At 59.5% G+C, this 461373-nt stretch carries 396 protein-coding genes, 9 tRNA genes, 1 pseudogene and 1 riboswitch (2 of these 407 cut by a window edge); of the genes and pseudogenes, 228 read left to right on the top strand and 178 right to left on the bottom strand.

What is annotated here, in order from left to right; translation table 11 throughout:
- Nucleotides 1-771, top strand: partial view of a DMT family transporter gene (locus tag AC0IXS_RS06830; protein ID WP_057410492.1) — the 3' portion only. Its footprint begins 189 nt before the window's first position; 771 of the gene's 960 nt are visible here — the last part of the coding sequence; its start codon lies off the left edge, out of view; the stop codon is at nt 769-771.
- A 6-nt stretch (nt 772-777) separates the two neighbouring features.
- On the opposite strand, the gene AC0IXS_RS06825 is transcribed toward AC0IXS_RS06830, so the two are convergent.
- Both AC0IXS_RS06825 and AC0IXS_RS06820 read right to left on the bottom strand, forming a co-directional pair.
- The gene (locus AC0IXS_RS06825) at nt 778-1392 is read right to left on the bottom strand and encodes an NAD(P)H-dependent oxidoreductase (protein WP_057410493.1); all 615 of its coding nucleotides are present in this window, start codon (nt 1390-1392) and stop codon (nt 778-780) included.
- Entirely contained in the window at nt 1385-2779 is a 1395-nt protein-coding gene (locus tag AC0IXS_RS06820) for a class II fumarate hydratase (protein ID WP_004884128.1), read from the bottom strand. Before AC0IXS_RS06820 ends, AC0IXS_RS06825 begins: the two co-directional genes overlap by 8 nt.
- A 169-nt stretch (nt 2780-2948) precedes the next feature.
- Between AC0IXS_RS06820 and AC0IXS_RS06815 the strand changes: the two genes are divergently transcribed.
- The 7 genes from AC0IXS_RS06815 to AC0IXS_RS06785 all read left to right on the top strand — a co-directional run bounded on the left by AC0IXS_RS06815 (nt 2949) and on the right by AC0IXS_RS06785 (nt 10759).
- Nucleotides 2949-3476, top strand: coding sequence for a DUF2059 domain-containing protein (locus tag AC0IXS_RS06815; protein WP_004884127.1), 528 nt, complete (start codon nt 2949-2951; stop codon nt 3474-3476).
- A gap of 12 nt (nt 3477-3488) precedes the next feature.
- The gene (locus AC0IXS_RS06810) at nt 3489-3782 is read left to right on the top strand and encodes a BolA family protein (protein ID WP_057410494.1); all 294 of its coding nucleotides are present in this window, start codon (nt 3489-3491) and stop codon (nt 3780-3782) included.
- Nucleotides 3783-3952: 170 nt separating this feature from the next.
- Nucleotides 3953-4903, top strand: a complete 951-nt coding sequence (gene trhO / locus AC0IXS_RS06805) for an oxygen-dependent tRNA uridine(34) hydroxylase TrhO (protein ID WP_081021844.1) — start codon at nt 3953-3955, stop codon at nt 4901-4903.
- A gap of 3 nt (nt 4904-4906) precedes the next feature.
- Nucleotides 4907-5539 carry a DsbA family protein gene (locus AC0IXS_RS06800; RefSeq protein ID WP_057410495.1) on the top strand — a complete coding sequence of 211 codons (633 nt, stop codon included), beginning with the start codon at nt 4907-4909 and terminating at the stop codon, nt 5537-5539.
- A gap of 34 nt (nt 5540-5573) precedes the next feature.
- Complete coding sequence (locus AC0IXS_RS06795; protein ID WP_161627603.1) at nt 5574-7358, top strand: ABC transporter ATP-binding protein; 1785 nt, start codon at nt 5574-5576, stop codon at nt 7356-7358.
- Between the two features lie 122 nt (nt 7359-7480).
- Nucleotides 7481-9943: an EAL domain-containing protein gene (locus AC0IXS_RS06790; RefSeq protein WP_471824187.1), complete on the top strand. Its 2463-nt coding sequence runs from the start codon at nt 7481-7483 to the stop codon at nt 9941-9943.
- Between the two features lie 30 nt (nt 9944-9973).
- On the top strand, nt 9974-10759 hold the full coding sequence (locus AC0IXS_RS06785) for a TenA family transcriptional regulator (RefSeq protein ID WP_057410497.1): 786 nt from the start codon (nt 9974-9976) through the stop codon (nt 10757-10759).
- A 34-nt stretch (nt 10760-10793) separates the two neighbouring features.
- On the opposite strand, the gene AC0IXS_RS06780 is transcribed toward AC0IXS_RS06785, so the two are convergent.
- The 5 genes from AC0IXS_RS06780 to AC0IXS_RS06760 form a co-directional block, all read right to left on the bottom strand.
- Nucleotides 10794-11720, bottom strand: coding sequence for a GGDEF domain-containing protein (locus AC0IXS_RS06780; RefSeq protein ID WP_004884119.1), 927 nt, complete (start codon nt 11718-11720; stop codon nt 10794-10796).
- Between the two features lie 301 nt (nt 11721-12021).
- Nucleotides 12022-12762 carry a YciK family oxidoreductase gene (locus AC0IXS_RS06775; RefSeq protein ID WP_122690850.1) on the bottom strand — a complete coding sequence of 247 codons (741 nt, stop codon included), beginning with the start codon at nt 12760-12762 and terminating at the stop codon, nt 12022-12024.
- Nucleotides 12763-12789: 27 nt separating this feature from the next.
- Complete coding sequence (gene mupP, locus AC0IXS_RS06770) at nt 12790-13461, bottom strand: N-acetylmuramic acid 6-phosphate phosphatase MupP (protein WP_004884117.1); 672 nt, start codon at nt 13459-13461, stop codon at nt 12790-12792.
- A 3-nt stretch (nt 13462-13464) separates the two neighbouring features.
- Nucleotides 13465-14163, bottom strand: a complete 699-nt coding sequence (gene ubiG / locus AC0IXS_RS06765; protein WP_025993835.1) for a bifunctional 2-polyprenyl-6-hydroxyphenol methylase/3-demethylubiquinol 3-O-methyltransferase UbiG — start codon at nt 14161-14163, stop codon at nt 13465-13467.
- Nucleotides 14164-14245: 82 nt separating this feature from the next.
- The gene (locus AC0IXS_RS06760) at nt 14246-15598 is read right to left on the bottom strand and encodes a TRZ/ATZ family hydrolase (RefSeq protein ID WP_057410499.1); all 1353 of its coding nucleotides are present in this window, start codon (nt 15596-15598) and stop codon (nt 14246-14248) included.
- 118 nt (nt 15599-15716) lie between these two features.
- On the opposite strand from AC0IXS_RS06760, the gene mtnA reads away from it, so the two are divergent.
- The 14 genes from mtnA to AC0IXS_RS06690 all read left to right on the top strand — a co-directional run bounded on the left by mtnA (nt 15717) and on the right by AC0IXS_RS06690 (nt 33929).
- Nucleotides 15717-16793 carry an S-methyl-5-thioribose-1-phosphate isomerase gene (gene mtnA / locus AC0IXS_RS06755; RefSeq protein WP_004884114.1) on the top strand — a complete coding sequence of 359 codons (1077 nt, stop codon included), beginning with the start codon at nt 15717-15719 and terminating at the stop codon, nt 16791-16793.
- 303 nt (nt 16794-17096) lie between these two features.
- Complete coding sequence (gene gyrA, locus AC0IXS_RS06750; RefSeq protein ID WP_057410500.1) at nt 17097-19883, top strand: DNA gyrase subunit A; 2787 nt, start codon at nt 17097-17099, stop codon at nt 19881-19883.
- A 210-nt stretch (nt 19884-20093) separates the two neighbouring features.
- Nucleotides 20094-21179 carry a 3-phosphoserine/phosphohydroxythreonine transaminase gene (gene serC / locus AC0IXS_RS06745; protein WP_057410501.1) on the top strand — a complete coding sequence of 362 codons (1086 nt, stop codon included), beginning with the start codon at nt 20094-20096 and terminating at the stop codon, nt 21177-21179.
- Nucleotides 21179-22273, top strand: a complete 1095-nt coding sequence (pheA, locus tag AC0IXS_RS06740; protein ID WP_025993840.1) for a prephenate dehydratase — start codon at nt 21179-21181, stop codon at nt 22271-22273. Before serC ends, pheA begins: the two co-directional genes overlap by 1 nt.
- Before the next feature lie 75 nt (nt 22274-22348).
- Nucleotides 22349-23953, top strand: a complete 1605-nt coding sequence (locus AC0IXS_RS06735) for a prephenate dehydrogenase/arogenate dehydrogenase family protein (protein ID WP_057410515.1) — start codon at nt 22349-22351, stop codon at nt 23951-23953.
- Complete coding sequence (gene cmk / locus AC0IXS_RS06730) at nt 23950-24639, top strand: (d)CMP kinase (protein ID WP_004884109.1); 690 nt, start codon at nt 23950-23952, stop codon at nt 24637-24639. Before AC0IXS_RS06735 ends, cmk begins: the two co-directional genes overlap by 4 nt.
- Nucleotides 24640-24761: 122 nt before the next feature.
- The gene (rpsA, locus tag AC0IXS_RS06725; protein ID WP_024689000.1) at nt 24762-26447 is read left to right on the top strand and encodes a 30S ribosomal protein S1; all 1686 of its coding nucleotides are present in this window, start codon (nt 24762-24764) and stop codon (nt 26445-26447) included.
- Nucleotides 26448-26743: 296 nt separating this feature from the next.
- Nucleotides 26744-27040: an integration host factor subunit beta gene (ihfB, locus tag AC0IXS_RS06720; protein WP_003369729.1), complete on the top strand. Its 297-nt coding sequence runs from the start codon at nt 26744-26746 to the stop codon at nt 27038-27040.
- 23 nt (nt 27041-27063) lie between these two features.
- On the top strand, nt 27064-27315 hold the full coding sequence (locus AC0IXS_RS06715) for a lipopolysaccharide assembly protein LapA domain-containing protein (RefSeq protein ID WP_025993842.1): 252 nt from the start codon (nt 27064-27066) through the stop codon (nt 27313-27315).
- A gap of 397 nt (nt 27316-27712) precedes the next feature.
- On the top strand, nt 27713-29143 hold the full coding sequence (locus AC0IXS_RS06710) for an MBL fold metallo-hydrolase RNA specificity domain-containing protein (RefSeq protein ID WP_057410504.1): 1431 nt from the start codon (nt 27713-27715) through the stop codon (nt 29141-29143).
- A 215-nt stretch (nt 29144-29358) separates the two neighbouring features.
- Complete coding sequence (locus AC0IXS_RS06705; RefSeq protein WP_057410505.1) at nt 29359-30336, top strand: UDP-glucose 4-epimerase family protein; 978 nt, start codon at nt 29359-29361, stop codon at nt 30334-30336.
- Nucleotides 30329-31345: an MraY family glycosyltransferase gene (locus AC0IXS_RS06700; RefSeq protein ID WP_057410506.1), complete on the top strand. Its 1017-nt coding sequence runs from the start codon at nt 30329-30331 to the stop codon at nt 31343-31345. The genes AC0IXS_RS06705 and AC0IXS_RS06700 overlap by 8 nt, the downstream gene beginning before the upstream one ends.
- A gap of 98 nt (nt 31346-31443) precedes the next feature.
- A complete protein-coding gene (locus tag AC0IXS_RS06695; RefSeq protein WP_191957825.1) occupies nt 31444-33438 on the top strand; it encodes a polysaccharide biosynthesis protein in 1995 nt (664 codons plus the stop codon).
- Nucleotides 33439-33596: 158 nt separating this feature from the next.
- Nucleotides 33597-33929, top strand: a complete 333-nt coding sequence (locus AC0IXS_RS06690; protein WP_057410508.1) for a ComEA family DNA-binding protein — start codon at nt 33597-33599, stop codon at nt 33927-33929.
- A gap of 52 nt (nt 33930-33981) precedes the next feature.
- Here the strand turns inward: AC0IXS_RS06690 and AC0IXS_RS06685 are convergent, their stop codons facing one another.
- Nucleotides 33982-34602, bottom strand: a complete 621-nt coding sequence (locus AC0IXS_RS06685; protein ID WP_057410509.1) for a TetR/AcrR family transcriptional regulator — start codon at nt 34600-34602, stop codon at nt 33982-33984.
- 316 nt (nt 34603-34918) lie between these two features.
- Between AC0IXS_RS06685 and AC0IXS_RS06680 the strand changes: the two genes are divergently transcribed.
- Nucleotides 34919-36196 carry an aromatic amino acid transport family protein gene (locus tag AC0IXS_RS06680; protein ID WP_122690852.1) on the top strand — a complete coding sequence of 426 codons (1278 nt, stop codon included), beginning with the start codon at nt 34919-34921 and terminating at the stop codon, nt 36194-36196.
- Nucleotides 36197-36438: 242 nt separating this feature from the next.
- Here the strand turns inward: AC0IXS_RS06680 and AC0IXS_RS06675 are convergent, their stop codons facing one another.
- From AC0IXS_RS06675 to AC0IXS_RS06665, 3 genes are all read right to left on the bottom strand, one after another.
- Nucleotides 36439-36645: a hypothetical protein gene (locus AC0IXS_RS06675; protein ID WP_025993849.1), complete on the bottom strand. Its 207-nt coding sequence runs from the start codon at nt 36643-36645 to the stop codon at nt 36439-36441.
- A gap of 115 nt (nt 36646-36760) precedes the next feature.
- Entirely contained in the window at nt 36761-37243 is a 483-nt protein-coding gene (locus AC0IXS_RS06670) for a GreA/GreB family elongation factor (RefSeq protein ID WP_057410510.1), read from the bottom strand.
- 3 nt (nt 37244-37246) lie between these two features.
- Nucleotides 37247-37633 (bottom strand): hypothetical protein, encoded by a 387-nt coding sequence (locus tag AC0IXS_RS06665; RefSeq protein ID WP_137202886.1) that lies wholly within the window; start codon nt 37631-37633, stop codon nt 37247-37249.
- A gap of 153 nt (nt 37634-37786) precedes the next feature.
- Here AC0IXS_RS06665 and earP point away from each other — a divergent pair, with 153 nt between their 5' ends.
- Both earP and AC0IXS_RS06655 read left to right on the top strand, forming a co-directional pair.
- The gene (earP, locus tag AC0IXS_RS06660) at nt 37787-38920 is read left to right on the top strand and encodes an elongation factor P maturation arginine rhamnosyltransferase EarP (protein ID WP_137202885.1); all 1134 of its coding nucleotides are present in this window, start codon (nt 37787-37789) and stop codon (nt 38918-38920) included.
- A gap of 99 nt (nt 38921-39019) precedes the next feature.
- A complete protein-coding gene (locus tag AC0IXS_RS06655; RefSeq protein WP_003373297.1) occupies nt 39020-39589 on the top strand; it encodes an elongation factor P in 570 nt (189 codons plus the stop codon).
- Nucleotides 39590-39667: 78 nt separating this feature from the next.
- On the opposite strand, the gene AC0IXS_RS06650 is transcribed toward AC0IXS_RS06655, so the two are convergent.
- From AC0IXS_RS06650 to AC0IXS_RS06640, 3 genes are all read right to left on the bottom strand, one after another.
- Nucleotides 39668-40687, bottom strand: a complete 1020-nt coding sequence (locus AC0IXS_RS06650) for an alpha/beta hydrolase (RefSeq protein WP_449126283.1) — start codon at nt 40685-40687, stop codon at nt 39668-39670.
- Nucleotides 40688-40712: 25 nt separating this feature from the next.
- Complete coding sequence (locus tag AC0IXS_RS06645) at nt 40713-41132, bottom strand: organic hydroperoxide resistance protein (RefSeq protein WP_025993854.1); 420 nt, start codon at nt 41130-41132, stop codon at nt 40713-40715.
- Between the two features lie 685 nt (nt 41133-41817).
- The gene (locus AC0IXS_RS06640; protein ID WP_025993787.1) at nt 41818-42291 is read right to left on the bottom strand and encodes a MarR family winged helix-turn-helix transcriptional regulator; all 474 of its coding nucleotides are present in this window, start codon (nt 42289-42291) and stop codon (nt 41818-41820) included.
- Between the two features lie 203 nt (nt 42292-42494).
- On the opposite strand from AC0IXS_RS06640, the gene AC0IXS_RS06635 reads away from it, so the two are divergent.
- On the top strand, nt 42495-43241 hold the full coding sequence (locus tag AC0IXS_RS06635) for a sulfite exporter TauE/SafE family protein (RefSeq protein ID WP_057408198.1): 747 nt from the start codon (nt 42495-42497) through the stop codon (nt 43239-43241).
- On the opposite strand, the gene AC0IXS_RS06630 is transcribed toward AC0IXS_RS06635, so the two are convergent.
- Nucleotides 43231-44085, bottom strand: coding sequence for a LysR substrate-binding domain-containing protein (locus AC0IXS_RS06630; protein WP_206336054.1), 855 nt, complete (start codon nt 44083-44085; stop codon nt 43231-43233). The two genes, AC0IXS_RS06635 and AC0IXS_RS06630, sit on opposite strands and share 11 nt — an antisense overlap.
- Before the next feature lie 95 nt (nt 44086-44180).
- On the opposite strand from AC0IXS_RS06630, the gene AC0IXS_RS06625 reads away from it, so the two are divergent.
- Both AC0IXS_RS06625 and AC0IXS_RS06620 read left to right on the top strand, forming a co-directional pair.
- A complete protein-coding gene (locus AC0IXS_RS06625) occupies nt 44181-44414 on the top strand; it encodes a DUF1127 domain-containing protein (protein ID WP_025993782.1) in 234 nt (77 codons plus the stop codon).
- Between the two features lie 55 nt (nt 44415-44469).
- The gene (locus tag AC0IXS_RS06620) at nt 44470-45801 is read left to right on the top strand and encodes a winged helix-turn-helix domain-containing protein (protein WP_241151744.1); all 1332 of its coding nucleotides are present in this window, start codon (nt 44470-44472) and stop codon (nt 45799-45801) included.
- Here the strand turns inward: AC0IXS_RS06620 and AC0IXS_RS06615 are convergent.
- A complete protein-coding gene (locus AC0IXS_RS06615) occupies nt 45683-47029 on the bottom strand; it encodes a class II 3-deoxy-7-phosphoheptulonate synthase (protein WP_043304254.1) in 1347 nt (448 codons plus the stop codon). The two genes, AC0IXS_RS06620 and AC0IXS_RS06615, sit on opposite strands and share 119 nt — an antisense overlap.
- 161 nt (nt 47030-47190) lie before the next feature.
- Here AC0IXS_RS06615 and AC0IXS_RS06610 point away from each other — a divergent pair, with 161 nt between their 5' ends.
- Both AC0IXS_RS06610 and AC0IXS_RS06605 read left to right on the top strand, forming a co-directional pair.
- The gene (locus AC0IXS_RS06610; protein WP_122667748.1) at nt 47191-47952 is read left to right on the top strand and encodes a spermidine synthase; all 762 of its coding nucleotides are present in this window, start codon (nt 47191-47193) and stop codon (nt 47950-47952) included.
- A gap of 440 nt (nt 47953-48392) precedes the next feature.
- The gene (locus tag AC0IXS_RS06605; RefSeq protein WP_025993778.1) at nt 48393-50063 is read left to right on the top strand and encodes a DEAD/DEAH box helicase; all 1671 of its coding nucleotides are present in this window, start codon (nt 48393-48395) and stop codon (nt 50061-50063) included.
- Nucleotides 50064-50139: 76 nt separating this feature from the next.
- Here the strand turns inward: AC0IXS_RS06605 and AC0IXS_RS06600 are convergent, their stop codons facing one another.
- Complete coding sequence (locus AC0IXS_RS06600; RefSeq protein ID WP_057408193.1) at nt 50140-50907, bottom strand: DODA-type extradiol aromatic ring-opening family dioxygenase; 768 nt, start codon at nt 50905-50907, stop codon at nt 50140-50142.
- A gap of 101 nt (nt 50908-51008) precedes the next feature.
- On the opposite strand from AC0IXS_RS06600, the gene AC0IXS_RS06595 reads away from it, so the two are divergent.
- Entirely contained in the window at nt 51009-51680 is a 672-nt protein-coding gene (locus tag AC0IXS_RS06595; protein WP_122667749.1) for a thiopurine S-methyltransferase, read from the top strand.
- A gap of 120 nt (nt 51681-51800) precedes the next feature.
- Here the strand turns inward: AC0IXS_RS06595 and AC0IXS_RS06590 are convergent, their stop codons facing one another.
- The 3 genes from AC0IXS_RS06590 to AC0IXS_RS06580 all read right to left on the bottom strand — a co-directional run bounded on the left by AC0IXS_RS06590 (nt 51801) and on the right by AC0IXS_RS06580 (nt 55541).
- Nucleotides 51801-52748: an IS110 family transposase gene (locus tag AC0IXS_RS06590; protein WP_057409210.1), complete on the bottom strand. Its 948-nt coding sequence runs from the start codon at nt 52746-52748 to the stop codon at nt 51801-51803.
- A gap of 427 nt (nt 52749-53175) precedes the next feature.
- Nucleotides 53176-54063, bottom strand: coding sequence for a protease HtpX (gene htpX / locus AC0IXS_RS06585; protein ID WP_025993775.1), 888 nt, complete (start codon nt 54061-54063; stop codon nt 53176-53178).
- A 266-nt stretch (nt 54064-54329) separates the two neighbouring features.
- Nucleotides 54330-55541 carry a pyridoxal phosphate-dependent aminotransferase gene (locus tag AC0IXS_RS06580; RefSeq protein WP_004884240.1) on the bottom strand — a complete coding sequence of 404 codons (1212 nt, stop codon included), beginning with the start codon at nt 55539-55541 and terminating at the stop codon, nt 54330-54332.
- 191 nt (nt 55542-55732) lie between these two features.
- Here AC0IXS_RS06580 and msrB point away from each other — a divergent pair, with 191 nt between their 5' ends.
- Both msrB and AC0IXS_RS06570 read left to right on the top strand, forming a co-directional pair.
- Nucleotides 55733-56128: a peptide-methionine (R)-S-oxide reductase MsrB gene (msrB, locus tag AC0IXS_RS06575; protein ID WP_057408558.1), complete on the top strand. Its 396-nt coding sequence runs from the start codon at nt 55733-55735 to the stop codon at nt 56126-56128.
- Nucleotides 56129-56256: 128 nt separating this feature from the next.
- Complete coding sequence (locus AC0IXS_RS06570) at nt 56257-56742, top strand: glutathione peroxidase (RefSeq protein ID WP_122690137.1); 486 nt, start codon at nt 56257-56259, stop codon at nt 56740-56742.
- On the opposite strand, the gene AC0IXS_RS06565 is transcribed toward AC0IXS_RS06570, so the two are convergent.
- Nucleotides 56739-59102: a hybrid sensor histidine kinase/response regulator gene (locus tag AC0IXS_RS06565; RefSeq protein ID WP_191955032.1), complete on the bottom strand. Its 2364-nt coding sequence runs from the start codon at nt 59100-59102 to the stop codon at nt 56739-56741. The genes AC0IXS_RS06570 and AC0IXS_RS06565 overlap by 4 nt on opposite strands.
- Nucleotides 59103-59203: 101 nt before the next feature.
- Here AC0IXS_RS06565 and AC0IXS_RS06560 point away from each other — a divergent pair, with 101 nt between their 5' ends.
- Both AC0IXS_RS06560 and AC0IXS_RS06555 read left to right on the top strand, forming a co-directional pair.
- Nucleotides 59204-60082, top strand: a complete 879-nt coding sequence (locus AC0IXS_RS06560; protein ID WP_194733136.1) for an ATP-binding protein — start codon at nt 59204-59206, stop codon at nt 60080-60082.
- Nucleotides 60079-60561: a GAF domain-containing protein gene (locus tag AC0IXS_RS06555; RefSeq protein ID WP_057408561.1), complete on the top strand. Its 483-nt coding sequence runs from the start codon at nt 60079-60081 to the stop codon at nt 60559-60561. Before AC0IXS_RS06560 ends, AC0IXS_RS06555 begins: the two co-directional genes overlap by 4 nt.
- A gap of 90 nt (nt 60562-60651) precedes the next feature.
- Here AC0IXS_RS06555 and AC0IXS_RS06550 read toward each other — a convergent pair whose 3' ends face one another.
- The gene (locus AC0IXS_RS06550; protein ID WP_081021690.1) at nt 60652-61410 is read right to left on the bottom strand and encodes a hypothetical protein; all 759 of its coding nucleotides are present in this window, start codon (nt 61408-61410) and stop codon (nt 60652-60654) included.
- 285 nt (nt 61411-61695) lie between these two features.
- Between AC0IXS_RS06550 and AC0IXS_RS06545 the strand changes: the two genes are divergently transcribed.
- The 4 genes from AC0IXS_RS06545 (at nt 61696) to AC0IXS_RS06530 (ending at nt 62103) form a co-directional block, all read left to right on the top strand.
- Nucleotides 61696-61771: transfer RNA gene (locus tag AC0IXS_RS06545), tRNA-Glu, on the top strand.
- 2 nt (nt 61772-61773) lie between these two features.
- A tRNA-Gly gene (locus AC0IXS_RS06540) sits at nt 61774-61849 on the top strand.
- A 99-nt stretch (nt 61850-61948) separates the two neighbouring features.
- Nucleotides 61949-62024 (top strand) — tRNA-Glu (locus tag AC0IXS_RS06535).
- 3 nt (nt 62025-62027) lie between these two features.
- A tRNA-Gly gene (locus AC0IXS_RS06530) sits at nt 62028-62103 on the top strand.
- A 60-nt stretch (nt 62104-62163) separates the two neighbouring features.
- On the opposite strand, the gene AC0IXS_RS06525 is transcribed toward AC0IXS_RS06530, so the two are convergent.
- Both AC0IXS_RS06525 and AC0IXS_RS06520 read right to left on the bottom strand, forming a co-directional pair.
- Nucleotides 62164-62589, bottom strand: a complete 426-nt coding sequence (locus AC0IXS_RS06525) for a cupin domain-containing protein (protein ID WP_057408563.1) — start codon at nt 62587-62589, stop codon at nt 62164-62166.
- Between the two features lie 231 nt (nt 62590-62820).
- The gene (locus AC0IXS_RS06520) at nt 62821-63543 is read right to left on the bottom strand and encodes a pirin family protein (RefSeq protein ID WP_057408564.1); all 723 of its coding nucleotides are present in this window, start codon (nt 63541-63543) and stop codon (nt 62821-62823) included.
- A gap of 253 nt (nt 63544-63796) precedes the next feature.
- Between AC0IXS_RS06520 and AC0IXS_RS06515 the strand changes: the two genes are divergently transcribed.
- Entirely contained in the window at nt 63797-64747 is a 951-nt protein-coding gene (locus tag AC0IXS_RS06515; protein ID WP_029243898.1) for a GlxA family transcriptional regulator, read from the top strand.
- Between the two features lie 123 nt (nt 64748-64870).
- Nucleotides 64871-66388 (top strand): ATP-binding protein, encoded by a 1518-nt coding sequence (locus AC0IXS_RS06510; RefSeq protein ID WP_122744111.1) that lies wholly within the window; start codon nt 64871-64873, stop codon nt 66386-66388.
- On the opposite strand, the gene AC0IXS_RS06505 is transcribed toward AC0IXS_RS06510, so the two are convergent.
- The 3 genes from AC0IXS_RS06505 to AC0IXS_RS06495 all read right to left on the bottom strand — a co-directional run bounded on the left by AC0IXS_RS06505 (nt 66368) and on the right by AC0IXS_RS06495 (nt 71230).
- Nucleotides 66368-69142, bottom strand: coding sequence for an ATP-binding protein (locus AC0IXS_RS06505; RefSeq protein WP_137203501.1), 2775 nt, complete (start codon nt 69140-69142; stop codon nt 66368-66370). The two genes, AC0IXS_RS06510 and AC0IXS_RS06505, sit on opposite strands and share 21 nt — an antisense overlap.
- A 62-nt stretch (nt 69143-69204) precedes the next feature.
- The gene (locus tag AC0IXS_RS06500) at nt 69205-69642 is read right to left on the bottom strand and encodes a helix-turn-helix domain-containing protein (protein ID WP_032632626.1); all 438 of its coding nucleotides are present in this window, start codon (nt 69640-69642) and stop codon (nt 69205-69207) included.
- Between the two features lie 160 nt (nt 69643-69802).
- Nucleotides 69803-71230 (bottom strand): mechanosensitive ion channel family protein, encoded by a 1428-nt coding sequence (locus tag AC0IXS_RS06495; protein WP_057408566.1) that lies wholly within the window; start codon nt 71228-71230, stop codon nt 69803-69805.
- A 117-nt stretch (nt 71231-71347) separates the two neighbouring features.
- Here AC0IXS_RS06495 and AC0IXS_RS06490 point away from each other — a divergent pair, with 117 nt between their 5' ends.
- Nucleotides 71348-72256: a LysR family transcriptional regulator gene (locus AC0IXS_RS06490; protein WP_057408567.1), complete on the top strand. Its 909-nt coding sequence runs from the start codon at nt 71348-71350 to the stop codon at nt 72254-72256.
- Between the two features lie 307 nt (nt 72257-72563).
- Nucleotides 72564-72866 (top strand): Rdx family protein, encoded by a 303-nt coding sequence (locus AC0IXS_RS06485; RefSeq protein WP_004884283.1) that lies wholly within the window; start codon nt 72564-72566, stop codon nt 72864-72866.
- Here the strand turns inward: AC0IXS_RS06485 and AC0IXS_RS06480 are convergent.
- Nucleotides 72860-73735, bottom strand: coding sequence for a DMT family transporter (locus tag AC0IXS_RS06480; RefSeq protein WP_057411132.1), 876 nt, complete (start codon nt 73733-73735; stop codon nt 72860-72862). The genes AC0IXS_RS06485 and AC0IXS_RS06480 overlap by 7 nt on opposite strands.
- Before the next feature lie 133 nt (nt 73736-73868).
- On the opposite strand from AC0IXS_RS06480, the gene AC0IXS_RS06475 reads away from it, so the two are divergent.
- On the top strand, nt 73869-74696 hold the full coding sequence (locus tag AC0IXS_RS06475) for a UDP-2,3-diacylglucosamine diphosphatase (RefSeq protein ID WP_057411133.1): 828 nt from the start codon (nt 73869-73871) through the stop codon (nt 74694-74696).
- 6 nt (nt 74697-74702) lie between these two features.
- Here AC0IXS_RS06475 and AC0IXS_RS06470 read toward each other — a convergent pair whose 3' ends face one another.
- Nucleotides 74703-75014: an Mpo1-like protein gene (locus tag AC0IXS_RS06470; RefSeq protein ID WP_057411134.1), complete on the bottom strand. Its 312-nt coding sequence runs from the start codon at nt 75012-75014 to the stop codon at nt 74703-74705.
- Between the two features lie 361 nt (nt 75015-75375).
- The gene (locus AC0IXS_RS06465) at nt 75376-76830 is read right to left on the bottom strand and encodes a TrkH family potassium uptake protein (protein ID WP_025993747.1); all 1455 of its coding nucleotides are present in this window, start codon (nt 76828-76830) and stop codon (nt 75376-75378) included.
- A 174-nt stretch (nt 76831-77004) separates the two neighbouring features.
- On the opposite strand from AC0IXS_RS06465, the gene AC0IXS_RS06460 reads away from it, so the two are divergent.
- On the top strand, nt 77005-77565 hold the full coding sequence (locus tag AC0IXS_RS06460; protein WP_069144749.1) for a nitroreductase family protein: 561 nt from the start codon (nt 77005-77007) through the stop codon (nt 77563-77565).
- A 6-nt stretch (nt 77566-77571) separates the two neighbouring features.
- Here the strand turns inward: AC0IXS_RS06460 and AC0IXS_RS06455 are convergent, their stop codons facing one another.
- The 6 genes from AC0IXS_RS06455 to AC0IXS_RS06430 all read right to left on the bottom strand — a co-directional run bounded on the left by AC0IXS_RS06455 (nt 77572) and on the right by AC0IXS_RS06430 (nt 81753).
- The gene (locus AC0IXS_RS06455; protein ID WP_471824173.1) at nt 77572-78927 is read right to left on the bottom strand and encodes an ATP-binding protein; all 1356 of its coding nucleotides are present in this window, start codon (nt 78925-78927) and stop codon (nt 77572-77574) included.
- Nucleotides 78928-79017: 90 nt separating this feature from the next.
- Nucleotides 79018-79488: a Spy/CpxP family protein refolding chaperone gene (locus AC0IXS_RS06450; RefSeq protein WP_122690127.1), complete on the bottom strand. Its 471-nt coding sequence runs from the start codon at nt 79486-79488 to the stop codon at nt 79018-79020.
- Nucleotides 79489-79608: 120 nt separating this feature from the next.
- Nucleotides 79609-80286, bottom strand: coding sequence for a response regulator transcription factor (locus AC0IXS_RS06445; protein WP_057408412.1), 678 nt, complete (start codon nt 80284-80286; stop codon nt 79609-79611).
- Nucleotides 80287-80293: 7 nt separating this feature from the next.
- A complete protein-coding gene (locus AC0IXS_RS06440) occupies nt 80294-80701 on the bottom strand; it encodes an SH3 domain-containing protein (RefSeq protein WP_471824170.1) in 408 nt (135 codons plus the stop codon).
- Nucleotides 80702-80855: 154 nt separating this feature from the next.
- Nucleotides 80856-81155 carry a YciI family protein gene (locus AC0IXS_RS06435; RefSeq protein WP_004884303.1) on the bottom strand — a complete coding sequence of 100 codons (300 nt, stop codon included), beginning with the start codon at nt 81153-81155 and terminating at the stop codon, nt 80856-80858.
- Nucleotide 81156: 1 nt separating this feature from the next.
- On the bottom strand, nt 81157-81753 hold the full coding sequence (locus tag AC0IXS_RS06430; protein ID WP_122690125.1) for a septation protein A: 597 nt from the start codon (nt 81751-81753) through the stop codon (nt 81157-81159).
- Between the two features lie 65 nt (nt 81754-81818).
- Here AC0IXS_RS06430 and AC0IXS_RS06425 point away from each other — a divergent pair, with 65 nt between their 5' ends.
- The 8 genes from AC0IXS_RS06425 (at nt 81819) to arfB (ending at nt 88980) form a co-directional block, all read left to right on the top strand.
- Nucleotides 81819-82682: a PHP domain-containing protein gene (locus AC0IXS_RS06425; RefSeq protein WP_004884306.1), complete on the top strand. Its 864-nt coding sequence runs from the start codon at nt 81819-81821 to the stop codon at nt 82680-82682.
- A 13-nt stretch (nt 82683-82695) separates the two neighbouring features.
- Nucleotides 82696-83325, top strand: a complete 630-nt coding sequence (locus AC0IXS_RS06420) for an L-threonylcarbamoyladenylate synthase (RefSeq protein WP_004884308.1) — start codon at nt 82696-82698, stop codon at nt 83323-83325.
- A gap of 119 nt (nt 83326-83444) precedes the next feature.
- Nucleotides 83445-84143, top strand: coding sequence for a segregation and condensation protein A (locus AC0IXS_RS06415; RefSeq protein WP_173335978.1), 699 nt, complete (start codon nt 83445-83447; stop codon nt 84141-84143).
- Between the two features lie 15 nt (nt 84144-84158).
- Nucleotides 84159-84944 (top strand): SMC-Scp complex subunit ScpB, encoded by a 786-nt coding sequence (gene scpB, locus AC0IXS_RS06410; RefSeq protein WP_029242309.1) that lies wholly within the window; start codon nt 84159-84161, stop codon nt 84942-84944.
- Nucleotides 84945-85142: 198 nt separating this feature from the next.
- A complete protein-coding gene (locus tag AC0IXS_RS06405) occupies nt 85143-85334 on the top strand; it encodes a DUF1289 domain-containing protein (protein ID WP_024689181.1) in 192 nt (63 codons plus the stop codon).
- 185 nt (nt 85335-85519) lie between these two features.
- On the top strand, nt 85520-86743 hold the full coding sequence (gene rluB / locus AC0IXS_RS06400) for a 23S rRNA pseudouridine(2605) synthase RluB (RefSeq protein WP_004884321.1): 1224 nt from the start codon (nt 85520-85522) through the stop codon (nt 86741-86743).
- A 297-nt stretch (nt 86744-87040) separates the two neighbouring features.
- Nucleotides 87041-88450 carry an amino acid permease gene (locus AC0IXS_RS06395; protein ID WP_057408414.1) on the top strand — a complete coding sequence of 470 codons (1410 nt, stop codon included), beginning with the start codon at nt 87041-87043 and terminating at the stop codon, nt 88448-88450.
- A gap of 116 nt (nt 88451-88566) precedes the next feature.
- Entirely contained in the window at nt 88567-88980 is a 414-nt protein-coding gene (arfB, locus tag AC0IXS_RS06390; RefSeq protein WP_004884324.1) for an alternative ribosome rescue aminoacyl-tRNA hydrolase ArfB, read from the top strand.
- Between the two features lie 57 nt (nt 88981-89037).
- On the opposite strand, the gene AC0IXS_RS06385 is transcribed toward arfB, so the two are convergent.
- Nucleotides 89038-89550, bottom strand: coding sequence for a 6,7-dimethyl-8-ribityllumazine synthase (locus tag AC0IXS_RS06385; protein WP_004884325.1), 513 nt, complete (start codon nt 89548-89550; stop codon nt 89038-89040).
- A 126-nt stretch (nt 89551-89676) separates the two neighbouring features.
- Nucleotides 89677-89844: riboswitch (FMN riboswitch) on the bottom strand.
- A 212-nt stretch (nt 89845-90056) separates the two neighbouring features.
- Between AC0IXS_RS06385 and ltaE the strand changes: the two genes are divergently transcribed.
- The 7 genes from ltaE to AC0IXS_RS06350 all read left to right on the top strand — a co-directional run bounded on the left by ltaE (nt 90057) and on the right by AC0IXS_RS06350 (nt 96019).
- Nucleotides 90057-91061: a low-specificity L-threonine aldolase gene (ltaE, locus tag AC0IXS_RS06380; RefSeq protein WP_192021018.1), complete on the top strand. Its 1005-nt coding sequence runs from the start codon at nt 90057-90059 to the stop codon at nt 91059-91061.
- 143 nt (nt 91062-91204) lie between these two features.
- Nucleotides 91205-93829, top strand: a complete 2625-nt coding sequence (gene alaS, locus AC0IXS_RS06375; protein ID WP_471824166.1) for an alanine--tRNA ligase — start codon at nt 91205-91207, stop codon at nt 93827-93829.
- A gap of 93 nt (nt 93830-93922) precedes the next feature.
- Complete coding sequence (locus tag AC0IXS_RS06370; protein WP_004884328.1) at nt 93923-95155, top strand: aspartate kinase; 1233 nt, start codon at nt 93923-93925, stop codon at nt 95153-95155.
- A 172-nt stretch (nt 95156-95327) separates the two neighbouring features.
- The gene (gene csrA, locus AC0IXS_RS06365; protein ID WP_002554426.1) at nt 95328-95516 is read left to right on the top strand and encodes a carbon storage regulator CsrA; all 189 of its coding nucleotides are present in this window, start codon (nt 95328-95330) and stop codon (nt 95514-95516) included.
- 62 nt (nt 95517-95578) lie between these two features.
- Nucleotides 95579-95669, top strand: a tRNA-Ser gene (locus AC0IXS_RS06360).
- 109 nt (nt 95670-95778) lie between these two features.
- A tRNA-Arg gene (locus tag AC0IXS_RS06355) sits at nt 95779-95855 on the top strand.
- Between the two features lie 87 nt (nt 95856-95942).
- A tRNA-Arg gene (locus tag AC0IXS_RS06350) sits at nt 95943-96019 on the top strand.
- Between the two features lie 43 nt (nt 96020-96062).
- Here AC0IXS_RS06350 and bamE read toward each other — a convergent pair.
- Complete coding sequence (bamE, locus tag AC0IXS_RS06345) at nt 96063-96557, bottom strand: outer membrane protein assembly factor BamE domain-containing protein (protein ID WP_471824164.1); 495 nt, start codon at nt 96555-96557, stop codon at nt 96063-96065.
- 324 nt (nt 96558-96881) lie between these two features.
- Here bamE and mgtE point away from each other — a divergent pair, with 324 nt between their 5' ends.
- Nucleotides 96882-98324 (top strand): magnesium transporter, encoded by a 1443-nt coding sequence (mgtE, locus tag AC0IXS_RS06340; RefSeq protein WP_004884330.1) that lies wholly within the window; start codon nt 96882-96884, stop codon nt 98322-98324.
- A 148-nt stretch (nt 98325-98472) separates the two neighbouring features.
- Here the strand turns inward: mgtE and AC0IXS_RS06335 are convergent, their stop codons facing one another.
- From AC0IXS_RS06335 to AC0IXS_RS06325, 3 genes are all read right to left on the bottom strand, one after another.
- On the bottom strand, nt 98473-98799 hold the full coding sequence (locus tag AC0IXS_RS06335; RefSeq protein WP_004884331.1) for an Arc family DNA-binding protein: 327 nt from the start codon (nt 98797-98799) through the stop codon (nt 98473-98475).
- A gap of 492 nt (nt 98800-99291) precedes the next feature.
- Nucleotides 99292-99477: a PA3371 family protein gene (locus tag AC0IXS_RS06330; protein WP_029242304.1), complete on the bottom strand. Its 186-nt coding sequence runs from the start codon at nt 99475-99477 to the stop codon at nt 99292-99294.
- A 38-nt stretch (nt 99478-99515) separates the two neighbouring features.
- The gene (locus AC0IXS_RS06325) at nt 99516-99758 is read right to left on the bottom strand and encodes a hypothetical protein (protein WP_025993737.1); all 243 of its coding nucleotides are present in this window, start codon (nt 99756-99758) and stop codon (nt 99516-99518) included.
- Nucleotides 99759-100073: 315 nt separating this feature from the next.
- On the opposite strand from AC0IXS_RS06325, the gene AC0IXS_RS06320 reads away from it, so the two are divergent.
- Both AC0IXS_RS06320 and AC0IXS_RS06315 read left to right on the top strand, forming a co-directional pair.
- Nucleotides 100074-100150: transfer RNA gene (locus AC0IXS_RS06320), tRNA-Arg, on the top strand.
- Between the two features lie 109 nt (nt 100151-100259).
- Nucleotides 100260-101105: a DUF6602 domain-containing protein gene (locus AC0IXS_RS06315; RefSeq protein ID WP_471824161.1), complete on the top strand. Its 846-nt coding sequence runs from the start codon at nt 100260-100262 to the stop codon at nt 101103-101105.
- 36 nt (nt 101106-101141) lie between these two features.
- Here AC0IXS_RS06315 and AC0IXS_RS06310 read toward each other — a convergent pair whose 3' ends face one another.
- The gene (locus tag AC0IXS_RS06310; protein ID WP_471826198.1) at nt 101142-101351 is read right to left on the bottom strand and encodes a transposase; all 210 of its coding nucleotides are present in this window, start codon (nt 101349-101351) and stop codon (nt 101142-101144) included.
- Nucleotides 101352-101692: 341 nt separating this feature from the next.
- Between AC0IXS_RS06310 and AC0IXS_RS06305 the strand changes: the two genes are divergently transcribed.
- On the top strand, nt 101693-102127 hold the full coding sequence (locus AC0IXS_RS06305; RefSeq protein WP_122690118.1) for a DUF2846 domain-containing protein: 435 nt from the start codon (nt 101693-101695) through the stop codon (nt 102125-102127).
- Nucleotides 102128-102377: 250 nt separating this feature from the next.
- On the opposite strand, the gene ycaC is transcribed toward AC0IXS_RS06305, so the two are convergent.
- The 3 genes from ycaC to AC0IXS_RS06290 form a co-directional block, all read right to left on the bottom strand.
- Nucleotides 102378-103004 carry an isochorismate family cysteine hydrolase YcaC gene (ycaC, locus tag AC0IXS_RS06300; protein WP_449122275.1) on the bottom strand — a complete coding sequence of 209 codons (627 nt, stop codon included), beginning with the start codon at nt 103002-103004 and terminating at the stop codon, nt 102378-102380.
- Nucleotides 103005-103179: 175 nt separating this feature from the next.
- Nucleotides 103180-103638 (bottom strand): thiol-disulfide oxidoreductase DCC family protein, encoded by a 459-nt coding sequence (locus tag AC0IXS_RS06295; RefSeq protein ID WP_122421283.1) that lies wholly within the window; start codon nt 103636-103638, stop codon nt 103180-103182.
- Nucleotides 103639-103784: 146 nt separating this feature from the next.
- Nucleotides 103785-104384, bottom strand: a complete 600-nt coding sequence (locus AC0IXS_RS06290) for a TetR/AcrR family transcriptional regulator (protein ID WP_217666283.1) — start codon at nt 104382-104384, stop codon at nt 103785-103787.
- A 121-nt stretch (nt 104385-104505) separates the two neighbouring features.
- Between AC0IXS_RS06290 and AC0IXS_RS06285 the strand changes: the two genes are divergently transcribed.
- Nucleotides 104506-105390, top strand: coding sequence for an alpha/beta hydrolase (locus AC0IXS_RS06285; RefSeq protein ID WP_449124089.1), 885 nt, complete (start codon nt 104506-104508; stop codon nt 105388-105390).
- Nucleotides 105391-105447: 57 nt separating this feature from the next.
- Here AC0IXS_RS06285 and AC0IXS_RS06280 read toward each other — a convergent pair whose 3' ends face one another.
- The gene (locus tag AC0IXS_RS06280) at nt 105448-106374 is read right to left on the bottom strand and encodes an alpha/beta hydrolase (RefSeq protein WP_449121669.1); all 927 of its coding nucleotides are present in this window, start codon (nt 106372-106374) and stop codon (nt 105448-105450) included.
- 418 nt (nt 106375-106792) lie between these two features.
- Here AC0IXS_RS06280 and AC0IXS_RS06275 point away from each other — a divergent pair, with 418 nt between their 5' ends.
- Nucleotides 106793-107713 carry a LysR family transcriptional regulator gene (locus AC0IXS_RS06275; protein ID WP_122667892.1) on the top strand — a complete coding sequence of 307 codons (921 nt, stop codon included), beginning with the start codon at nt 106793-106795 and terminating at the stop codon, nt 107711-107713.
- 101 nt (nt 107714-107814) lie between these two features.
- On the opposite strand, the gene AC0IXS_RS06270 is transcribed toward AC0IXS_RS06275, so the two are convergent.
- On the bottom strand, nt 107815-108441 hold the full coding sequence (locus AC0IXS_RS06270) for a TetR/AcrR family transcriptional regulator (RefSeq protein WP_122667891.1): 627 nt from the start codon (nt 108439-108441) through the stop codon (nt 107815-107817).
- A gap of 143 nt (nt 108442-108584) precedes the next feature.
- Between AC0IXS_RS06270 and AC0IXS_RS06265 the strand changes: the two genes are divergently transcribed.
- Nucleotides 108585-109025, top strand: a complete 441-nt coding sequence (locus tag AC0IXS_RS06265; RefSeq protein ID WP_122667890.1) for a hotdog fold domain-containing protein — start codon at nt 108585-108587, stop codon at nt 109023-109025.
- Nucleotides 109026-109077: 52 nt separating this feature from the next.
- On the opposite strand, the gene AC0IXS_RS06260 is transcribed toward AC0IXS_RS06265, so the two are convergent.
- The 7 genes from AC0IXS_RS06260 to AC0IXS_RS06230 form a co-directional block, all read right to left on the bottom strand.
- Complete coding sequence (locus tag AC0IXS_RS06260; RefSeq protein WP_057407862.1) at nt 109078-110931, bottom strand: ABC transporter ATP-binding protein; 1854 nt, start codon at nt 110929-110931, stop codon at nt 109078-109080.
- Between the two features lie 452 nt (nt 110932-111383).
- The gene (locus tag AC0IXS_RS06255; RefSeq protein WP_191958003.1) at nt 111384-113090 is read right to left on the bottom strand and encodes an amidase; all 1707 of its coding nucleotides are present in this window, start codon (nt 113088-113090) and stop codon (nt 111384-111386) included.
- A 55-nt stretch (nt 113091-113145) separates the two neighbouring features.
- Nucleotides 113146-114123, bottom strand: coding sequence for an endonuclease (locus AC0IXS_RS06250; protein WP_122460549.1), 978 nt, complete (start codon nt 114121-114123; stop codon nt 113146-113148).
- Nucleotides 114124-114199: 76 nt separating this feature from the next.
- Nucleotides 114200-115162, bottom strand: coding sequence for a GlxA family transcriptional regulator (locus tag AC0IXS_RS06245; protein WP_057407857.1), 963 nt, complete (start codon nt 115160-115162; stop codon nt 114200-114202).
- A 568-nt stretch (nt 115163-115730) separates the two neighbouring features.
- On the bottom strand, nt 115731-117788 hold the full coding sequence (locus tag AC0IXS_RS06240) for a TonB-dependent receptor (RefSeq protein ID WP_471824154.1): 2058 nt from the start codon (nt 117786-117788) through the stop codon (nt 115731-115733).
- An 82-nt stretch (nt 117789-117870) separates the two neighbouring features.
- Nucleotides 117871-118269, bottom strand: coding sequence for a DUF2946 family protein (locus AC0IXS_RS06235; protein ID WP_471824152.1), 399 nt, complete (start codon nt 118267-118269; stop codon nt 117871-117873).
- Between the two features lie 90 nt (nt 118270-118359).
- Nucleotides 118360-118770, bottom strand: a complete 411-nt coding sequence (locus AC0IXS_RS06230) for a DoxX family protein (protein ID WP_057407853.1) — start codon at nt 118768-118770, stop codon at nt 118360-118362.
- Nucleotides 118771-118860: 90 nt separating this feature from the next.
- On the opposite strand from AC0IXS_RS06230, the gene AC0IXS_RS06225 reads away from it, so the two are divergent.
- On the top strand, nt 118861-119262 hold the full coding sequence (locus AC0IXS_RS06225) for a winged helix-turn-helix transcriptional regulator (RefSeq protein ID WP_057407851.1): 402 nt from the start codon (nt 118861-118863) through the stop codon (nt 119260-119262).
- Nucleotides 119263-119412: 150 nt separating this feature from the next.
- Here AC0IXS_RS06225 and AC0IXS_RS06220 read toward each other — a convergent pair whose 3' ends face one another.
- Nucleotides 119413-120186 carry an SDR family NAD(P)-dependent oxidoreductase gene (locus tag AC0IXS_RS06220; protein WP_471824150.1) on the bottom strand — a complete coding sequence of 258 codons (774 nt, stop codon included), beginning with the start codon at nt 120184-120186 and terminating at the stop codon, nt 119413-119415.
- A gap of 106 nt (nt 120187-120292) precedes the next feature.
- Here AC0IXS_RS06220 and gcvA point away from each other — a divergent pair, with 106 nt between their 5' ends.
- The 3 genes from gcvA (at nt 120293) to AC0IXS_RS06205 (ending at nt 122528) form a co-directional block, all read left to right on the top strand.
- Nucleotides 120293-121222 carry a transcriptional regulator GcvA gene (gcvA, locus tag AC0IXS_RS06215; RefSeq protein WP_122667886.1) on the top strand — a complete coding sequence of 310 codons (930 nt, stop codon included), beginning with the start codon at nt 120293-120295 and terminating at the stop codon, nt 121220-121222.
- 74 nt (nt 121223-121296) lie between these two features.
- Nucleotides 121297-121800, top strand: a complete 504-nt coding sequence (locus AC0IXS_RS06210) for a cupin domain-containing protein (RefSeq protein WP_471824148.1) — start codon at nt 121297-121299, stop codon at nt 121798-121800.
- A gap of 83 nt (nt 121801-121883) precedes the next feature.
- Nucleotides 121884-122528: a TetR/AcrR family transcriptional regulator gene (locus tag AC0IXS_RS06205; protein ID WP_471824146.1), complete on the top strand. Its 645-nt coding sequence runs from the start codon at nt 121884-121886 to the stop codon at nt 122526-122528.
- 60 nt (nt 122529-122588) lie between these two features.
- Here the strand turns inward: AC0IXS_RS06205 and AC0IXS_RS06200 are convergent, their stop codons facing one another.
- The 3 genes from AC0IXS_RS06200 to AC0IXS_RS06190 form a co-directional block, all read right to left on the bottom strand.
- Entirely contained in the window at nt 122589-125279 is a 2691-nt protein-coding gene (locus AC0IXS_RS06200; protein ID WP_471826195.1) for a beta-glucosidase, read from the bottom strand.
- Between the two features lie 57 nt (nt 125280-125336).
- Nucleotides 125337-125588 (bottom strand): hypothetical protein, encoded by a 252-nt coding sequence (locus tag AC0IXS_RS06195; protein ID WP_122572669.1) that lies wholly within the window; start codon nt 125586-125588, stop codon nt 125337-125339.
- A 455-nt stretch (nt 125589-126043) separates the two neighbouring features.
- A complete protein-coding gene (locus AC0IXS_RS06190; protein ID WP_471824144.1) occupies nt 126044-127126 on the bottom strand; it encodes an AraC family transcriptional regulator in 1083 nt (360 codons plus the stop codon).
- Nucleotides 127127-127229: 103 nt separating this feature from the next.
- Between AC0IXS_RS06190 and AC0IXS_RS06185 the strand changes: the two genes are divergently transcribed.
- Complete coding sequence (locus AC0IXS_RS06185; RefSeq protein WP_471824142.1) at nt 127230-128207, top strand: SDR family NAD(P)-dependent oxidoreductase; 978 nt, start codon at nt 127230-127232, stop codon at nt 128205-128207.
- Nucleotides 128208-128254: 47 nt separating this feature from the next.
- Nucleotides 128255-128551 (top strand): YciI family protein, encoded by a 297-nt coding sequence (locus tag AC0IXS_RS06180; protein ID WP_025995125.1) that lies wholly within the window; start codon nt 128255-128257, stop codon nt 128549-128551.
- Here the strand turns inward: AC0IXS_RS06180 and AC0IXS_RS06175 are convergent.
- Complete coding sequence (locus AC0IXS_RS06175) at nt 128530-130596, bottom strand: hybrid sensor histidine kinase/response regulator (RefSeq protein WP_471824140.1); 2067 nt, start codon at nt 130594-130596, stop codon at nt 128530-128532. The genes AC0IXS_RS06180 and AC0IXS_RS06175 overlap by 22 nt on opposite strands.
- Before the next feature lie 497 nt (nt 130597-131093).
- Nucleotides 131094-131984: a LysR family transcriptional regulator gene (locus tag AC0IXS_RS06170; protein WP_025995124.1), complete on the bottom strand. Its 891-nt coding sequence runs from the start codon at nt 131982-131984 to the stop codon at nt 131094-131096.
- 167 nt (nt 131985-132151) lie between these two features.
- On the opposite strand from AC0IXS_RS06170, the gene AC0IXS_RS06165 reads away from it, so the two are divergent.
- The 4 genes from AC0IXS_RS06165 (at nt 132152) to AC0IXS_RS06150 (ending at nt 137356) form a co-directional block, all read left to right on the top strand.
- Nucleotides 132152-133234 (top strand): 4-oxalomesaconate tautomerase, encoded by a 1083-nt coding sequence (locus AC0IXS_RS06165; protein ID WP_471824138.1) that lies wholly within the window; start codon nt 132152-132154, stop codon nt 133232-133234.
- A 59-nt stretch (nt 133235-133293) separates the two neighbouring features.
- The gene (locus AC0IXS_RS06160) at nt 133294-134598 is read left to right on the top strand and encodes a dicarboxylate/amino acid:cation symporter (RefSeq protein WP_057407974.1); all 1305 of its coding nucleotides are present in this window, start codon (nt 133294-133296) and stop codon (nt 134596-134598) included.
- A gap of 117 nt (nt 134599-134715) precedes the next feature.
- On the top strand, nt 134716-136020 hold the full coding sequence (locus tag AC0IXS_RS06155) for a CitMHS family transporter (RefSeq protein WP_122667878.1): 1305 nt from the start codon (nt 134716-134718) through the stop codon (nt 136018-136020).
- A gap of 85 nt (nt 136021-136105) precedes the next feature.
- Nucleotides 136106-137356: an OprD family porin gene (locus AC0IXS_RS06150; protein ID WP_449116743.1), complete on the top strand. Its 1251-nt coding sequence runs from the start codon at nt 136106-136108 to the stop codon at nt 137354-137356.
- A 70-nt stretch (nt 137357-137426) separates the two neighbouring features.
- Here the strand turns inward: AC0IXS_RS06150 and AC0IXS_RS06145 are convergent, their stop codons facing one another.
- Nucleotides 137427-138878 (bottom strand): NCS1 family nucleobase:cation symporter-1, encoded by a 1452-nt coding sequence (locus tag AC0IXS_RS06145; protein ID WP_088234837.1) that lies wholly within the window; start codon nt 138876-138878, stop codon nt 137427-137429.
- Nucleotides 138879-139224: 346 nt separating this feature from the next.
- Between AC0IXS_RS06145 and AC0IXS_RS06140 the strand changes: the two genes are divergently transcribed.
- Complete coding sequence (locus AC0IXS_RS06140; protein ID WP_088234838.1) at nt 139225-139944, top strand: GntR family transcriptional regulator; 720 nt, start codon at nt 139225-139227, stop codon at nt 139942-139944.
- 10 nt (nt 139945-139954) lie between these two features.
- Nucleotides 139955-140686, top strand: a complete 732-nt coding sequence (locus tag AC0IXS_RS06135; protein ID WP_122667875.1) for an aspartate/glutamate racemase family protein — start codon at nt 139955-139957, stop codon at nt 140684-140686.
- A 450-nt stretch (nt 140687-141136) separates the two neighbouring features.
- Here the strand turns inward: AC0IXS_RS06135 and AC0IXS_RS06130 are convergent, their stop codons facing one another.
- The 3 genes from AC0IXS_RS06130 to AC0IXS_RS06120 all read right to left on the bottom strand — a co-directional run bounded on the left by AC0IXS_RS06130 (nt 141137) and on the right by AC0IXS_RS06120 (nt 143766).
- Nucleotides 141137-141361, bottom strand: a complete 225-nt coding sequence (locus AC0IXS_RS06130; RefSeq protein WP_057410430.1) for a PLD nuclease N-terminal domain-containing protein — start codon at nt 141359-141361, stop codon at nt 141137-141139.
- A gap of 18 nt (nt 141362-141379) precedes the next feature.
- On the bottom strand, nt 141380-142603 hold the full coding sequence (locus AC0IXS_RS06125) for a zinc-dependent alcohol dehydrogenase (RefSeq protein WP_057410429.1): 1224 nt from the start codon (nt 142601-142603) through the stop codon (nt 141380-141382).
- A gap of 257 nt (nt 142604-142860) precedes the next feature.
- Nucleotides 142861-143766, bottom strand: coding sequence for a LysR family transcriptional regulator (locus AC0IXS_RS06120; protein WP_057410428.1), 906 nt, complete (start codon nt 143764-143766; stop codon nt 142861-142863).
- A gap of 105 nt (nt 143767-143871) precedes the next feature.
- On the opposite strand from AC0IXS_RS06120, the gene epsC reads away from it, so the two are divergent.
- The 5 genes from epsC to AC0IXS_RS06095 are packed head-to-tail and all read left to right on the top strand — an operon-like array spanning nt 143872 to nt 149134.
- Complete coding sequence (epsC, locus tag AC0IXS_RS06115) at nt 143872-144636, top strand: serine O-acetyltransferase EpsC (RefSeq protein ID WP_057410427.1); 765 nt, start codon at nt 143872-143874, stop codon at nt 144634-144636.
- Between the two features lie 18 nt (nt 144637-144654).
- Nucleotides 144655-145545, top strand: coding sequence for a VOC family protein (locus AC0IXS_RS06110; RefSeq protein ID WP_057410426.1), 891 nt, complete (start codon nt 144655-144657; stop codon nt 145543-145545).
- Nucleotides 145546-145559: 14 nt separating this feature from the next.
- Nucleotides 145560-146450, top strand: a complete 891-nt coding sequence (locus AC0IXS_RS06105) for an NAD(P)-dependent oxidoreductase (protein WP_057410431.1) — start codon at nt 145560-145562, stop codon at nt 146448-146450.
- 3 nt (nt 146451-146453) lie between these two features.
- Nucleotides 146454-147971, top strand: coding sequence for an aldehyde dehydrogenase family protein (locus tag AC0IXS_RS06100; protein ID WP_057410425.1), 1518 nt, complete (start codon nt 146454-146456; stop codon nt 147969-147971).
- Nucleotides 147972-147976: 5 nt separating this feature from the next.
- Nucleotides 147977-149134, top strand: a complete 1158-nt coding sequence (locus tag AC0IXS_RS06095) for a M20 aminoacylase family protein (RefSeq protein ID WP_137203471.1) — start codon at nt 147977-147979, stop codon at nt 149132-149134.
- A 137-nt stretch (nt 149135-149271) separates the two neighbouring features.
- On the opposite strand, the gene AC0IXS_RS06090 is transcribed toward AC0IXS_RS06095, so the two are convergent.
- Nucleotides 149272-150648, bottom strand: a complete 1377-nt coding sequence (locus AC0IXS_RS06090) for an L-serine ammonia-lyase (RefSeq protein WP_057410423.1) — start codon at nt 150646-150648, stop codon at nt 149272-149274.
- A gap of 127 nt (nt 150649-150775) precedes the next feature.
- Between AC0IXS_RS06090 and AC0IXS_RS06085 the strand changes: the two genes are divergently transcribed.
- Nucleotides 150776-151681, top strand: coding sequence for a LysR substrate-binding domain-containing protein (locus AC0IXS_RS06085; protein WP_122690102.1), 906 nt, complete (start codon nt 150776-150778; stop codon nt 151679-151681).
- Between the two features lie 522 nt (nt 151682-152203).
- Here AC0IXS_RS06085 and AC0IXS_RS06080 read toward each other — a convergent pair.
- The 3 genes from AC0IXS_RS06080 to AC0IXS_RS06070 form a co-directional block, all read right to left on the bottom strand.
- Nucleotides 152204-153532 (bottom strand): DUF3100 domain-containing protein, encoded by a 1329-nt coding sequence (locus tag AC0IXS_RS06080; RefSeq protein ID WP_122690101.1) that lies wholly within the window; start codon nt 153530-153532, stop codon nt 152204-152206.
- A 509-nt stretch (nt 153533-154041) separates the two neighbouring features.
- The gene (gene hglS, locus AC0IXS_RS06075; protein ID WP_320471290.1) at nt 154042-155424 is read right to left on the bottom strand and encodes a 2-oxoadipate dioxygenase/decarboxylase HglS; all 1383 of its coding nucleotides are present in this window, start codon (nt 155422-155424) and stop codon (nt 154042-154044) included.
- A gap of 45 nt (nt 155425-155469) precedes the next feature.
- Nucleotides 155470-156717, bottom strand: a complete 1248-nt coding sequence (locus AC0IXS_RS06070; RefSeq protein WP_449116748.1) for a 2-aminoadipate transaminase — start codon at nt 156715-156717, stop codon at nt 155470-155472.
- A gap of 247 nt (nt 156718-156964) precedes the next feature.
- Here AC0IXS_RS06070 and amaB point away from each other — a divergent pair, with 247 nt between their 5' ends.
- Nucleotides 156965-158455, top strand: a complete 1491-nt coding sequence (amaB, locus tag AC0IXS_RS06065) for an L-piperidine-6-carboxylate dehydrogenase (protein WP_029243616.1) — start codon at nt 156965-156967, stop codon at nt 158453-158455.
- 24 nt (nt 158456-158479) lie between these two features.
- A complete protein-coding gene (gene amaA, locus AC0IXS_RS06060; RefSeq protein WP_057409751.1) occupies nt 158480-159766 on the top strand; it encodes an L-pipecolate oxidase in 1287 nt (428 codons plus the stop codon).
- Nucleotides 159767-159775: 9 nt separating this feature from the next.
- Here amaA and AC0IXS_RS06055 read toward each other — a convergent pair whose 3' ends face one another.
- Both AC0IXS_RS06055 and AC0IXS_RS06050 read right to left on the bottom strand, forming a co-directional pair.
- The gene (locus AC0IXS_RS06055; protein ID WP_004880640.1) at nt 159776-161149 is read right to left on the bottom strand and encodes a sensor histidine kinase; all 1374 of its coding nucleotides are present in this window, start codon (nt 161147-161149) and stop codon (nt 159776-159778) included.
- Nucleotides 161146-161808 (bottom strand): response regulator, encoded by a 663-nt coding sequence (locus AC0IXS_RS06050; protein WP_025996527.1) that lies wholly within the window; start codon nt 161806-161808, stop codon nt 161146-161148. Before AC0IXS_RS06050 ends, AC0IXS_RS06055 begins: the two co-directional genes overlap by 4 nt.
- A 175-nt stretch (nt 161809-161983) precedes the next feature.
- On the opposite strand from AC0IXS_RS06050, the gene AC0IXS_RS06045 reads away from it, so the two are divergent.
- The 9 genes from AC0IXS_RS06045 (at nt 161984) to AC0IXS_RS06005 (ending at nt 171218) form a co-directional block, all read left to right on the top strand.
- On the top strand, nt 161984-162250 hold the full coding sequence (locus tag AC0IXS_RS06045) for a PepSY domain-containing protein (protein WP_029243614.1): 267 nt from the start codon (nt 161984-161986) through the stop codon (nt 162248-162250).
- Nucleotides 162250-162795, top strand: a complete 546-nt coding sequence (locus AC0IXS_RS06040; protein WP_057409752.1) for a cytochrome b/b6 domain-containing protein — start codon at nt 162250-162252, stop codon at nt 162793-162795. Before AC0IXS_RS06045 ends, AC0IXS_RS06040 begins: the two co-directional genes overlap by 1 nt.
- Nucleotides 162796-162861: 66 nt before the next feature.
- On the top strand, nt 162862-164160 hold the full coding sequence (locus tag AC0IXS_RS06035) for a sialidase family protein (RefSeq protein WP_004880647.1): 1299 nt from the start codon (nt 162862-162864) through the stop codon (nt 164158-164160).
- Complete coding sequence (locus AC0IXS_RS06030; protein WP_057409754.1) at nt 164157-164777, top strand: hypothetical protein; 621 nt, start codon at nt 164157-164159, stop codon at nt 164775-164777. The genes AC0IXS_RS06035 and AC0IXS_RS06030 overlap by 4 nt, the downstream gene beginning before the upstream one ends.
- Before the next feature lie 10 nt (nt 164778-164787).
- Nucleotides 164788-166821, top strand: a complete 2034-nt coding sequence (locus AC0IXS_RS06025; RefSeq protein WP_122668558.1) for an LTA synthase family protein — start codon at nt 164788-164790, stop codon at nt 166819-166821.
- Between the two features lie 98 nt (nt 166822-166919).
- Nucleotides 166920-167195, top strand: coding sequence for a metal/formaldehyde-sensitive transcriptional repressor (locus AC0IXS_RS06020; RefSeq protein ID WP_029243609.1), 276 nt, complete (start codon nt 166920-166922; stop codon nt 167193-167195).
- 25 nt (nt 167196-167220) lie between these two features.
- Nucleotides 167221-168174, top strand: a complete 954-nt coding sequence (gene dmeF / locus AC0IXS_RS06015) for a CDF family Co(II)/Ni(II) efflux transporter DmeF (protein WP_122668557.1) — start codon at nt 167221-167223, stop codon at nt 168172-168174.
- A gap of 195 nt (nt 168175-168369) precedes the next feature.
- Complete coding sequence (locus AC0IXS_RS06010; RefSeq protein ID WP_057409757.1) at nt 168370-168984, top strand: biliverdin-producing heme oxygenase; 615 nt, start codon at nt 168370-168372, stop codon at nt 168982-168984.
- Complete coding sequence (locus AC0IXS_RS06005; RefSeq protein ID WP_057409758.1) at nt 168981-171218, top strand: ATP-binding protein; 2238 nt, start codon at nt 168981-168983, stop codon at nt 171216-171218. Before AC0IXS_RS06010 ends, AC0IXS_RS06005 begins: the two co-directional genes overlap by 4 nt.
- 51 nt (nt 171219-171269) lie before the next feature.
- Here AC0IXS_RS06005 and AC0IXS_RS06000 read toward each other — a convergent pair whose 3' ends face one another.
- The 10 genes and pseudogenes from AC0IXS_RS06000 to pobA all read right to left on the bottom strand — a co-directional run bounded on the left by AC0IXS_RS06000 (nt 171270) and on the right by pobA (nt 185254).
- Nucleotides 171270-172172: a hypothetical protein gene (locus AC0IXS_RS06000; protein ID WP_122668567.1), complete on the bottom strand. Its 903-nt coding sequence runs from the start codon at nt 172170-172172 to the stop codon at nt 171270-171272.
- A 165-nt stretch (nt 172173-172337) separates the two neighbouring features.
- Nucleotides 172338-173240, bottom strand: a complete 903-nt coding sequence (locus tag AC0IXS_RS05995; protein WP_162501277.1) for a hypothetical protein — start codon at nt 173238-173240, stop codon at nt 172338-172340.
- Nucleotides 173241-173405: 165 nt separating this feature from the next.
- Nucleotides 173406-174266, bottom strand: coding sequence for a hypothetical protein (locus tag AC0IXS_RS05990; RefSeq protein WP_424492370.1), 861 nt, complete (start codon nt 174264-174266; stop codon nt 173406-173408).
- A gap of 163 nt (nt 174267-174429) precedes the next feature.
- Nucleotides 174430-178218 carry a hypothetical protein gene (locus AC0IXS_RS05985; RefSeq protein ID WP_471824125.1) on the bottom strand — a complete coding sequence of 1263 codons (3789 nt, stop codon included), beginning with the start codon at nt 178216-178218 and terminating at the stop codon, nt 174430-174432.
- Nucleotides 178219-178466: 248 nt separating this feature from the next.
- Nucleotides 178467-179012 (bottom strand): annotated as a pseudogene (locus tag AC0IXS_RS05980) (DUF4123 domain-containing protein); the annotation flags it as partial.
- Complete coding sequence (locus AC0IXS_RS05975) at nt 179009-181084, bottom strand: type VI secretion system Vgr family protein (protein ID WP_471824123.1); 2076 nt, start codon at nt 181082-181084, stop codon at nt 179009-179011. The gene AC0IXS_RS05975 and the pseudogene AC0IXS_RS05980, both read right to left, overlap by 4 nt.
- Nucleotides 181085-181388: 304 nt before the next feature.
- On the bottom strand, nt 181389-181883 hold the full coding sequence (locus AC0IXS_RS05970) for a DUF6644 family protein (RefSeq protein ID WP_471826192.1): 495 nt from the start codon (nt 181881-181883) through the stop codon (nt 181389-181391).
- A complete protein-coding gene (locus AC0IXS_RS05965) occupies nt 181883-182233 on the bottom strand; it encodes a DUF6152 family protein (RefSeq protein ID WP_122668551.1) in 351 nt (116 codons plus the stop codon). Before AC0IXS_RS05965 ends, AC0IXS_RS05970 begins: the two co-directional genes overlap by 1 nt.
- A gap of 168 nt (nt 182234-182401) precedes the next feature.
- Nucleotides 182402-183727 carry an MFS transporter gene (locus tag AC0IXS_RS05960; protein ID WP_471824120.1) on the bottom strand — a complete coding sequence of 442 codons (1326 nt, stop codon included), beginning with the start codon at nt 183725-183727 and terminating at the stop codon, nt 182402-182404.
- A 342-nt stretch (nt 183728-184069) separates the two neighbouring features.
- A complete protein-coding gene (pobA, locus tag AC0IXS_RS05955) occupies nt 184070-185254 on the bottom strand; it encodes a 4-hydroxybenzoate 3-monooxygenase (protein WP_122668565.1) in 1185 nt (394 codons plus the stop codon).
- 149 nt (nt 185255-185403) lie between these two features.
- On the opposite strand from pobA, the gene AC0IXS_RS05950 reads away from it, so the two are divergent.
- Nucleotides 185404-186273, top strand: a complete 870-nt coding sequence (locus AC0IXS_RS05950; protein ID WP_057409403.1) for a helix-turn-helix domain-containing protein — start codon at nt 185404-185406, stop codon at nt 186271-186273.
- A 49-nt stretch (nt 186274-186322) separates the two neighbouring features.
- On the opposite strand, the gene ppnN is transcribed toward AC0IXS_RS05950, so the two are convergent.
- Nucleotides 186323-187696 (bottom strand): nucleotide 5'-monophosphate nucleosidase PpnN, encoded by a 1374-nt coding sequence (gene ppnN, locus AC0IXS_RS05945; RefSeq protein ID WP_043306574.1) that lies wholly within the window; start codon nt 187694-187696, stop codon nt 186323-186325.
- Between the two features lie 466 nt (nt 187697-188162).
- On the opposite strand from ppnN, the gene AC0IXS_RS05940 reads away from it, so the two are divergent.
- From AC0IXS_RS05940 to AC0IXS_RS05930, 3 genes are all read left to right on the top strand, one after another.
- Nucleotides 188163-188837, top strand: coding sequence for a TIGR04211 family SH3 domain-containing protein (locus AC0IXS_RS05940; protein WP_057409404.1), 675 nt, complete (start codon nt 188163-188165; stop codon nt 188835-188837).
- Between the two features lie 352 nt (nt 188838-189189).
- Complete coding sequence (locus AC0IXS_RS05935; protein WP_004880679.1) at nt 189190-190791, top strand: tetratricopeptide repeat-containing response regulator; 1602 nt, start codon at nt 189190-189192, stop codon at nt 190789-190791.
- Entirely contained in the window at nt 190788-191483 is a 696-nt protein-coding gene (locus AC0IXS_RS05930) for a sensor histidine kinase (protein WP_137202645.1), read from the top strand. Before AC0IXS_RS05935 ends, AC0IXS_RS05930 begins: the two co-directional genes overlap by 4 nt.
- A gap of 68 nt (nt 191484-191551) precedes the next feature.
- Here AC0IXS_RS05930 and AC0IXS_RS05925 read toward each other — a convergent pair whose 3' ends face one another.
- From AC0IXS_RS05925 to AC0IXS_RS05915, 3 genes are read right to left on the bottom strand one after another with little or no spacing between them, the layout of a single operon-like run.
- Nucleotides 191552-192208, bottom strand: coding sequence for a glycosyltransferase family 32 protein (locus tag AC0IXS_RS05925; protein WP_137202644.1), 657 nt, complete (start codon nt 192206-192208; stop codon nt 191552-191554).
- A gap of 16 nt (nt 192209-192224) precedes the next feature.
- Nucleotides 192225-192833 carry a class I SAM-dependent methyltransferase gene (locus tag AC0IXS_RS05920; protein WP_137202643.1) on the bottom strand — a complete coding sequence of 203 codons (609 nt, stop codon included), beginning with the start codon at nt 192831-192833 and terminating at the stop codon, nt 192225-192227.
- 36 nt (nt 192834-192869) lie between these two features.
- Nucleotides 192870-193679 carry a glycosyltransferase family 2 protein gene (locus tag AC0IXS_RS05915; RefSeq protein WP_137202642.1) on the bottom strand — a complete coding sequence of 270 codons (810 nt, stop codon included), beginning with the start codon at nt 193677-193679 and terminating at the stop codon, nt 192870-192872.
- 280 nt (nt 193680-193959) lie between these two features.
- Here AC0IXS_RS05915 and AC0IXS_RS05910 point away from each other — a divergent pair, with 280 nt between their 5' ends.
- The 3 genes from AC0IXS_RS05910 (at nt 193960) to AC0IXS_RS05900 (ending at nt 197748) form a co-directional block, all read left to right on the top strand.
- The gene (locus AC0IXS_RS05910) at nt 193960-194871 is read left to right on the top strand and encodes a methyltransferase domain-containing protein (protein ID WP_137202641.1); all 912 of its coding nucleotides are present in this window, start codon (nt 193960-193962) and stop codon (nt 194869-194871) included.
- A 193-nt stretch (nt 194872-195064) separates the two neighbouring features.
- The gene (locus tag AC0IXS_RS05905; protein WP_191954349.1) at nt 195065-196306 is read left to right on the top strand and encodes a glutamine synthetase family protein; all 1242 of its coding nucleotides are present in this window, start codon (nt 195065-195067) and stop codon (nt 196304-196306) included.
- A gap of 53 nt (nt 196307-196359) precedes the next feature.
- Nucleotides 196360-197748: an MFS transporter gene (locus AC0IXS_RS05900; protein ID WP_122690139.1), complete on the top strand. Its 1389-nt coding sequence runs from the start codon at nt 196360-196362 to the stop codon at nt 197746-197748.
- 94 nt (nt 197749-197842) lie between these two features.
- Here the strand turns inward: AC0IXS_RS05900 and AC0IXS_RS05895 are convergent, their stop codons facing one another.
- The 4 genes from AC0IXS_RS05895 to flgA all read right to left on the bottom strand — a co-directional run bounded on the left by AC0IXS_RS05895 (nt 197843) and on the right by flgA (nt 200420).
- Entirely contained in the window at nt 197843-198589 is a 747-nt protein-coding gene (locus AC0IXS_RS05895) for a flagellar brake protein (protein ID WP_025995185.1), read from the bottom strand.
- An 82-nt stretch (nt 198590-198671) separates the two neighbouring features.
- Nucleotides 198672-199139, bottom strand: coding sequence for a flagella synthesis protein FlgN (locus AC0IXS_RS05890; protein WP_004880702.1), 468 nt, complete (start codon nt 199137-199139; stop codon nt 198672-198674).
- A 50-nt stretch (nt 199140-199189) separates the two neighbouring features.
- Entirely contained in the window at nt 199190-199501 is a 312-nt protein-coding gene (gene flgM, locus AC0IXS_RS05885) for a flagellar biosynthesis anti-sigma factor FlgM (RefSeq protein WP_025995187.1), read from the bottom strand.
- Nucleotides 199502-199661: 160 nt separating this feature from the next.
- Nucleotides 199662-200420 carry a flagellar basal body P-ring formation chaperone FlgA gene (flgA, locus tag AC0IXS_RS05880; protein WP_025995188.1) on the bottom strand — a complete coding sequence of 253 codons (759 nt, stop codon included), beginning with the start codon at nt 200418-200420 and terminating at the stop codon, nt 199662-199664.
- 78 nt (nt 200421-200498) lie between these two features.
- Here flgA and AC0IXS_RS05875 point away from each other — a divergent pair, with 78 nt between their 5' ends.
- The 6 genes from AC0IXS_RS05875 (at nt 200499) to flgE (ending at nt 205718) form a co-directional block, all read left to right on the top strand.
- Nucleotides 200499-201425: a chemotaxis protein CheV gene (locus AC0IXS_RS05875; protein ID WP_004880707.1), complete on the top strand. Its 927-nt coding sequence runs from the start codon at nt 200499-200501 to the stop codon at nt 201423-201425.
- Nucleotides 201426-201488: 63 nt separating this feature from the next.
- Nucleotides 201489-202316 (top strand): protein-glutamate O-methyltransferase CheR, encoded by an 828-nt coding sequence (gene cheR, locus AC0IXS_RS05870; RefSeq protein ID WP_004880708.1) that lies wholly within the window; start codon nt 201489-201491, stop codon nt 202314-202316.
- Between the two features lie 500 nt (nt 202317-202816).
- Nucleotides 202817-203224 carry a flagellar basal body rod protein FlgB gene (gene flgB / locus AC0IXS_RS05865; protein ID WP_025995189.1) on the top strand — a complete coding sequence of 136 codons (408 nt, stop codon included), beginning with the start codon at nt 202817-202819 and terminating at the stop codon, nt 203222-203224.
- Nucleotides 203225-203227: 3 nt separating this feature from the next.
- Nucleotides 203228-203668 carry a flagellar basal body rod protein FlgC gene (gene flgC, locus AC0IXS_RS05860; protein ID WP_004880711.1) on the top strand — a complete coding sequence of 147 codons (441 nt, stop codon included), beginning with the start codon at nt 203228-203230 and terminating at the stop codon, nt 203666-203668.
- A 15-nt stretch (nt 203669-203683) separates the two neighbouring features.
- Entirely contained in the window at nt 203684-204361 is a 678-nt protein-coding gene (locus AC0IXS_RS05855) for a flagellar hook assembly protein FlgD (RefSeq protein ID WP_004880713.1), read from the top strand.
- A gap of 28 nt (nt 204362-204389) precedes the next feature.
- Entirely contained in the window at nt 204390-205718 is a 1329-nt protein-coding gene (gene flgE / locus AC0IXS_RS05850; protein WP_122438315.1) for a flagellar hook protein FlgE, read from the top strand.
- Nucleotides 205719-205809: 91 nt separating this feature from the next.
- Here flgE and AC0IXS_RS05845 read toward each other — a convergent pair whose 3' ends face one another.
- A complete protein-coding gene (locus AC0IXS_RS05845; protein ID WP_004880715.1) occupies nt 205810-206001 on the bottom strand; it encodes a hypothetical protein in 192 nt (63 codons plus the stop codon).
- Nucleotides 206002-206283: 282 nt separating this feature from the next.
- Here AC0IXS_RS05845 and AC0IXS_RS05840 point away from each other — a divergent pair, with 282 nt between their 5' ends.
- The 50 genes from AC0IXS_RS05840 (at nt 206284) to AC0IXS_RS05595 (ending at nt 261599) form a co-directional block, all read left to right on the top strand.
- Nucleotides 206284-207024: a flagellar basal body rod protein FlgF gene (locus AC0IXS_RS05840; protein WP_029242787.1), complete on the top strand. Its 741-nt coding sequence runs from the start codon at nt 206284-206286 to the stop codon at nt 207022-207024.
- A 46-nt stretch (nt 207025-207070) separates the two neighbouring features.
- Nucleotides 207071-207859 (top strand): flagellar basal-body rod protein FlgG, encoded by a 789-nt coding sequence (gene flgG, locus AC0IXS_RS05835; protein ID WP_002554310.1) that lies wholly within the window; start codon nt 207071-207073, stop codon nt 207857-207859.
- A gap of 81 nt (nt 207860-207940) precedes the next feature.
- A complete protein-coding gene (flgH, locus tag AC0IXS_RS05830; RefSeq protein ID WP_024689534.1) occupies nt 207941-208657 on the top strand; it encodes a flagellar basal body L-ring protein FlgH in 717 nt (238 codons plus the stop codon).
- Between the two features lie 13 nt (nt 208658-208670).
- Nucleotides 208671-209780: a flagellar basal body P-ring protein FlgI gene (locus AC0IXS_RS05825; protein ID WP_004880722.1), complete on the top strand. Its 1110-nt coding sequence runs from the start codon at nt 208671-208673 to the stop codon at nt 209778-209780.
- A 10-nt stretch (nt 209781-209790) separates the two neighbouring features.
- A complete protein-coding gene (gene flgJ / locus AC0IXS_RS05820; RefSeq protein ID WP_122668545.1) occupies nt 209791-211047 on the top strand; it encodes a flagellar assembly peptidoglycan hydrolase FlgJ in 1257 nt (418 codons plus the stop codon).
- 10 nt (nt 211048-211057) lie between these two features.
- Complete coding sequence (gene flgK / locus AC0IXS_RS05815; protein WP_057409413.1) at nt 211058-213118, top strand: flagellar hook-associated protein FlgK; 2061 nt, start codon at nt 211058-211060, stop codon at nt 213116-213118.
- A 13-nt stretch (nt 213119-213131) separates the two neighbouring features.
- Nucleotides 213132-214724 (top strand): flagellar hook-associated protein 3, encoded by a 1593-nt coding sequence (locus AC0IXS_RS05810; RefSeq protein WP_057409414.1) that lies wholly within the window; start codon nt 213132-213134, stop codon nt 214722-214724.
- Nucleotides 214725-214812: 88 nt separating this feature from the next.
- Nucleotides 214813-218394 (top strand): glycosyltransferase, encoded by a 3582-nt coding sequence (locus tag AC0IXS_RS05805; protein WP_471824108.1) that lies wholly within the window; start codon nt 214813-214815, stop codon nt 218392-218394.
- A gap of 139 nt (nt 218395-218533) precedes the next feature.
- Nucleotides 218534-221437, top strand: a complete 2904-nt coding sequence (locus tag AC0IXS_RS05800; RefSeq protein ID WP_137202636.1) for a glycosyltransferase — start codon at nt 218534-218536, stop codon at nt 221435-221437.
- A 295-nt stretch (nt 221438-221732) separates the two neighbouring features.
- Complete coding sequence (locus tag AC0IXS_RS05795; protein ID WP_161987255.1) at nt 221733-222659, top strand: ketoacyl-ACP synthase III; 927 nt, start codon at nt 221733-221735, stop codon at nt 222657-222659.
- 320 nt (nt 222660-222979) lie between these two features.
- A complete protein-coding gene (locus tag AC0IXS_RS05790) occupies nt 222980-223828 on the top strand; it encodes a flagellin domain-containing protein (protein ID WP_137202635.1) in 849 nt (282 codons plus the stop codon).
- A gap of 72 nt (nt 223829-223900) precedes the next feature.
- On the top strand, nt 223901-224293 hold the full coding sequence (locus AC0IXS_RS05785) for a flagellar protein FlaG (RefSeq protein ID WP_161987254.1): 393 nt from the start codon (nt 223901-223903) through the stop codon (nt 224291-224293).
- Nucleotides 224294-224372: 79 nt separating this feature from the next.
- Nucleotides 224373-225833 carry a flagellar filament capping protein FliD gene (gene fliD / locus AC0IXS_RS05780; RefSeq protein ID WP_471824106.1) on the top strand — a complete coding sequence of 487 codons (1461 nt, stop codon included), beginning with the start codon at nt 224373-224375 and terminating at the stop codon, nt 225831-225833.
- Nucleotides 225834-225962: 129 nt separating this feature from the next.
- Nucleotides 225963-226358, top strand: coding sequence for a flagellar export chaperone FliS (gene fliS / locus AC0IXS_RS05775; protein ID WP_025995202.1), 396 nt, complete (start codon nt 225963-225965; stop codon nt 226356-226358).
- A 28-nt stretch (nt 226359-226386) separates the two neighbouring features.
- Entirely contained in the window at nt 226387-226683 is a 297-nt protein-coding gene (gene fliT / locus AC0IXS_RS05770; RefSeq protein ID WP_471824104.1) for a flagellar protein FliT, read from the top strand.
- 178 nt (nt 226684-226861) lie between these two features.
- Nucleotides 226862-228337, top strand: a complete 1476-nt coding sequence (gene fleQ, locus AC0IXS_RS05765; RefSeq protein WP_025995203.1) for a transcriptional regulator FleQ — start codon at nt 226862-226864, stop codon at nt 228335-228337.
- Nucleotides 228338-228459: 122 nt separating this feature from the next.
- Nucleotides 228460-229674, top strand: a complete 1215-nt coding sequence (locus tag AC0IXS_RS05760) for a sensor histidine kinase (protein ID WP_471824101.1) — start codon at nt 228460-228462, stop codon at nt 229672-229674.
- Nucleotides 229674-231089: a sigma-54-dependent transcriptional regulator gene (locus AC0IXS_RS05755; protein ID WP_320471276.1), complete on the top strand. Its 1416-nt coding sequence runs from the start codon at nt 229674-229676 to the stop codon at nt 231087-231089. The genes AC0IXS_RS05760 and AC0IXS_RS05755 overlap by 1 nt, the downstream gene beginning before the upstream one ends.
- Before the next feature lie 253 nt (nt 231090-231342).
- Nucleotides 231343-231672: a flagellar hook-basal body complex protein FliE gene (gene fliE, locus AC0IXS_RS05750; protein ID WP_004880750.1), complete on the top strand. Its 330-nt coding sequence runs from the start codon at nt 231343-231345 to the stop codon at nt 231670-231672.
- Between the two features lie 15 nt (nt 231673-231687).
- On the top strand, nt 231688-233469 hold the full coding sequence (gene fliF / locus AC0IXS_RS05745) for a flagellar basal-body MS-ring/collar protein FliF (RefSeq protein WP_057409421.1): 1782 nt from the start codon (nt 231688-231690) through the stop codon (nt 233467-233469).
- Nucleotides 233462-234478, top strand: coding sequence for a flagellar motor switch protein FliG (gene fliG / locus AC0IXS_RS05740; RefSeq protein ID WP_004880752.1), 1017 nt, complete (start codon nt 233462-233464; stop codon nt 234476-234478). The genes fliF and fliG overlap by 8 nt, the downstream gene beginning before the upstream one ends.
- Nucleotides 234479-234493: 15 nt before the next feature.
- Nucleotides 234494-235312: a flagellar assembly protein FliH gene (gene fliH / locus AC0IXS_RS05735; protein ID WP_471824098.1), complete on the top strand. Its 819-nt coding sequence runs from the start codon at nt 234494-234496 to the stop codon at nt 235310-235312.
- On the top strand, nt 235302-236660 hold the full coding sequence (fliI, locus tag AC0IXS_RS05730) for a flagellar protein export ATPase FliI (protein ID WP_004880755.1): 1359 nt from the start codon (nt 235302-235304) through the stop codon (nt 236658-236660). Before fliH ends, fliI begins: the two co-directional genes overlap by 11 nt.
- A gap of 6 nt (nt 236661-236666) precedes the next feature.
- A complete protein-coding gene (gene fliJ / locus AC0IXS_RS05725; RefSeq protein WP_004880757.1) occupies nt 236667-237116 on the top strand; it encodes a flagellar export protein FliJ in 450 nt (149 codons plus the stop codon).
- Between the two features lie 79 nt (nt 237117-237195).
- The gene (locus AC0IXS_RS05720; RefSeq protein ID WP_004880759.1) at nt 237196-237498 is read left to right on the top strand and encodes an STAS domain-containing protein; all 303 of its coding nucleotides are present in this window, start codon (nt 237196-237198) and stop codon (nt 237496-237498) included.
- 3 nt (nt 237499-237501) lie between these two features.
- Complete coding sequence (locus AC0IXS_RS05715) at nt 237502-239199, top strand: SpoIIE family protein phosphatase (protein WP_471824095.1); 1698 nt, start codon at nt 237502-237504, stop codon at nt 239197-239199.
- Between the two features lie 43 nt (nt 239200-239242).
- Nucleotides 239243-239599 carry an Hpt domain-containing protein gene (locus tag AC0IXS_RS05710; RefSeq protein WP_004880762.1) on the top strand — a complete coding sequence of 119 codons (357 nt, stop codon included), beginning with the start codon at nt 239243-239245 and terminating at the stop codon, nt 239597-239599.
- A 90-nt stretch (nt 239600-239689) separates the two neighbouring features.
- Nucleotides 239690-241099, top strand: a complete 1410-nt coding sequence (locus AC0IXS_RS05705; protein WP_137202632.1) for a flagellar hook-length control protein FliK — start codon at nt 239690-239692, stop codon at nt 241097-241099.
- A gap of 415 nt (nt 241100-241514) precedes the next feature.
- Entirely contained in the window at nt 241515-242015 is a 501-nt protein-coding gene (gene fliL / locus AC0IXS_RS05700) for a flagellar basal body-associated protein FliL (RefSeq protein WP_004880765.1), read from the top strand.
- A gap of 9 nt (nt 242016-242024) precedes the next feature.
- Nucleotides 242025-242993 (top strand): flagellar motor switch protein FliM, encoded by a 969-nt coding sequence (gene fliM, locus AC0IXS_RS05695; RefSeq protein WP_057410313.1) that lies wholly within the window; start codon nt 242025-242027, stop codon nt 242991-242993.
- 62 nt (nt 242994-243055) lie between these two features.
- Nucleotides 243056-243517, top strand: a complete 462-nt coding sequence (gene fliN, locus AC0IXS_RS05690; protein WP_004880770.1) for a flagellar motor switch protein FliN — start codon at nt 243056-243058, stop codon at nt 243515-243517.
- Nucleotides 243518-243955, top strand: coding sequence for a flagellar biosynthetic protein FliO (gene fliO, locus AC0IXS_RS05685; RefSeq protein WP_122668538.1), 438 nt, complete (start codon nt 243518-243520; stop codon nt 243953-243955).
- The gene (fliP, locus tag AC0IXS_RS05680; RefSeq protein ID WP_004880774.1) at nt 243955-244707 is read left to right on the top strand and encodes a flagellar type III secretion system pore protein FliP; all 753 of its coding nucleotides are present in this window, start codon (nt 243955-243957) and stop codon (nt 244705-244707) included. Before fliO ends, fliP begins: the two co-directional genes overlap by 1 nt.
- 25 nt (nt 244708-244732) lie before the next feature.
- Nucleotides 244733-245002 carry a flagellar biosynthesis protein FliQ gene (fliQ, locus tag AC0IXS_RS05675; RefSeq protein WP_004880775.1) on the top strand — a complete coding sequence of 90 codons (270 nt, stop codon included), beginning with the start codon at nt 244733-244735 and terminating at the stop codon, nt 245000-245002.
- 6 nt (nt 245003-245008) lie between these two features.
- Nucleotides 245009-245794 carry a flagellar biosynthetic protein FliR gene (gene fliR / locus AC0IXS_RS05670; RefSeq protein ID WP_032650615.1) on the top strand — a complete coding sequence of 262 codons (786 nt, stop codon included), beginning with the start codon at nt 245009-245011 and terminating at the stop codon, nt 245792-245794.
- A 1-nt stretch (nt 245795) separates the two neighbouring features.
- Complete coding sequence (gene flhB, locus AC0IXS_RS05665) at nt 245796-246932, top strand: flagellar biosynthesis protein FlhB (protein ID WP_004880779.1); 1137 nt, start codon at nt 245796-245798, stop codon at nt 246930-246932.
- Nucleotides 246933-247130: 198 nt separating this feature from the next.
- On the top strand, nt 247131-249260 hold the full coding sequence (flhA, locus tag AC0IXS_RS05660) for a flagellar biosynthesis protein FlhA (RefSeq protein ID WP_004880782.1): 2130 nt from the start codon (nt 247131-247133) through the stop codon (nt 249258-249260).
- An 11-nt stretch (nt 249261-249271) separates the two neighbouring features.
- Nucleotides 249272-250600, top strand: coding sequence for a flagellar biosynthesis protein FlhF (gene flhF, locus AC0IXS_RS05655; protein ID WP_057410311.1), 1329 nt, complete (start codon nt 249272-249274; stop codon nt 250598-250600).
- 115 nt (nt 250601-250715) lie between these two features.
- On the top strand, nt 250716-251549 hold the full coding sequence (gene fleN / locus AC0IXS_RS05650) for a flagellar synthesis regulator FleN (protein WP_003412391.1): 834 nt from the start codon (nt 250716-250718) through the stop codon (nt 251547-251549).
- Entirely contained in the window at nt 251546-252286 is a 741-nt protein-coding gene (fliA, locus tag AC0IXS_RS05645) for an RNA polymerase sigma factor FliA (protein ID WP_002554271.1), read from the top strand. The genes fleN and fliA overlap by 4 nt, the downstream gene beginning before the upstream one ends.
- A gap of 255 nt (nt 252287-252541) precedes the next feature.
- Nucleotides 252542-252916, top strand: coding sequence for a chemotaxis response regulator CheY (locus AC0IXS_RS05640; protein WP_161627625.1), 375 nt, complete (start codon nt 252542-252544; stop codon nt 252914-252916).
- Between the two features lie 19 nt (nt 252917-252935).
- Nucleotides 252936-253721, top strand: coding sequence for a protein phosphatase CheZ (locus AC0IXS_RS05635; RefSeq protein WP_029242803.1), 786 nt, complete (start codon nt 252936-252938; stop codon nt 253719-253721).
- A gap of 33 nt (nt 253722-253754) precedes the next feature.
- Entirely contained in the window at nt 253755-256013 is a 2259-nt protein-coding gene (locus tag AC0IXS_RS05630; RefSeq protein WP_057410309.1) for a chemotaxis protein CheA, read from the top strand.
- A gap of 51 nt (nt 256014-256064) precedes the next feature.
- Nucleotides 256065-257237, top strand: a complete 1173-nt coding sequence (locus AC0IXS_RS05625) for a protein-glutamate methylesterase/protein-glutamine glutaminase (protein ID WP_057410308.1) — start codon at nt 256065-256067, stop codon at nt 257235-257237.
- Complete coding sequence (locus AC0IXS_RS05620) at nt 257237-257977, top strand: flagellar motor protein (protein WP_004880794.1); 741 nt, start codon at nt 257237-257239, stop codon at nt 257975-257977. Before AC0IXS_RS05625 ends, AC0IXS_RS05620 begins: the two co-directional genes overlap by 1 nt.
- Before the next feature lie 6 nt (nt 257978-257983).
- Nucleotides 257984-258871, top strand: coding sequence for a flagellar motor protein MotD (gene motD, locus AC0IXS_RS05615; protein WP_471824086.1), 888 nt, complete (start codon nt 257984-257986; stop codon nt 258869-258871).
- A gap of 44 nt (nt 258872-258915) precedes the next feature.
- Complete coding sequence (locus AC0IXS_RS05610; RefSeq protein WP_004880799.1) at nt 258916-259704, top strand: ParA family protein; 789 nt, start codon at nt 258916-258918, stop codon at nt 259702-259704.
- Nucleotides 259705-259806: 102 nt separating this feature from the next.
- Entirely contained in the window at nt 259807-260661 is an 855-nt protein-coding gene (locus tag AC0IXS_RS05605; RefSeq protein ID WP_057410306.1) for a CheW domain-containing protein, read from the top strand.
- Nucleotides 260662-260717: 56 nt separating this feature from the next.
- A complete protein-coding gene (locus AC0IXS_RS05600) occupies nt 260718-261197 on the top strand; it encodes a chemotaxis protein CheW (RefSeq protein ID WP_002554262.1) in 480 nt (159 codons plus the stop codon).
- Nucleotides 261198-261599 carry a DUF2802 domain-containing protein gene (locus tag AC0IXS_RS05595; RefSeq protein WP_004880805.1) on the top strand — a complete coding sequence of 134 codons (402 nt, stop codon included), beginning with the start codon at nt 261198-261200 and terminating at the stop codon, nt 261597-261599.
- 82 nt (nt 261600-261681) lie between these two features.
- On the opposite strand, the gene AC0IXS_RS05590 is transcribed toward AC0IXS_RS05595, so the two are convergent.
- Nucleotides 261682-262230 (bottom strand): adenine phosphoribosyltransferase, encoded by a 549-nt coding sequence (locus AC0IXS_RS05590; protein ID WP_057410305.1) that lies wholly within the window; start codon nt 262228-262230, stop codon nt 261682-261684.
- 63 nt (nt 262231-262293) lie between these two features.
- Nucleotides 262294-263028, bottom strand: coding sequence for a fumarate/nitrate reduction transcriptional regulator Fnr (fnr, locus tag AC0IXS_RS05585; RefSeq protein WP_025995220.1), 735 nt, complete (start codon nt 263026-263028; stop codon nt 262294-262296).
- A gap of 151 nt (nt 263029-263179) precedes the next feature.
- Here fnr and AC0IXS_RS05580 point away from each other — a divergent pair, with 151 nt between their 5' ends.
- On the top strand, nt 263180-263647 hold the full coding sequence (locus tag AC0IXS_RS05580; RefSeq protein WP_025995221.1) for a FlxA-like family protein: 468 nt from the start codon (nt 263180-263182) through the stop codon (nt 263645-263647).
- A 14-nt stretch (nt 263648-263661) separates the two neighbouring features.
- Here AC0IXS_RS05580 and hemN read toward each other — a convergent pair whose 3' ends face one another.
- From hemN to ccoN, 12 genes are all read right to left on the bottom strand, one after another.
- Entirely contained in the window at nt 263662-265044 is a 1383-nt protein-coding gene (gene hemN / locus AC0IXS_RS05575; protein WP_471824081.1) for an oxygen-independent coproporphyrinogen III oxidase, read from the bottom strand.
- A gap of 105 nt (nt 265045-265149) precedes the next feature.
- Nucleotides 265150-265833 (bottom strand): sulfite exporter TauE/SafE family protein, encoded by a 684-nt coding sequence (locus tag AC0IXS_RS05570; RefSeq protein ID WP_191954325.1) that lies wholly within the window; start codon nt 265831-265833, stop codon nt 265150-265152.
- A gap of 8 nt (nt 265834-265841) precedes the next feature.
- Nucleotides 265842-266060: a cbb3-type cytochrome oxidase assembly protein CcoS gene (ccoS, locus tag AC0IXS_RS05565; RefSeq protein WP_057410301.1), complete on the bottom strand. Its 219-nt coding sequence runs from the start codon at nt 266058-266060 to the stop codon at nt 265842-265844.
- Nucleotides 266039-268492, bottom strand: a complete 2454-nt coding sequence (locus AC0IXS_RS05560) for a heavy metal translocating P-type ATPase (RefSeq protein ID WP_057410300.1) — start codon at nt 268490-268492, stop codon at nt 266039-266041. The genes ccoS and AC0IXS_RS05560 overlap by 22 nt, the downstream gene beginning before the upstream one ends.
- A gap of 1 nt (nt 268493) precedes the next feature.
- Nucleotides 268494-269033: a FixH family protein gene (locus AC0IXS_RS05555; protein WP_057410299.1), complete on the bottom strand. Its 540-nt coding sequence runs from the start codon at nt 269031-269033 to the stop codon at nt 268494-268496.
- 10 nt (nt 269034-269043) lie between these two features.
- The gene (ccoG, locus tag AC0IXS_RS05550) at nt 269044-270459 is read right to left on the bottom strand and encodes a cytochrome c oxidase accessory protein CcoG (protein WP_122668531.1); all 1416 of its coding nucleotides are present in this window, start codon (nt 270457-270459) and stop codon (nt 269044-269046) included.
- A gap of 24 nt (nt 270460-270483) precedes the next feature.
- Nucleotides 270484-270936, bottom strand: a complete 453-nt coding sequence (locus tag AC0IXS_RS05545) for a type II toxin-antitoxin system VapC family toxin (protein ID WP_057410297.1) — start codon at nt 270934-270936, stop codon at nt 270484-270486.
- Complete coding sequence (locus AC0IXS_RS05540; protein ID WP_057410296.1) at nt 270936-271181, bottom strand: type II toxin-antitoxin system Phd/YefM family antitoxin; 246 nt, start codon at nt 271179-271181, stop codon at nt 270936-270938. Before AC0IXS_RS05540 ends, AC0IXS_RS05545 begins: the two co-directional genes overlap by 1 nt.
- Nucleotides 271182-271317: 136 nt before the next feature.
- Complete coding sequence (ccoP, locus tag AC0IXS_RS05535; protein ID WP_025995230.1) at nt 271318-272295, bottom strand: cytochrome-c oxidase, cbb3-type subunit III; 978 nt, start codon at nt 272293-272295, stop codon at nt 271318-271320.
- Nucleotides 272292-272483 (bottom strand): cbb3-type cytochrome oxidase subunit 3, encoded by a 192-nt coding sequence (locus AC0IXS_RS05530; RefSeq protein WP_122668564.1) that lies wholly within the window; start codon nt 272481-272483, stop codon nt 272292-272294. Before AC0IXS_RS05530 ends, ccoP begins: the two co-directional genes overlap by 4 nt.
- Before the next feature lie 5 nt (nt 272484-272488).
- Nucleotides 272489-273097 carry a cytochrome-c oxidase, cbb3-type subunit II gene (gene ccoO, locus AC0IXS_RS05525; protein WP_057410294.1) on the bottom strand — a complete coding sequence of 203 codons (609 nt, stop codon included), beginning with the start codon at nt 273095-273097 and terminating at the stop codon, nt 272489-272491.
- Nucleotides 273097-274539: a cytochrome-c oxidase, cbb3-type subunit I gene (ccoN, locus tag AC0IXS_RS05520; RefSeq protein WP_057410293.1), complete on the bottom strand. Its 1443-nt coding sequence runs from the start codon at nt 274537-274539 to the stop codon at nt 273097-273099. The genes ccoO and ccoN overlap by 1 nt, the downstream gene beginning before the upstream one ends.
- Nucleotides 274540-274815: 276 nt before the next feature.
- Here ccoN and AC0IXS_RS05515 point away from each other — a divergent pair, with 276 nt between their 5' ends.
- A complete protein-coding gene (locus AC0IXS_RS05515) occupies nt 274816-275496 on the top strand; it encodes an alpha/beta family hydrolase (protein WP_122690071.1) in 681 nt (226 codons plus the stop codon).
- 1 nt (nt 275497) lies between these two features.
- Here AC0IXS_RS05515 and AC0IXS_RS05510 read toward each other — a convergent pair whose 3' ends face one another.
- The 3 genes from AC0IXS_RS05510 to AC0IXS_RS05500 all read right to left on the bottom strand — a co-directional run bounded on the left by AC0IXS_RS05510 (nt 275498) and on the right by AC0IXS_RS05500 (nt 279895).
- The gene (locus tag AC0IXS_RS05510) at nt 275498-275956 is read right to left on the bottom strand and encodes a hypothetical protein (RefSeq protein ID WP_057410291.1); all 459 of its coding nucleotides are present in this window, start codon (nt 275954-275956) and stop codon (nt 275498-275500) included.
- A gap of 103 nt (nt 275957-276059) precedes the next feature.
- Entirely contained in the window at nt 276060-277967 is a 1908-nt protein-coding gene (locus tag AC0IXS_RS05505; protein WP_320471267.1) for an Ig-like domain-containing protein, read from the bottom strand.
- A 47-nt stretch (nt 277968-278014) separates the two neighbouring features.
- On the bottom strand, nt 278015-279895 hold the full coding sequence (locus tag AC0IXS_RS05500; RefSeq protein WP_206756827.1) for a hypothetical protein: 1881 nt from the start codon (nt 279893-279895) through the stop codon (nt 278015-278017).
- 441 nt (nt 279896-280336) lie between these two features.
- Here AC0IXS_RS05500 and AC0IXS_RS05495 point away from each other — a divergent pair, with 441 nt between their 5' ends.
- Nucleotides 280337-282496 (top strand): autotransporter family protein, encoded by a 2160-nt coding sequence (locus AC0IXS_RS05495; RefSeq protein WP_471826190.1) that lies wholly within the window; start codon nt 280337-280339, stop codon nt 282494-282496.
- Nucleotides 282497-282563: 67 nt separating this feature from the next.
- Here the strand turns inward: AC0IXS_RS05495 and AC0IXS_RS05490 are convergent, their stop codons facing one another.
- The 5 genes from AC0IXS_RS05490 to acnA form a co-directional block, all read right to left on the bottom strand.
- A complete protein-coding gene (locus tag AC0IXS_RS05490; protein ID WP_449116765.1) occupies nt 282564-283091 on the bottom strand; it encodes a hypothetical protein in 528 nt (175 codons plus the stop codon).
- Nucleotides 283092-283515: 424 nt separating this feature from the next.
- Nucleotides 283516-284178 carry a hypothetical protein gene (locus tag AC0IXS_RS05485; protein ID WP_122690068.1) on the bottom strand — a complete coding sequence of 221 codons (663 nt, stop codon included), beginning with the start codon at nt 284176-284178 and terminating at the stop codon, nt 283516-283518.
- Nucleotides 284179-284481: 303 nt separating this feature from the next.
- Nucleotides 284482-286047 (bottom strand): methyl-accepting chemotaxis protein, encoded by a 1566-nt coding sequence (locus AC0IXS_RS05480; RefSeq protein WP_004880845.1) that lies wholly within the window; start codon nt 286045-286047, stop codon nt 284482-284484.
- A gap of 98 nt (nt 286048-286145) precedes the next feature.
- Nucleotides 286146-286937 carry a CPBP family intramembrane glutamic endopeptidase gene (locus AC0IXS_RS05475; RefSeq protein WP_122668526.1) on the bottom strand — a complete coding sequence of 264 codons (792 nt, stop codon included), beginning with the start codon at nt 286935-286937 and terminating at the stop codon, nt 286146-286148.
- A gap of 111 nt (nt 286938-287048) precedes the next feature.
- Nucleotides 287049-289793, bottom strand: a complete 2745-nt coding sequence (acnA, locus tag AC0IXS_RS05470) for an aconitate hydratase AcnA (RefSeq protein WP_122690065.1) — start codon at nt 289791-289793, stop codon at nt 287049-287051.
- A gap of 188 nt (nt 289794-289981) precedes the next feature.
- On the opposite strand from acnA, the gene rlmM reads away from it, so the two are divergent.
- The 3 genes from rlmM to pdxB all read left to right on the top strand — a co-directional run bounded on the left by rlmM (nt 289982) and on the right by pdxB (nt 292595).
- Nucleotides 289982-291064, top strand: coding sequence for a 23S rRNA (cytidine(2498)-2'-O)-methyltransferase RlmM (gene rlmM / locus AC0IXS_RS05465; protein ID WP_137202623.1), 1083 nt, complete (start codon nt 289982-289984; stop codon nt 291062-291064).
- Between the two features lie 50 nt (nt 291065-291114).
- Nucleotides 291115-291369: a sulfurtransferase TusA gene (gene tusA, locus AC0IXS_RS05460; RefSeq protein WP_137202622.1), complete on the top strand. Its 255-nt coding sequence runs from the start codon at nt 291115-291117 to the stop codon at nt 291367-291369.
- Between the two features lie 71 nt (nt 291370-291440).
- Nucleotides 291441-292595: a 4-phosphoerythronate dehydrogenase PdxB gene (pdxB, locus tag AC0IXS_RS05455; RefSeq protein ID WP_471824071.1), complete on the top strand. Its 1155-nt coding sequence runs from the start codon at nt 291441-291443 to the stop codon at nt 292593-292595.
- A 52-nt stretch (nt 292596-292647) separates the two neighbouring features.
- Here pdxB and AC0IXS_RS05450 read toward each other — a convergent pair whose 3' ends face one another.
- A complete protein-coding gene (locus AC0IXS_RS05450; protein ID WP_122690063.1) occupies nt 292648-292827 on the bottom strand; it encodes a PA1571 family protein in 180 nt (59 codons plus the stop codon).
- Between the two features lie 295 nt (nt 292828-293122).
- Between AC0IXS_RS05450 and AC0IXS_RS05445 the strand changes: the two genes are divergently transcribed.
- On the top strand, nt 293123-294901 hold the full coding sequence (locus AC0IXS_RS05445; RefSeq protein ID WP_122668522.1) for an ABC transporter transmembrane domain-containing protein: 1779 nt from the start codon (nt 293123-293125) through the stop codon (nt 294899-294901).
- A 56-nt stretch (nt 294902-294957) separates the two neighbouring features.
- Here AC0IXS_RS05445 and ppnP read toward each other — a convergent pair whose 3' ends face one another.
- Entirely contained in the window at nt 294958-295239 is a 282-nt protein-coding gene (gene ppnP, locus AC0IXS_RS05440) for a pyrimidine/purine nucleoside phosphorylase (protein ID WP_122668521.1), read from the bottom strand.
- A gap of 176 nt (nt 295240-295415) precedes the next feature.
- Nucleotides 295416-295958 carry a 3'-5' exonuclease gene (locus tag AC0IXS_RS05435; RefSeq protein ID WP_471824068.1) on the bottom strand — a complete coding sequence of 181 codons (543 nt, stop codon included), beginning with the start codon at nt 295956-295958 and terminating at the stop codon, nt 295416-295418.
- Between the two features lie 270 nt (nt 295959-296228).
- On the opposite strand from AC0IXS_RS05435, the gene AC0IXS_RS05430 reads away from it, so the two are divergent.
- Nucleotides 296229-297056 carry a substrate-binding periplasmic protein gene (locus AC0IXS_RS05430; protein WP_122668520.1) on the top strand — a complete coding sequence of 276 codons (828 nt, stop codon included), beginning with the start codon at nt 296229-296231 and terminating at the stop codon, nt 297054-297056.
- Nucleotides 297057-297096: 40 nt separating this feature from the next.
- On the opposite strand, the gene AC0IXS_RS05425 is transcribed toward AC0IXS_RS05430, so the two are convergent.
- Nucleotides 297097-297264: a DUF2897 family protein gene (locus AC0IXS_RS05425; protein WP_002552826.1), complete on the bottom strand. Its 168-nt coding sequence runs from the start codon at nt 297262-297264 to the stop codon at nt 297097-297099.
- A 127-nt stretch (nt 297265-297391) separates the two neighbouring features.
- Entirely contained in the window at nt 297392-298756 is a 1365-nt protein-coding gene (gene eat, locus AC0IXS_RS05420) for an ethanolamine permease (protein ID WP_025995250.1), read from the bottom strand.
- Nucleotides 298757-299084: 328 nt separating this feature from the next.
- Here eat and pyrF point away from each other — a divergent pair, with 328 nt between their 5' ends.
- Nucleotides 299085-299783, top strand: a complete 699-nt coding sequence (gene pyrF / locus AC0IXS_RS05415) for an orotidine-5'-phosphate decarboxylase (protein ID WP_025995251.1) — start codon at nt 299085-299087, stop codon at nt 299781-299783.
- A 149-nt stretch (nt 299784-299932) separates the two neighbouring features.
- Here the strand turns inward: pyrF and AC0IXS_RS05410 are convergent, their stop codons facing one another.
- Complete coding sequence (locus AC0IXS_RS05410; protein ID WP_057409695.1) at nt 299933-300943, bottom strand: NADP-dependent oxidoreductase; 1011 nt, start codon at nt 300941-300943, stop codon at nt 299933-299935.
- A gap of 227 nt (nt 300944-301170) precedes the next feature.
- Between AC0IXS_RS05410 and AC0IXS_RS05405 the strand changes: the two genes are divergently transcribed.
- The gene (locus AC0IXS_RS05405) at nt 301171-302106 is read left to right on the top strand and encodes a S66 peptidase family protein (protein ID WP_122668517.1); all 936 of its coding nucleotides are present in this window, start codon (nt 301171-301173) and stop codon (nt 302104-302106) included.
- Nucleotides 302107-302111: 5 nt separating this feature from the next.
- On the opposite strand, the gene AC0IXS_RS05400 is transcribed toward AC0IXS_RS05405, so the two are convergent.
- Together AC0IXS_RS05400 and AC0IXS_RS05395 are read right to left on the bottom strand one after the other, a co-directional pair.
- A complete protein-coding gene (locus AC0IXS_RS05400; RefSeq protein ID WP_471824064.1) occupies nt 302112-303305 on the bottom strand; it encodes a benzoate/H(+) symporter BenE family transporter in 1194 nt (397 codons plus the stop codon).
- 126 nt (nt 303306-303431) lie between these two features.
- Nucleotides 303432-303902 carry a MarR family winged helix-turn-helix transcriptional regulator gene (locus AC0IXS_RS05395; protein WP_025995255.1) on the bottom strand — a complete coding sequence of 157 codons (471 nt, stop codon included), beginning with the start codon at nt 303900-303902 and terminating at the stop codon, nt 303432-303434.
- A gap of 81 nt (nt 303903-303983) precedes the next feature.
- Between AC0IXS_RS05395 and AC0IXS_RS05390 the strand changes: the two genes are divergently transcribed.
- The 3 genes from AC0IXS_RS05390 to AC0IXS_RS05380 all read left to right on the top strand — a co-directional run bounded on the left by AC0IXS_RS05390 (nt 303984) and on the right by AC0IXS_RS05380 (nt 306252).
- Nucleotides 303984-305150, top strand: a complete 1167-nt coding sequence (locus AC0IXS_RS05390; protein WP_122690060.1) for an aminotransferase-like domain-containing protein — start codon at nt 303984-303986, stop codon at nt 305148-305150.
- A 45-nt stretch (nt 305151-305195) separates the two neighbouring features.
- On the top strand, nt 305196-305798 hold the full coding sequence (locus AC0IXS_RS05385) for a glutathione S-transferase family protein (RefSeq protein ID WP_004880895.1): 603 nt from the start codon (nt 305196-305198) through the stop codon (nt 305796-305798).
- Nucleotides 305799-305865: 67 nt separating this feature from the next.
- Entirely contained in the window at nt 305866-306252 is a 387-nt protein-coding gene (locus AC0IXS_RS05380; RefSeq protein ID WP_057409690.1) for a lysozyme inhibitor LprI family protein, read from the top strand.
- A 19-nt stretch (nt 306253-306271) separates the two neighbouring features.
- Here AC0IXS_RS05380 and AC0IXS_RS05375 read toward each other — a convergent pair whose 3' ends face one another.
- The 5 genes from AC0IXS_RS05375 to AC0IXS_RS05355 form a co-directional block, all read right to left on the bottom strand.
- Nucleotides 306272-306643 (bottom strand): glutathione S-transferase N-terminal domain-containing protein, encoded by a 372-nt coding sequence (locus AC0IXS_RS05375; RefSeq protein ID WP_004880899.1) that lies wholly within the window; start codon nt 306641-306643, stop codon nt 306272-306274.
- 69 nt (nt 306644-306712) lie between these two features.
- On the bottom strand, nt 306713-307258 hold the full coding sequence (folE, locus tag AC0IXS_RS05370) for a GTP cyclohydrolase I FolE (protein WP_057409689.1): 546 nt from the start codon (nt 307256-307258) through the stop codon (nt 306713-306715).
- A gap of 416 nt (nt 307259-307674) precedes the next feature.
- Nucleotides 307675-308232, bottom strand: a complete 558-nt coding sequence (locus tag AC0IXS_RS05365) for a Smr/MutS family protein (RefSeq protein ID WP_025995260.1) — start codon at nt 308230-308232, stop codon at nt 307675-307677.
- A gap of 45 nt (nt 308233-308277) precedes the next feature.
- Nucleotides 308278-308598, bottom strand: coding sequence for a hypothetical protein (locus AC0IXS_RS05360; protein ID WP_004880906.1), 321 nt, complete (start codon nt 308596-308598; stop codon nt 308278-308280).
- A 138-nt stretch (nt 308599-308736) separates the two neighbouring features.
- Nucleotides 308737-309327 carry a cysteine hydrolase family protein gene (locus AC0IXS_RS05355; RefSeq protein WP_471824057.1) on the bottom strand — a complete coding sequence of 197 codons (591 nt, stop codon included), beginning with the start codon at nt 309325-309327 and terminating at the stop codon, nt 308737-308739.
- Between the two features lie 259 nt (nt 309328-309586).
- Here AC0IXS_RS05355 and prmB point away from each other — a divergent pair, with 259 nt between their 5' ends.
- The gene (prmB, locus tag AC0IXS_RS05350; protein WP_004880909.1) at nt 309587-310495 is read left to right on the top strand and encodes a 50S ribosomal protein L3 N(5)-glutamine methyltransferase; all 909 of its coding nucleotides are present in this window, start codon (nt 309587-309589) and stop codon (nt 310493-310495) included.
- 33 nt (nt 310496-310528) lie between these two features.
- On the opposite strand, the gene AC0IXS_RS05345 is transcribed toward prmB, so the two are convergent.
- Nucleotides 310529-311329, bottom strand: a complete 801-nt coding sequence (locus AC0IXS_RS05345) for a hypothetical protein (RefSeq protein ID WP_137202618.1) — start codon at nt 311327-311329, stop codon at nt 310529-310531.
- Nucleotides 311330-311452: 123 nt separating this feature from the next.
- Nucleotides 311453-312460 carry an alpha/beta hydrolase gene (locus AC0IXS_RS05340; protein ID WP_471824054.1) on the bottom strand — a complete coding sequence of 336 codons (1008 nt, stop codon included), beginning with the start codon at nt 312458-312460 and terminating at the stop codon, nt 311453-311455.
- Between the two features lie 142 nt (nt 312461-312602).
- On the opposite strand from AC0IXS_RS05340, the gene aroC reads away from it, so the two are divergent.
- The 6 genes from aroC to AC0IXS_RS05310 all read left to right on the top strand — a co-directional run bounded on the left by aroC (nt 312603) and on the right by AC0IXS_RS05310 (nt 317791).
- The gene (aroC, locus tag AC0IXS_RS05335) at nt 312603-313694 is read left to right on the top strand and encodes a chorismate synthase (protein WP_057408817.1); all 1092 of its coding nucleotides are present in this window, start codon (nt 312603-312605) and stop codon (nt 313692-313694) included.
- A gap of 30 nt (nt 313695-313724) precedes the next feature.
- Complete coding sequence (locus tag AC0IXS_RS05330) at nt 313725-314888, top strand: MFS transporter (protein ID WP_471824052.1); 1164 nt, start codon at nt 313725-313727, stop codon at nt 314886-314888.
- A complete protein-coding gene (locus AC0IXS_RS05325; protein ID WP_025995266.1) occupies nt 314885-315499 on the top strand; it encodes a methylthioribulose 1-phosphate dehydratase in 615 nt (204 codons plus the stop codon). The genes AC0IXS_RS05330 and AC0IXS_RS05325 overlap by 4 nt, the downstream gene beginning before the upstream one ends.
- Nucleotides 315500-315585: 86 nt before the next feature.
- Nucleotides 315586-316131 carry a 1,2-dihydroxy-3-keto-5-methylthiopentene dioxygenase gene (locus tag AC0IXS_RS05320; protein ID WP_057408131.1) on the top strand — a complete coding sequence of 182 codons (546 nt, stop codon included), beginning with the start codon at nt 315586-315588 and terminating at the stop codon, nt 316129-316131.
- Nucleotides 316132-316178: 47 nt separating this feature from the next.
- Complete coding sequence (gene mtnC, locus AC0IXS_RS05315) at nt 316179-316862, top strand: acireductone synthase (protein WP_057408130.1); 684 nt, start codon at nt 316179-316181, stop codon at nt 316860-316862.
- A gap of 206 nt (nt 316863-317068) precedes the next feature.
- A complete protein-coding gene (locus tag AC0IXS_RS05310) occupies nt 317069-317791 on the top strand; it encodes a helix-turn-helix transcriptional regulator (protein WP_025995269.1) in 723 nt (240 codons plus the stop codon).
- 107 nt (nt 317792-317898) lie between these two features.
- On the opposite strand, the gene AC0IXS_RS05305 is transcribed toward AC0IXS_RS05310, so the two are convergent.
- Nucleotides 317899-318177, bottom strand: a complete 279-nt coding sequence (locus AC0IXS_RS05305) for a DUF3509 domain-containing protein (RefSeq protein ID WP_004880927.1) — start codon at nt 318175-318177, stop codon at nt 317899-317901.
- A gap of 333 nt (nt 318178-318510) precedes the next feature.
- Here AC0IXS_RS05305 and AC0IXS_RS05300 point away from each other — a divergent pair, with 333 nt between their 5' ends.
- Both AC0IXS_RS05300 and AC0IXS_RS05295 read left to right on the top strand, forming a co-directional pair.
- Nucleotides 318511-319050, top strand: coding sequence for an ankyrin repeat domain-containing protein (locus tag AC0IXS_RS05300; protein ID WP_471824049.1), 540 nt, complete (start codon nt 318511-318513; stop codon nt 319048-319050).
- Nucleotides 319051-319150: 100 nt separating this feature from the next.
- Nucleotides 319151-319669, top strand: a complete 519-nt coding sequence (locus AC0IXS_RS05295; RefSeq protein ID WP_471824047.1) for a hypothetical protein — start codon at nt 319151-319153, stop codon at nt 319667-319669.
- Here the strand turns inward: AC0IXS_RS05295 and AC0IXS_RS05290 are convergent.
- Nucleotides 319666-320592 (bottom strand): ZIP family metal transporter, encoded by a 927-nt coding sequence (locus tag AC0IXS_RS05290; protein ID WP_320471398.1) that lies wholly within the window; start codon nt 320590-320592, stop codon nt 319666-319668. The genes AC0IXS_RS05295 and AC0IXS_RS05290 overlap by 4 nt on opposite strands.
- Before the next feature lie 164 nt (nt 320593-320756).
- Between AC0IXS_RS05290 and AC0IXS_RS05285 the strand changes: the two genes are divergently transcribed.
- The 8 genes from AC0IXS_RS05285 (at nt 320757) to AC0IXS_RS05250 (ending at nt 329136) form a co-directional block, all read left to right on the top strand.
- A complete protein-coding gene (locus AC0IXS_RS05285; RefSeq protein ID WP_004880934.1) occupies nt 320757-320948 on the top strand; it encodes a PLDc N-terminal domain-containing protein in 192 nt (63 codons plus the stop codon).
- Between the two features lie 198 nt (nt 320949-321146).
- Nucleotides 321147-322007, top strand: coding sequence for a polyamine aminopropyltransferase (gene speE / locus AC0IXS_RS05280; RefSeq protein WP_004880936.1), 861 nt, complete (start codon nt 321147-321149; stop codon nt 322005-322007).
- 267 nt (nt 322008-322274) lie between these two features.
- Nucleotides 322275-324368 carry an LTA synthase family protein gene (locus tag AC0IXS_RS05275; RefSeq protein WP_137202616.1) on the top strand — a complete coding sequence of 698 codons (2094 nt, stop codon included), beginning with the start codon at nt 322275-322277 and terminating at the stop codon, nt 324366-324368.
- A gap of 208 nt (nt 324369-324576) precedes the next feature.
- Nucleotides 324577-324813, top strand: coding sequence for a hypothetical protein (locus tag AC0IXS_RS05270; protein ID WP_004880940.1), 237 nt, complete (start codon nt 324577-324579; stop codon nt 324811-324813).
- A gap of 241 nt (nt 324814-325054) precedes the next feature.
- Nucleotides 325055-325396 carry a ribonuclease E inhibitor RraB gene (locus AC0IXS_RS05265; RefSeq protein WP_057409165.1) on the top strand — a complete coding sequence of 114 codons (342 nt, stop codon included), beginning with the start codon at nt 325055-325057 and terminating at the stop codon, nt 325394-325396.
- 531 nt (nt 325397-325927) lie between these two features.
- The gene (locus tag AC0IXS_RS05260) at nt 325928-327337 is read left to right on the top strand and encodes a circularly permuted type 2 ATP-grasp protein (RefSeq protein ID WP_004880943.1); all 1410 of its coding nucleotides are present in this window, start codon (nt 325928-325930) and stop codon (nt 327335-327337) included.
- A 12-nt stretch (nt 327338-327349) separates the two neighbouring features.
- Nucleotides 327350-328309: an alpha-E domain-containing protein gene (locus AC0IXS_RS05255; protein WP_004880946.1), complete on the top strand. Its 960-nt coding sequence runs from the start codon at nt 327350-327352 to the stop codon at nt 328307-328309.
- Complete coding sequence (locus tag AC0IXS_RS05250; RefSeq protein ID WP_449121696.1) at nt 328306-329136, top strand: transglutaminase family protein; 831 nt, start codon at nt 328306-328308, stop codon at nt 329134-329136. The genes AC0IXS_RS05255 and AC0IXS_RS05250 overlap by 4 nt, the downstream gene beginning before the upstream one ends.
- Before the next feature lie 88 nt (nt 329137-329224).
- Here AC0IXS_RS05250 and AC0IXS_RS05245 read toward each other — a convergent pair whose 3' ends face one another.
- Nucleotides 329225-329599 (bottom strand): rhodanese-like domain-containing protein, encoded by a 375-nt coding sequence (locus AC0IXS_RS05245; protein WP_029242956.1) that lies wholly within the window; start codon nt 329597-329599, stop codon nt 329225-329227.
- A 684-nt stretch (nt 329600-330283) separates the two neighbouring features.
- Here AC0IXS_RS05245 and AC0IXS_RS05240 point away from each other — a divergent pair.
- Complete coding sequence (locus tag AC0IXS_RS05240; RefSeq protein WP_191954336.1) at nt 330284-331012, top strand: amidotransferase; 729 nt, start codon at nt 330284-330286, stop codon at nt 331010-331012.
- A gap of 319 nt (nt 331013-331331) precedes the next feature.
- Here the strand turns inward: AC0IXS_RS05240 and AC0IXS_RS05235 are convergent, their stop codons facing one another.
- From AC0IXS_RS05235 to AC0IXS_RS05225, 3 genes are all read right to left on the bottom strand, one after another.
- On the bottom strand, nt 331332-332303 hold the full coding sequence (locus tag AC0IXS_RS05235; protein ID WP_057409161.1) for a magnesium and cobalt transport protein CorA: 972 nt from the start codon (nt 332301-332303) through the stop codon (nt 331332-331334).
- A gap of 127 nt (nt 332304-332430) precedes the next feature.
- Nucleotides 332431-333120 carry a crotonase/enoyl-CoA hydratase family protein gene (locus AC0IXS_RS05230; RefSeq protein WP_122690545.1) on the bottom strand — a complete coding sequence of 230 codons (690 nt, stop codon included), beginning with the start codon at nt 333118-333120 and terminating at the stop codon, nt 332431-332433.
- Between the two features lie 99 nt (nt 333121-333219).
- Nucleotides 333220-333513: a DUF6388 family protein gene (locus AC0IXS_RS05225; RefSeq protein ID WP_004880967.1), complete on the bottom strand. Its 294-nt coding sequence runs from the start codon at nt 333511-333513 to the stop codon at nt 333220-333222.
- Between the two features lie 172 nt (nt 333514-333685).
- Between AC0IXS_RS05225 and AC0IXS_RS05220 the strand changes: the two genes are divergently transcribed.
- Nucleotides 333686-334000: an EthD family reductase gene (locus AC0IXS_RS05220; protein ID WP_471824040.1), complete on the top strand. Its 315-nt coding sequence runs from the start codon at nt 333686-333688 to the stop codon at nt 333998-334000.
- Between the two features lie 3 nt (nt 334001-334003).
- Here the strand turns inward: AC0IXS_RS05220 and AC0IXS_RS05215 are convergent, their stop codons facing one another.
- Nucleotides 334004-334411 carry a DUF4124 domain-containing protein gene (locus AC0IXS_RS05215; RefSeq protein ID WP_137202652.1) on the bottom strand — a complete coding sequence of 136 codons (408 nt, stop codon included), beginning with the start codon at nt 334409-334411 and terminating at the stop codon, nt 334004-334006.
- 150 nt (nt 334412-334561) lie between these two features.
- Here AC0IXS_RS05215 and AC0IXS_RS05210 point away from each other — a divergent pair, with 150 nt between their 5' ends.
- The gene (locus AC0IXS_RS05210) at nt 334562-334726 is read left to right on the top strand and encodes a DUF6021 family protein (protein ID WP_004880973.1); all 165 of its coding nucleotides are present in this window, start codon (nt 334562-334564) and stop codon (nt 334724-334726) included.
- A gap of 57 nt (nt 334727-334783) precedes the next feature.
- Here the strand turns inward: AC0IXS_RS05210 and AC0IXS_RS05205 are convergent, their stop codons facing one another.
- A complete protein-coding gene (locus tag AC0IXS_RS05205; protein ID WP_025995281.1) occupies nt 334784-335152 on the bottom strand; it encodes a c-type cytochrome in 369 nt (122 codons plus the stop codon).
- A gap of 158 nt (nt 335153-335310) precedes the next feature.
- On the opposite strand from AC0IXS_RS05205, the gene fliB reads away from it, so the two are divergent.
- Nucleotides 335311-336477 (top strand): flagellin lysine-N-methylase, encoded by a 1167-nt coding sequence (fliB, locus tag AC0IXS_RS05200; RefSeq protein WP_191957089.1) that lies wholly within the window; start codon nt 335311-335313, stop codon nt 336475-336477.
- 22 nt (nt 336478-336499) lie between these two features.
- Here the strand turns inward: fliB and AC0IXS_RS05195 are convergent, their stop codons facing one another.
- The 4 genes from AC0IXS_RS05195 to AC0IXS_RS05180 form a co-directional block, all read right to left on the bottom strand.
- On the bottom strand, nt 336500-337315 hold the full coding sequence (locus tag AC0IXS_RS05195) for a hypothetical protein (protein WP_057411083.1): 816 nt from the start codon (nt 337313-337315) through the stop codon (nt 336500-336502).
- A 129-nt stretch (nt 337316-337444) separates the two neighbouring features.
- Nucleotides 337445-338470 carry an acyltransferase family protein gene (locus AC0IXS_RS05190; protein WP_057411084.1) on the bottom strand — a complete coding sequence of 342 codons (1026 nt, stop codon included), beginning with the start codon at nt 338468-338470 and terminating at the stop codon, nt 337445-337447.
- Between the two features lie 244 nt (nt 338471-338714).
- Nucleotides 338715-338804: transfer RNA gene (locus tag AC0IXS_RS05185), tRNA-Ser, on the bottom strand.
- Nucleotides 338805-339004: 200 nt separating this feature from the next.
- Complete coding sequence (locus tag AC0IXS_RS05180) at nt 339005-339754, bottom strand: 3-oxoacyl-ACP reductase family protein (RefSeq protein ID WP_057411085.1); 750 nt, start codon at nt 339752-339754, stop codon at nt 339005-339007.
- Nucleotides 339755-339902: 148 nt separating this feature from the next.
- On the opposite strand from AC0IXS_RS05180, the gene AC0IXS_RS05175 reads away from it, so the two are divergent.
- A complete protein-coding gene (locus AC0IXS_RS05175; RefSeq protein WP_057411086.1) occupies nt 339903-340460 on the top strand; it encodes a cysteine hydrolase family protein in 558 nt (185 codons plus the stop codon).
- Here the strand turns inward: AC0IXS_RS05175 and AC0IXS_RS05170 are convergent.
- From AC0IXS_RS05170 to mfd, 5 genes are all read right to left on the bottom strand, one after another.
- Nucleotides 340451-341179, bottom strand: a complete 729-nt coding sequence (locus AC0IXS_RS05170) for a DUF3142 domain-containing protein (RefSeq protein ID WP_057411087.1) — start codon at nt 341177-341179, stop codon at nt 340451-340453. The two genes, AC0IXS_RS05175 and AC0IXS_RS05170, sit on opposite strands and share 10 nt — an antisense overlap.
- Complete coding sequence (locus tag AC0IXS_RS05165; RefSeq protein ID WP_471824036.1) at nt 341179-343374, bottom strand: PA5441 family protein; 2196 nt, start codon at nt 343372-343374, stop codon at nt 341179-341181. The genes AC0IXS_RS05170 and AC0IXS_RS05165 overlap by 1 nt, the downstream gene beginning before the upstream one ends.
- Before the next feature lie 65 nt (nt 343375-343439).
- Complete coding sequence (locus tag AC0IXS_RS05160; RefSeq protein ID WP_043306655.1) at nt 343440-346184, bottom strand: DEAD/DEAH box helicase; 2745 nt, start codon at nt 346182-346184, stop codon at nt 343440-343442.
- A gap of 75 nt (nt 346185-346259) precedes the next feature.
- On the bottom strand, nt 346260-346784 hold the full coding sequence (locus AC0IXS_RS05155; RefSeq protein WP_191954340.1) for a CsiV family protein: 525 nt from the start codon (nt 346782-346784) through the stop codon (nt 346260-346262).
- A gap of 11 nt (nt 346785-346795) precedes the next feature.
- Nucleotides 346796-350248 carry a transcription-repair coupling factor gene (gene mfd / locus AC0IXS_RS05150; protein ID WP_004880995.1) on the bottom strand — a complete coding sequence of 1151 codons (3453 nt, stop codon included), beginning with the start codon at nt 350246-350248 and terminating at the stop codon, nt 346796-346798.
- A 189-nt stretch (nt 350249-350437) separates the two neighbouring features.
- On the opposite strand from mfd, the gene AC0IXS_RS05145 reads away from it, so the two are divergent.
- The 3 genes from AC0IXS_RS05145 (at nt 350438) to AC0IXS_RS05135 (ending at nt 353720) form a co-directional block, all read left to right on the top strand.
- Complete coding sequence (locus AC0IXS_RS05145) at nt 350438-351901, top strand: glyceraldehyde-3-phosphate dehydrogenase (RefSeq protein ID WP_449124141.1); 1464 nt, start codon at nt 350438-350440, stop codon at nt 351899-351901.
- Between the two features lie 171 nt (nt 351902-352072).
- Entirely contained in the window at nt 352073-353338 is a 1266-nt protein-coding gene (locus AC0IXS_RS05140) for an MFS transporter (protein WP_471824033.1), read from the top strand.
- A 127-nt stretch (nt 353339-353465) separates the two neighbouring features.
- A complete protein-coding gene (locus AC0IXS_RS05135) occupies nt 353466-353720 on the top strand; it encodes a hypothetical protein (protein ID WP_122690551.1) in 255 nt (84 codons plus the stop codon).
- A 112-nt stretch (nt 353721-353832) separates the two neighbouring features.
- On the opposite strand, the gene tcuC is transcribed toward AC0IXS_RS05135, so the two are convergent.
- Nucleotides 353833-355125 (bottom strand): MFS transporter, encoded by a 1293-nt coding sequence (tcuC, locus tag AC0IXS_RS05130; RefSeq protein ID WP_191954341.1) that lies wholly within the window; start codon nt 355123-355125, stop codon nt 353833-353835.
- Nucleotides 355126-355611: 486 nt separating this feature from the next.
- Here tcuC and AC0IXS_RS05125 point away from each other — a divergent pair, with 486 nt between their 5' ends.
- Together AC0IXS_RS05125 and sthA are read left to right on the top strand one after the other, a co-directional pair.
- A complete protein-coding gene (locus AC0IXS_RS05125; protein WP_057411097.1) occupies nt 355612-356634 on the top strand; it encodes an FAD:protein FMN transferase in 1023 nt (340 codons plus the stop codon).
- 135 nt (nt 356635-356769) lie between these two features.
- A complete protein-coding gene (gene sthA / locus AC0IXS_RS05120; RefSeq protein ID WP_025995295.1) occupies nt 356770-358164 on the top strand; it encodes a Si-specific NAD(P)(+) transhydrogenase in 1395 nt (464 codons plus the stop codon).
- Nucleotides 358165-358206: 42 nt separating this feature from the next.
- Here the strand turns inward: sthA and AC0IXS_RS05115 are convergent, their stop codons facing one another.
- Together AC0IXS_RS05115 and AC0IXS_RS05110 are read right to left on the bottom strand one after the other, a co-directional pair.
- Complete coding sequence (locus tag AC0IXS_RS05115) at nt 358207-358929, bottom strand: glycerophosphodiester phosphodiesterase (protein WP_004881009.1); 723 nt, start codon at nt 358927-358929, stop codon at nt 358207-358209.
- A gap of 55 nt (nt 358930-358984) precedes the next feature.
- On the bottom strand, nt 358985-359572 hold the full coding sequence (locus AC0IXS_RS05110) for a PilZ domain-containing protein (RefSeq protein ID WP_004881011.1): 588 nt from the start codon (nt 359570-359572) through the stop codon (nt 358985-358987).
- Nucleotides 359573-359674: 102 nt separating this feature from the next.
- Between AC0IXS_RS05110 and AC0IXS_RS05105 the strand changes: the two genes are divergently transcribed.
- From AC0IXS_RS05105 to AC0IXS_RS05095, 3 genes are all read left to right on the top strand, one after another.
- Nucleotides 359675-360925, top strand: coding sequence for a lipoprotein-releasing ABC transporter permease subunit (locus AC0IXS_RS05105; protein ID WP_043306661.1), 1251 nt, complete (start codon nt 359675-359677; stop codon nt 360923-360925).
- Between the two features lie 7 nt (nt 360926-360932).
- Nucleotides 360933-361616, top strand: a complete 684-nt coding sequence (lolD, locus tag AC0IXS_RS05100; RefSeq protein ID WP_173335977.1) for a lipoprotein-releasing ABC transporter ATP-binding protein LolD — start codon at nt 360933-360935, stop codon at nt 361614-361616.
- Nucleotides 361617-361678: 62 nt separating this feature from the next.
- Nucleotides 361679-362923: a lipoprotein-releasing ABC transporter permease subunit gene (locus AC0IXS_RS05095; RefSeq protein ID WP_471824030.1), complete on the top strand. Its 1245-nt coding sequence runs from the start codon at nt 361679-361681 to the stop codon at nt 362921-362923.
- A 52-nt stretch (nt 362924-362975) separates the two neighbouring features.
- Here AC0IXS_RS05095 and AC0IXS_RS05090 read toward each other — a convergent pair whose 3' ends face one another.
- Nucleotides 362976-364337, bottom strand: a complete 1362-nt coding sequence (locus AC0IXS_RS05090) for a heavy metal sensor histidine kinase (RefSeq protein WP_191957096.1) — start codon at nt 364335-364337, stop codon at nt 362976-362978.
- Complete coding sequence (locus tag AC0IXS_RS05085) at nt 364334-365014, bottom strand: heavy metal response regulator transcription factor (RefSeq protein ID WP_471824028.1); 681 nt, start codon at nt 365012-365014, stop codon at nt 364334-364336. The genes AC0IXS_RS05090 and AC0IXS_RS05085 overlap by 4 nt, the downstream gene beginning before the upstream one ends.
- A gap of 175 nt (nt 365015-365189) precedes the next feature.
- Between AC0IXS_RS05085 and queF the strand changes: the two genes are divergently transcribed.
- The gene (gene queF, locus AC0IXS_RS05080) at nt 365190-366020 is read left to right on the top strand and encodes an NADPH-dependent 7-cyano-7-deazaguanine reductase QueF (protein ID WP_191954345.1); all 831 of its coding nucleotides are present in this window, start codon (nt 365190-365192) and stop codon (nt 366018-366020) included.
- Between the two features lie 138 nt (nt 366021-366158).
- Here queF and AC0IXS_RS05075 read toward each other — a convergent pair whose 3' ends face one another.
- Nucleotides 366159-366425, bottom strand: a complete 267-nt coding sequence (locus AC0IXS_RS05075; RefSeq protein ID WP_137202608.1) for a DUF4404 family protein — start codon at nt 366423-366425, stop codon at nt 366159-366161.
- A 103-nt stretch (nt 366426-366528) separates the two neighbouring features.
- The gene (locus AC0IXS_RS05070) at nt 366529-367140 is read right to left on the bottom strand and encodes a hypothetical protein (protein WP_004881032.1); all 612 of its coding nucleotides are present in this window, start codon (nt 367138-367140) and stop codon (nt 366529-366531) included.
- 191 nt (nt 367141-367331) lie between these two features.
- On the opposite strand from AC0IXS_RS05070, the gene AC0IXS_RS05065 reads away from it, so the two are divergent.
- A complete protein-coding gene (locus AC0IXS_RS05065; protein ID WP_004881035.1) occupies nt 367332-368033 on the top strand; it encodes an MlaA family lipoprotein in 702 nt (233 codons plus the stop codon).
- A gap of 78 nt (nt 368034-368111) precedes the next feature.
- On the opposite strand, the gene AC0IXS_RS05060 is transcribed toward AC0IXS_RS05065, so the two are convergent.
- Nucleotides 368112-368411 carry a PilZ domain-containing protein gene (locus AC0IXS_RS05060; protein ID WP_004881036.1) on the bottom strand — a complete coding sequence of 100 codons (300 nt, stop codon included), beginning with the start codon at nt 368409-368411 and terminating at the stop codon, nt 368112-368114.
- Between the two features lie 266 nt (nt 368412-368677).
- Between AC0IXS_RS05060 and rssB the strand changes: the two genes are divergently transcribed.
- A complete protein-coding gene (gene rssB / locus AC0IXS_RS05055) occupies nt 368678-369859 on the top strand; it encodes a two-component system response regulator RssB (RefSeq protein WP_004881038.1) in 1182 nt (393 codons plus the stop codon).
- Nucleotides 369859-370344 carry an anti-sigma factor antagonist RssC gene (rssC, locus tag AC0IXS_RS05050; protein ID WP_004881040.1) on the top strand — a complete coding sequence of 162 codons (486 nt, stop codon included), beginning with the start codon at nt 369859-369861 and terminating at the stop codon, nt 370342-370344. The genes rssB and rssC overlap by 1 nt, the downstream gene beginning before the upstream one ends.
- Nucleotides 370345-370422: 78 nt before the next feature.
- On the opposite strand, the gene tal is transcribed toward rssC, so the two are convergent.
- Nucleotides 370423-371358 carry a transaldolase gene (tal, locus tag AC0IXS_RS05045; protein WP_471824024.1) on the bottom strand — a complete coding sequence of 312 codons (936 nt, stop codon included), beginning with the start codon at nt 371356-371358 and terminating at the stop codon, nt 370423-370425.
- A 246-nt stretch (nt 371359-371604) separates the two neighbouring features.
- Between tal and AC0IXS_RS05040 the strand changes: the two genes are divergently transcribed.
- Complete coding sequence (locus AC0IXS_RS05040; RefSeq protein WP_471824022.1) at nt 371605-372084, top strand: P-loop nucleotide/nucleoside kinase family protein; 480 nt, start codon at nt 371605-371607, stop codon at nt 372082-372084.
- A gap of 68 nt (nt 372085-372152) precedes the next feature.
- Here AC0IXS_RS05040 and AC0IXS_RS05035 read toward each other — a convergent pair whose 3' ends face one another.
- On the bottom strand, nt 372153-374324 hold the full coding sequence (locus tag AC0IXS_RS05035) for a TonB-dependent siderophore receptor (protein WP_122690518.1): 2172 nt from the start codon (nt 374322-374324) through the stop codon (nt 372153-372155).
- Nucleotides 374325-374589: 265 nt separating this feature from the next.
- Between AC0IXS_RS05035 and AC0IXS_RS05030 the strand changes: the two genes are divergently transcribed.
- The 4 genes from AC0IXS_RS05030 to AC0IXS_RS05015 all read left to right on the top strand — a co-directional run bounded on the left by AC0IXS_RS05030 (nt 374590) and on the right by AC0IXS_RS05015 (nt 377017).
- On the top strand, nt 374590-375831 hold the full coding sequence (locus AC0IXS_RS05030; RefSeq protein WP_471824020.1) for a M20/M25/M40 family metallo-hydrolase: 1242 nt from the start codon (nt 374590-374592) through the stop codon (nt 375829-375831).
- A 97-nt stretch (nt 375832-375928) separates the two neighbouring features.
- Nucleotides 375929-376339, top strand: a complete 411-nt coding sequence (locus tag AC0IXS_RS05025; RefSeq protein WP_471824018.1) for a LexA family protein — start codon at nt 375929-375931, stop codon at nt 376337-376339.
- A gap of 241 nt (nt 376340-376580) precedes the next feature.
- A complete protein-coding gene (relB, locus tag AC0IXS_RS05020; protein WP_122522127.1) occupies nt 376581-376775 on the top strand; it encodes a type II toxin-antitoxin system RelB family antitoxin in 195 nt (64 codons plus the stop codon).
- The gene (locus tag AC0IXS_RS05015; protein WP_341538554.1) at nt 376775-377017 is read left to right on the top strand and encodes a type II toxin-antitoxin system RelE/ParE family toxin; all 243 of its coding nucleotides are present in this window, start codon (nt 376775-376777) and stop codon (nt 377015-377017) included. Before relB ends, AC0IXS_RS05015 begins: the two co-directional genes overlap by 1 nt.
- 178 nt (nt 377018-377195) lie before the next feature.
- Here AC0IXS_RS05015 and AC0IXS_RS05010 read toward each other — a convergent pair whose 3' ends face one another.
- Entirely contained in the window at nt 377196-377357 is a 162-nt protein-coding gene (locus AC0IXS_RS05010) for a hypothetical protein (RefSeq protein WP_163033559.1), read from the bottom strand.
- Nucleotides 377358-377709: 352 nt separating this feature from the next.
- On the opposite strand from AC0IXS_RS05010, the gene AC0IXS_RS05005 reads away from it, so the two are divergent.
- The 4 genes from AC0IXS_RS05005 to AC0IXS_RS04990 all read left to right on the top strand — a co-directional run bounded on the left by AC0IXS_RS05005 (nt 377710) and on the right by AC0IXS_RS04990 (nt 380450).
- Complete coding sequence (locus tag AC0IXS_RS05005) at nt 377710-378030, top strand: transcriptional regulator (protein ID WP_122668494.1); 321 nt, start codon at nt 377710-377712, stop codon at nt 378028-378030.
- The gene (locus AC0IXS_RS05000; RefSeq protein WP_057408783.1) at nt 378017-378355 is read left to right on the top strand and encodes a helix-turn-helix domain-containing protein; all 339 of its coding nucleotides are present in this window, start codon (nt 378017-378019) and stop codon (nt 378353-378355) included. The genes AC0IXS_RS05005 and AC0IXS_RS05000 overlap by 14 nt, the downstream gene beginning before the upstream one ends.
- Before the next feature lie 507 nt (nt 378356-378862).
- Complete coding sequence (gene dusA / locus AC0IXS_RS04995; RefSeq protein WP_122668561.1) at nt 378863-379873, top strand: tRNA dihydrouridine(20/20a) synthase DusA; 1011 nt, start codon at nt 378863-378865, stop codon at nt 379871-379873.
- Nucleotides 379874-380018: 145 nt separating this feature from the next.
- Entirely contained in the window at nt 380019-380450 is a 432-nt protein-coding gene (locus AC0IXS_RS04990) for a universal stress protein (RefSeq protein WP_004881179.1), read from the top strand.
- Nucleotides 380451-380458: 8 nt separating this feature from the next.
- Here AC0IXS_RS04990 and AC0IXS_RS04985 read toward each other — a convergent pair whose 3' ends face one another.
- The 4 genes from AC0IXS_RS04985 to AC0IXS_RS04970 are packed head-to-tail and all read right to left on the bottom strand — an operon-like array spanning nt 380459 to nt 385093.
- The gene (locus AC0IXS_RS04985) at nt 380459-380923 is read right to left on the bottom strand and encodes a response regulator (RefSeq protein ID WP_004881182.1); all 465 of its coding nucleotides are present in this window, start codon (nt 380921-380923) and stop codon (nt 380459-380461) included.
- Nucleotides 380920-383247 carry an ATP-binding protein gene (locus AC0IXS_RS04980; RefSeq protein WP_163014780.1) on the bottom strand — a complete coding sequence of 776 codons (2328 nt, stop codon included), beginning with the start codon at nt 383245-383247 and terminating at the stop codon, nt 380920-380922. Before AC0IXS_RS04980 ends, AC0IXS_RS04985 begins: the two co-directional genes overlap by 4 nt.
- Nucleotides 383244-383912, bottom strand: a complete 669-nt coding sequence (locus tag AC0IXS_RS04975; RefSeq protein WP_004881185.1) for a response regulator — start codon at nt 383910-383912, stop codon at nt 383244-383246. The genes AC0IXS_RS04980 and AC0IXS_RS04975 overlap by 4 nt, the downstream gene beginning before the upstream one ends.
- Nucleotides 383909-385093, bottom strand: coding sequence for a sensor histidine kinase (locus AC0IXS_RS04970; RefSeq protein WP_122438386.1), 1185 nt, complete (start codon nt 385091-385093; stop codon nt 383909-383911). The genes AC0IXS_RS04975 and AC0IXS_RS04970 overlap by 4 nt, the downstream gene beginning before the upstream one ends.
- 198 nt (nt 385094-385291) lie before the next feature.
- Here AC0IXS_RS04970 and AC0IXS_RS04965 point away from each other — a divergent pair, with 198 nt between their 5' ends.
- A complete protein-coding gene (locus tag AC0IXS_RS04965) occupies nt 385292-385819 on the top strand; it encodes an SgcJ/EcaC family oxidoreductase (RefSeq protein ID WP_004881189.1) in 528 nt (175 codons plus the stop codon).
- 69 nt (nt 385820-385888) lie between these two features.
- On the opposite strand, the gene AC0IXS_RS04960 is transcribed toward AC0IXS_RS04965, so the two are convergent.
- Nucleotides 385889-386425, bottom strand: a complete 537-nt coding sequence (locus AC0IXS_RS04960) for an RNA polymerase factor sigma-70 (protein WP_043306703.1) — start codon at nt 386423-386425, stop codon at nt 385889-385891.
- Between the two features lie 323 nt (nt 386426-386748).
- On the opposite strand from AC0IXS_RS04960, the gene AC0IXS_RS04955 reads away from it, so the two are divergent.
- From AC0IXS_RS04955 to AC0IXS_RS04940, 4 genes are all read left to right on the top strand, one after another.
- On the top strand, nt 386749-387507 hold the full coding sequence (locus tag AC0IXS_RS04955; protein WP_122690519.1) for a thioesterase II family protein: 759 nt from the start codon (nt 386749-386751) through the stop codon (nt 387505-387507).
- 94 nt (nt 387508-387601) lie between these two features.
- On the top strand, nt 387602-400621 hold the full coding sequence (locus AC0IXS_RS04950) for a non-ribosomal peptide synthetase (RefSeq protein ID WP_471824012.1): 13020 nt from the start codon (nt 387602-387604) through the stop codon (nt 400619-400621).
- 182 nt (nt 400622-400803) lie between these two features.
- Entirely contained in the window at nt 400804-402216 is a 1413-nt protein-coding gene (locus AC0IXS_RS04945) for a diaminobutyrate--2-oxoglutarate transaminase (protein ID WP_471824010.1), read from the top strand.
- Between the two features lie 81 nt (nt 402217-402297).
- Nucleotides 402298-402525, top strand: a complete 228-nt coding sequence (locus AC0IXS_RS04940; protein ID WP_004881201.1) for an MbtH family protein — start codon at nt 402298-402300, stop codon at nt 402523-402525.
- A 437-nt stretch (nt 402526-402962) separates the two neighbouring features.
- Here AC0IXS_RS04940 and AC0IXS_RS04935 read toward each other — a convergent pair whose 3' ends face one another.
- From AC0IXS_RS04935 to AC0IXS_RS04900, 8 genes are read right to left on the bottom strand one after another with little or no spacing between them, the layout of a single operon-like run.
- Nucleotides 402963-403871 carry a metal ABC transporter solute-binding protein, Zn/Mn family gene (locus AC0IXS_RS04935; protein ID WP_057409362.1) on the bottom strand — a complete coding sequence of 303 codons (909 nt, stop codon included), beginning with the start codon at nt 403869-403871 and terminating at the stop codon, nt 402963-402965.
- Complete coding sequence (locus tag AC0IXS_RS04930; protein WP_004888015.1) at nt 403872-404771, bottom strand: metal ABC transporter permease; 900 nt, start codon at nt 404769-404771, stop codon at nt 403872-403874.
- On the bottom strand, nt 404771-405535 hold the full coding sequence (locus AC0IXS_RS04925; RefSeq protein WP_057409361.1) for a metal ABC transporter ATP-binding protein: 765 nt from the start codon (nt 405533-405535) through the stop codon (nt 404771-404773). The genes AC0IXS_RS04930 and AC0IXS_RS04925 overlap by 1 nt, the downstream gene beginning before the upstream one ends.
- Nucleotides 405532-406464 carry a metal ABC transporter substrate-binding protein gene (locus tag AC0IXS_RS04920; RefSeq protein WP_057409363.1) on the bottom strand — a complete coding sequence of 311 codons (933 nt, stop codon included), beginning with the start codon at nt 406462-406464 and terminating at the stop codon, nt 405532-405534. Before AC0IXS_RS04920 ends, AC0IXS_RS04925 begins: the two co-directional genes overlap by 4 nt.
- Nucleotides 406465-406489: 25 nt before the next feature.
- Entirely contained in the window at nt 406490-407059 is a 570-nt protein-coding gene (locus AC0IXS_RS04915; protein ID WP_122668490.1) for a DUF6162 family protein, read from the bottom strand.
- Nucleotides 407056-407394, bottom strand: a complete 339-nt coding sequence (locus AC0IXS_RS04910; protein WP_122460242.1) for a hypothetical protein — start codon at nt 407392-407394, stop codon at nt 407056-407058. The genes AC0IXS_RS04915 and AC0IXS_RS04910 overlap by 4 nt, the downstream gene beginning before the upstream one ends.
- Complete coding sequence (locus tag AC0IXS_RS04905) at nt 407391-407933, bottom strand: hypothetical protein (protein WP_057409358.1); 543 nt, start codon at nt 407931-407933, stop codon at nt 407391-407393. The genes AC0IXS_RS04910 and AC0IXS_RS04905 overlap by 4 nt, the downstream gene beginning before the upstream one ends.
- On the bottom strand, nt 407930-409141 hold the full coding sequence (locus tag AC0IXS_RS04900; protein WP_471824007.1) for a PepSY-associated TM helix domain-containing protein: 1212 nt from the start codon (nt 409139-409141) through the stop codon (nt 407930-407932). Before AC0IXS_RS04900 ends, AC0IXS_RS04905 begins: the two co-directional genes overlap by 4 nt.
- 308 nt (nt 409142-409449) lie before the next feature.
- Between AC0IXS_RS04900 and AC0IXS_RS04895 the strand changes: the two genes are divergently transcribed.
- The 5 genes from AC0IXS_RS04895 (at nt 409450) to AC0IXS_RS04875 (ending at nt 437288) form a co-directional block, all read left to right on the top strand.
- Nucleotides 409450-410427, top strand: a complete 978-nt coding sequence (locus AC0IXS_RS04895; protein ID WP_471824005.1) for a TauD/TfdA family dioxygenase — start codon at nt 409450-409452, stop codon at nt 410425-410427.
- 308 nt (nt 410428-410735) lie between these two features.
- Nucleotides 410736-414146, top strand: coding sequence for an amino acid adenylation domain-containing protein (locus AC0IXS_RS04890; RefSeq protein ID WP_471824004.1), 3411 nt, complete (start codon nt 410736-410738; stop codon nt 414144-414146).
- Nucleotides 414143-421948 carry an amino acid adenylation domain-containing protein gene (locus AC0IXS_RS04885; RefSeq protein ID WP_471824002.1) on the top strand — a complete coding sequence of 2602 codons (7806 nt, stop codon included), beginning with the start codon at nt 414143-414145 and terminating at the stop codon, nt 421946-421948. Before AC0IXS_RS04890 ends, AC0IXS_RS04885 begins: the two co-directional genes overlap by 4 nt.
- Nucleotides 421949-422188: 240 nt before the next feature.
- The gene (locus AC0IXS_RS04880) at nt 422189-428659 is read left to right on the top strand and encodes an amino acid adenylation domain-containing protein (RefSeq protein ID WP_471824001.1); all 6471 of its coding nucleotides are present in this window, start codon (nt 422189-422191) and stop codon (nt 428657-428659) included.
- A gap of 1 nt (nt 428660) precedes the next feature.
- Nucleotides 428661-437288: an amino acid adenylation domain-containing protein gene (locus AC0IXS_RS04875; RefSeq protein WP_471824000.1), complete on the top strand. Its 8628-nt coding sequence runs from the start codon at nt 428661-428663 to the stop codon at nt 437286-437288.
- A gap of 399 nt (nt 437289-437687) precedes the next feature.
- Here AC0IXS_RS04875 and AC0IXS_RS04870 read toward each other — a convergent pair whose 3' ends face one another.
- The 6 genes from AC0IXS_RS04870 to pvdM form a co-directional block, all read right to left on the bottom strand.
- Nucleotides 437688-440117 carry a TonB-dependent siderophore receptor gene (locus AC0IXS_RS04870; RefSeq protein WP_471823998.1) on the bottom strand — a complete coding sequence of 810 codons (2430 nt, stop codon included), beginning with the start codon at nt 440115-440117 and terminating at the stop codon, nt 437688-437690.
- Between the two features lie 320 nt (nt 440118-440437).
- On the bottom strand, nt 440438-442684 hold the full coding sequence (locus AC0IXS_RS04865) for a TonB-dependent siderophore receptor (protein WP_122690530.1): 2247 nt from the start codon (nt 442682-442684) through the stop codon (nt 440438-440440).
- Nucleotides 442685-443435: 751 nt separating this feature from the next.
- Nucleotides 443436-445100: a cyclic peptide export ABC transporter gene (locus tag AC0IXS_RS04860; RefSeq protein WP_057408141.1), complete on the bottom strand. Its 1665-nt coding sequence runs from the start codon at nt 445098-445100 to the stop codon at nt 443436-443438.
- 63 nt (nt 445101-445163) lie between these two features.
- Nucleotides 445164-446024, bottom strand: a complete 861-nt coding sequence (gene pvdO / locus AC0IXS_RS04855) for a dihydropyoverdine dehydrogenase (RefSeq protein WP_137202592.1) — start codon at nt 446022-446024, stop codon at nt 445164-445166.
- A 57-nt stretch (nt 446025-446081) separates the two neighbouring features.
- Nucleotides 446082-447362: a pyoverdine-tailoring periplasmic protein PvdN gene (pvdN, locus tag AC0IXS_RS04850; RefSeq protein WP_137202591.1), complete on the bottom strand. Its 1281-nt coding sequence runs from the start codon at nt 447360-447362 to the stop codon at nt 446082-446084.
- Nucleotides 447359-448702, bottom strand: a complete 1344-nt coding sequence (gene pvdM / locus AC0IXS_RS04845; protein WP_057408144.1) for a pyoverdine-tailoring dipeptidase-like protein PvdM — start codon at nt 448700-448702, stop codon at nt 447359-447361. The genes pvdN and pvdM overlap by 4 nt, the downstream gene beginning before the upstream one ends.
- A 403-nt stretch (nt 448703-449105) precedes the next feature.
- Here pvdM and pvdP point away from each other — a divergent pair, with 403 nt between their 5' ends.
- On the top strand, nt 449106-450740 hold the full coding sequence (pvdP, locus tag AC0IXS_RS04840; RefSeq protein WP_122690534.1) for a pyoverdine maturation tyrosinase PvdP: 1635 nt from the start codon (nt 449106-449108) through the stop codon (nt 450738-450740).
- 174 nt (nt 450741-450914) lie between these two features.
- On the opposite strand, the gene AC0IXS_RS04835 is transcribed toward pvdP, so the two are convergent.
- Genes AC0IXS_RS04835 through AC0IXS_RS04825 form a run of 3 tightly spaced genes read right to left on the bottom strand, consistent with a single transcriptional unit; the run spans nt 450915 to nt 455455 of the window.
- The gene (locus AC0IXS_RS04835; protein ID WP_449126245.1) at nt 450915-452303 is read right to left on the bottom strand and encodes an efflux transporter outer membrane subunit; all 1389 of its coding nucleotides are present in this window, start codon (nt 452301-452303) and stop codon (nt 450915-450917) included.
- Between the two features lie 11 nt (nt 452304-452314).
- A complete protein-coding gene (locus tag AC0IXS_RS04830) occupies nt 452315-454282 on the bottom strand; it encodes a MacB family efflux pump subunit (protein ID WP_471823993.1) in 1968 nt (655 codons plus the stop codon).
- The gene (locus AC0IXS_RS04825) at nt 454283-455455 is read right to left on the bottom strand and encodes an efflux RND transporter periplasmic adaptor subunit (protein ID WP_471823991.1); all 1173 of its coding nucleotides are present in this window, start codon (nt 455453-455455) and stop codon (nt 454283-454285) included. It lies immediately after the preceding gene.
- Between the two features lie 197 nt (nt 455456-455652).
- On the opposite strand from AC0IXS_RS04825, the gene pvdQ reads away from it, so the two are divergent.
- Nucleotides 455653-458001 (top strand): bifunctional acylase PvdQ, encoded by a 2349-nt coding sequence (gene pvdQ, locus AC0IXS_RS04820; RefSeq protein ID WP_471823989.1) that lies wholly within the window; start codon nt 455653-455655, stop codon nt 457999-458001.
- 72 nt (nt 458002-458073) lie between these two features.
- On the opposite strand, the gene AC0IXS_RS04815 is transcribed toward pvdQ, so the two are convergent.
- Together AC0IXS_RS04815 and AC0IXS_RS04810 are read right to left on the bottom strand one after the other, a co-directional pair.
- Entirely contained in the window at nt 458074-458376 is a 303-nt protein-coding gene (locus AC0IXS_RS04815) for a hypothetical protein (protein WP_057408172.1), read from the bottom strand.
- A 247-nt stretch (nt 458377-458623) separates the two neighbouring features.
- Nucleotides 458624-459820: an amino acid aminotransferase gene (locus tag AC0IXS_RS04810; protein ID WP_471823987.1), complete on the bottom strand. Its 1197-nt coding sequence runs from the start codon at nt 459818-459820 to the stop codon at nt 458624-458626.
- Nucleotides 459821-460204: 384 nt separating this feature from the next.
- Between AC0IXS_RS04810 and uvrB the strand changes: the two genes are divergently transcribed.
- A protein-coding gene (gene uvrB / locus AC0IXS_RS04805; RefSeq protein WP_029241568.1) for an excinuclease ABC subunit UvrB crosses the window boundary here: on the top strand, nt 460205-461373 show its 5' portion. Its footprint extends 847 nt past the window's final position; the window shows 1169 of its 2016 coding nt (coding positions 1-1169); it begins with the start codon at nt 460205-460207; its stop codon lies beyond the right edge, outside the window.

Below are 461373 nucleotides of genomic sequence, written 5' to 3'. Positions count from 1 at the left end.
CCCAGCTTCAAACTGCTCGGCCGCAAGGGCAAGGTGCTGGTCGTGCTGGCGGTATTGGGGCTGGTCGGCAATTACATGTTGTATCTGGTCGGCCTGCGCATGCTCAGCCCCGGCACGACGCAATTGCTGATTCAGATCGGGCCGATCCTGTTGCTGATCAGCAGTATCTTTCTGTTCAAGGAACGTTTCAGTCTGGGGCAGGGCATTGGTCTGGCGATCCTGCTGATCGGCTTCGGGCTGTTCTTCAATCAGCGTCTTGTCGAGTTGCTCACCTCGCTGGGCGACTACACCCTGGGCGTGCTGATTGTGATCATGGCGTCAGTGGTCTGGACCTTCTATGGGCTGAGCCAGAAGCAGTTGCTGACGGTGTGGAACTCGCTGCAGGTCATGATGGTGATCTACCTGTTCTGTGCGCTGCTGATCACGCCATGGGCTCATCCCGCTCAGGCGTTGCAACTGAGCCCGCTGCAGGGCTGGCTGCTGCTGGCCTGCTGTCTGAATACGCTGGTGGCCTATGGTGCTTTTGCCGAAGCGCTGGCGCACTGGGAGGCCTCGCGGGTCAGTGCGACGTTGGCCCTGACGCCTTTGATCACACTGGCTTCGGTGGCGATTGCGGCTTGGCTGTGGCCGACCTATGTTCAGGCCGAAGAGATCAACGCGCTGGGTTACGGCGGCGCGCTGCTGGTGGTGCTGGGATCGGCGCTCACCGCGCTCGGGCCATCTTTGATCGCAGGGTTGAAAGCGAGGAGGGCTAGGCTGGCCCAGGCCTGATCAGGTTCAGCGCTTGCCCAGCGCAACTGCCTGACGAAGCCATTGCTGCCGCTGTTCTTCTGTCGAGGTGCGCACCGGGGCGAACTCGGTCAGGCGTCTGGTCTTGATGCCACAGAAACCGAGGATGGTGCGAATCATCTGCCGATGCGCCGGAGCGCCGTAGATCCAGCGGAAGTAGCGGGGCGGGGTGTCCATGGTCACCAGCAGTTCTGCCGTCCGGCCCTTGAGCAGTTCGTTGGAAGGGTGTCTGCGTCCATGCGCCTTGAAGGCGAAACCCGGCGTGAGCACCCTGTCGAAAAAACCGGTCAGCAGCGCAGGCAGGCCGCCCCACCAGATGGGATAGACGAACACCAGATGCTCGGCCCAGTGAATCTGTCGCTGGGCCTCGAGCAGGTCGTGTTCCAGTGTCTGGCTCTGTTCGTAGCCGCTGTGCAGCACCGGATCGAAATCCAGGTCTCCAAGTTTTAACACCCGGACGACATGCCCTTCGCTGCGAGCACCCTGTGTGTAGGCTTCGGCGAGGGCATGGCACAGGCTGATGGTCTTGGGCGTGCCATAGACCATCAGAATGCGTTTGCCGCTGCCTTCCAGCGGCGTGGCGCCACTTTTGGCGTCAGCCATTGCTGCCTGCCTCGAGCATTTTTTCAGGACGTACCCAGGCGTCGAACTCTTCATCCGTCAGGTAACCCAGCGCCAGTGCGGCCTCACGCAGGGTCAGCCCCTCGGTGTAGGCCTTTTTGGCGATCTGCGCGGCTTTGTCATAGCCGATGTGAGGGTTCAAGGCGGTGACCAGCATCAGGCCGCGTTCCAGGTGCTCGGCCATCTTCTCGGCATCCGGCTCCATGCCGACAATGCAGTGTTCGTTGAAGTTGCTGCAGCCATCGGCCAGCAAGCGAATCGATTGCAGGATGTTGTGAATGATGACCGGCTTGTAGACGTTCAGTTGCAAGTGACCCTGGCTGGCGGCAAAGCCCACCGTGACGTCGTTGCCCATCACCTGGCAAGCCAGCATCGACAGCGCTTCGCACTGAGTCGGGTTGACCTTGCCGGGCATGATCGAGCTGCCGGGTTCGTTGGCTGGCAATCTGACTTCAGCCAGACCTGCACGTGGCCCTGAACCCAGCAGGCGCAGGTCATTGGCGATTTTCATCAAGGTGCCGGCCAGGGTCTTCAGGGCGCCCGAAAGTGAAGTAAGCGCTTCGTGACCCGCCAGCGCTGCAAACTTATTGGGTGCGGTGACAAACGGCAGGCCCGACAACGCAGCCAGTTCAGCGGCCACGGCTTCGGCAAAGCCTTTCGGCGAATTGAGACCCGTGCCGACAGCAGTGCCGCCCTGCGCCAGTTCGTAGACCGCCGGCAGCGCTGCGCGAATGGCTTTTTCCGAGTAATCCAGCTGCGCCACGAAGCCGGACAGCTCCTGGCCGAAAGTGATCGGTGTCGCGTCCATCATGTGGGTGCGGCCGGTCTTGACCAGCTTCATGTGCCGCGCGGATTGCTCGGCAAGGCCAGCAGACAGCTCGGCAATGGCAGGCAGCAGTTTCTCTTTCACCGCCTGTGCCGCAGCGATGTGCATGGCTGTGGGGAAGCAGTCGTTGGAGCTTTGCGAGCGATTGACGTGGTCATTCGGGTGGACTGGCGACTTGCCGCCACGCCCCTGGCCTGCCAGTTCGTTCGCGCGTCCGGCGATCACTTCGTTGACGTTCATGTTGCTCTGCGTGCCACTGCCGGTCTGCCAGACCACCAGCGGAAACTGGGCGTCGTGCTGGCCGTCCAGCACCTCGTCGGCGGCCTGTTCGATCAGGCGGGCGATGTCTGCAGGCAGGTCGCCGTTGCGGTTGTTCACGCGTGCGGCGGCCTTCTTGATCAGCGTGAGCGCATGCAATACCGGCAGCGGCATATGCTGATCGCCGATGGCGAAATTGATCAGTGAGCGTTGGGTCTGGGCTCCCCAATAAGCGTCTTCAGGGACTTCGATCGGGCCGATGCTGTCGGTTTCTGTGCGGCTCACTGTGCTTACTCCTTTAAGTGCATTGCAGCGTTAGGTGTCCATATGCGAACAGGGTTCCCGAGCATTGCTTTTTAACCGCTCGGCGAACCGGGGGTTGAGCCAAAAGCCTGTATAAGCGCAGAATGGTCGGCCCTGAGGTATTGCCTCGCTTGCTAGATAAGGAAACTCGATGACCCGTCTTCGTGCCATTTGTACCGCGGTAGTTCTGGTCTGCGCCAGTGGCCAGGTCCTCGCCGATACCGCCAGTCACAACGCGAGCGCCGAAACGTTCCTGAAACTTGCCAATGCCGATCGCCTGGGCGCTCCGGTGTACGCACAAGTACAGCAGATGTTTGCCCAGCGCTTCGCCGAAACCAAGGCACCTGCCTCGAAAAAGGCGCTGCTGGAAACCTATCAGGCAAAAGCCAACACCGCGCTGGACCAGGCCATTGGCTGGAACAAGCTGAAGCCTGAAATGGTCAAGCTCTACACCGCCAACTTCACTGAAAGCGAGCTCAAGGACCTGGTTGCGTTCTACCAGTCTCCACTGGGCAAGAAAGTGATGACCAAAATGCCTGAGCTGGCTCAGCAATCGGCTCAGCTGACCCAGGGCAAGCTGGAAAGCGCCGTGCCGGTCGTCAACAAGCTGCTCGCCGACATGACCGCCGAACTGGAACCTGCCAAGGCAGCCGCTCCAGCGCCAGCCAAGAAGCCTTAAGCGAATCCCGTCATGACCATGCAAACACGTATCGAGTCGGCGCTGGCGCTGCTGCAGCCGCATCATCTGCAAGTGCTCGACGAGAGCCACATGCACAGTCGTGGTGAACAGACGCATTACAAGGCCGTTCTGGTCAGCGACCAGTTCGAAGGTCTGAACTCGGTCAAGCGCCACCAGAAGGTGTATGCCACTCTGGGTGCCCTGATGGGCGAGTTTCATGCCCTGGCCTTGCACACCTACACGCCTGAAGAATGGGCGAAGACTGGCGCAGCACCGGCATCGCCGACCTGCGCCGGCGGTCACTGAGCACTCAGAGACCCGTGCCGTCGGGTCGTTGATTCAAATCAACGACCCGATGTGCCTGTCTATCTACGGTTTTTGCTAGAATCCGCACCGCGCTGCAAGGCCGGTGCGTTTTTTTCGTTCAGATTTTTGTCCGGTAGGCCCTTTGCGAGGGTCGCCACCTGGAGTGATACATGACTCAACAGTCGATCAGTCAGCCGATCGTCGTGGCTGCGCTATACAAATTCGTCACCCTCAGCGATTACGTCGCGTTCCGTGAGCCGCTGTTGCAGGCCATGGTCGATAACGGCATCAAGGGCACGTTGTTGATCGCCGATGAAGGCATCAACGGCACCGTGTCCGGCACCCGCGAGGGCATTGATGGCCTGATGGCCTGGTTGCGCAGCGACCCGCGTCTGGTCGACATCGATCACAAGGAATCGTACTGCGAAGAGCAGCCGTTCTATCGCACCAAGGTCAAGCTCAAGAAAGAGATCGTGACCCTGGGCGTTGAAGGCGTCGATCCCAACAAGGCCGTGGGCACCTACGTCGAGCCAAGGGACTGGAACGACCTGATCGCCGACCCGGAGGTCCTGTTGATCGACACGCGCAACGATTATGAGGTGTCCATTGGCACCTTCGAAGGCGCGATCGACCCCAAGACCACCTCTTTCCGTGAGTTTCCTGACTACATCAAGGCGCACTTCGACCCGGCGGTGCACAAGAAAGTCGCAATGTTCTGCACCGGTGGGATTCGCTGCGAAAAGGCCTCCAGCTACATGCTGGGAGAGGGCTTCGAAGAGGTCTATCACCTCAAGGGCGGCATCCTGAAGTACCTGGAAGAGGTACCGCAGGACGAAAGCCAGTGGCGCGGCGACTGTTTTGTCTTCGACAACCGTGTCACCGTTCGCCACGACCTGACTGAAGGTGATTACGACCAGTGCCATGCCTGTCGTACCCCGATCAGTGCAGAAGACCGTGCGAGCGAGCACTACACGCCAGGTGTAAGCTGTCCGCATTGCTGGGACTCGCTGAGCGAGAAAACCCGTCGCAGTGCCATTGATCGGCAAAAGCAGATCGAGCTGGCCAAGGCGCGTAACCAGCCCCACCCGATCGGTCGTAATTACCGTCTTCCCGAGGCCTGAGCCATGTCCGCCCGCCTGATTTATGTCATGGACCCCATGTGTTCGTGGTGCTGGGGCTTTGCTCCGGTCGCCGATGCGCTGGTGCAGCAGGCTCGGGCGGCGGATGTACCGCTGCATCTGGTCATGGGCGGGCTGCGTTCCGAGGCTTCGCCACTGGAAGCCTCCAAACGACGCTACATTCTTGAGCACTGGCAGGCGGTCGAGGAGGCCACCGGTCAGCCATTCCTGCGTGAAGATGCGTTGCCGGAAGGCTTTGTCTACGACACCACGCCCGCCTGCCTCGCGGTCACGGCGGCGCGGTCTCTGGAACCGGAGCGCGCCTGGGAACTGGTCAAGCTGATTCAGCAGGCGTTTTATGGCCAGGGTCGTGATGTAACGCGCCCTTCAGTGCTGGCCGAGCTTGCCGAACAGGCCGGTTTTTCCCGCCAGCAGTTTGCCGACGCGTTCGACAGCCCCGAACAGCAGGCGGCCACGGCGGCCGACTTTACGTGGTCGCAGGATCTGGGCATCGCGGGTTTCCCGACTTTGCTGGCCGAGCGCAATGGCCAACTGGCCCTGCTGACCAATGGTTATCAACCTTTGAGCGAACTGTCGCCGTTGCTCGGCCGATGGCTGGAGCGTGCGGCCAGTGCTTGATGACTCCACGGGTAATTCGCTGAAACCCGAAGGCGTGCGCCACGATGCATTGAGTTGGGCCGAGATTCGACGGCTTGCCTTGCGCCACAAGAAAGCCCTGTGGATCGCCAACGGCGTGGCGATACTGGCGACGTTGTGCAGCGTGCCGATCCCGTTACTTCTGCCTTTGCTGGTGGATGAAGTATTGCTGGGGCGTGGCGATGCGGCGCTCAAGGTCATGGACCATCTGTTGCCCGACAGCCTGCAGAAGGCTGTCGGTTACATCGGTCTGATGCTGTTGCTGACGCTGGTCCTGCGCGCCGGGGCCTTGCTGTTCAACGTCCTGCAGGCAAGGCTGTTCGCCCGACTGGCCAAGGACATCGTCTACCGCATCCGGCTACGGCTCATCGAACGGCTCAAACGCATTTCCCTGCGCGAATACGAAAGCCTGGGCAGCGGCATGGTCACCACGCATCTGGTCACCGATCTCGACACGCTGGACAAGTTCGTTGGCGAGACCCTGAGTCGCCTTCTGGTGGCGACCCTGACGCTGGCGGGCACGGCGGGCATCCTGATGTGGATGCACTGGAAGCTGGCGCTGCTGATCATGCTGTTCAACCCGCTGGTGATCTTTGTCACGGTAAAGCTGGGCAAGCGGGTCAAGCATCTGAAGAAGCTGGAAAACGACAGCACCTCGCGTTTCACCCAGGCCCTGACCGAAACCCTGGACGCCATTCAGGAAGTGCGGGCGGGCAATCGTCAGGGCTTTTTCCTCGGTCGGCTGGGCCTGAAAGCTCAGGAAGTACGCGATTACGCCATCAACTCCCAATGGAAAAGCGATGCTTCCGGGCGTGCCAGCGGTCTGCTGTTTCAGTTTGGTATCGATATCTTCCGCGCAGCCGCCATGCTCACGGTGCTGTTCTCGGACCTGTCCATTGGCCAGATGCTCGCGGTATTCAGTTACCTGTGGTTCATGATGACGCCTGTCGAGCAGTTGCTGAACCTGCAATATGCCTATTACGCGGCGGGCGGGGCGCTGACACGTATCAACGAACTGCTTGCCCGCGGTGACGAGCCGCAATACGTGGGCAGCGTCGATCCGTTCGAAGGTAAGGAGACCGTCGGTATCGAGGTGCGTGGCGTCAGCTTCGGTTATGGCGAGGATCTGGTGCTGGACCAGCTGAACCTGACCATTGCGCCGGGCGAGAAAGTAGCAATCGTGGGTGCCAGTGGCGGTGGCAAAAGCACACTGGTGCAGCTGTTGCTCGGCCTCTACACCGCGCAGACCGGCTCGATCCGCTTCGGCGGCGCCACTCAGCAGGAGATCGGCCTGGAGCGGGTACGCGAGAACGTGGCGGTGGTTCTGCAGCACCCGGCGCTGTTCAACGATACCGTCCGGGCCAACCTGACCATGGGTCGCGACTGCACCGACGAGGCCTGCTGGCGGGCGCTGGAAGTCGCGCAGCTGGAACCTGCCATCCGTGAACTCCCGGATGGCCTGGACAGCATTGTGGGGCGGTCCGGGGTGCGGCTTTCCGGCGGCCAGCGGCAGCGTATGGCCATTGCCCGCATGGTGTTGTCCGACCCCAAGGTGGTCATCCTCGATGAAGCCACCTCGGCGCTGGATGCCGCGACCGAATACAACCTGCATCTTGCCCTTGCGCGTTTTCTGCGCAGCCGCACCACGCTGATCATCGCCCATCGTCTTTCTGCCGTGAAGCAGGCCGACCGTGTTCTGGTCTTCGACGGCGGACGCATCGCCGAAGACGGAGACCATCAGCAATTGATCGCCGATGGTGGCCTTTACGCCAAGCTGTACGGCCACCTGCAACAAATCTGAGTCATTACGTCCCGTATTTACGCGAACGTTGTGTCAAATTCGATAAAATCACCTGCCATCATATGCGGTTTTAGCCTAGGCTCTGCTCAGAACGATCTTCAGGCATGTGGTGACGCGAACCCATGAAGCAGACATGGACCTTTCCCAAGCCTCGCCTGACAGCCATTGTCTGGCCCTTCATTGCGGTAGCTTTGTTTCAAGCGCTGTTGGGGTGTGTCAGCCTTTATACGATGTCTGCGGTGCGCAGCTATGTGGTAGGCGAGAGCCTCTGGTCCAAGGGCCAGAAGGACGCCATTCATTACCTCGGTCTTTACGCCAACTGGCACGAGGAAAGTGACTATGTGAAATACCAGGAAGCCTTTGCGGTTCCGCAAGGCGGACATGCCCTGCGCGAAGCGTTGAACAGACCGGTTCCGTCACTCTCCGATGCCAGGGCCGGGATTCTCCAGGGCGGCAATCACCCGGACGATGCGGCCGGCATCATCTGGATGTACCTGAATTTCCGCGATTTCAGCTTCATGAAAACCGCCATCGAGCACTGGACGGTGGGCGACAGCTATCTGATGCAGCTCAATACGCTGGCCGGCGAGATTCACGACCGGGTCCGCGCAGGGAACGTCACGCCTGCCGAGGTCGAGCAATGGCGCACCCGTATCAAGGCCATCAACGAAGGCGTGGCACCGGCTGCCAAGGCCTTTAGTGATGCGCTGGGCGAAGGATCACGCTTCATCCTCAAGCTGCTGGTGGTGATCAATCTGGTCACGGCGTTCGTTTTGATCCTGCTGGCGTTCTGGCGCGTGCGCAAACTCATCGCCCAGCGGCGCCTGTTTGCGGATGCCTGGCAACTCGAGCGCGAGCGGGCACAGATCACCCTGGAGTCGATTGGCGACGGAGTGATCACCACCGACGTCAAGGGCTCTATTGTCTATATGAACCCGGCGGCCGAAGGCCTGACGCACTGGAAAAACGCGCAGGCCAACGGTTTGCCGCTGGCGGCGTTGTTCAATCTGCTGGATGAAAACGATCAGCGTGACAGCTCGACACTGATCGACCACATCCTTGGCGGCAAGCTCAAGGGCGGCAGCGCCAACAGCAAGCTCATTCAACGGCTCGATGGCAGCACGGTGTCGGTGGCGCTGGTCGGCTCGCCGATCTATACCGAAGGCGTGGTCAGTGGCGCCGTGCTGGTCTTGCACGACATGACGCAGGAGCGCCAGTACATTGCCAACCTGTCGTGGCAGGCCGCCCATGACGCGCTGACCGGACTGGTCAACCGCAGTGAGTTCGAATACCGCCTGCAGCAGGTCCTCAACGTCGCCCATTCGGAGCCCGGCAGCCATTGCCTGATGTTCCTGGACCTCGATCAGTTCAAGCTGGTCAACGACACCAGCGGGCATGCTGCAGGTGACGAGTTGCTGCGTCATATCTGCAAGGCGCTGCCGCAGGGCCTGCGCGACGGCGACACGCTGGCGCGGCTGGGCGGAGACGAGTTCGGCGTACTGCTGGCTGACTGCTCCGCGAACAGGGCTCACGAGATTGCTGAAAACTTACGCCAGATCGTGCAGAACCTGCATTTCATGTGGAAGGGCCGCCCGTTCGTGACCACCGTCAGCATCGGCCTGGTGCACCTGGGTGACGCCCCCACGACGCTGGAAGCTTCACTCTGTGCCGCCGACATGGCGTGCTACATGGCCAAGGAGAAGGGGCGCAACCGCGTTCAGGTGTACCGCTCCGATGACACTGCGCTGTCGATAAGGTCCGATGAGATGGCCTGGATCCAGAGATTGCACATTGCGATGGACGAGGATCGCTTCTGTCTGTTTGCGCAGGAGATCGCATCGATCAGACAACCTGGCGATGGCGTCAGGCATATCGAGATTCTGTTGCGCTTGCGTGATGAATCGGGGCGGATGGTTGCGCCCGACAGCTTCATACCCGCTGCCGAGCGCTACGGATTGATGACTACACTTGACCGGTGGGTGGTCCATAACGTTTTTCAGGTCATAGCCAGGTGCCAGATCGAGCAACGGCATCAGGCGCCGCAGGCCATGTGTGCGATCAATCTGTCCGGATCGAGTATTGGTGACGATGCATTTCTCGACTATTTGAAATCGCAATTCAAAATGTTTGGTGTTGCACCCGAAATGATCTGTTTTGAAATCACCGAAACCAGCGCCATTGCCGATCTTGAAAGCGCCATTCGCTTCATCAATGAGCTGAAGTCTCTCGGTTGCCTGTTTTCACTGGATGATTTCTGTTCGGGCATGTCGTCTTTTGCCTACCTCAAACACCTGCCGGTCGACTTTCTGAAAATCGACGGAAGTTTCGTCAAGGACATGCTCGATAACCCGATCAATCGAGCCATGGTCGAGGTCATCAATAATATCGGTCATGTCATGGGCAAGCGCACGATTGCAGAGTTTGTGGAAACACCGCAGATCGAAGCCGCACTTGAGGAAATAGGCGTGGATTTTGCTCAGGGATATCTGATCGGGCGTCCTGAGCTGTTGACCTGTGAAAGTCTTTATACCCATCCCGTACGACCCGACCCTGTAATGTTCCATTCGCCGGGAACGTTCAGTTGAACCGTATAAGCCACTACAAGGAGCTACACAGTGATCGACACTTTCAATAGAACCGGTCCGCTCATGGAAGCCAGCAGTTATCCGGCATGGGCGCAGAAGTTGATCAACGATTGCAGTGCTGCCAAGGCTCGCGTGGTTGAGCACGAGCTTTATCAGAAGATGCGGGACGCGACGCTCAGCCCGCGAATCATGCGTCACTACCTGATTGGCGGCTGGCCCGTTGTCGAGCAGTTTGCCGTCTACATGGCCAAGAACCTGACCAAGACCCGCTTTGGCCGTCATCCTGGTGAGGACATGGCGCGTCGCTGGCTGATGCGCAACATCCGTGTGGAACTCAATCACGCCGATTACTGGGTGAACTGGTGTGCCGCGCACGACGTATCGCTGGATGATCTGCATGACCAGCAGGTCTCGCCCGAGTTGCATGCGCTGAGTCACTGGTGCTGGCAGACCAGCTCTTCGGATTCACTGGCAGTCGCGATGGCCGCGACCAATTACGCTATCGAAGGGGCAACGGGGGAGTGGTCGGCTGTGGTCTGTTCCACTGGCGCTTATGCCGAGGCATTTCCTGACGAAACCCGCAAGAAAGCCATGAAGTGGCTAAAGATGCATGCTCAGTATGACGACGCGCACCCTTGGGAAGCACTGGAAATCATCTGCACGTTGGTGGGCAACAATCCCGGTGTGCAGTTGCAGAACGAGTTGCGTCAGGCGGTCACCAAGAGCTACGACTATATGTATCTCTTTCTGGAACGCTGCATGCAGCTCGAAAAGGTCAAACCGGCACGCGAGCGCGCCATGGCGGAGCAGGCCTGACTCACCGACAATCGCAGGCGAGGCGCCAGATGCTTCAGCAGGCCATGGCCAGCCGGTTACGGCCCTCGCGTTTTGCGGCATAGAGCGCGTCGTCCGCTCTGCGTAACAGGCTGTCAGCGGTTTCCGCTGACAGCAGGGTCGAACAGCCCAGGCTCACCGTCATCGTCAGTGCCGGTGCGAACTCATTGAAGCGTAATTCCCGTACGGCCTGCCTCAGGCGCTCGCCTACCAGGCCTGCGCTGACGCCGTCGGTGTTAGCCAGGATCACCACGAATTCTTCTCCGCCGTAGCGAAAAATCCGGTCTATGTTGCGCAATTGCCCCTTGAGGGTCAGCGCTATGCTTTTGAGCACTTGATCTCCGGTGTAATGACCATAGCTATCGTTCACTTTCTTGAAGTGATCGATGTCCAGCATCAACACCGACAACGGCTGCTTATGGCGCCGTGAGATGTCCACTTCCCGGGCCAGGCTCTGGTCCATTGCCACGCGGTTGCCGGTATTGGTCAGGGCATCACGCAGTGCACTCTGCGTGGCAATGCGATAAAGCAGTGCGTTGAGCAGCGGGTACAGAAGGCACGCCAGCAGGGTTTCCAGATCATGCAACCGGGCATCATCGATCACTTGAGCGGTCTGCAGCTCCAGCTGGCCGATGTCTTCGCCGTCATGACGCAGATGGAAATCGGTAACGTGAAGCGCGTTTTCACCCAGGCGCAGTTGCAGATCACTCTTTGAATGGCGATATATCAGGCCTTCCAATGGAATGAGTCGTTGAACACCCTGAAAGAACAGCGTGAGTATTCTTTCGGCTTCCAGGCTGGTCTGTAATTGCAGCCCCAACTGTTTGACCAGTTCATCCAGCGTTACAGGCGGCAGTTCGGCATTGGGACGATTGCGAAAACCGAGGCATTGAAGCCTGGCGGTATCGAAATCGATTGCATGGGTCCGGGTAGGAGAACTCATCGGTTCGCTCCTCAGCACGTTGCTGGCTTGGCAGGGTTAGAGCGAAAGTCGTGCCATTCGGTTCATTGACAGCAAGAGATTAAATTAATCAATGACTTAAGTGATTGCGTTATAGGTGCAAGTCGATGAGTGCGGCGATTTATTGACGGTACTTTGTTTTGCTGCAAGTGATTGATCCTGGGAAGTAACTTTTTGGACATGTCATTTTTCAGGCGCTACATCGGGGGACTGAGCCGGCACCGAGGCCGGCAAGTCGCATCCCAAACTATTTTTATTAGGTTGAACAATGACGTTCCAGATGTTACCGGGCGTTTAAAGCCTGACCATTGATGCCCTTGCTGTCTGGCCCCATCAGGTACAGATACACCGGCATGATGTCTTCCGGTGCCGGGTTGTTCAGCGGGTTTTCGGCCGGGTAGGCCTGGGCGCGCATGCCGGTACGGGTTGCGCCAGGGTTGATGCTGTTGGCGCGTACCGCCGTGACCCCTTCAAGCTCGTCTGCCAGGGTCTGCATCAGGCCCTCGGTGGCGAATTTGGAGACGCCATAGGCGCCCCAGTGCGCGCGCCCCTTGCGGCCGACGCTGCTGGAGGTGAATGCCACCGACGCATCCTCCGAGCGTTTGAGCAGCGGCAGCAGAGCCTGAGTCAGCATGAACGTCGAGTTGACGTTGACATGCATGACCCGGGCAAACTCCTCGCTGGATAGCTGCTCGAGCGGGGCGCGTGGCCCGATGATCGACGCGTTGTGCAGCAGGCCATCCAGGCGGCCGAACTCGGTTTCGATCATTGTGGCCAGTTCGTCGTACTGCTGGGGCAGGGCGGTTTCCAGGTCAAATGGAATCACCACCGGCTGAGGCTGTTCAGCGGCTTCGATTTCGTCATAGATCGCGGTGAGGCTGGCTTCGGTCCTGCCCAGCAGCAGGACGGTTGCGCCGTGGGCGGCATAGGTTTTTGCAGCGGCGGCGCCGATACCCCGACCCGCGCCGGTCACCAGAATCACCCGGTCCTTGAGCAGGTCCGGGCGAGCGGAATAATCAAACATGAAAGACCTCGAACGATTGTCTGTGGCTCAGCAACTGCACAGGGCGTTGTCCAGCACCTTGCGCAGTTCCAGTGGGTGATCGACCACAACGTCAGCACCCCAGTGATCAGGATTGTCGTTGGGGTGGATATAACCGTAGCGCACCGCTGCCGTGCGTGTGCCTGCATCGCGCCCGGATTCGATGTCGCGCAGGTCGTCGCCGACGAACAGGACGCTGGCCGGGTCCAGGTCGAGCATCTTGCACGCCAGGATCAGTGGTTCCGGGTGAGGCTTGCTGTGGGTCACATGATCCGGGCAGATCAGCAGTGCGGAGCGTTCGGCAAGGCCAAGCTGTTGCATGATCGGCTCGGCGAAGCGCACGGGCTTGTTGGTGACAACGCCCCAGATCAGTCCGGCCTTCTCGATGTCGGTCAACAGTTCAGCCATCCCATCGAACAGCTTGCTGTGCACGGCGCAGTCGCGCTGGTAGCGCTCGAGAAACTCCAGACGCAGGGCCTCGAATTCCGGTTCGTTCGGCGACATCGCAAAGGTCGCCGCGACCATGGCTTTGGCACCGCCTGATATTTCGTCGCGAATCAGCTTGTCCGATACCGCCGGGAAGCCACGATCAGCCAGCATCGCCTGGGCAATGGCGATGAAGTCCGGTGCGGTATCGAGGAGGGTGCCGTCCATGTCGAATAAAACCGCTCTCAGGCGCATGCTTCAAGCCTCCCGCAGGGTCTGGATCATGTAGTTGACGTCGACATCCGAGGCCAGCTTGTAATGCTTGGTCAGCGGGTTGTAGGTCAGGCCGGTGATGTCCTTGACCTGCAGACCAGCCTCACGGCTCCAGGCGCCCAGCTCGGACGGGCGGATGAATTTCTTGAAGTCGTGGGTGCCGCGCGGCAGCAGGCCCAGAATGTACTCGGCACCGACCACAGCGAACAGGTAGGCCTTCGGGTTGCGGTTGATGGTCGAGAAGAACACCTGACCGCCCGGTTTGACCATGCGATAGCAGGCGCGGATCACCGACGAAGGGTCCGGCACGTGTTCCAGCATTTCCAGGCAGGTCACCACGTCGAACTGCTCGGGCATTTCCTCGGCCATGTCTTCGGCGGTGATCTGCCGATATTCGACGCTGACGCCCGATTCCAGTTGGTGCAACTGGGCAACGGCCAATGGTGCCTCGCCCATGTCGATGCCGGTCACGGTTGCGCCGCGCAAGGCCATGGCCTCACTGAGAATGCCGCCGCCGCAGCCGACGTCGAGGACCTTCTTGCCAGCCAGATTGACGCGCTCGTCGATCCAGTTCACCCGCAGGGGATTGATGTCGTGCAATGGCTTGAATTCGCTTTCGCGGTCCCACCAGCGATGGGCGAGTGCCTCGAATTTGGCGATTTCTGCGCGGTCGACGTTGCTCATCGGATATACCTCTTGAACTCAAAATTCGGTTTCATCTGTCTGGCTATACATAACCAGACAGTCTTCTGTTCGGTTTGATCGGTCAGCGCGTCTCTTCGCCTTGCCCGGATGTCTGCCCTGAAATGCGGCGACCCCAGGCCATGGCGGTATCGCGCAACGCCTGTTCGTCCATTCGGGTCAGACGGCGGTCGTCGAGCAGCTGCTTGCCCGCCACCCATACATGGCTCACGCAGTCGCGGCCGGTGGCATATATAAGCTGGGAGACCGGATCGTAGATCGGTTGCTGGGCCAGGCCGGACAGGTCGAAGGCGACCATGTCGGCAGCCTTGCCCAATTCCAGCGAGCCGGTGTCGGCCTGGATGCCGAGCGCCCGTGCGCCATTGAGCGTGGCCATGCGCAGCGCACGGTGTGCGTCGAGCGCCGTCGCCGAGCCTGCAACGGCCTTGGCGAGCAGGGCGGCGGTGCGGGTTTCTCCGAGCAGGTCCAGGTCGTTGTTGCTGGCGGCGCCGTCAGTGCCCACGGCCACGTTGACACCCGCCTGCCACAGACGCTCGACCGGGCAGAAGCCGCTGGCCAGTTTCAGGTTGGACTCGGGGCAGTGAATGATATGGGTATTGCTCTCGACCAACAGGGCCAGATCGTCATCGCTGATCTGGGTCATGTGCACGGCCTGGAAGCGCGGGCCGAGCAGGCCCAGACGGTTGAGGCGTGCCAGCGGCCGCTCCTGATGCTGGTTAACGGCCTGCTCGACTTCGAACGCCGTCTCGTGGACATGCATCTGGATGGTGGCGTCGAGTTCGTCGGCAATGACCCGGACCTTTTCCAGATTTTCATCACCCACGGTGTAGGGGGCATGCGGGCCAAAGGCGATGCGGATGCGCGGGTGATGAGCCAGATCGTTGAACAGCTCGATCCCGGCGTGCAAAGCTTCGTCGGTGTTGCGGGCACCGGGAATCGGAAAGTCCAGCACTGGTACCGTTATCTGGGCGCGCATTCCGCTGACATGCACACGGTCGGCGGCCACCTTGGGGTAGAAATACATGTCCGAGAAGCAGGTGATGCCGCCCTTGAGCTGTTCGGCAATGGCCAGGTCCGTGCCGTCACGCACGAAATCCTCATCGACCCATTTGCCCTCGGCAGGCCAGATATGGTCCTGCAGCCAAGTCATCAGCGGCAGATCGTCCGCCAGCCCGCGAAACAATGTCATCGCGGCATGACCGTGGGCGTTGATCAGGCCAGGGCTGAGGAGCATGCCTGGCAGTTCCCGGATCTGCGCAGCGTTCTGCTTCAGTGCCTCGGCTTTCGGGCCTATGTAGACGATCAGGCCATCACGAATGCCGATGCCGTGTTCCTTGAGGACCACGCCTGCGGGCTCGACCGGTACCAGCCAGGTGGGCAGGAGCAGAAGGTCGAGCGGTGCTGTGGCGTTCGGCATGACAGGGCTTCCAGAGCTTATTACGGTGATGGCGAAGTATACCCGAGCGTCTTGGCGGGCGGCTCGCTATAATCAGCCGCTTTTGATTCTGGCTTTGGATTTCAAGATGGAGTGGGCGATGCGCGATCGACTGTTGGCTGCGGAGAAAGTAAAGGCCATCGATTGGCGGGACGACGCTCTGTACCTGCTGGATCAGCGGGTACTGCCGTTCGAGGAAACCTGGCACGCCTACACCAGTGCTGCGGGCGTGGCGGAGGCCATTCGCTCGATGGTCGTGCGCGGTGCGCCTGCCATCGGCATCAGTGCTGCCTACGGCGTGGTGCTCGGTGCGCGGGCCAGGATCGCGGCCGGTGGCGACTGGCGATCAGCGCTGGAGGATGATTTCGCGCTGCTTGCAGACTCACGTCCTACGGCGGTCAACCTGTTCTGGGCACTGAATCGCATGCGTGATCGCTTGCAGCGTCTGAAGGCGACGGATGATCCGTTGGTGTTTCTGGAAGCTGAAGCCGTGGCCATTCACCTGAGCGACCGCGAAGCCAACCTGACCATGGCCCAGCTCGGCGCCGACCTGATTCGCAAGCATCAGGGCAATCTGCAGACCGTGCTGACCCACTGCAACACCGGGGCGCTGGCAACCGGCGGTTTCGGTACGGCACTGGGCGTGATCCGTGCGGCGCATCTGGAAGGCATGATCGAGCGCGTCTACGCCGATGAAACCCGTCCCTGGCTGCAGGGCTCCCGGTTGACCGCCTGGGAACTGGCCAACGAAGGCATTCCGGTGACCCTGAACGCCGACTCCGCCGCCGCGCACCTGATGCGCACCAAAGGCATCACCTGGGTCATCGTTGGCGCCGACCGCATCACGGCCAATGGCGACGTGGCGAACAAGATCGGCACCTATCAACTGGCGGTCGCTGCCATGCACCATGGCGTGCGCTTCATGGTGGTTGCGCCGAGTTCGACCATCGACATGGATATGGCCAGCGGCGAAGACATTGTCATCGAAGAGCGCGACGGGCGCGAGTTGCTTGAAGTGGGCGGTCAGCGGGTGGGTGCCGACGTCGATGCCTTCAACCCGGTCTTCGATGTGACGCCTGCGGACCTGATCGATGCGATCGTGACCGAAAAGGGCATTGTCGAGCGTCCCGATACCGCCAGAATGGCCCAGTTGATGAGCCGCAAACATCTTCATTGAAGTTTCATCTCTCCATGATCGCCTCGGAGCAGGGCGGCTGAACGGGCCTGTAAGCGTCTCTCAGCCGTCCTGCGTGGATGTGGCTCGTTTTCAGCGCTTGCAAAGGATGTGAGCGCCTCGGCGATTGTGGTAACATCCGGCGGTTTCCGGGGACGCTATTCGTAGCCTCCCGCACTGTGCAGAACCAAGTCTTAACTCATTGATTTGTCGTAAGTCGTTGCCCGGCACATGCTGGCAGCGGCGAGCTTCGTTTACCCCGAATGGGTTTGCGAGGTTTCACCAGAAAAAGGAATCAGGCTTCTCATGGGCGAACTGGCCAAAGAAATCCTCCCGGTCAATATCGAAGACGAGCTGAAGCAGTCCTACCTCGACTACGCAATGAGCGTTATCGTCGGTCGAGCTCTGCCGGATGCGCGCGATGGCTTGAAGCCCGTGCACCGGCGCGTGCTGTTCGCAATGAGCGAACTGGGCAACGACTGGAACAAGCCGTACAAGAAATCCGCCCGTGTGGTTGGTGACGTGATCGGTAAGTACCACCCGCACGGCGACACGGCTGTCTACGACACCATCGTCCGTATGGCTCAGCCGTTCTCGCTGCGTTACCTCCTGGTCGACGGTCAGGGCAACTTCGGTTCGGTCGACGGCGACAACGCTGCAGCGATGCGATACACCGAAGTGCGCATGACCAAGCTGGCTCACGAGCTGCTGGCCGACCTGCACAAGGAAACCGTGGACTGGGTGCCGAACTACGACGGCACCGAAATGATCCCTGCGGTCATGCCGACCCGTATTCCCAACCTGCTGGTCAACGGCTCCAGTGGTATCGCCGTGGGCATGGCGACCAACATTCCGCCGCACAACCTCGGTGAAGTCATCGACGGTTGCCTGGCGCTGATCGACAACCCCGAGTTGACGGTCGACGAATTGATGCAGTACATCCCGGGCCCCGACTTTCCGACGGCCGCGATCATCAACGGTCGCGCCGGCATCATCGAAGCCTATCGCACCGGTCGCGGCCGCATCTATATGCGCGCCCGCTCGATCGTCGAAGACATCGACAAGGTCGGTGGACGTCAGCAGATCGTCATCACCGAGCTGCCGTACCAGTTGAACAAGGCGCGTCTGATCGAGAAGATCGCCGAGCTGGTCAAAGAGAAGAAGCTTGAAGGCATCACTGAGCTGCGCGACGAGTCCGACAAGGACGGCATGCGTGTGGTCATCGAGCTGCGTCGTGGCGAAGTGCCTGAGGTTATCCTCAACAACCTCTACGCCCAGACCCAGCTGCAAAGCGTGTTCGGCATCAACATCGTTGCGCTGATCGACGGCCGTCCGCGGATCCTGAACCTCAAGGACCTGCTGGAAGCCTTCGTTCGCCACCGTCGTGAAGTCGTCACCCGCCGTACCGTATTCGAACTGCGCAAGGCCCGTGAGCGTGGCCACATCCTTGAAGGTCAGGCGGTTGCGCTGTCCAACATCGATCCGGTCATCGCCCTGATCAAGGCCTCGCCGACCCCCGCCGAAGCCAAGGAAGCGTTGATCAGCACGCCTTGGGAATCGAGCGCCGTGGTCGAGATGGTCGAGCGTGCCGGTGCCGATTCGTGCCGCCCGGAAAACCTCGATCCTCAATATGGTCTGCGCGAAGGCAAGTATTTTCTGTCGCCGGAGCAGGCACAGGCCATTCTGGAACTGCGTCTGCACCGTCTGACCGGACTGGAACACGAAAAGCTGCTGGGTGAGTATCAGGAAATCCTGACCCAGATCGGCGAGCTGATCCGCATCCTCAACAGCGCCACACGCCTGATGGAAGTGATCCGCGAAGAGCTGGAACTGATTCGCTCCGAATACGGCGATGCCCGTCGCACCGAGATTCTCGATGCGCGTCTGGACCTGACTCTGGGTGATCTGATCACCGAAGAAGAGCGTGTCGTGACTATTTCCCATGGTGGCTATGCCAAGACCCAGCCTCTGGCGGTCTATCAGGCGCAGCGTCGTGGCGGGAAGGGCAAGTCGGCGACCGGCATCAAGGATGAGGATTACATCGCTCACCTGCTGGTTGCCAACAGCCACACCACGCTGCTGATGTTCTCCAGCAAGGGCAAGGTGTACTGGCTCAAGACCTACGAGATTCCGGAAGCGTCCCGCGCTGCCCGTGGTCGTCCGCTGGTCAACCTGCTGCCGCTGAGCGACGGCGAATACATCACCACCATGCTGCCGGTCGATCTGGAAGCCATGCGCAAGCGGGCTGACGAAGAAGGCGAAGCCCTCGAAGGTGAGCTGGTCGATGATGCGGAAAACAGCAACGAGACCGAAGAAGAGCGCAGGGCGCGCGTCAAGGCTGCTGACAAGAAGAAGGCACCGTTCATCTTCATGTCTACCGCCAACGGTACGGTCAAGAAAACTCCGCTGGTGGCCTTCAGCCGTCAGCGCAGCTCCGGCCTGATCGCACTCGAGCTGGACGAAGGCGACATCCTGATCTCCGCCGCCATCACCGACGGCGAGCAGGAAATCATGCTGTTCTCCGATGGCGGCAAGGTCACGCGCTTCAAGGAATCCGACGTTCGTGCCATGGGCCGTACGGCTCGCGGTGTGCGCGGCATGCGTCTGCCGGAAGGTCAGAAACTGATCTCCATGCTGATCCCGGAAGAGGGCAGCCAGATCCTGACGGCCTCCGAGCGCGGTTACGGCAAGCGCACGGCGATCTCCGAGTTCCCTGAGTACAAGCGTGGCGGTCAGGGCGTTATCGCCATGGTCAGCAACGAGCGTAACGGCCGTCTGGTCGGTGCGGTTCAGGTGCTCGACGGTGAGGAAATCATGCTGATTTCCGACCAGGGAACACTGGTCCGTACCCGCGTCGGCGAAGTGTCGAGCCTGGGCCGTAACACTCAGGGCGTCACTCTGATCAAGCTGGCCAGCGACGAGAAACTGGTCGGTCTGGAGCGTGTTCAGGAGCCATCGGAAGTCGAAGGCGAAGAGCTGCTCGAGGGTGAAGAGGGCGTTGATGCGCTGATCGCTGACGTTTCTGAGTCGGACGATGCCGGTGAAGACCTGCAGGTGGACGCCGCATCGGATGACGATGACTCGCAAGGCTGAGCAGTGAAGTAAGTAATACCGCTGAGGGCTGGCTCGTCTGTAAATGCATTTGCATTTCAGGCAAGTCCAGCCCTTGCGCCATTCGGCCTGCTCTACGGGCGAATCGGAATGCCTGCCGAAGCGGGTGGAGACCGAAGCTGCGGTTTCGTCTCTGCCCGGCCTGTGCAGGGAAAGTGCGTACAGACCCAAACGTATTTGACGAGAGTGGATATGAGCAAGCGAGCCTTTAACTTCTGCGCAGGTCCTGCTGCGCTTCCTGAAGCTGTTCTGCTACGTGCCCAGGCCGAGCTCCTGGACTGGCACGGCAAAGGCCTGTCGGTCATGGAAATGAGCCATCGCAGCGATGAGTTCGTCTCAATCGCCACCAAGGCCGAGCAGGATCTGCGTGACCTGCTGTCCATTCCCTCCAATTACAAGGTGCTGTTCCTGCAGGGCGGCGCCAGCCAGCAATTTGCGCAGATTGCGCTGAACCTGTTGCCCGAGAACGGCAAGGCCGACTACATCGATACCGGCATCTGGTCGCAGAAGGCGATTGAAGAGGCCTCGCGTTACGGCACGGTCAATGTCGCCGCCAGCGCCAAGCCTTACGACTATTTTGCCATTCCCGGCCAGAACGAGTGGAAGCTGTCCAAAGACGCTGCCTATGTTCACTACGCACCGAACGAGACCATCGGCGGTCTGGAATTCAACTGGATTCCGGAAACCGGTGACGTGCCGCTGGTCGCCGACATGTCTTCGGACATTCTGTCTCGCCCTGTGGATATCTCCCGGTTCGGCATGATCTACGCCGGTGCGCAGAAGAACATCGGTCCGAGCGGCATCGTGGTAGTGATCATCCGCGAAGACCTGCTGGGGCGCGCGCGCTCGCTGTGCCCGACCATGCTCAACTACAAGGTCGCGGCCGATAACGGCTCGATGTACAACACCCCTCCGACACTGGCCTGGTACCTCTCGGGTCTGGTCTTCGAGTGGCTCAAGGAGCAGGGTGGCGTCGAGGCCATCGGCAAGCTCAACGACATCAAACAGCGCACGCTGTACGACTTCATTGATGCCAGCGAACTGTACAGCAACCCGATCAACAAGCCGGATCGCTCGTGGATGAACGTGCCGTTCCGTCTGGCTGATGATCGTCTGGACAAGCCGTTCCTGGCCGGTGCCGACGCTGCGGGCCTGCTTAACCTCAAGGGCCACCGTTCGGTCGGTGGCATGCGCGCGTCCATCTATAACGCAGTGGACATCAATGCGATCAACGCACTGGTCACCTACATGAAAGACTTCGAGAAGGAGCACGGCTGATGTCCGAACAGGAACTCAAGGCGCTGCGCGTCCGTATCGACAGCCTCGACGAAAAGGTTCTCGAGCTGATCAGCGAGCGTGCCCGCTGTGCGCAGGAAGTTGCGCGGGTCAAGATGTCTTCCCTGGCCGAAGGCGAAGCGCCTGTGTTTTATCGTCCTGAGCGTGAAGCGGCAGTGCTCAAGCGTGTCATGGAGCGCAACCGTGGCCCGTTGAGCAACGAAGAGATGGCGCGTCTGTTCCGCGAAATCATGTCTTCATGCCTGGCGCTCGAGCAGCCGTTGAAGGTTGCCTACCTCGGCCCGGAAGGCACGTTCACCCAGGCTGCGGCCATGAAGCACTTCGGTCATGCCGTCATCAGTCTGCCGATGGCGGCCATTGATGAAGTGTTCCGTGAAGTGGTTGCCGGTGCGGTGAACTTTGGCGTGGTCCCGGTGGAAAACTCCACCGAAGGCGCGGTCAATCACACCCTCGACAGCTTCCTTGAACACGACATGGTCATCTGTGGCGAAGTCGAGTTGCGCATTCACCACCACCTGCTGGTTGGTGAAAGCACCAAGACCGAAAGCATCTCGCGCATCTACTCCCACGCCCAGTCGCTGGCTCAGTGCCGCAAGTGGCTGGATGCCCATTACCCGAACGTGGAGCGCGTCGCTGTGGCCAGCAACGCCGAAGCCGCCAAGCGGGTGAAAGGCGAGTGGAATTCCGCGGCCATTGCCGGTGACATGGCGGCAGGCCTTTATGGTCTGACTCGTCTGGCCGAGAAGATCGAAGACCGTCCGGACAACTCCACGCGTTTTCTGATCATCGGCAATCAGGAAGTGCCTCCGACCGGCGACGACAAGACCTCGATCATCGTGTCGATGAGCAACAAGCCGGGTGCGTTGCATGAACTGCTGGTGCCGTTCCATGAGAACGGCCTGGACCTCACGCGCATCGAGACCCGTCCCTCACGCAGTGGCAAGTGGACCTACGTGTTCTTCATCGATTTCGTCGGGCATCACCGGGATCCGCTGGTCAAGGCGGTGCTGGAGCAGATCAGTCATGAAGCCGTTGCCTTGAAGGTTCTGGGTTCCTACCCGAAAGCGGTTCTTTGAGGGGGCGTTGCATGAGTCATCTGTTTATCGCCCCCGAGCGTTATGAAAGCCGTCCGGGCTTTCAGGCAGTCGCACGTGGTTGAAGTCATGTCAGAACAAGCGACCGGCCCGCTCATTGGTCGTCTGGTCGTCGTCGGTCTGGGGCTGATCGGTGGTTCGTTCGCCAAGGGTGTTCGTGAAAGCGGTCTTTGCCGGGAAGTGGTCGGCGTCGATCTGGACCCGCACTCGCGCAAGCTGGCTGTGGAGTTGGGTGTTGTAGACCGCTGTGAAGAGAGTCTTGCGGCCGCCTGCTGCGGTGCCGATGTCATTCAGCTCGCAGTCCCTATCCTGGCGATGGAAAAACTGCTGGCGTTGCTGGCGCCTCTGGAGCTTGGCAACGCTGTGTTGACTGATGTCGGCAGTGCCAAGGGCAATGTCGTGCGAGCGGCGCGTCAGGCGTTTGGTCGCATGCCGTCGCGCTTCGTGCCGGGACACCCGATTGCCGGTTCCGAGCAAAGCGGAGTGGAAGCGTCCAATGCCGGGCTGTTTCGCAGGCACAAGGTCATTCTGACGCCGTTGGCCGAGACTGATCCTGACGCTGTGACGCTGGTGGATCGCCTGTGGTCAGCCCTGGGCGCCGATGTCGAGCACATGCAGGTCGAGCGCCACGACGAAGTGCTGGCAGCGACCAGTCATTTACCGCATCTGCTTGCGTTCGGGCTGGTGGATTCGCTGGCCAAACGTAATGAAAATCTCGAAATATTCAGGTATGCCGCCGGTGGTTTCCGGGATTTCACGCGCATCGCGGGCAGCGATCCGGTCATGTGGCACGACATTTTTCTGGCCAACCGGGACGCAGTCTTGCGCACGCTGGACACCTTTCGCGCCGACCTTGACGTTCTGCGCGATGCCGTGGACGCCGGTGATGGTCATCAATTGCTGAGCGTATTCACGCGCGCCCGGGCAGCCCGTGAACATTTCGGCCGGATTCTGACGCTTCGCGCCCGCGGGGAGGCCCGTTCGTCCGGAGTGGCCGGGGTGCACGGCGCGGCGTTGGGCAAAGCCAGTCATCGTATCGACGGGCCTGTGGATACCGCGTCGGCCGCGCTGTTCATGGTGGCAGCCTCCATTTGTGAATCCGCTGACCTGTTGCTCGTGGGTGTCAGCATGAGCGATGCCTGCATCGGAGTGATCGATATCCTGCGCCTGCTGGGCGCCGATATCGTGCTGCACGATGTCCGTGAGCAGGCGGGTGAAACCATCGCGGATGTGCATGTGCGCTCTGCGCGGCTGCGGGGCGCGGACATCCCTGAAACACTCGTCCCGCTGGCGCTCGACGACTTTCCTGTGTTGTGCATTGCCGCAGCCTGCGCAGAAGGGCGTACCATTCTGCGCAGCGCGCAAGAGCTGCAGGGCGACGAGCTAGAGACGGTACGGCTGATTTCAGAAGGGTTAAGCGTGCTGGGTATCGAGGTTGAGCCTGCACCTGACGGCCTGATTATCGAGGGTGGAGCCATTGGCGGTGGCGAGATCGATGTGCGCGACGATCAGCGTATCGCCATGGCCTTCAGTGTGGCTGCATTGCGGGCCTCGGGGCCTGTACATATTCATGACTGCGCAAATGTCGCTCCATCGTTTCCCAATTTTCTGGCGCTGTGCGCTCAAGTCGGCATGCATGTAGCGCAAGAGGACACAAAGTGAAAATCAAAGCACCTGTTATAACCATCGACGGACCCAGTGGCTCCGGCAAAGGTACGGTGGCCGGGTTACTGGCCAGAAAACTGGGCTGGTGCCTGCTCGATTCGGGCGCCCTGTATCGTCTGCTGGCCTTCGCGGCGCGCAATCACGGCGTCGATCTGACCAACGAAGAAGCCCTCAAGCTGCTGGCTGCCCACCTGGATGTGCAGTTCGAGACCTCGGCCAATGGCCAGGGGCAGCGCATCGTTCTCGAAGGCGAGGACGTCACGCACGCCATTCGCAATGAGCAGATCGGCAGTGGTGCCTCGCAGGTGGCTTCGCTGCCTGCGGTGCGTGATGCGCTGCTGCAGCGTCAGCGTGCCTTTCAGGAAGAACCGGGTCTCGTGGCAGACGGCCGCGACATGGGTACCGTGGTGTTTCCGGATGCGCCGTTGAAGATATTCCTCACTGCCAGTGCCGAAGAGCGTGCGCGCCGTCGTTACTTGCAGTTGAAGGCCAAGGGCGATGATGTTAGTCTGTCGAGTCTGCTAGATGAGATAAGTGCACGCGACGAGCGTGACACCCAGCGAGCGGTAGCCCCGCTCAAGCCGGCGCATGACGCCATACAGCTGGATTCAACCGAATTGTCCATCGAGCAGGTGCTGGAACGCATCCTGAGTGAAGTCGCCCTGCGCGATATCGCCGGATGATCAAGGAGCCATGCAGGAGACCAGACCCCGTCCTGCAGGCTTCCTTTCATATGAACGAAACCCACGTTGTCTGGAGCGTGGCAGATGGGCGTATTCTTCGCCCTTGATCAACAGGAATTAAAATGAGCGAAAGCTTTGCAGAACTTTTTGAAGAAAGCCTAAAGACCCTGAACCTTCAGCCGGGCGCAATCATTACCGGTATCGTTGTCGACATCGACGGCGATTGGGTAACTGTACACGCTGGCCTGAAGTCCGAGGGCGTCATCCCGCTCGAGCAGTTCTACAACGACGCTGGCGAGCTGACCATCAAGGTCGGTGACGAAGTGCACGTTGCGCTGGACGCGGTCGAAGACGGCTTTGGCGAAACCAAGCTGTCCCGCGAAAAAGCCAAGCGCGCCGAGTGCTGGATTGTTCTGGAAGCAGCTTTCGCAGCTGAAGAAGTGGTCAAGGGCGTTATCAACGGTAAGGTTAAAGGCGGCTTCACTGTCGACGTTAACGGCATCCGTGCGTTCCTGCCTGGTTCTCTGGTTGACGTTCGCCCTGTGCGCGACACGACCCACCTGGAAGGCAAAGAGCTCGAGTTCAAGGTCATCAAGCTGGACCAGAAGCGCAACAACGTTGTCGTTTCCCGTCGCAGTGTCCTGGAAGCCGAGAACAGTGCCGAGCGCGAAGCTCTGCTCGAGTCCCTGCAGGAAGGTCAACAAGTCAAAGGTATCGTCAAGAACCTCACCGATTACGGCGCATTCGTCGATCTGGGTGGCGTCGATGGCTTGCTGCACATTACCGACATGGCCTGGAAGCGTATCAAGCATCCATCCGAAATCGTCAACGTTGGCGACGAGATCGATGTGAAGGTCCTGAAGTACGATCGCGAGCGCAATCGTGTTTCCCTGGGTCTGAAGCAACTGGGCGAAGACCCATGGGTTGCTATCAAGGCTCGTTACCCGGAAAGCACCCGCGTTACCGCGCGTGTAACCAACCTGACCGACTACGGCTGCTTCGCAGAGCTGGAAGAAGGCGTGGAAGGCCTGGTACACGTTTCCGAAATGGACTGGACCAACAAGAACATCCACCCATCCAAAGTCGTTCAGGTTGGCGACGAAGTGGAAGTCATGGTTCTGGACATCGACGAAGAGCGTCGTCGTATCTCCCTGGGCATCAAGCAGTGCAAATCTAACCCGTGGGAAGATTTCTCTGGCCAGTTCAACAAGGGCGACAAGATCTCCGGCACCATCAAGTCGATCACCGATTTCGGTATCTTCATTGGTCTGGACGGCGGCATCGACGGTCTGGTTCACCTGTCCGACATCTCTTGGAACGAAGTGGGCGAAGAAGCCGTACGTCGCTTCAAGAAGGGCGACGAGCTCGACACCGTGATCCTGTCTGTTGATCCAGAGCGTGAGCGCATCTCGCTGGGTATCAAGCAGCTGGAAAGCGATCCGTTCTCCGAGTACGTCACTGTCAATGACAAAGGCGCTATCGTTCGCGGTATCGTTAAAGAAGTTGACGCCAAAGGCGCCATCATCACTTTGGCCGACGACATCGAAGCGACCCTCAAAGCCTCCGAAATCAGCCGTGACCGCGTTGAAGACGCACGTAACGTTCTGAAAGAAGGCGAAGAGATCGAAGCCAAGATCATCAGCGTTGACCGCAAGAGCCGCGTAATCAGCTTGTCCATCAAGTCGAAAGACGTTGAAGACGAGAAAGAAGCCATTCAGAGCCTGCGTAGCAAGCCTGAAACAGCTGAAAGCACTGGTCCTACCACTATTGGTGACCTGCTGCGTGCGCAGATGGAAAAACAGAACTGAGTTCTGCTTGACCATTAAAAAGGGCGACTTCGGTCGCCCTTTTTCATGCCCGTCTTTTGAGTCGTTTCGCCCCTCGATTACGCTTCGCAGATGATGCCTTCGGCCTTCCAGGCCACGTCTTTCCTATGTTCCCACCAGGCCTTCGTTGTGGTCATCATACGGTCATATATCCGTCTTGCTGCAGTAAGTCATTGACAACGCTTCACATAAGTCAAGAGACGGGCTGTTCAAATTCATCCGACCATGCTAAAACCTTCGGAGCGCTGACCTAGCTGCTTGAAAAAGAAGGGAAAAATATGACGAAGTCGGAGTTGATCGAACGAATTGTCACCCATCAAGGGCTGCTCTCATCCAAGGATGTCGAGTTGGCCATCAAGACCATGCTTGAACAAATGTCCCAGTGCCTCGCGACGGGCGACCGTATCGAGATCCGTGGGTTTGGCAGCTTTTCCCTGCATTACCGTGCACCCCGCGTAGGGCGCAATCCCAAAACGGGCCAGTCGGTCAGCCTTGACGGCAAGTTCGTCCCCCATTTCAAGCCGGGCAAGGAACTGCGTGACCGGGTCAATGAGGACGAAGAAGAAGGCCTCTGAATCGTAAATCGAAGGATCACCCGATGCGTCTTTTCAAACGAGTCATTCTGATTGCTGTTGTGCTGTTCATCGTGTTGGCCACGACGGTTTTTGTGTTGGAAAATCGGCAGCCTGTCGGTCTGGTTCTTTTCGGTTGGTCGGCACCGCAACTCCCTTTTGCTGTGCCGGTCGTATGTGCCCTGTTGATCGGCATGCTGATAGGTCCGCTTTTCGCCTGGATCGCGAGTCTGCGCAGCAAGCGCTCGTCCTATCCTCGATCAATCAAGGCCGAGTAGATCAGGCATCGCCGGACCCATGTCCGGCAGTCTGGATTTCCGCTTTCTTCAGTTTATTTTTTTTGGCAGCTACTTATTCCGACCTGAGGCATTATCGGTTGTCGGAGTTGAGTGCCTTCAGTTGGTAATTGTGCTTTTGGTCTTGTAAGAGTTTTCCTGTTTTGTAATGGAATACTCATCATTGTCGTAAGACGTTTTCCGGTTGTTCTACTGCAGGCCCATTTTGCTGGGCCTGCCGGTTGCCTGTTCAATTAGACGTCTGTTTGTTGTCGCTGGGCCATCTTGTGTCAAGGCTTGAATGCCGGATTTTCGGGTGCAGAATAGAGCGGGCTTACAACACGAGTCGCTTGCCAGAATTACCCGCTATCCGTTCTGGCCTTTACACAAAGGTAGTTGAATGTCTTATCCCAAACTTGTGCATCACGGTGCAATAGAGACCGTGACGGGCTCGTGCCATCAGTTGTGCATGGATGCTGTAAACAATCTGTTGATTGATTGTGGTTCGGTGCAGGCTGCCGAGAACTCTGACGTGACAGGGTTCGGTTTTTCCCCTGCAAGTATCCGGGCGCTTCTCTTGACTCACGTGCATAACGACCATGTAGGGCGTATTCCGGAGTTGCTGGCGAGCGGTTACAAGGGGCCGATCATCTGCAGTGAGCCCAGTGCTCACCTGTTGCCGCTGGTCATGGAAGACATCCTCGGCATCCAGTTCGGCCAGGATTCTGCGCAGGTAAACCGCCATCTCGATGCTATCGGCAAGCGAATCATTGCGCTGCCCTTTGACAGCTGGTTCGAGCTGATCGCCACCGAATCGCTGCATTGCAGGGTCAGACTGCAGCGTGCGGGTCATATCCTGGGATCAGCCTGCATCGAATGCGATCTCACCTATCCGCTGGAAAACCGTTCGCAGCGTGTGGTGTTCTCCGGTGACCTGGGAGCATCGAATACACCTTTCCTGCCTGCGCCCCGGCCGCCTGAGCGCGCTGATGTACTGGTGCTGGAGTCAACCTATGGTGATCGTCTTCACGAAGATCGAAACACTCGCCAGGGTCGCCTTGAGCAACTGATCGACAAGGCGCTGGAGGATAAGGGCACCGTGCTGATCCCCGCCTTCAGTCTGGGGCGCACTCAGGAGCTTCTGTATGAGCTGGAGGACATTCTCCAGAGGAAAGGGCTCTCTAGTGCACTCGCTGTCGATCCTGCAAGCGATGAGGCGTCCATGGTCGACTGGCCGCAGTTGCCCATCATTCTTGATTCACCGCTGGCCAGCCGTTTTACCAGGGTCTATCAGTCCTTCTCCGACTACTGGAGCGAAGACGCCCGCGAGCGTCTGCAGCAGGGCAGGGCGCCTCTGGGCTTCTCCCAATTGATTACCGTCGATAGCCACGCCAGCCACTTGCAGGTCGTCAACTACCTGACCAGCACCGCTCGCCCGGCCATCGTCATCGCGGGCAACGGAATGTGTGCAGGCGGACGCATCGTCAATTACCTCAAGGCCATGCTGGGCGAAAGCCGTCACAACGTACTCTTCGTCGGTTATCAGGCCAGGGGTACGCCGGGTGCAGCCATCCAGATGCATGGTCCGCGCGGCGGGTATGTCGAGCTCGATCGGGAGCGCTTCGATATTCTTGCGGGCGTTTCGACGGTCAACGGGTATTCGGCACACGCCGATCAGGCGGGGCTGGTCGCGTTCGTGACGGGTATGGATGAATGGCCGGCGCAAATACGACTGGTTCACGGCGAGCCGACTGCGAAGAGGTCCTTGGGGCAGGTATTGGAGCGCAAGTATTCGCTGCATAAACGGGTGGTTGAATTGATTATTCCCTGATTAAAGAAAAATTCATCGCGCTCTTAGTGTGTCAGTTGAAGTTCGGAAGTCCGGCCGATGTCAATTGTTTTGAATCGCGGGTTGTTGAAAGCAATGATTCCTGATTGGCGACAAGGCCATCGGCGGGTTCTTGAAAAATGGCATTTACAAGTGATTAAGGTTGCTAAAATATCTCACGTCAGTAATATTTCCACGCTTTGAAAAGGCGTTGCGCTATGAACGATGAGGCTGCATGGGTTGCGATAACAGGTGCAACAGGCTTCGTTGGCAGTGCCCTCGTTCGTCAGTTGATCGAAAAGACCGATTACCGACTGCGTGTTGCGGTACGCGGTCCTTACGTTCATCCCAGCGAGCGTATCCATCCGCTTACCGTTGGCTCCCTTTCGCCGGACAATCAATGGGCTTCCTTCGTTGAAGGCGCAAGTACAGTGATTCACTGCGCGGCGCGTGTTCATGTGTTGAATGATTCGGTTGCGCACCCTGAGGCGGAATATTTTCGCGCCAATGTCGAGGCAACACTCAACCTGGCAGAGCAGGCCGCTGCGGCAGGCGTGCGGCGGTTCATCTTTCTCAGTTCGATCAAGGTCAATGGCGAAATCACGCTGCCGGGCCAGCCATTCAAGGCTACAGATAAATGCGACCCTGCCGATCCTTACGGCGTGTCCAAGTACAAGGCCGAGCAAGGGCTGCGTGAGTTGTCCTCTCGTACGGGTATGGAAGTAGTGATCATTCGTCCGGTGCTGGTCTACGGACCGGGGGTGAAGGCCAACTTTCTCAACATGATGCGCTGGCTGGACAGGCGAGTGCCCTTGCCGCTGGGTGCGATCAATAATCGTCGCAGCCTGGTGGCTCTGGGTAATCTGGTGGACCTTGTGGCCACCTGCGTTGCTCATCCGGCAGCGGCAGGACAGACATTCCTGGTCAGTGACGGTCATGACCTGTCTACAACTGACTTGTTGAATGAGATGGGCAGGGCGCTGGGCAAGCCTGCCCGGCTGATCCCTGTTCCGGGCTGGATGCTGCACCGTGCTGCAGCGCTGCTTGGAAAGAAAGAGTTTTCCCAGCGACTGTGCGGCTCGCTGCAGGTCGATATTGCCAGAACGTGCGAATTGCTCGATTGGGCGCCGCCCATACGATTTGAAAACGCGATGAAAGAGACCGCTCGACATTATCTGGAACACAAACATGCTTGAGTGGCTTGCGATCACGACCATTGCGCTGCTTTCCCTGTTGTTGACGGCGCTTTTGCGCAGGTACGCGCTATCCAGAAGTCTGCTGGACGTCCCCAATGCCCGCAGTTCGCATTCCATTCCAACGCCGAGGGGCGGAGGTGTTGCGATCGTTATCGCCTTCCTGCTCGCGACTATCGTATTGGCGGGCGTCGGACAGATTTCTGTGGAAACTTCGATGGCCATCGTCGGTGCAGGCGGTCTGGTCGCGATCATCGGCTTCATGGATGATCATGGGCACATCGCTGCCCGCTGGCGTCTGTTGGGCCATTTCGCGGCAGCTGTGTGGGCACTGGTCTGGTCCGGAGGGTTGGCTCCGCTCAGTGTCATGGGCACGACGGTCGATCTGGGTGTGGTGGGTCAGATTTGCGCTGTGTTCTATCTGGTCTGGATGCTCAATCTCTATAATTTCATGGACGGCATCGACGGGATCGCCAGTGTCGAAGCGGTAACGGTGTGCGGCGGCATCAGCCTTGTTTATGCGCTGAGCGGGTTTGATGAACTGCTCTGGGGAGCGCTGTTTCTCGCGGCCTCGGTTGTCGGATTTCTCTATTGGAATTTCCCGCCGGCGCGCATATTCATGGGCGATGCCGGCAGCGGTTTTCTGGGCATTGCTCTGGGAATACTTTCTGTTCAAGCAGCCTGGTCCTCACCTCAGCTATTCTGGGCATGGCTGATTCTGTTGGGAGTGTTTGTCGTGGATGCGACGGTTACGCTTCTGCGCCGCCTGATACGCCGGGAAAAGGTGTATGAAGCACATCGCAGCCACGCCTACCAGTTTGCGTCACGTCGGCTTGGCGGGCATCTTCCCGTCACTATGGTCGTGGGTCTGATCAACGTCTGCTGGCTGCTTCCTGTGGCCCTGTGGGTCGTGTTGACGAATGCAGAAGGGATCGTGGGGCTCATTGTCGCCTACGTCCCCCTGGTGATACTTGCATTGCGGTTCGACGCCGGTCAGGCAGAGACGAGTTAACTAAACGTGATATTGAGTGTCCTATCACGTGGAGCGTTGCATCGAGAAGGTTTTTGCGCAGTGAACCGAGACCAAAGCGAAGGAGTACTGACGAATTGATGAGCAAGTTGCGATCTATTCTGCTGGCACTGCCACGCCGGAAAAAGCGGATAATTCAGGTTGCTGCTGACATTGTTCTGGTCTGGATCGCCCTGTGGATGTCGTTCGTCGTCCGTCTCGGGATTGATGAGCTGATCAACCCGCTCGAAAAACACACCTGGCTTTTCATCAGTGCTCCTCTGGCTGCCATACCCTTGTTCATCCGGTTTGGCATGTATCGGGCCGTGATGCGTTATTTCGGAAACGATGCCCTGATCGCGATCATCAAGGCCGTCACGCTTTCCTCTCTGATTCTGGGCTGCATGGTCTATGTGTACAGCAACCATCAGCAGCTGGTACCGCGCTCGGTCATCTTCAACTACTGGTGGTTGAGCCTGGTGATGATCGGAGGACTGCGTCTGGCGATGAGGCAGTATTTTCTGGGCGACTGGTTTACGGCCGCACAGCATGTGCCCTTTGCCAGAAGCGACAACGGTCTGCAGAAGGTTGCCATCTACGGCGCCGGAGCCGCCGGCAATCAGTTGGTCGCGGCCCTGCGGATGGGGCGCGTGATGCACCCGGTCGCGTTCATCGACGATGACGAATCCATCTCGAATCGTGTCATTTCCGGGCTTCAGGTCTACAAGCCGAAGCATATTCAACGAATGATCGATGCCACGGGCGCCCAGGAAATTCTGTTGGCCATTCCCTCTTCATCACGAGGCCGCCGCCGCGAGATATTGGGTTATCTCGAAGGTTTCCCGCTGCACGTGCGAAGTGTTCCGGGCTTCATGGATCTCGCCGCAGGGCGTGTGAAAGTGGACGACCTTCAGGAAGTCGACATCGCCGACCTGCTCGGGCGCGACGCTGTGCCGGCTCGTGAGAACCTGCTGGAGCACTGCATCAAGGGCCAGACCGTTCTGGTCACCGGGGCTGGCGGATCCATCGGCTCGGAGCTGTGCAGACAGATCTTGCTGCTCGGCCCCACCAAGCTTCTACTGCTCGACCACAGCGAGTTCAACCTCTACAGCATCGTGTCGGAGCTGGAGCAGCGTTCCTCCCGCGAGTCATTGAGGGTCAAGCTGTTGCCCATTCTGGGATCGGTACGCAACCATCCCAAACTGTTGGCGATCATGAAAGCCTGGAAGGTCGACACGGTTTACCACGCGGCCGCCTACAAGCATGTGCCGATGGTCGAGCACAACATTGCCGAAGGTGTGATCAACAACGTCGTGGGCACTCTCAATACCGCACAGGCGGCGTTGCAGGCCGGCGTCTCCAACTTTGTGCTCATCTCGACCGATAAGGCTGTCAGGCCGACCAACGTCATGGGCAGTACCAAGCGTCTGGCCGAACTGATATTGCAGGCGCTCAGTCGTGAAACCGCCCCGGTCATCTTTGGCGACAAGGCCAACGTTTATCAGGTCAACAAGACGCGTTTCACCATGGTGCGTTTCGGCAACGTGCTGGGGTCGTCCGGGTCGGTGATACCGCTGTTCCACAAGCAGATCCAGACCGGCGGACCGCTGACCGTCACCCATCCCAAAATCACGCGTTACTTCATGACCATTCCGGAAGCGGCGCAGCTGGTGATCCAGGCAGGTTCCATGGGGCACGGCGGTGACGTGTTCGTCCTCGACATGGGTGAACCCGTGAAGATAATTGAGCTTGCGGAGAAGATGATTCATCTTTCAGGCCTCAGTATCCGCTCCGAGAAAAATCCTCAGGGGGATATTTCCATCGAGTTCACGGGGCTGCGTCCCGGTGAAAAGCTTTATGAGGAACTGCTGATCGGCGATAACGTGGTTGCCACCGAGCACCCGATGATCATGAGTGCCACGGAAGACTACCTGCCCTGGGATGTCTTGAAAGGCCGCCTGTCGAGGTTGCTGGATGCGGTTGATGGTGACGACTATGCCACTGTGCGTCAGTTACTTCGTGAAACAGTCAGTGGTTATACGCCGGAAGGTGAGATTGTCGACTGGATGCATCAGGAACGTCGCAGCGAAACGTGACGTTACTTTATTAAAATCAGTGCGATGCCTGTATTTATTGGGAATTGGATTGTTGTAATAACTGGCAATGCCAGGCTCCGTTGACATGTCATAACGCTCACCCTAAGTTTCAAGCGCAGCTTCGGAAAGCTGCCTTAAACTGTTATGGAGCGTTAACTATGCGAACCGCCTTTTTCTCTTCTCTGATGTTTGCCCTGCTGACCAGTGCCTCGGTCGCTGTCAGCGCAGCACCTTCACCCACTCCGGTCGTCGCCGAAGCCCCGGTTTCAGTAGCGGTGCAGGAGCAACGCACTGACCTCGTCAACCTCAACAAGGCCGATGCGGAAACCTTCCAAAAGGAACTGGCTGGTATTGGCAAGAACAAGGCAGATGCCATCGTGGCCTATCGTGAAAGTAATGGCGAGTTCACATCCGTCGACGAGTTGATCGAAGTCAAAGGTATCGGAAAGTCCATTCTCGAAAAGAACAGGGATAAGCTGACAGTTGAGTAAGCTGCGTTTCGCTAACTGAAAACAGGCCGATATTGCATCGGCCTGTTTTATATCACGTATTCAGTGGTATTTCGTCAGTCACAGTAGACTGAAGAAGAACTTCAGCGGTGTCCTGTTTGCTGATATGAAGTTTCACGTGCTCTCGGGTAACTTTCAAAATATGTTCCGACAGCTGTTTGTCATGCACGCTGCGTGACAGCATCAGGGCGCCAACCAGACTCGACAGAACCAGCATGCTTTTGGGTTCGGGATTTTCGATTTGCTGAGCTTCGTCGAACGCGTCCAGCAAATGAATGATGATTTCGTCCGTCAGCGGGCTGGGCTGATTCAGCTGACCCAGTTCGGCGCACATGTTCGGCAGCGGACAGCCGGTGCCGGGTTCGTCACGGTGGGGGCTGGACAGATAGACGTCTATGAACTCGCTCAGCGAGTCCGGTCCTGTGAATGTTTCGCGAGTGAATGCCTTCGCTTCATCGACGGCCTGTTTCAAGGCCTGTTCGACGAGATCATCCTTGGACTTGAAATGCGCATAGAAGCCACCGTGTGTCAGCCCCAGCGATTTCATCAAAGGTTGAAGGCCAGTCGCGCCTATGCCATCCCGGCGAAAACGTACGGATGCTTCCTTGACAATCCGCTGGTGGGTTTGAGCTTTACGATCAAGCGCGTAGCGCATGCGCCGAGTCTCCAGGAAGTGGCCGGAATGTTACAGAGCCTTTATACATAGGTGAAACGATGCAGCATAGGTTTTGAGTGGCTTTGGCCCGCATTTCAGGGGCATCGCCATCACTTCCAGGGAAGATTTGGTCGCGCCTCCGTTCATGTCGGCGTACCTGCTGCAGCGTCGTGCTTACAAAACTGTCGGACAAAAAACGTTGATTTCTCGCTGTAATCCCGGACAATCCCGCCCCTGTTTTCGAGGGAAGCGCTGACTGCCAGGTTTTTTCGATGCGTTTCCCTTTTTGATTAACCGGCCACGGAGAGTCCACCGGATGAATGATCAGGCAAATGGCGTCGTAGAACGTCTGGATGTAAAACCTGCGAGCGTCACTGCGTGGAATCGCAACGACACCACCTGGATGCTTGGCCTGTTCGGGACTGCCATTGGTGCAGGCACGCTGTTCCTGCCGATCAACGCAGGCATTGGCGGGTTCTGGCCCTTGATGGTTCTGGCGGTGCTGGCGTTTCCGATGACGTTCTACGCGCACAGAGGCCTGACGCGGTTTGTACTGTCTGGCCGTGAAGGCGCCGACATCACTGAAGTGGTCGAACAGCATTTCGGCAAGGCTGCCGGTGCGCTGATCACTCTGCTGTATTTCTTTGCGATCTTTCCGATCCTGCTGATCTACAGCGTGGCGCTCACCAACACGGTAGGCAGCTTTCTTGAGCATCAGCTTCACCTGGAGCCGCCACCGCGTGCCATTCTGGCATTGCTGTTGATCGTCGGCCTGCTGGTCGTGGTGCGCTGCGGGGAGCGATTCATCGTCAAGGCCATGAGCCTGATGGTCTACCCCTTCATCGTTGCGCTGCTGTTCCTCGCCGTGTTCCTGATTCCGCACTGGACCGGCGGCATTCTGAGCACTGCAACCACACTGCCCGAAGCTTCGGCATTCTGGCCCACATTGTGGCTGGCCATTCCGGTGATGGTGTTCTCCTTCAACCACACCCCGATCATTTCGGCCTTCGCGGTTGACCAGAAACGCCAGTACGGCGAGAACGCGGAAGTCCGCAGTTCGCAGATTCTGGCGCGTGCTCACGGTTTGATGGTGGTGATGGTGCTGTTCTTCGTGTTCAGCTGCGTCCTGACCCTGTCGCCGATCCAGCTGGCCGAAGCCAAGGCGCAGAACATTTCGATTCTGTCTTACCTGGCCAATCACTTCAGCAACCCGACCATTGCGTTCGTCGCGCCACTGATTGCCTTCGTGGCCATCTCGAAGTCGTTCCTGGGCCACTACATTGGTGCGAGTGAGGGCCTGAAAGGGCTGATCGTCAAAACGGGTCGTCGTCCTGCGCCCAAGGTGCTGGATCGCGTAACCGCAGCGTTCATGCTGGTGGTGTGCTGGATTGTGGCAACGCTGAACCCAAGCATTCTGGGCATGATCGAGACGCTCGGTGGTCCGATCATCTCGGCGCTGCTGTTCCTGATGCCGATGTATGCCATCCACAAGGTACCCGCCATGCGTCAATACGCGGGCAAGCTGTCCAACGTTTTCGTTGTGGCAGCAGGCGTAGTCGCCATCACCGCACTGGTCTATTCGCTGGTTCAATAGTCATCGGCCTGGACAGGGTGGGCGTAGTCATCTGCGCCCTTCGTCTGATGATGAGCGTAATAACGTATTGATGACGGTCGCAATTAAATAATTCGATAAGAAACGGCCCGGTGTGCGCTCAGACCGGACGTGCAATATGCGTAGTGCCCGGTTTTCGGGGCTCGCAGAGATACCCGGAGCTCCATTGCGGATGCCCCGAGCGCTTCAAATAAATGCTTTTTCTTCAGTCGCAGGTCATGCGCTCAGTCGACAGGCTCCGGATGCAACGGTCTGGACAGGTGCATGATGCTCGCGTAGTCGTACACATACTGACGTCCCGCGTGGCTGGTCGAACGCAATTGATCGATCAGCAGTCGCTCTTTTTTGTTCAGGTACCTCAACGCCGGATCTTGACTGGACTTCAGGCGATCACGTTCATGGGCGTCAGGGAATGCAATGACGTTCGTCATGAAAAATCTCCTTGGGTGTGAGTCCTTGCTTGCTTTGATGTAGCCCCGAGTACTGCGACAGTGCCACCTTACCCATAAAAACTTGGCGTGATCAACCCTGATCAAACCGATCGAGTTACAAGGTTCGAGTAATCTCGAAGCAATGCTGGCTGCCGTTGATGACAATCTGCACCGTGTCATCCTCGAACTTGCCCAACAGCTGCTGTCCCAGCGGCGCATGGGGCGTGATAACGGTGATCAGTTGGTCATTCACCTGAACCTTCAGACCCGCAGCATCAGGCCCCAGAAACAGGTTTTGCACCTGACCTGCGCCATTCTCGATCGTCATAAAATCACCGATCTGAATACCACATGATTCATCAAAGCTTTTAAGCGACCAGTCCTCATAGCGCTTGAGGGATTGGCGGATTTCCTCCACTCGCCTGGCCTGTCCGGCAGCCAGGTAAGACGCTTCCAGCCCAAGTGTGTCGTACTTGTTTTCAGCGATGTTTTCTTCGTGTGTCGCAGCTTCATAGGCGGTCTGGGCCGCTCGTTGTGCAATGTCCAGATCGACTTTCAGTTTCTCGGTGATACGGTGCAAGACGTCCTGCTTGTTCATGGGTTATCCGCAGTATTCATTGATGCTGGCGCGGCTTTTTTCGCTCGGCGCGGTACGGTCCTGCTGCATCCAGAAATCGCATTTGGAGCGGCTGAAGTTGCGTTGCTGTTGTTCCTGAACCTGCTCGCGCGCCTGGCGTGCTTCGCTTTCCCGCAGGCTCTGCTCATACTTGCGGAACATGGCCGTTTCCGGTTCTACCTGCGGTGCGGGAGGGGCGGCCAGTTGCGCAGCAGCCTTTTCCAGAGCCATGGTCTGCGCCGGGGGCAGGCTTTTGTAGACCAGCCAGCCGGTAAGGCCCACCGCCATCGCGCCGAGCCAGATGCCCAGAGCGATACAGAGGATCAACTTCACGGAGACAGACAGTTCGCGACGGCGGATGTGGGACGGCATGGCTGAATTCCTGGCGAGAGGGCACAGTGTGATTGTGCCATGCCTGAAGAGTGTGGATGACAATCGTACGTTCGCAAAGGCTCCAGTCTGGTGCAGGCGGGTTGTTCTGAAGGACAATTGCATTTTTTTCTTACTCTGCCTCAGGGAGCCAGGATGAAAGCCTCTTGGGACATTTTTTGCAGCGTGGTCGACAACTACGGCGACGTCGGCGTGACATGGCGACTGGCTCGCCAACTGGTCGCCGAGCATGAGCTGAAGATACGTTTGTGGATCGATGATTTGTCGGCATTCGCTCGCCTGTGTCCACAGGCAGATGCTGAGGTCGCGCAACAGTGGCATGAAGGTGTCGAGGTCTGTCACTGGCCAAAGGAGTGGGTGAATACAGACATTCCGGAGGGCGTGATCGAGGCTTTTGCATGTCGTCTCCCGGCGGCTTATACCGACGCGATGCTGCAACGCTCGCCACGTCCGGTATGGCTGAATCTCGACTACCTCAGCGCCGAAGAGTGGGTCACAGGTTGCCACGGCCTGCCGTCCCTGCAGTCCAGTGGTTTGAAGAAGTTCTTTTTCTTCCCCGGTTTTCGCGATGCCACGGGCGGCTTGCTGCGTGAGCGCGGTTTGATCGAACAGCGTCGAGCCTTTCAGCACGACAGCAAAACACGACTGGATTTTCTCTCCCGTCTGGGTGTCGAGCCGCAGACCGATGCACGTCTGATCTCGGTGTTTGCCTACGAGAACCCGGCGCTTGGCGGTTGGCTGGATGCACTTTCCAGCGATGCACATGCCACGCACCTGCTGGTGCCTGAAGGGCGCATTCTGGGCGACCTGCGCCAGTGGCTGGGCGTTGATCATCTTCAGGTCGGTGAGGTACTGCAACGAGGCTCGCTCGCTGTCCAGGTGCTGCCGTTCGTCAGGCAGGAGGATTACGACCGAGTGCTGTGGTGCTGCGATTTCAATGTGGTGCGCGGCGAAGATTCATTCGTGCGAGCGCAGTGGGCAGGCAGGCCGATGTTGTGGCACATCTATCAGCAGGAAGGCGACGCTCATCTGCCCAAGCTTGACGCCTTCCTCGAGCTTTATCTGGCGGGGCTTTCGCCTGAGGCCGGCCAGGCGCTCAATGCATTCTGGCAGGCCTGGAATGCCAATCAGGCACTGAGCGAAAGCTGGCAGTTGCTCTCAAACCACTGGCCCGAAGTCCAAAGGCATGCCAAACAATGGTGTGACGAGCAGGCATCCCGGACTGATCTTGCGGCAGCGCTGGTGCAGTTTTATGTAAATTCGCTATGATACGCGGCCTTGATGTAAGGCTCTGTACGAAAAGTGCCTGCGCAGGCCATTTCTCGTACAGAGCCTTTGGTTAATTCAATCCAAATTCGGATATATGCAATGAAAACTGGTAAAGAGCTGAAACCCGGTACTGTGATCCGTCTGGAAAACGATCCTTGGCTGGTTCAGAAAGCTGAATTCACCAAGTCCGGTCGTAACAGCGCGATCATGAAGACCAAGCTGAAGAACCTGCTGACCGGTTACAAGACCGAGATCGTTTACAGCGCTGACGACAAACTGGACGACGTGATCCTCGACCGCAAGGAAGCGACCCTGTCCTTCATCAGCGGCGACACTTACACGTTCATGGACACCACTGACTACACCATGTACGAACTGAACGCCGAAGACATCGAAAGCGTTCTGCCTTTCGTTGAAGAAGGCATGACCGACGTTTGCGAAGCCGTATTCTTCGACGAGCGCCTGGTTTCCGTAGAGCTGCCGACCACCATCGTGCGTCAGGTTGACTACACCGAAGGTTCGGCGCGTGGCGACACTTCCGGCAAGGTCATGAAGCCTGCCAAACTGAAAAACGGCACCGAGCTGAGCGTTGCTGACTTCATCGAAATCGGCGACATGATCGAGATCGATACCCGTGAAGGTGGTTCCTACAAAGGCCGTGCAAAGTAAGCATGGTTTTGTAACCCCGTTACGCAAGAAACCCGCAGCGATGCGGGTTTCTTTTTGCCTGCGATTTGACCGCGGCGGTCACTTCAAGTGTGTTTTCAGTTCTTCGGACGCCTGCAGCATCGCAGAGCGAACAGCCGGAACCTGACTGACAACGTTGAGCAGACCGTAGTCGTGGATCATGCCGTTGTAGCGAACTGCAGTCACCGGCACACCAGCCTGATCCAGTTTGCGGGCATAGGCTTCGCCTTCGTCGCGCAGTACATCGGCACTGGCTGTCTGAACCAGCGCAGGTGGCAGGCCTTTCAACTGTTCGGTCGTGGCACGCAACGGCGATGCGTAGATCTCGTTACGCTTCGCAGCGTCGGTGGTGTAGTTGTCCCAGAACCACTTCATCATGTTGCGGGTCAGGAAGTGGCCTTCAGCGTACTGGTCGTAGGACGCAGTGTTGAAGTTGGCGTCGGTGACCGGCCACAGCAGCACTTGGTAGCGCAGAGCAGGCGTACCTTTCTCTTTGGCCATCAGCGCCACGACTGCCGCCATGTTGCCGCCGACACTGTTACCGGCCACAGCCAGACGCTTGCCGTCGACATTGATTTCCTTGCCGTGCTCGGCCACCCAGCGAGTGGCGGCGTAGGCCTGATTGATTGCAGTCGGGTAGTGCGCTTCAGGCGAAGGCGTGTAATTGACGAACACCGCCACCGCACCGGAGCCTGCTACCAGATCCCGAACCAGTCGTTCGTGAGTCTGGAAGTCGCCCAGCACCCAACCGCCACCGTGGAAGAACATGAAGACCGGCAAGGTCCCTTTGACACCTGCAGGGCGCACGATATTCAGGCTGATGGACTGCCCGTCGACCGTGATGGTCTTCTCGCTGACGTCGGCCTTTGGCAGGGTCAGTTTCACGCCGGACTGAGCGCCGACCAATACCGCACGGGCGTCCTTGGGCGACAGCTGCTCGATAGGTTTGCCTGTGCCCGAGTTAAGGGCATCCAGGAAGGCCTGGGTGTTGTGTTCCACACCCGAATCGCCTGCGGCAAATGCGCTGCTGACAGACAGGGCGAGCAGGGTACCGGTCAAGACTTTGCTGAAGGTTTTCATGTTCGATTCCTGTGGCAGTAAGGGTTTAGACGGTTACGTGCAGACGCACATCGACGTTGCCACGGGTGGCGTTGGAGTAAGGGCAGACCTGGTGCGCGGCATCGACCAGTTGCTGAGCGTCGGCCTGTTCCAGGCCTGGCAGGCTGATGTGCAGGTCGATGTCCAGACCGAAACCGCCGGGGATCTGGCCGATACCGACATGGGCTGTGATCGAGGCATCGGCCGGGATGCTGCGCTTGCCTTGACCAGCGACGAACTTCAGTGCGCCGATGAAGCAGGCCGAGTAACCGGCGGCAAACAACTGCTCAGGGTTGGTCGCTTCGCCGCCCGCGCCGCCGAGTTCTTTCGGGGTCGCGAGCTTGACGTCGAGAATTTTGTCACTGGAAACAGCACGGCCATCACGGCCACCGGTGGCGGTTGCAACTGCGGTGTAGAGAGTGTTCATGGGTGTTGGTCCTCAAAAGGTTGAAATTACGCGCTAAATACTTGCGCGCTAACTAATCGCGAATTGAATGTATCCCGACGATACTTTGCGCGCAAGTTAATTTTTGAAAAGAATGAGGATGTGAGCAGAAAGGGCGAGAGGAGGTATGCGTACAGACGGGGCTTGAAGCACTTTTTATGGATGAATGATTGCCTCCCACAGGGGCCGTCGTTGCAGCAGGATTGGGGTATAACGCTGAGCACAAGCATGGGCATGATCGGCGTGCTTGAGATCACGCTGATCGTTCCCGCGCTCTGGACCGCCCCCCGAAAGTTGGACAGTTTGATGATCGTCCCCACGCTCTGCGTGGTAACGCCTCTCAGGACGCTCCGCGTCCGTTCTCGAATGTGGCGCAGAGCGTCGTAGGCTGCACGTCCAGGCTCCAGGGCTCATCGCTACACAAATAATGCGCTCGGCTCACTGAATCCGCAGTCTGTACCATTTGTGACGCGGAGCGTCACGGGCGGCATGCCCACGCGGAGCGATGGGCACGATCAGTGCCGAGGCAGACTTGTGTATAACGATCAGCGCGGTGCGACGGGCTCGACCGGGATGAAATGCCGACGCTCCCGCAGGGTTATGGTCGGGTTCATCGGGTCGATGGTTCGACGGGTTCAAATGTTGTCATGTTTCGAGCGGATGCCCTTCACAGGCTGTCGTGCAAATGCCCGCGCAAGCCCAGCAGCTTGCCTTGCAACTCGCGCAGCTGATCCATGTTCAGGCCACTGGCTGACAGAATGCATCCCGGCACGGTCGTCGCTTTTTGCTGCAAGGCACGGCCCTGCTCGGTCAGGTGCAGCAGCACTACGCGCTCGTCTTCCTTGCTGCGCGTGCGGCTGATAAAGCCTTCACCTTCTAGACGCTTGAGCAGTGGCGTCAGCGACCCCGGATCTGTCAGCAGACGCGTGCTCACATCGCCGACAGTCAGGCCGTCCTGCTCCCACAGCACCATCATCGCCAGGTATTGCGGATAGGTCAGCCCCAGCGCCTGAAGCAAGGGCTTGTACACCTTGGTCATCATCAGCGAGGTGGAATACAGGGCGAAACACAACTGGTTATCGAGCAGCAGCGAGTCGCAATCGGCGGAGGCGTCGGGAGTAGTACTGGCATCGGCGTCCATGGGAATTCCTCATGCGTTGTGAAGGAGCGCTTAATTTAGTGTTGCGATCTTTAATGCGCCAGATAATTCCACTGATGTGGTCTTGAGACCTGAGCACGCAATGGCTCGCAGGAACCGGAAAAAAGTAGCGTTACCTGTATTCGTTGTTTGCGTCACGTTCAAGACTGCGTAGCATTTGGCCATTGACTGGTTGGGGATGTGGCGTGATCGACGTTGTAATGTTTGTGTTGTTGGGCGCGGCAATGGGCACGCTGGGCGGGCTCTTTGGAATCGGCGGTGGTCTGGTGGCGATTCCTGCGCTGGGCGTGCTGTTCGGACTGGATCAGCAACTGGCGCAGGGCACCGCGTTGTTGATGGTCTTGCCCAACGTGTTGCTCGCATTGTGGCGCTACAATCAGCGAAACCGGATTCTGTTGCGCAACGCCCTGATGCTGATCATTCCCAGTTTCGTTTTTGCCTGGCTGACCTCCCTGTTGGCGGTTCGCCTTGATCCTCAAGGCATGCGGCTGGGGTTCATCGGCTTTCTGGTCGTCCTGACCGGGTTCAACGTTGCACAGATGTTCTGGCGCAAGGGGCAGGCGAGCACGCAACTGCGTCACGAGAACAGACTGTGGATGCTGGGCGTCGGTTCCGGCGTCACCGGCGGCCTGTTCGGTGTGGGCGGCGGGGTCATCGCGACGCCGATTCTGACCAGCGCCTTTGGTGCCACTCAGGTCGTGGCGCAAGGTCTGGCGCTCTCTCTGGCGGCGCCCAGCACGGGCATCACGCTGGTGACCTACGCGTTGCATGACCATGTGAACTGGTCGATAGGCCTGCCGCTGGCCATCGGCGGACTGGCCAGTATCAGTTGGGGCGTGAAGCTGGCGCATTCGCTGCCGGAGCGGACCCTGCGCCTGATGTTCTGCGTGTTTCTGGTGCTGTGCGCGGTGATCCTCGCGCTCAAAGTCTGAAGCCCTCGGCAATGTAGTCGGCCATGCATTCGGTGATGGGCGAAGGGTTTTTTGTGTTGCGCAACAGCACCACGCTGGCGACCGGCAGTTGCGGCAGGTTTTCCGCTTCGCCAAGGACACGCAGATCCGGCGTGATCAGGCTCTGCAACTGTGCCGTAACGGCCAGACCGGCGCCGACGACTGCCATGATTGCCGACATGCTGGCACTGCTGTAGGCGATCCGGTATTCACGCTCGATGGTGTCCAGCGCATTGCAGGCCCATTCCCGGCAAAAGCAATGCGTGTTGAACATCGCCAACGGCATGGGCGTCTGGTCGTGGGGCGCATGCCCATCGGCCTCGACCCACACCAGATGGTCGCGGCGCAACAACTGGCCGATCTCGTTTCCGGGCTGACGCGTCACGATGGTCAGGTCCAGGTCGTGACGTTGGAGCAGCATGTCCGATGGCTCGCAGTGCACTTCGACCTGGACCAGCGGATAAGCCTGCGCGAACTGCGACAGGATGCCGGGCAGGAAGCGCATCACGTAATCATCGGGCGAGCCGATCTTCACCACGCCCACCATGTGCGGCTCTCGCAACGTGTTGAACACTTCACTGTGCAGCTTGAGAATGCGCCGTGCATAGCCGAGCAGCACCTGGCCCTCGGCTGTCAGGCTCAAGGTGCGGCCGTCCTTGCGAAACAGCGAGCGCTGGACGATGTCCTCCTCGAGTCGCTTCATCTGCATGCTGACCGCTGATTGGGTGCGGTTGACTGCGTCGCCTGCCTTGGTGAAACCGCCGTGATCAGCGATGGCGACAAAGGTGCGCAGCAGCTCTGTGTCGATGCTTGGGTAATTGGCCAATACATCAATCTCCCTGATGAGTTGCATAAGAAGCATTCGTTGGATTGATTCTAAGCCCGGCGCGAGACTTCAGTCATCCCCGCATGGAGGGCAAGATGATGAAAGGTCAAAAGGGTTATGTACTGGTCGCCAGATCGTCGCTGCTGTCGCCGCTTGGCAAGGTGCTGCAGTCGATGAAAAATCACGTCTTACGTTGGCAGGAGCTGCATCGCCAGCGCCGTCTTCTGGCCCAACTGAGTGATGGCGCGTTGAAAGATCTGGGTCTGAGCCGGGCCGATATTCAACAGGAGACCGAACGTCCGTTCTGGGATGATCCCATGAGTCGCTGACAAGACAGGCTCGAATCGGCTAGCGTGAAGGTTCGAACCGGGAGCGCTTAAGCCTATGGAGTTGTCCCTCAAACAAGCACGTCGTCTGGCACTGGCTGCTCAGGGTTTCAATGGGCGCCAGCCGCCAGCGACGATCAAGTCCAGCCACGTTACGCAACTGATCAGCCGACTCGGCGTGTTACAGATCGACTCGGTCAATGCGCTGGTGCGTTCTCACTACCTGCCGCTGTTTTCGCGGTTGGGCCGGTACTCGCCGACATTGCTGGATCAGGCCGCGTGGAGCCAGGGCCGGCATCGGCGCCTGTTCGAATACTGGGGGCATGAGGCGTCGCTGCTGCCTGTCGAACTCTACCCGTTGATGCGCTGGCGGATGCGCCGTGCGGCTCAGGGCGAAGGTATTTATCAGGGACTGGCCAGGTTCGGTCGCGAACAGCAACCTGCTATCGAGCGCGTGCTGCAAGCCGTCCAAGAGCGGGGTGCACTGGGTGCGGGCAGTTTGAGTACACGTCAGGAAAAAGCCGGACCCTGGTGGGACTGGAGCGTGGAAAAGCAGGCGCTGGAATGGCTGTTCGCAGCGGGGGAGGTAACGGTGGCCGGGCGTCGTGGCTTCGAGCGGCTGTACGACCTGCCCGAACGTGTCTTGCCCACGGATATTCTCGATCAGCCCGAAATCGCCGAAGCCGATGCCCAGCGCGCGCTGTTGTTGCACGCGGTCGGCGCCCTGGGTGTTGGCACCGAGAAGGACCTGCGCGATTATTTTCGTCAGGATCCACAGCCCAGCCGGACCCTGCTGGCTGAGCTGGTTGAAGACGGGGCGCTCGAGTTTGCTCAGGTTCAAGGCTGGACACACAGGGCGTTCTGTCTGCCGGACAGCACGGTGCCGCGCAAGGTCAACGCCAGCGCGCTGCTGTCGCCGTTCGACTCACTGGTCTGGGAGCGGGCGCGCACCGAGCGGCTGTTCGATTTTCGCTATCGGCTGGAGATTTATACGCCGCAGCACAAACGTGTATACGGCTATTACGTGCTGCCGTTTCTGCACAACGAACGTATCGCCGCAAGGATCGATCTGCGTTCCGAGCGTGCAGCCGATCGTCTGGCGGTGCATGCCGTGCATGAAGAACCGAACGGTCTGGACGAGGAGGGCATGCAGGCCCTGGCGGACAATCTGCGCCAGCTCGCCGGTTGGCTGGGGTTGGCGCAGATTCAGGTCAATTGCCAGCGCGACAGCGGGGTGCGTCTGGCAAAAGCGTTGGAGAGCTGGCGATTACTTAGCGGCGCACCTGCTTCAGTGTCTCGGCAATCAGGAACGCCAGCTCCAGCGACTGATCGGCATTCATCCGTGGGTCGCAATGGGTGTGGTAACGATCCGACAAGCCATCCTCGGTGATAGGCCGGGCGCCGCCGATGCATTCGGTGACGTTCTGCCCGGTCATCTCGATGTGGATGCCGCCTGCATAGGTGCCTTCGGCCTGATGCACCTGGAAGAACTGCTTGACCTCGCCCAGAATCTGCGCGAAATCACGAGTCTTGTAACCGCTGCTGGCCTTGATGGTGTTGCCATGCATCGGGTCCGAACTCCACAGCACCTTGCGGCCTTCACGCTCGACGGCGCGAATCAGCTGCGGCAGATGATCGCCGACCTTGTTCGCACCCATGCGCGCAATCAGGTTCAAGCGGCCCGGGTCATTGTCCGGGTTGAGAGTATCGATCAGACGGATCAGGTCATCAGTGTTCATGCTCGGCCCGACCTTGACGCCGATCGGATTGTTCACGCCGCGCAGAAACTCGACATGCGCGCCGTCCAGTTGCCGGGTACGGTCGCCGATCCACAGCATGTGCGCGGAGCAGTCGTAGTAATCGTTGGTCAGGCTGTCACGGCGGACAAAGGCTTCTTCGTAGTTGAGCAGCAGGGCTTCGTGGGCCGTGAAGAAGCTGGTTTCGCGCAATTGGGGCGAAGTGTCCATGCCGCAGGCGCGCATGAAGGCGAGCGTTTCGTCGATGCGGTCGGCGAGCTGGCTGTACTTTTCACCCAGCGCCGAATTGGCGATGAAGTCCAGGTTCCACTGATGCACCTGGTGCAGGTCGGCGAAGCCGCCCTGGGCAAAGGCGCGCAGCAGGTTGAGCGTGGCGGTGGACTGGTTGTAGGCCTGCACCAGACGATCAGGGTCTGGAACGCGGCTTTTCTCGTCGAAGCCGATGCCGTTGACGATGTCGCCCCGGTAAGCCGGAAGCGTAACGCCGTCGATGGTTTCATCGTTGGCCGAGCGCGGCTTGGCGAACTGGCCCGCCATGCGTCCGACCTTGACCACCGGACAGCCTGCGGCAAAGGTCATGACCACGGCCATCTGCAGCAGCACCTTGAAGGTGTCGCGAATCTTGCCTGCGGAAAACTCCATGAAGCTTTCGGCGCAGTCGCCGCCTTGCAGCAGAAACGCGCGGCCCTGGGTCACTTCGGCAAACTGGCGACGCAACTCTCGGGCCTCGCCGGCAAACACCAGCGGCGGGTAACTGGCCAGGCTTTGTTCGACCCTGGATAGATGCTCGGCGTCCGGGTAGTGAGGTTGCTGTTGAATTGGCAGTGCCCGCCAGCTGTCGGGGCTCCAGGGTTGGCTCATTATTGGCTCTAGGGTTGTGCAATCGGATCGGCATGTTAGCAGTTCGCCGTGCTGCTGCCAGCGCGGCGCGGATAACCGGGCTCCCGTTGTCCTCCTGAACATGTGACAAAGTACGTGGCATGGCCGACAATTCGCGTTTTGCGGGCCAATCGGGAACGGTAATGACGGAAGAGCGTGAACGCGTAGAACGGATTCTGGCGGAAGTCCACGACGATTACGGCATGATCCGCGTGCTGGAAGTCGACGATTATCGCTTTCTGGAATTTGGCGACGCCATCGAGCAAAGCTGCACCTTCACGGCCGATCCCAGTTGGCTGGAGTACGACTACACCCGCGCTATGCTGATTGGTGCGCTGTGCCATGAGGCACCGGAAAGCGCGCTGTTCCTGGGGCTGGGTGCCGGGACGCTGACTCAGGCGTGCATGAAGTTCCTGCCGCTGGAAGACGTGGAAGTCATTGAGCTGCGCCCCGACGTTCCGCAGCTGGCGATGGAGTACATGGGGCTGGACGATGATCCGCGCCTTTATATACGCATCGGCGACGCGCTGGATCTGCTCGACAGCACCGAGCCTGCCGATCTGATCTTCGTCGATCTGTATACCGATGTCGGTCCGGGTGTCGGGCATCTGGCCTGGAATTTCCTTCAGGGCTGTCAGCAGCGTCTGAATCCCGGTGGCTGGCTGATCATCAACCAGTGGGCGACCGACGATGGCAAACCCTTGGGGGCCGCCCTGTTGCGCGGCCTTTATCATCGCCACTACTGGGAGCTGCCGGTAAAGGAGGGCAACGTCATCCTTATTGTGCCCTCGGATCTGGATCAGGCGCTGGATCTTGACGCACTCGCCCGGCGCGCCGAAGCGCTGACGTCCCGGTTGGGTTATTCGCTGGACTCATTGATCAAGTCAGTCAGGCCTGCGACCTGAGCCAGACAAAACTTAAAACGTATGTGGGACAATTCGCCGCACGTCGAAAGACCTGACCCTGATCATTTGCAGAAATCGGTGAAACGTTTAAGCTGCCGTCCCCGTAATCGCGGGGCCGTACGGTGCCGGGCAGGAAGCTCAGGGTTTGAAACGCCTGATTCTTCGTGCCTGGCCGGCAACGTTTCGCAAAAAAAAGACTCACTTTCGTGCGCAATTCCGGTATAGTGCGCGCCGGCCTTAACGAGGCCCTCGTCGTGATATAGCAGTTCTCCGAAGCCCGCTTCGGTCGCGCGTTCGCACTGCGAACTATCATTGACGATCCATTCATCAAACGTTTTCGCAAATCCCCGCCGACAAAGCAGCCAGGGTGACCTCAAGGTCGTACACGGCACGCGCAGCTTTGAAGCATGGGTCTTTGCGGATGCACTAGAGGCAGACCCATGACCCAGGAAATCGGCGGCTTCGCCGCTCTCGAACTTCATCCCAATATCGTTGCAGCTGTCGTCGCCACTGGCTACGAAGAGCCTTCGGCCATTCAGCAGCAATCGATCCCGATTATTCTCGCCGGTCACGACATGATTGGTCAGGCGCAAACCGGCACGGGTAAAACCGCCGCGTTCGCACTGCCTATCCTGCATCGCATCGACCCGAGCAAGCGCGAGCCGCAAGCACTGATCCTGGCCCCGACCCGCGAGCTGGCACTTCAAGTTGCCACCGCGTTCGAGACCTACGCAAAACAAATGCCGGGCGTGACCGTTGTAGCGGTCTACGGCGGCGCGCCTATGGGCCCTCAGCTCAAGGCCATTCGCAACGGCGCTCAAATCGTCGTCGCCACTCCAGGCCGTCTGTGCGATCACCTTCGCCGTGACGAAAAGGTCCTGGCGACCGTGAACCACCTGGTTCTGGACGAAGCGGACGAAATGCTGAAGCTGGGCTTCATGGACGATCTGGAAGTGATCTTCAAGGCCATGCCTGAGACCCGCCAGACCGTTCTGTTCTCGGCCACACTGCCACAGTCGATCCGTGCCATCGCCGAACGCCACCTGCGCGATCCGAAGCACGTCAAGATCCAGACCAAGACCCAGACCGTTACCGCGATCGAGCAGGCTCACCTGCTGGTTCACGCTGACCAGAAGACCTCTGCAGTTCTGAGCCTGCTGGAAGTCGAAGACTTCGACGCCCTGATCATGTTCGTCCGCACCAAGCAGGCGACCCTGGATCTGGCCAGCGCGCTGGAAGCCAAAGGCTACAAGGCCGCTGCACTGAACGGCGACATCGCCCAGAACCAGCGTGAGCGCGTCATCGAGTCCCTCAAGGATGGCCGTCTGGACATCGTTGTAGCGACCGACGTTGCTGCCCGTGGTCTCGACGTTCCGCGTATCACCCACGTGTTCAACGTGGACATGCCTTACGATCCTGAGTCCTACGTTCACCGTATCGGCCGTACCGGCCGTGCCGGTCGCGAAGGTCGCGCACTGCTGCTGGTGACGCCGCGTGAGCGCCGCATGCTGCAGGTTATCGAGCGTGTGACTGGCCAGAAGGTTGCGGAAGTCCGCCTGCCGGATGCCCAGGCTGTGCTGGATGCCCGCATCAAGAAGCTGACCAACAGCCTGTCGCCGCTGGTTGCCGACGCCGAGTCGACCCACGGTGATCTGCTGGATCGTCTGACTGCCGATATCGGTTGCTCGCCACGTGCACTGGCTGCCGCTCTGCTGCGCAAGGCTACCAACGGTCAGGCCCTGACTCTGGCTGCCATTGAGCGCGAGCGCCCACTGGTTCCGAACAACGCCCCGCGTGGCGATCGTCCGGACCGTGGTGATCGTGGCGATCGTCCAGAGCGCGAGCGTCGTGCGCCGGTTCCATTGGCCGAAGGTCGTGCCCGTTGCCGTACCGCGCTGGGCGCGCGTGATGGTATCGCTGCCAAGAACCTGCTGGGTGCCATCCTCAACGAAGGCGGCCTGGCCCGCGAAGCCATCGGCCGTATCCAGGTCCGTGACAGCTTCAGCCTGGTCGAGCTGCCGGAAGATGGCCTTGAGCGTCTGCTGACCAAGCTCAAGGACACCCGCGTTGCTGGCAAGCAGTTGAAGCTGCGTCGCTATCGCGAGGATTGATCCGCTCTTGAGCTGATCGTCCAATAAAAAATCCCCGACTGGTTCGGGGATTTTTTTGCTTCGGATTTTTAACGCTTCAGCCGAACCGATAGATGTCCATGCCCAGCGCGCCCATGGTGAAACCCTGATGCGCGATGCTGAATTCATCGCCCGCGCCTCTGGCGAAGTACAGCGGCAGCAGGTGCTCGTCGCTCGGGTGAGCGCGCACGGCGTGCGGCGCGAGGCTGCGATAGTGGTGCAGCGCGCTTTCGTCGTCGCTGGCCAGCTTGTCGATCATCCAGTCCCTGAATGCCTGTGCCCATGGCTCCACGCGTGCCGAGTCGCCGTTCCAGTTCAATTCGCCCAGATTATGGGTGATGCTGCCGGAGCCGATGATCAATACGCCGTGAGCGCGCAAGCCGGCAAGCGCCTTGCCGACACGAGTCTGCAACTCGGGGCCTAGTCGGCTGGGCAGGGAAATCTGCACCACCGGGATATCGGCCTGTGGATACATCAGCGACAGCGGCACCCAGACGCCATGATCGAACGGACGTCTGCTGTCGATACGTGCGGGCAGGTCGCTGGCGGCCAGAAGCTCGACCACTTCGCGGGTCAAATCAGGCAGGCCGGGGGCGGGGTACTGCACAGCGAACAATTCTGCAGGGAAGCCGCCGAAGTCGTGCCAGGTTTCCGGCTGCGGGTTGCCGTTGACCAGCAGCTCGTGGCTTTCCCAATGGGCCGATACCATCACGATGGCGCGCGGTCTTGGCATTTCGGCTACAAGACGTGCCAGCGCAGGACCGCTCTCGCCGGGCTGCAGCGCCAGCATGGGCGAGCCGTGCGAGATAAACAGGCTGGGGAACATGTGGACTCCATGAAAATAGTGATGACACATCTTCCGCCAGGGTCGGGATCCAAATCTAATATAAGTTTTGATGCGGTTTGATCGGATTATCGGGAGGGTTTGTGGACGCAGAATTTTGGCGGCAGCGCTGGACAGCGGGGCAGATCGGCTTTCATCAGGCCGACGTGAATCAGGACCTGCGCAAGCTTTGGCCCGAATTGGAACTGGAGAAGGGCGCCCGCGTGCTGGTGCCCTTGTGCGGCAAGAGCCATGACATGAGCTGGCTGGTCGAGCAGGGCTTTCAGGTAGTCGGCGTCGAGCTGTCGCAGACGGCGGTGGAGGGCTATTTTGCGGAGCACCAGCTTGAACCGCGGGTGACACAGCGTGGAGGCTTCACTCTGTACTCGGCACCTGGTATCGACATCTGGTGTGGTGATTTCTTTGCGCTGACGGCTGAAGACATCGGTGTGTGCGCAGCATTTTATGACCGGGCCGCGATGATAGCGTTGCCGTCCGACATGAGGGAACGTTACGTCCGACAGCTTGAGCAGTTGATGCCGCCAGTGTGCAGGGGATTGCTGATCACGCTGGATTACGATCAGGCCGAGCTGGACGGCCCGCCGTTCTCCGTGCCTCACGAGTGGCTGCAGGCTTATGTGTCTGCACACTGGAATGCGAGGCGGGTCAGTGAGCGCGATGCGCTCCAGAGCAGTCCCAGAGCGCTGGGCGCAGGGGTAAGGCGTATGGATGAGTGTGCTTACTGGATGGAGCGTCTGGTATTGGCCGACGCTTGATTCTGCGGATACCCGAACATCACGGGTATCTCATTTGACTGTGGGAGGCGCCACCACGTCTTCGACGTAGCGCTGTCGCGCGGTAAACACGTGGGAGATTCTATGGTTTTGGGAAACCCCTCAAGCCGCCTTTGATTGATATTCGCTCTGGGTTTTTAACAGGGCGAATACGACTCGAGCCATCTTCCTTGCCAGCATGACCAAGGCTTGAGTGGTGCTGAAGCCACGCTTTCTCTGCTCTTCATAAAACGGCTTCCACGCGGCTGTACGGCTGCCAGACATGGCCGCGTTATGAAGCAGCCGACGGGCTTCCGGATCGCCACGCTTGGTCAGGCGGCGCGGCCCGTCACTTTGTCCGGATTTGGACACCCTGAGGTCCAGGCCTAAAAAGGCGATGAAGGCGTTGGCGTTGCTGAATTCGCCTCGCTGAAAAGTAGTGACCAGCCGGGCCGCCGTCAGAAAGCCGATACCTTCTACTTTCATGCAACGACTGACCTGTCCCATCAACTCGGCTCGCTGCAGGACATCCTTGATCTTCTTCTCGACCAGCGCTTCAAGGCGCTTCATCGAATTGATCTGCGCCGCGAACGCTGTTTTCAACAGGGGCTCATTGGACCAGCTCTGAACCAGTCCGGTACGCGCCTGGACCAACGCCGCACGACGACGAAACAGGCTCAGCAACTGACGATAAAGCGGGCACGGCGGTACCCAGGGGTGCAGCTCGTCAGCCTCTTTCTTCAAATATCGGGCAAGCAAACGAGCGTCCAGCGCATCCGTCTTGGCGCGTACATTGACGCCTTTTCGGTAATGGCTCAGTTGGTAACCATCGATCATATAGATGGTGCAGCCGGCCTCATAAGCCATGTCGGCGAACAGTACGTGGTAGGTATTGGTGGCTTCGACAGCGATTGACACCGTTCCAGCCAAGGTACGCAACCACTTGCTGATAGACGCCTTGGTGTTGGGAATCGCTTCAAGTCGGTCGGACTGGTCCTGATAGATCACCAGCTCATTTTTGGCGACGTCTACTCCGACGACAGGTTTAGTCTGGGCAACCAGCATTGCCATGGCGCAATCTCCGGGATAAGGTTTGAGAACTTGAAGGGACCACCCAGAGGCGCAGGCTTGTTTCTATCGTAGGTCGCGAGCCATAAGCATTCTTTATCGGCGCTTGGGTGAAAGGAGGAGGGGTGAAATCTCCCACAGGTCTGTACTGCGCAAACAGTCAGAAGCGAACTGAGTCCCTCCTCCTCCCTTCAAGTCCTACCATACAAGCGGACTTGTCCGCGAATACCATGTTTCAGACGCTGCATCTTCATCGGCGGCACCTGCTTTCGCGGACAAACGGAACGCCGCCCGGTCCGCTCCCACAAAATCGCGTTCCTTCAGTGGTTTCAGTGGTTACAGGTTGTTTGATAAGAGGCGTCTGTGTGCAGTGAGTAGAGATAAAAAAAGGGCAACTCACGTTGCCCTTTTTTCGTTACTGCTCGATCAATCAGCCACGGCGGCGCAGCGCTTCTATGCGTACTTCCAGCGGAGGGTGGCTCATGAACAGGCCAGCGATGCCATGCTTCAGGCTGGCGTTGATGCCGAACGCGGTGAGGCTGTCAGGCATGTTCACCGGCACGCCCTGCTCGGAGCGCAGGCGCTGCAAGGCGCTGATCATCGACTGAGTACCGGCCAGACGTGCACCGGCATCGTCAGCACGGAACTCACGCTTGCGCGAGAACCACATCACGATGGCGCTGGCCAGGAAACCCAGGACCAGTTCAGCGAAAATCGTCGTGATGTAGTAGGCGATACCCTGACCGTTTTCGGTCTTGAAAATCACCTTGTCGACGAAGTTGCCGATGATGCGGGCGAAGAACATCACAAAGGTGTTCACCACGCCCTGCACCAGCGCCAGCGTCACCATGTCGCCGTTCGATACGTGACCGATTTCGTGGGCCAGCACCGCTTTCACCTCATCGGGCGAAAAGCGCTCGAGCAGGCCCTGGCTGACGGCAACCAGTGCATCGTTTTTGTTCCAGCCCGTCGCGAACGCGTTGGCTTCGTAAGCCGGAAAGATACCGACTTCCGGCATCTTGATGCCTGCATCGCGGGACAGTTCTTCCACGGTCTGCAGCAACCATTGCTCATGGCGGGTGCGCGGCTGGGTGATGATCTGAGTGCCGGTGCTCATCTTTGCCATCCATTTGGAAATGAACAGCGAGAACAGCGAGCCCGCGAAACCGAACACGGCGCAGAAAACCAGCAGCTGATTGAGGTTCAGATCAACCCCGTTGGCCGCCATGAACCCATTGAAGCCAAAAAGGCTCAGGGTAATGCTGGCTATCAGCACGACCGCAAGGTTAGTGGCCAAAAACAGCAAAATGCGCATCATGGTCGAAACGTTCTCCTCAGGACAAAATGTAACTGGATGCCGGGTATATAAGGTGATGCCTGCCGCTATTCAACAGAGGGACTATTTCAAACTGTGTCCTCTGGTCTGATTCGATGGTAATCCCGGGAACCTGAACGGCGCCTGAGCCATAGCCCCCGACCTCGCAGCGGATCAATGCTGAAAAACGAGCGGGTCAATCCGGCGCATAAATAAAATGCCCCGAACAGGTCGGGGCACGGTGCGAAGGCATCACATACAGTGATGGCCTATTGGCGATAACCCTTCAGGAAGTTGCCGATGCGGCCAATGGCCTGCTCCAGCTCGTCCACGCGAGGCAGGGTCACCACGCGGAAGTGATCCGGCCACGGCCAGTTGAAGGCGGTACCTTGCACAACCAGCAGTTTTTCCGACAGCAGCAGGTCCAGCACGAATTTCTCGTCGTTATGGATCGGGCAGATCTTCGGGTCGATGCGCGGGAAGGCGTACAGCGCCCCCATCGGCTTCACGCAGCTGACGCCGGGAATGTCGTTGAGCAATTCCCAGGTACGGTTACGCTGCTCCAGCAGACGGCCCGGCGGGAGGATAAGGTCGTTGATGCTCTGGTAACCGCCCAGTGCGGTCTGAATGGCGTGCTGGCTCGGCACGTTGGCGCACAGACGCATGTTGGCCAGAATGTCGATGCCTTCAATGTAGCTCTGTGCGTTGTGCTTGGGGCCGGAGATCGCGATCCAGCCGGAGCGGAAGCCTGCGACCCGGTACGACTTGGACAGGCCGTTGAAGGTCAGGCACAGCAGGTCCGGTGCCAGTGAGGCGGTGCACACATGCACGGCATCGTCGTAGAGGATCTTGTCGTAGATCTCGTCGGAGAACACCACCAGATTGTGCTGGCGAGCCAGCTCCAGCATGCCCAGCAGCACTTCTTTGGAGTACACGGCACCCGTCGGGTTATTCGGGTTGATGATCACCATGGCCTTGGTGTTGGGCGTGATCTTGGCCTTGATGTCGGCCAGGTCCGGCCACCAGTTGGCCTGCTCGTCGCACAGGTAGTGCACGGGGTTGCCGCCGGACAATGCGACGGCAGCGGTCCACAATGGATAATCAGGCGCCGGGACCAGCACTTCATCGCCATTGTTGAGCAACGCCTGCATCGACATCACGATCAGTTCGGACACGCCGTTGCCCAGGTAGATGTCTTCGATGCCGACACCTTCGACCTGCTTCTGCTGGTAGTACTGCATCACGGCCTTGCGGGCGCTGAACAGGCCCTTGGAGTCGCTGTAGCCCTGGGCGGTCGGCAGGTTGCGGATCACGTCCTGCAGGATTTCATCCGGCGCCTCGAAACCAAACGGTGCCGGGTTGCCGATATTCAGCTTGAGGATGCGATGGCCTTCCTCTTCCAGGCGTTTGGCGTGCTTGAGCACCGGCCCGCGAATGTCGTAGCAGACGTTAGCGAGCTTGTTCGATTTGCTGAACTGCATGGTGATGATCCCGAAAATGGACGAGCTGTTGCTGACTTGCAATTGAAGGTCGCTGCACGAAACACGATGAAATGGATTTGTGCGCGACAAACGCGGGTGCCAGACTGACGCCTGACCTGGCGCAATCATACGTGCCACCTGATCTGCGGAAAAGATACAGATCAGGCTTTTTCAGAATTGGAGGTGTACCCGTGGAAAAGTTTGAGAAGACGCTCGAAGAGTGGAGGGCGATGCTTGACCCTGAGCAGTACAACGTCTGTCGCCTGAAAGCGACCGAACGCCCTTTCAGCGGCAAGTACAACGATACCAAGACCGATGGCGTCTACCACTGTGTGTGCTGCAACGAAGCGCTGTTCGACTCCGCAACCAAGTTCGATTCAGGCTGCGGCTGGCCGAGCTTCTACGCGCCTATCGAAGACAGCGCCGTGGTGGATGTGCGTGACGTCAGTCACGGCATGATCCGTACCGAAGTGGTCTGCGCCAAATGTGATGCGCATCTGGGGCATGTGTTTCCGGATGGCCCGCCGCCGACCGGTCTGCGTTACTGCATCAATTCGGTGTGTCTGAACCTGGAACCGCGCGCATAACGATGCTGTGACGGGCGGTCGCTGCGCTTATCGCGTTTTATCAACGCCGGAAATTGAAGTGCGCTCCGCTCGATTGCACGCTAACGTCATGGGTCATATCGCGATCCCTACTAGCCTGAGGCACTGTCATGAGCGAAAACCTGCTGAGCATCCCGTGCACCACCATCAAGGGTGAGCAGAAAACCCTCGCTGATTTTGCCGGCAAGGCCGTGCTGGTGGTCAATACCGCCAGCAAATGCGGTTTCACGCCGCAGTACAAAGGCCTGGAAAAGCTCTGGCACGATTACAAGGATCAGGGCCTGGTCGTGCTCGGTTTTCCCTGCAATCAGTTCGGCAAGCAGGAGCCGGGAGACGAGGGCGCCATTTCCGGATTCTGCGAACTCAACTACGGCGTCAGCTTCCCGCTGTTCAAAAAGATCGACGTCAATGGCGATCAGGCGCATCCGTTGTTCGTGCAGCTCAAGAAGCAGGCGCCGGGGCTGCTCGGGTCTGAGCGCATCAAGTGGAACTTCACCAAGTTTCTGATCGGCAAGGACGGCAAGCTGGTCAAGCGTTTTGCGCCGCTGACCAAGCCTGAAGAACTGACCGGGGAAATCGAAGTGCTGCTGCGTTAGACGTCCTGATCAGCTCGTTCGGTGATCGGGATCCATTGGTCCAGAATACTCACCAGCTCGGCTCGTCTGAAGGGCTTGGCCAGATAGTCGCTCATCCCGGCGGCCTTGCAGCGCTCACGTTCGTCGGGCATGGCGTTGGCGGTCAGGGCGACAATAGGCAGGTTGGGCCAGCGACCGCTGGCACGGATCTGCCGACTGGCCTCATAGCCGTTCATGACCGGCATATTGCAATCCATCAGCACCAGATCGAAATCACCGCGCTCCAACTCCTCAAGCGCTTCGCCGCCGTGACTGCTGACCACCACGTGGCAGCCCAGTTTGGCGAGTATCCCCTTGGCCACCAGTTGATTCACCGGATTGTCTTCCACGAGCAGGATCCGCGCCGGACGTTGTGTGGTCGGCTCCGGCAGTGCATTAGCTTTCACACTGTTTTCTTCATGAGCCAGCACGCGGCGTAGCGTGTGGTAGAGCGCATTTCTAGCCAGTGGCCGGGCCTGTTGCTGGAGGGGCGCCAAGGCGCTCACCTGTTCGCCGGGCATGAAGTTGCCGTAAGCGGTCACCAGCAGAATGGGCGCGGGCGTCGCAGGTCGAATGGCGAACAGGCATTCAGGGCAGTCGGTGATCACCAGATCGGGGCGGGTATCAAGTTCCAGTGGCTGGGCGCGGTCATCAATGCTGCGTCGCTCCACGTCCACCCCCCAGCTCGGCAGCAGATTGCCCAACAGTTCCACCAGTCCACTGCCTGCAGAACTGATCACCATCACCCGGCCCTTGAGCCGGGCAGGGGATATGGCCTCGATGTGCACGGGCAGCGGCAGCTCTGCGCAGAACTGGCTGCCAAAGCCCGAGCGGGACTGAAAGGTCAAGGTGCCGTTCATGGCCTGACACAGGCTGTGTGTGAGCGACAGTCCGAGCCCGGTGCCGCCATATTGCCGGGTGATGGCGGCCTCTGCCTGGGTGAACGGCTGAAAGATTCGCGTCTGGGCTTCCTGCGCGATGCCGATCCCGGTGTCGCGTACCTCAATCTTTACCCGGTTCTCCCGGGTCTGCGGATCGATGGAATGGCTGAGTCGCACATCGACTCGCCCGAAGCGGGTGAACTTGAGCGCGTTGGACAGCAGGTTGCTGACAATCTGCCTGACTCTGGTCGGGTCGCCGGAAACCATGGCCGGGAAATTCGACCCAATCAGGCACGTCAGTTCGACGCTGGGCGCTGCGTTCTGAGACAGCAGGTTGGCGGTGTCCTCGACCAGCAGGCCCAGGTCGAACGGAATGCGTTCAATCTCCAGATGCCCGGCATTGAATTTGGACATGTCGAGAATATCGTTGAGCAGTTCCACCAGCACCTTGCCGGAGTCATGGGCAATCAACAGCTGCTGACGCTGCTCGGCATTCAGCGGACCGTCCAGCGACAGTGCCAGCATGCCCAGCAGGCCGTTGAGTGGCGTGCGGATTTCATGGCTCATGTGCGCCAGAAATGCCGAGCGCGCGTGTGCCATGTCGAGTGCGGTGCTGCGTGCAATCTGTAATTCTTCGTTGGACTGGCGCAGTCGGATGTTACTGGTGCGCAATTCGTTGGTGCGGGCCGAGACGATGCTTTCCAATTGGTTCAGGTGATCGGTGAGGCGATCTTCGGCTTCGCGGCGTCGGGCGAACTCGCTGGTCACGGTCTCGATCTGGCGGTTGAAGGTTTCAACCAGTACGCCGATCTCATCCTGCTCATGATTTGGCGGGCAGGTGATCTTTGAGCGCTGCGGACTGCGCGGGTCATGACTGCTCAGCTCGCGGATCAACCCGACCAGGGGTTTGGTGAGTGTGGCGTAGAACAGAATCGTCAGAATGGCGGCCAGCGCCAGGCTGCGTACGAAGCCGTTGAGCAGGGTGATTTCGGCGCGTTGCATGAAGTGACTGCCGAAGGCAAAGGTATCGACGGTCAGGTACAGCGTGCCGATGGTTTCATTCGGCAAGTGGTCCAGTTTCAGCTTTTCCTCGAACAGGCGGCTCTCGCCGAACATCCAGTCACTGAGGACCCGATAGCGACCGGTCGCCATCGGGCGTTCGACGCTGGACAGCACCATATTGTTGTTGTCGGTCAGTCTGGCGCTGACTACGGCGGGCGAACGCAGCAGGCCCAGGGTCAGTTCCTGGGCCAGTTCGGCATCAATGTTGTAAGCGATACGCGAGGCAGGGTTCTGGATGATTTCCAGCAAGGAGTTGATTTCGCGATCGATGGAAGCGTCTTCGCTGGCATAATCGATTGCGATCTGAAACAGGCTGAGCAAGGTTCCAAGCGCGAAGCCGATCAGTACGGCAAGACGCGCCTGCTTGAACGAAAGCCTGTTGTTGAGCCTTATATCCATGAATACTAACTGCCACTTCGGGTGCCCGGTGCCGGGCAAGCATAGCTGATCGGGGCAGTTGATCAGTCAGTTAAATATAAGGAGAAACTGTGGATTCGCAGATGAATGCTTTTCTTGAGCGCGCAGACGCGGTGCTTGCGCGTCTGGAACCTTTGCTGCCAGCGTTGCGCGAGCCGGTCGACTGGACGCATGCGCTGGCCGCACGCTGGGTGCGTGAAGGGCGTAGCGGCTACCTGATGCCGCTTGAAGTCAGCCTCGACATGCGCCTGTCCGACTTGATCGGCGTGGATCTGCAGCGTGACCAACTGGGCCGCAATACCCGCCAGTTCATCGACGGGCTACCGGCCAACCATGCGCTGTTGTGGGGTTCGCGCGGTACGGGCAAGTCGTCACTGATTCGCGCGCTGCTGGCCGAATATGCAGGGTCGGGCCTGCGTCTGATCGAGATCGAGCGCGATCACCTGGGCGACCTGCCACGTGTCGTGGAGCAATTGCAGGCGTTGCCACAGCGCTTCGTGCTGTTCTGTGATGACCTGTCGTTCGAGTCGGGCGAGGGTGATTATCGGGTGCTCAAGAGTGTGCTCGATGGTTCGCTGGAGCAGGCACCGGATAATGTACTGCTCTACGCCACCTCGAACCGTCGCCACCTCGTGCCTGAAAAGGAGAGCGACAATGCCAACTGGCAGCAGGTCGACGGCGAGCTTCACCCCAGTGAAGCGGTGGAGGACAAGATTGCCTTATCCGACCGTTTCGGGCTGTGGTTGTCGTTCTATCCCTTCACGCAGGATCATTACCTGAATGTCGTCGAACACTGGATCACTCAACTGGCGCTGAAATCCGGTCTGAGCTGGCAGCGCGATGAGGATCTGGACAAGGCCGCGGTCCGCTGGGCGACCGGACGCGGTAATCGAAATGGTCGCTGTGCCTACCAGTTCGCACGTTACTGGGTCGGCCTTCAATTGCTGGAGCAACCTACATGATCAATCTGCAAGACACGGGCGCAGGCCTGGACGGTTACAACCTGCTGGCTGCGCAACTGGGAGCATTGCTGGCCGATGAGCGCGACTTCATCGCCAACGCCGCGCAGTTTTCCGCTTTTCTGTACACCCAGATCGACGATTTGAACTGGGCAGGCTTTTACCTCAATCGCAACGAAGAGCTGGTTCTCGGGCCGTTTCAGGGCCAGGTTGCCTGCGTGCGAATTCCCTTCGGGCGTGGTGTGTGCGGCGCGGCAGCGCAGAGCAGGCAGACTCAGCGTGTCGAGGATGTGCACAGTTTTGCGGGGCATATCGCCTGCGACAGCGCCTCGAACAGCGAACTGGTCGTGCCGTTGATCAAGGACGGGAAACTGATCGGTGTGCTGGACCTGGACAGTCCGAGCGTGCGGCGTTTCAGCGAGGTGGATCAGGCGGGTATCGAACGTCTGGCGGCGATCTTTCTGGCGGCGACCGACTGCTGAGTTGGTTGCGGTAGACGCTTATAAGCCGCCTCCCACAGTCAGATGCCTGAAGGTACATCTGACTGTGTCAGGGGCAGAGGTGCCAAGTCATCAATCGTAGATGACTTTCTTTTTCCATTCCGATTCGGTGTCGTCAGCCTTGAGGCCTTCGGTCAGTGCGTTGTCATCGTCGGCAGTCGGGGCGGTATTGGTCAGCACCATGGAGTTGGCGCGGGCCAATTGTTTTTCCATTGCCAGCAACTGCTGCTGATAAGTAACCGGGTCCGGCTGGTTGCGCAGGTACTGCACGCCACGTTCGAATGCCAGACGCGCCTGACCTGGCTGGTCCTGAGAAAGCGCCATCTGACCGAGGTTGTTGAAGAACTCGATATGCAGGTTCACCAGAATCGTGCGGATTTCGCGGATCCAGTGCTTGGCTTCGCTGGTCTGCAGGAAACCATCGTGGGCAGCGCGGGTCACCTGACCATGCAGCGCTTCAAGCAGGAAGCGCACGTCCTTGGCCTTGGCTTCGGTCTGGATCGGCGTGACAGGGTTGGTCACTTCGATGCGGTCGCCCTTGGCGACCTGCACTTCAAGTTCGGCAATGCGGCTCTTGAGTTGGGCGTTGCCCTTTTCCAGCGCCAGCATGCGCTGCACGACGTTCAGTTCCAGGCGAGTCAGCAGCAGCTTGAGTGCCGGAGACATGAGCTGGCCCGGAAACACTTCGGTGATCTCGCCGCATCGACGCAGGCGATCGTTCAGCTCTACCTTGGTCCGTGCCTTGTCCAGTTTGCTGTTCTCAGCGACATGGTTCAAATAGCCGATCGCGATCAGCACAGCGATACCGGCTATTACCATCAGCGTGATCATGAGTGGAGTCACTGCGCAAACCTCAATTGTTCAAGTAATTTTGCAGGGAGTGTAGTGGCTAAGCACTACTGCGCATAGATGTGCCCGTCGGACTTTGTCATAACGCTTCTATTATAGGTGCGTAATCGCAAACCGTCGGTCGGTGCCCTTAACGGGGTCGAAGTCGTTGATTTCAATAAATTTTCAGAATGGGGTTGACGACCCCTCAAACCATCCATAGAATGCGCGCCACTTACAGCGTAAAGCACACAGCGAAGCGCAATAAGTAGTGAATGTTGTACGTGTGTCCCCTTCGTCTAGTGGCCTAGGACACCGCCCTTTCACGGCGGTAACAGGGGTTCGAGTCCCCTAGGGGACGCCATTGCGGGAATAGCTCAGTTGGTAGAGCACGACCTTGCCAAGGTCGGGGTCGCGAGTTCGAGTCTCGTTTCCCGCTCCATTTTTAAGCAGCCTTGCTTCACGGCAGGGTTGAGTGAAACCAGAACCCTCTTCGGAGGAGGTCTGGAACTGGAACATACACCATGATGTTTCAGGCAGTGTCCCCTTCGTCTAGTGGCCTAGGACACCGCCCTTTCACGGCGGTAACAGGGGTTCGAGTCCCCTAGGGGACGCCATTTGCGGGAATAGCTCAGTTGGTAGAGCACGACCTTGCCAAGGTCGGGGTCGCGAGTTCGAGTCTCGTTTCCCGCTCCAAATTCACAAAAACGCCGCTCAACAGAGCGGCGTTTTTGTATGCGCGTTTCAAGCCCGGTCTCAAACCTGTCGTTCAGCCAGCAATGCATCCAGTTCCGGCATCAGGGTCACGCTTTCCTGTTCGTTGGGGTCGGTGCGGGCGATGAGGGCGGTGGCTTCATGTTCCGTGCTCGGGTTGTACGGCACATGCGGCATGCCGGCGGGAATATAGAAAAAGTCGCCTTCTTCCACTGTTGCGTGTTTCTCGAGCGCTTCGCCGTACCAGCACCCCGTTCCGCCTTTCAAGGCATAGATGGCGGTCTCATGCTCCTGATGTTTGTGCGCCTTGCCTTTGCCGCCAGGCGGGATGGTCAGCAATTGCATGTGAATATGTCGTGCACCAGCGCTTTCGGCTGATATCCCGACCTGATAGTCGAGGCCCTGCTTGCCCTGGTAGGTCGAAGCGGGTTTTAACAGGACGCAATCCTGTTGATGGTCGTGGGGCATGGTCAGTCCCTCTGGCTAAAATTGGAAGTCGATGGTGATACGGGGGAGCTCCACCCGTCACACGCTTTTTGCGGAGCGTGAATCAGGCATGGAAGGGGGAGCAAGTGAAACAAAGTAATGAGTATTTCCGACCTCTGTTTGCCTGACGTTTATGGCATATACAGAAACGCCGTCCCATGGGACGGCGTTCTGCAGGTTTCGTAGCGCTCTGCCCGGCAAGGCGTTCAGCCATCAAGGCATCTGCGGCAGTTCATTGGGACGCAGGTCGAACACCAGCACCTCGGCATCCACGCCTTCGCTCAGAGTGATGACCTGTTCATCACGCAGACGCACACCGTCACCTTCGCCAAGCGCCTGGCCGTTAAGGACCACGCTGCCGCGTGCAACGTGCACATAGGCATAGCGACTGGCAGCCAGTTCAAGCGTGGCGGTTTCGCTGCCATCGAACAGACCGGCATACACACGAGCATCCTGGCGGACATTCAGCGCGCCGTTTTCGCCGTCGGGCGAAATGATCAGCTGCAGGCGACCGCGTTTCTGCTCGGGGCTGAAATGCTCTTGCTGATACTTGGGAGTGGCACCGCTGACATTGGGTACGATCCAGATCTGCAGAAAGTGCACGCCCTCGGTTTGCGAGTGGTTGAACTCACTGTGCGCCACGCCGCTGCCGGCACTCATCAGTTGCACGTCACCGGGACGAATAACCGAGCCGGTACCGAGGGTGTCCTTGTGTTCCAGCGCACCTTCAAGCACGTAGGAAAAAATTTCCATGTCGCGATGCGGGTGCTGTCCGAAGCCTTTGCCAGCGGTCACACGGTCGTCGTTGATCACCAGCAGGTCGGAGAAGCCCTGTTCGTTCGGGTTGCGATAACTGGCAAACGAGAAAGTATGAAAGGATTTGAGCCAGCCGTGATCAGCTGCGCCACGGTTGGAAGCTTTGCGAAGAGTCAGCATGATAGTTTCTCCATCCAGATGTCGACGCTGCAGATTCAGGTATCGACCAAGTGAGACGAAGGTTACTGGTTATCTGCTGGTGCAATAAGTAGCTGAAAGACGAATGACTGTCTCGCTGTGGTTGACAGTTGCTCAGGCGTGCACCCGCGCGCCTGTACAGCCCAAGCCTGATCCCGACGCATAATCCCCATCGCCTGCGATCTTCGCCATAATGTGCCCCTGACCTTTACTCTTTTCAAGTGACGTCTCATTCATGAAAACCGTAGCAATGGTCCTGTTCCCGGAATTTCTTCTGCTCGACATGGCAGGCCCCATGGAGGTGTTTTCCATCGCCAACCGCTACCTGGCGCTGGAAAAACACTACCAGATAAGCACCGTCGGTACCCAGCACGGAGCCATCCGGGCATCCAATGGTGTGCGGGTGATGGCCGATGCTCACCTGGAGCAGGTTGCTGGCAGTCATGATTTGCTGCTGGTACCCGGCGGGCCGGGAGCCTACGACGATAAACACCAGCCGCTGGTGGACTGGCTATTGAGCGCCAGGGAGCAGGCGGGTTGTATCGGCTCGATCTGTACGGGCGCGTTCATTCTCGGCGAGGCAGGTCTGCTGGATGGCCACCGGGTGACCACTCACTGGCATTACACCGAACGTCTGATCAAGCGTTTTCCCAAGGCTATCGTCGAGACCGATCAGATCTACATCAATGACCGCAACCTGCTGACCTCCGGCGGGGTCACTGCAGGTATCGACCTGGCGCTGGCAGTCGTTGCCAAGGATCACGGCAAGAAAGTCGCGCAGGACGTCGCCAAGGTATTGCTGGTACTGATGAAGCGCCAGGGTGGTCAGGCGCAATTCAGTCCGTTGATGGGCGCTGTCGCGACCAACGAGACCGCCGTTACTCGGGTGCAGAATTACGTGCTGGAGCACTTGGACGAGTCATTCAGCGTCGAGCGCATGGCCAATATGGCTAACATGAGCGCCCGGCATTTCGCCCGGCTGTTCTCCCGCGAAGTGCAGATGACGCCCATGGAGTTTCTGCAGAACGCCCGTATCGATCGCGCCAGAAGCCTGCTGGAAGTCAGTGACCTGCCGCTCAAGACGGTGGCTTACCGAAGCGGCTTTGGCAGCGTGCGGCACATGCGCTTTCTGTTCGGTGAAAAGCTGGGGCTGACACCCAGCCAATACCGCGAGCAGTTCAGTTAGTTTCGGCCCAAACGCCGGGGTGTCCGTATCCGGCATCGCATTGACCGTGTGACTCCCCCCGGAAAACTTGTTCCGTCTTCATTGCCTGCCAAGATGGATAGGATCTATTAAGAAGGTGATGCAATGGACTGCCAGCCCAGGCGTTTCAGCCAGCCAGACACATCGAATCAAGCCCAAACAGCCCAAACGGCCCACGCGGACGACGTTCTGCGGTTCGGCCCCTACGTGTTTCATGTCCGACAGCGCCAGATCCTGCGCGACGGTGAACCGTTGCGTCTGGGTGGGCGTGCACTGGATATCCTGCTGGTCCTGATCGGACACGCCGGTGAAGTGATCGACAAGGAAGCGTTGATCGCACAGGTCTGGCCTGATTCCTTCGTCGAAGAGATCAACCTGAGGGTGCAGATTGCAGCCTTGCGACGCGCGCTCGACGATGGGCAGCGTTACATCGAAACGTTGCCCCAGCGCGGGTATCGTTTCGTGGCACAGGTTCAAAAGACTTCGACGTCTGAAAAGCCCGAGGCGGTCCATGTCCCCAACAACCTGCCTGTACGCCTCACCCATGTCATGGGGCGCGATGATGTGGTGGGCAAGCTGGTTCGACAGCTGCCTGCAAAACGCTTCATCACGCTGACCGGCGCGGGAGGCATCGGCAAATCGACCGTGGCCTGCCGCGTAGCCGAACGTCTGGTGTCGCGCTATCAGGATGGCGTGTGTGTCATCGATTTCTCGGCGGTGAACAGTGAGCAGATGCTGGCAGGCTGTCTGGCCGAGCTCTTGGAGCGGGACGGCGAACCTTGCCTGTCGAGCCTGTCCAGCGAGCTGGCACAGGGGCGGCGTCTGTTGATTGCCGACAACTGCGAAGCGCTCGACGAAGGCTGTCGGCAGTGGCTCGGCGCGCTGTTGGCGCAGTCCGATGAGCTGGCCATTCTTGCCACCAGTCGACGACCGTTGGACCTGCGTAACGAATCGCTGTTTCCACTGGAGCCTTTGACCGTTCCGCCTGCGTCCGCGCAGATCAGTGTCGAGCAGGGCCTGGCTTATCCTGCGGTGCAGTTGTTCGTCAGTCGCGCCCAGGCCTGCCAGCAGGGTCTGGTCCTGCGGGACCGTGACATGAACGTCATCGGTGACCTCTGTCGCAAGCTCGATGGCATCCCTTTGGCGCTTGAACTGGCGGCATCGCAGGTCAATACCTTTGCATTGGCGGGTCTGCAGGCTCGTCTGGAGCAATGCATTCAGTGGCTGACGCAGGGGCGACGCACGGCTGTGGCCCGTCATCAGTCGCTCAGGGCTTCGCTTGACTGGAGTCATCAACGCCTGAGCCCGCGCGAACAGGCGGCACTGCGTCGTCTGGCAACCTTCGATAAGGCTTTTACGAGCGAATCCGCAGTGGATGTCATCGGGTGTGACGGGCTGGAGACGCAGTCGGTTCGGGAGGCGCTCGTGCAACTGGAGCGTCATTCGGTGCTGTGGAATGTGCCCGGCGCCGGAGTTTCGCGTTACCGGCTTGCGCACACCACGCGGCTGTATGCGCTTGAAAAACTTGAGGACGCTGGCGAACTCCAGACGTTCACGGCGCGCCACGCCCGTCACGTCAACTTGCAGCGTTTGCTGGCAAAGTCAGTACAGCTGGTCGAGTAGCGCGCGTGCCGCCAGCAGGTCCGGCGTGGCAAAGCCTTCGCTGAAGCGGGCATGAACCGGTGCCAGCAGGATCCGGGCTTGCTGCTCCTTGCCCTGGCCCTGCCACAGGCGCGCCAGTGATGTTGCACTGCGTAATTCCCACGCCAGCGCGTGCTGGGAGCGCGCCACCTCCAGGGCCTGGAGCAACAGCGTTTGCGCACCGTCCTCATCATGCGCCTGCAACGTTTCGGCCCGGCACCGCAGCATCTCTGCCGTGCACCAGCCTGCCAGACCTGCCTGAGCCCGCTCCGTCAACGCCAGGTCCACCAGGCCGGGGCGCAGCGTGACCATGATGTCCCGAATCAGGCCTGAGCCTTGAGGCTGATCGTCTGACATGGCTGACTCGCTCAACAACTGCTCATACAAGCCTGCCCAGCGATGAAACAGCAGCACCGAGTGCTTTTGGGCCTGTTCCTGCAACAGTTTCACTCGCTCGCCTGCCACCTGGATATCGCCGTTGTAGAGCGCGATGGCGCAACCGGCCACAGCCAGGGTGTAGCAGATGGACGCGCCGTGGTTGATCTGTAACGCAATCTCCAATGCTTGAGTGGCCGTGTGCGCGGCCTGTTCAGGCAGGCCCTGCATCCAGAGAATGCGCGCCAGCAGGGTCAGGGACGCAACGCTCAGGTCGTACTGAATGCCGAAGCCTTGCGTAAAGCGATTCAAATGACCGTTGTGCGCCATGTGCTGAATGACCTGCTCGGCGTCTCGCCTGGCCTGCCGCTGGTCACCGTTGTAATGCAGCGCCAGTGCGCGCAGACGTTGGGCGCTCAAACGCAGCGCTTCGTTGGTGTCGAATCCCAGACGGTTGAACTGGCGGCTCTGCTCGATCGTTTGCGGGTAATGACCGCTGCACAGGTTGACAGCCACCAGACCGGAAATCGCCTGCAACTGACCCGCCAGATCGCCGGACTGCTCTGCCAGCATCTGCGCCGTGCTGAATGCTTCCACGGTTTCCGGCGTACTGCCAACGGTGTGGTAAGAGAAATTGCCCTGCGCCAGCTTGAGGACCATTTTCAGGTCCAGGCAGGGCAGGGGATTGGCGTCCAGCAGTATCAGCGCCCTGCGCACGTAATGACCGTGTTCCTTGAGCAGTGACAGCTCCTGCCAGAGCGGTGCCGACTGGGCCACGAGGCGAATGGCGACAATCTGCGGGACGTCGGCGTCCAGCCCCCAGGCCAGCGCCGAGCGGATGTCTTCAAGGATACGGCTGTAGCGGTCGATCCACTGCGCGGTGGAGACCTTTTCCCAGTCCTGCCGCGCCTGTTCCATGATGGCCAGACAACGTCGCGCATGTCGTTCCTGCGTGGCAGGCAGCTCATGGTGAGCGCGCAGTTTTTCCAGCGCGTAACGACGCGTGGTGTCGAGCAGGTGATAGAACACCTCGTCATCGCCGACTTCCACGTTCAGCAGGGATTTGGCCACCAGTTGCGTGATGGCGTTGAACACCTCGTAGGTCGCCACCGGCTGATCGGTGATCACGGCAGCGGCCGACTCCAGCGAGAAGCGACCCTTGAAGATTCCCAGTCGTTGCAGACAGTTCTGCTCACATGTGCTGAGCATCTGGTAGCTCCAGTCCAGCGTAGTGCGCAGCGTCTGATGCCGGGTCATTGCATCGGACGGGTCGTCGCTGTGTTCCCGACAACTCTGCTGCAGATGCTCCAGCACGCCGCTCAGGCGCAGGTTGCCGACTTGCGCGGCGGCAAGCTCAATGGCCAATGGGATGCCGTCCAGCCGCTGACACAGCTCAATGGCCAGCGGCAGGTTTTCATCGGTCAGCTCGAACTGCTCATGACTGGCCATGGCCCGTTCGACGAACAATTGCAGGGCCGCAAAGCCCATGGCGGAGGAACGATCAAGGCTGTCCAGCGGCGGACAGTCCAGCGCATCCACGCGTTGCACGAACTCGCCCTCAGCCCTTAACGGCTCGCGGCTGGTGGTCAGAATATGCACGTGCGGCGCGCTGCGCAGGATGCGCTCACTGAGCTGGGCAATGGCGTCAACCATGTGCTCGCAGTTGTCGATCACCAGCAGCATGTGTCGCCCGCGCAAATACGCGGCCATGTGATTGACGGGCTGCTCGTCAGGCAACGACAGCTCCAGCAATGACGCCAGGTGCGGGACGATCACCGCAGGGTCGGTCAGCGGTGCCAGATCGAGCAGGCGGATGCCATCGCGGTAACGGTCGATCAACTGTTCGGCAACGCGCAGGGCGGTGGTGGTCTTGCCGATGCCGCCGGGGCCGACCAGGGAAATGAATCGGTGCTGCTGCAACTGACTGATCAGGCGTTCGACCAGTGCTTCCCGGCCCAGCATGCGCGCGCGCCGCATGGGCAGATTGTGATGGGGCGGGGTATTCATCCAGGCATCCGGCGCGTTTTCGCTATGTTCCAGGGTATACGGGGCGACAAAGCTGTATCCGCGTTGCGCGACTGTCACGATGTAGCGTTGTCCGGCCTGCCCATCGCCCAGCGCTTTGCGCAAGGCAGCCATGTGCACACGCAGGTTGCCGTCTTCGACCACGGTTCTGGGCCAGACCCGGTTTATCAGGTGCTGCTTGCTGACCACGTTTCCGGCGTTTTCCAGCAGCACCAGCAGGATGTCCACGGCGCGCCGGCCCAGCCGCAACGGTCTGTCGGCTTCAAGCACCAGACGCTGTTGCGGATAGATGCGATAAGGGCCGAAACGCATGGCCTGCTCGGTGAGAACGGTCAACGGTCTTTTCCAGTTCAGAGGGATGGGGAAGTCTGCGTGCAGCGTAGCTTAACGGCTGACGGTCACGAGGCAGACATCCCTTCACCCTGGCCTGCATTTCTCGCATGTCCGCGCCACGTGAAGGGGTTGATGCCCTCGGCGCGGGAGAAGATATGCGAAAAATGCGATTGATCACAGAAGCCGCACTCCTGACTGATCTGGGTCAGGCTCATGGCGGTGTGTTGAATCAGACATTTGGCACGCGCCAGACGCTGCTCGCGGATCCACTCCTGAGGCGAAAGCCCGGTACTGCACTTGAAGGCGCGGGAGAAGTAACTGCGCGACAGCGCACAGGCCCGTGCCAGCTCGGCCACCTCGATGTTCTCACTCAGGTTGTCGCGAATCAGCTGCTTGGCCAGACGTTCTCGCCAGGGCGACAGTCCACCGCTGTTGCGGACCGGTTTCTCGCTGTTCAGCGCGTCAGGGCAAAGCTTGCAGGCATAACTTGAATAGTGGGTCATGGCAAATGTCCGTGGTGGGGTGAGCTTTCCATGGGCAAGAATTTGCGCAGAGGCCGCTATTCTTGATTTCCGCGAGCCGTACTGACGAGTTAATCGTTGTTAATTCCGGGCTGTCCGAGTGGTGGCTAACTGATTGCGCGACAGCTCTGCCACGGGCATCTCAGCGGCTTTGCAGCCAGCCGAGGAAGCCGCCTTTTCTGACCTGCGGCGGACGGGCCAGCAGGATCGAATGGCTGTTCTTCTGACGTACCGCCTGCAGCTTGTGCAGGGCCGTATTCACTTGGGTGGATTGCGTCATGCAGGCGCGGGCGATGTCCTTGTCGATGCGATAGACGATGCTGGAAGTCAGCGCGGTGAAGCAGGCTTCGGACGGCGTGTCGTCCAGCAGACCCTGTTCGCCCAACACTTCGCTCGGCCCCATGCGACCGGCCTCGACGCGTTGCTCGCCATTGACCACGGCCGCACTGATCACGCCGGTGGCGATCACGAACAGGCCGTCGGGCACTTCGTTCAGGTCCAGCACCACCTGACCTGCGGCGTACTGCTGAGCGGTCATATGTTGGGCCAGTTGATCCCGCTCTTCCTCGCTGAGCGAACGGAACACTTTCACTTCTTCCAGCAGCGCACGGGCCCGTGAGGACGGCTCGACGACCGCGTCGGGCTGACGAACGATTCCGGCCGCTTCCAAGTGGCGGTGGGCGAGATCGAACAACTGGTTGCGCACTTCGCCTTTTTTGCTCAGGTCCGCGATGAAACCAGTGGCCACGTATTCCGACATGCTGTCTCCCGACGCATGCAGCACGGCCTTTGGCGCAGGACTCAGCAACAGACTGCTGCTGCCCTGCAGGGTACGCTCCAGAGCGTCGAGCACCCGGCGTGGACGAATGTGGGTCGGCACCTGAATGCTGATCGAAACGCCGTGCATGTTGGTCGGGCGACTGAGGTTGACGATCTTGGCCTTGGCCGCCACCGAATTGGGCACCACGGCGGTGCTGCCTGCGTGGGTCAACAGGTGCGTGGCGCGCCAGTCGATGTCGAGCACCTTGCCTTCGACGCCGTCGATCGACACCAGATCGTCCACTTGATAGGGTTTGGTGGTGTTGAGCACGATCCCGGAAAACACGTCGCTCAGTGTGCTCTGCAACGCCAGACCGACGATAATCGCCATCGCGCCGGACGTCGCCAGCAGGCCCTTGACCGGCAGCTCCAGTACATAGCCTGCGGCCGCCACCACGGCAATCAGGAACACCAGTGCGCCGATCACGTCCTGCAACAGGCGTCCGCTGTGTCCGATGCGGTGCATCAGCGCCAGACCGATCAACACGGTCAGCACCCGCGCGGCGTAGACCCACCAGAGAATCGCCAGTGCCGTCGCGCCCAGCTGGATCACGCTGTCATCCGGCCAGGACGGGGCCTGCAACGGGCTGATCCCGGCATTGATGATGATCGTGCTGAACGCCAGAAACAGCGCCAGCCGAATGCTCACCTGCGCCACTCTCTGACGCACCGGGGCGAGGTGCCAGATCAGTACATCGGCCAACAGCAGTAGGGCGCTCCAGAGCAGGGGATGGCTCATTGACTGATACATGGGATGACTCCGCAGAACGTTGGGAATGGGCTGTCTGCCCTGTGGACACAGACTAATCAGGTGCTGAAATGCGAAAAAGCGGCTATAAAGCGTTTAACTGTCAACCAGGTCGTGACAATGAATCCTTTTGAAGACATGCGTATCTTTTGCCAGGTGATGGAGTCGGGCAGCTTCACGGCGGCCTCCGACAAGCTGGGGCTGTCCAAGCAGTTCGTCAGCAGACGGCTGATGCAACTGGAAGAACGGCTGGGCGTGCGCCTGCTGAACCGCTCGACACGGCGGCTGGACGTTACCCCGCTGGGCCAGAGTTACTACGAATCGGCCTTGCGTCTGCTGGCCGAAGTCGAGCAGGTGGAGCAGGGCATCACAGGTCAAAACAGCGAGCCACGCGGCACCTTGCGCCTTAGCGCGCCGCTGTCGTTTGCCGTGGCGCATCTGGGCTGCCTGCTGCCGTTGTTTCTGCAGCGCTATCGCGACGTGTCGGTGGAAGTCGACCTGAGCGACCGCCCTGTGGACCTGCTCAGCGAAGGCTACGATCTGGTGCTGCGCATCGGCGTGCTGGAAGACTCCAGCCTGATCGCCCGACGAATCGCGACCATCGACCGGGTCTACTGCGCCAGTCCTGCTTATCTGGCCGAGCGCGGCACGCCGGAAAAACCCGAAGACCTGCATGCTCACGACTGCCTGCCGTACGGGCATGGTCGTCAGGTGCAATGGCGCTTTCAGGGTGCAGGCAAGCCGCTGAACCTGAGCGTCAGCGGACGGATGCGCGTCAACAATGGCGAGCTGTTGCGCGATGCGGCGGTGGCGGGGCTGGGCGTTACCTACCTGCCGACCTTCATTGTCGGCGCAGCCCTGCGCGACGGCAGCCTGGTGCGGGTACTGGACGATCTGCGCCCGGAACCGCTGACCCTGTCGGCGGTGTATCCACAGCACCGCCAGGCTTCCCGGCCGGTACAGGCCTTCATCGAGTTCCTGCGCGAGCGGCTGGACTCGGGCATCGACCTGGATGACCGCCAGGGGTAGTCAGCCTACTGATCGTTCCGCACAAGCTGATAGGCACGATCAGTACCGTCTCACACTGATCGTTCCTCACGCTCTGCGTGGGAATGCCTCTCAGGACGCTCCGCGTCCAGGCGCGGTGGGTCTGATGAGGTTATTTCACGTGGCTCAATGGCATGCAGAGCGTCCCGGGCTGCGGCTGCATGCCTAAGCCGAACCGGACGATGTTGCGCACAACCCGACGCTCAGCGACCTTCGACGCGTCGCCAACGCTCGTTGAGCGGGCAAACGGTGCGTATCATGAGCGCTCTTTGATGCGGAGCACGCGTTCATGTCTGCCGGAAAACCCGAAGTCATCATCACCTACTGCACCCAGTGCCAATGGTTGCTGCGTGCCGCCTGGCTGGCTCAGGAACTGCTGAGTACGTTCTGCGACGATCTGGGCAAGGTCTCGCTTGAGCCGGCCACGGGTGGCACCTTTCGCATTACCTGTGACGGCGTACAGATCTGGGAGCGCAAGGCCGACGGTGGATTCCCGGAAGCCAAGGTGCTCAAGCAGCGGGTGCGTGATCAGATCGACCCGGCGCGTGACCTGGGCCACAACGACCGGCATCGCGCAGCGGACCCTCAATGAGATCCGGTTTCTGCACCTCGGTTGCCCATCAGGCCTGAGATCAGAATGGCGACAATGATCAGCGTCCCGCCCAGCAGCATCCGCAGCGTGGGCGTTTCGGCGAAGATCAGCCAGGCGAAGGCAATGCCGTACAACGGCTCCATGGCGAACACCACAGCGGCCATCCGCGCCTTGATCACGGCCAGACTGGCGACGAACAGACTGTGTGCCAGTCCGGTACAGAGCACGCCGAGCAAGGCAATCCACAGCCAGTCAGTGGTCGACACGTGGGGCAATGAAGAGGCTGCCCAAGGCAGCAGGCAGACGGCGACGATCAGGTTCTGACACAGGGCGGCCTGTACCGCAGGCACATGCAGCGCACTGGCACGGTTGACCAGTGACAGCAGGGCGAAGGTGAAGCCCGAAACAATCGCCCACAACAAGCCGCCCGTCGCTTCGCTGGCCAGATCAAACCCCGGTGTCACCAGTATCAGGCCCACGGTAACCAGCACGACCAGCAGCATCTCGATGTACCGGATTCGCTCACGAAAGACCAGACCCTCAAGTATCACGGTGAACGCCGGGAAGCTCGCGAAGCCCAGCGTCGCCACTGCCACGCCGGCCACTTTCACCGCAATGAAAAACGATACCCAATGCAGGCTCAGCAGTACGCCACTGAGGACCAGGCGTGCGCCGCTGGCCCGGCTCAATGGCTTCCAGCGCGTGCTGCCGACAAAACGCGCGAACACGGCGAGTGCTGCGGCTGCGAAGGCCGCACGGCCGAAAACGATTACGGATGGCGAAGCATGGGCCAGTTTGCCCAGCACGCCGGACAGGCCAAACAGCAGGGCGCCGATGTGCAGAGCGAGCAGGGCAGAACGCGGAGTCATGACAATCCTTTGTGGGCGCGGCGACAGGCAAGTCTACCTCGTGCAAGCCATTGTCATGACATCGCCATGTGCGTGTCACATTCAATTAACCGGTATGCGGCACTCTTTTGGAAAACCCGCCGGAGGTCGTCCCATGAGCAGTGCTCAGCTCGCCAAACCCAGCCGCAAGCAACGCGTGCGGACCTTGTGGATTTCCGATGTGCATCTGGGCACGCGCGATTGCCAGGCCGAACACCTGTCGGCGTTTCTCAAGCGTTATCAGGCTGACCGGATCTATCTGGTGGGCGATATCATCGACGGCTGGAAACTGCGCGGCGGCATGTACTGGCCGCAGGCGCACACCAACGTCATCCGGCGTCTGCTGACCATGAGCAAACGCGGTACCGAAGTCATCTACGTCACGGGCAACCACGACGAGTTTCTGCGCCGTTACTCGAAGCTGATTCTGGGCAACATCCAGTTGGTGGACGAGGCCGAACACCTGACGGCTGATGGTCGCCGCCTGTTGGTGATTCATGGCGATCAATTCGATGTGATCACCCGTTATCACCGCTGGTTGGCCTTTCTCGGCGACTCGGCCTACGAATTCACCCTGACCCTCAATCGCTGGCTGAACCACTGGCGGGCGAAATACGGCTATGGCTACTGGTCGCTGTCGGCGTACCTGAAGCACAAGGTTAAAACCGCAGTGAATTTCATCAGTGATTTCGAAGAGGCCATCGCCCACGAATGCGTGAAACGCGGGCTGGACGGCGTGGTGTGCGGGCACATCCATCACGCGGAAATCAGCCAGGTGGGCGGCGTGGAATACATGAACTGCGGCGACTGGGTCGAATCCTGCACAGCGCTGATCGAGCACCTGGATGGCCACATTGAACTGTTCCGGCTGGCCGATGCACATTTGAAAGCCAGCCCTGAGGTCGAGCAGCAGGACGTGCCGGTCAGCGAGCCGGTTGTCTGATTTTCTCTAGAACGGTACCCGGCCCAACAGCATGTCGCGGTACATGACGAAGTCCCCGAGCAGGCTGTAGAACGGGTGCTTGAAGGTGGCGGGGCGGTTCTTCTCGAAGAAGAAATGACCGGCCCAGGCAAAGCCGTAACCGGCAACCGGTAACAGCGCCAACAGCCACCAGCGTCCACTGCCTATGCCGAAAGCCAGCAGAAAGATCACCAGCGTGGTGCCAATGAAATGCAGGCGCCGGCTGGTGCTGCTGCGGTGTTCTTCGAGGTAGTAAGGGTAGAAATCGGCAAAGCGGGTGAACGGCTTGGCGGTATCCATGGACAGACCCTCGTGTTGGCTTCGGATGAGTCTAGCCTGACACGGTGCGATTTGGCAGTACGCTGTGTCGTGGCAAAAACGGGACTGTTGCAGGCGCCACCACGTCTTCGACGTAGCGCTGTCGCGCAGCAAACACGGACCGTAGGAGCGCGCTTGCCCGCGATTGCGTCAGTTCAGTCGCTGGTTATCTGTCTGTAAGCACCTATCGTCGGATTGCCGCCCAGACCAAGCGCGCTCCTACAAAAAAATCGCATTTCTTCAGTAAGTTACAGGTTGTTTGATAAGAGGTGGCTTGCCGGCGATCTGACGCGAACCGGCGGCAGAACTGACACATCAGGCTTCAGCTTTTTTCAGCCGCACATCAATGCCGCCAGAACGCAGGCACGCACAGTACCAGCACGGTGATGATCTCCAGACGGCCCAGCAGCATCCCGCCGGACAGAATCCACTTTGCCGCGTCCGGCAGGGTGGAGAAGTTGCCCGCTGGCCCGATGACTTCGCCCAGCCCAGGTCCGACGCCTGACACCGTGCTGGCTGCGCCGGTGAGTGCTGTCATCCAGTCAAGACCCAGCAGCGACAGCATCAGTGCGATCAGGCAGATGGTGATGGTGAAGAAAAACGAGAACGTCAGAATCGAACGCACAATCTCGTCGTCCAGCCGGTGGCCGTTGTATTTCTGCTTCATCACAGCACGTGGATGGATCAACTGGTTGAGGTTGGTCTTGAGCAGAATATAGGCGACCTGGAAGCGGAAAATCTTCACGCCACCCGCCGTCGAGCCGGAACAGCCGCCGATGAAACCCAGATAAAAGAACAGCATCAACGAGAAATTGCCCCACAGGCTGTAGTCGCCCAGTGCAAAGCCTGTGGTCGTTACCACCGACGTGACGTTCAGCGCTACGTGACGCAACGCTTCGGTCCATGGCAGGTCAGTGGTGTTCGCGTACCACACGGTCATCACCAGCCAGGTGATCAGCAACAGACCGATCAGCCCTTGCACCTGCTCGTCCCGGAACAACGCACCCCGGTTGCCGCGCAGCGTGGCGACGTACAAGGTGAAGGGCAGGCTGCCGAGGATCATCACCACGATGGCGACCCAGTGCACCGCAGGCTGTGGCCATTTCGCCAGGGACATGTCGGACGTGGAGAAGCCGCCGGTGGAAATCGCCGACATCGCATGATTGATCGCGTCGAACAGGCTCATGCCCGCCATCCAGAACGCCAGGCTGCCCAGCGCTGTGAAGCTCACATAAGCCAGCACGATGAATTTGGCCACCATGTGCGAACGGGGCATGACCTTTTCGGAACGGTCGGACGATTCGGTCTGGAACAGCCGCATGCCACCGATCCGCAGCAGCGGAAGAATCGCCACGGCCATACCGATGAAGCCGATGCCGCCCAGCCAGTGCAGCATCGAGCGCCAGATCAGAATGCCCGGAGACATGCTGTCCAGGTTGCTGAGCACGGTGGAGCCGGTCGCGGTGATGCCGGACATGCTTTCGAAGAAGGAGTCGGTGTAGCTGATGTGCTGGGTCAGCAGAAACGGCAGTGCCGCGAAAATGCACACCACGATCCAACTGGAGACCGTGAGCATGTACATATCCCGTGGGCGCAGTTGAACGTGATCCGGCCGACCCGGCACCACCATCGCAAGCCCGGCGATGAAGGTGATGGCGCTGGCCCACAGGAACGAGCGCAGGTCTTCGAAACGGTCGTAGATGACCAGCGTGGCCATGGGCACAATCATGGCGACAGCCAGAGTGATCAGGAAGATGCCGATGATGAAACCGATGATGCGAAGGGTCGGCAACGACATGAAGGGCTCTGACTGCAATGAAGAAAGGCGCCATTCTACCCGCGCGCGTGGTCATGTAAACCAGCATGGCCGGGCCTTGCGTTCGACATTGCCTGTAAGTAATTGCCCGGCGCGCTCGTTATTGAAGCTGTACAGGCTCTAGAATGCCCGATCAACTTTGAAAGGAGACAGCCCATGCAGGCGCTCGACGCTTTGCTCAACCGCGTATCGGTTCCACGTCTGGTCGATCCGGCCCCGGATGCCGCACAGCGCGAAATCATGTTCGGCGCAGCCTTGCGCTCGCCTGATCACGGCCAGTTGCGGCCGTACCGTTTCCTGACCGTCGAAGGTACGGCGCGCGAGCGCATGGGCGCCTTGCTGGCCGAGGCGCTGGAGCAGGGTGGTGGCGAAATAACGCCTCAGGCGCTGGACAAGGCTCGCCTGGGACCGTTGCGGGCGCCATTGGTGGTCGTGGTGATTGCGCGGTTGCAGGATCACTTCAAGGTGCCGCGCAAGGAACAACTGATTACGGCCGGGTGTGCGGCGCATGGCGTATTGCTGGCAGCTTACGCACTGGGCGTTGGCGCGGTCTGGCGCACAGGCGAGCTGTCGTATTCGCCGCACGTGGCCAAAGGGCTGGGGCTTGAAGCCGACGAGGAAGTGGTCGGTTTTCTGTACCTGGGCACGCCGCTGAACCCGCCACGCGAAGCACCGAAAGTGGACGTGGGCGGGTTTGTCAGCGAATGGCAGGGCTGATCGGCGTCAGACCGATGAGGGGTTGACCGGCTCTGGCGGCAAATCCAGTGTGGCGATAAAACCGCCCTCGGGATGATTGCCCAGGGTCAGGCTGCCGCCATGACGCTCGGCAGCGCGTCGGGCGATGGCCAGTCCCAGGCCGTGACCCGGCGCAGTCTGGCCGGGCGCGCGATAGAAAGGCTCGCCCAGTTGCGCCAGATGTTCCTCGGCAACGCCCGGACCATGGTCGCGCACGCTCAGGCGTATGCGGTTGTCCACCCGAGTCGCCTGCAAGTCGATGCTCTGGCCCGGCGGGTTGAAGCGCAGGGCATTGCGCAGCAGGTTGTCCAACGCACGCTCGATCATGTCGGGCCAGCCCTGCAACTGCAGGTCGCTTTGTACCTGGACCCGAATAGTCTGCTCGGCACCGTCGAGTTGCGTGTCGTTCTTCAGACGGTGCAGCAGCCCGTCAAGATCGACCGGCTCGGCACTGCCGAAATCTGCATCCAGGCGCGCCAGGGCCAGAATCTCGCTGATCAGTGCTTCCAGCCGATCACATTCGCGGCCCAGACGCGGCCACAGCTTTTCACGCTCGGCAGGTTCGGCGCGCTCGGCCAACGCCAGTGCGATGCGCAGGCGCGCCAGTGGCGAACGTAATTCATGGGACACATCACGCAGCAACTGACGCTGACTGCCGATCAGGCTTTGCAGGCGTGCGCCCATTCGGTTGAAATCAGTGGCCAGCACGCCGAACTCGTCACGCCGATTGGCCAGTTGCGCCAGGCTGTGCTGTTGATAACTGGTCTGCCCCAGATCGTGCACGGCGCCGCGCAAACGGCTCAGCGGTCGGGTGATCGACAGCGTTACGAACAGACTGAACAGGGTCAGCACGACCAGCGCGATGCCCAGCGCACTGAGCGGCCAAATCAGGCTCTGGCGATGCCACTGATCGAGTTCGGGGTGAGGAATCCGGTAGATGAACAGGTACGTTTCGCCGGTCTTGGGGCTGGTGTATTCGGTGGCCAGACGACGCCATGGCAGTTTTCTGCCTTCATCGTCGTCATCGCCTTGCTGCTGACGCGCTTCGAGGGCGGCTGCACGGGGCGGAAAGGTGCCGCGCACGACCGGTTCTCCGCTGTCGTTCAGCACTTGAACGTCGATACGGCTACGACGTTTGAGGGTTTGCAGGTAATCCTGAGACGCGTCGGCGCCTTGCTCTTCGAACCGCTGTGTCCAGTTTTCCGGCAGCTCGTTGAGCACCGGATGGCGGCTGAGGATCCAGGCGTCCTGATTGAGCATGTGCCCGAGCAGAATCGACAGGCCTGCAACCAGAGCAATGGCCAACCAGAAACTGGCCAGGATTCGCCAGAACAATGAGCGCACAGGGTTTCCTCGGTCAAGAAATGAACAAGCCCGGCATGCTCGAGCATGCCGGGTTGGTTGCGATCAGTCTGCCGTCAGGCGTGACTGCTGTTATTGCGTCTTCGCAGCCTTGGCTGCTTTCCAGGCCTTGAACTCGGCCCACTCGGCACGACGCTCATCCTGCTTCTTCTTGATTTCGTCGAACTGCTTCTGCTGATCAGGCTTGAGCAGGGCGCGAATCTGAGTGTCGGTTTCGTTACGCTTGGCGTTGATCTCGTCCTGCATGGCTTTCTGCTCGGGGGCAGGCATCTTGTCCAGATAGCGCTGAGTGATGTCACGGCGTTCGTGCATCTGGTCGCGCATCAGGCGGCCGATCTGCTGACGCTGTTCACGTGACAGGTCCAGATCACGGAAAGGGCCAGGACCTGGGCCGCGATGCATGCCTGGGCCTGGGCCACGGTCGTCGCGCTCCATGTGCATGGCAGGTGCGCCGACTTCAGGACCTGCAGGCGGTGGTGGAACAGCCATGGCAACGGTAGGCAGGGCGGCAGCAAACATCAAAGCGATCAGGGTCTTGCGCATGGTGTATCTCCTTGTCTCTAGTGCGGCTCTATGCCGTTGAGCCCAGTTTAGGGAGATCAAGGTCAAGCGCGGTCAGGGCTTGGTAAAGCTTGTGTAAGGACCGTCAGGGCCGGGAAGCGCTCAGAGGCTGTAATAGTAGCCACGGCTGCGCAGCGCCACGATGCGCGGACGACCATCCGGGTGTGGACCGATTTTCTTGCGCAGGTTGCTGACGTGCATGTCCAGGCTGCGGTCGTAGAGGGTGAGCTTGCGGCCCAGCGCCAGTTGCGCCAGTTCCTGCTTGTCCAGCGGCTCGCCGGGCTGACGCAGCAAGGCTTCCAGCAGGCGGCTTTCCGAGACCGTGAGTGTCAGTTCTTTCTCATCGATACTGACCACGCCGCGCATCGGGCTGAAGGTCAGGTCGCCAAGTTCAAGCTGGGTTGACGAGGCGACCGGGTGACTGCGACGCAGGACGGCGCGCAGGCGGGCGGTCAGTTCGCGGGGATCGCAGGGCTTGGCCAGGTAATCGTCGGCGCCCAGCTCCAGGCCCAGAATACGGTCCAGCGGCTCGCCGCGTGCCGACAGCATCACCACCGGCAGGTCAGGGTGTTCGGACCGCAGTTGCTTGAGCAGCTCAAGACCGCTGCCGTCGGGCAGCATGACGTCCAGTACCACGGCGGAAGGGGCCTGATCAGCGAGGGCCTGACGCGCACTGTTGCCATCGTGGCAGGCGCGCACCTGAAACCCTTCCTGACTCAGCCAACTGCTCAGTAGCTCACAGAGCTCCTGATCATCATCAATTAGTAACAGCTCGCTCATGACTCACTCAATTTAGCCACTGCCGACGTTGCCTACGCCAACCGCTGACAAATATACCGCACAGAAGGGCAATCATCGCAACGCCACCCCCTGCGACGAACCATTGTTGTTGCTCGGTCAGCAGACGCGGCGGCGCGGCTGACAGTGCCTCTTTGAGCTGCAACTTGAGCCTTTGGTTCTCTTGACGCGAACGGCCCAGCAGTGCGCTGTCGCGTTCGGTGTTCTGCACCTGCTTCATCAGGTCTTCGCGCTGGCGCTCGCTGTTGGCGAGGCGCGACTGAAGGTCTGCGATCTGGCTTGCTGAACTTGAATAATGCGTCGGCGGTGACACCCCGACGACGTCCGTCCCTTCCGCCTGAACCTGCAGGCTTGTACTCGATATCGCTATCAGCAGACACAACGTACCTGAACGCATCTGAACTCCCATTGACCCGAACCGTTTTTGTTTGAATCTCGGCAGGCTATCGGCAGCGCGTCAGGAATGATGAATATTGCGCAGGGAGTCCAGGCGGCAGAGGCGTGCCAGGTTTCAGGCAGGACCGCTACCGCCAAAGGGCGTCAGCGGCGAATCAGGGCAGAACCTTTTTGAACGGCTTGACCACAACGTTGGCGTAGACGCCGGCCTCGACGAATGGATCAGCCTTGGCCCAGGCTTCTGCTGCCGCCAGGGAATCGAACTCAGCGACGATCAGGCTGCCGCTGAAACCGGCTGCGCCAGGGTCATTGCTGTCGACTGCAGGGTTCGGACCGGCCAGTTCCAGACGGCCTGCATCCTTGAGGGCATTAAGGCGCTCAAGGTGCGCAGGGCGTACGCTCAAACGTTTTTCCAGCGAGTTTTCGACGTCAGTGGCGATGATTGCGTAGAGCATGTCAGTCCTCGGATTTGGTCGTGGTGGTGGCAGTGTCGTTCATGTGGCGGGACAGGTAGATACCCTGTGCGACCAGGAAAATCAGGGTCATGGCCAGACTGCCGAAGACTTTGAAGTCGACCCAGAACTCCTGATACGTGAAGGCCACGTAAAGGTTGGCCGCGCCGCAGAACAGGAAGAAGAAGATCCAGGCGATGTTCAGCTTGGTCCAGATGGCCGCAGGCAGCGTCAGGGCGTGGCCCATGATGCGCTGGATCAGCGGGCGATCACCAATGAAGTGGCTGCCGGCAAACGCCAGCGCAAACAGCCAGTTGACCACCGGTGCTTTCCACTTGAGGAAGGTTTCGCTGTGGAAGGCCAGTGTCAGGCTGCCGAACACCAGGCAGGCGATGAGGGTCAGCCACTGGCTCTTCTCCAGCTTGCGCTGCTTTATATAGAGGACGCCGTAGACCACCACCGAACTGATGATCAGCATGGCCGTGGCGCTGAAAATGCCGCCTACCGTGTAGCTGTTGCCGAGGATCTCGACAGCGCGCGGTTCGGTTTTGTAGACAATGAAAAACAGGAGCAGCGGGATGAAGTCGATGAATTGTTTCACAATGGCAGCCAGAAGCAGGATGTAGCGGCATAATAACAAACATCAATGACTGCGAAAGCACCACTATGAATGTTGATCTGCATTGCCACAGCACCGCTTCGGACGGGGCCTTGTCGCCCACCGCACTGGTGACGCGTGCTTATGAAAATGGCGTGCGTGTCCTTTCGCTCACCGACCACGATACCCTCGAAGGCCTCGAAGAAGCCCGCGAGACGGCGCATTCACTGGGTATGCAGCTGGTCAACGGCGTCGAGTTGTCCTGCACCTGGGGCGGGGCGACCATCCATATATTGGGTTACGCGTTCGACACCAAGGCGCCTGCACTGACCGAGGCTATTGCGCGTTTGCACGAAGGGCGCTGGTTGCGGGCTGAAGAAATCAGTCGCAAATTGGCGATCAAAGGTATGCCCGGAGCGCTGGAAGGCGCCCGGGCGATCCAGAAAGAGCTGGGCGACAGCGGCAATGCGCCGGCTCGTCCGCACTTCGCCGACTTTCTGGTGCGTGAAGGTTTCGTCAAGGATCGCGCCGAGGCATTCCGAAAATGGCTGGGTGCGGGCAAACTGGGCGACGTCAAGCAACACTGGCCGACACTTGAGGATACGGTGGCGACCCTGAGGGCTTCCGGCGCCTGGGTCAGTCTCGCGCATCCTTCGCATTATGACTTTACCCGCAGTAAACGGCGTAAACTGGTCGGCGATTTCATCCAGGCAGGTGGTCACGCCATCGAAGTGGTCAATGGCATGCAGCCTGCCGATCAGGTCGGAACCCTGGCGATCCTGGCGCGGGAGTTCGGTCTGCTGGTCACAGCCGGCAGCGACTTCCATGGCCCCGGTGCCTGGGGCGAGATTGGCATTTACCGCCCCGTGCCCGAGGATTTGCCACCTCTGTGGTGCAGATTCAAACATGATCAACCTACTGCCGCCGTCTGAACAGGAAGTTACCGTGAGTCAATTTTTCCAGGTCCACCCGGAGAACCCGCAACCGCGCCTGATCAAACAGGCTGCGGAAATCATCAAGGCCGGCGGGCTGGTGGTGTACCCGACAGATTCTTCCTATGCGCTGGGTTGCCAGATTGGCGACAAGAGCGCCATCGAGCGTATCCGTCGTCTGCGTCAGCTGGACGACAAACACAACTTCACGCTCATGTGCTGCGATCTCTCGCAACTGGGACTGTTTGCCAAGGTCGACACCGGCGCTTTTCGCGCGCTCAAGGCCCACACGCCGGGGCCCTACACCTTCATTCTCAACGCCACCCGTGAAGTGCCGCGTCTGGTCCTGCACCCGAAGCGTCGTACCATCGGTCTGCGCGTGCCCAGCCATCCGATCGCTCAGGCGCTGCTGGAGCAATTGGGCGAGCCGCTGATGAGCGTCAGCCTGATCATGCCCGGCGACACGGTGCCGTTGAGTGATCCCTATGAAATGCGCCAGATTCTCGAGCATCAGGTGGACCTGATCATAGACGGCGGCATCGGCGGTATCTCGGCCTCCACGGTTATCAATCTGTCCGAAGGTGAACCGCAGGTGATTCGTGTCGGCTGTGGCGACCCGACGCCGTTCGGTGACGACGCGTAATGACAGTGGTCGAGACGGTCGACAGTCAGGCCGACGCCCAGCAGGAGCTGCCGTTTGCGCTGGTCTACGGACAGGCGCTCACGCAGATGCCGCTGGATCTCTATATTCCGCCGGACGCGCTGGAAGTCTTTCTTGAGGCCTTCGAAGGCCCGCTCGACCTGCTGCTGTACCTGATCCGCAAACAGAACATCGACATCCTCGACATCCCGGTGGCGGAAATCACCAAGCAGTACATGGGGTATGTCGAGCTGATGAAAACCGTGCGCCTGGAGCTCGCGGCCGAGTATCTGGTGATGGCTGCCATGCTCGCCGAGATCAAGTCGCGCATGTTGCTGCCGCGTTCGGCGGAAATCGAGGAAGAGGAAGGCGATCCGCGTGCCGAACTGATTCGTCGGCTGCAGGAGTACGAACGTTTCAAGGCCGCAGCTGAAGGCATCGATGGCCTGAAGCGGGTAGGGCGCGATGTCATCGTGCCGAAACTGGACGCCCCCGAAGCCCGAGCGCGCAAGCTGCTGCCGGATGTCAGCCTTGAAGAAGTGCTGATGTCGATGGCCGAAGTGCTGCATCGCGGCGACATGTTCGAAAGCCACCAGGTGAGCCGCGAAGCGCTGTCCACTCGCGAGCGCATGAGCGATGTGCTGGAACGCCTCAAGGGCGGCGGTTTCGTGCCGTTCGCCGAGCTGTTCACCGCCGAGGAAGGGCGACTGGGTGTGGTCGTGACATTCATGGCCGTGCTGGAATTGGTCAAGGAATCGCTGGTCGAGCTGGTCCAAAACGAGCCCTTTGCGGCGATCCATGTCCGGGCGCGAGCCGAGTAGACCTAGAGCACACCCATGAATCTCAACGAACCCCGCGAACTTGCGCCCTTGCTTGAAGCGTTTCTGCTGGCGTCCGGAAAGCCGCAAACGCTCGACCGGCTTTATGAGCTGTTCGAAGAAGGCGAGCGCCCGGAGCCGCCGATCTTCAAGAAGGCTCTGGACATACTGCGCAAGTCCTGTGACGGCCGCGCCTTTGAACTAAAGGAAGTCGCGTCCGGCTATCGTCTGCAGATCCGTGACAAGTTCTCGCCCTGGGTCGGACGTTTGTGGGAAGAACGGCCGCAACGCTATTCCCGCGCCATGCTGGAAACCCTGGCGCTGATCGCCTACCGCCAGCCGATCACCCGAGGCGAAATTGAAGATGTGCGGGGTGTGGCGGTCAACAGCCACATCGTCAAAACGCTGATGGAGCGAGAGTGGATTCGGGTGGTGGGTTATCGCGATGTGCCCGGCAAACCGGCGATGTTCGCCACCACCAAGGGTTTTCTCGACCACTTCAACCTCAAGAGCCTGGATGAACTGCCGCCGCTGGCTGACCTGCGCGAGATGGAAACCGAGCCTGAGCTGGACTTTGAAGATGCGCCCGTACCCGCGCACCTTCAGGCGCTGGCCGATGCCAGTCTGGACGTCAATGAAGAGCCCGAGCCGCCGCGTGACGAGACCAGCTTCCGCAGCCTGTTGGTCGAACTGGACTCGATGGAGCAGGGGTTGAAGACGGACTTCGATGATCTGTTGCGGGCCGAGCCTGAGTCGGTTGATGAAGACGAGCCCGACCCGGAGAGCGGACGCGGAGCGTCCTGAACTGCATTCCCACGCAGGAGCGTGGGAACGATCATCGGTCTCAAGCACACTGATCGTGCCCAACGCTCCGCGTGGGCATGCAGCCGGTGACGCTCTGCGTCACCTATGTCGCGTCATGCGATGATCTTCATCCGTTCGAATTCATCCCCTCGCCTGCGGTCACACGTTCAGTCATCTTCCCCATGAGAGTTGCTGTCCATGAGTTCAACCAAGAACCCCTGCATCAGCCTGTGCAAATTCGATGACGACATTTGCCTGGGATGCGGTCGCAGCAAGCGGGAAATCAAGGCCTGGAAGAAGCTGGAGAAGGATGAAAAGCGCGAGGTGCTGAGCGAATCGGCCAAGCGTCTGGCGAAGCTCAAGACCGGTGGTCGCAAAAAGAAGAAGTGATACGGGGAATTGCACGGCAGGCTGGATGCGTAAAAGGCCGCATGAGCGTATGATGGCCGACCCTCGGCGATAACCCTTTCGCCAGGGCTTTAAAGTATTCCGCCTTGCCGCTCTCCACCGCGCGCCGGGCACAGGTCTCGCCGGTTCTCGGTCAGCCCTGATTCGACACACCGGGAGGTGCCCAGATGAGTGAAAAAGACAAGCAGGACAGCCAGGAAATCGGACCCGCAGGCGAAAAGCTGCAGAAGGTTCTGGCACGCATTGGCGTCGGTTCGCGCCGCGACGTGGAAGCCTGGATCACCCAGGGCCGCATCAAGGTCAATGGCAAGGACGCAACCCTCGGTCAGCGTGTTGATCTGCACGACGCCATCAGCGTCGACGGCCGCGTGATCAAGCGCGAAGAGGCAGCCGAAACGGTTCGCCGCGTCATCATGTACAACAAGCCGGACGGTGAAATCTGCACCCGTGACGACCCAGAAGGCCGTCCGACCGTATTCGATCGTCTGCCGCGCCCGAAAGAAGGCCGCTGGATCAATATCGGTCGTCTGGACATCAACACCACCGGTCTGCTGATGTTCACCACCGATGGTGAACTGGCCAACCGCCTGATGCACCCGTCGTTTGAAATGGACCGTGAGTACGCAGTGCGCGTACGTGGCGAAGTCGATGACGAAATGCTGGAGCGTCTCAAGACAGGCGTCGTCCTCGAAGACGGCCCTGCGCGTTTCACCGATATTCAACAGGCTCCGGGCGGCGAAGGCTTCAACCACTGGTATCACTGCGTAGTGATGGAAGGTCGTAACCGCGAAGTCCGTCGTCTCTGGGAATCCCAGGGGCTGGTGGTCAGCCGTCTGAAGCGCGTGCGTTACGGGCCGGTGTTCCTGAACTCTGACCTGCCGATGGGTCGCTGGCGCGAAATGAGTCAGTACGAAGTCGACATTCTGGCTGCCGAAGTCGGCCTGACACCTGTGGCCCAGCCGCAGATGAATGCCAAGACCAAGGAAAAACTCGAGCGTCTGCAGCGCCAGTCGTCCCGTCCGTTGGGCAAGGGCGAGCGCGTTCGTACGCTGCGTCCTGCCGCTGGCGCTCCGGCGTCCGGCGAGCGTGCGCAGCGTCAGCCGCAAATCACCGGCAGTGATCGTGATCGTCCACGTGGCGATTCGACCCAGCGCCCATCGCCGCGCAAGGACTCCGGCAAGCCGGGTTCGCGTTCGCCGCGTCCGGCCGATAACAGCCGTGGTACTCCGGTGGCTGAGCGTCCAAGCGAAATGAACAAGCGCCCGGCCAAGCCAGCACCCAAGCGTGCCGGTATCAAACTGGTCGACGATGATGCGCCGTCAGGCAAGCGTCGTGGTCCACCGGCCGGTTCGGGTCAGCGCCCAGGCTTCGGTCGCCGCAAGCCACAGTAAACGTGGCGTTGTGAGCAACGTGCGCTAATAAACGGAAACGCCAGCCCTCAGCGGCTGGCGTTTCCGTTTCCGGATGTTTTCATTCTGCGAAATGATTTGAATAAACAACCCGGCACGTCTGCCCGCCCTCTTTTAAACCTCGATGTGGAGGCCGGTGTACAATGCCGCGCTTTTTTCTGTGAATCACTGCTGTTTTGAAACGCTCGGGGCTACCCGTCCCGCGTGCTGCATTCTGTTGCGTCACGAGCGCAACAGGTCCTATTCCGTCACAGAACAAGAACAATCAGGTGGCTTTTGATGAGTGAACAAAACTCAGCGTCTGGCGAGTTGAAGCGTGGTCTGAAGAATCGACACATCCAGTTGATCGCCCTCGGCGGCGCCATCGGTACTGGCCTGTTTCTCGGTTCGGCAGGCGTGCTGAAATCGGCCGGTCCTTCGATGATTCTCGGTTACGCGATTTGCGGCTTCATCGCCTTCATGATCATGCGCCAGCTCGGTGAAATGATCGTCGAAGAGCCGGTGGCCGGATCGTTCAGCCATTTCGCGCACAACTACTGGGGCGGCTTCGCCGGTTTCCTGTCTGGCTGGAACTGCTGGCTGCTGTACATCCTGGTCGGCATGTCGGAACTGACGGCAGTCGGCAAATACATTCATTACTGGTTGCCCGATATCCCCAGCTGGGTCTCGGCGGCGGCCTTCTTCGTGCTCATCAACGTCATCAACCTGGCGAACGTAAAGGTGTTCGGCGAAACCGAATTCTGGTTCGCGATCATCAAGGTCGTCGCGATCATCGGCATGATCGCGCTGGGCAGCTACATGCTGGTCAGTGGCAGCGGCGGACCGCAGGCGTCGGTCAGCAACCTCTGGGAGCATGGCGGATTCTTCCCTAATGGCGTCAGCGGTCTGGTGATGGCGCTGGCGATCATCATGTTCTCGTTCGGTGGTCTGGAAATGCTCGGCTTTACCGCTGCCGAGGCAGAACAGCCGAAAACAGTCATTCCGAAAGCCATCAATCAGGTCATCTATCGCATCCTGATTTTCTACATCGGCGCGCTGGTGGTGCTGCTCTCGCTCACACCCTGGGACAGCCTGCTGACCAGCCTCAATGCTTCGGGCGATTCCTACAGCGGCAGCCCGTTCGTACAGGTGTTCTCGATGCTGGGCAGTGACACGGCTGCGCACATCCTCAATTTTGTAGTCCTGACCGCAGCGCTGTCGGTCTACAACAGTGGCACCTACTGCAACAGCCGCATGCTGGTCGGCATGGCCGAGCAGGGCGATGCGCCCAAGGTACTGGCGCAGGTGGACAAGCGTGGCGTACCGGTCAAGGCGATCTTTGCCTCGGCTGCCGTGACGCTTGTAGCGGTGCTGCTCAACTACTTCGTTCCGCAGCATGCGCTGGAACTGCTGATGTCGCTGGTGGTGGCCACGCTGGTCATCAACTGGGCGATGATCAGCTACTCGCACCTCAAATTCCGCCAGCACCTGGACCGTACGCAACAGGTCCCACTGTTCAAGGCCCTGTGGTACCCCTACGGCAACTATTTCTGTCTGGCGTTCGTGGTGTTCATTCTGGGCATCATGCTGATGATTCCCGGCATTCAGATATCGGTCTACGCGATACCGGTCTGGCTGGCGGCAATGTGGCTTTGCTACCGGATCAAGAGTCGGCGCAACCTGGTCGTGGCGTCTGCAGCTACCAAATAGCGTGAATCGCTTTTGAAGAACCCGGCTCATGAGGCCGGGTTTTTTATGCCAGCCATGCACGTCGGCTGCGAGCGGCGTATCCTTGGCGTTCATTTTGATTCAACGTAGATGCTTTCATGCTGGTGATTTCCAACAACGTCCATTTGCCGGACACTGAAATCGAGTTGACCGCCATTCGTGCCCAGGGCGCGGGTGGGCAGAACGTCAACAAGGTGTCCAGTGCCATGCATTTGCGTTTCGACATTCACGCGTCCTCGCTGCCACCTTTCTACAAGGAGAGGCTGCTGGCGCTGAGCGACAGTCGGATTACCAGCGATGGCGTGATTGTGATCAAGGCGCAGCAATACCGTACGCAAGAGCAGAACCGTGCCGATGCGCTGTTGAGGCTGAGCGAGTTGATCGTCAATGCTGCGAAGGTCGAGAAAAAACGCAGGCCGACGAGGCCGACTCTGGGTTCCAAGACTCGCAGGCTGGAGTCCAAGAGCAAACGGGGTTCGATCAAGGCAGGGCGGGGAAAGGTAGACTTCTGATCAGACGAGGCTGCATCTGATGCGCAGGGCAGTCAGTGCAGCCTCATCCTCACCGGTTTAGCGAGCGGCTTTCTGTTGAAGCTCGTGACGACGCAGAGCGCGCACCTTGTTCAGGGTGTCGGCACAGGTCTTGGCAGCTTCTTCGCCCTTGTGCACGAAGTGATCGAAGAAGAACTTCTGATGCTCTTCGCCCGCATGGAAGTGATGCGGCGTCAGCACCACAGAGAAGACCGGCACTTCGGTTTCCAGCTGGACCTGCATCAATGCGCTGACCACGGTCTGTGCGACGAACTCGTGGCGATAGATGCCACCGTCCACGACCAGAGCGGCGCCGACGATACCGGCGTAGCGGCCCGAATTGGCGAGCAGTTTGGCGTGCAGCGGGATCTCGAAAGCGCCGCCTACTTCAAAGAAGTCGATATCGCTTTCGGCGTAGCCGTGGTTGGCCATTTCGGCGACAAAACCTTTACGGCTCTGGTCGACGATTTCCTTGTGCCAGCAGGCCTGGATGAACGCAACGCGCTCGTTCGGATGACTTTTGCTTTTGCTGTCGATTGCAGTGGGTTGCACGTGTTCTGACTCCTGTTTATAGAAAAAACAGGGCATTTGGATCGAAAGGGATTCTAGTCGCGTAGGAAAACCGCTTGAGCGTTGTCGTTCAAGATGGGGTTTTGCAGACGTTCTTTTAGACGCCACTCCCGCTCTCTCTTCATCCGGACTATGACCGTCGGCCCCGGAATCACACCGGGTCTGCTGACCTTGCGAGTCATCAGCCGTGGCTGGCGACCCTCAAGCGCTCGCGGGCTAGACGCATTGCGCGTCATTACCGCCGGTGGGGAATTACGCCCCGCCCTGAGAACGTTGCCGACACATTTCGTGGCCGGCGCGGGATTTTTATCACAGATCCTTGGATCATGCATCGACACTTTCGTACAGTGAACCTGCCTTTTCCTTATATAAGCAGCGCAGTGCCGACCCGTTCAGGCTTGATTATCATGTAGCGAGGCCTCAGTAATGCCTTGTTGCAACTGCAGGGTCGCTGCATTATCGACCTTCGAATTTCAGGGAGCTTTTTCGTGACAGTCATTGATCTGCGCAGTGACACCGTGACTTTACCGACGGCTGGCATGCTCGATGCCATGAACAAGGCGCCTGTTGGCGATGACGTCTACGGGGAAGACCCGACGGTCAATCGTCTGGAAGCCACACTGGCCGAACGCCTGGGCTTTGCCGCTGCGCTGTTCGTGCCCTCGGGCACCATGAGCAACCTGCTGGCGTTGATGGCCCACTGCGAACGTGGCGACGAATACATCGTCGGTCAGCAGGCGCACACCTATAAATACGAGGGCGGCGGCGCTGCGGTGCTGGGCTCGATTCAGCCGCAGCCGCTGGATGTGCAGGCCGACGGCTCGCTGGACCTGCAGCAGGTCCGCGACGCCATCAAGGCCGATGACTTCCACTTCGCCCGCACCCGTCTGCTGGCGCTGGAAAACACCATGCAAGGCAGGGTGCTGCCGCTGTCCTATCTGGCCGATGCACGCGCCATGACCATTGAGAAAGGCCTGGCGCTGCACCTGGATGGCGCGCGGTTGTACAACGCAGCGGTCAGGCTGGGAGTCGATGCGCGCGAGATCACCCGTCATTTCGACTCCGTTTCGATCTGCCTGTCCAAAGGGCTAGGCGCTCCGGTCGGCTCCGTGCTTTGCGGCTCCCATGAACTGATTGCCAAGGCGCGCAGGCTGCGCAAGATGGTCGGCGGCGGCATGCGTCAGGCCGGTTCACTGGCGGCTGCCGGCTTGTATGCGCTGGATCACCAGATCGAGCGTCTGGCCGACGATCACGCCAATGCGCAGTTTCTCGCTGACGGCCTTGCCGGGCTTGGCTACAGCGTGGAGCCTGTGCAGACCAATATGGTGTATGTGGACATCGGTGACCGGGCCGCCGCGCTCAAGGCATTCTGTGCCGAACGTGGCATCCGGCTCGTGGCCGCGCCACGTCTGCGAATGGTCACGCATATGAATGTTTCACGTGCAGATACCGAGCGAGTCATTGCAGAGTTCGCCGGGTTTGCACGCCAATGACATGCCAATAGTCCAGTTACTTGTGTCTATCGTACAAACAGACTGTACCGAGGGCGCAACGCCTATATAATGCGGCCCTTTGCCGTCGCTACGTCTTTGACGTTTTGCAATTGCCTCTGGCCGCAGTCTCCGTGGAAGAACCTATGAAAAGCGCAGAAATCCGTGAAGCCTTCCTTGGCTTCTTCGAAGAGCAGGGCCACACCCGTGTCGCCTCCAGCTCCCTGATTCCGGGCAACGACCCGACCCTGTTGTTCACCAACGCAGGCATGAACCAATTCAAGGATTGCTTCCTCGGTCAGGAGAAGCGTGCCTACACCCGCGCCGTCACCAGCCAGAAGTGCGTGCGTGCCGGTGGCAAGCACAACGACCTGGAGAACGTGGGTTACACCGCTCGTCACCACACATTCTTCGAGATGCTGGGCAACTTCAGTTTTGGCGATTACTTCAAGCGTGACGCCATCACCTATGCCTGGACGTTCCTGACCTCCGAAAAATGGCTGAACCTGCCCAAGGAAAAACTCTGGGTCACGGTTTACGCCACTGACGATGAGGCGTACGACATCTGGACCAAGGATATCGGCGTACCTGCCGAGCGTATGGTTCGCATCGGCGACAACAAGGGTGCGCCTTACGCGTCCGACAACTTCTGGACCATGGGCGATACCGGCCCGTGCGGTCCTTGCAGCGAGATCTTCTTCGATCACGGTCCTGAAATCTGGGGCGGCCCTCCAGGCTCGCCGGAAGACGACGGCGATCGCTACATCGAGATCTGGAACAACGTTTTCATGCAGTTCAACCGTACCGCTGACGGCGTGCTGCATCCGCTGCCAGCCCCTTCGGTCGACACCGGCATGGGCCTTGAGCGCGTGAGTGCGGTGCTGCAGCACGTTCACTCCAACTATGAAATCGACCTGTTCCAGAGCCTGCTGGCGGCTTCCGCCAAGGCCATCGGTTGCACCAATGACAATCAGGCTTCCCTGAAAGTCGTGGCCGACCACATCCGTTCGTGCGGCTTCCTGATTGCCGACGGTGTGCTGCCATCCAATGAAGGCCGCGGCTACGTGCTGCGCCGCATCATTCGTCGCGCCTGCCGTCACGGCAACAAGCTGGGCGCCAAGGGCAGCTTCTTCTACCAGATCGTTGCTGCGCTGGTCGCGGAAATGGGCGCTGCGTTCCCGGAACTGGTTCAGCAGCAGGCGCACATCGAGCGCGTACTGAAAGCTGAAGAAGAGCAGTTCGCCAAGACCCTTGAGCAGGGCCTGAAAATTCTCGAGCAGGACCTGGCCGAACTCCAGGGTTCGGTCGTGCCGGGCGAAGTCGTGTTCAAGCTTTACGACACCTACGGCTTCCCGATGGACCTGACCGGCGACATCGCCCGCGAGCGCAACCTGACGCTGGACGAAGCAGGCTTCGAGCGCGAGATGGACGCCCAGCGCGTGCGCGCCCGTTCGGCCAGCTCGTTCGGCATGGACTACAACAGTCTCGTCAAGGTCGACGCGGCAACCCTGTTTACCGGTTACTCGGCGACCACGGGCAGCGCCAATGTTGTCGCGCTGTACAAGGACGGCCAGTCCGTTGCGCAACTGAGCGAAGGCGAAGAGGGCGTCGTGATCCTCGACACCACGCCGTTCTACGCCGAATCCGGCGGTCAGATCGGTGACAGCGGTTTCCTGCGGGCGGGCGAGGTACGTTTCGACGTGCGCGACACCACCAAGACCGGCGGTGCGTTCCTGCACCACGGCGTCGTGGCAAGCGGCAGCCTGACCGTAGGCACCCAGGTTGAAACAGAAGTGTCGGCCGAGGTTCGTCAGGCCACCGCGTTGAACCACTCCGCTACCCACTTGCTGCATGCGGCATTGCGTAAAGTGTTGGGCGATCACGTTCAGCAGAAAGGCTCTTTGGTCGACAGTCAGCGCCTGCGCTTCGACTTCAGCCACTTCGAAGCCATCAAGCCTGAGCAGTTGCGTGAGCTGGAAGACATCGTCAACGCCGAGATTCGCAAGAACACCCCGGTCGTGACCGAAGAAACCGACGTCGAGACCGCCAAAAAGCGCGGCGCGATGGCGTTGTTCGGCGAGAAGTACGGCGACAGTGTTCGCGTGCTGAGCATGGGCGGTGATTTCTCCGTCGAGCTGTGCGGCGGTATCCACGCCAACCGTACCGGCGACATTTCGCTGCTGAAGATTGTCAGCGAGGGTGGTGTCGCTGCCGGTGTGCGTCGTATCGAAGCAGTCACCGGTGCTGCGGCACTGGACTGGCTGAACTCGGCCGAAGACCAATTGAAGGAAGCCGCGACGCTGGTCAAAGGCAATCGCGACAACCTGCTGGACAAGCTGACGGCTGTGCTCGAGCGCAACCGTCTGCTGGAAAAACAACTGGAGCAACTGCAGGCCAAGGCCGCCAGTGCTGCGGGCGACGATCTGTCGTCGGCTGCGCTGGATGTCAAAGGCGTCAAGGTTCTGGCCACACGCCTGGATGGTCAGGATGGCAAGGCGCTGCTGGCGCTTGTCGACCAGTTGAAGAACAAGCTCGGCCGCGCAGTGATCCTGCTCGGCAGTGTTCATGAAGACAAGGTCGTCTTGGTTGCAGGCGTGACCAAGGACCTGACTGGCCAACTCAAAGCCGGTGATTTGATGAAACAAGCGGCCGCAGCGGTAGGCGGCAAGGGCGGCGGTCGTCCTGACATGGCTCAAGGTGGCGGTGTCGATGCAGGTGCGCTGGATGCTGCGCTGGCACTGACCGTTCCTTTTGTAGAGCAGGGTATCTGAATCGAATCCGCAGGCCCGCCCGCGCAAGGCGGGCCTGTCACGCGAATTCGACGATCAATGGGTGCTCTTAACGGGTTCTGAGGCGGCTTTGAGATGGCTTTAATCGTACAGAAATTTGGCGGCACCTCCGTGGGCTCTGTCGAGCGCATCGAGCAGGTGGCCGACAAGGTCAAGAAATTCCGTGAAGCGGGCGTTGATCTGGTCGTGGTGCTGTCGGCCATGAGCGGCGAAACCAATCGTCTTATCGAACTGGCCAGGCAGATCAGCGATCAGCCGGTTCCACGTGAGCTGGACGTGATCGTGTCCACGGGCGAGCAGGTCACGATTGCACTGCTGGCCATGGCGTTGATCAAGCGCGGTGTGCCTGCGGTGTCCTACACCGGTAATCAGGTGCGCATTCTCACCGACAGCGCGCATAACAAGGCGCGCATCCTGCAGATCGACGACCAGAAGATCCGCAATGACCTGAAAGAAGGTCGTGTGGTAGTGGTCGCCGGTTTCCAGGGTGTCGACGAGGACGGCAACATCACTACGCTGGGCCGCGGTGGTTCGGACACCACAGGTGTGGCGCTGGCGGCGGCCCTTAAGGCTGATGAGTGCCAGATCTACACCGATGTCGATGGTGTCTACACCACCGATCCACGGGTTGTGTCGCAAGCGCAGCGTCTGGACAAGATCACCTTCGAAGAGATGCTGGAAATGGCCAGCCTCGGTTCCAAGGTGCTGCAGATCCGGGCAGTCGAGTTTGCCGGTAAATACAATGTCCCGCTGCGCGTTCTGCACAGCTTCAAGGAGGGTCCGGGCACCCTCATTACCATTGATGAAGAGGAATCCATGGAACAGCCGATCATTTCCGGCATCGCGTTCAATCGCGATGAAGCCAAGCTGACGATCCGTGGCGTGCCAGACACCCCGGGTGTGGCGTTCAAGATTCTCGGCCCGATCAGCGCGGCAAACATTGAAGTGGACATGATCGTGCAGAATGTTGCGCACGATAACACCACCGATTTCACCTTCACGATTCATCGCAACGACTATCAGGCAGCGCTTCAGGTGCTTGAGACGACGGCGCGTGAAATCGGCGCACGTGAAGTGTCCGGTGATACCAAGATCGCCAAGGTCTCCATCGTGGGCGTGGGCATGCGTTCCCACGCAGGCGTCGCCAGCCGCATGTTCGAAGCGCTGGCCAAGGAGAGCATCAATATCCAGATGATCTCGACCTCGGAAATCAAGGTGTCCGTGGTGATTGAAGAAAAGTATCTGGAGCTGGCGGTACGTGCACTGCACACGGCTTTTGAACTGGATGCTGCTCGACAGGGTGAGTGATCGGTCTGCAAGTGGCGCGGCCCGGCTGCGTCGTTTGCGGGCTACGCAGAAAGGCTGTTCTTTTCTTTGCGTTAGTTGATACTCGGGTCACGCCTGCGGCCGTTACGGTTGCAGGCTGTGCCTACCGGTTGTGCAGACTGTTGTTCCTGAATGAATGCGTAAGGAGAAAGTTATGCTGATTCTGACTCGTCGGTGCGCAGAAAGCCTGATCATTGGTGATGGTGAAATCACTGTGACCGTGCTGGGCGTCAAGGGTAACCAGGTGCGTATTGGTGTCAATGCGCCCAAGGAAGTCGCGGTTCATCGTGAAGAGATTTACCTGCGGATCAAGAAAGAGAAGGACGAAGAACCAAGCCATTAATTTTTATTGAATTTTTGGTTTGCAAACGGGGAAAAGGGTGGTTATTATACGCCCCGTGTTGCGGAGAGCTGGCCGAGTGGCCGAAGGCGCTCCCCTGCTAAGGGAGTACACCTCAAAAGGGTGTCGGGGGTTCGAATCCCCCGTTCTCCGCCATTATTTATGTAGTGCGTTGGATTTGGCTTGATCTGTAAGTTGTTGAATTTACTAGAAAAAGTGCTTGACTAAACAATCTGACGACCTATAATGCGCGGCACCAACACATGCACTCGTAGCTCAGCTGGATAGAGTACTCGGCTACGAACCGAGCGGTCACAGGTTCGAATCCTGTCGAGTGCACCATTTAAGGTTGGCTTCAAAGTTGTAAGTTATTACAGCGTTGAAGTTGACTGGCTTCAACCAGAGGTGATCTGGTCTAAAAACACCAATGCACTCGTAGCTCAGCTGGATAGAGTACTCGGCTACGAACCGAGCGGTCACAGGTTCGAATCCTGTCGAGTGCACCAAACACCAAAAAGCCCGTATCGAAAGATACGGGCTTTTTGCTTTCTAGCGTTTTCCTTTTACGCATCCATTCTCATCGAATGTCACGGTGTTACTGCGACCTTTCTTCTGGTTGTACACGTAACGCAGTTCGCCATTGTTATGGGACACTTTATCCGGTCGCCCGAGCAGACTCTCGACGTCGCGTTGCGTCATGCCCGGTGGCGTGCGCTGGTTGATGATGGCTTGTCGACGCTGATCAGCGCTCAATCGATTGCCGCAGCCATCATCCCGCTGGCCGACCACCACGATTTCCCTGTTTGCGGATCGATCCCGCCGAGTCTCTTTGTCATCTGCGAATGGCAGCATCATGTCCTGCACGCTTCCAGGCGGTGCGTTGAAGGCGCGCTGTGAGCGGCTGGCATGCCCCTCGGGGCAGCCCAGTGTCGTGAACGTCACATTGCCGGAAGCGTCTTCGCAACGCTGCACGGTATTGGCCTGGGTGATCAGTGGCAGGCAGAGCAGGGTGCTCCACAATGAAAGATGGCGGGTGATACGCATGTTTCTATCCTTGATGACAGCGGTCGTGACAGCCTAATGGCGCTCTTGTGGTTGAGCGAACGTGTTTTGTTGGCTGAATGTGACGTCGAACCCCTGTCGATCTGCATAACGTTTGAGGTTTGCGTCGCAAGCACCTGTTTCGGGCTGAATTTCCCGCGTGCGCTTCGCTCAAAGCGGTGTATCATTGCGCCCGTCAGCCCCGCCGGGGCTTGTGGAATACCTCCATGGACTTACCCAGTAGTTACTCAATAGTTTGTTTCACCAATCATGAATTAACTGATTGATCTCCCCGGCGTGCTCCGCTGCTGGGAGTGGAGTTCGCCTATGACCGAAAGAGAAGTCAAAAAAACGCAGGAAAGCTTGCAGGATCGTCTTGCTCAAGTCATCGAGCTACTGCAGCGCCAGCGTATCGTTGAAGACCTGACTCACCGTCAGGAAGGTCAACATCAGGATCGGGTGGAAAACCTGGTTCACCGGCAGAACCTTGTCGAGCTGCAGCGCAAGCTCGACGACCTTCACTCTGCCGACGTCGCCTACATTCTCGAAGCACTTCCTCTGGAAGACCGTCTCTCCGTCTGGCAACTGGTCAAGGCCGAGCGCGACGGCGACATCCTTCTGGAAGTGTCGGATTCCGTTCGTGAAACCCTGATCGCCGACATGGACGATCACGAACTGCTCGCAGCCGCCCGTGACATGGACGCCGACGAACTCGCCGACCTTGCCCCCGAGCTGCCTCGTGACGTCGTCCATGAGCTCATGGAAGCCCTGGATTCGCAACAGCGTGAACGCGTCCGCTCTGCGTTGTCCTATGACGAGGATCAGGTTGGCGCACTGATGGACTTCGAAATGGTGACCATCCGTGAGGATGTCAGCCTGGAAGTCGTACTGCGCTATCTGCGCAGGCTCAAGGAGCTGCCCGGCCATACCGACAAGCTGTTCGTCGTGGATATCGACGGCGTGCTCAAGGGTGTTCTGCCGATCAAGCGTCTGCTGGTCAATGACCCGGAAAAGCAGGTTGGTGAAGTCATGGCCAACGATCCGGTCAGCTTTCATCCGGAAGACGACGCTTACGAGGCCGCGCAGGCGTTCGAGCGTTATGACCTGATCTCCACGCCTGTCGTCGACAAGAACGGCAAGCTGATCGGCCGTCTGACCATCGATGAAATGGTCGACCTGATTCGTGAGGAGAGCGAAAACGAAGTCCTCAACATGGCGGGTCTGCGCGAGGAAGAAGACATCTTCGCCTCTGTGTGGCGGTCGCTGCGTAACCGCTGGGCCTGGCTGGCGGTCAACCTGATCACGGCCTTTCTGGCGTCCCGCGTGATCGGGCTGTTCGAGGGCTCCATCGAGAAGCTGGTGGCACTGGCCGCCTTGATGCCTATCGTTGCCGGCATTGGCGGCAACTCCGGTAACCAGACCATCACCATGATCGTCCGCGCCATGGCGCTGGACCAGGTTAACGTCGGTAATACTTCGCGGCTGTTGCGCAAGGAACTCGCCGTCGGCCTTATCAATGGTCTGCTGTGGGGAGGGGTGATCGGCGTGGTGGCCTACATGCTGTACGGCAGTTGGTCGCTTGGCGTGGTGATGACGGCGGCGATGACGCTCAACCTGCTGCTGGCTGCGCTGATGGGTGTTTCCATTCCGATGGCGCTCGCAAAGCTGGGCCGGGATCCGGCCATGGGTGCCAGCGTCATGATTACGGCGATGACCGACAGTGGAGGGTTCTTCATCTTTCTCGGGCTTGCGACCATCTTCCTGCTTTAAACAGCGCCCAATAAAAAAAACCGCCTGAATGGCGGTTTCTTTTTTTGGGGGATGGCTTACATGTTGTAGTGAAATTTCCTACAGCAACTAAGGTTGTATCCCAAAACAAAAAAAGGCCAGCTTACGCTGGCCTTTTTTGTGCTAACTGTCACGACTCTTCTGAAGCAAGTTCCGTGTCGTGGGCAATCAGCGACACCAGAGCATTCTGCTGCCGGTGCGAAAGCTGGCGGAAGCGTTGCAGCAGCTCACGTTCGTGCAAAGACAGCTCAGGACTGTCCAGACGCATGCTTGGCTCATCACCAAGGGCGCCTTCCTGAATCAGGCTTTGTTCGAGGCGAGCAATGATTTCCGAGTTCATGCTGCGGTGATGATTCTTGGCTACCTCTTGCACGCGATTACGCATGCCGTCTGGTAGGCGAACAACGAACTTGTCAGCCGTGCGGCTGGAATAAGTAGCCTGTTTCATAGGGCTCATATATTTAACCGGTTAGTTCAGGGGAAGCGGTTCTAGCAAGTGGCCGCAAGATTGTGAGCTTCTGACAGTCATTTTGGCCAAATGTTCCACCGCATTATCGAAAGGGGCTGCATCATCCCCCATTCCGTCGAATCCTTGGCGTCAATTCTGTGACAAATATTGACTCAGATAAAGGCGATTAGCCAGCACCAATTATCAGAATTGCGAACGGATTTGTAAAAACAATCAAAACCGCTCAACCGATAGCAGAATCCCCGCCTGACTACTTTTTGCCGTGATGGCTATCTGTCTTCAGCGTAGAAGGTAAAGGCCGGGAATACGAGTGCATGCCGACAGACGTGATGTCTGGCAGACAGAGAGAGCAAAAGGAGAGAGGGGGCGGTGCTCGATACCGGAAGCGGCGTCCGGCAGAGCCGATGATCCGGTCAGAGAGCTCTGTGAGCCTTACCGACCAGCACAACCATCAGCAGGTTGCAGATGAAAGGCCAGCGCTTAGCGCAGGACCGGATCGAACTTGAAGCGACGTCCGACGACCAGTGCAACAACAAAAAGGCTCGCGAACACGCCAGCACCTATTTTTGCCGCGGTACTCAAGGCTTGAGCCTGAAGCGGAAGCAGAAGATCAACGGCAACCGCCATAAGTGCCAGGATCATGAAGGACAAAGCGGATTTCGACATGGCTACTCTCTCGTGAAGGTGGGCTATGTGTGACGGTTTCAGAAAACCCAGCGCTGGTCGGCGCGTGGAGCCTGCAGGTTTTCCTGAGCGTCATTGGTCAGCATAGCTGCACTGGCGCTTCTGTCAGTCATGACAGCCAGCTGAGGCGCCTGGCTCAGTTGATGATGAATCGGAGACTGCTGAACACTCATCTGATCGTTCTTGATGCCCGTGTCCTGAAAATGAAAAGCAATGAGGGCTACCAGAGCTGCTGCATTCAACGCTGAGAGAGTCATGTTCATTGTTCAGTACCTGTGCCCGGACATCATAAGGGAGGGGTGGTTCGCTGATACTGATAATGCAGTCTGCATGCCAACTGAAATTAAGAAAAAATACTTTTAAAAACAATGGCTTAATCACGAAAGAAAATGTTCACCTCTTGCGTTTTGCAATGATGGCTTTTTGGAGTAGTGCAAAATGCATGATTGCCCTGAGTAGGGCGTGTCCTGCGGATAGGGACTACGTCGCTGGCGGGCAATGACGACATGACAAAACCGCTTCAGATCGTTAAGATGCTCGCCGTCCTCGCTGGCACCAATCGGTGTGCTGGCATCAGTGTCTCAGTAGCTCAATTGGATAGAGCATCCCCCTCCTAAGGGGAAGGTTGCAGGTTCGAACCCCGCCTGGGACACCATATAATTCAAGGTCTGCAGCCCATTCTTTTTAAAAGCTTCGATGCTTGTGACATTGGGGTGGCAGCAGCAAGTCTTCTCAACCCCGCGCAGCTGATCGAGGGAATCTTCATGGATGATTCTTTTAATGTGTCTCTGTTCCTTGGTTATCTTGCTCAAGATCTAGTAGATATCTTCGCTCGGGCTGGCAACGCAACTACGCCCGGCTTGGTGGGTGGGGCCCGGGAGCATTCCGTTCGAATGAAGCTTCAAACGCTTCTGCCTGCGGCAGCTAGCGTGGCAACAGGCTGCGTTATCGATTCTTTTGGTGGTACTTCGAATCAAGCAGATGTGGTGATCCACGAAAGAGATAATTGTCCTGTTTTCTCTTTTGGCGGCTCGCCGGAAGCGACTTATATTCCGTGCGAAGGGGTGATTGCTGTTGGCGAAATCAAGAGCACGCTGGGAACCAAGGAGTTGCGAGATTCAGTCCTCAAAATTAGACGGGTCAAAACACTGCAGCGCGCATCGAAAGACGCGACGCGTTTTAGGCACTTCGGCAGCGCAATGGTTATGCAAGGTGCTGATTTTGAAGCCTTCGACCCAGAGCGGAACCGCTATGATCAGCCATTCTGCTTCGTTCTCTGTCAAGCATACGGGGTGAGTCGCGCAACCCTCGGTAAGAATTATGCTGTTATGTGCGCAGAGGCAGCCCCTCACCTTTCTCCAAATGTGGTCGTCTCGCTTACGGAGGGGATAATGCTCTTCGCTGACGCTAAAGGTGCATTGCTTCGCAGTGCCGTGGGAGCCAATCAAGTTGCGTTTTTCAACCATCCCGGAGGGGATTTTCAGTTTCTGTTAAATGAGCTGGTAGATGCTTGCCACCGAGGGCGCACGACTGCGGTATTGCCTTACTCAACTTACATCCTGGGCGAGCAACTGAACGCATTCGCCTACCCAGAATATGTTCAGATCTGAAGCTAAATACGCTCTGGAAACAACTGCGTTTTAATTTTAAGCACCGTGGTAGTCGAGCGCGACTGTCTGCTGATTTTGCTGATTTTGCTGATTTTGCTGATCGCGGTGGAGCGGTATCCACCGGCGCATGACATTGGCGTTGATACCGTGCCTCGTCGCAATGGCGGCTACGGAAACACCGGGCTGCTCACACTTTTGGACGACCTGGGTTTTGAAGGGGTTAGGATAGGACTTACGTTGGCGTATGGTGTTCTTGGCGTTAAGGGTAATTGCGCCCGCTTAAATTTCTGCGGACACAATTGTCCTTCTTGGTTGGGATCGGAAGGTGTGTTTGCCGGCAACGATCTGCGTACCTCGATGTCTTGATTGGTGGCCAATGATGCAATTCTCGTATTCCAGACCAAATCATCCAGTATTCCCGCAGGTCTGTGGCTAAGCCCTATCCATTGCAGATACCGCGCTCAAGTTCGGCATAAATCGCCGCAGCTACCTCGCTTTATTGGTAAGGATGGCAATCAGCGAACAACGAAGGTATAAAACTTCGTAGTGTGGCAATCAGCCAATGACTCCAGAGATAAGGAAATCAGATGAAAAAGGTTTTAGGCGCAATCGCTCTCGCTGGCGCACTTCACGGCTGCGCGTCCGTTCCCATGGGCGATCCAGCGGCCGACATTGAAATGAAGCGTTTCGGCACCGTACCGAATATGTCCCGCGTCTATATTTACCGGAACGAGACCATGGGCGCGGCCATCAAAATGACTGTGACGATGGACGGGCGTGTGATCGGAGCTACCGCAGCCAACACCTACCTTGTCACAGAGGTGCCAGCAGGCAGCCACACTATCGGCTCCGACGCTGAGAACCTGACGATGCTCAAGATCAACACCCAGGCAGGGAAAAACGTCTACGTGTGGCAAGAGGTGAAGATGGGGTTTGGCTACGCTCGCAGCCAGCTTCACCTTGTGCCTGAGGCTGAGGGTAAAGAGGGTGTGTTGGAGACCAAGCTAGCCGGAGCGCTCTAATTCACCGCCCGCCAAGCAGAGATGTGCTCAGTCCTGAGCACATTTTCCCCTATTAAGATTTGCAATAGGTTGGGGCTCAGAATGAATCCACTCCAGCATGACGTTTTGAAAGAGATATAAGAGTTTCTGGCCTTATCCGAACTTTGTAAGATTACCTTTAGTATCCCAGAAAAAAGCGGCTTGTCATAAGACCCCGATTTCACGAAAAAAGGCCCGCAAAACGGGCCTTTTAACATCACTTTCTGACCCCTCAGCGTGCAGTCAACGCCGAATAACTGTTCATCAAGTTCCGATAGTTCGGAATCCGCTGGGACAGCAGATTGCCCAAACCTTCGATATCGTTGCGCCAGTCGCGCTGCAGCTCACACGCCACCGAGAACCAGTTCATCATCTGGGCACCAGCCTGAGTCATGCGGTTCCAGGCGGCCTGCTGCACAGCTGTATTGAAGGTGCCGGAAGAGTCAGTCACCACGAACACGTCAAACCCTTCAGCCAGTGCCGACAAGGTCGGGAACGCTACACAGACATCCGTCACCACGCCGGCAATGATCAATTGCTTGCGGCCGGTGGCCTTGATCGCTTTGACGAAGTCTTCGTTGTCCCAGGCGTTGATCTGGCCGGGGCGGGCGATGTAGGGCGCTTCGGGGAACATCTCTTTGAGTTCCGGTACCAATGGGCCGTTCGGGCCTTGTTCGAAGCTGGTGGTCAGGATGGTCGGCAGTTCGAAGAACTTCGCCACGTCGGCCAACGCCAGAACGTTGTTCTTGAACTCGTTCGGCGTGAAGTCCTGCACCAGCGAAATCAAACCTGTCTGGTGATCGACCAGCAGAACTACGGCGTCGTCTTTGTTCAGGCGGTTGTAAGTGGCGTTGGTCATGGCGGAATCCTTTTTCGAAGTGGTGAGTGGCTGTCGTTTCAACGTGTGGCTAGATTAATGTCCATTTGAGCGTTGAAAAAGCGCTTGAAAAAGGTTTGTCTGTCAACTTGAAGGAGACAATTAAGGCGGGCGAAAGGACTGATTCCGAATTTGACCGATGACAGTTAGCGAGACACTAGTTTTTATCAGGCGGTCGCTGATCATGCGAAACACTGTCTGTTTCGGGAAGGGCACAGCTGTTGGTCCGGCATCGAGCGCTGCCATCAGGATGAGGCAGCCATGCCAACTGCGGACGCCAGCGGCAGAAGAGGCGATAGGCGACATTAAGCAGCGGTCTGAATGCTGGCCATGACAACGGTGCAGCCCAGGCACCAAGGCCTGCTGCTCGCCAGCTCCAGAGGGTTGCGTCCAAACCTGTGACCCACGTCCCGTCGTCAAACTTCGCGTGGAGTACCGATTCCATTTGTTCGAGCGTGTATCCCACAGCAACGGGATCAAAGGCTTCATCACTGATATCGACGAAGTGGAGGCGATCGGGTGCAGCGTGTGCACGCAAGAGTTTGATTTCTCGCGCGCAGAGCGGGCATTCGCCGTCAAAGTACAGGGTCAGAGGCCACTTTGTGTTCTCGTACATCGATGAGTGTCCCATAGCGGCTTAGGTGGCGTTCTCAGCTTCAGAACAGATTCAGGCAACTCGGTTCCGTCAGGACCCGTAAGCGCCAGGTCGCGCGCTGGCGCTGTGTTGCAATTCATAGCGGTTCGTTTTTAGGCATCCATGAATCACGGTGCAAGCAAAATCGAGGTCATCGGTTTGAATACGACTTCAGGCGGGATGTTGGACATCTCGTCCGGCTTTCTGTCTATCGCCAACGAGGCATAGCCATGAGCCGTGCTCCAGGCAAGGAGGGTACGTTGTTCAAGCAGCGCCGGGTCAGGCTCCGCACCGTTTTGCGCAATCCATGCCGTACGAATCGACTGTCGAAGCTGTTGAAGAGCGGCTTCGCCGGATTTCAGAAGTCGGGGCAGCGAGCGGGTTGCGCCATCGCCGCCCAACATCAGCCGGAAGTGGTGCGGGTAGGTGGTCGCAAACTTCACGTACCCGAGGCCGGCGCCCATCATGGGGTCTTTTACCTCGGTCTGAACGGCGCTGATGATTTCTATCAGGCGTTCATAGCCGTCGGCCGCCACTTCGGAAAGCAGGTTATCCATCGAGCCAAAATGGTGGGCGGGTGCCGAGTGGGAAACATTGGCTCGTCGTGCGCACTCACGCAGCGAAAGCCCCCGTACTCCGGATTCGCCGACGATGTCCCACGCCGCCTGACGTATGACGGCAGCCAGGTTTCCGTGATGGTAAGAGCGGGTCGTTTCTGATTTCGGCATATGACATTCCCCCCCGTTATTAAAATAAAAGTTATCCGGCATTCTCCTCCACCTATCTTGTCACTGACAAGATGCGCTGTTTTAATGCCGTCAGATCACCCGATCTGCACGAGGAGTTGCCGTGAAAAAGCTCAACAGAAAAATCCGTATGTTGACCCAGCTGTTTCTCCTGAGGATAGCCAGTCGGGTTTTGCCAGGCCCTACCGGAAGATACCTCGCCCGGCGATTCATCACGCCGCAGGCTGGTGAGCGCTCGAAGGCCGCATCAGCGGTAAGTGCATCATCAGGCGTACATACCAAGACACTGACGTTGGGCGGCACCGATATAACGACCTACCAATGGGGTGATCCTTCACGTGAGCCTTATGTGCTGCTCGCGCATGGCTGGTCAAGTTACGCGTTGCGTTTCGTCGAATGGATTCCGATGCTGCGTTCGATGGGCTATGCCGTGGTCAGCTTCGATCAACCTGCTCATGGAGCAAGCAGCGGGAAGATCAACCATTTGCCGCTGTTCGTCGAGATGATTCAGCAGGTGGGACGCCATTTCGGAAAACCGGCAGTCTTTATCGGACATTCCATGGGCGCCTCTTCTGTGATTTTTGCTCAGGATGAGGAGTGGTCTCCAGAGCGCTTCGTGCTCATCGCGCCTTTCGTGGCGATTTCAGAGAACGCCAGTCGGCAGTTTGAGACCGCGGGGATCTCGCCCAAAGCGTTCCCTTCATTTGAAGCGTACCTGTACTCGATGACAGGCCGCCGGTTCGCTGAGTATGAAGGCGCTTTGCGTTTGCCCTTGATGAAAGGCCCTGCGCTGATCATCCATGACCGGCAGGATCGCGAGACACCATGGGAGAAGGGCGCCCGGTTTGCAAAGCTATGGCCGGGCGCGCGTCTCTTCTCGACTGAAGGGCTGGGGCACAATCGCTTGCTCGACCATCCTTCCGTTATCAATGAGGTGATGAACTTCATCAAGCCGGAAAAATCATCAAAGGCCGGGTTGAGTGAGTAGCCGAGCGGACAGTGTCAGCGCTGCGGTAACCGAAAAGCCACCGCAGGTTGAACAGACTCAGCGACTGGCGTCAGCCAAACCCGTCTCGATAAAGCGCACAGAACTCTCCATCGCCTGCTGACCTTCCGGCAGCATGGCCGCGTAGAAATGCCAGGCGTGGAACATCGCAGGCCACACTTCCAGGTTCACACGAACGCGGTTGTCAGCCAAGTGAGTGGCAAGGCGCATTGCGTCGCTCAGCATCAGCTCGTTCTCGCCGATCTGCACAAGGATAGGTGGAAGTCCGGTGACGTCGGCGAAAACCGGCGAGGCCAGAGGGTGGTTGGCGAGCGTGTCGCCTAAAAACGTTCTGGCCAGTATGTCCAGCACTGACTTGGAGTTCAGCGGGTCCAGACCTTCCCGATTGCTCATGGAAGCGCCAGTGTGTTCTAGGTTAGCCCAAGGCGAGATGGAAGAACCCACCGCCGGTAACGGCAGCCCTTTGAATTTGGCCGCCACCATCACGCTGACCACCATCGCTCCGCCTGCCGACTCGCCTGAAAAGGCGATTCGGTTGGCCGGGATGTTGTGTTCAAGCAGCCACTCGTAGGCGCGCAGCGTGTCGTCGATGGATGCCGGGAATTTGTGCTCCGGCGCAAGGCGGTAGTCCGGCATGTACACGCGAGCGCCGAGCATTTTCGCGTAGTTGCCGCCGATGCCGTGGTAGCTGTCCGGACGCCCGACAATATAAGCGCCGCCGTGAATGTACATCACGACTGCGTCGGTTTTGATCTCGTCCGGGGTGACCAGTGTGCCTGGCACGCCGCCCATGTCGACCGCTTCGAACCTGACGCCTGCAGGCGCTGGATTCTGTGCGAGCATCTTTGCGTAGGCGTCGCGGATGTCGCTCATTTTCGTGGTTGTATCCAGTCCCTTCAGAACGGGGACCAGATCGCTCAGGCTGTTGGCCCAGGTGTGTACGGCGGCTTCGACTTTCGTATTCATGGTGATCTCAATGGGATAGTTAATTAGCTAATTGAGATACTATTCTTCTTATTCGGGAATAGGGTTCCCCATAAAGGGCGCAGCAGAGCCCGAGCCTGAACGCTCATCGTTATACACAAGTCCTCCTGGAGGAATACGATGATGATCGTTCCTACGCTCTGCGTGGGAATGCCTCCCAGGACGCTCCGCGTCCGCTCTGGAATGTGGCGCAGATGTGTGCCCAAGCTCCAGCGTTATCCACGTCATGCGCTCGGCTTACTGAATCCTCAGTCTGTGCCATTTGTGACGCGGAGCGTCACGGGAGGCATGCCCACGCGGAGCGATGGGCACGATCAGTGTCGAGGCAGACTTGTGTATAACGATGAGCGCGTGGGAGCGATCATCAACGGGCGATGAAAGTCTGGAGCATTGGACACGTATGGAAATTCATAACCTGAACGACATCGCCGCTTTCGTGAGTTCGGTGAACGCAGGTAGCTTCACCGCTGCGGCCAGGCAACTGGGGCTCACGCGTTCGGCAGTCGGCAAATCGATTGTCAGGCTGGAAGCTCGATTGCAGGTGCGTCTGCTCAACCGGACAACCCGCAGCCTGAGCCTGACGGACGACGGTCAGGTCCTCTACGAACGCTGTGTTGGCATCCTTCAGGATCTGGACGATGTCGAGGACGCACTGGCATTTCGTCGTTCGACCCCCAGCGGCCGATTGCGCATGAGCCTGCCGGTCGCCTTGGGCAGGCTCCACGTTCTCCCTCACATTGAACGCTGTCTGAAGGACTGGCCTTCGCTAAGCGTCGACGCGACGTTTTCCGACCGGCTGGTAGACCTGATTGACGAGGGGTTTGATCTGGCGATGCGGATCGGCCCGCCCAAGGAGGATTCCCGACTGCTGACGCGCACCGTTGCGTACCAGCAGATGATCACCTGCGCTTCACCGCACTACCTCGCCGACCATCCACAACCCCGGACGCCCGACGGTCTTTCCGAGCACGAATGCCTGCATTTCGTCAGCGGGGGAAGATTGCTGCCGTGGCATTTCCGGGTAGACGGTCAGACAATCGCTTTCACGCAAGGCGGACGGCTACAGATGGACAGCGCTGAAGCGCTGCATCAGTCCGCATTGGCAGGTTTGGGAATCACGACGCTTCCGTCGTATGTCGTGAGTCATGACCTGCGCAGCGGCAAGCTGGTTCGAGTGCTCGCAGATTACGCTGAGGCCGCAGAGCCCATCCGGATCATCTACCCCAGCAAGCGGCACCTTTCGCCCAAGATACGGTTGTTTATCGACCGGCTGGTGGAAGCGTGGTCGCCGTGTGCTCCGTGGGAAGAGAATCGGGGTTGATATCCTGACCAATGACATGCGTGGCCGCAGTCAAACCATGTTCAACCGTACTGGGCTGGTTCGGGTTGGATACCGGTGACAGCGCTTGTTTTTGTCGAATTCTAAACAATCTCAGGCGCGCCCACCCCCCGCCAAGCCGCCTCCGCCAACTCCCCCTTGTAAACCTCCGGCCCGCGCTTCACCCGCCCGGAAAGCCAAGCCCTGCAGTAACTCTCCGCCGCACCAATCACCAGTGACGGCATCAGTTCAAACGGCAAATCCAGCAATGCTTCCCGACGCCCCGGTTCGGCAAACCACTCTCTCAACTTCGCATTCCTCGCGCGGTTCGCTTCTTCAAGCTGCTCACTGAACCCGCCTTTCGCCACGGCAAAGCGTGCCTGGTACTGAAAGCGCGCCCAGTCCGGTTGGCTGACGACCCAGTCCACGTAGCTGTTGACCATGGCGTAAACCCATTCCCTGGTGGTGCTGATGTCGCTCAGGTAGTGGTCGCGAAGTCTGGCCTGGTCTTCGAGGGCGGCCATGTAGAGGGCGGCGACGAGGCCTTCCTTGTTTTCGAAATGGTGATAAATGGCGCCGACGCTCATTTCGCTTTCGGCGCGAATGGTGTCGATGGTGGTGGCTTCCACGCCGTGTTCGTTGAACAGGGCCAGGGCGCAGCGAAGGATGTGTTTCTTGGACTCGGAGCGACGGCCGGGGTAGCAGCGGTCAAGGAGGTCGGGAGGTTCCATTCTTCGGTCCAGGCAAAAGAGGGGATGGTAATGGATGTGGCGGTCTGACACGAGCGATTGACAGGAAGTCAGAATACAGAATAGTGTTCCGTAACAGAATAATATTCTGTAAACCTCATTACGATAAAAACCAGAGGCATCCCATGAGTCAGACTCTCAGCATGTACCAAAGCGTCGGCGCGTCAGCGTTCAGCAATATGGCCTGTCAGATGGCTCCGTATTTCAGCACCATCACGCCTGAAATCTCGGTTCTGGCGCCGGGCCGTGCCGAGGTCAATGTGCCGTTTCGCAAGGAGATCACCAACCATCTGGCATCGGTTCATGCCATTGCGCTGTGCAACGCGGCCGAGTTGGCGGGTGGAATGATGACCGAGGTCTCGATACCGGTAGGCGCTCGCTGGATTCCGAAAGGCATGACGGTCGAGTATCTGGCCAAGGCCAAGACGTCGATTCATGCGGTTGCAGATGGCAGCGAGATCGACTGGACGTCGTCGGGTGACAAGGTGGTGCCGGTCGATATATTCGACGAGGGCGGCGTTAAGGTGTTTACCGCACGCATCACAATGAATGTGAAGCTGGGCTGAGGCCCATCAGGCCGCATTCGCCCGCCGTTGCGGCGGGCGATTGGCTTTCAACCTAGTCCATCACCTCGGCCACACCCTGATCTTCTCCCAGAAAACCGCCGCTCTGGTGCTGCCACAACCGCGCGTAGGTGCCATTCCTTTCGAGCAGTTCGCTGTGGGTGCCTTGCTCGATGATGCGTCCGTTATCCATCACGATCAGCCGGTCCATGGCTGCAATGGTGGACAGGCGATGGGCAATGGCGATGACGGTCTTGCCTTGCATCATCTCATCAAGGCTTTCCTGAATCGCCACTTCGACTTCCGAATCCAGTGCGCTGGTCGCTTCGTCAAGCAGCAGGATCGGAGCATTCTTGAGCATCACCCGGGCAATCGCGATGCGCTGGCGCTGGCCGCCCGACAGCTTGATGCCGCGCTCACCCACCAGCGTGTCATAGCCGCTGTGGCCTTGCTTGTCGGTCAGCTGACTGATGAAGCCGTCAGCCTGAGCGTTGATCGCCGCCCTGTGGATATCTTCGTCGGTCGCATCCGGCCGGCCGTAAGCGATGTTGTCGCGAATCGAGCGGTGCAGCAACGACGTGTCCTGCGTGACCATCCCGATTGCGCTGCGCAGGCTGTCCTGGGTGACGTGCGCGATGTTCTGCCCGTCGATGCTAATCTCGCCGCTGTCCACGTCGTAGAAGCGCAGCAGCAGGTTGATGAGGGTGGATTTGCCCGCACCGGAGCGGCCCACCAGACCGATTTTCTCGCCCGGACGAATGCTCAGATTCAGGCCATCGAGCACCTGACGCTCGCCGTTGTAGTTGAAGCTGACGTTGTCGAACTTCACCGCGCCGCCAGAGGTGACCAGCACGCCTGCGTCTGGCGCATCCTGAACCTTGGGACCGCGGGTCAGGGTTTCCATACCGTCCTGGACCGTGCCGATGTTTTCGAACAGCGAGGTCATTTGCCACATGATCCAGTGCGACATGCCGTTGACGCGCAGCGCCATGGCGGTAATGGCCGCCACTGCACCTGTGCCGACTTCACCTTGGTGCCACAGATACAGGGCATAGCCGCCAGCGGCCATGATCAATGCGACGACCAGGGCCTGATTGACGATCTCGAACTGGCTGACCAGACGCATCTGGCGAAAGCCGGTTTGCTTGAAATCTTCCATCGCGGCGCGTGCGAAGTGCGCTTCACGTTTGGAGTGGGAGAACAGTTTCACTGTCGTGATGTTGGTGTAGGCGTCCGAGACACGTCCGGTCATCGATGAGCGTGCGTTGGCCTGTTCCTGGCCGACCTTTCCCAGACGAGGCACGAAATACATCATGGCCAGCCCGAACAGTGCAATCCACGCGAGAAAAGGCAGCATCAGTTTCAGGTCGAAGCCGCCCGCCAGCGCGATGATCGCAATGAAATACACGCCGATACCGGGCGCGATCTCGATAAGGGTGAACAGCACTTCGCGAACGGAGAGCGCTGTCTGCATCACCTTGGTCGTGACACGGCCGGAGAACTCGTCGGAAAAGAACGAAAGGCTTTGCCGCAGCATCAATCGGTGGAAATCCCAGCGCAGCCGCAGCGGCAGGTTGATCGCCAGTACCTGATGCTGAACCATGGTTCTCAACGCCACCAGCCCGATGCTGACCACCAGAATGATACCGATGCCCCACAGTACTTGGCTTTCCTGTCCGCTGACCTCACCGCCCGCCTTCCACGTCGAGAGCAGATCCACGACCTGCCCGAGAAAGGAAAACAGCCAGGCTTCGTAAATCGACACACTGGCGCCCAGCAATGCCAGAGCAAGGATGTAACCGCGGGCACCCCGTGTGCAGGCCCATAGAAATTTCACCAGGCCTTCAGGCGGTGGTGGTGTTTCGTCGGGCGGGAAAGGGTCAAGCCGTTTTTCAAATGCCTGAAGCATCAGCAGTCTCCATGGGAATCAGTTAAAGCGATCCTGTCGTTGCGCTGTACGTTGAGCTTGGGCCAAGGCACCGCACTCAATAATCAAAGTGGAGCTATGCGTAAAGTCAGTCAGTAGCAGACCTGCTGCAGGAGCAGGGGTTGCACTTGCAAGCATCGGATTGTGGAGGAGGGCAAGCTGCCTCTTCTCAAAGCTCTGTAATTTACTGAAATGCACGCACGCCTGCTTCTGCCCGAAGGGCGTGGGAGCTCTCGGAGGTTACGACGGCAGCGATGGGCTGCGCAGCGGCCCAGGTTGCATCTGACGCACCGCGTAGGCAGGTATTGCTGCCGGCTCCCGGCAGATCGCCGGCAAGCCGCCTCCCACAGTCCGGTGTTTACTGCGCGACAGCGTTCAGTCAGACACTTTTGCTCGCCCGCACATGCGGCGGGCGAACAATCCTTACGACTGCGTCAGTGACCCAGCGCTGGCGTGCGGAGCGGGATCACGCGTTTGCTGCCCATCGATTCAAAGGCCGAGGCAAAACGCAGCAGGTTGGAATCGTCATACGCACGACCGGCGAAGGTCAGCCCGACAGGCATGCCGATATCGGCCATCAGACCCATCGGCACGGTAACGGTCGGGACGCCCAGATGGCGAATGGCGAGGTTGCCGTTGGCGACCCAGACGCCGTTGCTCCAGGCGATGTCGGCGGATTGGATGTTGACGTCCGCATCGGCGGGTCCGACGTCGGCCACTGTCGGGAACAGCACGGCATCGAGCCCGAGTTTTTCCATCCAGTCTTCAAGGTCGATACGGCGCGTCTTTTCCAGTCCGCGCAGGCCGTCCGGCAGCGTCGGGATTTCATTCCAGGGCGTGATGCCGCGTTCTGCCATGCGCACGTATTCATCCATGCCCGCCGCCAGATCGTCCTCACGATTGGGCAGGGTGCCAGGGTCGTGCGGGAAGATTTTCGGCCCGTCGACATCGGCCAGACGGTTCAACGCCGGGTCGCCGTTGGCGCGCAGGAAGTCATCGAATGCCCAGCCGGAAAGATCCCACAGCTCGTGGTGCAGAAACTCTTTCGAGACCAGCCCTCGGGTGAACACCGTTGGTGCGCCTGGACGATCACCTTCGCAGTTGGAAACCAGCGGGAAGTCGACGTCGATCACTTCGGCGCCTGCAGCAACCAAGGCCTGGCGTGCCTCTTCCCAGAGGTCGATCACCGAAGGCCGGGTGATGATGCGCTGGCCGGTCGGGCCACCGATACCGGGTTTTTCAGCGGTGCCTGCATCAGGGTCGGCATTGATGTACATGCGCGGCACCCCGAAGCGCTTGCCAGCCAGGCTTTCTGCGCCAGCACTCAACTCGGTGTAGGCGGCAGGGCGTACCGAGGCGACGGACGGAATCGGCACCCAGGGCTGAAGGCGCCACAGATCGCCGCGTGTTTCCGGGTCTTCGGCGACGATGACATCCAGCACTTCCAGCAGGTCGGCCATGGTTCTGGCGTAGGGCACGACCACGTCCATGGTCGGCGTCAGCGGCCAGTTGCCGCGCACCGATATCACGCCGCGCGAAGGGGTATAGGCGCACAGGCCGTTGTTGGAGGCCGGGCCGCGTCCGCTCGACCAGGTTTCCTCGGCCATGCCGAACGCCGCGAAGCTGGCGGCGGTGGCGGTGCCTGCGCCGTTGGACGAGCCGGAAGCAAAGGGCGCGGTCAGGTAGTTCGCGTTGTAGGGGCTTTCGGCGCGTCCGTACACGCCGCGCTGCATGCCGCCATTGGCCATCGGCGGCATGTTGGTTTTGCCCAGACAGATGGCACCGGCAGCACGCAGACGGCCGATGGTGAAGGCGTCTTTCTGGGCGACCAGATCGACAAACGCCGGGCTGCCCGATGCAGCCGTCAGGCCCTTGACCAGATAACTGTCCTTGGCGGTGTAGGGGATACCGTCGAGGGGGCTCAGCGTTTCGCCTTTCGCCCGACGCGCGTCAGACGCTTGCGCCTCGGCAAGCGCCTCAGGGTTAGGCACCACCAGAGCGTTCAGTGCCGTGGCAGTGTTCGGTCCGTCATAGGCGTCGATGCGTGCAAGGTACGCCTGAACCAGCTCGACGGCAGTGGTCTGGCCGGATTCAAGCGCCGCGCGCAGCTCGGCAATGGAGACTTCTGTGACTTCGATCATGGGATTCTCACCGACGGCTGATAGGGAACGGCACAGGCGCTAGCATCGTGTGCACTCAGGTGCAGTTGCCTGCTTTGCGATAGCCCGCCGCCCTGGCTTTGGATTCAGAGTCGAAGGATATCCGATTTTTCGACGAGACTTTATCGTAGCTCGGGCAGCCCTGCGGCAGGTGATAGATGTGGCTGTTGAGGTTGCCGATGATCACGCCTGCCGAGGATGCGCGAGGTGCAGGCTTTTTCGCGTCAGGCTGCGTTGTGGCCTGGGCGGTTTTCTGCGGGATGGCGCTGACCACGCCGTCGCCGACCGGTTTGTAGCCTTGTGTCCAGGTACGGGCACGGCTGACGAACGGGTTGGCATGGCCCATGACAGTCGCGATGCGACGATCACGTTCCTTTTCCCACGCCGTCACCGGGTATTGCTTGTCCCAGGCCATCAACACCTGTTGCTGCTGACGCGACATGTTCAGGTTGTACCGATCGAACATGTAAAAAGTGGTGCGGGCAACCATGCCTTTCACTTCGTCACGCGGTTCGGCAACGTTCTGCTGGAAATCGACTTTGGTCTTGCACTGTCCATATTGCGGCGCCACGCCTGAGGCCATGCCGTAGTTGTAATTGTTGCGGTCGCCATTCACTTCGCCCACTGCCGGGTAAAGGTTGAACAGGTCGGCTTCCATGGCCTTGAACACCGGGTCATCGTTTTCGCAAAATTCGCGCCCGCCTTTCTGCCAGCACTGACGCTGATGGCCGAAGGTCCAGGCCGGAACGATGTGCTCCCACTCGGTACGCTCTGCGCGGTTCTCCTGTTTGCGGGCCTGCAGGCCACAGGAGCCGGCATCGATGCGGCCACCTGACTTTCCGACCCAGGTCCATTTGCAGCCGCAATAAAGATCGCCCTGAGCACTGCTGGCCTGATCGAGATAGATCTTTTGTTTGGCAACCACCTTGGCCTCGGAGAAGGTCGAAGGCGGCTCTGCGAAAGCGGGGTTGATAGCGAGGAACGACAGCGTCAATACGTAAAACAGAAATTTCATGAGTCAGCATATTTCAGGTTCAGGGGCGCGCATTGTACTCATGACAGCCCGAGGGTAAACGTATGATTCGGCTTGATTACAGCTGCGCCTTGAAGCGCGCACGGTGTTCCCTGGGTGTGATGCCGAAGGCTTTGATGAACCGGCGGATCAGCGTTGCCTCGCTGCCCATGCCGCAGCGCTGTGCGATTTCCTTGAGCGGTTTGTTCGACGTATCCAGCAGATGACGCGCCGCTTCCAGGCGAATCGACTCGACCATCCTGCTCGGTGTACGACCGGTACTTTCACTGTATTTACGGATGAAGGTCCGCTCGCTCATGTTCATGAAGTTGGCGAGCGCGGTAACGGATAAATCATCACACAGGTGCACATTCATCCAGGCATGAAGGTCGGAAAACTGGCTGCTCTTCGATTGCAACGCCAGCGAGGAACTGAACTGGTCCTGATCGCCGGGACGCTTGAGAAACATGATCAGATGCCGGGCCACTTCAAGGGCTGCTGAGTGCCCGAGGTCCTGCTCGACGATGGCAAGTGCCAGGTCGATGCCTGACGTCACCCCGGCAGAGGTCCAGATATCTCCATCGTTGATGAAGATTGGTCCGCGCCTGACCTTGATGGCAGGGAAGCGCTGTTCCAGTTCGTCGTACGCGGACCAGTGAGTAGTGGCTTCCCGTGCGTCCAGTTTGCCCGCAGTTGCCAGAGCAAACACGCCCGTACAGACCGACACCAGGCGCTGGGCCTTATCGGCATGCGTGACGAAGTGGCTGAAGAATCTGGCGTCCTTGCAGAAGTCATGGATGCCTGGCCCGCCGGGAACGATCAGCGTGTGCGCGGGTGTGGTGTCGGCGCACAGGTGTTCGGCGCTCAACGAGAAGTTGCAGAAGATGTCGGTCGGGGAGTCGAGGACGAGAACAGAGAGCGCGTAAGGCAGATCGGCACTTTTGGCGAGATGGTTTGCAGCAACGAACACATCCAGAGGCCCGGCGAGATCCAGAAGACTGACGTGAGGGTAGGCAACGAACTGTATCGACTTGGCAGGCATTTATACGTGCTCCAGTGCCAGCGGCGGCGGGGTCTTCATCAGTTTGGCGGGAATGATCAACGCTTTGTCATTTATTGAATCAAGGGCCGATTTATCCTGATTCTGCTTTCTTCGGCAGCTTCGGGCACTGCCCCGTACACGTTGATCTTTTTGGAAGGTTCGGAGAACTGACGCCATGTCACGTCTGGTCAGTAGCATCATGGAATTCGAGGCAAGAATGGACGCTGATCTCAACCACGAGATATCGGCCATGTTGTCGGCTATCGCGCAACAGTCGGAACAGTGCGCAGGTTGTGAACTGAGAAAAACCCGAGGTCCGCACGGATGGATCGTCGAATGTGTCTGGCGTGATTCAGGCTCCATGCACGACCATTTTTCATCGCCGCAATTGCAGGCGCTGATCCAGCTGTTGGTGTCCCGATCGAGCAGGATCGTATTCGATATCCCTTGCTGAACAGATTGCGAAGCGTCAATCACTGTCGGGTCTCCAGACAGAACAGCAGTTTCTTGAAGCGCTCGTTGCACACGGCTGCAACGAGCGCTTTTTATTGAACGTCTGACAGGTCCTTTAGAAGTCCAGCGTCAAACCCGCGTAGATCGCGCGACCATCGCCAGGCGCATGCAGCGACTGCTCCACGCCGCTGCTCGAGTCGTACCATACGTATTCGTAGTATTTGTTCGCGATGTTCTTCGCCTGAACATCCAGGCTCAGCTCGGGTGAAAGCTGGTACGTTGCCCCGAGGTTGATCAATACATAACTGCCGTATTTGCCGGTGCTGTTGGTTCGTTCCAGATAGTAGTCGCTCTGTCCGTTGATCCAGGTCGAGACTTCGAGTTTGGGCGTCAGCCGGTACGCCGAACCGGCGGTGTAGAGATGGTGGGGGACGTGATCCATCTCCTTGCCTTTGCTGGCCGGAAGATTGGGGTTGGGTTTGAGGATTTCGGAGAACTGCCTGGAATAGGACAGCCACAGGCTGCTGGCGTCGGTGGGGTAGACATTGAGCTGCACATCCCAACCCTTGCGCAGGGTTTGCCCTACGTTTTCGGCATCACCCACGGCGTCGTTGAGCTTGCGCTGCACCTCATCCGAGGCTTTCTGCTCCCAGTACGCGATGCGTCCGTTGACCCAATCGACGGGCTGGAATTTGATCCCGGTTTCCCAGCCGTCGTTGATCGAGGGCTTCAAGTCATCAGCCTGCGTCGCCAGGCGATACGCCGCCGAGCCGACGCCAATCTGATAGCTGCGCCCCCAGTTGGCGTACACGCTCGCCTGTTCCCACGGTGAATAGACCACGCTGAGTTTGGGCTGCCGAATCTGGCCGTAGTCGTTGACGTCGGCTCGCTCGCCGGTCAGTTCGTTGGTGTAGTCGCCATAGACCTTGTCGACGCGGTACGCCGGAATGATCTTCAGCGATTTGAACGGCTCGATCACCGCCTGTACGTAAGCGCCATAGACGTCGAGATCGAATTGTTGATCACGCGTCTGCGCCACCCGCGACCGTTGCAGGGTTCGATACCTGAGGCTCTGGTTCTCCTGACGCTGCACTTCTGCGCCACCTTCCAGCGCGAAGGCGTACAGATGCTCGACCTCGGGACGCCAGGTCAGGCTGCTCAGCGCGCCATATTGCGTCTCGTCGCTGTAGCGCTCCTGTTGCGACGAGGTGCGCCAGTATTGCGTCCAGCGCCGGTCTTCGAAGGTGTTCACATAGGCTTTGCTGGCCCAGCTCAAAGTCTCAGTGAGTGTCGCGTCCAGGTGCAGACCAAGCTGGTTCATTTCACGCTCGCCGGTGTCAGTGGCGTTGTTGGCGTAGGACTGACGAGCATGGTCGCGCGCGTCGCGCCGGCTCAAGTAACCGGCCTCGTCGGCATCCACCTTGTAGTGGCGGGCAGTGAGGCCCGCGCGCCAGCTTTCATCGTCGGCGGTGTAGAACCATTTGCCGGAAAAGCTCATGCGTTCGGCTTCGGCATGATTGCGATAACCCTCGCTGCCCTGATAGCTGAACGAATAGTTCTGGCTCCAGTTGCCTTGCTCGACGCCTTTGACCAGTTGCAGTTCGCGGGTATCGAAACTGCCGTAGCGCAATCGAAGTTTGCCGTCGTTACCGCCCTGGCGGGTGTTGATGCTCGCGTTACCGGCGATGTTGTGCAGGCCGTATCGCGGGTCATTGGTGCCGCGCACCACTTCGATGCTGTCGATTTCCAGCGGAAAGATCATGTCAATGAAAGGCATGTTGCCGTCATTGGTGTTACTCGGAATGCCATCGATCAACAACTTGACCGCGTTGACTTCGCCTTCGCCATTGAAGCCGCGAAACGAAAGCTTGCCCGAGGTGGTGCCCTGGTTGAACTGCGTCAGCATGACACCCGGAACACGACCGAAGAGTTCCCAGCTGTAATGCACGGGCTGTTTTTCCAGGATGTCGGCACCCAGCACATCGACTGAGCTGAGGATATTGCGGCTGGCCAACGGGCCGTTCTGGCCTGCTGAAACGTCTACAGCACCGAGCGTAACGACCGAGTCCGCGCTGCCACGGGTTTCGGCAATGGCCTCGCTGAGCGGCGTGAAGGCAAAAAGGCAGGACAGCATGACGGGCGATGCAGGGTATGAGGCACGGATTGTTTTCATGAGCGGCGTATTCCACGCAAAAAAGTGACGCTGCCCCCGCCGCGCACGCACAAGCGCGCCCGAGGGTTCAGGTTGGGTCAAGTCACACAGCGAGGAACGGAAGAGGAGGCGAGCGGGGGCTGACGGCGGGCCACAGGTAGCGCGGAGGCGGCTGCGCCCAGGAGCGGACAGTAATCGGCGAAATGCTTTTTGCCGGAGCCAGGCTCAGCATCCAGTCGCAGGCGTGGCTGGCCGTCAGCACAGTGAAGGAGGAACACACCGGGCAGGACAGTTGGGGGAGAGCGTGCCGCTTCTGATCAGACTCGCTGGCGTCCAGACCCGCGCTGCCTGAGCCATCCAGCGAACAGTAACCCCCGTTCAGACCGCTGAGCGCCAGACCGCCCATTTGTCCGTGATGCAAACCGCAGAAAAAAAGGCTCAGCAGGACGCTGGCGTAGAGCGTCCATGCAATAAGCGACCTTTGATCACGGGTTATTTTCATGGGGCGCAACTCTATCACCGCCGCTGCTTTGCAAGCATCGGCCGCGTGTGGCGAATCGTCGCAGTGGATGGGCCTTGCCGAGTGTTCAGCTCAATGGCTGAACGTTGTTTGAAAGAAGGTTGAAGCGGATGCGTAAGGCGATGCAAGTTGGCGAGCGTCATTTTGTGTCATGAACGATATCGCCAGAAACACCAGGCCCATCGCCGCTGGAATGGCGCCCTTGGGTTTGCGCACGTTCAGATGAGCCATGGCGGACAGGATCAAGTGATAAAGGATGCCTGCGTAGGCAAGGTCGCTGAGTGCCACGTTGAAGCGCGACAGAATTACCACAGGGCCGAGCACTTTTACCGCGATCATGAAGGGGATAAGTCCCGTGGCTGAATAGCCCAGTTCAGCCTGGGCTTCACGTACATAGGTTTGTTTCGTCACGTACATGAACGCCGACGCGAAATACAGCAGCGACAACAGGGCGGTGCTGGTCCAGTAAAGGTAGAGAGTCATAAGGTTCTCGCTATTGTTTGTATTCGACCGACGGCGAGAATGTAGATTCGTATGAAAACTGACAAGTAGGATGAAATAAGGTGGATGAGTATGGAAAACCAGACTAATAACAGCGTCCATTTGAACATGCATGAAGAAATGCGCCGCGCATTCTCATTGCTGTCAGGCAAATGGAAACTGGAAATCATGTGGCTGATCAATCAGCGCATCTATCGCTTTGGCGAACTGCGCAAGGCCATTCCCGGCATCACCCAGCACATGCTGACCGCGCAACTGCGCGAGCTGGAGGCAGACGGGCTGTTGACGCGCACCGTGTACGCCGAAGTGCCACCGCGCGTGGAATATGAAATCACCGAAAAGGCTCGAGGGCTGGGGCCGACCCTGGAAGCGCTGACGATCTGGTGGCAGGAACATGGCGCCAGCGTGCCGCTCAGGTCGGCCGGGCGTGGTCGTGTTGCGCGGGAGTCAGCCCAAGTCACCAAAACAAAATAGAACCTGTTAGATAAACGTTGAAAGGGCCTCTGCCCAGGATGCAACTGATGCATCGAGTCGGCAGGTTGTGCTGCCGGTTCCCGGCAGATCGCTGGCAAGTCGCCTCCCACGGTTTGCGACAAACCTAGCGCTGTGCCTCATCGGATAACGTCAGTTGCGTCCGGCCATGACTCCGCCGTCAACGTCCCAGACAGCTCCTGTAACCCAGCTGGCTTTTTCAGATAGCAGGAAAACAATCACCTCGGCCACTTCTTCTGGCGTCCCGACCCGTCCAATCGGGTGAAAACCGTTAAAGCCCTGGACTGCGGCATGCACCTCGGCCTTCGGGATGAACCCTTCGTAGATGGGGGTCTGCACCACCGCAGGCGACACGGCATTGACGCGTATACCGCTGGCGGCAAGTTCCATCGCCAAGTGCTGGGTGAAGGAGTGTAACCCGGCCTTGGCCATCGAATAAGCGGAAGACGGAGTGGCTGCGATCGCTTGTTTGCCCCACATGGAGCCGATATTGACGATTGCCCCGGAACGACCTCTGGCGACGAGGTTGGCAGCTACTTTTTGTGTGATGAAAAAGGCGGCCTTGTTCAACTGCATGTACTGATCGTAGTCAGCTTCCTGATGCTCCAGAAAAGGCTTGGGGAAAAATACGCCTGCGGCGTTCACCAGCAGGTCGACGTCAGCGTGATGCCGCTCAATTTTTTCAATCAGTGTCTTCAGGCCTTGAGCATCAGTCAGGTCAGCAGTCATCGCGCTTACCTGACCGTATGCTGTGAGCGCCTGGCGCGCCTGCTCGGTTTTGTCGGCACGACTGCCCACGATAACGACGCTGCCGCCTTCCTGTAGCACGTGCCGCGCGGTTTCCAGGCCCATGCCGCTTGTACCACCGACGACCAATAATTTCTTTCCGACAAACTGGGTGCTCATTTGCTGCTCCAGACAATGGATGAGTTGATGTGCCGATTATTGGTAGCTGCTGGCTGGGCGACAAACGAGATAAAGTGTCAGTCCGATAAAGAAAAGGTTTAGTGCTATGGCCACGCCTGTTCATCTCAATGCACTGCGGGCGTTTGAAGCCAGCGCACGCCATCAAAGTTTTTCCTCAGCTGCCGACGAGCTGAATGTCACTCCAGCGGCTGTCGGACAATTGGTGCGCACGCTGGAGCAATGGTTGGGCGCGCCCCTGTTCCATCGCGGTTCCAGCGGCAAGTCACGATTGGTCCTGACTGAAGCGGCAGAGTGTGCGCTTCCCGACATTCAGATCGGTTTCGAACGGCTCGCGCTGGGGCTGGAGCGTATGCGGGGAAGCTCATTCAATGAGGCGTTGACGGTCACAGTCAGTCCCGCGTTTGCCGCCAAGTGGTTGTTGCCCCGAATCGAGCGTTTCCACGCTGCATGGCCGGAGACTGATGTGCGGCTGGACACCCAGCTTAAGGCGGTGGATTTTCTCACTCAAAGAATCGATATCGGCGTGCGATACGGTGCGGGTCACTGGCCGGGATTAATCGCAGAAAAGCTGATGGGCGAGGAAATCTATCCTGTGTGCTCGCCGCAACTGAGGAAAACGCCGGACGGCTTGCAAACCCATGAGGCGCTTTCAGATGAAACCTTGATTCACGACCTGTCGATGGACGGGCACGCAGGGTTCACCACTTGGGCAACCTGGCTGGAAGCAGCCGGCATAAAGAGTGTGTCCACGCAGCGGGGAATGAAGATCAACAATTCTGCGGCGGTGCTTCAAGCCGCCATTGAAGGACAGGGAATCGCGCTGGCACGCAGTGTCATGGCTGGCGACGATCTGGCGGCGGGCAGGCTGATTCGATTGTTTCCGGCTATTCGGATTGCCTCGCCATTGGCCTATTACGTGGTCTATCGCCCAGAGAGTGCAGGGCTGCCGCGACTGAAGGCCTTTCGTGACTGGTTGTTCGATGAGGTGTCCATGAGGCCTCGCATTGCCGACTGAACTGGCTCAAGGATAACCCATGGATCAATAGTCTAGGCTTTACGTTTGATCACCCGTTGCAGGATGCTTCAGTCATGACCCAAAACGCCCCGCTTGAGCTGGCTTCTCTGTTGATCCGCAACTTCAATGAGGTCTCGCTTGAAAAGCAGGTTCGCGACCCGTTGTATGAAAGTCTGGCAGGGCAGTTGGCAACGGGAACGGCCGCCAGCAAGTTGGGCGCCTCCATCGATATCGTTGCGCCGGGCAAGCGCTCCTGCCCTTATCATTTTCATCATGCGCAGGAGGAAATGTTCATTGTCATCGAAGGTGAAGGCAGCCTGCGGGTTGCAGACCAGATGCTGCCCATCAGGACCGGCGATGTGATCTTCATCCCGCCAGGGCCGCAGTACCCTCACCAGATCATCAATACCTCGTTATCACCTCTGAAATACCTGTCGATCAGCACCCGTGAAAAACCCGAGATTTGCGAGTACCCCGACTCCGGCAAGTACCAGGCCATGGCGTCCGGTGGAGGCGCTGCTTTCGTAGCCAGGCAGCGGGTCGATCTTAATGTGGACTATTGGGATGGCGAACCGTAAGCCGGACGCTCTCGTGCACATGCGTACCGGGTGCGGTGCCTGTATGCTTCTGTCGACTCAAACGTGAAGTAAACGAATTCATCATGTCCGAAAACGAGCCCGATCCCGCCGTAGCGCCAGCCGCCAAACGTCGTCGCATCCCGAAAGGCGATTTGCGTAAGGTCGATATCATCAAGGCAGCGCTGGTGATCTTTGCCCGCGATGGCTTTGCCGGTGCGTCGCTGTCGAACATCGCCAAGGTGGCGGGTATTTCCCAGGTCGGATTGCTTCACCATTTCCCCAACAAACTGGCGTTGCTGCAAGCGGTGCTCGACCATCGGGATCAGTACATCTCAACGCGGTTGCAGGACGCCGAGCAGGTGGCAACGCTGGAAGGCTTTGTCGCGTTTCTGCGATTCATCATGCGATTCAGCATTGAAGATGCGTCTGTCAGTCAGGCGCTGATGATCATCAACACTGAAAGCCTGTCAGTTACTCATCCGGCGCATCGATGGTTCTGCGAGCGTTTTCATATCGTGCACAGCCATCTGCAGGCTCAGTTGAAGCTGCTGGTGCAGGCGGGCGAAGTGCGCGAGGACATCGACGTGAAACAGGTCAGCATCGAGCTGGCGTCGATGATGGACGGGATGCAGATCCAATGGCTTCGTTCACGTGCCGACGTGGACATCGAAGGTGCATTCAACCGGTTCCTCGACCGAATGGTGTCGGACCTGCGGGTACGCCAGTAGAGAAAATGCTGTGCAGCAGGTTGGCAATCGGTGGTCGCGAAGACCACCGATTGCTGCCTGTCAGTAAGCCTGTTCCGGCTTGACCTGTACGGCCTTGCGCAGCGGAACGGGGAGAGGGTTGGAATCACGCGTGGTCAGCTGCTCCGGGTAGAGCGCGACGACGGTGCGATTCAGAGCCAGGTTTTCCGAGTCCTTGCCGACCAGCACCTTGAACTTGCCCGGATCGACGTTCCAGCTCACCGAATCCGGCGAGTAGTAGGCGAACGAACGCGAGTCCAGCGCAATGGTGACGGTCTTGCTTTCGCCCGGCTTCAGGTAAACCTTGGAGAAACCCTTGAGTTCCTTCTCGGGACGATCAACCTGCGGCTTCGATGGTTGCACGTACAACTGAGCGACTTCGAACCCGGCCTTGTCGCCAGTATTGGTGATCGTGAACGTCGCGTTGAGGGTGGAGCCGGGTGCCAGCACGTTGCTCGACAGTTTCAGGTCGCTGTACTCATACGTCGTGTAAGACAAGCCGAAACCAAACGGATACAGCGGTTTGGTGTGCTTCTTGTCGTAGCCGCGATAGCCCAGATACAGGCCTTCGCTGTAGGTCATTTCAGTGGGCGGGTTGGCACTGCTGAAATAGTACGGCACAGGATCCTTGTACGACGCGTAGCTCGGGTTGTCCTCGGCCTTCTTGTCCAGGGTGATCGGCAGTTTGCCGGACGGGTTGACCTTGCCGAACAGGATTTCAGCCAGTGCCTGACCGCCTTGCTGGCCAGGGAACCAGGCATGCAACGACGCTGCAACCTTGTTGGCCCACGGCTGCATGTCCATGCCGCCACCGCCATGCATCACCACAATGGTCTTCGGGTTGGCTTTCTGCACGAAGCTGATCAGCTCGGACTGGAACTGTGGCAGCTCGAACGGATGGTCGAGGGACTCGCCTTCGTATTCGAAGTTGCTGCCTGCGGCGACGACCACGGCATCGTAGTCCGCCAGGTTCTTCGGCGGACGCAGCGATGCCCAGCTCATCTGAACGCCATTCATGCCGCCCAGGACTGGCGTGAAGTTGCCTTTGAGTCGGCGATATTCCAGACGCACGTTGTACTCGCTGCCGGCTTTCAGGCTGGCGGTCTTGACGGTGCGAGGCACGACCGGGATCAGGTCGAACGAGACCTGTCCGCCTTCGTCTTCGGCCACCAACTCATCGTTGATCCACAGCTTGTATGCGCCGTCGGCCCGGACCTTGAACACATGCGGGCCGGTGATCGTCGGTTTGATCCTGCCGGTGAAACGGGCGGAGAACGCGCCTGCTGCCGGGTTGAAACCGCTGACGGTGCTGGTGCCGTTATCGGTCACGTTGCTGCTGGTGATCCAGTCCAGGTTGACGCCCGGCTCGATGCGCGTGGCGACCGGATCGCCCGACAGGTTCGTGTTGCCGTAGTACTCGGCCTTGACGCCTGTGTTGCTGATGGCCTGTTTGTCACTGCCCGGCTGATACCAGACCGAGGACTTCGGGTTCAGGCTCATCTGGCTGATGTAGTCGACATTGGCCGTATTTGATGCCAGTTGCTTCAAGCCACTGAGCTCAGTGACGTAGCTGCTCGGAACGGAATAAGCGGTCCCGAATGGCGACGTCGGTGGTTGAATGGCCATATCGCCGATGACGGCAATTTTCGCATTCTTCGCCAGCGGCAGCAGCGGCTTTTGTCCATCCACCGGTTCGTTGCGTAGCAGTACGATGGATTCCCGGGCCACGTTCAGCGCAGCGACCTGACCGTATTCGCGATGCACCAATGGCTGCGCCTTATTGATGCCCTTGTCGAAGCCGTAGCTCACCAGCGCCCTGAGGTTGCGGCGGACCTTGTCGTCGATCACGTTCTGGTGCAACTGGCCATTCCAGACGTAAGGCAGCAGTTTGGCTTCGGTAAATTGCAGGCCACTCGGCATGTCGATGTCAGTGCCTGCCCAGGCGCCTTTGAACGCGTCCTGAACCGAGTTGAAGTCGCTCATGACATTGCCCTGAAAGCCCCATTGGCCTTTCAGAATGTCGGTGATCAGGTGGTGGTTCTCACAGGCGTACTCGCCGTTGATCTTGTTATAGCCGCACATGACCGAGGCGATGTTGGCGTTCTTGACCAGCGACTCGAAGCCGGGCAGATACAGCTCCTGCATGGCGCGCTCGTCGATCTTCACGTCCAGATAATGCCGGTTGGCTTCTTGTTCGTTCATCAGGTAATGCTTGGCGGCGGCCTGCACGCCCTGCACCTGAATACCGTTGGTGACCGCCGGTGCCAGCACCGCGCCAAGGAAAGGATCCTCTCCACTCATGTACTCGGCGGAGCGTCCGTTGAACGATGTGCGGTACAGGTTGATGGCCGGGGACAGCATCTGCTGGCCGCCTGCAATGCGGGTTTCGTAGCCGATCGCCAGACCGAATTCCTTGGCCCGGTTGATGCTCCAGGTCGCAGCCAGAGCCGACGGCGACGGGTACTGCGCGCCGAACGTCTTGCCGCCGACCAGAACGCCCATCGACGAGTCATAGGCAACAGTGCCTTGCAGGCCGAACTTGTCCAGCTTGGGGATCATTCGTCCGTCGTCGACGCGAGAGAAATTGATCTTCTCCGATTGCGTCATGTTGTCCAGCATTGCGCCGACGCGCGCTTCTACTTCGTTGCCGGTCATGGGGGTGGCGGCGAACAGCGCACTTGCCTGGGCAACGCTCAGCGCAAGAACGCTCAGGCTCAGGCCTTGTTTGATCATGGACACGGTACTACTCCTCGGATAATGGCTTGAGTGATGGTTGAGTCAACGCAACGCTCACGGCTTTTTTCCATCCACGACGGGGGCATCTGCGGTATCGACAGGAGCGTCCAGCACGGCCTGCTCGCCAGTCGGTTGTTTTTGGGTCACGGCGTCAGCACCGGTAAGGTGCTGACGCTTGGCATCGACCTGCGCGCGGAGCGCATCGGATGTTGCGGGCGACGGGTTCTGATGGTCCGCAGCCGAAGCCGGGAAGTTGATCAGGCACGTCAGTACGGCGGCGGCGACAGGCAGCAAGCGTCTGGCCATCGGGAAATCTCCAGATAGAGTGTGTTGGCGATAAGTGTGTGTCGGACGGGGGTAGGGGCCGACGGCGAGCATTAAGGCCGCAGTGTGGGGATAAAGTTCTCGAGCGGCAAAGAAAAGACGTTGTTTTTGTGTTTAATATTAAAAAATTTCAATAGTTATATTGTTTGAAAGCTATATTTATTGAGATTTATTTGCTTAAATAGTTACTAGATATCAATAAAATATCAATAAAATAGAGTTAAGTGCAATAAATAACCATTTTTCAAAACAGAGTGAGTATTCTGTTTTTAGGGTTTAAAGCGGATTCTGGTAGGAGTTTCTGAGGGGTTGCTGAGGGTTGCCGGTTGGCTGCAATACCCGTGTCCCGCGTTCTAAAACGGACTTAAACGATAAGGCCAGGCTCCGCTATCGACTCGGGAAGGTTTGCCAGCGCTACGTCGAAGACGTCCGTTGATTCATCGCCGACCGGGCTTCGAGACCGTCAAACTCGCTTCGTAATCGATCTCGTCTGCAGCTTTCTCGTTGCGAACCGCGCCCGGCGTTTTTCCTGTCCAGGCCTGAAAGGCCCTGGCAAACGAGTTGGGGTCTTCGAACCCGAGCAGGAACGAAATTTCCGCACTCGACATGGCCGTGTTGCGCAGGTAATGCCGGGCCAGCGACTCACGCAGGGTGTCGAGTATCTGTTGAAACGTGGTGCCTTCGCTTTGCAACCTGCGCTGCAGGGTGCGGGTGCTGACGCCCAGTTTGCGACCGACCGCCTGCATTGAGACCTCGCCAGCGGGAAGGCTTTCCAGCAGTGCGCTGCGCACCCGCTCCAGCATGCCGCAGGTTCTGTCCAGATCCGAAAGGCGCTGGCGCAGGTCCGGTTCGAAGAACAGCCACATTCTGTGATTTTCGGTCAGAAACGGGCGATCCATGTCGGCATTTTTCAACACCAGCGTGATGACGGCGCTGTGCGTGACCGTGATGCCGAAGAAAGCTGCATAGAGGTCTGAGTCTTTCTCGAAGTCATCTGGCAATGGCCAGCTGATCTGCAGCGGATTGACCTGGGTGCGCGTGGCCAATCGTGCCAGTTGCACAAACAGCACCATCTTGAAGATCAGAAATACCGCCGGTGGAGGTTGGGAGGGGGTCAGGAAGTCCAGCGTGATGGTGGTGTGTTTATCATCGCGCACCATGCGGATAGCCATTGGGGCGATCAGCCGTATGTAGGTGGCGAGGCGCTCCATGGCCGCTCGCATGTTTGCGCTGCACAGCGCGGCAAACAATTCCGGATCGAACCAGTCCGCGGACATGACGCGTGCGATCTGCAGGGGCGTTGGAACCGTGGGTTGCAGGGATTGTGCTTCGGCCTCGATGGCCTCCCACAACCGAAAGAACTCGGCCGAATTCAGGCGCACGCTGCGACGTGCGAACAGATCGCCCGGCAGCTGTGCCCGTCGCAATACCGGAGGTGCGGTCACGCCTGCGTCCTGCATCAGAAGTCGCCACCCTGGCCAAACCGAATATTCCAGCGCCGAGCTGCGTTTGCCGTTCATGGGCTTTTCACTCAAATGTCTGCACGTTGCAGGGCAGTCTAGGTAGCCGATCGTGCCATCACAATAGCCGATGACGCCAAGGCACCGCGCTAAGATTGGCGCGTTGGGCCGTCATTCTGGCGCGTTGCGCGAGTGTCAAAAGGCCGGGGCGCGAGCAATCTGTCGTCACGGGCAAATGTGTCGGGCGCTTGATGACTCATCAGGATCGCTTCGATGTCACAGCCCGCCGAGCAGCCTTACAACGGGCAAACATGCGACTCTTCAGGGCATCCAGATGAAAAAGACAGTGTTGATTACCGGCGCATCCTCGGGCTTCGGGCTACTGCTCGCCACCCGGCTTCACGATCAGGGCTTCGAGGTGATCGGCACCAGTCGTCACCCCCAGAACCACGCTGGCCGTTTCCCCTTCAAATTGCTGCGTCTTGATGTCACCGATGACGCGTCCATCAAATTCTTTTTGGAGCAGTTGTTCACGCACATCCCGCGCGTCGATGTGCTGATCAATAATGCCGGTTACATGCTCACCGGCATCGCCGAAGAAACGCCCGTGGAGGCCGCGCGGGAGCAGTTCGAAACCAACTTCTGGGGCACGGTCAAGGTGACGAATGCGTTGCTGCCGTTCATGCGCGAGAAGAAGGGCGGGCAGATCATCACGGTCAGCTCGATCGTCGGCCTGATAGGGCCGCCCAATCTGTCCTATTACTCGGCGTCCAAGCATGCGGTCGAGGGCTACTTCAAGTCGCTGCGCTTCGAGCTGGACCCGTTCGATATCAGGGTGAGCATGGTCGAGCCTGTCTGGTTCAAGACAAAGCTGGGGCTCAATGCCGTGGCTTCTAAAGGCCAGCGGATCGCGGCATACGATCAGTACAGAGGCAGAGTAGATGCCGCTACCCAAAAGGGTTTGAACGAGGCAGAAGCACCTGACGCGGTGGTGGAGAAAATCATCAGACTGATGAACACGCACAAGCCGCCATTGCGCAATCCCGTCGGCAAAATGTCAGGAATGATCGTGTTTCTACAGCATCACGCTCCGAAGATGTTCGAAAGCTCGATCCTGAAAAGTGTGGCCTCGGCTCGATAGTCTGGACGCCACGGACGCTATTCCTTCTGTATTGCAGGTGATCGCTCATGAAGTTCTATCTGTGCAAATACCTTCCGCCCCGCGCGGACTTTCTCGCCACGATGACCGATATCGAACGCGCTTTGATGGCGCAACACGGGGCTTATCTGAACGAACTGCTCGATAAGGATGTGATTGTCGCGCACGGTCCAGTCATGGACGCGCAGGGTGGTTACGGCGTCTCGCTGTACCAGATCAACGATGATCAGGAGATCGGCGACTTCACGTCACAGGATCCTGTCGTCAAGCAGGGTGTAGGCCACTATGAGCACTACCCCATGCTTCACTTGAAGGCGCGTGGCTGATCCTGCTCCTGGCTGCGTTCGCTGATCAGTTCCTTGATTCTGGATGCCAGCACTTCCAGCCCGAACGGCTTGGTCAGTATCTGCGTCTTCGGTTGCAGGTGGCAGCCGTCCAGTGCCGAGGTCTCGGCGTAACCGGTGATGAACAGCGTGGGCAGGGCAGGGCGTTTCGTGCGCGCGGCGTCGGCCATTTCCCGGCCGTTCATGCCACCGGGCAGGCCGACGTCACTGATCAGCAGGTCGATGTGTATGTCCGACTGCAGGATCTCCAGGCCCGCCTGCGCATCTGCAGCTTCCAGCGCGTGATAGCCTTCTGTTGAAAGCACCTCGACGACCAGCATTCGCACCGACGGTTCGTCGTCGACCACCAGCACCGTCTCACCGTGGTGGGGCAGGGGCTTTTGGTCACTGCTCTTGTCAGTGGTTTCCTGCTGCGCATCGGGGATATGACGAGGCAGGTGCATCACGATGGTCGTGCCCTGGTCTTCGACCGACTCGACCTTGATCTGGCCGCCCGATTGCCTGACGAAGCCATACACCATCGACAGGCCCAGACCTGTTCCCGCACCAATCGGCTTGGTGGTGAAGAACGGCTCGAACGCCTTGGCCACGGTCTCCGGGCTCATGCCGGTGCCGGTGTCCGTCACGCGAATACTCAGATGATCGCCAGCCGTGATGCCGTGGTCCGGGTCGATGCATTCATCCAGCGAAGCGTTGGAAGTCTCGATGATGATTCGGCCGCCGTTGGGCATGGCATCCCGTGCGTTCAGGCACAGGTTGAGCAGGGAATTTTCCAGCTGCGCATGGTCGATCAGCGCCGGCCAGACGTTGTCTCCTGCAACGACTTGAAGCTCGATGGACGGGCCGACTGTACGGCCAATGAGTTCTTCCATGCCGTGAATGAGGGTGTTCACGTTGGTGACTTCAGGGGACAGCGTCTGGCGTCGGGAAAAGGCCAGCAGACGATGCGTCAATGATGCGGCTCGTCGAACGGCACCCTGAGCCACGTTGACGTACTTGTCCACGTCGGCCATACGTCCCTGGGCCATGCGGGTCTGGATCATTTCCAGACTGCCCGAAATGCCGGCCAGCAGGTTATTGAAGTCGTGGGCGATGCCGCCGGTGAGTTGTCCCACGGCGTCCATCTTCTGGGCGTGCCGCAAAGCATCTTCGACCTGTTCACGTTCGTGGATGGCCTGCTCGATGCGTTGTTCCAGCGTCTGATTGAGTTCCTTGACGGCCACTTCGGCCTGCTTTCTGGCCGTCACATCGATGGACGAGCCAATCAGGCCGATGACTTCCCCGTCGTCGTTGAGCAGCGGGGCCTTGGTGGACAGGAAGGTGGCGGCCGAGCCATCGGGCAGGTTGACCTGCTCCTCGATCTGCTCGCTGGTGTTGCCGTCCATGATCCGGCGGTCGGTCTGCATGATTATCCGCGCCTGATCCTTGTCCTCCAGAAAGTCCATGTCGGTCTTGCCGATGAAGAATTCCGGCGGCTTGCCGATCAGCGTTTCCGTGCCGCGATTGGCGACCAGCATCCGGCCTTCCAGATCCTTGGCGTAGACCACGCCGGGAACCGCTGCGGTGAAGATGCGCAGCAGCGAGGTCAGACGATCCCGCTCCTGTTCGGCGGCGCGGCGCGCTTCGATATCCAGCAGTACGCCGGGGCAGCGTATCGCCTGACCCTCTGAGTCGCGTTCTATACGACTGTTGGCTTCCACCCAGCGATAACCGCCATCCTTGTGCTTGACCCGGTACTCGCAGCGGAAGATGTCGCCGCTGTTCAGGATGTCCTTGATGGCGTCCCCGACCCTGATCACGTCGTCAGGGTGGATGGAGGTCATCACGCACTCTAGCGGCAGGCCTTCACGGCAAGTTTGCCTGGGTAATCCGAAGGTGCGGGCAAAGCGCTCGTCAGCCACCAGCAGATCGCCGGGCACGTCCCAGATCCAGGTGCCCACGACGGCGCCCGAGTCCAGTGCCAGCTGCATCTGCTCGAAGTTTTTTTCAGTTGAAGAACCCGATTGTCCTGAATGTATTGGCCTCATGTCAGGCGCATCATTATTCATACGGTCGACTCGTTTACGCGCTTGGTTTGCAAGGCCTTATTCATCAGGCAGTTTTGCTGAGCAGAAGTTGTGCAATTCGAAAACTTTTGCGGTCACGTGGCCCGACGTGAGCATCACTGACACGTGATCATTCCATAAATTGCGGACTTGGGTGATGTTAAAAGCGCATCATTCGCTCACTGGTCCGGCAGCTTACAGGTGATATCGCCTTCCTCGACAGCACGCCGGGTCTTGAATGCCGATTGCTGTTTGCGCATTGAGGTATCTATGGGGTGATTGAGTATCTGAAGTCAGCCGACTGTCAGGCAACGTATCGCCAGTCAGCCTCAACACTGATCGTGCCCATCGCTCCGCGTGGGCATGCCGCCCGTGACGCTCCGCGTCACACATGGCACAGACTGCGGATTCAGTGAGCCGAGCGCATGGCTCAAGTCGCCTTTTCGCCCCTCGGCGACTTATTCATATTTCGCCAGCCGCTACTGCGGCCATTGTTCCAGCAGCATCGCGACGAATTTCTCGGCAGCGGGGGACAGGGATGCGCCGCGCCTCGAGACGAGCCCCAGGGTTCTGATCACAACAGGATCAACCAGCGGAACGCTCACCAGTGTCGGATGATCGTCGGCTGGCATCGCCAGGCTGGGCATCGCAGAGATGCCGAGACCTGCCTCGACCATCCCCAGCGACGTGGACAAATGCTGCACCTCGTAGAACCACTTCGGACGCCAGCCCAATCCGGCCAATGCGTGGTCGAGGATCATCCGGTTGCCACTCAAGCGCCCTACACCGATCAGCCGATAATCGCTCAGTTCGATCCAGGCCACGGATTCGCGCTCGGCCAGTTCATGATCACGTCGGCAGGCCAGCACGAATGGCTCTTTCACCAGTGGCACAAACTCGATATCGGGATGCTGCCCGCTCATCATGTTGATGCCGAAATCCGCCTCGCCCCGCAGCACGGCCTCCAGGCCTTCGTTGGCGCTCAGGTCGAGCAAGCGAATGCGGATCTGTGGATAACGTTCGTTGTATAGCCGTATCACGCTGGGCAGGAAGTAGAACGCAGCCGTCGGGATGCAGGCGAGGGTGACCTGACCGATCTGACGTTCGGCCAGTTCGCGAATGTTGAGAATCGAATCCTCGAAATCGTCCAGCAACCGTCGCGCCTTGGGAAAGAAATCCCGGCCTACGCTCGTCAGGCTGACCCTTCGGGTGGTGCGATCCAGCAACGACGTGCCCAGCCCCTGTTCCAGTTTCTTGATGCGCCGGGTGAGCGCAGGCTGAGAAATGTGCAGCACTTCAGCGGCTTCATGAAAGCTGCCAAGTTCGGCGATCTTCACGAAAGATCGGATATCCTGCAGTTCATATTCCAAGATTTATTCCCCGCTGCCGAGCATGAAAGGACAATATGCCGAGCTTACATTATTTCGTTAAGTGGAATAATGGCTACGATCTTTGCATTGGATAAAACATAAACATCCGTGTGACTCTTGCTTTCAACGCATCAATGCTCCCAATTGATCACCAAGAGTCAGACTTTATGCAACCGATTCCCTGCGTCCTCATGCGCGGCGGCACCTCCAAGGGGCCGGTATTCCTCGCCAGTGATCTACCTGCTTCCACGGCTGAACGTGATGAACTGCTGCTGGCCGTCATGGGCTCCGGGCATGAACTGGAAATCGACGGTATTGGCGGCGGCAGTCCGCAGACCAGTAAGGTCGCGATTGTCAGTCCGTCCCCGCACGCCGACGCCGACGTCGATTATCTGTTCGTGCAGGTGATGGTGTCCCAGCGCCGTGTCGACACGGCGCCCAATTGCGGCAACATGCTCTGCGCCGTCGGGCCGTTCGCGGTCGAGCACGGACTGGTGGCGGCAACTGGCGATGTCACTCAGGTGCGGATTCGTAACCTCAACACAGGCACGTTTGTCTGCGCCGACGTCAACACACCGGGCGGTCAGGTCAGTTATGACGGCGACACGCAGATCGATGGCGTGCCTGGTTCTGCGGCACCTGTGCAACTGACCTTTCTCGACGCTGCGGGCAGCAAGACCGGCAAGCTGTTCCCGACCGGCCAACGGACCGATGTCTTCGATGGTGTGCCTGTGACGTGCATCGACATGGCAATGCCAATGGTCATCATCGAAGCATCGTTGCTGGGCAAACGCGGCGATGAAAGCCCTGCCGAACTGGATGCCGACACTGACTTCCTGCGCAAGCTGGAAGCGCTGCGGCTCAAGGCCGGTGCTGCGATGGGGCTGGGTGATGTCAGCGACAAAGTGATCCCCAAGCCGGTGCTGGTTTCTCTGCCCAGCGCAGGCGGTACGCTCAAGGTTCGTTACTTCATGCCGCACAACTGCCACAAGGCGCTGGCCATCACTGGCTCGATCGGTCTGGCAACGGCTTGCGTGAGTGACGCCACAGTTGTCGCGCAGTTGCTTGGCACCTGTGGCAACGAGCGTCTGCAGCACGTGCGAATCGAGCACCCGAGCGGGGCCATCGACGTCGCCATGAGCTACGTGGGACCTGACCGGCAGACCATCCGGGCTTCGGTGGTGCGTACGGCGCGCCGACTGTTTTCCGGCGAAGTGTACGCGCCACTCGCTCAGCGGCTTGCGGGCTAGGCCGCCTGACCTGATTATCAAATCCGCATCAGAACAACTCCAATAATGGGTGATGCCTCATGAAAATCGCAAAATCACTGTATTTCCAGATCATCTGCGCCGTGATCCTCGGGGTCCTGGTCGGACACTTCTGGGCGCAGCAGGCCGTCGCCCTCAAGCCGCTGGGCGATGCGTTCATCAAGCTGATCAAGATGATGATCGCCCCGGTGGTGTTCTGCACTATCGTTACCGGCATTGCCGGGATGAGCGACAAACAGTCGCTCGGTCGCCTGATGAGCAAAACGCTGCTGCTGTTTCTGGGGCTGACGGTGGTCAGCCTGATCATCGGACTGGTCGCGGTCTACGTGTTCCAGCCCGGCACCGGCATGAACATCGATCCGGCAAAACTCAGCACGGCAGGCCTTTCCCAGTACACCGAGTCGGCGGCCAAGCTCGGTGTCGTGGACTTCTTCATGCACATCATCCCCGAGACCTTCGTGGGGGCGTTCAACAAGGGTGAAGTATTGCCGGTGTTGTTCATCGCAGTGCTGTCGGGCTTTGCCCTGTCGTCGCTGGGCGAGCGCGGCAAGCCGGTGCTGAATGTGCTGGAATCGGCTTCGCACATGGTCTTCAAGATATTTTCCTACCTGATGCGCTTCGCCCCGATTGGCGCGTTCGGCGCGCTGGCGTTCACCGTCGGCCAGTACGGCATCACTTCGCTGGGCTCACTCGCCAAGCTGATCATGACCCTGTACATCGCCTGCGGTTTCTTCGTGTTTGTGGTGCTGGGCAGCATCTGCCGGGCCAACGGCTTCAGTCTGTGGAAACTGCTGCGCTACTTCCGCGAAGAGTTTCTGGTGGTGCTGGGCACCTCGTCCACGGAACCGGTCATGCCACGCATGCTGGAAAAACTGCAAGCGCTCGGCTGTAAGAAGGGCGTGGTAGGTCTTGTGCTGCCAACCGGTTATTCCTTCAACCTGGACGGCACGGCGATCTACCTGTCGCTGGCGGCGGTGTTCATCGCCCAGGCCTGCAACATCGAACTGAGCATGACCCAGACCCTGACCATGCTGGCGATCATGCTGCTGTCCTCCAAGGGCGCGGCTGGCGTGACCGGCAGCGGCTTCGTTGCACTGGCCTCGACCCTGACTGTGATCCACGACATTCCGCTGGCGGGCCTGGCCTTGCTGATCGGGGTCGATCGGTTCATGTCCGAAGCCCGCGCGCTGACCAGTCTTGCCAGCAACGCGGTGGCAACTGTGGCGATCTCGCTGTCGGAGAACGCCTGTGACCGTCAGGTGCTGATGCAGCAACTCGACAACCGATCGACAGCCAGACGGCCTGCCCCGGAATGGGATGCGCCGCAGGTTACCGAACGGAGCTGATCCGGCCTCAACAACCTTCGACCGACACGTATCATCTGCCTTCGGGCCTCGCCATCGTGAGGCTCGACAGGCCTTGCCGTGCGCGTCGTTCATCCATAACAACAAGAGAATATTCCGATGCTTGCCTTCCTCGGCCTAGCCATGGTGGTGGTCTTCACCTACCTGATCATGTCCAAACGCCTGTCGCCCATCGTCGCGCTGACCCTGGTGCCTGTGGTCTTCGCGGTGCTGGGCGGTTTCGGCGGCACCACTGGCAAGATGATGCTCGACGGCCTGAAAATGGTCGCCCCGTCCGCTGCGTTGCTGCTGTTCGCGATTCTGTTTTTCGGGCTGATGATCGATGCCGGTCTGTTCGATCCGCTCATTCGCAAGATCCTCAAATGCGTCAACGGCGACCCGATGAAAATCGCCGTCGGCACCGCGTTGCTGTCGCTGACCGTCGCACTGGACGGCGATGGCACCACCACCTACATGATTACCTGTGCGGCGATGCTGCCGCTGTACAAGCGCATCGGCATGAACCCGATGATCCTGGGCATCATCTCGATGCTGTCGCTGAGCATCATGAGCGGCATGACGCCCTGGGGTGGACCCGCCACGCGGGCCATTGCCGCGCTGGGGCTGGATGCCGGCGATTATTTCATTCCGCTGCTGCCGACCATGATCGGCGGGGCTGCGTGGGTGGTGTTCACCGCCTTTCTGCTCGGTCGCAGCGAGCGCAAGCGCATCGGCAATGTACAACTGCAGAGCGGCGGTGGCGGTTGCTACATCGACGCCATTCTGGGCGACACTCCGCACAAACGGCCCAAACTGGCCTACGTCAACCTGGCGCTGGTGATCGTGGTAATGGTGGCGCTGGTCATGGGTCTGATGCACTCGGCGATCCTGTTTCTGATCGGCTTTGTGCTGGCGCTGATGATCAACTACCCGCAACTGGACATTCAGAAAGAGCGGATTTTGGCCCACTCAGGCAATGCCATGACCGTCGTCTTGCTGGTGTTCGCCGCAGGCATCTTTGCCGGGATTTTTTCCGGCACCAAGATGGTCGATGCCCTGGCGCAAACGCTGGTCAGCTGGATTCCGCCGGAGTGGGGCCACCTGTTCCCGCTGGTGGTGGCGATCACCAGCATGCCGCTGACCTTCGTGCTGTCCAACGATGCCTATTACTTCGGTGTGGTGCCGATTCTCGCGAACGCCGCAGCGGCTTATGGCATCAGCCCGCTGGAAATCGCCCGCGCCTCGATTCTTGGCCAGCCGGTACACCTGATGAGTCCGTTGGTGGCGTCGACCCTGTTGCTGGTCGGCATGATCGACCGTGACATCGGCGACTTCCAGAAAGCCACCCTGAAATGGGCCGTGCTCACGTCGCTGGTGGTCACAGCGCTGGCCCTGTTGACGGGGGCCATCAGTCTGTTCGTCTGACCCCATAACTTTCCTGTGCATTCACGCGCCCTTGACCGGGGCGCGCGGATCGCTGCGCCTCCAATAACAAGAACGAGCGATGAGCATGAACACATTTTTCCAGCGTACCGCCTTGCCTTCACTGCTGTTGAGCGTCGCCCCTTGGGTGAGCGCAGACGGTTTCATCGAAGACAGCAAATTGAAGCTGCAACTGCGCAATGTTTACTTCAATGAGAACTTCCGTGACGAACATGGCCTGAGCGCCCGCTCTGCGTTGACGGCCAAGAGCGAGCGGACCGAATGGGCGCAAGGGTTGCTGCTGGATTATCGATCCGGGTTCACCCAGGGCGTGCTGGGTTTCGGCGTTGATGCTTCTGGTTTGCTGGGCATCAAGCTGGACTCCGGCAAGGGACGCAGCGGCACCGGCCTGTTGCCGGTCCACGGCGATGGCCGCTCGGCCGATGAGTTTTCGAGTCTGGGTGCCGCTGCCAAGGTGCGTCTGGCCAAGACCACCGTGAAATACGGTTCGCTGCTGCCCAAAACGCCGGTCCTGGTCTACAACGATGCGCGCCTGTTGCCGCAGGTCTATCAGGGCACCCAGTTCACCAGCACAGACATTGAAAACCTGACCCTGACGGGCGGGCGTCTGGATCAGTTCAAGTTGCGCGACTCGTCAGACAGCCGCTCGATTGTTCCTGATGGTTTCAGCGGCAAGGGCTCGGACTTTACCTATGTTGGTGGCGACTATCGGTTCGGCAAGAACGTTCGTCTGAGCTACTTCTATGGCGAGCTGGAAGAATTCTATCGCCAGCAGTTTGCGTCCATTCAGCACGATCTCAAGTTGGGATCGGGCGTGCTGACCAGCGACCTGCGTTATTTCCACAGCGTTGATGCCGGCGTTGCGCGCAGCGGCAAGATCGACAATGACATGCTCAGCGGTCAGTTGACCTATGCGTTGGCCGGGCACAGCGTCGGGGCCGGTTATCAGGTGCTGAGCGGCGATGCGGGCCTGCCTTATATAAGCGGGGCGACGGTGTACTCGTTCAGTAACGTGGGCATTGGCAAGTTTATCGAGGAAGACGAGAAAACCTGGATGGTCAGCTACGGCTACGACTTCGCCCGCTTGGGTGCGCCGGGCCTGACGTTTTCCACGCGCTACTTGCGTGGCGACAACGAGAAATCAGGTCCGGCGCAGTTGCGCGAGTGGGAACGTGACGCCGAGATTGCCTACGTGGTGCAAGGCGGCGCCTTCAAGGGGCTGGGTATGAAGCTGCGCAACTATGTGTATCGATCCGATTTCGTCCGGGGGCGCGACAGCAACCGGCTGTACCTGACCTATGACATTGCGCTTTGGTAACCAACACCGTTTCAGGAAAAGCACAATGCCTGGGCGAGCCAGGCATTGTTCGTATTCGTTGAAGCCTTGATCAGCCGTGGCTGGCGGTCGGTGCCATGTTCGCAGCCTGAACCGGCGAGCCTTTGGTCAGCCCGTAATACAACACGCCGCCCAGAATGCAGCCGGTGAACCAGGCGAAGTTGGCGATGGGCTTGAACCAGGGAATGAAGGTGAAGCACAGGCCGACCAGCGCGGTGAGCAGCAGTGCTTTCACAGCGACCCAGTTCACGCCGTTGGTGTACCAGTAGCGACCGCTCGGGGTGTCGTTGAACAGGGCATCGACGTCGATCTGCTGTTTCTTGATCAGGTAATAGTCGACCAACAGAATGCCGAACAACGGACCGATGCAGGCGGCGAGTACGTCCAGGGTGTAGTGGATCACTTCCGGGTTGTTGAACAGGTTCCAGGGTGTGATGAAGATCGAGGCCACGGCGGCGATCATGCCGCCCGCGCGCCAGCTGATGCGGCTCGGTGCCACGTTGGCGAAGTCAAACGCCGGGGACACGAAATTGGCGACGATGTTGATGCCGATGGTTGCGGTGACGAAGGTAAACGCCCCCAGCAATACCGCAGTGGTGTTGTCGATGCGCGCCACGGTGGCAATCGGGTCGTGGATCATTTCACCGAAGATCGGCAGCGTGCCGGAGACGATCACCACGGTCACCAGCGAGAACGCCAGGAAATTAACTGGCAGACCCCAGAAGTTGCCACGGCGTACGTCCGCCATGCTGCGGCAGTAGCGGCTGAAATCGCCGAAATTCAGCGTCGGGCCTGAGAAGTACGAGACCACCAGTGCAATGGCCATGACCACTTGGCCGAATGCGGCCCAGCCCGACAGTTCTTTCTCGGCCAGCGTGAAGCTGATGTTGTCCCAGCCGGCGCGCCAGACGATCCAGCCCGCCAGCGCGAACATCACGGCATACACCGCAGGGCCTGCCCAGTCGATGAAGCGTCTGATCGATTCCATGCCGGTCCAGAACACGGCGGCCTGAACGACCCATAAAGCCAGAAAGCCGAACCAGCCCAGCCATGACAGGCCGAGAAAGGTCACGCTCTGATAGGCGGCCAGTTCCGGGAAGAAACGCAGCACCACGATCACCAGCGCGCTGGACGCCAGGTAGGTCTGGATGCCGTACCACGCTACTGCAATAAGGCCGCGAATGATCGCCGGAATGTTGGCCCCGAAGACGCCGAACGCCAATCGGCAAATGACCGGGTAGGGCACCGCAGCCTGCTGGCTGGGTTTGGCCACCAGATTGGCGATCACCTGAATGATGCAGATGCCGACCAGCAGCGCGATCAGCACCTGCCAGCTGGCCAGGCCGAGGGCGAACAGGCTGGCGGCAAAGACGTAACCACCGACGCTGTGCACGTCGCTCATCCAGAACGCCAGAATGTTGTACCAGGTCCACTTCTGCGGAACCGGTCCCAAATCATGGTTGTGCAGGCGCGGACTGTAGCCGGCCGGGCGTTGGTCTGTCATTGCGTTACTCCCTCGCTGATTCGTGACGGGATCGGGGTACGATCGTTGATCTTTTTTGTATACGATCGTGTACGCAAGACATGTGCCATGCCCTGTTTTCAGTGTTCCGAATCGCCTGAAAGCCTTGACGTGGTAAGCGTTTTTTTCAGAAAGCTGACGTCTTGGTCAGTTCAGAGTGGTCGCCTAAAGTGCACATAAACAGGGCGCTTTTGCGCGTTTTGAGTGCGGAAGTTATCGAGGTCAGGTGATACCGGTTTAATACTATCTTCCAGATAGCGCTATTCAGCACTGGATTGATCGGGCACTATTCTTGTATACGATCTGCATGCCAAAGCGATGTGATGCCATGACCCGACCTTCCAGCGCCCCTCTGTTCATTGCCCCCGCTGCCGACGAAAAAGGCCGCGATGAGCAGATCTATCAGCACGTGCTGGAAGCCATCGTCGAACACAGGCTGGCGCCCGGCACACGCTTGCCTGAGGATGCTCTGGCCGAGGTGTTCGAGATCAGTCGCACCGGCATTCGCAAGGTGCTGCAACGTCTGGCGCTGGAACGACTGGTGACGCTGCGGCCCAAACGCGGCGCGGAAGTCGCCCAGCCCTCGGCGCAGGAAGCACAGGATGTGCTGGGCGCCCGACAACTGATCGAGCCTGCCTTGATGGACACCATCGCGGCACGCGTCAGCGGTCAGCGTCTGGAAGCGCTGCGCACGCTCTGCGATCAGGAACACGCCGCCCAGCATGCAGGGCGTCATAGCGAAGCCATTCAGTTGTCCGCACGCTTTCATGTGCAGTTGTGTGCGCTGGCAGGCAATCAGGTGCTGACCGAGCAGGTGGGGCAATTGACCACACGTTCGTCTTTGATTCTCGCGGTGTATGGCTCGCGGCGCAGTGTGGGTTGCGACTGCGGCGAGCACGCCGATCTGCTGACCTTGCTGGAAGCCGGGCAGGGTGACGAAGCGCGGGAGTGGATGGCAGAGCATCTGCGTCGCATCCGCGCCAGCCTTAACGTGGATGAACCCGTCAGCGAGACGGTGGACTTCCACAGTATTTTCAAACGGCGCTGAAGGAGGCCCGGTGCGTATTCAAGTCATCAACCCCAACACCAGTGAAACCATGACCCGCAAGATGGGCCTGGCGGCAGAGGCTGTCGCGCGCCCCGGCACGCAGATCATTGCCTGCACCCCGGCGGATGGTCCCGTATCCATCGAAGGGCATTTCGACGAAGCCATCGCAACGTTGGGTGTCCTGGAAGAAGTACGCAAGGGCCGTGAGCAGCAGGTCGATGCGCACATCATTGCCTGCTTCGGCGACCCCGGTCTGCTGGCCGCCCGTGAAGCCGCGAGTGCACCGGTCATCGGTATCGCGGAGGCGGCGTTTCATGTGGCGAGCCTGATCTCGACCCGGTTTGCCGTAGTCACCACCCTGACTCGCACCCGGATCATTGCCAAGCACCTGCTTCAGCGTTATGGGTTCAGTGACTTGTGCACCTCGGTGCGCTGCATTGATCTACCGGTACTGGCGCTGGAAGAGAGCGGCCCGGAACTGGTCGAACTCATGGCCGAACAGGCACGCAAGGCGCGTGATGAAGAAGGCGCTGGCGCCATTGTGCTGGGTTGTGGCGGGATGGCTGATCTGGGGCGGCAACTGAGCGAAGCCGTCGGCCTGCCAGTGATCGATGGCGTTGCAGCGGCCGTGAAGCTCGCCGAATCGCTGGTGGACCTGGGCCTGACCACCAGCAAACACGGCGACCTGGCCGACCCGATTGGCAAACCGTTCAAGGGGCGGTTCGGGTATTTGAGTCGTTAGTTATACGATGATGATCGTTCCACTCTGCGCTCATCGTTATACACAAGTCTGCCTCGACACTGATCGTGCCCATCGCATGCATCCCGTGAAGCTCCGCGTCACAAATGGCACAGATTGCGGACTCAGTGAGCCGAGCGCATGACGTGGATAACGCTGGAGCTTGGGCTAGCATCTGCGCCACATTCGAGAGCGGACGCGGAGCGTCCTGGGAGGCATTCCCACGCAGAGCGTAGGAACGATCAGCGTGATCTCAAGCACGCCGATCATGCCCACGCCTGTGCTCAGCGTTATACCCGAGTCTTGCTGTGACCACGGGGTATGCATTCAGTCAGACACTTTTGTTTTGGCCCCCGTTTTGCGCGTCTTCCGGACTTGTGTATAACGATGAGCGCTCTGCGTGGTAACGCCGCCCAAGACGCTCCGCGTCCGCTTTCGAATGCGACGTGCCCATCACCCCTTGCTGTGCTCATTCGACGTCGGTGCCTCGACAACGCCACGCGGGCCGCTGATGCCCCATATACCGGCACCCACGATGGGCAGCGCCAGAATGAGCACTGTCCAGCCGATTTTGGTGCCGGACGATTTGGTCGAGCGCCAGACGCTGTAGATCAGCCAGGCATCCAGTGCCAGAACGATGATCACTGCTGCAATCCAGAACACGTTAAACGCTTCCATGATGTACCTCCTTCTTTGTCACAACGCAGGAACACCCGTCAGTGAATCAGGCACCGTCACGGGGATGTCATTGCTGCCCGGCGTCAGGATCACCTTGCGGCAGTCTTCTTCTTTCTTGTCGAAAATCTTGTAGGCCGTCGCAGCCTCTTCAAGCGACATGCGGTGGGTGATGATTGCCTCGGGTTGCAGCCGGCCGGTCTCGATGTAGTCCAACAATTCAGGCATGAAACGCTGCACATGGGTCTGGCCCATCTTGAACGTCAGGCCCTTGTCGAAGGCATCGCCGAACATGAAGCCGTGGATGAAGCCTGCGTAGACCCCCGGCACGCTCACCACGCCGCCGCGTCTGACCGTCGCGATGCACTGACGCAGCGCCTTGCCGCTGCTGCCTTCGAGCTTGAGGGTGGCGAGCACGGTTTCGGTGGTGCTGCCCTTGGCTTCGAAGCCGACCGCATCCACTACGCCGTCGACGCCACGCATGCCCGGTGTCTGGCGAATGATGGTGTCGGCCGCGTCGTCATCCTCATCGAAATTGATCGGAATGACGCCGTAGGTCTGCTGTGCGTAAGCCAGGCGATAGGGATGGTGGTCGACCATGAAGATCCGCTCGGCCCCCAGCATTCGGGCGCAGGCCGCGCTCAGCAGGCCGACTGGCCCGGCACCGTAGATGGCAATGCTTGAACCCTGACCGATGCCGGTATTGGTCACGGCCTGCCAGGCGGTCGGCAGGATGTCGGAGAGAAACAGCACCTTCTCGTCCGCCAGCGTACCGGGCACCTTGAACGGACCGGTATTGGCCTTGGGCACTCGCACGTACTCAGCCTGCCCGCCAGGGATGCCGCCGTACAAGTGACTGAAGCCGAACAGCGCGGCTCCCGGTGGAATGGACTTCTTGTTGAGGATTGCGCCACGTCCGGTGTTGGTGGTTTCACAGGCCGCGTACAGATCCTGGTTGCAGAAAAAGCATGAACCGCAGGCAATCACAAAGGGAATGACGACCCGGTCGCCACGCTGCACGGACGTCACTGCCGAGCCGGTCTCTTCCACGATACCCATGAACTCATGACCGAAAATATCGCCATGCTCTACGGTGGGAATCTTGCCGCGATACAGGTGCAGGTCCGAACCGCAGATGGCGGTCGCCGTCACTCGCAGAATGATGTCATCGGCCTGCTGTATTTCAGGATCTGGCACGGTGTCGACTTTGACATTGTGTGCGCCGTGGTAGGTCAACGCTCTCATGGGAAGCCCTCGGTCTGATCGGGAAGTCTGATCTGTTACTTCTGATGAGCGGATTCCTGGTTTTTTGGTTCAGCGAATTTGTTCGAGGCGGGACTAACGGTTGCTCTGTGGCATCGATGACAGGACGCAGGTGCTGTTCGTCGGGTTGTTGAATGCCTGGCCTGAACGGCCTGTCGGGGGCTCGGTCTCGCCATGACCCGCGGGAGAAACGCGACTTATTGGGGAGGCACCACCGAGTTTGCAGCGCTCATTCCAGTTCAATGCCTGAACGCGGCCATATCCTGCAACAGCATCCCCATCAGCCGATTGGCCCCGACACTCAACTGACGACCCAGGCGACTGATCAGGTGCGTTTGCGGGCTGCTGAACACTTCGTGCTGCAATGTCAGTGCACGTAGTTTTCCGCTGTTGATTTCCTCTTCCACAACAAAGGTCGGCAGCAGCGTGACGCCACCCTGCATGGCGAAATGCTTGAGCATGGCGAAGGTGTTGCAGGTCAGGGTCGGCTCGAGCGTGACGCCCAACTGGTGTTCGGCTTCAAGAAGAATCTGGCGAATGCCGTACGAGACGGCGGGGAGCGCCAGGCGGTATTCAGCCAATGTCTTGAGCTCGATGGGACCTGGTTGCTGCGTCAACGGATGATCCGGTGCGGTCACCACGCAGACTGGCTTGCGCTGGTGGGCATGGGAACGGATTTTCGGATCGGCGGCCGGGTTGAAGACCAGACCGATGTGCGCCTCGTCCTCGACCACTTGGCGGATCACTTCGTTGCTGCCGCAGACATTAACGATCAGCTCGATTCGCGGGTACAGCGCCGAAAACTTCGCCAGCGGCTGCGCCAGGCTTTCCAGAAAACCCTCCCCGGAGACCAGCGTCACCGAACCGCTGTGCAGACCGCGCAGTGCCTGTATGGAATCCAGCAGGACTTCCTGCTGAGTCAGTCGCTGGCGGTAATAGGCCAGCACCTTGTCACCTGCTTCAGTGGGCTTGACCCCGCGTCGATGGCGCTCCAGCAGCGGCGAGCCCAGCTCCAGTTCCAGTTGCGCGATCTGGCGGCTGACCGCTGACGGCGCGACATTCAGAAAGTCCGCCGCTGCCCGCACGCTGCCGAGCCGCACAGCTTCGAAGAAATAAAGGATCCGACGATCCTGCACCAGACTCATTGGCTGTCCTGTGTTGCGCTCAAGGCAACATAAATTCGATTTCCGGATTATTGCTGAGAGGTGAGAACGCTGTCCATACTCGGTCATCAGCACAAGGGAACGCGTATGAAGGGTCTTTGGCAGCGTCTGCGGGAACAGGCAAAACAGTTGGGTGAGCATAACCCGATGCTGGGCCGCTACGGACAGGATCGAGTGCTGGCCCATGTGTCCTTCGAGACAGCACTGGCTGCCAGTCTGGCCAGCCAGTTGCAGAGCCACGCACCAGAAGCCGATCTCGCCAGTTGGTTTGGCGGCGTCCTTCAAGCGCATCCCGAGATTGCCGAATCGGCAGCGGCCGATATCGACCATCTGGTAGTCGTCAACCCGGCCTGTCCCGATCACCTCACCGCCTTTCTGACCTTTCGCGGCATCCAGGCCGTGCAGGCCTATCGCATCGCTCACGCCTTGTGGAACGACGGCGATCTTCAAAGTGCAGTCCTGTTGCAGAACTGGGCGGCCAATACCTGGGCCATCGACATTCATCCCGCCGCGCGTCTGGGCAAGCGCCTGTTCGTCGATCACGGCATGGGTCTTGTGATCGGCGAAACCGCTGTGGTCGAGGACGACGTCAGCCTCTGGCATGGCGTCACCCTGGGCAGCACGCTCAGTGAGGCAGGCGACCGCCACCCCAAGATCCGTCGCGGCGCGCTGATCTGCGCAGGCGCCACGGTGCTCGGCAACATCGAAGTGGGCGAGCGCGCCATCGTTGCCGCTGGCGCGGTGGTGCTCAAGCCCGTGGAAGCCGGTGTCGTGGTGGCCGGTACGCCAGCCAAAGTCATCGGCAGGGCGCCGGATTCACTGGCGACCTTCACCAGCAAATCTCAGGTCTGATTCAGGGAGCAATCGCATATGGCTGCCGTCGCCCAGTTTCCACAAGGCATCGATCATCCGCTGGTCACTGTTCGTGATCACACCGCCACGCTTGAGTTGTATCGTCGGATGGGCTTCGCGCCGTCGCCGGTCAGCTATCACCCGTGGGGCAGCGTGACTTCGTTGATGATGTTCAAGAGCAACTTCATCGAGCTGATCGGCATTCACGATGCGTCGCTGTTCGGCACCGGCTCGGTCAATGGCTTCTGCTTCGGCCGCCAGTTGGGCGAGTTTCTGGATCGCGGCGAAGAGGGCGTTTCGCTGGTCGCGCTGCACAGCCAGGATGCCGACGCGGATCATGCGCGGCTGATGCAGGCCGGTTTGCCGAGTCAGGGCCGAATCGACTTCCGTCGCGCGATGACCTTGCCGGACGGACGTCCTGACGAAGCGGTGGTTTCGCTGGGGCTGTTCATCGACCCGCAATTGCCTGACGCCTCGAATTTCATCTGTCATCAGCACCGTCCCGAACTGATCTGGGTGCCGGGCTGGCAACAGCATCCCAACGCTGTGGACGGCATTGTCAGCGTGACGTATCTGGCTGATCCCGCTCAGCTTGAACCGCGCTGGCGTGCGATTTACGGCGATGCGGTGAGCTGGCAGGGCAACGTGTTGTTCGCCGACACCCGATGCGGCGTGTTGCGCGCCATGGATGCGACAACGGCCGCTCGTCATTACCCCGATACGCCGCTGCCACAAGCCCATCGCGAACGGCCGCATGCCATCGCCATCGGCCTGCACACCACCAGCCTTGACACGCTGCGCGCCATTCTTGCCGAGAACCACGTGCCGCATCAGCAGGCGCCTGGACGCGTCATGGTCGAGCCGCAGGCGGCAGGCAACGTCATTCTTGAATTCGTACAAAACCTCTAATCGAGATGCAGAACATGACTTTGAAAACAGGCGTCATCGGACTGGGCAACATGGGCGGCGGCATGGCCGCGACACTGGCGGGCAAGGGCTTCGATGTCAGTGGTTTCGACCTGTCGCAGGCCGCGCTGGCGACGGCCGAGAGCAAAGGCGTGAAGCCGGTTGCGGACCGCACGCAGTTGATCCAGAGCGTGGACATTCTGATTCTGTCGTTGCCCAAGGCCGAGCATGTCGAGTCTGTTTGCCTGGGGGTTGGTGGCATTCGCGAAGTAGGCCATGAAGGGTTGATTGTGGTCGATACCACCACCTCGACGCCTGAGATGAGCCGCAAGGTTGCTGCCGAACTGGCCAAGGCTGGAATCGCCTTCATCGACGCCCCGGTGTCCGGCGGCCCGAAAGGCGCTGCCACCGGCACCATGTCGATGGTGATCGGCGCTGAAGAGGCTGATCTGGCGCGGGCCATGCCGGTGCTGGAAGGCATGAGCGGCACGCGGGTCCACGTCGGTCAGTGCGGCGCGGGCAACGTGGCCAAGATCGCCAACAACATGCTTGCGGCCTGCCACCTGATCAGCACCGCCGAAGCCGTCGCGATGGCGGCCAAGGCAGGCGTTGACCCGGAAAAACTGCTGCAGGGCCTGAACGCCGGTTCCGGCCGCAGCGGCGCGACGCAGGTCATGTTCCCCACCTGGGTATTGAACAAGGCCTACGACTCGGGCTTCACCATGGGCCTGATGCGCAAGGACGTCGGCCTGGCCAGCGATCTGGCGGACAGCCTGGACATGGAGCTGCCGTTGTCCCGAGTCGTCGCCCAATTGTGGAAAGCCAGCAGCGAGACGCTGGCCGATAACGAAGACTTCTGCGCCATCGTGCAACGCACCGATGCCAAACTTTACGGTCACGGAGAATAAGTGATGAGCACTGCAAAAATCCTCGAGCTGATGCGCCCTTACTGGGGCGATCGCAGTGTCATCGCCAGCTACGTGGGCGGTGAGTTCATTGAAGGCCATGGCGCGCCGGTCGAAGTACGCAATGCCCATGACGACAGTCTGTTGCTGAGTTTTCCGGACGCCGACGAGTCGCTGGTCGAAAAGGCCGACAGCGCTGCGAAAGCCGCGCAGGTTAAGTGGTGGACGTTGACGGCGCAGGCGCGTGGTCGCGCCATGTATCAGGTCGGTAACCTGATCCGTGAAGAGCTGGAGAACCTCGCCCAGATCGAATCCCTGACCGCCAACAAGCCGATCCGCGACGCGCGCGTCGAAGTGCTCAAGGTCGCCGAGATGTTCGAGTACTACGCTGGCTGGGCCGACAAATTGCACGGCGAGATCATTCCGGTGCCGACCACGCACCTGAACTACGTCACCTACGAGCCACTGGGCACAGTGCTGCAGATCACCCCGTGGAACGCGCCGATCTTCACTTGCGGCTGGCAGATTGCACCGGCCATTGCGGCGGGCAACGCGGTCATCCTCAAGCCTTCGGAACTGACGCCGCTGAGTTCGCTGATGGTCGGCGTGCTGATCGAACGTGCCGGTGTGCCCAAGGGGCTGGTCAATGTGATCGCCGGTTTCGGCCATTCCATCGGGCAGGCGTTCATCGCCAGGGCCGACATTCGCAAAGTCGTGTTCGTCGGCTCCCCCGCAACCGGTCGCCACATTGCTGTCGCGGCGGCACAACGCTGCATTCCGGCGGTACTGGAACTGGGCGGCAAGTCGGCCAACATTGTCTTCGAGGACGCCGATCTGGAGGTCGCCCTGCGCGGCGCTCAGGCGGCGATTTTCTCCGGGGCAGGGCAGAGCTGCGTCTCGGGTTCGCGGCTGCTGGTGCAGGCGTCGATCTTCGAAAAATTCACCCATGCGCTGGCCACCGCTGCGACCCAATTCAAGGTCGGTGACCCGAGCGACCCGGAAACCCAGATCGGGCCGATCAACAACGCCAAGCAGTACAACCACGTGAAGACCATGGTCGAGCGTGCCTTGAAAGACGGCGCCAGGCTGGTCGGCGAGCACGCAGACCCGATCCCGGAAAAGCCCGGTTATTACGTCAACCCGACCGTCCTGGCGGGCACCAACGACCTGCACTGCGCTCAGGAAGAAATCTTCGGCCCAGTGGTCGTGGCCATTCCTTTCGAGGACGAAGAAGAGGCGATCCGCATCGCCAACGACAGCCGTTTCGGCCTGGCGGGCGGCGTCTGGACACGTGACGTGGGCCGTGCGCATCGTGTGGCGAAACAGGTGCGTGCCGGTACGTTCTGGGTCAACGGCTACAAGACCATTCATGTCAGCTCGCCGTTTGGTGGCTATGGTGAAAGCGGCTATGGTCGTTCTTCAGGGCTGGATGCATTGCGCGAATACAGTGAAGTCAAAAGCGTGTGGGTCGAGACCGCTGCCAAACCCGCCGCCAGCTTTGGTTATGGCGCGAGCCTGGAGTGAATCACATGAGCATTTCCAAGACATTGATCGAAGAAGCCACGGTTTGGCGCCGCACCATTCATGCGGCGCCGGAGCTGGGCTTTCAGGAACAGAAAACTTCCGACAAGGTCGCTGAACTGTTGAGCAGCTTTGGCCTTGAGGTCCATCGCGGCCTCGGGGGCACCGGCGTGGTCGGCACCCTGAGCACCGGCGACGGCCCGACCATCGGCATCCGCGCCGACATGGACGCCTTGCCGATTCAGGAACTGGGCGACAGCGTGCACAAGTCTGCGCATAAAGGCTGTATGCATGCCTGTGGCCATGACGGTCATACCGCCATTCTGTTGGCCACTGCCAGGCATCTGGCCGAGACGCGGCGCTTTCGCGGGACCGTGCATTTTGTCTTTCAGCCTGCCGAAGAAAACCTCGGTGGTGCACAGCGCATGATCGAAGACGGATTGTTCGAGCGTTTCCCGATGGAAGCCATCTACGGCCTGCATAATTGGCCGGGCGTGCCCGCGGGCAAAGTGGTGGTCAATCCGGGGCCGATGATGGCCTCGCTGGACACCTTCGAAATCACCCTGACCGGCAAGGGCAGCCACGCGGCCATGCCGGACAAGGGCAGCGACCCGATCGTGGCTGCCGCCGAACTGGTGCTGGGTCTGCAGACCATCGTGTCCCGACGTCTGTCGCCGCTGGATTCAGCGGTGGTCAGCATCACCCAGTTCAACGCGGGTGAGGCCATCAACGTGCTGCCGGAAACGGCTGTGCTGCGTGGCACCGTTCGCTGCCTGCAAACTCCGGTGCGCGAGAAGGTCCAGCAATGGATCGGCGAGTTCGTCGAGCGTCTGCCAATGGCTTTCGGCGTGCGTGGCGAGCTGGTCTACAACGTCGGTTATCCAGTGACCGAAAACCACGTCGAAGCCGCCGCAACGATTCGTCGTGCCGCCGTCGCCGCAGTCGGTGAAGCCAACGTGCAATGGGGCTGCAACCCGTCCATGGCCTCGGAAGACTTCGCCTTCATGCTGCATGCCTGTCCGGGCGCCTACATCTGGATGGGGGTGGACGGGGAAAAGCCTTCGGCGGCGCTGCACAACCCGTACTACGACTTCAACGATCAGGTGATCGAGCCGGGCGTGAAGGTGTGGACATCATTGGTGGAGCAGTGCCTGCCGGTGGCGTGATGGATGCGAATCGCTGAGAGACAGTGCAGGTCGCTGACACAGCGCTGTCCTCTCGGCAAACATTGGACTGTGGGAGGCCCCACAATAGATCCCGTTTATTAAGTGGTTCGCGAATAACCCGTAGAGCTGTAGGCAAATCAGCATTCGATCAGATTGACTGCCAGGCCGCCGCGTGAGGTTTCCTTGTACTTGTCGTGCATGTCCGCGCCGGTGTCGCGCATGGTGCGGATGGCATGGTCGAGCGAGATGAAGTGTTCGCCGTCGCCACGCAGGGCCATCTGCGCGGCGTTGATCGCCTTCACGGCGGCAATCGCGTTGCGCTCGATGCACGGCACCTGAACCAGTCCGCCGACCGGGTCGCAGGTCAGGCCCAGATTGTGTTCCAGGCCGATTTCGGCAGCGTTTTCCACCTGCTCGGGCGTTGCCCCGAGAATCTCCGCCAGGCCTGCAGCGGCCATGGCGCAGGCCGAACCCACTTCACCCTGACAGCCCACTTCAGCGCCCGAGATCGAGGCGTTTTTCTTGCACAGAATGCCGACAGCGGCAGCGCTGAGAAAGAAGCGCACCACGTCGTCATCGTTGGCCGTGGGTTTGAATTTCATGAAGTAATGCAGCACGGCGGGCACGATCCCGGCCGCGCCATTGGTCGGAGCCGTCACCATGCGGCCACCCGCAGCGTTTTCTTCGTTGACCGCCAGGGCGAACAGGTTGACCCACTCCATGGCGCTGAGGGTCGAGCCGATCACGTTCGGGTTGTCGAGGTTTTGCAGGCTCTGATGCAGGCGATAGGCACGGCGACGTACATTCAGGCCGCCGGGCAGAATGCCCGTCTCGAGCAGACCTTTGTTGACGCAGGCCTGCATCGCGGCCCAGATGACCATGATGCGCGCGCGGATTTCTTCTTCGCTGCGCCAGACCTTTTCGTTGGCCATCATCAGTTCCGAGATGCTCAGGCCGTGGGTCTTGCACAGTCTCAGCAATTGCGCGCCGCTGGAGAAGTCGTAAGGCAGAACGGTGTCATCCGCATCCAGCACGCCGCTGGCCGCCTGTGCGGCATCAATCACGAAACCGCCGCCCACCGAGTAGTAGGTCTGCTCATACAACTCACCCGACTTGCCGTACGCGCACAGCGTCATGCCATTGGGGTGGTAGGGCAGGCTTTCTTCGAGCAGGCACATGTCGCGTTCCCAGACGAAGGTGATCGGCTGTTCACCGGCCAGCAGCAATTGACCGTCGGCACGCAGCGCGTCAATGCGCTGGTTGACCTGGCTGGGGTCGATCTGGTCCGGCCACTCGCCCATCAATCCCATGACTGTCGCACGATCACTGCCATGACCGATGCCGGTTGCGGACAGAGAGCCGTACAATCGCACCTCAACACGTTCTACGCTGTGCAAACGATCCTGGTTGCGCAGGTCAGTGACGAACAGCGCTCCGGCCCGCATCGGTCCGACAGTGTGCGAACTGGACGGCCCGATGCCGATTTTGAACATGTCGAAGACGCTGATAGCCATCACGGAGGTCCTTCAAGTGAGATGATGCAGAGGAGTTGAAACTCCTTCTTTCTGGCTTTCATCTTTGGCTTCAGCTGTCGAAACGACAAACGATTGTTCCTATGCAACGTTTTAGCGGAACTCTTCAATGAGCAGAATTTTCAACGCACAGATGCACGCCTGGTTACAGGTCTTCGCCTGTGCGGCACGACACCTTTCCTTTACGCGCTGCGCCGAGGAGCTGCACGTCACGCCGGGCGCGATCAGCCAGCAGATGCGTCAGCTCGAAGAACGGCTGGGCTTTGCGCTGTTCCATCGGGTCGGGCGCGGCCTTGAACTGACCGCCGAAGGGCAGCGTCTGGCGGTGGTCGCCAACGAGGTGCAGAGTCGCATCAGCGAAGAGCTGCGCCTGCTGTATTCCGGTCGGATCGGCGGGGTATTCAAACTGCGCTGCATTCCATCGTTTCTCAGCAAATGGCTGATGCCGCGCCTGCCACGGCTGCAGGCGGCGTTTCCGGACATTCAGTTGCGGATCATTGCCGAAGACAGCAGTGGCTCGTTGCGCGATGACGACTTCGACCTGGCCATCGACCTGAACGACGGCAGCTATCCGGGCCTGTCGACCACACCGTTGCTGGAGGAAGAACTGTTTCCGGTGTGCTCACCCATACTGCTGGAGGGCAAACCGCCGCTGGATACGCCCAGCCAGTTGGTGCATTTTCCATTGCTGCATGACATCACTGCATGGCGCGGCAGCTATGAGTACGCAGAGTGGGAGTTTTACCTGACTGCGATTGGTGCCGATGGCATCGACGTGCGCCGTGGCCACACGTTCAACCGCAACCACCTGACCATCGACGCCGCCCGTATGGGCATGGGCGTGGCCATCGCCCGCAAGGCACTGATCACCGATGAGCTTGAACAGGGCTCGCTGATCGTGCCGTTCGGGCAACCGATCAAGGCCCGCAAGAAATACGTGCTGGCCTACCGCGAAGGCGCCCTCAACACCCCGGCACGCCGTGCGGTACATGACTGGTTGGTGAATGAGGCGTGAAACTGATCGTGCTTATGCTCTGCGCTCATCGTTATACACAAGTCCGCAAGACGCGCAAAACGGGGGGCAAACCGAAAGTGACTGACTGAATGCATACCCCGTGGGAGGCGGCTTGCCGGCGATGGCGTCCGTTCAGTCACTGATAGGTCGCTTCAGAAAAAGCATCGCCGGCAAGCTGCCTCCCACCGTCCGTGGTCGCAGCAAGACTCGGGTATAACGCTGAGCACAAGCATGGGCATGATCGGCGCGCTTGAGATCACGCTGATCGTTCCTACGCTCCGCGTGGGAATGCCTCCCAGGACGCTCCGCGTCCGCTCTTGAATGTGGCGCAGATGCGTGGACAAGCTCCAGCGTTATCCACGTCATGCGTTCGGCTCACTGAATCCGCAACCTGTGCCATTTGTGACGCAGAGCGTCACGGGAGGCATGCCCACGCGGAGCGATGGGCACGATCAGTGTTGAGGCAGGCTTGTGTGTAACGATGAGCGCAGAGCATGGGAGCGATCGGCGATAGCCATCAAATCAATGAAACATCTCGGCGATCATCACGGCGCCGATGAAGGTGCCGAAGTTGGCCAGGAACGACACCAGCACGATCCGCCAGCCCAGACGGCGAAACGCGGGCAGGTCCTTGGCAATCGACAGACCGGCGAAGGTCAGCATCGGGGTAATCACCGCCAACATGTTGATCGAACTGGTCAGGCGCGCAATCTCCGCTGCCCACGGGCAGGCCGGGGAAGTCAGGAACATTGCGACCAGCGACACCATGCACACGGCCGGAACCTTGCGACGAATCAGGCTGCATAGCGCTTCGCCGACAAAGGCACAGAAAATCATGATGCCTATACCGGTGAACGCATCGGCGGACAACGTCTTGTAGCCGACGTAGTTGGCGATCAGTGCGAGCGCACCGGCGGCGAGCCACGCACTGACCTTGCCCGACCAGCCCAGCTCGGGCACGTCGAGCGACACATCGCTGTGACGCAGGCCTTCATCGGTCATGGAGGCCTTGGTGGTACGGCCGATCAGCGGTTCGAGAACGCGATAGCCCCAGACCGCCAGCGGCAGCGAGATGAACAGGGTGAAGTAGGTCCCGATGGTGGTGGTGATCAGGTTCGACGCCGCCGCCAGGGTCATGACTTCCTTGGCCACTTCCGGCGTCTGCTGAGCCGCAATCGCGCCTGCAGCGGCCGCCATCATGCTGCCAGAGCCAATGCCGGAACCCATCGCCAGCGAGTTGGGATGGAAAATATTCAGGCTGGCAATGAAACCGGCCACGATGGCAATGAACAGCGCACCGAACAGCGTGCCGGTCAGGTACTCGGCGAGCACGCCGCGTCCCTCCGGGGAATCCATGCCATAGCGCTCACCAATGATCGCCAGGCTGGGTTCGCGCCCGACCGAGAAGGTCGCGCCAATCGCTTCACGCTTGATCCCCAGCATCAGCGCCACCGGCAGGCCCAGAATCACGGTGCCGACAAAATGCCCGAATTCCTGGAACACCAGCGCCCAGCCCGAGGCGAACACTACCGGCAGCGAGCCGCCGACTACCAGACCCAGCTTGGCAATGAAGATCAACAGGGCAGGTTGCAGAATGGATGCGGAGCGCAGTTGCGTGCGGTGATCGATCCCTATCGTGCCCGGCATGCGCCGACTGGCAATGCCGATCATTGCGCCCAGCAGCAAGGCCCAAACCATCGGCAGCAGGACCACCTTGCCAGGGCCCAGCGGAATGCTGATGGCGCCAATGGATTCGGCAACGACGAGGATGACGGCGGCCCAGACGTACAGCTTGACCGTCGAAGAAACGGCCTGCTTGTCGCCCACGACGGCAGCGTGTGAGTTTTGCATGATGATCCCCTTGCCTGCTGAATGACCTTTTTAAGGCCTTATCAATCGTTATTCTGTTTTTTTCAGGTAGGCGCAGCGACGCGCCAGGGCAGCGTTGGAAGTCCATGGAGTCATGGAGGCCGTTGTCCGGCCGAGTCTTTTTTATAAGGTCAGAAATAACCGGACCCAGGCTACTTCGAGCCTTTCGAGCGGAGCAATTGATGCCTTCGCGCCATCGCAGTATGCATAGCAGGAGATTGCACACCAATATTGCGGATTTTATTTATCGTTGCGTTAAAGAGAACACTGAAAGGGGAGACTCGGGACGTATTTGCAGCGCAGGAATGTGACGCAGAGCGTCACGGGATGCATGCCCACGCGGAGCGATGGGCACGATCAGTGCTTAGGCGGACCTGTGTATAACGCTGAGCGCGGAGCATGGGCACGATCAGTGTCGAGGCAGACGCTGATCGTTCCTACGCTCTGCGTGGTAACGCCTCTCAGGACGCTCCGCGTCCGCTTTTGGCGGTCTACAGACCCAGCGCCTCGTTGCATTCTTCCAGTGATCTGCGCTCGGTCTCGGCATACAGCTTCAATTCATCGAGCGTCTGACGCCCCAGTGCCTGCTGGAAATCTTCCTGATTCGAACTGATCGCATAATGCGCCTGCGCGTTATCGCCCAGATTGGACTGGAAGATGCCCGCCGCGCTGACCGGCAGAAAGTCCTCGTACACCAATGGCTCGAAGCGCACGTACCCCTTCTGAATCAATTGCTCAAGGTCCGCACCTGAATCGACACGTGCAGCAAGGCCCTGCTCGGTCGCGAAGTAGCGAAAGTAAGCCAGCCCTTCGGCACGCATTTCGCTGTCGCTGTCCGGAAACGCTTGGAAGGCTTTCTCCATGAGTGCCGAATAGCGCAGGGCATTGGCTTCGTTGGGAAACTCGCCCAGCTCATCGCGTGCCGCGTTCAGCAACCGGTCGTACAGTGCGCGACCCTTGGGTGTCAGTGCCGCGCCGCGCTGTTCGATTTCGCCAAAGCGTGCCGAATGGCTGCCGGACGCCTGAGTGCCCTGACCGACAAAGGTGATCGGCTCTTCCAGCGCCTTGAAACTGGTCTGACGCAGCAGGATCGGGCAGCGGCGGCGGGGCGGGCCTTCGACCACGGCCTTGGGCGTGATGCCTTTGCCGGGCATGCCTGCCTGCACCGCGTCGATGTCCAGCGTGCGCGGCGTGAGGTGGTTGATGTGCGGACCCCGGAACGCCACCACATCAGCGATCAGGCGGTGCTGTGCGTTGAGCTGTTGATACTCTTCCAGTGAAACCGTGGCCGTGTTGTGCCAGCGAAAGGTTTCCAGTGCCTGCTGAATGAATTCGGCTGCGTCCGCTTCGTCCAGACCGCCGTTCTGCTCGTGCTTCTGTATGAGCTCAAGCGCCTTTGCCGTGAAGATCTGACGCCTGGCGAGCACCTGGCTGGCGAACTCACGCAGGCTGTCGCTCTCGATCAACTCCAGACGCAGCAGCGAGGTGAACACGCGAAACGGGCTGACCTGCAAGGCGCTTTCATGCACAGCGCGAAAGGCTGTCGAATGGACCGGCACGCCCGCAGGCGTCAGGTCGTAATAACCCACCGGTTCCATCCCCATCACTGCGAACAGACGGGCGAGGGTAGCCAGTTCCAGCGCAGTACCGACCCGGATCGCGCCGTGGCGCTCCATGTCCAGCCGCTGTATTTCACCCGTCTGTCTGAGGCTGTCCAGCACACGGTGGTCATGGCTCATGACCTGGTCGTTGACCTCGCTCACCAGCGCCATCAACGTGCCGTACAGCGGGACTTCTTCCTGGTACATCTGCGACATGGCGCGGGAAAAGCCAGCGCGGATGTCGTCAGGGTTGGCAAAGCGTGCGGTGCTCATCAGGATTGTCTCTCCGTGCTCTTCCCGGTTTTATCGGTCATCAAGTCAGGCCAGCGCCGCCAGGCAGCACTCGAAAATATCCAGCCCTTCGTTCAACACCTCAGGCTCGATCGTCAGTGGAATCAACAGCCGAATGATGTGCCGCGACTTGCCGCTGGGCATCAAGAGTAGCCCGGCTTCTCTGGCCGAGGTCAGCAGTTCGGCGAGTTGTCGGGTGGCCGGAGCGCCGTCTGGTGTCATCAACTCAATGCCACGCATGCAGCCCACGCCGGTCAGTCTGCCCAGATACGGCGACAGACTGTTCGCCTGCCAGGCGTTGTAGCGCGACACAATCGCGTTTTCCTGCTGCTCGCCCCAGGTCGACAGGTTCTCATCGGTCATCTGTGCCAGCGACGCCAGGCCCGCCGCGCAGCCAATCGGATTGCCGGAATAAGTGCCGCCCAGCCCGCCCTTGGGCAGATTGTCGAGCAACCCTTTGCGCCCGACTACCGCGCCCAGTGGAATACCGCCGGCGATGCTTTTGCCCAGCAGAATCAGGTCCGGTTCGATGCCCAGACGACTGAAGGCAAAGCGCTGCCCGGTGCGGCCGAAGCCTGACTGGATTTCATCGGCGATCAGCACGATGCCTTTTTCGGTACAGAAGGCGCGCAATGCCTGAGCGAAGTCCGGCTCCATGGCCAGAAAGCCGCCTTCACCCTGCACTGGTTCGAACATGAAACACGCCACGTCGTTGACGTCGATCTCGACGCTGAACAGGCGGTCCATGGCTTTGAGCGCCTGTTCGGTGGTGACGCTGTTGTCCTTGCTGGGAAACGGGATATGAAACACCGGCCCCGGCAACACGCCGACTTTCTGTTTATAGGGCGCGACCTTGCCGTTGAGGTTGAGCGTGGCGAGTGTGCGGCCATGAAAGCCGCCGTCGAAAGCGATCACGGCCGTGCGGCCTGTCGCGCCGCGGACGATTTTCAACGCGTTTTCGGCCGCTTCCGCGCCACTGTTGGTAAGCATGCCGCTCAACGGATAACTCACCGGAACAAACTGCATGAGTTGTTCCATGAACCGGAGATAGGGCTCGTGCGGCGTGGCGTTGAAGCAGTAGTGGGTCAGTTTTGTCGCCTGTTCCTGAATCGCCCTGACCACCTGCGGGTTGCAGTGCCCCAGGTTGAGTACGCCGATACCGCCGACAAAGTCGATGTAGCGCTTGCCGGTGGTGTCCCAGACTTCCGCGTTGCGGCCTTGGGACAGCGTCATGCTGTGGACGGATGAAATGGACTCGCTGATGTGTTCGCTCATGGACAGGCTCTGCGACGATGGCGTGATGGTCTATCCAAACGCACAAGGTGTATGCGCCACAAACGAAATAAAATCACCGGGTCATTCCAATAATTCAGGAAGTTGACGCTTTTAATGTCTGGATCAGGCAGTAGTTCATTCCTGAAAGGAATCATGTCGTTCGAAAACGTCGTTTGTGAGCAGCCCTTGAAGAGGTCGATACTGGGTCATCAGTGATTTCAACCCTTGTCATGACAGGAGAATCAGCATGGTTGCCGAGTTGTTAGCCAATCTGGGTGTGGCGAAAAGTGCCTACACCGACGGAAACTATCCCGTTCACACCCCTATCGATGGCAGTCAGATCGCTTCAGTCACGCTGGAAGGCAGCGCTCAGGTGCAGGCGCGGATCGACACTGCGCACGACGCCTTTTTGAAATGGCGCACTGTGCCGGCCCCACGCCGTGGCGAGCTGGTGCGGATCTTCGGCGAAGTGTTGCGCGAGCACAAAGCCCAACTGGGCGAGCTGGTATCGGTCGAGGCGGGCAAGATCACCCAGGAAGGTCTGGGCGAAGTGCAGGAAATGATCGACATCTGCGACTTCGCCGTTGGCCTGTCGCGCCAGTTGTACGGCCTGACCATCGCTTCCGAGCGTCCCGGTCACCACATGCGTGAAACCTGGCATCCGCTGGGCGTGGTCGGTGTGATCAGCGCGTTCAACTTCCCGGTTGCCGTCTGGGCCTGGAATACCACGCTGGCGCTGGTCTGCGGCAACCCGGTGATCTGGAAGCCGTCGGAGAAAACACCGTTGACCGCGATGGCCTGTCAGGCGCTGTTCGACAAGGCGCTGAAGATTTTTGGTGATGCGCCGCAAGGTCTTGCGCAACTGGTGATCGGTGATCGCGACGCGGGCGAAGCCTTGGTGGACGACCCGCGTGTGCCGTTGATCAGCGCCACCGGCAGCACCCGCATGGGCCGTGAAGTGGGTCCGCGTGTCGCGGCACGTTTCGGCCGCAGCATTCTGGAACTGGGCGGCAACAACGCCATGATCCTTGCCCCGAGCGCGGATCTTGATCTGGCTGTGCGCGGCATTCTGTTCAGCGCCGTGGGCACCGCCGGGCAGCGCTGCACTACGTTGCGCCGACTGATCGTGCATCGCTCGATCAAGGACGAAGTGGTTGCGCGGGTCAAGGCCGCCTACGCCAAGGTGCGCGTCGGTGATCCACGCGAAGGCAATCTGATCGGTCCGCTGATCGACAAGCAGGCATTCTCGGCCATGCAGGATGCACTGACTAAGGCGCGTGACGAGGGCGGCCAGGTGTTCGGCGGTGAGCGTCAACTGCAGGACAAATACCCGAACGGCTACTACGTCACCCCGGCCATCGCAGAAATGCCCGGCCAGAGTGACGTTGTGCGCCATGAAACCTTCGCGCCGATTCTCTACGTGATGGCCTACGACGACTTCGAAGAAGCGCTGCGCCTGAACAACGAAGTGCCACAAGGCCTGTCGTCGTGCATTTTCACCACCGACCTGCGTGAAGCCGAAGCTTTCCAGAGTGCGGCAGGCAGCGACTGCGGTATCGCCAACGTCAACATTGGCACCAGCGGTGCGGAAATTGGCGGGGCGTTCGGTGGCGAGAAGGAAACCGGCGGCGGTCGTGAATCGGGCTCCGATTCGTGGCGCGCCTACATGCGCAGGCAAACCAACACCGTTAACTACTCCCGCGAGCTGCCGTTGGCTCAGGGTATCGTCTTTGATTGATTCGGGCATGGCTGGAGTTGTTCGATGGCGCACTTGCGTGAAGGGTGTCTTTGGGAACAGGTGACGCCGCAGCGTCCGGTCAGCCCCGCGCTGTTCGGCGAGTGCAGCGCGGATGTGTGCATCATCGGTGCGGGGTTCACCGGACTGTCCGCTGCCCTGCAGCTGCTGGAGGGCGGCAAGTCGGTGTGCGTGGTCGAAGCCCATCAGGTCGGTCACGGCGGGTCCGGGCGTAACGTCGGTCTGGTGAATGCCGGAACCTGGGTTGCGCCCGACGAGCTGGAAAAGACGCTGGGCGCGGTCGAGGCCACGCGGCTCAACACTGCGTTGGGGGCGTCGCCTGCGCTGGTGTTCTCGACCATCGATAAGTACAACATCGATTGCCAGGACACCCGCACCGGCAACCTGCACATGGCTCATAACGCCAAAGGTCTTGCCGATTTGCGCAGTCGCGCCGAGCAGTGGCAGCGCCGGGGTGCCCACGTCGAATTGCTGACCGGCAAGACCTGCGAAGACGCCTGCGGTACGGACAAGGCCGCCGGAGCGCTGCTTGACCATCGTGCGGGCACCGTAAACCCGATGGCTTATGTGTCGGGCATGGCGCTCAACGTGGTGGCGCGGGGCGGGCAGTTGTTTGGCAGCTCGTCAGTCACCGGTCTGCAACGCACCTCCGATGGCTGGAAGGTCTCGACCGCCGCCGGAAGCGTGCGCGCCGAAAAAGTGATCATCGCGTCCAATGCGTACACCGAAGGCGAGTGGACCGACATCAAGGATCACATCTTTGCCGGCTACTACTATCAGGTCGCCTCGCAACCGCTCTCCGGCGCGGAACAGGCCGAGGTTCTGCGTGGCGGACAGGGTTCGTGGGACACGCGCACTGTGCTCAGCAGCATCCGTCGCGATGCGCAGGGGCGTCTGGTATTGGGCAGTCTGGGCAACGCGGGCAATTATCCGCTGTGGTTCATTCGCCGCTGGGCTGACCGCATTCAGCAGCATTACTTTCCCCAGTTGGGCAAGGTCGAGTGGGAGAGTACCTGGACCGGGCGTATCGGTTTCACGCCGGACCATCTGCTGCGATTGTTCGAGCCCGCGCCGGGGTTGCTGGCTGCGACGGGTTTCAACGGGCGCGGCGTGACCACCGGAACGCTGGTGGGCAAGTGCTTTGCCGACTACCTGCTGACCAACGACGCTCAGGCTTTGCCGGTGAGTTTTTCCAGCAGCGGTAAAGTCTCTGGCAGCTCGATACGGACCCTGGCATACGATGCCGGATTCACGCTGTACCACGCAGGCCAGTGCCTGCGCGTGGTGCTCTGATCCGGCGTTTCAGGAGGTTCTGCTCTTGAGCCTCAGTTCCGCACACAGTCCGCCTTGCGCCGAGTTGCGCAAGTGCAGGCTGCTTTCCAGCTTGCGCACGATCATGTCGACAATCGCCAGACCCAGGCCTGCGCCGTTGCTGTTGCCCTGACTGTAGAACCGTTCGAACAGACGCGCCTTCTGTTGCTCGTCGATGCCGGGACCTGCGTCCTCGACTGAAAGGTACGCGCTGCCGTCCTGCTGCGGGTGCAGCGCGACGCGGATTTCGCTGGCGGGCGGTGCGAAGTTCAGCGCGTTGGTCAGCAGATTCTGCAAGGCAATGGTGATGGCCGCCGGATCGCTGTGGATCACACAGTCCTCGCCTGCTTCGAACACCAGGTCGACCCGTTTTTCCAGCGCCAGCGGCGTCAGCTCGGCCATCTCTTCGCGCACCAGCGTGTTCAATTCGAAACGGGTCAACTGGCTGTCGCTCGAACGTGGCTCAAGGCGCGCCATGGTCAGCAACTGACTGGCCAGACGTGCCGCGCGATCAACGCCGTGAACCAGGAAATCCAGTGCTTCGAGCCGCTGTTCCGGGGTTTCGGCCTGACGGGCGTTCTGCGCATGGATGCGCAGGATGGTCAGCGGTGTGCGCAGTTCGTGGGCCGCATCGGCGATGAAACGGCGCTCGCGTTCCAGCACGTTCTCGATCTGGGTCAGCAGGCTATTGAGCGCGTGCTGCATGGGTTCCAGTTCCTTGGCCAGCGGCGAGACGTCGAGCGGCTCCAGACTGTCGGCATCCCGTCGGCTGATCAGGCGCGCCATGCTTTGCAGCGGGCGCAGCCCCCAGCCGATCGCCAGCCAGATGGCGACGATCAACAGCGGAACGCCAATCAGCGCGGGCCAGAGCGTGTGGCTGACAATCCGCTGGATCAGGTCCTGACGCACATCGTCGCGCTCGCCCACCCAGATCAGAAAACCCTGTTGCGGGTCTGCCAGCAGAAAGCCGCACCACTCGTGGCCATTTTCGATCAGGTCGTGGGAGCCTTCTTCGCTGGGCGGCGCAGCCAGTAACGGCGCTTCGGCCGAACGCACCAGCAGTTCGCCCGAGGTGCGCCACACCTGAAAGGTCAGGCGGGTTTCGTAGGGGTGCGCCACGCCACTGGTGCCGACCCGGCTCATGGCCTGATCGAAGGCCTGATAGAGCTTGTCCAGGTCCTGTTCGCCAGCCGCACGTTGACGCAACACGCCCTGCAGCAGGCGAGCGCTCTGGGCGAGCTGTGCGTCGTAGACCTCTTCGATTTCGTGATGGCTGTCGCGCAGGGCGAGCAGGCTGATGGTCAGATCGCCCAGCAGCAACAGCAGCAGGACCGGAACCAGAATGCGGGCGCGTACCGAGGTCATGCCTTGAGCTCCAGCAGGTAACCGACGCCGCGAACGGTGCGGATCAGTTCGGTGGACAGTTTCTTGCGCAGGTTATGGATCAGCACTTCCAGGGTGTTGCTTTCGACCTTGTCCTGCCAGCCATACAGCGTGTTGGACAGGCGCTCGCGGGTCACGACCTTGCCGGGGCGGATCATCAATTGATGCAGCAACTGATACTCCATCGGCGTCATCGGCACTTCATTGCCCTGGTAGCTGACCTGCTGCGAGGCGGGGTCGAGGCTGATGCCTGCGTGTTCCAGCAGCGGTTGCGCGCGTCCCTGGCTGCGGCGCAGCAACGCACGGACACGGGCCTTGAGTTCTTCGACATCGAAGGGCTTGATCAGGTAGTCATCGGCGCCGGCATCCAGCCCTGCAATGCGGTCTGCGGTGCCGTCGCGGGCGGTCATGATCAGCACCGGCAAGGTGATGTCTTCGGCGCGCAACTGGCGCAACAGGTCAAAGCCGTCCATGCGCGGCAGGCCGAGGTCGAGCAGCAGCAGATCGAAGGGCTCGCTGCGCAGGGCATGCAGCGCGCTCAGCCCGTCTTCGAGCCAGTCGAGCGTATAGCCCTCGGTGTTCAGGGCAACCCGAATACCCTGGCCGATGGCTCGATCATCCTCGACAAGAAGCAGACGCATAAGGTTTCGACCCGTGATTGTTGGGGGGGGGGGGAAGGGCGCCATCATGCAGTGGGCGAGTGGTCTCGCGAAGCGCCGGGCGTGCGGGAAGATGTTACCAGCTGTTGCACATTAAGCTTTTCCTAAGACTCGTTTCGCACAGTGAGCGCTCCTTAACTGCCTGCGAGTATTTGCCATGCGTAAAGTCCTGCTGATTCCCCTGTTGTTGGCCAGCCCTTTGGCGCTGGCAGGTCCGCAATGCACCACGGCTGAAAAGTCCCAGTGGCAGGATCAGGCCAAATTCCAGGAGCAGCTCAAGGCTCAGGGTTATGAGATCAGCAAGTTCAAGGTCACTGACGGCAACTGCTACGAAATCTATGGTTTCGACAAGGACAAGCGCAAGGTCGAGATCTACCACGATCCGGTCACCGGCAAAGCCGTGAAGACCGAGATCAAGGGCTGATGAATCAGGCGTCCCTGCGCCTCTGGGACCCGCTGGTCAGGCTGTTTCATGTCTCGATCGCGGGTGTCTTCATCGCCAACTACTTCTTCAATGAAGCCGGTGATGACTGGCACGTCTGGCTGGGCTACTACGCGGTGGCCTGGGTGGTGGTGCGAGGGGTGTGGGGATTCGTCGGGCCGGACAGTGCGCGCTGGAGTGATTTCTGGCCGACACCGGCCCGGCTTCGAGCGCATGTGCGCTCGCTGATCAGTCGCCAGCCCGTGCACCGACTCGGCCATTCGCCGCTCGGTGCGCTGGTCATGATTCTGATGATGGCGCTGATCTTCGGCATGGGCCTGACCGGATTTTTGATGCAGGAAGTCGATGCGCTCTGGGGTGCCGACTGGCCGCTGCAGATCCACGAAACGCTGGCCAATACGCTTTGCGCGCTGGTGGTGCTGCACATGGCGGCAGCCCTGTTCGAAAGCTTCCAGGTGCGGGACAACCTGCCTTTGTCGATGCTGACAGGGAAACGACGTCCACTGCCTGAAGATAGGCGTTCCTAAGCCAGCCAACCCTGAACCCCAAACCAAACGGTTACTTCCTTACCTTCACCACAGTGATGCCCCTTCATGCGTGTAATTTCCCGAAACCTGGTCGCATGGAGCGCAGGCCTGATCGTTGTGTCGATCTTTATCAGTGCGTGGCTCAGCCATCCGCTGCACCGGATATCCGGCTTTGCGGTCAGCACGCCAACCGTCAACACGGAAAGCGTTGCGCCCAAGGCTTCCTACAGCTCGCGCTTCGCCTCGTCCGATCTGGATGACTTCGTGCACTCCTCGGCGGTCACCGCGTTGCCCGGCGGCGACCTGATGTCGGTGTGGTTCGCAGGCTCGCGTGAAGGCGCTGGCGATGTCGAGATCCGTACCTCGCGCTTCGATGCCGCAACCGAGGAATGGGGGAGCGAGCACGTGCTGGCGACCCGCGAATCAACCCAGTCCGGCACCGGAAAATACATCCGCAAGCTGGGCAATCCGGTGATTGCGCTGGCCCCCGACAAGCGCCTCTGGCTGTTCTACGTGTCGGTATCGGTAGGCGGCTGGGCGGGCAGTACGGTCAATGCGATGGTCTCCAGCGACATGGGCGCCAGCTGGTCGCCGCCGCGTCAATTGGTGACCTCGCCTTTTCTGAATATCAGCACCCTGGTGCGCGCCGCACCAGTGTTCCACGCCGACGGCTCTATCGGTCTGCCGGTGTACCACGAGTTTCTCGGCAAGTTTGCCGAGTACCTGTACCTGAGCCCGGACGGCGATGTGATCGACAAGTTTCGCATCAGCCGTGGCAAGAACTCGTTGCAGCCGACTGTTGTACCGCTGGACGGGCAGCGCGCTGTGGCGCTGCTGCGTTATGCCGGTGAAACCCATCACCGCGTGCTGGCCAGCCGCACCGAAGACGGCGGGCAGACCTGGAGCGAGCCGCATCCGTTGTCGCCCAGCAATCCCAATTCGTCGCTGGCTGCGGTCGGCGTGCCCGGCAAGGGTTTGCTGGTGGCCTTGAACGACCTGCGGGAAGGGCGTTTCAAACTCAGCCTGTACGGCACCGACGAGCAGATGGACATCTGGCGGCCGGTGATCGATCTGGACAAGTCTCCCGATCCTCTCGGCACTCCGTTCTCGCTGGAAGCCTACAAAGAGGTGATCGGTGAAGGCTTCAGAAGCTCCAGCGGCGCACGTCGCCAGCCGATGGAAGCCGAGTTTCTGAGCAACCTCGACCAGCGCGTCTGCTCGCCGCAGGGCTGCGACTTCGAATACGAATACCCGTACTTCATCCGCAGTCCCGAGGGCCTGTATCACCTGGTCTACTCGTGGAATAACACGTTCATCAAGCATGTCAGCTTCAACGAGGCCTGGCTGGCGGAGCACCTCCTATGATCGCGCTTGGACTGGCTCATCTGGCATTCGCGTGGACGCTGTTCATTCTGCTTGCGCCCTTGACGTCATCGCTGTGGTGGCGGTGCGGTCTGCTGACGGCCACCTCGCTGCTCAGCGTGATTTCGGTGAACGGCCTGACGATGGCGGCCTACGCCCGCAGTCTGACCGACGACCTGGCCATCAGCAGTCTGGTGGTACTGGCCTGGCTGACGTTGAATCGGCTGGGCGTCATCAAACCGATGGGCGCCTCGCATCGACTGGTGGTGTTGCTGGTGTTCGCGGCGATGGCGTTCGCGCTGTATCCAGCCACGCTGGGGCTGACCTATTTCGATCCGTATCGCTGGGGCTACAACCCGAGGACCATGATCATCATCGTGGCGGTGATTGCGCTGGGGCTGGTCTGCCTGCGCAACGTACTGGGCGTGGTGATGTTGAGCGCCGCCACGCTGGCGTTCACGTTCCGGATCAAACCGTCGGAAAACTATTGGGACTACCTGATCGACCCGCTGCTGGCGTTGTATTGCTGCGTTGCGCTGGTGTGTCTGGCGGTTCGTTATGTCTATCGCAGGGCCATGGGGCGTAATCGCCCGACTGGTCTGTCTGCCAGCGCTGTCTAGAGGGAAGAGAATGAGTGGGTTGCAATCACGACGCCTGAGTTATTGGCTGGGCGCGATTGGGTTGGTATTTGCGTTGCTGGCCGTGTTGCGGATGGTGTTCTTCTACGGTTTTTCGGGCGTGGAACCCGGCACACTGTTCACCAGCAGTGACGTGCTGCAGACGCTGGGCATCGGTTTTCGCTTCGACCTGCGCCTGTCGCTGCTGCTGATGCTGCCGGTGGCGGTGCTGCTCTGGCTGCCACGCCTGAATCTGATCCGCATGCCGTCGCTGCGCTGGGTGGTGCGGGTCTATCTGGTGCTGGCACTGGCGATTCTGACCATGGTCTACATCGTCGATTTCGGCCACTACGCTTATCTTGGCGTGAGGCTCAACGCCAGTGTGCTGCGTTACCTGGAAGACGCACAGATCTCCCGCGACATGCTCTGGCAGACCTACCCGGTGCTCTGGATTACCTTCGGCTGGCTGCTGGTCGTTGCACTGATGGGCTGGGCGCTGATCAGGCTTGAGCGGGTGACGCTGGCGCGCGCTGCCAGGCCGATGACGCGCTTATCGATTGCTGCAGTGTCGGCCGTGATGGTGTTTGCAACCTTCCTCGGGCTGCTGGGGCGGGTCGAAAACCTCAATCTGGAAAACCCGGTGCCGTTGCGCTGGAGCGATGCGTTCTTTTCCGGCAACAGTCAGGTGGCGGCGTTGGGGCTCAACCCGGCGCTGTTTCTGTACGACACGTTGAAAGTCGCCCAGTCGCGCTATGACGAAAAACAGGTGCGCGAGCATTACGACGTCGTCGCTCGCTACCTGGGTGTGGACAAGCCTGATGTGAGCGTTCCGAACTTTACCCGTCAGCAACCGGTGCAGCCGTATCGTCTACCGGGTGATCGACCCCCGAACGTGATGTTCGTGATGCTGGAATCGCTGGGCACCAGTGCCGTCGGTGCCTATGGCAACCCGTTGAATCCGACACCGAATCTGGACCATCTCGCGACCCAGAGCTGGTTCTTCAAGCATTTCTACGTGCCTGTCACCGGCACGGCGAAAACAGTCTGGGCAAGCATTACCGGCGTTCCCGACGTCACCCGCCAGGAGACCGCCACCCGCCATCCATTGCTCACCCGGCAGCGCACGATCATCAACGACTTCAAGGGCTACGAGAAGCTGTACATGATTGGTGGCAACTCGGGCTGGGCCAACATGAACGCGCTGATCCGGCGCAGCATCGATGACGTGCGTCTGTACGATGAGCGAGACTGGAAGTCGCCTCAGGTGGATGTCTGGGGTATTTCCGATCTGGACCTGTTCAAAGAAAGCGACCGTATCCTGCGCGCCTTGCCCGCTGACAAACCGTTCTTTGCCTACGTGCAGACGGCGGGCAATCATCGGCCGTTCACCATCCCCAAAGACAACGACGGCTTCACAGTCAGCGACAAGACCCTGGAGCAGGTCCAGGCCGCCGGTTCACGCAGCGTCGAGCAGTACAACGCAGTGCGCCTGCTGGACTTCAACATTGGTCGGCTGATGGAACTGGCCAAGGCCGGTGGTTATTACGAGAACACGATCTTCGTGCTGTTCGGCGATCACAACACCCGGATCAGTCAGATCCCGCACATGGCGCCTGCTTTCGAGCAACTGGGGCTGGAGAGCAATAACGTGCCGATGCTGATCCACGCGCCGGGCCTGCTCGGCACGCGGGTGGTCAACGAAGCGGTGGGCCTTGCCGATCTGCTGCCGACGCTTGCGGGCATGGCCGGGATGCCGTTCAGCAACGGCGCGATGGGACGCGACATTCAACAGCCTGCACCGGAAGGCGAACGTGTCGTGCCGCTGGTGCTGCGCGAAGGGACGTTCCCTTTGATCGGTGGTGTGACGCAGCATTATCTGCTGCAGATGGAGCACGACGGCAGTTCCCCGACGCTGCACGATCTGGCGTCGCCCACGCCGCTGGACAATGTCGCCGAGCAGCACCCTGAAGAGTTCGAGCGTCTGCGTGACCTGACTCGCGGGTTGCACGAGACCGCGCGGATGATGCTGTACCAGAACGTGCGTTGATCCTTGTTACGCCAGCCTTGTTCATTTGCAGGCTGGCGTTTGCCTCTCGCGTTCAATGCGCCTAACATTCTCGCTTATATAGGTAGGGGGGGTATGGTATGGCGCACATGATCGACGGCAAGGCGGATCTGCTCAAACGTGTCCGGCGCATTGCCGGACAGGTACAGGCCATCGAGCGCCATCTGGAAGGCGATGCCGATTGCGGCAAGACGTTGCACCTGGTGGCAGCCACCCGTGGTGCCCTCAACGGTTTGCTGGACCAGATCATCGAAGCCCATGCCCGCGAGCATGTGGCGCATCCCGATTTGAGTGACGAGGCACGGGCGCAAGGCCTGGAAGAATTGCTTGAAGCCATCCGTCGTTATTCCAAATGACACCCGTCGTGCAAGGAGCCTTGCGATGAGTAACGCACATCACGGCCACACGGCCGCTCAACCCCATCATCACGTATTTCTTGGCGCTGCCCATGACCGCAACGCTCGCCGTACGCTGTGGGTCGTGGCCCTGACGTTTGCCATGATGGTGGTCGAGATCGTGGCGGGTTACGTCACAGGTTCTATGGCGCTGCTTGCGGACGGCCTGCACATGGCGACCCATGCCGGAGCGCTGGGCATCGCAGCCGGAGCCTACGCGTTCGCACGACGTAATGCCCACAACCGCAGGTTCAGCTTCGGCACCGGCAAGGTCGGCGACCTTGCCGGGTTCGCATCGGCGCTCATTCTGGCCATGGTGTCGCTGGGCATCGGCATCGAGTCGCTGGTCCGGCTGTTTCAGCCGACCACCGTTGCGTTTGGCGAAGCCACTGTGATTGCTGTTATCGGTCTGGTGGTCAATGTGCTGAGTGCCGTTTTGCTGTCGGGCGGGCACGGCCACGCGCATGGTCATCATGATCACGGGCGCTCTCAAGACCATGATCACGACCATCATCATGGCGACAACAATTTCCGTTCAGCCTATCTGCACGTCATGGCCGATGCCCTGACGTCAGTGCTTGCCATCGCGGCGCTGCTGGCCGGGCGTTATCTGGGCTGGGTCTGGCTGGATCCGCTGATGGGTATCGTTGGCGCGTGCGTTATCGCCAAATGGGCGTATGGCCTGATCAAGGACAGTTCCCGTGTCCTGCTGGACGTGACTGACGAGCACGTCGCGGCAGAAATTCGCGAAATTGTGGAAGCCACCGGAGACGTGAGCATCATCGATCTGCACGTCTGGCGGGTCGGTCCCCAGGCCCATGCAGCGATTGTCAGCGTGCTGGCTGATGTTAAAGTGCCTGTCGATGTGATCCGTGGCAGACTCAGCCACGTACACGAGATCTCGCATCTGACGATCGAATACCAGACCCGAAATGTCTGAGTTCCAACAGGCAATGCCTGCTGGTGTTACAAGTAACCGGCACGCATTGCCTTATGGTCGTCATTTAAAACTTATGTATTTCATCGGCAATTCGGAAAAAAACTGTCCGCTTTCGCATTCAATCTGTATTTTGTCCGTCAATTTTCGCTCGGACGCGCTTTTTCTGCCTTATCGAACCTTCGAGAGCCTTACTGGATGCCGGCAAAGTTTTCCTGCGCTACACCCTCGAAGTTGCTCGATGCACTTCGCTCTGAAACCAGTCAATTACACCGTCAACTTGAAAAACGCATGCCGTTTTTCTCTTCCAGTCTGGATGCCGCTCTTTACCTCCGTTTGCTGCAGGCCTATTACGGGTTTTATTTACCACTCGAGTCGGCGTTGCGAACCAGTGCGCTGGTTCCGGCAGAACTCGTCCCGCACGAAAGGGTCAAAACTCCCGTGCTGGTTGAAGACCTGCGGGCGCTGGGCATGACTGATCAGAACATCGAGCGCCTTGCGCTCTGTTCCCGGCTACCCGCGATCGATTCTGCGGCGGCGTGTCTGGGCGTGCTGTATGTGCTCGAAGGTGCCACACTCGGTGGGCAGGTGTTGCGACGCGAGGTGGATAAACGCCTCGGGTTGAATGAGCAAAACGGTGCTGCATTTCTGAACGTTTATGGCGTCGACACCGGACCGCGCTGGAAGGTGTTTCTGAATTATCTGGACAATGTGCCGAACGACATTGGTTTCAATGCAGCTGCAGCGCAGGCGGCGCATTCCACATTTGCATGTTTCGAGCACTGGCTCGACGGTCAAGAGGTACTGTTATGAGCCAACTCGACAAGGACGCTTTTGAAGCGCTCCTGGCCAATTGCGCTGATGAACCTATCCAGTTTCCGGGCGCCATTCAGCCCCATGGTCTGTTGTTTACTCTGACAGAACCCGGCCTGACCGTGCTTCAGGTAAGCGCCAACGTTCATACTGTACTGGGGCTTGAGCCGCAGCAGGTGATTGGCCAATCGCTGGAAAAAGCGCTGGGTGCCGGCTGGACCGATGTCATCAGGAGCGCGAGCGCTCATGAATCCTTCGTCGACGCGCCGCGCCTGCTCATCAACGTCAACGGCATCGAGTTCGAAGCCATGATGCACCGCAGCCAGGACGCGCTGGTTCTGGAGCTCGAAATCCAGGACAAGGATGCCCAGGCTGTCAGTTACCTTGAGCGTACGGGCAATCTGGGTCGCATGTTGCGCCAGTTGCACGCCGCCAGGGATTTGCAGACGCTTTACGAAATCAGCGTGCGTGAAGTGCAGAAAATGACCGGTTACGACCGCGTTCTGATCTATCGCTTCGAGGAAGAAGGGCACGGTCAGGTAATTGCCGAAGCCTCCTCTCCGGCCATGGAGTTGTTCAACGGCCTGTTTTTCCCGGCTTCGGACATTCCCGAACAGGCGCGTGAGCTGTACCGCCGCAACTGGCTGCGCATCATTCCGGATGCCGACTACACGCCGGTACCGCTGGTGCCGCAGCTGCGTCCTGACACCCATCAGCAACTCGACCTGAGCTTCTCGACGCTGCGTAGCGTTTCTCCGATTCACTGCCAGTACATGAAGAACATGGGCGTGCTGTCCTCTATGAGCGTCTCGCTGATCCAGGGTGACAAGCTGTGGGGCCTGATCAGTTGCGGTCACCGCACACCGCTGTACGTCTCCCACGAACTGCGCAGTGCCTGTCAGGCGCTCGGTCAGGTGTTGTCCCTGCAGATCAGTGCAATGGAGGCGCTTGACGTCAGCCGTCAGCGCGAGACCAAATTGCTGACGCTTGGCCGTCTGCATCAGTCGATGGTTTCCTCAGAAGAAAATGTGTTCGACGGGCTGGCTCAACAGCCGCAATTGCTGATGGAGCTGGTCGACGCGACCGGCGTTGCAATCATTGAAGACCGTCAGATGCAGTGCTATGGGATCTGTCCGGAGCCAGCGGATATCCGTGCGCTGCACAAGTGGATGATGTCCGGCAAGGAGCCCGTGTTCTCCAGCCATCAGCTGTCCAGTGTTTACCCGCCTGCCGAGGCCTATCAGGCCATCGCCAGCGGCGTGCTCGCCATGAGCCTGCCCAAGCCGGTGGACAATGGTGTGATCTGGTTCCGTCCCGAGGTCAAGGAAAGCATTCAGTGGAGCGGCGACCCCGCCAAACCCTTGAATCTGGAAAGCTCGGACGTCGGCATGCACCTCAGGCCTCGTACCTCGTTCGAAATCTGGAAAGTCGAAATGACCGGCATCGCGAACAAGTGGAGCCATGGCGATCTGTTTGCAGCCAACGACCTGCGTCGTTCGGCACTGGAAGACGACCTGGCGCGTCAGGTCACCCGTGAGCAGCAAGCCGTACGCGCCCGCGATGAGCTGGTGGCCGTGGTGTCCCACGACTTGCGCAATCCCATGACGGTGATCTCGATGCTGTGCGGCATGATGCAAAAGTCCTTCAGCTCCGACGGACCGCACACGTCACGTCGTATTTCCTCGGCCATTGATACCATGCAGCAGGCTGCCAGCCGCATGAACGTGCTGCTTGAGGATCTGCTCGATACGTCCAAAATCGAAGCGGGTCGCTACACCATCACCCCACAGCCGCTGGAAGTCAGTCAGATCTTCGAGGAAGCCTATTCGCTGCTCGCGCCGCTGGCGATGGACAAGTCCATCGATATTTCTTTCAACGCCGAGCCGCAGCTCAAGGTCAAGGCTGATCCCGAGCGCCTGTTCCAGGTGTTGTCGAACCTGATCGGCAACGCCATCAAGTTCACCCCTAAGCTGGGCAGGATCGGTGTAGCGGCAATGTCCAATGGCGAAGAAATCGTCTTCACCGTAAGCGACTCCGGCGAAGGCATCCCGCCTGATCAACTGCCGCACATCTTCGAGCGCTACTGGACCGTCAAGGAAGGCAACCCGACCGGCACCGGTTTGGGTCTCTACATCTCGCAAGGCATCATCAAGGCCCATGGCGGTGTGCTGGCGGCCCAGAGCGAAGTGGGCAAGGGCAGTGAATTCCGATTCACAGTGCCACGGGCGGAGTGAGCCTGTCGGGGGCGATTATTACTCGGCCCCGTCCTTTTTTTGCTGATTGTTTCAGTCGTTGTAGCTGACGTAACGTTCCATCAGATTGGGCCGTGTAAACGTGTCGATGGCATACGCGCGCTGCCACATTGCATCGACCCGCTGCTTGAACGTGTCGTCGTCCATGTCGATCCAGTAGCGCGGGTTACGGCCGTTTTCCTTGTCGTATCTGGCTGTAACCGGGTCCAGATGTCGGTAGGCTTCGAACAGCGGGATGTCCGGGATCGGGCGGCTGACGTCCATGTAGTTCTGCAGAAAATCCCACAGCGCGCAGGGACGATGCTTGAAGTCGTCAGGGCCAAGCAACGAATGAAAGTTGATCTGCCTGTTTTCATAACGATGGCGGAGCAGCAATCCGTGGTAGGAGCCGTAACGATCACGGGTGGTAATCATGTAGGCATCGAACTCGTAGAACGGTGCGATGAACTCGTCTATCACGCCTTCCTTTCGATGGCGTTTGTAGTCGAAGATCGTGACCAGACCAGTTCGGCGGTTCAGCTCCCAGAGTGGGCCTTTGGGAGGGCGGAACCAGATTTTAGGGAAATAGTTTACGACGATGTGACCTATCCCCCAGCAGAATAGGGGTATTCCAAGGAATATCGGGTAGACCTCTTGGAGTAGCTCAAGGGTAACAGCTTGCCAGGATTCTCTAGATTGATATATAGAAAGAAAATGTATGTAGATAAGTATGGGTGGAAATATTATGCATCCAACTTTTCCCAATTGCAGAAGGTAAATCCAGAGTTGAGATGTGAATGGTAATTGCGCGAATCTAAAAATTTCGTGGTCATATTTTTGATAAAGTTCTATACCCTCGAATAGTTTGGAGGTGCAGGTCCCTTCTACTTTCTGTCTTTCTTTTTCTTTCGCTACGTCCTCCCAGAATCTCATGCTCTCAGGGGGCGACTGCTCCATAATCCCGTCCGATGCTACTTGCTGAGTTGAGCCCCAAGGCAGGCGTACGGAAGTGGATCCGAATAATTTATGTCTTAAACAGGGCTTCTGTTCAGGAATAGCGTCAAGCTTGTAGGCTTGTGATCCGTAATAGGGTTGGTCCCGCTTTGCATTGTTCATACATTCTCAATCGTTGTAACTGACATAAAGTTCCATCAGATTGGGCCGTGTGAACGTGTCGATGGCATACGCGCGCTGCCACATTGCATCGACCCGCTGCTTGAATGTGTCGTCGTCCATGTCGATCCAGTAGCGTGGATTGCGGCCGTTTTCCTTGTCGTATTTGGCTGTTACAGGGTCCAGATGCCGGTAGGCTTCGAACAGCGGGATGTCCGGGATCGGGCGGCTGACGTCCATGTAGTTCTGCAGAAAATCCCACAGCGCGCAGGGACGATGCTTGAAGTCGTCAGGGCCAAGCAACGAATGAAAGTTGATCTGCCTGTCTTCATAACGATGGCGGAGCAGCAATCCGTAGTAGGAGCTGTAACGATCACGGGTGGTGATCATGTAAGCATCGAACTCATAGAACGGTGCGATAAACTCGTCTATCACGCCTTCCTTTCGATGACGCTTGTAGTCGAAGATCGTTACCAGACCTGTCCGGCGGTTCAGCTCCCAGAGCGGGCCTTTGGGGGGGCGGAACCAGATGCGGGGGCAGTGGTTGATGACGATGTGGCCGATGAGCCAGAAGAGTAGGGGGATGCCAAGCACTAATGGATACAGGCCGGTTAGTAGTTCAGTTGTAACTACCTGCCAAGTGTCGTCAGCAGCAACGATAACTGCGATGTGTGAAATCAAAGTGATGGGGGAAAGCATTATAAAACCCCATTTTCCAAAGTGAAGCATGAATAGCCATATCTGGGATTTAAGCGGCAGCTGTGCAAATCTAAAACGTTCCTGGTCGTATTTTTGATGAAGTTCTATACCCTCGAATAGTTTGGAGGTGTAGGTGCCTTCTACTTTCTGTCTTTCTTTTTCTTTCGCTACGTCCTCCCAGAATCTCATGCTCTTAGGGTTCGACTGCCCCATAATTCCATCCGATGCTACTTTTTGAGTTGAGCCCCAAGGCAGGCGTATGGAGGTGGAGCCGAATGATTTATGTCTTAAACAGGGCTTCTGTTCAGGAATAGCGTCAAGCTTGTAGGCTTGTGATCCGTAATAGGATTGGTCGCGCTTTGCCTTGTTCATACATTCTCAATCGTTGTAACTGACATAACGTTCCATCAGATTTGGCCGTGTGAACGTGTCGATGGCATACGCGCGCTGCCACATGGCATCGACCCGCTGCTTGAATGTGTTGTCGTCCATGTCGATCCAGTAGCGCGGGTTACGGCCTTTTTCCTTGTCGTATACGGCTGTGACCGGGTCCAGATGTCGGTAGGCTTCGAACAGCAGGATGTCCGGGATCGGGCGACTGACGTCCATGTAGTTCTGCAGAAAATCCCACAACGCGCAGGGACGATGCTTGAAGTCGTCAGGGCCAAGCAACGAATGAAAGTTGATCTGCCTGTCTTCATAACGATGGCGGAGCAGCAATCCGTAGTAGGAGCTGTAACGATCACGGGTGGTGATCATGTAGGCATCGAACTCATAGAACGGTGCGATGAACTCGTCGATCACGCCTTCCTTTCGATGGCGTTTGTAGTCGAATATCGTTACCAGACCTGTTCGGCGGTTCAGCTCCCAGAGTGGGCCTTTAGGAGGGCGGAACCAGATGCGGGGGCAGTGGTTGATGATGATGTGACCGATGAGCCAGAATACTAACCAAGGTGACATAATTACTGGGAATAGATCAAAGACATGCATGAGGTAATTTATGATCGCGGAGTCGGTAGTGTTTTCGATACCGAGCAGTGAAGTCAGAAGGAAAATAGGCAGGAGTATTATAAATGACCATTTTCCTCCTGCATGCATGAATAGCCAGAAGTGTGAGCGGAAAGGCAGTTGTGCAAAGCGTATACGCTCATGGTCATAGACCTGATGAAGTTCGACGTCTCGAAATGGAATGGGTGCGTTATGGGCAGGTGCATTATTTTGCTTTTCCCACATTCGCATTTCATTTGGGGCGGGCTCGGCCACGAACCCATCGGGGATGATGTTTGAGGTCGTTCCCCACGGTAAACGCACTCCATTAACGTTTCGCCGAAAAGGAGACGCTTGTCTTGGTATTTTGTTTTTTTCGTATGTAAAGCTGCCGTAGTATGACGTATATTTCGACTTATTCATGTGAGCGTGCCTTGAATGTTTCTTCATCTGCCCAGAACGGCTGATTAACCTTACTGAAGTCTGGCTTGGCGTAGGTAAGGTTGTATTGGATTGGCTCGCTGGGGGAAGGCGCTGGAAAAACGCGTTTTTCTTCGCCACGACTCGTCACAAATTGGGCTCTGACAACCCAAGTTAAATGAGAGGTTTTAGTGTTGCTAATTGATATTGCCGGGTTTGTTGGGGTTGTGAAAAATAACTCCAACCCGTCAGGATGCAGGCGTTGAGCCTTTGGGAATTCTTTTTTCTCAGATGCTTGAGTTTCGGTTTGGTAAGGTATTCCTTCTCGGCTGGAACGTGTGGTAACACTGCCTAGCCTGCATTCAGTAATGATATCGAGGCTTTCAATACGGCTGATTAATCCTGGTAAATTACTTTGAATGCGAATGATCGTGTCGGCGCTTCTGATTGCGTGGGGGGTTCCAGCGCGAAAGTTATACTTTGCACATGATTCGTAGGCTGGATTTTTTTCTATTTTTATCGTGATGCCAGCGAGTAGGCTGGTGAGTCGATAAAATGCCTCTTGTGGGTCTTTTAAAAAGTAATCACTGATATCTCCCTCCCCAAACGGACCACTTTTTAGCCATGTTTCCAGTGGTGTTGAGCTAAAGAGTAATATTACTCCGACTCCTGTACCTATCAACAGTAAAGCTATCCAGCCCAAGGGACTCAGTCCGAGGATAGTATTAGCTCCTGCGAATGCCGTACCCAACGTGCCAGCTATTCCACCCATGGCAATAAGGATATGTCCGTATGCCGCATCATCGTTTCGCCGCCAGGCGTACCAAGCATCCCAGAGATTCAATACTGTCAGCGCTATGCCTGAAATGAGCTGGGCAAACATCCGAGCATTCACTTCCTTGGCAAGTGCACGGCTTAATAAAGGACCAAGCCAGCGCTTGGAACCTGCATCAGTAATCCTCAAAAGTGTCTGTCTGGTGGGTTGTAGTGAAGCTTTTGTTCGGGAAATTTTTACGAACAAGGCTTCTAAAGCAATAGCCAAGTCTAGTCCCGCAGCCGTGACCCCTAATGACGCCCGATATTTATTCTTCTCTCTGGTTGTTTGATTGAGTGCATCACTCTCCGAACTCACGTTCCAAATCTCCAACATCAACACCGCCACACAAAAACGTGTCGATGCCAGAAAACGGTAAACAGGCCCGCTCTTCGTCGCATCCAGGTTTTCGATGGCCTGACTCAACCCGCTTCTCGCCCTAACATAGGCGTTCTCTGCCTTGCCAACCGCATGCCCGGCTTCCTGAGCCGCTTTCAGTTTGCGGTTGATGTCGCCGACCAGTCGTGCGGTTTTGTGTGTGCGCGGGATCACCAGTACGTGGTGTTCGCCGGAGGTCAGGGGGCCGTGTGGGTTGAACGGGGGATCAATGTCGCGGAACGGGTTGCCGTTCGGGTCCAGGTATTCGCCGTAGCGTGCGTTGGGCATGGCGCTTCGGGTCGGCAGGTCTTCGAGGCCGAATACATAATGCTGCGGAGTGACCCGGTTTCGTTTCAATAGGAACGCCGCGCCGAAATGCTCCGGCATCATGCTGCGCAGTTGCTGAACGCCCCGGCCCTGACGGTTGATGTTGATTCTGCGTGCGTTGGACACAGGCTCGTCGCGAGCTTTGGCCAGTTGATCGATGGCCGACTGGCTTTTGATGTTAGCCTTGGCAACAGCGACTTTACTGGAGGCAAGCGTCTGTTCGGCTCGCCCGACAGCGTTTTCGGCGGCATCGACTGCGCCTTGCAGGTTCTCGAAGATGCCGACCAGTGCAGCGGTTGTGGCTTTGCCGTTGTTGATGAGGAAGAAGTTCTGCAGGCTGTCACCCGCCAGCAGGTTAGCCAGCAGCGTTGCGTCCAGCGTGAGCTGAGTGGCGGGATCGGGTGCCGGAAAGTTCTCGAAACGTGCCAGTTCGGTTGCGCGAAAGCGACCGTCGCCCAGGTTCTTGTCTTCGTCGAGTGGCGCCTCATAAGGCCGGCAGACCGACTCCAGGTCGCTTTCGGGCCAGAGCATGAGGTGCAACGGATGCGTGCTGTCGTTGGTTATCTGCGACAGCAGTGTCTGACCCTGACTGACCTTGGCTTCCAGAAAACCGACTTGCGTGACCGCATCCACGATAGTGCCGCCCGGTGCCAGCGGATCCACGTTTGAAGGCATGAGTGCGAGTGTCGTCAGGGTTCGGCTCAGGTCATAGAGTGCTGCCACATACTCGAAGCCATCCTGGCTCAAGTGATCGGCGACAGTCTGGAGGGTGCTACGGCGTTGAAGGCTTTCAACCAACAGATTCTGAACGGCGATCATGTGACGCCACACCAGCGCTCGCTGGACGGTGGCGGTGCATTGGTTGACGGCTTGTCGGCCAGTATCCGAGAGCGAGGTGATCACTTCATTCAGCGGGTTTTTCGCGCCTCCTATCGTTGGCGGAACGATCAACTGATGCACCAGCAGGGCGCTGGCGTGATGAGGGTGCTGGATGGCGTACCTGGCGCACACGCCGAGCAGTTGCTGATGGGTCTCGAGTCGCTGTCGCAAATGGCGTATGCGGTGATATGAGTCATCGAGCAGCACGCCGCAGACCTCACGCTGGCGTGCTTTGCTCAACACATCAGTGACAGCTGGTTGGGCTTCCCAAAGAACAGCAAGGTTATCGGTTGAATCTTCTTCACCGGCAGGCAAGCTGGCCTGCATGGCATCGGCAAGCGCCGACAGCTCCAGATAATGCGTGTCCCTGACCGCTCTGCCTTTGTCAGCTTCGGCAAGAAAGGCGTTTGCCTGTTCGGGCGCCCTGGCCGGAAACTGGCCTGACAGATCACACAAATAAAGAGCAGGGTGATCCAGCAGCCGTTCGTAACCGGGCTGACGTGCGCGTTGTGGCGCTGCGAGGCTGACGGGAAACACTGACAGTTCGAGATTCAGACGTGCGGCGGTGATTGGCGCAAGTGTGAGCTGCTGAACCTTGTCGAGCATGTTGAAGCCTGAAAATGCCTTGAGCATGGCCTCGCCGTCGGGCTTGCCCTTGTACAAGCGGTTGAAGCGCTCTTTCGAATAACTGAGGTCCGGTCTGCTGCAACGCTGGGTTCTCAGCGCTGCATCCCGTTCCAGACGCTCCAGTCGGGGCGCGCTGAGCTGTATCTCGGAAAAACACAACTCCACATCCAGCACACGCCGGTCGTTCCACATCCCGGGCAACCAGATGTCCTCAAGCGCCACGCCGATGGCGGCCCGTTCGCCGCGTGTAAAGCCTTCGTCCTGACGAAAGCGGGCGACATCAATGTCATGGTAGGTCGTGCCGGTATCGCTGATCCTTACTTCCAGTTCACGCCATAGCCTTTGCCGATAGAAGACGTACACGTAGCCTGCACGGGCCAATACCGGCGTGCCAAGGTCGTATGGGCTTTTCGAACCGGGCAGGGCGACAAACGGCAGCACCGGGATGATCTGGTTGAATTGTGCATCGGCCTGTCGTGGCGTGACCTTTGTGTCAGCGAGCAGTGGCAGACGTATCGGTTCGCCTTCGGTGGTCGCAATTTCGAGTTCCAGTTGCGTCTCGGCAACGTGGTCCCAGACCTCCAGCCTGCAACTGTACGGCTCTCTTTCCAGTGTCTCGGGACGGGAAGGGTAGGTGCATCCGCCATCCTTGCTGTTCAGCACCAGTTTCTGATGGGGCGCGTGATCCTTGCCCATGACCTGAACGATCAGTTTGCCTGTTTCACAGCACGGGCCTGAACTCAGGCTGCCGATGGTCATTGGACAGGTTCCTTGTGTTGCGCAGACTGTTGCAGCAGGCCTCGCAGTGTGTTCAAACGTTCTTCTCCAGTGCCGCTGTACTGACGTGGCGGTGGTGCCTGTTCAGGGTTTTGTGCACGCAGCGACAGGTAGCGATTCATGAGCGTCGGGTCTGTTGCGAAGCCGTGAGCCATGCCCTCGTCCAGGTAGTCGAGTGCCCAGGGAAAGTCAGTGCCGGTTTGTTTTTTCCACCAGTCATAGGCGAAGCGCTCACGCTCCTGACGGCGGAAGGCGTCTTCCTGGGCGTCGCTCAGTCTCGGTGTGGTTGGCTGGGCCGGAGGTGTCCAGCGGGAGACCTGAGGATTGTCGAGGCTCATCCAGCGCTGGTTGCCTTGCGCAAGGTCTGGCCAGGTTCCGCCATACCAAGACAATCGGGAAATGGGCCCCAACCATGGCACGTTCTCTTCGGTGGTACCGGTTGTGAAGAAATAGCTGGCCGTTACGGGATTCGAATAACGCAGGACGCCTCGGCGGATTTCGTCAAAATTGACGATCAACAGATGTCTGAGATGCGCGAGCAGAATGTCGTGGTGAAACGGACTTTCGATGATCAGTCCAGGCCAGCTTTCCGGGGCATTGTGGACCGTCTGCAACAGGCGGTCGTCGTCGGTCGCGGCTACCCACAAGGGGCTCTTGTCCCGATAGGGTGCAAGTTCTGTCTTGTCGAACAGCATCCGAGGCTTGGGATCAGGCAGCAGTTGGTAAAGCTTTTCCAGCAGGTGGTCGGTACGCTCCAGCAGCAGGCAGGTCTTCATGATCTGCCTCCTTCCTGCAACGCCTTGCGACAACCGCAGTCGGGCAGCGGACAGTCAGCGGGTGTTCCGCCTTCAGGCTTTTGACAGAGCTGGGACAGCGGAACCGGCTCTGCCAGCCGCTGCGTCAACAACTCGCCTGCTGTTTCTGTCAGAACCATTTTGACAAGACCCGGCAGGTTCGGCATCGCGCCGCTGCCCGTCGCAGGCATGCCTCCCGAGTTCAGTTTCACCAACGGTCCGCTCACCGTTACCCCTCCCGAGTCGATCTTGATAAAGCTGCCACCCACTTTCAGGGTGATTTCCATTCCTGCCTCGATCACCACCTGATCACCTGCGTTGATGTGAACTTCATGGCCGACGTCCGCGAGCAGGGCTTCGCCGACCTTGATGTGTTGCTTGCCGCTCACGGTCAGGTGATCGTCCCTGCGCACTTCAGTCAGGCGGTTGCCGTCGACTACGCGATGCTCCTCGGCCTTGAATTCGCTGTAGCTGTTGGCCTCGACCCGGTCGTGCCGTTCGTGGCCGACGCGGATTTTCTGGTCGTGCTGGATGTTCTGGTCCCAGTCGCGCTGGGCGTGGACGTAGATCTGCTCCTGACCGGTGCGATCCTCTATGCGCAGTTCGTTGGAGCCTTTGCCGCCTGGGCTGCTCAGGGTCTTGAACACGCTGCGGGTCTGGTGGGCAGGCAGCGGGTAGGGCGGGGTGTGTTCAGCGTGGTACAGGCAGCCGCTGATCAACGGACGGTCGGGATCGCCTTCGATGAAGGTCACCAGCACCTCCATGCCGACCCTTGGAATGACCATGCCGCCATAGCGGTCACCCGCCCAGCTCGAAGACACGCGCAGCCAGCAACTGCTCTGATCCGTGACCTGACCTTCGCGGTCCCAGTGGAACTGGACCTTGACCCGGCCATGCCTGTCGCAATGAATCTCTTCACCCGCCGGTCCAGTCACGACGGCGGTCTGGCTGCCGGCAATGCGCGGTTTGGGATGGCGCAGGGATGGTCGAAACGTGACTGATCCGGGTGTGGCCCTGAAAGTGTTGCGGTAGCCCTGGCGCAACTCGCCTGCGCCCGAGTGTTCGTTTGATGCCGCTTCTTCCAGCACTTGCGGCTGACGACCTTCATGCCGGATCTCGGTCAGCAGCCAGAGTGCGTTCCAGGCTGCGTGGGGATGCTCGCTCAGGGGCAGGAAATGTCCGCTCACCAGCCGTGGCTGATCGCTGTGCCCTTCGGCAAGCCGATAGTCATGACGATGGCGTTCCAGAGCGCGGGCGGCCAGATGGCTGCCGCGGTCACGATGGGTGAACAGGCCGGGGTAATCGTAGTCCTCAAGGTCCGGCCGGGCGTCGCCGGGTACTGCGCCTTGCATGGTCAGGCGCGGTTTTTCGAAATGGTAATCGCGGCGCGTGGTGCGGCTCGGTCGAGTTTCAAGCCGCAGGTTGAAGCGCTGGATGACGGGCGTGTCGGCGACCATTGCGCTGTCTTGTCGATACACCACGGGCGCCAGTTTGGGAAACACCGCCTGATCTTCGCCGAACACCAGCAGATGGGCAGTCGGACTGTGTTCGAAGTGGTAATGCAGGCCTTCTTCCTCGCAGAGGCGCTGAATGAAGTGCAGGTCCGATTCGTGGTACTGAACGCAGTACTCGCGCTCGGGATAGACGCTGGCGAGCTGGAAGCGATAGGTGGTGGCCAGCAGGCCATGCTCCTCCAGTATCCGGGCAATGATCTGCGGCACCGTGCGGTGCTGAAAGATTCGTTGGTTGGTGCGGTGGCTGAGGCGAGCCAGATGCGGACGGAGGGTGACCGAGTAGCGGGTCAGGTGTTGCCCCGAATCGCCCTGGGCGACACGGTCGATCAGCCCGTGAATGCCACTGTTATCGGGTGCGAACTGCAGAAAGGCAGGTCTGTTCAGCAGGCTTTCCAGATCCAGTCCTGACGACTCGCTGACCAGCTCCAGCGTAAACGCGAAAGGCTGACTGATCGCTTCGTGGCCTTTGAAGGCGAGTACCTGAAAGCCATGATCGATGCCATCAAGGTTGAGCGTGAAACAAGTCTGGTGGGCAGACATCCCGAATCCCTCTGTACCAACAGGCAACCGCGCCCATCGAATACAGATGCCTATAACAAGATACGTGCCTGATTATTTTTAACCCATAAATACAAAGGGATAGAGAGATATTGAGGATGGATTGATTGTTTTTTGATCTGTTTTTCGGTGATTTTCGCGCAAGATATTGCGCACCTGCGCAAATGTCTGCAAAGCGGGCCAATCGCATTGGCCTGCATGGCTCGGAACAGGCCTTATCAGACACGCCTGTGCAATAAGTTGCGCATCAGCAGATGAGCCCAAGAAGCCGAGAACCACGACAGTTTCAGGTGTAAGCGAGCAGTCGTCCGCAGGTCACGACGCCGATCCAGAGTGCGATTGAAAGCACGGCATGAAATCTGGCGACACAGGGTGCGGCCAGCCGTGTGTTCCAGTGCGTTACCGAGCGGTAGACGCCCACATGAAAGAGCATGGCGTTGGTGCCGGCCGCTGCGATCAGGCACAGTTTGAGAATGAACACACCGTTGTTGACGAACTCATCGGGGTGGGCGGCAAACATCATCAGCCTGGCCGGCACGATCAGCAGCAGTGCCGCCAGCGCCCAGACCAGCAGATGACGTGCCAGCGCGGTAATCGGGATGTCCTTCGACCACCCCAGCACGCGCAGGTCGAACAGGATCACCGAGCCGACCAGCACGGCAAAGCCGATGATGTGCACCACCTCGATTATCGGGTAAAGCCAGACCTCGCCACGCATGGCCTGACCGAGGGGTGACGCTTCCAGCCAGACCAGCCATGAGCCGTCGTTGACGACCGCCATCATCGAAGCTCGACAGTCTTGCCGTTTATGGTGATGCGCTCGGCTCTCACCTCTTCAGACCGGGTGCGATTCTGATAACCGACGACGGTCGCCTGCGTATCGTTTGCCAGCATTTGCGGAGTCAGCCCGCGGTTTTCCATGCGCGAGGGCGGTGCCAGCACCACGGTCCAGGTCTTGTCGGTGGTTTTGAGATGAATGAAGCCATGAGGGTTGGCGTATCCGCTTTGCGAGATGGTGCCGCTCAGCTCAAGTGGCTTATCGGTGTCGTACTCGCTCCAGCCGTGGTGGGCGAAGGCGGCGGTCGCAACCATCAAAAGGGACACGCCGAGGCTCTTGTGCATGAGGTTCATGGCACGGTTTCTCCTGCAAGGACGACGGGATGACATCAAGTCGATGCAGACAAGTGAATCAGCTGAAACGAAAAGGGCGACGCGTGCACCGGTTTCTCCGGCGGATGGAAATCCGAAACTTCCACGGTAGCCAGTTACCGTGGAAAGTCGTGATCGGTTGGAAGAGACTCAGGCCGTCGCGCCGACCTTCGCTGCCGACTGACGGCTGATGCGCAAGGCAACCAGACTGCCGACGATAGTCAGCGCCGCCAGGGAATAGAGGGCCATGGTGGTCGAGCCGGTCTGGTCCTTGATCCAGCCCACCAGATAGGGGCTGAGGAAGCCCGCCATCTGCCCGATCGAGTTGATCAGGGCCAGTCCGCCCGCCGCAACGCTGGCGCTGAGCAGGGCGGTAGGCAGCGGCCAGAACATGGGCAGGCTGGTCAACGCGCCCATGGTGGCGATGGTCAGGCCGAGGATCGCCACGAGTGGCACGCTGGCAAAGTTGGCCGCGATGATGAGCCCCGTTGCGCCCATCAGCATCGGCACCACCATGTGCCAGCGGCGCTCGTTGCGCAGGTCGGCGGAGCGGCCGACCAGCAGCATGAACACGCCCGCCATCAGGTAGGGCACCGCGCTGATCCAGCCGATCACCAGCGCATCGCTGAAACCCAGGTTCTTGATGATCGATGGCAGCCAGAAGTTGATCGCGTAGACGCCGCTCTGAATGCAGAAGTAGATGAAGCCCAGAATCCAGATGAAGGGCATGGTCAGCACCGACGCCACCGAGCTCTTGCCGTGTACCGGGCGATTGAGTTCGTCCTGAGTGATATCGGTCTTGACCCGTTGCCGTTGCTCGGGCGTCAGCCAGTGTGCGTCTTCGACCTTGTCGCAGAGCAGGAAGAACGCCAGCACGCCCAGCGCAACGGTCGGCAGGCCTTGAATCAGGAACATCCACTGCCAGCCCGCCATGCCGCCCTGACCTGCGGCGAAGTGGTTGAGGATCCAGCCGGAGAACGGTCCGCCCAGTAATCCGGACACCGGAATCGCCGACATGAACAAGGCCATGATCCGGCCGCGTCGCCGGTTCGGGTACCAACTGGAAAGGTAGAGGACGATGCCGGGGAAGAAACCTGCTTCGGCCATGCCGGTCAGGAACCGCAGCACGTAGAACTCGACTGGCGTGGTGACGAACAGCAGGCAGGTGGAGAACGTGCCCCAGGTGATCATCATCAAGCCTATCCAGCGCCGTGGGCCGAAGCGGTTGAGCGCCAGATTGCTGGGCAGCCCGCACAGTACGTAGCCGATGAAGAAGATACCGGCACCCAGGCCGTAGACCGTTTCGCTGAAACTCAGGGCGTCGAGCATCTGCAGCTTGGCGAAGCCGACGTTCACGCGGTCCAGGTAGTTGAACAGGTAGCAGATGAAGATAAACGGGATAAGGCGCAGGGTGATGCGACGATAGACATGATTGCCGTCAGCGTCGCCAACCTCGCGAACCGGAGAGTTGGACATGGCGTCAGTTCCTCAGAGCTTGTTATTTTTATACAGCTTGCCGGGGGCTTTCCGATCATAGGGAGCCTGCAGATAAAACGCTTTGGGGCTTTGCACGGCTGAGGTGGACGGGTGTTGTGTGGTTGCACAAAAGAATGGGCAATGCATGGTTTTTTGATTGCGCCAGTCTGCAGCATGTGTGACGCGGAGCGTCACGGGAGGCATGCCCACGCGGAGCGATGGGCACGATCAACTACCCAATGCATGATCGTTGCTCGCGCTCGCGTTGGAATGCCGCTCAGGACGCTCTTCGTCCGGGATGCGTGTCTATGCGGAGAGCGGGTCATCAATTCGACGTACCGCTTACTCAACGGCCTCGTAAGGTAACCCCACATAATTCTCGGCAATGGTCCTGCGTCCGGCTTCGGAGCCGACGTAGTAGTCCAGTTCGGTCTGCTGGATGCGCTGACTGAAGGCGTCGGTGTCGGGAAAGTTGTGCAGGATCGAGGTCATCCACCAGGAAAAGCGCTCGGCTTTCCAGATACGGCGCAAACAGATCTGCGAGTACTTTTCCAACAGGTCGGTGCGGCCTTCCTGATAGACCTTGAGCAGGATGCGGTACAGCGTACTCACGTCGCTGGCCGCCAGGTTCAGGCCCTTGGCGCCGGTGGGCGGGACGATGTGCGCAGCGTCGCCGAGCAGGAACAGGCGGCCATACTGCATCGGCTCAACCACAAAGCTGCGCAGCGGAGCGATGCTTTTCTCGATGGACGGACCCGTCACCAGACGCTCCGCCAGATGGGCAGGCAGGCGCGATTTGAGTTCGCCCCAAAAACGCTCGTCCGACCAGTCCTCGACACGCTCATCTGCGCTGACCTGAACGTAATAACGCGTCCGAATCGCCGAACGCATGCTGCAAAGCGCAAAGCCGCGCGGATGGTTGGCGTAGACCAGTTCGTCGTTGACCGGCGGGGTGTCGGCCAGCACGCCGAGCCAGCCGAACGGGTAGACGCGCTCGAAGACTTTCAGTGCCTCGGCCGGGATCGCCTGCCGGGAAACGCCATGAAAGCCGTCGCACCCGGCAATGTAGTCACAGTCCAGGCGCACGGTTTCGCCATTTTTGAGGAACGTCAGGTAAGGTCGGTCGGTCTTGAGGTCATGGGGCTGGACGTCTTCGGCGTCATAGACCGTCATGGCACCGCACGCGGAGCGGGCCTGCATCAGATCGCGGGTCACTTCGGTCTGGCCGTAGACCATCACGGTTCGGCCATTGGCGAGCCCTTTCAGGTCGATGCGTTCGCAGCGCCCGTCGAAGGCGAGCTCGAAACCGTCGTGAATCAGGCCTTCAGCGTCCATGCGCTCGCTGACACCGGCTTCGCGCAGCAGATCGACCATGCCCTGCTCAAGCACGCCGGCACGAATGCGGGAAAGGATGTAGTCGGGGTTCTTGCGTTCAACGATGACGTTGTCGATACCGGCACGTTGTAGCAACTGGCCCAGCAGCAGTCCGGACGGGCCTGAGCCGATGATGGCGACTTGGGTTTTCATGGAGATGACCTTTCTGTGATCCCTGCCAGCCATGGCTTGCGGGATGTGTTTGTTTTTGTCTCCTGCATTTTTAATGGATGCCAGCGGGATATGAAGGCAATATCCAGCACATTACCTGGACTTTTCGAGGGTCTGGCGAGGATTGAATGATGCCCAGAACAGCGCCTGTTTCCGTTCCCGTTTTCAAGCTTTACGGCGAAACCACAGCGTGGCCGACGCCAGATCTGATCCACTGCGAATCGATTCCCGAGCGCAGCAAAATGCATGAATGGGAGATCAAGCCCCATCGCCATGGTGATCTGGTTCAGTTGCTGTACGTCCAGTCCGGCCGCGCGGTGCTGAAGGTCGAAGACGTGGTGCATCAGGTCGATACGCCGTCGCTGCAAGTGGTGCCCGCGCTCAGCGTGCATACCTTCAAGTTTGCCGAGGACATTCAGGGGCATATTCTCAGCCTGGCGCGGCCGTTGGTTGAGCAACTGGAAGCGGCGCTGGATATTTCGGCCATCGGCACGGCGCGTTGTCATGTTCTGGGCGACGACAGCGTCTACGTGGACACGCTGTTCAGCGCGATTGCCCGCGAGTATCGCCAGCGCAAGCCGGGGCGCGACCTGATGCTGCAGTCGTTGATCAACGTGCTGATGGTCTGGCTCAGCCGACGGGGCAGCGAGCAGCGGGGTGATGACAGTCAGGTGCTGGATCGCGGTCGCGAGCATTTGCAGGTGTTCATGCATCAACTGGAAGCGAGCTTCCGTGAACATTGGTCCATCGAGCAGCACGCGCAGCGCATTGGGCTCAGCGCGGCGCATTTGAATGCACTGTGTCGGCGATTGTGCAGCCAGTCGGCGTTGCAGATCATCAACCAGCGTCTGCTGCTGGAAGCCAAGCGCAATCTGGTCTACACGACCATGACGGTAAATCAGGTATCCGACAGCCTGGGGTTTTCCGAACCGGCCTATTTTTCCCGATTCTTCAAGCGTGCCACCGGGCAGTCACCCAGCCAGTTCCGCCAGCAGAAATGAAAACGGGGCGCTTCAGAGCGCCCCGTTGTCTGTCCGCGTTATCGGGCGGTCAGGTCACTACCTGGTAGCACGGCACATAGGCTGCGCCACCCGGCAGCTTCATGCGGTGCTGCTCGACGAAAGCCTTAAGCAATTTGTCCAGCGGCTGCATGATTGATGGATCGCCGTGGATCTGGTACGGGCCGTGTTCTTCGATCAGGCGAATGCCCTTGTCCTTGACGTTGCCCGCCACGATGCCGGAGAAGGCCCGACGCAGGTTGGCCGCCAGCTCATGAGACGGGATGTCATGGTTGAGCTGCAATCTGGCCATGTTTTCGTGGGTCGGATCGAACGGGTGCTGGAAGCTCTCTTCGATCTTCAGCAGCCAGTTGAAGTGGAACGCGTCGTTGCGCTCGCGACGGAACTGACGCACCTCTTTCAGGCCCTTGGCCATATGACGCGCGACTTCTGCCGGATTGTCGATGATGATCTGGTAGTGACGCTGCGCCTCTTCGCCCAGTGTGGCGCCGACGAATGCGTGCAGTTGTTGCAGGTACGGTTCGGTGTTCTTCGGACCGGTCAGGACCACCGGGAACGGCACGTCCTTGTTGTCCGGGTGCATCAGGATGCCCAGCAGGTACAGGAATTCTTCGGCCGTGCCTGCGCCGCCAGGGAAGATGATGATGCCGTGACCCACGCGCACGAAGGCTTCCAGACGCTTTTCGATGTCCGGCAGGATCACCAGCTCGTTGACGATCGGGTTCGGCGCTTCGGCGGCGATGATGCCCGGCTCGGTCAGACCCAGGTAGCGGCCACCGACGATCCGTTGCTTGGCGTGTGCGATGGTCGCGCCTTTCATCGGGCCCTTCATGACGCCGGGGCCGCAGCCGGTGCAGATGTCCAGACTGCGCAGGCCCAGCTCGTGGCCGACCTTCTTGGTGTATTTGTATTCTTCGGTGTTGATCGAATGGCCGCCCCAGCACACCACCATTTTCGGTTCGACACCGGCGCGCAGGGTACGGGCGTTGCGCAGCAGGTGGAACACGTAATCGGTGATGCCTTGAGAGTTGCTCAGGTCGATGCGCTGGCTGTCCAGTTCGCTTTCGGTGTAGACGATGTCGCGCAGGGCGCTGAACAGCATTTCACGGGTGCTGGCGATCATCTCGCCATCGACGAAGGCATCGGCCGGAGCGTTGAGCAGCTCCAGGCGCACGCCACGGTCCTGCTGATGAATGCGGACCTCAAAGTTCTCGTACGCCTCAAGGATGGTCTTGGCGTTATCGACATGGGCGCCAGTATTGAGGATGGCCAGGGCGCACTGGCGGAACAGGGTGTAGGTGCTGCCTGAGCCCGCAGCGCTGAGCTGCTGGACTTCACGTTGGGACAGGGTTTCAAGGCTGCCTTTTGGGCTTACCGTGGCGTTAATCACTTGTCTTGGGATCATTCTATTTTCCATTAGAGCGATGCAGTCGAGGCGGCAGGGCCTGCGCATCAGGATGGTGAGCATCGAAGACGTTCACGCCTGACGGTATTTTCTACAGCACTTGGGCGCGAATGCAAACGCCGGGCCTCACGCTGCTGCGAGTTCAAAGGGGTGAGCGTCGTCTGAAGGACTGAAAGTCATATAAAGCAGGCACTTGATCGACACGCCATGCGGCTGAATTTTGACGCACAAGCAGGCCAATAGTGAACCTGACCCATTTAACAGGGTCTGTTAGCTGATGGACTCTCTGGACAGCCTGTGGAAGTGGCTGCCGATATAAAGGATTGCAGGCATTTTTCAACGCGCCTGATAGGCAGACCGCCCGTTCAGACAGGAGTTGCAATTGATTTGCCGCTCGCCAGATCCATCGTTAGCCGGCCCGTACGTCGGGGCTTTATTTTCATTCCAGACAAAGATAATCATTGCCATGTCTCGTCATCTTTCAGCACTGCTTTCTCGTGCCCCTGGCCTGTTCACTGCTTCGCGTCATCTCCTCGGCACCGGTCTGCTGGGCGCCGTGCTTTGCGTTCTTACACCCATTACCGCTCAGGCGGCGGACAGCGAGCGCTGGGTGAGTGACAGCCTGACCACCTACGTGCGTAGCGGCCCGACTGACGGGCATCGCATTGTCGGCACGCTCAAGTCCGGGCAGAAAGTGGAACTGCTCAGCACCTCGGGCAATTTCAGCCAGGTGCGAGGCGAGGGGGGCAGCACCGTGTGGATCCCCAGCAGTGATCTGCAGGACGTCCCTGGCCAGGCTGAGCGCGTGCCGCAGCTGACCCAGCAGGTTGCAGAACTCACCGAACAATTGAACGGCATCGACAACACCTGGAAAACCCGCGTGCAAGGCATGCAGGAAACTCTGGATGCGCGCAAGAAGCTGGTCGATGAACTGGAAGCGCGTACCAAGACGCTCAACGATCAACTGGCTGACTCACAGGCCGAGCTGCGTTCCACTCAGGCCCGCCTGGGTGATGAGAACAAGCAGGTGATGATGCGTTACATGGTCTACGGTGGCAGCATTGCTGGCGCTGGACTGCTGGTTGGTCTGATCCTGCCGGCACTGACCCGGGGCCGCAAGAAGAACGACGGCTGGGTGTAAGGCTCTATCCGCATGCCGCAGCCCTCGAGTATCGGGGCGCTGCGGTGCAGGGCAATCCTGCTATGTGACTCGCGTCTCCGTAATAGCCTTTACGCTCCTGCTTTTTTGATCCGCCTCGCAAAAAATCCTGCCTGTCCTCGATGCAATCAGTCGCGAAGTCGATGTTCGCTCTATAGTTTCTGCCTGAGTGGTCGAAAAACTGGCTGTTGCCCTGAACTGAATCACGCGATAGAGCGATCAGGGCTATATGTGGCATGTTGCCATTAGTTAACATGCGCATCGATGCTGGACCTGGAAAAGTCGTTCAGGCCTTGGGTCTTATATTTTCACCCTCTCCTGTGTAGGAATCCGGATGCTGGCGTACAACCAAAAAAGCTTTCTTATCGTTGATGACTTCTCCGACTTTCGCAGTTCGGTGCGGTCGATGCTGCGTGAGCTGGGCGTCAAGGAAGTGGACACCGCCGACTCCGGCGAGCAGGCCCTGCGCATGTGCTCGCAAAAGCGTTATGACTTTGTGCTGCATGATTTCAATCTGGGCGATGGCCGCAAAAACGGTCAGCAGGTGCTCGAAGACCTGATGGTCGAGCGACTGCTGAGCTACGAAAGCGTTTTCATCATGGTCACCGCCGAGAACAGTCAGGCCATGGTCATGAGCGCCCTGGAGTGGGAGCCCGATGGCTACCTGACCAAACCGTTCAACCGCGCAGGCCTGGCCCAGCGCCTGGAAAAGCTGGTGCAGCGCAAGAACCTGCTCAAGCCGATTCTGCAGGCGCTGGACCGTCGCAAGCCCGCCGAAGTGCTGGTCGCGTGCAACAAACTGATCGAGCAGGATCCGCGCTATGCGCCGTTGTGCCTGCGTTACAAGGCCGATGCGCTGCGTGATCTGAAACAGAACGAGCCGCTGGAAGCGTTTCTCAGGACTATCCTGGCCGACCGTGCCACGCCCTGGGCGTATGCCGCGCTGGGCAGTCTGCTGCTCAAGCGTGGCAAGGTTACCGAGGCGGAGGCCGTTTATGAACAGGCGATCAAGGCCTTTCCGACCATGCCTGCGTTATACGATGGTCTCGCCGAGGTGCTGGTGACCCGCGGCGATGCCAAGCGTGCGCAAAGCGCCTTGGAGAACGCCGTGCGCCTGTCGCCGCTGGCGGTACGTCGCCAGAAGATGCTGGGCAAGCTGGCGATGGGCAACGAAGACTTTGAAAGCGCTTCCAAGGCCTTTCGTCAGGCCGTTTCTCAAGGTGCACATTCACGTTTCAAGGACCCGGAAACCAACCTGGGTCTGGCTCATGCCCTGATCAGCAAGGGCGGCGACCAGGGACTGGATGCGCGCACGCGTGTCGAGATCAACAACGCGCTGGGCGATGTGGCCAAGGAACACACCAACGACGAAGGTCTTCAAGTGCGCACGCGCCTGATGAAAGCCGCCAGTCTGCAGCACTCGGACCCGGAAACCGCCGCCAAGCTCACCGAGCAGGCGATGGCCAGGCTTGAAGGCATGGAGCAGTTCCTCAGTGCCGACGCAGCCCTGCTGGTGGCGTCACAGCTCAAGCAATTGGGTCAGGAAGAGGCGGGCGCGGGTGTGCTGAAAAACTGCGCGGAAGTCTATGGTGATGACCCGGCCGTGATGAAGAGCGTGGCCAGCATGACCGACGATCCAGCCATTCTGGGTGCGAACAAGGCCGCCATCGATTTCAACCTGCAGGGCGTGCGCAGCTACAAGGCGGGCAACCTGCCGGAGGCGCAGGAGCATTTCCGTCGTGCTCTGGCCTTGCAGCCGAAGAACATCAGTATCGCGCTGAACATGGCGCAGTCGCTGCTGCATCCGGGGCAGAACCTCGGGCAGGCGGGACTCGAGGAATGCCGCGCCAGCCTGAAAATGGTCGGCATGATCCCGGACAGCGATTCACGTTATGAGCGTTATCAGAAACTCAGGGAAAGGGCGTTTGGCGCATGAGCGAAGAGCAGCAACAGGGACTCGATTTTTCCATGGTGATTGCTTCCACCGTGCACGACATGAAGAACTCGCTGGCGACGCTCACCCAGGCGCACAGCGAGTGGCTGGCGAAGCTCTCCGTCCAGCAACGCGACACCCCGGAGCATGGGGTGATCGAGTACGAGTTTGCCAACCTCAACGGCATGCTGGTGCAATTGCTGGGCCTGTACAAACTCGGGGTCAACCAGCTGCCTTTGCGTCCCGATTATCACGAGCTGGACGATTTCATCGAAGCCCAGCTGGCGCATCATCAGGAGGTGCTGGCCAGTCGCGGTATCGCCGCTCATTTCGAGATCGACGTACAGAACCCGCTTGGCTTCTTTGATCGTGAACTGGTCGGATCGGTGCTTGGGAACATCCTGGTCAACGCGATTCGCTTCGCGCGTGAGCGAATCCTGATCAGCATCGGTGAAGAGGAGGGGCAACTGAAAATCACCATCAACGACGATGGTCCTGGCTATCCGGCGTATATGATCGAGCATCAGACCGAATATGTTCTGGGCATCAACCAGAGCAGCGGCAGCACCGGTCTTGGTCTTTACTTCGCCTCGCATATCGCCCGACTGCATATACGAAACGATGTACAGGGGCGGATAGAGATTACTAACGGTGGCCGGATGGGCGGAGGCAATTTCAGTATTTACATGCCTTAGGCCATCACGGGCGGGTAGACGACAACTCTGTCTGGAGATGCTCAACGCACTCCAGGCAGAGTCCTCGATCAGAACGTAGAGAAATTTTTCAGTGTATGCAAAGCGTCGTAAGTCTCTTTAGTACTTGCCCAGGCTTGCTTGGCGTAAATAAGCTCTCCGCCGGTGTACTCCGCGCCGGTATAATGTTTGGGGATGAAGAAATGGCTTGGAAATATTGATAAGTTAAAATACTGATATTTATTCACGCTTTCGGTCAAAAATCTCGGGCCCACAGTTTCCCAAGCTTTAGCATGAACAACTGAAGGGAGGTTTTTAAGGTCTTGAATCATCTGACCGTAGAACCAGTTTCCGGGGGTGGACGCCACGTAGCCTGCTGCAATCAGGTGAGGTCGGACAATTTCATTTTCCCAGCACGCGAAGGATTCACACTCCAGCATCCAGTCATCCAATGGACGCACGCAAATACTGTCAGCGTCCACAACGAACCCGCCTTCGTTATAAAGAATTTCCCAGCGCATCAAGTCAGCAACGCCGTTCAGTTCCTTGCCAAACATTTCGCTCATGTGTGGATAATTAATCCACTCGCGGTTGGCTAATTCATCGTTGCCCCAGACGCGAACCGTCCAGGTAGGATTCAAGTCTTTCCAAGTTTGTATGCAATTATCGGGGCGCTTGGATTCGTCTCCAACCCAAATGATGTGTAACGTTTTAGGTATGGTGCTCATAGGCTATTCTCGAGCTTCACTTGATGGAGGCGATCATAAGGAGAGAGATATTGTTGTAAAACCACATGCCTTTGATATCCCAGTCCGTGTATTTTTTTATAGTGTTTTGAAAGGTGTAGGGTGTGTACCAGCAGTTATGATCAGGGTGAACGACTTCGACAAATGTTTCCGACCCAGTGTTGTAGTCGAAATGTCTGCTGAAACACTGGTAAGCATCCGGAACTGTAATAATAAAACTGGTCGCTTTTAGGTTGGAGAGTTTAGATAAAAAATCAGCGACGTTGTCGACGTGCTCAAGAACTTCAGGGACCAGAACAATATCGTAACTCTGGTCGATGTCCTCCCATTTGTCATACAGCTCTCCTTTCAGGTACGGTTTCATCTGCTCAAACGCGCCTGAATTGATGTCGAATCCATCGAGTCTGGCGCAGTGCGCGTCCAGTTGGATGTGAAGGTTTTCCTTCAGGTCCGTTATCGGGAAATCGACACAGCCTACATGCAGCACTCGTTTGCCTGCGCAGAGCTGGGTCATCACGTCCGTACGCGATATGCCTTTAATTTCAGAACCAACGCCAACTTTTTGTACAAAAAATGGCTGATGTCGTTGTTCAAGCAGTGAGTCCATGATCAATCACCTTGTGAAAATTTTTGTTTTGGCTCTTCAGAAACGTATGCCGTGTGCGTCTCTGATCCGTTGTAGAGAGGCCATAAGCGTTTCTGCCGATGCCACAGGGTATTCAAGTGGAGCGTAGCCATGCTTCTGTTGAAAATAGAGTATTGCGTCACGTATGTTTTTTTTATGTTCTGGTTTGGATGAGATGGTGGACTGTTCAAGCGTCCACGGCTTGTCTCCCAAGAAAAGATGCGAGTCCTCAATGTCAGCAAAAAACCAGAAGTCGGGATGCATGTTGCTCTTTATTATCGAAAGGGTGTGGTCTACGTGTTCAAATGCATTGTGAAAATTCTCATCCATGAAATGAACGGTTTCAATGGAAAGGCGTGAATAGTAGGAGAACGCGCCCACACAGTGTCGGTAGAGGGGGAGGGTGATGGAATTGCCATACTCTATCTTGCAGACGGGCTTGGGCTGCGATGGCAGATCCTTGTTGAGATTGCCATGCTGGCTGAAGTTGAAATGCTGAATACCGGTCAGTTGTGACATCAGGATATAGCGTTCAAAGACAGATTCGTCTTTTATGAAGATGTCATCTTCGATCAGAAATAGGTGGTCGCATGCGGAATCCATTAAATAAGCCAGTGCTTTGTTTTTTGATTTTCCGACGCCCAGATTGGATTCATTATGAATTAACGAACACTGATCATATTCGGAAGAGTCGTCATACCAGTGTCCGTCGTTAACGATAACAATGCAGTCGATAAGGTGTGCGGGAAGCGAGTCAACGAGCTTCCTCAGAAGGTCTGGTCTATTGTAAGTGACGATCCCGCAACCGATTTTTTGACCGTTAATCATGCCGTGTCTCACTGCAGGGGCTTCGAAAAGCGAATAGGCTTACGATGCCGGATGGCGATCTATCGTGTCGGTGTCATTTTTCTATCGTTCACGACACTGTCTTGAGCAAAAGCAAAAACGATGCCAGTGCGCAGAGCAATGATTTATGTATCGCGCAATCCCCACCAACCGGCGTTGGTCACTCGGGCGAGATTGCCTGTCGACGTGAAGCTGGGTGACTATGGCCTCTTTCTTGCTTGGCAGAGACAGAGACAAAATTCAGGCACTGAGGGGCAGAACAATGTTGTTGGCACAAAAATACTGTCAAGGTCACGGTATAGAGCTGGGCGCCGCAGCTCACAATTCGTTTGGATTGACTAATTGTTTAAATGTCGCGCCATGCGACGGTGTCTCGTTTTTGCACCCGCAAGACATGGATGATTATCAGCAGTATGTGACTGAGCAGGTTCGGGTGTCCGGAAAGGTTGCGAAGGTTGATGTAATAGGTGATTTTCAAAGTATTCGTATGGACGATGCTTCCGTTGATTATCTGATCAGCTCGCACGTCATCGAACATGTTCCCAATCTTTTTTCTGCTTATATAGAGGCGTCCAGAGTTATTAAAGATGGCGGTGTGTGTTTTTTGATCTTTCCAAAAAGGATCGCAGCAGCGACCGATCGGGTACGCTGTCTGACCACGCTGGATAAGATGATCGATGACCATGAACGAAATGTGGATATGACAACGGTCGAATCAGGTGCTTGGAGGGGGCACTATCAGGTTTTTTCATTGCAGAGCATGATTCGTGCAATCAATTATATGAACTCCAATGGATTGGGCTGCTGGTACATTGAGTGCGTGGAGGAAACGGATACGAAGGTGGGTAACGGACACACACTGGTGCTGAGGAAGTTTGAGCGTTTGGGGGATGGGCTGTGGTCGGATTTGACTGTGTTCAACGATAATTTCAATCGTTTTTTAATGCAGGGTCAGCTTGATAATGCATTGAGTTTAATTAAGGTTCAATTGTCGTTCGATTTTTTTGATGCAAACAAGTTGTATTTGGCCAGCGTTCTTTGTCGTGAGCTGGGTTCAGAGTCAGAAGGGATTGAGTTTCTCCGCCAGTCCCTGGTTGTTGATCCTGAAAATGAGAAGTTCCGATCAGAGTTTCTTGCTCTGACCGGCGTCCATTACGCCAATCCGGTACTTTGAAGCTTAAATTTCCCTTGAAAGCCATAAAGCCCGATGCGTATTTTGTGCGCGTTACCGCGCTGCGGTTCGAGCGAAGACTAAGGAATCAAAGATGATCAGCAATGAATCCCGTCAATTCCAGCAGCAACTGACGGGCATTGATGAAGTGGAATGCGTGACGCCGGACCTCAATGGCGTACCGCGTGGCAAGGTCATGACCGCCGAAGGGTTTCAGGAAGGGCGACGGCTGCAGATGGCGCGTGGTGTGCTGTTGCAATGCATCATGGGCGGTTATCCACCGGCGCGTTTCTACGGCAGTGATGACGGTGACGTGGCGCTGGTCCCCGACCCTGCGCAGCTGCATCGTCTGCCATGGAGCGATCAGCCACGTGCAATTGCCATTTGCGAAGCCGATGAATTGACCGGTACGAGCTGCGCGCTTTCAACGCGTGGTCAGCTCAAGTCGGTACTCGCCCGCTATGCCGAATACGGCCTGACTCCGGTAGTGGCCACTGAGCTTGAGTTCTTTGTGTTTGCTCCCAATCCGGATCCGCTTCAGTCGTTCGTGCCGCCTGTAGGGCTGGACGGTCGACGCGAGCTGGGGCACTCGGCCTTCAGCATCAGTTCCAACAACGGGCTGCGGCCGTTCTTCACAGAGGTGTACGCCTGCATGGCGGCGCTGGGCCTGCCACGTGATACGTTCATGCACGAGATGGGCGTCAGTCAGTTCGAGATCAACCTGTTGCACGGTGATCCATTGCTGCTGGCTGACCAGACCTTTCTGTTCAAACACCTGCTCAAGGAAGTGGCGCTCAAACATGGCGTGATTGCGGTCTGCATGGCCAAACCGTTGGCAAATACGCCCGGCAGTTCGATGCACCTGCACCAGAGCGTGGTGGATGCGGTGTCCGGTCGCAATGTATTCAGCGCCGAGGGCGGCCAGTCTACGCCGACGTTCCGACACTTCATCGGTGGGCTGCAGACCTGTATGGCAGACTTCACGGCGTTGTTCGCGCCGAACGTGAACTCTTACCAGCGTCTATTCCATCCGTTCGCTTCACCCAACAACGCCTGCTGGTCCTATGACAACCGCGCCGCCGGTCTGCGAATTCCCGCCAGTGCACCGTCGGCCAGGCGCGTCGAAAATCGTCTGCCGGGCGCCGATGCCAATCCTTATCTGGTCATCGCTGCCAGCCTCGCGGCGGGTCTGTACGGGATCGAGCGGGGCATCGAGCCGACACCTGCCGTGCAGGGCGAGATCCAGGTGCCGGAAGAATTGACGTTGCCGTGTACCTTGCAGGCCGCTCTTGAGCGTCTGAAATGCAGTCATCCTGCCAAGGAACTGTTTGGTCATGAATTCATCGAAGGCTACATTGCGTCGAAGACCCTGGAACTGACCAGCTTTCTCGATGAAATTACCCCCTGGGAACGGCGCGTACTGGCTGCCCAGATTTAAAGAACGTTGTTTCGGGCTCGCCTGTTCAGGCGACTCCGTATTTTGGAATGTCGATGCGCCAAATCTGGAAGTCCTTTCGAGCGCTGTATTTTGCCTCGTTGATGATGTTGATCGGCTCGGGTCTGCTGAGCACCTATCTGGCCCTGCGCCTGGCTGCCGATCAGGTGGACAGTCTGTGGGTCGGCGCCTTGATGGCGGCCAATTATTTTGGCTTGGTGCTGGGCGGCAAGATCGGTCACCGGCTCATTGGCCGGGTCGGCCATATTCGGGCTTATGCAACCTGTGCAGGGATCGTCGGTGCGGCAGTGCTGGGGCATGGACTGATCACCTGGCTGCCTGCCTGGCTGATTCTGCGGGTGATCGTTGGCCTTGGGATGATGTGTCAATACATGGTCATCGAAAGCTGGCTGAATGAGCAGGCCGCTGCCAAACAGCGGGGTATGGTGTTCAGCGGTTACATGATCGCGTCCTACCTGGGGCTGGTGCTGGGGCAACTGGTGCTGGTGGTCCATCCGCAGTTGGGGCCTGAATTGCTGATGCTGGTGGCCCTGTGCTTTGCGCTGTGTCTGGTGCCGGTCGCGATGACCCGCGCCATCCACCCGGCGCCGCTGCATCCCGCGCCGCTCGAACCGCTGTTTTTCATGAAGCGGGTGCCGCAGTCGCTGACAGCGGTGCTGGGCGCAGGCCTGATCATAGGCTCCTTCTACGGTCTGGCGCCGGTCTACGCGGCGGAGCAGGGGCTGACGACCGAGCAGGTGGGTCTGTTCATGGGCTGCTGCATTCTGGCGGGGTTTCTGGTGCAGTGGCCGCTGGGCCTGCTGTCCGACCGTTATGATCGTTCGGTACTGATGCGGGTGTTCGCCGCAGCGCTGTTCGTGGCGTCGCTGCCCCTTGCCGTTTTCCCCAGCGTGCCCGTGGAAGTGCTGTTCGGTGTGGGCTTTCTGGCCTCGCTGATGCAGTTCTGTCTGTACCCACTGGCCGTGGCGTTCGCCAACGACCATGTGGAGGCCGAGCGGCGCGTATCGCTGACTGCCATGCTGCTGATGACCTACGGGATCGGCGCAAGCATCGGCCCGCTGGCGGCGGGTGTGATCATGAAAATGTTCGGCGGGCACATGCTGTATGTGTTCGTCTGCGGCGCTGGCGCCATACTGATGCTGCTGATTCGTCCCAAGGCCGTTACGCACCTGCACCAGGTCGAGAATGCGCCGCTGCACCACGTGGCCATGCCGGACAGCATGTCCAGTTCGCCTCTTGTCGTGGCACTTGACCCGCGTGTGGACGAACAGGTGGTGCAGGAACAGATGCAAACCACTGTCGAGCCTGAGCCTGAGTCGGAACCGGTGGCCGAGCACGTTTCAGCGCCAGAAGGGCAGGTTGCCGAGACCGGGCAGGCAGTAGATGGCGAGCGGGAACGCGAAGAGGAAACCTGGAAGGCCTGATCGGTTTTTGAGACTGGGAAGGTTTGCAGGGGATCAGGAGGGTGTTGCGTGATTGCGGTAGAGGTTACCGCAATCACTTCAGACGCACGTTCTGTCAGAAGTCGTCGTCTTTGTCGAAGCGCCGGGCTTCACGTTGCAGCTGGTATACGAAGCGTTCAACCTGACGTTGCACCAGCCCGCTCATGTTGTGGAAGCGCACGCCGGCAAAGGTGGTGTGAACCCTTTCCTCGAAATGCAGGTAGCGCAGCTCCACCGGGGCAGTCATTGCGCCGAAAGGCAGTCTGGCGATGAAACGCTCGTATACCTGACCCAGTTGCATGCGCTCGGAAAGGTCGCCTTCGAAACGCAGCTTGCAGCCGGTTGCCGAAATGTCCAGCAGCTTGCCCTTGAGGGGAGACTTGAGTTTATCGCCGCCGATTTCGATATCGACCAGTTGCGCAAGCTTGAGCGCGGCCCGGAAGGCGTTGCGACGCTGGTGATAGATGACTTCCTCTGGCAGCGGCCCGCGATACAATCGCTGGCCGTCATTGTCCACGATGTCCATCTGTTCCGAGCTTTCCCAGGCGATACGCACGCCGTCGTGAAAGCCTTCTACCCGGAAGGACTCGCCATTGGTGAGGAATCGTTCGCCATCGCGAGGGATCATTTCGTCGAGCGCCAGGACGTTGGTCTCTCGGTCGACTTCGATAACGTAGCTCTGAAAGCGCTGGGCGCGCTCGTGGAAAGTAATGATCAGCGGATCATGACTTTCGAGGAGTAACCGCAGGTTAGCGGCGATTTCCAAAGGTGTATTCAAAACCTTCGGGGGCTGCGGAGCATCATCCGCGCTTGAGCCATTCACGTTCTTACATCTCCAGGCAAAATACTACGGCAACGCAACAGCGGGCATTCTGCCACTACGCACGAAACCTTTATACAGGAAGTTACGCCTGACTGAGGGGGCGTGGTCTTGCTCTTCCGGCAGTCGAACCGCGACTGTCATACAGGGTCGGCGTATCCCCTCCATTCAAAATGCGAAGCTGGTGGGCAGTGCTCACCTGTTGCATTTGAATAAGGCTGCCATTTCGCTCGTTGAGCGTCTGGCATTCAGCGATCAGCGCGTTCAGCTCGTCGGCGGCTGCAAGCAATTGCTCGCCGATGTCCGAATGGCTGGCCAGTTGCTCAAGCCCCTGCCTGTTAGAGGGTAACCCGAGTCCTGTCAGCACTTGACTGCGACGGCGACCATGTTGCTCGAGCAGAATAACCAGCGCCTGTTTCTGCGCCAGTACATGTTCCATCTCGCCCATGTCGCGACCCTGAAGGATCAGTGACTCCGCCTGCAGCAGCTCATGCAGCTGTCTGGTCGGAACCATGTCGTCGGTGATCATCTGAAGCAAAGTAGTGTCTTGCATCGCATGCTCTGGTTTTTAAGCGTCCAGAATATCCAGCGCGAGCCTTGGGCTTAGCGTTGGGTTTCGAAATTGAGCAGCTTGCTGGCAACGCGGTTGCTGTCCACTGTGTAAGTACCGTCAGCGATGGCCTGCTTGAGTTCAGCAACGCGTGCGCTGTTGACGGTCGGCAGATCGGCGAGCTTGTCAGTGATTTTCTGCAACTGTTGAGCCTCGTTGCTCAGTGAAACGGTTTCCCCTGTACTTTTTACGCCTGCAGTGCTGCTGGCAGGTGTGGCTGCTTCGGTCTTGCCTGCTTCTTTTACTGCGTTGGCGCGGGGTGTGGACTGCGCACCGTTGATACGGTTATTAAAGTCTATGACCATGATAAAAAACCTCTGGGTGTTTGGACGCTTGCCCTGTTTTCGGCCATCCCCGATAAAACTTTAGGCTCGTCGTGATAAAGCTTCTCAAATAGAGGCTTTCACCGTCGGAAAGTTACCGCAGTCTAGAAAAAACGCGTCTCCTATACCAGCGTCAATGTGTTCACATGGCCACTTCCACCTGTCCGGGACCGGTCACATTCGCCTTGATGACCCGGCTTGAGTTGAGGTTTTTCACCCGTATCTGTTCGTTGAAACTGCCGTCGGACATGGCCTCGCCCGGCATGCGGACCGCCAGCGAGCCGCTGCGGGCGATGATCACCACCTGATCACCCTTGTGAATCATGCGCGGTTGCTCCAGCGCCACGGGCGTCACCACCTGATCGATGACCATTGGTCGGACAACCTTCTGCCCGACCGCCTGATCCAGCGAAGACAGAAAACCCAGGCCCACGCTGCTGACGTCGCGCTCGCGCATTGCCACATCATCTTCGGTGACGATGGCGTCACGTTTGAGAGGGCGCATCACGGTCACGACGTTACGAAACAGCTGCACCTGGGCGGGTACGAACACCGTCCAGGGCGATGAGCCTTCGCAGCGAACCCGCACGGTGACCCGGCCGACAGGGCGAGGGCTTTCCAATGTGGCTGTCAAATCCTTGTCACAGGCATTCATGCGCATACGCGGGTCGAGCTGCTTGACCTGGATGTCATGACGACCCTCAATCTGGTTGGTTGCCAAATAGTCTTCTACTGTGAACTCAAGAAACCCTTGGGTAACGCCGATAAGCTGTTCAGGCAGTGTGAAATTCTCCGCGCGACACAGGTTTGTCACGCTGAAAAGGCACAGCATGCCGATTGCGCACAGAAGCCTGCGGGTTTCTAATGCCAGGTGTCGAGAAATTGTCGTCTTTGGGTTCATGACGTATAAAAAGCAAAGCCCGTGCCGCTTATCAGTCTGGTGTGTGGATAACGGTTGCTTTGGTAAGAGGGGGTCGGCATGGCAGGTGTAATGGATTCGGTAAACCAGCGTACGCAGCTGGTGGGTCAGAATCGCCTGGAGTTGCTCTTGTTCCGTCTCGACGGCAAGCAGCTCTATGGCATCAACGTGTTCAAGGTTAAAGAAGTACTGCAATGCCCGAAACTTACCATCATGCCCAAATCGAGTCCGATCGTGCGGGGCGTGGCGAGCATTCGCGGCGGCACTATTCCGATCATGGACCTGGCGATGGCAACCGGTTCGACAGGCATGATCTCGCTGGTCAACTCCTTCGTGATCATTACGGAATACAACACCAAGGTTCAGGGTTTTCTGGTGCACTCGGTCGAGCGCATCGTCAACATGAACTGGGAAGAGATTCATCCACCACCCAAGGGCACCGGCCGCGACCATTACCTGACCGCCGTCACACGGGTCGATAATCAGCTGGTCGAGATTATCGACGTCGAGAAAATTCTCGCCGAGGTAGCGCCGATCTCTGAAGAGGTGTCGGTGGGCGTCATCAATGAAGAGGTTCACCACAAAGCCATCTCGTTGCGGGTGCTGACCGTCGATGACTCCTCGGTGGCGCGCAAGCAGGTCAGTCGTTGTCTGGAAACGGTCGGCGTGGAGGTGGTTGCGCTGAACGACGGTCGTCAGGCGCTGGATTACCTGCGCAAGATGGTCGAAGAGGGCAAGAAACCTCACGAAGAGTTTCTGATGATGATCTCCGACATTGAAATGCCGGAGATGGACGGCTATACCCTAACCGCGGCGATCCGCAACGATCCACGCATGCAGAAAATGCACATCACCCTGCATACCTCGCTTTCCGGGGTGTTCAACCAGGCGATGGTCAAGAAAGTCGGTGCCGACGATTTCCTCGCGAAATTCCGGCCGGACGATCTGGCAGCCAGGGTCGTGGCGCGCATCAACGCGGCAGAATAAATAACGGAATAAACAGTCGGGGGCGTCGTCCTCGGTGATTCACCTGATTTGAGAGGCTGCACCTTGTCTACGGGTAATTTGGATTTTGATCAGTTCCGGGTATTTCTGGAAAAAGCCTGTGGCATCCTGCTTGGGGAAAACAAGCAGTACTTGGTGTCCAGCCGTCTCAACAAACTGATGGAGCAGCAAAGCATCAAATCGCTTGGCGAATTGGTCCAGCGCATTCAGACCCAGCCGCGCAGTGGCTTGCGCGAGCAGGTGGTCGACGCGATGACGACCAATGAAACCTTGTGGTTTCGCGATACCTACCCCTTCGAAGTCTTGAAGAACAAGGTGCTTCCCGAGCAGATCAAGGCCAGTCCCGGCCAGCGACTGCGCATCTGGTCGGCGGCCTGTTCGTCGGGGCAGGAACCGTATTCACTGTCGATGTCCATCGATGAATTCGAGCGCGCCAACCCTGGCCAGCTCAAGTCTGGCGCTCAAATCGTTGCCACCGACCTGTCGGGTGCGATGCTCAACAACTGCAAGACCGGCGAGTACGACAGCCTGGCCATCGGCCGCGGCTTGTCGCCGGATCGCCTGCAGCGCTTTTTCGACGTCAAGAGCCCGGGTCGCTGGGTCGTCAAGACGCCGATCAAGAGTCGCGTGGAGTTCCGCTCCTTCAACCTGCTCGACAGCTACGCCGCGCTGGGCAAGTTCGACATCGTGTTCTGCCGCAACGTGCTGATCTACTTCTCCGCCGAAGTGAAGAAAGACATCCTGCTGCGCATCCACGGCACGCTCAAGCCGGGTGGCTACCTGTTTCTGGGTGCTTCCGAAGCGCTCAACGGTCTGCCTGATCATTACCAGATGGTTCAGTGCAGCCCCGGGATCATCTACAAAGCCAAGTGATTGGCAGTATCTGTAGCCAATAAAAAAGAGACCTTCGGGTCTCTTTTTTTTGCGCTTGAGGTGAGTACCGGCTGACGCTGATCAGCATCAGGGAGCGACGACGTCGTGAACGGATATCGAGTCGTCACGAATCAGAAGTCTATCCATAAGACTTGACCGCTGCCGTTCATGCCGAATGAGCTGACCAAGACAATTGCTCCTTTTTATTGAATCAATCCTGCGCTCGCCCGAGGCTATGACCGTGCGAAGAGTGTTTCCAGTCTCCAGAGCCCCGACTTCGATCCGGCACCTGCTGCGCAAGGTCGTGGCGAAATACTGGCAAAAAAACGGCACCCACCTTGCCGCTTTACCTCTTTACAGCGGAAATGCCTTGCCGCTTTTCTGGCATTGCCGCTTTGCCACGGCCTGCAGGCCCCGTAATCATTGCGTTTTGAGAAGTGGCACGCCGATTGCTTTGTCACTGACAACAGAATCAGGTCAACCGGCAAAGGTTTCCCGACATGAGCATCAGTTTCGATAAAGCGCTAGGCATTCACGAAAAGGCCCTCAACTTCCGGGCTCAGCGTGCAGAGGTGTTGGCCAACAACATTTCCAACGCTGACACCCCGAACTTCAAGGCGCGCGATCTCGACTTTTCGTCGGTGCTGGCTGCCGAGAACGACAAGGTCCAGAACGGCCATTTCGTGCTGAACAAGACCAACAGTCGCCACATCGAAGCCGAGGGTATGGGCAATCAGGACGGCACGCTGATGTATCGCACGCCGTCGCAGCCATCGCTTGACCAGAACACCGTCGATTCCCAGGTCGAGCAGGCCAGCTACACCGAGAACGCCATGGGCTTTCAGGCCAGCTTCACCTTGCTCAACAGCAAATTCAAGGGGCTGGTTGCAGCCCTTCGCGGAGAGTAATTCATGTCACTAGCCAATGTGTTCAACATTGCCGGTAGCGCCATGAGTGCCCAGACCACGCGTCTGAACACCACGGCCAGTAACATCGCCAACGCCGAGACCGTTTCCTCGAGCGCTGACGCCACCTACCGCGCCCGTCATCCGGTGTTCGCCACCGTGATGCAGGGTCAGCAGTCCACGGGTGGCTCGCTGTTCCAGGACCAGGGCGAAGCCGGGCAGGGCGTGCAGGTCAACGGCATCATCGAAGACAGCTCCAACCTCGAAGCGCGCTACGAGCCCAATCATCCTTCGGCTGACAAGAACGGGTATGTCTACTATCCCAACGTCAATGTCGTGGAAGAAATGGCCGACATGATTTCCGCCAGTCGTTCGTTCCAGACCAACGCAGAAATCATGAACACCGCAAAATCCATGATGCAGAAGGTTCTGACCCTCGGTCAGTGATAGAAGGCGAAAGATATGGCCGTTGAAAATAATGTATCGACGAGTTTTGTAAACTCGCTTCAGAACCCGACGCCGACGAAGACTGATTCGACGGGCACGCTGGGCAAGGATTCCTTCCTGCAGTTGCTGGTCACGCAGATGAAGAACCAGAACCCTCTGGATCCTCAGGACAACACAGAATTCGTGGCTCAGCTGGCTCAGTTCAGCAGCGTGGAAAGCCTGCAGAACCTGACCTCTACCGTCGACTCGATTGCCGGCAGCTACCAGTCGTCCCAGGCGCTCCAGGCGTCGTCGCTGGTAGGCCGCTCGGTAATCATCAATGCCGGTTCCACCGCGGTTGACACCACCAAGGGCATGGTCGGCTCCATCGCAGTGCCAGCTACCAGCTCTGTGACGAGCGTCAAGATTTACGACGCCCAGTCGAACCTGGTCAATACCGTGGACCTCGGCACGCTGCCAGCCGGTTCGACCAGCTTTGCCTGGGATGGCAAGGCCAGCGACGGCACCGTGGCACCTGCCGGTACTTACAGCTTCACGGCTGCAGGTTCGGTTGACGGCAAGAACACCCAGTTCACGACTTACCTGCCTGCGATCGTCAACAGCGTCACGCTGGGCGTCAATGGTGCGGAAACAAAGCTCAACCTGGCCAGCGGCAGTGTTGCCTTGTCCAAAGTTCAAACGATCGGAATATAGAGCCGACTAGACGGCGCAGGAGTGGAATATGTCTTTCAATATCGGTCTTAGTGGGCTCTATGCTGCAAACAAGAGTCTCGACGTTACCGGCAACAACATTGCCAACGTAGCGACCACCGGCTTCAAATCGTCCCGTGCGGAATTCGCCGACCAGTATGCGCAATCGATTCGCGGTACGTCCGGCCAGACCAACGTGGGCAGCGGTGTTTCCACTGCAGCGGTTTCCCAGCAGTTCTCGCAGGGCAACCTGACCACGGGCACCGCCAACAGCCTTGACCTTGCCATCAACGGCAACGGTTTCTTCCAGCTCAGCAACAATGGCGAGAAGCTGTACACCCGTGCCGGTGCGTTCCACACCGACAAGGAAGGTTTTGTCGTCAACAGCGGCGGCATGAAACTGCAGGGTTACAACGTCGATGCCAATGGCAGCGTCGTCACCGGTGCATTGAGCGATCTGCGCGTTGATTCGTCGAACCTGGAGCCCAAGCCTACCAGTTCGATCACGAACGTCGCCAACCTGAACTCGGTGACACCATTGCCGAGTCTGTCGACCTTCGATGCCACAGATACTAAAAGCTACAACATGAAGTACAGCACGCCGACTTACGACTCTCAAGGTAATGCACACACCCTGGACCAGTACTTCGTCAAGACCGGCACCAACACGTGGTCCATGTACTCGCTGATGGATGGCCGCAGCATCGCCAACCCGGCCACCACCACTGCCGACAAGAACGACCTGACTTTCAACTCGGCGGGTAATCTGGTTGTGACGGCGCCTGGCGCTGTACCTACCGACAGCCCGAACATCACGTTCAACACTGACGGCACCTTCAACGTCAACAACTGGGTGCCAGGCGTGCAGACCGGTTCCGGTACCACGACGACCTGGGCTGCCAACGGTGCTGCGGGTGCGGCCACGATCAAACTGAACATGTCCGGCATCACCCAGACTGCTTCGGTGTCGGGTCTGCTCACTCAGGATCAGGATGGTTACGCGACTGGCCAGTTGAGCGCGATGAGCGTGGATGCAACCGGCAACCTGTTCGCTACCTACACCAACGGCAAGTCGCAAGTGATCGGTCAGACCTCGCTGACCAACTTCGCCAACGTGCAGGGTCTGGCGCAGGCGGGCGGCACCAACTGGCGTGAAACCTTCGCGTCGGGCGTTCCCGTCAGCGGTACTCCGCAGTCGGGCACTCTGGGCTACATCACCGGCCAGGCGCTGGAAGAGTCCAACGTTGACCTGACCATGGAGTTGGTCAACCTGATCAAGGCGCAGAGCAACTATCAGGCGAACGCCAAGACCATCTCGACGCAAAGCACCATCATGCAGACCACCATTCAGATGACTTGATGAAGTCGGTTTTGCGATAAACAAAAAGCCCCTTCAAGGGGCTTTTTGTTTTCTCGACGATCAATCCGAAAACGACCTGTCGGGAGGCTGCTCAGATCGAGCAGTCGGATTTGACGAAGTGACCTTTCAATCGCGTCCAGCCCGGCCCCGGGCTGGTCTGTGCACAGACTATACGGCTGTCGCCCTGCCACTTGTAATAGTGGGCAGGCGCTGCGTGGGCGAGCAGGGCGAAGGTCGTCAGGCTGGCGGTGACGATGCCGATAATCCAGGTGCGAGCAGGCATGTCGATTCCCGTTGTGCAGGGTGGTGAGCGCAAGATTATCACTGCCTGTCTACTGTGACGCGGGGGCAGTGAAGTTTTTTTGGCGGTGTGTCCTCCGTGTTGGCAGGCAGGCGGCAGTCTGCCGCCGCTATCGGATAGCCGTTTGCCACAGGTCATCTGTAGTGCGCCCGTTTTTGCTGGTAAATCAAGCGTTTGTATCGTGCGCAAAGAGTTGGTTCGAAAATTGCTTTCTCCCTGTCAGAAGAGCTACAGGCGGCAAGCGTCTGTCGGAGGAGGAAGACTGTGGACAAGTTGCTTTACGTCGCAATGAGCGGTGCATCTGAAAACGCGATCGCGCAGAAGGCCCATGCCAACAACCTGGCAAACGTGTCGACCAACGGCTTCATGCGCGACCTGGAACAGGCCCGCTCAATGCCCGTGTATGGCGAGGTCATGCCTTCGCGCGCCTACGCCATGAGCGAGCGTCCAGGCACCGATTTTTCCGGCGGCGCCATGGTCGAGACCGGTCGTGAGCTGGACATCGCCATCAAGGGCAACGGCTGGATTGCGGTCCAGACACCCGATGGCGGCGAAGCCTATACCCGCAGTTCCGGCATGAATATCGATGCTCTGGGCGTGTTGCGCGACGGCAGCGGTTTGCCGGTAATGGGCAACGGCGGTCCGATTGCCGTGCCGCCTCAGCAGCAGATCGAAATCGGCGCCGATGGCACCATCAGCATTCGTTCGCTTGGCGAAAGCCCTCAGGTGATGGCGCAGGTCGACCGGATCAAGCTGGTCAACCCTGATCTGAAGACGATGGAGAAAGGCCCCGATGGCCTGATCCACACCAAGAGCGGCCGGCCTGCCGACGTGGATGCCAACGTTCAGGTCGAGTCCGGTTTCCTGCAGGCGAGCAACGTGAATGCCGTCGAGGAGATGACCTCGGTGCTGGCCCTGGCTCGTCAGTTCGAGCTGCACGTCAAGATGATGAAGACCGCCGAAGAAGACGACCAGTCGATGGCTCGCGTCTTGCAACTTGGCTAACTATTGACAGCTTGCGCCGACAAACCGGCGCTCGAGGAGAATCCACATGCTACCTGCACTATACGTCGCCAAAACCGGCCTTGCCGCTCAGGACACCAACCTGACCACGATCTCCAACAACCTGGCGAACGTGTCGACCACAGGTTTCAAGAGTGATCGTGCCGAGTTTCAGGACCTGCTCTACCAGATCAAGCGTCAGCCAGGCGCCCAGTCCACTCAGGACAGCGAACTGCCTTCCGGCTTGCAACTGGGTACCGGTGTGCGCATCGTCGGCACACAGAAGAACTTCACCGCCGGCAGCCTGCAGACCACCAACAACCCGCTTGACCTGGCCGTCAACGGTCGTGGTTTCTTTCAGGTGACTCAGCCGGACGGCACCGTGGCGTACAGCCGTGACGGTACCTTCCACCTGGACGCCAACGGCCAGATCGTGACCGCCAACGGTTATGCCCTCGAGCCTGCAATCGTGGTTCCGCAGAATGCCCAGACCTTCACGGTCGGTCAGGACGGTACGGTTTCGGTGACCCTGGCGGGCGCCACCGCGACGCCGCAGATCATCGGCAACATCCAGACTGCCGACTTCATCAACCCGGCCGGCCTGCAGGCCATCGGCGGCAACCTGTACCTGGAAACCGGTTCCAGCGGCGCGCCGCAGATCGGCACGCCAGGTTTGAACGGCCTCGGTCCTACCCTGCAGAACACCCTGGAAAACTCCAACGTGAGCACGGTTGAGGAACTGGTCAACATGATCACCACCCAACGCGCCTACGAGATGAACTCCAAAGTGATCTCGACCGCCGACCAGATGCTGCAGAACCTGACTCAGAACCTGTAACACCCTGATGTATCTGTTGCTCAAGCTCAATCCGATGCGGCGCCTGATAAGCGTCTGTTACACCGCGAGGTTTCAAGTGTCATGAAGCACCTAAGTGTTGTTCCGCGTTTTTCAGTGTTGATCGCTTCATTGTGCGGGATCGCTTTGCTGTCGGGCTGCGTGGCGCCGTCCGCCAAGCCCAATGACCCTTATTACGCGCCGGTGTTGCCGCGCACACCGATGTCGGCTGCGGCCAACAACGGTGCGATCTATCAGGCAGGCTTCGAGCAGAACCTTTACGGCGACCGCAAGGCATTCCGGGTGGGCGACATCATCACCATCACGCTCTCTGAGCGTATGGCAGCAAGCAAGGCGGCCAGTTCGGCGCTGAAAAAAGACAGCACCAACAGCATTGGGCTGACCTCGTTGTTCGGCTCGGGCCTGACCACCAACAACCCGATTGGTGGCAACGACCTTAGCCTGAGCGCCGGTTACAACGGATCGCGTGCCACTGACGGCAGCGGTCAGGCTGCCCAGAGCAACAGCCTCACCGGTTCCGTGACCGTGACCGTGGCCGACGTGCTGCCCAACGGCATTCTGGCGGTACGTGGCGAGAAGTGGATGACTCTCAATACTGGTGACGAGCTGGTGCGCATTGCCGGTCTGGTTCGCGCCGACGATATCGCGACCGATAACACCGTTTCGTCCACACGCATTGCAGATGCACGCATCACCTATTCGGGGACAGGCGCCTTCGCCGATTCCAGCCAGCCAGGCTGGTTCGACCGGTTCTTCCTCAGCCCGTTGTTCCCTTTCTGATAGCGGGATAGACATGATCAAGCTCAAGCAACTGATAGCCGCGACCTTGTTGTTGACCACAGCGTTCGGCGCACATGCCGAACGTCTGAAGGACATCGCGAGCATCTCCGGCGTGCGTGCCAACCAATTGATCGGTTACGGTCTGGTGGTAGGGCTCAACGGTACGGGCGACCAGACAACCCAGACGCCGTTCACGCTGCAGACCTTCAACAACATGCTGTCGCAGTTCGGTATCAAGGTGCCAGCCGGTTCCGGCACCGTGCAGCTGAAAAACGTCGCAGCAGTGGCGGTGTACGCCGACCTGCCAGCGTTCGCCAAGCCGGGCCAGACGGTCGACATCACCGTTTCTTCGATCGGTAACTCCAAGAGCCTGCGTGGCGGTGCCTTGTTGATGACGCCGATGAAAGGTGTCGACGGCAACGTCTACGCCATCGCTCAGGGCAACCTGGTGGTGGGTGGTTTTGACGCGGAAGGCCGTGACGGCTCCAAAATTACAGTCAACGTTCCGTCGTCGGGTCGTATCCCTGGCGGTGCATCGGTCGAGCGCTCGGTGCCGAGCGGCTTCAATCAGGGCAACACGCTGACGTTGAACCTCAACCGTTCCGACTTCACCACTGCCAAGCGCATCGTCGACAAGATCAATGACCTGCTCGGCCCAGGCGTGGCTCAGGCGCTGGACGGTGGATCGGTTCGCGTGACCGCACCTCTGGATCCGGGCCAGCGTGTCGATTACCTGTCGATTCTGGAAAACCTGGAAGTCGATCCGGGCCAGACGGCTGCCAAGGTCATCATCAATTCGCGGACCGGCACCATCGTGATCGGTCAGAACGTGAAAGTATCGCCAGCCGCCGTGACTCACGGCAGCCTGACCGTGACTATCACTGAAGACCCTATTGTCAGCCAGCCGGGCGCGTTGTCCGGTGGCCAGACGGCTGTAGTGCCTCGTTCGCGGGTCAATGCCCAGCAGGAACTGCACCCGATGTTCAAGTTCGGTCCGGGCACCACGCTTGACGAAATCGTCCGCGCGGTCAATCAGGTGGGCGCTGCGCCCGGTGACCTGATGGCCATCCTCGAAGCCTTGAAGCAGGCCGGCGCCTTGCAAGCCGACCTGATCGTGATCTGAGGACGCGTACATGGACATCAAGGGTGGAATTTCCACGCCGGTCGACTCGGGTGCCTATACCGACGTCAATCGTCTGGCAGCGCTGAAACATGGCGACAAGGACAGTGTGGCGAACCAGAAAAAGGTCGCCCAGGAGTTCGAGTCGCTGTTCGTCAGCCAGATGCTCAAGGCCATGCGCTCGGCCAACGAAGTGCTGGCCAAGGACAACCCGATGAACACCGCGGCGACGCGGCAGTATCAGGACATGTATGACCAGCAACTGGCCGTGACGTTGTCCACCCGTGGCAACGGCATTGGCCTGCAGGATGTGCTGATGCGTCAGCTGTCGAAAGACAAGGGTATCAAGCACGCAGCGCCAGCTGATCAGGCGGCAACAGCTGCCGATGCAGCGGCACCTGCCAAGACCGGTCTGGCGACCAGCGTCTATCAGCGTCCTCTGTGGGCCACGCGTTCGGTGGCTGCCGATCAGGCGGCTGCAGCTGCTTCGGCGTCCGGTGAAGGCCGCAATGACATGGCGCTGCTCAATGCGCGTCGTCTGTCGCTGCCGACCAAACTGACTGACAGGTTGCTGGCGGGCATCGTGCCGTCGGCTACCGCCGCTGCCAACGTAGCCAACGTAGCCAACAGCCCGATGCCTTCACGCGCTGTCGCTGTAGCCAGTGCCAGCGGCCAGAACGGCGACTGGACCATGGATCCGAATCTGGCGCCTGCGCCGGAGTATGTGCGCACCATGGCCCAGCCACCGCTGGCCCCGGCCAAGCGGGCGTTCAGCAATGCCGATCAGTTCGTCGAAACCATGTTGCCGCTCGCCAAGGAAGCCGCTGCGCGTATTGGCGTCGATCCGGTCATGTTGGTGGCACAGGCTGCACTGGAAACCGGCTGGGGCAAATCCATCATGCGTCAGCAGGATGGCAGCAGCAGTCACAACCTGTTCGGCATCAAGGCGGCTGGCAGCTGGAAAGGGCCGGAAGCACGTGCGATCACCAGCGAGTTCCGCGACGGCAAGATGGTCAAGGAGACGGCAGACTTCCGTTCCTATACCTCGTATGCCGACAGCTTCCACGACCTGGTCAGTCTGCTGCAGAACAACAATCGATATAAAGAAGTGGTCAATTCGGCCGATAAACCAGAACAGTTTGTAAAAGAATTGCAGAAGGCCGGTTACGCAACAGATCCGGACTATGCCAGCAAGATTTCGCAGATTGCGAAGCAGATGAAGAGTTACCAGACGTACGCCGCTGCAACGGGCTCTTCCACGACTTTATAAGGTTTTAATCATGTCGCTGATTTCAATTGGGCTCTCAGGTATCAATGCCAGCAGTGCCGCGATCAACACCATCGGTAACAACACGGCCAACGTGGATACCGCCGGTTACTCGCGTCAGCAGGTGATGACCACGGCGTCGGCACAGATCAATATCGGTCTGGGGGTCGGTTACATCGGCACCGGCACCACGCTGTCCGACGTGCGTCGCATTTACAACAGCTACCTCGACAGCCAATTGCAATCCAGTACAGCGCTCAAGGCCGATGCCACGGCTTACTCCGGGCAGGCGACCAAGACCGATCAGCTGTTGTCCGACAGCACGACCGGCGTTGCCGCGCAAATGACAGATTTCTTCACCAAGTTGCAGAGCGTTGCCAGCAGCGCCACACAGGCGTCCAGCCGCTCGGCGTTTTTGACTCAGGCAACCTCGGTCAGCGGGCGCTTCAACTCGGTGGCTGCACAGTTGACCTCGCAGAACGATAACGTCAACGCACAGCTCAATACCTTCACGCTTCAGGCCAACGAGCTGACCAAGCAGATCGCTGGTCTTAACAAGCAGATTACCCAGGCGTCGGCAGGCAATACCACGCCCAATTCACTGCTGGACTCGCGCAACGAAGCCGTTCGCAAGCTCAACGAGCTGGTCGGCGTCAAAGTGGTCGAAAACAACGGCAACTACGATGTCTACACCGGCACCGGACAATCGCTGGTCAGTGGTGCGAACGCCTACACCATGAGTGCGTCGCCGAGCGCGGCCGATCCGTTGCAGTACAACCTGCAGATCACTTACGGTCAGACCAAGACAGACGTTACCTCGGTCGTGAGTGGTGGTTCGATTGGCGGTCTTCTGCGTTATCGCGCCGACATACTGGTTCCGGCTGCCAATGAGCTGGGGCGTGTGGCCATGGTGCTGGCCGATCAGATGAACAGCCAGATGAGCCAGGGCATCGACAGCAAGGGCAACTTCGGCTCAGGTCTGTACACCAGCATCAACAGCGCTGATGCGATCCTTCAGCGCAGCACCGGCAACGTCAACAACAGCACCGGCTCCGGCAACCTGGGCGTCACCATCAAAGACACCAGCAAGCTGACCGCCGATGATTACGAAGTCACGTTCAGCGACACCAACAACTACACGATACGTCGCCTGCCCAACGGCGAAAGCGTGGGTACAGGTGCGTTGAGCGACAACCCGCCCAAGCAGTTCGATGGCTTCAGCATGAGCCTGAGTGGCAATGCGGTGGCTGCTGGCGACATCTTCAAAGTGACGCCGACCCGCAACGGTGCCTCGGGTATCGCCGTGGCGTTGACCGATCCCAAGGACATTGCGGCAGCGGCACCCCTGACCGCAACGGCGGGTACCAGCAACTCCGGTACCGGCGGCTTTACCCAGCCGGTGGTTGCCACCAAGTCCGACATCTACAACTCCGCGCAAACCGCCGATCTGCGCAATGCGCTTAAAACCACCACGCCCATGAAGCTGGTGATGGGTGCTGCCAGTGCCACAGGCGTTCAGAGCTATTCGCTGGTGGATGCAACCGGTGCCGCTGTGCTCGACCAGAATGGCAACGCTGTTGGTGGTTCGATCATTCAGGGCCAGAACAACCAGATCAAGCTCGCCGTCGGTTATACCGACACGACCACGACGCCCAATACCCCGACGGCGTTCGAGGTCGAGATGACCCTTTCCGGAACGCCGATTGTCAATGACACCTTCAGCATCGGTCTGACGGGCGCAGGTTCTTCCGATAACCGCAACGCGCTGGCGATGATCAACCTGCAGACCTCCAAATCGGTAGGCGTGACGGGTGGCAGTGTCGGCACCAGCCTTTCCGGTGCCTATGCAGACATCGTCTCGGTGGTCGGCACGCGAACCGCCCAGGCCAAGAGCGATGTGACGGCCAACGAGTCGGTCCTGGCAACGGCCAAGGCCGCACGGGACTCGGTGTCCGGTGTATCGCTGGACGAAGAAGCGGCCAACCTGATCAAGTATCAGCAGTACTACACCGCCTCCTCGCAGATCATCAAGGCGGCCCAAACCATTTTCAGCACGCTGATCAACAGTCTTTAAGGAATCGTGAGCCATGCGTATTTCAACCACCCAGATCTACGAATCCACGACCGCTAACTATCAGCGTAACTACTCGAACGTCATCAAGACGGGCGAGGAAGTCTCCAGCGGCATCAAGCTCAACACGGCGAGCGATGATCCGGTAGGAGCTGCGCGCGTTCTGCAGCTCACTCAGCAGAATGCGATGCTGACCCAGTATGAATCGAACATTGCCACGATCAGTACCAACGTGGACAACTCCGAAACGGCGATGAGCAACATCACCGGAACCATGCAGTTGGCTCGAGAGGCCATTGTAAGGGCAGGCAACGGTACGTACACCGATGCGAGCCGTGTCGCCATCGCCAATGAACTGAAGCAGTATCAAAGCCAACTGCTGGGCCTGATGAACAGTCAGGACAGCAACGGGCAGTACATTTTCTCCGGTTCCAAGTCGTCGACGCCCGCGTATACCGAGTCTGCCGACGGCACTTACGTGTACAACGGCGACCAGACCAGCATGAACCTCTCTGTGGGTGATGGCCTGGTGTTGGCCAGCAATACCACTGGCTATGAGGCGTTCGAGCTGTCGATCAACTCGACGCGCACGTCCGCCACGCGGCTTTCCCCCGCAACGGAAGATGGCAAAGTCGTGCTGTCCGGCGGCCTGGTCACCTCCACCAGCGTCTACAACTCTGCCTATCAGGGTGGCGAGCCGTACACGCTGACGTTCTCCAGCAGTACGCAATTCAGGATTACCGACGGCACCGGCAAGGACGTCACTACAGACGCTTCGTCAGCAGGCAACTACACCAGCGGCGGTATTGGCGCTCAGACCTTCACATTCCGTGGTGTGGAAATGAACCTGAACGTCAACCTGTCTGCTGCGGAAAAGGCGACGACTGCCACCGCAGACGCCGCCATGACCAATCGAAGCTACAGCCTTGCGTCGACCCCGGACAACGTCAATGCAACCCGCAGTCCCGGCAACGCATCCAGCGCGACTGTGAGCAGTTCGGCTGTGGGCACAAGTGCTGCAGATCTGACTGCGTACAACAATACATTCCCTACCGGCGGCGCGATTCTCAGGTTCACCAGTGCCACTGATTACGAACTGTATGCTTCGCCCATTACCGGCAGCAGCACGCCGGTTTCTTCGGGGACGATGGCTGGGGGCAACGCCAAGGCTTCCGGGGTCAATTTCGCAATCAACGGCACACCGGCCGCAGGTGACCAGTTCGTCGTTCAGTCCGGTACCCGTCAGACTGAAAACGTGCTGAACACATTGACGGCTGCCATCAAGGCATTGAGTACTCCGGCTGATGGCGATCTGGTTGCAACGCAAAAGCTCAATGCATCGTTGACGTCGGCGCTGGGTAACCTGAGCAGCAGCATCGAGCAGGTCTCGACCGCGACGGCGGCAGGCGGCGCGCGTCAGCTTGCTGCGATGGCTCAGGGTACGACGAATGATTTGCTCAAGGGCAACAACACGGTCGAGCAGGGCACTTATGTGAACGCTGACATCATTGAAGCCACGACACGGCTGACGTTGCAGAAGACCATGCTGGATGCCTCTCAGCAGGTGTTTGTCCAGTTGTCCAAGTTGAACCTGTTCAGCCAGCTGTAACCTTGGCGTTGAGCATCCGCCGTCTTTATTTCAGCGGTGAGGGGAGCCACTTGAACGGTCGCTTCCCGCCGCTCGCGAGTCTGCAATAGTGAATCCAGTCCCCCTCGTCAGTGTCGTCATTCCCGCCTTCAATCCACGCTTCTTCCGCCAGGCGCTGCAAAGTGCGCTGGATCAGGTCTATGACAATCTGGAAATCATTGTCTGCGACGACTGCCGGACCGACGAAATCAAAGCCATTTTTGACGAGTTGGCGTCTGCGCCTGACAGCCGGGCGCGTTACGTGCGCAACGCTCAGCGCCTTGGCTTTCAGCGCAATATTCTCCGCTGCCTGGATGAGGCCAACGGCGAATTCATCAAGTTTCTGTGTGACGACGACAGGCTCTATGCCTACTGCGTGCTGAATCAGGCTCGGGTGCTCGAGGCGAATGCCGATGTGAAATTGGTGGTTGGCAGGCGTCATCTGGTGGACGCCGATAATTACGTATTGCCGGTACGTATGGAAAACGTCGGGCTTGTGCCTTACGACGCCTTGTACAGAGGCGATGACATGCTGGCCATCTTCGAGCGCACGCCGCGCAATTATCTGGGTGGATTCAGCGGTGCGCTGATGCGCAGGGCCGATGTTCTGGAGCTGCTGCCATCGATTGCGCAGCCCGGCGAGGGTTTTATCGCAACGCTGGATTTCACGCTGTTCATCTGCCTGTTGCGCCGCGGCAATCTTGTCACGCTTCACAGTATCGAAAATACCGAGCGCTTGCATCCCGGGCGTTTGAGCAACCAGCCTGAGGTCCGTCAGCTGGCAGTCACCGAGTGGAGCTGGATATCGGAGATGCTCAAAGCTCGAAGTGGTGAGCAGGCGCCTGCCCAGGGGTGGGTGCGTTTTCTGCCCTTGCGCAAAGCTTCGCAAGAGCCTCGCGAAGAATGGGACGAGGTGGGTCTGTATGGCGTCATGGCCAGTCGTCAAGGCGTCATGCGCAGCCAAGTGGGGTCTGAGAGTCAAAGTTATGCTGAAGTCTATGAAGAGTGGCTCTCCTGCCGTCAGTTCAGCACACCGCAGAAAAAGCTTCTTGAGCAGCGCATCGCAAGCTGGCCATGGCTGCCACGCATCGTTCCGGTAATCATTGACGCCGACGGCAGTGCCGAGCACCTGGACATCACGCTGCGCAGCATTGCCGAACAGGATTATGCAGCTGAAGCCGTTGTGGTGCTGACGACTGCAACCAGTATCAATGACGCTCAAGCCCTGCGCTTTGCCTTGCAACCTGATCAGGCGCAGCAACTGAACGACGTCCTGCCGTTGCTGGAGCAGGCCGACTGGGTGTACCTGCTTCGCGCCGGTGACAGGCTGACATCCTCTTCGCTGCTGGTGCTGGCCGAACGCATTGCGCACATCCCCGGCATGCTGTGCGCCTACAGTGACGAAGGTGCGATCGTCGAGGACGAATCCCGCGAGCCTATTTTCAAACCCGGATTCAACCTGGACCTGATGCGTGCTTATCCTTACGTGGGGCGCACTCTGGCTTTTGAGCGACGCAACCTGCTGGCACTGGGCGGATTCGATTCCGTGCACGCCGAGCTGGCACCCCACGACGTGATCTGGCGTCTGGTGGAAGGCCCGGGGTTGCAGACCATCGAGCACATCGCGGAAGTTCAGGTCGAATCAGTGCTTGCGTTCGCTGACTGGCTGTCGTTGCCTGAAGTGATCATGAAGAGTGAGCCGCTGGTGTCGGCTCACCTGACACGTATTGGCCGAGAGCATGCGATCCATCATGACCAATCGTCGCTGATCAATCGCATCGAATACCTGCACCCGGAGCGGCCGCTGGTATCGATCATTATCACGACGCACGACCAATTGGCGGCGCTGGAGCGTTGTGTCGACAGCCTGCTGAGCAACACGTCCTACCTGAATTACGAAGTGTTGATTGTTGATAAGGCCAGTGAAACCCCTGAAGCGCAAGCCTGGTTTGCCGCGATGGGGCAACTGGGCACCGAGAAACTGCGGATTTTCACATTGTCTGAAACCGGCAGCGAGGCCTCCGCGCAGAACATGGCGGCGCGTGAAGCGCGTGGCGACTATCTGGTCATGCTCAGCCCTCACTCGATGATCCATCAGGCCGACTGGCTGGAAACCCTGCTCAACCATGCTCAGCGTCCCGAGGTTGGTATCGTCGGCCCTAGAATCATCAACCCACAAGGCAACGTGCTGTACGCAGGGATGGTGCTGGGGATGGAAGGCGTGGCTGGCAGACCGTTCTTCAATTTTGCTGCTGCCTCGAACAGCTATATGCAGCGGCTGCAAGTGACGCAGAACTGGAGTGCTGTCAGCGGTAATTGCCTGATGGTCCGCAAGGGTGTATTTGATAGCGTTGAAGGATTTGAAGCGACAAGTTTCACGCAGGGTTTGCAGGATCTGGACCTTTGCATGCGAGTCGGGAAGAGCGGTTACCTGATTGTCGGCACGCCCGATTCGACTGTTATCCTGTCCGAGCCAGCCGCCACGTTTCGTTCTGAGCAGTCCAGAAAGGCGCTTGAGGATGAACAGCTCTCTTTTCAACAGAAATGGCTGCCAAAAATCGCCCGTGATCCAGCATACAACCCTAACCTGAGTCTTCACGAAGCGCTGTCATTCGAACTTGATCCTGGTCTGCGGGAGGGGTGGAATCCTTTCTGCTCCCGGCATTTGCCTTATATTCTGGGCATGATCGTTAACTCTTCGGCAGTCGGGCACTACCGTGTCAGTCAGCCTTTGATTGAGTTGATGGCCGCAGGACGAGCGCTTGGCGGATTGTCATACCAGTCGTCAACTATTGTAGAAGTAGAACGCCAGCTTCCCGATGTTGTGGTCTTTCAGGGACGCTATACCGAGGCCAAAGTGCCCGATATCGTTCAGGTAAAGAACCTGTCCAGTGCGATGCGTATTTTCGAACTGGATGACTATATTGCCGATGTTCCCATGCTCAACGAGCACCGACGCAACATGCCCGACAATATCGGGCAGATGCTGCGCAAGGGGATAGCACTGTGTGACCGAGTAGTGGTGTCGACTCATCCGTTGGCTCAGGCGCTGTCCAGCATGCACAGTGATATTCGCGTAGTGCCAAACATGTTGGCCCCGCATCTGTGGAACGGCTTGAAAAGCAAGCGTCGCACGTCCGGCAAGCCGCGTATCGGTTGGGGTGGCGGAACCAGTCATCGGGGTGATCTGGAGCTGATTGTCGATGTGGTGCGTGAGCTGGCCGATGAAGTCGAATGGGTGCTCTTCGGCATGTGCCCCGACCTGCTCAGGCCTTACATACATGAGTATCACCCGGGCGTCAGTTTGAACGCGTACCCGGCCAAACTGGCCAGTCTGAATCTGGACCTGGCGCTGGCACCACTGGAATTTCACATCTTCAATGACTGCAAGAGCAATCTGCGTCTGCTCGAATACGGAGCGTGCGGTTATCCTGTGATCTGCTCGGACACAGAAGCCTACCGTGGTCATTTACCGGCTACCCGCGTGCTAACCAACAGTCCCGAAGAGTGGTTACAGGCGATTCGCATGCATTTGTCCGACCCCAATGCCAGCTATCGCATGGGTGACGAGTTACGCGAAACCGTGTTGCGTGACTTCATGCTGCGTGGAGATAACCTGCAGTATTGGGCGAACGGCTGGTTGCCGGACTGATGCCTTGGTTTGATGGACTTCTGCGGCCTGCATTGCCAGTGCTCCAACTCAAATCGCTGAAGGTGTCATGTTCTTTTTTTGCTTCAATGCCGGTTACGACCGTGTTGAGGGTGCTATCGGTTCGCAATAAGGAGAAAATATGCAAAGCCACGTCGGGAATGAGGCCACACCCTTGAATCAACGTCTAACCCTGCTGTTGCTGAATCAAAACCAGCCGGATTACCTGCGTCGAGCACTGAAGTACTACTGTAGCTTTCCGTGCAGCGTCGTACTTGTGGATACTTCGCCTGAACCGGTTGCCGGGATCACCTCGACTCCCGGCCTGCGCTATGTGCACGCTGCCGCACTTTCCGAAAAAGGCTTGAGCGCCGTATTGGCTGAAGGCCTTCAGCACGTGACCACGCCATTCGTGGTGTACGCCAGTGTCGACAGTTTTCTGCTGCCCGACGCCCTGGCCGAGGCGCTGAGCTTTCTGGAAGAAAACGACTCGTACGGTGCTTGCCAGGGCTACAGCCTGAGCTATCAGGCATTGGTCGGTCAGGTGGACTACATGCGCCGGGATCGCCGGGTCGCCGAGGATTATGCGAGCGAATCATCCGCAGACCGGTTGCTGAGCTTTCTGGGGCAGGGTATCTCGTTGCTCAATGCCGTGACACGTACCGAGCTGGCCCGCCGCTGGTTCTCTCATGTGCCAGGGCAGACTGAGTCGCACTGGCAGGAGCTCGGCTACATGACTTACCTGGCGGCCGCCGCAAAGCTGCGCATATTGTCGGTTCCCTACGCGCTGCATCATGCGTTGGACAAGGACGAACAGACACGTCTGGGCAGCGCTATCTCGGGGGTTGTGAAGCATATCGATCCCAAGGCCCGGATTGCTCGTGAAGCGTTTGCACGCACCCTGACATCGGTGCTGGACGAGACTTCCGGTCTTGCCGGAGAGTTGGGCGTTCAGCCCGTTCTTAAGGGGCTTCAGGCTGCAGCAGATTGCTTGGAGGCCCAGTCTTGGCAGGCGGATGAGAAACTGTTCAGCGCGCTCTGGAACGTGGGTCTTGCGCGCTCCGAAGCGCACTTCGAGCCTAAGCAGTTTGTCGATCTACCGTTCTACAACCAGCCATTCTTTGACGAGTTGGCTCGAATCGAGTTTCTGATTCACGTCTTCCCGGCAGGTCGCCTCCAACTGGAGGGGCTTGAGGCTGCGCTGCTCAAACAGTTCGAACTGCTCCGCCCGCAGAGCAACCCCGATGCAGAAACGCGGATCAGTCGGTTGTGGCAGGCCTATGCCACCTACGCATTCAGCGTTGATGTCGTTCAGGCGTTGTCGAAGGAACTTGCCGGCTCTGCAGACGATGACGGGGAAGCCGAAGACATCTCTGCCTGGGCGCAGCGTCTGCTGGCTGTTTCAAGTCACAGTAACAGCCGTTTGCTCGACAGCATGGAGTCCGGACGCCTGCTCAACTGGCTGGACTCGCGCGATCCGAAGCCTGCGCAATTGAAAACGCTTACGGCCCGCCTTTCGAAACAGCCTGCCGGATCGCAGATCGGTATCCTGTTGCTGGATCTGGAGGCTGACGTCTTCAAGTTGCAGGCGACATTCGACAGCCTGATGAACGGCCATTACCGGTCGTTCAAGGTGATTGTGTTCACCACCGGCGAGCTGCCTGCAGCGACGACGCTGCAAAACACCCTGCATTTCGTGAAAGTCACCGAGAGCAACTACGTTGACAGAATCAATCAGGTCATCAAGCAGTCGCCCAGTGACTGGTTGATGCTGGCGCAGGCCGGTGACGAGTTCACCCGCAGCGGTCTGTTGCTGGCCAGCGGCCAATTGCTCGATGCATCGCACTGTCGGGCTGTTGCCGTGGACGAGATTCAACGTCAGCCCAATGGCACGCTGGCGCCGCTGTTTCGTCCAGGCTTCAATCTTGATTTGCTGCAAAGTGTGCCAGCCCTCATGGCGCGTCACTGGCTGATTCGCCGCGACCTGCTGGTCGAGGCGGGCGGTTATGCCCGGGAGTTTCCGAAAGCGCTGGAATTCGACCTGCTGCTGCGTCTGATCGAGCAGGGCGGCATGAGCGGTCTGGCTCATCTCAGCGAGCCACTGTTGATCTGCGAGGCGCCGGAGCTTGAAGACAACCCGGATGAGCAGAAGGCCTTGACTCGTCATCTGAGCCATCGCGGTTATCAGGCCGAAGTCGGTTCAGCGCTGCCTGGCACCTACAAGATCGACTATCGCCACAGTCACCGGCCAATGGTCTCGATCCTGTTGCACAGTCAGGACAACCTGCCCGAGCTGCAGCGATGCCTGCAAAGCATTTTGCAGCGCACCCGCTATCAGCGTTATGAAGTCCTGATCGCCGACAACCAGAGCTCGTCCTCCGAACTGACCGCCTGGCTTGATCAGCAGGAGAAGCTCTCCAGCCGTGTCCGCGTATTCAAGGCCGAACAGCGCGTGAGTATCTCGGCACTGCGCAATCTCGTCAGCCAGGAAGCCAAGGGCGAATATCTGATTCTGCTGGATGCCGAGAGTCAGATCGTCAATGTCGGCTGGATTGAGTCATTGCTCAACCAGGCCCAGCGCCCCGAGGTTGGCGTTGTCGGTGTCCGGCTTATTGAAAAGGACGGCACCATCACGCAGGCAGGTCTGGTTCTCGGGCTAAACGGTGCAGTGGGATCAGGCTTTGTGGGTGAATCGAAAAGATCCCGGGGTTACATGCAGCGTCTGGTCGTCGAGCAGAACTATTCGGCGGTTTCATCGGCCTGCCTGATGATTGGCAAGGCGCTGTTCGATGATGTCGGCGGTCTGGACGAAGGGCCGTTCGCCGAAGCGCTGGGTGACGTCGATCTGTGTCTGAAAGCAGGCCAGGCGGGGTATCTGACGGTCTGGACACCGCATGTTCAGGTTATCCATTCCGGAAGGATCGATGCACCTGAGTCTGCGAGCGATGCGTTGATCGGCAAATGGTCAGCACAGTTCTCTCAGGATGAAGCCTACAACGCCAATCTGTCCTTGAAGGGTACAGCGTTTACCCTCGCTTCTCTCTAATCCCGTCTGTTTTGAGGAGAATCCGGCTGCCAGCCAGCTGGATCGCTCCTCGCACTGCATCGCAAGGGGCTCCCGGCCCTGTTTTTTCCTCACCCAGAATCGCAAAGCATGCGCATCCAAGTGACCTGCGGGTCATAAAGTGCATCTCCACTGTAATGTTTTACCGCGAGTGACAAGCGCCTGACTTGCCTTAATGTGTCATGCGCCCTGAAAATGTCCGCAATTCGCCTCTATTCGGTAGCGCCCTGATTTCTTTGGGACAAACATTTACCTGTTTACTAATCGGGAAGCCATGATGATTGGCATAAAAAGCATAGCGAGTTACGTGCCCGCTGAAGGCGTCGATAACTACGCTCAAGGTGCCAGCTTCGGCAAGGATGAAGACTTCATCCTCGGGAAGATTGGCTCCACGTTCCTGCCGCGCAAGGCTGACGGTCAGGAAACCTCGGATCTGTGTGTCGAAGCAGCCAACAAGCTGTTTGCCAGCAATCCTCAACTCACGCGCGAAGAAGTCGATGTACTGATCGTCGTCACCCAGAACGGTGATGAAGAAGGGCTGCCGCACACTGCTGCCATCGTGCAGGACAAGCTGGGGCTGTCGACCAACGTCGCTGCATTCGATATTTCGCTTGGCTGCTCCGGCTATGTCTACGGTATCTATGCGATCAAGGGCTTCATGGAAGCGGCCGGCCTGAAAAACGGTCTGCTGATCACGGCCGACCCTTACTCGAAGATTGTCGACCCTGAAGACCGCAACACCACTATGCTGTTCGGTGACGCGGCTACCGCCACCTGGATGGGTGAGGGCGCTGCGTGGCAACTGGGCAAGGCGAAGTTTGGTACGGACGGTTCCGGTGCGCCGCACCTGAAGGTCAGTAACGGCGTGTTCTTCATGAACGGTCGTCAGGTGTTCAACTTTGCACTGCTCAAAGTGCCTGCTCACCTGCACGAGCTGCTGGGCGAGTCCGGTCTGCAGCCTGATGACATCGACGCCTTCTGTATTCATCAGGGCAGCGCTGCCATCGTGGACGCCGTGGCGCGTCGTTTTGAAGACAAGCCCGAGAAGTTTCTCAAGGACATGGTCGAGACCGGTAATACCGTGTCGTCCAGTATTCCTCTGCTTATAGAAAAACACGTACTCGATTCTTCCTGGAGTCGTGTGGCGTTGAGCGGCTTTGGTGTCGGTTTGTCCTGGGGCTCGGCAATTATTTACAGGGCCTGATTGTCGGCGGTCTGAGATAAAACGCCTGCGACCTTAGTTGTGGGCGTTTTAGTCTGGATAAAACGGTTGCAAAAATCTGCTGTCACTGATTTTTGTCAATCCAAGAGCGCTGTTCCGGCCTGTTGAAGATCCTCTTTTCTGTGTTGTGCGCGCTTCAAACCCTTGTTTTATAAGGGGTGGCAGACTGCTAGCAAAATTTTTGAAAAAAACACTCAAGCAACCTGCCATCGCGACGATAACTATTACGAAGGTTCTCTAGGCATACCCGGCGCTTGCAGGGGCCGGAAGCCACGTAGTACACAACCCACGAGGAATTCATCATGGCTTTAACAGTAAATACCAACGTTACATCGTTGGCCGTTCAAAAGAACCTGAACCGCGCCTCTGACGCACTGTCCACTTCCATGTCCCGTCTGTCGTCGGGCCTGAAAGTACAGAACGCCCGTGACAACGTGGGTGTTTTGAGCACCATCGCTTCGATCAACTCGCAGGTTCGTGGTCAGACCGTAGCGATCCAGAACGCCAACGACGGTATGTCCCTGGCTCAGACCGCTGAAGGCGCTCTGCAAGAATCCGTATCGATCCTGCAGCGTATGCGTGAACTGGCAGTTCAGTCGCGTAACGACAGTAACAGCGCGGTCGACCGTACTGCCTTGAACAAAGAATTCACCGCGATGAGCGCTGAATTGACCCGTATCTCGGCCAGTACCAACCTGAACGGCAAGAACCTGCTTGACGGTTCCGCCAGCACCATGACCTTCCAGGTCGGCGCCAACACCGGTAGCTCCAACCAGATCACTCTGACCCTGAGCGCAAGCTTCGACGCAGAAACTCTGGGCGTTGGCTCGGCCATCACCATCGTCGGTTCGAACAGTGCCACTGCAGAGACCAACTTCTCTGCTGCAATCACTGCGATTGACTCCGCTCTGCAGACCATCTCGTCGAGCCGTGCTGATCTCGGTGCTGCACAAAACCGTCTGACCACCACCATCTCCAACCTGCAGAACATCAACGAAAACGCCAGTGCTGCACTGGGTCGTCTGCAAGACACCGACTTCGCTGCTGAAACTGCACAGCTGACCAAGCAGCAGACTCTGCAACAGGCTTCGACTTCGATCCTGTCTCAGGCCAACCAGCTGCCATCCGCTGTACTGAAACTGCTTCAGTAATATCGGCATGAGTTTTGGCGGGGGAGTGCGTAATCGTGCTCTCTCGCTTTTTTGCTTTCGGAGGTGATGGTCATGGAGATGAGTGTAAAGCTGAACGTGTCCTATCCGGCCGTTCAACCGACGAGTCCGGCTCCGGCCATGGACAAGTCTGTTGATAAGCCTGCCGACGTCAAGTCGGTGGAGCGGGTTGCCGCTTCGGATGAAAGCAAAGACCTGGATCATAAGAAGGATGATGCTCAGGAGGAGACTAAAGTCAGGGCCGCGGCGGACGAAATCCAGAAATTTTTTCATTCGGTCAAACGCAATCTTGAGTTTTCGATCGATGAAGGTTCTGGCAAAGTCATCGTCAAAGTCATTGCAAGTGACTCTGGTGAAGTGATCCGGCAGATTCCGAATGCAGAAATCCTGAAACTGGCCGATAGCCTGAGTGACGCGAACAGTTTGTTGTTCCGCGCCAAGGCCTGACCACCAGTAAGGTTATTGTTGCAGGGTTTGGAGGGTCAAATGACTCGAAGCCCGGTGACACACTAGAAGGAGAAGCGAAATGGCAAGTCCAATTACCTCGACAGTAGGCGTGGGTTCGGGTCTTAATATCGGTGACATCGTCAAGGGGTTGGCGGCTGCCGAGAAGGCGCCCAAGCAGACCCAGATAGACAAGCAGACTTCCGCTACCTCGGCCTCGCTGTCGGGTGTCGGTCAGTTGTCGTCTGCGCTGGCTGCGTTCCAGAAAACCATGGACACGCTCAACAGCACCACAACGCTTGCGTTCAATGGCTTCGCGGCGACCTCGGCCGATGAAAAGGTCGTGAAGGCAACGGCGGGCAACAACGCAGTCAACGGCTCTTACGCTATCGGTGTCACCAAGCTGGCGACTCCTTCCAAGGTCGCGACTGCAGCATTGACGGCTGCCCAGACCAGTGCCATTCCGAGTGGTACCCTGAAAATCACTCAGAATGGCGTTGCTCAGGAAGTCTCGATCGACCAGGGCTCGACGCTGGAGCAGGCACGCGACAAGATCAACTCCACGTTTCAAGGCAAGGGCATTACCGCGAACATCATCAACGACACCAGCGGTGCGCGTCTGGTGTTCAGTTCGACCACAACCGGCAGCGGCAGTGACATCTCGGTAGAGGCCAGTTCCGGTCTGGAAATGTTCAATATCGATGGCACAAAGAAAATGTCGGAGACCGCTACCACCGATGCCAACGGCAAAGTGATCGGAGGCGCGGGCGCGATTTCGGAACTGGCGGGAGACGCAGAGTTCACCGTTGACGGTCTCAGTCTGACCAGTAAGACGAACAAGGTAAGTGGCGCGATTTCCGGCATCACCTTTGACCTGGTTGCGCCGACTGCACTAGGCGCCACCACCACCGTCACCGTGGCAACCAACACGGATGGTCTGAAGGCTTCTCTGCAAAGCTTCGTTGATTCCTATAACACGTTGGTCAAGCTTGTCGCTACGCTTACCAAGGGTTCGACGGGCAAGGATGCTTCCGGCAAGGATGTGTTCGTACCCGCTCCACTGACCGGCGACGCGACGCCTCGCTCGCTTTTGGCAGTGATCCGTACACAGATCGCCACCTCGACCTCTACTTCAAGCCTTGGCTCTCTCGCCCAGTTGGGCATTCAGACGCAGCAGAGCGACGGCACATTGTCTCTGGACTCGGCCAAGTTCACGGCGGCGTTGAGTGACAAGAAGATGGGTAGCCAGATCCAGGCGCTATTCACCGGTGAAGGTGGTCTGCTGAGTCGTCTGGGCAAAGCGGTCCTTCCCTACAATGAACCGGGCAAGGGCATTCTTCCGACCAAGACGACCAGCCTGACGGCGATGCAGAAGCAACTGACCAAAGATCAGGCTGACCTGGATCGTCGTATCGACACACTCACCGCGAGCCTGACCAAGAAGTACAACGCGATGGACCTGGTGGTGGGGCAGCTCAAGGCGACCGCCAGCAGCATCACGTCGATCTTCGCCGCCATGAATGCGCAAAAGAACAATTCGTAGTTCCATTTGCCGATTATTGTGCTTGCCAACAACCCGACCCTGTGTCGGGTTGTTGTTTTTGGGCTAAAGTTTTTTCGCGCTGCGTCGATAGCTTGAATATGAGTAATCTGGATTATCACGAGGCTCCCTATGAATCCGATGTTAGCGTTGCGGCAGTATCAGAAGATTGGTTCCCAGGCACAGACCTCGGAAGCCAGCCCACACCGTCTGGTTCAGATGTTGATGGAGGGCGGTCTGGATCGCATTGCCCAGGCCAAGGGCGCGATGTCACGCAAGGAAATCGCTAACAAGGGCATCTTCATCAGCAAGGCCATCGGTATTGTAGGTGGCTTGCGTGATGGTCTGGATCTTGAAAAAGAGCCGACAGAGGCTCTGATCAGGCAGGACAAGCTGTATCACTACATGATGACGCGTCTCGCTGAAGCCAATGCTCACAATGATCAGAAAATGCTCGATGAAGTGGCAGGTCTGTTGATCACGGTCAAGGAAGGCTGGGACGCCATCGGCGCCACGCAATCGCAATAAGGCCCGGCTGCCTTAGGAGAGAGACATCATGAGTGCTGCACTCAAGCGAATCGAAGAAACCCGTGAGGCCTTGGTCGGGGCACTGGCTGAGCGCGACTGGGAGGCCATCGGCAAGCTTGACCTGGCATGCCGTGAATGTGTCGATGCGGTGGTCGGCCATTCGCCTGATGACGAGCCTGCCCTGCGCAGCAATCTGGAAGGGCTTTTAGGGGTCTACAGGCAATTGATTGACGTTGCAACGGGTGAGCGTCAAGCAATCGTCGATGAAATGGCACAAATCCAGAATGCGAAAAACGCAACGAAGGTCTATCATCTCTTCGGCTAGCTTTTATTTGTCGTTTTAATTATCCGACAGGAAGTTCGCCATAAATTTGACTGTGTACGTTTTTTTGACTTAACTAGTGATGTTTACTATTTTCTGGCGTCTCATCGTTTATATCGGCTGAGCGGCCAAGCTGCCCCCCAATCATGGGCATTGAGTTGACTAGGGAAGTTGCTATTGCATGTGGCGTGAAATCAAGATTCTGCTAATCGATGACGATAGCCAGCGCCGCCGGGATCTGGCGGTTATCCTGAACTTCCTTGGCGAAGAAAATCTTTCCTGTTCCAGTCAAGACTGGCAGCAGGTCGTAGGCTCGTTAGGGTCTACGCGGGAAGTGCTTTGCGTGCTGATCGGCAACGTAAACGCCCCGGGCAGTCTTCAAGGACTGCTTAAGACCATCGCCGCATGGGATGAGTTCCTTCCTGTTTTGCTTTTGGGCGAAAGTTCTTCCGTCGAGCTTCCGGAAGACATGCGCAGGCGCGTGCTGTCTGCGCTTGAAATGCCGCCCAGCTACAGCAAACTGCTGGATTCCCTGCACCGTGCCCAGGTCTATCGTGAGATGTACGATCAGGCCCGTGAGCGTGGTCGTCATCGCGAACCCAACCTGTTCCGCAGCCTGGTCGGTACCAGCCGTGCGATTCAGCATGTGCGGCAGATGATGCAGCAGGTGGCCGACACCGACGCCAGTGTTCTGATCCTGGGCGAGTCCGGCACCGGCAAGGAAGTTGTTGCCCGTAACCTGCATTACCACTCCAAACGCCGCGACGCGCCTTTTGTGCCCGTCAACTGCGGTGCGATTCCGGCTGAATTGCTGGAAAGCGAATTGTTCGGTCACGAGAAGGGCGCTTTTACCGGGGCGATCACCAGTCGTGCCGGGCGCTTCGAGCTGGCCAATGGCGGCACTCTGTTTCTGGATGAGATCGGCGACATGCCCCTGCCGATGCAGGTCAAATTGCTGCGGGTCCTGCAGGAACGCACGTTCGAGCGCGTTGGCAGTAACAAGACCCAGAGCATTGATGTGCGCATCATTGCCGCTACACACAAGAATCTCGAAAACATGATCGAGATCGGCAGCTTCCGTGAAGACCTTTATTATCGTCTGAACGTGTTCCCGATCGAGATGGCGCCGCTGCGTGAGCGCGTCGAAGACATTCCGCTGCTGATGAACGAACTGATCTCGCGCATGGAACACGAAAAGCGCGGCTCGATCCGTTTCAACTCGGCGGCCATCATGTCGCTGTGCCGTCATGCCTGGCCGGGCAACGTTCGCGAGCTGGCCAACCTGGTGGAGCGTATGGCGATCATGCATCCGTACGGTGTGATCGGTGTTGCAGAATTGCCGAAAAAGTTTCGCTATGTCGACGACGAAGACGAGCAGATGGTCGACAGCCTGCGCAGCGAGATCGAAGAGCGTGTCGCCATCAACGGTCATACGCCAAACTTCGCCTCCGGTGCGCTGTTGCCACCTGAAGGGCTCGATCTGAAAGACTACCTGGGTGGCCTTGAGCAGGGGCTGATTCAGCAGGCGCTGGATGATGCCAACGGCATCGTTGCCCGTGCCGCCGAGCGTCTGCGGATCCGGCGCACGACGCTGGTCGAGAAGATGCGCAAGTACGGCATGAGCCGTCGGGAAGGAGACGAACAGGCGGAGGATTGACGCCTGCTCGAAATGCCAAAAATCAAACCTCTGAATTTTCAGGGGTTTTTTTTCGGCACGAGGATTGCTAAGTCTCTCTCAACACACCGTTTACTGACGGTCCGCCACGCGAGAGATGATTTATGTCCAACGCCGCCCAAATGACTTCCGAACTGTCTGTCCAGCCGTTTCCCGCTCTTGAGCTGGAAAGCCGTCACGGGCTGGAACAGGCGTTTTCGCTGTTCAACCAGATGTCGGCGCAATTGACCGATTCCTACGGACATCTGGAAGCACGCGTGACTGAACTCAAGGGTGAGCTGGCGCAGGCCGGTGTTCAGCGTATTCAGGAGCTGGCAGAAAAAGAGCGCCTGGCCAACCGCCTGCAGAACCTGCTTGATTTGCTGCCCGGTGGCGTGATCGTCATCGACGGCATGGGTGTGGTCCGCGAGGCCAACCCTGCTGCAATCGATCTGCTGGGTCAGCCGTTGCTGGGCATGCTGTGGCGGCATGTGATCAGTCGCTGCTTCGCACCGCGTGAAGACGACGGGCACGAGATATCGCTGAAGGACGGCCGTCGTCTGTCCATTTCCACTCGTTCACTGGATGCCGAGCCCGGTCAGTTGGTATTGCTTAACGACCTGACTGAAACCCGTCGCCTGCAGGAGCAGCTTGCTCGCCACGAGCGTCTGTCTTCTCTTGGGCGAATGGTTGCCTCGCTGGCGCATCAGATTCGCACGCCGCTGTCGGCTGCGATGATCTATGCCAGCCATTTGACCGAGCAGGAACTGCCCGTGGAAACCCAGCAGCGTTTTGCCGGCCGACTCAAGGAGCGTCTGCACGAACTCGAGCATCAGGTGCGTGACATGCTGGTGTTCGCCCGTGGCGAACTGCCGCTGACCGACCGGATCGCGCCGGGTGCGCTGTTTCAGGCGCTGCAGAACGCGGCGGCGACCCATTTGCAGGGCGGGGCGGTTCGCTGGCAGTGCGACAGCGTCGACGGTGAGTTGCTGTGCAATCGCGACACGCTGGTCGGTGCACTGCTCAATCTGGTTGAAAACGCGGTGCAGGCCAGTGCAGGGCGCACGCGTCTCAAGGTGCACGTCTACAGTCGCGGCAATACGTTGCGGCTGTGCATCAGCGACAACGGCAGTGGCATGGATCAGGCGGCGCTGGCTCGCATCGGTGAGCCATTCTTCACCACCAAGACCACCGGCACCGGCCTTGGCCTTGCGGTGGTCACGGCAGTGACTCGCGCGCATCAGGGTGGCGTCCAGTATCGCTCGCGTGTCGGACGTGGCACTTGCGCCATTGTCAGCCTGCCGTTGATTCCTGCGTCCAGCTCAGTGAGTGCAAGCTGATGTCGATCAAGGTGCTGCTGGTTGAAGATGACCGTTCCTTGCGCGAAGCGCTGGGGGAAACCCTGGAGCTGGCCGGATACGGCTACCGTGCGGTCGGTTCGGCTGAGGAAGCCTTGCTGGCGGTAGAGTCCGAGCCGTTCAGTCTGGTGATCAGTGACGTCAACATGCCGGGCATGGACGGCCATCAGTTGCTGGCTTTGCTGCGTAATCGTCATCCGCAGTTACCTGTGCTGCTGATGACGGCGCACGGCGCTGTCGAGCGTGCCGTCGATGCGATGCGACAGGGCGCTGCGGATTACCTGGTCAAGCCTTTCGAGCCCAAGGCGCTGCTGGCGCTGGTCGCGCGCCATGCGCTGGGGCGTCTCGGTCCGGCCGAAGGCGAGGGGCCGATTGCCGTCGAGCCTGCAAGCATTCAATTGCTCAATCTGGCCAGCCGAGTGGCGAAAAGCGACTCCACCGTGCTGATTTCCGGCGAGTCCGGGACAGGCAAGGAAGTTCTGGCCCGATACATTCATCAAAATTCGCCGCGTGCCGATAAGCCTTTCATTGCGATCAACTGCGCAGCGATTCCCGACAACATGCTCGAGGCCACGCTGTTCGGTCACGAGAAAGGCTCATTTACAGGGGCCATTGCGGCTCAGGCGGGCAAGTTCGAACAGGCCGATGGCGGCACGATCCTGCTCGACGAGATTTCCGAAATGCCCATGGGCCTGCAGGCCAAGTTGTTGCGCGTGCTGCAAGAACGCGAGGTTGAGCGGGTCGGTGCGCGCAAGCCCATCATTCTTGATATTCGTGTGCTGGCAACCACCAACCGTGATCTGGCCGGCGAAGTGGCGGCGGGGCGCTTCCGTGAGGATCTGTTTTATCGGCTGTCGGTGTTTCCGCTGGCCTGGCAGGCATTGCGTCAAAGGACTGCCGATATTTTGCCCTTGGCCGAGCGTCTTCTGGCCAAGCACGTCAATAAAATGAAGCATGCGCCGGTTCGTCTTTCAGCTGAAGCGCAGGCCTGTCTGGTCGGTTATCCATGGCCGGGCAATGTGCGTGAGCTGGACAATGCCGTGCAGCGCGCGCTGATCCTGCAGCAGGGTGGCGTGATTCAGGCGCAGGATTTCTGCCTCGCCGGTCCGGTGGGCAGCGTTCCTGCTCCAATGGTCCAGGCGCCCGCGCCACACATGCCTGTCACGTCAGTGGCGGATAATGCAGTGGCCGCTGGCGGTTCAGAGTCCGCAGGTGCGCTGGGGGATGACCTCAGGCGTCGAGAGTTTCAGATGATCATCGACACGCTGCGCGCCGAGCGCGGTCGTCGCAAGGAAGCTGCCGAGCGGCTGGGTATCAGCCCGCGAACGCTGCGTTACAAGCTGGCGCAGATGCGTGACGCCGGTATGGATGTGGAAGGCTATCTGTTTGCGACCTGACGGCCACCGTCCAGCCAGCTGCAGACCAGTGGTCGTGATCTGGTGTATTTGATTCTTCGTATGACGGATGCAATACGGGAGGCCCGGAGGCCTTGTCCGGTGGGGCTTTTGTCGGTGATGGCATCTGAATCGACATGATATTCAAAGGTGATGTGGCATATTGCCGCCATCTAGCTGGCACCGTTGTTGCTAAGTCATCTGTATCCGCTGAATCAGTGTCAAAAATTTGCGGGCCTTACGAGAGAAAATGTCCATGAGCCAAGGTATTGAATTTAATCGCTTGATGTTGGATATGCGTGCCATGCAGATGGATGCAATGGCCGCACCCAAGCCTGTGTCCGGTCCTCAGGAAGCAGGTGCCAGCAGTTTTGCCGATATGCTTGGCCAGGCCGTCAACAAGGTTGCGTCGACTCAGCAGGCCTCCAGCCAACTGGCCAACGCATTCGAAATCGGCAAGAGCGGTGTGGATCTGACTGACGTCATGATTTCCTCGCAGAAAGCCAGCGTGTCGTTTCAGGCCTTGACCCAGGTTCGCAACAAACTGGTTCAGGCTTATCAAGACATCATGCAGATGCCGGTTTAAGGGACGTACTGAGTCATGGCCGAAGCAACAGCCGATCCTGTTCCAGCAAGAGCGGGCGCCTCCGACAAGAAACCGTTGTTCGGGCTCTCTTTTCTGGAAAACCTTTCCGAAATGACCATGCTGCGTCAGGTCGGCCTTATGGTCGGTCTGGCCGCGAGCGTGGCCATTGGCTTTGCCGTGGTGCTGTGGTCGCAGCAGCCTGACTATCGTCCGTTGTACGGCAGTCTTGCCGGCATGGACAGCAAGCAGATCATGGACACCCTGACTGCTGCGAACATCAATTACACCGTCGAGCCGAACTCCGGCGCTCTGCTGGTCAAGGCTGATGACGTGCAGCGTGCACGCATCCAGCTGGCTCAGGCAGGCGTGGTGCAGAACGATGCCAACATCGGCTTCGAGATTCTGGACAAGGATCAGGGTCTGGGCACCAGTCAGTTCATGGAAGCCACGCGCTATCGCCGTGGTCTGGAAGGCGAACTGGCGCGTACCATTTCGGCGTTGAACAACGTCAAGGGTGCCCGCGTGCACCTGGCCATTCCGAAGAGTTCGGTTTTCGTCCGTGACGACCGCAAGCCAAGTGCCTCGGTACTGGTCGAGCTGTATGCAGGCCGCTCGCTTGAGCCAGGCCAGGTCATGGCGATCATCAATCTGGTCGCCACCAGTGTTCCTGAGCTGACCAAGTCACAGATCACCGTTGTCGACCAGAAAGGCACCCTGCTGTCCGATCAGGCCGAGAACTCTGAACTGACCATGGCGGGCAAGCAGTTCGATTACAGCCGCCGTATGGAAGGCATGCTGACGCAACGCGTGCAGAACATCCTGCAACCGATTCTGGGTTCTGACCGCTACAAGGCCGAAGTCTCGGCGGTGGTCGATTTCAGCGCTGTCGAGTCGACCGCCGAAAGCTTCAACCCCGATCAGCCTGCCTTGCGCAGTGAGCAGTCGGTCAACGAACAGCGTTCCAGCAGTTCGGGTTCGCAAGGTGTTCCGGGTGCGTTGAGCAACCAGCCTCCAGGCCCTGCGACCGCGCCTCAGACCGCTGGTGGTGCTGGCGCTGCTGCAGCCGCTATCGCTCCGGGTCAGCCGCTGCTCGATGCCAACGGTCAACAGATCATGGATCCGGCCACCGGTCAGCCTGCGCTGGCGCCGTACCCGGCCGACAAGCGTGTGCAGTCCACCAAGAACTTCGAGCTGGACCGTTCCATCAGCCATACCAAACAACAGCAGGGTCGTCTGACGCGCCTGTCGGTTGCCGTGGTGGTCGATGACATGGTCAAGACCAATGCCGCCAATGGCGAAGTGACCCGTGCACCGTGGAGCGCCGCAGATCTGGCCCGTTTCACGCGTCTGGTTCAGGATGCCGTCGGTTTCGATGCCAGCCGTGGCGACAGCGTCAGCGTGATCAACGTGCCGTTCTCCAGCGAGCGCGCCGAAGTGCTGCCCGAGGCTTCGTTCTATTCGCAGCCGTGGTTCTGGGACATCGTCAAGCAGGCAGTGGGCGTTATCTTCATCCTGATTCTGGTGTTCGGTGTGCTGCGTCCGGTGTTGAACAACATCACCACTGGCAAGAGCCGCGAACTGGCCGGTTTCGGTGGCGATGCCGAGCTGGGTGGCATGGGCGGCCTGGATGGCGAGCTGTCCAACGACCGCGTCAGCCTGGGCGGTCCGCAGAGCATTCTGCTGCCTAGCCCGACCGAGGGTTATGACGCACAGCTCAACGCAATCAAGAGTCTGGTGGCTGAAGATCCGGGTCGTGTGGCCCAGGTCGTGAAAGAGTGGATTAACACTGATGAATGATCGAGCCCTCGTAGCCAAACTGAGCAAGGTCGAGAAGGCCGCCGTGCTGCTGCTTTCTCTGGGTGAAACCGATGCGGCGCAGGTATTGCGTCACATGGGCCCCAAGGAAGTGCAGAAAGTGGGCGTGGCCATGGCTCAGATGCGCAACGTGCATCGCGAGCAGGTCGAAGAAGTGATGAGCGAGTTCGTCGACATCGTCGGTGACCAGACCAGCCTGGGCGTCGGTTCCGATGGCTACATTCGCAAGATGCTGACCCAGGCGCTGGGCGAAGACAAGGCCAACGGCCTGATCGATCGCATCCTGCTCGGTGGCAACACCAGCGGTCTGGACAGCCTCAAGTGGATGGAGCCGCGCGCGGTTGCCGACGTTATCCGCTTCGAGCACCCGCAGATCCAGGCCATTGTGGTGGCGTATCTGGATGCCGACCAGGCCGGTGAAGTGCTCGGGCATTTCGACCACAAGGTGCGTCTGGACATTATCCTGCGCGTCTCGTCCCTGAACACCGTACAACCGGCGGCACTGAAAGAGCTCAACCAGATTCTCGAGAAGCAGTTCTCCGGCAACGCCAACACGTCGCGTACTACTCTGGGTGGTATCAAGCGTGCGGCCGACATCATGAACTTCCTCGACAGCTCCATCGAAGGCGCGCTCATGGATTCGATCCGCGAGGTCGACGAAGATCTTTCCGTGCAGATCGAAGACCTCATGTTCGTCTTCAACAACCTCTCCGACGTGGACGACCGCGGTATCCAGGCGCTGTTGCGCGAAGTGTCTTCGGACGTGCTGGTGCTGGCGCTCAAGGGTTCGGACGAGGCGATCAAGGAAAAAATCTTCAAGAACATGTCCAAGCGAGCCGCAGAACTGCTGCGCGACGACCTGGAAGCCAAGGGTCCGGTGCGCGTCAGCGATGTGGAAACTGCCCAGAAAGAAATCCTCACCATTGCGCGTCGTATGGCCGAAGCCGGCGAGATCGTGCTCGGTGGCAAGGGTGGCGAGGAAATGATCTAAGGATTCAGCCGACTCATGTCCAGTTCCAATAAAGAATCGGCCAGCGACCTCATTCGTGCCAAGGATGTCAGCGGTCTCGATCTCTGGGCATTGCCCAGTTTCGACCCGCATGTAGAGCCTGAGCCGGAACCCGAGCCCGATCCGGTCGATGAACCGGCCGAGATGGAAGAGGTGCCGCTGGAAGAAGTCCAGCCGTTGACCCTGGAAGAGCTGGAAAGCATTCGCCAGGAAGCCTGGAACGAAGGCTTCGCCACCGGCGAAAAGGAAGGCTTTCACAGCACTCAGCTCAAGGTTCGGCAGGAGGCGGAAGTGGCGCTGGCTGGCAAGATTGCCAGCCTCGAGACGCTGATGGCCAGCCTGCTGAACCCGATTGCAGACCAGGACACGCAGATCGAAAAAGCCGTTATCCATCTGGTCGAGCACATTGCCCGACAGGTGATTCAGCGCGAGCTGGCAACCGATTCCGGGCAGATAGCCAGCGTGTTGCGTAACGCGTTGAAGCTGCTGCCGATGGGCGCCAACAATCTGCGTATCTTCATCAATCCTCAGGACTTCGCATTGGTCAAAGCCATGCGCGAGCGTCATGAAGAGACGTGGAAAATTCTCGAAGACGACACGTTACTGCCTGGCGGTTGCCGGATTGAAACCGAGCACAGCCGCATCGATGCCAGCATCGAAACGCGAATCGCCCTGGCGATCTCGAAAATGCACGATCAATTGCACGAACAAGTGACGCACCCCGCACCGGCCGATGTCAGCGTCGAGCTGGATGCAGCTCCCGTTCATGCGTCGAAAACTGTCGCACCCGACATGGACCCGCTCGATGCGCCTTGATCGCACCAGTTTCGGCAAGCGCCTGGGAGCTTACGCAGGCTCCATCAGTCTGCCTGCTCAGCCGGTGGTCGAAGGCCGCCTGCTGCGCATGGTCGGTCTGACACTGGAAGCCGAAGGCTTGCGTGCTGCCATGGGCAGCCGCTGCGTGGTGATCAACGATGACAGTCACCACCCGGTCGAAGTCGAGGCTGAGGTGATGGGCTTTTCCGGTGGCAAGGTGTTTCTGATGCCGGTCGGCAGCGTTGCAGGTATTGCGCCCGGTGCCCGTGTGGTGCCGCTGGCCGATGCCGGTCGCCTGCCGATGGGCATGACCATGCTGGGCCGGGTGCTGGACGGCGCGGGTCGCCCGCTGGACGGACGTCCGCCGATCAAGGCCGAAGACTGGGTGCCGATGGACGGCCCGGCCATCAACCCGCTCAAGCGTGACCCCATCAGTCAGCCGTTGGACGTCGGCATCCGCTGCATCAACGGTTTGTTGACGGTCGGCCGCGGTCAGCGCCTCGGGCTGTTTGCCGGTACCGGCGTGGGCAAGAGTGTGCTGCTCGGCATGATGACGCGCTTCACCGAAGCGGACATCATCGTCGTCGGCCTGATCGGTGAGCGGGGCCGCGAGGTAAAGGAATTCATCGAGCATATTCTGGGTGAAGAAGGCCTTAAACGCTCGGTGGTGGTGGCTTCGCCTGCCGACGATGCGCCCCTGATGCGTCTGCGCGCGGCGATGTACTGCACGCGTATTGCCGAATATTTCCGTGATCAGGGCAAGAACGTCCTGTTGCTGATGGATTCCCTGACCCGTTTTGCCCAGGCCCAGCGGGAAATTGCGCTGGCCATTGGCGAACCGCCTGCGACCAAGGGTTATCCGCCTTCGGTATTTGCCCGTTTGCCCAAGCTGGTCGAGCGTGCCGGTAACGCCGAAGCGGGCGGCGGTTCGATCACCGCGTTCTATACCGTACTGTCCGAAGGCGATGACCAGCAGGACCCGATTGCCGACTCTGCGCGGGGTGTGCTTGACGGGCACATCGTGCTCTCGCGCCGACTGGCCGAAGAAGGGCATTACCCGGCCATCGATATCGAAGCCTCGATCAGCCGGGTCATGCCGTCGGTGGTGACGCCTGAACACATGGCCCGAGCCCAGCATTTCAAGCAATTGTGGTCGCGCTATCAGCAGACCCGCGACCTGATCAGCGTGGGTGCGTACGTGGCCGGTGGCGATCGGGAAACCGACATGGCCATCGCGCTGCATCCGGTGCTGGTGCGCTACCAGCGTCAGGGCTTGCGCGACAACGAAAGCATGCAGGCCAGTGGCGAAGCGTTGGCTTCGGTATTCGGTCCGGCGCCGGGCGGCTGATAGGCCATGGCCCAGAGTCGAGCGGCGCGTCTGGCGCCTGTGGTCGAGATGGCGGAGGCGGCCGAGCGTTCGGCGGCTCAGCGCCTCGGGCATTTTCAAGGACAGGTCAATCTGGCCAACAACAAGCTTCAGGAACTGGACCAGTTTCGCCACGACTATCAGCAGCAATGGCTGCAGCGCGGCAGTTCGGGTGTATCCGGTCAGTGGTTGCTGGGTTATCAACGTTTTCTGAGCCAGCTCGACGTTGCCGTTGCCCAGCAGTACAAGAGCCTGGAGTGGCACAAGGTCAATCTCGACAAGGCACGCGGTGCCTGGCAGGAAGCCTATGCGCGTGTCGAGGGGCTGCGCAAACTGGTCCAGCGCTACATGGACGAGGCCCGCAAGCTTGAAGACAAGCGCGAGCAGAAGCTGCTGGATGAGTTGTCCCAGCGCCTGCCTCGTCACGAACAGTACTAACACCGACTTTTGACGAGTTGATCGCAAACTCTGGTCTACGCTCACAGTGTCTCGGTGTTGAAATACTTCAGGAATTCCTATGACAGTCACTTCCGAGCTTTCTCCGGACCGGCGCCAGCTGACGCTCTATATCGCAGGGCGTTTCGACTTCGCCACGCATCAGGCCTTTCGGGGTGCCTACGAGGGGCAACCGGGGGACCTGAGTTATGTCGTGGACCTGCGCGACACCCATTATCTGGACAGCTCCGCGCTGGGCATGCTGTTGCTGCTGCGCGATCACGCCGGTGGTGACCGGGCACAGGTGCGACTGATCAACTGCTCGGCCGATGTGTTCAAGATCCTCGCGATCTCCAATTTCTCGAAGCTGTTCCAGTTGAGCTGATCAGTGCAGGCGCTCTCGAAAGGCCTGTGCATCCTCATCGCCGACGACAGTGCCAGCGACCGTCTTCTGCTCGCGACCATCATCGCCCGCCAGGGGCACCGGGTTGTCAGCGCGGCCAATGGCCTGGAGGCCGTGGCGATCTTCAGTACCGAACGCCCGCACCTGATTCTCATGGATGCGATGATGCCGCTGATGGACGGCTTCGAGACGGCGCGGCGGATCAAGCTCATGGCTGGCGAGTCGCTGGTGCCGATCATCTTTCTGACGTCGCTCACCGAAGGCGAGGCGTTGGCGCGGTGCCTGGATGCTGGCGGTGATGACTTCGTCTCCAAGCCCTACAACACCCAGGTGCTGGCGGCCAAGATCAATGCCATGAACCGCCTGCGGCTGTTGCAGGAAACGGTTCTGCAGCAGCGGGACCTGATCAGTACCCACCATGAATACCTGCTCAACGAGCAGCGTGTCGCCAAGGCCGTTTTCGATCAGGTCGCGCATTCCGGCTGTCTGGGTGCGGCGAATATTCGTTACCTGCAATCGCCTTATGCGCTGTTCAACGGCGACCTGATGCTGGCGGCCTACACCCCGGCCGGGCACATGCATGTGCTGCTGGGCGATTTCACCGGACACGGTCTGCCAGCTGCCGTAGGAGCCATGCCGCTGGCGGAAGTGTTTTACGGCATGACGGCCAAGGGGTTTGGTCTGGTTGAAATCCTGCGTGAAATGAACGCCAAGCTGAAGCGCATTCTGCCGGTGGACATGTTCTGCTGCGCCACGTTGCTGTGCGTCAATCACAAGCAGCGGCAGGTCGAGGTCTGGAATGGCGGGCTGCCGGATGGTTATCTGTTGCGTGCTGACGGGGGTGATCCGGTCACGCTTGTCTCCCGCCATCTGCCATTGGGCGTGTTGAGTGTGGATGCGTTCGAGGTCAGGACTGACGTCTATCCGCTGGCGCTGGGTGACCGCATTTTTCTGCTGTCCGACGGTGTGCTCGATACCAGCGACAGCGATGATCAGCTCTTCGGTGTCCAGCGACTGCGTGACGTACTGGCCGCTAATGAACAGCCTGCGTTTCTGATCCAGGAAATCCTTCAGGCGCTCAACGACTTTGGCGGCAAGGCGCGTGATGACGTCAGCCTGTTGGAAATCACGGTGATTGACGAACCGCTCGATTCGTTGCCGCTGCCGACGTATTCCGACAGTGGTGCCTCAAGCCCCCTCGACTGGTCGGCCAGTTTCGAATTTCGCGGCTCCACCCTCAAACGCTTCAATCCCGTGCCCTATGTGTTGCAGTCGCTGCTCGAAGTGCATGGGCTGCGCAACCAGAGCGGTGCGCTGCATGCGGTGATGGGCGAGTTGTACAGCAACGCGCTTGAGCACGGTGTACTGGGGCTCGATTCGACGCTCAAGCATGATGCTGTCGGTTTCGCCCGCTACTATGAGCAGCGCGCCGAGCGTCTCGATAATCTTCGGGACGGATTTATCTGTATGACGCTGCGAATTGAACCTGTTGGGCAGGGCGGTCGTCTTACCTTGACTGTCGAAGACAGTGGCAGCGGTTTCGACGCGCAGCAGGTGATCGACCATGCACCTGCCATTGATGGGTTGTATGGGCGCGGTATAAGACTGGTATGTGAACTGAGTCGGCAGGCCCGATGGTCCACGGATGGCAGGATCGCCTGCGTGGAATTTTCCTGGGAGTGAGTGGCATAATCGCGCCCTGGAGTCTTGATCAAGGAGTGAGCAAGTGTCTGTTCATCTGGATTACAGTGTTTTGAGTACCCTGCAGGAAGTCATGGAAGATGAATATCCCACGTTGCTGGATGTGTTCTTCAAGGACTCCGAGCAGCGCCTGTCCCAGATGCGTCTGGCGCTCGAGCCTCACGGGCCTGATCTGGAAACATTGAGCCTGAATGCCCACAGCTTCAAAGGCAGCAGCAGTAACATGGGAGCACTACGGCTATCGGAGCTGTGCCGCGAGCTTGAGGATCGCGCCCGTCAACAGCAGAGTGCGGGTCTTGAAGAGCTGATCGGCAGGATCGCCAGCGAGTACGCAACCATCCGCCGACTGTTCGATGCAGAGCGCCAGTTCTTCGTCAGTTAAGCTATCGTGGATCACCTTCAGGCCGCCTTTTCAGGGTTGGCCTGTATCTTGCTAATACTTCGGTAACCAGCTGCTCATGCGGAGACCGAAATGCCCCTCGCCACTAACGCGCTTTTACAGGCCAATGCCACTGCGACCGCCCGGTCCGGTTCGGCCACCAATGCTGCCAAACCTGCCGACGGCAGCAAGGACGGGGCCTCCAGCTTTTCCAACGTCTATGCCAAGCAGGCCAAGGACGCCGTCTCAGCGCGCGATGATGTGCCTGTCAAGTCGGCCAGGGATAAGACTTCGTCCGGTTCGGACAAGGTCGCGAGCGGCAAGGACAAGCCTTCCGCCGATCAGAGCACTGCCACGAATCCGTCGACTGTTGCCGATAGCGGCAACGGTTTGCCTGCCAGCGTGACGACCGCTACCACCGATGAAGATCAGGTCGCAGCCGATCAGGTACTGACCGATACGTTGGCCGAAGGCGATGCGGTGCCGGTTACGGATCCGGCACTTGATCCGGCGCTGGACCCCGCATTGCAGGCTATGACCGTACAGGCTCCTGTTGCGCCTGCGATTGCCAAGCCTGCCGTTATCGATACCAAGGCTGCGCCTGTGGTTGAGCTGGCTGCTGGCGTGAAAGCGGCGCCGCCTGCGGTAGTTGAGGCCGCTTTCGATCCTGAGGCCGATCCTCTGGACGGACTTGAGGCGGTGCAGCTGGCATTGGAGAACGCCAGTGCCAAAACGCAACTCGCGACGCAGAACGCTCACGCCGCCAACAAGGCGACGCCTTCCAATGCCGAATCTGATCCCACACAGAATATCGCCAATAACCTGTCGCAATTGAGCGAGCAGTTGCCCACTGACGACAGCAGCACCGAAAGCAGCGACAAATCGTTCGGCGGGTTGATAGGTGAAGGCCTGAAGGATGTGAAAAGCGCCGCAGGTGATACGCGGGTCGATAACTTTGCCGACCGTCTCGCAGCATTGAGTCAGGCTGCACAGCCCGCCAGGGTCGCGGCAACGCCCACTGCAGCGCCTCTGATGAGTCAGCCTCTGGCGATGCATCAGAGTGGCTGGACCGAAGGTGTGGTGGACCGGGTCATGTACCTGTCGAGCCAGAACCTCAAATCGGCTGAAATCAAGCTGGAACCGGCGGAGCTGGGGCGTCTCGACATTCGCGTCAATATGGCGCCGGATCAGCAGACCCAGGTGACGTTCATGAGCGCCCACGTGGGCGTGCGTGAAGCGCTCGAAAGCCAGATGTCCCGCCTGCGTGACTCGTTCAGCCAGCAGGGCTTGGGTCAGGTGGACGTGAACGTCTCGGATCAGTCGCAACAGCAGGCCCAGCAACAGGCTCAGGAGCAGGCCAGCCGGGCTCAGCGCGGCGGTCGCAGTGGTGGGACGGGGTCGGGTGACAGTACTGACGACGTGTCCATCGCCGATGGTGCTGTTCCCGTCAGCCAGCCTGCGGCGCGGGTGATCGGTACCAGCGAGATCGATTACTACGCTTGATTGGGGTGAGCTGCGGGGCGGGGTGTTGTCCTGCAGCAAACCCGGTCTTTAACGATGCGCTGATATCTGCTTCTGCCAGGAGGGAGTTGCAGCCCTCGTAGGTTGCGACGGCAGCGATGGGCTGGGCAGCGGCCCCTTGACCGAGTCTGATACACCGCATGCTCAGGTTTGCTGTCGGTTCCCGGCAGATCGCCGGCAAGCCGCCTCCCACAGTTTGTTTTCTGTATCGAAGACGCCGTGAGCCTTGTGCAAAATCGCTTTATTCAGCGGGCAGCATGCTTTTCGAGAGGGCGTGCTGCCATGGCTGAAAAAACCGTTTAAGCCCGATCCGCCTCCTTTCTCGCAACTCTGGCATAACACTTGCTCTGCCCCTGTCACGTATTGAAGACCCCTTGAATAGTGACGGATTATTGGCATGGCGAAGAGCGAAGAAGTTAAAGACCCCGCTTCCAAAGGCAAACTCAAGCTCATCATCGTAGCGGTTGTGGCCTTGCTGCTCGCTGTCGGTCTGTCGGTGGGTGCGACCTGGTTCATCATGCACAAGGGTGAAAGCGCGCCCGACCCGGCAGTGGCTGCGGCTGCGGCCAACGCCAAGCCGGTGGCGGTTTTCGAACCGCTGACGCCTGCGTTCGTCGTCAACTTCAACGCCAATGGCCGTCAGCGCTACATGCAGGTCAGCATCACCATGCTGGGTCGCAACGCTGCGGACATGGAGGCCTTGAAAGTGCACATGCCGGTGATTCGCAACAATCTGGTCATGCTGTTCGCGGCCATCCCTTTCGAGTCGCTGGCCTCGCCGATCGGCCAGGAAATGCTGCGTCAGAAGGCAACCGCCAGCATTCAGGAAGTGGCGCAGAAAGAACTTGGCAAGACTGTGATCGAACAGCTGCTGTTCACTAATTTCGTATTGCAGTAGGACCTCGACATGGCTGTGCAAGACCTGCTGTCCCAGGATGAAATCGACGCGCTGCTGCATGGCGTTGACGATGGTATGGTCCAGACCGAAAGCCCTGGCGAGCCCGGAAGCGTCAAAAGTTATGACCTGACCAGTCAGGACCGGATCGTCCGGGGTCGTATGCCGACTCTGGAAATGATCAACGAACGATTTGCCCGCTACACCCGCATCAGCATGTTCAACCTGCTGCGCCGCTCTGCGGACGTAGCGGTGGGCGGTGTTCAGGTGATGAAATTCGGTGAGTACGTGCATTCGCTGTACGTGCCGACCAGTCTGAACCTGGCCAAGATCAAGCCGCTGCGCGGCACCGCGCTGTTCATTCTCGACGCCAAGCTGGTTTTCAAGCTGGTGGACAACTTTTTCGGTGGTGACGGCCGTCACGCGAAGATCGAAGGGCGTGAGTTCACGCCGACCGAGCTGCGTGTGGTGCGGATGGTGCTGGATCAGGCGTTCATCGACCTCAAGGAAGCCTGGCAGGCGATCATGGAAGTGAACTTCGAGTACATCAACTCGGAAGTGAACCCGGCCATGGCCAACATCGTCGGGCCGAGCGAAGCGGTGGTCATCTCCACGTTCCACATCGAACTCGATGGCGGTGGCGGCGATCTGCACGTGACCATGCCGTATTCGATGATCGAGCCGATCCGGGAAATGCTCGACGCCGGTTTCCAGTCGGACCTGGACGACCAGGACGAGCGCTGGGTAAACGCGCTCAAGGAAGACGTGCTGGACGTCAACGTGCCGCTCAGTACCACCATCGCCCAGCGTCAGTTGCCGCTGCGCGACATCCTGCATATGCGTCCCGGCGATGTGATCCCGGTCGAACTTAGCGAATCGCTGGTCCTGCGGGCCAACGGCGTGCCTTCGTTCAAGGTCAAGCTGGGCTCGCACAAGGGCAAGATGGCCCTGCAGGTAATTGAACCCATAGCACGACGTTGACCTGTCAGGTCGGCGTCGGAACATTGTTGCGTAATTGAATCACTGCTTGCAGAGGACTACCGATGGCTGATGAAAACGATATGACGTCTGCTGAAGATCAGGCGCTGGCCGATGAATGGGCTGCTGCACTGGGCGAGGCGGGCGAAGGTGGTCAGGACGATATCGACGCGCTGCTGGCTGCGGATGCGGGCAATGCGACCAATCGCATGACCATGGAAGAGTTCGGCAGCGTGCCGAAAAACAATGCGCCGGTCACCCTGGACGGCCCGAACCTGGACGTGATTCTGGATATTCCGGTGTCGATCTCCATGGAAGTGGGCAGTACCGACATCAACATTCGCAACCTGCTGCAACTCAACCAGGGGTCGGTCATCGAGCTGGATCGTCTGGCAGGCGAGCCGCTGGACGTGCTGGTCAACGGTACGTTGATTGCGCATGGCGAAGTGGTGGTGGTCAACGAAAAGTTCGGCATTCGCCTGACTGACGTGATCAGCCCGAGTGAACGCATCAAGAAGCTGCGTTAAGTGAAGCGCTTGCTGAGTGTTCTGCTGATGCTGCCCTCGCTGGCGCTGGCCGCCGAGCCCGTTGCGCAGGCAGCGCCCGCCGTGGCCAATACCGTATCCAGTGGCATGGGTGGTCAGGTGATGCAGCTGTTGTTCGGGCTGCTGCTGGTGGTCGGCCTGATTTTCGCGCTGGCCTGGGTGATGCGGCGGGTTCAGCGGGTTGGGCCCAACAACAGCCAGATCATCGAACTGGTAAGCACGCGGGCCATCGGGCCGCGTGATCGTCTGGTGCTGGTTCAGGTGGGCAATGAACAGGTCCTGCTGGGCATCACACCAGGCAATATCACCACCCTGCATGTGCTCAAGGAGCCTGTGCAGGTGCCGGTCCGGGAGCAGGCGACGCCCGAGTTCGCTCAGCGTCTGCTGGATTTGATGGGCAAGGATAAGGACAAGAAGTAATGGGCGCCTTGCGTTTCCTGGTACTGCTGTTGCTGGTAATGATTGCGCCGGTCGCGTTGGCTGCCGATCCGTTGTCGATTCCGGCCATCACCCTGTCCAACGGGGCTGACGGCCAGCAGGAGTATTCGGTCAGTCTGCAGATCCTGCTGATCATGACTGCGCTGAGCTTCATCCCGGCATTCGTGATGCTGATGACCAGCTTCACGCGGATCATCATCGTCTTCTCGATTCTGCGCCAGGCCCTGGGTCTGCAGCAGACGCCGTCGAACCAGATCCTGACCGGCATGGCGCTGTTTCTGACCATGTTCATCATGGCGCCTGTGTTCGACAAGGTGAATCAGGACGCCTTGCAGCCGTATCTGGCCGAGCAGCTTACGGCGCAGGATGCGGTCGCCAAGGCGCAGGTGCCGATCAAGGATTTCATGCTGGCTCAGACGCGCACCAGTGACCTTGAGCTGTTCATGCGCCTGTCCAAACGCACCGACATTCCGACGCCTGACGCGGCACCGCTGAATATTCTGGTGCCGGCTTTTGTTATCTCCGAGCTCAAGACCGCGTTTCAGATCGGCTTCATGATCTTCATTCCGTTTCTGATCATCGACCTGGTCGTGGCCAGTGTGCTGATGGCGATGGGTATGATGATGCTGTCGCCGCTGATCATTTCCCTGCCATTCAAGATCATGCTGTTCGTGCTGGTGGATGGCTGGGCGCTGATTGTCGGCACGCTGGCCGGCAGTTTTGGTGGTGTATGAGTCGTTTCGCTGAGGAGTCTGCCCGATGACGCCGGAAGTAGCCGTCGATCTGTTTCGTGAAGCGCTGTGGCTGACCACCATGCTGGTAGCGATTCTGGTGGTGCCGAGTCTGATCTGTGGTCTTCTTGTGGCGATGTTTCAGGCCGCCACCCAGATCAACGAACAGACGCTCAGCTTTCTGCCACGTCTGATCGTCATGTTGATCACACTGATCGCGATCGGTCCCTGGCTGTTGAAAGTCTTCATGGAATACATGCTGTCGCTGTACACCAGCATTCCGACCGTGATCGGCTGACGCTGCATGCAGCCGATGCTCGCGCTGACCGACGCCCAGATCAGCACCTGGGTCGCCAGCTTCATGTTGCCGCTTTTTCGCATCATCGCTGTGTTGATGACGATGCCGATCATTGGCACGACGCTGGTTCCCCGGCGTGTGCGCCTGTATCTGGCGGTTGCCATGACCGTTGCAGTTGCGCCCGTGTTGCCTGCGATGCCCACAGTGCAGGCCCTCGATCTCAGTGCGCTGCTGTTGATTGGCGAGCAGATCATCATCGGCGCAGGGATGGGGCTCGCCTTACAGCTGTTTTTCCATATTTTCGTGGTGGCGGGGCAGATCATCTCGACGCAGATGGGCATGGGTTTCGCTTCGATGGTCGACCCTACCAACGGCGTTTCGTCGGCCACCATCGGGCAGTTTTTCACCATGCTGGTGACACTGCTGTTTCTGGCCATGAACGGTCATCTGGTGGTGCTGGAAATTCTCGTTGAAAGCTTCACGACCATGCCGGTGGGCAGCGGCCTGCTGGTCAATAATTTCTGGGAGCTGGCGACCGGGCTTGGCTGGGTCATGGGTTCGGCTCTCAGGCTGGTGCTGCCGGCGATCACCGCGCTGCTGGTCATCAACATCGCGTTTGGCGTGATGACACGTGCGGCACCTCAGCTCAATATCTTTTCCATCGGTTTTCCGCTGACGCTGGTGCTGGGCATGGTCATTCTGTGGATGACCATGGGCGATATTCTCAATCAGTATCAGCCGCTTGCCAGTCAGGCTCTGCAAGCACTGCGCGACATGGTGAGGGCTCGTTGAAATGGCTGAGAACGAGAATGGCCAGGACAAGACAGAAGAACCCACGGAGAAAAAGGTCCGTGACTCTCGGGCCGATGGTCAGATTGCCCGCTCCAAGGAGCTGACCACCCTGGTCGTGATGCTGATGGGGTCGGGCGGGGCGCTGGTGTTTGGTGGCGGCATCGCACAGATGATGTTCGAGTTGATGCGCGACAATTTCACCATTACCCGTGAAACGCTGATGGACCAGGATTACATGGGCAAGGCACTGCTCAGTTCCGGTCTGCATGCCCTGGTTGTGGTGCTGCCGTTTCTGATTGCCATGCTTATGGCCGCGTTGGTAGGGCCGATCATGCTTGGTGGCTGGTTGTTCGCGACCAAATCGCTGGCTCCCAAGTTCAGCCGCATGAACCCGGCTGCGGGTCTCAAGCGCATGTTCTCGCCCCATGCGCTGGTTGAGCTGCTCAAGTCGCTCGCCAAATTCCTGATCATTCTGGCGGTAGCGCTGGTGGTGCTGAGCAAGGAGCGCAACGATCTTGTCGCCATCGCGCACGAGCCTCTGGAGCAGGCCATTATCCACAGTCTTCAGGTGGTGGGCTGGAGCAGTTTCTGGATGGCCTGCGGTTTGATGTTTGTCGCTGCCGCCGACGTTCCGTTCGTATTGTGGGAGGCGCACAAGAAGCTGCTGATGACCAAGCAGGAAGTGCGCGACGAGCACAAGAACAGCGAGGGCAGTCCAGAGATCAAGCAGCGTATCCGTCAATTGCAGCGCGAGATGTCACAGCGCCGGATGATGGCCTCGATCCCCGAAGCCGACGTGATCATCACCAACCCGACTCACTTCGCCGTGGCGCTCAAATACGATCCCGAGAAGGGTGGCGCGCCAATGCTGCTGGCCAAGGGTACGGATCTGGTTGCGCTGAAAATTCGCGAGATCGCCGCGCACAATCAGATTCTGATTCTGGAGTCGCCCGGCCTGGCGCGCTCCATCTATTACAGCACCGAGCTGGAACAGGAGATTCCTGCAGGGCTTTACCTGGCCGTGGCTCAGGTGCTGGCGTACGTCTACCAGATCCGTCAGTACCACGCAGGACAGGGCAAGCGCCCGGATCCGCTGGGCGACGTGCCGATCCCGCCGGACCTGCAGCGCGATTCCTGACAATGCGGTTTGCCTGATTCACCGCGTCGACTGCATCGCCAGCAAGCCATCTTCGGTTTTTCCTTGATATTGCGACTTATCTGCCGTTCCACCCCCGCATTTACTGGCTTTTGAAAAGTTGGACAGCTTCTTGCAATAGGTCTGTTCAAGGACGCTGTCGGCGTCAAAGTTTTGATCCAGTGCGCAGGTAAAGAATCGGTGGAACGCTCTCAGATACTCAGTAGCGCACGCAGCAACCTTGCAGGCCTCGGCCGTGGCCAGTTGGGCGTGCCGCTGTTGTTGCTGATCATGCTGGCAATGATGATGTTGCCTATTCCGCCGTTTTTGCTGGACGTGTTGTTCACGTTCAACATTGCGCTGTCCATCGTCGTGCTGCTGGTGTGCGTTTACGCATTGCGGCCGCTGGACTTCTCGGTTTTCCCCACCATTCTGTTGGTCGCCACGCTCTTGCGTCTGGCGCTGAACGTGGCCTCGACCCGTGTGGTCATGCTGCACGGCCAGGATGGACACGCCGCTGCAGGTAAGGTGATTCAGGCCTTCGGTGAGGTGGTGATCGGCGGCAACTACGTGGTCGGTATCGTAGTGTTCGCGATTCTGATGATCATCAACTTCGTGGTGATCACCAAGGGTGCCGGGCGTATCTCCGAAGTGAGCGCACGTTTCACCCTGGACGCGATGCCAGGCAAACAGATGGCGATCGACGCCGACCTCAACGCCGGCCTCATTGATCAGCCTGAAGCCAAGCGCCGTCGTGCTGAAGTCGCCGGGGAAGCCGAGTTCTACGGATCCATGGACGGTGCCAGCAAGTTCGTGCGTGGTGACGCCATTGCCGGCCTGCTGATTCTGTTCATCAACCTCATCGGCGGCATGCTGGTGGGTATCTTTCAGCACAACATGTCCTTCGCTGACGCAGGTCGCGTATACACCCTGCTGACCATCGGTGACGGTTTGGTGGCGCAATTGCCATCACTGCTGCTGTCCACCGCTGCCGCGATCATGGTGACCCGTGCTTCCGGTTCGGAAGAGATGGGCAAGCTGATCAATCGCCAGATGTTCTCCTCCTACAAGGCGCTGGGTGTCTCGGCCGGCATCATGATCGTCATGGGTCTGGTGCCAGGCATGCCGCACTTCGCCTTCATCGGCCTTGGCCTTGTGGCAGCCGGTGGTGCCTACCTGCTGTGGAAGAAAGAGAATCAGGTGAAGTTCGAGGCGTTGGCCGAAGTTCAGCGTCAACAGGATCTGTTGCCATCACCGACCCGCGTTCAGGATTCCAAGGAACTGGGCTGGGACGACGTGACGCCTATCGATATCATCGGTCTGGAAGTGGGCTATCGCCTGATTCCGCTGGTGGATCGCAATCAGGGTGGTCAGTTGCTGGCGCGTATCAAGGGCGTGCGCAAGAAGCTCTCTCAGGAGCTTGGCTTCCTGATGCCGACCGTCCACATCCGCGACAACCTCGATCTGGCGCCCAGCGCCTATCGTCTGACGCTGATGGGCGTGATTCTGGCCGAGGCCGAGATCTATCCCGATCGTGAACTGGCGATCAACCCCGGTCAGGTGTTCGGCACGCTGAACGGCATCACCGCCAGAGATCCGGCATTCGGCCTGGAAGCGGTGTGGATCGAAATCAGCCAGCGCAGTCAGGCTCAGTCTCTCGGCTACACGGTAGTGGATGCCAGCACGGTAGTGGCTACTCACCTCAACCAGATCCTGTACAAGCACTCGCATGAACTGATCGGCCATGAAGAGGTCCAGCAATTGATGCAATTGCTGGCCAAAAGCTCGCCGAAGCTGGCTGAGGAGCTGGTTCCGGGTGTGCTGTCGCTGTCGTCGTTGCTCAACGTGCTGCAGGCGCTCCTGGCCGAGCACGTACCGGTACGCGACATCCGCAGCATCGCAGAAGCCATCGCCAACAACGCCGGGAAGAGTCAAGATACCGCCGCGCTGGTGGCGGCGGTCCGCGTCGGTCTGAGCCGCGCAATCGTGCAAAGCATTGTAGGCGTTGAGCCGGAGCTGCCTGTTATCACTCTGGAACCAAGGTTGGAACAGATATTGCTCAATAGTTTGCAGAAGGCTGGTCAGGGTCAGGAAGAAGGCGTTCTGCTTGAACCGAGCATGGCTGAAAAGCTCCAGCGTTCGTTGATCGAGGCGGCCCAGCGTCAGGAAATGCAAGGGTTGCCGGTAATCCTTCTGGTAGCGGGTCCGATCCGGGCCATGCTGTCACGATTTGGACGACTGGCTGTACCGAGCATGCATGTTCTGGCGTATCAGGAAATTCCTGACAACAAGCAAGTAACCATCGTAGCGACTGTCGGGCCCAACGGCTGAGGTAGTGAGTCATGCAAGTTAAGCGATTTTTCGCCGCCGATATGCGTCAAGCCATGAAGCTGGTTCGCGATGAGCTGGGCGCTGAGGCGGCCATCATTGGCAACCGCCGCATCGCCGGTGGCGTCGAGTTGACCGCCGCTCTGGATTACAAGCTGTCTGCGCTGGCGCCACGCGTTCCCAACATGGAACTCGAAGACGAGCTGCGCAAGACCCAGTCGCGCATCGTCTCCGCCCAGGCTGAACTGAACAACCGCAGCGACAGCGATGCCTCGGTCAATCTTCAGTTGTTTTCCGGCAAGTCGATCAGCGCGACCGACACCCACATCGAACCGACACTCGAAGAGCCGCCACGTCCGTTTGCCTACGCACCGGCTCCCGCAGCCGAGCCAGCAGGCGGTCAACGTGCTTTCGAATCGATGCGGTCCGAATTGAACGGCCTGCGCGAGCTGCTGGAAGTCCAGCTTGGCTCCCTGGCCTGGACCCAGTTGCAGGGCAGCCGTCCGCAACAGGCCAACCTGTGGCGTCGTCTGCAACGCGTCGGCCTGTCCGGCCCGCTGTCGCGTGACCTGCTGTCGATGATTCCGGATATCGACGAGCCTCGTCAGGCCTGGCGCATGCTGTTGGCCCATCTGGCGCGCATGATTGCTGTGCCGGATGTCGAGCCACTGGAAGAGGGCGGTGTGATTGCCATGGTCGGTCCTGCCGGCATGGGTAAAACCACCACGCTGGCCAAGCTGGCCGCCCGTTATGTGCTGAAATACGGCGCGCAGAACATTGCGCTGGTCAGCATGGACAGTTTCCGCATCGGTGCCCAGGAGCAGCTCAAGACACTGGGCCGCATCCTCAACGTGCCGGTGACTCACGTCGATCCCGGTCAGTCGCTGGGACAGGCCCTCGAGCCTCTGCTGCGCAAGCGTGTGGTTCTCATTGATACCGCCGGGCTGCAAGCCAGTGATCCTGCGTTGCGCATGCAACTGGAAAGCCTGGCGGGTCGTGGCATCAAGTCGCGTAACTACCTGGTACTGGCCACAACCAGCCAGAAGCAGGTATTGACGGCGGCTTATCACAGTTACAAGCGTTGTGGCCTGGCCGGATGCATTTTGACCAAGCTGGATGAAACCGCCAGCCTGGGCGAAGTTCTGAGCCTGGCAATCAGTCACGAATTGCCGGTGGCCTACCTCACGGACGGACCACGGATTCCTGACGATTTGCACATCCCGCGTCGCCACCAGTTGGTGAGCCGCGCGGTCAGCGTGCAAATGCAGGACGAGCCTAGCGAAGAAGCGATGGCTGATATGTTTGCCGACCTCTATCACTCACCTGGCAAAAGGGTAGGTTAAGTGATGGAGACTATTGGAATGTCCCTGCATCGATGGTCTGCCAGGCATTGTTCGTTCGCGAACGTGCAGCCCCCAATGTGGCTTCGGTCTACGCAAGACAAGGTAAAGAAATAACATGGGCAGCATGCATCCCGTACAGGTTATTGCGGTGACTGGCGGCAAAGGTGGCGTCGGTAAGACTAACGTGTCAGTGAACCTCTCACTGGCCCTGGCTGAGCTCGGTCGACGCGTCATGCTTCTTGACGCCGATCTGGGTCTGGCCAATGTCGATGTCCTGCTGGGGCTGACACCCAAACGCACGCTCGCCGATGTCATAGAAGGCCGTTGCGAGTTGCGCGACGTGCTTCTCCAGGGGCCGGGCGGCGTGCGCATCGTGCCTGCCGCTTCCGGCACCCAGAGCATGGTTCATCTGTCGCCTGCCCAGCATGCCGGTCTGATCCAGGCGTTCAGCGAGATTGGCGACAATCTCGATGTACTGGTGATCGACACGGCCGCCGGCATTGGTGAATCGGTGGTCAGCTTCGTACGCGCCGCGCAGGAAGTCCTGCTGGTGGTCTGCGACGAGCCGACGTCCATCACCGATGCCTACGCACTGATCAAGTTGCTCAACCGCGACTACGGCATGAATCGTTTCCGGGTGCTGGCCAACATGGCCCAGAGCCCTCAGGAAGGCCGCAATCTGTTCGCCAAGCTGACCAAGGTCACGGACCGCTTTCTGGATGTTGCGCTGCAGTATGTCGGGGCTGTGCCCTACGACGAATGCGTGCGCAAGGCTGTACAGAAACAGCGTGCCGTCTACGAAGCCTTCCCGCGCTCCAAATGCGCGCTGGCATTCAAGGCCATTGCCCAGAAGGTCGACACCTGGCCGTTGCCGGCCAACCCACGGGGTCACCTTGAATTCTTCGTCGAACGACTCGTTCACCAGACCAGTGCGGGGCCTGTCCAATGACAGCGAGCGGCTACCAGATGTACAGCAAGGCTTCCCGGAATTCGCAGTACGAGCTGATCGAGCGTTATGCGCCTCTGGTCAAACGTATCGCCTATCACCTGCTGGCTCGCCTGCCAGCCAGTGTGCAGGTCGAGGACCTGATTCAGGCCGGCATGATCGGTCTGCTCGAAGTCTCTACCAAATACGATTCCACCAAGGGTGCGAGTTTCGAGACCTATGCGGGTATCCGCATTCGTGGCGCCATGCTCGACGAGGTGCGCAAGGGTGACTGGGCGCCTCGCTCGGTCCACCGCAATACGCGCATGGTGAGCGACGCAATTCGCGCAATTGAAGCGAAAACCGGACGTGACGCTAAAGATCACGAGGTTGCTGCCGAACTCCAGTTGAGTCTCGATGATTATTACGGGATTTTGAATGACACCTTGGGCAGCCGCCTCTTCAGTTTCGACGACCTGCTTCAGGACGGCGACCATGAAGGGCTGCACGAGGACGGTGCCAGCGGTTCGCTTGAACCGTCACGGGACCTGGAAGACGAGCGCTTCCAGGCAGCCCTGGCCGATGCGATTGCCAATTTGCCGGAGCGTGAGCGTCTGGTCTTGGCGCTGTACTACGACGAAGAGCTGAACCTCAAGGAAATCGGAGAGGTCCTGGGGGTCAGCGAATCGCGGGTCAGTCAGTTACACAGCCAGTGCGCAGCTCGTTTGCGGGGGCGTTTGGGGGAGTGGCGAGCGCGTTGACAGTCAATGTGCGGCCTGGTCCGCACATTGGCTTCATGCCGGCTGTGCAGAGCGTTACGTGGTAACAGGATAGACAAGGCAGGAGCCTGTCGGGCGGTGCCTCGATGGGCTGTTCGTTCAGGTCTGTACCTGTCGTTTTGCCAAGCCCGTCGTCGTTTCGTACAGCCGGGGGTGTGCTGTGCCAGTATTGAGTGAACAGCGTGTTCAGGTGCTGAACGCGTTAAAGACTGCTTGGAGGTCGAATTGGACAAGAACATGAAAATCCTCATCGTTGATGACTTCTCAACGATGAGGCGGATCATCAAGAACCTGTTGCGTGATCTGGGGTTCACCAACACATCGGAAGCGGACGACGGTCTGACCGCGCTGCCGATGCTGCAGAGCGGCGCCTTTGACTTTCTGGTGACGGACTGGAACATGCCTGGCATGTCCGGTATCGATCTGCTGCGCCAGGTCCGTCAGGACGAGCGCCTCAAGAGCCTGCCCGTGCTGATGGTCACTGCCGAAGCCAAGCGTGAGCAGATCATTGAAGCTGCACAGGCCGGGGTGAACGGTTACGTGGTCAAGCCATTCACGGCTCAAGCGCTGAAAGAGAAGATCGAAAAGATCTTTGAACGCGTCAATAGCTGATGCATGCCGCGAGGGCGCTATGGATAACAATGATTCGATGGCCGACTTTGAGTCGACCCTGAAAAGACACGCGCAGGAACTCGTCACCAGCCTTGAAAAAGGTCGTTTCGGCGAAGCTGTGCAACTGATCCATGAGCTCAACCAGACACGCGACCGCGGCCTTTATCAGGAAGTGGGCAAGCTGACTCGTGAGCTGCACAGTGCAATCGTCAACTTCCAGATCGATCCGCACATGCCTCAGGCCGAGGAGGTATCGCAGATCACGGATGCCACCGAACGTCTGGGTTACGTCGTGCGGCTGACCGAAAATGCGGCCAACCGCACCATGGATCTGGTCGAGGAGAGCACGCCGGTCATGAACGGTCTGAGCGCCGACGCGAAGGCGTTGAGTGAAGACTGGGGGCGCTTCATGCGCCGCGAAATCGGTGCCGAGGAATTTCGCGATCTCGCCAAGCGGGTCGATGGTTTTCTGACGCGTACCGAGAAGGAAACTCACGAGGTTTCCGCGCACCTCAATGACATTCTGCTCGCCCAGGATTACCAGGACCTCACCGGTCAGGTGATCAAGCGTGTCACGCAGTTGGTCACTGAAGTGGAAGGCAATTTGCTCAAACTGGTGCTCATGGCCAGCCATGTCGATCGCTTCGCAGGCATCGAACATGACGAAGAATCCATCCTTGCAGAAAAAGATCCTAAAAAACATCTCGCCAAGGGTGAAGGTCCGCAGATTCATGCCGATAAACGTGAAGACGTCGTATCCGGACAGGATGATGTAGACGATCTGCTATCGAGCCTCGGCTTCTAGGTCTGTTGACGGTTAATTTTAGGGAGCACCCCCATGAGCTTCGGCGCCGATGAAGAAATCCTTCAGGATTTTCTGGTAGAGGCCGGCGAAATTCTGGAGCAGTTGTCAGAGCAATTGGTCGAGCTGGAAAGCCGACCGGATGATGCTGATCTGCTCAATGCAATTTTTCGCGGTTTTCACACTGTAAAAGGGGGCGCCGGCTTCCTCCAGCTCCATGAGCTGGTGGAGTGCTGCCATATCGCCGAAAACGTGTTCGACATCCTGCGCAAGGGTGAGCGGCGCGTTGATTCCGAGCTCATGGACGTGGTCCTGGAAGCACTGGACACCGTCAACAGCATGTTCGGCCAGGTGCGCGAACGTACTGACCTGACGCCTGCGACGCCGGAACTGCTGGCGGCGCTGTCGCGTCTGGCTGAACCACAATCCAATGATGCGGTTGCCGAGCCTGAACCTGTGGCCGAGGCAACTGAAGTGCCTGCTCCGGTTGCCGAGGCGGCTGGCGGCGACGATATCACCGACCACGAATTCGAACAGTTGCTCGATTCGCTGCACGGCTCCAAGCCGATTGCAGCACCTGCTGCGGCACCGGCCGCTCAGGCCTCGTCGAGCGACGAGATTACCGATCAGGAATTCGAATCCCTGCTCGATCAGTTGCACGGCAAGGGCAAGTTTGCCGCCGATGCCGCTCCAGCACCGGCCCCTGCGGCCAAGGCTGGCGGCAGCGCGCCGGCCAGTGACGAGATCACTGACGACGAGTTCGAAGCATTGCTGGATCAGCTGCATGGCAAAGGGTCGTTCGACGCTGCTGTCGTCGCGCCGGTTGCTGCCGAGGCCGTTGCGGCCAAGGCTCCAGTGACAGCCAAGGCTGCAGCCTCGGACGAAATCACCGATCACGAATTCGAAAACCTGCTGGACGAGCTGCATGGCAAGGGCAAGTTCGAGCCTGAGGCCATCGTGGCCAAGGCGCCCGCACCTGCTGCTGCGGCTGCCCCGGCCCCTGCTGCCAAGCCCGCTGCGGCGCCTGCACCTGCTGCGAAGGCCGAGCCTGCGCCAGCCAAGGCTGCTGCACCTGCTCCCGCCCGTGCTCCTGCCCCGACGGGCGAAAAGCCGGTCGCGACAGAGGCCGAAACCACGGTGCGCGTCGATACTGCGCGCCTGGACGAGATCATGAACATGGTCGGCGAACTGGTGCTGGTGCGTAACCGACTGGTTCGCCTGGGTCTGAACAGTGGCGACGAAGCCATGTCCAAGGCCGTTTCCAACCTGGACGTGGTAACCGCCGACCTGCAGACCGCGGTGATGAAAACCCGCATGCAGCCGATCAAGAAAGTCTTCGGCCGCTTCCCGCGTCTGGTTCGTGACCTGGCTCGCCAGCTCAAGAAAGAGATCATCCTGGAACTGGTGGGTGAAGAGACCGACCTGGACAAGAACCTTGTCGAGGCACTCGCTGACCCGTTGGTCCACTTGGTGCGCAACGCGGTCGACCATGGTATCGAAACCCCGGAAGAACGCGAAGCCACCGGCAAGTCCCGCGGCGGCAAGGTGATTCTGGCGGCCGAGCAGGAAGGCGACCATATCCTGTTGTCCATCTCCGATGACGGCAAGGGCATGGACCCCAACGTGCTGCGCTCCATCGCCGTCAAGCGCGGTGTCATGGACAAGGATGCTGCGGACCGTCTCAGCGACACCGACTGCTACAACCTGATCTTTGCACCCGGCTTCTCGACCAAGACCGAGATTTCCGATGTTTCCGGTCGTGGTGTGGGCATGGACGTGGTGAAAACCAAGATTTCCCAGCTCAACGGTTCGATCAACATCTACTCGACCAAGGGTCAGGGTTCGAAGATCGTCATCAAGGTTCCGCTGACGCTTGCGATCATGCCGACCCTGATGGTCATGCTGGGCAATCAGGCCTTTGCCTTCCCGCTGGTCAACGTCAACGAAATCTTCCACCTGGACCTGTCGACCACCAACGTCGTCGATGGTCAGGAAGTGGTGATCGTGCGTGACAAGGCCTTGCCACTGTTCTACCTCAAGCGCTGGCTGGTCAGTTCGGCAGCGCATGAAGAGCAGCGTGAAGGGCACGTGGTGATTCTGTCTGTCGGCACCCAGCGCATCGGCTTCGTCGTCGATCAACTGGTCGGTCAGGAAGAAGTGGTGATCAAACCGCTGGGCAAGATGCTGCAAGGTACGCCGGGCATGTCGGGCGCCACCATCACCGGTGACGGTCGCATTGCCTTGATTCTCGATGTACCGAGCATGCTCAAGCGTTACGCCGCACGGCGTATTTGATTCTGGGGTTGCGGGCAGCTTCGGCTGCCTGCGGCGCCTATTGGAGTGTTTATGGCAGTCAAGGTCCTGGTGGTGGATGATTCCGGTTTCTTCCGCCGCCGCGTTACGGAAATTCTTTCTTCGGACCCCAACATCCAGGTTGTCGGCACGGCAACCAACGGCAAGGAAGCGATCGAACAGGCGCTGGCCCTCAAGCCTGACGTGATCACCATGGACTACGAAATGCCGATGATGGATGGCATTACGGCAGTTCGTCACATCATGCAGCGTATCCCGACCCCGGTTCTGATGTTTTCCTCGCTGACGCACGAAGGTGCACGCGTCACGCTGGATGCGCTGGACGCCGGTGCCGTGGACTTTTTACCCAAGAATTTTGAAGACATCTCGCGTAACCCGCAGAAGGTCAAGCAGCTGCTGTGCGAGAAGATCAACAGCATCTCACGCAGTAACCGTCGTTTGAGCGGCGCGAGTTCCACTTCTGCTGCTCCGGTTTCCTCATCCGCTGCGCCCGCTGCCCGTACCGCTGCGCCGGCACCTGCATCGACCACGCCTGCACGCCCGATTGCGCCGCGTACTGCAGCGCCTGCGCCGCATGCAGCCCATGCCCAGCCACAGACTCATGCGCCGGCCCATCCGACCACCTCGGGCACGCCGAAGCGCAAGGCCTACAAGCTGGTTGCCATCGGCACGTCGACCGGTGGTCCCGTGGCATTGCAACGTGTGCTGACGCAACTGCCTGCCGGTTTTCCGGCACCGCTGGTGCTGATCCAGCACATGCCTGCTGCGTTCACCAAGGCCTTTGCCGAGCGTCTGGACAAGCTGTGCAAGATCAGCGTCAAGGAAGCCGAGGACGGTGACGTACTGCGTCCGGGCCTCGCCCTGCTGGCACCCGGTGGCAAGCAGATGATGGTCGACAGCCGCGGCACAGTGAAGATTCTGCCCGGTGATGAACGCCTCAACTACAAGCCGTGTGTGGACATCACATTCGGTTCGGCCGCCAAGTCCTATGGCGACAAGGTGCTCTCTGTCGTGCTCACGGGCATGGGCGCCGACGGCCGCGAAGGCGCTCGTCTGCTCAAGCAGGCCGGCAGTACAGTCTGGGCGCAGGACGAGGCGAGCTGCGTGATTTATGGCATGCCGATGGCCATCGTCAAGGCCGAGCTGGCGGATGCAATCTATAGCCTGGACGATATCGGTCGTCACCTGGTCGAGGCGTGCCTCTGATGGATGTACTGAGTCTGATCGGTCTGATCCTGGCGTTCGTGGCGATCATCGGCGGCAACTTCCTCGAAGGCGGACACCTCAGTGCGCTGCTCAATGGTCCGGCAGCGCTGATCGTGATCGGCGGTACGCTGGGCGCCTCGCTGTTGCAGGCGCCCATGAGCGCGTTCATGCGCGCCATGAAAATCATTCGCTGGGTGCTGTTTCCGCCGCGTGTCGATCTGCCGGGTGGCGTTGACCGTGTGATCGGCTGGAGCATGACTGCTCGCAAGGAAGGTCTGCTGGGGCTGGAAACGGTTGCCGATGCCGAGCCTGACAGCTATGCCCGAAAAGGCCTGCAACTGCTGGTCGACGGTGCCGAGCCGGAAGCGATTCGCAGCATTCTGGAAGTCGATTTCATCACCCAGGAAACCCGTGACATTCAGGCCGCCAAGGTCTTCGAGAGCATGGGCGGCTATGCGCCGACCGTGGGTATCATCGGTGCGGTCATGGGGTTGATTCACGTGATGGGCAATCTGGCTGATCCGAGTCAGCTGGGCAGCGGCATTGCCGTGGCGTTCGTCGCGACCATCTACGGTGTCGCGACGGCCAACCTTATCCTGCTGCCGGTCGCCAACAAGCTCAAGGCGATTGCCCATCGTCAGGCGCGCTACCGCGAAATGCTGCTCGAAGGTCTGCTGTCCATTGCCGAGGGTGAGAACCCGCGCTCCATCGAACTCAAGCTGCAAGGCTTCATGGAGTAACACCTCATGGCTCGACGTCGTCAGCCCGAAGAACACGAAAATCATGAACGCTGGCTGGTGTCTTACGCCGACTTCATTACGCTGCTGTTTGCCTTCTTCGTGGTGATGTACTCGATCTCGTCGGTCAACGAAGGCAAGTACAAGATTCTGTCGCAGGCGCTGGTCGGCGTGTTCAACGACACCGAGCGCACCATGAAGCCGATCCCCATCGGCGAGCAGCGCCCGGTCTCGGTCAAACCGTCCGAGCCATTGCTCAAGGACAGTGAAGAAACCGACGCCGGTATCGCCTCGTCGGCCAGTGATCCGTTGCAGACCATTGCCCAGGATGTACGTGATGCGTTTGGCGATCTGATCCAGTCCGACCAGATGACCGTGCGCGGCAACGAACTGTGGATCGAGATCGAGCTCAACTCCAGTCTGTTGTTCGGCAGCGGTGATGCGATGCCCAGCGACAAGGCGTTCACGATCATTGAAAAGGTCGCCGGTATCGTCAAGCGCTTCGACAACCCGATCCATGTCGAAGGCTTCACCGATGACCAGCCGATCAGCACGGCGCAGTTTCCGACCAACTGGGAACTGTCGTCGGCACGTTCGGCCAGTATCGTCCGCATGCTGGCCATCGACGGCGTCAATCCGGCGCGTCTGGCATCCGTCGGATACGGCGAGTTCCAGCCAATTGCCCCCAACACCAACGCTACCGGGCGTGCCAAGAACCGTCGTGTGGTGCTGGTCATCTCCCGTAACCTGGATGTGCGGCGCAGTCTGACCAGCACCGGCACTGCGAATGCGCAGCCGGACGCCGCATTGAAGCGTGCTGGCACACAAACTGCACCGGTGCCAGCAAAGCCGCCGGTACGTGCGAACACTGTCAATTCTCCGTCACCCGCACCTTAATAGCGTATCGGTACGGTCATCGCTGTACGGAAGGAAAATCATCAATGAGAGTCTGGGCAGTAGCCAACCAGAAAGGTGGAGTCGGAAAGACCACCACGACCATTGCCCTGGCCGGTCTGCTGGCCGATGCGGGCAAGCGCGTCGTCGTGGTCGATCTCGACCCTCACGGCTCCATGACCAGTTATTTCGGGCACAACCCGGACGAACTGGAGCACAGCGCTTTCGATCTGTTTCTGCACAAGGGTGTCGTTCCTGACGGACTTCCGGGGCAACTGCTGCTGCCGACCAGCGACCAGCGTATCTCGCTGATTCCGTCCAGTACCGCATTGGCGACGCTGGAACGACAGTCGCCGGGCCAGAGTGGCCTGGGGCTGGTGATTGCCAAGAGCCTCGCCCAGTTGTGGCAGGATTTTGACTATGCGCTGATCGACAGCCCGCCGTTGCTCGGCGTGTTGATGGTCAACGCGCTGGCCGCCAGTCAGCAGCTGGCGATTCCGGTGCAGACCGAATTTCTTGCCGTCAAAGGCCTGGAGCGCATGGTCAACACCCTTACGATGATCAACCGTTCGCGAAAGGTGCCGTTGCCTTACACCATCGTGCCGACGCTGTTCGACCGCCGCACCCAAGCCTCCATGGGCACCCTGAAACTCTTGCGCGACAGCTTTCCCGAGCATGTCTGGCAGGCCTATGTGCCGGTTGACACGCGTTTGCGCGATGCCAGTCGCGCGGGTCTGACGCCGTCGCAGAACGACAGCAAGAGCCGTGGCGTGATTGCGTACCGGGCATTGCTCAAGCATATGCTCGCCGAGCAACTCAATGCTCAGGTGGCCTGACATGCGCGCACATTCTTTCTCTGCTGTCAGCTCAAGTGATGCCTCAATGCGGCCGATAACTCTATCAGGCTGCACTCGCTCCATTTTTTGTTGGGCCCCGGTATGAACCGCCCTGTAGAAGTTGCAACACGACCCAAGCTGGCCCTGCAGTCCTATCTGGATGCGTTGCTTCAGGACGCGACCGAAGAACCGGAGGTTCCGGCCAGCAGCATCGACGAGTTTCAGGCGGCGGTGCTCGAAGAGCAGGCGTTCGATGCGCGCAGGCAGTCGCAGATAAAGCCGGTCGCAGTGGCTGTAGCGGCCCCAGCAGCGGTAGCGGTGCCTGTTGTCGTTGCTGCACCGGTGGTGACGCCGGTGCTGGAAATTGCGCCGGTGATCGTGGCTGAGGCCGTGGTTGAAGTCGAGGTTCCGCTGGTCGAGCCGGTTGCGGAGCTGAGCACCATGGCGCCGCAGCGTACGCCCACGCCGCCGCCGACCAGCGATGGTCGTCCGGCCTGGGCTGCCGAGCCCTTCGAATGCCTGTTGTTCGATGTGGCGGGGCTGACACTGGCGGTGCCGTTGGTGTGCCTGGGGTCGATTTATCCTTTGGCAGGGCAGGAGCTGACGCCTCTGTTTGGTCAGCCGGACTGGTTTCTCGGGATCCTGCCTTCTCAGGCGGGGAACCTCAAAGTGCTGGATACCGCGCGCTGGATCATGCCTGATCGCTACCGCGACGATTTTCGCCAGGGCTTGCAGTATGTGATTTCGGTTCAAGGGTACGAGTGGGGGTTGGCGGTGCATCAGGTCAGTCGCTCTTTGCGTCTTGATCCGAACGAAATCAAGTGGCGCACACAGCGTGGTCAGCGGCCATGGCTGGCGGGCACAGTGATCGAACACATGTGTGCGTTGCTGGACGTAGCAGAGTTGGCCGAGTTGATAGCCAGTGGCGCGGTCAAGCAGTTGAACAAGTCGAAATAATCATGGGCCGTCGCCAGTCGCGTCGCCCGCAGAGTACACACGTGAGGGGTTAGGGTATGAATAAGTCGTCTGCACAGGGTTCCGAAGATCCTATCCTGCAATGGGTTACGTTCCGCCTGGACAATGAGTCCTATGGCATCAACGTGATGCAGGTCCAGGAAGTGCTGCGCTACACCGAAATCGCTCCGGTACCGGGTGCGCCAAGCTACGTGCTGGGCATCATCAACCTGCGCGGTAACGTCGTGACTGTGATCGACACCCGTCAGCGCTTCGGCCTGGCGCCGGTTGAAGTCAGCGACAACACGCGTATCGTGATCATCGAAGCCGACAAGCAAGTGGTCGGGATTCTGGTCGACAGCGTGGCAGAAGTGGTTTACTTGCGTCAGTCCGAAGTCGAAACCGCACCTAACGTCGGTAACGATGAATCGGCCAAGTTCATTCAGGGCGTCTGCAACAAGAACGGCGAGCTGTTGATTCTGGTCGAGCTGGACAAAATGATGTCCGAAGAAGAGTGGTCCGAGCTGGAGAGCATCTGATTGATTCTTGAGGTTGCAGTCGTCTTTCTGGGCATTCTCTGGGTAGTCACCCTGGGAATGTTCCTGACCCATACCAAGCGTCAGCGCAAGCTCGACGCCGAGCGTGACGAGGCGGCTGCCTTGCGTGATCAGCGTATCAAGGAGTTGGCCCGGCGCGTGGACAACTTCCAGAGCGGCACGGTACGCATGGGTGAGGCTCTGCACGAACTGCGCGCCATCGTTGCGCCGTTGCCCGACAAGCTCACGGCACTGGAACAGCGCGATCCCTCCACGCTGTCCTTTGCCCAGGCGGCGCGTCTGGTCGGCATGGGCGCCAGCATTGACGAGCTGACCCAGTCCTGCGGACTGACTCAGGCAGAAGCACAGTTGATGACCAAGCTTCACGGCAATCCGGCGGGCTGACCGCTGATAAGCCTGGTCCATTCGTGACCAGGCTTTTCCTTCCCTTGATTTTCCTTCCGGCTCGGTCCCGCTCCAGAGTGCCTTACTGTTCGTCCAGCGAGAATTCAGTCAGGCAGAAGGTGGGGATGGCCATGGCTTGCAGACGTTTCGAGCCGCCCAGTTCCGGCAGATCGATGATTGCGGCGGCTTCGTGAATCCGAGCGCCCATGCGGCGGATCAGGTTGGCGGCCGCGATCAGCGTTCCGCCCGTGGCGATCAGGTCATCGAACATCACGACCGAGTCGCCGTCGCACAGGCTGTCCGCATGGACTTCCAGGTACGCTTCGCCGTATTCGGTCTGGTAACCCTCGGACAGCACGTCGGCCGGCAGCTTACCCTGTTTGCGAAACAGCACCAGAGGCTTGTTCAGCTCGTAGGCCACGACCGAGCCGATCAGAAAGCCACGTGCGTCCATGACGCCGATGTGGCTGAAGTCGGCTTCGATGTAGCGCTGCACGAAGCTGTCGATCACTTGGCGAGTGGCCTTGGGCGACTGGAAGAGTGGAGTGATGTCGCGGAAGACGACGCCAGGCTTGGGGAAGTCCACGACCGGGCGTATCAGGGATTTGAAGCTCAATTCATCGAAAATCATCAGAAAGTGATCCGGGGCAAGATTGGCCGACAGTTTAAGCCGACCGGCCCCGGATCGCACGCATCAGCTTTGGAAGGCGCCGCCAGCCAGTGCGCAGAGCTGGATCGGGTCGAGGATATGCACCTCTTTGCCTTCTGCGGTGATCAGCTCGTTTTGCTGAAAACGGGTGAACACCCGGGAAACAGTTTCGACCGCAAGCCCCAGGTAATTGCCGATTTCATTGCGCGACATGCTCAGGCGAAACTGGTTGGCGGAAAAGCCTCGCGCCCGGAAGCGCGCCGACAGATTGACCAGAAAGGTCGCGATGCGCTCGTCGGCGGTCTTTTTTGAGAGCAGCAACATCATTTGCTGATCGTCTCGGATCTCGCGGCTCATGACGCGCATCAACTGCCGACGCAGTTGCGGTAGTTGCACCGAAAGCTCATCCAGGCGATCAAACGGGATTTCGCACACTGATGTGGTTTCCAGCGCCTGCGCGGAAACCGGATACGCCTGGGCATCCATTCCGGACATGCCGACCAGTTCGCTGGGCAGGTGAAAGCCCGTGAGCTGCTCTTCACCGGCGTCACTGATGCTGAAGGTTTTCAATGCACCGGATCGCACGGCGTAGACCGACTCGAAGGTATCGCCCTGACGAAACAGAAATTCGCCTTTTTTCAACGGGCGGCCGCGCTTGACGATCTGGTCAAGCGACTCCATGTCTTCGAGGTTCAGCGAGAGGGGCAGGCAGAGCGGGGCGAGACTGCAATCCTTGCAATGAGCCTGGGTTGAAGCACGTGACTTGGCGGGCTCGGACATCACTTAATTCCTTGTGGGAAAACACACATAAGTCGTAAGGGTAACTCACCCAAGGCAGGTAGGGCCAGTCTGCGAGTGCTCCCAGGTATCAAGGTTCGTCCCGGTCGGCCGATAGCGGTGTACTCATTCAATGACAGCGGGATGTGCCACCATGACCCTGACTACTTCGCCCATAGGCGCCATTACACTGGCCGTTGCCACGCCAGCGGTGACTTCCCGTTCGCCTCAGGAGGTCAAGGTCGACGCCGCGCCTGCTGCGTCAGAGGGGGTGAAAGTCGACCTGTCGGCTGCAGGAAAGGCAGCAGCCTCGTCGTCTTCCAGGGATGCGGACATCGAGCAAAGTGGTTTGCCGGCGTCGGTTCAGAAGCTGCTGAAGGCCATTCGCGAACTGCAACGACAGATCGCCGAGCTGACCTTGCAGATCCAGCAGGCGCTCAAGGATCCGAGCCTCACTGACGAGGAGCGCAAGACCAAGGCGGCGGGTCTGCAGGCAGTGATGAGCATGCTACAGGCGCAGATCAGTACGTCCAGCGATGACCTTTCCACGCTGATGAACAAGCTCAAATCCAGCAATGACGACAAGGTCAAGGCCGGTATGCTGATCATGGCCAAAATGTAAGAGGTCGGGCTGGTCTAGATTACCTTTGAAAATTGTTGCGGGTGCTGCCGGGGCTGGTAGGTATCAAACACCTTGCACACCGCGCGCACCAGCAGCCGTCCCGCAGGCAGCACGTCGAGTGTGTCGCGTCCCAGAGCGATCAATCCGTCTTCGGCCATGACGTCGAGTTGCGGCCAGATATCACTGAAGTAGGATTTGAAATCGAATGCCAAAGCCTGCCCGGTTTTTACGAAATCCAAGTGGAAATGGCAGATCAGTTGCTGAATCACTGCGCGTCTGATCCGGTCATCGTCGTTGCAGAAAAGCCCTCGTCTGGTCGCCAGTTGATCGCTGGCCAGCAGGGTCTGGTAGTCGTTCAGATCGCTGCTGTTCTGGCTGTAAAGATTCCCCACCTGGCTGATTGCCGAAACCCCCAGCCCGAGCAGATCGCAGTGTCCGTGGGTGGTGTAACCCTGAAAGTTGCGATGCAGCGTCCGATCTTCCTGCGCGATAGCCAGGTCATCGTCAGGCAGGGCGAAGTGATCCATGCCGATGTAGCGATAACCCGCATGAGTCAGTTGCGAAACCGTACGCTCCAGCATCGACAACCTGGTTTCAGGGCAGGGCAGATCGGCGCTTTCGATACGCCGCTGAGGCATGAAGCGCTCGGGCAGATGGGCGTAGTTGAACACTGACAGGCGATCCGGCTGCAACCTGATGACCTCGTCTACTGTGCAGGCAAAGCTGTCGAGGGTCTGTTTGGGCAGGCCGTAGATCAGGTCGATATTGACCGAGCGAAACTGCAGCGTTCGTGCGGCCTCGACCAGTGTCCGGGTTTCCTCCAGGCTTTGCAGGCGATTGATTGCACGCTGTACCGCAGGTTCCAGGTCCTGCACGCCCAGGCTGATGCGGTTGAAGCCCAGTTCACGCAGCAAGCCCATCGTCGCCCAGTCGGCTTCGCGCGGATCGATCTCGATGCCGTAGTCTCCCGAGTCGTCTTGCAGCAGATTGAAGTGCGCACGCAGGTGCGCCATGAGTTGCCGCAGCTGATCATGGCTGAGAAACGTCGGCGTCCCACCGCCCAGATGCAACTGCTCGACGATCTGACCGGGGTCGAGATGGCAGGCGAGCATCTCGATTTCATGCATCAGGCGTTGCAGATAAGCCTGTGACCGCCCGCGATCCTTGGTGATGACCTTGTTGCAGGCGCAGTAGTAACAAACGTTGGCGCAGAACGGGATGTGCACATACAGCGACAAAGGCCTTAACGCCTTGCGACTGTCACGCAGCGCGTGCAACAGGTCGAAAGCGCCGACATCGGTTCTGAATTGCACGGCCGTTGGATACGAGGTGTAACGCGGGCCTGTGAGGTCGTAGCGACGGATCAGGTCTGAATCCCAACGAATGACGTCCAGCATGCGCATGTTTCCCGGATGGGGTGATGAGCGCCGGAGCATACGAGGGGCGTGTTTATCGGGTGTTGATGTGGGTCAACCGGGCTGACAGCGAGCAGGCTCGATCACTCAATGCCCCATCAACCAGTGCTGATGAGGCCCCGGCAATGTCCAGAGTCCGAATAGCATCACCAGCACGCCACCTGTGGTGCGGACGCTGCGTCTGCGCAGCAGTGCGGTGGTGCGTTCGGCGGCCACGCCGGTGGCAAGCAGCACGGGCCAGGTACCCAGACCGAACGCCAGCATCAGCAAGGCGCTGTCGATGGCATTACCCTGACTGGCAGCCCACAGCAGGGTGCTGTAGACCAGTCCGCAGGGCAGCCAACCCCACAGTGCGCCGAGCAACAGGGCGCGGGGGATGCTCGAGATCGGCAGCAGGCGCGTAGCGATGGGTTGCAGGTAGCGCCAGAGGCCTCGGCCCAGGCGCTCGATGCGGGTCAGGCCGCTCCACCACCCGGCGAGGTACAGACCCATGGCGATCAGCAGAAGCGCTGCCACGACACGCAGTGTCGTCGCGCCCGGGCTGTTCGCCACGGCCCAGCCGACCAGTCCGCTGAAGAAGCCGGCAATCGAATAGCTGACGATGCGGCCCAGGTTATAGGCCATCAATAGCTGCATGCGGCGTGCGCGTTGTTCTCGGGGAATGGCCAGGGTCAGTGCGCCCATCAATCCGCCACACATGCCCAGACAATGGCCGCCGCCCAGCAGCCCGAGCACGAGCGCGGAAAACAGCAGCGGAATGAGGTCAAGCATGAGGCGCGTCAGGCATCAGGTTTTCCTGCACGGTTTGGCGCTTCGGGATCGGACATGCTGCGTTGCGCCGCAGCCTGATGATCGGGGTCCTGATCGTCGAACAGGATGCTGTGGGCCGGACCGTCCATGTCGTCGTACTGACCACTGTCCACCGCCCAGAAAAAGATGTAGATCGCGACCGCCACCAGCACCAGCGCGGCGGGAATCATGATGTAGAGCGCGGGCATGAAACCTCCGGGACGAATGGCGGTGCAGACGGCGGCATGCGTGTCAGGCGCAGCGCGTTGAGCACCACGATCAATGAACTTGCAGACATACCGATGGCAGCCCAGACCGGTGTGATCCAGCCCAGCGCCGCGAACGGCAGCATCAGGCCATTGTACAAGCCTGCCCACAGCAGGTTTTCGACAATCACCCGGCGAGTACGTCGCGCCAGATCAAAGGCGTCGATCAGGCCGTGCAGGCGGTTGGACAGCAGCACCGCATCTGCCCCGGTCCTGGTCAGGTCGGTGGCGGAGCCCATCGCCACGCTGATGGTGGCTGCGGCCATGGCCGGTACATCATTCACGCCGTCGCCGATCATCAGCACCGTGTGTCCTTGCGCCTGCAACTGCTGCAGCACGGCCAGCTTGTCGTCAGGTCGCAGACCGCCGCGCGCATCATCGATGCCCAGCGTGGCTGCCACTGTTTGCACCATCGGCGAACTGTCCCCCGACAACAGCAGGGTTTTCCAGCCGCGAGCCTGGCAGGCCTGGAGCAGTTCAACGGCATCGTCGCGCAGCCGGTCATCAAGGCCGAACCACGCCAGCGGGCCGTCGGTGTCGCCGAGCAGCAGCCATTGGCCTGTTTCGTCAGGCATCTGCAGGGCGCGGGTATCGCTTAACGCGCAGACGAATTCAGGCTGACCGATGCGCAGGCGACGATTATCCACACTGCCTTCCAGGCCGAGTCCAGGCGTGTTCATGACCTGCTCGGCTTCCTTCGGTGCGCGGCCAAATGCGCGGGCGATGGGGTGTTCGGAACGGCTCTCCAGCACGGCAGCCAGCCCCAGGCACGTGTCTGCATCCGGCGTTGCCAATGGACGGACAGCCCGCACTGTCAGGCGACCCTCGGTGAGGGTTCCGGTCTTGTCGAAGATGACGGTGTCGATTGTGTTCAGGCCTTCCAACACGTGGCCGCGCGTCACCAACAGCCCGAGTGTGTGCAGCGTGCCGGTCGCAGCGGTCAGTGCGGTGGGCGTTGCCAGCGACAGGGCGCAGGGGCAGGTGGCGACCAGCATCGCCAGAACGATCCACAGGGCGCGGGATGAATCGAGTTGCCACCAGACGATGCCGATCACTGCAGCGGCAATCAGTGAAATCAGCAGAAATGTCTGTGCGGCACGATCCGCCATTCCCGCCAGCCGAGGCTTGTTCGCCTGGGCGCGCTCCAGCAGACGAACAATGGCGGACAGTTGCGTGTCATGACCCAGCGCCAGCACCTGTATCTTCAGGGCGTTCTCGACATTGAGCGTGCCCGCCGTGACGCCGTCACCGGCAGTTCTCGTCCGGGGCACGTACTCGCCGGTCAGTAATGACTCATCGACACTGGACTGGCCTTCGAGAATCCTGCCGTCCACCGGAATCACTGCGCCGGGCTGCACCAGCACCTGATCGTCGATGCGCAGTTCGCTGAGCAGGATGCGCTCGGTCTGGCCGCTGGGGTTCATGCGCAGGCACGACGCAGGCAAAACGTTGACCAACTGTGACGTCGCCACTGCCGTGCGTTCCCTCGCCCGGCGTTCCAGATAGCGTCCAGCCAGCAGAAACAGCGCGAACATGCCGACGGCATCGACGTACAGCTCTCCTGTTCCGCTGATGGCGGTCCAGAACCCTGCGACGTAGGCCGTGCCAATGGCCAGCGACACCGACACATCCATGGTCAGATGGCGGCTGCGCAAATCGCGTAGCGCGCCGCGAAAGAACGGTGCGCAGCTGTAGAACACGATGGGCGTGGTCAGAAACAGCGCGACCCAGCGCAGGATGGTATGCATTGACGGGCTGAGGTCCAGATTGAATTCCGGCCAGGTTGCCATGGTTGCCATCATTGCCTGAAACCACAGCAGACCGGCAACGCCCAGCTGCCGCAGTGCAAGCCGGTTCTCGCTTGCCAGCCGTTCGGCAGCGTGATCGGCCTGCCAGGGATGGGCGACGTAGCCGATGTTGCGCAGCGTGTTCAACAGCTGGCTGAACGCAACCTGATCGCTGACCCAGCGCACCAGCAGTCGATGGTTCGACAGGTTCAGTCGCGCCTCGACCACACCCGGCAGCTTGCCGAGCCGTTGCTCGATCAGCCAGCCACAGGCCGCGCAACTGATACCTTCGATGAGCAAGGTCGTTTCCGAGACGTCGGCGTCATGACGTACGAAAGGCGCCTGCACATCCGGGCGGTCGTACAGCGCAAACTCGTCAAGCGCACGTGTGGGCAGGCTCTCCGGGTTGGCGGAGGTTTCGCTGCGATGGGCGTAATAGTGTTCCAGACCGCCCGCGACGATGGCCTCGACCACTGCCTGACATCCAGGGCAGCACAGCTCACGGGTTTCACCGAGCACGACGGCGGTGAAGCGGCTGCCTGCCGGGACGGGCAGGGCGCAGTGATAGCAGAGCAGGGGCGCGTTCACGTCAGTCCTTGCGGCCTTGAGCCGCCTGCAGCGGCTCGTCGCCCAGCGTCAGGGTGCGGTCATGGCCCAGCCATTCCTCCTCGAACAGACGCCAGGTCTGACCGCCTTCGCTGCCCAGCAGTTCGACGAAGCGACGGCCTTCGACCCGGTCCTGAAGTTGCCCGACATAGCGACCGGTCTGCGAAGGGCTGCGGGTCAGAAATACACGGCGATCCCTGTCCGGCTGAGTGGGTGAGATCAGGTTCAATTCCAGCCGATCGGGATTGCTGTTGCCACTCAGGTGCAGTTCGGCTTCGCCCGTCACGTCGTCCAGATGAAGGCTGGCGCGCAGTTTGAGGGTCTGGGCGAGTATCTCGCGATTGATCGAGCGATTGATGCCTTTACCCGCTTCGTAATAGTTGTCGGTGACCAGATTGTCCGGGTGATTGATGGCGATGCCCGCCATGGTCAGGCTGAGCACGACCGAGCCACCCAGCATGGCGATGATGATCCATGGCCAGAGGTGCCTGTACCAGGGGCTTGCAGCGGTTGCGGCGGGCATGGCGATGCTCTTAGCGGGTGGACGGGCCGATGAACCGGCTTCTGGTTTCGAGGCGAATCTCGTCGTCATGCACATCCCTGAGGATGAACGTGATGTCCTGCGTGCTCGACGTCAGGGCTTCGGCAGCGCTGGACAGTTGCACAGGCGTGCTGAGAATCTCGCCTGCGCCGACCGTTATTTCACGACGTCCCTGCCATTTCAGATCAGGCAGCCCATGTGCTTCCAGTGCATAGGTATGGGCGACCTGATCCTTGTTCATGACCTTGAGGCTGTAGACGTTTTCGATCCGCCCTTCAGCGTTTTCCCGGTACAGCATGCGGTCCTTGCTGACATCCAGCCCTACCAGAGAGCGGGTCAGGAAGGCGCTGATCAGCAAGCCGATCATCAGCAGCAACACCAGCGCATAGCCGATCAGACGCGGGCGCAGTGTACGCGTTGTGTGTCCTGACAATCTGTTCTCGGTGGTGTAGCTGATCAGCCCGCGCGGGTAGGCCATTCTGTCCATGACCGTGTCGCAGGCATCGATACAGGCTGCGCAGCCGATACACTCGACCTGCAAGCCGTCGCGAATGTCGATGCCGGTCGGGCAGACCTGCACGCACATCGTGCAGTCGATGCAATCACCCAGACCTTGCGCCTGATGATCAGCCTCTCTTTTCCTTGCCCCGCGTGGTTCACCGCGTTGCGGGTCGTAGGAGACGATCAGGGTATCCCTGTCGAACATCACGCTCTGGAATCGCGCGTAGGGGCACATGTAAATGCACACCTGTTCGCGCAGCCAGCCCGCGTTGGCGTAGGTCGCAAGGGTGAAGAACCCGACCCAGAAATACGCCCAGCCATCGGCCTGCCCGGTGAACAGGTCCGTGATCAGTTGGCGGATCGGTGAAAAATAGCCGACGAAGGTCAAGCCAGTGGCGACGCCGATCAACAACCAAAGACTGTGTTTGGCCAGCTTGCGCGCCAGTTTTCCGATGGACATCGGTGAGCTGTCGAGTCTGATGCGCTGGTTGCGGTCGCCTTCGGTGAGCTTTTCGCACCACATGAATATCCAGGTCCATACGCTTTGCGGGCAGGTATAACCGCACCACACGCGTCCTGCGTAAACCGTCACGAAGAACAGGCCGAACGCCGCAACGATCAATAGACCTGAAAGCAGGATGAAATCCTGTGGCCAGAAGGTTGCGCCGAAAATGTAGAACCGGCGCTCAGGCAGGTCCCACCAGATGGCCTGATGACCGTCGCGATTGAGCCAGACCGCGCCGAAGTAGATCAGCAGCAACACCACGCCGGTGGCCATGCGCAGGTTGCGATAGACACCCTCGAACGCACGGGTGTAGATGTTTTTCCGCGAGGCATACAGGTCGACGAACGCGTCTTCGCTCCCGGTCGGCGGTGTGATGTTATGTAGCGGGATCCGCTCACTCATGGCGCGGTCCTGCGGCGAGGGTATTCACCGGGCCGCCGTCGAGTAGCTTGCAGGCTCCTCGTTCAACTGGCTGATCCACGGATTCAGCAGTGCGACATTGCAGGGTTGGAAATCCGCCGTGTTACGCGTGACCACGGTCATGCCGTGAACCAGTGCGGTGGCTGCAATCAAGGCATCGCATTCGCTACGTGGGTCGGGAATATGAAGTTGTGAGCACCGTTTGGCAACGGCAGTGTCGACCGCCAGAATGCGCCCGGCGAAAGCTTTCAGAACGTGATGTTCCAGCCAGGTTCTGAGCGCTGCGCCCTGAATCGGATCACGTCGTTCGACACGCAGGACGCCTGTTTCCAGTTCAAGAAGGGTGATGGATGAAATGAACAGGCTGGACGCCATGTGTGACCGGGACCATCTGAGCACGTTGGCGTCCGGGCTGCGTTTTCTGAGTTCGGAGACGACGTTGGTGTCGAGCAGAAACATCAGGAGAGGTCCACTGGACGGGGTGCGATAGCAGCCCGTTGTGGTTCGAATTCAATGTCTTCAGGCATCGCGAGCAGGTCGGCAATGCTGGCCGCGCTGCCTGTCAGCTTCAGATAATCTTCGATTGAAAGCAGAACATGGGCTGGGCGGCCCCGGTCGGTGATGATGACCGGACCTTCTTTGGCAGCCTTTTTGGCGCCACTGGTGTCCTGATTGAATTCCCGGCTCGAGAGGGTAGTTGTCATGGGCGACCTCCTTGGAACAGACAGTGCAAAGAAACGAAGTCTAGCCATGTAGAAATGTAACTACAAGCCTGGAATCTCTTCAGAATGAGCCGCGATACTGTCTATAGACGGGCCGCTGCGTGGCCATGCTGCTGGATCATTCTGCTTGAGCCGGCTTTTCCTGACGCGACAGGCTGTACACGTACGCTGCCAATATATGCACCCGGTCATCACCCTGAGTTGCCTGTTGCGCAGGCATCTGCCCCTGACGACCATAACGGATCGTCTGTTGCAGCTGGGCAAAGCCCGATCCGTAGATGAGTCCCGCTGGATGAGTCAGGTCCGGCGCACCGAGAATAGCCAGCCCTTTGCCTTCGGCACCGTGGCAGGCGATGCAACTGGTTGCGTAGATCTTCTGCCCGGCAACCGGGTCGGCCTTCGCGCCTTCGGGCAGGTTTCGACCGTCCATGAGCGTGATGACGTACGCCGAAACGTCACGTACGCCTTGCTCACCCAGTACTTCGCCCCAAGCGGGCATGACCGCACGACGGCCGTTCAGGATCGAGGTTTTGATCGATTGCGGGTCGCCGCCCCAACGCCAGTTGTCGTCCGTCAGGTTCGGAAAACCATAGGCCCCCTTGGCGTCCGAACCGTGGCAGACCGAGCAATTGGACGCAAACAGCCGCGCGCCCATGCCCAGTGCTTTCTGATCCTTGGAGACTTCCTCGATGGGCATGGCGGCATATTTTGCAAACAGCGGGCCGTACTGGGCTTCAGCGCTCGCCACTTCCTTTTCCCACTCGTGAACGCCGGTCCAGCCTTGCTTGCCGTCAGCAAATTGCAGCTGTTTGTCCTTGTCCAGATAGGTGTAGCCAGGCAGCAGGCCTTGCCAGTTGCCCAGGCCCGGATACAGCACCAGATAGCCCACGGCAAACACGATGGTGCCGATGAACAGCTTGAACCACCAGTTGGGCAGAGGGTTGTCGTATTCCTCGATACCGTCAAAGGAGTGACCCATGGTTTCGTCGGTCTGATCCTTGCGCTCGCCCTTGCGGGTCGCCATCAACAGCCAGACCAGAGCGACCAGCGTGCCCAGCGTCAGGACCGAGACATACAGGCTCCAGAACGTACTCATGGCGCATCGCTCCGGGATGTTGCGGACCGCGTGACCTTGCTGATGGCTTCAGGATCATCGGCGAACGGCAGCAGCGTTGCGTCATCGAACTCGGCCTTGCGCTTCGGGCTGAACACCCACAGCGTCAGGCCGATGAACGCCGCCATCACCACCAGCGTGCCAAGGCCTCGAATCATTCCGATGTCCATCATGTTCACCGTTTGCTCTTGATGAGGGTGCCGAGGCCTTGCAGGTACGCGACCAGCGCGTCCATCTCGGTCTTGCCTTGCACGGCCGCCGCAGCACCGGCGATATCGGCATCGGTGTAAGGCGTGCCCAGCGTGCGCAGCACTTCGAGTTTTTTCGCGGTGTCCTTGCCGTCGAGTACCTTTTCGACCAGAAACGGGTAGGCAGGCATTTTCGATTCAGGTACCACGTCGCGCGGGTCGTACAGGTGCGCGCGATGCCAGTCGTCCGAGTAGCGACCGCCAACTCTTGCCAGATCCGGCCCGGTGCGTTTCGAGCCCCACAGGAACGGGTGATCCCAGACGCTTTCGCCTGCGACCGAATAATGACCGTAACGCTCGGTTTCAGCCCGGAACGGACGGATCATCTGCGAATGGCAACCCACACAGCCGTTGGCGATATAGACGTCGCGGCCTTCCACCTCCAGCGCCGTGCGCGGCTTCATGCCCTCGATGGGTTGATTGGTCACGTCCTGAAAGAACAGCGGCACGATCTGCGTCAGGCCACCGATGCTCACTGCAATGACCATGAACAGGGCGAGCAGGCCGATGTTCTTTTCCAGCACTTCATGCTTCATCAGTGCGCCCCCACGACGGTGATACGGGCCGCTGCCTCTGCTTCTGCAGGGCTGGAAGCGCGTACCGTGCGCCATACGTTCCACGCCATCAGGAACATGCCACTGGTGAAAATCGCACCGCCGATAAACCGCACCACGTAGCCGGGATGGCTGGCCTGCATGGCTTCGACAAAGGAGTAGGTGAGCGTGCCGTCGGTGTTGATTGCGCGCCACATCAGGCCTTGCGTGATGCCGTTGACCCACATCGAGGTGATGTACAACACGGTGCCGATGGTTGCCAGCCAGAAATGTGCGTTGATCAGGCCAACGCTGTGCATCTGCGGTCTGCCGAACACTCTGGGGATCAGGTGGTAGGTTGCGCCAATGGTGATCATCGCCACCCAGCCCAGCGCGCCGGAGTGCACGTGGCCAATGGTCCAGTCGGTGTAGTGCGAAAGCGAGTTGACCGTCTTGATCGCCATCATCGGCCCTTCGAACGTCGACATGCCGTAGAACGCCAGCGACACCACCAGAAAGCGCAGGATCGGATCGGTGCGCAATTTATGCCACGCGCCGGACAGGGTCATCATGCCGTTGATCATGCCGCCCCAGCTCGGCGCCAGCAGGATGATCGACATGACCATGCCCAGCGACTGTGCCCAGTCGGGCAGGGCGGTGTAATGCAGGTGGTGCGGGCCGGCCCAGATGTACAGCGTGATCAATGCCCAGAAATGCACGATGGACAGGCGATACGAGTAGATCGGGCGTTCGGCCTGTTTGGGCACGAAGTAGTACATCATCCCGAGAAAGCCTGTGGTCAGGAAAAAGCCCACAGCGTTGTGCCCGTACCACCATTGGATCATCGCATCGGTAGCGCCCGCGTACGCCGAGTAGGATTTGAACAGGCTGACCGGCAGGGCGATGTGATTGACCACGTGCAGCATGCCGGTCACCACGATGAATGCGCCGTAGAACCAGTTGGCGACGTAGATATGCCGGGTCTTGCGCTGCACGATAGTGCCGAAGAACACCGCGCCATAGGCGATCCACACGATGGCCAGCAGGATTGCGATGGGCCATTCCAGTTCTGCGTATTCCTTGGTGGTGGTGTAGCCCATCGGCAGGGAGACGATGGCGCTGACGATAACGGCCTGCCAGCCCCAGAAGGTAAAGGCCGCAAGCCGGTCGGAGATCAGCCGGGTCTGGCAGGTGCGCTGGACCACGTAATAGGACGTGCCGAACAGCGCACAGCCGCCGAAGGCAAAGATCACCAGGTTGGTGTGCAGCGGACGCAGGCGACCGAACGTTGTCCACTCCAGACCGAAGTTCAGCTCGGGCCAGACGAGTTGCGAGGCAATGAACACACCCAGTGCCATGCCGACAATGCCCCAGACCACGGTCATGATGGCGAACTGGCGAACCACGGTGTAGTTGTAAGCCGTCGGGCTGATTGCTGCGCTCATTTACAGACTTCCAGAATTCAGATTTTTGCGAGGCATAAGCGGGCTCTGGCGAGGCGCGACATCGCCGGAACAGACCGAAAAGGCGGGGCAAGTGGAGACCGGCAAAGCGCTCTGGCACAAGGTGTCTGCCACAGGTCTCTGGTCGGCAAGCTTAACTTTGAAAGGCACACGTGGGAAGCCAACGCACTCATCTGGCGTGGCATCGAGGTGCGGTTGCCGATCGGTCACGGGTATAGTCCGTTTTTTTACCGCTATCCCTATAGAAGAGAAGCATCCATGAGTACCGGTACACAGGTCGAACATCAGTGCACGCGTCTTGCGCAGGATAACGGCTGGCTATGGACGGCAGGTCAGCGCGATGCCGGGCAGGACCCTGTCACGCTGTTGCTGGCGCATGGTGCCGGTGCGCCAATGGACAGCGATTTCATGAACAGCATCGCGGTATATCTTGGCAGGCAAGGTGTGGGTGTCATGCGCTTCGAGTTCCCGTATATGGCCCAGCGACGCCAAGGCGGGAGCAAGCGTCCGCCCAATCAGCAAGGCCAACTGCTCGACTGTTGGCGTGAGGTTTATGCACAGCTGCGACCCTGTGTCACGGGACGGCTGGCGATTGGGGGCAAATCCATGGGGGGCAGGATGGCTAGCCTGATTGCCGACGAATTGAGCGTCGATGCGCTGGTGTGTCTGGGCTATCCCTTCTATGCGGTGGGCAAGCCGGAAAAACCGCGGACTGCACACTTGGCTGATCTGCGTACGCGGACGCTGATCGTGCAGGGCGAGCGCGATGCGCTGGGGAATCGTGAGGCGGTCGAACACTACACGCTGTCAAGCACGATACGCCTGCACTGGGTGCCGACGGCCAATCATGACCTCAAGCCGTTGAAAGCTGCTGGCGTTACTCATGATCAATGCCTGATGGATTCGGCAGAGAACATTGCCGTATTTCTTCGCGAATGAGTCATTTGCACAGCACCTCGAAGGCACCTTCGGTGACCTCGAATGCCACGGCCGACATGCTGAAACTGAATTCGCCTCTCAAACGCATCGTGCGCGGATTGGCTTCGATCAGTTTCAGTACACCTGCCTGAAAATGCCCTGAGTGGTAGATCACGCTCTGCCAATGGGGCGTTTCGTTATAGATGACCCTGATTCGGTCGTGGCCGATCAGGTTGTGCGTTCCGGGCCGCAGGTCATGATCGAAGAACAGTCCGATGCTGGTGCGCTTGTTGCCGACCTTGCCGTCGGCAATCACTTTCCAGATCCAGTGATCAGGCGCGTGGGACAGTTCCGGGCGCTGCGTCAGTCGCCCCAGCAGCGAGGTCAGGACGAAAGGCTTCTGGTTGACGCGGGCGTCGAAGGTGCCTTCGCTGGAGGGTGGGCGGACAAAGCGGCGAGTGGGCGTGACAATGTGGCGCATGGTCGGGCTCTTGAAGCGGGAGGGCTGTACGCCTGATGTGCATACATGAAAAGAGGGCGTTACGTTATTCACGTAACGCCCTGGCTAACGCTTCAGCAATCGCTTAGCGAATGGCGACGCCAAGACTGGCATTGTGGTGCAGCAATTTGAAGTCTGCGCCTGTGACCAGATTTTTCACGTAGTACCATTTCCAGCCCACCAGGTTCACCGCCGCGACGGTCGACGACCAGTAGTTGCCTTTGCCCAGCGGCCAGCGGTTGCCATAGGTGGCGTAGATTTCCTTCAACTCGTTGATCGACGGAATTCTGCCGCCCTTGGCCGAGGCTGCGCTGCTCATCTGCGACAGACTACCGCTGCCCAGCCCCAGGCAGTGAATGACCTTGGTGACGGTCACTTGATAACTCTTGCTGGCCCCCGATGCATCGGTGACCGAGATCGTTGCCTTGCCGTTGCCGCGCACGGTCGTCAGACCATTGCCGTCTACCTTGGCCACCAGCGGGTTGCTCGATGTGTAACGGTAAGGTGCCTGTCCACCCGAAGCCTGTCGCCTGACGCTGGTGCCAGCCGGAAGCGAAGGCAGCAGATCCGGCACGCTCGGAATCAGATAAACCTTGCCCGCCAGCGTGACGGGCGAGGTATCGAACACCAGCTCCTTTTCCACCGTGAGCCACAATGGGACTGAGCCCTTGGAAACGCTGTCACGCGTCACGGTGTAGGTGACGCTGACAGAACCGCCTTGCGAAGCGATGATCCATGCCTTGGGAACGTTGAACAGCAGCTCATTGCCCGTCGCAGGTTTGGCCGGCGTGTCATGACTGGAAAGACCGCGCCAGTTGAGCACCACACTGTCCTCGCCGCTCATGCCCGGGTAACTCACCCGCACCGTTGCCCCGGATTCAGGAATCAACGACGGTTTGACCACACCATCGTGACCGACCGTGTCCATGCTCGGTGCCGGGAGCTTCGTCAGGCCAGCGAGAACCTTCAAGGTCAGAGTCTCCGACGTCTGCACCAATCCATTGGCGCGGTTGACGGTATAAACCACTTCAACGTTCTGCCCGGCATTGGCGACCACCAGCGCAGGGGCGAAGACGGTTTCCAACGGCTGACCAGCCTCGCTGTCGATGAGGGTTTTTTCCTTGGTATCGCTGCCTTTCGGACCCTTCCACTGTACGGTGACCCGATCACCGGCCTTGAAGCTTGCGCTGGCGTCGATGACAACGGTTGCGCCATTCGGGGCGTTGGTTGGGTCGAGGGTGTCGCCGTTGGCTTGTTTTACGGTGGGGGTGGGCAAAGGAATCTCTGCAGACAGTTGCAGTTTGACCACCAACGGTTCCGAGTTCATGGACAGGTTGCCCGCCAGGTCGGTCACCGTGTAATAGACCGGGGCTTCGATATCGCCGATCAGCTCCAGAAAAGGTCTGACAAAGTCGACCATCACCCGCTTCAACCCCATGTCATCTTTAGTGACGACCGCCATTGGGCCTGGCACATTGTTCCAGTAAGTGCGAATCACATCGCCTTCTTCCATGCCTCTGTAGCTGGCAACCGTTCCCGAAAGGATATCCCCCATATCTTTAAGTTCGTCCGAGTTCAGACCGTCCTGAACTTGCTTCGGAAACAGGATGGGAGCCAGGACGGGGCTGCCTGGTCTTAGGCGATCAATTGTGATTCCGGTTTCCAGAGATTGCTCGGTCACCATGTTGACAGGGTTTTCTATTTCGTACCCGACAGTATGGCTACCTTCAACGAGCAAGCCGGCGGGGATTTCAAGCGTCAGGATGTCGTCTGGTTTATGACTCTCCAGAATGGGTTGCCTGGGGCCGATGAGGGTGTGGTCAAAGTAGAGCTGATAAGTATAACCGGGCATTGCGCCTGGCCAGACTTTGAACTCCACGATAAGTGGACTGTCCAGGTAAGCAATCGGTATTACGCCGTTATCCAACGCTACCGGAATGCTTGGCGCTTCCAGAACCGGGGTGTCTGCATTGAGTGCGAGGTTGTTATCCATACAAAAATCCTTTTAATGTTAAGTTGCGGGCCGTGAGGCCCGCACGGTCAGCGCAGGTAGCAGGTGACTTCGGAAGGTTTCAGCATATTGACAATAACTCGGGTAGTGACCGAGTTGGCCGGGCTCTGGTTACTGCCCTCTACAGGATTGACCGTATAGCTGGCCTCCGCAAAGCCGGTGCAAATCATCCGGGTATTAATAAAAGGGACTTTGAAGCGATAACCGTCCACGCTGTCGATCTCGTCCAGTTTCCGAGTCGCAATATACGTTGCACTGTCGATCGGGTTGTTGGCTTTATCAAAGCCCTTGAACGTGAACGTGATACGTTGCCCTTCTGCGATGTTGGCATAGGGCGCGATAGTTACAAATGCACCATCGGGATTCTCATTGGGGCCCAAAACGCCATTTGACGTGAGGTTGAATTTAGGACCTTCAAGACCATCAGGCCCGCCCGGCTGGTCTTCTTTGGATCTCACAGTGACTGGTTGTACCGGAGATTTGACAGGGTTGGGGTTGCCGCTTCGGGTGACTGTAAAATGCACCGGAATTGCCGGGCCTGTTCCTTGACTTCTGATGATGTCGCCATCGATAGGAATGATAAGGTCTCTGGCGTTGGACACGTCACTCGACTTGATTTGATACCACTGCGGCTTGACTTGCTCACCCCAATGAAGATTCAAGTCGTCACTGATCGTCAGGCCTGTGTTCCATTTTACGACAGCCCGTCCATTCAGTTCATAGTCATCCTCGTCGATAAAGTTATCGTCCTTGTTGGGGTTTCCCACACTGGTGCCCTGAATGACCAGACTGTCCAGGGGGGCCGGGAAAGGCAAGGCAGCGAAAACGTCGATATCCGTATATAAGGACAGGCCCGCGACTTCTTCTTTTCGTGACACTTCGTAATGAACGCTTACCCTGCCTTGCGGTTGATTCATAATTGCTTCATAAGGCACCCGAATTGTCATGACGATGTCTTCATTCTCATCGCCACCGGGCAGGATAACCGGCAGCAGAGGATTGTCGTCGCCCCAGAAAAGCTGGATGTGATCAAGTGCCGCTGCGCCAGGGTAGTGGGGGATATCAACCAGAACGCCTGTCTTCGCTTCGACGTAATCGATCAGGTCTCCAACTGACGGGTCGATAACGGGAGCAGGGAAGTTTGAAGGCGTGTCCTGAAGTCTCAGTACGACAGGCACCGGATTTGAGAAAATCGACGCGTTCCCTGCCCGATCAAAGACCTGATAACTGACCAACTGTTCCTGATCGCCTGCACTTTCCAGAAATTCGCGCGTGAAGGTAATGACGACTTTGTTCAGGCCCATGTCGTCTTCGCTAACCACCGCGTTCGGGCCTTCAATGCCACCCCACCATGTTTGAATGAGGTCGTGCTTCCTCATGCCGGTATAACCAGCGATTTGCACGTCAAGCTTGCCACCCAAGTGATCAAGCTCTGCCGCAGTCAGTCCATTCTGGATTTCGGGCGGAAACTGGATGGCTGCCAGTTCAGGCGCGCCGGGTGGTGTTTTGTCGATTTGAATCCTGAAGACACCCGAGTATTCCCTTACCTCGTTCGTAGGGTTGGTAGCCTTATACTGAACCTTGTGAAACCCTTCGGTCATGAGGTCTGTCGGAATTTCGAGCGTCAGCAGGTCACCTGGTGTATCAGATTCCAGAATATATTTAATAGGCCCAGAATCTTCATCGTCGAAATGAAGTTGATAGCCGTAGCCCTTTACTGCACCAGGCCAGACCTTGAGAGTGACAGTCAACGGAGCATCCAGCGCGTTGACGGGAATGAGGCCTGGCGTGTCCTGATCATGGAAGGCAACTTCGATATCGGGTGCAACCAGTTCCAACGGTTGACCCTTGGCATGTTTTTTCAGGACATGAATGGGGTCTGAAACAATACTGTTTAATGCTGTTTTCATAACTGATTTCCCAGTGGGTTATGTAATAAGATTTCGGAGCTTTTTCAGGTAATTGTGCGAGAGACGTTCGGTGGCGGTTTTGTTTGCCGGTTGTCTAAGTCACGATTTGACGTAATAGGTTTTTCGGGTTTATGTCAATAGGTGCTTTTGGTTTTTTCTCGTTTTAAAAAATTGTTTTTTATTCGTGCCTTGAGATGGCTTGGTTGTAGGATTTTATTTATATTTAATTCGGAGTTTTCCTACATTTATTGCAGATGCTGATGCCTACAGAAAAAGTGTCATCACGCTAATTTTCCTGCTTCGACAACTGAGGAGATGGCGGTGAATTATTCGGTAAAAGCATGCAGAAAAAAAAGATACCTTGTTTCACGTTGCGTGATTGTTTTGATCGGCGCTTCGTTGGTAGGCAAGGTCTTGGCAAATACTCAAACTGGCGGATTGATGCAGCCTTTACATTTGCCTGACGGGCAGACGGTTATGGCGGTACGCGTTAGCGGGGAGACATTGACGGTAGACTCGACTACCACGATCCCCGACTACTATAACGTCATGGACTCAGGTGAACTCAATATTATCGACAACGGCAGGATACAAGGAGCCTCATTCAGAGACGCGAAGCTGGTTATGAATTCGGGTTATGTAGAGCAAGGTATACTATTGGATGGCAGCTTTGCAGACATCAACGGCGCTACGGTAAAGGGGAGTTCTCAACCCGCTATCCGTGTCGGCAGTTCCGGTACTCCCTCTTCCGGTTCCACGTTGAAAGTCCGTTCCAGCGAAGTGACTGGGGCAGGCGTCGGAATAAGCGCTGGAGTCTTTGGTGATGTCGATATCAGAGCAACTAAAGTGTATGGTCACGCTTGGAGCCCGTTGGGTAGCCCGGGTTACGGTATCAGCGCTGCTGGCCCGAATATGGTCATTGCTGAAGGTAGCTATATTGTGGGTGATGAGAGTGGTATCAGGATTATAGATCCGGCGTCTGGTCAATTGCTGGAAAAGGAATCTGTCATCACTATCGATAACTCGACCGTTGAAGGTATAGGCGGTGCATCCATAAGGGTATATTATCGTGATTTGCTCGATGTTCGCGCAGATATTACGGTGCAAAACAGTTCCAAGTTGCTTTCCGGTAACGGCAATCTGCTGGAAGTCGCTGAAAGCAGCATTGTGGATTTCAAAGTGGATAACAGTACGCTTGGAGGAAATCTGGTTTCGGATGACACCAGCACCCTGAACGTGACGTTGCAAAACAACGCGAGTCTCACTGGCGATATCATCAATGGCAACATCCTGGCTGTGAAGTCCGGTGGCAACTGGCAGATGGTGGGGGATAACGCCATCAGGTCGCTGTCCATGGACGGCGGTAGTGTGAATTTCGCTGAAGAGGGATTTCATACCTTGTCGCTGAATGAGCTGTCGGGGCAGGGCAGCTTTGGCATGCGGGTGGATCTGGACCAAGGCGTCGGCGACCTGATCGATGTCAACGGTCAGGCCAGCGGGCAGTTCGGGTTGCGGGTGCGTAATACCGGATTGGAGGTCGTTTCTTCCGACATGGAGCCGCTGAAAGTGGTCCACACCGAGGGCGGCGACGCGCGGTTCAGTCTGCTCGGCGGCCGAGTGGACCTGGGTGCTTTTTCCTATCAGTTGAAGCAGCAAGGCAATGACTGGTTCATCGTGGGCGAGGACAAGGTGATCAGTCCGTCCACTCAGAGTGCATTGGCATTGTTCAATGCCGCGCCAACGGTGTGGATGGGTGAGCTTTCGACGCTGCGAACGCGCATGGGAGAAATTCGTGGCACGGGCCGGGGCGGCAGCTGGATGCGCGCCTATGGCAGTCGCCTCAATGCCACGACCGGTGACGGCGTGGACTATCGGCAGCAGATCAGCGGACTTTCGCTCGGTGCGGATGCGCCGGTCGAGGTCAGCAACGGTCAGTTGCTGTTCGGTGTGCTGGGCGGTTACAGCAAGTCCGATCTGGATTTGAGCCGTGGCACGTCGGGCAAGATCGACAGCTACTATGCGGGCGCTTACGGCACCTGGCTGGCGGACGATGGCTACTACCTGGATGGGGTGCTCAAGCTCAACCGCTTCCGCAACAAGGCCAAGGTGGCGATGAGTGATTCCAGCCAGGCCAAGGGTGATTACAGCAACACCGCAGTGGGCGGTTGGGTAGAGTTCGGTCGCCACATCAAGCTGGCGGACGACTATTTTCTGGAACCCTTTGCTCAGTTGTCCAGTGTTGTTGTTGAAGGGAAGGACTACCGCATGGACAACGGCCTGAAGGCGAAGAACGACCGTACCCACTCGCTGCTGGGCAAGGTCGGCACCTCGGCGGGTCGTACCATCGCGCTCAAGGACGGCGGCGTGCTTCAACCCTATGTGCGTGTCGCGTTGGCACAGGAGTTCTCGCGCAGCAACGACGTGAGCGTCAATGATGCGAAGTTCGACAACAGCCTGTTCGGCTCGAGGGCAGAACTGGGTGCCGGTGTGTCGGTATCGCTGTCCGAGCGCCTGCAGGTGCATGCGGACTTCGATTACATGAAAGGCAAGCATGTCGAGCAACCCTGGGGAGCCAATGTGGGGCTGAGCTTGGCGTTTTAACGCTTAGAGCGCAGCAGGTTTCATCCAGTCCAAGGCCCCCGGTGATCGCTCACCGGGGGCTTTTCAGTCAGTTATCGGGGAAGCGGCGGCTGATCCAGCGCTTTCGTTGTCGTTGTTTGGGCGTCAGCGGAGGCGAATAGTTGACGGTCACTTTCAATGCAGGTGACGTGCCGATCAGGTGTGTATCCCGATGGATTTCATAATAGAGATCGACAAGCCCGTACTGCGGCTCGGCCATGAAGTGGTAGGACAGGCACATCGCTCGCACGATGCTGTTCGCTCCGACACGGTGATAGACCTGTGTCTGGGATGCATTCCTGCCCCAGTAAAAGATGATCACGTCGCCTTCGCACAGTTTTACGGATCCGGGTATGTGAATAACGATGCCTGAAAATACTTGCTCCTGAGTGATGGCGTCAGGATTGACATGGGGCAGTTGAGGCGGTTTCAACGTGTCTGAAATATCAGACGGCGGCATCGCTGCAACCGCAGGCTTATTCTCTGCATAAGCAGCAGCGGGTTCTTCGACCACGTCTACTGCGTCTTCTTTCGGTCGTTCTACCGGGGGTGGTGTTTTCGAATCATCTTCGCTCATCGCGTTCCCTTGCCTAATATCGATAGTTGTTATGGGTATGTTGTGTTTGCAACGGCGGTGTGTCGTTACGGCAAATATTACAAGGCAATCTGCAGTCAATATCAAGTCATTCGCCATTGGCGAAGTGTACAGCAGGTATTTGATTATGGTGTTACAGGTTGTGTCTGTTTAAAATGTTTATTTATGACTGCTGGTCCCGTGTTTAAGGGGTCAGGCTTGAATTCGGATCTTTCGGTGCGATCAATTTTTCACGAGTAGCGTAGGACGCTTACTACAGTAATTTCTGAAAATTAGAAAAAGATTCTGCAATCATCCTTATCCCACTCCTATGTAGGATATTTCGCTCAACATTCTTACCGAAATCGTTCACGCGTTCGCGTGAACGATGGTTTTTCAAGTATTCATATGAGTGCCTTTGTAAGGCTTAACGCTGCATGGACAACTCGACGAGTTGCGCCATGATCGAAACATTACCTGCCCGGTCGACTACCTGATAGCTGAACGTGATGTGCTCGCTGTCCAGGTTCGTCAGAAATTCACGCTCAAAGCCGATTTGCACAGGCCGGTCGGTCAGGTCTTGCGGTGTGACCACGTGAACCGGTCCTTCGATGCCGTTGCACAGGGTCTGAATTCGGTCACCGGAATGCATGTCCGCGTAGCCAGGGATCGCGCCTTTCAGGACTTCCCCGAAGTTGATCTGCGGGAAGATGATTGGGGCGAGGAGGGTTGCGCCGGGTGCAGTGCGGTCTACTCGGATGACTGTCTTTAGCGAGTCCTGCGTGATCATGCCTGGAAAGCCAGTCCAGCTATAGTGGACAGTGTAGGATCCGTCATTCATCAAGTAGCGTGGATGTATATTCATGATGAACGACAGTTCGCTTGGTGGGTTTGGGTCAGAAATGATCTGATCAAAGACTGTTTCAGTACCGTTAATTTTCAACTCGAAGAGATCGCCCTGTTGAATCATACCTGTAAGGGTAAACAGAACCTCGATGTTCGCTGCCAGATCCGCTACCTTTATAAGGCCGTCATAATCGGCTACGGGAATGACAGGAGCTGACAGCTCAATATTCTTGAAAGTGTTCATGATCTTATCCAATTAATTAGCAAGGTACGTCGGCACGCTTGTTGTTGAGGTTTAAGCAATGCGTGATGTCGCCTGAGGGCGTAGATGCTATTGCTTGAACTTTAACTAATAGGATGTATGCGTCATTGTCAAACCTGTTTCGCCTGTTTTTCTCTCATGTGAATGGTTAGAGAAGTGACCTACGCAGTACACAGATATTGTTGTAGGAATTACTGTCCTGCTGAGTGCATTTGGCTTGGCTGCATGAAAAGAAAAAGCCCCGACAAACCCAAATCTGCCGAGGCTCTTCCAAACACTATTCCCTTACCGATTAAACCGCTCCACCAACGAATATTGCGAATTTGCCGTATCCGTCAATTCCGCGCTCAATACTGCAGAGCGATGCGCTTCATCCGAAGTCTTGTCGGCCAATCCGGCAATGGTCGAGATATTGCGGTTGATCTCTTCAGCCACCGAGCTTTGCTCTTCGGTGGCCGTGGCGATCTGGGTGGTCATGTCGGTGATGTTGGCCACCGCTTCGCTGATGCCCACCAGCGCCTGATCGGCTTCCAGTACGCGGGCTACGCCTTCTTCGGCCTGGCGATGCCCGGTGTTCATGGTTTGTACGGCGTCGTTTGCGGTCTGTTGCAGTTTGGCGATCAGGCCATGGATCTGTCCGGTGGATTCGGCGGTGCGTTGCGCCAGTTGCCGGACTTCGTCGGCGACCACGGCAAACCCACGGCCCATTTCTCCGGCGCGGGCGGCTTCGATGGCGGCGTTGAGGGCCAGCAGGTTGGTCTGGTCGGCGATGCCTTTGATCACGTCGACCACACCGCCGATTTCATCGCTGTCCTTGGCCAGTTGCGTCACAGTCAGGCCGGTTTCGCCGACCGATGTCGACAAACGCTGAATGGCTTCGCGGGTCTCGCCGGCAATATCGCGGCCGCGACGGGTCAGTTCGTTGGCCTGTTGCGTGGCCTCGGCGGCGCGGTTCACGTGGCTGGCGACTTCCTGGGTAGTAGCTGCCATTTCATTGATCGCAGCGGCAACCTGTTCGGTTTCCACGCGCTGACGCTCGAGCCCGGTCGAGCTGGCGTTGGCCAGCGAGTTGGATTGACGTGCCTGATGGTTCAGGTGTTCAGCGGTGTCCTGCAGGCGCGTCAGGCAGGTTTTCATGCGCGCTTCCTGGCTGAGTATCGACATTTCCAGACGCGCCTGCGGACCGCGACTGTCGGTGTACATCTGCGCGATCAGCGGGTCGGACGTGGTCTGTTCGGCCAGGCGCAGCAGGCGCTTGGTACCGCGTTGTTGCCACGACAGCCCCAGCAGGCCCAGCGGCACCGAGAGCGCGGCGGCCAGGGCAAAGCCCCATGACGAGTTCAGCCATACACCGATCAGAAAACCGAGCTGGCTGACGAGGATGAACGGCAGCCAGTCCTGCAGCATCGGCAGCCATTTATCGCGCCCTGGCACTGCGCTCTTGCCCTGGTTCAGGCGCGCGTAGAGCCCTTCGGCACGACGGATCTGCTCGGCGGTCGGCTTGATGCGCACCGACTCGAAACCCACAACCTGGCGGTTTTCCAGCATAGGCGTCACGTAGGCGTTGACCCAGTAGTGATCGCCGTTCTTGCAGCGGTTCTTGACGATGCCCATCCAGGGTTGGCCGGATTTGAGCGTCGTCCACATGTGTTCGAAAACGGCAGGCGGCACGTCAGGATGGCGGACGGTATTGTGAGGCGCGCCGACGAGTTCTTCATGGCTGTACCCACTGATGTCCACGAAGGCTTCGTTGCAGTACGTGATGGTGCCGCGGGTGTCGGTGGTGGAAATCAGACGTTGTTCGGCAGGAAAAGTCCGCTCACGTTGAGTGATTGGCTGGTTATTGCGCATTGGATTTCGGTCCTTCGATCAATAAGACTTTCGCGTGTTATCGACCGGTCAGCTCGAAAATTGAATATTACTGGCAGCTTCTGATTCATCAGACGCAGCTACCGGTCCAGCATAGGGTAGGTAAACAGTGCGAAATGCACCAGATTCAGCCCGAAGTGGCTGATCACCGCAGCCGTCAGGCCACCGAAACGGAAAGCCACGCCGTAACCGATACCCGCCATGCCCGCGAGCAGTACCCATTCCCATCCGGCGCCCAGATGTGAAAGTCCGAAAAGACAGGCTGTGAGGGTGATCGCCAGCGGCGTCGCGAATCTTGCCGAACCGAACCATCGTTGCAGACCGCCTTGAAGATAGGCGCGGAAGAACAGCTCTTCGGTCAGCGTTACCAGGAGCAGGTTGTTCACCCACCAGATCGTGCTTTGCGCAGGCCATTTGGGCGCCCAGCCCGTGATGCCCAGCAGAACGGCCGTCGTCATGCAGAACGCAGATGTGACGACGAGTGCGAGAACGCCGACTTTGAGTGAATGGGCAATGCCGACGCCGACCAGAATCCAGGGGCAGGCCAGCAGCAGCCAGAAGCCGATCAGAGGCTTGTCCAGGTTCAGGTCCATCGTGAACGGCGCGGCGTCGGGCGTAAACCGTATGGCATCGATGACGATCGCGTTGTTGAAACCGGGCATCACGCTTAAAGCCAACGCCAGGCCCGTCAGAATGAACATTGCGTGACCGATCACGCGAACGTAGCGAGGGCGAGTGTTCTGGACGCACACGCCAGCGATGATCAGCAGGCTCAGGCCCAGTATCGCTGAAGGGGCGAGGCTGCCCTGTAAAAGCGCCAGTCCGTACCCGATGCTCAGAAGACTTAAAGCCAGCCGGTGCCGTGAGGCCATAGCAATAACCCTGATGAATTAAATCGGGGAGTCTACAGCGCTTTCGGCGGGGAATTTGTTTCTAACCACTTCCGCAGGCACCTGGGGATATCCCAGGTGCCGTCGCGGTTATCAGGACGCGATCAATTGCCGCAGTACGTAATGCAGAATGCCGCCTGATTTGAAGTACTCGACTTCATTCAGCGTATCGATGCGGCACAGCACGTCGACCGTCTCCTGACTGCCATCTTCACGGGTGATGCGCAATTGCAGGCCGATACCCGGACGGATGTCGGCATTGGTCAGCCCGGTTATGCTCAACGTCTCCTTGCCGCTCAGGTTCAGGCTCTTGCGGGTCTGCCCGTTCTTGAACTGCAACGGCAATACACCCATACCGACCAGATTGGAGCGGTGGATACGTTCGAAACTCTCGGCAATCACCGCCTTGACGCCCAGCAGGTTGGTGCCTTTGGCTGCCCAGTCGCGGCTGGAACCGGTGCCGTATTCCTGCCCGGCAATGATCACCAGCGGCGTGCCTTCCTGCTGATAACGCATGGCTGCGTCGTAGATCGCCAGCTTCTCGCCGGAAGGGACGTGCACGGTATTACCGCCTTCCTCACCCCCCAGCATTTCGTTGCGAATGCGGATATTGGCGAAGGTGCCGCGCATCATCACTTCATGGTTGCCGCGTCGCGAGCCGTAGGAGTTGAAGTCCTGATAGTCGACGCCTTTCTCCTTGAGGTAACGGCCGGCAGGGCTGTCGGCCTTGATGTTACCTGCGGGGGAAATATGGTCAGTGGTCACGGAGTCGCCCAGCAGCGCAAGGATGCGCGCATTCTCGACATCCTTGATGACCGGCAACGGACCGCCGATGTCTTCGAAGAACGGCGGATGCTGGATGTAGGTTGAGTCGTCCTGCCAGACATAGGTTGCCGCTTGCGGCACCTCGATAGACTGCCACTGCTCGTCACCGGCAAACACTTCGGCGTATTCCTTGTGGAACATGGTGGTGTTGACGCTTTCCACGGCTTCGGCGATTTCTTTCTGGGTCGGCCAGATATCACGCAGATAAACCGGCTTGCCATCCGAGCCTTCGCCCAGAGGCTCGCTGCTGATGTCGATGCGCACCGAGCCTGCCAGTGCGTAGGCCACCACGAGCGGCGGGGAGGCCAGCCAGTTGGTTTTCACCAGAGGATGCACGCGGCCTTCAAAGTTGCGGTTGCCCGACAGCACTGACGCAACGGTCAGGTCCGACTGTTGAATGGCCTTTTCGATGGGTTCCAGCAGCGGGCCTGAGTTACCGATGCAGGTGGTGCAACCGTAGCCCACCAGATCGAAACCCAACTTATCCAGGTATTCGGTCAAGCCTGCCGCTTTGTAATAGTCGGTGACGACCTTGGAGCCCGGAGCCAGCGAGCTTTTGACCCACGGCTTGCGCTGCAGGCCTTTTTCTACAGCTTTCTTCGCAACCAGCCCGGCTGCCATCATGACGCTCGGGTTGGAGGTGTTGGTGCAGGACGTGATGGCGGCGATCACCACGGCGCCATCCTTCAACCGATGGGTTTCGCCATTGTGCTCGTAAGAAATCTCGCCGCCGATCTGCGCTTCGTTGCCTACGGCAACACCGCCTCCGCCTTCGCTTTCAAGTCGACCTTCTTCTACTTTTGCAGGCTTGACCTGCAAGCCGAGGAAATCACTGAAAGCCTGAGCCACATTGGGCAGAGCAACCCGATCCTGCGGGCGCTTCGGCCCTGCAAGGCTGGCTTCCACCGTGCTCATGTCCAGTTCCAGGCTGTCGGTGAATACCGGTTCCTGACCTGGCAGACGCCACAAGCCCTGTGCCTTGCTATAGGCCTCGACCAGCTTCACGGTTTCATCCGGGCGACCGGACAGGCGCAGGTAATCCAGCGTCACGTCATCGACCGGAAAGAAGCCGCAAGTCGCGCCATATTCCGGCGCCATGTTGGCGATGGTGGCGCGGTCCGCCAACGGCAGATCGGCCAGGCCGTCGCCGAAGAACTCGACGAATTTTCCCACCACGCCTTTCTTGCGCAGCATCTGGGTCACGGTCAGCACCAGGTCGGTGGCCGTGATGCCTTCCTTCAATTTGCCGGTCAGCTTGAAGCCGATCACTTCCGGAATCAGCATCGACACCGGCTGGCCAAGCATGGCCGCTTCGGCTTCGATACCGCCCACACCCCAACCGAGCACGCCCAGGCCATTGATCATGGTGGTGTGCGAGTCGGTTCCGACCAGGGTGTCCGGGAACGCGTAGGTGCGACCGTCCTCTTCCTTGGTCCAGACCGTGCGGCCCAGATACTCCAGGTTCACCTGGTGGCAGATGCCAGTGCCCGGCGGCACCACGCTGAAGTTGTCGAAGGCGCTCTGGCCCCAGCGAAGAAACGCGTAACGCTCACCGTTGCGCTGCATCTCGATATCGACGTTCTGCTCGAACGCCTGCGAATCGCCGAACTTGTCGACCATCACCGAGTGGTCGATCACCAGGTCCACCGGCGACAACGGGTTGATACGCTGCGGATCGCCACCGGCCTTGGCCACGGCGGCGCGCATGGCGGCCAGATCGACAACCGCAGGTACGCCGGTGAAGTCCTGCATCAGCACCCGTGCAGGGCGGTATTGAATCTCGCGGTCGGAACGACGGTCCTTCAACCAGCCGGCAATGGCCTTGAGGTCGTCCCCAGTGACAGTCTTGTCGTCTTCCCAGCGCAGCAGGTTTTCCAGCAGCACCTTGAGGGACATCGGCAGCTTGTCCAGATCACCCAGCGAGTGGGCGGCGTCGGGCAGGCTGAAGTAATGGTAGGTCTTGTTATCGATGTCGAGTGTTTTCAGGCTTTTCAGGCTATCGAGGGAGGGCATGAACGGCTCCTTGTAGAATAATCTGTGAGCGACGAATCGCGGGTCCGGGTGGATCAGGTCGTGGACGCCGCGTGTGGCCTCAAGCTTAGTGGACTGCCGGGCCGCGCCAGTGGTTCCTGATTCCGTTATCATGCGCGGCTTTCAAGTCCGCCGGGTTACGCCCGCGTGTCGTTGTCCCAGGAGTCACCATGAATACGCTGTTTATGCATTGCCGGCCCGGTTTCGAAAGCGAGGTTTGCTCGGAGATCGCCGAGCATGCTGCGCGCCTGGAGGTTGCCGGTTACGCCAAGGCGCGCCCCAACACCGCCTGCGCGGAGTTCATCTGCAGCGAACCCGACGGTGCCGAACGGCTGATGAATGGCCGGCGCTTCGATCAACTGATCTTTCCTCGGCAGTGGGCACGCGGCGTCTTTCTGGACCTGCCGGAAACCGACCGCATCAGTGTGATCCTCGGTCAGATGGGCGATTTCCCGGTCTGCGGCAGCCTGTGGCTGGAGGTCGTGGACACCAACGACGGCAAGGAACTGTCGAATTTCTGCAAGAAGTTCGAAGCGCCTCTGCGCAAGGCCCTGAACCAGGCAGGCAAGCTGATCGACGACCCGCGCAAGCCGCGTCTGCTGTTGACCTTCAAGAGTGGTCGCGAGGTGTTTCTGGGGCTGGCCGACGCGGGCAATTCAGCGATGTGGCCGATGGGCATTCCGCGTTTGAAGTTCCCGCGTGAGGCGCCCAGCCGCTCGACCTTGAAGCTGGAAGAAGCCTGGCATCACTTCATTCCCAGAGATCAGTGGGATGAGCGCCTGTCCGGCGACATGACCGGCGTGGATCTGGGCGCTGCGCCCGGCGGCTGGACGTATCAACTGGTGCGCCGCGGCATGCTGGTGACCGCGATCGATAATGGTCCGATGGCGGAAAGCCTGATGGACACCGGGCTGGTGCAACACCTGATGGCCGACGGCTTTACCTACAAGCCTCGTCAGCCGGTGGACTGGATGGTGTGTGACATCGTCGAAAAACCTGCGCGCAACGCTGCGCTGCTGGAAACCTGGCTGGGCGAAGGCCTGTGCCGTGAAGCGGTGGTCAATCTCAAGTTGCCGATGAAACAGCGCTACGCTGAAGTGCGCCGTCTGCTCGACCGTATCGAGGAAGGCTTCAAGGAGCGGGGCATTCGCGTATCGATCGGCTGCAAGCAGCTCTATCACGACCGTGAAGAAGTCACCTGCCATTTGCGCAGACTGGACATCGCCAAGACAGCACGTCCGCGCAAGGGCTGACGTGATCGTGCGAATTAGGTAACAATGACCACCCGTTTCTGGAGCCCCCCATGTCTGAATCCACCGAAAGCTTCACCGTCGATGCCGTGCTGGATGCCAGCGGACTGTTCTGCCCGGAGCCGGTAATGATGCTGCATCAGAAGGTGCGCGACCTGCCTGCTGGCGGATTGCTAAAGGTGATTGCGACCGACCCGTCGACTACCCGCGACATCCCCAAGTTCTGCGTTTTCCTCGGCCATGAACTGATCGAGCAGCAGGCCGGTGACGGGACCTTTCTGTACTGGATCCGCAAGAAGCTGGACTGATCGGTTGTCGCCGCCTCTCGCCCTTGCTCGCGCTGAGCAAGGGCCAATGCCCGCCTTCAGAGAGACCCCCCATGCGCATTGTCGCTGATGAAAACATTCCCCTGCTCGACGCCTTTTTTACTCACTTTGGCGACATCCGTCGTCTGCCGGGCCGCTCCATCGACCGTGCTGCCGTTGCCGACGCCGACATCCTGTTGGTGCGCTCGGTGACGCCGGTCACTCGCGAGTTGCTGGAAGGCAGTGCGGTACGTTTTGTCGGGACCTGCACCATCGGCACCGACCATCTGGACCTGGCCTATTTTCTGGAAGCCGGCATCCAATGGTCCAGTGCGCCGGGCTGCAACGCCCGTGGTGTGGTGGACTATGTGCTGGGCAGCCTGCTTACGCTGGCGGAAATCGAAGGTGTCGACCTCGCGCAACGCACCTATGGCATCGTCGGTGCCGGGCAGGTGGGCGGGCGGCTGGTCAATGTCCTTAAAGGGCTCGGCTGGAACGTGCTGGTTTGCGACCCTCCGCGTCAGGCGGCTGAGTCGGGTGATTTCGTCACGCTTGATGAGATTGTCGAGCGCTGCGATGTGATCAGCCTGCATACCCCGCTCAACAGAACCGGCAACTTACCGACCTGGCACCTGTTCGACGAGTCACGTCTGCGCCAGCTCAGGCAAGGTGCCTGGCTGATCAATGCCAGCCGTGGAGCGGTGGTCGATAACGCCGCACTGCACGAGGTGCTTCTCGATCGTGAAGATCTGCAGGCCGTGCTCGACGTCTGGGAAGGCGAACCGCAGGTCAACGTGGAGCTGGCTGATCTGTGTGTGATTGCCACGCCGCACATCGCCGGTTACAGCCTGGACGGGCGGCAACGCGGAACTGCGCAGATCTATCAGGCGCTCTGTGCCTTTCTCGGTCAGCCAGCCTCCATTGTGCTTGAGGATCTGCTGCCCCGACCCTGGCTTGCCCAGGTGACGCTGGATGAGAGAACCGACCCGGTCTGGGCCTTGAACATGCTGTGCCGGGGCGTTTACGACCCGCGTCGGGATGATGCCGACTTCAGGCGCAGTCTTCTGGTGGGTGATACCGCCAGTCAGCGTCTGGCCTTCGACGCGCTGCGTAAACACTACCCACCGCGTCGGGAAATCGAAGGGCTCAAGGTCTGCCTGAGTGGCGAGTCCGAGGCCCTGGCAACAATTGTCCGGGCGCTCGGCGCGGTGCCCATGCAGGTTGAATGACAGGTAGAAAAAACCCGACTCTGGAGTCGGGTTTCAAGGTATTCGGTGTTACTCAGTTTTGTTCTTCAGGGGTGACCCAAAGCTTGTCACACGCCTGGCAGGCTGCCTGAACCATCTCCTCAGTGATCACCACTTCGCGCCCATCCTTGTCGAGAATCGCGCCGCCAACGGGCAGGTCAGGGGTCGCTCGAACGATGGTGACTTCGCTGTTGCTGCGCTCTTGCAGGCTCATGGTTTTTCTCCTCTCATCAGGGTTGCGCTTTGAAATTAGCGACGCTTGATGACCGCCCGATGACACCGTTCGGTCGTTCAAGCGTGTCTGCAGTCCAGCAGAAATAGAATACATCTGCCAGCCGTTGCTTATATCGATCCCTTATAGAGATGTCGTAAAACTGTCATACCACATGACCTGTGAAGCGCTGATCAAGTTCAGTGATTTTTGCCGACGTCCTCAAGCGTTTTTGTCGCATGAGAGGTGTAGGCTGGCGGCTTGGTCAATCCAGACGTACAGGCAGGTTGGTTTTTTCATGATTTCAGTGGTTCCCCGTCGTCACCGTCAGGCCGTTCGTCTGGCTGTGGGTTTTATCGCGCCTTATCGATGGCATGCACTGGGCGCCTTGCTTGCGCTGATTGTCACGGCAGGCATTACGTTGTCCATGGGGCAGGGCATCAAGCTGATGGTCGATCAGGGGTTCATGACCCGTTCGCCGGAATTGCTCGAACGCTCCATCGGCCTGTTCATGTTGCTGACGCTCGGTCTGGCCGTCGGCACGTTCACTCGTTTCTATCTGGTGTCATGGATTGGCGAGCGCGTTGTCGCAGATCTGCGCAAGAGAGTCTTCGATCATTTGATCGAACTGCATCCCGGCTTTTACGAGAACAACCGCAGTTCCGAGATCCAGTCGCGACTGACGGCCGACACCACGTTGCTGCAGTCAGTGATCGGCTCTTCACTGTCGATGTTTTTGCGCAACGCCCTGATGGTGGTCGGGGGCGTCATATTGCTGTTCGTGACCAACCCCAAGCTGACCAGCATCGTGGTGGTCGCGTTGCCGTTGATCATCGCGCCGATCCTGATGTTCGGCAGGCGCGTGCGCAGTTTGTCGCGGGAAAGCCAGGATCGGGTCGCCGATGTCGGCAGCTATGTGGCCGAAGCACTTGGGCAGATCAAGACGGTCCAGGCCTACAACCACCAGCAACAGGACAAACAGCGCTTTTCGGTCACCGCCGAGCAGGCTTTCGATACGGCTCGCAAGCGGATCCTGCAGCGTTCGTGGCTGGTCACGGTCGTGATCGTGCTGGTATTGGGCGCGGTCGCGGTAATGCTCTGGGTTGGCGGCATGGACGTGATCAGCGGCCGAATCTCCAGCGGCGAACTGGCGGCATTCGTGTTCTATGCGCTGGTGGTCGGCATGGCAATTGGTACCCTCAGCGAAGTGATCGGTGAGCTGCAGCGGGCAGCAGGTGCTGCCGAGCGGATCAGTGAACTGCTTCAGGCCCGCAGTGAAATCACCGCACCGACGGTCAATCTGCAGCGCCTGCCTGCACGGGTCACCGGAAGACTGGCGCTGGAGGGCGTCAGCTTTGCCTACCCATCTCATCCGGAACGCAATGCGGTCGATGACTTGAGTCTGGCCATCCAGGCAGGCGAAACCCTGGCCATCGTCGGGCCTTCGGGGGCCGGAAAATCAACACTTTTCGACCTGCTACTGCGCTTCTACGACCCTCAGCAAGGACGTGTTCTGCTGGAAGGGGTGCCTGTCACCGAGCTTGATCCTCTCGATCTGCGCCGCTGTTTCGCGTTTGTCTCTCAATCGCCTGCGCTGTTTTTCGGCAGTGTCGAAGACAACATCCGCTACGGCAACGCCGCGGCGACCTCTGAACAGGTTGAAGCTGCCGCACGCATCGCTCATGCCCACGAATTCATTCTCGACATGGCTGACGGTTATCAGACTCATCTGGGGGATGGCGGGATGGGGCTGTCAGGCGGGCAGCGTCAACGTCTGGCCATTGCCAGAGCGCTGCTGGTCGATGCGCCAATCCTGTTGCTGGATGAAGCCACCAGTGCACTGGATGCGCAAAGTGAACATCTCATCCAGCAGGCGCTGCCGAGCCTTATGAAAGGGCGTACGACGCTGGTGATCGCCCACAGGCTGGCCACGGTTCAGAACGCCGACCGTATTGCGGTGATGGACAAGGGGCGCCTGGTGGCTGTCGGTACGCACAAACAACTGATTGCCAACAACCCGCTGTACGCAAGGCTTGCGGCGTTGCAGTTCAATGCCGGGATGGATGAAGCGGGGTAGGACGTGGAAAGTCTTGCGCGAAGCCGTGGGAGGACAGGCCCTCCCACGTCGGTCTGTCAGCGGTACTCACACAGATAGGCGGTGTCGACACTGACCTTGAGCTGGAATTTGCTGTTGGCGGGAACGTTGAACTGGCTGCCCGTGGCGAAGGTTTCCCAGTCGGTGCTGTCGGGGAGCTTCACACTCAGCTCGCCCGAAATCACGTGCATGATTTCCTTTTGCGCAGTACCGAATTCGTATTCGCCCGCCGCCATCACACCGATGGTTGCCTGGCCTTCAACCTGGCTGAAAGCGATGGATTTGACGGTGCCGTCGAAGTACTCGTTAACCTTGAACATGGGCGATTCCTTATGAAAGGGTTAAAAAGGGCTTGCCAGTATGCCCAACGGGCCAAACCCCGTCACTTTTAATACCAAAGGCTTAATACCAAGTGACTGACGGTCGTTCAGGGCGTCTTGCGGCAAACACCGGACCGTGGGAGGCGGTTTGCCGGCGATATCAGGAACTTCCGTGGTCAATTGGGCAGGATCAACGGCAGCAGTCTCGCCGTGTTGCGCGCGTCAACCAGTGCGCGATGCTGTTGCCCCGTGAATTGCATGCCGGCCAGTTGCAATGCGCTGTTGAGCCCCACGGGGCGTTGTAAATGGCGGGCCTGGGCGAAGCGTTGTTTGAGATTGACGTACGGCATGTCGGACAAGACGCTGGTCATGTCGTGCTGACGCCATTGTTCCTCCAACTGCTTGCGGTCGTAATCGCCCCAACTCGCCCATCCCACGACGCGTGCCCGGTGATGGCTCAACCATCGCTCAAACAGCGGCCACACAACAGGGAATGTCGCGGCGCTGTCGATATTGTTTTGACTGATATGGGTCAAATCACGGCAGAAATGAGTCAGCACCGGCCGGCGCACCGGGCGCACAAAGCGCTCGAAGTGATCCAGCTCCCGGCCATCCTGATTGACCAGCGTCGCGCCTATTTCGATGACTTCCATTTCCGCGACAGGCCAACCACCTTCTTCTGTGGTTGCCTCAAGATCAATCACCAGCCAATGCGGCATTATCAATGCTCCCGTCAGTATGCGTCAGGTTGAGCGTAGCCATTTACCCACGGCTATGCCCAGTGCTCTTGTCAGCCGGTAGTCATGTGGACGCATCTTGATTGTCCCCTCTCTTGCATCGACCCTGGCATCGAGTATTCGTGCGTTTGTCCCAAGTTGGAAGAACCCTCGAGAAGCCCTCTACTGAATCGATACTTGTACGCTGATTTCTAGAGTTGTTTAAAGCGACGAAACCGCATAGCTTGTGAGGTTTTAATCGATGTCGTTTTTATGAAGAAACATGCAGTGATAATCGAGTCGTTTGCGCGCAGGGCAATATTGGGAACGCTTCTGGTCGCGTCACTGCTGTCTGCATCGCAGGCTGCCGCCGTTCAGATCGTTCGCGTGGCGGCAGTGCATTTCCCGCCTTATATGGTCCGCCCTGAAAAAGGCGAGGATGCCGGGCTTCTTCCACGGCTGGTGGACGCCTTGAACGCCGAGCAGGACGATTATCAGTTCATCATGGTGCCCACCTCGGTGCCACGCAGGTTCCGCGACTTCGCGGAAGGTCGTTTCGACATCGCGATCTTTGAAAATCCTGAATGGGGCTGGAGGGAGATCGCTCACGAGACCGTGGACATGGGCCTTGAAGACGCTGAAGTTTATGTGGCGCGTCGCGTCGAAGGGCGTCAGCAGAACTATTTCGATGACTTGCATGACAAGCGGCTGGCGATCTTCAGTGGCTATCACTACGGGTTTGCCAGTTTCAATGCCGATCAGAAATACCTGGCTGAGCATTTCAACATCACCTCCACCTATTCCCACGACAGCAACCTGCTGATGGTGTTACGTGGACGTGCCGACATCGCGCCTGTCACGCGCTCCTACCTGATCGACTTCATGTCACACAACAAGGACGAGGCTTCGCAACTGCTGGTATCTGATCGTGTCGACCAGATCTACCGGCAATACGCCCTGATGCGGCCGCATGGCGCCATAAATGGCGTGCGTTTCAGCGAGCTGCTGCAGAAGTTGCGTGAGGACGGGGAGTTGGACACCATCTTCCGGCCGTTGAACATCAAGGTCTTGCCGATGCAGGCCGGAGTCGTTCTGGAGTGAGGCAGGGCTGACAGGCTAATGCGCCTTTCAACCCCGGGATTCAGCGGTCCTTGGCTTCCTTGGCGTCCATTTCGGCGTTGCGCTCATGGACACGCTTGAGTTGTTCTTCGGTCAGAGGCAGCTTCTTTGCCGTGTCGCGCAACATCATCAGGCCACCTACGATCGAGCCGATTGCAACCAACAGAATTAACCAGGCATACCAGGGCATAACGCTCTCCTTCTTGTGATACCGGTTTGAGCTGCGGTGCGGCTCATTGGTTCAAGTGTAAGCGTCATGCAGAGGCCGCGCGCGATCAATTCGCGTGCGGCCTCATGGTTTTATGGGAAGGGTAACTTCAGAGGCCGGTCAGCATGGCGTCGGCAGGTGCATCGGCGCGGGACTTGGCGGTCAGGCTGAAGTAGATGAAAGCGATCGCCATCAGGCCGAGGAAGATCAGGCCGATCAGCATGTTGAACCAGGCCATCGCAAGCAGGCACACCACCGCCAGGGCCAGTGCAATGCCGGGAACCACCGGGTAGCCCGGCGCACGGAACGAGCGCTCCAGCAACGGCTCGGTCTTGCGCAGCTTGAACAGGCTGAGCATGCTCATGATGTACATCACGATGGCACCGAATACCGCCATGGTAATCATCGCAGCGGTCAGCGTCATGCCGCCCAGGTTGATCAAACCGTCGCTATAGATCGCGGCGATACCGATCAGGCCGCCTGCGATGATTGCCCGGTGCGGCGTCTGGAAGCGCGACAGCTTTGCCAGCGAAGCCGGAAGATACCCGGCGCGGGCGAGGGCGAAGAACTGACGCGAATAGCCCAGGATGATCCCGTGAAAGCTGGCTACCAGACCGAACAGGCCGATCCACACCAGCATGTGCAGCCAGCCGGAGCTGTCGCCGACCACGGCTTTCATCGCCTGTGGCAGTGGGTCATTGATGTTGGACAGAGTGCGCCAGTCGCCCACGCCACCGGCAAACAGCATCACGCCCAGCGCCAGTGTCACCAGCGTCAGAATGCCGCTGATGTAGGCCTTTGGAATGGTGCGCTTCGGATCTTTCGCTTCCTCGGCCGCCATGGCCGCGCCTTCGATGGCCAGGAAAAACCAGATGGCGAATGGAATTGCCGCGAACATCCCCGCGATGGCCTCGGGGCCGAATGTCTGTGAGCCTGCCCAGCCGTTCAGGGCGAAATTGCTGAAGCTGAAGGCGGGTGCGACCACGCCCATGAACACCAGCAGCTCGGCCACCGCCAGAATGCACACCACCAGCTCAAAGGTCGCCGCCAGCTTCACGCCCATGATATTGAGGGCCATGAACACGATGTAGGCACCGACTGCGGCATGCTTGGGGTCAAGCCCGGGATATTGCACATTGAGGTACGCACCGATTGCCAGAGCAATGGCCGGTGGCGCGAAGACGAATTCGATCAGCGTCGCCATGCCGGCGATCAGGCCGCCTTTCTCACCGAAAGCGCGACGGCTATAGGCAAATGGGCCACCCGCGTGGGGAATGGCAGTGGTCAGCTCGGTGAAACTGAAGATGAAGCAGGTGTACATGGTGGCGACCATCAGCGCTGTTACCAGAAATCCCAGCGTGCCTGCCACACCCCACCCGTAGCTCCAGCCGAAGTATTCGCCGGAAATCACCAGTCCGACAGCGATCCCCCATAGATGCAGCGTGCCTAGCGTTGGCTTGAGTTGAGTACTCATCGTTATCTCCCTGAGGTTCGAAGTTCGTCGAAACATTTTGTTGCAGGGACTTGCAGAGGCCGTGCCAGTGCACGACGAACCGTCGTATTGCTTAAAAAGAGGTCGTTTGTAGAACGGATCGCTGAATTGGTTCAGGGTGATGTGCGGCTTTGGTGCGTGGCGGTCTTGAGATGTTCGCTGCAAGTGCAGGCCAGCATGGGGCCTCCGGACGATCAGGCTGACGTCTGTCACAGACGGGCGCGCTTGGTAAATACCGATCTACGGGTCCCGTCTGTCCGCAGCTTCGGCTACAATGCGCGCCGATTTCGACTTACCTGAGAGCCCGCCCATGTCCGCCTGCCAGACTCCCGTCATTGTCGCCCTGGATTTTCCGACCCGAGAAGCCGCCCTGCGTCTGGCTGATCAGCTCGACCCCAAGCTGTGCCGGGTCAAGGTGGGCAAGGAGCTGTTCACCAGTTGTGCGTCGGACATCGTCGAAACCCTGCGTGACAAGGGTTTCGACGTGTTCCTCGACCTCAAATTCCATGACATTCCCAACACCACCGCGATGGCTGTCAAAGCCGCAGCAGAGATGGGCGTCTGGATGGTCAACGTCCACTGTTCCGGAGGCCTGCGCATGATGGCGGCCTGTCGCGAGGTGCTTGATCAGCGCAGCGGTCCGCAGCCGCTGTTGATCGGCGTCACGGTGTTGACCAGCATGGAGCGCGAGGATCTGGCCGGTATCGGGCTGGATATCGATCCACAGGTGCAGGTGCTGCGTCTGGCTGCTCTGGCTGAAAAGGCGGGTATGGACGGTCTGGTGTGTTCGGCGCTTGAAGCGCAGGCTCTGAAAGCAGCTCACCCGTCATTGCAACTGGTGACCCCTGGTATCCGTCCGGCAGGCAGCGCGCTGGATGATCAACGCCGCATCCTGACCCCACGTCAGGCACTGGACGCCGGTTCCGACTACCTCGTGATCGGCCGCCCGATCAGCCAGGCAGCCGATCCGGCCAAGGCACTGGCGGCTGTGGTTGCCGAGCTGGCGTAAACACCGAATGCTTACCCTGTGATCATTCCCACGCTCCAGCGTGGTAACGCCGCCCAGGACGCTCCGCGTCCGCTCTCGAATGTGACGCAGAGCGTCACGGGATGCGTGCCAACGCAGAGCGCTGGCACGATCATCCGGTTTCAGTGGAGTCAATCCACCTTCAGCATCAACTTGCCGAAGTTCTCGCCACTGAACAGCTTGAGCAGGGTTTCAGGGAAGGTTTCCAGACCTTCCTCGATGTGCTCCTTGCTCTTGATCTTGCCTTCCTTGACCCAGCCTGCCAGTTCCTTGCCCGCTTCACCGAAACGAGCCGCGTGGTCAAGCACTACAAAGCCTTCCATACGGGCACGGTTGACCAGCAACGACAGATAGTTGGCCGGGCCTTTGACGGCCGTGGTGCTGTTGTACTGACTGATCGCACCGCAGATCACTACGCGCGCACCGACTGCCAGTTGGCTGAGCACTGCATCCAGAATGTCGCCGCCCACGTTATCGAAATACACGTTCACGCCGTCCGGGCATTCACGTTTCAGCGCCGTGTGAATGTCGCTCTCGGCCTTGTAGTCGATGGCGGCATCAAACCCCAGTTCTTCGGTCAGCAGGCTACATTTCTCCTTGCCACCGGCGATCCCGACGACGCGGCAACCCTTGAGCTTGGCGATCTGTCCGGCAATGCTGCCCACGGCCCCGGCTGCACCTGAAATCACCACGGTGTCGCCGCTCTTCGGCAGACCGACGTCCAGCAGCGCAAAGTAGGCGGTCATGCCGGTCATGCCCAGCGCCGAAAGATAAAGCGGCAGCGGTGCGAGGTTGGTGTCGACCTTGTAGAACCCCTTGGGCTCGCCAACGAAGTAATCCTGAACGCCGATGGCGCCTTGCACATGATCACCCTTGGCGAATTTCGGGTTCTTCGACTCGATGACTTCGCCCACGCCCAGTGCGCGCATCACTTCGCCAAGTTGTACAGGCGGGATGTAGGACTTGCCCTCGTTCATCCAGCCGCGCATGGCAGGGTCCAGCGACAGATATTTGTTTCTCAGCAGAATCTGGCCGTCCGCCAATGCAGGGACAGGCACTTCCTGATAAGTGAAATCATCACGGCGCACGGCACCGGAAGGGCGTTTGGCGAGCAGAAACTGGCGATTGGAAAGATCGGTCATGGCAGGGCCTCCTAATAGAGTCAAAAAGGGATTCAAGCCCCAGACGGTAGCTGAGGCAAGCGGCGGTCGTTGAGCGAATGCCGCCTGATCCATATGGTTGATAGGAGTCCCTGTGGGCGGCTGCGTTCAAATTGATGCACATGGCTGTCGCAGAGCGCGAGGCTGCGCCTTGAGTCGGCCAGGCGAGTGCTCTACATTGGCCGTTCATTGAAGTACGGATCACTGGCATGTCCTCGACGAATTCGAACACCGTTCACCCTCAGGTTCTGCGTGCAGGCGACGCCGTCGCACTGGTTTCTCCGGCCGGACCCGTGGACCCGCGCAAGATCGAATCGGCTGTCGAGGTTCTCAAGAGTTGGGGGCTGCGCCCGCGTGTCTATCCTCATGCCCTGGGCAAACATTCGTTCTATTCAGGCACTGACGAAGAACGTCTTGCCGATCTCAACGCCGCGCTGGCCGACCCTGTAATCAGAGCCGTGATCTGCAATCGCGGTGGCTACGGCATGCAGCGGATCGTCCGGCAGGTGGACATGGACGCCGTTCGCCGCGACCCGAAACTGGTCACCGGCTTCTCCGACATCACTGCCTTGCACGGCGCGCTCTGGAACCACGCGCGTCTGGCGAGCATTCACGGTCCGGTCGCGACCCAATTGGAGTGCGGCGGGCTGTTTGCCAGCGGTATGCGCCACGTATTGATGAGCACCGAGCCGGTTCTGCTCACGTCCGATCCTGCCGCGCCGAACGCCAGCGTGCGGACCGGCGGAACGGCGCAGGGTGTGCTGCTGGGCGGCAACCTGTGCATGTTGAGCACCTCGGTCGGCACGCCGTTCATGCCTGACCTTACTGACGCGATTCTGTTGCTTGAAGAGGTGAACGAGCCCGCGTATCGGGTTGATCGGATGCTCACGCATCTTGGCAACTGCGGGATTCTTGAGCGTCTGGCAGGCATCGCGCTGGGTGAGTTCAGTCCTGCCCCCAACACCGGTGGCTCGATCAGTCCGGCCCATGTATTGGCAGAGCGCCTGAGCAGTCTGGGTATCCCTGTGCTGGGCGGACTGCCCGTAGGGCACGGCGATGCCAATCAGGCCGTACCGCTGGGAACACAGGCCGTGCTGGACGCAGATGCAGGTACGTTGCTGGTGGCTGCGGCGGCGCGCGATTAAAGCCTTTAGGCTGCCCGGCGTGGACTCAGGATCAGAAGCGTCAACACACCCGCGACGATGCCCCAGAACGCTGAGCCGATGGAAAACAACGTCAGCCCGGATGCGGTCACCATGAAGGTGATCAACGCCGGTTCGCGTTCGCCGGGCTCGGCCATGGCGACCGTCAGGCCGTTGATGATCGAGCCAAACAGCGCCAGCGCCGCAATCGACAGCACCAGTTCCTTGGGAAATGCGCCGAAGAGCGCAGCCAGCGTCGCGCCGAACACACCCGCCACTGCGTAGAAAATGCCACACCAGATCGCTGCCGTGTAACGCTTGTCCTTGTCTTCATGGGCATGCGGACCCGTGCAGATCGCTGCGCTGATGGCCGCCAGATTGACGCCATGGGCGCCGAACGTCGCGGTCAGCAGCGAAGCAATACCGGTCACGGAGATCAACGGTGAGGCGGGCGTCTGATAGCCGTCGGCTCGCAGCACCGCAATCCCCGGCATGTTCTGTGACGTCATGGCCACCACGAACAACGGGATACCGATACTGATGGTCGCCGCCAGTGAAAACTCAGGTGTCGTCCAGACGGGCAGAGCCACTTCCATCGCCAGACCATCAAAATTCAGCAATCCGAGCAGGCCCGACAACACGACGCCTGCCAGCAATGCCGCCAGCACCGCGTAGCGGGGCGAAAGGCGTTTGACGACCAGATAGGTCAGGAACATGCCAATCACCAGACCGGTACGGTGCTGCACGGCGATGAAAATCTCGCTGCCGATCCTGAACAGAATGCCTGCCAACAGCGCCGCAGCAAGCGAGGCGGGCAGGCGTTTGACCATGCGTTCAAAGCTGCCGGTCAGGCCGCACAACGTGACCATAACCGCACACGTAATGAACGCGCCGATCGCTTGCGGGTAGGTCACGCCGCCCAGACTGGTGATCAACAGCGCGGCCCCAGGCGTTGACCAGGCCACGGTGATTGGCGCGCGATAACGCAGTGAAAGACCGATGCTGCACACCGCCATGCCCATGAACAAGGCCCACAGCCATGAGGAAATCTGCACGCTGGTCAGCCCTGCTGCCTGGCCTGCCTGAAACATCAGCACCAGCGAGCTGGTGCAGCCCGTCATCATGGCGATGAAGCCCGCCACGACAGAGGAGGGCGATGAGTCTGCCAAGGGGCGCAGAGACAGCTTCGGTTGAGGGTTCATGCGGGGTCTTCCTTGAACGGCAGGCAGCAAAAAGGCGCACAGCCTATACGGATCGCCTTGCAGGCGTGCGATACAGCGGCATGAGCAATTGCCGGAACAGTTATTTTCGGTGAGCAGGTAACCTGGTCAGTCGGCGTCCGAATCGGCGGGCCGAGCGCTGGACTGCAGCGTCTGGCCAAGCGCTTCGTTGACGACCATCCAGCCATCCACGGCTGCCTGCCCTGCGTCGGCGAATACCCGTTGCAGCAGTTTGACCTGCTCCCGGCGCAGCGCCTGTTCAAACCTGACGCCTTCCTCAGTCAGCCCGAGCAATCGCTTGCGCTTATCGGTGTCGGGCGCCTCGCTGTGCACCAGATTCATGGCGATCAGTTGCCGCAAGGGGGCGTTGAGGGCCTGTTTGCTGACGCCTAGGACTGTCAGCAGTTCCTTGACGCTGAGGTCGGGATAGCGCGCGATGAAAAACACGATGCGCTGATGGACGCGACTGAAGCCACGTTTGTCCAGCATTTCATCGGCCTTGGCAGTGAAAGCCTGATAGCCGAAGAAAAAGGCTTCCATGGCGCGTTGCTGATTGGCAGGATTTTTAAGGTCAAGCATATTGACGTATCCGGGTGGCGCGGCGTAATTTGAGTCAACAAGTTTGACTCATTTATATTGGGCTCTGCCAGGGATATTGCCATGCCATTCTCCGAACGCGTTTCCCGTCTCAAAAGTTCTCTGATCCGCGAGATTCTTGCCGCTGCCCAGCGTCCGGAAGTCATGTCGTTTGCCGGTGGTCTGCCTGCCGAGTCCATGCTGCCCAAGGTCGAGTGGGCCGAAATGCCTGTCGCGCTCGGCCAATACGGCATGAGTGAGGGTGAGCCGCCGCTGCGTGAGGCGCTGGCTGCCGAAGCCAGAGCGTTGGGTATCCAATGCGACGCCAGTCAGGTACTGGTGGTCAGCGGTTCGCAACAGACGCTGGACCTTGCTGCCAAGCTGTACATCGACAAAGGCACGGAAATCCTGCTGGAAGCGCCGACCTACCTGGCCGCGCTGCAGATCTTCCAGCTGTTTGGCGCGAATTGCCTCACGGTGCCTTTGCAGGCCGATGGCCCTGACCTCGCTGCCATGCGCCAGCGTCTGGAACAGCACAAACCTGCCTTCGCCTACCTGATCCCGACCTTTCAGAACCCCTCCGCTGTGCGCTACAGCGAAGCCAGTCGCGAAGCGGTGGCGGCCTTGCTCGACGAGTTCGGCGTGACCCTGATCGAGGACGAACCCTACCGCGAGCTGAGTTTCGACGGCGGCAGCGCCAGGCCCATCGTCAGCCGTTTGAAGACGTCCAGCTGGATCTACACCGGAACGGTCTCCAAGACCCTGCTGCCCGGTCTGCGCGTGGGGTATCTGATCGCCAGTCCCGATCTGTTCCCGCACCTGCTGCGCCTCAAGCAGTCGGCTGATCTGCATACCAACCGTCTTGGACAATGGCAGGCCTTGCAGTGGATCGGCACTGAACACTATCGTGAGCACCTGACGACGTTGCGCGAGTTCTACCGCAGCCGACGGGACGCCTTCGAGCGGGCGCTGCAGGATCATTTCAGCGATCTGGCCGAGTGGAACAGCCCGCAAGGTGGCCTGTTCTTTTGGCTGACCCTGCGTCAGCCGCTGGATACGCGCACGTTGCTGGACGCCGCGCTGGCGCAGGACGTCGCCTTCATGCCCGGCGAGCCGTTCTTTGCCGATCCTGACGCCAATCACGGTCATCTGCGACTCAATTTCAGCCACATTGATCCGGCCCGGCTGGACGAAGGCGTGAAACGACTGGCATCTGTCGTGCGCGCAGCACAGAATCTCAAGGCAGCCTGAATCGATTCGATCAGCAGGGACTTCGGTCACAGAAGGGGCAGGGCGATGTACAAGGTTTACGGCGATTACAACTCGGGCAACTGCTACAAGATCAAGCTGATGCTCAACCTGCTGAATATTCAGTACGAGTGGGTGCCGGTCGACATCCTCAACGGCGAAACCCAGACGCCAGCCTTTCTGGAGAAAAATCCCAACGGCAAGATTCCGGTTCTGGAACTGGAAGACGGCACGTGCCTGTGGGAGTCCAACGCGATTCTCAACTTCCTGGCCGACGGCACCGCTTACCTGCCGACCGAGCCACGCCTGCGCACGCAGGTCCTGCAGTGGCAATTCTTCGAGCAGTACAGTCACGAGCCGTCGGTGGCGGTTGCGCGCTTCATCCAGTTCTATCTGGGCCTGCCCGCAGAGCGCATGGTCGAGTACCGCGCCATGCAGAAGTCGGGCTACCGCGCGTTGGCTGTGATGGAGCAGCAACTGGATCGCACGCCGTTTCTGGTGGGCGAGCACTTTTCCATTGCCGACATCGCGCTCTACGCTTACACCCATGTGGCGCATCAGGGCGGCTTTGATCTGGCGCCTTACTCCGGCATCCGCAAATGGCTGGATCGCGTCAAAGACCAGCCGGGGTACGTGGGAATGCTGGATTGACTGCAGCTGCGGGAGCCGGCCCGTTCACGACAACAGCTACCTGACATACCGAGAAAAGGAATATTCCATGCGTTTCGCTATAACTGTCCTGGCCGCCCTGATGGCATTGGGCGTTGGCTGTTCGGCCCAGGCCGAGGACTGCGATGCCAGTCAGGCGAGCATGAACCAGTGCGCGGCCAAGGAATTGGCCGCGCTCGATGCCGATCTGAACACGCAGTACAACGCGCAGATGAACTGGCTGAAAAGTCCGGCAAAAAAACAGGCGCTCAAGGACGCTCAGCGCAAATGGCTCGCTCTGCGTGATGCCGACTGCCTGTATCAGGTGGGCAAGCGTGAAGATTCAGGGTCGATCTGGCCATTGCTGCAAACCCGGTGTCTGGCAGAGCAGACCAGGGTACGGGTCAAGCAGTTGAAGGCTTACGTTGCCTGTCGGCAGGAAGGTTGCCCGCGCTGAAGGTACGCGGGCTTTTGGCTCAGACTGCGCCGAAACGCTTGTCCAGATAATCGATGATAACGTTGGACTCGTACATCCAGACCGTTTTGTCGCCTTCCTCGATGCGCAGGCAGGGCACCTTGATTTTGCCGCCTTCGTTGAGCAGTGTCTGGCGATCCAGCTCATTGTTCTTCGCATCGCGCAGGGCGACCGGAACGTTCAGACGGCGTAGCGCGCGGCGGGTTTTCACGCAAAAAGGGCAGGCGTGGAACTGGTACAGCGTCAGGTCCTGCGCCGATTGATCCACCGCAGCCTGCGCTGCCGGATCACGTTTCTTCTTGCTCGGGCGAGTGAGGAAATCGATGCCGATGACGAGTTGGCCGAGACCGACCCTTAATGCTTTCATGAACACGATCACAACCTCTTGCGATAGGGGGATGGAGCAGCAGCCCCGCCGGAGCGCGTGGCTGCCAGCCGGGGATCACTTGATCAGGCTGAGAAATTCGCTGCGGGTCGCTGCATTTTCACGGAACTCGCCGAGCATCACCGAGGTGATCATGGCCGAGTTCTGCTTCTCGACGCCGCGCATCATCATGCACATGTGCTGGGCTTCGATGACCACGGCAACACCGAGTGCGCCGGTGACCTGCTGAATCGCCTCGGCGATCTGGCGGCTGAGGTTTTCCTGGATCTGCAGGCGGCGAGCATACATGTCGACGATGCGTGCGACTTTCGACAGCCCAAGCACCTTGCCATTCGGGATGTACGCGACGTGAGCCTTGCCAATGAACGGCAGCAGGTGATGTTCGCACAGCGAATACAGTTCGATGTCCTTGACCATGACCATCTCGCTGGCGTCAGAGCTGAACAGCGCCCCGTTGGTCACTTCTTCAAGGGTCTGCGCGTAACCGCGACACAGGTACTGCATCGCCTTGGCGGCACGTTTAGGTGTGTCGAGCAGGCCTTCGCGGGAGACGTCTTCGCCCAGTTGCCCCAGGATGGAGGTGTAATTCTGTTCCAGTGTCACAGGACTGTGTTTCCGTGTGGATTCGATAAACGCGAAGGCATGACGCCTTCGCCAAGTCACATATAGTAACTTACGCGCAGGGACAGGTGCACGGCGGGGCTTCAAAACGGCGTTTTGTATCGGTTTGCTTACTCGATGGCAACGCACTGACTACCCATTTTTCCCGGTGGACGCGGTCTGATGGGCAGGTTTTCAAATACTGTCCGTTGAAAGAGTGAGTCCGGGATGTTGAGTCGAATGGTAAAAATGGCAGTGTTCGCCATCGTGTTGTCGTCAATGTCGGGCTGCTGGCCGTTCTGGCCCGGTCCGGGTGGACATGGCGGAGGCGACGGTCACCATCAGGGACCAGGCGGTCCGGGTCCGGGCTTCGGTCCTGGCGGCGGTCGCTGAGGGTAAGAGCGCGGGTCGCGACGCCTTTACTCGTCGCGACCTTCCATCATTGTGCGCTTGAGCATCACGTAAACCGCGCCCGCGCCGCCGTGCTTGGCCAGGCATGAGCAGAAGCCCAGTACCTGCGAATGCTGACGCAGCCAGGTGTTGACGTGGCTTTTGATCATCGGGCGCTTGCCGTCCAGTCGTACGGCCTTGCCGTGGGTGACGCGCACGCAGCGTATTTCGAGTTTCGTGGCTTCAGCGAGAAATTCCCACAGGGTTTCCCGGGCCAGTTCGACGTTCATGCCGTGCAGATCCAGTGTGCCTTCGAAGCTGATCTGCCCCAGCTTGAGTTTGCGCATCTGGCCTTCCTGAACCCCGTCGCGCGACCAGCTCAGCACGTCTTCGGGGCCGACATCGATCACGAACTGGTCGGACAGACCATCAATCGTCACCGCATCGGTACGCACGGTCGCCGACTGACGCAGGCGCGCCAGCAATTTGCGGTCAGTCTTGGGTTTGCCGACATCGGCATGTTCGTGCTTGATGGGCTTGACGCCACGCGTCTCGCTTCTGAACAGGGAAAAATCGTCGTCTTGCATGGGGCCTCCGCGAAGGGGGCTAGTTTAACCGGGAAGACGAAGCGCTCAGTCGTGTTTTTTCATCAGATGGGCTGACATGCTCAATCCGCCGGAACTGCGCGGCCCGCGACCGCTTCTGCGCCACAGCCACATGCCCAGCAAAAGCACCAGCAAACCGGCTACGGCAACCACCGCGGCACCCGCAGGATTGGCGTTCAGATCGCCCAGGGCCTGAGGATGCACGATCAGGCTGGACCCTCCGGTCAGGGCCAGCGCCACACCGGAGACCAGAAAAACGAAGGCAATCGTCTTTCCGATTCGCGTCCGCCAGTTACTTCGCCCTTTGGGACGCAGCCTGCGGGCGTCGAAACCATCGGATATCTTCATTCCGGTTTCCTCAGTGTTTATCGGCGTTCTGACCAGAACAGGCGGACCTGGGTTCCCGTTCCGGGCGTAAAGGAGGGCAATAAGGGATGGGCGGTTAGGTGAAGAGGCTCATACAGCCTGTCCACAGCGGCAAGGGGCTCAAATCAGGTCTTTGGTCAGTGCCAGCGTGGCAAAGTTGTCGGCCATGATCGCCATCTCGGTGCGGTGCACGACGTGAGCGCTGACCACACCGTGTGGGCTCGGCAGGTCGCGGGTCGCGCAGGCATCATCGACCAGCGTGCAGCGATAGCCGTAATCCTTGGTGGCGCGAACGGTGGTGCTGATACTCGAGTGGCTCATGAAGCCGCAGACCACCAGATCCAGATGACCCAGGCTCTGCAGCAGTTCGTGCAGTCCGGTGCCGTTGAAGGCATTGGGCAGACGCTTTTCAACCAGATGTTCGTCGGCCTGAGGCAGCAGTTCCGGGACCAGTTGTCCGCGCTCGCCCTGTGGGTCGAACAGGCCGCCCACGGTTCCAAGGTGGCGGACATGCACGATCGGGCACTTTACGGCGCGGGCCTTGGCAACCAACTGACCGATATTGACCAGGGCTTCGTCGACCCCGGTCAGGGCCAACGGACCGCTGAGGTACTCTTTCTGCGCGTCGATGATAATCAACGTGGCATTGCTCAGGCTGGCCGGCGCATGAACACGGCCGCTGAGTTGAAACATGGTCTTGATGGAAGGCATTCGAGGGCTCCTTTTGAATGGGGCTTTTGCGACATTGTCCTCTGGCTGAAGGGTTATGGGAATGGTCACTGTTGCAAGTCACGGTTTTTATGGCCTGCAGGGCATCTGGATGGCTGCGTAGCTGGCGGTTTGCCTTGATGGCAGGTCGCGAATGGGCGAAACTTCCAGGCCTGCCCGCGCCGCTCAGAGATCAGGCGCATTGCCTCGTCCTGCCCCCGGCCTTTTCAAGTGGCCTGTCGTTTTCTCAAGGAGTCTGTCCATGATCACTTCCCGCTTGCGTACCGTGCGCGACCACATCCGTTGGGCCGTCAGCCGGTTTCATGAGGAAGATGTATTTTTCGGTCATGGCACCGACAACGCCTGGGACGAAGCGCGGCAACTGGTGCTGGGCGCGCTGCACCTGCCCTGGGAAATTGCCGACAGCTACCTGGACTGCCGCCTGGAGGTCGATGAGATCTCCGAACTGCAGGGCCTGATCAAGCGCCGCATCAACGAACGCATCCCGACGCCTTATCTGCTGGGCGAGGCCTGGTTCTGTGGCATGTCGTTCATTGTCGATGACCGCGTGCTGATTCCACGTTCGCCGATTGCGGAACTGATCGAAGACCGTTTTGCGCCTTGGCTGGCGAGCGAGCCGACTCGCATTCTTGATTTGTGTACCGGATCGGGCTGTATCGGTATCGCATGTGCCGACGAGTTCAAGGACGCCGAAGTCGCCTTGGCCGATCTGTCATACGACGCGCTTGAAGTGGCCAACCAGAACATCGAGCGTCATGGCATGGAAGACCGTGTCTACACCGTGCAGGGCGATGGCTTCGAAGGTCTGCCCGGGCAGCGCTTCGACCTGATCGTTTCCAACCCGCCTTATGTCGATGCCGAGGATTTTGCCGACATGCCGGACGAATACCAGCACGAGCCGGAGCTGGCGCTGGCCTGTGGCAGCGATGGATTGAATCTGGTGCGTCGCATGCTCGCCGAGGCGGCCGACCACTTGACCGAGAAAGGTTTGCTGATCGTTGAGGTGGGCAACAGCCAGGTGCATGTCGAGGCGCTTTACCCGGAAGTCGATTTCGCCTGGCTGGACTTCCAGCGCGGCGGGCATGGTGTGTTCATGCTGACCGCCGAGCAGTGCGTCGCGCATCAGGCACTGTTTCAGTCGAGGGTGTAAATTCCGAGTGGCGGCGCTGTGGGTGCCGCCAAGTCAACGGTGGGTCGCGATCCAGATCAGCAGGCCCGCCTGGAATACTGCGAATGTCACCAGACAGGCAATCGTGAAACGCAGGCTGCTGTCTTCGCGCTTGTACTTGCCGACCCGGTCTTCGTGCTGACGGATGGTGACTTCCTGCTCCAGCAGGTTTTTCTCGGCCTTCTCCAGCATGTGCGAGGCTTCAAGAATCTCGATGATCTGCACCTTGTCGTTGTTCCAGGTGCTGTGCAGGTTGCCGACATGCACATCCTTGATGCTGCCTTTCATGTGCTGGGCATCGGCATAAACCACCTCGAAACCCAGTGTGCGCAGAAAGTGGTCGCGACGCAGGCGCGTGTCCTCGTTGAGGCCGTCCTTGCTCGCCAGCGCGACACTTTCGATCCTGTACGAAGACCATTTGCGTTGTGCCCAGTGCACGCCGTGCGCGATCAGGAAGCGCCCGATACCGCGGTTCCATGGTTCGATCTGCAGACCGGACTCGGGGCCGAAGCGCACCATGCGTTTTTCATGGTCCACCCAGATATCCAGATTGTTCTGTTCCTTGCGCACACGCTGACCGGGCAACTGAATGCTGATACGCAACAGGCTCAGTTCTTTGCTGTGACGCTCGGCGCGTCCGAACTGAACGAAACGCAGCGGTCGTCCACCCGTGGCGCGGTCGGTCGGCAACGGCGACAGGCGCAGCATCTGAAAATTCTCAGGCACCACGTCTTCCCACGGTTGTGGCGGTGCGGGTGCAGCGGCTTCTGCGCTGTCGGGTGCAGCAACGGTTTCGGTCATGGCGGTATCAGTCATGGAGGCGGTCCTGTCCATGGCTTTGTGCAGCAAACACAAAGCCAGCACTCCGCTATCGGCAGTCTTTGCCCAGACTGAAGGGCAAAACGGCGGGTTTGCAGGTTACTGGCGTCAAATCTTCCGTCAGGCAGGCGGCAAGGCCTGGATGAAGCGCAGAATGCGGGCCGTGACCTGCTTGGCCAACGGTTGGGTGGGATTTCGATACGACAGCAGCTGTTGCTCCAGATTGTCGGGAACAATGCGCAATACGTGATTCATGCCATCGATCAGCGCCAGTTCGGCATCCGGTTTGGCTTTCTGAAGCAGCAACGCATCGCCCACGCCCACCTGAATGTCGTTGCGGCCCTGAACGATCAGCGCAGGCATCGTCAGCGAGCCGAAGGCGGCAGTAGGGTCCTGTCGAAACAGCGAGATCAGATAGGGCTGTACGCTCGGCCTGAACACCACCTCAAGTTCCTGCGGGACCTTGTCATCGGTCTTGCCTGCCTTCAACTCGTCCAGCAGTTGGTTGCTACGTTGCAGCAACTCGGGAGGCAGGCGTTCCTGAAACTGCTCGCGCAGTACTTGATCCACCGGGCGACCGGTGCCGGCAACCGATATCACTGCGGCAGCGCCGGCTTTGTCGGCGGCAAGGGCCGCTACCAATGCGCCTTCGCTATGACCCAGCAGAATCAGCTGACCGAGGCGCGGGTTGGCGCGGATCGCTCTGACCCACAATTGCACGTCGGCCACGTAGCGCTCGACGCTCAGGTCGCGCTCGTCCGGCGTGACGGCCTTGCTCGCCGCCACACCACGTTTGTCATAACGCACGCTGGCGATGCCGTGGGTTGCGAGGAAGACCGCCAGACGCTTCATGCTGTCGTTGCGTCCGCCTTCAGGGTTGTTGCCATCCCGGTCGGTGGGGCCGGAACCCGCAATGATCAGCACCACAGGCACCGGCCTGTCTGCGCGCGGCATCAACAGCGTGCCGTAAAGCTTGCCGTTTCCGGTGTCCACGTTCATGGGCCGTTGCACGACATTGGGGGTGGCTGCGCCGGCCGTTGCGGCAAACAGGGTGAGCAGCAATGTCATCGGCAGGACCAGCAGGCGCAGCATGTTTGAAGCTTTCATCGAAGAATTACCAGATAACATCGCAAGGCCATCATAGGGCAGGGTCTGGCTTGGACGCACGCCGTAACGGAAGGTTCGAGGGTGAACTGTACGTCGAGCCTGCGTATACTGGCGCGCTTGATTCAATGATCTGGTTTTTTGGCTGATTTTTCGGAGCGCCCGCATGTCCGGCAACACTTTCGGCAAGCTGTTCACTGTCACCACCGCCGGCGAAAGCCATGGCCCGGCGCTGGTCGCTATCGTCGACGGCTGCCCGCCCGGTCTTGAGCTGGACCTGCAGGACCTGCAGCGCGACCTGGATCGCCGCAAGCCGGGCACCAGCCGGCACACCACGCAGCGCCAGGAAGCCGACGAGGTCGAGATTCTTTCCGGGGTGTTCGAAGGCAAGACCACCGGCGCGTCCATCGGCCTGCTGATCCGTAACACCGATCAGAAGTCCAAGGATTATTCGAACATCAAGGACCTGTTCCGGCCCGCGCATGCCGATTACACCTATCACCACAAGTATGGCGTGCGCGACTACCGTGGCGGCGGTCGCAGCTCGGCGCGTGAAACGGCCATGCGTGTCGCCGCAGGTGCCATCGCCAAGAAATACCTGGCGACGCAGGGTATTGTCATTCGCGGCTACATGAGCCAGCTGGGTCCGATCCCGATTCCGTTCAAGACCTGGGATTCGGTCGAGCAGAACGCATTTTTCTGTCCCGATCCTGACAAGGTGCCGGAGCTGGAGGCCTATATGGACCAGCTGCGTCGCGACCAGGATTCGGTTGGCGCGAAAATCACTGTCGTGGCCGAAGGCGTCATGCCGGGTCTGGGCGAGCCGATCTTCGACCGTCTGGACGCCGAACTGGCCCATGCGCTGATGAGCATCAATGCCGTCAAGGGTGTGGAAATCGGTGCAGGCTTCGACTGCGTTGCCCAGCGTGGCACCGAGCACCGTGACGAGATGACGCCGGAAGGTTTTCTGTCCAATCAGGCAGGCGGCATTCTGGGCGGGATTTCTTCCGGCCAGCCGATCATCGCGCATCTGGCGCTCAAGCCGACATCGAGCATTACCACGCCGGGCCGCTCCATCGATGTCGATGGCAACGCCGCAGACGTCATCACCAAAGGGCGTCATGACCCGTGCGTCGGGATTCGTGCCACGCCAATTGCCGAAGCCATGATGGCCATCGTGCTGCTGGACCATCTGTTGCGCCATCGTGGCCAGAACGCCGACGTCAGCGTCACCACGCCTGTGCTGGCTCAGCTGTAATGAGCGTGGCCACTGTCGCGGATCGCTAACGTGGCGCCACTTCCCCACGGACAGCTTCCTTACTGGCGGCTGTCCGGTTTCTATCTGTGTTACTTCGCCTTGCTCGGCTCGTCCGCGCCGTTCATGGCGCTGTATCTGCATCATCTGGGGTTTTCCAGCGCGCGGATTGGCGAGCTGATCGCCATTCCCATGCTGATGCGATGCGTGGCGCCCAACCTCTGGGGCTGGCTCGGCGATTACACCGAACGGCGACTGGCCATCGTGCGCTTTGGCGCGGTCTGCACGCTGCTGGCGTTCTCGCTCATCCTGCTGGATCACAGCTATGCCTGGCTGGCGATGGTCATGGCCCTGTACGCGTTCTTCTGGCATGCGATTCTGCCGCAGTTCGAGGTGATTACCCTCGCTCACCTGCAAGGTCAGACTGCCCGATACAGCCAGATCCGCCTGTGGGGCTCGATCGGCTTCATTCTGGCGGTGGTGGTGCTCGGGCGATTGCTCGAATGGTTCAGCCTGGACCTGTTTCCTCACATGCTTCTGACGGTCATGGCCGGCATCGCGATCAGCAGTTGGTGGGTGCCCAACGCGCAGCCGCCCGTTTCATCAAGTCCGTCGGACGAGGGCGGCTTTCTCCGGCAGTTGTCCCGCCCCGGCGTGCTGGTGTTCTACCTCAGTGTCGCGCTGATGCTGCTCAGCCATGGCCCGTACTACACGTTTCTGACCCTGCACCTTGAGACACTGGGCTACAGTCGTAGCCTGATCGGTGTGCTGTGGTCAGTGGGCGTAGTGGCAGAAGTGTTGATGTTCATGGTGATGAGCCGTGTTCTGCAGCGTTTTTCCGTGCGTCAGGTGTTGCTGGCCAGTTTTCTGCTGGCGGCGGTGCGCTGGCTGCTGCTGGGCGCATTTGCCGAACATTTGCTGGTCTTGCTGGTTGCTCAAGTGATGCACGCCGCGACGTTCGGCAGCTTTCACGCCGCTGCCATCCATTTCGTGCAACGTAGCTTCGGTCCACGTCAGCAAGGTCAGGGGCAGGCGCTGTATGCCGCACTGTCCGGCGTCGGCGGGGCATTGGGCGCGTTGTACTCAGGTTATAGCTGGACTGCGCTGGGGCCATTCTGGACCTTTGCCATCGCCAGCCTTGCGGCACTGGCCGCAGCCATCATGATTGTCACACCCAGTAAAGAGGAAGGTGTATGACCCGCGAACACTTGGCGCAGCAGATCATCGAAGCCGGCCGGTTTCTGTATGGCCGTGGCTGGTCGCCTGCCACCAGCAGCAACTACTCGGTCCGGCTGTCGGCCAGCGAGGCACTGCTGACGGTGTCCGGCAAGCACAAGGGTCAGTTGGGTATCGACGATGTGCTGGCCACCGATCTGCACGGCAATAGCCTTGAACCGGACAAGAAGCCGTCTGCTGAAACGCTGCTGCACACCCAGTTGTACAGTTGCAGGCCGCAGGTCGGTGCTGTTCTGCACACGCATTCCGTGAACGCGACCGTACTGTCCAGGCTGACCGATGCCGATCATCTGGTGTTCGAGGACTACGAACTGCAGAAAGCCTTTCAGGGCGTCGCCACCCATGAATCGCAAGTGGTGGTGCCGATTTTCGACAATGATCAGGACATCGCCCGGCTGGCCGCGAAGGTACAGCCTTGGCTCGATGCCCATCCGGACTGCGCCGGTTACCTGATTCGCGGCCACGGGCTCTATACCTGGGGCGCGCAGATGAGCGATGCACTGCGTCAGATCGAAGCATTCGAATTTCTGTTTGAATGCGAGCTGAAGATGCGCACGGTCTTGAACCGTTGACTGCCACGCGTTAAACACGTGTGTATGCCTGACCGGCCTGTAAAAGCCGGAAGGCCTTGCCAAGCCCAAGCCGAGGATTCAATGCCATGAGCAGCCTGTCCGTTTACCACGTTTCAAGTCCTGAGGTGCCCAACAAGGTACTGACCCACCTGGAAGACATCACCTCGACCCTGGCCGAGCAGGGCGTGTCGTTTGCGCGTTGGGAGGCCGCGACGCCAATCACGCCGGGTGCCTCCCAGGAAGATGTCATCCACGCCTACCGCAGCCAGATCGATGCGCTGATGACCGAGCACGGCTACGTGACGGTTGACGTCATCAGCCTCAACAACGATCACCCGCAAAAAGCCGAATTGCGTGCGAAGTTTCTTGAAGAGCATCGTCATGGCGAAGATGAAGTGCGCTTCTTCGTAGCCGGTCGAGGCCTGTTCACGCTGCACATCGAAGATTACGTGTACGCCGTGCTGTGCGAGAAGAACGACCTGATTTCCGTACCTGCCGGGACCAAACACTGGTTCGACATGGGTGAAAACCCGCACTTCGTCGCCATCCGCTTGTTCAATAACCCTGAGGGCTGGGTCGCGAAGTTCACCGGTGAAGACATCGCAGGCCGTTTCCCAAGACTTGAAGACTGACCCGTCCGCCGTTTGCTTATGTACCGCCTCAAAGGAGCCAGACCCTGATGTCCATCAAAGCCATCCTCACGGATATCGAAGGCACCACCAGTGCGGTGAGTTTCGTGTTCGACGTGCTGTTCCCGTTCGCCAGGCAGCACCTGCCGGACTTTGTTCGCCAGAACGCTGACAAGCCTGCGGTCGCAGAGCAATTGCAGGCCGTGCGTGCCGACAGTGGCGAGCCGCAGGCCGATGTCGAGCGGGTCGTCGAGATTCTCTTGCAGTGGATTGCCGAGGATCGCAAGGCCACGCCACTCAAGGCGCTGCAAGGCATGGTCTGGGAGCAGGGCTACAACGCCGGTCAGTTGAAAGGGCATGTGTACCCGGACGCTGTCGAGGCTCTGAAACGCTGGCACACCGAGGGTTACAGGCTGTATGTCTATTCCTCGGGCTCGATTCAGGCTCAGAAATTGATCTTCGGCTGCTCCGAGGCGGGTGATCTTTCCGGTCTGTTCAGTGGTTATTTCGACACCACGTCCGGCCCCAAACGCGAGGCGCAGTCCTACCGCACCATCACGCAAGCCATTGGCTGCGAGGCGGGCGAGATTCTGTTTCTGTCGGATATCGTCGAAGAGCTGGATGCCGCACGAGATGCCGGCATGGCGACCTGTGGTCTGGTGCGCGCCGAAGGCGTTCTGGCAGGCCATGAAAACGTATCCAGTTTCGCACTGATCGACCCGACTGCCTGGTAAAAATCCTTTCTCGAACGCTGTTATCAGCGATTTCTGTCAGTAGCATCCTGCTTTTGAGTGGGACGCTGCCTGTCTGTGAGTGCGTTAATCCTGTTTGTTTAAGGCGTTGTTTTCAAGCACGTTCAGTCGTGTAAGTTTCGCGCTTTCGAATCCCTCATCGAGCGAATGCCACTGGTTTACTCGAGCAGGGCAGGGAGGGAGCGGCGATGTGCAGTGCCATGACGGACAACGCAACAATGGGTTTATTGATAGAGCAGATGGTCAGTACGATCACTGAAATCGATGGGCAGACAGCCATCGAGAACGCGCTTCGATGGCTGAGGCAGGAGTGCCGCTGTGAGCGGGCCATGTTCTACCAGTTCAAGGGTGTACAACTGCTGACGTTCGTGACGTCCAACGTCGATGATGTGTGGGGCGAAGCCTATCGTCGTCAGCAGATGATTTCCCATGATCCGGTGGTGCGTCATTACCGCAACAACCTCGGGTTTCTGGAATGGGACGATGCGATCAGGCATTACCTTCCGCCCGCCTGGTATGAAGAAACACTCAGTGCCTGCGACCTCGCACCGGCGATTTCATATGGCTACACCAGCCACTGCCGGGGCGTTGATGGCGTGACGTCGATCTTCACATTGGCGGGACTGAAGCGTAATACCACCCAAAGTGACAAATACCTGATCACCAGTCTGGTACCTGTGTTGCACAGGGTCGGCCGTGGCATTCAGTTCAGCTCCAGAGGGCTTACCCAAAAAGAGCTGGAAATTCTGCAGTGGGCCAGAGACGGGAAGACCGCCTGGGAGATCTCGATGATCAAGGAGATTTCAGAAGCCACAGTGAAATTTCACCTGAAGACCATCTACTCCAAGCTGGGTGTCGCCAATCGTGCTCAAGCGGTGGGAGAGGCGTTGTGTCGCGGATTCATTACCTGAGTTAAAGCCGACAGGCAAAAAAAACCGCGAGAACAAACATGTAATCGCGGCGAACAAGGGATGAGAGAGCGTACAACGGCGTCACCAGGTTCGGTGACGCGAAAACTTTAGCGCGTGTGATAAGTCGGCAGATCGAAGCGGTGCTGGCTTTGCAGCATCGAGATGGCCGGCAGATCGCTGGCTTGTGCAGCCAGGTCGCGACGAATTGCGCTGATTACCCATTCCAGCTGAACCGGAGTGTGCAGTTGTGCATAAGACACGGAGCGACGGATCTGTTTGCCTTCATCGTTGCGCAGCGACAACAACACGCCGCCGTCAGGACGAGGCTGGGTGGTCACGGTGTAGTCGGAAAATACGGAAGCGAATTTTTCTTGAATAAAAGTCATGTCTAGCGGCTCCATTGCTCATGGGATAACAAGCTTGGAAGTACTAGTGCAGTGTCTGTGCCACATTTGCCATGAATTTTTTCCCTTTAAAATCAAATAGTTAAAACAACGTCATTTTAAGGGTCTCGTGCATTTTGCATGAAAGCCTATCGGGCATCCTGCATTTTGCCGTTTGCGGGGAACCAAATGGCTGGAAAGCGGACCAAGTCGGTATTTTTTCAATCGAGGGCATGGCTTGACCCTGATCGAACAGCTGGCAAGACTTGCGGTCAGTGTGTTTACCGCTGCCGGGTACATCGGATTCCCGGATGACCGTGCGCCAAGGAGTTAGTGATGACCGATTCAAATACCAGTCAACCGAAGACTATGACTGACGAAGAGACTGCCGAGTTCGCTGAACAGGTATTCAATGTTGCGCGTCAGGGCGATGCGGTGATGCTGGAGCGTCTGCTGAAAAAAGGCCTTCCTGCAGACCTGCGCAACCACAAGGGCGACACCTTGCTGATGCTCGCCAGCTATCACTGCCACCTTGATGCGGTTCGTGTACTGCTCGAGCACAAGGCCAACCCGGAAATTCGCAACGACAATGGACAGAGCCCGATTGCAGGCGCGGCCTTCAAGGGCGACCTCGCGGTGGTGAAACTGCTGGTGGAAAACGGCGCCGAAGTGGAAGGCGCGTCTGCCGATGGTCGCACTGCGCTGATGATGGCGGCGATGTTCAACCGGATGGAAATCGTCGACTACCTGATCAGCAAGGGCGCCGATCCGCATGTCCGCGATGCCAAGGGTGTGAACGCGCTCGCAGCCGCCCAGACAATGGGCGCCACCGGGACCGCAGAGCAACTGATCAATCTGGGTGTTCAGCCGGTCTGATTCGGCCCTGTGGCTGTGATCAGCCTGAAGGCATAGAGGTGCGAAGGATTTCCCGTTATCCTTCGCGCCTCTTTTTTTGCCCGCTATCAGGATGTCCCTCATGAAAGACGCTCTCGCCGAATTAATCAGCAAAATCAGTTCGGGGTGCATGGGCGACGACGAGATCCTGCGCGTGGCTGACGAAGCTGCCCAGGCCTATGCCGACCCGCAGGCTTTTCTGAGCGCCAATCCTGATATCAATTACGACGACACCTTTCCCATCCCGTTGGGTGAGTGGGTCGTGGTCGGCAGTCTGCCGGAGACTGTCCTGTTTCAGGCCGACACCTATGCGGACCTGTTCGAGCAGATCGTCCAGTCGTTTGGCAAGGATGTGACGTTCAACATCAAGTCGAAACAACTGACCAAGGTCGAGCCGCTGGTGGCGCTCAATCGCATCCAGATCCAACTGAGCAGCATGAACAAGGAAATGGGTGGCTACACCCTGATGGATTTCAGCCAGCCGCTGGATGATGAGCTGCAGACGGTGCTGGTCTACGGCAGCGATGAAGCACGCGTACTTGAACTGGCAGCGACGGCCGGCATTCATGCCGCGCCTTCGCTGCAGGCGTTGCGCGGTTAACCCAGCGCGGTGTCCAGAAACATCATCACCGCAAATCCGCCCATCAGCCCCAGCGTTGCCGATGTCTGGTGACCATTGCGATGGGTTTCCGGGATGACTTCATGTGACACCACAAAGATCATTGCACCCGCCGCCAGACCCATGCTTAGCGGGTAGGCAATGGCGAAGCCGCTGGAAATGCCCAGACCAATCAACGCACCCAGCGGCTCCATGAGGCCCGAGCCGATGGCGACCAGCATGGCTTTAAAGGCTGAAAGCCCCGTCGCCCTTAATGCCAGAGCTATCGCCAGGCCTTCTGGAACGTCCTGAATCGCGATGGCAGTGGTGAGCGGCAGGCCGACGTTCATGTTACCGCCTGCGAAGCTCACCCCGATCGCCATGCCTTCCGGCAGGTTGTGGAGGGTGATCGCCAGCACGAACAGCCAGACCCGATTGATACGTTCCGAATGCGGTCCCTGACGGCCCACGCTTTCGTGTTCATGTGGGGTGAACCTGTCCAGGCCGAGCATCAGCAGCACGCCCAGCGCCAGACCCGTGACAACGGTCGCTGCCGCGAATGGGCCGGTACCGGTGATTTCCCGAGCGGCTTCCAGCCCCGGCAGAATCAGCGAGAAGGAACTGGCCGCCAGCATCATGCCTGCTGCGAAACCCAGCATGATGTCCTGAGTACGCTGCGCCACATTGCGGAACGCAACCGCCATGATCGCGCCGAGGGCCGTCGCGGCGAAACCGGCGGTGCCGCCCAGCAGGGCGTAATTGAAGTTGGTCTGGCTGGTGCCGAAAAAGGCGTTATAGAGGCTTATGGCGCCGAGAATCACGACGATCACAGAAGCGAATATAAAGCCCAGGCTCACCAGTGGGCTGCTTTGAAGCTGGGCGAGCCAGGTCGCCCGCAGGGTTCTTGGGTGCGCGGAAGGTTGCATGCAGAGTGTTACCTTTTGCTGATAGGCCGATCGCCAGAGTCATGAGCTGAACAGGATCAAACAGTTTGCTGAATTCGGAGCCTGAAAATATGCCGTTGGTTCAATGGAACCCCCGAAGGGCACGATCATCCTAGAAGTGTCAGTATTCAATCAGGGGCAACACCATGGGTTCCACATTCAACGGTCTGGTCGGTTTGATCATCCTCGCGCTCGATATCTGGGCCATCATCAACGTGTTGAAGAGCGGCTCGGAAACCGGGGCGAAGATTCTCTGGATCCTGCTGATTGTGCTGCTGCCTGTATTGGGGCTGATCATCTGGGCCATCGCGGGTCCTCGTGGCAACGTGCGTATCTGACGTTACTCAGGTCGGATCAAAGACGCTTGATTACGTGAGTAATCAGGCGTTTTTTGCTTTCAGGGACGGGCAGGGCGGTACGTGTATGGCGGGCTGTGAGCACAGAGGTTCGACCTGTCATGTTCGGCGACGTAGAATGCGCGCCTTTGTTGCGGGCGGTCGGCCGTCCTGTCATCTGTCTTTTTCGGGAGCTTACCCATGAGTGATTATCAGGAAACGTTGTACGAAGGCTACGGCCAGCGCTTTCGTATCGAAAAAATGCTGCACGAAGTGCGCACCGATCACCAGCACCTGGTGATTTTCCAGAACCCGCGCATGGGCCGTGTCATGGCGCTCGACGGCGTGATTCAGACCACCGAGGCCGACGAGTTCATCTACCACGAAATGCTCACCCACGTGCCGATCCTGGCGCATGGTGCAGCCAAGCGTGTGCTGATCATTGGCGGCGGCGACGGTGGCATGCTGCGTGAAGTGGCCAAGCACTCGACGGTCGAGCACATCACCATGGTCGAGATCGACGGCACAGTCGTCGAGATGTGCAAGGAATTCCTGCCGACTCACTCCAACGGCGCTTTCGAGGATTCGCGTCTGAATCTGGTGATCGACGACGGCATGCGTTTCGTGGCGACCACCGAAGAGAAGTTCGATGTGATCATCTCCGACTCCACTGATCCGATCGGTCCGGGAGAGGTGCTGTTTTCGGAAAACTTCTATCAGGCCTGCCATCGCTGCCTGAACGAGGGCGGCATTCTGGTCACTCAGAACGGTACACCTTTCATGCAGCTCAGTGGCGTACAGACCACGGCCGGGCGCATGAACGGCCTGTTCGCCGACTGGCATTTCTATCAGGCCGCCATTCCGACCTACATCGGCGGCGCCATGACCTTTGCCTGGGGCGCGACCGACAAGGCGTACCGCAAGCTGCCGCTGGAAACCCTGCGCCAGCGCTTCGCTGGCAGCGGTATTGTTACGCGTTATTACAACCCTGAAGTGCATATCGGCGCGTTCGCGCTGCCGCAGTACGTGCTCAGCGCCATCAAGAAGCCAAGCAACGACTGAGTCCGGTGTCCGACGTTTCAGGCCCGAACGCCTGAAACGTCCTGCCGTATGGCGGGGCGCGACAAAATTTTCACACCCCCCGGCCCAGAATTGCGCGCGACGCTGAACCCGCAGATAGTCTCTGTCGCTGAACGAGACGCGCTGAACGAGCGCCAAATACCTGTCGATCAAGTACTATCTGCCCCCCTTGCAGCCTGCCGCCCACTAGATGGAGCGCTGGTGTCGCACGCCTGAACCCAACCCTGAATCCACCGGATCCTGACAACCATGGCCAAAACGGACGCCCAGATTCATCGGCAAGCCTTGTCCCGCCTGCAAAACCCGACCGTCAAATCGCATCTGGCTTATACATTGCTCAGTGGCCTGGCCCTGATGGTGATGTACACGCTGCTGCGTATCGGTCTGCTGGTCTATAACCGCGAGATGATTGGCGATACGCCCGCGTCGACCTTCATCGAGGCGCTGTTCAACGGCATGCGTTTCGACCTGCGTCTGACGGTGTATCTGCTGATCCCGCTGATGCTGTCGCTGTTCAGCGCTCGGGCCATGGCGGCACGCGGTTTCTTCCGGTTCTGGCTGACCCTGGTCGGCAGCATCACGCTGTTCTTTGGCCTGATGGAAATGGACTTCTACCGTGAATTCCATCAACGCCTGAACGGCTTGGTGTTCCAGTACGTCAAGGAAGACCCCAAGACCGTTCTGAGCATGCTCTGGTACGGCTTTCCGGTGGTGCGTTATCTGTTGGCGTGGGCCGTTGTCACCTGGCTGTTGAGTCTGTTGTTCAAGGGCATCGACCGTGTGACGCGGCCGCGCAATGCACTGTCGGGCGGTGGCGCTGGTACGCGCTCCATTGCGCCGTGGTACATGCGCATAGGCGTGTTCTTCCTGGTCCTGATCGTTGCCGTGATCTGCGCCCGTGGCACCCTGCGCCAGGGCCCGCCGCTGCGTTGGGGCGATGCGTACACCACCGAATCGAACTTCGCCAACCAACTTGGCCTTAACGGCACGCTGACGCTTATCACTGCTGCCAAAAGCCGCATGTCCGAAGATCGCGACAACATCTGGAAAGCCACGCTGCCTCAGGCCGACGCACAACAGACCGTACGCGAGATGTTGCTGACGTCCAATGACAAGCTGGTCGAGCCGGACATTGCTGCAGTACGCCGTGACTTCACGCCGCCTGCGGAAAATACCCTGCCGATCCGCAACGTGGTCGTGATCCTGATGGAGAGCTTCGCCGGTCACTCGGTCGGTGCGCTGGGCAGCGATGCCAATATCACGCCGAACTTCGACAGGCTGTCCAAGGAAGGCCTGCTGTTCGATCATTTCTTCTCCAACGGCACCCACACCCACCAGGGTATGTTCGCCACCATGGCCTGCTTCCCGAACCTGCCAGGTTTCGAATACCTGATGCAGACGCCGGAAGGCAGCCACAAGCTGTCGGGCCTGCCGCAGCTGTTGAGCGCGGGTCGCAACTACGATGACGTCTACGTCTACAACGGCAACTTTGCCTGGGACAACCAGTCGGGCTTCTTCAGCAACCAGGGCATGACCAACTTTGTTGGCCGTGACGACTTCGTCAACCCGGTGTTCTCCGATCCGACCTGGGGCGTATCCGACCAGGACATGTTCGACCGTGGCGCTCAGGAGCTAAAGGCGCGTCAGGACGGCAAGCCGTTCTATGCCCTGCTGCAGACCCTGTCCAACCACACCCCTTACGCACTGCCGGAAAACCTGCCGGTCGAGCGCGTGACCGGCCACGGTTCGCTGGACGAGCATTTGACCGCCATGCGTTATTCCGACTGGGCGCTGGGCCAGTTCTTCGAGAAGGCCAAGAAAGAGCCTTACTTCAAGAACACCCTGTTCGTCGTACTGGGTGACCACGGTTTCGGCAACAACCGTCAGCTGACAGAAATGGACCTCGGTCGTTTCAATGTGCCGATGTTGTTGATTGGTCCGGGCGTGCAGGAAAAGTTCGGCCAGCGCAGCAGCATCGTCGGCACCCAGGTGGACGTCGTACCGACCATCATGGGCCGTCTGGGTGGTCAGACCCGTAACCAGTGCTGGGGACGCGATCTGCTCAACCTGCCCGAAGGCGACAAGGGCTTTGGCGTGATCAAGCCGTCGGGCAGCGAGCAGGTGGTGGCGATCATCAGCGGCAACCGCATTCTGATCGAACCGACCGAAATGCCGGCCAAGCTGCTGACTTACACCCTGGGTGCCAAGCCGCACGCGGAAGAGGTACCCGATGCGCCGGACACCGAGGAGCTCAAGCGCAAGCTGGAGAGTTTCCTGCAAACCGCGACCAAGAGCCTGCTGGACAACACCGCAGGCGTGGAAGCCAGCAAGAACAGAAACTGACCGCTGTCGTCCTGCCCGGTATCAATCGGGCAGAACACGCAGTTGACCGTTTCAGCAACGAAAAAGGCCCTCGGCATCCAATGCGAGGGCCTTTTTGTTATCCGTTTGAGTCCGTTTGCTGTGTGCAATCCATTGGAACGAATGGAGGCGGTGAAAGGTCCAGAGTAGGTAAGTCAGAGTGCCTGGCTTGCTTATTCTGGAGGCATTGATGAAACAGTGGGCCATTTTGTATCTGGACAAGGATGGTGTGCAGCAGCGTCGTGAAGTGCAGTGGCAGGAACGCCCCAGCGAAGAGGATGCTGCACGTCTGTTGCGCAAGGATTTATATCCCGTCACGGATGAGTTGGATCTCAATGACCTGGAAGGTCGAACCGATGAGCCGACCGTCAAGACACTCAAGGACCATAACAGTGTCCAGATCATTTCCATCACAGAAGCGAGCTGATCCTTCACTGCAAAAAATCTTGTTGCGCCAACCACTTGGCAATGTCCCCCCGATGGGTCTACTCTGCAAATGAGGTCGTGAAGACGGCCTCTGACACAGGTCCATCCCCGGCCTGTTCCAGGTCCGGTCAGCTACATGCTTGATTCCCCACGTCGGAGTAACTGCCGTGCGCTGGCCATCTTTTCGATGGCCACTCGGGAAGCGTTGAAACTCTATCTATCGTTGCATAGGAGGACGTTTCATGAGCACAGCCTATCAAGAGGACATCAGCAGTAACGTACTGCGCCGCATGAAAGAAGGCGGTTTTGACTTCGCGCGAATTCACCCCATCGAGTTCTATGCCATTTTTCCCGACGAGGAACGGGCGCGGCAGGCTGCAGAAAAATTTCGTGGTGAGTCCCTCAATACACAGATCAATGTGCGTGACGACGGTGCCTGGCATTTGCAGTTGAGCAAAGTGATGTACGCCACCTATGACGGTATCGGTGACTTCGAGCAAGACTTTCAAATGGTCATTTCGCCAATGGACGGGGAGGTTGAAGGCTGGGGCGTGAAACAGGAGATCAGGAGGCTGCACGCCTGATCCGCTGCAATTGCGATTGATACCTGCGGGCTGATCGGCCGACCTGGAGAAACCTGCCGGGGCGGCCGGTTTTGTTTTCGGGGTCAGGGTAATCTCGCGCAAGTGCTGTTCACGAATAGCGTGCTCGCCAGGACCGCGTAAAACCCAAACAGGTTATCCGTGCGCAAAAAAAAGCCACTCAAGAGAGTGGCCCAAAGGGAAGTCCGGTCAGGAACGCGTCATGATGCGTGGCGCTCGCTGAGAAATGGGGTTCAGGGCAAAAGCGACGTTTGATGCCCTGTTTGCTCGGTTGCTGGCGATTATGGCGAACTAATATCGTGTTCGGAAATCAACTCTGACTATGCTGGTCATAGATTTCGCGGCGCAAAGACGCTTCCGAATGACGCATGCGAGAGGTAGCTGGGGCATTTAGCGCACAGGAATGGTGCGCGGCCCGCAGGGTTTATATATAACCTATTGATATTTAAGCGTTTATGCCGGTGGCACGGGCCTTGCGAAGCCTAAGGTGTCCATGGTGACAAGGAGTACGGCATGATCCGCACCTTTTATGACGAGATGTACGATGCTGGCGGTCTGGTCCGCCCGCACTATCGGGAATTCGCCCGCTGGTTGGGCGATACGCCCCCTGAGCTTCTGGCTCAACGCAGGCGTGAAGCCGATCTGCTGTTTCATCGCGCCGGGATCACGTTCACGCTCTACGGTGACGAGCAAGGCACCGAGCGGTTGATTCCGTTCGATACCATTCCCCGCAGCATTCCGGCCAGCGAGTGGCGGGTCGTGGAGCGGGGCTGCATTCAGCGCGTCAAGGCGCTGAACATGTTCCTTGCCGACCTCTACCATGACCAACGCATCATCAAGGCCGGGATCATTCCTGCCGAACAGGTGCTGGCCAACGAGCAATATCAGCTGGCGATGCAGGGTCTGAATCTGCACCGCGACCTGTACTCGCACATCTCCGGCGTCGATCTGGTCCGTGATGGCGATGGCACTTATTACGTGCTCGAAGACAACCTGCGCACGCCCAGCGGCGTGAGCTATATGCTCGAAGACCGCAAGATGATGATGCGCCTGTTCCCCGAGCTGTTCGCGGCGCAGCGCATCGCGCCCATCGATCATTACCCGAACCTGCTGCTCGATACGCTGAAAAGCTCCAGCCCTCTGGATAACCCCAGCGTTGTGGTGCTGACGCCCGGTCGCTTCAACAGCGCGTTCTTCGAACATGCGTTCCTGGCCCGCGAGATGGGTGTTGAGCTGGTCGAGGGTGCCGATCTGTTCGTGCGTGACGATCGCGTCTTCATGCGTACCACCGACGGCCCCAAGGCCGTTGATGTGATCTACCGTCGCCTGGACGATGCCTTCCTCGATCCGCTGGCCTTCAACCCTGATTCGATGCTGGGCGTGCCCGGTCTGCTGGCGGCCTATCGCTCCGGCAACGTGGTGCTGGCCAACGCCATCGGCACCGGAGTTGCGGACGACAAGTCGGTGTATCCGTATGTCACCGACATGATTCGTTTCTATCTGGACGAAGAGCCGATCCTCAAGAACGTACCCACCTGGCAATGCCGCAAGCCCGAAGAGTTGTCCCACGTACTGGCCAACCTGAAAGACCTTGTCGTCAAGGAAACCCAGGGCTCCGGCGGTTACGGAATGCTGGTCGGGCCTGCTGCCACGGCTGCCGAGATCGAAGCCTTCCGGGCGCGTCTCAAAGCCAAGCCGCATGCGTATATCGCTCAACCGACACTGTGCCTGTCGACCTGTCCAACGTTTGTCGAGAACGGCATCGCCCCGCGCCATATCGATTTGCGCCCCTTTGTTCTGTCCGGTCGTGAAACCCGCGTCGTGCCTGGCGGCCTCACCCGAGTGGCCTTGCGTGAAGGCTCGCTCGTGGTGAATTCGTCTCAGGGTGGTGGAACCAAAGACACTTGGGTGGTCGAGGATTAAGGATGCCTGCCAATGTTAAGTAGAACTGCCTCGGATCTTTTCTGGATGTCGCGTTACCTGGAGCGAGCGGAGAACCTCGCCCGAATGCTGGACGTGAGCTATTCGCTGTCGCTGATGCCCCAGGACGGGCGTGGCGACGGGCTGGATGAGATAGCCATGCCGTTGTTGATCACCGGTACGCTGGAAACCTACATCGAGCGCCATGGCGAGTTGCACGCCGAGCGCATGCTGCACTTCTTCGCGCTGGATGCGAGCAACCCGGCCAGCATCTACAGCTGCCTGGGCGCTGCACGCGCCAGTGCTCACGCGGTGCGCGGTCGGATCACCGCCGACATGTGGGAGAACATCAACTCCACCTGGCTGGAAATTCGTGGCATTGCCCAGCAGGGGCTGACGCGTTACGGCATGAGCCGTTTCTGTGAGTGGGTCAAGGAGCGTTCGCACCTGTTTCGCGGCGCGACCTACGGCACCATCATGCGCAACGACGCGTTCCGTTTCATTCGCCTCGGGACATTCATCGAGCGCGCCGACAACACCATGCGCATGCTCGACGCGCGTTATGAAATGCTCGAACTGCGTGGCCCTCAGGCCAACGCCGCCGCCGACAATTCCGCTGCCGGTTATTACCAGTGGAGTGCGTTGCTGCGTGCGTTGTCGTCGTTCGAGGCGTATACCGAGGTATATCGCGACGCGCCGGGTGCACGTCAGGTGGCCGAACTGTTGCTGCTACGCGCCGACATTCCGCGCTCGTTGCGTGCCTGTCTGGAAGAGATGGACCTGATTCTTGCCAGTCTGCCCGGCGTCAATGGCAGACCCGCGCAGCGCATGGCGGCCGAGATGGATGCACGCCTGCGCTACACCAGTATCGACGAGATCCTGGATGAGGGCCTGCATGAATGGCTCAACGAATTCATCCCGATGCTCGCCCAACTGGGTGATGCTATCCACACTTCGTACCTGGAGGCTGCATGAGACTCTCAATTAGCCACGAAACCACCTATCACTATGATGATCAGGTGCGTTCCAGTATCCAGTACCTGCGCCTGACTCCCCACGACAGCGAGCGTCAGAAAGTGCTCAGCTGGCAATTGACGCTGCCACGCGAAGCGCGGGCGCAAGTCGATCCGTTCGGCAATATTCTGCATGTGCTGAGCCTTGAAGAACCTCATGAATCGATCATCATCGGCGCGCGCGGACAGGTGGAAATCGACGCGACCTGTGAAGCCGAACACGAAAGCCAGTCGCCGCTGCCGTTCCTGCGCGTGACTCGCCTGACCGAGCCGGATGAGGCCATTCGCAGCTTCGCGGCCGCTCAGTGTGGCAAGCGTCTCGACCGGACCGCACTGATCGACCTGATGCAGGCATTGAATCAGCACATGACGTACACGCAGGGCGCGACGGAAGTCGATACCAGCGCGGCGAAGGCATTTGCCGGACGCTCAGGCGTCTGCCAGGACCACACGCATGCCTTTCTGGCCTGCGCCCGGACCCTGGGTGTGCCAGCGCGTTATGTTTCGGGTTACCTGTGCAGCGAAGACAGCGACCACCTGTCCAGCCATGCATGGGCCGAGGCCTGGATCGATGATGCGTGGTACAGCTTCGACGTGACCAACCAACTGGCCATTCCCGAGCGCCATTTGAAACTGGCCGTCGGTCTGGACTATCTCGATGCGTGTCCGGTACGCGGGATGCGGCGTGGAGGCGGGGCAGAGCAGATGCACGCCAAGGTGGTGGTGTCGCCGATGGTGAGTGTGCCGAAGACCAAGGCAAGGGTTCAGGGTCAGGCGCAACATCAATAACCCTGCAAGTCCGATCCTCATATCAGGCAGCGCACTCATAAACGTGCCCTGTCTGATGTTTTCCCGGATTTATTCACGCATTTGAATATTATTCCGCCGGGTCGTCCGTAATGTCATACAGCGCGTTGTGCAACTCTTCGTAGTTGCCGCCGTTGATCACGCTGTAATAACCCGCTTTCATGAGCTTGTCCTGGGCTTTGCTGGCTTTCTCATTGGAACTGCTGAAAATCACGAACACGGCGTTGCGGTCGTTGAGCACCAGCTTCATCTGGTTTACCAGCCGTACCTGATCAACGCGTACGGCGTTGAGCACAGTGCCCGCGTCGTAATCGGTCTGGCTGCGGACATCCATGGCCAGCTTGCCTTCCTTCAACGCCGCAACGGCCGCGGCCTGATCCACATCGCCCGCCTGTGCGGCGAAGCTGCCTGTCAGTGCAATGAACAACGCGATCCATTGGCGCATGAGCCTTTCTCCCTTCATTCGAGTGGGAAGAGTGGCATAGTGGCGCGCAGTTCGATAGCGCAAGTTGACTAGCCGAACAGCCTGTTCAGGTTCGGCAAGATCAATAAAAGAGTGGTGGCGAAGACGATAAGACCCGCCTGACGTACTTTCGAATGTTTAAACATGGCTGACTGCCTTTTGTTGTTATTCCCGAGCGACAAAAGCTGACCGGTACATGAGCGGTAATACGGCAGCTGGCAAAGGTTTAGCGGTTGAACAGGCGGGTTCGATCAAGTGACCGCAACCTGACGCGGAACTGTTTTTATCGCGTCGTCCTGTTACAGACTTAACCTTAGAGGTCGCGTGCCCGATGCTTTAGATCCGTTGGGAATTTAAACGGGTGTCATTTTGAGCAAACGGTTATCAGTGCATGCGCTCACTGGCCTACAGCCCTTAACTAGACGCTTCAGGCCAGATACTGGTCTTTTTACCGTTCGTCCGGCTCGGAAATCTCTTACATCATCTGCGAGCGGTGCCACAGCAATTCGGTTCTAGTAAACGACGTGCGTAGACATTTTCTGGCTTTACGCTTGGCTGTAGCGTTTCAGTCGTCACCAGGTTGCGAAGCGCCGCTTGATTTGCATCAGCCATCAAGGCAGGCTGCCCGCGTGCGCTGTCGCTCATCACTGTTTCAGGTCCCTTTATATGCCGCTACGCATCTGCATTCTGGAAACCGACATCCTGCGACCGGAGCTGGTCGAGCAGTACCAGGGTTACGGACACATGTTTGAGTTGCTGTTCACGCGCCAGCCGATTGCTGCAGAGTTCGAAGTCTATAACGTGATGCAGGGCGTTTATCCACCCGATAGCGCCAGCTTCGACGCTTATCTGGTGACCGGCAGCAAAGCCGATTCGTTTGGCAGTGATCCATGGATTCAGGTGCTGAAAGCGTATCTGCTCAAGCTGTACGAGCGCGGCGACAAGCTGTTGGGTGTGTGCTTCGGTCATCAACTGCTGGCCCTGTTGCTGGGCGGCAAGACCGAGCGGGCGGTGCAAGGCTGGGGCGTGGGTATTCATCATTACCAAGTTGCCCCCGCCACGCCCTGGATGACACCGGCAATGGACAAGCTGACCCTGCTGATCAGTCATCAGGATCAGGTCACTACCTTGCCCGACAACGCCACAGTGATCGCCTCCAGCGACTTCTGTCCGTTTGCGGCGTACCACATCAACCATCAGGTGCTGTGTTTCCAGGGGCATCCCGAATTCATTCACGACTACTCGCGAACCCTGCTCGACATCCGTCAGGAATCGCTGGGCGAGCAGATCTATCAGAAGGGCGTCGCCAGTCTCGATCACGACCACCATGGCGTGACGGTAGCCGAATGGATGATGCGTTTCGTGGCGCACAAGCCGGATGCGGCGGCGGTGTGATGGGTCAGTGACGCCATCGCCGGCAAGCCGCCTCTTATCAAACAACCTGTAACCCACTGAAGAAACGCGATTTTGTGGGGGCGGACCGGGCGGCGTTCCGTTTGTCCGCGAAAAGGCCGGTACATCCGACGCATATGCAGTGGCTGAAATACTGCATTCGCGGACAAGTCCGCTCCCACCAAGTTTGCTGCGCGACAGCGCTACGTCGAAGACGTAGTGGCGCCTCCCACAAAAACTGCGTTTGTTCAGCAAGTTAAGTGGTGTTAGATAAAAATCAGCCTGTCTTTTTCGCCCGCACTGCCAAGCAGGGTACAACAGGCTACAACCACCCCGACCGCTTGAAGCTGGCGAACAGCGCAGAACACCCTCCGACGATCACGCCGAGCACGATGAAGTAACCGTAGTGCCAGGTCAGCTCGGGCATGTTCTCGAAGTTCATCCCGTAGATGCCTGCAATCGCCGTCGGGAACGCCAGGATGGCCGCCCAGCCAGCGAACTTGCGCTGCACGATGCTTTGTCGCGAGGACTCCAGCAGCAGGCCGATCTCTATGGTCTGACTGGCGATGTCGCACAGGTTGCCGAGGTCTTCCATTTGCCGTTTGACGTGAATCTCGACGTCGCGGAAGTACGGCCGCATATTTTTGTCGATGAAGGGAAAGCTGAGTTTCTGCAGCTCTTCGCCCACTTCAACCATCGGCGCCACGTAACGCCGCATTCTCAGCAGATCGCGACGCAAGGCGTGAATGTGCTGAATATCGGCTTCGCGCAACGCGCCACCCAGCACATTCTGCTCCAGCAACTCCAATTCGGCATGAATGGCTTCGGTCACCGGCTGATAGTTTTCGGTCACGAAATCCAGCAGGGCATACAGCACGAAGTCCTCGCCGTGCTCCAGCAGCAGAGGGCGGGCTTCACAGCGCTGGCGCACCAGTCCATAGGACTTGGAGTGGCCGTTGCGTGACGTAATGACGTAGCCCTTGCCCGCGAAAATATGGGTTTCGATGAACAGCAACTTGCCGTTGTCGCGCACCGGGGCGTAAGTCACGATAAACAGCGCGTCGCCGAAGGTTTCAAGCTTCGGGCGGCTGTGAACTTCCATCGCATCTTCCAGCGCCAGTTCGTGCAGGTTGAACTGTTTCTTCAGGCTGGTCAGTTCCTGGGCATTGGGCTGCTCCAGCCCGATCCAGACAAAGTGGCCGGGTTTGGCGGCCCAGGCTGCGCCCTCGTCCAGTGTGATATCCGTGACTTTCTTGCCTTTGCTGTAAACTGCGGCTGCAACAACTCGACCCATGGTGCTATCGCTTCTTCAATGTGGCTGTGGCGCAACAGGGGATGCGCGGTAGCTGATGAGATTAACCAAACGCGGATGAGTTCGCCGGTAAACAAAAAGCCCGCAATCGCGGGCTTTTCGGGTGGCCTTAAATAAAACTCTTTTTGTCCAGTTCGATGGCCGCGTCCAGGGCGTCCAGAAACGCTTTTCGGCTCTTGAGCTTGGTCTTCCCGTGGGCGTTCATGTTGATTTTCTTCAACTGCGTAGCAACCGTGCGTGCTGTCTCGGACAAGGCTTCGACGCTGACCACCTGGTCCAGAAACCCTGCCTGCATTGCACCCTCGGGGGTGAAGATTTCGGCGTTGATCACCGAGCGATTGAACGCCGACTTGCGCAGGCGATCACGGGCCAGTTCGATCCCGGCGTGGTGCATGGTCATGCCGATCTGCACTTCGTTCAGGCCGATGTTGAAGGGGCCTTCGACACCGATACGATAATCGGCCGACAGCAGCAGGAACGCGCCCTTGGCAATGGCATGGCCCGGGCACGCGACAATGATGGGGAAGGGGTGTGACAGCATGCGCCGGGCCAGAGTCGAACCCTGGGTAACCAGACTGCTGGCCGCTTCGGGGCTGGAGGTCATGACTTTCAGGTCGTAGCCGCCCGAGAGAATGCCGGGCTGGCCGGTCACGATCACCACTGCCCGATCCTTCTCGGACTGATCCAGTGCGGCATTGAATGCGGCGATGACGTCCGGGGAGATGGCGTTGACCTTGCCATTGTTCAGGGTCAGCGTGGCGATGCCATCGTCCAGTTGGTACGAGACCAGATCACTCATGACGCGATTCCTTTTTATTGAAGTGAGCAGACGTTACTCACCCATGCTGAACAGGTAAAGCGCTGACTGATGGGTCACTCATTTTTGCTGAAACGCCGGCTACACCTGAATATCGTTCAGCTCGCAGTACTCGTCCCAGTCCATGCCCAGTGCTTCGGCGACCTGCGCATGGGCTTCCAGACGCATCTGCTTGAGCTGTTCCGGCGATTCGGCAATCAACTCCAGCGCCAGTTCCCAGGGTTCGATCCCCTGGCTTTCGGCTTCATCCTCGAAAGCCCACTGAAGCTGCTGCTTCTGTTCGGCCGCGCTGAGCTGGCTGATTTCGTCTTTGAGCGTGGGATGGGTCGACAGGTATTTCGCCAGGGCGGCTTCGTTCCACTCAAGAGCGTTCATGCTGTATTCCTCGATCTGGCTGGGCGGCCGGAACCCATTGCAGCGCAGTCCGGCCAAACGGCGTGATTGTGCGGGAAGGGAGAAATACCTGCCAGTGCTGTCATAACACCTTGCCGTGTGTCTCGCGGTAGAGTGCCAACACAAACTCACCTGTCATCTGGAGAACATCGACATGATCAAAGTCAGCGTGCTGTACCCCTACAAGGAAGGTGCCCGGTTCGACCACGACTACTATCGCGACCAGCATATGCCGTTGGTGCAGTCCCTGATGGGCGAGCACTGCAAGCGCTACAGCGTCGACAAGGGCCTGGGTGGTGCAACGCCGGGCTCCACGCCGGTCTATGTCGGCATGTGCCACATCTACTGCGACTCGATTGAAGCGTTCCAGGCCGGCATGGGACCGCATCAGGAGCGGATCAACGCCGACATCATCAACTACACGGACCTGATTCCGGTGTTTCAGATCAGTGAGGTCAGGGCCGAGTAAGGCTCAATTGCCCGATACGGCTTTTCCGAATGAAGCGCCACCCGATGGATCAAAGCATTGACTGTCGTAGCGCGGACTCTGGCATTGAGAGGGCACATCGGGCGCCGGCAAATGGCTTTTCTGAAAGGCTTTGTAGCTTTCAGTCTCGTACACATTGACCTTGGCGCGGCCGCTGATTTGCAGGTATTCAGTGGCCTTCAGATTGACCTTGTGGGCGTGGTCGACGGGTTCGCCCTGACGTAGCATTTTCGGCGGACCGGGCCGTTGAACCGCGACCTCCGCCGCTCCATCGCATGGAATGGCCGCGTAGCTCACGTGGCCCTGCGCCGAGGTGCATTTGAAGATCTCGCTGTGCGCCATGCCTGAACCCGCTGCCGCTGTAATCGCAAGCAGCATTGAAAGCCTTTTCATCGTCATCCTCCATGAGTGGCGCAAGGCTACCAGTCCTGACGCGCGTCGCAAAGGGTTTGTGGCAGCTCCGTTCGTCAGTCCCGTGGCACGCCTGAGATGATTACGCCTCTGAAGAACAGGTTGTATGTTTTAACCCAATGGAGGCGCCTTATGACTGGCAACAAGCCAAGCGACAACAGTACCGACAAACCGGATTTCAATACCGAATCACCGGATGCCGGCGATCCGCAGGTTGATCCGGTCAAGCCCGCAAAAACGCCTGCCAAGGAGCATGGCACCAAGGACGACTATCCGCCCTACGAATCCGACAAGTAAGTCGAGAGAACAAATACCGGCCCCCGAAGTGATTCGGGGGCTTTTCATTTCACGGCGTTATTTGTTCGCGTCGAGGTATTCCAGCAGGTCTTCCATGCGCTGGTCGTTGCCCATCCACCACAGCTTCATGCGCGTCCCCGGCACCACTTCGCCCGGATCCTTGATGTACGTGGTGAGTTGCTCGCGGGTCCAGGTGATACCCGAGTTTTTCATCGCATCCGTGTACACATAGTCAGGGTGCTGACCCGCCTTGCTTCCGATGATGCCGTTGAGTGGCGGGCCAAATGCGCTGCGGGCACCGGGTCCGATCTTGTGGCAGCCTGAGCAGAGTCGGGTGAATACCGCTTTCCCGGCCTCTGCATCGCCAGCCCCTTGAGCGGTCGCGTGTATCGCCAGCGCGAGCAGAAATAGCGCAGTCTTTTTCATCGATCTCCCATCACGGGTCTGGACAGCCTGATTTTCAAGCGCTGCATGCTAACGCAGTCCCCGATTCGCTGAAACCTCAGGCTCTTTCAAGGGATGCGGCAGGGAACCACTTGCCCGGCCCGGCCGCCCATTGCCATCTCATCGTTCAGGACACGATCATGGCTCAGCAGGCTGTCAGCACTTTTCAGTTCTTCAAAGCATGCTCATACCTTGCCGAGCGCTGCGAGGACAACTGCTGCATGGTCTGGCCGGTATCGGTAGGGGCCAGAACCGTCGAGCTGTGGGACCAGAAACTGCCCCAGTTGCTCAACCTGATCGTCAAGGACGATGGCGGCACCTGGATGAAAAAGACCGATGGCGACTGCGTGGCGTTCGACAACGGGCGTTGCTCCGTCCATGCAACACACGGCGAAGACGCGCTTTCCGACACCTGCCGAATCTATCCGCGCATGTACCGGCGTATCAACGGCGCGCTGACCGGGTCGGCCAGCATGAGCTGTCCCGAAATCGTGCGGCTGGTCCTCAAAATTGCGACTCCCTTTGCGCCAGCGCAAGTCACCGTGGACGACAAGACGCTGTCTGCGTACCCGGACAAGGATTTCCCCGGCATCGATGCGGAGCAGCGCGCTGCTGTCGTTCAGCAACTGAACGAGTTGGTGCTTCAGGACCAGCAGACCACTCGCCACGCGCTGCTGAGGCTGCTGGACCTGACGCTCAAACTGGAAACCATTGCCTGCGAGGACTGGTTGTACGCATTGCCCGGACTGATCATGGATTACCAGACGCCTGCCGGTTCGGGCGAGTCGCTAGCGGTTGATCCGGTCATGGTCGTGCTGATCCAGATGCTCAACGGGCCGGGCGTGACAGAGGCGATGCGCGAGCAGGTCATTCGCTCGGTTGACGTCACCCCGGCCCAGGGTGATCAGCCTCAGGGCATGCGGCTCAAAACCGAGTTTCTGAACCTGGCCAGCGGACGGGCAGGGCAGGCGCTGGAGCCTGTCCTGAAACGCTTCGTCTGCGCCGAGATGTCCCGCACCGGCTTTCCATTCATCTCGACCACCGCGTATGGCCAGGACTACGGCACAAGCCTCAGTCAGTGGGCATGCACGCTCGCGCTGCGGACTCTGGCCTTGCGCTGTCTGTTGTTGGTGCACTGCGATCCAGTCACTCGGCAAGCCCCGGATGAGCAAGCCATTGTCGATCTGGTCTACCGCTTCTGTCGCAGCGCCAACCACAGCGTGGCGACAGGCGCAGAACTGTTTTTCAGGCAGAAACTGGGTGAGCAGGGTCTGGGCTATCTGCGCGTGCTGACTGATCTGGTTTGAGTTCGCGATAGAGCTGTAAGACTCATGGGCGCAGTGTGGCTCTGGAGCGATTCAAGCCAACGCGCTCACAGCCCAGTATGATTCCCGTACAAACGATGCCCGCCACCATGCCTATAAAAGCGAAAAATACCGCGCCTTCCAGGAAGGACTCCGGCAAGACATAATCGCCTCCCGACACCATCGCGTGCATGGCGTTGACGAGGTTTTCCAAGGTAATGCAAAGCCAGATCAGCAGCCCGGTGACGATACCTCCAGCGATGTAGCGCAACGGCGTCGTCAGATAGCGCTCGATAAACCACAACACTGGCCAGCCAGCGAGCATGCTCAGAAATGCTCCGACCAGACCTGCCATGACAAACGTCGACAGGCCAATGTCGGGGCCGTAGAAACCAATGACTGTTGTCGTCCCCAGCGTCAATGCGCCTGACAGCGGAACGGCATACAGAGCGGCGCGCTTTGCCGGGCGGCTCTGATTGTCACTCGTGCACAGTTTTTGAATGCCGTAGATCGTGGCTGAAAAAAGTATTGCGAGAGCGACGCCACGACCGATGGCCAGTGGCAGGCTGTTGAGTGAGGCGCCAGCCAGCAGCCATCCGGCCAGAGCTTGAATCAGCGCGTTGAACAGGTAGCGGCCTTTGGAATGGTTACCTTTGGCCTCGCTGCGCAGCAATAACGGAATGCCCAGAACAACCCCGATTAGGCAGCCGTAGAGAAAGCCTGGCATCAGGTTCTCTCCGTTCCAGACTTCGGTTAAGCCGCGGGTGATCGCAAACACGATGCCAGCACACAACGGCACAGCGACGAGGCGCAGCGCCTGCCCATGTCTTTCGGGTCTCATGTTGTTTTCCTTGAGCTCTGTGCCGGTTGCAGTGTCTGACCGGCTCCGCGTCGAGCATTGATACCGGATATCCCTGTAGCGAATATCGGCATGCCATTAGTTATGTTCGACGGCGGTCAGTGCTGTATTTCAGTTTACTTGCACCTTGGACGTCGCTCGAATTCTTGCGCGGGACGTGGATATTCTGCGATCCATCTGGACAAGTACCCAGGAAGCGACCAGCGAAGCGATGACGCCAAGTAGCAATGTTGTGACATCTTTACGCTGAGCATCCAGCGCTGTGAACGCCAGGAAGCCGACCGGTATATGTAAAAGATAGAAAGGGTAGGAGTACTCTCCGAAATGCTCGCTGATTCTGTTCTTGGGCATTCGGGCAAGATAGTCCACGATAGGCGCAGCGGTCAGCATGACCCCGTAGTAGCCCGCGGTAGACAGTACCCGTTGTATCTCCGGCCTCATTCCGGTCAGCGCCCAGTAAGCAGAGAACAGATAGCATGCAGCGAATATCAACAGGCTGATGCTGAAGGCCGCTTTTGATTTGAGAAACTCTGGAAGGTAAACGCGAGCGCACGCTCCGATTGCAAATCCAAGCGCGCCGGCTGCGACGTTCCCGTACCTGGCCTCCCAGGCAATCGATGCGTCTGAGGCGCTGGCTCCGCTGATCACATAGGCGTGATAGGCGATCGCCAAGGCCAGCCAGACCAGCAACAATCTCGGCGTGGCCAAAAGCAGGATCGGAATCAGCGCGTAATAGAATATTTCGACGAAGAGCGTCCAGCTGGGTGGCACCGTTCTGTCCCGGACAGAGAAGTCGAGGCCCAAAAGCGTCGCGTTCTGGAACCAACTGATCAAAGAGCCCGGCGTTGAGATGTTCGAATCGACTAACTGAAGCTGACTTCTGCTGAAAAACAAAAACACCACGGCGAAGGTGAAGAAGACCAGCAAGTAGGAGGGGTAGATACGCAATGCCCTGTTTATCGCGTATCGCCTGATTCCTGCGGCAGTGGTGCCATAGGTTTCCCTGATAATGGCCGTCATCAGATATCCACTGATAACATAAAACGAGAACACGGCAAGCCGTCCTACGCCGTATATGACCCATAGATGATTGAATGAAACCAGAATGGCCAAAATAAATCGCAGATATCCAAGCATCTTTTACTCGTCGTCCAATTCGAGCTGTGGATGAGCGTCTATCACCAGGCAGCAGGGCCGCAGATTCTATCAAAGCGAGATAAGCGTCTGCGTACTTTTTGCCTGGCGCGTGCATCTCGGACAGCAGCGCTGTTATCTCATCAATGTGTCTGCCTATGACGGCGTCGGCGTGCACAGAAACCATACGGAAACGAAAAAGCCCCGACGTTCACAAGGAATGTCGGGGCTTTTCGTGTATCGAATATGGCGGTGAAGGAGGGATTCGAACCCTCGATACAATTTCTTGTATACACACTTTCCAGGCGTGCTCCTTAAGCCACTCGGACACCTCACCGTATCTCGCTGACAACGTTGTGTCTGTCGAGGCGCGCTAATGTAGTCGAAAGCTTTTCGGAACGCAAAACTTTTTTTCAGAATTTTCATGCGGTTAAGCAGAAAAACGTGGTCTGCCCGCCGAAAGGTCTGCGCAGGCTGGCGGGCTCCGGGTTTCATGGGAAGGCCGGGCCAGCCAGGCGCGTCGTTCGAAGGCTGGGATCAGGCGCCGAAGCCGCCGTCGATGGTCAGGCTGGCGCCGGTGATGTAACCCGCTTCCGGGCCAGCGAGGTAGGCGACGAAGCTGGCGATTTCCTCGCTCTTGCCGTAGCGCGGGATCGCCATCATGGCCTTGAGGCTTTCAGCGAATTCACCGTGTCCTGGGTTCATGTCGGTGTCGACCGGGCCGGGCTGGACGTTGTTGACGGTGATGCCCTGCGGGCCGAGATCGCGCGCCAGGCCTTTGGTCAGGCCGACCAGCGCCGACTTGCTCATGGCATAGATCGCGCCGCCCGCAAAGGGCATACGATCGGCGTTGGTACTGCCGATGTTGATGATGCGTCCGCCTTCGCCCATGTGGCGAGCGGCTTCCTGGCTGGCGATGAACACGCTGCGTACGTTGATGGCCAGGGTTCGGTCGAAGTCCTGCATGCTGAATTCATTGAGCGAGGCAATGGCCAGTACGCCGGCGTTGTTGACCAGAATATCCAGCCCGCCCAGGTTTTCAGCGGCCGTCTGAATCGCCTGGCGGATGGCCTTTTCATCAGCGCTGTCGGCTCGAATGGCCAGTGCGCGGCCGCCGTTGGCAGTGATGCTGCCCTGTATTTCCAGCGCGGCTTCTTCAGAGCTGACATAGGTGAAGGCCACGGCAGCGCCTTCCTTGGCCAGGCGCTGGACAATGGCTGCGCCGATACCACGAGAGCCGCCTTGAACGAAGGCGACTTTGCCGGCGAGGTTCAGATGCTGAATCATGGTGTTCTCCAGTGTTTGGGTGCGACGGGACGTGGATGTGCGTAGACAGCGTAGTCGCAATAAGCTGTCGGGCGGCTGATACCGCACTGGAACCGAGCGCAACTTACGACTACTGTCGCAGGCTAGAATTTCAAGGAAATGAACCCCGATGGATATCCATCCCGACAGCGCGCTGATCCTGATCGACATGCAACAGGGCATCAATCATCCCAGGCTTGGGCGTCGCAACAACCCGCAGGCTGAAGCGCGCATGTCTGAATTACTGTCAGCGTGGCGGGAAGCCGGACGTCCGGTCATTCATGTCAGGCACTTCTCTACCTCGCCTTCTTCGGTGTTCTGGCCCGAGCAGTCCGGCGTGGAATATCAACCAGCCTTTGTGCCGCAGGCGGACGAGCGGGAACTGAGCAAGCAGGTGCCTGATGCCTTTTGTGGATCGTTTCTGGAGATGTGGCTGCGTTCGGATGGGATCAGGCAGATGGTGATCGCAGGCGTTGTCACCAATAACTCGGTGGAATCCACGGCGCGCAGTGGGGGCAACCTGGGTTTTGAAGTCATCGTTGCGCACGACGCCTGCTTTACCTTCGATCAGACAGACTTTTACGGTACGCCGCGCAGCGCCGAAGACGTGCATGCAATGTCACTGGCCAATCTGCACGGCGAGTACGCGACAGTGCTGTCCACGGCGCAGATTCTCGATCAGCGCTGAGTCGGGGGATTCTGCAGGAAAACCACGTAACCCTTGAACCAGGGGCTGTCTTCCAGATAAGCCGGTGCCAGCCAGTCACCACCCTGAATCAGCCCGACCTTGAACGGAAGGCCGAGACGGCCAAGGCGGGGCAGGTACGCAGCGTAATCCGGGATGCTGTGGCGGCCCTGATAGGTCTGCACCACCACTTCATCCACCACGCCTTTCAGCTCGGCGATAGCGGTGATGTCGGCATTGCTGCTCCAGTCCATCAGCCCGGTGATGCTCAATCGGTAGTCTTCAGGCAGGCGCTGGCGCAGGTCGCGCAGGAAGTCGACGTACTCATTCAGGTAGCGGGTGCGGGCGTCGAAGTCGATCTGGATGCCGATCACGTGGGTACCGGATGCTTTCCAGCGCTGAGCCTGACCAAGCAGTTGCCGGTAGACAGCATCCGGCCAGCGCAGCGTGTGGGCGCGATAGACCAGCCATACATGTTCCTGCGGCAAGCGCGTGACCGAGACGCCCTGCGCGATGAAGCTGACACGTTGCTGCGGATCCCGGCGCGACGTGCTGACCTGGCCTTGCAGCACATACAGGGTTTTTGCCTGATCCATCACTGGCTGCGGCCTGACGCCTGCCCACAGCCAGAACGCATCGTAATCTTCGGCATTGACTGCCGCATCTGCCTGGCCGAGCGTCAAAAGACAAAGCAGGGCAAGGCAGCGCTGGAGCCTTTGCATTACCAGTAGTACTGCTGGGTCTGGCCCCATTGGGTGTTGGCGAAGTCTTTTTTCAACTGGCGGAACCAGCTCTTGCGCACAGAGGGTTCGACTTCCTTGCCGCCGCACGTGTTGTAGCCGGACGGGCCGTAGCAGTTGACCGCCCTGTACAGCGCGTAGGCTTTTTCGTCACGCGGCGCCTTGGGGTTGGCGATGACGGTCTTGTAGCCTTCCAGTCGGGAAAACGCCTCACCACTGAAGCCCGGCGCGCTGCCGCCCAGCGTATCGGCGTGGCGCTTGCTGTCCAGCGGCATGCCGTCGAGGCTGTTGGCCCGGATGAACTCGCCCATGCAATTCAGCGCCTTGGGGTCCTTCGCATCGAGCTTCAATGCGGCGGCTGTCTGCACGATGGCGGGGCAGGTGTAGCCGGATTCGGACGGGGTGCCCTGCCATTGAAACAGGCTCAACGAGGGACCTTTTTCGTACGTATAGCCCAAGGCGTAACCCAGTTTTTCTTCCGGCAGTTTTTCCGGAAGGCGTTTCAGGTCTTCGGCAAAGTCTGCATAGCGGTTGCGCATCAGGTCTTTGTACAGCAGGACGAACAACGCCGTGTTGCGCTCGGTCTCGGTCGGCCCTTGGGTGGTCTGCTGGCGTAGCAGGTCGCCATCGGCGACCCGGCTGAGCAGGATGTAACGCACTTTGTCCGACCGAATGGGCGAGTCGGCAGCAAACACGCTGGACAGCTGCTCGTTACGCTCGAAACTCATGGCCAGCGCCAGTTCCAGTTGTTCGCGTTGCAGCGGTTGTGTGGCGCGGGGCAGCATCTCCAGCCACAGCGCTTGCGCGCCCTTGATGTCCTGACGGGCCTGCAACGCCAGGCCGCGCAGCAGGTGCTGGCTGAACGTCAGATAGTCAAAGTGCTCGGGCAACTCGGTAGGCAGGCGCTCAAGGGCTTGTTGTGGATCATCCAGGACGTACAGCGCAAGTGCGCCTTGCAGATAGCGGTAGAGTTCGGGCTGGTCGGCAAACGACGATTCCTGGGTTTTCAGATCGGCTTCGCTCAATCTGGGGCTGGACGTTTCACGCATGCGAATCAGGTCGGTGATCGCCAGCATCCAGGGTGAGCGCAGGTTCTGTCTGTCGCTGCCCAGTACGGCCCGGTCCATTTCGATAACGAGTGGCTCAAGGTCGCCTGAGGCCTTGCCTTGCTGCTTGAGCTGCCAGGCATAATCCTCGGCCAGTTTCACGTCATCGCCCGCCAGCCAGTGCACGCGGCGCAAAAGCCCTCGGGCCGAGTCTGCGTAATCGCCGTCGGGGTAGCTGTCCAGATACTGTTTGAACGCCGTTTCGACTTCCGCGAGCGCGGATTTGTCGATCTTGTCGCGCTGCAACTGGCTGTATTCGTCGAACACGTCCTCCTGGGCGCTGTTCAGTCTGGTACGCGCGACCATGTAAACGGCGGTTTGCTTGAGCCACGGCTGCGGGCTGTCTGCCAGCGCGGTGAAGCCTGTCAGTGCTTCGTCAAAGTTGCCGTTGTAGAAGGCACCGGCGGCGCGCAGGTACGTGGCGAATGCCTTGCCGGTCGCAGAGGCTACGGCCTTGGGTTGCAGGGCTTCCCGAGCGTCAGCATCCCAGGCGCAGGCAGCCAGCATCTGCATGCGGCTGTCGGCCAGTGCCTTGCGTTCGGCATCCGTCAATTCGGTGCTGGCCAGAACCTGACTGATAAATGCCTGGGCGCTTTCATCAGAGTTACTGCGACAGCGACTACCTTCGCCGGACAGGAACTCATCACCCGCCGCTGGCGTATCGGCGCGCGTCAGCCCCAGTTTTTCGAGCATGGCTGTCAGTGATGCTTGCGCCGCCGTAGCGGTTGGCTCGTCGGGCTTCACTTCCTCGGCGGTTTCTGTAGCCATTGCCAGATCGGTCGCGCCGAAGCGAAACAGCGAGAACGGTACGGCGCCAAATCCTTCTTCCCGCTCCAGGTTTTTCTCGCCTGACAACTGGAACGTCTTCAGTCCCTTGTCAGCCAACAGCAGGCGCAGATTCACCTCGCTGTCATTGCCTGGGCTGAGGAACGGCAGGTTGCTGCACGCATCCAGGTTTTCCTTGAGCACCGTCCAGGAGGGGTAGCAGGAATCGTCGCCACTGGCATTGGCCTGATTGAGAAGGGCAGAGCCCACCATGACCGCTGTAACGGTCAGCAACCGGGTACGCATGAGAAGTCCTTTAGTCGAGGGTACAAGCGCTGCCGATAGTAGCTCAGTGCCTGTACCCTCGGCTGCTATTTTCTGGACTTCTTGGGTGCTGCGGGAAGAGGTGCGAACAGGGCCTGCAGGTCTTCGTCGCGCAGCTTCCAGTCGCCGCTGGCCCGGCCATCGAGTACGCCTGCCGCCAGGGCGGATTTCTCGCGTTGCAGGCGCTGGATTTTCTCTTCCACCGTGCCGCGCGCGATCATCTTGTAGACGAACACCGGCTTGTCCTGACCGATGCGATAGGCGCGGTCGGTGGCCTGGTTTTCGGCGGCCGGGTTCCACCATGGATCGTAGTGAATCACGGTGTCGGCGGCGGTCAGGTTGAGGCCGGTACCGCCCGCTTTCAGGCTGATCAGAAAGATCGGCAGCTTGCCGCTCTGGAAGTCGTGGATCGGCGTGCGTCGGTCGCGAGTCGAGCCGGTGAGCAGGGCGTAAGGAATGCCGCGCTGTTTCAGTTCGGCCTCGATCAGGCTCAGCATCGAGGTGAACTGCGAGAACAGCAGGATCTTGCGTCCTTCGGCCAGCAGTTCGTCGAACATTTCCATCAGGCTGTTGAGCTTGCCGGAGGTGCCTTGCTTGCTGTTGACCGGCATGTCCGGGTTGACCAGCCGCAGGTCGCAGCACACCTGACGCAGCTTGAGCAGCGCTTCGAGAATGATGATCTGACTGCGGGCCACACCCTTGCGAGTGATTTCGTCGCGGACCTTCTTGTCCATCGCCAGACGCACGGTTTCATACACGTCGCGCTGGGCGTCATTGAGGTCGACCCAGTGAATGATTTCGGTCTTGGGCGGCAGTTCGGTCGCGACCTGTTCCTTGGTGCGGCGCAGCAGGAAAGGTTTGATGCGTGCATTCAGGTGTTGCAGGCGGTCCTGATTGCCGTGCTTCTCGATCGCGGTGCGGTAGTTGCTGTTGAACTCCTTGCTGTTGCCCAGCCAGCCGGGCATCAGGAAGTGGAACAGCGACCACAGCTCGCCCAGGTGGTTTTCCAGTGGCGTGCCACTCAGGCACAGACGCTGGCGCGCATTGAGGTCTCGTGCCGCCTGCGCGGCCTTGCTGTTGGGGTTCTTGATGTACTGGGCTTCGTCAAGAATCAACAGGTGGAACGACTGGCTTTTAAGCAGTTCGAGGTCGCGGGGCAGCAACGCGTACGTGGTCAGGATCAGGTCGTAGTCCTGCAGGTTGCTGGCGTCCTGATGACGATTGGCGCCATACAGCGCCAGCACCTTGAGGTCTGGCGTGAAGTGTTCGGACTCGTCCAGCCAGTTGGGGATCAGGCTGGTCGGCATTACTGCCAGTGCCGGACGATCCAGACGCCCGGCCTGTTTTTCCATCAACAGGTGCGCCAGTGTCTGCAGGGTCTTGCCCAGGCCCATGTCGTCAGCCAGCACGCCACCGACTTCCAGCTCGCGCAGGGACTGCATCCAGCTCAGGCCCTCCAGCTGATAGGGTCGCAAGGTCGCGTTCAGACCATCGGGGACCGCTACTGGCGCGTCCTTGATGTTGATCAGGCGCTCGGCAAAATGCCGCAGCCGGTCGCCACCCTGCCAGGTCAGCGGCAGGTCTTCGAGTTGCGTCAGCCGGGCTGCGTCGGCCCTGCTCATGCGCAGCGCGTTGTTACCTTCCTGGCGCCAATAGAAATCACCCAGCGTCGCCAGCACCGGCTTGAGCCGGCCGTAGGGCAGGGCGATCTGCACCGGGCTGCCGCCGCTTTGCGTGAAGTGGTTGAGCTGCACCAGCAGTTGTTCTTCGTCGCCGCGCTTGGCAACGGCCGAAGGGCTCATCAGTTCGGGATGGCTGCGTATCAGGTTGATCAGGATTGGCAGCAGGCTCAGGCGTTCGCCATTGACGATGATGCCCAGTTCCAGATCGAACCAGTCGCGTTCGTTCTCCTCATCAATGACCGCGTACCAGTCTTCAACCGGCGTGACGTCAAAGCCGAACTCGTCCTGAATCTCGATCTCCCAGCCTTGCTCGCGAAGCTTTGGCAGGTCGTCCAGCACGAAATGCAGCCAGGCCTTGTCGTTCGGCAACTCGTACATGTCGCCGGCGCTGTCGGGCAGAGCCTTGCTCTGCCGCGTGGAAACCTTGAACCCCAGATCGGTCAGTTGCTGGCGCAGCTGCCGTTCCTGCTCGCCCTGACGGCGGATGCGCAGGGTTTCGGTTTCGGTGTGTTCGATGATGTCGCTTTTCTGGTTCACCAGATCGCTGCCCAGCGAACTCACCAGAATGCTGACGTTGGTCGTACCGACCGCGTAGTGCTTGCCATAGGCGAACGCCAGTGCGGCGCGATGCTGAATGTGCCGTTGCATGCGTCCGTTGCGCGGTTCGTAGGCGCTGAACTCGATGCTGGCCAGAATCAGTCGTGGTTTGGGTTGCAGGTTGTCGACCAGTCGCTCGGGCAGTTTTGGCTTCTGCTCGATCTGTGCCTGGATCTCCCGCTCGTGGGTACTCAGCGCAGCCTGCAGCAAAGGCTGGTTGGTCGGGTCCGCAAGGAAGTACATGGCCGCGACACAGTGTTTGCAGTCGTTGCGCACAGGGCAGGTGCATTTGCAGGTCAGGTAATTGCGGTAGCGATCCGGATCCTTGAACAGCAGCGTCTGGGTGTAGATCTCCAGCCCCGAGCCTCGGCAGGCGGTACGGATGATCTGCGGGCTGGAGTCTTCCAGCACGATGCGTTTCTGGCGGGCATAGTCGCGCCCGCGCTCAAGCGTTCGATCAGTGAACAGGTCTGTCCAGGCCGAGGCGAGGACTTTTTCGAGAATGGACGACAAGTTAAAAAAAGCCCTACGCCGCAGCGATGCTCAAAAAGAAAGGGAGCACGCCTGTGCTCCTTGAATACGTAACGATCACAGTGGAGAGACTTTGATCAGCAGCGCCAGATTGCCGTTATCCAGGTAATTCAGCCCGCCATTCTTGACCCTGGCGGTCTGCTTCAGGCGCTCGCTGTTGAGGACCAAGCCATGCGGGTCCAGCTGGTTGACCCAGAACTGCGCATCGATGTCGGTGAAACGATCCATTGCCAGGCTCACCGTGCCCTCGATGGGGAAGTGGCCGAGCTGTTCTTTGCCGGTGGCAACGGCAATTTTAACGGGCTCGGTGCCAATCGTCTGCTGCCAGGCGCGCTGCATCAGCACCTCATAGTTGCCACTGCCCTGCAATTTGGCGACCAGATCGTTGAGCGCCGGACTGCGCTCATCGGCTGCGGCGATTTTCTGCGCACCGGCGTCCCAGTCTTCGGGCGCGAGCTGGCGCGTGGCTGCAGGCTCTCCGCTCTGGCGGAACAGGATCAGCTCCACCTGATAGGTGCCCTCGGCAAAGGCGCCCGGCGCGACGAGCACCAGCAGCAGGGACAATGAGCGAAACAGACGCATGGATGAATCCTTCAAGCAGTTGTCGGGGTCAGGCGCTCAAGCAGCGCTTCGATCGTGTTGAAACGCTCATCTGCGCGCTCCATCGGCACCATGAATTTGAACAGCGTGGCGCCTTCGAACTTGTAACGGTTGGGCTGGCTCTGAATCAGCTTGATCAGGGTCAGCGGGTCGACCGGCGTTTCGGCGGCAAACTCGATGCGCCCGCCTTGCGGCCCGGCGTCGATCTTGCGAATGCCCAGTTGCTCGGCGCGCAGTTTGAGTTGCGTGATCCGCACCAGCGCCTTGGTCGGCTCGGGCAACAGGCCGAAGCGGTCGATCATCTCGACCTGCAGGTCCTTCAAACCATCCTCGTCGGCGGCATTGGCAATGCGCTTGTAGAGAATCAGGCGGGTATGCACATCGGGCAGGTAGGCCTCGGGAATCAGCGCAGGCACGCGCAGGTTGATTTCCGGTCCTCCGCCCAGCGGCTGGTCGAGGTTGGGCTGTTCGCCCTTGCGAATCGACTTCACCGCACGTTCGAGCATTTCCATGTACAGCGTGAAACCCACGGCCTGGATCTGGCCGCTCTGGCCGTCGCCCAGCAGTTCGCCCGCGCCACGGATTTCCAGGTCGTTGGTGGCAAGCACGAAGCCTGCGCCCAGGTCCTGGGTGTTGGCGATGGCTTCCAGACGCTTCTCGGCATCGCGGGTGACTTGCTTGCGTGGCGGTGTCAGCAGATAGGCATAGGCCTGGTGGTGACTGCGTCCGACACGGCCGCGCAACTGATGCAATTGCGCCAGACCGAACTTGTCGGCGCGCTCGATGATGATGGTGTTGGCGCTCGGCACGTCAATGCCGGTCTCGATGATGGTCGAGGCGATCAGCACGTTGAAGCGCTTGTGGTAGAAGTCGCTCATCACCTGTTCGAGTTCACGCTCGCGCATCTGGCCGTGGCCGATGCCGATACGCGCTTCGGGCACCAGTTCGGCGAGGTCGGCGGCGCATTTCTCGATGGTCTTGACGTCGTTGTGCAGGTAATAGACCTGGCCGCCGCGCAGCAGCTCGCGCAACAGTGCTTCCTTGATCGTGGGCTTGTTCTGCTCCATGACGAAGGTGCGCACCGAAAGCCTGCGCGCTGGCGGCGTGGCAATGATCGACAGGTCGCGCATGCCCGACACGGCCATGTTAAGCGTGCGCGGAATAGGCGTTGCAGTCAGGGTCAGAATGTCGACTTCGCTGCGCAGGGCCTTGAGCTGTTCTTTCTGGCGGACACCGAAACGGTGCTCTTCGTCGATGATGACCAGCCCCAGATTCTTGATCTTCACGTCGTCCTGCAGCAGCTTGTGCGTGCCGATGACGATGTCGATCTTGCCTTCGGCCAGATCGGCGACGGCGGCGCTGACTTCCTTGGCCGACTTGAAGCGGCTCATGACTTCGACAGTCACTGGCCAGTCGGCGAAACGGTCGCGGAAACTGTTGTAGTGCTGCTGGGCGAGCAGGGTGGTCGGTACCAGAATCGCGACCTGACGCCCGCCGTGCACTGCAATGAATGCGGCGCGCATGGCGACTTCGGTCTTGCCGAAGCCCACGTCGCCGCAGACCAGACGATCCATGGGTTTGGGCGCGAGCATGTCGGCGCGCACGGCCTCGATGGTCGTCTGTTGATCCGGCGTCTCTTCAAACGGGAAGCCTGCGCTGAAGGTCGCGTAGTCGGCTTTCGGATCGGCGAACGCGTAGCCTTCGCGGGCGGCGCGGCGGGCATAGATGTCGAGCAGCTCGGCGGCCACATCGCGCACTTGCTCGGCGGCCTTGCGCTTGGCTTTCTGCCAGGTTTCCGAACCCAGACGGTGCAGCGGCGCCATTTCGTCGTCGCTGCCGGTGTAGCGGGCGATCAGGTGCAGGTTGGCGACCGGGACGTACAGCTTGGCGTCCTCGGCGTACGCCAGCATCAGGAATTCAGCGACCTGATTTTCGACTTCCAGCGTGGCCAGCCCCAGGTAGCGTCCGACACCGTGGTCGATGTGCACCACCGGCGCGCCTTCGCGCAGTTCGGTCAGGTTCTTGATGACCGCGTCGTTATTGCCGCCATCGGTGCGCTTCTCGCGCCGACGGCGTTGCATGACGCGCTGGCCGAACAGCGGGCTCTCGGCAACCAGCGCAAGGGCCGGGTCTTCCAGCAGCAGGCCTTCGTCCAGCGGCGCGATGGTGATTGCCAGCCGGTCCTTGCCGTCCACGAAGTCGAGCCAGCTGTCGACCGTCTTTGGCCGCAGCTTGAGGCGCTCCAGCAACTCCAGCAGCACTTCCCGGCGCCCCGCCGATTCAGCGGTGAACAGCACGCGACCGGGGAATTCATCGAGGAATTTCGACAGCGCGGCCAGCGGCTGGACTGCCTTGGCTTCAATGGCCAGATCCGGCAGGCTCTGCGCGGGGAAACGCGAGCGTTCGCCACCTGCTTCGATGTCCTGCTGGCTGGCAACGACGCGCGGCCAGTTCTTCAGGCGCGCGAAACAGTCTTCCACTGGCAGGAACAGTTCGGCGGGCGGCAGCAAGGGGCGCGATGGGTCGACGCGGCGCTCTTCGTAGCGGTTGCGCACGTCTTTCCAGAAGTTTTCCGCCGCCTGTTCAATGCCCGGCAGCGAGAACACCTGAGTGTCCTGCGGCAGGTAGTCGAACAGGGTCGAGGTTTCCTCGAAGAACAGCGGGATGTAGTACTCGATACCGGCGGGCGTGATGCCGCTACTCAGGTCCTGAAAAATCGGACTGCGCCGGAAATCGACGTCGAAACGCTCGCGGAAGCGTGCCTTGAAGCGGGTGACTTCTTCTTTCTTCAGCGGGAATTCACGTGCAGGCAGCAGGCGTACCGATTCGACCTTCTCGATGGAACGCTGCGTGTCCGGGTCGAAGGTGCGCAGGGTTTCGATCTCATCGTCGAACAGGTCGATGCGGTAAGGCACCTTGCTGCCCATCGGGAACAGATCGATCAGCGCGCCGCGTACCGTGAACTCGCCATGCTCGTAGACCGTGTCCACGTAGCGATAACCGCTGGCTTCCAGACGGGTGCGCATGGCCTCGACATCGAGCTTCTGGCCGACGTCCAGCACCAGGCTACTGCCCAGCAGGAATTTGGTCGGCGCCAGTCTGTGTAGGGCCGTGGTGATCGGTACTACGAGAACGCCATGTTCCAGTTCCGGCAGGCGATACAGGCTGGCGATACGCTGGGAAATGATGTCCTGGTGCGGCGAGAACAGATCGTAGGGCAGGGTTTCCCAGTCCGGGAAGTGCAGAACCGGCAGCGTGGGCGCGAAGAACTTCAGTTCCTGTTCCAGCCGCTCGGCACTCTGGCTGTCGGCGGTCAGAAGCAGGGTGAAGCGCTTGGCAGCGCTGGCAGCCTCGGCGATTGCCAGGCTCAGTGCGGCACCGGGAAGATTGCCCCAGTGGTGTTTGCCTGCAGCGGCAGAAAGAAGCGGTAGACGCAGAACTGGCACGGAAGGTCAGGCTCCAGGCGTTGCGACAGGGGCGGCGATTGTAGCGGGGGAAGGTGGTGGCTGTCAGTTTTCCAGTCCATTACCGCGTATTTACGGGCCGAAATTATGTAGTGCGCAACGATCTGACAGTCGCGCATTGCTCATAAACACTGGCTTGGTCATAATGTAGCCCCTTTTTTCAGCCCCTACATGTGGAAGGTTCCCGTGACTCAGAAGCCCGACCAGTGTCTTGGTGAATGGATCGATCGTGAAGCCCTCGCCGAGGCGATGATCCCGCTTATCGGTCAGCTCTACCGCAATAACAATGTGGTGAGTTCGATCTATGGCCGCAGCCTGATCAACCGTTCAGTCATCGCGATTCTCAAAGCTCACCGCTTTGCGCGCCATCGTCAGTCCGATGCGAGCGAGTTGTCCGTACACGAGACTTTCCCGCTCATCAAGGCGATGAGCGAGCTTAAGCTGGGCGCCGCTTCGGTGGACCTGGGCAAGCTGGCGGTCAAGTTCAAGACCGAAGGCAATGGCTGTACGCCTGAGCAGTTCGTGCGTGACGAACTGGCCAGTGTTGTAGGTCAGCAGAACACCAGCCCGCGCAAGGGCACGGATGTTGTGCTGTACGGTTTTGGTCGCATCGGCCGCCTGCTGGCGCGGATCCTGATCGAAAAAACCGGTGGTGGCGACGGCCTGCGTCTGCGCGCCATCGTGGTCCGCAAAGGCGCGGAAAACGATCTGGTCAAGCGTGCCAGCCTGCTGCGTCGCGATTCGGTGCACGGTCCGTTCGACGGCACCATTACCATCGACGAAGCCAACAGCACCATTACTGCCAACGGTAACCTGATCCAGGTGATCTACGCCAAGAACCCGACCGAGGTGGATTACACCCAGTACGGGATCAAGGACGCTCTGCTGGTGGACAACACCGGTGTATGGCGTGATGCCGACGGTCTGGGCCAGCACCTGTCCTGCCCGGGCATCGACCGCGTCGTACTGACCGCGCCGGGCAAAGGTAAGCTGAAGAACATCGTGCACGGTATCAACCACGGCGAAATCACTGCTGACGACAAGATCGTTTCCGCAGCTTCCTGCACCACCAACGCCATCGTGCCGGTGCTCAAGGCCGTCAACGACAAGTTCGGCATCGTCAACGGTCACGTCGAAACGGTTCACTCGTACACGAACGACCAGAACCTGATCGACAACTTCCACAAGGGCGACCGTCGTGGTCGCAGCGCCGCGCTGAACATGGTTATCACCGAAACCGGTGCTGCCACGGCGGCTGCCAAGGCTCTGCCTGAGCTGGCCGGCAAGCTGACCGGCAACGCGATTCGCGTTCCGACGCCGAACGTGTCCATGGCCATTCTCAACCTGAACCTCGACAAGCAGACCACTCGCGAAGAAATGAACGAGTACCTGCGCTACATGGCGCTGCATTCGGACCTGCACAAGCAGATCGACTTCGTGAACTCGCAGGAAGTGGTGTCCACTGACTTCGTGGGTTCGCGTCACGCCGGTGTCGTGGATGCCGAAGCAACCATCGTCAACGATAACCGCGTTGTCCTGTACGTCTGGTACGACAACGAATTCGGTTACAGCCATCAGGTGGTTCGCGTGATGGAAGACATGGCCGACGTCAATCCGCCAGCCTTCCCGCAGTAAACATGCGCGGCCCGGCCAGTCCGGGTAGTGTGTGACGAAAGGGCCGGATCCTGTGCAAACAGGGTCCGGCCTTTTTTGCGTGTTGGTTGCGACGAAAGATCATGGGAAGATCGACGCCCGCGGCGGCGGGCTGACAGCCGCGCAGACAATGGCTCATGGAAGGGGATTCGGATGAACGATGGTTCGGTCATGGACGGCTCGCAAAAACACCTCAAAACCAGTTTCTTCTTTCTGTTCCTGACGATCTTCATTCCTTTCGGTCTGGGGCATTTCGTTTCCTACCTGTTCCGTACCGTCAATGCCGTGATCTATGTGGATCTGCAGGCCGACCTGAGCCTGCCTGCCAGCAGCCTCGGGTTGCTGACCGGCGTGTACTTCCTGACCTTTGCCGCTGCGCAGATTCCACTGGGCGTGATGCTGGACCGTTATGGGCCACGCAGTGTGCAGGCGCCGATGCTGCTGTTTTCAGTGCTGGGTTCGATCATCTTCAGCCTGTCCAGCACCGAGACCGGCCTGCTGATCGGGCGTGGATTGATCGGCCTGGGCGTAGCGGGCTCGTTGATGAGCGCCATCAAGGCATGCACCATCTGGCTGCCGGTCGAACGCCTGCCGTTGAGTACCGCCTGCCTGCTGTCGATTGGCGGCCTCGGTGCGATGGCATCCACCACGCCACTGCATTTGCTGCTCGACTGGTTCACCTGGCGTGAGGCGTTTCTGATCCTGGCGCTGCTGACCTTCTGCGTTGCGGGCATCATTCATTTCAGTGTGCCCAGGACCTACGAAGCCCGGCCTGCGAAATTTGCCGACATGTTTGTCGCGGTCGGCAGGCTGTACGCCTCGTGGACGTTCTGGCGGCTGGCGCTGTATTCGGTGTTCGCTCATGCCATCTACATGTCGGTGCTGTCGTTGTGGATGGGGCCGTGGCTGCATGACGTGGCCGGCCTGAGCGAATCTGCCATGGCCCGCGTGCTGCTGTTCGGAGCGGTGGCGATGGTCGCAGGCTCCCTGGCTTTCGGCACCATCACGGATTATCTGCGCCGCTTCGGCGTGCAGCCGATCATGGTTTGCGGCGCTGGCATGGCGATCTTCATCGGTGTTCAGGCGCTCATGATCAGCGGTTTGCCGGTGTCGCCTTATCTGATCGCCATGGGTTTCAGCTTCTTTGGCACCTCGACCACCATGAACTACGCCATCGTGGCGCAATCGGTTCCGCCGGAGCTGGCCGGAAGAGTGAGCTCTTCCTTCAACCTGGTGGTGTTCGTGCTGGCGTTCATCCTGCAGTGGCTGGCGGGGGCAGTGTTGAACCTCTGGCCGACCCTTGACGGCGTTGCACATCCGGTCGAGGCCTATCAGTGGTCGCTCGGACTGATGATTGCGCTGCAGGTGCCGGGGCTGTTGCTGTGGATGAGTTTCAGGCCTTGGACGCGCGAAGGCTGAGGCAAAATGTAAGGGTGTGATCCGCCGAAGGGAGACGGCCGTCGGTCAGTTACTTTCAGATACACAGAAACTTGCGAGCACGCGTTCACTCACAGTCTTAAGACTGGGTTATTGGAGGGATGGGACAATGATTGACGATCTCATCAAGTGGAACAGCCGCTGGCGGCTTAACAGGCGTGTGGTTTCCTGCAGAGTGTGTCTGGCGGGGCAGGAGGAGGCTGATCGCGGAGCCGTGTTCCTGCATTCCAAAGGCTGCTCGTGCGAGTACGAGAAATCAGATCCCTGGGCCGAGCTGGACAAGGCGTGCGGGCAGGCAGCGGACTGGAATCCGCAGGTTGCCACCGGTGGCCCGTCTTATCATGCGAGGTATGGGGCGCGCTGAAGAGCCGACGCTTGATCTGTCCCGGAGCGAATAAATGCAAGGTATAGATGTAGAAAACCCCGGTCTGAACGATGTCAGACCGGGGTTTTTTATTGCGCGCAGTGACCCGTAATCAGGCAGTCGCTGCAGCGCCAGGTGCTTCGAGCTTCTGGCCGCCCTTGCGGAACAGGACCAGCGTTGCGACCAGGCCCAGCACGGCAGCGCCGGTGAGCCAGATGCCCGGTGCAGCCTTGTTGCCCAGCGCATGAATCAGGTACGTGCAGGCTGCCGGGGTGAAACCACCGAAGGTCGCGGTTGCCAGGCTGTAGGCCAGCGAGAAACCGGTTGTGCGGACCTCGACCGGCATGATCTCGGTCAGGGCAACGACCATCGCGCCGTTATAGGAGCCGTACAGGAACGAGAACCACAGCTCGACCATCAGCAGGTGGCTGAAGCTTGGGTGATCTACCAGCCACGACAGGGCAGGGTAGGCGGTGGCAATGGCCAGTACGGTGGCAGCTATCAGCAGCGGCTTGCGCCCGATGCGGTCCGAGAACGAACCCATGATCGGCAGCCAAATGAAGTTCGACACACCCACGCACACGGTAACCAGCAGGCTTTCAAGGTCTGTCAGGTTCAGCTCGTTCTTGCCGAATGTCGGCGTGTAGGCCGTGATCAGGTAGAACGACACAGTGGTCATGACCACCAGCGCCATGCCGCCCAGCACCAGGCCGAAGTTCTGGCTGATCGAGCGAACCACTTCACGCAAGGTCGGACGATGCGTACGTGCTTCGAACTCAGGGGACTCTTCCAGCGAGCGGCGAATGATGAAAATGGCCGGTACGATCATGCAGCCGACCAGGAACGGTACACGCCAGCCCCAGTCAGTCATCTGCTCGGTGCTGAGCCAGTGGTTCAAGCCAACACCCAAGAGGCCCGCGAATACCACTGCGGCCTGTTGGCTGGCGGACTGCCAACTGACGAAGAAGCCCTTGCGGCCCGGTGTCGAGATTTCAGCCAGATAGACCGAAACACCACCCAGTTCCACACCTGCCGAAAAGCCCTGCAACAGGCGTCCCAGCAATACCAGTAACGGCGCAGCAACGCCCAGCGTTGCATAGCCCGGAACGCAGGCAATCAGTAGTGTGCCCATGGCCATCATGGCGAGGGTCACGATCAATCCTTTCCGGCGGCCGTGGCGGTCGATGTAGGCACCCAGAAAGATTGCGCCCAGCGGCCGCATCAGGAAGCCGGCGCCGAATGTCGCCAGCGACAGCATCAGGGATGCGAAGGCGCTGTCGGAGGGAAAGAAGGCTTTGGCAATGGCCGTGGCGTAAAAGCCATAGACCATGAAGTCGAACATTTCGAGGAAGTTACCGCTGACAACGCGAAAGATCGCCTTGCCCTTACTGGTTGTGGAGGCCATTTAGTTACTCGCTCAGGCTCATCGGCTTGAAGTTCGTTGTCGTTGTGCGCGTGTGTTCCGTGTTTGAGCTGAAAGCAGTCACGCGTATTTGTAACAGTATGTGTTACATCGCTCAAAAACAACCGTTTCGGAATATCGCTGGATACAATCGGGGGCTTGACAAATGTGAATTTAATTAATTTTCCGTGGGCTGACATGGCGTGTCCCGTTATTGAGTAACGACGTTCCATGCTCAAAGGCGGGGGGCGCCTCATCGTGGAACCTTAAACCGTGGCGGAGCCACTCAACGATTCTTCCGATAGCCAGGATGGCAAAATGGACTCCTACCGCTTATCTGAAAGTGCCCGTTTTTATAGCCTTGGGCATGACGCCGCATTGGCTGGCCGAAAGCGCGATGGAGCATGTGCAGGCAGATCGACGCGACTTCACACGCCTTGTTCGACGCGAGCGCACACGGCACTCTTGATGATTTTGACCTTGCGGGATATGAGTTTGGGTTGGTTAGGACGGGTTGCAGGGTATCTGGGGCTGGTGGTGTGTAGTGGTTGTGGCCAGGAGCGCAGTCTGGAAAGTTTTGGCGGGCCGACCATGGGCAGTCATTACGCTGTGGTCTATGCGCATGGGACGGGTCAGCCTGACAGTGAGGTTCTGCATCGGGAAGTCGATGCCATTTTGGGTGAGCTCGATCAGCAGATGTCTCTGTGGCGAAGCGATTCGGATATCGCGCAATTCAACAGCTTGCCTGCCAACAGTTGCCAGACCGTGCCCGCTCCGATTCTGCAGCTGGTTCGCTTCGGCGATTATCTGGCCCGCGAGAGCAACGGCGCTTTTGATGTGACGGTCGAGCCGCTGATGGAGTTGTGGGGTTTCAGTCCTGACAGCGTGCCCAGGGAGCCGCCTACCCGCAAGGAGTTGGAAAGCGTCCGCGCCCAGGTCGGTTATCGAGGCTTGCGCATTGATGTTCAGCGGTTGTGCAAGACCTCAGACGTACGTGTGGATCTCAACAGTATTGCGGCAGGTTATGCCGTGGATCGCATTGGGGAACGCCTTGAAGCGCTGGGCTTGCGCGATTATCTGGTGCAGGTCAACGGCGAGCTGAAAACCCGAGGTCGCAAGCCCGATGGTGCGCCCTGGCGAGTGACGCTGGAGTTGCCACAAAACGAGCATCAGGCGCAGCAAAAGGTTTTTGCATTGCGCAACAACAGTGTTTCCACCTCAAACGACCACTCACCCGTTTTCGGCGGTGTGCGTCATCAAGGCTCCCGCACGCTGGATGCCACGAGCGGCACGCCCGTCAATCACGGACTGGTGTCGGTGACCGTCATTCATCCCTCTGCATTGATGGCCGATGGTCTATCTTCTCTACTGTTGATTCTGGGGCCGGAGCGGGGATGGAATTACGCGCAAGAGCATCAAATTGCTGCTTTTTTTGTGATTCGTGCCGATAAGCGCTTTATCATTCACAGCAACGCGTCGTTCGACCGGCTCGTGACGGAGCAGCCACTGTAAGTGCGGCACAGACAAAAGTGGCCTTCGACGCGACCAAGGGTTAATGTTCGCCGCCTCGGCGCAGCGCTAGACTGCGCCGCGTGATTTAGCCAGAGATGCCAGAGTGGCGCCTCGGACTGTTCTAAAGGAGTACGCATGGCTGTCTACAACTACGACGTAGTGGTACTGGGTTCCGGCCCAGCCGGAGAAGGCGCGGCAATGAACGCCGCGAAGGCGGGACGCAAGGTCGCCATGGTCGACAGCCGTCGGCAAGTGGGCGGCAACTGCACTCATTTGGGCACCATCCCGTCCAAGGCACTGCGTCACTCGGTCAAACAGATCATTCAGTTCAACACCAACCCCATGTTCCGGGCCATTGGCGAGCCGCGCTGGTTTTCGTTTCCGGATGTGTTGAAAAACGCGGAGATGGTCATCTCCAAGCAGGTGGCCTCGCGCACTGCCTATTACGCCCGCAACCGGGTCGATGTGTTCTTTGGGACAGGCAGTTTCGCCGACGAGAACAGCATCAACGTGGTCTGCGCCAATGGCGTCATGGAAAAACTGGTCGCCAACCAGATCATCATCGCCACCGGCTCGCGTCCTTACCGCCCGGCGGACATCGACTTCAGCCACAAGCGTATCTACGACAGCGACACCATCCTCAGCCTGGGGCACACCCCGCGCAAGCTGATCATCTACGGTGCTGGCGTAATCGGCTGTGAATACGCGTCGATCTTCAGCGGTCTTGGCGTTCTGGTCGAGCTGGTGGACAACCGCGACCAGTTGCTGAGCTTCCTCGATACCGAGATTTCGCAGGCGCTGAGCTATCACTTCAGCAATAACAACGTAATGGTTCGCCATAACGAAGAATACGAAAAGGTCGAAGGCCTGGATAACGGGGTGATTCTGCACCTCAAGTCCGGCAAGAAGATCAAGGCCGATGCCTTGCTGTGGTGTAACGGTCGTACCGGCAACACCGACAAGCTGGGGCTGGAAAATATCGGCCTCAAGGCCAATGGCCGTGGCCAGATCGAAGTCGATGAGACCTATCGCACCAGCGTGGCCAGTGTTTACGGTGCGGGCGATGTGATCGGCTGGCCAAGCCTGGCCAGTGCAGCGTACGACCAGGGTCGCTCGGCGGCGGGCAGTGTGGTCGACAATGGCAGCTGGCGTTATGTGAATGATGTGCCGACCGGTATCTACACCATTCCCGAGATCAGCTCGATCGGCAAGAACGAGCATGAGTTGACCCAGGCCAAGGTGCCATACGAAGTGGGCAAGGCGTTCTTCAAGGGCATGGCGCGTGCGCAGATCTCCGGCGAACGCGTGGGGATGCTGAAGATCCTGTTCCACCGCGAGACGCTTGAAGTGCTGGGCGTGCATTGCTTCGGCGACCAGGCATCGGAGATCGTGCACATCGGTCAGGCGATCATGAGTCAGCCGGGCGAAGCCAACTCGATCAAGTACTTCGTGAACACCACGTTCAACTACCCGACCATGGCCGAAGCCTATCGGGTAGCCGCTTACGATGGCCTCAACCGGCTTTTTTGAGCGACTCCGGCCGGTGGCCTGAGCCGGCCGGGGCGACCGATTTCAGCGATTCCCGAGCGTGGCGGTGGCCAAACCGGGAAAGTCTGTAATCAGGCTGTCTACGCCGAAGTCAGCGAGCCTGCGCATCAGCGCCGGTTCGTTGACCGTCCATACCGACACATGCAGCCCCTGACGCTGTGCCTTTTGCAGACGCTCAGGGGTGCATAAAGTCCAGTTCAACGCCAGAATTTCGCAACCATAATTCTGCGCGACCTTCAGCGGGTCGAGCCAGGCGTATTCGGCTACCAGTCCCCGCGAGATGTCCGGCGTCAACTCGACAGCGGCGCGCAGCACTTCACGGGAGCTTGAGGTGATGGTGACCTTGTCCAGCAAGCCGTGCCGCTGAACCATTTCACGAATGGCCAGCACGGTATTTGCCGCACGGGTGCGTGAGGCGCTTTTGACTTCCAGCTGCCAGTGCTCGAAGTCGCAGTGTTCGAACAACTCTTCCAGGCGCGGAATCGGGCAGGGGTTCACCCAGCCAGGTCCGCCCTTGCGTGCGTCGTAGGTCACCAGATCGGCTGCGTCGTGTTCGTGGACCTTGCCGCGTCGGTCGGTGGTGCGCTTGAGGGTTGGGTCATGGATGACCATCAGTTCGCCGTCGCGCGACAGGTGCAGGTCCAGCTCGCAGCGGCGAACGCCATGCTTGAGGCATTCCTGAAAGCTGGTCAGGGTGTTTTCCGGTGCTTCGCCCTTGGCGCCGCGGTGGCCGTAGATAAGGGTCACGTTTACTCCTGGCCTGAAAGGCGCCAACTACTGGTGTGATCGGATAAGGGGTGAATCATGAGCCTGAGGGCTGGCCTCGCTCCAGCGCCTGGCGACGTTGCTGCGCCTGGCGTTGCAGAACGTGACGGGCAATCAACTGGCGCTGCGCATCAGGCAACTGCACGAACTCGACCCAGGTGTCGAAACCGCCGTCGGCCAGTGCGTCGCTCTGCGTCACCCTGGCGTGCAGCATCAGGCCGGCGGCCTGTGGCATCAGCACCATCTTGATCGAGAGTTCTTCGCCCACCGTATAATTTTGCAACGAATTGAACTGCATGCCGCCTTCGGACAGTTTGACCGGCTGCGGTGTGCCGAGCTTGCCCAGCGCGGTGTGGGCGACAACCTGACCGAGCAGGTCGATGCGCTTGTTCAGCGACTTGAGAAAACTGTTGAGCACGCGGTCGCGCTCGTCGAGCTGGCGCAGCAGATGCTGGGATTCGAATTCGCTGACATGCAGCTCGCTCAGCAGGTCGAACAGCGCCGAGGTCTCCTTCATCGCCTCGTGGCTGGCGGCCTCGGCTGCGGACAGCGGGTTAATTTCCAGTGCGACGCTGGCATCGATACGGTAGTATTCGCGGCGTTCTGCTTCATCTAATGTCGACATGGCGAACCCATGGTAGCGGCGGTGGTCAGAGAGTCTCGAGTGTAAAGCTGCACGTCAAGGCCCGCCACACGGACGTCCTCATTCCTGCGAACAAAGTCCCTAATGTTCAGACCTCTTTTTGTATTCATAGGCACGCGCTACACACGTGCAAAACGACGTAACCATTTTGTTTCCTTCATTTCCCTGACTTCCATGATCGGCCTGGCGCTTGGCGTTGTGGTGATGATAGTCGTGTTATCGGTCATGAATGGCTTCGATCATGAAATGCGCACCCGTGTGCTGGGCATGGTGCCTCACGCGACCATCGAGTCCGGTGACCCGATTACGGACTGGAAGGCGCTCGCCGCCAGGGTTCAGGAGAACTCTGAGGTGCTCGCGGTTGCGCCATTCACCCAGATGCAGGGTCTGTTGACCCACGAAGGCAAGGTGCAGAAGGTGCTGCTCAACGGCATCGACCCGGCCCAGGAACGCAAGGTGTCGATCATCGACAACTTCATCCAGCAGGGTAAGCTCGACAGCCTCGAGCCCGGCAGCTTCGGCATCATGATCGGTGACAAGGCAGCGGCCAAGCTGGGTGTCGCGGTCGGTGATAAACTGACGTTCGTGGCGCCTGAAGTTTCACTGACACCTGCCGGCATGTTTCCGCGCATGAAGCGTTTCGAAGTGACCGGCATTTTCCATGTCGGCGCTGGCGAGATCGACGGCTATCTGGGCCTGACCAATCTTGATGATCTGGCGCGCCTGCATCGCTGGAAGCCCAATCAGGTTCAGGGCCTGCGCCTCAAGTTCAAAGACCTGTTCGCGGCACCGCGCACCTCGTGGGAAATTGCTCAGAAGCTGGGCGAAAACAATTTCTACTCCCGTGACTGGACCCGTACCCACGGCAACCTGTATCAGGCGATCCGTATGGAAAAGGCCATGATCGGGCTGCTGTTGCTGCTGATCGTGGCTGTGGCGGCGTTCAACATCATTTCCACGCTGGTCATGGTGGTCAACGACAAGAAGGGCGATATCGCCATCCTCCGCACGCTGGGCTCTACCCCACGCCAGATCATGGCGATCTTCATGGTGCAGGGCACGGTGATCGGCGTCGTTGGCACCCTGATCGGCGCGGCGCTGGGGATTCTCGCTGCGCTCAATGTCAGCGCGGCGATATCGGCGCTTGAAGGGCTGATCGGACACAAGTTTCTCAACGCCGACGTCTATTTCATCGATTACCTGCCTTCGCAACTGATGGCCCAGGACGTGTTCCAGGTCTGCGGTGCGGCGTTGGTCCTGAGTTTCCTCGCCACCCTGTATCCCGCCTGGCGTGCTGCGCGCACCCAGCCGGCGGAGGCGTTACGTTATGAGTGAGTCGGGCATGTCTGATAAAGCTGTATTGAGTTGCCGCAACCTGGGTAAATCCTACGAGGAAGGCCCGGAATCAGTAGTTGTATTGTCCGGCCTGCAACTGGAACTGCATCCCGGTGAGCGGGTCGCCATCGTCGGCAGCTCGGGGTCTGGCAAAAGTACCTTGCTCAATCTGCTGGGCGGCCTGGACACACCATCGCAAGGCAGCGTCTGGCTGGCGGGCGAAGAGCTGTCGGCACTGGGCGAGAAGGCCCGTGGTCTGCTGCGCAACCGGGCACTGGGTTTCGTCTACCAGTTCCACCACCTGTTGCCCGAGTTCACGGCGCTGGAAAACGTCTGCATGCCGCTGCTGATCGGTCGTACGGCGATTCCCGAGGCTCGCAAGCGCGCCACTGCGCTGCTGGAACGCGTGGGGCTGGGACATCGTCTGGCGCACAAGCCGTCCGAGCTGTCCGGCGGCGAGCGTCAGCGCGTGGCGATTGCGCGTGCGCTGGTCAATCAGCCGGGTCTGGTGATGCTCGACGAGCCGACCGGCAACCTCGACCATCACACGGCCCAGGGCATTCAGGACCTGATGCGTGAACTGAGCACCTCGTCGCGCACCGCGTTTCTGGTCGTGACCCACGACATGAGCCTGGCCAGACAGATGGACCGCGTGTTGCGTCTGGAAGACGGTCGCCTCGTCGAGGCTTGATTCACCCGGCCCGGCGCAAGTCATCGCGCCGGGTTCTACACTTTTTCTACGGTGCTCCGCGAATGTTCAGACCGTTACCCATCTTCATCGGCATGCGCTATACCCGCGCCAAGCGCCGCAAAAGCTTCATCTCGTTCATTTCGATGACCTCGATGATCGGTCTGGCACTGGGTGTGCTGGCAATGATCGTGGTGCTGTCGGTGATGAACGGTTTCCAGCGTGAAATGAGTTCGCGAATTCTTGGCATGGTGCCGCACGCAGTGATCGCTGGTACGACGCCGGTGGATGACTGGAAGCCGCTGGCCGCCGCTGCCCTTGAGAATCCCGAAGTGACGGCGGCCGTGCCGTTCACCGACATGGAAGGCATGCTGTCCTACAAGGGGTCGATGCAGCCGATCCAGATCAGCGGCGTTGATCCGGCACTCGAACACGAAGTGTCGATTGTCACGAAGCACATCACGCGTGGCAGCCTTGAAGATCTGAAACCCGGCGAGTTTGGCGTCGTGCTGGGCGATCTCACGGCCCGTCGCTTTCGCCTGAGCGTTGGTGACAAGCTGACTCTGATCGTGCCCGAAGTCAGTAGCGCACCGGGCGGCATCACCCCGCGTCTGCAGCGTCTGACGGTCGTTGGCGTGTTCAAGGTCGGTGCCGAGCTGGACGGCTCCATGGCGCTGATCAACATCACAGACGCCGCACAGATGCAGCGCTGGCAGCCGAATCAGGTGCAGGGCGTGCGTCTCGCGCTGAAAGACCTGTACATGGCGCCGCAAGTGTCGACTGCCATCGCCAGCAGCCTGGGCGACGGTTATCGCGCCGATGACTGGACACACACTCAGGGCAGTCTGTTCAGCGCCATGAAAATGGAAAAGACCATGATCGGTCTGCTATTGCTGATGATCGTCGCAGTGGCCGCGTTCAACATCATCGCCACGCTGATCATGGTGGTGAACGACAAGGGCGCCGACATCGCCATCCTGCGCACCATCGGCGCGACACCCAAACAGATCATGGCGATCTTCATGGTGCAGGGCACGGTGATCGGTATTGTCGGCACGCTGATCGGTGGTGTGCTCGGCATCATCGCGGCGCTGAATGTCAGCAGTCTGGTGGGCTGGGTCGAGCGGGTTACTGGTCAGCACATCTTCAGTTCCGACGTGTATTTCATCAGCAATCTGCCGTCCGAACTGCAGGGCGGTGACGTGTTGCTGATCTGCAGCGCCGGTTTCATTCTGAGCTTCCTGGCCACGGTCTATCCGGCCTGGCGCGCCGCGCAGATCGAGCCGGCGCACGCCCTGCGTTACGAATGATCTTCAGGTTGTGAATTCAAGCCGTTGCCGACCCGCAACGGCTTTTTTGTTCTCAGGCAGGCAGTTCGATCAGGAAGCGGGTGACACCGTTGGCCGATTCGCAACGAATCGTGCCGCCATGGGCATGAATGATCGAGCGAGTAATCGCCAGACCCAGACCTGCATGCTCGCTGCTTTCCAGTCTGGCGGGGTCTTCGCGGTAAAAGCGGTCGAACAGGCGTGGCAAGGCATCAGCAGCGATATCGGTGCCGCTGTTTTCAACATTCAGAGCAACGCTTGACGGTGACGTCTTCAACTCGATCTTCACGTAGCCACCCGGGTGGGTAAAACGCAAGGCGTTGTCCAGCAGATTGGACAGCACGCGGCGTAGCAGCGCAGCGTCGCCGTGCACGGTGGCCCGTCCCTTTCGCGACAGACTCACCTGCGTGTCTTCAGCCAGTGGCGCGAAGAACTCCAGGACCGCATCCACCTCATTTTCCAGTTGCAGCGCTTCACGTGCTGGGCGCAAGAGGCCGTGCTCGGCCTTGGCCAGGAACAGCATGTCGTTGACCATCTGCGCCATGCCTTGCAACTCTTCGAGGTTGCCGGTCAGCGCTTCGCGGTAGTCTTCGAGCGCACGCGGGCGGGTGAGGGTGACCTGGGTCTGGGTCAGCAGGTTGGACAGCGGCGTGCGCAGCTCATGGGCGATATCGGCAGAAAACGCCGACAGGCGTTGGAAGCTGTCGTCCAGCCGACCAAGCATGGCATTGAATGCGCGGGTCAGTTCCGCCAGCTCTGTAGGCATGTCCTGTTCGGGAAGGCGGGTGGTCAGCGAACTGGCCGACACGCTGGCCGCGACAGTGCTCATCCTGCGCAACGGCTTCAGCCCGCTGCGGGTGGCCCAGGCACCGAGCAGCGCGGTAGCGAGGGCAGACAGGCCGACGGTAAGCCAGATGAGGTGTTGCATTCGCTCCAGAAAGTGCTGGTGATGGGTGATGTCCAGCAATAGCGTGACCTTGGGTGAGGGCCTTGTGTGCTGCGCTAGTGATTGCGTAAGGCTGCGATAGGCCGTCTGGTCAGCGTTGATCGTCTGAAGGTCGTCATCGAGCGGCGCAGCGGCTGAGAGGTTATCGAACCAGATCTGGCCGTCAGGGCCTGTGATGCGCAACGTCAGGTCCGGCTGGTGTCCAGTACTGGACAGCGCCAGTTGCCGACGCTGGTCGAAATCCTGCGCTGTCTCGACACCTTGCAACGTGCTGCGCAGACTGGTGAGCCGGGTGTCGAGCAGTTGCCGGTCCAGTTCGACGAAATGCGCTTCGCTGGCATGGTTGAACAGGATGCCCGCGGTGAGCGAGACCGCAGCCGTGCAGACGGAAAACAGCAGCGCCAGGCGATTGCGTAATGAAAGCCGATCAAACCGGCGCCGCAGATTCACAGCCAGCGCTCTTCGATGACATAGCCCATGCCGCGCACGGTATGAATCAGTTTGTCGGGAAAGTCGTCATCGATCTTGGCCCGCAGACGGCGGATGGCAACTTCGATGATGTTGGTGTCACTGTCAAAATTCATGCCCCAGACTTGCGCTGCCAGCAGAGATTTGGGCAGCACCTCCCCGTGACGACGCAGCAGCAACTCCAGCAAGGTGAACTCCTTGGCCGTCAGGACGATTCGCTGGCCGTTGCGTTCAACTTCGCGTCGCATCAGATCCAGACGCAGGTCGGCGATCTGCAGATGAGTCTCGACAGCGGCACTGCCACCGCGGCGCAGCAGGGTACGGACCCTGGCGAGCAATTCGGAGAAGGCGAAGGGTTTGACCAGATAATCGTCAGCACCCAGTTCAAGGCCGTGAACGCGGTCTTCGATGGCATCACGCGCGGTCAGGAACAGCACCGGGGTATCCAGCCCTGCAGCGCGTACCGATTCAAGGATTTCCCAGCCGTTACAGTCCGGCAGCATCACATCAAGAATCAGCAGTGCATGGTCGCCACTCAAGGCCCGCTGCTGACCGGTTCTGCCGTCAGCCACCCATTCGGTGTCGAACCCGGCTTCGCTCAGGCCCTGGCGCAGAAACTGGCCGGTTCTGGATTGGTCTTCAACGATCAGTAATTTCATCGGGCGCGGTCATGTGCTGTGCAATGCAGGCTTTATAGCGCAGGCGGCACGATTCGGGGCGAAGCTGACACGACTGTAATGATCCGGCTGCGTCGCGTCGGGCGAGAGATTGTCGCTGAAAGCCTGTCGCAAACCCTATAAACTCGCCGCGTTAATTCATGATCCAGGTATCGCCATGCATCCCGCAGCCGAACACTCGCCGCTGGGCAAGTCCAGTGAGTACATCGCCACCTATACGCCCTCCTTGCTGTTCCCGATTCCGCGCGCTGCGAAATGGGCCGAGCTGGGGCTGACAGCCGAGACGCTGCCGTATCGGGGAGTCGACTTCTGGAACTGCTATGAGCTGTCCTGGCTGCTGCCGTCGGGCAAGCCGGTGGTGGCGATTGCCGAGTTCAGTATCCCGGCCGACTCGCCGAATATCATCGAGTCCAAGTCGTTCAAGTTGTACCTGAACTCGCTCAACCAGACTGCGTTCGAGACGCGTGAGCAATTACAGGTCGCGCTGGAGAAGGACCTTTCAGCGGCTGCCGGAAAACCGGTCGGCGTGCGCATCCGCAGTCTTGACGAGATCGAGCGCGAAGGGGTCGCGGCGTTGCCGGGCGTGTGCATCGACGATCTGGACATCAGGGTCAGCAGTTACGATCGGCCGCAACCTGAACTGCTGCGTTGTGACGAGTCGCGCATCGTCGAGGAAAGCGTGTACAGCCATCTGCTCAAGTCCAACTGTCCGGTCACCAGTCAGCCGGACTGGGGCAGCGTCGTGGTCGAATACCGCGGCGCGGCACTGGATCATGCGAGTCTGTTGGCCTACATCGTCAGCTTCCGCCAGCATTCGGACTTCCACGAGCAATGCGTGGAGCGGATCTTTCTCGACCTGCAGCGACTGCTGAAGCCAGAGAAACTGACGGTGTATGCGCGTTACGTACGACGCGGCGGTCTGGACATCAACCCGTATCGAAGTACCGAAGTGCTTGACGTGGAAAACGGCAGGCTGGCGCGGCAGTAAGCAGTCCGGGCCGCTTACTGATCGTTCGCAACGCCGTTCAGGACGCTCCGCGTCCGCTCTTGAATGTGACGCGTAGCGTGACGGGACACATGCCCATGCAGAGCGATGGGCACGATCAAAGTGGCCTGTCAGCGATCATCAGATCCCCATGTTGCCCAACGTCTGAAAGACGTTGCGCAGGGTGCCGGCGATCGCTGGGTGTTCCAGTTCGAAGCGCTCGACCGCCAGGTTCACGCTATCGGCCAGACTCGGGTCTTCGTGGGTGGCGTATTCCAGTTCGATTCGGGTCTGGATCTGTGCCATCAGTTCGTGCAGATTGTCGCGTTCGGCCTCGGACAGCGGGGGATTCTGCTCCAGTTGCTCGCGCAGGGTATCGAGTTGTTCTTGCAGTTCGCGGGCAGGCATGACGTGCTCCTTCAATGATAAGTCTGTCCCATGGACTACGCCGCTGGGCTAAAGGTTCGTGACGCCTTAAGACTAATCCACTCCAGAGCAGGCTGCATGTGTGTCAGGGCTTTTCGCCCTTGCTGCGGCGCAGGCTGATGTCTGCAAGGCACGACTCCAGCTCGCCCAGATGATCGATCACCGAATGCACGCCCAATGCATAGAGCTTAAGCGTGGCATGAGCGCGTCGCTGTTCGCGTTCGGCATCAGTCAGGGCTTTCCATTGCAGAGGAGACAACCCGCACAACGGCCCGCACGACGCCAGTCCAATCGTCCATAGCCCGGCGTTCAGTCCCGATTGCAGCAGGCGTGGATCACCACTGATCAATACACAGCCATCCAGTTGGCGCACACCCAGAGCCATCAAGGCGGTCCAGCAGGCATCTGGCGCTGGCCACTGTGCGGCGGGACGGGGCGCGGCCATGATCCAGTCATTCAAAGGTTCAGCAAGTTTATTACTGAGTGTGTCCGGCAACTCGTCCAGCCATGCACAGGGCAGGCCTTGCTGACGCAGTCTTCGCAGGGCATCCAATGCACCCGGTGTCGCCTCGGCGTGATTGCATTCCCGGTCGGCAGCAGGGCTTGCTGCCTGCGCACCGAAGTCCACAAGGCAACCGCTGAGGCCGAACAGCAGGGCGGAGAATGAAGGTTGCGGGTTGAGGACCGGCGCGAGCATGGTGATCTCTCTGAAATACCAAAGCACGCTACAGGCCTTTTGTGACACTGCGATGAACGAGTGATGACTGCGTTTACCTGCGTTGCCTTACCGACAGAACTGCCTTATTTGTCACAGAACGCTTTATACTGCCGGTCCTTGCGTGTGGGGGCGTAGCACCCGCGTCATTATTTCGATCAGGAGTGTCAGCTATGCCCGTGACCGGTGCAGGCTTTATCAAACGTCTGGCTCAGTTGTCTGTCTGTGCCGGTATGGTGCTGGTTCCAGTTGTCGCGCAGGCGGCAGAAGACGATCCGTGGGAAGGCGTCAACCGTGCCATCTTCCGCTTCAACGATGTCGTTGATACCTACACACTCAAGCCATTGGCGAAGGGTTATCAGTACGTCGCGCCTCAATTCGTCGAGGACGGGGTGCACAACTTCTTCAACAACATTGGTGACGTAGGCAACCTTGCCAACGATGTACTGCAAGCCAAACCAGCGGCCGCCGGTGTCGACACCGCCCGCCTGATTTTCAACACCACCTTCGGCCTGCTGGGCTTCATCGACGTGGGCACCCACATGGGCCTGCAGCGCAATGACGAAGACTTCGGCCAGACCCTCGGTCACTGGGGTGTCGGCAGCGGTCCTTTCGTCGTGATCCCTCTGCTGGGTCCGAGCACTGTGCGTGATGCCTTCGCCAAGATTCCGGACACCTACACCACGCCATATCGCTACATCGACCACGTACCGACCCGTAACACCGCGCTGGGCGTGAATCTGGTTGATACCCGCGCCAGCCTGTTGTCGGCCGAGCGTATGATCAGTGGCGACCGTTACACCTTCATTCGCAATGCGTATCTGCAGAACCGCGAATTCAAGGTCAAGGACGGGCAGGTCGAAGACGATTTTTGATCGTTTTTGCGTAGCGTGATAATGAATAAAGGCGACCAAGGGTCGCCTTTATTGTTTTTCCGGAATGTGAACCATGACTCACTTCATGGACACGATAGACAGGCCCAGTTTCTGTCCGCCGCCTTCTTCGTCCGTTACCCAGACCACTTCAGTATCAGCTTCCAGGCCCTTGAGCGCCGGATGATCGGAATCAATGCTGACGTTCAGCTTGTCTCCGACGCTGAACGAGCGGGGCGCCTGGACCTGCATGCCAGAGCTTGAAAGGTCAATGCACACGGCGGGAATAACCTGTCCCGCATGGATCAGGTTGACGTCTGCGTCGACGCGCATGCGGATGTAATCCCTTTTCTCCTCGTAGTCGCGATCGGTTCGACTCATGTCCAGTCCTTAGTTTTGGTTGCTGATGTGACCGTTCTTATAACTCCCGGCGATTTGCGATGTAAAGAGCGCAAAGTCCGCGCCGGAGTACGCTTGAAACGCCCGTCGGATGGGAGTACCGTCTGCGCCTTGAAGGGCACCTCTGAAACACGATGCGCAACATTGTTGTGCACGGATGGTTTAAGAGAGGCTAGAAGCGAATCCAGTAAGCAGGTTCCGGTTAACCGGGCCGCCTACGCAAACCTGATCTGGCGCCGTTTGCCCACATGCCAAAAACCAGTGCCACGCTGCTGATAATCGACGACGATGAAGTCGTTCGCGCAAGCCTTGCCGCCTATCTGGAAGACAGTGGCTTCAGCGTCCTGCAGGCAAGTAACGGCTTGCAGGGTATTCAGATATTCGAGCAGAAAACCCCTGATCTTGTGGTCTGCGACCTGCGCATGCCTCAGATGGGTGGTCTTGAGCTGATTCGTCAGGTGACGTCCATCGCTCCGCAAACGCCGGTCATCGTCGTTTCCGGCGCGGGCGTCATGAGCGATGCGGTCGAAGCCCTGCGTCTGGGCGCCGCCGATTACCTGATCAAGCCACTTGAAGACCTGGCCGTGCTCGAGCATTCAGTGCGTCGAGCGCTGGACCGTGCGCGCCTGCTCAAGGAAAACCAGGTCTACCGCGAGAAACTGGAAACAGCCAATCGCGAGCTTGAAGCCAGCCTCCATCTGCTTCAGGAAGATCAGGATGCGGGCCGTCAGGTGCAGATGAACATGTTGCCGATCACGCCGTGGGCGATCGACGAGTTTCAGTTCGCGCACCAGATCATTCCCTCGTTGTACCTGTCAGGCGATTTTGTCGACTATTTCCGGGTGGATGAGCGACGCGTTGCGTTTTATCTGGCCGATGTATCCGGGCATGGTGCCTCTTCGGCATTCATTACCGTATTGCTGAAGTTCATGACCACGCGGTTGCTGTTTGAATCCAAGCGTGGCGGAACCTTGCCGGAGTTCAAACCCTCCGATGTATTAGGGCACATCAACCGCGGGCTGATCAGTTGCAAGCTGGGCAAACACGTGACCATGGTTGGCGGTGTCATCGATGAAGAATCGGGCAAGCTGACCTATGCCGTTGGCGGCCATCTGCCGCTGCCGGTGCTGTACACCGAGGGTCAGACGCGTTATCTGGAAGGACGTGGATTGCCGGTCGGGTTGTTCAACGAAGCGACCTATCAGGACCATGAAATGGACCTGCCAGCGTCGTTCAGTCTGACCATGCTGTCTGACGGCATACTCGATCTGCTGCCCGGTGATACACTCAAAGAGAAAGAAGCCGTTTTACCCGAATTGGTGAAGACGGCCGGCGGCAGCCTGGATGGCTTGCGTCAGGTTTTTGAATTGGCAACGCTAGGGGAGATGCCGGATGATATCGCCTTGTTAGTGTTAAGCAGGAATCTTTAATGAGTACCGGTAGAATCCAGTTCGCCGAGCAGGAAGGCACCTTCGTTCTCAAGTTCGTGGGTGAAGTGCGGTTGACGCTGTGTTCGGCCTTGGACGCGACTATCGAGCGTATCTTCACTGCCTTGAATTTTTCGGCGGTGGTGATTGATTTGACCGAGACTCGCAGCATCGACAGCACGACGCTTGGTTTGCTGGCCAAGCTCTCTATCCTGTCCCGTCAGAAAGTGGGTCTGTTGCCAACGCTGGTGACCACTCACGAAGACATCACGCGGTTGTTGCAGTCGATGGGTTTCGATCAGGTGTTCAACATCGTCGACCGGCCCATTCCGCGTCCTGAGTGTCTGACTGATCTGCCTTCGCAGGATCAATGCGAGGAAGTGGTCAAGGCCAAGGTGCTTGAAGCGCACAAGATCCTCATGGGGCTCAACGACTCCAATCGTGAAGCCTTCCATGATCTGGTCAACGCGCTCGAAGGTCAGCGCTAACAGCATTCCCTGTCTGTCACGCTGAATGGCGGGCAGCAAAAAGGGCGACCACCGCAAGGAGGTCGCCCTTTAATGTTTTCAGGCCTTGGCGGAGAGCAGAGCCTCGAGCTTTTCCTGATCGCGAGCGAACTGACGAATACCTTCAGCCAGCTTCTCGGTGGCCATGGCATCTTCGTTCGACGCCCAGCGGAACTGGCTTTCAGTCAGTTTATGGTCAGTCTTGCCATCTTCGCCGGGATTGCCCGGAGCCAGTTTGCGCTCCAGTGTGCCGGTGTCTTCAGCCAGTTGCTTGAGCAGGTCCGGGCTGATGGTCAGACGGTCGCAGCCAGCCAGTTGTTCGATCTGGTTCAGGTTGCGGAAGCTTGCGCCCATCACGACCGTCTCGTATTCGTTTTCCTTGTAATAATTGTAGATGCGGGTCACGGACTGCACGCCCGGATCTTCGGCACCGGTGTAATCCTGACCGGATGACTTCTTGTACCAGTCGTAGATGCGGCCCACGAACGGCGAAATCAGAAACACGCCGGCTTCGGCGCAGGCAATGGCCTGAGCGAAGGAGAACAGCAGGGTCAGGTTGGTTTGAATGCCTTCCTTCTCCAGCTTTTCGGCAGCGCGAATACCTTCCCAGGTGGACGCCAGCTTGATCAATACGCGATCACGGCTGACATGCGCTTTGTCGTACAACTCGATGATGCGATGGCTGCGTTCGATCAGGGCGTTGGTATCGAACGAGAGGCGGGCATCCACTTCAGTGGAAACACGACCTGGAACGACCTTGAGAATCTCCTGGCCGATGGCGACGGCGAAGCGGTCGCACGCCAGGCCAATGTCACCCTTGCTGCCGCTGAACGCGTCGGCCAGCAGTTGCGAGTTGCTCTCGCTCGAAGCGGCCTTGAGCAGCAGGGAAGGGTTGGTGGTAGCGTCTTGCGGCTTGAGGCTTTTGATCGCGCCGAAGTCACCGGTGTCAGCGACAACGGTGGTGAATTGCTTGAGTTGATCCAGCTTGGAAGTCATGAGCGTGCTCTGTCCTGTGCGGTTGGATGACATTACCCGAGCGCTGCCGCCCACTCAAGGCCGTGGCGCATAAGCTTTGCGCATCAGTGGCATCGAGGGTCGGCATTGTCGCGCAAACCTTGTCGAGAATGGTTTTGAGCCCATGGCGGGCTGCTTGTTCCCTGAACCTTGATTTAAGCGTGCCCCATGGTCGTATGGTGGGGTTTCACTTAACGTATCTGTACTGGACGAATTGAAAGGATTCCCATGACGACCCCGATATTGCATCTTATGTGCGGCAAAATCGCATCCGGCAAATCAACCCTGGCTCGCACATTGGGCAGCGACGCCAAGACAATCGTCATCAGCGAAGACCGCTGGCTTGCGGCGCTCTATCCTGACGAAATCCGCTCTGTTTCCGACTATGTAAATCGCGCCCGACGTATTCGTGGGGTGCTGGAGCCTTTAGTGGTCAGCGTACTGGCGACAGGTGTAAGCGTCGTCCTGGATTTTCCTGCCAATACAGTCCCGGATCGAGCCTGGCTTCGTGCGCTCGCCGATGGTGCCCAAGTGCAGCATTGTCTGCATTTTCTGAATGTCGATGATGAGACGTGTCGCGCGCGACTGCGTGCGCGCAATGCCCGGGGTGATCACGATTTTGCTGCGACGGACAAAGAGTTCGATCTCATCACCAGCTACTTCACGGTGCCAGATGAGCATGAGGGGCTGGTCATAGTGACGTATTAGGGCGCTCTCATAACGTCTCACAGACGCCGGGTTTTCCCTGGGCGCCTGTGAGTGTGTTTATCGAGCAATCAAAGCGACCACTTCAACGAGAACATCACGTTACGTGGATCTCCGTACACGCCGCTGCCGGTTGCGGTTGGAATGCCCTGCCAGTACTTCTCGTCCAGCACGTTGTTCAGGTTCACTCGGGCGTCCCAGTGCTCGTCGAAGCGGTAACCCGCCATCAAGCCCACCACTGCATACGAGTCCTGCTCCGAGCGACCGGTGCCGACACGGTTGTACGTGTCGCTCTGTGCCAGTACGTCGGCGCCGATGCGCAATTTGCTGAAGTCGCCTGACAGGTGATACGTGGTCGCGGCCTTGAACAGGTGCTTGGGTTGCTCGGCTGCGAATCGATCACCTTTGTCGAAGTTCCGGTCCTTGACGTACTGGCTCAGCACCAGCGTGTAGGACGCCGAAGCCTGCCAGTTCGGTGTGAGCTCACCGGTGACTTCTGCATCTATACCGCGGCTGCGCACTTCACCCGCCGCTTCGTAGCAGGTGCGGTTCTGTTGCTGGCAACTGGCGGGCGGATTGACGATGGCGTAAGCACGGTTTTCCTGAGTCATGTCGAACAGTGCAAGGGAGGCGTTCAGGCCGCCGTTGAAGTATTCACCCTTCAAACCGATTTCATAGCTCTCGCCGGTCATCGGGTCAAGAATGGCACCGCTCACGTCCTGCTGGTTCTGTGGTTTGAAGATCTCGGTGTAACTGGCATAGACAGAATAGGTGTCGTTCAGGTCGTAGACGATGCCGGCATAAGGAGTGACCTCGCGGGTGACCTTGTAATCGCCGGTGTTGGCCGAGCGGTTCTGATAGTCGTACCAGCTCACCCGGCTGCCGACGATGATGTGCAGCGGATCGATCGGGTTGAAGCGTGCTGCTGCGTAGATGCCGTCTTCGGTTGCGGTATTCTGGCTGACATACGCCGTGCGGGTGTTGATGTCCGGCTTGGGAATCAAGTTCGGGTTGAAGTTGTAGATATCGATGGGCGTCGATCCGTAGAAACCGCCTTTCTGGTCGAATTTCTCTTCACGGCGACTGACACCCAGCATCAGGTCATGCTCGCGGCCAAACAGCTTGAAAGGGCCGGACAGCGAGCCATCGATATTGGTCTGTACATCGGTGGTGTCGTACTGACCTGCCGCCTGGCCATAACCGTTGCCGTTAGCCGTCAGGTAGTTGGAATACATGTCCGACTCGGCCCATATCTTCGCCGCTGCGATCTTGCCGCTCCAGCCATTGTCGAACCGGTGAGTCACGTCGGTGAATACGCTGACGTTGTCCCGGTCCCAGTAAGCCCAGTCGTTGCTCAGGAATGTGGAGCGGGGCAGGCCGAGGTATTGGCCATTTGGACCCGAAGGCAGGCTGCCCCAGTCCGATGTTGCATCGTCACGCTGTTTGGAAGCGCCGATGGTCCAGGTGGTCGATTCGTTCAGGTCTGCTTCCAGGATTCCGTAGAACGTCTGGCGTTCCTCGTCGCGCTCGTCGAGAAAGCTGTTGCCCTTTTCATACGCTGTCACTACCCGACCGCGCAATGTGCCCGAGTCGGTCAGCTTGTTGGAGGCATCCACTTCCGTTCGGTAGCGATCCCAGCTGCCCGCGCTGGTCGTCACGCTGACCTGCGGTATGGCAGTGGGGCGCTTGCGGATCAGATTCAGTGTTGCCGATGGGCTGCCTGCGCCCGTCATCAGACCGGTGGCGCCGCGGACCACTTCGACACGGTCGTACATCGCCAGATCGGCCCCGGAAATGGTGTCCAGCGTGAAGGTGCTCACGATGGTCGGCAGACCGTCGTACATCAGGTTGTCGATGCTGAAACCGCGTGCCAGAAACTGCTGACGGTCCGTACCGAACTTGCGCAGGATGATGCCCGGCGCGTATTTCACGACATCGTTCAGATCGTTCATGCCTTGATCTTCGATGCGCTGACGTGAAATCACGCTGACCGACTGTGGCGTTTCGCGAATCGACAACGGCAACTTGGTGGCAGTGCTCATGGAGCCGGTGGTGTAGGAACCGCTGCCTTCGGTGGTCGCCGTTCCCGCCACGCCTGCTCGCGCATTGATGTCGACATTGTCCAGCGTCAACGCGCTCGACTGAGTCTGGGCAGGCGGGTTGGTTTGATCGGGAGCAGCCAGCGCAGCAGTTGATGCACCGATAATCGCAAGAGCGGTCAGCGAAGTGAGCGGACGAAACATTGTGGGTTTCCTACGATGGACCTGAGCGTTTGGAAAGTGGCGAACTACTTGAACAACGGGGCGCCGGACGTTTGGTCAGCCAGTGGCTGGTCGCAGGATCCTAACAATTTTTTCACAATTGGATAAATGCTAATTACTCTCAGTTACATTTATATACATATTTGCATTTGAATGGCTCGACGTCGCTCAGGCGTCTGGAAGTGGTTTTGTGAGGCAGGTTGGGTAAAGATGGGGTTTCAAGCCGCAATGATCTGAGGGAACCAGCATGCAATTTCGACGTACATCGGTTGCGAGTGTCATCGCCTTTTCCATCCTGTCCACCGGGGCTTTCGCGGCGGACATCTCGCCCGAGCAGTTACTGAAAAAGGCCGAAACCGAACAGACTGCCTATCTCGAGACCGTCAGGCAATTGGTCGATGTCGATACCGGCACAGGCCAGGCTCCCGGCCTGAAAACCATCAGCGCGCTGTTGGTTGAGCGCCTGAAAGCACTGGGCGCAGAAGTCACCACCACGCCCGCGACGCCCTCCGCCGGTGACAACATCGTCGGCACCATCAAGGGCAGCGGTACCCGATCCTTTCTGCTGATGGTCCATTACGACACCGTATTCGGGCCGGGCACGGCTGCGAAACGCCCTTTCAAGCAGGACGGTGTGCGCGCTTACGGTCCAGGTGTTGCCGATGCCAAAGGTGGCGTCGCAATGATTCTGCATTCCCTGAAACTTCTGCAGGAGGAGGGTTTCAAGGATTTCGGCACACTCACCGTGCTGTTCAACCCTGATGAGGAAACCGGCTCCAGCGGCTCGAAGAAAATCATCGCCGAACTGGCTCGCCAGCACGATTACGTCTTTTCCTACGAGCCACCTGACAAGGACGCCGTCACCGTCGCCACCAACGGCATCAACGGTGTGATTCTCGACGTCAAAGGCAAGTCTTCACATGCGGGCTCCGCGCCTGAAGCCGGACGCAACGCGGCGATCGAACTGGCGCACCAGATGCTGCAACTCAAGGACCTGGGCGATTCAGCCAAAGGCACCACCGTCAACTGGACGCTGATCAAGGGCGGCGAGAAGCGCAACATCATCCCGTCCAGTGCCTCGGCGGAAGCGGACATGCGCTATTCCGACCTAAGTGAAAGCGACCGCGTGATCGCCGACGCCCAGCGCATCGTGCAGAAGAAACTCATCGACGGCACCGAAGTGTCGGTACGCCTTGAGAAAGGACGCCCACCTCTGGCGAAAAACCCGGGCTCCGAGCAACTGGCCAAAACCGCCCAGACGCTTTACGGAAAGATCGGGCGCAACGTCGAGCCCATCGCCATGCGCTTCGGCACTGACGCAGGCTATGCCTACGTCCCGGGTAGCGAAAAACCGGCCGTGCTCGAAACCATGGGCGTCGTCGGTGCCGGCTTGCACGCCGATGATGAGTACATCGAACTGTCGAGCATCGCCCCCAGGCTTTACCTGACCGTGGCGTTGATTCAGCAGCTTTCGGAGGCCAAACCCTGACGCCATCTGTCGACATATCTTACGTCCAAGGTTGACCTCAGGCCTGATGCGCGATTAACTGTATATGCATACAGTTAATCATAATAAGGCTCGCATCATGAGTGTCACCTTCCTCGGCCCCTTGTCCGCAGGGGGCATCAAGCCCCCGTTCATCTCCATGTCGTCCGTCGGCTCTCAATCGCCCGTCATCGAAAAACACGTCTCCGTCGCGGAGCTCTGCGAAGTGCGAGAACCGGACTTTTTCATTGCTGCGATCCAGGATGACAGCATGCAAGGGGAGCACATCAGCAAGGAAGACATGCTGATTGTCGACCGCGGACGCTACGCCGAGCACGGCGACATCGTCATCGCCTCGCTCAACGAGGCGCAGGTATGCAGGCGGTTGCACATGCGCGGGAATGTCGTGATGCTGGAATCCAGCCACAAGGATTACCCGTCGCAGCCTGTGACGGATAACGATGATCTGATTATTTTGGGGGTGGTGACGCAGAGTTTGAGGCGGGTTTGAATGGCGGGGAGGGTAGCAACTGATTGTCCCGTGCCGGCTGTCCGCACGTTTCGACGTTTTATGAAGATCATCCCATGCTGTGAATCTTGCTCATGAGGGCATTGGACACCGCGCTTTCACGTCACCAGCCACGCGGAAACCTTACAGGCAGAAATATGTGCTGAAGAGTTTCCCAATTCGCCAATCCTGACAGCTCGAGTGGAACGTACTAGACTGCGGCCTGTGTGACTTGGAGGTATCTATGAGCACTACACTTTCCCCCATCGTTTCCGAATTTGATACGCAAGAGCAAGCTGATAGCTACGATCTCTGGTTTCGCGCCAAGGTAGAAGCTTCATTGGCCGAACCTGGACGTGCAGTGCCTCACGATGAAGTCATGGCGCGCATGGACGCGATCATTGAGGCTGCCGAGGCCAGGCAGAGATCGGGTAGCTGATGTTGCCCATTGTCTGGCTGCAAGCTGCTGTAAATGACCTTTCTTCAATCATCCTCTACATAGCCAATGAAAATCCCTCTGCCGCTCGTTGCCTAAAATCACGTCTTCAGGCTGCGCCTTTACCATTAGCTGAACATCCTTATCTTTTTCCTCTAGAGCGGGTTTCCGGTACGCGCGAACTCGTCGCGCACCCTAATTACATCATCGTTTACCGCATTGCTCTGATCGAGTGGAGATCGTGAGCGTTTTGCATTCAAGGCAGACCTACCCGTTGACGTGAACAGGGCCACCTGTGTTGCGCAAGGTTCGGCGTCCAATGTGCAATGCGGAGCGCAAGGTAGGTAAGGGTTTATTAATGGCGGCTATGGAAATCAATGCAGGTCGCTCTGGAGACTTTGCTCAGGACAGCACCTTCGCCATTCATTCCAGTCCCTGTAAGATTCCACGTTGCCCCTGAGCTACGAGCTTGCGGTAAAACCCCTGCGCTTCCTGATAAACTACCTTTCCTGCGCGCTTGAGCCTGATTTGTGCGGTGTACTTGATTCCACCCTTTTTGCTCTTCCTTTGGGTGATCGTTCCCATCCCGTTCCTTCGGTGCTAAAAGTTTTTTTTGCGGTGCTAAATTTTAGCACCGCGCCCAAAAAACGGCCAAAAACAGCCCGAAAGTGCTAAAAATCGACTGATAAATATGCAACTAGATATTGCCTCAAGCCCCCGTCCTACAAGGCCTGCGCTGTCCCGCCGCTTCTCCGTCGCCCCCATGATGGAATGGATTATCCTGTTATAAAATCCCTTAAAAATCAGGTAGTTAAGTAATTTTTATGTGACGTTTTAGCAATTTTTTAGCACCCAACGCATCCTTCCGCCCTCGCACTACCTTCAGATCACTTTCGATAATTGTCATTACTACGTCAAAGACGTATGATCGCTGCCTATGCTTACCATTATCGAATCACCTTTGTTTTCCAGGCACTGGTCAGACTATTGGAGTGAAGAGGAGCGGGGTGCCTTCATGGCATTCTTGGCAAATAATCCCGATTCCGGCGCGGTAATACCAAGCTCTGGCGGCTGCCGAAAAGTGCGCTGGAGCATGGATGGCCGCGGCAAGAGTGGCGCAGTGAGGGTGATTTACACCGCTCAACTGCGCAACGGTGTATTGATTGCATTGCTCATCTGCGGCAAGGGCGCTACCGAAAACATCCCTGCGCACATCCTGCGCAGCATCGCAAAGGAGCTGAATCATGGCCCTGACTGAAAAAGAACTGCTTGAGCGAGATGCCAAACGTAATATTGGCGAAGAATTGTTGGCGGCTATCCAAGACGTCAAAGCCGGGCGGCATGGGGACGTGCATGGGGTCAAAATAACCGAGGCCGCTGAAGCTCGTGGCAAGACCGGATTGTCTCAGCCTAAATTTGCTGAGCTGCTGGGTGTCTCCGTCAGGACGTTGCAAGAGTGGGAACAGGGGAGGCGTATGCCGTCTGGAGCCGCGAGATCGCTTTTGCACATCGCAGTCTTGAGGCCGGATGTGTTCCGGGATGTCTTGATGATAGACAATAGTCACACCGTTCCACGCAACTGATTGGCTTTGGTTGAGATGGCGAGACGGTCGAATCGAATAATCTGCCCTCAGGTTGAAGAATTCCACCTGCGGATTTCGACGCGAGCGGCATCTGTCCGGTCGCCCGGCCTTTGCATTGGTTCGGGCAAGGTGGTTGGTCCATTGCTTCGCGGTTCTGCTCAAGCCCCATCCGGCTGTTTTACTGCTGCCTGGCTGGTTGTGGTTCCCGTTCGATGTCGGGGGCTAGGCCCCAAGCCAGATGCGGTCGCGCTGATGCAGCGCTCTGCAGTCTGCCGCTGATAGATGACACCAGCGCGCTTCGTGCCCGAGAGCCTCAATCAAACCTCCGCGCTTCCTGATAAACTGCGACATTCACGCAACCTCTTTTGATGCTGTGGGTCAGCTTTCGAGCAAGCTCAGGATGATCGTTTCCCCATTGCTTCTGTTGCTACATCGCTACCGCCGCTTGCTCTTTGTAGCAACGAAAGTAGGAAAACTGTCTCTATTTTGCTAAAACCACTGATGATCATGCAACCAGAAATCGCCCAAAACCCCCGTCCTAGAAGGCCTTCGCTGTCTAGACGCTTCTCTGTCGCCCCCATGATGGACTGGACCGACCACCATTGCCGCTTCTTCCTGCGTCTGCTCTCCAAACACACGTTGCTCTACACCGAGATGGTTACCACCGGCGCGTTGCTGCACGGCGACAGCGCGCGGTTCTTGCAGCATGACGAGACCGAGCATCCGTTGGCGCTGCAGTTGGGTGGCAGTACGGCGGCGGATCTGGCGGCGTGTGCGCGGATGGCGGAAGGTGTGGGGTATGACGAGGTCAATCTGAATGTCGGCTGCCCGAGTGATCGGGTGCAGAACAACATGATTGGCGCGTGCCTGATGGGGCATCCGGAGTTGGTGGCTGACTGCGTCAAGGCGATGCGTGATGCGGTGAGCATTCCGGTTACGGTCAAGCACCGCATCGGGATCAATGGTCGTGACAGCTACGAGCAGCTGTGTGATTTCGTCGGCAAGGTGCATGAGGCGGGTTGCCAGAGTTTTACGGTGCATGCGCGAATCGCGATTCTGGAAGGTTTGTCGCCGAAGGAAAATCGGGATATTCCGCCGCTGCGTTATGACGTGGTTGCGCAATTGAAGAAGGATTTCCCGCAGCTCGAGATCGTCCTCAACGGCGGTATCAAGACGCTGGAGCAATGCCAGGAGCATCTGCAGACCTTCGATGGCGTGATGCTGGGCCGTGAGGCGTATCACAATCCCTACCTGCTGGCGGAAGTGGATCAGCAACTGTTCGGCAGCACCGCGCCGGTTATCAGTCGCGCCGAAGCGCTGGAGGCACTGCGGCCTTACATTGAGGCGCATCTGGTCAGCGGCGGCAACATGCACCACATCACCCGGCATGTGCTCGGGCTTGCTCAGGGCTTTCCGGGGGCGCGGCGTTTTCGGCAGTTGCTTTCGGTCGATATCCACAAGCATGAGAACCCGTTGATGCTGCTGGATCAGGCGGCAGCTTTCCTCGAAGGTCGCTAAAGGCGAGCAAACAGGTGTTTTCTCAATGACGTCTGGCAGTCCAGGCGTCGCCTGCTTGCGCTGGATCAAATCAACCGTTCTTTCCTGTAGCTGCGCCGCCCGGCTCAGGCTATGTTGACGGCATAATCCAACAAGGAAAGCCGCCATGCATAAAGTTCTTGTTCCTTTCGACGGTTCCGAGCACGCGATGCGGGCTGTCGGGTATGTCATTGAGTTGTCTGCCGATCTCAAAAAGCCGCTTGAGGTTCATCTGCTGAACGTGCAGGCCAGTCCGATCGATTACAGCCTCTATCTGGCACCGGACATGATAGAGGGTGTGAAGGCCGGCCTGAACAACGAAGGCAAGCGTGTGCTGGATGATGCGATTGAGCTGCTGACCGCTGCCGGAACACCCTTTCAGGCGCACGTCGATCTGGGCAATGTTGCGGAGCAGGTTGAGGCGCAGGTGCAGAAGCTGGGTTGCGACGTGATCGTCATGGGCACCCGGGGGTTGAGCAGCGTGACGGGCCTGTTGCTGGGCTCGGTCGCCACGCGGGTGATTCATGAAGCGTCGGTGCCGGTGACGCTTATCAAGTAAGCCGCCAGCTATTGCTGTGCCAGCGAACGTGGCTGGCGCAGCAGTTCTATGTGCTCGGGCGGCACCAGCTTGCGCAGCGTCTTGTACAGCGCCCGTGTCTCCAGCAGGTTCCAGATCCGCAGCATGGTTTCCAGCGCATCGAGCGGTTTGCTGATGAAGTCCCGTGCGCCCAATGCCAGGGCGCGCAGGCGAGTGTCACGCGTAGCGTCGGCAGTCAGAACCATGATCGGCACGTAATCATTGGTGGGAATGCGCCGGTTCAGTTGTTCAAGGACCGCAAAGCCGTCGAACTCGGGCATGTGCAGGTCCAGTACCACCAAATCCGGCTCGAAACTGTTGAACAGGTCCAGCGTACGCAACGGCTCGGTGCTGCTCAGTACGTTTGTCAGTCCTTCCCGGGCGAGCAGTTGCTCCATCAACTCAAGGTTGGGGCGCTGATCATCGATGATCAGGATACGGAAATCTCCGGTCATGTCGGCTCCGGTATGTATTGATCCAGATACGCGAGAAAGGCCGGCACCTGGATGGGTTTGGTCAGGATGGCGGTTGCGCCGGCCGCTTGCAAGGTTCGCTGAACGGTGTCGCTGGCGTCGGCGGTGATCATCAGGATCGGCGTATGCGCGGTCGCTGGCAGGCGTCTTAGACGCTGCAGGACCTCCAGCCCTTGAAGGTCCGGCAGATTCAGGTCCAGCAGGATCAATTGCGGGGCATGCTGCCTGGCCAGGTCCAGACCCAGTTGTCCCTGCATGCTCGACAGCAGCCGAATGCCCGGTCTGCGCTGCAGCAGCGTCTCGATCAGGGCCATGCTCGACAGGTTGTCCTCGATGCACAGCACCTTGCCGTGATAGTCGGTAGCGGCAGGGCGTTGCACAGCCGGTAGCAGTTCGGTCGGACGCGGTGCGGGTGCGACGGGAGCCTGCACTTGAACGTGAGGCAGTCTCAGGGTGAAGCGGCTGCCCTGTCCGGGCGTGCTTTCCACCGACAGCTGACCCTGCATCATCTCGAGCATGCTTTTGCTCAGCGCCAGACCCAGGCCGGTGCCTTCAACATTCGGATCGGCGCCCAGGCGCTCGAACGGTTTGAACAACTGATCAATGCGTTCGGCGGCGATGCCGTGGCCGGTGTCTATCACCGTCACGGTCGTGTGCTCCTCCAGTTGCTCGACTTCGATCTGCACCTGACCATGGGGCCGGTTGTACTTGATGGCGTTGGACAGCAGGTTGAGCAACACCTGGATCAGGCGCTGGCGGTCGGCGATCACGCCAAGTTCGTCCGGCATGTCTGGCAGTTCGACCAGTCGGATGTTGCCGTCCGCCGCCATCGGCGAAACCAGCACCAGCGCTTCCTGAAGCACTGCCGACAGGGCCACCGGTTCCAGGCTCAGGGACAGGTGGCCAGCTTCGATACGGGCGATGTCCAGCACCTCGTTGATCAGCTTCAGCAAATGCTGGCCGGCACGCAGGATGTGTCCGACCTGCGGCCGCTGGCTGGCAGTCGAATCCATGTCCAGCAACTGGGCAAACCCCAGGATCGAGTTCAGCGGCGTGCGCAACTCGTGGCTCATGCGCGAAAGAAACTCGCTTTTCGCCCGGCTGGCGCGTTCGGCTTCTTCACGGGCAGTACCCAGCGCGATCTCTGCGGCACGGCGGTCGGTGATGTCTCGGGTGATCTTGGAGAAACCACGCAGTTCGCCGTTGCCGTCGTACTGTGCAGTAATCACCACGCTGGCCCAGAAACGGCTGCCGTCCTTGCGGCAGCGCCAGCCTTCTTCCATGTAATGCCCTTCGACCGTAGCCTCATGCAACGCCATGTCCGGATGCTGCGGACACTCCTCTGGCTGGTAGAAAACAGAGAAGTGCTGACCGATGATTTCCTGTTCGGTGTAGCCCTTGATACGCTCGGCACCGGCGTTCCAGGTGGTGATGTAGCCGTGCTTGTCCAGCGCGAAAATGCCGTAGTCCTTCACGCCTTCAATGATGAGCCGCAGGCGTTCTTCGTTGTCCCGCAGGGCGCGCTCACGCTCGGCAAGCAATTGCCCGGCTTCGACCAGACGCGTGCTCAACTGACCGATCTCGTCTTTCTCCGGAGGTTGTGGCCGCAAGGGATGGCCGAGCGCCAGGCGTTGGGCGTTGCGCTGCACCTGCTGGACCCGCGTGACGATGCCTCGCGACAGCATGAGCACCGCCAGAATGGCGCCGATGATGCCGCAGGCGGCGGCCAGCAGCGTGGACAGCAACAGTTGCTGGCGAGTGGCCGACGCGGCGGCAGTGCGTTCGGCCAGCAGCGTGTCCTCGCGCTCGCGCATGGTGCTGATGCGTTCGCGCAATTGATCGAGTACGTATTTGTTTTCAATCAGGATGCGCGTGATATTTTCCGGTACATCCAGGCTGAGTGCCTGCAGTTTTGCCAGCCCGTCGGCCTTGGCGTGGATCAGGGGCTCGATCGACGTCAGGTACCCGCGCATCCGCTCGTCCTGGATATTGGCATCAAGCCGTGACAGCGCCGCGTCGATCAGCGGCTGTGCGTTCAGATAACCAGGCAGAAAATCCGCCTGGCGGGTCAGCAGGTAACCGCGCACGCTTGCGGCTGCTTCGGCGATCTGGGTATGCACCGTCTGAATATCACCCTGCACCAGCAGTGCACGGCGCACATCCTCTTCGGCCTGCGCGGTCTGGCGCTCGGCGTGATAGATCAACCCCAGCGAGGACATCAGCACCACCAGCGGCATCGAAATCGCCAGCAGTGCCTTGCCACGCAGGGGGAGATCCTGCCAGCGGCTGGTGGACAGTGCTGTCATTGCCAGTCGCCCGGTGCCTGAGTGACCAGCCCCAGCGCCACGCCACGCACAGCCGCCTGGGTACGATCAGATGCGCCGAGCTTGCCGATCACTTTTTCCACGTGAGCCTTGGCAGTGCCGGTGGTGATGCCCAGTTTTTCGCCGATTTCCCGGTTGCTGAAACCGCCTGCCACCAGCCCCAGCACCTGACGTTCGCGAGGCGTCAGGGCTTCGGGCAGTGACGCGCCGCTGGTGTTGCGCTCGGTCATGCGGCGCAGCAGGCGCGCGCTGACCGCACTGTTCAGAGCCTCTTCCCCACGTGCCACGCGTTGCAGGCTGGCAATCACCTCATCGCGGCTGGCGTCCTTGAGCAAGTAGCCCACGGCACCGGCGCTGATCGCCGCTTCCAGGTGATCGGTGCTGTCGTCCATGGTGAAGATCACCACCTTGAGCTTCGGCATGCGTTGCTGCAGAAGCCGGGCCGCGCCCAGTCCGTTGAGCACCGGCATGCGGATGTCGAGTATCGCGATGTCCGGTTGCAGTTCTTCGCAGAGCTCAATGGCCTGCTGGCCGTTGGCGGCCTGGCCAACCACTTCGAATTCAGGATGTCCTGCCAGCAGCGAGACGAATCCGGTACGGGTCACTTCATGGTCGTCCGCAAGGACCAGTCGCAGGGTGTCAGTCATTGAATTGCCTTGTCAGCAGTGAAAGGGACAGTAGCGCGCAATCGCGTACCGCAATCGGGACGGCTGACACAGGTCAGGCGGCCACCCATCAGACTGGCGCGCTCCTGCATGGCCACCAGCCCCAGTTTCTGAACGCCGTTGCCGTCGCTGCGCTGATCGGTCACGAAACCGCGGCCATTATCCTCGAGCAGCAGCGAAACGTTACTGTCACTGATGTCCAGCGCCAGTTGCACGCTGCCAGCGCCCGAATGCTTGAGCACATTGTTGATGCCTTCCTGAGCAATGCGAAACAGGCCGATCTCCAGATGGCTGGGCAGGCGGACCATCGAGCGCGAGCTCCAGTGCACGGCGATGCCGGCTTCGCGCAGGCGGTCAGCTTCCTTGTCGACCGCCTGAAGCAGGCCGAAGTCATCGAGCACGGTAGGGCGCAGACCGCTGATCAACTGCCGTCCTTCGCCCACGCAGTGTTGGGCCAGATTGAGGATGGCCTGCAGGTCGGCGCTCATGGGCTCCGGCAGGTCCGGGCAGCGTCCTGCAAAACCTTGCAGACGCTGATGCAGTCCGGCAAGCGTTTGTGCCAGACCGTCATGCAGGTCATAGGCCATGCGCTTGCGTTCGTCTTCCTGAGCGGTGAACAGTTGATGCACCAGCTCGGACATGGTCCGCTCCCGCGCCACCAGCGCTTCGAGCAGGCGGTTGTTCTCCAGATGCGCCGCCAGCAGCGTGGCGAGGAGTTGCAGGGATTCGATGTCTTCGTTGTCCGGGGCATTGATCCCGACGCTGTTGGCGAGCAGCAGCGTGCCGAACGCGCCTTCATCTGCACCGCGCAACGGCAGCATCAGCACACTGGGCAGTCGGTCTTGCGGACAATCCAGCCACTGCGGGCCGACGGCCAGGGTGTCGGCCACCTTGTCCATCGAGTTCAGACGTTCCTTGCTGCCGTGGCTGGCCGTGATCGTGACTACGTTATCGCTGTTCCACTCAAGCAGCAGGCCATGGTCCATGGCCACGAAGGCACAGGCCCGTTGCAGCACCCGCTGGCGCATGGCTTCGGGCGGCAGCTGGGTCAGTTCCTGGCCTGTGTCCACCAGAAGTCGCAGACGGGCGGCACGGCTTTGCGACTGGCGATACTGGGTACGAATCGCCAGGGCACTTGCCGGGTCATGGGGAGGGCTTTGCATAGGGGAGGGCTCCAGCGAAGGGTGATGCGCGCGCGAGCACACCTTGAGTACAGCCATTAGAACGCGTAAGGCGATTGTGCGCCTATCTGCCAGTTGGCATAGGCAAATAACCCCGTTCGGCCGATGGAGCAAACAGCGCTACAGGGCAAATTGGCAACCACTGAATCCCTGAACCGATTACCCCGTAGGAGAGTTGCAATGAAACTGAAATTGACCGCCCTGGCCCTGTTCCTCGCTGTAAGCGCCCCGATGGTTCAGGCAGCTGCCGAACCGGCCGGCGGTTACACCTACCGCATGGTGGCCGAGCAGCCAAGCAACGTAAACGATAAAGAGATTGCAGGTCTGTTCGACCGCTGGAACAAGGCTTTGAAAACCGGCAATCCGCAGACCGTTGTCTCACTCTACGCCAAGGATGCCGTGCTGCAGCCGACAGTCTCGAACAAGGTGCGAGCCAACCCGGCCGAGATCAAGGACTACTTCGAGCACTTCCTGGCCCTCAAGCCGGTCGGTGAGATCAACTACCGGGAAATCCGCCGTCTGGGTCCGGATGCAGCAGTGGACAGCGGTGTCTACACCTTCACCCTGACGTCGGCCGAGGGCAAGCAGAGCAAGGTCCAGGCTCGCTATACCTTCCTTTACCATCGTGTCGGCAACGAGTGGAAGATCTTGAACCACCACTCCTCGGCCATGCCGGAAGTGCAGCCTGAGTACCAGGTCAGCCGCTGATAAAAAGCGTCGAGCCAAAACGAAAAATCCGGAGCCCAGGCTCCGGATTTTTTTGTCGTCTGAAAAGGCTCAAGGCTCGGTTCTGACGCCGTTGACCTTGCGACAGTGAATCAGCGCATCGCGAATCATGAAGTTGACCAGGGTAGGGGAGACGCCCAGTTCCTTGGCGATGTCCTTTTGCGGTACACCGTGCAGGCGGTACATCTCGAACGCGTAACGGGTGCGGGGTGGCAGCTCCGAAAGCGCGTCGGCAATTTTTTCCAAACTCGAGAAGTTAATGTGCGAGGTTTCCGGCGAAGCGCCCTGAATCACCACATTCAGTCCCTCGGCCTCAGGGCCGGTGTATCGCTGCTCCAGTGCCTGCTTGCGGTAGTGGTCGATGGCCAGATTGCGCACGATCTGAAACAGATAGCTGAGCTGAGCCTTGAACGTCAGCGTGACCTGAGGGGCCGAACGCAGCCTGAAGAACGCGTCCTGAACCACATCCTCCGCGCGGGACCGACAACCCACGATGCGTGCCGCAATCTTGACCAGCAGCAGGTAATTGTCGACGAAAGCCTGGAGGAGGGGTGAATCGCACTTACTTGTGAATACTTGTTCCGTCATGGAATTCACCTTGCTGCAAAGTCATTGGAGGGGAGCGGCCTTGTGGGTCGCGCCATCACGTGGGGCGATAAATTAGTCTTAATGATAATTATTGTCAAATGCGAAAGCGCATCAGCGCACTTTAAAGGGGCGATTCCGACCAGCGCGCCCGACGCGCGTGCAAGGCGGCCGAACGCGACTAATTATTTCCGAACGCCGTCCGTTCTCATTGATGACAGGCCCGCCCATGACGCAGGCCGGGGATGACATCAGGAGAACACCATGCGTATCGATCGCGCGCATCGCGGCTTTTACACCGGATCCAATGGACGGACGGCCCTGATATGAACAGCTCAACAGGCATGAAGCTGTTCTGCCTGCCGTATTCCGGTGCCAGCGCGATGTTCTACAGCCCCTGGCGGCGCGCGTTGCCGGACTGGCTGAACGTGCGTCCGCTGGAACTGCCGGGCCGCGGCATGCGCATGGCCGAACCGTTGCAGACGGATATCGTGCAACTGGCCGGTCAACTGGCCGACGAGATCGCCGCCGAACTCGACACCCCTTATGCGCTGTTCGGGCACAGCCTGGGCGGGCTGCTGGCCTTCGAACTGGCGCATGCACTGCGCGCTCGCGGGCTGCCCGCGCCGCTGGCGCTGTTCGCCTCGGCCACGGCGGGGCCTGCGCGCCGCGACGTCAGCGACTACGCCGTGGCCAGGACCGATGCGCAATTGATCGAACGACTTCGCACGCTCAAGGGCACCCGCGAAGAGGTGATCGCCAATGACGAACTCATGCAAATGATGCTGCCGATCCTGCGCGCCGATTTTCTGCTGTGTGGCAGCTTTGTCTATGGCGTGCGCGAGCCGCTGCATATCCCCATTCACGTATTCGGCGGCAAGCAGGACAGCGTCAGCGTCGAAGAACTGCTCGACTGGCAGGAAGACGCCGCGACGGGGTTTTCTCTGGATATGTTCGAAGGCCACCACTTCTATCTGGTCGACGAGCAGGCTCAATTGCTACGCCATCTGCGGCGTTACGCCGAACAGCACCTGACTCGCTGGCGCAACAGCGCGGCTCGGCACCTGACCCGCGCAGCTGGCTGATGCCCGCTCGCCCGACGCGTCGCTGATCCTGCGACGCGCTTTTTTTTGATACCCAGACCCGCTCTGGCAAGCCGAATCCAGCAGGAAACCCATCATGGACGCTTTTGAACTCCCCGACACTCTGGCTCAGGCGCTGCAACGTCGCGCCGCGAAAACGCCTGACCAGCTGGCGCTGCGTTTTCTCACCGACGAAAACAGCCAGGGCCTGGTGTTGACCTACCGTGATCTGGACCTGCGTGCGCGCACCATCGCTGCCGCCCTGAAGCGTGAGGCAGTGCCGGGAGATCGCGCGATTCTGTTGTTTCACAGCGGGCCGGATTACGTCGCGGCGTTCTTCGGTTGTCTGTATGCCGGAGTCATTGCCGTACCGGCCTATCCACCGGAATCCAATCGCCGTCATCATCAGGAACGTCTGCTGTCGATCATCGCCGACGCCGAACCGCGTCTGCTGCTGACCGGTTCCGACCTGAAATCCGCCTTGCTGCAAATGGACGAACTGGCGGCTGCCGATGCACCGCAACTGCTTTGTGTGGACACGCTGGACAGCGTCCTCGCCGAAGGCTGGCAAGGACCTGAATTGCAGGCCGACAACATCGCCTTTCTGCAGTACACCTCAGGCTCGACGGCCTTGCCCAAAGGCGTGCAGGTGAGCCACGGCAACCTGGTTGCCAACGAAATGCTGATCCGTCACGGCTTCGGCATTGACCTCAATCGCGACGATGTCATCGTCAGCTGGCTGCCGCTGTACCACGACATGGGCCTGATCGGCGGTCTGTTGCAGCCGATTTTCAGCGGCGTGCCCTGCGTACTGATGGCGCCTGCGTACTTCCTGACACGCCCGCTGCGCTGGCTGGAAGCGATCAGCGAGTACGGCGGCACCATCAGCGGCGGACCGGATTTCGCCTATCAGCTGTGCAGCGCACGGGTCAGCGAGTCGGCGCTGGAGCGCCTGGACCTGAGTCGCTGGCGCGTTGCGTACTCCGGTTCCGAGCCGATCCGTCAGGACAGCCTCGACGCGTTTGCCGACAAGTTCGCCCGTTGCGGCTTCACGCCCGACAGCTTCATGGCGTCCTACGGGCTGGCCGAGGCCACGCTCTATGTGGCCGGAGGCAAGCGCGGCCACGGCATTCCTTCATTACGTCTGGACGAAGCGGCGCTGGCGCGCAACGTCGTGGAACTGGGAGAGGGCAGTCCGGTGATGAGTTGCGGCACCGGTCAGCCGGGGCATGGCGTACTGATCGCAGACCCGAATACCTTGCAAGCGCTGGACGACAACCACGTCGGTGAAGTCTGGGCTACCGGTCCCAGTATCGCCCATGGTTACTGGCGCAACCCTGAAGCGACGGCAAAGACCTTCGTCGAACATGACGGCCAGACCTGGCTGCGAACCGGCGATCTGGGTTTCCAGCGCCACGGCGAGCTGTATATCACTGGCCGCTTGAAAGACATGCTGATCGTGCGCGGGCAGAACCTCTACCCGCAGGACATCGAAAAAGTCGTCGAGCGCGACGTCGATGTGGTGCGCAAAGGCCGTATCGCCGCGTTCGCTGTGACTCATGCGGGCATCGAAGGCATCGGCATCGCGGCTGAAGTCGGTCGCAGTGTTCAGAAAACCCTGCCACCCGAAGCCTTGATCAAGCTCATTCGCCAGGCCGTAGCCGATGCGTTCCAGGAGGCACCAACGGTCGTCGTGCTGCTCAACCCTGGCGCGCTGCCCAAGACCTCCAGCGGCAAACTGCAACGTTCAGTCTGCCGCACGCGTCTGGCCGATGGCAGCCTGGACAGCTACGCGGTGTTTCCTGAAAGCACCGCAAGTCAGGTGGCGCAGGTGCATGCCACGGGTTCGCAGCTGCTGGCCAAAGTTGCCGACGTCTGGTGCGAGCAGTTGCAGCGCGAGCAGATCAGCGTGGATGACCACTTCTTCCTGCTGGGCGGCAACTCGATTGCCGCGACTCAGGTGGTGGCGAAGCTGCGTGAGGTGCTGGGCATCGACCTGAGCCTGCGTCTGCTGTTCGAAGCGCCGACCCTGGGTGCCTTTGTTGCGCAGATCGAAGCGCTGCAACTGGCCGCACAACAAGGCGATGCGCCCAGCGAAAACGCAATCACCCGCCTGCCGGGTGACGAGCACTTGCCGCAATCCCTGGCGCAGAACCGCCTGTGGTTTGTCTGGCAACTGGACCCGCACAGCAGCGCCTACAACATTCCCGGCGGTCTGCACTTGCGTGGCGAACTGGACCGCTCGGCCCTGCGCGACAGTTTTCAGCGGCTGATCGAGCGTCATGAATCACTGCGTACCCGCTTCTACGAACAGGACGGCGTAGCGCTGCAACGCATCGATCCGGCCGGTGAGTTTCAGTTGCAGGTGCTGGACATCAGTGGCCTGTCTGGCGACGAGCGTCAAAACCGGGCGCGGGCGATTCGCGAAGAGCAGGCGCGTCAGCCGTTCGATTTACAGAACGGTCCGCTGCTGCGCGTAACGCTGGTGCAACTGGACGATGAAGAACACCTGTTGCTGGTGACCCTGCATCACATCATCGCCGACGGCTGGTCGCTGAACGTGCTGATCGACGAATTCTCGCGCCTTTATGCGGCGGCTGTTCAAGGTCAGTCGCTTGAACTGGCAACGCTGGCGCTGCGTTATGCCGACTACGGCCAGTGGCAGCGTGAATGGCTGGCGCGTGGCGAGGCTGCGCGCCAGCTTGAGTACTGGAAGCAGCAACTGGGCGACGAGCAGCCCGTGTTCGCGTTGAACACCGACCATCCGCGCTCGGCGCGCCAGCAGCACAGCGCCGACCGCTACAGCGTGCGCCTGAGTGTCGAATTGAGCGCCGCCGTGCGCAATATGGCGCAAGCCTGGCAATCGACGCCGTTCATGCTGTTGCTGGCCAGCTTCCAGACCCTGTTGCATCGCTACAGCGGACACACCGACATTCGCATCGGCGTGCCCGGTGCCAATCGTCCGCGTCATGAAACCCAGGGCATGATCGGCTTCTTCATCAACACCCTGGTGTTGCGTGCGCAGCTCGATTCGCGCCAGGCATTCTCGGCATTGCTGGCCCAGACCCGTCAGACGGCGCTGGACGCTCAGGCGCATCAGGATGTGCCCTTTGATCAACTGGTCGAAGCCTTTGCTCAGGCCCGCGAGCACGGTCTGTTTCAAGTCATGTTCAACCATCAGCAGCGTGACCTGAGTGCCTTGCGCCGCTTGCCGGGATTGCTCGCCGACGAATTGCCATGGCACAGCCGCGAAGCCAAGTTCGACCTGCAATTGCACAGCGAGGAAGACAGAAACGGTCGCCTGACGCTGTCTTTCGATTACGCCGACGAGCTGTTCGAGCGCGACACCATCGTGCGCATGGCGCAGCATTATGTGCGGGTGCTGACTCAGGTCAGCCAGGAGGCGCAGGTCGCGCTGGGTGATCTGCAACTGCTCGGCGATGACGAGCAGGCGCAACAGGCACAGTGGAGCAGTGCGACCTGTGTGCCCGCGACACGTTGGCTGCCTGAGCTGCTCAACAATCAGGCCCGACAAACCCCTGAACGGATTGCGCTGATGTGGGAGGGCGGCAGCCTCGACTTTGCCAGTCTGCATGCCCAGGCCAATCGTCTCGCGCATTACCTGCGCGACAAGGGCGTCGGCCCGGATGTCAAAGTCGCGATTGCCGCAGAGCGTTCGCCACAACTGCTGATCGGGCTGCTCGCGATTCTCAAGGCCGGTGGTGCGTACGTGCCGCTGGACCCGGATTACCCGACCGAACGCCTCGCTTACATGCTCAACGACAGCGGCGTCGAACTGCTGTTGACCCAGAGCCATCTGCTGGGCGACCTGCCGTGCGCCGATGGCGTTTGCACCGTCGCGATGGACACCCTGAACCTGGAAAGCTGGCCGGTGAGTGCGCCAGGTCTGCATTTGCAGGGCGATAACCTTGCGTACGTGATTTACACATCGGGCTCCACCGGGCAACCCAAGGGTGTTGGCAACACCCACGCAGCGCTGGCCGAGCGCCTGCAATGGATGCAGGCGACCTACGCGCTGGATGACAGCGACGTGCTGATGCAGAAAGCGCCAATCAGTTTCGACGTATCGGTATGGGAGTGTTTCTGGCCGCTGATCACCGGTTCCCGATTGCTGCTGGCCGGTCCCGGCGAACACCGCGATCCGCATCGTATCGCGCAACTGGTCAGGGATTACGGCGTCACTACGCTGCACTTCGTGCCGCCGCTGTTGCAGGTGTTCATCGACGAACCGCTTACCCGGCAGTGCAACAGCCTGCGTCGTCTGTTTTCGGGGGGTGAAGCGCTGCCGAGTGAGCTGCGTAACCGGGTGCTGGAGCAACTGCCGAACGTGCAGTTGCACAACCGCTATGGCCCGACCGAAACCGCGATCAACGTCACCCATTGGTATTGCCAGGAGGCGGACGGCGAGCGCTCGCCGATTGGCCGCCCGCTGGGCAACGTGCTGTGTCGGGTACTAGATAATGAATTGAATCCGGTGCCGCAAGGCGTCGCGGGTGAGCTGTGCATTGGCGGCATCGGTCTGGCACGAGGCTATCTGGGGCGTCCGGTACTGACAGCCGAACGTTTCGTGGCCGATCCGCTGGGCCAGGCGGGTGAGCGGCTGTATCGCACCGGCGATCGGGTGCGCTGGGGCAGTGATGGCGCGCTGGAATACCTGGGGCGTCTCGATCAGCAGGTCAAGCTGCGTGGCTTCCGGGTCGAACCGCAGGAAATCGAAGCGCGTCTGCTGGCTCAATCGGGAGTTGGCCATGCGGCGGCACTGGTGCGCGAAACGGTCGCCGGTCCGCAACTGATCGGCTACTACACCGGAGCGCTCGAGGGCGAAAGCGAAGCTGAACAGGCAGAGCGCATCAAGTCCGCCCTGGCGCTGGAACTGCCGGATTACATGGTCCCGACGCAATTCGTGCGCCTGGACAGCATGCCCCTCAGCCCAAGCGGCAAGCTCGACCGTCGCGCCTTGCCCGAACCGCAATGGCAGACCCGCGAGCACGTCGAGCCGCAGTCGGCGCTGCAAAAGCAGATCGCCGCCATCTGGCGTGAAGTGCTGGGTGTGCCGCGTGTCGGCTTGCGTGATGACTTCTTCACGCTGGGCGGCCATTCCTTGCTAGCCACCCAAATCATCTCCCGCGTGCGTCAGGCCTGCGACATCGACCTACCGCTGCGCACGCTGTTCGAAGCCAGCGAACTGGGTGCGTTCGCCGAGCAGGTCGCGAGCATTCAGGCGTCCGGCGTACGCGGCAGCCTGCAACCGATTGCCCGCGTCGACCGCAGTCAGCCGGTGCCGTTGTCCTACTCGCAGCAACGCATGTGGTTCCTCTGGCAGATGGAGCCGGACAGCCCGGCCTACAACGTGGGCGGCATGGCTCGCCTGAACGGGGTGCTGAACATCGAGCGTTTCGACGCGGCGCTGCAAGCGCTGATCCTGCGCCACGAAACCCTGCGCACTACCTTTCCCAGCATCGATGGCGTGGCGTATCAGAAAGTCTCGGAGCACACCGGTCTACAGATGCGCTGGGAAGACATTTCCGCGCTGCCTGTCGAGGTTCGCCAGCAGCGGCTTCAGGTATTGGCCGACAGCGAAGCGCATCAGCCGTTTGATCTGGAAACCGGACCGCTGCTGCGTGCCTGTCTGGTCCGGGCAGGCGAGCTGGAACATTACTTCGTCCTGACCCTGCACCACATCGTCACCGAAGGCTGGGCGATGGACATTTTCGCTCGCGAACTGGGGCTGCTGTACGAAGCTTTTCTTGAGGGCAAGGCGTCGCCGCTGGAACCGCTGGCGGTGCAGTATCTGGATTACAGCGTCTGGCAGCGCCAGTGGATGGAAGCGGGCGAGCGTCAGCGCCAACTGGATTACTGGACCGCGCAACTGGGCAACGAGCACCCCTTGCTGGAGCTGCCAAGCGATCGTCCGCGTCCGCCGGTGCAGAGCCATCAGGGCGAGTTGTACCGTTTTGATCTGCAAGCCGATCTGGCCGCCCGGGTTCGCGCTTTCAACGCACAGAACGGCCTGACCCTGTTCATGACGATGACCGCCACGCTGGCGGTGCTGCTCTACCGTTACAGCGGCCAGACCGACCTGCGCATCGGCGCGCCGGTGGCCAATCGGATTCGCCCGGAAAGCGAAGGCCTGATCGGCGCGTTCCTCAACACCCAGGTGCTGCGTGTGCAGCTCGACGGGCAGATGAGCGTGGCGCAGTTGTTCGAGCAGGTTCGGCATACCGTCATAGAGGGCCAGTCGCATCAGGACCTGCCGTTCGACCATCTGGTCGAAGCCCTGCAACCGCCGCGCAGTGCGGCCTACAACCCGCTGTTCCAGGTGATGTGCAATGTGCAGCGCTGGGAATTCCAGCAGAGCCGTGAGCTGGCCGGGATGACGGTCGAGTATCTGGTCAACGATGCGCGGGCGACCAAGTTCGACCTCAATCTGGAAGTCACCGAACTGGATCACCGTCTGGGCTGCTGCCTCACCTACAGCACCGACCTGTTCGACGAGCCGCGCATCGCCAAAATGGCCGAGCACTGGCTCAACCTGCTGCAAGCCTTGCTGGCCGATCCGCAGCAACGCCTCAGCGAACTGCCGCTGTTGCAGGACGCCGAGCGTCAGCAGCTGCTCGACAGTCTGGGCGTCGAAGCGGGCGAGCAGCGCCTGGATCAGTGCGTTCATGAGCTGTTTGCCGAGCAGGCCCGCCTGCGTTCGAACGCGCCAGCGCTGACCTTTGCCGGCGAAACCCTGAGCTACGCCGAACTGGACAGCCGGGCCAACCAACTGGCGCGGGTGCTGCGCGAGCGGGGTGTCGGGCTGCAGGTGCGTGTCGGTCTGGCGCTGGAGCGGTCGTTGCACATGGTGATCGGCCTGCTGGCGATCCTCAAGGCTGGTGGCGCCTATGTACCGCTGGATCCGGAATACCCGCTGGAGCGCTTGCAGTACATGATCGAAGACAGCGGCGTCGGCCTGCTGTTGAGTGATCGCGCAATGTTTGCCGCCCTCGGTGAGCTGCCTGATGACGTGGCGCGCTGGTGTCTGGAGGATGACCTGCCATTGCTGGAAGGTTACTCGCACGACGAATTGCCGTTCCTCAGCCTGCCGCAGCATCAGGCGTACCTGATCTACACCTCGGGCTCGACCGGCAAGCCAAAAGGCGTGGTGGTGTCCCATGGTGAAATCGCCATGCACTGCCAGGCGGTGATCCGCCGCTTCGACATGCAGCCTGACGACTGCGAGCTGCATTTCTATTCGATCAATTTCGATGCGGCCACCGAGCGTCTGCTGGTGCCATTGCTTGCAGGTGCACGCTTGGTTTTGCGGGCGCAGGGGCAGTGGGACGCCGAAGAAATCTGCTGCCTGATCCGTGAGCAACAGGTCAATATTCTCGGTTTCACCCCGAGCTACGGCAGCCAGCTGGCGCAATGGCTGGCGACACAGGGCCAGACACTGCCGGTGCGCATGTGCATCACCGGCGGCGAAGCACTGACTGGCGAGCACCTGCATCGCATTCGTGCGGTGTTCCAGCCGGAGCTGTTTTTCAATGCCTACGGCCCGACGGAAACCGTGGTCATGCCGCTGGCCAGTCTGGCCCCGCAGCAATTGCCGGAAGGCGAGGCCAGCGTGCCGATTGGTCAGGTGGTGGGCGCGCGAGTCGCCTACATCCTCGATGCCGACCTGGCTCTGGTGCCGCAGGGCGCGAGTGGCGAGTTGTACATCGGCGGACCGGGTCTGGCGCAGGGGTATCACCAGCGTCCGGGCATGACCGCAGAGCGCTTCGTGGCCGATCCGTTCAGCGGGCAGGGCGGGCGTCTGTACCGCACCGGCGATCTGGTGCGCCAGCGTGCCGATGGGCTTGTGGAATACATGGGCCGAATCGACCATCAGGTGAAAATTCGCGGCTTCCGTATCGAGCTGGGCGAAATCGAAACCCGTCTGCTGGAACACGGGCGCGTTCGCGAGGCCGTGGTGCTGGCCCTGGATACGCCGTCAGGCAAGCAATTGGCAGGTTATCTGGTCACTGACGTGGCCGAGCAGGATGCCGGGCAACAGGCGCATCTGCGTGACTCGCTAAAAGCGCACCTCAAGGCGCAACTGCCGGATTATATGGTGCCTGCGCACCTGATTCTGCTGGACAGTATGCCGCTGACCGCCAACGGCAAGCTCGACCGACGGGCCTTGCCTGCGCCGGACCCCGAGCTCAATCGCCAGCACTATGTGGCGCCGGTCAGCGACCTCGAGCAGCAACTGGCGGCGATCTGGTGCGCAGTGCTGAACGTGGCGCAGGTCGGGCTCGACGACAACTTCTTCGAGCTGGGCGGCGATTCGATTCTGTCGATTCAGGTGGTCAGTCGGGCGCGTCAGGCGGGCATTCATTTCACACCACGTGATCTGTTTCAGCATCAGACCGTATATACCCTTGCTGCCGTAGCGACGACTCAGCAGTTGATCAAGGCCGAACAGGGCCGGGTGAGCGGCGAATCGGGCTTCACGCCGATTCAGCACTGGTTCTTCGACACGCCGATTCCAGAGCGTCAGCACTGGAATCAGGCGCTGGTGCTGGAGCCTGTCGCCCGCTTGAACGCGCAGACGCTGGAACTCGCGCTGCAGGCCGTGCTTGATCAGCATGACGCACTCAGGCTCAGGTTCCTGGAACAGAACGGTCGCTGGAGCGCTGAGCATCGCGCAGTCGTCACGCAAGACGCGCTGCTGATCCACGTGCAGGTGGCGCAGATGGACGAATGCGCCGCGCTGTTCGAGCAGGCCCAGCGCAGCCTTGATCTGCAGAACGGTCCGCTGTTGCGTGCCGTGCTGGTGGATGGACCGCAGGATCAGCAACGTCTGCTGATGGTCATTCATCACCTGGTGGTCGATGGTGTGTCCTGGCGTGTGCTGCTTGACGATGTGCAGACGTCTTATCGGCAGCTCAGTGAAACCCTGCCGGTTCGTTTGCCGGCCAAGACCAGTGCCTTCCGGGACTGGGCGAGTCGCTTGCAGGCCTATGCCGGCAGCGAGTCGTTGCGTGAAGAGCTTCAATGGTGGCAACGCCAGCTCAGCGGTCCGACCGCCGCGCTGCCGTGCCATGCCCCGCAGGGCGGTCAGCAGAATCGTCACGCCCGAACCCTCAGCGTGCGATTGGACTCCAGTAGCACCCGGCATCTGCTGCAACAGGCGCCGAGCGCCTACCGGACCCAGGTCAACGACTTGCTGCTGACCGCATTGGCGCTAGTGGTATGCCAATGGAGCGGGCAAGCCTCGACCTTGATCCAGCTCGAAGGCCACGGCCGCGAAACCCTGTTCGATGACATCGACCTGACCCGCACCGTCGGCTGGTTCACCAGCGCCTATCCGTTGCGCCTGACCCCTGCGCTCGACCATGCCGAACCGGGTGAGTCCATCAAGGCCATCAAGGAGCAGCTGCGTCAGGTGCCGCACAAGGGGCTGGGTTACGGGGTGCTGCGCTATCTGGCCGATGAGGGCAGTCGCAGTACCATGCTGGCGTTGCCGGTCGCCCCGATCACCTTCAACTACCTGGGCCAGTTCGATCAGAGCTTCGCTGACGACGCGCTGTTCCGGCCGTTGGAAGAGTCCGCTGGCGCGACCCATGATCCTCATGCGCCGCTGCCCAACGAGCTGAGCATCGACAGTCAGGTGTACGGCGGCGAACTGGTGCTGCGCTGGACGTTCAGCGCCGAGCGTTATCTGCCTGAAGTCATTGAAGCCCTGGCGCAGGATTATCTGAAGCAGTTGCAGGCGCTGATCAGCCATTGCCTGACCGAAGGCAGCGGCGGTCTGACGCCGTCGGACTTCCCGCTGGCCGAAATGGATCAGGCGCAGCTGGACGCGTTGCCGGTTCCGGCAGCCCGGATCGAAGACGTCTATCCGCTGACCCCGATGCAGGAAGGCATGCTACTGCACACGCTGCTGGAGCCGGGGACCGGCCTGTATTACATGCAGGACCGCTACCGCATCAACAGCGCGCTGGACCCGCAACGTTTCGCGCAAGCCTGGCAGGCTGTGATCGCTCGGCATGAAGCGCTGCGGGCCTCGTTCTGCTGGGACATCGGCGAAACCATGTTGCAGGTCATTCACAAACCGGGCGATACGCCCATCGATTACCTGGACTGGCGCGACGTGGCCAGCGACCAGCAGGAACCGCGACTGCAGGCCCTGCTCAAGTCTGAGCGTGAGGCCGGGTTCGATCTGCTGCGTCAACCGCCGTTCCACCTGCGCCTGATCCGCGTGGATGAGGCGCGCTACTGGTTCATGATGAGCAACCACCACATCCTCATCGATGCCTGGTGCCGCTCGTTGCTGATGAACGATTTCTTCGATATTTACACTGCGCTGGGCGAGGGTCGTGACGCGCAATTGGCTCCCGCGCCACGTTATCGCGACTACATCGGCTGGCTGCAACGCCGGGGGCTGACGCAGGCCCGCGACTGGTGGCGTCAGAATCTGGCGGGCTTCGAACGGCCAACGCCGATTCCGAGCGACCGTCCGTTCCTGCGTGAACACGCGGGCGAGAGCGGCGGTATGGTGGTCGGCGACTGCTACACCCGTCTCGATGTCGCGGACGGCGCACGGCTGCGTGAACTGGCGCAGCAGCACCAACTGACCGTCAATACCTTCGCCCAGGCCGCGTGGGCCTTGACCCTGCGACGTCTGAGCGGTGATCGCGACGTCGTGTTCGGTGTCACCGTGGCAGGCCGTCCGGTGGAATTGCCGCAGATGCAGCGCACCGTCGGGCTGTTCATCAACACCATTGCGCTGCGCATCGGCATGCCGGGGGACGAGCAGCGTTGCAGCGTGCGTCAGTGGCTGAGTCAGTTGCTGGACAGCAACATGCAACTGCGCGAGTACGAATACCTGCCGCTGGTGACCATTCAGGAAAACAGCGAGCTGCCCAAGGGCCAGCCACTGTTCGACAGTCTGTTTGTGTTCGAGAACGCGCCGGTGGAAGTCTCGGTGCTGGACCGTGCCCAAAGCCTGAACGCCACCTCCGATTCCGGTCGCACCCACACCAACTACCCGCTGACGGCGGTCTGCTACCCCGGCGATGACCTGGGCCTGCACCTGTCCTACGACCAGCGTTACTTCGACGAATCAACCGTGCAGGGCATGCTCGGTGAGTTCAAGCGCCTGCTGCTGGCGCTGGTCGAAGGCTTCCACGGCGACATGGTCGAGCTGGCGCTGCTCGGCGAACCGGAACGTGAATTCCTGCTGGAAGGCTGTAACCAGAGCGAGCGCGTCTATCCGCTGGAGCGCAGCTACGTGGCGTTGTTCGAGGCGCAGGTTGCCGAGCATCCCGAGCGCATCGCCGTCAGCTGTCTGGAACATCGCGCCAGCTATGCCGATTTGAACCATTCCGCCAACCGACTGGGCCATGCCTTGATCAGGGCCGGTGTCGGGTTCGATCAGCCGATTGCGCTGCTGGCCGAGCGCGGGCCTGAGCTGTTGGGCATGATTATCGGCAGCTTCAAGGCCGGTGCCGGTTACCTGCCGCTGGACCCGGCGCTGCCGAATCCACGCCTGAGCGGGATCATCGGTCAGAGCCAGACGCCAGTTCTGGTGTGTACCGAGCACTGTGTGGGGCAGGGCAGGGCCTTGCTTGAGGCGCTGCCCGAAGCCAATCGCCCGCACCTGCTGGTCTGGGAAACCGTGCAGCATCAGGAAACCGCACAGCACAATCCGGGTCGCTACAGCGCACCGGACAACCTGGCCTATGTGATCTTCACCTCGGGTTCGACCGGGCAACCGAAAGGCGTGATGGTCGAGCAGCGCGGCATGCTCAACAATCAGCTGAGCAAGGTGCCTTACCTGAACCTCAGCGCTGCCGATGTGATTGCCCAGACCGCTTCGCAGAGCTTCGATATCTCGGTCTGGCAGTTCCTCGCTGCGCCGCTGTTTGGCGCTCGGGTCGATATCGTCCCCAACGACATCGCTCGCGATCCCCAGGCGCTGCTCACACATGTTCAGGTGCAGGGCATCAGCGTGCTGGAAAGCGTGCCGTCACTGATCACCGGGCTGTTGGCCGAAGAGCAGGCGACGCTCGACGGCCTGCGCTGGATGCTTCCGACGGGCGAAGCGATGCCGCCGGAACTGGCCAGCCAGTGGCTGCAACGCTATCCCGATATCGGGCTGGTGAATGCCTACGGTCCGGCTGAATGTTCGGACGACGTGGCGTTCTTCCGGGTCGATGCGGCGTCCACCCGCAGCACCTACCTGCCCATCGGCCTGCCGACCGACAACAACCGTTTGTATGTGCTCGATGAAGCGCTGGAGCTTGTGCCGCGGGGCGCCGTCGGTGAGCTCTGCGTGGCGGGTACCGGGGTCGGACGCGGTTATGTCGGCGATCCGCTGCGCACCGTGCCGGTGTTCGTGCCCAACCCGTTAGGTGCGCCGGGCGAGCGCTTGTATCGCACCGGAGATCTGGCACGCCGTCGCAGCGATGGCGTGCTGGAATACGTCGGTCGGGTCGACCATCAGGTCAAGATCCGTGGCTACCGCATCGAACTGGGCGAGATCGAAACCCGCTTGCAGGAGCATGCTGCGATTCGCGAATCGGTGGTGCTGGATATCGACGGTCCGCTGGGCAGGGTGCTCGCCGCCTATCTGGTGCCCAACGGCGTGGTGCAGGACCCCGACGCCTTGCGTGACGACCTGAATAACCAGCTCAGGGCCAGCTTGCCGGACTACATGGTGCCCTCGCATCTGGTGCTGCTGGAGCAGATGCCGCTGACCCCGAACGGCAAGCTGGACCGTAGGGCCCTGCCTGCGCCGGACGTCAGCCTGGCGCAGCAGGATTACGTCGCGCCACAAAGCGAAATGGAGCAGCAACTGGCGGCGATCTGGGCCGATGTGCTCAAGGTGGAGCGGGTCGGTATCACCGACAACTTCTTCGAACTGGGCGGCCATTCACTGCTCGCCACCCGGGTGGTGACCCGTGCGCAGAAACAGTTGCAGCGCAACGTGCCGCTAAGGGCAATGTTCGAGTTCAACACGGTTCAGGCGCTGGCACAGCATCTGGAAAGCCTGGGCGGGCAGAAGGTCGACGAGCAGAAATTCGACCGGCTGGCCGACCTGATGGCGGAACTGGAAGGGCTCTGATCGGCCTGTCGTCGGGCTATCGGCCTAGCGGATGAAAAACTCGTTACCGGGTGTAAATCCGCAGGTCGCTGGCGCGTTTTCAAGGGAAGGAATAAATGCCTGAATCGGCCGGGTCCTCTACCCGGTCGAGCAAGGTCATACAACGGTTTCGCTCATCAGACAGCGTATTGAGGGTTGCACAGATGTCAGTCGCTACCAGGTTTATCGATGATCAACCGGCACGGGTTGCCCCGGCGCCGGTCGAGACGCTCTACCAGTTCGACGAGTCGCCCTTGCTGGCGCGCCAGAGTCGCCAGGAGTCCAACGCCCGCAGCTACCCGCGGCGCATTCCTCTGGCACTCAAGCGCGCCAAGGGCATTCATGTCGAAGACGTCGAAGGACGGCGTTTCATCGATTGCCTGGCAGGCGCTGGCACGCTGGCGCTGGGTCACAATCACCCGGTGGTGATCGAAGCGATTCAGCAAGTCATCAGCGACGAATTGCCGTTACACACGCTGGACCTCACCACGCCGGTCAAGGATCAGTTCGTGCAGGACCTGTTCGGTCTGCTGCCCGAAGAACTGGCTCGTGAAGCGAAGATTCAATTCTGCGGTCCGACCGGCACTGACGCGGTGGAAGCAGCGCTGAAACTGGTGCGCACGGCGACTGGACGCAGCACCGTGCTGTCCTTTCAGGGTGGTTACCACGGCATGAGCCAGGGCGCGCTGAGCCTGATGGGCAGCCTGGGTCCGAAGCAGCCGCTGGGTGCGCTGCTCAGCGCAGGTGTGCAGTTTCTGCCGTATCCCTACGATTACCGCTGCCCGTTCGGGCTGGGCGGCGCGCAGGGCGTGAAAGCCAACCTGCATTACCTGGAAAACTTGCTCAACGACCCGGAAGCCGGTGTACAACTGCCTGCAGCGGTGATTGTCGAAGTGGTGCAGGGCGAGGGCGGGGTGATTCCGGCTGACCTCGACTGGCTGCGTGGCGTGCGTCGCATCACCGAGAAGGCAGGCGTGGCGTTGATCGTCGACGAAATCCAGAGCGGTTTTGCCCGCACCGGCAAGATGTTTGCCTTCGAGCACGCCGGAATCATTCCGGACGTGGTGGTGATGTCCAAGGCCATCGGTGGCAGCCTGCCGCTGGCGGTCGTTGTCTATCGCCAGTGGCTCGACACCTGGCTGCCGGGCGCGCATGCCGGGACTTTCCGTGGCAACCAGATGGCCATGGCCACCGGCTCTGCGGTGATGCGTTATCTGAAGGATCACAACATTTGCGAGCACGCGACCGCGATGGGCGCACGACTGGTTGCGCACCTGCGCGAGCTGCAGCGTGATTTCCCGCAACTGGGCGATATTCGCGGACGTGGCTTGATGCTTGGCGTTGAGCTGGTTAACCCGGCCGGTGCGCGTGATGTTCAGGGTCATCCGCCGGTGTTTGCGCGCCTGGCGCCGCTGATCCAGCGTGAATGCCTCAAGCGCGGGCTGATTCTGGAACTGGGTGGTCGGCACGGCAGCGTCGTGCGCTTCCTGCCGCCACTGGTCATCACCGCCGAACAGATCGACGAAGTCGCCGGCATCTTCGGCCGCGCGCTGAACGCCGCGGTCGCTCAGCTTTAATTTTTCGACGTAGCGATACGTTCAATCCCTATAGCCGCCATGAATTGGCACGGCGGCGCTGAACCCTCATGGAGAGCAACAATGACTTCAGTATTCGACCGGGAAGACATCGTCTTTCAAGTGGTGGTCAACCACGAAGAACAGTATTCGATCTGGCCCGACTACAAAGCCATCCCCAACGGCTGGCGCACCGTGGGCAAGAGCGGCTTCAAGAAAGAATGCCTGGCCTACATCGAAGAAGTCTGGACCGACATGCGTCCTCTGAGCCTGCGCCAGAAGATGGACGCGCAGACAGCGGCGAGCCACTGATCAACTCAGATCAACTCAGATCAATGATCGTGCCCATGCTCCGCGCTCGTCGTTATACACAATTCCGCCTCAACACTGATCGTGCCCATCGCTCCGCGTGGGCATGCATTCCGTGACGCTCCGCGTCACAAATGGCACAGATTGCGGATTCAGTGAGCCGAGCGCATGACGTGGATAACGCTGGAGCTTGTCCACGCATCTGCGCCACGTTCAAGAGCGGACGCGGAGCGTCCTGGGAGGCATTCCCACGCGAGCGTAGGAACGATCAGCGTGATCTCAAGCACGCCGATCATGCCCATGCTTGTGCTCAGCGTTATGCCCGAGTCTTGCTGCGACCACGGGGTATGCATTCAGCCCGGGACGCTCTGCGTCCCATTGGGTCTGGCGACGCCAACGATCAGGGTGATATCAATGAGCGCGACTGCGCCCAATCAGTATCACTTCAACGCCCCGATAATCTGCTCGATATCCCCCTGCAATTCAGCCAGCGGATCAGCGCCATCGATTCCCAGTACCAGCAACTTGCTGCCTGCCTCGGCAATCGCGGCCTTGACCGGCTCGGGGGGCTGGCGGTGGTCGAGCACCAGGGCTACGTCGTTGTCCTTGAGAGTCTTCGCCAGCTTCTGCACCGCTTCAGGCGTCCATTGCTCGTCGGTCAATGCCTGGCTGTCGATCAGCTCCAGATTCAACCCGCTGACCAGATAACCGAAGCGGTCCGACAGGCTCACCACGCTCAGGTTGTCGGCGCTGGCCAGACTCGCTTCGCTGCTGGCGCTGAGCTTGAGCAGTTGCTGCTTGAGCGCTGCCAGATTGCCCTCGATCTTCGGCTTGGCGGCTGGCGCCAGTCGCACCAGATCCGCCGACATCACGTCGGCCATGCGCCCCATGTTGTTGCTCGCCAGCCACGGCTGACTGTTCAGGCCATCGACACCTTGTCCTGGCTGAACCGCGATACCCGGCAGGCTGCCGTCCACCGGGCGTGCGGCATCGATTTCAACGATACGAATGTTGCTGCGGCGCGCGTTGGGGTAGAGCGGGTCATCGGCCCAGATCGAGCGCAGCCCGATCACCGCATCAGCCTTGACCGCCAGCCCACGCAATGCCTCGGCACCACGCCCGGTGAAGTAGGCAGTCTGGCGAGAGCCGGGCAGGTTGGCTGCTGCAGCCCGCTCCAGCACTACGTCGCTGTCCTTGAGCAGAATCTGCCCCAGACCATAGGTGATCGGCAGGCTGGCGAGCACGCGCACCGGCTGGGCGGATTGCGCTGTGGCATCAGCCGCAGAGACGGCATTGCAGAGCAGGCCGGTCATGGCCAGCGCGAGGGTCATACGTCGCAGAGTGAACATTTATCCGATATTTCCTTTGAGGCTGGGCACCGTGCCGCGCGCGATGGCGGCCAGGGCGAACGCGACGCCGGCCACCAGAATGATCGCTGCGCCGGAAGGTACAGGCAGGTCGAAGACGATGGGCAGCAGAATGCCGCACAGGGTGCTGACGGTCGCAATCGCCACCGAGATCCAGAAGAACCCCTTCAGCGACTGGCTCAGCAGACGCGCAGCAGCAGCGGGAATCACCAACAGCGCGCCGACCAGAATCGCGCCGATGACCTTCACCGCCGCCACAGTGATCAGCGTCACCAGAATCACGAACAGGTAATCCAGCGTCTTCACCGCCACGCCACGCACAGCGGCCAGCTGCGGATTGAAGCTGGCCAGCATGATGCGGTTGTACAGCGGCAGGCTCAGGCCCATGACCAGCGAGCCGACGATCAGCAGCACCAGCAGGTCATTGCCGTTGACGGTCAGTACCGAGCCAAACAGCACGTTTTCCAGGATGTGCACGTTGATCTTGCCTGCCAGCACCAGCAGCAGGCTCGCACCCAGCGCCAGCGACACCGACAGGAACACGCCGATCAGCGTGTCGGGCGCTAGGCCGGTGCGGTTGCGCAGGTAATTGAGCACGATGCCGAACAGCAGGCAGTAGCCGAACAAACTGCCATATGGGCCGGTGTAAGGCTCGCCGAGCAGGATGCCGATGGCCACGCCCGTCAACGCCGCATGGCCTACCGCTTCGGAGAAGAACGCGAAGCGCTTGACCACCACCAGCGTGCCCAGACCACCCAGCACCGGACCGATCAGCAACCCGGCAAGCAAGGCATTGACCACGAAGCCGTAGGCCAGCGCTTCAGGCAGATAGCCGGACGACGCCAAGCCTTGAATGAACAGTCGAAAGCTCTCGTAATCCATCACGCGGCGCTCCCGTTCGTGATGTCTGCCGCACGCGGGTGCGCCGAAAACAGGGTCAGCAGCCGTTCCGGCGTGAGCGCTGTCTGTGCAGATTCATCGAACAACACCCGGCGATTGAGTCCGGTCACCTGATCGGCGAGACGCTTCACGGCTTCCAGATCGTGCTCGATCCACAACACCGTGATACCGGCTCTGCGCCAGTCGCCCAGCAGGCGTTCGAAGACCTGAATACCGGCTTCATCCAGCGCCGACATCGGTTCATCCAGCACCAGCAGCTGCGGAGCCGGAATCAGGCCCTGCGCCAGCAGCACGCGCTGGCGTTCGCCGCCCGACAGCGCGCCCATGCGGCGTTTGCGCTTGTCCTGCATGCCGACCCGCTCCAGTGCTTCGCCGATGGCCGCAGCGTAGTGCTTCGACAAGCCCAGAAAGGCAGGGCGTCGCTGGCACATGGCGGCCATGAAATCGTCGACAGTCATCGGCAGGCCGCGGTCGAATTCCAGCGCCTGTGGCACATAGCCGATCAGGCCGGGCGAGCCGGGCCATTGCAGGCTGAGCTGGCCCTGATGCGGGGTCTGGCCAAGCAGGGTCTTGATCAGCGAACTCTTGCCGCCGCCGTTGGGGCCGACCAGTGCATGCACGCTGCCTGCCCGCACGTTGAAGGTGATGCGATCAAGAATCGTAGTGCGGCCCAGCGTCAGGCTCACGTCGCTGAATTCAATGCCAGGCCCCTGATGGGTAATCTCAAGGTTTTGCGCAACCGTCATGCGCCTGCCTCCTGAATCGCCCGAACCACGGTGTCGAGGTTGCCGGCCATTTCCTTTTCGTACTTGTCGGCGCTGTATTCGCCGTAGGAAATGTGCGACAGCGGGTACAGCTTGACCCCGGACTCACGCTGGATGGTATCGACGTAGGTGGACGGGAAATCCATTTCCGAAAAGATCACCTTCACGTCCAGCTCACGCAATTGATCGATGGTTTTCTTCAACTGGCTCGGGCTCGGCTCGATGCCATGGGCCGGTTCCACCACTGCCGTAACTTCAAGGCCGAACTCGCGCAGCAGGTAATCGTAGGCGGCATGCACCGTTGCCACACGCAGGTCGGCGTTGGGCGCCTTGGTCAGCTTGGCCAGGGCGTCGGCACGCATCTGCCGCAGGCGCTTGCCGTAGGCGCGGGCGTTGGCGGTATAGGTCTTGGCGTTGTCCGGGTCGAGCTTGCCCAGTTCGCGGGCGATGTTGTTGACCTGTGCGATGGATGCGCTGATCGACAGGAAGGTGTGCGGGTTGACCACCTTGCCCGCGCCGCGTGCAGCAACACCGGTGGCAGCCAGCAGCGGCACGTCGGCGTTGGCTTCGATGGTCTTGATGTCCGGCTTTTCGCTGGCGGCGATCATGCGGTCGGCAAAGTCGTCATGGCCGACGCCATTGAGCACGACAACGTCGAGCGAACCGATGCGCTTGATGTCCTCGGCGCGAGGCTCATAGGCGTGGGGATTGAAACCCGCTGGAATCAGCGGCACGACCTCGGCCTTGTCGCCGACGATATTGGCCACGTAGCTGTAATACGGGTGCAGGGTGATGCCGATGCGCAGGCGCTTGGCCTGATCGGCGGCATGGCTCAGCGGCGCCATCAGCGTGGCACACAGGCCGATCAGCAGAACACGCAGCAAGGGGCGGCGTTTGAAAAAATTAGGCATGGGCGAGCGATCTTCTCTGATGATTTCAGTGCTGATGCTGGCGAGTGACACCAGCGTCGAATTGCGCGACAACCTGCTGCCAGCCTGCGCCGATCAGGGTCTTGTCACTGAGGTCGGCCGGTGCCGCCGTGGCCTTGCGGTTGATCCAGATGTCGGCCTGAGCGTCAGACGAGGTGCCCACCCGCATCAGGAACGAGCCCGCCACCGTCGGCGTCTGGCTCAGCCCCAGATAAGACTGCTCCAGCATCTGCCACGCATGGGCGCCACGGCTCACGGAACTTGCGTCTTCAGCGAACGGCGCAAAACCTTCCTCGCCCAGTTGCTGCGGCGTGACCGGCGTTGATTGCTCCTGAGTCAGCAGGCGGATCTCATCCAGTGTCACGCGCAGGTCGGCGTAGATGCCCTGTTCGGCGGCGGTCAGGTCGCGGCGGGCATCAAGCTGATGGCTGGCGACGCTATGGTCGTCCTGACGTTCGCCATGCAGGCTGACGACGCCAGCGGCAGCCGACAGAATCACCAGACACAACAGGAGGACGTAGAGGGTTTCATGCCCGGCACCGGCCGGCCGTACGATCTGTCGGGTCGGCGCACTCATGGGGTCGGGATGTCCGCTTGGTCGATCTCCACGACATGGCCGGGACCGGCATCGAACAGCACATAGAACTCCGAAGCGGGGCGCTTGAAGGTGACGGTGGAATCCTCACCCAGCTTGCCGGGCACCAGAATGGTCTCGTCATAGCCGATCACATCCAGGGTCACACCCGGCGCGCCGCTGCCATCGGAGAAGCCGCCGGTGCAGCGGATCTGTTCATTGTCGATCTGTTTGCACTCACACATCGGGTTATGGGCCTGCACGTTGGCGCTCAGGCCAAGGCCGATCAGGCAGAGCGCAGCGGCCGTCAGCCGCCGCGGGGAGAAGCGGGCATTCATGGTTTGGCTCCTTGTTTTTTCAGCCAGGCCACGGTGGTGGGCGAGGCCTGTTGCAGGGGAATGGAGGTTTGATGCACGGAACCGTCCCAGCCTTCCATGGTGATCCACAGTTCCGAGTCGGGGCTGGTGGTTTCCGGGATCTGCATGAAGGCGCCCATGCGATAGCCGCCGCCGAAGAAAATTACCCCGGCGGTGCGCAGGCTGCGGGGCTTGCCGATGCGCAGGTAAGTCGCCTTGACCCGGTCGATGCAGGCGTTGCACAGCGCGGCGTTGAAGCTTTTCATGTAGCCCGACGCACCGGACAGCCGCGGCGCTTCGTTGCGGTCTTCGGCCAGACGCAGGCTCCACGGGCCGACCTTGAACTCGCCGATTTCACGCTGCCCAAGGCCCGTGTCGCCGCGATCCAGCGCGTTGTCGGCAAAGTATTTGGGCATGAAACCCAGTGGAATCAGAATCAGCAGCACGTTGATGTGGAAACGCCATTTGTGCCAGAAACGGCTCAATGACGAAGCGGGTTGCGCGACAGCGGCCTTGCTCACAGGTTGTTCTCCGGGGTGCCGGTCGCCAGCGGCGGCCGAGGGGTTTGCCGGGTGGAAATCGGTTGGATTCTGATCTCGCGCTTCAAGGCATTGAGCGTGGCCAGTGCGGTGCGCTTGCTCCAGATCAGCAGCCCGCTGAGCACCATCATGCTCAGCACCAGCCCGAAGAACGCCCATATCAGCTTGATCCAGATGCCGCCGAAGTCGCCGGTGTGCAGCGGACGCATGGACTCGGTCACGAACTCCAGCTTGTTGCGGTCCGACAGCAGATGAGAGGCGGCGATCTCGCCGCTGTACGGGTTGATCTCGGCGGTCTGGTACATCAGCGGATACCAGCTGCGGCCGCCGACCTGCAGGTTGCTGTAGGCGTTGAACGGCGGTGTGATGAAACTGGCTTCCAGGCCTGGAATGCGCTCCTTGGCGATTTCCACGGCCTTTTCCAGGCTGATGGTCGGCGCAGGGCTGCCATCGGCGGTCAGCGGCACCGCGCTGTGAGGAATGATCGAAGCGACCTGGGAACGGCTGGAGATACTGATCTGGTTATCACCGAGGATTGCCTGAATCAGAAACCAGGTGCCGGTGATGGAAATGACGGCAATGAACCAGATCGACCAGACACCACTGAGCCGGTGCAGGTCGCCCCAGAAGATCCGCGGACCCTGGCTGAAGCGCAGCGGCTTGAAAAAGCCTTTCCAGAATTTTTTGTAGACCACCAGCCCGGTCACCAGCGACGCCAGCAGCGGCAGGCCGAGAATGGAGACCAGATACCAGCCCCACGAATAGCCATTGGTGAACGGCACCAGCCACCAGCCATGCAGGGCGCGGGTGAAGCGGCGGAAATCGAACGACGGCGTCAGGCCCTGAATCACCCCGGTGTACGGATTGACGTAGGCCGGTACTGAACGGCCGTCGGGGTAAGTCACGAACACGCTGAGGGCAAAATAGTCGCCGTCGGGCTGCATGATCGTGCCGACGATCAGGTCCGGTTCGTTACGCTCGATGGTGGCGCGAATCTGCTCGAAACTCATCCGTTCGGCCGTGTCCGAAGGCGGGTTGTCACGTATTTCCGGCATCGTCAGCCACATGATTTCCTTGCTGACCACAGCCAGGGTGCCGGTCACACAGACAATCAGCACGAAGAACCAGATGGGCAGGGCCAGCCAGCTGTGGACGAGAAACCAGATTTTCGAGCGGGATTTCTTCGACATGGGTAAACGGTCTCGATTCACGGTATGGAGCGGCCTTCAGGCAGGCATGGGCTCTCTATGGGGCATCATCTGAAAAACGGGCGCGGTTCTACCGACAGGCCCTGCATCCAGTTAAAGACGAATGAGAATACGAAAGATGTAGTTTTTTCTCGCGCTTAAATGAAAGGAAATGTTTCAGAGCAGGATTTGGGGAGGGTGAATGTCGTGCGTCGGCTAATTTTCCGCCCGCCGGTTACGTTCAATCTGGACATTGGCGTTGCGTCCGGCCGCAGGGGATCAGGCGCTTTTGCCATCAAGGGAGAGTCATCATGAGTCATGCGTTGAGTTTGGATATCCGGCCATTGCTGGCGGGGGGAGGCACATTGCCGATGCTGGTACAGGCGCCCGAACCAGGTCTGGACTTGATGGAAGCCTTGGGCGAATTCAAGCCGCTGGTCGCAGAGCACCTCTATCACGCCGGGGGCATTCTGTTTCGCGGCTTCGACGTGGGCGGCCCTGAAGCGTTTCGCGAATTTGCTGCTGGCTTCGGCCATCCGCTGCTCAATTACGAATTCGGTTCCACGCCGCGCAGCAACGTGACCAAAGGCGTATACACCTCCACCGAATACCCGGCGCACCAGAGCATTCCGCTGCACAACGAGCAGGCCTACACCCTGGAATGGCCGATGAAGATCTGGTTCTACAGCATGATCGCCGCGCAGACCGGCGGCGAAACGCCGATTGCTGACAGCCGGGAGATCTACCGTCGAATTCCGGCGCGTATTCGTGACCGTTTCATCGAAAAGAAACTGATGTACGTGCGCAACTACGGCAACGGGCTGGATGTGGAATGGAGTCAGGTGTTCAACACAGAAGATGAAAGCATGGTCGAAGCCTACTGCCGCGCCCACGCCATCGAGTGCGAGTGGAAGGACGACGGCGAACTGCGCACCCGGCAGATTTGTCAGGCGGTGTCGCGCCATCCGGTCACCCAGGACACGGTCTGGTTCAACCAGGCGCACCTGTTTCACATTTCCAACCTGCAACCGGAAGTGCGCGAAACCCTGCTGGACGTCGTGGACGAGGAAGACCTGCCGCGCAACGTGTACTACGGCGACGGCTCGGCCATCGAGGAGACCCTGCTTGACGAGATTCGCGGCGTGCTGGACGACTGCACGGTGAGTTTCCCGTGGCTGGAAAACGACGTGCTGATGCTCGACAACATGCTCACCGCCCACTCCCGCGCCCCGTTCACCGGCAAGCGCAAAGTGGTGGTGGCCATGGCGCAGGGGCATTCGGACAAATAAGCGCCAGATTCCTCGTCTACTGCGTAGAAGATGACTTCAAGCGAGCGCTCGGTCTGCGCCATGTGTGACGCGGAGCGTCACGGGACGCATGCCCACGCGGAGCGATGGGCACGATCAGTGTATGTTACTGATCGTTCCTCACGCTCCGCGTGGGAATGCCTCCCAGGACGCTCCGCGTCCGATCTGCAAGACGCACCGGAGCATCCTGCCAATACCCTCAAAACCTTTCTAAATATTTCCCCGCCAATTCGTTCTTGTTGAGACGGCCGCGCCACACGGTCAGCCCCATTCAGCAAGGACATGCCCCCATGAACCCCGAACACGCCCAGAAACTCGCTCGCCGTTTTGTCGAGTTGCCCTTGGAAAAACGTCGCTTGTTTCTCGACGGCATGCGTCGTGAAGACATGGATTTTTCGTTGTTTCCGATCCCGTCGTGCGAGGGGCTGGCCGAGCGGGACGGGCTGTCTTATGCGCAACAGCGCATGTGGTTTCTCTGGCAACTGGACCCGACCAGCGCGGCCTACAACTTGCCGATGTCGGTGTGCCTGAACGGCGCGCTGGAGCTGCCGCTGCTGGAGCAGGCCTTCAGCGCGCTGGTCGAGCGCCACGAGAGCCTACGCACGACCTTTGGTCAGGAAGGCGACCGGGCGTTTCAGCGCGTCGCACCGGCTGCTCCCGTCCGTATCGAACTGACTGACCTGAGTGCAATGCCTGTCGATCAGCGCTGGGCTGCGGCGCGTCAGGCCATGGCCGAGCAGGCGGTGCAGGCGTTCGATCTGCAACACGGACCGCTGTTCACCGTGCGCCTCTTGCGCCTGACCGGGCAGGAGCATGTGCTGCTGCTCAACCTGCACCACATGATCACCGACGGCTGGTCGATGAACGTACTGATCGACGAATGGCTGCGAGGCTACGACGCGCTGGTCGCCGGTCAGCCGCTTCCGTTCCAGCCGCTGGTCGTGCAGTACCGCGATTACGCCGTGTGGCAACGCAGCTGGCTGGAAGCGGGTGAGCAGGCACGGCAGCTGGATTACTGGCGCGCGCATCTGGGCGATGAACATCCGGTGCTGGAGCTGCCGACCGACCGTCCATACCCGGCCTTGCCCAGCCACGAAGGCGCACGCCTCGAACTGGCGCTGGAACCCGAATTGTTGCGCAACCTGAAAACCCTGGCCCAGCGTCAGGGCGTGACGCTGTTCGTGGTCCTGCTCGCGACCTTCAAAAGCCTGCTGCACCGCTACAGCGGGCAGACCGATATCCGGGTCGGCGGGCTGATTGCCAACCGCACCCGCAGCGAAACCGAAGGGCTGGTCGGCTGCTTCATCAACACCCAGGTGCTGCGCAGCGAAGTCACAGCGCAGACGCGCTTTGTCGATCTGCTGCAAACGGTGGCCAAAGCCTCTACCGGCGCGCAGTCGCATCAGGAATTGCCTTTCGACGCAGTCATCGACGCGCTCCAGCCCGAGCGCAGTCAGAGCCACAATCCGCTGTTCCAGGTGATGTTCAATCACCAGCCGGTGGTCGCCGATCTGCTCGACAAGCAACTGGCCTGCGGCCTGCGTGTGGCCAACCTGCCTGCCGAACAACAGGCGCTCGCCCAGCGCTCCCATGCCGCAGCCAGCGACCTGATGCTGGCCACCAGCGGCGAAGGCGAGCAGTTGAACGCCGCATTCACCTACGCCACCGACATCTTTGACGAGGCAACCATCGCCCGGTTGGCCGCGCACTGGCGCAACCTGCTGGCGTCGGTCTGCGCCGATCCGCTGCAAACCGTGTCACAACTGTCGATGCTGGCGGCGGAAGAACGCACGCAGTTACTGGACGTCGACAATTTCATCAAAGCCGATAGCAGCACGCCTGCGCACCCACTGTTCGAAGCGCAGGTCAGACGCACCCCGGATGCCGTAGCGCTGATCCTTGCTCAGGACAGCGACTCGCCGGTCATGACCTACGCCGAACTGAACGCACGCAGCAATCGACTGGCCCGACGTTTGCGCGAACGCGGCGTAGGGCCGGATGTGCTGGTCGGTGTGGCGCTGGGGCGTTCGCTGGATATGCCAGTCGCGCTGTTGGCCGTGCTCAAGGCGGGGGGCGCTTACGTGCCGCTGGACCTGTCGGCGCCGAGCGAGCGTCTGCGGCATGTCATGGACGACAGTGGCCTCAAACTGTTGCTGACCCACAGTGATCGTCTCGCCGCTTTGCCGATGCCTGAGGGGCTCGATTACCTGTGCGTTGATCAGGTCTACAACATGACGACCGACATAAGCGATCTGCATGTCCCGGTCGATCCGGCCAGCCTGGCGTATGTGATCTACACCTCCGGCTCCACCGGGCGGCCCAAGGGCGTGGCGATCAGTCATGGAGCGCTCGCCGAATTTGTAACCTTGGGTACCGATTACAGCGACCTGCGCGACGGCGACCGGGTGCTGCAGTTCGCAACCCACAGTTTCGATGGCTTCGTCGAACAGTTCTATCCGCCGTTGTGCCGAGGCGCCGCCGTGGTGCTGCGTGACGAACGTGTATGGGACAGCGCGACCTTTCATCAGGCAGTCGTCGAGCATGGCGTGACGCTGGCCGACTTGCCGGCTGCCTACTGGCTCACGCTGGCTCAGGATTTTGCCGACAGTCCGCCTGCGCATTACGGCGCGCTGCGGCAGATTCATGTGGGCGGCGAGGCCATGGCAATCGAGGGATTGCGTCTGTGGCGCGACGCTGGTCTGGGCCATGTGCGCCTGCTCAACACCTACGGCCCGACCGAGGCCACTGTGGTGTCGAGCATTCACGATTGCAGCGCGTTGACGCCGGAAGCGGTGTCCTGGCGTGGCGTGCCGATTGGTCATGCACTGGCCGGTCGCCGTCTGTATGTGCTCGACGACGATCTGAATCTGCTGCCGCAAGGCGCGGTGGGCGAGTTGTACATCGGCGGGCCGGGGTTGGCGCGGGGTTATCACGGCCAACCGGGTCTGAGTGCCGAGCGCTTTGTCGCTGATCCGTTCGTGGCGGAGGAGCGCCTGTATCGCACTGGCGACCGCGCCCGGCAGCGTCTCGATGGCGCCATTGAGTACATCGGTCGGGTCGATCATCAGGTGAAGATTCGTGGCTTCCGCATTGAGCTGGGAGAGATCGAGTCGCGCCTGCAACAGTGCCATGACGTGCGCGAAGCCGTGGTGCTGGCCGTCCCTCTGGCGAGCAGCACACAACTGGTGGCGTACATCGTGCCGCAAGCCGCGACCGTCAGCGAAGCCGAGCAACTGACGTTGCGCCAGCGCATCAAGGCCGAGTTGCAGGCCAGCCTGCCGGATTACATGGTGCCGACCCATCTGCTGCTGTTGCCGACCCTGCCGCTGACGCCCAGCGGCAAACTGGATCGCAAGGCCTTGCCCGCGCCGGACGTCAGCCAGTTGCAGGCCCGATATCGCGCGCCGGTCAGCGAGGTGGAAGTCTGCCTTGCCGCCATCTGGCAGGAAGTCCTGCATGCGCCGAGGGTCGGGCTCGACGATCACTTCTTCGAACTGGGCGGCCATTCGCTGCTGGCCGCGCAAGTCATTGCCCGTATCAAGACGCAACTGGGCGTCAGCCTGCCGCTGCGCGCGCTGTTCGAAAAACCGGTGCTGGGCGATTTGTCTGCCGAGGTCGCGCTGCTGACCGCCAATACCCCTGACAACGACTGGAGCGACATGGACCAGTTCATGGATTCGCTGGAGGAATTTGAAGCATGACCGGGACCACTGCTGCACGTATCGCGAAGCGCTTTGTCGGCCTATCGCTGGAGCAACGCCGACAGTTTCTCGCCCGGCTGCGTCAGGACGGCAAGGACTTCAGTCTGCTGCCGGTGCCGGTCAGTCGCCACGATTTCACTGCGATCCCGCTGTCCTTCGCTCAGCAGCGCCTGCTGTTCCTCTGGCAGCTCGATCCGTCGAGCGATGCCTACAAGATGACCACCGGCCTGCGTCTGCATGGCACGCTGAACGAGACGGCGCTGACCCGCGCATTCGACCATCTGATCGAGCGTCACGAAGTGCTGCGCACGGTGTTCCAGACCGACGGCGACCAGCCGCTGCAAGTGGTGCTGGATGACCAGCACGTGGCGCTTGAGCGCATCGATCTGTCTGCGCTGGACAGCGAACAGCGCGACGCCGAACTGGCCCTGCAGGTCGCGACGGTCACTGCGCAGCCTTTCGATCTGCGCTTAGGTCCGTTGCTGCGTGCCCACCTGTTCCGCCTTGCCAGTGAGGAACAGGTGCTGGTGGTGTGCATGCACCACATCGTCTCCGACGGCTGGTCGATGGACGTGATGATTCAGGAGTTCGTCCACGCTTATCAGGCGTACAGCGAAGGCCGCGAGCCGAGCCTGGCGGAGTTGCCGCTGCAATACGCCGATTACGCGATCTGGCAACGCAGCTGGCTGGAGGCGGGCGAGGGCGAGCGGCAACTGGCTTACTGGCGCGATCAGTTGGGCGATGAACAACCGCTGCTCGACGCCGCGCAGGATTTCCCGCGGCCGGTCGCGCAGAGCTATCAGGGCGAGCATCTGTGCTTTGATTTCGGTGCCGACCTCTCGCGTCAGCTCAATGCCTTTGCCCGCACTCACGGCATGAGCCTGTTCATGCTGGTGCTGGCCGGTTTCTCGCTGTTCCTGTCGCGCAAGGCCGGGCAACGCGACATCCGCATCGGTGTGCCCAACGCCAATCGGGGCAGGGCCGAGACGGAAGGGCTGATCGGCTTCTTCATCAACACCCAGGTGCTGCGCTGCCAGGTGGACGAACGCCTGAGCTATCTCGATCTGCTGGCTCAGATCCGCGACACCTCATTTGGCGCACAGGCCCATCAGGACGTACCGTTCGAACAATTGGTCGATCATCTCGCACCGGAGCGCAATCTGGGCCACAACCCGCTGTTCCAGGCCAAGTTCAACCAGAACGTGGTGCTCAAGCAGAAGACTGCGCTCAGGCTGCCGGGTCTGGAAGTCAGCGAATACGCTTTCGACAAGCAGGGCGCGCACTTCGACCTGGCGCTGGACATCACCGACGACGGCACGCTGATTCATGGCGACATGGCCTTTGCCAGCGACCTGTATCGCCGTTCGACCGTCGAACGCTTCGTGCCTGAATTGCTGACGTTGTTCCAGACCCTGCTGGCTGCGCCCGACGCGCCGCTTTTCAGCTTGGGTGCGTTGGCCGTCGAGCAGGCGCCACGCCCGCTTGAGCCCGCACTTTCGGTATTGCAGCAGTGGGATCGTCAGGTCGAACGGCAGCCGCATGTGCTTGCGGCCCGTTATCTGGACTGCACATTGAGCACGCTGGAGCTGGATCAGGCTGCCAATCAACTGGCCCGCCATCTGATTCGGCTGGGCGTACAGCAAGGCCAGCCGGTTGCCGTGCTGATGGAGCGCTCGCTGGAGTGGCTGACGTCAGTGCTGGCGATCTTCAAGGCCGGTGGCGTGTACATGCCCCTGGATGTGAAAGCGCCGGATGCGCGCCTGCGGCAGATGCTGGTCAACGCGAAGGCCAAAATGGTGCTGTGTGCCGAAGGCGATGCACGGGCCGAGTCGCTGGCAGTCGAGGGTTGTCAGGGCGTCAGTTGGACGCCTGCGGTGTGGCAGGATTTGCCAGCGACTACCCTCGACTCGACGTTTGCCGCCGAGTCGCCTGCCTACGTCATCCACACCTCTGGCTCCACCGGCCAGCCCAAGGGCGTACTGGTCAGCCACGGTGCGCTGGCCAGTTACGTGCGGGGTCTGCTGGACAGGCTGCAACTGGCTCCCGAGGCGAGCATGGCGCTGGTCTCGACCATCGCCGCCGACCTGGGCCACACCGTGTTGTTCGGTGCCTTGTGTTCCGGTCGCACCCTGCACGTGCTGCCTGAAGCGCTGGGTTTCGACCCGGACGGTTTTGCCCGTTACATGGCCGAACATCAGGTCGGCGTGCTGAAGATCGTGCCCGGCCATCTGGCGGCACTGATGCAGGCCAGCCAGCCCGTCGACGTGCTGCCCCAGCATACGTTGATCGTTGGCGGTGAAGCCTGTTCGCCGACGCTGATCGAGCAGATTCGCCAGCTCAAGCCAGAGTGCCGGGTGATCAACCATTACGGCCCGAGCGAGACCACGGTCGGGGTGCTGACCCACGAGGTGCTCGCCTTCGACCCGATGCGTCCTGTTCCCGTGGGTAAACCTTTGCCGGGTGCGCAGGCGTATGTGCTGGATGACGTGCTCAACCTGAGCGACACGCAGGTGGTGGGCGAGCTGTACATCGGTGGTGACAGCGTGGCGCTGGGTTATCTCGGGCAACCCGGGCTGACCGCCGAACGCTTCGTGCCGGATCCGTTCGCGCAGGATGGCGCTCGGGTCTACCGCAGCGGCGACCGCATGCGCCGCAACCATGAGGGACTGCTGGAGTTCATCGGTCGCGCCGACGATCAGGTCAAGGTGCGTGGCTATCGGGTCGAGCCTGCCGAAGTGGCGCGGGTACTGCTGGCGCTTGAAACGGTGAGCGAGGCCTGCGTGCTGCCGCTGCCGCTGCCGATGGAAGATGACGAGTCGCGCCTGCAACTGGTGGCGTATTGCGTAGCGTCTGCCAGCGCTGAAATATTGCGCGAACAACTGGCTTCAAGGCTGCCGGACTACATGGTGCCTGCGCAGATTATGCTGCTCGACCGCCTGCCGCTGACCGCCAACGGTAAACTCGACAAGCGTGCCTTGCCCAAGCCGGGCGTGGTTCAACAGCGCTACACCGCGCCGGTCGGCGAGATCGAGGAAAAGCTCGCCGCAGTCTGGGCCGACGTCTTGAAGCTGGAGCAGGTCGGCAGCACCGACAACTTCTTCGAACTGGGCGGCGATTCGATTCTCAGTCTGCAGATCATCGCCCGCGCTAAGCGGCAGGGCATCAAACTCAGTCCCAAGCAACTGTTCGAAAAGCAGACCATCGGCCAATTGGCGTCGGTCGCCAAGCTGATTCAGAAAACGCCGGTGGCAACGGTGGAGCAGAGCAGCGGCGCGTTGCCTTTGCTGCCGATTCAGGCGCGCTTTTTCCAACTGGAGATTGCCGAACGCAATCACTGGAATCAGGCCGTGATGCTCAAGCCGCAAACGGCGCTCGACGCAAAATTGCTGCAAGGCGCGCTGACTGCCCTGATCGAACAACATGACGCCTTGCGCCTCGGCTTCGTTCAGCACGACAACCAGTGGCACGCGAGCTTTAATGCGCAGGACGCGCGCGATCTGCTGTGGGTCCATGAACTGGACAATCGCGAGCATCTGACCGAGCTGGCGAACAAGGCCCAGCGCAGTCTGAATCTGCACACCGGCCCACTGCTGCGCGCCGTGCTCGTGAACTTGCCGCAAGGCGAGCAACGCCTGCTGCTGGTCATTCATCACCTTGCTGTGGATGGCGTATCGTGGCGTGTGCTGTTGGAAGACCTGCAACAGGGTTATCAGGCGTTGGCGGCCGGTCAGCCACTGACATTGCCCGCGAAAACCAGCGCGTTGCAGCGCTGGGCCGGGCAGTTGCAGCGCTATGCACAGAGCGACGCGCTCACAACCGAGCGTGATTACTGGCTGCAGGCCCTGCAGGGCGCCGATCAACCGCTGCCACGCGACAATCCGCAAGGCACGCAGCGCAACCGCGATGCGGCCCACGCATCGTCCTGGCTGAGCAAGGAACTGACGCATCAGTTGCTGAAAGTTGCGCCTGCTGCCTATCGCACTCAGGTCAACGACCTGCTGCTGACCGCGCTGGCGCAGGTGCTCTGCGAGTGGAGCCGACAGCCATCCGTGTTGATTCAGCTGGAGGGCCATGGGCGCGAAGACCTGTTCGACGACATGGACCTCAGCCGCGCGGTCGGCTGGTTCAGCAGCCTGTTTCCGGTCCGCCTGACGCCCCGGTCCGCGCTGGGTGCGAGCCTATGCGGCATCAAGGAGCAGCTGCGTGCCGTGCCGAACAAGGGCATCGGTTATGGTGTGCTGCGTTATCTGGGCGAGTTGTCTTTCGCCCGCCAATTGGCAGCAATGCCTGAAGCGCAGGTCACCTTCAACTACCTGGGCCAGTTCGACGGAAGCTTCGACAGCAAGGGTGCCTTATGGCTGCCGAGTTCAGACAACGCGGGTGTCGCGCTCAACGAGGACGGCCCGCTGGCCAACAGTCTGAGCCTCAACGGCCAGGTGTTCGACGGCCAGTTGCAGATGAACTGGACCTTCAGCCGCGAGCAATATCAGCCCTCGACCATCGACGCGCTGGCGCGTCGTTACGAGCAGGCGCTGACCACCCTGATCGAACATTGTCTGGCCGGGCATCAGGGCATCACGCCGTCTGACTTTCCGCTGGCCCGCGTGAGCCAGACGCAACTTGATCGTCTGCCGATGCCTGCCAGCAACGTTCAGGACGTTTACCCGCTGGCACCGATGCAGCAGGGCATGCTGTTTCACAGCCTGTTCGAGCAGGGTGCGGGTCATTACATCAATCAGCTTCGCGTGTCCGTAAGCGGGCTGGATGTGCTGCGTTTCAGGGCGGCCTGGCAGTCTGCCGTGGACGCCCATGACGTGCTGCGCAGCAGTTTTTTCAGCCATGCAGAGCAGTCGCTGCAAGTGGTGCAGCGTCAGGCCGATGTGCCATTTGTGGTGCTGGATGCGCGTGGCAAGCCGGATCACTGGCTGGACGACTGGGCCAACGATGACCGTCAGCGGGGCTTCGATCTGACGCAAGGGCCTTTGCTGCGTCTGGCGCTGCTACAAACCGGCGAAGACCTTTATCAACTGATCTACACCAGCCATCACATCCTCATGGACGGCTGGAGCAGCTCGCGCCTGCTGGGCGAAGTGTTGCAACGCTACAGTGGCCAGATACTGCCGAAACAGGCCGGGCGATATCGCGACTACATAGAGTGGCTGAGCGCTCAGGACGCTGATCTCAGCCAGCGATTCTGGACGCAGCAACTGGCCGAACTGGACGAGCCGACCCGGCTGGTGCAGACGCTCAAGTCGTCGCCGAGCGGGCAGGGGCATGCCGATTACATGCAACTGATCGATGCCGACGGCACCCGACGCCTGACCGAGTTTGCCCGTGAGCAACGCGTGACCCTCAACACGCTGGTGCAGTCGGCGTGGCTGCTGGTGCTGCAACGCTACACCGGTCAGTCGAGCGTGACCTTCGGCGCCACCGTGGCCGGACGTCCGTCGGATCTGCCAGGCGTCGAGGAGCAGCTCGGTCTGTTCATCAATACCCTGCCGGTCATTGCCAGCCCGCGCCCTGAGCAGACCGTTGCCGACTGGGTGCAGCAGGTGCAGGCGAAAAACCTCGCGCTGCGCGAACATGAACACACGCCGCTGTATGACATCCAGCGCTGGGCGCGGACCGACGGCGAAGCGTTGTTCGACAACATTCTGGTGTTCGAAAACTACCCGATGTCCGAGGCGCTGCAACGTGCGCCGGACGGGCTGGCGTTCAGCGAGCTGCGCAATCAGGAGCAGGCGCATTACCCGTTGACACTGGTGGTCGAGGCCGCCGACGTGTTGTCGGTGCGCTTCAGCTACGACCGTCAGCACTTCAGCGCCGAAGCCGTCGCGCAACTCGCTGCACACTTTGATCACTTGCTGCAAAGCCTGAGTGCCGAGCCTTCGGTCTGCCTCGGTGAATTGTCGCTGCCGGTCGGCTGGGCGCGGGCTGTACAGGCCTGGCCGACCGCGCAGTGCGCTCATCAGCGTTTCGAGGCGCAGGCTGCAGAAACACCGCAGGCCATCGCCTTGAGTCTGGGTGGCGAGCAATTGAGCTATGACCAGCTCAATCAGCGTGCCAACCAGTTGGCCCACAAACTGCGTGAGCAGGGCGTCGGCCCTGACGTGCGCGTTGGTCTGGCGGCCGAGCGCAGTCTGGACATGATCGTCGGCCTGCTGGCAATCCTCAAAGCAGGTGGCGCTTACGTGCCGCTGGACCCCGATTACCCGCAGGATCGCTTGTCTTTTCTGATGCAGGACAGCGGCATCGAGCTGCTGCTGGCTCAAAGTCATCTGATGAATGGCTTGCCGGTCCCGGCGAACGTGCAGTGCCTGTTCATCGAAGCCGCGCTGGACGGCTATAGCGCCGAGAACCTGATCAACCATACGACACCGGACAATCTGGCCTATGTCATCTACACCTCAGGCTCGACCGGAAAACCCAAGGGCACGCTGCTCGCTCATAACAACCTGATGCGCCTGTTCTCCGCCACCGATGACTGGTTCGCCTTCAACGAAAAAGACGTCTGGACGCTGTTCCATTCCTTTGCCTTCGACTTCTCGATCTGGGAAATCTTCGGCGCGCTGCTGCATGGCGGCCGACTGGTGATCGTGCCCCGTGAAACCAGCCGCTCGCCGGAAGACTTCCACGCCTTGCTGGTCGAGCAGCAGGTCACTGTGCTGAACCAGACGCCGTCGGCGTTCAAGCAACTGATGCACGTCGCCTGCGAGAGCGCAAAACCGCTGGCACTGCGTTCGGTGATCTTCGGTGGCGAAGCATTGGACGTGACCAGCCTGACGCCGTGGTTCGAGCGCTTTGGCGATCAGGCCCCGCAACTGATCAACATGTACGGCATCACCGAAACCACGGTTCACGTCACATACCGGCCGATCACCCAGGCCGACACGCAGCACCCTGCGAGCCCGATTGGCGAGGCAATACCGGACCTGTCGTGGTACGTGCTGGACGCGGATTTCAATCCGGTCGCCCAAGGTTGCAGCGGCGAACTGCACATCGGTCATGCGGGGCTGGCGCGGGGTTATCACAACCGCGCTGCGCTGACCGCCGAACGCTTCGTGCCCGATCCGTTTTCTGCTGGCGGCGGACGCCTGTACCGCACTGGCGACCTGGCGCGTTATCGCGCAGCTGGCGTTATCGAATACGCCGGGCGTATCGATCATCAGGTCAAGATCCGTGGCCATCGCATCGAGCTGGGCGAGATCGAAGCGCGCTTGCAGGCTCAGGCCCAGGTGCGCGAAGTGATCGTGCTCGCACTGGACGGGCAACTGGTGGCGTATCTGGTGCCGGGCGACCCTGCGCAGGACCCGCAAACACTGCGGGAAACCCTCAAGGCAGAGCTGAAAGCCCATCTGCCGGACTACATGGTGCCGACCCATTTCGTGCTGCTGGACGCCATGCCGCTGACCGCCAACGGCAAGCTGGACCGCAAGGCGCTGCCTGCGCCGGATGCCACTCAATTGCAGGCGCAGTACGTTGCGCCCGAAGGCGAGCTGGAACAGCAACTGGCCGCGATCTGGGCCGACGTATTGAAGGTTGAGGAGGTCGGTCGTACCGACAATTTCTTCGAGCTGGGCGGGCATTCGCTGGTGGCGGTGCAGATGCTGGTCCGCGTGCGTGAGCAGTTGCAGCGCGAGGTCAGCCTCAAGGACCTGTTCGAACGGCCCGTACTCGCCGACTTCTGCGCCACGATTCATCAGAAAAACGGTGAAAGTGACCACGCACAGGACGAATTGACTAAATCACTGGAGGCTCTCAAACGTTTATCAGCGGAGGAAATTGATAATTTGCTGGCGTGATGGTTTTGCGGGGTGGAGGGGCATTTTTATTCCCTGACACAGCGCTGTCGCGCAGCACACTTCGTGGGAGCGGACTTGTCCGCGAAAAGGCCAGTAAGTTCGGCGAATATTCAGCGACTGAAGCGCGGTATTCGCGGACAAGTCCGCTCCCACGAATTATCTATCTGCGGTGAGCTGTGTCAGGGCACAGCGCCAGTTTCCTCAGGAATGCTTCAGTTCAGTTGTTCAGGAGAGACACCCGTGCACCAGTTGCTTGACTCCGTTAAATCGCTGTCCCCCCGTGAACGCAAGGCGCTGGCGGTCCTGCTCAAGCGTCAGGGGGTGAATCTTTACGGGGTCACGCCGATCTTCCCGAGGGAGACGCAGGAACCGGCAGCGCTGTCCTTCGCCCAGCAACGGCAATGGATTCTCTGGCAACTGGAGCCGCACAGCGCGGCTTACAACATTCCGCTGGCCTTGCGGCTGCATGGCCCGCTGAACATCGAAGCGCTGCGTCGCAGCATCGAAGCGCTGATCGAGCGTCACGAAACACTGCGCACGACCTTCGAGCAGCAGGGGGACGAAGCGCTTCAGGTCGTGCACCCGGCGTCGGCCTTTTTACTGAGCGTTGATCGGCTTGCCGATGGCCAGTCGGTTCAGGATTACGTCGATCACGAAGTGCAGCAGCCGTTCGATCTGCAACACGGACCGCTGCTGCGCGTCAGGCTGCTGCAGGTCGCCGATGAAGAACACGTGCTGGTGCTGACCCAGCACCACATCGTCTCCGACGGCTGGTCGATGCCGATCATGGTCGAGGAACTGCTGCAGGGTTATCAGGCCATCAGCCTGGGGCGAGCGATCGAGCGTGAGCCGCTGCTGATCCAGTACGCCGACTACGCCATCTGGCAACGCAACTGGCTGGAGATGGGTGAACAGGCACGGCAGCTGGAATACTGGAAAAATCAGCTCGGTGATCAGTCTCCCGTGCTGGAATTGCCCACCGACCGTCCACGTCCGGCCACGCGCAATCGTCATGGCGCACGCTTTAATGTCGAACTGGACGCCGCGCTGCTGAGTCGCCTCAAGGCCCTTGCCCGGGAGCAGGGCATCACCCTGTTCATGTTGTTGCTGGCCTCGTTCCAGACCCTGCTGCATCGCTACAGCGGGCAGGACGATGTGCGTGTCGGCGTGCCGATTGCCAACCGCAACCGCAGCGAAACCGAAGGGCTGATCGGTTTCTTCGTCAACACTCAGGTGCTCAAGGCCGAGTTTTCGGCGCAGACCACCGTGGCCCAACTGCTGCAACAGATCAAACAGACTGCCGTGCAGGCTCAGGCCCATCAGGACCTGCCGTTCGAGCAACTGGTCGAAGCCCTGCAGCCGGAGCGCGACCCGAGTCGTAGTCCGCTGTTTCAGGTCGCCTACAACCACCAGACCGAGTCCCGCAACGAAGCCCGCGAACTGGCGGGGCTGCGTCTCGAGTATCAGCTGTCCGACAAACACACCGCCCAGTTCGACCTGACGCTGGACACCTGCGAGCGTCTGGACGGGCTTGGCGCATCACTGATCTACGCCACCAACCTGTTCGATGCGTCCACCGTCGAGCGCATGGCGGGCCACTGGCGCAACCTGTTGCAAGCCATGACGAACGATGTGCGGCAGCGCATTGCTGACCTGCCGTTGCTGAGCACCGATGAGCGTGAGGCGACCTTGCAGGGCTGGAATGCCGGTCTGAAGGCTTATCCGACCAAGCAGTGCGCGCATCAACGCTTTGAAACTCAGGTGTTGAAAACACCGCAGGCCATTGCCCTGAGTCTGGGCAGTGAGCAATTGAGCTACGACCAGCTCAATCAGAGCGCCAACCAGCTGGCCCACAAACTGCGCGAGCAGGGCGTCGGCCCTGACGTGCGCGTGGGCCTGGCGGCCGAGCGCAGTCTGGACATGATCGTCGGCCTGCTGGCAATCCTCAAAGCCGGTGGCGCTTACGTGCCGCTGGACCCGGATTACCCGCAGGATCGCCTGTCTTTCCTGATGGAGGACAGCTGCATTGAATTGTTGCTGACCCAAGCGTCTGTGCTGGATTTGCTGCCGGTTCCGGCCAACGTACAGTGCCTGCTGATCGACGCTTCGCTGGAAGGCTGCAACTCGGAAAACCTGATCAACCATACGACACCGGACAATCTAGCCTACGTCATCTACACCTCAGGCTCGACCGGCAAGCCCAAGGGCACGTTGCTCGCACACCACAACCTGATGCGCCTGTTCGCCGCCACCGATGACTGGTTCGCCTTCAACGAAAAAGACGTCTGGACGCTGTTTCATTCCTTCGCCTTCGACTTCTCGGTCTGGGAAATTTTCGGCGCGCTGCTGCATGGCGGCCGGCTGGTGATCGTGCCGCGTGAAACCAGCCGCTCGCCGGAAGACTTCCACGCCTTGCTGGTCGAGCAGCAGGTCACCGTGCTGAACCAGACGCCGTCGGCGTTCAAGCAGTTGATGCACGTCGCCTGCGAGAGCGCAAAACCGCTGGCACTGCGTTCGGTGATCTTCGGTGGCGAAGCACTGGACGTGGCCAGCCTGACGCCGTGGTTCGAGCGCTTTGGCGATCAGACGCCGCAGTTGATCAACATGTACGGCATCACCGAAACTACGGTTCACGTCACCTATCGGCCGATCACCCAGGCCGACACACACAACCCTGCGAGTCCCATCGGCGAGGCAATACCGGACCTGTCGTGGTACGTGCTGGACGCGGATTTCAATCCTGTCGCCCAGGGTTGCAGCGGCGAACTGCACATCGGTCATGCGGGGCTGGCGCGGGGGTATCACAACCGCGCTGCGCTGACCGCCGAACGTTTTGTGCCCGATCCGTTTTCCGCTGACGGCGGACGCCTTTACCGCACCGGGGACCTGGCGCGTTATCGCGCGACCGGAATCATTGAATACGCCGGGCGTATCGACCATCAGGTCAAGATCCGTGGCCACCGCATCGAGCTGGGCGAGATCGAAGCGCGCTTGCAGGCTCAGGCCCAGGTGCGCGAAGTGATCGTGCTCGCACTGGACGGGCAACTGGTGGCGTATCTGGTGCCGGGCGACCCAGCGCAGGACCCGCACACCCTGCGCGAAACCCTCAAGGCTGAGCTGAAAGCCCATCTGCCGGACTACATGGTGCCGACCCATTTCGTGCTGCTGGACGCCATGCCGCTGACCGCCAACGGCAAGCTGGATCGCAAGGCACTGCCTGCGCCGGATGCCACTCAATTGCAGGCGCAGTACGTCGCGCCTGAAGGCGAGCTGGAACAGCAACTGGCTGCGATCTGGGCCGAAGTGCTGAAGGTTGAGCAGGTCGGTCGTACCGACAATTTCTTCGAGCTTGGCGGGCATTCATTGCTGGCCACGCAGGTCATTTCGCGCATTCGTCAGCAGCTCAGTGTCGAACTGTCCCTGCGTCACCTGTTCGAAGCGCGGGATCTGGCCGCGTTCGCGCAGTGTGCCGGTCAGGGGCAGAGCGCCAGCGTGCCGTCGTTCGTCAAGGCCGAGCGCAGCCAGCCGCTGGGTCTGTCTTACGCCCAGCAGCGTCAATGGTTTCTCTGGCAGCTCGACCCGCAAGGCACGGCCTACAACATGCCTGCCGTGTTGCGCCTCAGCGGCCCATTGGACATCGCAGCGCTGGAAAACAGTTTCAGCGCGCTGATCGCCCGTCATGAAACCCTGCGCACCACGTTTCGTCAGGATGGCGAGCAGGCGGTGCAGATCATCCATCCGGCCCGCACGTTCACGCTGACGGTCGAGCAGTTGCCGAGCGGGCAGGGTGTTGAAGCGGTCGTGCAGAACGAAGTGCAGCGTCCGTTCGATCTGGAGCAAGGCCCGCTGCTGCGCGTCAGACTGCTGAATCTGCGCAGCGATGAGCACCTACTGATCCTGACCCAACACCACATCGTCTCCGATGGCTGGTCGATGCCGATCATGGTCAACGAACTGGTGCGTCTCTACGAAGGCTTCAGTCAGGGCCGCGACGCGCAACTGGCCGAGCTGAGCCTGCAATACGCCGATTACGCGCTGTGGCAACGCAACTGGATGGAAGCGGGCGAGCAGGCGCGGCAGCTGGCGTACTGGAAACAGCAACTGGGTGACGAACAACCGATTCTGGAACTGCCCGCCGACCGGCCGCGTCCGGGGCTGCAAAGCCATGCCGGGGCGCGACTCGCCATCGAGCTGGATGAGGCGTTGGTCGAGGGGTTGAAGAGCGTGGCCCGCCAACAGGGCGTGAGCCTGTTCATGGTGCTGCTGGCTTCGTTTCAGAGCCTGCTGCATCGCCACAGTGGTCAGACCGACATTCGGGTCGGCGTGCCGATTGCCAACCGCACCCGGGCGGAAACAGAAGGCCTGATCGGCTTTTTCGTCAACACTCAGGTGCTGCGTGCCGGATTTGACCTACACACGACCTTCAACGAGTTGCTGCAACAGGTCAAACAGACCGCGCTGCAGGCCCAGGCGCATCAGGAGCTGCCTTTCGAACAACTGGTCGAAGCCCTGCAACCCCATCGCAGTCTCAGTCACAGCCCGTTGTTCCAGGTCATGTTCAACCACCAGAACCAGGCGAGCGCCGAGGTGCGCGATGTCGCGGGTCTGCAGGTTGAGCCAGTCGAACTCGACAGCTACCCGGCGCAGTTCGACCTGACCCTGAACACCGCCGAACACGACGGTGGGCTCAGCGCGGGCATGACCTATGCCACCGCATTGTTCGATCGCCGCACCATCGAGCGCATGGCCGGGCATTGGCAAACCCTGTTGCGGGCTATCTGCGCCAATCCCGGCCAGCGTATTGCCGAGCTGCCGATACTGAACGACGCCGAACGCCAGCAGATGCTGGACTGGAACGCCACGTCTGCGGCCTTCCCGAGCGAGCAGTGCATCCACACGCTGATCGAGACTCAGGTTCAAAAAACGCCGGACGCGCCTGCGCTGATCTTTGCCGAGCAGCAACTGAGTTACGCGCAACTCAACACCCGCGCCAACCAGCTGGCTCACCGTTTGCGTGAATCGGGCGTCGGCCCGGACGTGCGAGTGGGCATCTGCGTCGAGCGCAGCCTGGAACTGGTGATCGGCCTGCTGGCCATCGTCAAGGCAGGCGGTGCCTACGTGCCGCTGGACCCTGATTATCCCGAGGACCGGCTGGCCTACATGATGCAGGACAGCGGCATCAGCCTGCTGTTGACCCAGACGCCGCTGCTGGCGAATCTGCCATTGCCTGCCGGGGTGCAGAGTCTGTACCTGGATCTGAACGGCGACTGGCTGGACGGTTACAGCACCGCCAACCCGGTCAACCTGACGGATCCGCTCAATCTGGCGTACATGATTTACACCTCGGGATCGACCGGCAAACCCAAGGGCGCGGGCAACAGCCATCGTGCGCTGGTCAACCGCCTGCACTGGATGCAAAAGGCCTACGGGCTGGACGCAACCGACACGGTGCTGCAGAAAACCCCGTTCAGCTTCGACGTATCGGTCTGGGAATTCTTCTGGCCGCTGCTGACCGGAGCGCGTCTGGCCGTGGCGTTGCCGGGTGATCATCGCGACCCTGAGCGGCTGGTGCAGACCATTCAGCAGCATCAGGTCACGACCTTGCACTTCGTGCCGTCGATGCTGCAGGCCTTCCTGACCCATCAGCAGGTGGAAAGTTGCCGCAGCCTGAAACGCGTGGTGTGCAGCGGCGAAGCACTGCCTGCAGAACTGGCCGGGCAGGTGCTCAAACGCTTGCCGCAGGTCGGCCTGTACAACCTCTATGGCCCGACCGAAGCGGCCATTGATGTCACTCACTGGACCTGCTCGCCGGAGGACGTGCTGAGCGTGCCGATTGGTCGTCCCATCGACAACCTCAAGACCCATATCCTCGACGACGGCCTGCTGCCGGCCGCACCCGGCGTGGCGGCTGAGTTGTATCTGGGCGGTGTCGGTCTGGCGCGGGGTTATCACAACCGCGCCGCGCTGACGGCCGAACGCTTCGTGCCGGACCCGTTCGATGAGCAGGGTGGTGGTCGTCTGTATCGAACCGGAGATCTGGCGCGCTACCGCCATGAAGGCGTGATCGAATACGCCGGACGTATCGACCACCAAGTGAAGATTCGCGGGTTGCGCATTGAGCTGGGTGAAATCGAAGCCAGTCTTCTCGAACACCCTTCCATTCAGGAAGTAGTAGTTATCGACATCGACGGCCCGTCCGGCAAGCAGCTCGCCGCGTATGTGGTGACGAACGATCAGAACCCGGACGTTGAAGGTCTGCGGGACAGGCTCAGGGCATTCCTCAAAGAAACATTGCCGGACCACATGGTGCCTCATCACGTTGTCTGGCTGGCCAGGATGCCGCTCACGGCCAATGGCAAGCTGGACCGCAAGGCCCTGCCGAAACCGCAGTCCAGTCAGGTTGCACGCCTTTACGTGGCACCGGCCACCGACCAGGAGCAACAACTGGCGGCGATCTGGGCCGAGGTGCTGAAGGTCGAGCGAGTAGGGCTGACCGACGACTTCTTCGAGCTGGGCGGCCATTCGCTGCTGGCCACGCAACTGGTGTCCAGAATCCACTCGGGACTGGGCATCGACATCCCGTTGCGGCTGATCTTCGAGAAACCACAACTGAACGAATTTATCCAGGCGTTCGCCCAGAGCGGCCTGTCGCTGACCGAGGACGGCTTGTCCGATATCGAGAAAATGATGAACGAAATGGCGGGTATCTGACATGGACCAGTCTGCAGCAGCGCGTATCGCCCAGCGTTTCGTCGGTTTACCCGTCGAACAGCGTCGTCAGATTCTCGGCAAGATGAATGAAACCGGACAGAGCTTCAGGCTGCTGCCGATTGCCGTGACCCGCCATGAGATTGCCCGCATTCCGCTGTCGTACGCACAGCAACGCATGCTGTTTCTCTGGCAAATGGAACCTCACAACATTGCCTACAACGTACCACTGGCGGTGCGTCTGAAGGGCCCGCTGAACCCGCAGGCGCTCGGCGCAGCGCTCGATCAGCTGGTGCAGCGTCATGAAACCCTGCGCACCCGGTTCGTCTCCGAAGACGGCGAGTTTCATCAGGAAATTCTGCCGCAGGGCAACGTTGCCCTGGAGTGCGTCAGTGTCGAGGCGGATCAGGTCAAGGCGCAGGTACGTGCCGAACTGCATAAGCCGTTCGATCTGCTCAGCGGTACGTTGCTGCGGGTCAAGCTGTTCCAACTGAGCGACGCTGAACACGTGCTGACGGTGTGCCTGCATCACGTGGTGTCCGATGGCTGGTCGGGCGAATTGCTGATTCGTGAATTCGTGCAGCTGTATCAGGCGCACGTCCTTGGGCAGACCGCAACCCTGCCTGAACTGGCGATTCAATACGCTGACTACGCGATCTGGCAGCGCGCCTGGCTGGAAGCAGGGGAGGGCGAGCGGCAGCTGGATTACTGGAAGCAGCAACTGGGCAGTGAGCACCCGGTGCTGACCCTGCCGCTGGACCATGAGCGTCCGTTGCAGCCCAGCCATCGTGGCGCGACCGTGCGTGTCGATCTCTCGGAACACCTGTCGACACAGCTGAAAACCCTGGCCCGCAGCCGTGGCCAGACGATCTTCATGCAGGTGCTGGCGGCGCTGTCGGTGGTGCTGTCGCGCTTCAGCGGGCAGGCGGATATTCGCATCGGTGCACCGAATGCCGGACGTACCCGCAGCGAACTGGAGGGACTGATCGGTTTCTTCATCAACACCCAAGTGCTGCGCGTGCAGGTGGACGAGCGCCAGAGTTTTGCGGCATTGCTGGATCAGGTGAAACAGGTAGTGAGCGGCGCGCAGTCGCATCAGGAACTGCCTTTCGAGCATCTGGTGGACGCCTTGGCGCCGGAGCGCAATCTCGGGCACAACCCTTTGTTCCAGTTCAAGATCAATCAACATGTCTACGCTGCCGAACAGACCGACGCCTCGCGCCAGAGCCTGTCCGGGCTGAGCGTCAGCGAGTTTCCGGTGGGCGCAGGCGATGCACGCTTCGATCTGGCCTTCGATTTCACCGACACACCGGATGGCCTGCGCGGCTACTTCACCTATGCCACCGACCTGTTCGAGGCTCGCACCATCGCGCGTATCGCTGACGCCTTGCGCGAGGTGTTGCAGGCACTGGTGACGAACGTTGATCGTCGTCTGGCGGATCAGCCGCTGACAGGTTCGCTGCCGATTATCGAAACGTCGCTGGATTTCGCCTGCTCCGACTTGCTCGGCCTCTGGCAGAACAGCTTGCACATCGGACGTGACAAAACGGCCGTGCGGGTTGGCCAACAGACGCTGAGCTTTGCGCAACTGGAGCAACAGTCCAACCGTTTCGCTCGCTATCTGCAAGCCGAGGGCATCGGCGCAGGCATGACGGTTGCGCTGTGTCAGGACCGCTCCGTGGAGTGGGTGGTCAGCCTGCTGGCGGTGCTGAAACTCGGTGCGGTGTACCTGCCGCTGGACACCTCGCAGCCCGCCGAGCGCTTGCAGCAATTGGTCAGGGACAGCGGCGCGGCATTGCTGATTCATGCTGCGGACAACGACAAGGCCGCACGGCTTGGCGTCTGCCCGGTGCTGGCGTTCGATGCAATGCAGTGGACCGATTGCGCTGATGAAGCGCTGGGTGTTCAGGTCAATGCCGAGCAACCGGCTTACATCATTTACACCTCCGGCTCCACCGGGCAGCCCAAGGGTGTGGTGATCAGCCACGGCGCGCTGGCCAATTACGTGCAGTCCGTGCTGACGCGCCTGTCGCTCGATGCACAGGCGAGCATGGCGATGGTCTCCACCGTTGCCGCCGACCTGGGTCACACCTTGCTGTTCGGCGCGCTGGCATCGGGTCGCACACTGCACCTGCTGTCCCACGAACAGGCCTTCGATCCTGATGGATTTGCCCGCTACATGGCCGAGCATCAGGTGGACGTGCTGAAGATCGTTCCAAGCCATCTGCAAGGTCTGCTACAGGCCGCAACTCCCGCCGATGTGTTGCCCAGGCAGCTGCTGATTCTGGGGGGCGAGGCCAGTTCCTGGGCCTTGATCGAGCAGGTTCGCTCGCTCAAACCGGGCTGCCGGATCGTCAACCACTACGGCCCGACCGAAACGACGGTGGGCATCCTCACCCATGAAGTGGCTGAAAAGTTGTCCGCCTGCCGCAGCGTTCCTGTCGGCCAGCCGCTGACCAACGGCAAGGCGCGGGTGCTGGACGCATACCTGAATCCGGTCGCCGAGCGTGTCGCCGGCGAGTTGTACCTGGGCGGCGAAGGCCTGGCGCAAGGCTATCTGGGCCGTGCGGCGATGACTGCCGAACGCTTCGTGCCGGACCCGGATGCCGATGGCAAACGCCTGTACCGTGCAGGCGACCGCGCGCGCCGGGTGGATGGCGTGCTGGAATATCTGGGTCGCGTTGACGATCAGGTGAAAATCCGTGGCTATCGGGTCGAGCCCGGTGAAGTCGGGCAGTTGCTGCAAACCCTGGAAGGCGTCGCCGAAGCGGTGGTGCTGGCCCAGCCGCTGGACAGCGATGAGTCGCGACTGCAACTGGTGGCCTGGTGCGTGGCGTCGGTAAGCGCTGAAACCCTGCGTGAACAACTGGCCGCACGTCTGCCGGAATACCTCGTGCCTGCACAGATCCTGCTGCTCGAGCGTCTGCCGCTGACCGCCAACGGCAAACTCGACAAACGCGCCTTGCCCAGGCCGGGCGTGGTCAAGCAGCGCTACACCGCACCGGTTGGCGAGATCGAGGAAAAGCTCGCCGCGGTTTGGGCCGACGTGCTCAAACTGGAGCAGGTGGGCAGCACCGACAACTTCTTCGAACTGGGCGGCGACTCGATCCTCAGTCTGCAAATCATCGCCCGCGCCAAGCGTCAGGGCATCAAGCTCAGCCCGAAGCAGTTGTTCGAAAAGCAGACCATCGGCCAATTGGCGTCGGTGGCGAAACTGATTCAGAAGAAGCCAGCCGTTGCGGTGGAGCAGGTCAGCGGTTCGCTGCCCTTGCTGCCGATTCAGGCGCGCTTCTTCGAACTGGAGATTCCCGAGCGTCATTACTGGAATCAGGCGGTGATGCTCAAGCCCAATACGGTTCTGGACGCAACGCTGCTGCAAAGCGCACTGACAGCGCTGATCGAACATCACGACGCGCTGCGTCTGGGCTTCTCTCGGCAGGACGGGCAATGGCATGCCACGTTTGGCGCGCTGAATACTCGTGATGTGCTGTGGATGCATGAGCTGGACGACATCGAGCGCCTGACCGAACTGGCCGACGAGGCACAACGCAGCCTTGATCTGAAAAACGGACCGCTGCTGCGCGCGGTGCTGGTCAATCTGCCGCAGAACGAGCAACGCCTGCTGCTGGTCATTCACCACCTCGTGGTGGATGGCGTGTCGTGGCGTGTGCTGCTGGAAGACTTGCAACAGGTGTATCAGTCCATTGCCGCAGGACAAACCCTGGCGCTGCCGAGTAAAACCAGCTCGCTGAAAAGCTGGGCCGAACACTTGCAGGCCCATGCGCAGAGCACTGCGCTGGAGCAGGAATTGTCCTGGTGGCAGAACCAGTTGCGGGGCGCCGGCGACGCGTTGCCCTGCGACAACCCGCAGGGCGGGCAGCAGCAGAAACACGCGACCTCTGTGGTCACGCAACTGGGCAACGAACTGACCCGGCAACTGCTGCAGGATGCACCAGCGGCCTATCGCACCCAGATCAACGACCTGCTGCTGACAGCGCTGGCCCGAGTGATCAGCCGCTGGACCGGACAGTCCGACGTGCTTATTCGTCTGGAAGGCCATGGCCGTGAGGACCTGTTCGACACGCTGGACCTCAGCCGTACCGTTGGCTGGTTCAGTAACCTGTACCCGGTCAGGCTGTCACCGCAGGACGCGTTGTCCGATTCGATCATGGCCATCAAGGAACAATTGCGCGCGGTGCCCGACAAGGGCATCGGTTATGGCGCGCTTCGCTATCTGGGCAGCGACGCCGCGCGTCATGCGCTGCAGCAGTTGCCGCAGGGCAGCATCGTCTTCAATTATCTGGGCCAGTTCGACGGCAGTTTCGATGCGCAGGACGCGTTGTTCGCCCCATCGGCTGACAGCGCGGGCGCCTCTCAAAGTGCCGAAGCGCCGCTGGCTGCGCCCCTCAGCATCAACGGTCAGGTGTACGGTGGCGAGCTGCGTCTGAGCTGGAGTTTCAGCGGCGCGGTGTTCGAGACCGGCACGGTGCAACGTCTGGCCGACGACTACGCACGGGAGTTGCAACAGCTCATCGCGCACTGCACGGCGCCAGGCGTTGCCGGTGTCACGCCGTCCGACTTCCCGCTGGCCCGTCTGACTCAGGCACAACTGAACAGCCTGCCGATGGCGGCCCGAGACATCGAAGACATCTACCCGCTGGCGCCGATGCAGCAGGGCATGCTGTTCCACACCCTGTTCGAGCAGGAGGCGGGCAACTACATCAACCAGATGCGCGTCGAAGTCAGCGGTCTGGATGTCGCGCGTTTCAAGGCGGCCTGGCAGGCCACGCTGAATACCCATGAAGTGCTGCGCAGCGGTTTCGTCAGCCATCTGGATCAGTCATTGCAGGTGGTGTTGCGCGAAGTGCCGATGCCGTTCGCCGAGGTGGATGCCAGCGGCCAGACGCCGCAATGGCTGGATGACTGGGCCGATGCGGACCGTCGACAGGGTTTTGATCTGACTCAGGCGCCGTTGCTGCGTCTGACGGTATTGCGCACCGCAGAAGACAAACATCAGTTGGTCTACACCAGCCACCACATTCTCATGGACGGCTGGAGCAGCTCGCGCCTGTTGGGCGAAGTGTTGCAGCGTTACAGCGGACAGACGCCGGCAAGACAGACCAGTCGTTACCGCGATTACATCGAATGGCTGCAGCGTCAGGACGCGGCGCTCAGTGAGCGTTTCTGGACCGGACAACTGGCGGAGCTGGATGAGCCGACCCGCCTGATGCAGAGCTTCAAGTCGCAGCCGGGCGAGGCCGGGCAGGGCGATCACCTGCAACTGATCGACGCGCACGCCACACAGGCATTGAGCGAGTTCGCCCGCGAACATCGTGTAACCCTCAATACGCTGGTGCAGTCGGCCTGGCTGCTGGTGCTGCAACGCTACACCGGGCAATCCAGCGTGACCTTCGGTGCAACGGTGGCGGGGCGTCCTGCCGAGTTGCCGGGTGTCGAGGAACAGCTCGGCCTGTTCATCAACACCTTGCCGGTGATCGCCAGCCCGCGTCCCGAGCATCGTGTTGCCGACTGGGTCCAGCAGGTCCAGACCAAGAATCTGGCCCTGCGCGAACATGAACACACGCCGCTGTACGACATTCAACGTTGGGCGCGCAGCGGCGGTGATGCGCTGTTCGACAGCATTCTGGTGTTCGAGAACTACCCGGTCTCCGACGCGTTGCAACAGACCGCGCCGCCGAGGCTGGTGTTCGGCGGCCTGCATACGCAGGAGCAGACCCATTACCCGCTGACGCTGGTGGTCAATCTGGGCCAGACCCTGTCGATGCGCTTCAGCTACGACCGACAGAGCATGAGCGAAGCTGACGTGGTGCAATTGTCGGCGCATCTCCAGCACCTGTTGCAGGCGTTGATTCGCGATCCGCAGGCCGCGATTGGTGAACTGGCGCTGCTGGATCAGCCTGCGCAGCAGCAGGTATTGCGCGACTGGAACGATACGGCTGCGGACTTCCCGAGCGAACAGTGCATTCATACGCTGATCGAGACTCAGGTGCTGGCGACGCCAGATGCGCCTGCGCTGATCTTTGCCGAGCAGCAACTGAGTTACGCGCACCTCAACGCCCGCGCCAACCAGCTGGCTCACCGTTTGCGTGAATCGGGCGTCGGCCCGGACGTGCGAGTGGGCATCTGCGTCGAGCGCAGCCTGGAACTGGTGATCGGCCTGCTGGCCATCGTCAAGGCAGGCGGTGCCTACGTGCCGCTGGACCCTGATTATCCCGAAGACCGATTGGCCTACATGATGCAGGACAGCGGTATCGGCCTGCTGCTGACCCAGACGCCGCTGCTCGCGCGTCTGCCATTGCCTGCCGGGGTGCAGAGTCTGTGCCTGGATCAGAACGGCGCCTGGCTGGAAGGTTATAGCACCGCCAACCCGGTCAACCTGACGGATCCGCTCAATCTGGCGTACATGATTTACACCTCGGGATCGACCGGCAAACCGAAGGGCGCGGGCAACAGCCATCGTGCGTTGGTCAACCGTCTGCATTGGATGCAGAAGGCTTATGCGCTGGATGCTACCGATACCGTGCTGCAGAAAACCCCGTTCAGCTTCGACGTATCGGTCTGGGAGTTCTTCTGGCCGCTGCTGACCGGAGCGCGCCTGGCCGTGGCGTTGCCGGGTGATCATCGCGACCCTGAGCGGCTGGTGCAGAGCATTCAGCAGCATCAGATCACGACCTTGCACTTCGTGCCGTCGATGCTGCAGGCCTTCCTCACTCATCCGCAGGTGGAAAGCTGCCAGAGCCTGAAACGCGTGGTGTGCAGCGGCGAAGCCTTGCCAGCGGAACTGGCCGGGCAGGTACTCAAGCGCCTGCCACAGGTCGGGCTGTACAACCTCTATGGCCCGACCGAAGCGGCCATCGACGTTACACACTGGACCTGTTCGCCGGACGATGTATTGAGCGTGCCGATTGGTCGTCCCATCGACAACCTCAAGACCCATATCCTCGATGACGGCCTGCTGCCGGCCGCACCCGGCGTGGCGGCTGAGTTGTACCTGGGCGGTGTCGGTCTGGCGCGGGGTTATCACAACCGCGCCGCACTGACGGCCGAGCGCTTCGTGCCGGACCCGTTCGACGAGCAGGGCGGTGGTCGTCTGTATCGCACCGGGGATCTGGCTCGCTATCGCCATGAAGGCGTGATCGAATACGCCGGGCGTATCGACCATCAGGTGAAGATTCGCGGGTTGCGTATCGAACTGGGTGAAATCGAAGCGCGGCTGCTTGAACACTCGGGCGTGCGTGAAGCCAGCGTGATCGACATCGACGGCCCGACCGGCAAGCAACTGGTGGCCTATCTGGTGCCGAGCGACGCAGGTCGGGACGCAGAGGCGCTGCGTGAAACACTGAAAGCGCAGCTCAAGTCCCACCTGCCGGATTACATGGTGCCTGCGCATTTCGTGCTGCTCGACGCCATGCCACTGACGGCCAACGGCAAGCTGGACCGCCGCGCCTTGCCCAAGCCTGAAGCAGGCCGTGCGCAGGGTTACGTGGCGCCGCGTAGCGAGTTCGAACGGCGTCTGGCTGCGCTTTGGGAACAGGTGCTGCAGGTTGAACAGGTTGGATTGAACGACAACTTCTTTGCCTTGGGCGGACACTCGCTGCTGGCGGTTTCACTGGCCGGGCGGATTCGCGAGACCTTCGATGTGTCGATCAAGCTGCATGATTTCCTGCTGATGCAGACCTTGGGCGAGCTGGCCGATTTCATGCGCGCTGGCGAGGCGAAGGTCAAATCGGCAGTCATTGCCATGAACGCCAGTGGCTCGACCCGCACGCCGGTGTTCTGCCTGCCGCCGGGCGGCGGCGGTACATACTCCTATTATCCGCTGGCCGGAAAACTGACTGACCACCGCGTGGTGTACGGGCTGGTCAACAAGGCCTACGTGGTGCCGGGCTGGTTCGACATATCATGGACAGAGATGGTGGATTACTACGTCGAGCAGATTCGCAACACCCAGCCGGTCGGGCCTTACAGCCTGCTGGGCTGGTCGATGGGCGGCGCACTGGCCATCGACATCGCCCATCGTCTGGAAAGCGCAGGCGAAATCGTTGAGTTCGTGGGGCTGGTGGATACCCAGTTGCCCGTTTCCGTCGGCATGGAGTGGGTTGAGGAAGCGCCGGACGTCACTCGCCAGAAGCAGGACGAGAACTACTACCGCAGCCTGATCAAGAGCCTTCAGGCCTTTGTACCGGGCTTGCAGGAAGAGGCCATTGTGCAGTTGATCGAAACGGCACGGCAGTCGGTTTCGAGCGAAAGCGAGGTGATCGATCGGGTGGTCGATCAGGTTGCACGCGACGCCGGGATGAGTGCCGACAGCCTGCGCAGCGTGTTCCAGGACATCGCCGTGCAGGACGAAATCGAAACCGGCTATCGCCTGCTCGACGCCAACGCCCGCCTGAGCGAAGCCTTCACCCTGAAACGGTTGAACGTCAAAGTCGATTGCTGGTGGGCAGGACAAAGCCGCCAGCCCGACCAGATCGCCAAAGCTGAGCGGGTATTGCTCGAACAGTGCTCGGTAAACGGGCTGGCGAGTTCAAGCGTGGTTGATCAGCGTCACGACAACGTGGTGATTGCCGATGCGTTTCTGGATGGGCTGCTGGCGCGGTTGAGGATGTGATCTGTTGCTGATCGTACGTCACCCCGGACGCGGAGCGTCCTGAGCGGCATTCCCACGCAGAGCGTGCGGAACGATCATTGATCTTCAATACACTGATCGTGCCCATCGCTCCGCGTGGGCATGCATCGCGTGACGCTCCGCGTCACAAATGGCACAGATTGCGGATTCAGTGAGCCGAGCGCATGACGTGATGACGCTGGAGCTTGGCCACGCGTTTGCGCCACATTCAAGAGCGGACGCGGAGCGTCCTGAGCGGCATTCCCACGCAGAGCGTAGGAACGATCAGCGACGATGATTGCTCCGCGAGGGCATGCAGCCCGGGGATCTTTGCGTCCCGATGGATCTTATGACTCGGAGATTCTGTAGAAAACGATCAGCGTGAGTCGGCAACGCGCAACTTCAGAAATCCCCACGCACGGTCAGGACGTAGTTGCGCGGATCGCCGTAATAGTTGCCCCGGTCGATATCGCCCGTGGCCTTGTAATACTTGCGGTCGAGCAGGTTGTTGCCGTTCAGCGCGATGGACCAGTGCTCGTCGACCTTCCACGACACGCGGGCATCCCAGATCGCACGGCCGGGGTTTTCGATGACCTGCGTCGATTCGGTTTCCCGGTAGCCGCTCTGGGCTGAAACGCCAGCGCCAACGGACAGCCGCCTCCAGGCGCCGGGCAGGGTGTAATTGCTGCTGATGCGTGCCATGTGCCGCGGTGTCTCGGCAGAAATGGACTGCCCGTCACTGCCTCGGGTGAGGTTGAAGGTATAGCCCGCCAGCGTCTGCAACCCCGGCAGCAGTTCGCCGCTGACTTCCATCTCGAAACCCTTGCTGCGTCGTACTTCGCCGTTCAGGTAGCAGGTCCCGTAAGCGTCGTTCATCAGGCACTCGCCGACATGGGCATCGTCCTCGACCGCCACGTCTTTCTGTATCACGTAGAACACGGCAAAGGAGACGTTCAGGCGCTTGTCGAACAGTTCGCCCTTGATCCCGGTTTCGTGACTGGCGCCGATGGCCGGATCGAGCAGGGCGCCGCCCGCCGTGCGATAGCCGCTCTGCGGCAGGAAAATATCAGTGTAGCTGGCGTACCACGACCAGTCCGGGGACAGGTCGTAGATCACACCGAGAAAGGGCGTGACTTCGTTGTCCTGTCGGGCGCGGGTCGTCAACCCGGCCGATTCGGCCTGATAGTCATACCCGCTCACACGGCCGCCCATGACCAGGCTCAGTGATTCGGTCAGGCCCAGCCGCAGATTGCTGTAGACGCCGTAGCGCTTGTCGCTGAAGTCGGTACTGCTCCAGGCCGGGCGCGCGGGTTCGGTGATTGCGTCGTGGTCGACGTTGAACACATCGACCGCACGAACCGTATTAATAGTGGCGTAGCGTGAGTCGCGTTTCTGCTCCGACCAGTTGGCGCCCAGCGTCAACTGATGAGTCAGCCCGAACCCCTCGAAGCGGCCGTCCAGATGGGTGTCCAGGCCATCGCTCTGCAGATCGTCCGAACGGAACAGGGTCTTGACCAGACGAGAGCCCGCCTGCGTTTGCGGGTCGATTGCACCTTGGGCGTAGGCGACTTGCTGTTCGAACGACCCCTTGGAATGCGTGGCCGCCAGCTTCGCCGTCCAGTCGTCGTCGAAACGGTGTTCCAGTTCGCTGAAGACTTCATCGGTCTGCGTCTCGTGACGGTTCCAGGATTGAGCCAGCGAGGTCGAGCGCGACACCTCGAGCGCCCGGCCGTCGCTATAGCGCGGCAGGCCGAATATCGAGAAGCCGTCAGTGTCTGCACGCTGATGGCGGACCCCGAGGGTCAGGGTTGTATCCTCGCTCAGGTCGCTTTCCAGAATGCCGTAGAGCAGCGGGGCGGTCTTGTGCAGCACATCGATGAAGTAGCCCCGATCTTCATATGAAGCCACGAAGCGACCGCGCACATTGCCCGAGTCATTGAGGCGACTGCTGCCATCCAGATCGACACGATAGTTGTCCCAACTGCCTGCGCGGGTGGTCACCGAGAGCTGAGGAATGGCCGTCGGACGCTTGCGCACCAGATTGACCGCTCCGCCCGGATTACCTGCGCCGATCAGCAGGCCTGCCGCGCCGCGCAATACTTCGACACGATCGTAGATGGCCATGTCCGGCGTCATCCAGCCGGCCACGCTGTAGCCCTGCCCGGAAACACCATCGATGGTGTAGCTTTCGTCCTCCATGGCGAAGCCGCGCGAGCTGTAGACGTGGGAGCCGAAGTTGCGTTGCGAGAAGGTAATGCCCGGCGTTTGCGCCATCACCTCATCAAGCCCGGTCAGGTTCTTGTCGTCCATCAACTGGCGGGTCATCACCGTCACGGATTGCGGTGTGTCACGCAGTGACTGAGGTGTCTTGTTGAGACTCACGGCGGCGGTGGTGTACGAGCCGCTACCCTCGGTGGTGACGCCAAACTGCTGTGCCTGAATCGCCACCGGTTTTAGCGTCACAGGCGGCAGAAGCGGCGTGCGGCCGAGCGTCAGGGTGTTGGCTTCGAAGGTATGCGCCACTCCAGCCTTGCGCAGCAGATCCGTGACCGCCTGCTCGGGCGTGAGCTTGCCGCGCACCACGCCGCTGGTCTTGCCGCGTACGTCATCCGGGTTGTACAGCACTTGCAGATCGCCCTGGCGCGCCAGTTCTTTCAAGGCGCTGCTCAAGGGCTGGGCGGGAATGTCGAAGTCCAGTTCCTCGGCTATCGCCTGGCCCTGAAGCAACAGCGAAAACACCAGACCCAGCCCCTTCAACATCAACCCGGATTTCGGGCTTTTGTCGAAGGGTTTTACGCGTCCCGAGTGGCAGCGTCTTAAGGGTGGTGGCATAGCAGGAAGGCTCTTTTGGTACGCGCGTGCAGGATAGTGTATTTGTCGTCGGTCGGGTGTCAGTCTTCGTCAGCAGGCTCACTGTTTTTGACTTACCAGTCTGTGGGAGGCGGCTTGCCGGCGATGCAGCCAGCGCGGTGTCGCAGGCGGACCGCGTTATCGTTCATCGCCGGCAAGCCGCCTCCCACAAGACCGTGTTCTTCAGGCTGTTCCCGGCATCGGGCAGACACCTTCGATGTCGGCACCGCGAAAGCACAAAAAGCCAAGGGTTTCCCCTTGGCCTTGTGGCTGTTGCCTTTATCCATGAATCTGACGGTGGATCAGAAATCTCCGCGCAAGGTCAGGACGTAACTGCGCGGCTCGCCGTACACGTTGGAACGGTCGGTGGCCACGGCAGTGGAATAGTACTTACGGTCGAACAGGTTTTCGGCGTTGAGCGAGACACGCCAGTTTTCATCCAGCTTCCAGGAGGCACGCGCATCCCAGATCGCGCGACCTGAAACACCCAACTGGTCGTTGGAAGGCACTTCGTAACCCGAATCCGCCGACACACCGGCACCCAGGGTCAGGCGATTCCAGGCGCCCGGCAGGTTGTAGCTGGTGTTGAGGCGCAGCATGTGTTTCGGCGTTTCGTAGGCGACTTCCGCGTCGCCATTGTTACGCAGCATGTTGTAGGTATAACCGCCGAACACCTGCAGGCCCGGCAGCACTTCGCCGCTGGCTTCGAGTTCCACGCCCTTGCTGCGCTTGATGCCGTCCTGCACATAGCACGAACCGTCCGAGCTGGTCGGGCAGAACACGGAAGCGGCGTCGGCAGACAGGTCAACCGCGGCTACGTCTTTCTGCTTGATGTAGAACAGCGCCATCGACAGGTTCAAACGCTTGTCGAACAGCTCGCCCTTGAAGCCGGTCTCGTAGTTGGAACCGATGGCCGGATCCAGTGGCGAGCCAGCCACGTCGACGAAATCGGCTTGCGGCGTGAAGATATCGGCGTAACTGGCGTACCACGACCAATTGTCGTTGATGTCGTAGATCAGTCCGGCGAACGGGGTGAATTCCTGCGTCTGCTTGGATTCATAGCTGTTGGCTGCGCCGGTTTTTACATCGTACTTATAGTCGTACCAGCTCAAGCGGCTGCCGAGTACAACGCTCAACGGCTCGGTCAGGTGAATCCGCGCATTGGCGTAAAGGCCCGCACGTTCTTCGGTCATGTCGATGTCGTTGCCCCAGGCCGGACGCACTGGCTTGGCGAAAGCGTTCTGGTTGACGTTGAAAATGTTGATGGGCGAAGCCGTTCTGACCTGCGCCTGTTTGGTATTGGATTTCTGTCTGGACCAGTCGGCACCCAGGGTCAACTGATGGTTCAGGCCGAACGCGTTCAAGTTGCCCTCCAGCTGGCTGTTCAGGCCGGTGCTGTTGACTTCGTCCTTACGGAACAGCGTGTTCTGGAAGGTCGAGCCTGCCAGCGTGGTCGGATTCACCGCGCCGCGTGCATACGCAATTGCCTGATCAAACCCACCCTGGGAGTAGGTCAACGAGGTCCGGCTTCTCCAGTCATCGTTGAAGCGGTGTTCGATTTCGGTGAAGACCTCGGTCATGTCGCTTTCGAGGCGGTTCCAGTCCTGCGCCAGGTTGGTCGAGCGCGACAGGCCCAGCGACTGGCCGTTGCTGTAGCGCGGCAGGCCATAGATGGAATAGCCGTTGATGACCTGTTCCTGACGACGCAGGCTCATGGTCAGCGTGGTGTTGTCAGTCACGTCGGCTTCGACGATGCCGTACAGCAGCGGCGTGCGGCTGTCGCGGCCATCCAGATACGAGCCGCTGTCGTCATAGGCGGCGACCATACGGCCACGCAGGGTGCCCGAATCGTTGAGCTTGCCACTGCCGTCCAGATCGACCCGGTACTGATCCCAGGAACCGGCGCGGGTGGTGATCGAAAACTTGTTCTCGGCGGTCGGGCGCTTGCGCACCAGGTTCACCGCGCCGCCTGGCTGGCCTGCGCCGACCAGCAGACCGGACGCGCCGCGCAATACTTCGACACGGTCATAGATGGCCATGTCCGGCTGCATCCAGCCAGTGATCTGATAGCCCTGACCGCCGATGCCATCGACCAGAAAACTCTCCGCCAGCAGCGAGAAACCGCGCGAGGTATACACGTGGCCGCCGAAGTTGCGGTACTGGAAACTCATGCCGGGCGTGTCTTCCAGAACATCGCTGAGGCTGTTCAGGTTGTTGTCGTCCATCACCTGACGGGTTACGACGCTGACCGATTGCGGCGTTTCGCGCAATGACTGCGGCGCGCCCTTGCCAATGCTCACAGCGCCGGTGGTGTAGGAACCGGTCCCGTCGGTGGTGGTGCCCAGCGATTTGGAGTCAATGGCAGTCGGGGCCAGGGTCACCGTGCCTGCGGTACTGGAACCTTCTGCAGCGGCTTCCTCTGCCTGAACCTGCGCAGCCAGCGGCATGCAAAGCGCGAAACCCATGGCTGCCATGGATGGTCGGGAAGTGAACATCGGGCGGAGCAGCAAGGCTTTGCTGAGCGGGGTGAGTCGTGACGGGTTGTGCATGACGTGGCTCTTTTAGTAAGTATCGGCAGAGGGCAGATAGCGTCGATCAGATCTGCGCGGTCTGGTCCAGCCAGCCATTCGCGCAGTCGTGAGCAACTTTTTTATGGGCAATCGGGGCGGGAAAGCAGCCATGCGCACCGTTGCTGTAAATGAGAACGAAAGCGAATCACTGTTATTTAATGAATTTTTCACATTGCGCGAAAAATAGATGGCGGATGGCTAGTAACGCTCATGTGCAGGTGGCCTGCAGAACCAAAAAGCCCCGCTCGCGGACAGGCCGGGCGGGGGCTCTCATGGTTGTACACAAGTCTGTCAAACACTGATGATCGTGCCCATCGCTCTGCGTGGGCATGCCGCCCGTGACGCTCCGCGTCACAAATGGCACAGATTGCGGACTCAGTGAGCCGAGCGCATGGCTCAAGTCACCTTTTCGCCCCTCGGCGACGTACTTTGACGGGGCAAAGTACGCAAACCCCTGTGCTCCGGTTCCGGCCCCGGCTTCGCCGGGGTTCCTTCGTCCTGACACTGATTCGGGGGTCGCCGCAAATGAGCCATCCCTGGCTCAGTGCGGCTCAATCGGCATCCATGCCGATTGCCCCCCGAATCAGCGCCAGGACTCAGCCTTCACCCACGTCGCGATCTGTGGTGTTCATGCTACCGCGCTACAAAAGCTCATCAGTGCCGCTGTCTCTCCGGAGAGCCAGATAACGTGTGTATAACGATGAGCACGGGGCTTGGGGAGCGCTCGAAATCAGGCGGAAACGGAAGCGTTCTGCACCTGTTCAACATCGATTTTGCCGGCCTGCATGCGCACCAGTTGGTCGGCGATGTAAAAATACCGGTCGTCGTGGGAAATCACGATGATGGTCTTGCCCTGTTGTTTGAGCTCTGGCAGCAGCTCGGTGTAGAACACACGCCGGAAGGCCGGATCCTGATCGGCAGCCCACTCGTCGAAGACCAGCACCTGACGCTCGTCCAGCCAGGCATTGATCAGCGCCAGACGCTTGCGCTGGCCGGTGGACAGGTCGGTAGTGGTAAACGCGCCGTCGCGGATGCTGACCTTGTGGGCGATGTCCAGCCGCTCCAGGTACTTGCCCGCATCTTCGGGCAAACTGGCCTGTCCCTGCAGCGGCTCATCGAACAGGTAGTAGTCGGCGAAGATGGTGGTGAACAGCTGCCGATAATCATCCAGGCTTTCCGGCGTCACCGTCTGGCCGTTGAGGCGGATTTCGCCCTGTTGCGGCGTGTACAGGCCCAGCAGCAACTTGATCAGCGTGGTCTTGCCGCAGCCGTTCTCGCCGACGATGAACACGATATCGCCCTGCTTGATACTCAGGTTGACCGGGCCGAGGTGGAACGCGTCGCTGCCTTCCACCGGCGGGTAGTCGTAACGCAGTTGGTGCAGTTCCAGCGCCTTGAGACTGGCCAGCGAGTTGGGCCGGTCACTGACCAGCAGGTGCGGCTCGGGGCTTGAAAACTTCCACGACAGCTCGGCGATGCGGCGCATGGCGATCTGCGCGCGGCTGATGGCGGGCAGGGAGTTGATCAGGCGTTCCAGCGGGCCTTTCATGTACAGCATCACCAGCACGAAACCGCCCAGCACGGTCTTCTCGGTCGTCGGCCACAGGGCCTGAAAGGCGATGGCCATGCCGATCACCGCAAAGAACAGCATCGAGCCGAACGTCTCGGCGCTGACAAAGATGTTCGCGGCACGGATGTTCGAGCGGCAGATCTGTTCGGTGGCACCCCGAATCTTCTCATCGAGCATGTGCTGACGACGCTTGCGCTGGATGCGCAGCTCCTTGGCACCTGCCGACAGCGCCTGATAGTGCTTCTGCAGTTCGTCCTCGCCGTTGCGTGCTGCCAGAATGCTGCGCATGCCGAATCGGTGGGCCAGGAACTGCGCACCGGTGCCCAGCACCACGGTCAGTACTGTCAGCGCCAGAATCTGCCAGGACAACAGCGCCAGATAGGTCAGGCAACCGAGGGTCACGGTGAAGGCGATCACCATCGGCGCCACCGACAGGGCGAAGGTGCTGAGGGTGTTGACGTCGTTGAGCAACACCGGAATCAGTCGATGCGAGCGGTAGCGTTCCAGTTGCTCGATAGGCGCCACCAGCACCTTGGCCGCCAGTTCGCGGCGCAGGTTGGCGACCACGCGCTGGCCCACGTAGTTGGTCGACAGGTTGGACAGTGTCGAGCACGCCAGCGTCAGCACGCACAGCCCGGCGAACAGCAGCGCGGTGTGGGTGTTCGGCCCGCCCGGCAGGTTCATCGCGTTGTTGATAGTGGCCAGCAGCGCCGTCACGCTCAGGCCACTGACAATCCCCAGCACCGTCGACAGCGCCACCAGCCACCAGAAGGGTTTGAGGATTCTCAGGGTTTCCCCGGCGAGGCTTTGGGTTTTGAGGGTCATGAGGGTTCTCGTGAGTGTCCGTGATTGCGGCCCCTGGCAAAGGCCGTAGGCTCGATGAGTCGGTCAGAGGTCGCGCATGACCCGGAAGCCCAGCCAGTCGCCACGCACATCCGGCTGACGGCTATTGCGGTTGCCGGAGCGCGAGAAGATCGGCGCTTCGGTCCAGTCGTTGCCGCGGATCATCTTCCAGGTGCAATCGCCCGCCAGCCAGGCACTGCCGTCGGTGGGCGCGCCGTTGTAGTTGCTGGTCTCGCAGTCGGCAGTCCACTCGTACACGTTGCCGTGGGCGTCGTAGATGCCGAAGTCGTTCGGGCTGTAGCTGCCCGCCGGAGCGGTGTAGCTGAAGCCGTCTTCCGGGCCGTAGGTGTTGGCGTGTTTGGCGATGCCGTAGGGCTTGCCTTCATCCATCGGGAACGGGAACGAACCCTTGCTGCCGCCACGAGCGGCGTATTCACGGGCCGATTCGCTGACCATGCGATACGACTTGCCGGTCTTCTTCGACAGCCAGGCGACGTAGGCCTTGGCTTCGTTCCAGTCCATGCACACCGCAGGCTGACGCGGGCCCAGCGGATAGCGCGGCTTGCCCGCCTTGCAATCGCGACCGGGGCGGGTGTCACCGTCCGGCATTTTGTAACCGGAGCTTTTGATGTAGGTATCCCATTCGCCGCTCAGCACCTGAAACCGGCTGATGGCGAAGGGCTTGGCAAAGGTCACATCGTGCATCGGGCCTTCGTCCGGCTGGCGACCCAGCTCCTCTTCCGGCGCGCCCATGGTGAAGGTGCCCGCAGGCAGCACGACCATCTCGGGGCAATCCTTGCAGTCCTTGAAGACTTTGCCGGCCTCGGGTGTGGCCGCCTGCGCGGTGCCGCTCAAGGACAGGCCGAGCAGCGAGGTCAGGGACAGGGTGAACAGCATGTTTTTCATGACGGGCCTCAATGGCAAAAAACGGAAAGCAGGTGATGCGGAGTAGTTGTGCAGGCGTCAGGTGCGCTGGCTGAGCAGCGCCATGAAGCGGTCGACCTCGGCTTCGCTGTTCAACAGGCCCGGCGCGGTACGCACCACCGGGCCGACATCGCGGCTCACCGCATCGACTACCATGCGGTTTTTCATCAGCCAGGCAGCAACGTCGTCGCTGGCCTGATCCTTGACCCTGAAAAAACTGAAGCCTGCCGACAGGGCCGGATCCATCGGGGTGATCAGCTCGATAGTGCGCTGCGCCTGCAGACGTTCCTTCATGTAGCTGTTGAGCTGATGGATGCGCGCCTGCACGTCGGCCTTGCCCAACTGCAGGTGCAACTCGAAGGCCTTGTTCAACGCCCAGCGATGTTCGAACGAGTGGTAGCCGCCCGGCGTCATGGTGGTGGCGAAATTGGTCGCTTCGGAAAAGGTCGGGATGGTCGGCGTGAGGTCGGTCATCTGTTCCGAACGGGCGCAGACAATCCCGGTGCCGCGCGGGCCGAACATCCATTTGTGGGTGCCCGCCACGAAGTAGTCGCACTTCATGTCCGGGAAATCCAGATTCTCCACGCCAAAGCCGTGCACGCCGTCTACCACATAGATGATGCGGTCCTTGGCGTCACGGTTGCGGTTGTGCTCTTCGACCAGCTCGCCGATGGCCCCGAGCGGCAGCTTCACACCGCTGCCCGATTGCACCCAGGTCATGCCCAGTACACGCGTATTGGGTTGAATGCTGCGGGCAATCGAGCCGATGATTTCGTCGGCTGAGACCTGCGCCGGGTCCTTGAACAGGCGGATCCTGCGCACCTGAGTGCCGTCACGCTGCTGGCGGAAATTGAGGATGCTGCGTGCGCAGGAGTGCTCGTGCTCAGTGGTCAGAATTTCCTGATCCGGGCGTATGTGCAGCCCGCCATAAATGATCGCCAGCCCTTCGGTGGTACTGCCGGTCAGGGCGATCTGGCCGGGTTTGGCGTTCAGGTATTTGCCCGCCCAGACCCGCACGTCATGTTCGCGCAGTTCGGTTTCCTGCAGGTCCCAGTCCATTGCCAGCCCGGGGTTGCGGTCGATGTGAGCGCGGTGCTGCTCGATGGCATCCCGCACCGGCTTTGGGTGCGAAGTCACCAGGAAGTTGGAGAAGTGGATGTAGTCCGGGTCCTGGTTGAACAGCTGTTTCAAACCGATCCACTTGTCTGCTGATACGGGCTCTTTTGTGGCGGCCACAGCAGGCGCGATCAGGCCCGAGCCGAGCGGCAGGGCGGCGGCCAGCAGTCCTGCCTGCTTGAGGAACGTTCTGCGATCAGTCATGGCTGGGCCACCGGTTTTGCCGAGGCCTGCACCTGTTCCCAGACGCGCAGGAAGTTGCCGCCCCACAGTTTGGCAATGTCCGCTTCGGCATAGCCGCGCTCGATCAGCTCGGCGGTCACGTTGCGGATCTCGCTGACATCGTTGAAGCCTTTTACGCCGCCGCCGTCATTGAAGTCGGAGCTGATACCGACGTGATCGATGCCGATCTTGCGCACGGTGTAGTCGATGGCGTTGACGAAATCCTTGACCGTGGCCTTGGGCTCTTCTTCGAGAATCGCGTACAGCTTGTTGGCATAGGCGCCGAAGCGCTGCTCCGGCCAGACGGTGATGATCGCGTCGCCGGGCATCAGCGCCATGGCCAGATTCGGCAGCGGCGGCAGGTCGAACTCCTTGCGCAGCGCATTGAGCTTGTCCTGGGTTTTCTGACTCAAGGGCTTGAGGTAGGCGGGGAAGGCCACTACCTGCACCACGCCGCCGCTCTGCTTTATCAGTTGCATTTCCTCATCGCTGAGGTTGCGCGGGATGTCCACCAGCGCACGCGGTGCCGAGTGCGAGGCGACCATCGGCGTGCGGCTCAACTGGCTGACCTGTTCCAGCGCCTTGCTCGACATCTGCGATACATCAATTATCACGCCCAGGTCGTTCAGGCGTTGCACGGCCTGTTTGCCGATCTCGGACAGACCGCCCAGTGCATCGGGCGTATCGTTGAGGAAGGGCAGCGGGCGCGACGAGTCCGCCCAGCTGTTGTTGCCGACGTAACTGAAGCCGAACATACGCATGCCCCGTGCAGTCCAGCGGTCCAGCGCATCGAGGTCGTTGCCCAGCGGGTAGGCGTTGAGCATGCTGATGAAGATCGCAAACTTGCCTTCACCCTGCAGGCGGCGCATGTCGTCCGGGGTGTAGGCGATGCCGACCTGATTGGGAAAGTCGCGCACCATGCCGGTGATGATTTTGTAGCGCACTTCCTGTTGCTGACGCGCCTCATCGACGAAGCCGGGCGTCGGGCGATGCGGTGCGTTGGGGCCGTTCCAGATTTCCGGCCAGCCGAACACCGTCAGTGCGGCGCCGGACAGCCGCCCGCGTGCGGTTTTCACCAGATCGAACTGGCCTGAGCCATCCTTGTCGGCTTCGTTGCGCTCGCTGCCGAATTTCATCGGCACGGTGATGTGGCTGTCGAAGGAAATGATCCGTTCCTGCAGGTCTTCAGCCTGTTTCATGACCTTCACCGGGTAACCCGCTGGCGACCAGTAATTCCAGGCCAGATAACCCGCGCCTGCACTGATGGCCAGAGCCAGGGGCAGGCCGATGAAGAGAGCCTTTTTCCAACGCGGTCTTGTCATTGCCGTCTCGTTCAGATGATCGATGCAGGCCTGCCTCGCATGCGGGCATCGGGGCCGTTGCTATCTGGGGAGAACGAGCGGATGGCGGGAAAATTTAGCGGTGGTCTTGTCAGGCGAGGCGTTCATCTGCGCGCAAGTCTGCCTGCACACTGATCGTGCCCATGCTTCGCGTTCATCGGTATACACAAGTGTGCCTCAACGCTGATCGTGCCCATCGCTCCGCGTGGGCATGCCTCCCGTGACGCTCCGCGTCATAGATGGCACTGACGGCGGATTCATTGAGCCGAGCGCACGGGCTCGGTCAGTGCGCTTCCTGCGCAGGCAAGCCAAGAAGTAAATTTATCCTCAGGCTTTACGTTCTAGCTGGATACCCGGTGTCTCGGGGGCTGTAACAGGTAGCGTGATGACGATTTCTCGACGAGGGTTCATGGCAGGGCTGGCGCTGACCGGCGCGGCAGTACCGGCTGCCTGGTATGCACATCGGGAACTCACGCGCGTCGAGGAACCCATTACACCCGGCGAAGCCACCGCAGGCCCGGCCGACGTTGCCACCCAGCGTCTGGCCGACAAGCTGCGCGGCGTGTGGACGTTGCGCTTCGAGGGTCGCGATGCAGGGCTGCGTGATGCGCCGTTGCAAGGCCTGGAACTGTTCCTCGACATCGCCCCGCGCGGTCGTGGAATACGCGGTTACATCGATACCGCTGACAACCTGCGCGGCGAGGCAATGCCGCGCTTTCGAGTGATTGGCGACCTGCAACCGGCCAATGCCGCCAAACTGTACCTGCGGGTCATGGACGGGCACGCAGGCGACGACCCCCACAGCGATACGCCGGATTACGAATTCAGTCTGATCCTCGATGAGGTGTGGGGCGGATTCGGCAATGCGGGCAGTGGCACGCTGAGTGGTCGTATCGAACGCCTTGATCGACCACTGGCCTTACCGGAGCTGGAAAACCGGGTGATCGCGGTCAAGCAATTGTTCCCGGAAGCGCGGGAGCGGGTCAGTCTGACGCCTGAGTTTCACGCCTGGCTGATCTCTAAGGAACATCGCCTGTTCCATCAGCTCTGGCATGCGTCTCGGGACAAATGGCACAAACTGCCCACCGACAAGCAGGAAGCCCTGCGCGGTATCGGCTGGCAGCCAGGGCCGCGGGACAAGGAGCGCGATGCTCGCGGACCGCGCAAGGACCGGAACGGCTCGGGCGTGGACTTCTTCTTCATGCACCGGCACATGCTGATTCAGGCGCGGCAGATTCAGGACCTGCCATCGTGGCCGCGTTTTCCAATGCCGCAGCCAGAACTTGAGCGCGACCGGCCGGGTTTTGCACGTTACTTCGACAATCACGACGGCTGTTCACTGCCGCCGAACTGGCTGGCGCAGGGGGACGAGGAATACACCCAACTGGTCAGCGACATCAAAAGCCCCGAGACCTATCACACCCATTTTCAGGTCTGGGAATCCCAGTACCGTGACCCGCGCTTTCTGTCGAAATTGACGCTGGGGCAGTTCGGTTCGCAGGTCGAGCTGGAACTGCACGACTGGCTGCACATGCGCTGGGCCTCGGTGGCCCGCGACCCGGCCAACGGCCAGCCGGTGCCGATGGCACGGCGTTCGGATGACTTTGCCGAGCGCTGGTTCGGACCGGAAAACGACTTTCTGGCCGACCCGTTTTCGTCCCACGTGAACCCGGTGTTCTGGATGTTCCATGGCTGGATCGACGACCGTATCGATGACTGGTTCCGGGCGCATGAGCGTTTTCATCCGGGCGAGGTGAAGCGCCTTGAGGTCAACGGTGTGCCCTGGTTCGCGCCGGGTCGCTGGGTGGAAGTCAGCGACCCGTGGCTGGGGCCGGTGACCCACGGTTGCAGCACCACGCCGGGCCTGCAGGCCGGGACCTCCATGGAGATGGACCCGGAAGTCATGAAGCTCGCGCTGCGCATCACCTTCGCCGCCGATGACAAACTCGGCGACCTGGTCCGCCGCGTGCCGCGTCGGCCGTGGTATGCGCGCAATCTGCTGCCGGAGAAGTGGTTTTAGGCACTGATGGGCTGAGCGTTTCAGGTTTCGTGTTCGCCCTGGATTGTGACGCAGAGCGTCACGGGCTGCATGCCCACGCTGGAGCGTGAGGCACGATCAGTGTTGTACCTCGGATCGTTCCCATCGCTCCAGCGTGGGAACGCCTCTCAGGACGCTCCGCGTCCGCCATGCAACTCAATGCACTTGCCAACCACCGCCCAGCGCTTTGTACAGCGCGATACTCGCCTGCATCCTCGATAACCTTAACTGCACGCTGACGTCCTGCGCCTGATACAGGGTGCGCTGGGTTTCCAGCACGGTCAGCAGGTCTTCGGCGCCTTCCTGATAACGACTCTGGGCGATGCGAAACGCGGTCTGCGCCTGTTTCAGTTCTTCTTCATGCCAGTCACGCTGTTGATCAAGGCCGTCAATGCTGTTGAGTGCCTTTTCCACGTCGGCGAAGCTGTTGATGATCGCGCCGCGATAGGTTTCCAACAGTTCTTCCTGCCGCGCCGTGGCCCGGTCGCGCTCGGCTCCGAGGCGGCCGTTGTTGAAGATCGGCCCGACCAGACCTGCCGCCAGGCTGCTGAACGGTGCGCGCAGCCAGTCTTCGGCGCGGACCGATTCGGTGCCGACGCGGGCACTCAGGGTCAGTTTGGGCAGCATCGCAGCGCGGGCGACCGTAACGTCGGCGTGCGCGGCTGCCAGCTCCGCTTCGGCCTTGGCCAGGTCCGGGCGGCGGGTGAGAAGATCGCTGGGCACGCTGCTGCCGATGTCCGGCCAGCTCAGTGTGTCAAATGCCTGATCACCGAGTTTGAGGTTCTGCACCGGTTGGCCCAGCAGGGCGGCGAGGGTGATCAACTGCTCGTTGGCCAGTTGCTGAATCCGTGGCAGTTCGCGCTGCTGGGTGGCGACCAGATTTTTCTGCTGTGCCAGTTCCAGTGCCGTTGCCGAACCCGAGTCGTAACGGGTCTGCACCAGTCGCAACACGTCCTGCGCATTGGCGAGGTTGAGCGCGGCGATACGGCCCTGTTCGCGGGCTGACAGGGTCTGCGCGTAGCGGTCGGCCACATTGCTTAGCAGTGTCAGCTCCACGGTCGCCTGATCGAATTGGCTGGCACGCAAACGCTGCACGGCGCTGTCGCGGCCGGCCGCCACGCCGCCCCAGAAGTCCACCTCATAGCTGGCGGTCAGGGCAGCGGTGAAACTGTCGGTGTTGTTGTCGTCCGACGGGTTGGCCTTGCGGTCGCTGCTGCGCATGAATTTGTTGCGTTCGCCGCGCAGGTCATAACCCAGTTCGGGCAATAGCGGTGCGCCACCGATGATGGCTGTCGCCTGGGCCTGACGCACCCGCGCCATGGCCGCGCTGACTTCATGGCTGTCACGGCTGGCCTGCTCGATCAGGCGATTCAGTTCCGGGCTGCCGAAGCGTTGCCACCAGCTGGCGTCGTTGCGCTGAGTCGCCGCGCTCTGGGCAAATGCCCAGGTTGGCGGTGGCTGGACGCCGATGTCCGGGACGGGCGCGGACGTGCCGCAGGCGGCCAGCAACAGGCACGTGGTCAACAGCGTGAGGCGTGGTTTCATGGATTGACCATTCATTGACTGGTAAGGGCCGCCACCGGGTCGAGGCGGGCGGCTTTGCGGGCGGGCATGAAGCCGAAGATCACCCCGGTGATCAGCGCGCAGCCAAAGGCACCGGCCACGGCCGACAGGGAAAAGGCCACGGCCACATTGCTCAGCAACAGCACCGTGCCCATGCCCAGCGCGAGGACGATACCGGCCAGACCGCCGACCACCGAGAGCATCACTGCCTCAGTAAGAAACTGGCGGAGAATATCGCTCTGGCGCGCACCGGTGGCCATGCGGATGCCGATTTCCCGGGTCCGCTCGCGCACGGTCATCAGCATGATGTTCATTACGCCAATGCCGCCGACCAGCAGCGAGATCGCTGCAATCGAGCCGAGCATCAATGACAGCGTGTTCTGGGTGCGGACCTCGGCCTGGATCATCGCCGCGTTGTTGGTCAGCTCGTAATCCTGCTTGCCGTTGTGCAGTTGGTCCAGCAAGTTACGAATCGCCGCTTCGGCCTGTTTGACGTTGTCGGCGTCGCGGGTAGCGATGGTGATGTACTCGGGATCCTGCGAGCCGAACAGGCGAATGCTGGCCGCCGAATAGGGAATCGCGATGCGATTGTCGCTGTCCAGATCGCCCGAACTGGCACCTTTCTCCTGAAGCACGCCGACCACCTGAAACGGTACGTTCTCGATCAGAATGTACTGGCCAACGGGGTCGATGCGTTCGCCGAACAGTTTCTGCCGGACCTTGTGTCCGATCACGGCCACTGCTGCGGCACTCTGTTCATCGGCTTCGGTGAAGTAACTGCCTTCCACCACCGGCCAGTTGAAAATGGCCGGGAAGTGCGTGTCGTTGCCGCCCACATAGCTGGAATGATCGACGTTGCCGAAGCGCACACCTGCCTGTCCGCCGTTGACCGGCATGATCATGCGCACCTCGGGCAGATCGCCCAGCGCTGCGACCTCTTCCAGCGTGATGACGCCTTTCGGCGCACGCGGGCTGGGGGCCTTGCCATTGAGGTAAATGATGTTGGAACCGAACGACGACATCTGCGCCATGACCTGACGCTTGCTGCCTTCACCGACCGCCAGCATCACCACCACCGAGGCGACGCCGATGACAATGCCCAGCAACGTCAGTGCAGTGCGGAACCGGTTGATCCACATCACTCGCCACGCCGCCTGAACGGCATCGAGCAACTCGCCTTTCCACGCGCTGCGGGCGTTGCTGCCCTGGGCCAGTCGCGCCCGCAGATCCACCGCTTGCAGTGCGCCCGTTGGCTGGGGATCCCCGGCGGTCTCGCTGAGCGTGTCGCTGACAATCCGCCCGTCGCTGATTTCGATGACGCGCCTGGCGCGGGCGGCGACGTCGCGGTCGTGGGTAATCAGAATGACGACGTGGCCCTGACTGGCCAGCTCGTCCAGCAACGTCATGACTTCCGCGCCACTGTGGCTGTCCAGTGCGCCGGTCGGCTCATCGGCCAGGATGATATGGCCGCCGTTCATCAAGGCGCGGGCAATGGACACTCGCTGCTGCTGGCCGCCGGACAGTTGATGCGGGCGATTGCCGGTGCGCGAATCAAGCCCCAGCCGGTCCAGCAAGGCGGCGGCACGGGCATGGCGTTGCGCAGCAGGCGTGCCAGCATAGATCGCCGGCATCTCGACGTTTTCCTGTGCCGAGCCGGACGGGATCAGGTGATAGCCCTGAAACACAAAGCCGAACGCCTCGCGGCGCAGCCAGGCCAGCTCGTCGCTGCCCAGTTCGGCCACGTTTTCGCCGGCAAATAAATATTCACCCGAGGTAGGGCGATCCAGGCAGCCCAAAATATTCATCAGCGTCGATTTGCCGGAGCCGGACGCGCCGATAATCGCGACGAACTCTCCGGCGTGAATCGACAGGTCGATGCCCTGCAGCACGTTGACCTGCGGGCTGTCGCCTCCGCCGTAGGATTTGCGAATGGCCCGCAGGTCGATCAGCGGCGTCTGCATTCAGCCTCCACTGCCGAGCGCGGAGGGCACCACCAGACGGTCGCCTTCCTCAAGACCGTCGAGGATCTGGACGCGCAACCGGTCGCTGATCCCGGTGCGCACCTGACGGTTCTGCACTTCGCCGCTGGCGGTCAGCACCTGCGCTGTCTGCAGATCGCTTTGCGTACCGTTTTTCAACGCTGACAGCGGCGCGGTCAGGGTGTTCTGCGCGCTGCCTGCAACGAAAAAGATCTGCGCCGTCATCTCGGCCATCAGTGCCTGATCGTCGTTGTCGACGTCCAGCAGCACGGTGTACAGCACCACCCGGCCGCCGCCGTTCTTGCGCGAACTGCTCGGGCTGCCGCCGCCCTGATTGGCCTGCTCCAGAGGTTTGGGTGGCACGGGCAGGATCTGCCGTACGGTGCTTTTCCAGCGCCGACTCCCGCCGCTCAGGGTCGTGAAGTAAGCGCTCATGCCCGGTTTCACATGGCCGATGTCGGCTTCGGACACTTCGGCCCACACCGTCATCGGCGACAGGCGGGCGATGCGCAGTATCAGCGGGGTCTGTTGCTGTGCGTTGAGGGTCTGGCCTTCGCGGGCATCCAGCGCAACCACCGTGCCGCTCATGGGCGCGTAGATGCGGGTGTAGCCCAGCGCGGCCTCGTCACTGCGCAGCGCCGCCTGGGCTTCAAGGATCTGCGCCTTGAACATGTCGACCCTGGCCTGAGTAGCGCGAAACTCGGACTCGGCCGCCTGCACGTCTTCGGCCCGCGTCGCACCTCCGGCCGCCAGACGTTGCTGACGTTGCTGCTTCTGCTGCGCCAGTTCGTGCAGCGCGCGCTGCTCCTGAAGCTGGGCCTTGAGGTTGTCGATGGCGTAGCGCGCTGCATCGAGCCTGGCTTTTTGCGTGGACGGATCGATCTCGACCAGCAACTGACCTTCCTTGACCTGATCGCCCACCTGCACATGGATCTTCATGATCTGCCCGGTTGCCTGCGAGCCCACGTCCACATAACTGCGCGGTTGCAGCGTGCCCAGCGCCGTCACGCTGTTTTCAATGCTGCTGCGCGTGACGGTGACGGTAGGCGTCCTGTCGTGGTCGCCCGGCAGGATCTGCCAAGCGCACACGGCGATGACCGGAAACAGGCACAGTGCCGCGAGGACAGTGCGTCGAGGGAGTCGAGAGCGTTTCATGCAGGGTTCCTGCCTGGAAAAAATCGGCCGGTCGACGGGCGACGGCTACTGGGGCTGTCATTAAGACGAGGGGGGTGCGGCGGAATTTAGCACTGTCAATTAATTGGCTTTGTTCACTAAATTTTGTTCTGCCGAATCGTTTAAGGGGAGCGGCTCATTCCAGCCGTGTTCCGTTTTCCTTTCGAGGTGGAGTCAGCATGATCATGTCCAGACCGTTGTCCGGTTTTATTGTCGCGGGACTGTCGTTCGGGCTGGTTTTACCCGCTCAGGCGCGGGTTGCCCCCGAGCATCAGAACGTTTCGGCGCAGGTGCGTCGCACCACATTTGGCGTGCCGCATATCGTGGCTGCTGACGAGCGCGGGCTGGGTTATGGCATCGGTTACGCCTATGCCCAGGACAACCTGTGCCTGCTGGCGAACGAGATCGTCACGGTCAATGGCGAACGCTCCCGCTATTTCGGACCGGACAAGGCGACCCTCGAACAGCGCAACAATATGGCCAGCGACCTGCTGTTCAAATGGTTAAACACGCCTGAAGCGCTCGCGGATTTCTGGAAGGCCCAGTCATCCGAGATTCGTCAGTTGATGCAAGGTTACGCAGCTGGCTATAACCGCTCACTGAACGAGCAGAATGCCAAAGGCCTGCCAACAGCCTGCGCCGCCGAATGGGTACGACCGATCAGCACCGACGATCTGGTGCGCCTGACCCGTCGATTGCTGGTCGAGGGGGGCGTCGGTCAGTTCACCGAAGCGCTGGCCGGCGCCAGACCGCCGCAAGCGGGTGCTCAGGCCAGCCTCCAGCCCGAGCAGCGTGAGGCCCTGCAACTGGCCGCCGCGCGCAATGAACAGTTTGCGCTGGAGCGCGGCAGCAATGCGGTGGCGATCGGACGCGAACTGTCTGCCAACGGACGCGGCATGTTGCTGGCCAACCCGCATTTTCCGTGGGGCGGCGGTATGCGTTTCTACCAGATGCACCTGACCATTCCCGGCAAACTGGACGTGATGGGCGCGGCGTTGCCGGGTCTGCCGTTGATCAACATCGGCTTCAACCAGCACCTGGCCTGGACTCACACCGTCGATACGTCCAAACACTTCACGTTGCATCGACTGACGCTCGATCCCAGGGATTCGACGCGTTACATGCTCGACGGCAAGTCAGTGGAAATGGGCAAGCAACAGGTGAGTGTCGAGGCGAAACAGGCGGACGGCAGCATCAAGCCTGTAACCCGCACGATCTATTCGTCGAAATTCGGCCCTGTGGTGCAATGGCCCGGCAGGCTGGACTGGGACGACAAGTACGCCTTCAGCCTGCGCGACGCGAACCTCGAGAATGACCGTGTGCTGCAGCAGTGGTACGCCATGGATCAGGCGAAAAGCCTCAAGGCGTTTCAGGATTCGGTGCGCAGCATTCAGGGCATCCCATGGGTGAACACCGTGGCGGTCGATGCCAAGGGGCAGGCGCTGTACATGAACCTGTCGGTGGTGCCGAATGTGGATGCGGTCAAGCTCGCCAAGTGCAGCGACCCGCGCATCGGCACCGAGCTGATCATCCTCGACGGTTCGCGCAGCGACTGTAACTGGGACATCGCGCCCGAGGCAGCGCAACCCGGCATCTATCCCTCGTCGCGCCAGCCGCAACTGCTACGGACCGACTTCGTGCAGCACTCCAACGACTCGGCCTGGATGGTCAACCCGGCGGTGCCGCAGAAAAACTTTTCACCGCTGATCAGCCAGGAAGGCCAGCCGCTCGGGCTGCGGGCGCGTTTTGCGCTGGATCGACTCGGCAAGCTGCAGCAGTCGGGCAAGGTCAGTGTCGAGAGCCTGCAGGCCATGGTGATGGACAACGAGGTGTATCAGGCCGGGCAGGTGTTGCCGGATCTTTTGCAGTTTTGTGCGACAGCACCGGGTGATGATGAAAAACGCCTGGCACCGCTGTGCACCGCATTGAAAGCCTGGGACGGTCGAGTCGACCTGAGCAGTGGTGTGGGCTTCGTGTACTTCCAGAAAATCATGACCGCGATGCAGTCCGTCGGCTCGCGCTGGCGGGTAGTGTTCGATGCCAACGATCCGATTCACACGCCCCGTGGTCTGGCCATCGAGTACCCGGAAGTCGCCACGGCGTTACGCGCTGCGATGCTGACGGCGCAGGACGAGGTGAGCAAGGCAGGCCTGACGGCGAAGACGACCTGGGGTGATATTCAGGTGTCGAGCCAAAGCGGTGTACCGGTTCCGATCCACGGCGGTCCTGCAGCACTGGGTGTCTATAACGCCATGCAGACAGTGGCGGGCAAGGATGGCAAGCGCGAAGTGGTCAGCGGCACCAGTTACCTGCAAGTGGTGACATTCGACGAAAATGGACCGCAAGCCAAGGGATTACTGGCGTTCTCCGAATCGAGCAATCCGCAGTCGGCGCATTCGCGAGACCAGACTGAAGCGTTTTCGAAGAAGCAGTGGGCTGACTTGCCGTTCACCGAGCAGCAGATCAAGGCTGATCCGGCGTATCAGGTGCAGGAAATCAGGGAACGACTTTCTCCGCCCGTTCGTTGAACAAGCAGACGCTGATCAGACACAGGCAGTGATTGGGCCACACGGCCCAATTCACCTGTGAAGCACAAGGCTTCAACCACCCTGAGTATCGATGTCGGCATCAACGCCCTGAGTTGGCTGATGATTGCGTTGAGTCTGGGGCTTCTCCTGCGGCTCATAGTCAGGCACGTAGGCGCTTTTTTCAGACGATCCTTGCGACTGGCTCTGGCTCTGACTTTGCTGTTGATTCTGACGCTGACCATCATGCCCACTCGAATCCGGTACAGCATCCGGCTCCTGCGGGTCGATGGCCGGATCGTTGCGCTCCGTGCCCTGGTCCGGCGGCGTGTGCTGACCGGGTGCCTGTTCTTTTTGCCGTTGCGGTTCGGTAGACATGAATACCTCGAAAGTCTGCTTCATAAATGGCTGACAGACTTTCGAGGTCTGGGGGAGGGGGTTCGTTCGATCGGATTGCCGAGTGGTATGCGCGGGCTGACTGGGCACGATCAGTCAGCTCGAGATACCTGATCGTTCCCACGCTCCAGCGTGGTAACGCCTCTCAGGACGCTCCGCGTCCGGCCGTGATGTGGCGCAGAGCGTCACAGGATGCATGCTCACGCGGAGTGAGCATTATCAGTCCCTCTTACAACACCTTCTTGATCGCGTCGCACACCACGTCGATGTTCTTCTGGTTCAACGCCGCGACACAGATACGACCGGTGTCCAGCGCATAGATGCCGAACTCGCTGCGCAGGCGCTGGGCCTGTTCGGCGGTCAGGCCGGAGTAGGAGAACATGCCGCACTGACGGCCGACGAAGCTGAAGTCCTGACCGGCCGGGTTGTCGGTCAGACGCTCGACCATCGCCTTGCGCATGCCCTGGATGCGCACGCGCATTTCGCCCAGTTCCTCTTCCCACATGGCACGCAGCGCCGGGTCGTTGAGCACGGCGGCGGAGATGATTGCGCCATGGGTCGGCGGGTTGGAATAGTTGGTGCGGATCACACGCTTGACCTGGGACAGGACGCGGGCGGTCTCTTCTTTCGATTCAGTGATGATCGACAGCGCACCGACGCGCTCGCCGTACAGCGACAGCGACTTGGAGAACGAACTGGAGGCGAAGAAGGTCATGCCGGACTCGGCGAACAAACGCACCGCGATGGCGTCTTCCTGAATGCCCTGGCCGAAACCCTGATAGGCCATGTCCAGAAACGGCACGTGACCCTTGGCCTTGACCACTTCCAGGACCTTTTTCCAGTCTTCCAGATTCAGATCGACGCCGGTCGGATTGTGGCAGCAGGCGTGCAGCACGACCACGGAATGGTCAGGCAGGTTTTTCAGGTCTTCGAGCATGCCGCCACGGTTCACGTCGTGGGAGGCTGCGTCGTAGTAGCGATAGTTCTGAACCGGGAAGCCTGCGGTTTCGAACAGCGCACGGTGGTTTTCCCAGCTCGGGTCGCTGATAGCCACAACGGCGTCGGGCAACAATTGCTTGAGGAAGTCTGCGCCGATCTTCAGCGCACCGGTGCCACCGACCGATTGGGTGGTCAGTACCCGGCCCGACGCGATTAATGGCGAGTCGGCACCCAGCAACAGCTTCTGCACGGCCAGATCGTAGGCAGCGATACCGTCGATCGGCAAATAGCCACGTGGCGCGTGCTGGGCAACACGGATCTTCTCGGCTTCAGCCACTGCGCGCAGCAGAGGAATGCGCCCGTCTTCGTCACAGTAGACGCCCACGCCAAGGTTGACCTTGGTGGTGCGAGTGTCGGCGTTGAATGCTTCGTTGATACCCAGGATAGGATCGCGGGGCGCCATTTCGACAGCGGAGAAGAGGCTCATTTTTGCGGCAGCTCTGAATGAAGGAGGGAGGGGTATGCACGCCGCGGCCGAATGCGCCAAAGCGGTGCACAAACGGGGACCTAGTATAAAGAGCATCCCCCTGAGGGGCGACAGGGCAGGGCGGGTTTTTTCAAGGTTTTTCGGTTTATTTGCAGAACGTTCGTACCGTTGAAACCTCAATGATGTAGCCACTGGTGAAATGAGCGCCTTGAAACATGCGCAAACGTCTCCATTTAATGTGCATCACTTCAAGCACTGTCACTGCCGCACGTCGTCTCCCATTGACGGGATGAGTCGTCGGTGGTGTTTCGTCATTGCCGGTACAGGCCGCGCAGACGAGTCCTTGTCGCGAACCCCGACGCGAACGAATTCAAGAGGTAGGTTATGTCCGAGTTCCAGCTCGTTACCCGTTTTGAGCCCGCTGGTGATCAGCCCGAGGCCATTCGCCAACTGGTCGAAGGGATCGACGCCGGACTTGCGCACCAGACCCTGTTGGGTGTGACGGGTTCGGGCAAGACGTTCAGCATCGCCAACGTCATCTCCCAGGTGCAGCGCCCGACCCTGGTGCTGGCGCCGAACAAGACCCTGGCGGCGCAGTTGTATGGCGAATTCAAGGCGTTCTTTCCGAATAACGCCGTTGAATATTTCGTTTCCTACTACGACTACTACCAGCCGGAAGCCTATGTGCCGTCGTCCGACACCTTCATCGAGAAGGATGCGTCGATCAACGATCACATCGAGCAGATGCGTCTGTCCGCGACCAAGGCACTGCTGGAACGCAAGGACGCGATCATTGTGACCACCGTGTCGTGCATTTATGGTCTCGGCAGCCCCGAAACCTACCTGCGCATGGTCTTGCATATCGACCGGGGCGACAAACTGGATCAGCGCGCCTTGCTGCGCCGTCTGGCTGACCTGCAATACACCCGCAACGACATGGACTTTGCCCGCGCGACCTTCCGGGTGCGGGGCGATGTGATTGACATCTATCCGGCCGAATCGGATCTGGAAGCGATCCGCGTCGAGCTGTTCGACGATGAGGTCGAGAGCCTGTCGGCGTTCGATCCTCTGACCGGTGAGGTGATTCGCAAGCTGCCGCGCTTCACCTTCTACCCCAAGAGCCACTACGTCACGCCCCGCGAAACGCTGCTGGACGCGATGGAAGGCATCAAGGTCGAGCTCGGTGAGCGTCTGGAATACCTGCGTAGCCAGAACAAGCTGGTCGAAGCCCAGCGTCTGGAACAGCGCACCCGGTTCGATCTGGAGATGATTCTGGAGCTGGGTTACTGCAACGGCATCGAGAACTACTCACGCTATCTGTCGGGCCGTCCGACCGGCGCGCCGCCGCCGACGCTGTACGACTACCTGCCGCCGGACGCCTTGCTGGTGATCGACGAGTCCCACGTCAGCGTGCCGCAGGTCGGCGCCATGTACAAAGGCGACCGTTCGCGCAAGGAAACCCTGGTGGAATACGGTTTCCGTCTGCCGTCCGCGCTGGACAACCGGCCGATGCGCTTCGAAGAGTGGGAGAACGTCAGCCCGCAGACCATTTT

It is taken from the genome of Pseudomonas sp. AC016 (genome assembly GCF_979253365.1).
Note: the sequence above shows the minus strand (reverse complement) of the source record. Positions and strands in the feature narration are given on the sequence as shown.

Bases quoted from the DNA above. Each gene is read 5' to 3' on its own strand.
- AC0IXS_RS06825 (WP_057410493.1), bottom strand. From the start codon at position 1,392: ATGGCTGACGCCAAAAGTGGCGCCACGCCGCTGGAAGGCAGCGGCAAA.
- AC0IXS_RS06815 (WP_004884127.1), top strand. From the start codon at position 2,949: ATGACCCGTCTTCGTGCCATTTGTACCGCGGTAGTTCTGGTCTGCGCC.
- AC0IXS_RS06810 (WP_057410494.1), top strand. From the start codon at position 3,489: ATGACCATGCAAACACGTATCGAGTCGGCGCTGGCGCTGCTGCAGCCG.
- trhO (WP_081021844.1), top strand. From the start codon at position 3,953: ATGACTCAACAGTCGATCAGTCAGCCGATCGTCGTGGCTGCGCTATAC.
- AC0IXS_RS06800 (WP_057410495.1), top strand. From the start codon at position 4,907: ATGTCCGCCCGCCTGATTTATGTCATGGACCCCATGTGTTCGTGGTGC.
- AC0IXS_RS06790 (WP_471824187.1), top strand. From the start codon at position 7,481: ATGAAGCAGACATGGACCTTTCCCAAGCCTCGCCTGACAGCCATTGTC.
- AC0IXS_RS06780 (WP_004884119.1), bottom strand. From the start codon at position 11,720: ATGAGTTCTCCTACCCGGACCCATGCAATCGATTTCGATACCGCCAGG.
- AC0IXS_RS06775 (WP_122690850.1), bottom strand. From the start codon at position 12,762: ATGTTTGATTATTCCGCTCGCCCGGACCTGCTCAAGGACCGGGTGATT.
- mupP (WP_004884117.1), bottom strand. From the start codon at position 13,461: ATGCGCCTGAGAGCGGTTTTATTCGACATGGACGGCACCCTCCTCGAT.
- ubiG (WP_025993835.1), bottom strand. From the start codon at position 14,163: ATGAGCAACGTCGACCGCGCAGAAATCGCCAAATTCGAGGCACTCGCC.
- AC0IXS_RS06760 (WP_057410499.1), bottom strand. From the start codon at position 15,598: ATGCCGAACGCCACAGCACCGCTCGACCTTCTGCTCCTGCCCACCTGG.
- mtnA (WP_004884114.1), top strand. From the start codon at position 15,717: ATGCGCGATCGACTGTTGGCTGCGGAGAAAGTAAAGGCCATCGATTGG.
- gyrA (WP_057410500.1), top strand. From the start codon at position 17,097: ATGGGCGAACTGGCCAAAGAAATCCTCCCGGTCAATATCGAAGACGAG.
- serC (WP_057410501.1), top strand. From the start codon at position 20,094: ATGAGCAAGCGAGCCTTTAACTTCTGCGCAGGTCCTGCTGCGCTTCCT.
- pheA (WP_025993840.1), top strand. From the start codon at position 21,179: ATGTCCGAACAGGAACTCAAGGCGCTGCGCGTCCGTATCGACAGCCTC.
- rpsA (WP_024689000.1), top strand. From the start codon at position 24,762: ATGAGCGAAAGCTTTGCAGAACTTTTTGAAGAAAGCCTAAAGACCCTG.
- ihfB (WP_003369729.1), top strand. From the start codon at position 26,744: ATGACGAAGTCGGAGTTGATCGAACGAATTGTCACCCATCAAGGGCTG.
- AC0IXS_RS06715 (WP_025993842.1), top strand. From the start codon at position 27,064: ATGCGTCTTTTCAAACGAGTCATTCTGATTGCTGTTGTGCTGTTCATC.
- AC0IXS_RS06710 (WP_057410504.1), top strand. From the start codon at position 27,713: ATGTCTTATCCCAAACTTGTGCATCACGGTGCAATAGAGACCGTGACG.
- AC0IXS_RS06705 (WP_057410505.1), top strand. From the start codon at position 29,359: ATGAACGATGAGGCTGCATGGGTTGCGATAACAGGTGCAACAGGCTTC.
- AC0IXS_RS06700 (WP_057410506.1), top strand. From the start codon at position 30,329: ATGCTTGAGTGGCTTGCGATCACGACCATTGCGCTGCTTTCCCTGTTG.
- AC0IXS_RS06695 (WP_191957825.1), top strand. From the start codon at position 31,444: ATGAGCAAGTTGCGATCTATTCTGCTGGCACTGCCACGCCGGAAAAAG.
- AC0IXS_RS06690 (WP_057410508.1), top strand. From the start codon at position 33,597: ATGCGAACCGCCTTTTTCTCTTCTCTGATGTTTGCCCTGCTGACCAGT.
- AC0IXS_RS06685 (WP_057410509.1), bottom strand. From the start codon at position 34,602: ATGCGCTACGCGCTTGATCGTAAAGCTCAAACCCACCAGCGGATTGTC.
- AC0IXS_RS06680 (WP_122690852.1), top strand. From the start codon at position 34,919: ATGAATGATCAGGCAAATGGCGTCGTAGAACGTCTGGATGTAAAACCT.
- AC0IXS_RS06675 (WP_025993849.1), bottom strand. From the start codon at position 36,645: ATGACGAACGTCATTGCATTCCCTGACGCCCATGAACGTGATCGCCTG.
- AC0IXS_RS06670 (WP_057410510.1), bottom strand. From the start codon at position 37,243: ATGAACAAGCAGGACGTCTTGCACCGTATCACCGAGAAACTGAAAGTC.
- AC0IXS_RS06665 (WP_137202886.1), bottom strand. From the start codon at position 37,633: ATGCCGTCCCACATCCGCCGTCGCGAACTGTCTGTCTCCGTGAAGTTG.
- earP (WP_137202885.1), top strand. From the start codon at position 37,787: ATGAAAGCCTCTTGGGACATTTTTTGCAGCGTGGTCGACAACTACGGC.
- AC0IXS_RS06655 (WP_003373297.1), top strand. From the start codon at position 39,020: ATGAAAACTGGTAAAGAGCTGAAACCCGGTACTGTGATCCGTCTGGAA.
- AC0IXS_RS06650 (WP_449126283.1), bottom strand. From the start codon at position 40,687: ATGAAAACCTTCAGCAAAGTCTTGACCGGTACCCTGCTCGCCCTGTCT.
- AC0IXS_RS06645 (WP_025993854.1), bottom strand. From the start codon at position 41,132: ATGAACACTCTCTACACCGCAGTTGCAACCGCCACCGGTGGCCGTGAT.
- AC0IXS_RS06640 (WP_025993787.1), bottom strand. From the start codon at position 42,291: ATGGACGCCGATGCCAGTACTACTCCCGACGCCTCCGCCGATTGCGAC.
- AC0IXS_RS06625 (WP_025993782.1), top strand. From the start codon at position 44,181: ATGATGAAAGGTCAAAAGGGTTATGTACTGGTCGCCAGATCGTCGCTG.
- AC0IXS_RS06620 (WP_241151744.1), top strand. From the start codon at position 44,470: ATGGAGTTGTCCCTCAAACAAGCACGTCGTCTGGCACTGGCTGCTCAG.
- AC0IXS_RS06615 (WP_043304254.1), bottom strand. From the start codon at position 47,029: ATGAGCCAACCCTGGAGCCCCGACAGCTGGCGGGCACTGCCAATTCAA.
- AC0IXS_RS06610 (WP_122667748.1), top strand. From the start codon at position 47,191: ATGACGGAAGAGCGTGAACGCGTAGAACGGATTCTGGCGGAAGTCCAC.
- AC0IXS_RS06605 (WP_025993778.1), top strand. From the start codon at position 48,393: ATGACCCAGGAAATCGGCGGCTTCGCCGCTCTCGAACTTCATCCCAAT.
- AC0IXS_RS06600 (WP_057408193.1), bottom strand. From the start codon at position 50,907: ATGTTCCCCAGCCTGTTTATCTCGCACGGCTCGCCCATGCTGGCGCTG.
- AC0IXS_RS06590 (WP_057409210.1), bottom strand. From the start codon at position 52,748: ATGGCAATGCTGGTTGCCCAGACTAAACCTGTCGTCGGAGTAGACGTC.
- htpX (WP_025993775.1), bottom strand. From the start codon at position 54,063: ATGATGCGCATTTTGCTGTTTTTGGCCACTAACCTTGCGGTCGTGCTG.
- AC0IXS_RS06580 (WP_004884240.1), bottom strand. From the start codon at position 55,541: ATGCAGTTCAGCAAATCGAACAAGCTCGCTAACGTCTGCTACGACATT.
- AC0IXS_RS06570 (WP_122690137.1), top strand. From the start codon at position 56,257: ATGAGCGAAAACCTGCTGAGCATCCCGTGCACCACCATCAAGGGTGAG.
- AC0IXS_RS06565 (WP_191955032.1), bottom strand. From the start codon at position 59,102: ATGGATATAAGGCTCAACAACAGGCTTTCGTTCAAGCAGGCGCGTCTT.
- AC0IXS_RS06560 (WP_194733136.1), top strand. From the start codon at position 59,204: ATGAATGCTTTTCTTGAGCGCGCAGACGCGGTGCTTGCGCGTCTGGAA.
- AC0IXS_RS06555 (WP_057408561.1), top strand. From the start codon at position 60,079: ATGATCAATCTGCAAGACACGGGCGCAGGCCTGGACGGTTACAACCTG.
- AC0IXS_RS06550 (WP_081021690.1), bottom strand. From the start codon at position 61,410: ATGATCACGCTGATGGTAATAGCCGGTATCGCTGTGCTGATCGCGATC.
- AC0IXS_RS06525 (WP_057408563.1), bottom strand. From the start codon at position 62,589: ATGCCCCACGACCATCAACAGGATTGCGTCCTGTTAAAACCCGCTTCG.
- AC0IXS_RS06520 (WP_057408564.1), bottom strand. From the start codon at position 63,543: ATGCTGACTCTTCGCAAAGCTTCCAACCGTGGCGCAGCTGATCACGGC.
- AC0IXS_RS06515 (WP_029243898.1), top strand. From the start codon at position 63,797: ATGAAAACCGTAGCAATGGTCCTGTTCCCGGAATTTCTTCTGCTCGAC.
- AC0IXS_RS06510 (WP_122744111.1), top strand. From the start codon at position 64,871: ATGGACTGCCAGCCCAGGCGTTTCAGCCAGCCAGACACATCGAATCAA.
- AC0IXS_RS06500 (WP_032632626.1), bottom strand. From the start codon at position 69,642: ATGACCCACTATTCAAGTTATGCCTGCAAGCTTTGCCCTGACGCGCTG.
- AC0IXS_RS06495 (WP_057408566.1), bottom strand. From the start codon at position 71,230: ATGTATCAGTCAATGAGCCATCCCCTGCTCTGGAGCGCCCTACTGCTG.
- AC0IXS_RS06490 (WP_057408567.1), top strand. From the start codon at position 71,348: ATGAATCCTTTTGAAGACATGCGTATCTTTTGCCAGGTGATGGAGTCG.
- AC0IXS_RS06485 (WP_004884283.1), top strand. From the start codon at position 72,564: ATGTCTGCCGGAAAACCCGAAGTCATCATCACCTACTGCACCCAGTGC.
- AC0IXS_RS06480 (WP_057411132.1), bottom strand. From the start codon at position 73,735: ATGACTCCGCGTTCTGCCCTGCTCGCTCTGCACATCGGCGCCCTGCTG.
- AC0IXS_RS06475 (WP_057411133.1), top strand. From the start codon at position 73,869: ATGAGCAGTGCTCAGCTCGCCAAACCCAGCCGCAAGCAACGCGTGCGG.
- AC0IXS_RS06470 (WP_057411134.1), bottom strand. From the start codon at position 75,014: ATGGATACCGCCAAGCCGTTCACCCGCTTTGCCGATTTCTACCCTTAC.
- AC0IXS_RS06465 (WP_025993747.1), bottom strand. From the start codon at position 76,830: ATGTCGTTGCCGACCCTTCGCATCATCGGTTTCATCATCGGCATCTTC.
- AC0IXS_RS06460 (WP_069144749.1), top strand. From the start codon at position 77,005: ATGCAGGCGCTCGACGCTTTGCTCAACCGCGTATCGGTTCCACGTCTG.
- AC0IXS_RS06450 (WP_122690127.1), bottom strand. From the start codon at position 79,488: ATGCGCAAGACCCTGATCGCTTTGATGTTTGCTGCCGCCCTGCCTACC.
- AC0IXS_RS06445 (WP_057408412.1), bottom strand. From the start codon at position 80,286: ATGAGCGAGCTGTTACTAATTGATGATGATCAGGAGCTCTGTGAGCTA.
- AC0IXS_RS06440 (WP_471824170.1), bottom strand. From the start codon at position 80,701: ATGCGTTCAGGTACGTTGTGTCTGCTGATAGCGATATCGAGTACAAGC.
- AC0IXS_RS06435 (WP_004884303.1), bottom strand. From the start codon at position 81,155: ATGCTCTACGCAATCATCGCCACTGACGTCGAAAACTCGCTGGAAAAA.
- AC0IXS_RS06425 (WP_004884306.1), top strand. From the start codon at position 81,819: ATGAATGTTGATCTGCATTGCCACAGCACCGCTTCGGACGGGGCCTTG.
- scpB (WP_029242309.1), top strand. From the start codon at position 84,159: ATGAATCTCAACGAACCCCGCGAACTTGCGCCCTTGCTTGAAGCGTTT.
- AC0IXS_RS06405 (WP_024689181.1), top strand. From the start codon at position 85,143: ATGAGTTCAACCAAGAACCCCTGCATCAGCCTGTGCAAATTCGATGAC.
- rluB (WP_004884321.1), top strand. From the start codon at position 85,520: ATGAGTGAAAAAGACAAGCAGGACAGCCAGGAAATCGGACCCGCAGGC.
- AC0IXS_RS06395 (WP_057408414.1), top strand. From the start codon at position 87,041: ATGAGTGAACAAAACTCAGCGTCTGGCGAGTTGAAGCGTGGTCTGAAG.
- arfB (WP_004884324.1), top strand. From the start codon at position 88,567: ATGCTGGTGATTTCCAACAACGTCCATTTGCCGGACACTGAAATCGAG.
- alaS (WP_471824166.1), top strand. From the start codon at position 91,205: ATGAAAAGCGCAGAAATCCGTGAAGCCTTCCTTGGCTTCTTCGAAGAG.
- AC0IXS_RS06370 (WP_004884328.1), top strand. From the start codon at position 93,923: ATGGCTTTAATCGTACAGAAATTTGGCGGCACCTCCGTGGGCTCTGTC.
- csrA (WP_002554426.1), top strand. From the start codon at position 95,328: ATGCTGATTCTGACTCGTCGGTGCGCAGAAAGCCTGATCATTGGTGAT.
- bamE (WP_471824164.1), bottom strand. From the start codon at position 96,557: ATGCGTATCACCCGCCATCTTTCATTGTGGAGCACCCTGCTCTGCCTG.
- mgtE (WP_004884330.1), top strand. From the start codon at position 96,882: ATGACCGAAAGAGAAGTCAAAAAAACGCAGGAAAGCTTGCAGGATCGT.
- AC0IXS_RS06335 (WP_004884331.1), bottom strand. From the start codon at position 98,799: ATGAGCCCTATGAAACAGGCTACTTATTCCAGCCGCACGGCTGACAAG.
- AC0IXS_RS06330 (WP_029242304.1), bottom strand. From the start codon at position 99,477: ATGTCGAAATCCGCTTTGTCCTTCATGATCCTGGCACTTATGGCGGTT.
- AC0IXS_RS06325 (WP_025993737.1), bottom strand. From the start codon at position 99,758: ATGAACATGACTCTCTCAGCGTTGAATGCAGCAGCTCTGGTAGCCCTC.
- AC0IXS_RS06315 (WP_471824161.1), top strand. From the start codon at position 100,260: ATGGATGATTCTTTTAATGTGTCTCTGTTCCTTGGTTATCTTGCTCAA.
- AC0IXS_RS06305 (WP_122690118.1), top strand. From the start codon at position 101,693: ATGAAAAAGGTTTTAGGCGCAATCGCTCTCGCTGGCGCACTTCACGGC.
- ycaC (WP_449122275.1), bottom strand. From the start codon at position 103,004: ATGACCAACGCCACTTACAACCGCCTGAACAAAGACGACGCCGTAGTT.
- AC0IXS_RS06295 (WP_122421283.1), bottom strand. From the start codon at position 103,638: ATGTACGAGAACACAAAGTGGCCTCTGACCCTGTACTTTGACGGCGAA.
- AC0IXS_RS06290 (WP_217666283.1), bottom strand. From the start codon at position 104,384: ATGCCGAAATCAGAAACGACCCGCTCTTACCATCACGGAAACCTGGCT.
- AC0IXS_RS06280 (WP_449121669.1), bottom strand. From the start codon at position 106,374: ATGAATACGAAAGTCGAAGCCGCCGTACACACCTGGGCCAACAGCCTG.
- AC0IXS_RS06275 (WP_122667892.1), top strand. From the start codon at position 106,793: ATGGAAATTCATAACCTGAACGACATCGCCGCTTTCGTGAGTTCGGTG.
- AC0IXS_RS06270 (WP_122667891.1), bottom strand. From the start codon at position 108,441: ATGGAACCTCCCGACCTCCTTGACCGCTGCTACCCCGGCCGTCGCTCC.
- AC0IXS_RS06265 (WP_122667890.1), top strand. From the start codon at position 108,585: ATGAGTCAGACTCTCAGCATGTACCAAAGCGTCGGCGCGTCAGCGTTC.
- AC0IXS_RS06260 (WP_057407862.1), bottom strand. From the start codon at position 110,931: ATGCTTCAGGCATTTGAAAAACGGCTTGACCCTTTCCCGCCCGACGAA.
- AC0IXS_RS06255 (WP_191958003.1), bottom strand. From the start codon at position 113,090: ATGATCGAAGTCACAGAAGTCTCCATTGCCGAGCTGCGCGCGGCGCTT.
- AC0IXS_RS06250 (WP_122460549.1), bottom strand. From the start codon at position 114,123: ATGAAATTTCTGTTTTACGTATTGACGCTGTCGTTCCTCGCTATCAAC.
- AC0IXS_RS06245 (WP_057407857.1), bottom strand. From the start codon at position 115,162: ATGCCTGCCAAGTCGATACAGTTCGTTGCCTACCCTCACGTCAGTCTT.
- AC0IXS_RS06240 (WP_471824154.1), bottom strand. From the start codon at position 117,788: ATGAAAACAATCCGTGCCTCATACCCTGCATCGCCCGTCATGCTGTCC.
- AC0IXS_RS06235 (WP_471824152.1), bottom strand. From the start codon at position 118,269: ATGAAAATAACCCGTGATCAAAGGTCGCTTATTGCATGGACGCTCTAC.
- AC0IXS_RS06230 (WP_057407853.1), bottom strand. From the start codon at position 118,770: ATGACTCTCTACCTTTACTGGACCAGCACCGCCCTGTTGTCGCTGCTG.
- AC0IXS_RS06225 (WP_057407851.1), top strand. From the start codon at position 118,861: ATGGAAAACCAGACTAATAACAGCGTCCATTTGAACATGCATGAAGAA.
- AC0IXS_RS06220 (WP_471824150.1), bottom strand. From the start codon at position 120,186: ATGAGCACCCAGTTTGTCGGAAAGAAATTATTGGTCGTCGGTGGTACA.
- gcvA (WP_122667886.1), top strand. From the start codon at position 120,293: ATGGCCACGCCTGTTCATCTCAATGCACTGCGGGCGTTTGAAGCCAGC.
- AC0IXS_RS06210 (WP_471824148.1), top strand. From the start codon at position 121,297: ATGACCCAAAACGCCCCGCTTGAGCTGGCTTCTCTGTTGATCCGCAAC.
- AC0IXS_RS06205 (WP_471824146.1), top strand. From the start codon at position 121,884: ATGTCCGAAAACGAGCCCGATCCCGCCGTAGCGCCAGCCGCCAAACGT.
- AC0IXS_RS06200 (WP_471826195.1), bottom strand. From the start codon at position 125,279: ATGATCAAACAAGGCCTGAGCCTGAGCGTTCTTGCGCTGAGCGTTGCC.
- AC0IXS_RS06195 (WP_122572669.1), bottom strand. From the start codon at position 125,588: ATGGCCAGACGCTTGCTGCCTGTCGCCGCCGCCGTACTGACGTGCCTG.
- AC0IXS_RS06190 (WP_471824144.1), bottom strand. From the start codon at position 127,126: ATGAACGGCAAACGCAGCTCGGCGCTGGAATATTCGGTTTGGCCAGGG.
- AC0IXS_RS06180 (WP_025995125.1), top strand. From the start codon at position 128,255: ATGAAGTTCTATCTGTGCAAATACCTTCCGCCCCGCGCGGACTTTCTC.
- AC0IXS_RS06175 (WP_471824140.1), bottom strand. From the start codon at position 130,596: ATGAGGCCAATACATTCAGGACAATCGGGTTCTTCAACTGAAAAAAAC.
- AC0IXS_RS06165 (WP_471824138.1), top strand. From the start codon at position 132,152: ATGCAACCGATTCCCTGCGTCCTCATGCGCGGCGGCACCTCCAAGGGG.
- AC0IXS_RS06160 (WP_057407974.1), top strand. From the start codon at position 133,294: ATGAAAATCGCAAAATCACTGTATTTCCAGATCATCTGCGCCGTGATC.
- AC0IXS_RS06155 (WP_122667878.1), top strand. From the start codon at position 134,716: ATGCTTGCCTTCCTCGGCCTAGCCATGGTGGTGGTCTTCACCTACCTG.
- AC0IXS_RS06150 (WP_449116743.1), top strand. From the start codon at position 136,106: ATGAACACATTTTTCCAGCGTACCGCCTTGCCTTCACTGCTGTTGAGC.
- AC0IXS_RS06145 (WP_088234837.1), bottom strand. From the start codon at position 138,878: ATGACAGACCAACGCCCGGCCGGCTACAGTCCGCGCCTGCACAACCAT.
- AC0IXS_RS06140 (WP_088234838.1), top strand. From the start codon at position 139,225: ATGACCCGACCTTCCAGCGCCCCTCTGTTCATTGCCCCCGCTGCCGAC.
- AC0IXS_RS06130 (WP_057410430.1), bottom strand. From the start codon at position 141,361: ATGGAAGCGTTTAACGTGTTCTGGATTGCAGCAGTGATCATCGTTCTG.
- AC0IXS_RS06125 (WP_057410429.1), bottom strand. From the start codon at position 142,603: ATGAGAGCGTTGACCTACCACGGCGCACACAATGTCAAAGTCGACACC.
- AC0IXS_RS06120 (WP_057410428.1), bottom strand. From the start codon at position 143,766: ATGAGTCTGGTGCAGGATCGTCGGATCCTTTATTTCTTCGAAGCTGTG.
- epsC (WP_057410427.1), top strand. From the start codon at position 143,872: ATGAAGGGTCTTTGGCAGCGTCTGCGGGAACAGGCAAAACAGTTGGGT.
- AC0IXS_RS06110 (WP_057410426.1), top strand. From the start codon at position 144,655: ATGGCTGCCGTCGCCCAGTTTCCACAAGGCATCGATCATCCGCTGGTC.
- AC0IXS_RS06105 (WP_057410431.1), top strand. From the start codon at position 145,560: ATGACTTTGAAAACAGGCGTCATCGGACTGGGCAACATGGGCGGCGGC.
- AC0IXS_RS06100 (WP_057410425.1), top strand. From the start codon at position 146,454: ATGAGCACTGCAAAAATCCTCGAGCTGATGCGCCCTTACTGGGGCGAT.
- AC0IXS_RS06095 (WP_137203471.1), top strand. From the start codon at position 147,977: ATGAGCATTTCCAAGACATTGATCGAAGAAGCCACGGTTTGGCGCCGC.
- AC0IXS_RS06090 (WP_057410423.1), bottom strand. From the start codon at position 150,648: ATGGCTATCAGCGTCTTCGACATGTTCAAAATCGGCATCGGGCCGTCC.
- AC0IXS_RS06085 (WP_122690102.1), top strand. From the start codon at position 150,776: ATGAGCAGAATTTTCAACGCACAGATGCACGCCTGGTTACAGGTCTTC.
- AC0IXS_RS06080 (WP_122690101.1), bottom strand. From the start codon at position 153,532: ATGCAAAACTCACACGCTGCCGTCGTGGGCGACAAGCAGGCCGTTTCT.
- hglS (WP_320471290.1), bottom strand. From the start codon at position 155,424: ATGAGCACCGCACGCTTTGCCAACCCTGACGACATCCGCGCTGGCTTT.
- AC0IXS_RS06070 (WP_449116748.1), bottom strand. From the start codon at position 156,717: ATGAGCGAACACATCAGCGAGTCCATTTCATCCGTCCACAGCATGACG.
- amaB (WP_029243616.1), top strand. From the start codon at position 156,965: ATGGTTGCCGAGTTGTTAGCCAATCTGGGTGTGGCGAAAAGTGCCTAC.
- amaA (WP_057409751.1), top strand. From the start codon at position 158,480: ATGGCGCACTTGCGTGAAGGGTGTCTTTGGGAACAGGTGACGCCGCAG.
- AC0IXS_RS06055 (WP_004880640.1), bottom strand. From the start codon at position 161,149: ATGACCTCGGTACGCGCCCGCATTCTGGTTCCGGTCCTGCTGCTGTTG.
- AC0IXS_RS06050 (WP_025996527.1), bottom strand. From the start codon at position 161,808: ATGCGTCTGCTTCTTGTCGAGGATGATCGAGCCATCGGCCAGGGTATT.
- AC0IXS_RS06045 (WP_029243614.1), top strand. From the start codon at position 161,984: ATGCGTAAAGTCCTGCTGATTCCCCTGTTGTTGGCCAGCCCTTTGGCG.
- AC0IXS_RS06040 (WP_057409752.1), top strand. From the start codon at position 162,250: ATGAATCAGGCGTCCCTGCGCCTCTGGGACCCGCTGGTCAGGCTGTTT.
- AC0IXS_RS06035 (WP_004880647.1), top strand. From the start codon at position 162,862: ATGCGTGTAATTTCCCGAAACCTGGTCGCATGGAGCGCAGGCCTGATC.
- AC0IXS_RS06030 (WP_057409754.1), top strand. From the start codon at position 164,157: ATGATCGCGCTTGGACTGGCTCATCTGGCATTCGCGTGGACGCTGTTC.
- AC0IXS_RS06025 (WP_122668558.1), top strand. From the start codon at position 164,788: ATGAGTGGGTTGCAATCACGACGCCTGAGTTATTGGCTGGGCGCGATT.
- AC0IXS_RS06020 (WP_029243609.1), top strand. From the start codon at position 166,920: ATGGCGCACATGATCGACGGCAAGGCGGATCTGCTCAAACGTGTCCGG.
- dmeF (WP_122668557.1), top strand. From the start codon at position 167,221: ATGAGTAACGCACATCACGGCCACACGGCCGCTCAACCCCATCATCAC.
- AC0IXS_RS06010 (WP_057409757.1), top strand. From the start codon at position 168,370: ATGCCGGCAAAGTTTTCCTGCGCTACACCCTCGAAGTTGCTCGATGCA.
- AC0IXS_RS06005 (WP_057409758.1), top strand. From the start codon at position 168,981: ATGAGCCAACTCGACAAGGACGCTTTTGAAGCGCTCCTGGCCAATTGC.
- AC0IXS_RS06000 (WP_122668567.1), bottom strand. From the start codon at position 172,172: ATGGAGCAGTCGCCCCCTGAGAGCATGAGATTCTGGGAGGACGTAGCG.
- AC0IXS_RS05995 (WP_162501277.1), bottom strand. From the start codon at position 173,240: ATGGGGCAGTCGAACCCTAAGAGCATGAGATTCTGGGAGGACGTAGCG.
- AC0IXS_RS05990 (WP_424492370.1), bottom strand. From the start codon at position 174,266: ATGCGAATGTGGGAAAAGCAAAATAATGCACCTGCCCATAACGCACCC.
- AC0IXS_RS05985 (WP_471824125.1), bottom strand. From the start codon at position 178,218: ATGACCATCGGCAGCCTGAGTTCAGGCCCGTGCTGTGAAACAGGCAAA.
- AC0IXS_RS05975 (WP_471824123.1), bottom strand. From the start codon at position 181,084: ATGTCTGCCCACCAGACTTGTTTCACGCTCAACCTTGATGGCATCGAT.
- AC0IXS_RS05970 (WP_471826192.1), bottom strand. From the start codon at position 181,883: ATGGCGGTCGTCAACGACGGCTCATGGCTGGTCTGGCTGGAAGCGTCA.
- AC0IXS_RS05965 (WP_122668551.1), bottom strand. From the start codon at position 182,233: ATGAACCTCATGCACAAGAGCCTCGGCGTGTCCCTTTTGATGGTTGCG.
- AC0IXS_RS05960 (WP_471824120.1), bottom strand. From the start codon at position 183,727: ATGTCCAACTCTCCGGTTCGCGAGGTTGGCGACGCTGACGGCAATCAT.
- pobA (WP_122668565.1), bottom strand. From the start codon at position 185,254: ATGAAAACCCAAGTCGCCATCATCGGCTCAGGCCCGTCCGGACTGCTG.
- AC0IXS_RS05950 (WP_057409403.1), top strand. From the start codon at position 185,404: ATGCCCAGAACAGCGCCTGTTTCCGTTCCCGTTTTCAAGCTTTACGGC.
- ppnN (WP_043306574.1), bottom strand. From the start codon at position 187,696: ATGATCCCAAGACAAGTGATTAACGCCACGGTAAGCCCAAAAGGCAGC.
- AC0IXS_RS05940 (WP_057409404.1), top strand. From the start codon at position 188,163: ATGTCTCGTCATCTTTCAGCACTGCTTTCTCGTGCCCCTGGCCTGTTC.
- AC0IXS_RS05935 (WP_004880679.1), top strand. From the start codon at position 189,190: ATGCTGGCGTACAACCAAAAAAGCTTTCTTATCGTTGATGACTTCTCC.
- AC0IXS_RS05930 (WP_137202645.1), top strand. From the start codon at position 190,788: ATGAGCGAAGAGCAGCAACAGGGACTCGATTTTTCCATGGTGATTGCT.
- AC0IXS_RS05925 (WP_137202644.1), bottom strand. From the start codon at position 192,208: ATGAGCACCATACCTAAAACGTTACACATCATTTGGGTTGGAGACGAA.
- AC0IXS_RS05920 (WP_137202643.1), bottom strand. From the start codon at position 192,833: ATGGACTCACTGCTTGAACAACGACATCAGCCATTTTTTGTACAAAAA.
- AC0IXS_RS05915 (WP_137202642.1), bottom strand. From the start codon at position 193,679: ATGATTAACGGTCAAAAAATCGGTTGCGGGATCGTCACTTACAATAGA.
- AC0IXS_RS05910 (WP_137202641.1), top strand. From the start codon at position 193,960: ATGTTGTTGGCACAAAAATACTGTCAAGGTCACGGTATAGAGCTGGGC.
- AC0IXS_RS05905 (WP_191954349.1), top strand. From the start codon at position 195,065: ATGACCGCCGAAGGGTTTCAGGAAGGGCGACGGCTGCAGATGGCGCGT.
- AC0IXS_RS05900 (WP_122690139.1), top strand. From the start codon at position 196,360: ATGCGCCAAATCTGGAAGTCCTTTCGAGCGCTGTATTTTGCCTCGTTG.
- AC0IXS_RS05890 (WP_004880702.1), bottom strand. From the start codon at position 199,139: ATGCAAGACACTACTTTGCTTCAGATGATCACCGACGACATGGTTCCG.
- flgM (WP_025995187.1), bottom strand. From the start codon at position 199,501: ATGGTCATAGACTTTAATAACCGTATCAACGGTGCGCAGTCCACACCC.
- flgA (WP_025995188.1), bottom strand. From the start codon at position 200,420: ATGAACCCAAAGACGACAATTTCTCGACACCTGGCATTAGAAACCCGC.
- AC0IXS_RS05875 (WP_004880707.1), top strand. From the start codon at position 200,499: ATGGCAGGTGTAATGGATTCGGTAAACCAGCGTACGCAGCTGGTGGGT.
- flgB (WP_025995189.1), top strand. From the start codon at position 202,817: ATGAGCATCAGTTTCGATAAAGCGCTAGGCATTCACGAAAAGGCCCTC.
- flgC (WP_004880711.1), top strand. From the start codon at position 203,228: ATGTCACTAGCCAATGTGTTCAACATTGCCGGTAGCGCCATGAGTGCC.
- AC0IXS_RS05855 (WP_004880713.1), top strand. From the start codon at position 203,684: ATGGCCGTTGAAAATAATGTATCGACGAGTTTTGTAAACTCGCTTCAG.
- flgE (WP_122438315.1), top strand. From the start codon at position 204,390: ATGTCTTTCAATATCGGTCTTAGTGGGCTCTATGCTGCAAACAAGAGT.
- AC0IXS_RS05845 (WP_004880715.1), bottom strand. From the start codon at position 206,001: ATGCCTGCTCGCACCTGGATTATCGGCATCGTCACCGCCAGCCTGACG.
- flgG (WP_002554310.1), top strand. From the start codon at position 207,071: ATGCTACCTGCACTATACGTCGCCAAAACCGGCCTTGCCGCTCAGGAC.
- flgH (WP_024689534.1), top strand. From the start codon at position 207,941: ATGAAGCACCTAAGTGTTGTTCCGCGTTTTTCAGTGTTGATCGCTTCA.
- AC0IXS_RS05825 (WP_004880722.1), top strand. From the start codon at position 208,671: ATGATCAAGCTCAAGCAACTGATAGCCGCGACCTTGTTGTTGACCACA.
- flgJ (WP_122668545.1), top strand. From the start codon at position 209,791: ATGGACATCAAGGGTGGAATTTCCACGCCGGTCGACTCGGGTGCCTAT.
- flgK (WP_057409413.1), top strand. From the start codon at position 211,058: ATGTCGCTGATTTCAATTGGGCTCTCAGGTATCAATGCCAGCAGTGCC.
- AC0IXS_RS05810 (WP_057409414.1), top strand. From the start codon at position 213,132: ATGCGTATTTCAACCACCCAGATCTACGAATCCACGACCGCTAACTAT.
- AC0IXS_RS05800 (WP_137202636.1), top strand. From the start codon at position 218,534: ATGCAAAGCCACGTCGGGAATGAGGCCACACCCTTGAATCAACGTCTA.
- AC0IXS_RS05795 (WP_161987255.1), top strand. From the start codon at position 221,733: ATGATTGGCATAAAAAGCATAGCGAGTTACGTGCCCGCTGAAGGCGTC.
- AC0IXS_RS05790 (WP_137202635.1), top strand. From the start codon at position 222,980: ATGGCTTTAACAGTAAATACCAACGTTACATCGTTGGCCGTTCAAAAG.
- AC0IXS_RS05785 (WP_161987254.1), top strand. From the start codon at position 223,901: ATGGAGATGAGTGTAAAGCTGAACGTGTCCTATCCGGCCGTTCAACCG.
- fliD (WP_471824106.1), top strand. From the start codon at position 224,373: ATGGCAAGTCCAATTACCTCGACAGTAGGCGTGGGTTCGGGTCTTAAT.
- fliS (WP_025995202.1), top strand. From the start codon at position 225,963: ATGAATCCGATGTTAGCGTTGCGGCAGTATCAGAAGATTGGTTCCCAG.
- fliT (WP_471824104.1), top strand. From the start codon at position 226,387: ATGAGTGCTGCACTCAAGCGAATCGAAGAAACCCGTGAGGCCTTGGTC.
- fleQ (WP_025995203.1), top strand. From the start codon at position 226,862: ATGTGGCGTGAAATCAAGATTCTGCTAATCGATGACGATAGCCAGCGC.
- AC0IXS_RS05760 (WP_471824101.1), top strand. From the start codon at position 228,460: ATGTCCAACGCCGCCCAAATGACTTCCGAACTGTCTGTCCAGCCGTTT.
- AC0IXS_RS05755 (WP_320471276.1), top strand. From the start codon at position 229,674: ATGTCGATCAAGGTGCTGCTGGTTGAAGATGACCGTTCCTTGCGCGAA.
- fliE (WP_004880750.1), top strand. From the start codon at position 231,343: ATGAGCCAAGGTATTGAATTTAATCGCTTGATGTTGGATATGCGTGCC.
- fliF (WP_057409421.1), top strand. From the start codon at position 231,688: ATGGCCGAAGCAACAGCCGATCCTGTTCCAGCAAGAGCGGGCGCCTCC.
- fliG (WP_004880752.1), top strand. From the start codon at position 233,462: ATGAATGATCGAGCCCTCGTAGCCAAACTGAGCAAGGTCGAGAAGGCC.
- fliH (WP_471824098.1), top strand. From the start codon at position 234,494: ATGTCCAGTTCCAATAAAGAATCGGCCAGCGACCTCATTCGTGCCAAG.
- fliI (WP_004880755.1), top strand. From the start codon at position 235,302: ATGCGCCTTGATCGCACCAGTTTCGGCAAGCGCCTGGGAGCTTACGCA.
- fliJ (WP_004880757.1), top strand. From the start codon at position 236,667: ATGGCCCAGAGTCGAGCGGCGCGTCTGGCGCCTGTGGTCGAGATGGCG.
- AC0IXS_RS05720 (WP_004880759.1), top strand. From the start codon at position 237,196: ATGACAGTCACTTCCGAGCTTTCTCCGGACCGGCGCCAGCTGACGCTC.
- AC0IXS_RS05705 (WP_137202632.1), top strand. From the start codon at position 239,690: ATGCCCCTCGCCACTAACGCGCTTTTACAGGCCAATGCCACTGCGACC.
- fliL (WP_004880765.1), top strand. From the start codon at position 241,515: ATGGCGAAGAGCGAAGAAGTTAAAGACCCCGCTTCCAAAGGCAAACTC.
- fliM (WP_057410313.1), top strand. From the start codon at position 242,025: ATGGCTGTGCAAGACCTGCTGTCCCAGGATGAAATCGACGCGCTGCTG.
- fliN (WP_004880770.1), top strand. From the start codon at position 243,056: ATGGCTGATGAAAACGATATGACGTCTGCTGAAGATCAGGCGCTGGCC.
- fliP (WP_004880774.1), top strand. From the start codon at position 243,955: ATGGGCGCCTTGCGTTTCCTGGTACTGCTGTTGCTGGTAATGATTGCG.
- fliQ (WP_004880775.1), top strand. From the start codon at position 244,733: ATGACGCCGGAAGTAGCCGTCGATCTGTTTCGTGAAGCGCTGTGGCTG.
- fliR (WP_032650615.1), top strand. From the start codon at position 245,009: ATGCAGCCGATGCTCGCGCTGACCGACGCCCAGATCAGCACCTGGGTC.
- flhB (WP_004880779.1), top strand. From the start codon at position 245,796: ATGGCTGAGAACGAGAATGGCCAGGACAAGACAGAAGAACCCACGGAG.
- flhF (WP_057410311.1), top strand. From the start codon at position 249,272: ATGCAAGTTAAGCGATTTTTCGCCGCCGATATGCGTCAAGCCATGAAG.
- fleN (WP_003412391.1), top strand. From the start codon at position 250,716: ATGGGCAGCATGCATCCCGTACAGGTTATTGCGGTGACTGGCGGCAAA.
- fliA (WP_002554271.1), top strand. From the start codon at position 251,546: ATGACAGCGAGCGGCTACCAGATGTACAGCAAGGCTTCCCGGAATTCG.
- AC0IXS_RS05640 (WP_161627625.1), top strand. From the start codon at position 252,542: ATGAAAATCCTCATCGTTGATGACTTCTCAACGATGAGGCGGATCATC.
- AC0IXS_RS05635 (WP_029242803.1), top strand. From the start codon at position 252,936: ATGGATAACAATGATTCGATGGCCGACTTTGAGTCGACCCTGAAAAGA.
- AC0IXS_RS05630 (WP_057410309.1), top strand. From the start codon at position 253,755: ATGAGCTTCGGCGCCGATGAAGAAATCCTTCAGGATTTTCTGGTAGAG.
- AC0IXS_RS05625 (WP_057410308.1), top strand. From the start codon at position 256,065: ATGGCAGTCAAGGTCCTGGTGGTGGATGATTCCGGTTTCTTCCGCCGC.
- AC0IXS_RS05620 (WP_004880794.1), top strand. From the start codon at position 257,237: ATGGATGTACTGAGTCTGATCGGTCTGATCCTGGCGTTCGTGGCGATC.
- motD (WP_471824086.1), top strand. From the start codon at position 257,984: ATGGCTCGACGTCGTCAGCCCGAAGAACACGAAAATCATGAACGCTGG.
- AC0IXS_RS05610 (WP_004880799.1), top strand. From the start codon at position 258,916: ATGAGAGTCTGGGCAGTAGCCAACCAGAAAGGTGGAGTCGGAAAGACC.
- AC0IXS_RS05605 (WP_057410306.1), top strand. From the start codon at position 259,807: ATGAACCGCCCTGTAGAAGTTGCAACACGACCCAAGCTGGCCCTGCAG.
- AC0IXS_RS05600 (WP_002554262.1), top strand. From the start codon at position 260,718: ATGAATAAGTCGTCTGCACAGGGTTCCGAAGATCCTATCCTGCAATGG.
- AC0IXS_RS05590 (WP_057410305.1), bottom strand. From the start codon at position 262,230: ATGATTTTCGATGAATTGAGCTTCAAATCCCTGATACGCCCGGTCGTG.
- fnr (WP_025995220.1), bottom strand. From the start codon at position 263,028: ATGTCCGAGCCCGCCAAGTCACGTGCTTCAACCCAGGCTCATTGCAAG.
- AC0IXS_RS05580 (WP_025995221.1), top strand. From the start codon at position 263,180: ATGACCCTGACTACTTCGCCCATAGGCGCCATTACACTGGCCGTTGCC.
- hemN (WP_471824081.1), bottom strand. From the start codon at position 265,044: ATGCTGGACGTCATTCGTTGGGATTCAGACCTGATCCGTCGCTACGAC.
- AC0IXS_RS05570 (WP_191954325.1), bottom strand. From the start codon at position 265,833: ATGCTTGACCTCATTCCGCTGCTGTTTTCCGCGCTCGTGCTCGGGCTG.
- ccoS (WP_057410301.1), bottom strand. From the start codon at position 266,060: ATGCCCGCGCTCTACATCATGATTCCCGCCGCGCTGGTGCTGGTGGCG.
- AC0IXS_RS05555 (WP_057410299.1), bottom strand. From the start codon at position 269,033: ATGCCCGCCGCAACCGCTGCAAGCCCCTGGTACAGGCACCTCTGGCCA.
- ccoG (WP_122668531.1), bottom strand. From the start codon at position 270,459: ATGAGTGAGCGGATCCCGCTACATAACATCACACCGCCGACCGGGAGC.
- AC0IXS_RS05545 (WP_057410297.1), bottom strand. From the start codon at position 270,936: ATGTTTCTGCTCGACACCAACGTCGTCTCCGAACTCAGAAAACGCAGC.
- AC0IXS_RS05540 (WP_057410296.1), bottom strand. From the start codon at position 271,181: ATGACAACTACCCTCTCGAGCCGGGAATTCAATCAGGACACCAGTGGC.
- ccoP (WP_025995230.1), bottom strand. From the start codon at position 272,295: ATGAGTACGTTCTGGAGCCTGTATGTCTCGGTCCTGACGCTGGGCACG.
- AC0IXS_RS05530 (WP_122668564.1), bottom strand. From the start codon at position 272,483: ATGGACATCGGAATGATTCGAGGCCTTGGCACGCTGGTGGTGATGGCG.
- ccoO (WP_057410294.1), bottom strand. From the start codon at position 273,097: ATGAAGCATGAAGTGCTGGAAAAGAACATCGGCCTGCTCGCCCTGTTC.
- ccoN (WP_057410293.1), bottom strand. From the start codon at position 274,539: ATGAGCGCAGCAATCAGCCCGACGGCTTACAACTACACCGTGGTTCGC.
- AC0IXS_RS05515 (WP_122690071.1), top strand. From the start codon at position 274,816: ATGAGTACCGGTACACAGGTCGAACATCAGTGCACGCGTCTTGCGCAG.
- AC0IXS_RS05510 (WP_057410291.1), bottom strand. From the start codon at position 275,956: ATGCGCCACATTGTCACGCCCACTCGCCGCTTTGTCCGCCCACCCTCC.
- AC0IXS_RS05505 (WP_320471267.1), bottom strand. From the start codon at position 277,967: ATGGATAACAACCTCGCACTCAATGCAGACACCCCGGTTCTGGAAGCG.
- AC0IXS_RS05500 (WP_206756827.1), bottom strand. From the start codon at position 279,895: ATGAAAACAGCATTAAACAGTATTGTTTCAGACCCCATTCATGTCCTG.
- AC0IXS_RS05495 (WP_471826190.1), top strand. From the start codon at position 280,337: ATGCAGCCTTTACATTTGCCTGACGGGCAGACGGTTATGGCGGTACGC.
- AC0IXS_RS05490 (WP_449116765.1), bottom strand. From the start codon at position 283,091: ATGAGCGAAGATGATTCGAAAACACCACCCCCGGTAGAACGACCGAAA.
- AC0IXS_RS05485 (WP_122690068.1), bottom strand. From the start codon at position 284,178: ATGAACACTTTCAAGAATATTGAGCTGTCAGCTCCTGTCATTCCCGTA.
- AC0IXS_RS05480 (WP_004880845.1), bottom strand. From the start codon at position 286,047: ATGCGCAATAACCAGCCAATCACTCAACGTGAGCGGACTTTTCCTGCC.
- AC0IXS_RS05475 (WP_122668526.1), bottom strand. From the start codon at position 286,937: ATGGCCTCACGGCACCGGCTGGCTTTAAGTCTTCTGAGCATCGGGTAC.
- acnA (WP_122690065.1), bottom strand. From the start codon at position 289,793: ATGCCCTCCCTCGATAGCCTGAAAAGCCTGAAAACACTCGACATCGAT.
- rlmM (WP_137202623.1), top strand. From the start codon at position 289,982: ATGAATACGCTGTTTATGCATTGCCGGCCCGGTTTCGAAAGCGAGGTT.
- tusA (WP_137202622.1), top strand. From the start codon at position 291,115: ATGTCTGAATCCACCGAAAGCTTCACCGTCGATGCCGTGCTGGATGCC.
- pdxB (WP_471824071.1), top strand. From the start codon at position 291,441: ATGCGCATTGTCGCTGATGAAAACATTCCCCTGCTCGACGCCTTTTTT.
- AC0IXS_RS05450 (WP_122690063.1), bottom strand. From the start codon at position 292,827: ATGAGCCTGCAAGAGCGCAGCAACAGCGAAGTCACCATCGTTCGAGCG.
- AC0IXS_RS05445 (WP_122668522.1), top strand. From the start codon at position 293,123: ATGATTTCAGTGGTTCCCCGTCGTCACCGTCAGGCCGTTCGTCTGGCT.
- ppnP (WP_122668521.1), bottom strand. From the start codon at position 295,239: ATGTTCAAGGTTAACGAGTACTTCGACGGCACCGTCAAATCCATCGCT.
- AC0IXS_RS05435 (WP_471824068.1), bottom strand. From the start codon at position 295,958: ATGCCGCATTGGCTGGTGATTGATCTTGAGGCAACCACAGAAGAAGGT.
- AC0IXS_RS05430 (WP_122668520.1), top strand. From the start codon at position 296,229: ATGAAGAAACATGCAGTGATAATCGAGTCGTTTGCGCGCAGGGCAATA.
- AC0IXS_RS05425 (WP_002552826.1), bottom strand. From the start codon at position 297,264: ATGCCCTGGTATGCCTGGTTAATTCTGTTGGTTGCAATCGGCTCGATC.
- eat (WP_025995250.1), bottom strand. From the start codon at position 298,756: ATGAGTACTCAACTCAAGCCAACGCTAGGCACGCTGCATCTATGGGGG.
- pyrF (WP_025995251.1), top strand. From the start codon at position 299,085: ATGTCCGCCTGCCAGACTCCCGTCATTGTCGCCCTGGATTTTCCGACC.
- AC0IXS_RS05410 (WP_057409695.1), bottom strand. From the start codon at position 300,943: ATGACCGATCTTTCCAATCGCCAGTTTCTGCTCGCCAAACGCCCTTCC.
- AC0IXS_RS05405 (WP_122668517.1), top strand. From the start codon at position 301,171: ATGTCCTCGACGAATTCGAACACCGTTCACCCTCAGGTTCTGCGTGCA.
- AC0IXS_RS05400 (WP_471824064.1), bottom strand. From the start codon at position 303,305: ATGAACCCTCAACCGAAGCTGTCTCTGCGCCCCTTGGCAGACTCATCG.
- AC0IXS_RS05395 (WP_025995255.1), bottom strand. From the start codon at position 303,902: ATGCTTGACCTTAAAAATCCTGCCAATCAGCAACGCGCCATGGAAGCC.
- AC0IXS_RS05390 (WP_122690060.1), top strand. From the start codon at position 303,984: ATGCCATTCTCCGAACGCGTTTCCCGTCTCAAAAGTTCTCTGATCCGC.
- AC0IXS_RS05385 (WP_004880895.1), top strand. From the start codon at position 305,196: ATGTACAAGGTTTACGGCGATTACAACTCGGGCAACTGCTACAAGATC.
- AC0IXS_RS05380 (WP_057409690.1), top strand. From the start codon at position 305,866: ATGCGTTTCGCTATAACTGTCCTGGCCGCCCTGATGGCATTGGGCGTT.
- AC0IXS_RS05365 (WP_025995260.1), bottom strand. From the start codon at position 308,232: ATGCAAGACGACGATTTTTCCCTGTTCAGAAGCGAGACGCGTGGCGTC.
- AC0IXS_RS05360 (WP_004880906.1), bottom strand. From the start codon at position 308,598: ATGAAGATATCCGATGGTTTCGACGCCCGCAGGCTGCGTCCCAAAGGG.
- AC0IXS_RS05355 (WP_471824057.1), bottom strand. From the start codon at position 309,327: ATGCCTTCCATCAAGACCATGTTTCAACTCAGCGGCCGTGTTCATGCG.
- prmB (WP_004880909.1), top strand. From the start codon at position 309,587: ATGATCACTTCCCGCTTGCGTACCGTGCGCGACCACATCCGTTGGGCC.
- AC0IXS_RS05345 (WP_137202618.1), bottom strand. From the start codon at position 311,329: ATGACTGATACCGCCATGACCGAAACCGTTGCTGCACCCGACAGCGCA.
- AC0IXS_RS05340 (WP_471824054.1), bottom strand. From the start codon at position 312,460: ATGTTATCTGGTAATTCTTCGATGAAAGCTTCAAACATGCTGCGCCTG.
- aroC (WP_057408817.1), top strand. From the start codon at position 312,603: ATGTCCGGCAACACTTTCGGCAAGCTGTTCACTGTCACCACCGCCGGC.
- AC0IXS_RS05325 (WP_025995266.1), top strand. From the start codon at position 314,885: ATGACCCGCGAACACTTGGCGCAGCAGATCATCGAAGCCGGCCGGTTT.
- AC0IXS_RS05320 (WP_057408131.1), top strand. From the start codon at position 315,586: ATGAGCAGCCTGTCCGTTTACCACGTTTCAAGTCCTGAGGTGCCCAAC.
- mtnC (WP_057408130.1), top strand. From the start codon at position 316,179: ATGTCCATCAAAGCCATCCTCACGGATATCGAAGGCACCACCAGTGCG.
- AC0IXS_RS05310 (WP_025995269.1), top strand. From the start codon at position 317,069: ATGTGCAGTGCCATGACGGACAACGCAACAATGGGTTTATTGATAGAG.
- AC0IXS_RS05305 (WP_004880927.1), bottom strand. From the start codon at position 318,177: ATGACTTTTATTCAAGAAAAATTCGCTTCCGTATTTTCCGACTACACC.
- AC0IXS_RS05300 (WP_471824049.1), top strand. From the start codon at position 318,511: ATGACCGATTCAAATACCAGTCAACCGAAGACTATGACTGACGAAGAG.
- AC0IXS_RS05295 (WP_471824047.1), top strand. From the start codon at position 319,151: ATGAAAGACGCTCTCGCCGAATTAATCAGCAAAATCAGTTCGGGGTGC.
- AC0IXS_RS05290 (WP_320471398.1), bottom strand. From the start codon at position 320,592: ATGCAACCTTCCGCGCACCCAAGAACCCTGCGGGCGACCTGGCTCGCC.
- AC0IXS_RS05285 (WP_004880934.1), top strand. From the start codon at position 320,757: ATGGGTTCCACATTCAACGGTCTGGTCGGTTTGATCATCCTCGCGCTC.
- speE (WP_004880936.1), top strand. From the start codon at position 321,147: ATGAGTGATTATCAGGAAACGTTGTACGAAGGCTACGGCCAGCGCTTT.
- AC0IXS_RS05275 (WP_137202616.1), top strand. From the start codon at position 322,275: ATGGCCAAAACGGACGCCCAGATTCATCGGCAAGCCTTGTCCCGCCTG.
- AC0IXS_RS05270 (WP_004880940.1), top strand. From the start codon at position 324,577: ATGAAACAGTGGGCCATTTTGTATCTGGACAAGGATGGTGTGCAGCAG.
- AC0IXS_RS05265 (WP_057409165.1), top strand. From the start codon at position 325,055: ATGAGCACAGCCTATCAAGAGGACATCAGCAGTAACGTACTGCGCCGC.
- AC0IXS_RS05260 (WP_004880943.1), top strand. From the start codon at position 325,928: ATGATCCGCACCTTTTATGACGAGATGTACGATGCTGGCGGTCTGGTC.
- AC0IXS_RS05255 (WP_004880946.1), top strand. From the start codon at position 327,350: ATGTTAAGTAGAACTGCCTCGGATCTTTTCTGGATGTCGCGTTACCTG.
- AC0IXS_RS05250 (WP_449121696.1), top strand. From the start codon at position 328,306: ATGAGACTCTCAATTAGCCACGAAACCACCTATCACTATGATGATCAG.
- AC0IXS_RS05245 (WP_029242956.1), bottom strand. From the start codon at position 329,599: ATGCGCCAATGGATCGCGTTGTTCATTGCACTGACAGGCAGCTTCGCC.
- AC0IXS_RS05240 (WP_191954336.1), top strand. From the start codon at position 330,284: ATGCCGCTACGCATCTGCATTCTGGAAACCGACATCCTGCGACCGGAG.
- AC0IXS_RS05235 (WP_057409161.1), bottom strand. From the start codon at position 332,303: ATGGGTCGAGTTGTTGCAGCCGCAGTTTACAGCAAAGGCAAGAAAGTC.
- AC0IXS_RS05230 (WP_122690545.1), bottom strand. From the start codon at position 333,120: ATGAGTGATCTGGTCTCGTACCAACTGGACGATGGCATCGCCACGCTG.
- AC0IXS_RS05225 (WP_004880967.1), bottom strand. From the start codon at position 333,513: ATGAACGCTCTTGAGTGGAACGAAGCCGCCCTGGCGAAATACCTGTCG.
- AC0IXS_RS05220 (WP_471824040.1), top strand. From the start codon at position 333,686: ATGATCAAAGTCAGCGTGCTGTACCCCTACAAGGAAGGTGCCCGGTTC.
- AC0IXS_RS05215 (WP_137202652.1), bottom strand. From the start codon at position 334,411: ATGAAAAGGCTTTCAATGCTGCTTGCGATTACAGCGGCAGCGGGTTCA.
- AC0IXS_RS05210 (WP_004880973.1), top strand. From the start codon at position 334,562: ATGACTGGCAACAAGCCAAGCGACAACAGTACCGACAAACCGGATTTC.
- AC0IXS_RS05205 (WP_025995281.1), bottom strand. From the start codon at position 335,152: ATGAAAAAGACTGCGCTATTTCTGCTCGCGCTGGCGATACACGCGACC.
- fliB (WP_191957089.1), top strand. From the start codon at position 335,311: ATGGCTCAGCAGGCTGTCAGCACTTTTCAGTTCTTCAAAGCATGCTCA.
- AC0IXS_RS05195 (WP_057411083.1), bottom strand. From the start codon at position 337,315: ATGAGACCCGAAAGACATGGGCAGGCGCTGCGCCTCGTCGCTGTGCCG.
- AC0IXS_RS05190 (WP_057411084.1), bottom strand. From the start codon at position 338,470: ATGCTTGGATATCTGCGATTTATTTTGGCCATTCTGGTTTCATTCAAT.
- AC0IXS_RS05180 (WP_057411085.1), bottom strand. From the start codon at position 339,754: ATGATTCAGCATCTGAACCTCGCCGGCAAAGTCGCCTTCGTTCAAGGC.
- AC0IXS_RS05175 (WP_057411086.1), top strand. From the start codon at position 339,903: ATGGATATCCATCCCGACAGCGCGCTGATCCTGATCGACATGCAACAG.
- AC0IXS_RS05170 (WP_057411087.1), bottom strand. From the start codon at position 341,179: ATGCAAAGGCTCCAGCGCTGCCTTGCCCTGCTTTGTCTTTTGACGCTC.
- AC0IXS_RS05165 (WP_471824036.1), bottom strand. From the start codon at position 343,374: ATGCGTACCCGGTTGCTGACCGTTACAGCGGTCATGGTGGGCTCTGCC.
- AC0IXS_RS05155 (WP_191954340.1), bottom strand. From the start codon at position 346,784: ATGCGTCTGTTTCGCTCATTGTCCCTGCTGCTGGTGCTCGTCGCGCCG.
- AC0IXS_RS05145 (WP_449124141.1), top strand. From the start codon at position 350,438: ATGTGGAAGGTTCCCGTGACTCAGAAGCCCGACCAGTGTCTTGGTGAA.
- AC0IXS_RS05140 (WP_471824033.1), top strand. From the start codon at position 352,073: ATGAACGATGGTTCGGTCATGGACGGCTCGCAAAAACACCTCAAAACC.
- AC0IXS_RS05135 (WP_122690551.1), top strand. From the start codon at position 353,466: ATGATTGACGATCTCATCAAGTGGAACAGCCGCTGGCGGCTTAACAGG.
- tcuC (WP_191954341.1), bottom strand. From the start codon at position 355,125: ATGGCCTCCACAACCAGTAAGGGCAAGGCGATCTTTCGCGTTGTCAGC.
- AC0IXS_RS05125 (WP_057411097.1), top strand. From the start codon at position 355,612: ATGAGTTTGGGTTGGTTAGGACGGGTTGCAGGGTATCTGGGGCTGGTG.
- sthA (WP_025995295.1), top strand. From the start codon at position 356,770: ATGGCTGTCTACAACTACGACGTAGTGGTACTGGGTTCCGGCCCAGCC.
- AC0IXS_RS05110 (WP_004881011.1), bottom strand. From the start codon at position 359,572: ATGTCGACATTAGATGAAGCAGAACGCCGCGAATACTACCGTATCGAT.
- AC0IXS_RS05105 (WP_043306661.1), top strand. From the start codon at position 359,675: ATGTTCAGACCTCTTTTTGTATTCATAGGCACGCGCTACACACGTGCA.
- lolD (WP_173335977.1), top strand. From the start codon at position 360,933: ATGTCTGATAAAGCTGTATTGAGTTGCCGCAACCTGGGTAAATCCTAC.
- AC0IXS_RS05095 (WP_471824030.1), top strand. From the start codon at position 361,679: ATGTTCAGACCGTTACCCATCTTCATCGGCATGCGCTATACCCGCGCC.
- AC0IXS_RS05085 (WP_471824028.1), bottom strand. From the start codon at position 365,014: ATGAAATTACTGATCGTTGAAGACCAATCCAGAACCGGCCAGTTTCTG.
- queF (WP_191954345.1), top strand. From the start codon at position 365,190: ATGCATCCCGCAGCCGAACACTCGCCGCTGGGCAAGTCCAGTGAGTAC.
- AC0IXS_RS05075 (WP_137202608.1), bottom strand. From the start codon at position 366,425: ATGCCTGCCCGCGAACTGCAAGAACAACTCGATACCCTGCGCGAGCAA.
- AC0IXS_RS05070 (WP_004881032.1), bottom strand. From the start codon at position 367,140: ATGCTCGCGCCGGTCCTCAACCCGCAACCTTCATTCTCCGCCCTGCTG.
- AC0IXS_RS05065 (WP_004881035.1), top strand. From the start codon at position 367,332: ATGCCCGTGACCGGTGCAGGCTTTATCAAACGTCTGGCTCAGTTGTCT.
- AC0IXS_RS05060 (WP_004881036.1), bottom strand. From the start codon at position 368,411: ATGAGTCGAACCGATCGCGACTACGAGGAGAAAAGGGATTACATCCGC.
- rssB (WP_004881038.1), top strand. From the start codon at position 368,678: ATGCCAAAAACCAGTGCCACGCTGCTGATAATCGACGACGATGAAGTC.
- rssC (WP_004881040.1), top strand. From the start codon at position 369,859: ATGAGTACCGGTAGAATCCAGTTCGCCGAGCAGGAAGGCACCTTCGTT.
- tal (WP_471824024.1), bottom strand. From the start codon at position 371,358: ATGACTTCCAAGCTGGATCAACTCAAGCAATTCACCACCGTTGTCGCT.
- AC0IXS_RS05040 (WP_471824022.1), top strand. From the start codon at position 371,605: ATGACGACCCCGATATTGCATCTTATGTGCGGCAAAATCGCATCCGGC.
- AC0IXS_RS05035 (WP_122690518.1), bottom strand. From the start codon at position 374,324: ATGTTTCGTCCGCTCACTTCGCTGACCGCTCTTGCGATTATCGGTGCA.
- AC0IXS_RS05030 (WP_471824020.1), top strand. From the start codon at position 374,590: ATGCAATTTCGACGTACATCGGTTGCGAGTGTCATCGCCTTTTCCATC.
- AC0IXS_RS05025 (WP_471824018.1), top strand. From the start codon at position 375,929: ATGAGTGTCACCTTCCTCGGCCCCTTGTCCGCAGGGGGCATCAAGCCC.
- relB (WP_122522127.1), top strand. From the start codon at position 376,581: ATGAGCACTACACTTTCCCCCATCGTTTCCGAATTTGATACGCAAGAG.
- AC0IXS_RS05015 (WP_341538554.1), top strand. From the start codon at position 376,775: ATGTTGCCCATTGTCTGGCTGCAAGCTGCTGTAAATGACCTTTCTTCA.
- AC0IXS_RS05010 (WP_163033559.1), bottom strand. From the start codon at position 377,357: ATGGGAACGATCACCCAAAGGAAGAGCAAAAAGGGTGGAATCAAGTAC.
- AC0IXS_RS05005 (WP_122668494.1), top strand. From the start codon at position 377,710: ATGCTTACCATTATCGAATCACCTTTGTTTTCCAGGCACTGGTCAGAC.
- AC0IXS_RS05000 (WP_057408783.1), top strand. From the start codon at position 378,017: ATGGCCCTGACTGAAAAAGAACTGCTTGAGCGAGATGCCAAACGTAAT.
- dusA (WP_122668561.1), top strand. From the start codon at position 378,863: ATGCAACCAGAAATCGCCCAAAACCCCCGTCCTAGAAGGCCTTCGCTG.
- AC0IXS_RS04990 (WP_004881179.1), top strand. From the start codon at position 380,019: ATGCATAAAGTTCTTGTTCCTTTCGACGGTTCCGAGCACGCGATGCGG.
- AC0IXS_RS04985 (WP_004881182.1), bottom strand. From the start codon at position 380,923: ATGACCGGAGATTTCCGTATCCTGATCATCGATGATCAGCGCCCCAAC.
- AC0IXS_RS04980 (WP_163014780.1), bottom strand. From the start codon at position 383,247: ATGACAGCACTGTCCACCAGCCGCTGGCAGGATCTCCCCCTGCGTGGC.
- AC0IXS_RS04975 (WP_004881185.1), bottom strand. From the start codon at position 383,912: ATGACTGACACCCTGCGACTGGTCCTTGCGGACGACCATGAAGTGACC.
- AC0IXS_RS04970 (WP_122438386.1), bottom strand. From the start codon at position 385,093: ATGCAAAGCCCTCCCCATGACCCGGCAAGTGCCCTGGCGATTCGTACC.
- AC0IXS_RS04965 (WP_004881189.1), top strand. From the start codon at position 385,292: ATGAAACTGAAATTGACCGCCCTGGCCCTGTTCCTCGCTGTAAGCGCC.
- AC0IXS_RS04960 (WP_043306703.1), bottom strand. From the start codon at position 386,425: ATGACGGAACAAGTATTCACAAGTAAGTGCGATTCACCCCTCCTCCAG.
- AC0IXS_RS04955 (WP_122690519.1), top strand. From the start codon at position 386,749: ATGAACAGCTCAACAGGCATGAAGCTGTTCTGCCTGCCGTATTCCGGT.
- AC0IXS_RS04950 (WP_471824012.1), top strand. From the start codon at position 387,602: ATGGACGCTTTTGAACTCCCCGACACTCTGGCTCAGGCGCTGCAACGT.
- AC0IXS_RS04945 (WP_471824010.1), top strand. From the start codon at position 400,804: ATGTCAGTCGCTACCAGGTTTATCGATGATCAACCGGCACGGGTTGCC.
- AC0IXS_RS04940 (WP_004881201.1), top strand. From the start codon at position 402,298: ATGACTTCAGTATTCGACCGGGAAGACATCGTCTTTCAAGTGGTGGTC.
- AC0IXS_RS04935 (WP_057409362.1), bottom strand. From the start codon at position 403,871: ATGTTCACTCTGCGACGTATGACCCTCGCGCTGGCCATGACCGGCCTG.
- AC0IXS_RS04930 (WP_004888015.1), bottom strand. From the start codon at position 404,771: ATGGATTACGAGAGCTTTCGACTGTTCATTCAAGGCTTGGCGTCGTCC.
- AC0IXS_RS04925 (WP_057409361.1), bottom strand. From the start codon at position 405,535: ATGACGGTTGCGCAAAACCTTGAGATTACCCATCAGGGGCCTGGCATT.
- AC0IXS_RS04920 (WP_057409363.1), bottom strand. From the start codon at position 406,464: ATGCCTAATTTTTTCAAACGCCGCCCCTTGCTGCGTGTTCTGCTGATC.
- AC0IXS_RS04915 (WP_122668490.1), bottom strand. From the start codon at position 407,059: ATGAGTGCGCCGACCCGACAGATCGTACGGCCGGCCGGTGCCGGGCAT.
- AC0IXS_RS04910 (WP_122460242.1), bottom strand. From the start codon at position 407,394: ATGAATGCCCGCTTCTCCCCGCGGCGGCTGACGGCCGCTGCGCTCTGC.
- AC0IXS_RS04900 (WP_471824007.1), bottom strand. From the start codon at position 409,141: ATGTCGAAGAAATCCCGCTCGAAAATCTGGTTTCTCGTCCACAGCTGG.
- AC0IXS_RS04895 (WP_471824005.1), top strand. From the start codon at position 409,450: ATGAGTCATGCGTTGAGTTTGGATATCCGGCCATTGCTGGCGGGGGGA.
- AC0IXS_RS04890 (WP_471824004.1), top strand. From the start codon at position 410,736: ATGAACCCCGAACACGCCCAGAAACTCGCTCGCCGTTTTGTCGAGTTG.
- AC0IXS_RS04885 (WP_471824002.1), top strand. From the start codon at position 414,143: ATGACCGGGACCACTGCTGCACGTATCGCGAAGCGCTTTGTCGGCCTA.
- AC0IXS_RS04875 (WP_471824000.1), top strand. From the start codon at position 428,661: ATGGACCAGTCTGCAGCAGCGCGTATCGCCCAGCGTTTCGTCGGTTTA.
- AC0IXS_RS04870 (WP_471823998.1), bottom strand. From the start codon at position 440,117: ATGCCACCACCCTTAAGACGCTGCCACTCGGGACGCGTAAAACCCTTC.
- AC0IXS_RS04865 (WP_122690530.1), bottom strand. From the start codon at position 442,684: ATGCACAACCCGTCACGACTCACCCCGCTCAGCAAAGCCTTGCTGCTC.
- AC0IXS_RS04860 (WP_057408141.1), bottom strand. From the start codon at position 445,100: ATGACCCTCAAAACCCAAAGCCTCGCCGGGGAAACCCTGAGAATCCTC.
- pvdO (WP_137202592.1), bottom strand. From the start codon at position 446,024: ATGAAAAACATGCTGTTCACCCTGTCCCTGACCTCGCTGCTCGGCCTG.
- pvdN (WP_137202591.1), bottom strand. From the start codon at position 447,362: ATGACTGATCGCAGAACGTTCCTCAAGCAGGCAGGACTGCTGGCCGCC.
- pvdM (WP_057408144.1), bottom strand. From the start codon at position 448,702: ATGACAAGACCGCGTTGGAAAAAGGCTCTCTTCATCGGCCTGCCCCTG.
- pvdP (WP_122690534.1), top strand. From the start codon at position 449,106: ATGACGATTTCTCGACGAGGGTTCATGGCAGGGCTGGCGCTGACCGGC.
- AC0IXS_RS04835 (WP_449126245.1), bottom strand. From the start codon at position 452,303: ATGAAACCACGCCTCACGCTGTTGACCACGTGCCTGTTGCTGGCCGCC.
- AC0IXS_RS04830 (WP_471823993.1), bottom strand. From the start codon at position 454,282: ATGCAGACGCCGCTGATCGACCTGCGGGCCATTCGCAAATCCTACGGC.
- AC0IXS_RS04825 (WP_471823991.1), bottom strand. From the start codon at position 455,455: ATGAAACGCTCTCGACTCCCTCGACGCACTGTCCTCGCGGCACTGTGC.
- pvdQ (WP_471823989.1), top strand. From the start codon at position 455,653: ATGATCATGTCCAGACCGTTGTCCGGTTTTATTGTCGCGGGACTGTCG.
- AC0IXS_RS04815 (WP_057408172.1), bottom strand. From the start codon at position 458,376: ATGTCTACCGAACCGCAACGGCAAAAAGAACAGGCACCCGGTCAGCAC.
- AC0IXS_RS04810 (WP_471823987.1), bottom strand. From the start codon at position 459,820: ATGAGCCTCTTCTCCGCTGTCGAAATGGCGCCCCGCGATCCTATCCTG.